This window comes from Vibrio rotiferianus, assembly GCF_002214395.1.
In the GTDB taxonomy this organism is placed as follows: domain Bacteria; phylum Pseudomonadota; class Gammaproteobacteria; order Enterobacterales; family Vibrionaceae; genus Vibrio; species Vibrio rotiferianus.
Genome location: NZ_CP018312.1, coordinates 1,901,654 through 2,363,026 on the forward strand (window position 1 = coordinate 1,901,654; position 461,373 = coordinate 2,363,026).

Sequence of the window (461,373 nt, forward strand, 5' to 3'; positions counted from 1 at the left end):
CAGCGAACTGCCTTTTACTTTTAAGTCTTTCGCTAACGTGACCTTATCACCTTCCTGCAGCAAAGTGCCGTTGGCATCTTTCACGTTTACGGCGTCTTCTTCTGCTGCCTGAGTCGGGTTCCATTCGTGAGCGCACTCTGGGCAAACAAGGTAGTCTTGGTCTGGATAAACGTATTCTGAGTTACAGTTTGGGCAAGGGGGTAAAGACATAAATAATCACGAGCTAATGAATTTAGCACTATGGTAATGGGTATTGCTTGTCTAATCGAGTAAATTTGTACGCTCAATCTTTTCTTCAAGAACTTCTTTAAAAGCGAACATGCCATTTAATACTGCAGGAAATCCGGCATAAACAAACATTTGTACGCTACCTCTTTTAATTCATCCTCATTGCAGGCCACATTAAGAGCTGCATGAAGATGAACCTTTAATCTCAGTGGTAGGTGCGAAGCTGGATGTGGTCTATCTAAATAGACAATATCAGCCAAAACGAATTCGACTGTTTAAAAACACTCTTGAATCGACAAATAGCTTTCTCTGATGTGCTCAATCAATGCTTGGATTCGTTTCGCCGGATTGCGAGTGTATGGATAAACCGCGTAAATCCCGACCACTTTACTCGTGTGCTCTGAAAGCACCTCTACCAGTTTTCCTTGTTGAAGATCTTGATAGACCAAACATGTCGGTAAGTAAGCGAGACCATTGCCAGCTATCGCACTTTTACGCAGTGCAGCGGCATTGTCAGAAGAGAAATTTCCCGACACTTTCAAAGTATAATTGTCACTGTTGCATTTGAACTGCCAGTTAAAGGTACCACCTGTTTCATGGGTGTAACCCAAGCAATTATGCCTTTGAAGGGCTTTTGGCGTTTTCGGTTCACCGTGTTTTTCAAGGTACTGCGGAGAGGCGCAAATCATCCAGCGAGAGTTAAATATGAAACGCGCGATGAGACTTGAATCCTCTAAATAGCCAGTGCGGATCACTAAATCATAGTTATCTTCAATCAAGTCAACGAAGTGGTTATCCATCGACATATCAACGGTTAGGCCAGGATTATTATTGCAAAAATCGGAAATGGACTCAGCCAGTAGCAACTCGCCAGAAATAGTTGGCACCGACATTCGAATATGACCCGCCAACGATTCGTTGTAACCCGTTATCGACTTAAACGCGGCATTGGCTGTGGAGTAGATATCTTTAGAGCGATGATAAAGCACCTCTCCTGCCTCTGTTAACGTCAGTTTACGAGTGGTGCGATAAAGCAGTTGCGTACCAAGGTCACTTTCAAGCTTGCTCACTCTTTTGCTGATCATCGATTTAGTGGAGTGGTTATGCTCCGCAGCTTTACTGAAAGAGCCGTGTTCAACGACTTGCGTAAACAGAATAAGATCATCAACTTGCGGCATAGGAGATCCTCTAAAGAGCAAGAGTATGAAAGGATTATAACGGTTCACCTGATAAGAGACGAGCCATTAATAGAAGAAAGGCACACCCACATGAGATGTGCCTTGATGCCCTGTTCCCATAGAGCAAATTGAATTCTAATTACATATCGTCAACGATGATGTAAGTCGCCGACACAGGGCCATGCACCCCCACCACTTTGATCAGCTCAATATCAGCAGTAGAGCTTGGCCCTGAGATAAAGTTAACGCATGAAGGAATGCGTTCACCCTTTTGAGCTTTGTTGTGCAGTGCCATCGTCGCCTGAGTTAAGCGAGGTAACAACGTACTTTTGGCAATTACAAAGACAGAACTTTCAGGCAATAGGCTGATTGAGCGCCCTTGTTTTGGATCGCTATAAAGCACCACAGTTCCTGACTCAGCGAGTGCTTGTTCCGCCATTACGACACCAATCTTAGCGCGCTCCGCAATAGTGATATTCGCTTCATAACCTAAGGCGTTATCCCAAATGTGTACGTGGTGCTGTTCGTTCGCGAGCTCCGATAGCGCGACAAGTTCCAATAAAGCAGGAGACGCTGAAAAAATCGTATCGACTCTCTTTGTATCTTGTTCGGCGGCGCAAGCACGCTGACAGACTTCACCCAACACTGCTTGAAGCTGGCTCTTTGTCGTCTCAATCACTTCAGCCCCTAACGAGGTGTGCGCATACTCTTGCAATACTTGCTTTAATTGATCGGTACTCAACCCTTTCATCACCTCTTGGTGGCAAGAGTGACGAAGCAAAGGCCTTGTAACCTGTGTTAACGGCGCGCTTCTACCAAGTTTATTGGCGATATTAAGCAGAAACTGATCGCGATTATGAACCGCTGCCTGGCTGTTATCTTTTAACGTAGACATCATGAGATCCTTATTTCTGTTTTCGATTGGCAAACCAGCTACGGAATGACTGGCCATCTGGAGTTGGAAGATCTCTTGATTCATTCCACTGCTTAATTGCGCCGACACTGAGTGGCATTTTTCCATCTCGGATCAAACCGCTAGCGACTGTTGCACCCACTTTGATGCTCATATCCCATAGAAGCGGTTTAGCGTTAATTAGGTTGAAACCAGAAACGATAGCCCGTTCACTAAAAGGCGTGATCTTGTCACTGGCCATTTTTTCACGATGCTTCATAAGTAGATCAGAAAGCGGGATCTTAACTGGGCAAACGTCATGACAAGATTTACATAGGCTGCATGCGTATGGCAGATCTTTGAAATCGTCGTACCCGCCAAGAAGTGGGGAAAGGACCGCACCAATTGGGCCCGAATAGATAGAGCCGTACGATTGGCCACCAATGTGACGGTAAGCCGGGCACGTATTCACACAAGCCGCGCAGCGAACACAGCGCAAGATGTCTTTAAACTCAGAGCCCAAAATATCTGATCGGCCATTGTCGACAACCACTAGATGGAACTCTTCAGGGCCGTCACAATGCTCTGCTTCACGTGGGCCAGTTAAGGCAGTGACGTACCCGGTTAATGGTAAACCGACCGCACTGCGACAAAGCAAACTGATCACAATATCCAGTTCTTCAAAAGTTGGAACAATACGCTCCATCCCCATCACGGCAATATGCGTTTTTGGCAAACTCGTCGCCAAACGGGCATTACCTTCATTGGTGACTAGAGTAACCGTGCCCGACTCCGCGACAGCAAAGTTACAACCGGTAATGCCAATATCCGCCTCTAAAAAATCATGGCGAATATAATCACGTACAAAGCGCGTCATCTCTTCTGGATCTTCCGAGCCTTGGTAGTTGAGCTTGTCTTTAAAAATCGCTTTAATTTGCGTACGATTTTTGTGTAGAGCCGGCACAACGATATGCGAAGGCGCATCGCAGTCATCCACTTGCAAAATGTATTCACCCAAATCGGTTTCAACCACTTCGCAGCCATTACGCTCAATCACTTTGTTTAGACCAATCTCTTCCGTCACCATAGATTTGGATTTGACGACTTTTTTGGCCTCTTTCTGCTGAATGATGGTTTCGATGTAATCTGTTGCCTCTTCTGCAGTCGAAGCAAAAAACACACTGCCTCCGTTTTTAACCACGTTTTCACTCAGTTGGTGCAGGTAGTAATCTAGGTTCTCTAATACATGGTTACGAATGTCCATGCCCATATCACGCCACTCTTCCCAGTGGCCGAGCTTATTCGCCGCAAGTTGGCGATTGTTGAACATGCGCTCCTGAGCGTTCGCCACCGAGTGACGCATAAACTCATCTTGCATTTTGACTTTGATGCGCTGCTTGAAGTTCACATCGCTGGTTTTCATCGACATACTCTTCTCCTTAACGACTCAACAGCACATCAACGATATGCATCACTTTCACAGGCTTGCCTTCACGGCTAATACGACCACCAATGTTGATCAGACAGCTAATATCAGCGCCAATTAAATAGTCCGGGCTGACATCACTGATATGGCGGACTTTTTCCTTCACCATTTCGCCGGAAATTTCTGACATTTTGACTGAGAAAGTCCCACCAAAACCGCAGCACGTTTCTTGGTTTTTGATTGGCAGCATCTCCAACCCTTCAACATTTTCTAGAAGCTTGAGCGGCTCTTCACGCACACCCAATTTACGAATCAAGCTGCAGGATGGGTGGTAAACCGCACGGCCGTTAAGACGAGCGCCAACATCCACTTTATCTAACTTGTTAACGATGAACTGAGTCAGCTCGAATAAGCGATCCGCAACCTTTTGCGCTCTTTCAGCCCACTCAGATTCAGAGGCTAAGTATTCTGGGTATTTTTTGATAGAAGCTGCGCAAGAACCTGCAGGCGTCACGATCGGGAAGTCATTGCCTTCAAAGCTCTCAATCAACTTTTTCATGGCTGGTTTGCTTTGCTCAATATAGCCGCTGTTTAATGACGGCTGACCGCAACAACCTTGCTGAGTTGGGAATAATACCTCGCAGCCCAACTGCTCTAGAAGTAGCACCGTCTTTTTGGCGACTTCCGATTTCACAGAGTCACATAAACAAGTGACAAAAAAGTTAACCTTCATTTTTATGCTCCAGTGTTCACTGACTTTGATTACTCGGCATACGCCCTAAATCCAGTGATTTTTTATAGTTTGCCCACCTGCATGACTCTGTTCCCAAAGCCCTTACTACAGCGCAGGTAGGCATAATTGGTTTAAATAACGCAGCTCACTAAGGCGACAATCACGCCATACAGAACCATAGGGATCACCGTTCGCTTGATGATGTAACCCTCTTTATTGGCGATTCCCAAAATGGTTGAAACGGCGATGATGTTATTAATACAGACCATGTTACCCATCGAACCGCCGACAGATTGCAGCGCTAAAATAAGGTTTTGTGGCAAGCCGACTGTCTGCGCAATGGTTTGTTGAATGCCACCAAAGGTGAGATTAGAAACGGTCGCCGAGCCAGAGAAGAACGCGCCCAACGCGCCAAGGTATGAAGCAAAGAACTGCCAACTGGTGCCCAACAGATCAGACAGCGCTCGGCCAGTTGTCATGATTGGAGAGTTTGCATCTCCCATCATCATAAACTTCACCATGATCAGAGCACCCACAAGTGCAATGAAAGGTGTTTTGATTCGCTGCCCCGTTTCAGTAAACACTTTGCCTAGCTGCTGTCTACTCATTTTGAAGACGAGCGCACTGACGAGCACCACCAATAAGAAAGGGATTAATGCAGGCACATACAAGGTTTTGTATGCCCATGACGTATCAGTTCCCAGTATCTGGCTCAGCTTTAAGATTAAGGCATTCGAGACACTAAACTCCGCAAAGTGACCAAGTTGAACGGTGAATAGCTGAGTCGAATCGGTTAAGAGCTGCTTTATCCCTAGCTGCTGGATACGAGTAATAATGAGAATCGCGATAAGCAGTAATGTTGGACTCATTGCCTTGATAATTTCGGCCCTTGGAATCTGCGCTTGTTGCTCATTTTCCTCTGGCTGTTTTGGCTCCATCCCGATATTTAACCGCGCCAATACAATAGAAATGGTGAGACCAATCGCCCCGCCAATCAGTGCTGGAAACTCATAGTTCCACTGCGCGAAAGCAAGGTATGGCAAAGTGCAGGAAAAAATGCTGAGCTGAATAAAGATGATATTACGTAGGATGGACTTCCAGCTTACGACAAAGCTCAGCGCAATTACCGGAATAAAAACAGCAGCGACCGTATGCAGCAATGCAGAAGTGCGACCAATTTCGAGTAGATCGTGTTCACTTAGCCCAAGACCACTAAAGCCGAACCAAGTTGGCGTACCCACCGCACCAAAAGAGACAGGCACAGAGTTCATAATAAGCGCCAACATAGCCACACGAAGCGCCGGAAAACCAAGTCCAACCAAGATTGGCGCTGCAATTGCCGCCGGTGTACCAAACCCTGATGCACCTTCAATCATAAAGGCAAACGCCCAACCAATGATCATAAGCTGCGCAATTTGATTGCGGCTGACGCCTTCTAGCCAACGCTTGATGACCGCTTCCGCACCGGATAAAGAGATGGTTCTATTTAAAAGTATGGCTCCGGCGATAATCGAAATTGGTGTGATGGCAGATAGTGCACCTGCAATAGCACTGGCCAAAAGTGGCGTGATGTGCGCGTTAAAGTAAAACAGTTGAATGACACCGACTAAAAGTGCAGTTAGCGGCAACGCAATATTTGAAGGGATGGCCTTTTTCTTGGTCATCATCCATATGAGTAAAATAATAGGGGCAATAGATATCAATAAGTTGGCCATTGAGCCTCCATGTTTTCGTTATTGGAATCGTTATTTTTATTTTGATTTTTGTCGCTTAGGGTAAAGCTTATAATTGTTGTGGTTATTTTAGAGAGAGGATTCGAGTTGGCTATTGATATTTAAATAAGCCAATTTTTGTGTAGAGGGAAATCTGTGACATGCTACTAGTTAACTTAAATTAAATTTATCCATATTCATTTAATATCAATAACTTAAAAATAAACCGATAATAATTGATAGTTTAATTAGACCTGTTTTGGAAACAATTAAGTGCAAACTAGCAACTAATAAACAAGACTAGAAAAACAGGCATAAGAATTATTCTCATCAATACTATTAATATAGTAACCCACTATATTAAATTATAAATTGACTATAAAAGTAGATATTAAAAAGAGAGAGAAAAAGAAAAGATATTAATAGAATGGATATTTCCTTTTTATTGAAGTTTTGCTCACTTCAGTATGGCCTCATTAGGATCAGATTAAATCAACGAATCACACTAGTAACTTACAGTCACGATAAATCAGAATGGTGCCCTTTTTCGGAGAGAGGCGATGTGCTGAATAATTGCCAAGTAATAACATTTGACTACTGTTGATGGTTATCGGTTAGTTTGCTCTTCTTTGCTAGCGAATAGATCTATCGACATCTGCGACAACAATCCCCTAAAGCATAGATACTGTTTTGATTCACGACTCAACAGGGTTCAAAACTGACCTAAAACGAAAAAGCCCCAGCATTTCTGCTGGGGCTTTAGAATGTGGCGGGAGTGAGGAAATCGAACTCTAAGAATACCTATTTGAAATTGAATAACTTATAGCAAGTCGATTTTCGGGAATATACACCCTGTCATACATGTTCTTTTTGCTACAAAAATCACAAAAAATATTAAAAAATTTCATTATAAGGAACCCTACAGTTTTTTATCGCTTACTGTTCAACCTTAATGAATGTAACTTCAAATGCCTTGCATGCTCTGTGCTTCTGTAATCGATTCGTCAGGCTAAAAGCATCATTTACATCATACTGTTGGTAAATATCTAGGCCTCGATCTAGTGAAATTTTCCACCCAGTATCAGTGGTGATGTGCCGTGCATGTTGACTACCTGTTGTATCAAATGAATAAGCAAACTTAACGCCAACGGCAAATAGTGAAGCCTGAATTTTCTCAAAATATTCGCGTTGTTGCTCGCCTTTGAACTCATCTTCAACAGTTATTAAGCTAACAACAATTTCGTCTTCTTCTTGTTTTTGTTTAACAACAGTTTCTAACAACTCCATCAAGTTCTTTGCCTGGTAGAACAAACGAATATATGGGTCAGTGATGGTAATATGCTTAGCACCTTTCAAGTAAGGGCCAATCAAACTGTCATAACTCACACCTCGTTGGTTCTCTGCAAACGTTAGGTGCTGTTCTTTAAGCTCTTTATCTCCAGCATCCTCTGAGCTTGGATTAGAACTTTCAGTATTCGGCTGCACCGAAGAAACTTCTGGTTCGGGCATGCCAATATCATCAACATCACCAACAGTTTTGTTGAAATAGTTAGGGTATTGCAACTCTTCTAAAGTTTGAACGGGAACTTCTTTACCAGCTTTGCCACTATAGGCAAAGTTAACATCAGCATATGTATTGTCGATCCTAAACAGTTGGTCTTTAACTCGTTTACGACCTTCCATTGCAAATGTAAGGACTTCTTCTATTTCTGCTTCACTAGCCCCACCATGAGGAAACAAGATCTTCATTAACCCGCTAAACGTCTTGTGGATTGCATCCCTATCGCGAGTCGATATTTGTGACGACAACCGGAAGTGTTCTTGGTATTGATCTGAATAATCTTGATTTCTTAAATGACGAAGTACTTCTGCAAGGTAATCTACTACAAAGCCATAACCATCCGAGAACATTTCCCCACGAATGATGTCTACCTCCCAGCCTGGGATGTAGAAGTGCAAGCGATCTAAGAACGCTGAGTCATAAAACTTCTCTGGCAGCGCATCAAACAGATCAGAGTGCTTTAGCATATAAGGCAAACTGTGTTCTGTGTTTCCAACAAAAGCCATTGATGCATCTGCACCCAACGTTTCAACACCTCGCGAAAACGATTTGTTCGCCATGTAGTTTTTCATGATATCTACAAGAGCTTTATCAACTCGCTTCTGTTTACCTGCAAATTCATCAAACGCAACTGTATCCCAATAGCCGACTAAGCCCAACTTGCCGCTGGAATTGTTTACGAATAGCTTCGGTACAGTGACTTCACCGCCAGAGATCAAAATACCGTGAGGTGAAAACTCTGAGTAGATATGAGATTTACCAGTCCCCTTTGGGCCCAGCTCAATCAGGTTATAGTTTCGCTCACAGAACGGGATCAAACGAACTAACTGCATCAACTTGCTTCTTCGACCAAAGAAATCAGGATTGAAACCGATGCTTTGCACTAGTACATCAATCCACTCATCAAGATTAAACTTATTACGAGCAGCAATGTACCCGTCATAATCGAAGTGCGACATCTGGATCGGCTTTAAAGTACTCAACAGCCACGGACTAGCGTCTTTGTCATCAGTATGATCGTACTCAATATCAGCAATTACCCATACGCCGCCAACTAGTAATTTTGGGTGTTTTTTTACCGTTCCTGAATCAATCAAAACCTTCTTAATACCAAGGTTTGAAAACTCTGTTTCGTATACATCTTTCTTATCGTTTAAGGATACGCTGACCTTATCAATAATTTTATGCCGGCCTTTTTCTCGAATAGTAGAGCGCACTAACCCGGCTTCATTTCGGTGAACATAGTGCTTAGCGAGGATTTCTTTAACTGTTTGAATGCCTGACTCGATGCTCGCTTCATCATTCGTTGCGCAGTACTGCCCTAGCAAATACTCCAAAACATATGATGGGACAATCGCATTGCCTTTGACCGTTTTTACTAGGTCCTTCCTAACAACGAGGCCTGCAAATTCATCACAAATTTTCTGGTTAAGCTCACTCATATACTTGCCTTAGTGCTTTAGTAACCAACATCCCTGTCAGCTAGAAACAATGTATTAATCTTTCTAGAAATCAAAATCAGACGTAAAGGAACGACGAATGGTATATCGCAGTTCTTTGTAAGTCTTGAATTGATTGGTACCAACAACCACCTCTTCTAGTCGAAGAATAACTTCTTGATTGTTAGCAGAATCAGCCTCTTGATTAAGCAAGAAACGCAATTTCATTTCGCGCTCTCGCGGATTTTCTGAAGTCAAATCCAAGTCGACGGTGTGATAATCAGAAATAAGCGTGCCCGATTCCGTATAGATACCCAATCGCAGTGTTCTAGGTTGTGTTTTTTCAGTAACTGCTTCTTCTTGATACAAGGTCACAGAGATCTGACCACTAGTGATAACACTTGAGCCACTTCTAAGCACATCAACCTCAACCATCTTTGTATCACTAGAACGCTTTTTATTGATGCTAATGATTGGAATGATCGCCTCTTGGAGAGATGCTCCACCATGTACGAAACGACTACCAGAGCCACTTAATCGTAAGCGCTGAATGCCTTTCGGCACGACAGCATGCACATCACCAACAACACCAAGATCATCGTTACTAAAGGCTTTTAATGATTTACTGCAAGTTAAACTTTTGCCCAAAACAAAGCGTCTATCGTTGTATAGAATCTCACCTTCAACATCTTTTGTGAGGTAATCACTATCATCTAGTGCGCTGTTTTGATAGAGAAATCCATGATCAGCGGTAATGATAATATTACTCGCATTGGCATTAGTGAGCTTCTTAACCAGCTTGAGGAGATCGTCGAAAGTTTTCTCGGTCGCTTCAAACGCTTCCCCCTCAGACTGCATTTTGTCACCCGCATGATCAATACGGTTATGATAAACATACAGGACATCATTGGCTTTAAGCAGCTCTCGATTGCACGCTTGAGTATTTTCAATGAGATCTTTAGCTTTAACTGCACTCGCTCTCTCACCAACGATAGCTTTTAGTATTTTGTCTCGATTATCAGTACCTTGTGTAGACAAAGCCCCCATCAGCACCGTGCCCGTTTTGTTGTCAGCCAACTGTAACGGATACTCTTTAGATTGCGGCAATAGAGAAGCCATTCCCAGTTGGGTATAGCTTGGCATCGAAGATAACGCATGATCCAACGTTGCTTCAAAACGATCTTCTTGTCTTATACGACTTACTATTTCATCGCCAGCTTCGAAACGGAAAGCATCAGAGATAATGACACAGACCTTCTTCTTCTTAGCTAAATACTTACCCTCTACATGCTTCTTAAAAAAGCAATTTTGAGGTTCAACATCGGTAACCTTCCATGCAGTCATAGCGTCAACATGAGCTTGCCACGCATTGGTAAGAGGTTGCACGTAACTGTTGATGTATAGGTTTTCAATCTGCTTTGTTAACGTGTCTAACAACGAATGCTGTGAAGATACTTTAAGCGCATAAATATACTGTCGATAAAGCTGATCAAGCTTGAACCATTGGCTCGTATATCGCTTCACTGCTTGTGAAGCGTCAGGCATATCAAACTGAGCTGTATCTAGCAGTGCAAAGAACTGACTGGCGACATCAACAGCTTCATAGAGAAGCTCATACTTTTTATACCAATGTCCTTGCCTTCTTTGTCGGCACCAAAGTGTCACCTCACCTTGAGAATATATACGCTGAGCAACGCCATATACGAGATCATGAATAACTTTGACGTCTATCAGCTCGAAATAATCTAGCTCTAACACCTCTTTCAACGAACGTTGATTTAAATCACTTTCGATATCTAAATCTGAGGCGCATTTCTTCGATAGACTTTCAAACGTGCTTTGATGCGTACGACTGTCTTTCCAGCGTTTGAAAAACACCAGAGAGTTGTTGGTCATATTTTGCTTTTGTGAAGCTTCAGCATCTAAGCTGACACCTTGTAAGCCTGTTGATAGTTCTGCAAGGTAGCTAAACTTAAACAGTTCAAAAATAAAATCCATGACTGACGGTGTGTCACTTTGGTAGCCGTATTGAATGGCTACCTGCTGCCATAAGAACTCTTGGAGATTGCAGTTCACTACAAAAGAATACACTTCACCGACAGCTTGCTCAGCCATCAGCAACTCCAAAATCACATCTAAACGAGTATCACCTTTTTGCTTCGCGCCTACCGCTACTGCCAACATTTTTAACCTTACCTGGCTAATAGTGTCATCAGTATCAAGCAAACTTTTCAATATACTCTTGCGTGATTCAGCTAGTGAGCGAGCAGTCTCATCATCTCCTTGCGGCTCAAAAAACTTGGCGTGCTTTTCTACCAACTCGGAAAACTCACCAGGCAAATCCAGCTCACTGAGCCAGATAGCCGATTGATCAGTTTTGAACACCGTACTCGTGAGCTCTATATCGTATAACCAGTTCTTGAGCGGCTCTGGCTGCTTATCTTCTTTATACAGCAAAAAGTTCGTTTTAGGCTGTTCACGCAACAGCCTATGTTTGATAGAAAACTCGTTATTGTTGATTTCAATTTTTTCAACATTTTCAATCTTTAAGCTCTCAAAATCCGCACGTAGCTCACGTTTATCATCGTACCAAAATACGACACGATTTTTTTCGAACAAACGTTTAAGTGCGACTGTAATTCTTGTTGTCATGAGATGCCTTACGATAAACCCGGTACTTTTTTAAGTGCTTTGCCAAATAGCGGGTAATTGTGCTTCACACCATCATCTAAGTCTATCTCTACTTTTTCACCCGCAAGTGGGTAGAGCACATCATGCTCATAATCGTTGATTTCGTCCAATACCTTGTTGATCTTCGCTATTGTCTTAATCGCTTGTGTTTTGTCTCTCTGGCTCGCAGACGCACTGATCTCAATTTGCTCTAAGCTTTCTTTACGCGCTAGCAATTTGGTTCGGAACTCACGCAAGTAGTTGTTCAGTACAACGTCCACAGTATCTTTGTTATAACGATGCATATAGATAAGCGCATTAAACGAACCTTTAGGGCTAGAGAACATCCAGTAGATTGGGCGTTTTTTGTAGCGCTTAAGATGTTCGGTATAGAAGTCTTTAACAAAATATTTCTTAATATCCTTACCGATAGCAGCTTCAATAAACGCTAAGTTTTCACTGAAGTGATCTTCTCCAAACGTAACTTTTAAGAACTGCTTAAAACATTCAGTAATATCGTCTTCAAACCAATCACCTTCAAAATCGATGAGTGGAACGACATTATCTTTATCAAGCATAAAAAATGGTTGTGGTACTTTATCTATATAAGTTTCTAAAGAATCGCCTTTATTAGCTAAAACCAGACCTTCTTTGTCAATTGAATACCTTCCAAAAATACAGCCAACCCCATATGACACAAAGTCTTTTACCGTATCTGTTTTTAAGGTGTTCTCAGCACAAGATTTATCCTGAATGGTTCCACTATAACGGTAAAATGGATTGCAGCTTAAAGTGATAGCTTCTGTTGGAATGCTGTTAGTGATCTCTTCAGTAAGATTATAGTTTTCAATAAAGATTCTATTGATTTCCTCTTCAATATTCTTCAAATCACATATTGATGTGTTCCACCGCTTGGAAAGCTGAATGTACGCATCACTAATTAATCCGCTTTCTTTTTCAATTAGACCATGTTTTGTAAAGTCGCGTGATAACTCATTTTGGTCCCAATCATTTTGTGCAATAGTGATTGCTTTATTGGCAAGGTCCAAAACTCTCTCACGAGATTCAATGTTACACATAACCCTAACTTCACTGATTTGATTTGGGCCGAAATTAACAGATGGTGCTAATATTTTTAGAAATTCACTTCCTACTTTTGAGTTGAGTAAAGCCATAGACACTAATTGCTCAGACTCACTACCAAATGCACACATCCCAGCATTGGTAAACAAAGTCCCCTTACCAAACTTTCGAACACTGATTGAGCCAGTCGAGATAGCACTCCACGTTATCCCCGGCTTAAAATAATGTCCCATACCTGTTACGGTACGAGTAATCGAGTTGTACTTCTTTTTGGCAAATGATTTGATATCATATCCGTCATCTTGCCAATTAAGCACACAATCATTAAATCCAAACCACTTCCGGTATCCCCCTCCATGATTGATTGGATACCACTTGTTATCTGACGAATCCTTACTTATAGAGTCTTTAGATACCTCATACCAAAACCGAATGAATCTATCATTGTCGAGTGTTTTCATACCCTGTGCAGTATCTAAATTATCCCCTAAACGAACGCCCGATTTAAATGCATTAAGTAAGCTTTTTGAAGCCCAATACGCCAACGGAGTTCCTGGTATAGCCAAGTAGTCTCCGGATTTTTTTTCAATACGCAATTTGCTATCTGGGTTAGCTATAACTTCAAGTAATGTACTGTCTTTTGCAGCCTCTGACTTACCACTAACCAAATTAATATAGGTGGCCAGTTTATCTCTATTGGATATATTTTCGATAACGTACGCAGTAGTCGAAACCACTTCCCCTCCAATACTATCGAAAGCACGTGTTCCTAGGTGGATCATAGATGAGATTGTTGTTTGGCGAAGCAAATAGTTCCTAAGTTTTTCATACGAAGCTAAAAACATCCAACTTTGCATATTTATCATAGCTGAGTAACCACGAGAAACTGTTAGTTTCAGGTTGCGTTCGATAAACATTGAAAAAAGGTCTGACTTGGTCTTTGGGTAATTGTCTGTTGCCCATTTTGACAAACGAGGATTCATTCCTCGATTCCCCATGTATGGAGGATTAGCAATAACTATCTGATATTTTTGACTCAAGTACTCAGCCTGCTTAAGCGCTTGCAACACGGATTTATGCGTATCCGCTAAAAAGAGTTGCCCTGAGACATCTTTAGAGTCCAGCATCGCTAAAATATCCGCTGGATTATTCAACGTTGGCTGAATTAAGGAGCCAAAATTATTTGCTTCTTCAAACTCTTTAAGCGTCGCTCTCAAATCACTAGTAAATAGATCGGCTCCGACAAATTCAAAATACTCATCAAGTTCAATGCCAGAAAAAGCAACATTTTGAACATGACAAATGTTAGGCTCAATTGGGTTTCGAAAAAAACGACGACGGTTGCTACTTTCATCTAGAGGGTTGCCTTTAAGCGCTTTCATGCTTAACGCGAAAGCCGCAAGCTCAGCGGCTCGCTCATCAATCTCAATACCATATAAGTTATTGGTCAAGATCTTCTCAGGGATCTCCGAAGAGTCATAGCCCGCATCTAAATAGATCGCATAGAGCAAATCATAAGCATAAGTCAGCATATGACCGGAACCACATGCTGGGTCGCAGATCTTTAGCTCTTCCGGGCCAGAGATTTTTAAATAGTCTTTCTCTTCTTCAGTAGGTTTGATGTAGTAATCCATCTGCTCAATCACTTTAGAGCTAGGGTTATTTAACATCCATAAACGACCGAGAGAGTTTTCAACCAAATACCTTACTATCCAGTGTGGTGTAAACAACTGTGTTGCTGCTGGTATGTTCTTAGGTGTGATCTTTTTACTCTTCTTTAAATCTTCAAAAACTTGATCTTTCTTCTCAGAAATATAGAACTGGTATAACCAACCAATCGATTCAACCGATTCACAGTTTTCAGGTGTCATTGCCTCACGGGTATACGCCAAAATCGAGTTACCCGATAACAAATCATCAGGCATCAACAATTCTGTATAGTCTTCAATGCGTTCAAATAGGTAAGGCATCAAACGGTGATAATCATTACATACTGCAACGATCATTAATCGGTAGGCTTCTGACTGACCATCACGGCTCGGAGTCGAACCACCTAATAGGCCATTGATTTCATCGCGTGCTTTTTCATTGAAAATACTGTCATCTAAGTGACCGGCTTTTGCTTCCGCTAAGATTTCAGGCTGGAACTGTCCAGCTACAGGTGAAACCACCATAATACGATTGTACTGATTTGCATCCATAAACCGAAGCGCACAGAAACGGTTGAACCACGTGTAGGCTACCTGCTCAAGAAGCTGTTCTTCACCTAGCTCTTGCTTTTTGCTCTCTAGTTCTTTGACTGCTTTCGGTGACTCACGACGAGCTAAGCTATCCTCTGCAAGAACAAGTTTTAGTTTAGTTTGCACTTGCTCAATCAAGCTTCTACGCGCAAATTGAGCGAATTTTTTTAATCTAGATGTATCCACTATGAGTTTAACTCCGTCACTTAGTCGTTGCTGATAATCGAACTAATGGCCACTCAAGAGCTTTGTTCCACTGTTCAACGGTAAGAACAACACAATCTTGAATATATTTTCGTTTCCAACCTTGTCCTTCGTTTTGAATATCAGACATAAGGCGATCTTTGAAGCCTGTCAAAATCAATTTCTGTTGAGACTCATCAAATGCATCCAATCCTAGTAAAACAACATACTTAAAAGGTTTAATATCTCTTTCCATCAAATGCATATATGAGTATGAGTCTCTCGCTTTCGGTGTAAGCTCCTGTTTTAAAACAGAGTTATCCACAAGACGTTTATAATATTTCTTCTGCTCTTTTTCTTTAGAGCGAACATTAGACGGATCTTTGATCTCAACAAGTAGAATGTCATTTTCGCGTTCAATTACGATATCGACAAACTTCATATTATTTGGCAATGTAGCCCCTTGAATATCAAGTTCCTCCCATACAAGCGACTTGGGAAACTCAAACTCTAAGTCTGCATTAGCTTCTGCTTTAAATTTTACAGTCATATAGCGAGTGCTCTTTCAACGTCAGCATCATAAATTTCAGCGTACGTATCACTAATGCTAGATTTACTAATCACGCTATAGTCGTCAGAGTGCTCATAAAGTATCTTCTGGGATTCAGGGTCTTTTTTAAGTAAATGATACCGAATACTATCTCCGTGCTTTACATCTTTATTCGCTAACAAATCAAACCACTTCAACAATGCATAGTCGTGGGTAGCAACAAAAACCTGCTTACCATTCCTAGAAATTTCCAATAATGACTTTACGATCATCTTCATTAATTTGGGGTTCAAATTTGATTCTGGCTCATCCCAATATAAAGGACTTTTAGAGGAGCTGTTAATCGCACCATTTAAGATAAGCTGTTGAATCATACCTATTTTTCGATAACCTTCAGCAGTCATCGTGGTCGACAATTCACTATCTGGAATCGGTTTAAACCAAAATTCATTTGAATTATCACGATATTGTTGGTAATCACCAGCAATAAAATAATGATCATTACCTCGATATCGGTACTGACCTTTTATATTTTTACAAAGCAGTTTCAATACACCTCCCAATCTCTGATCTTGATTAAGGAGCTCTTTCTCATCCAATAGTTCTTTGTTCAATAATGCTAAACAAAGATCAACCACTGTCTCATCAAACAAAGCTCTAAGTTGCTTTTCATCCACAATTTCAGACTCCAGTGCTGGCAGCAATGTAAGAACTTCTTTTGTTGGGATAAAAACTCCGGCTTCTGCATCAAAACTATCATTTAGAATATTTAATGTTTCCGTAGATTTGTTGTGTTCAATTTTAATCTCATTAGTCAAACCATAGGCGTCATCAATTGCTATACGAGAGTTTTGCGGAGCGTTACGATTTACAATACCACCTAACCTTCGACTTCGAGGTTTGAATAAGCCAAGTAATGATGACTTAATTTGTGCTGAAATTTGCGAATCTGACTTACCCTGACTTTTCAATTCACTCGCTTTACCTAGTAAATAGGCAGCCTTTAATACTTGTGTTTTACCACTACTATTCTCACCAACTATAACGTTAATCTGTGAAGAACAATCTAGCGATATGTTTTCAAATGCAGAAAAGTTTTCTAATGTAATTTTACTAATCATAACTGTATGTTCTTTCCATCATTAATGGCTTGTAGTAGTGCTTTTTTGTACTCTTCAACGTACCCTTCGACATCACTCACGGTTGAAAGCCAAGGTTTAGCGTACTCAACTTTAATCTGTTTAGCAGAAACACTTTTTATTTGTGATTTACTCGTTGCTTGATCACCTGAAGATGTTTTTGTTTTTCCATCTACCGATTGATTTTTAGAATCAGGTTTTTCTTCATGTTTAGGTTCTGGAGCCGGTTGCGACCAATCCATAAGCTTTTGAACCAGCTGACTATATGTCTGCTCTTCAAAGCGCCTAGCTTCATCACGCAACATCGCGATCAATGACTGTTGTTCAAGCTTCGCAACAACGCGCGTAAATTCTGCCTTGAGTTGCTCTTGTCTTTGCAGCTCCAACGCTTTGAACTCTTCAAAACTAGTTAGCTTTGTTTCTAAAGAACAAATACTCTCAATAGAACTCTTTTGTTCCGCCTTTACCTGCTTCTGAATTTTATTTAGCAGTGCTTCAGTATCTACCTTGAGACGCTGAATCGAACTGCCCTTGTAAATATCTGCATTTACTAGTGCATTTTGAATACTTTGATATTCATCACCCTCAATATACTCGAGATTGGCTTTTTGGTCCGTAAGCGCTTGTTTGGCAGCATCATAGATAGACTTTTGAGAGCCTTTCATGAACTTAACTACTGGATCTATGGTTCTTTCTTTGTAATCAAACCAAGTGTCTTCTTGTTTAACCAATTCCGTCATAAACCATGTATAAGGTTTGGTTTTGAAGTCATTTAGCTTTTCTACAATATCTGACAATACTCGCAAGAACGGGTATTGCGATGCTTGAGATAGTAGCTTATCAAGACCACTTGCCTGCTCTAGAAAAGCTTCTTGAAGCTCTTTCGCTATCGCTTTCGGTTCAGATGCATGGGCAACTTTTTCAAAATAGTCGTTGTAGAAATCTTTTACTGCTCTAAGTTGAGACGGCGTAAACTCCACTTGAGGATCAAGAATAAGGTTTCCATGAACGCTAATGTTACGGAGTGCACGTGATAGCTCCGCGTCATCGAGCAAGTTCGTTGCTTCGCGAACCTCTACCTTACTGTTGGCACAAAGGTAAGCTAAATTGCACAGTACTGCTGCATAAGACCAGCCATAAGGCTTGCTTTCAAACTTCTCCAATAGAGACTTAACTGTCGTTCTTACACCACCACGGCTATTACTTTGAATATGGGAGAACATTTCCTGCTGAGGCTCTGGCAATTGGGTGTCATCTCCCAAAATCCCTTGGCCTGCTTTCTTAATAATGTCGGGAATATCAGATTCACGATACGTAATGTCACGCAACATTTTGAGGTTAGGATAGGTATACTTAATTAGCTCACCAAACGCTCGAATAATCTTGCCTTGGCCATCTTCACCAGATAGCTCTACCTCTTTACCCGCAACAAAATAAGTCGCTGAGCCCACAAGTTTTGAAGTTAGTGCTTTAAGTTGATTGTAGCGCTCGACATTCTGCAGCCCTTTCTCTGTGAGAATACGCTTGATGTTGTCTTGCTGAGTTGCTTTAGTTTCATGCGCGACATATTTCTCAGTCTGCTTGTAGAGCACTAAGTCGCTAACCAGTCTCGCGCTTTCAGGCAGCACGACTCTCAATTCATGATTAAATAGCGTATCAGATTTATGCTTCTCAAATGCTTCACGGTAATCATGGAACGATGTGATCACGTTGATGGCTAATTCGCTTTCTCGACCTGACAATTTATCGTCTAGCTTTCTGCTAAAAGGATAGTCTTGGTTGTTCTCTTCCCAGCGAATTTTGCGATTTTTCAAAACACCATCGTAGATGAGCTTATCTAGTTGTGAAGCAATCACATCAGAATCAATTTCTGTGTCTTTAATCGCCTTCTCTATATCTTGCTCTTCATCCGTTAGGTACTCAAAAAGATCCCCATTACGCTGAATGTAGGTTTCCTTTTCTAGAAGATTTAAGGCACCTTCCACTTCTAGCTTGAGTGCAGGGATGTTTCGCGAGAAGCTATCATGCATTAACACACATAGATTTCTTAGTGTCGGCTTAAACTCTTTGACATACTTAACTAGGAACAGGGCTTTCAATAGACGGATAGCAAATTGATTGTCTAAGTTCAGCTCAGCTCTCAATATAGCTTGCTGGTTTGCTGTCTTCAGTGCAGTTCGAATACCTTCAAACATAAGATCAAAGGTTGCTAGTTCACCTAGCTTGTGATCTTTTATCGCAACGGCAACCTGCTGGAACACGCCCAGCATCGAACGCTCACCTACCGAGCTATGCTTTCCTTCAAAAGCACCATACGTCGATAGATTTTGAATTGCAGACTGGAACAAGCCAAATTGGTACGGAATAAACGGGTAGCTTTGAATAAAATGATCTTTGTCTTTGAAATTCTTATAAGATTGGGACCCATCTGCAAAATCAAATAGGGTCTTAAAGCTATTTTCTTGTTCATGGTATAGATCTGACAGAGCAGGGATAAACTCGTCTTTCTTTTCCAATAAACGTCGTTGAATGACTTCTGCTACGTCTTGACTGGTCAGCTTCATTCTGTTTTTGAAGCGAGCCTGGATCTTTGTAAAGTCATTTTCACTTTGTTGGTCAACTTCACCGATAACGGATGACATATCCTCTTGAGCTGTCACTATGACCCAAGCTTGACCATTACATTTTGTCGCCAAGCTCTCAGCAACAGTTTGCAAGTTTGTCATCAATTTAACGTTGCCAGCCACATACTGACCTACTTCATCAACAAAGAAGTTGAGTCTGAATCCATCTTCTTGCTCTGATATATAACTCTTAACTTGGTCAGCAAAATCTTCAATCGAAAGACGATAATCTGAACGGTATTTATCTAAAATACCTGATACTTCTTGGCCTGAGATTGCGTTGTAGGTTTCATCAACAGCACCTGCCATTCTTTTTGCTCGTGCACGGCCATGCTCCCAGCTTTTACCGCTGATAGATTCAAATTTGATCTTGAATTGTTCTAAAAGACCATCTTCTTTTAGCTCTCGCTCAAACTGTGCAATGTAAGCTTGCTTACCATAAAAACCGCAGTGCTCATCGAACACTTTTACGAATACAGCGATTAGTGCATCCAGCTCTGTTTTGCTGATAACATCGGCTTTTTGGTCAATATTAAAGAGGATACTCTCAGACGGAATATTGACCGCACGCTTGAGATCATTTGCAAAGATACCACCCTCATTCAAAGGTCGCTTCTCTAAAAATAGCTCTAATGGGGTTACATCCTCAATTGGGTTGTTCTGAAGCAATAGCGCAAGCATTTTCAAAAGGTGGGATTTACCTGAACCAAAAAATCCCGATACCCATACACCATTCGCACCTTGATAGTTAAGGTAAGCATCTAAAAAAATATCTAGTCGCTTCGCTACTTCATCAGTGATAACGTATTCATCGAGTTCTACATACAAAGCAACGTCATCATCTGCCTTGATGACACCTTCAATAGGGCGATCTACTTTCTTATTAAAGAGTTCTTTTAACTTCATATTCATTTCTTACAACTTCCTTTAACTTGCCCTATCTAAGATATTGAATGCACGATAATATTTATCATCTTCCAGGGTACCAAACAGGATTAGAGATGAGCCTTTTTCAAGAGAATGCTTATATTTACCAGGGAAAAACAACAACGTTGGTTTGTCTTTTGCCTTAATTTGCAGGTTTTCCAATAGGCTACTAGAACGGATGTATGGAAACACCTCACCAACACCAGTAATCATTAGAATATCAAAGTCACTTTCAGCCATCTTCTCTACAATTGCGGGAATCAACACCGTCTTAGTGTCAATAATGCCTTGAAGCTCTTCTTTCAGCTCATCTTTTGACATTGTTGTTTCATTCTCTAGCAACCACTCCCAGTCACCCTCTTGTCTCGAGATATCAATAACAAGATCGTAGAGATTTACTTCAAGAACTTTTACTTGCGCATCCCTTAGGTAGTTCTTAACTTGCTTGACCAGTACATTGATTTCACTCTGAAGTGAGGGCTCAAAAGGACAAATATGAAAAGGAATATCCCCGTTTAGTCCTTCCATTTTGATAAATGGGTCGCTTGATAAAACATCTGTTAAGTGCGTATATGCATCTGAGAGATTTACCTTCGTCAACACACTGTTAAACTTACCTGACATTTAACTATATTCTCCAGGGTAGATTCGCAGATAATCAGCATTACTTTGCTTTATCAACTCCTCGAGTTCCTTGGAGATTTGTTGGTGTATCATCACTTTGTTTTCATCCACTAAGCCACACTCAACTAGCATTTTGAACATGATCTGCTGAGCTTTATACCGAGACTGTTGGGTAATCTTATCTAAGTTGCTATGCCACTCTGCTTTTGCGTTCAAAAATGCGGCATAGTCTTCAGGATAAAGTTGGAACTGACTTTTACTATACTGTTCTGCGAGTACTTCAATAGCAAACTGATACGTAAACGGATATTGACGACAAATCGCCAACCAGACGAGGTGTTTTACATCGGCGTCTGACTCTGTCATCAACACTAGCTCATCATTAGTTAGCCTTTTCAATCGCTTAGAAACTTCACCATATACTGTTTTAGAGGTACTTTCTGTACGCGCTTGCAATAGGTTTTTTGCCAAAACTTCTTCACGAACTAAATCCCAATCATGAAATAGAACGTACTGCTCAGCTATGATTCTACTTTCATGGATCAACGCAGGCCTTAAGGTAAGTGACAACTTTTCATTAGTATTATTCATTATTGCTCCCCCTCTGAAGACTCCGCAGCACTGCCACTTCTTACCCATGCATCAACTTCGTCAGTTTTAAACTTCCAAAATCGACCAACTCTATGCGCAGGCAGTCCTTTCTTCTCCCGCCATGCATAGACAGTATCTTTGCTTACACCTAGGTAAGCGGCAATTTCTTCCACAGAAAGCCAGCGATCAGTCATGATAAATCCATTCTTGAAAATTAACGTGTTATTGTAACATATGGTGAACTTTCAGATACAGATTCTTAGTTGGATTAAGTCTGATTTGGTAGGGTTTGATTGGAATTTGAGCACAAAAATGAAGGTGTCAAATTAGCTTTGGAAGAGTTGACCTAAAGCCAAATCACCTCTTGCTCTAAAGCTAATCCTTGTTTCTTCATTTCCGTAACCAGCTCTCCTAGCAATGGTGATTGCTCCAGAATTCTTTGGCTATTTCGCTCGAAAGAATCAAATTCACGAGCAGTATCAACCCAAAGCTGATTTTGTCCATAACGGTTCAAAAGTTCCTTCCAGTTAGGCATCATCCAAAATTCTGCTCTTTCTTTAAGCCTCTCATTCAGGCGTCGGAAGTTATTCAGCCCGACTCCATCATAGTCAGCAAAAAAGTAGACCATCGGCGCCCTTTCAGGAACCGATAGCCAATCAATCAGTTTGTTGTGTAGCTGCCCTCGGTACCAAATAACGGTAGTGGGTTCGTTATTGGGTAGCCAATCTAGACGGTCAAACAATGCTTGGTTTTCCACCAGCCAAATAGAATGATGAGTGTTAAGATCCCTATTTCTTTCTCCACCCACTTCAAGAGAAAAAACGCCAAACTCTTCTGTCGCTACATTTAAGTGATCAGTTGGCCCTCCGGAAGACTCCCATAGCGGATTCGCAACCGCTTTAGCCAGCACGTAAGTCACATCGTGACCTACTCTTCCTTGTTTGCTGCTGCGTGTGGAGGCTATGTTTACGGCTCTTTGCGGGGCTGATGGAGACACATTTTGATTTGGTGCCAACTGCTCCAGTGTGACTTTAACCACATCCATATCTAGAATACCGTAGACAACGCCACGGCCTTTAGGAGTAACTTGTACACTCTGAGTTTTGCGGCTGAACTCTTCAAGCTGCTTCTTCTGAGATGATGTCAATGTGCTACCAGCGATGGAGTCAGGGTACACCTCGATTAGTCGCGTTAGTGCTTTAACCAATGCCTGACTCATAATGACGGCTCCACTTGTGACTGCGGCACTTCTTGGCTTTCTATTGGTTCGAAAATCTGCCAGCTATTACGGCTAATTTGGTTCTTTCCATTCGCTTGATGGATAGGCACACAATAACGAGCGGTAGTTAATGGTGCTGGTGAAGCAAAAATCAGTGCAAAACCGAACTGATTAGCAATCTCTATCAAGTTAGCTTGGTTCTTGGTATCCAAGGCCAAAGCCTCATCCAAATAACATACCGCTTTCATTTGGTGTCGCTTGTCTTGCATTAGATGGAGCATCGCAAGGCCAGTTACAAGCTTAGCCATCAATACTGTTCCGTTAGACGCCGCACTATCGATATCTTCAAATGACTCTGGTTGCTGCCCTTGCTTGGCAACGACGAACTCAAGTCTAAACAAGTCTACCACTCTTAAGCCTTGGCGTGCATTGCCTTCTTCAATCAACAGGCTCTTCGCTCGATCTAACTCCACATCATCGAGAATACTACCTTGATCAAACAGCTCGAAACTCTGACCACTTTCAGTTTGCTCTGCTTGCTGGATTAGTACATTCATCGCATCAACAAGTTGGCTCTCCTCAACTGGTTCAATTTTGAAAGTTTTGAGATCCGATAACTGCCTGTGACTGATTAGTCGGTTGAATTCCTTCATCTTACTTTGTAGTGCATAGAGTCCACTGCGCAGCTCTCTTAGACTCGCAGTGACGTTGACCACTGCCGAGCGAGCACGTCTTTCCAGTGCTTTCTTCTCATCATCCAAACAATGACTGAATTTAATAATGCCTTTTAACTCTTCATCTTGAGTTTGCGCCACCTGGAACTTAGTGAGGCCTTTTTGACTCAACTCGTTTTTCATTTGACGCAATTCTTTGGACAACTTATCGAGGTCTTTGCAATCCTCGATGTATTGTTCAAGGCGAACGGGTAGATATTCCAGAGACCATTCATCCACAATAATCCAAGGCGCATGTGGTTGCTCCGAAAGAGTGTTAAACAGCACTTGATCATCAATTCTTTGATTTTTAAGCTTTTCAACAAGTCCATCATCTGAAGTAAGCTTATTTAGCTTATCGGTAACCTCACCGATTTGATTTGTATACGCTTTGTGTTTTTCGTCCGCACTCTCAAGAGCTAAAGTAATCGCTCCTAGCTGCTTCTCCAGTGCCAGTTTTTGTTCTATTCGCTGTGCCTGGTCTTTTTTGAATTGCTGCAGCTGCTCGTAGTCCCTCAAGTCCTGTTCACACTGTTTGACTGCGGTATTTAATTCGCGCTTTGTCCTCTCAGCAGCTTCGCTTTCTCTACTTACTTCAAGCAGTTGTTTTAGTTCTGTTATTTGCTTATTAACATCGTCTATTTCCTCCACCAGCTCCTGCTCTGTTTTTTGAACATGCTGAGGAATAAGCTCCTCAAGGGAAAGTTTTAAACCTGAAAACGAGAGTTGCTCAGAAGATTCGCCATTGAGCATGTGTCGAAGCTGATTGATGTCAAACGAATACTGCGAAGGTGGCAGTTGCATTACTTGTTGGCTAAGTACTTTGTTCAGCTTTTCTAATTCATCTACATTAAGCACTTTAGAAAGATGAAGGTATAAATTGTCACCCAAAGTTTGATGTTGAGAGTGCAACCTTTGCAGCTGATCTTCTTTCTCTTTCAACTGTTTACCAATCGCAGCAGAAGAGGACCGCTGTGATTGAACACACAAGGCAGCTTGAGCATCATATTTTTGCTCCGCAGCTTTCAATTGACTCTCTAAAAACGATTGATCCGGAATCAAGGTAAACCGCTCTTCCAACTCTTGTCGCTGCTTCTCTATACGGTTTAACTCTTCCAGTTTATTGGTTAAGTCTGTACGCTCTCCTGCACGGGCAATATCTTGGCTTCGGAGATCACGTTGTGTTTGCTCAAGCTTAGTTTTTTGCGTTGATAGATTCTCAGTGAGCGTTTGAACATGACCATGCCAATCCTGCAGCAGTTCATTAACCTTTGGCTGGCATGCGGCGATCTTTCCTCGTAACGACAAGGTACGCTCAAACTTTTGTTCGAGCTCTTGAATCGTTTCCAGATTGTTAACGGCTGCTAGGTACTGCTCGCGTTCTAAATTGATATCCTGAAATGCTTTCTCCCACTCCTGCTTAAAATCGATACTGGCATTGGGCAGCTCTCGGCTAAATATCTTCAACAAATAGTTTTTCACATCACCGGAGTTTAGCTTATCGAGCCTGAGCGTTTTGGTGAGGACTTGCTGGAAAGAACGAGCGTCACTTACATGTTCAAGTTTAAACACCGTAAAATCAATGTCGCTGTTTTTCTTACTTTTTGCACCACCATAAATCGAGTGTCTGAACTCTTTATCATTGAATTTATAGACTCGATGTTTTTTTGTCGCTAAGTGGTTGACTAACTTCGGTTGGGCAACGATATTGCCATCATCCATTCGGAAATCATCTAGGTTTAATTGACCTTTGTAAGCGAAGTATTCGTAGTCATAACCTACCCCTTTACCAACACAGCCAAACACCACGGTGCCGGTTTGTGGCAGGATGACTTCTAGCAAAATGTAAGCACTGTTATTTGGGAAGTAAAAACGGCGAGCCTTCTCTAATGTATGAGAGCCAAAATCCATCCTTCTTTGGTCGATGATGAGCAGAAACTGGAGTGCGTTGATTAAGCTTGTTTTGCCATGGTTATTTGGCGCAATTAGTGACACAGAGTCATCAAGAGGAAGTTCAGCTCGCTGGTAGCCAGCACTGCCAATTAACGCTAAACGTTGAAAACCGTAACTTAGCATGATTCATCTTCCTCATAAGCGGCCACATCATTGCCGGATTTTTGTTCAGTAATAGCTTCAAAATGGTCTAGGTAGCGATATACCGAAGGCAGCAAACGCCAATGATTATTCTCTTGAGCGGCAAAGCCTTTTCGCACTGCGTTGTCGAATATCTTTGCTAGTCCATCTTGGTCGAGCTCTTCTGCATCTAAAAGCTCTTGATGCTTTTCGTAGACCTCATCTAGCAAGGCATGATCAATCGTCCATTGGTAAAACTCACCAAGGGAGCGGCCGCTATCAGCTTGATGGTCAAATATCACCATCAGCAATAGTGCTAACTGGCGTGATTGTTTATTGATGTTCTGGTTACCATCTTCATCATAGAACCAAGCAAAACCCCGTCCATCAATGCGCAAGTCAAAACCTAAGTTAGCAAATAGTTGCTGGTATTGCTCTGCTTGCTGTTCTAGCTCATGCCATAGAGCAGCATCAACCGAGCGATTTAGGTGCCGGCCAGAATTAAATAGGTTAAATAGCTCAGTCAGATGAGCCAGCTCATTTAAATCGATTTTGCTAGTTTGCATTATCAACATCCTTTGCATTTGTTGAGCCAGTCAACATCTTTATTTCGTGAGGGTGGTAGGTTACGGCTACTGTGTTCAGCGCTGTAGTACTTGAGCTCGCCCCTAATGTGCTTTGCCACTGAGGGTCGCGAACAAGCTCGTGATAGAGCCGCAACAGCTCGGCATCTGGTAGGTGCTGATAGTTTCCTCTGAGCCACGTCATTAGATTCGCGAGCGGTAGCGAGTCAGCAAGTTGTTCCCTCAAAAGCTCTTCATCAACCCAGTTGATCATTGGACTTTCAGTCGCTTCCTCTTCATCCGGGAACGGTATAGAGCTAGGTTCAAAGTCCAAGAATTCTGCCATCAACTCGCGAACCTCATTACCCAATTGAATTTTAGTCACGCGGCTACTTTTCCACATAGGCAAACCTTCGGCATTCAGTCCTCGCGCTAAACCCTTTTTACGAACTTGGCTTAGCTGCTTGCTGATCACCGCTGAAAGTTGATTGTGTTGTCTGGCTTCCTCTCTTAATGGCAACAAAGTATCGGCACATTGCTGAGCAATGACTCGTCCTTGGTATCGAAGATCTTTGACTTGATAAGCTATCTGGCGCATTGCCAACCTTTGTTGATACAAAGATCCACGCATGGAAAGTATGTCAACGGCAGTATCGAGTGCTTCTTCCGCCTTTTCTAATAAGGGGTAGAAACTACCTCCAAGACCGCTATCCATCATTTCGTTCATGGGTTCTACGTATTGGTCATACACTTCCAACACTTCACGGTAACGCCGCTCAATTGGGACACTGGTGTCCACCGACTTCGCCAATTCTGCTATTTCAAAGATTGCTTGCTTGTCTTGTGTTAGCTGTTGGGTGATTTTTCTAACCAGCTCTGACAGCCTACTCGCACCAGTACGAAGTATTTCATTGTCTGCCCCATCAAGCCCTTCTAAAACTTGGCTGGTGGCGTCTTTAATCGCATCAACTCGCGCTTTAAGTACCGCTGATAGACCTAACTCATGCTCTTGAGTTAAACCTCTGACAAAGTCCACAACTAGCGTGTTTAGCTGATAGTCGCTACTGCGATTGATAGGCTGAAGTATGTCAGCATTAACAAGACTGGTGAGTACAGTATTATTATCCGTGTTCTTGTTTTTATACTGATTAATCACCTGCTCAAGTGCTTTCAGCTCAAACGCTGGAAACTCTCTCGAAAGCCGAGTTAACTGCTCAACCACCTCCCAATGTTGGTGTAGCTGAAAGGTGAGACTTTTAGGTGCCGCCATTTGTCATTACCTAGTTTGTAAAATTAAACCCCAACAAGACGTACTCTACGTTGACTCTTGGATACCCTTAAAATAATATGACGCCAATAACTACAGGTAAATACTGATTACATATACACGTCGCATAAATAGACAGGAGTTAGATGATGAGCAAATGGCCAATACGCTGGGATCTACTGTTCCGCTACAGAATGATAGAAGTCATCGCGCTGTGGGAAGGACGTTTAACAACCAACCACCTGATTAAGAGCTTTGGTATTGGCAGACAGCAAGCTTCGAAAGACATCAACACCTATCTAACCGATATCGCTCCAGGAAATCTTGTTTATGATAAACAGCTGAAAGGCTACAAGCCCAGTGATACCTTTAGCCCACAAGTAACAAAGGGGCATGCTGATGAATATTTGCACATTCTTTCAAGAAGTGAAGATATGACCATCACATTTAAAGAACTGGATATGGGTTTTGAAAATGTTGCCATGATTCGCCCTATTACTCGCAATATATCACCACAAGTCTTGCGTCCTTTAGTTCAAGCTATTAGAGAAAAGAAACGTGTCGACATAAGCTACACATCACTCAAAGACGGCGTTGAAGTTGAGCGGATCATTTCACCACATACATTAGTTTGCACCCCTCTCAGATGGCATGTTCGGGCCTATTGTGAACATGCTAAAGATTATCGCGATTTTGTGCTCAGCCGTATAAGAGGCATTCCATGCCTTGAGGCTAAAAATGTAATGGGGAAGTCCAACGATGACCGTTGGAATACTCCCCTCGCTATTGAGTTGATGCCGGACCCGAGATTGACAGAAGCTCAGGCAGCTGTCGTTGCCCACGACTACGGTATGGAAAATGGCACACTCACAATTCCAACCAATGCTGCGTTGGTTCGCTACATTCTCGATACCTACAACATCGATATTAATGTGCTAGATTCGAACCCTAAAGGTCAGCAGATTATTGTGAGGAACTTTGAAGAGCTGAAGCCGTATTTGTTTTTTTAGGTGCGTATGCATACTTTAAAAAGCACACAGCGCACATTTGTAGTTCAGCATAAAACTATATGGACTTAGCAGCACTCTTGAATTGCTGCTGAGAAATTTGCCGATAATCACTGTACCATTCTACAAAAGCGGCAACGCCTTCGTGGAATGGCACTTGTGGCCTAAACCCAATTGCATCAACAAGTTCTTTTACGTTAGAGTATGTTGTGTTCACGTCCCCCACCTGCATTGACTTCAATTGCCTTATCGCCGTGACCCCCAGTTTACATTCCAACAAATCAATCATGTCTGTGAGTTTAACTGGAGCCCCGCTACCAACATTAAAAATCTGATATGGCGCTGAACTTTGGGCAATAGTTTCGTTAGCTTTTAACCACTCTTGGTCTTTCTTGGGAATTTTCTTTGTTACTCGAACTACCACTTCTACAACGTCATCGATGTAAGTAAAGTCCCTGTATAGCTCCCCGTCATTGAAAACATCGATCGGCCTTTTTCCAATCATTGCCTCTGCAAACTTATAGAACGCCATATCGGGACGACTCCAGGGGCCGTAAACGCTGAAAAAACGTAGCCCTGTCGTTGGTAACCCATACATATGAGAGTAGCTATGAGCCATTAACTCATTTGCCTTTTTAGTTGCAGCATAAAGAGAAACTGGGTGATCCACATTGTCATTTACTGAAAACGGTATTTTTTCGTTTAATCCATACACAGAGCTCGATGACGCGTAGACCAGATGTTTAATTTTGAAACCACGACACGCCTCTAGGACTGAAAGAAAACCCATTAAGTTGCTCTCGCCATAGACCTTAGGTTCTTCAGAAGAGTAACGTACGCCAGCCTGCCCTGCTAAGTGAATAACGCAATCAAATTGCTCCTCATCAAATAGATGTGTCAATTCGTCTGAGTTTTCGACACTCATACAGTGAAATCTGAACCTTACACCTCCAACCCATTCCAGCCTCGCTTTTTTAAGGCCAACGTCGTAATAGTCATTGAGATTGTCAACGCCGACCACATCGTATCCATCAGCACAAAGCCTGCGACAAATATGGCTACCGATAAAACCGGCAGCACCCGTTACAAGTGTTTTCATAGCCTTCCCGTGCTTGATAAAAAACAAATCAGAGTACAAATGTTGATCAAATACTCATAAATGTCAGTTAGTTACATCATACATTCAACAAATTGATTATTATAATCAATTTAATAACCAATCAAAGTCCTATTAATGAACAGTGTCATTGTGCTTATCGCTACAACGCCCAGGCTTTCACTACTTTCAGAACATGCGCTTCCTTCTGTCATCAATCAAACATGCCAACCTAAAGCCGTTGTGCTCGTATCAGATACGCGCTCACTAGATGAGAAGGAAGTAGAAAACCTTCGCTCTGAACTCAAAAGTATTACGCTGCATGTGTTAGTCAATTCACGTGCGTCCGGCGCCGCTGGCAGCTGGAATACCGGTATCAACTATATCTCTGATAACTTTCCAAATAGCTATATCGCTATCATCGATGATGATGATGTTTGGCAGCCTGAGCATCTATCTTCTTGCCTGCTTAGGAGCGAAGAAGGAAAAGTTGATATCGTTCTGTCTGGTATCAATGTGAATATTGATAACAAAACGGTTGCTACCAATATTCCCAAAGACCTCAAGGTCAGTGACTTTCTAGTTGGTAACCCAGGATGGCAAGGTTCAAATACCTTTATTAAAACCGGACTTGCTACCAAAGTTGGTGGTTTCACTGATGGTTTAACCAGTGGAAATGATAAAGATTTTGCGATTCGAATTTTAGAGTCCAATTTGGCTACTATTCGTTATACCAATACAGCGACCGTTGATTGGATGTGTAATCAATCACCCGATGCACTTTCTGCCCCAGGTTCAAAGCAGAAACTGCGTGGGTGTGCGCAGTTTCTAAAACTTCATGGCGAAAAAATGTCACGAAGTGAGATGGAGATCTACTTCGAACGCACCGCTGCACTGTTTGCACTTTCTAAGAACGATATATTAGACGAAATGGAACTGTTGGAGAGTGTCAATGGCTAACTTTTACTCGCGCGCTCCCATTAAATACACTAAGATCTTGTGCGATCGTAATTTGCAAGTTTTACACACTTCTTCACCAGAATTTGACTCTGCTGAAGTAGTAATCGCCATTGCCCACAAAAACCAACCACAATATCTCATTCGAGCACTTAACAGCGCTATAAATCAGTGTCTCACTCAAAAGCAGGTTGCGCGCATCGTTGTACTGGATGATAGCTCAAATATAAGTTGGCCATCAGAAGCAAGTGCTTTACTCCACCATCCAGCTGTTACCCTCTTGCAGGCAGAATGCGGGTCACCAGCTAGGGCACGTAACCTTCTCTTAGACTGGGCAGATACACAGCCATGTATACAATGGGTTGCAAGATTAGACGCTGACGATGAACTGTTTGCTAAAGATAGTCTACATGGGCTTTGGAATGCTGTTCGCGATACAGATAAAGTAGCGGCTCTGGGAAGCAATAAGCTGAGAAAAGGAGGGGTAATTCTCCAAAATGATAATATCACAAATCCAAACGAGCTCTGTAATCACCTAAATTTAGCGAGATTTATCGATAATTTTGCTTCTGCCAAGCAACAACGAGAGCTCCCTTCATGCAACCTATTACTGAAGACCAATCTGGGTATCAGGTACCCAAATATCAGAAGCGCAGAAGACCACTGGTTGGTCACTAAACTATTAATGCTAAATGCTTCCAAGGTAGCCGTTTGCTCTTATCCTATTTATGCCATCTACTCTCTTGATGGAGAAGATACGAAGACAAATAAGTCTAACGAAATTTGGCGAGAGCAGAGAAATAGGCTTGCCTATGTTGCGAGAACATGGAGCACTCTATTGTCTACCAATCGCCATCTGTTAGGTGTTGGTATGGAGGGGGCGGTTTGGCTGCAGCATAATCAAGTGGTTAAGGAGTTCTACCCTTGGGCTATTTCAGATACCGAAGTCCGAAGCCTGAGAACCTTACTCGCCGAAAAAGACCTTCCTATTCCAACGGTGACTTGGAGAAAGTGTAATGGTCTTTGGCAGTATCGAACCCCCTTCCAAAGTAATGCAATAACTAATGAGAAGCTTTCCGAAAAATCCATTGTAGATTACCTCAAAAAACTCTATCACGCTGGAGTTTGCACTCTTAATATCAAGCGAGATAACTTAATTGTCACTCCACAAGGAGATCTGGAATACATTGATGTCGGAAAGGACATACAGCCTCTCACGTCCTCACGCTTTCGGGATATGTGTGTCCGTATCTACTCTATTGGAATACTGGCCAATGCTGACGAAGAACTAGTGCGTCGGCTGAGTTGGCGAAGACAAGATGATGCTTTAATGAGCCTTCCCGGATTCGAGCAGTTTTACCGCAAGTTGGTCACAGAGCTTCATCCACAATGCGTCGAACCTTGCCGTAACCTAACACCGACGGCCTCTTGTAAGAGTGACTCTGTAACTCTAATGATCAAAGCCTGCGCACAAGATGCTGAAGTACTTACTGACCAAGTACTTCATATCGTGACGCAGCTGCGCTACCCAGTTAATTTCGCAAAAACAATTCTTCTGATTGATCCTCACGAGGGGAGGTTTTTACGCCAGTATTCGAACCCAAATCTAGCCTCCGTTATTGAACAAGCCGAGACGCTTAGAGACGATGGGCTAATTGACTCTGTACTAATTTCCCCTACAAGCGCAACAACCATAAATACAACGTATGAAAAATGGTTTGCACATTCTGATTGTGGAACAACACATACCATTCAAAATGCTCCCTTATTCCCTCAGATCTGGGGGTTTGACCAAGTTAAGACTCGATATGTGCTGCAGTGTGATTTAGACGTGCTTATTGGTCGCCGCAATTGGAATCATGATTATATCGCCGACATGATCTACGCCTGTGAGCCTGAGGATGTGCTTGCCGTTGGCTTCAATATTCCAAAAATCAGCTCTAGTTTTAATCCTTATAAAGGAGAGCCAGGTGAATTTGCTCCCGAAGTCCGTTTCGGACTCTTAGATCTTGCTAAGATTCGCAATCAACTACCAGTTGATAATCCTATAGACGAGGGCAAGTTCACTCTCACCTGGCATCGTGCACTACAGCAAGCAATGAAACGTAGAGGACTTCGCTCTGTACGTGGTGGAGATCCACAAAGTTACTACGTTCATCCTAGAAACGAACACAAACACTTTTCTGAACTTTCATTGGCGAGGGATCTAATTTCCCAGGGAAAAGAGCCTACAAGGCAACATGAGGAGTTTGATTGGGTACCCGGCAATCATTGGCAATATGAGCAAAGGCACGAAGAAATCGTTTTTTTATTGAAAGGTAGGTACACGGACCATGCCCTGCTAAGACGCTGCCTGGAGTCATTGCGGAATCAGACCAATCAAAGCTTCGGTATTATACTCATTGACGATGCCAGTGGCGCCGCTCATAACTGGTGTTATCCAATGTTGTTGGATGAGCTGCAAGCTAAAACCACATTGGTAAGGCGTAGTTCTAATACTGGGAGAATGCCAAACTTCATATTGGCAATAAAAGAAATCTGCCAAGATCCTAGCACCCTGGTTGCAGTGTTAGACCAAGATGACTGCTTAATGCAACCCAATGTTGTTGATGCTTTGTATGCGGCCAAGAAACAGGGGGCGGACTTAGTTCAGATGCCTATGTTCCGCCCTAATAAACCACTGCACTTATACCAGCCAGATTATACTCGTCCTAGACTTTCTGCCGGTGCAAATGTATGGAGCCACTTAAGAGTCTTCACCAAAGCGTTGTTTGAACAAGTTCCTGAGGAATATTACAAACATAAAGATAGCTCTGAGTGGTTCGATTCGGCTACAGATTATTTAACCATGTTACCTATGGCGGAAATCGCAAAAGCTCCTATTTACTTAGACACAGGCTACACCTATTGGCACATGCGCAAAAAGCTGGGCCAAGGTGAAAAAGAGCGCAATAACAAAATGGTTCAAGAAATTATTTCTATGCCTACACTTTCTCAGAAAAAAGTAGAGCTTGTTGAGCCAAAGCCAGATTTTTTTGAAGACGGTTTACCTCACTAGACAGCTCATTGTCGTAAAGCCACCAGTTTGGGGAGGTGTACCTCCCCCTTAAAACAAAAAATAGTGGCTCGATAGTTTTTAAGCTCGAATAATCAATATGCTCCAACCACGTTACTGGCTTAACCTCGGATAGCTGTTTCAATAATTGCGTCGCTTCTTCTTTTGGTAAGCTTGGCAACGACTGAAGCTTTGACAAAATACGATTGCTTGTTGCATCATTGGCTGGCTCATGATGTGCTAACTTCATTACGTAGCCTGGCCAATTTAATTTGTCCATCCAACAAGAAGCGAGACGTCGTTCTCCCAGCCAGTTATGGTATGCCGCAGGCAGGGCTTTCCGTCGATCATAATCTACAGGCCTCTCTAGTGAAGGCAGCAAAGTCATCCGACTAACATTTATCGTGACACCAAATTCAAGCATTGTCTTGAGAGTGAGCAGACCGATTGACGGTTTACACCCCAATAGGCTTTCAAATTCCTTGCCATGTGCCTCTAGCTTGTCACAAAACAGTTTGCTTGGCACCTCGCCTTGAACAAGAACGCCGGACTTGATACCTGCCAACTTACTATTAGTAATCACTAAATCAGCGCTTAAATCGATGGTCAAGGGTTGATTAAATCGGATAACTTTCTCATGTTTTTTGATGACTAAGTCCCCCGGACCATTGCCAACAATATGCCATTCATCCACTTTCTATACCTTTTGAAATCAAGCAAGCTCTAACGCTTTTGGTTGCTTTCCCACTCTTGATAAATCTTATTCCATGTTGCTGAAGTATGCTGCTCAAATATCCTAGGGCGTAGTTTTGGTGGAACATAATGGCCATCTCGAAATCGTCCACATAAGCCACAATTACGCCTCATTAGATCATGCATTTCATCATCACTGGATGGTAAACGCTGCCGTCCACCTTTTAGGTTTAATACTCGGTCAATACCACCAGCAACCGCACAAGGGTAATAACCCTGAGGCGTTAGACCTAAACCGCAAGTCTTTGCGATATCACAGCCGTTCGAGAAATCACTAAACTTGTGGTACCAGCTATCAACAGGAGCTAAGTTGAATGGGCCAAAATCTGGTTGGACGGAATCCGTTTTCGCTGAGTTTTCAATACACAACCACTCTGGCAGCATCGATATTACTTTGTTGACGCGACGTCCATGGCCGTTAGTGACAAGCTGAATAGTCAGAGCAGGATGAGCAAGCTTCAGGCGATATAACTCCGAAAGGATCTCGCTGAGCTCGGGATGGAGCGTTGGTTCTCCACCTAATACACGTATTTTTCGCCAGTGTTTATTCTGGCTTAGACTATCGTCAACAAAATGGGTTATTTCATCAAGTCCAATATGTGTTTTCGATGGGGCTTGGGCTGAAGAGCGATTACAGTTATTGCACTTCAAGTTACACTGGTAGGTGATATCTATTTCAATCAAGTCATCAGCAACCTGATATTGGTAACCCATCAACTTAGTCATTGGCTTCTGAACGCGAATCCATCGCCAAAAAGCTTTTAGCTTGAACATAAACTTAACAACATAAAACCACTTCTGAGGGTAGCCACGCGAGTACTTAAATGGTTCTTCACCACGACGCAAAGCCACAATGACCTCTCTTTTAATTTTGTTGTAAATGCCTTCGCCAAACGATATATCAACCTAACACAATGATATGTCGCTTGTTATCATCGTAAGATAAGGCACTTGTTACATACAAGCAATTGTTACACGGCCTAGTAAAAATACTCAGATATTTACCCGCATCGTGCGGCTTAAACTATTTAAATCACGAACCTCAAGCACACCCTCCATCCACTCATCGACTTCACTTTCAACCCAAGCTACGGCCCTATCCCCTAAGCTAATGGACTGAGGGAGTTGACCTTCATTCATTTTTCCGTAAAGTGCGCACAATCAAAAATTCTTCAGGTATATGTCATCTCTGTGAATCCATTCCATGACTGATACAGGAACCTGCATATGTCTCAATTTCTCCATTACGGTAGTTTGTTACCTCAAAAAGAATATGAGTACCGTATGCCTGAAGAAACCGCTGAAATACTCAAAGATCGTTATATTCGCGGTGATGCTTTTTCAAATCACTATAGATTGACTTAATGTCTTCTAAGGTTGGGAGGGTAATTTTTTTGTATACGGATTGCTAGTTCAGATGTGAGTCTAACCGCTTGAAGGTAGTCTCATGTTTTGAGGCTTAATGTGGGCTGGTGGTACTTACCATCAACTCTTAGATTCCAGCGGAACGAACAAACGCCTGTCCTACTGGTAATAAGATAAAGTGATTTTTTAGAAGATAGCCTTTGATTCGATAACATGTGTTAGCTCCAGTGTGGGCTAGCGTTATCTCAATAAGCCTTAAAAACGAAAAAAGGCCTGATAAATCAGACCTCTTAGAATGTGGCGGTGAGTGAGAGATTCGAACTCTCGATACGTTGCCGTATACACACTTTCCAGGCGTGCTCCTTCAGCCACTCGGACAACTCACCGAATCAAATTGTGGTTAGCATCATTGGCTAACGAGGCGCTAATTTAATGATTATGTGCCTGATGGTCAAGGCTAAACATGAAAAAAAGCGCCCTTTTGCGTTTGTTTGCTCACTATCTAGCTAAATTGTGCAAAACAGGGACAATTAGGCCTCTTGATAGTAACCAGGAACGCGGAACCAACGGCGGCATTGGTCAAGGAAGTAACCGTAAAGTACGCCCATACCACAAGACACAACCGCATTACTCGCTACTGCTGTAATGATTTGATCAGTAGAAGCGCCTACCGCGAATAAGATGCCAGCATAGACTGGTGATTGGAATAATACGTAGGCTACCAAGTCAGAGACATTCTTCATAAATGATGAAGGTGAAAGCTTGTTGCCTTGGCGCAATACCCAATCACGGAACATGCCATAAGGCCAAGCAATCGCGATATTGACTGGAATAGACAATGTACGTGATGCCAGAGACTGCTCGAACGTCATACCCGAGATCAAAATCTCGATGATCATCCCGGTGATAAAACAAAAAACCACCATAGCGAAAGTATCTGCTGCTGCATTACGAATACAGAATGGTCCACGAGCCTTCATTACAACCTCTAAAATCAAACACCAATTTAAGTGACATCTATAAAATCTTTCACTACACCAAAAGCGACATAGCAGTTCATATCGCCATTAGAGCACAACAATTGCAGTTTATGATCTCGTTTTTAAAATACAGAGGTAAATTAATGACTACTTTCAAAACCCAAAGTGGTCAAAATCACTAAAAACAGGAACTCTGGCCAAAAAACCGCACCAAAATGGAGTTAAATAACGTAATTTAATTACTTAATAAGAACTTAGATGAGGAAAAACACAAGAAAAGTAGTTGTAAATATGGCAGGTGAGCGGAAAAAAGATCGCCTCATGCTGCTTAGCATGAGGAAATCAGGATAATCACTATAAAGCGGGCATCCTTGTGTCTTACAGGTCTGCTAACAATACGGTTAAGCTGTCTATATCTTCTTGCTTGGGTGGCTGCGCTTGCGACAAGTAGGACTCGATACTTTCCGCTAATTCTGCGAGCTGTTGCTGCAAGCTGTGAGGAACAGAGGCATGAATCCTTGCCAGTGTTTGGCTAGCTCCTTCTAAATCACTGTCTTCTAGCGCGACGTAGAACTCAAGCAACAAAGACTCCGTGTTTAGTGGTTTTTCTGAAGATTGAATGCCTTCAGGGTGATATTGATAAAGCCGTTGAGAGTGACGATATAGCGCGTCATCCAGTTCTGATTCAACAATAGGTTTCGCGATAATATGATCAGCGCCTACCCCCATCATTCTTTCTTGAGTCTCTTTGAACACGTCTGCGGTACATCCAAAAATCAGCACCGACTTAGAAGCAGATTGAGAGTTCCTAATGACCGATATTGCGCCAATACCATCAAGAACTGGCATATGGTTGTCCATTAAAATCAAGTCGAACTGTTGCTTCAGCGTAATGTCGACTGCCTGCTGACCATTTTCTACAGCGGTACATTCGAAGCCTTTATCTTTTAAGAAGCTTTCCATGATAATGGTGTTCGTTCGATTATCTTCAACAATAAGGGCTCTGAGCCCCTCACAGTTGATCTTGTGCCGATTTGTCGTTTCAAGTTTACCGGGCTCACAGGAATCAAGCTTCAACTCAACCGTGAATTTGGTACCGACGCCCTCCCTACTCTGTACATAAACCCCACCTCCCATATGTTCAGCAATCTGTTTCACTATCGCTAAACCGAGACCAGTACCACCATAGCGACGAGTTGTGGAAGATTCTGCTTGCTCGAATGGACGGAAGATCCTCGCTTGTGCATCGGATGAAATACCAATACCTGTATCTTTTACGCTAATGATCAACTTGTTGGCGCCATCATCCTGCTTTTCGTCAAGTTCAACTTCCACATATCCGGAGTCAGTGAATTTCACTGCATTATTCAACAAGTTAAATAAAACTTGCCTTAATCGCGCTTTGTCATTGTTGTACCAACGACCATGAGGCAGGTTTGAGGTAATTTTGAACTGTAAGCCTTTTTCGGCACAAAGTGTATGGTAAACACTATTGATACTGCCCAGAATGGATTCTATCGGGAATGGAGTGTGGTCAAGCTCAATATGACCTTGCTCTATTTTCGAGTAATCCAAAATCTCGTTGAGCAGTGTCATCATATGATCACCAGAATCGTAAAGCGTATTGAGGTGCTTACGCTGCTCATCATTTAACGGCGTTTTAAGCAGGATTTGAGCGGTACCCAAAACACCGTTCATTGGTGTACGAATCTCGTGGGATAAGGTGGCCAAAAAAGCGGTTTTAGCGTTGGTTGACGCTTGTGCTTTCACACGCTCTCGCTCTAGGTAAACCGTTTTTTCATTAAACTTACTGATCAGGTGACCAATCTCGTCATCACTTTCATAATTGATATCGATAATGCCGCCTGTTTTAGAATCATCGACCTTTTGGGCAATTCGCACAATTGGTTCCACGATATACCGATTAAGCAAGTAATAGCCAACTAATACGCAAAGAAGTAGAAATGGAATAATCCCGCGTTCCACACTCATTACTTGTTCAAACACCTGATCCGCCACTTTAACTTTGGCGTTAACAACATCAAGCTGCCAGTTGAACTCACCAAAATCGAGCTCACTGATATAGATATTTTTGGATAGATTGAAGTTGTGCTCAACGATCACCTGCTCATCCGCATCACGGATCACGACTCCCAAAGAGTACTGATTGGTGTGTTCACGGATAAATTGGAATAACGCTTCCAAAGAGAGGTCGACAGTCGCTACGCCTGCAAACTCACCATTGCGATAATAAGGCGAAGAAGCCGTAATCATCTGTACTTGTGTAAACGTATCGATATATACGCTTGACCAGCTCACAGCCCCTGCTGGTGCTCCTGCCACAGATTGATACCACGGCTCATTGTCATACCCTCCTGTTTGAGGGTTATTATAAGATTGGATCTGGTCGAGACCACCAGCATCATTTTTATTGAAAAATAGACTGGTGTAACGCCACTCTTCATTGTCTAAGAATGGTTTAGGCCACAGCCCTCCGCTGACAATAATGTCATCGCTAACGGCAAGTAATTGAGGAATGGTATCTACCAGACTGACTTGGTGTGAGCCTGTCTGACCGAGGCCGACTAAGCTTTGCACCAACCCAATAGAGCTAGTGAGGGGCTGCTCAATTTGTGAAGCGAGTAATTGAGTTCTTAAATCTAGATTTTGTTCGAGTTTGGAACGGACAGGAGGCTCCACCACTAAATAGGCCACACTACCAATAGTTGCGATGAAGAACCCCAAATACACTGTTAATGCGAGGATACTTTTCTTTCTTAACGAGGAGCGTATTTCCATAGCAGCTAACGAATCCATCCCTAATATCGATTTATCTAAAATTGATTGGTAAGATGTTCGCAATCAACCAGTCCATTAACAAATGGTATTCTATTTTGAAACTACAAGACATCCTTTCTCTTCCAGAACTTGATGGGAAACTACTAAACCTAGCGAAAACTCAAGGCTTCGTAACAGCAATGGCATCTGCGCCGAATGTTCTGAACCCTCAAGAATGGCTACCATTCCTGTGGGGTGGTGAAGAGACCGCACCTTTCTCTGATGGAGAGCAGCTAGAACAGTACATCGATGAGATTGTTCAAATGTGGAACCAAACTCGTCCTGCTTTATTGGAAGGCAGTTGGCAATGGCCTGAAGGCTGCGCTCTGGACGAAGGTGAAATCGTGACGGAAGCAACTCGTGATTTCTGTGAAGGTGTTCTTCAGGGATGGCAATTGGCTCGTGATGATTGGGAAACCTTAATGCCAGAAGATAGTGAAGACAGCGCATTACTTGGCGGTGTGCTGCTATCTCTAACCATGCTTTACGATCCTGAAACAACTATCACAACTCTTGCAGAACAAGGCATGGAAGGCTTAGAGCAATTTGAAGAGATCTTCAATGCGATGCCAGTAATGCTTTCTGGCCTAACTCAACGTGGCGTCACATTGGCAGAACAAGAGTAATCATAATTTATTTAAGCCACTGACTCTCAGTGGCTTATTCTATCAATTCATCTCTCCTCATTTCCTTTCTCAAACCCGCAGCAAAAACATTCGAACAATCCATTGGTGTCACCATTTTATAAAAACAACATTACAATTCCTTAATTTCTTTGTTAGTATCCGCGCCGAATTTGGTTAATTGAATGTTGCAATGCACACAGTAAGAAATCAGCATATAAAAGAAAAAGTAATGGCAGTTTATGTCATTGCTGCTTTGCTGTTTCAGATTTACCTGTTGGCAACCGTAGCACTTAACCCATCACAAGTTCATAACAACAACTGGTTATCTGAAGCTCAGGATGAAAAAGTCCTACTCTGTACTGCAGAAGGCTTCAAGTGGGTCGACATTAAAGAACTTATCGCCGACAACGCCATGCCTATTTCACCGGATAGTGAGATTCACGATCCATTAAAGTTCAGTTGCCCTTTACTGGATGTGTGCCAGTTCGTTATCGCTATCATGGCGATGATTCTAGCGGCTATCATTCTTTGGCTTAGTCGCGTTACTCCGCGCTTTAATACCGATTTACCTATTCAGTGCCAGCAAAAGCTTTACCTTGCTCTCGCGCCAAAACAATCCCCACCTCAGACTTTCCTTGCTTAATTCGACGCTCCTACGTCGATATCAATAATTCAAATAACAATACACCTAAGTAGCCTCGAGATGCTTGGGTATCAATGACCGCGTTTAACCAAAACAGCGGCACAATTTCGCACGTACTTTTTTTGGAATTCAAATCTGACTTGCGAAAATAATTAGAAAGGAAAGTCTATGTTCAACCGTATTTCAACTGCAAAATCTCTATTTACCACAATCAGTTGCGGGGTACTCGCCGCATGTGGTGGCGGTTCTGACTCTAACTCAACGACAACCCCAGAAACCTCACTACAAAATGTCACGCTTGAGTTTAAAGCTCGTGTTGGTCAACAAGATATTCAGTGTCAACTGATGGAAAATGCAATTGCAGGCACTGCCAATACAAACCCAGAGTTTAAAGATGTCCGTATGTACCTTTCTGAAGTCGAGTTGCTTGACAACAATGGCGTAGCAACGCCTCTTGAGCTGATTCAGGATGGCAAATGGCAATACAAAAACGTTGCACTGTTAGACTTTGAAACTGGCTCGGACAGCTGTGCAAATGGTAACGCAGCACTTAACCATCAGATCAAAGGTCAAATACCCCAAGGTAACTATACTGGGGTTCGCTTTACCTTAGGCGTTCCTGCTGTGCTCAACCACTACGGGATTGACGGTGACGACGCTATCTCACCATTGGATGTAATGGGCATGAACTGGAGCTGGCAAAACGGGCATAAGCATCTGCGTATGGATGTGAATGGTTGGAATATTCATTTGGGAACCACAGGCTGTGAAGTCGTGGATGCGACACAGGAAACCATCGATTGTGCCTCGTCTCGTCCAAATCGACCAATCTACCAATTTGATGACTTCGACGCCGCAACCAATGTGATTGTGTTCGATTATCAGCGCCTAGTCGCTAACAACGACATTACCTTTAATACCCCAAATACGCCTCCTGGTTGTATGTCGTCTAGCACAGACCCTGATTGCCAAGGCATCTATGACAACTTAGGTCTAGATTTGGAGACCGGCGAATGCACTGCTGGTAACTGTAGTAGCTCTCAAGCTTGGGTTTCAGTGGAGTAATTGTTATGTCAGTAAACCAGAAGTGCGGTTTGCTGGCATCGCTCACGATTTTTGCCATCGTAGGCTGTGACAGCGAATCGGATTACACCGTGATACCACCCAACGCCGAAAATGAATTTGGCTTTGACTTTCAAACGGGCTCACTTCCACCACCTAAAGAGCCAGCAGATAACCCTGCGACAGAGGAAAAGTTTCAACTTGGACGTCATCTTTTTTATGACAAGAACCTTTCTGGCAACCAAACCATGTCGTGCGAATCTTGCCACCAGCAAGCGTTAGCATTCTCAGACGGTGTAAAAGTGCCAACGGGCTCGACAGGAGAAGTGTTACACCGCAACTCACAAACGCTAACTAACATCGCTTATAACGCTTCTTACACTTGGGCAAACCCGATCTTGAAAGAGATCGAACAGCAATTGGTGATCCCTTTATTTGGTGAGTTCCCTGTCGAGATGGGCATCAATGATGCGAACCGAGAAGAGATATTGAACCGATTCCGTCGTGAAACGGCGTATCAAAATATGTTCAATGCGGCTTTTCCCAACGAGCAAGACGCTGTCACGTTTCCTAATGTGATCAAAGCGCTTGCCGTCTTCAACCGAGCCTTGATCTCTAAAGACTCAGATTTTGATCGCGGCACCATGAGCAGCTCAGCGATGCGTGGTCAGGATCTGTTTAACAGCGAGAAAATGGAATGTTTCCATTGCCATAATGGCTTCAATTTTAGCGATTCAACCTTGCATGATGACTCTGTATTTGTCTCCCGCCCTTTCTTTAACACGGGGCTTTACAACATTGATGGCAAAGGCAGCTATCCCATTGCAGACAATGGCTTGTTCACCGTCACTCAAGATCCAAAAGACAAAGGGAAATTTCGCCCACCCACGCTGAGAAATATCGCCTACACCGCGCCTTATATGCATGACGGTAGTATCGCGACACTCGGCGAAGTGTTGGATTTCTACGCCAATGGTGGTCGTAACATCACTTCTGGTGAGCATCAAGGAGATGGCAGAAAGAACCCAAATAAGAGTGAATTTGTCAAAGGGTTCACCCTCAGTGCACAAGAGAAACAAGACATGCTGATGTTTTTACATGCTCTGAGTGATGAGACATTTATCTCTAACCCTCGCTATGCGAACCCGTTTACTCAAGAGGATAAGTCATGAAGCAAGTGCTAATTACTATGGGCAGCTTACTAGTGGCGCTCCCTTTACAGGCTAAGCAAGCTCAAACTGATTGGCTCGATGAGGTCGATATACAGTCAAACCTTTTTGCTCAAGTTGGCTACTATCAGACCGACAGAGAGACGGCATACTCAATTCCAGGTGTGGTGACGGATGCAAAAGCCTTTCACTACGAAGAAGGATTGCAGCTGATGCATGGCGAGCTTGGGTTCTTGGCAAGCCTAGATAACGTTCTAGCGGCAAAACTTATCATTGGTAGTCACCATGGCGAGTCTATAGAACTTGAAGAACTATGGCTGCAACCCCACCTGCATCAAGATTGGACACTACGCATAGGTCGTCAACTCAGCCCAATAGGGTTATATAACGGTGTTCACGAACACGACTGGCGTTTTATTGATGCTTCACTAACCCAGCAAGCGTTTCTTGGTAGTCAATACAGCGATGATAGTGTTCAGTTGACCTTTGCTCAAAACCGTTACGACACCACTATTTGGCTTGGTCGTGGCAGCGAGTACCCTGCCCAATACGATAGTAGCTCCGCTTCGCCTGCCGCCTTTGGTTTGACTGCCAATTGGTATCAACTGAGAGCGGATTACCAACTGCAAGTGATGGCAAGTGCGGCTTATTTTAACGCGACTTCGCGAAAGCAAGCGGAAAATGATGGTCACAGTCATGTTCACACCGCCTCTAGCAACTTAACCTATGACGGTGATACTACCCTGTTGACCTTCGGCGCCGATCTAAAGTGGAACAACTTTAACTGGCAAGTGGAATGGATGGGCCAAAGGCTAAATGCCACTCTAACGGATTCACAGCAAATTCGAACTGAGCTAGATGCATTTCAACACGGTGTGTCTACACAGTTAAGTTGGCAGTACCAAAATCTTGAGATGGGCGCACGTTATGACTGGTTACTAACAGACAATGAGGTAACCAAAACCAACGCTGAATTCGAACAGGTTTTAGATGCTAAAGGTCATGCTCCACAGCGTATCAGCGCTATTGCTAACTGGCACTTTGCTATGCATCAACTTTTGAGATTTCAAACCAACTACGAATCCATTCTTCAAACCAAGCAAACTGCATTTTGGCTCGTCTACCAAGGCAACCTCACTTGGTAAACCAACAACAATTAACGGAAATAATTATGAAAAAAGCGCTAAAAATCATCTCCCTATTTTTATCTGTTTGTCTCATCACACCCGTGAGTGCTCATGAATATGCAAAGGATAGTATTCAAATAGATCATCCTTGGAGTCGAGAAGCCCCACCGAATGCAACCGTGATTGCTGGTTTCTTCCAACTAAAAAATGGTTCAAGCAAAGATGACTTCTTGATCAGTGCTTCTACCCCGATTGCCGAACGTGTGGAAATACACACTCACGAAATGAGCGACGGAATGATGATGATGAAAAAAATCGACAGCGTTCGAATTGGGTCAATGAAGACCGTGATGTTCCAACCAGGCGGCTATCACCTGATGATTTTCAATCCTAAACAGTCCTACCAAAAGGGGGAACGATTTCCGATGACGCTGCAATTTAAACATGCTGGAACGATCGAGGTTGAGTTAGCAGTAGAAGCAAATAGCCACATACATAGTCACTGATGAATCGTAGTTAATCACTGTCCTAAGCCTCTCAAACACGAGAGGCTTAGTTTTTGCGAAACAAATATTTTGAGCAAACCAAGCCAACGCTACCACTCAAAGAATAATATGAGGAATATAGCGCGCCATATCTTGAGTCACTAAACTGCTGTCTTCTCGAATCGAGATCCCTGCCGCTTTGTCATTCACGAGCCAACTGCCAATCAAAGTATGGCTTGAGCCAAATTTCGGTAGCGGATGATATTGTTGAACGATGTTTTGGTTCGATTCGTACGGACCCGGTGTTTTCACCAATCGCTGACCATTTTTGACAATCTCAATGTTGGCACCTTCGCGAGAAAACAAAGGCTTAATAACGTAGTCTTTTAAGCTAGCCGCTTTTGGATCATTGGCAAAATACGCGGGTAAAAGATTCGGATGATTTGGAAACCTCTCCCAAAGTAAGGGCAACAACGCTTTGTTAGACAGAATCGATTTCCACATTGGCTCTAACCAGTTCACACTCGATGTTGCGAGATACTGGCTGTATTCCTCTTCGAACATAAACTCCCACGGGTAGAGTTTGAACATCCAGCGAATCGCTCTGCCATCAGCATCCACAAATTGCCCATCTTGTGTCACACCAATATCTTCAACAAAAACAAAAGCGGTTGCTAACCCAGCCTCCCTTGCGCAGTCTTCTAGGTATTGCACCGTACCTTTGTCTTCTTCGGTGTATTTGCAACAACTAAAATGCAGCGTTTGACCCGGCTGCAATTTGGCAATGTCAGCAAAGCGTTCAATCAGAAAGTCCTGCAGAATATTAAACTGATCCGCACTTTGGTGAATACGCCCTTTATTGACAACGTCTTCTAACCACACCCACTGCCAAAAGCCAGTTTCAAACAATGACGTTGGTGTATCTGCGTTGTTCTCTAGCAACTTTGCTGGCGATGAGCCGTTGTAAGCAAAGTCCATTCTTGAATAGAGGGATGGCTCTCTTCGCTGCCAAGAAGAAGCGACTTGCGACCACATGGCTTCGGGAATCGCACACTGAGTCAGTAACTGCTCACTTCGAACAACCTGATCGACGATTTCAAGACACATTTGATGAAGCTCTTCCGTTGGGTCTTCAATGTCTTTCTCAATCTGCTCAAGGGTAAATTGATAGTAAGCAGTCTCATCCCAATACGGTTGGTCGTACATAGAATGGAAGCCAAAACCAAACTGGCGTGCTAATTCACGCCAGTTTTCTCTTTCTTGTATTTCTCGTCGAAACATTTCAGTTAACCGCCGCGGCTTACTGACACCGCTTTACCAAAGCCACCGCGAGACATCGCACGACCAATCGTACCGCCACCGCGCTTATTTAGGTTACTGGTAGCGACCTTAGTGGATTGATTGCGGTAAGAACCGTAAAACTGCCCTGCACCGTTGTAATACTTCGACTTATAACGATACATCGGCTCCGAGTAGTAGCTTTTGTTGTAACCGCTTAAACCACTTACTGCACGGCTGAAGAAGTATCCTCCCACAAACGGCACATAAGAACGATGGCGCGAGCTGTAATAACAATCGTCTTCATAGAAGTCGTCTTCACACTCGTACTCATTGTTATAGCGCGGTGCATTTTCTTCTGCACGCGCCATTGCCTCTTGGTAGGCGATTTCACACTGCTCACTGAACTCAGGCGCATCCGATTTACACTCATCAGCATCGACGTAGATGTAGCCTTCCGTTTTTGATTCTTGAGTTGCGAGGAAAAAAATCCCACCGAAAGCAACGAATGGAATGATTCGCCCGACCTTAAAACTCTTGTCCATTGAGGAGCGTTTCACATTGGAACTGCGTTTCATCGAACCTCCTAGTAGGTCATGCAGGCTGCGTTAAGCACACCGACAGACACAGAGACGGCAGCTAAAACAATGCCTGTTGGTACTTCATCATTCTCAATACGCTCCGATACTTTCGGCAGCAGAATAAAACGCACAATACCGAACGCAATTATCTGTGCCAGCATCGCTACGATGCCCCACACCATAAAATCTACAATGTTGACTGAGTTGGTTGCAGCACCCGCAATAGCGAGGCAGTAGCCAAAGAACGCCCCACTTAATGCGACTGCCGCCGCGGTATTTTTCTCTTCTTTGATCAGATGCCATTCATCGTACGGTGTCAGTTTTACATAGACGAATTTGAACGCCAGTACGAAAACGATCGAAACGGAGAAGTAGAGAAGAAAGTTAGGGAAACCCGCCAACAGGTCGGCAATCATATGCATTATTTGTCCTTGTTCATGTCAGTCCAAGCGAAGTCATCAATTCGCTCGTCGGCAATATAAAACAGCTTAGTGCTTGGCGGCACTTGGGCATTTAAGTCTGGGTTGAGTTCAATCCCGTCGCCGAGATCGAATGCGATCAACGTTGCTTGGTGATGCTTCTTGATAAATCCGAAGATCTTTTCCACGCTGGTCGTCGGTTGATCTTGTGGGTAAATCACTGAGTACTGCGTCATACCTCGTGTAGAGGCAAGTAATTCTTGGTGCAGCGCGCTTGAACCTGGATCCACTGCAGCTTTGGCAAGCATCTCTGCGCCTACCGCTGGAATGCACTCTGCCTTAGGGCAATGCTGACTGAGCAATCGTCCCAACGCTTCATCTTTAAAGTAGGCGAGCAAGTGTGCATCAGGGTTGACCGAAGCACAATACAAGGCGGCCGAGAGAGTAATATCATCGCTAAGATTATCAACAATAATACAGTTAGCTCCGGTAATGTTGGCATTCTTCATCTCTTGCGCATCGGTGTAACTGGTCACCTTAATAAAACCAATTTCACCCGGTAATGGGTTTTCAATATCTGAACGACTGCATAACACGATTGGGCGTTTGCCCTCTTCTTCATGCTGTAACATGCGGATAAGGTGCATAGTGCGTGCGCCATTCCAACCCAGTAATACGATATGGTTTTCCACTCTTACTCTCCGTTTACCCAGTATGCCTGCTCGCCAATAGTCAATCGCCCCGCCTGCAACTCGTCCCAAAATGGCAGCAAATAAGCTCAAACCGCCAGGGATAATAAATAACACCACTACCCACTTACCCATATCACTTGAGGGTGATAAGTCGCCATAGCCAACCGTTGAAGCGGTCACCATGAGGTAGTAAATGAAGTTTGAGAAGTTATCGGTCAGTGCATGCTCTCCTGCAAGAGCCAGCAACAACCACGAGATGGCAATGTAGGCGCCACTAATGACGAGAAGATTTCGGTTGCTCAACTTAAAAAGATGGGTACTTAGCCACTTTTTCAGTACTAGCCATACAGCCATAAGTTTCCGATTCCTTTCTGATTGCTATAACTAAATACTAACCTATTGATTGTAAGAAATAAAAAAACCAGCCACATTCGGCTGGTTTTTGCGATTTGTCTTAGCAAGCTTTTGCCTAAACAGGACTGAACAACTAAGCGTTGCCTTTTACTTGCATGTTTAGTTGCTCTGCGAAGTCCAACATGCGGTTCAACGGGATGAGTGATTTCACACGCAGTGCTTCATCAACGAAGATTTCGTGCTCTGCACCACCTTCACTCAGTGCCTTTTCAATCGCTTTAAGACCGTTCATCGCCATCCATGGGCAATGTGCACAGCTGCGACACGTCGCGCCCGCGCCTGCTGTTGGCGCTTCTATCAGTTCTTTTTCCGGCACTAGCTGCTGCATCTTAAAGAAGATACCTTTGTCAGTAGCGACGATCATTTGCTGATGAGGTAGCTCTTTCGCCGCTTTAATTAGCTGGCTAGTCGAACCAACTGCATCTGCAAGCTCAACCACACTTGCTGGTGACTCTGGGTGAACTAGGATTGCCGCATCTGGGTATACGCTCTTCATCTTGCGTAGTGCATCTGCAGAGAACTCGTCGTGAACCACACACTCACCTTGCCATAGCAACATGTCGGCGCCAGTTTTGTTCGCAATGTAAGAACCTAAGTGACGGTCAGGGCCCCAGATGATTGGTTTATCTTCCGCGTCTAGGTGCTCAACGATTTCAAGAGCAATACTAGAAGTCACAACCCAATCTGCGCGTGCTTTTACTGCAGCTGAGGTGTTTGCGTATACCACTACCGTGTGGTCAGGGTGAGCGTCACAGAACTCGCTGAACTTGTCCGCGGGACAACCAAGGTCAAGCGAACATTCCGCTTCTAGCGTTGGCATTAGAATGCGTTTTTCAGGCGTTAGGATCTTTGCTGATTCACCCATAAAGCGAACACCACCGATGATCAGTGTGCTTGCAGAGTGGCGGTTACCAAATTTTGCCATTTCTAGCGAGTCACCAACAAAACCGCCGGTTTCTTCAGCTAAAGCTTGAATTTCAGGGTCGGTGTAGTAGTGCGCGATTAATACCGCGTCCTTCTCTTTAAGCAGCTTTTTGATTCGCGCGATGTAATCGGCTTTTTCTTCTTGGCTTAATGGGATTGGTTTTGGTGGGAATGGGTAAACTGTATCGATTTTATCTAATATGTGGCTCATTGCTCTTGCTCTACGCAACTTCCTTTAATCCGAGTATTGTAACCTTGTTGATTTTCAAAAACCAACCCGTAACCGGAATTTGTAGCAGTCTAGCCGTATATCTTTGTTATACCTTGAAAAGAGCAAGCAAAGAAAAAGGGAGCTAGGCTCCCTTTTGACGTTGTTTACTTCAGCTTAGAGCTAGCGACTTTCGCCGAAGCACTGCCTGGATATTCATCCACAACTTGCTGATAGTACTTCTTCGCTTGCTCAGCATTGTTGTTACGCTCAGCGATATCACCTAGCTTAACCAATGCGTCTGCACGCTTGTTAGATTCTTTGTAAGAAACAACCGCCGCAAAACTCTTCACCGCTTCTTTGTCCTGCTTCTTAGCAAAGTACAGCTGACCTAGCCAGTAGTGTGAGTTCGCTGAATAGGTAGAATCAGGGTAATCTTTCTGGAACTGCTGGAAAGCTGCAATCGCGCCGGTGTAGTCACGTTTTTTAAGGATAAGGTCAACCGCATTTTGATACGCGGTTTGCTCATCTACATTAGAACTGTACTTACCACCTGTTTCAGCTGGCTTCTTCTCTGCCGCAGCTGGAGCCGCTTTCATTTCACCACGAATACGATCAAGCTCTACAAACAACTCTCGCTGTCTCTTAAGCATTTGCTGCATTTCATAGCTGTTGCGCTCTAACTCACCACGAAGATCACTGATTTCCTGAGACATCTGATCAATCTGTCCCTGCATTTGTACTTGAACGCGATTGCGATTTTGTAGCAAACGCTCTAGACGTTCGATATCAGTTTCTGGACCCGAGCGAGTCTGTGATGCGGTCGATGAGGTGCTGTTGAGGTCTGATACTGGAGCTGGTGCAGCGAACGCGAAGTTCGCTGCACTTGCCAGTAACGTAAGCGTAACAGCGCGCTTAGTGTTACTGAACATGAGGTTTACCTCAGATTAGTACACTAGAACCGCACGACGGTTCTTAGCGTAAACTTCTTCAGATTGACCTAGAAGAAGTGGTTTTTCTTCACCGTAAGAAACGATAGAGATTTGATCTGCTTGTACACCTAGTGCTTGTAGGTAGTTAGCAACTGCTTGAGCACGACGCTCGCCTAGAGCGATGTTGTACTCAGGAGTGCCGCGCTCGTCTGCGTGGCCTTCAACCGTTACTTTAAGCGCAGGGTTCTTGCTTAGGTAAGCAGCGTGAGCAGCTAGCATCTCTTCGTAATCACCAGCGATTGTTGAGTTATCAAACGCGAAGTAGATTGTTTGAGTTTCACGTAGTGCTTGCTCTTTTAGCTCTTGCTCTGTTAGCTGACCATTTGGGTCAATTGGAGTTACTACTGTAGTCTCCGCAGAGTTGTTAGTTTCTGCGCCAGTGTTAGAAGCAGCGTCGTCACTAGAACTACACGCTGTAACAGCCATTACAGGAAGTGCGATTAGTAGTCCTTTTAGAACCTTGTTAAGTTGCATCTTATTTTCCTTCATTAATCAAACTTATTGCTACAAAAACGGAGACCATGCGGGAGCTCTGACACGCCCATTTGTTGCCGGTAATCTAGCTTTAAATCGACCATCAATAGACACCATCGACAGTACATTTTTCTTGTTGTAAATCGAGCTGTAAATCACCATGCCACCATTTGGGGCAATGCTCGGTGACTCATCAAGTAGGGTTTTAGTAAGTACTTGCAATGAACCAGTTTCCAAATCTTGCTTAGCCAGATTAAAGCCTGAATTGCTTCGATTCACCATAATAAGGAATCGGCCATCAGGAGTAATTTGACCACCCAAGTTTTGACTACCTTGCCACGTCAGACGATTAATTGAACTATCGCCCAAATTTACTTGATAAATCTGTGGTTTACCACCCCTATCCGATGTAAAAATCAACGATTTTCCATCCGGATGCCAGAATGGTTCTGTATTATTTGATCTGCCACGCGTAATTTGTGTCAGCTTGCGAGTTTTTAGGTCTAAAGTGTAGACCTGTAACGATCCCGTCTTAGACAACACTAACGCCAGCTTACTACCATCCGGTGAGAATCTTGGCGCACCATTATGACGAGGGTATGACGTAACCTTCTCACGCTCACCCGTATAAATATTCATAATGAAGATTTCGGCTTGGCCGTTCTGGAAGCTTACGTATGCTAGTTTTTGACCATCAGGCGACCAAGCTGGTGACATCAACGGCTGCTTTGAACGAAGGACTAATCGCTCGTTAAAACCATCATAATCAGCGACTCGAAGCTGGTAAGGGAAGCGATCTTTATCATTCACCACCACGTACGCAATGCGCGTCATAAACGCACCGCGTTCACCCGTCAATTGCTCGTATACCAAATCGGAGATACGGTGAGCGTATTCACGCATTCGTGGGGCTTCAACCGTTGCAACCTTGTTGAACAGTACATGATCCTTAGACAGAACAAGTTCACCATCTTCACCAAGCGCTCGACTTTGCCCACCGGTCAACTGACCACGAACGACGTCAACTAGCTGGTAGTTGATAACAAAATTGCCTTGCGCATTTTGAGTAATGCTACCTGTTAACAGAGCATCAACGCCAAGACTGGTCCAAGCATCAAAGTTAACCTCAGATTCGTTAAAAGGCGTTTGAGGCATCTTGTTGGTAGGGATCGGGCTAAATTTACCACTACGCTGAAGGTCTGATGCGATCACAGCAGAAACATCTGTCGGCAGTGGTTGGCTTCCTTCCCATTTAAAGGGAACAACAGCAATTGGTCGTGCTGAATCAATACCATCAGTAATGACCAGCTCTAATGCAGCGTGAGCCACGTTCGTTATACTGCCAAGCAGTACAAACATTCCTAGTAAAAGGCGTTTAATCACGTCTTATTCCTTCTAGTCTAAAGCAACGGTTAAGTTGATATCTTTAAGTCTTTCGTTCACAGAAGCTTCGGTAGATTTTGGGAAAGTACCCACTTGAGCGATCGCACTTTTTGCAGCGGCGCACACCCTTGAATCTCCACCAAGGACCGTAACTCCTGAAACCATCATATCTGTCCCTGTCGGAATGAGTTTGATGTTTACCCTACACTCCTTTCCCAACAGGTAATCATCCTTAATCAGCCTTTGCTGAATGTTTTGAGTATAGATTGAAGACATACGCGCCAATTCATCATCAACGAACTGGTTTCGAGCTGCGGTATTCTGACTCGCTTCACTTTCTAACCCCGAGAAGATATCGTCAAGCGCAGCTTCTTGCTCTTTACGTTCACGCTCTAATCGCTCAAGACGCTCTTTTTCTTTACGCGCTTTTTCAGCTGCCTCTTTGGCTGCCTTTTCTTTAGCAATGCGCTCTTGTTCCGCTTTCGCTGCCGCTTCACGTTCGCGTCGAGCCTTTTCCTCAGCTTCTTTCGCTGCCTTCTCACGCGCTACACGCTCTTGCTCTGCCTTAGCAATTGCTGCTTCTTTGGCGATACGCTCCTGCTCAGCTTTTCGAACGGCCTCTTCTTTGGCTTTACGCTCTTTCTCCGCTTTTGCAGCTCGCTCTTTCTCTTTGCGAGTGCGTTCTTCTTCTGCCTTGCGTTCTTGTTCTTTCTTCTTACGAGCCGCTTCGGCTTCACGAGCTGCTTTGGCGTCTTTTGCCTGCTGTTCTTTCAGCTTGCGAATCTGTTCTTCTTCAGCTTTGCGGTTTTTTTCAAGCTGCTCAGCTTCTCGTCGCAACTTATCAAGACGATCTTGCTCTTTCTTCGCGGCTTTTTCGCGCTGCTGACGAATCTCTTTCGCCTGCTGCTGAACAAGTTTTGGGTCAATCACCACCGCCTGAACCATTTGCCCTGTTGGCTCGGGTTTAGACATGGTGAAATCCGTCCCCCAAAGCAACGCCACGACTAACAGCGCATGCAAACCCACCGATATCGCTATCGGTTTGGTATATTCTTTGGCTTTTTTCTTGTTATCTTTCATAGATCTTCGATGTCTATTCCCTGATATCAGTCATCAGACCAACTTTTGGAATACCAGCACGACTTAACTCATCAAGCAGAATTACTACGTCTGCGTAAGGCGTTGCCGCGTCACCACCAACTGCAACTGGCGAATCCGGTTTGATTTCACGCTCCGCTTTTACTCGAACAATGACATCTTGCAGAGATAGACCGCGCTGGACTTCTTCATCATTTACGCTTAGTCCTAAATTACCGTCACGATCGATTTCGATGATGATGAAACTGCTATCAGTATCACCCGCCAGCTCTTGCATCGATTCTGCAGTCGACGTTTTTGGAAGATCAACGTCAACCCCTTGAGTAACAAATGGAGCCGTTGCCATGAAAATAATCAACAACACGAGCATTACGTCTATATAAGGAACGACGTTGATCTCTGCTGTCATTTTACGCTTTTTAGGTTGATAGCCCGCCATCAACTATTCCTTATCCGAGCCATCTCTGCCTGCCATTGCTTGACGATGCAGGATACTGTGGAATTCTTCAGAGAAAGTCGCGTATGTGTGCTCAAGCTTACTCACTTTATTGCTTAGACGGTTGTACGCCATTACCGCAGGAATAGCAGCAAACAGACCCATTGCGGTTGCAATCAAAGCTTCAGCAATACCTGGTGCTACCATAGAAAGCGTCGCTTGTTTTACTTCACCCAAAGCAATAAAGGCATGCATGATGCCCCAAACCGTACCAAATAGGCCGATGTATGGGCTAATAGAACCGACTGTCGCAAGGAAAGGCAGGCTTGTTTCTAGCTCATCGACTTCACGAGCTACAGAAACACGCATCGCTCGGCCAGTGCCTTCCATGATGTAAGCAGGAGAGTTAGCGTTGCTCTTACGTAGTCGAGCAAACTCAGTGAAACCTGCGTAGAAGATTTCTTCTGTACCGCCAATCTCGTCTTTACGAGCTTTTACTTTCTGGTATAGCTGTGAAAGATCGGTACCAGACCAAAATTTGTCTTCAAACGACTCAGCGTCTTTTGATGCTTGAGATAATACTTTGCTGCGCTTAATGATCATCGCCCATGACGCAATTGACATGCCTAACAGGGTCAACATCACAAGCTTTACCAACAGACTGGCCTGAAGAAAGAGATCTAAAATGGAAATATCAGCAGTCACTATTTGTTAGCTCCGAATTGATAAAAGATGGGATAGCTATTGGTTTCATTTTCTTATTATCGATACATGCTACCTTAACAATTGTCTTGCACAATGTTTTGCCTTCATCATTGACTAATTCTTGACAGAATTGCAGAGATGCACGTTTTATTTCTGACACTCGGGTAAGAACGGTCAAATGCTCGTCCAGTCTCGCCCCTTGGTTGAAATCGATATCCATGTGTCGGACAACAAAGCCAATGTTTTGTTCCAATAACACATGCTGAGAAATGCCTTTTGCACGCAACATCTCAGTGCGTGCACGTTCAAAGAATTTTAAATAATTAGAGTGATATACAACGCCACCCGCATCGGTATCTTCGTAATACACGGTGATCGGCCAGCGGAAGGGATTTGATGTGCCTTGCAAGGGAGTACCAGTAATTTCAATTCTTTAAAGCAATTACTATAACTGAAGCGGCAGTAATTGGTACTGAGCGAAGGGAATATTTTTGAATTTTGTAGAAAAAATAAAAGCCAGACAATAAGTCTGGCTTTTATTTCGATGATTTAATAACCGACTTTATTTCAGAACGTAACGCTTACATGAAATACAGTGCAGTTAGATAACTTAAGATAGCAAGTGAGAAATAAGGACTGAACAACACTTGCCAGTACCAGTTTCTTGGTTTGAAGCCTACCCCATATACCATGCTGGAGCATAATGCCCAAATCAGCGCTGGTGCAATAAATGCGTTAAAGCCACCAATCTCTCGATGATACGCATTTGGGTCCCACATCACCAATCCAACATGCATAAAGCCGAGGATTAAGGCCAAGACTCTCAACAGAGTCTTGTCCATTGGTTCGTGAAGTTTTGCTACCTTGTCAGCGAGATTACTCACTGTCTTTATCCATCATTTCAGTATGCTCTAACCAAAGAGCATTGATGATACCGAATGCACAAGCAAGTAGTACACCTAGAATCCATGCGAAATACCACATAGTGATCGCTCCTTAGTAAAGTGAGTTTTTGTTTTCTTCAATAAACTTATCATCCAAGCGACCGAACATCTTGTAGTAAGTCCAAGACGTGTAAGCCAGGATGATTGGAACCATAACAAACGCAACGCCTGTCATTAGGTTCAACGTCAGCTCAGATGAAGTTGCATCCCACATTGTCAGACTTTGGTTTGGCATTAGGTCTGAAGGCATTACGAATGGGAACATTGCAAAACCAGCAGTGAAGATAACACCAGCATTACCAAGGCTTGACGTTAGGAATGCAATACCACACTTCTCTAGGCGAGATGCCAATACCGCTAGAAGTGGCATTGCAACACCCAGTACAGGTGCAGCCCATAGCAGTGGGTAAGCTTCGAAGTTGTTCATCCAAGCACCAGCTTCACGGATAACCTCTTTGTTTAAAGGGTTAGAAGCGGCTGCTGTGTCGATACCACCTACGATTACGTAACCTTCGATGCTTTGGATCCAGAAACCTGCTACTACAAATGCAACCACTGTTAGTAGACCAGTTAGCTGAGCTACGTTACGAGCACGAGTATGTACTTCGCCAGTTGTCTTCATTTGAAGCCAAGTTGCACCTTGCATCAGGATCATAAACAAGCTCACTAGACCACAAAGCAGAGCAAATGGGTTTAGTAGACCAAAGAATGAACCATGGTACGTTGGCATTAGGAAATCATTCAATTGGAATGGTACGCCTTGTAGAAGGTTACCAAACGCAACACCGAAGATGATTGGTGGAACGAAGCCACTGATTGAGATACAGATATCCCAAGTGTTGCGCCACTTTTTATCTTCAATCTTTGAACGGTAATCAAGACCGATTGGACGTAGCCAAAGTGCCGCTAGGGTAACGATCATCGCTAGGTAAAAACCAGAGAACGATGTTGCGTAAACCAAAGGCCAAGCTGCGAACAATGCACCACCAGCGGTGATAAGCCAAACTTGGTTACCATCCCAGTGCGGAGCGATTGAGTTAATCATTACACGACGTTGAGTGTCGTTTTTACCGATAATAGGTACAAGCGCGCCTACACCCATATCGAAACCATCAGTAATTGCAAAACCAACTAGTAGAACACCGATCAGTACCCACCAGATGAATCGCAAGATTTCGTAATCAAACATCTTGTTGTCTCCTTGCCTTACGCTTCTACTTGGCGGCTAACTTTGTCTTCAACAGAGTCAGCATTCTGCTCGAAGTGGTAGCGACCAGTTTTCAGGCTGCTTGGACCTTTACGAGCGAATTTCACCATTAGGTATACTTCTGCAATTAAGAACGCAGTGTATAGCGCTAGGATTGCAAATAGTGAAGTCCAGATTTCACCAGCGGTTAATGCTGACGCTGCTACGTGTACTGGTAGGATTTCACCAACAGCCCACGGTTGACGACCGTATTCTGCAACAAACCAACCAGCTTCAATCGCAATCCAAGGTAGAGGGATGCTGAATAGCGCAGCTTTAAGAATCCATTGTTTCTGCTCAATTTTCTGACGACATGTCTGAACGAATGCAGCACCAAAGACGAATAGCATAATGAAGCCACACGCAACCATGATACGGAACGACCAGAATAGCGGCCACACTGTTGGGATAGAGTCATCCGCAGCAGCTTGGATTTGGTCTTCTGTCGCATCAACGACGTTGTCTGTGTAGCGCTTCAGAAGTAGACCGTAACCTAGGTCACCTTTCACTTCGTCAAACGCAGTCATGTTTGCTTCAGATTTGTCACCTGCACGCAGTTTTTCAAGCAATTCGTACGCATACATACCCGTGCGGATGCGGTCAACGTGCTCCTCACGCAGATCATGTAGGCCGGTTACTTGCTCGTCAAATGAACGAGTCGCGATAATACCCATTACGTAAGGGATCTTGATTGCGTAATCAGTGTTCATCGTTTCTTGGTTTGGAAGACCAAACAGTGTAAATGCCGCAGGCGCTGGCTCTGTGTGCCATTCTGCTTCAACTGCTGCCAGTTTCACTTTTTGTACTTCACCAAGCTCGTAACCAGATTCATCACCTAGCACGATAGTAGACAGGATTGCTGCCATACCGAATGAAGCTGCAATCGCGAATGAACGACGAGCAAATGCGATGTCACGACCTTTGATTAGGTAGTATGAGCTGATACCCAACACGAACATTGCACCACACGTGTAGCCAGATGCTACTGTGTGTACAAACTTAACTTGCGCTACAGGATTTAGTACAACTTCTGCAAAGCTCACCATTTCCATACGCATGGTTTCGAAGTTGAATTCTGCACCAACTGGGTTTTGCATCCAGCCGTTTGCGATAAGAATCCAAAGTGCAGAGAAGTTAGAACCAAGCGCAACCAGCCAGGTTACCGCTAAGTGTTGACGTTTTGATAGACGATCCCACCCGAAGAAGAATAGACCAACAAAAGTTGACTCCAGGAAGAACGCAACCAGTGCTTCGATCGCCAGTGGCGCACCGAAAATGTCACCCACGTAGTGCGAGTAGTAAGACCAGTTCGTACCAAACTGGAACTCCATGGTTAGGCCGGTAGCCACACCAAGTGCAAAGTTAATACCGAATAGCTTACCCCAGAACTTGGTCATGTCCTTATAGATTTGCTTGTTCGTCATTACGTACATTGATTCCATAATGGCCAAAAGGAAGGCCATACCAAGAGTCAATGGTACGAATAGGAAGTGATACATCGCTGTCAGTGCAAACTGCAACCGCGACAGATCAACTACGTCAATCATGGTAACTCCTATGTGTCGGCTGAATGACACTCTCTACATATTGCATTCCATACACAAGTGTTATTTACACTTGAAAGATGTTGAATTATCACAGCATCTTGTTGCAAAAATGTGCTTCATTGGTTAGTTAATTGTTAAGCATCAGCTAATATAGCTAGGGCTAATATTACTTCTAAAAACAGATTGTTTCAAAAGGTTTATGGCGGGATTCCGCTTTGATGTATATCAATGTTTCATCTGTGAATTTGCACAAAAATCCATCACATTGATCCAGATCAACCGATATTCGATGAGTATGTTAACGGGAGGTAATCAGGAGAGTTTTGTCAGAGTTAGGTAAGAACATAGTATTAACAATCTATAAAATGCTCTTACCTAAAAAGTATTAGTTGGGATTTGATAAATGAGACTCTCATCACTCTTGGTGAAATATCAAGCACGCATTTGTCAAATATGGAATCTTACTTTTCAATTCCAAAATGCAGATAAGCACGATCGGTGGCAATTCTTCCACGCGGAGTGCGTTGTAAATAGCCTTGTTGGATTAGATATGGTTCAAGAACGTCTTCGATGGTATCTTTCTCTTCACCAATCGCCGCTGCCATGTTGTCCAAACCGACAGGACCACCGCCAAATTTCTCCATGATCGCTAATAGCAGCTTACGGTCCATATAATCGAAACCTTCAGCATCCACATCGAGCATGTTCAAGGCTTTATCTGCCGTTTCTGCACAAATATGCCCATTGCCTTTAACTTCGGCATAGTCACGAACGCGGCGTAGCAGGCGGTTAGCGATACGAGGTGTACCACGAGCACGGCGAGCAACTTCCAACGCCCCTTCCGATTCCATCGACAGCCCTAAGCAATCCGCACTACGCTGAACGATATCTTGCAAGTCTTTCACTTTATAATACTCAAGGCGTTGCGTAATACCGAAGCGATCACGAAGTGGCGAAGTCAAAGAACCAGCACGCGTCGTTGCACCGATCAAAGTGAAAGGTGGCAAATCTATTTTGATAGAACGCGCTGCAGGACCTTCACCAATCATGATGTCTAACTGGTAGTCTTCCATTGCTGGATACAGCACCTCTTCAACCATTGGGCTTAAGCGGTGGATCTCGTCAATGAACAGCACGTCGTTTTCCTCTAAGTTGGTCAACAGCGCTGCTAAGTCCCCTGCTTTCTCAAGCACAGGGCCAGAAGTGGTGCGAATGTTCACTTCCATCTCATTGGCAACGATGTTCGCAAGCGTGGTTTTACCCAAACCTGGAGGACCAAAAATCAAAAGGTGGTCGAGCGCTTCATTTCGCAGTTGAGCGGCTTTGATGAAAATCTCCATCTGATCACGCACGTGATCCTGACCTTGGTAATCCGCCAGCTTCTTAGGACGAATCGCTCGGTCGATGACGTCTTCTTCACGAAACGAAGGATTTTCTGGCGCGATTAAACGATCGGCTTCAATCATATTGTTCCCTTGGACTTTCCGTTACACCATCGATTTTAGTGCTTCACGGATCAGTTGCTCACTGGTCATATCCGGTTTAGCGATCTGAGAAACCACTTTCGACGCTTGAGTCGGCTTGTAGCCTAGAGCAAGAAGCGCACTGATTGCTTCTTCTTCTGCGTTGTTAGAAGCCGCAGAACCAGCATCTGCAGGTGCAGCATCGGTAAACGGAGTGAACAAATCACCAGCGCCCCAACCTTTCAGGCGGTCTTTCATTTCAACTACGAGGCGTTCAGCCGTCTTCTTACCAACACCCGGAAGTTTTACAAGTGTTGAAATGTCTTCACGCTCTACGCAAGAAACGAATTGGCTTGCCGTCATGCCGGAAAGGATACCTAGACCCAGCTTAGGACCAACACCGTTCGCTTTAATCACTTCACGGAAAAGTGCACGTTCTTTTACTGTGTTGAAACCGTAAAGCAATTGCGCGTCTTCACGCACAACAAAGTGAGTATAAATAATGGCTTCTTCGCCGACATTTGGCAGTTCGTAGAAGCAGCTCATTGGCATCTGAACTTCATAACCAATGCCATTAACTTCAATTAAAACTTCAGGTGGTTGCTTTTCAAGCAGAGTGCCGCGAAGACGTCCAATCACTATAAATACTCTTTGGAAATGAATTTGCGACAGGATAATAAAGAACTGGATAGACATCCAGTCCTTTATGCAGTGGGTTTAGATTTTTGAGACAACTTGATCAAGCTGTTGAGTAAGGTTACGCACTGTGACTACTTGGCCGTTCAGTTCAGCACCGTATTGCGCTACCGTCTCAGCGATGGTTTTGGTGTTAACTACGCCATTGGCGACCTCACTGCTCGCTTCATCCAACTCTTTGAGTGCCGTCATTTGTGTTGCCATGAGACTGGACAGGCTCTGTACATCATGAGAAATAGTGGTCACTTGCTGAATAATGGTGTTCATACGCTCGGTACTTGACGTCACAACACTTTGACCATGCTTTACTTCTTGCTCACTGCGATCAAGTAAGTTGCGAATCTCAACCGCGGACTCACTGCTCTTAGCAGAAAGATCGCGTACTTGGTCGGCAACTACAGCAAAGCCCCTACCTTGCTCACCGGCTCTCGCCGCTTCAATCGCCGCATTGAGTGCCAATAGATTGGTTTGTTCCGCGACCGACGTAATTAAGTCTGCCACTTTCATGATGTCTTCATGGCTGCTGATTATTTGGCTGATAGCTTGGGTAGAGTCCTCCAATAATTCCGAGCTTTTCTCAGCCTGTTGATGGACGTCTTCACTTTTCTCACGCAACTCTTCAACGAACTTGCCCGACTCTTCAATCCCCGTCGCCATATGATGCACCTGCTGGCTCATCTGCTCTGCCGCGCTAGCTTGGGATTCACTGTTTACATTAAGGGCATTCACTTGAACATCTAACTGAGAAGATTGTTTATCGAGCACTTGGGAAACTTGCTTGAGCTCAGTCGAATTCTGATTTGCTTGCTCTAGTACCTCAGCCAAACGCAACTCCCCTTCTGTTGCCTTTTGCGCCACCAACTCACTCTCTGCTTTGGCTTTCTCTGCACTTTCAATCGCAATATCTCGCTGCTCGGCAGTAAAAGCTTGTGCAATACAAATCACCACCAGTGGTAGCACAGTACCCGACCATATCTCTACACGCTGCGCAGATTCAGACAACACGAGTTGAGGGAAACTAACACCAGACACATGCTGGAATGTCATAAACGCAGAAACCGCTATCACTAACGCGCTCCAAGAGATCGCTATGATGCGAGTGCCAGATAAGAAGAAAGCGACAACTAACAAAGGCACCCAGTAAGTTTGGGTTGAATCAACCACACCACCACTTTGGTAAATGATATTGAGCGCGTGTACCGACATGCCGACAAAGCCAAGATTGAGCGACAATGCCGGTTGCTTGAACCACTTCAGGCTGAAAGCGGATACCAGTTCGAGTGCAATTAAGAGTACTGAGGTGAAGATTAAGCTTTCATGTCCATGTTTGGACCATTTGATCAGGCTGTAGATCCCGACGAGAAAAGCGATGAAAGTGAATAGAGAAAGGATGTCAGCTTGACGTTGTTGTGTTCTTGTCCATTGAGTTTGGCGCGGCATAAATGCACTGCGCCACAGCGTGGCTGGATTCATGTTCAATCTTCCTTGATTGATTTCTTATTAGACCTCTGACCACTATAGTTTTGTAACATTTTATCAACAAATTTAATCCTTAAATCTGTCTGAGATGTCTCATTTTTAATAATACAATTAACGGTAACGACCTTTTCTTGCACTGGTCGCTTTACCAGCGAGTGCCACCAGCGTCTTATTGGTATTGGCATGACAAATGGCGACGCCTAGCGCATCGGCAGCATCGGCTTGAGGTTTTGCTGGCAACTTAAGCATGTGTTGAACCATATGTTGTACCTGCACTTTGTCCGCACCACCCGTTCCTACTACCGCCTGCTTGATCAGACGCGCAGCATATTCGTACACCGGAAGATCGGCATTTACCGCCGCTACAATTGCACTGCCACGAGCCTGACCTAGCTTTAATGCAGAATCGGCGTTCTTTGACATAAAGACTTGCTCAATCGCAAACACATCTGGTTGAAACTGGGTGATGATTTCCGTTACACCTGCGTAGATTTGCTTGAGTCGACCTGGCAGCTCTTTTTCAGAAGTACGAATACAGCCGCTGCCTAGATATTGCAGATGACGACCTTGTTGGCGAATCACGCCATAACCAGTAATGCGAGAGCCTGGGTCAATGCCCAAAATAATTGACATGAAGAGTCCTAATCAATAACTCACTGTAAGTATTAGAATATATGTCATTAAAACAAAAACTCCCGCAGGTGCGGGAGTTTTTTCTTTAATTGTTGTGCGCTTATTCTGCGTCTTTTTCTTTCGCAACTGTCACTGCAATCGCTAGCTCTTCTAGAGCCGCTGGGTTTGCAAGGCTTGGTGCGTCTGTTAGTAGACACGCCGCCGCAGTTGTTTTAGGGAACGCGATAACATCACGGATGTTCTCTGTACCACATAGCAGCATTACTAGACGGTCTAGACCGAATGCAAGACCAGCATGCGGAGGCGTACCGAATTTCAGAGCGTCCAGTAGGAAGCCGAATTTCAGTTGTTGCTCTTCAGCATTGATACCTAGGATATCAAATACTGCAGCTTGCATTTCTGCGTTGTGAATACGTACAGAACCACCGCCTACTTCGTAGCCGTTTAGAACCATGTCGTATGCGTTTGAGTTCGCCGCTGCTGGGTTCGCTTTTAGCTCTTCCGCAGTCACACCTAGAGGTGATGTGAATGGGTGGTGCATTGCGTGTAGGTTGCCTTCGTCGTCTTCTTCGAACATTGGGAAGTCAACAACCCATAGAGGAGCCCAAGTGCCTTCTTTCGTTAGCTCTAGGTCTTTACCAAGTTTAAGACGAAGTGCGCCTAGTGCTTCAGCAACGATGTTTGCTTTATCTGCGCCGAATAGGATGATGTCGCCCGATTCTGCTTGAGTGCGATCTAGAATACCGTTGATCACGTCTTCGCTTAGGAATTTAGCTACTGGAGATTGGATACCTTCCATGCCTGCTGCACGGTCGTTAACCTTCATCCATGCTAGACCTTTCGCACCGTAGATACCTACGAATTCTGCGTAGCCATCGATTTGCTTACGAGTAAGCTCAGCACCACCTGGAACACGGATAACTGCAACGCGACCTTTCTCGTCGTTTGCTGGGCCAGAGAATACTTTGAACTCAACGTCTTTCACTAGGTCAGCAACGTCTACTAGCTCTAGTGGGTTACGTAGGTCTGGCTTATCAGAACCGAAACGACGAATCGCTTCACTGAACGGCATTACTGGGAATTCACCTAGGTCAACGTTCAGTAGCTCTTGCCACATTTCACGAACCATTTTCTCAGTTGTTGCACGAACTTGATCAGCCGTCATGAATGACGTTTCGATATCGATCTGAGTGAATTCTGGTTGACGGTCAGCACGCAAGTCTTCATCACGGAAACACTTAACGATTTGGTAGTAACGGTCAAAACCAGACATCATTAGAAGCTGTTTGAATAGCTGTGGAGACTGAGGAAGCGCGTAGAAGCTGCCTTTGTGAACACGGCTAGGTACTAGGTAGTCACGAGCACCTTCTGGTGTCGCTTTTGTTAGTACTGGCGTTTCGATGTCTAGGAAGCCGTTGTCATCTAGGAAACGACGAACAAAGCTAGACGCTTTAGCACGTAGCTTGATACGGTCGCTCATTTCTGGACGACGTAGGTCTAGGTAGCGGTATTTTAGACGTTGCTCTTCAGAGTTCTTTTGGTTGAAGTCTAGAGGCAGAACGTCAGAACGGTTGATGATTTCAAGACCTTTCGCAAGGATCTCAACTTCGCCTGTTGCCATGTCTTTGTTTACTTGGCTTTCTGGACGAACGCGAACTTCACCAGTTAGCTTGATACAGAATTCATTACGAAGTGTGTTCGCCACTTCATACGCATCTGCCATATCTGGATCAACAACTACCTGAACGATACCTTCACGATCTCGCATATCGATAAAAATAAGACCGCCTAAATCACGACGACGGTTAACCCAGCCGCAAAGTTCTACAGTTTGTCCTGCAAGGGACTTGTTCAGGTGACCACAGTAATGGGTACGCATAATGAAATTCCCAATCTCTCAAATATTGTTAACTACGCTCTGTCAGCCTCATTGCCGAGCAGAGTAAAGATCCATTTATACGCTGAAAGCCTATGAAAATCGACTACTCAACATACAATTAAGTGTGTTTTATCATTCATTGGTGGTTTTTAGTACAACAAATGTTCAAAAGCGCACCAAAGCGAAAAAATTGATGGGGATTATAGCGTGAAATTACCTATTTCAGCAAAACTCTCGTAAAGTGGGCTCAGGAAAAAACGTAAAGCAAAGATATGGATAATTTACCCCTTCGACTTGGATTAACCATGTGGTCTCACAACCAATGGCAACAGAGCTTTTATGGCAGTGGAACCAAGCCTGCAGAGCGACTCGAAAAATACGCGCAGGTGTTCCATACCGTAGAAGGCAACACCACCTTTTATGCCACACCAACGCTCAACACGGTGCAAAACTGGAAAGCCGCAACTCACGACGAATTCAAATTCACCTTTAAGTTGCCAAAAGCCATTACTCACGAGCAGATGCTCCGAGGTTGTGACGAACAGTTGCGTGACTTTATGAAAGTCATGGAACCGCTTCACGAACGTGTTGGGCAATGGACGATTCAGCTCCCCGCCGCTTTTGGTCCCGAGCACCTTGATCGCCTAAAGAAGTTCTGTGCCTGCTTTCCACCGAATTTCCCACTTGGGGTGGAAGTTCGCCATATGGCGTTTTTCTCCAAAGGTGAAGAAGAGCGTGCGCTAAACCAGTGGCTATTAGAAAGTGGCATTGACCGCATTATTATGGATAGTCGCCCAGTGTTTGCCGCGCAGCCGACAACCGAAGCGGTGATTGACGCCCATCAGAAAAAGCCGCGCGTCCCGGTGCATGCTATAGCAACGGCCAAGCACCCAATGATTCGTTTTATCGGTCATCCAGACATGGACGACAACTTGCGCTTTTTCGAACCTTGGTTGAAGAAACTGCCGATGTGGGTTGAACAAGGGATTCAGCCTTACTTGATGATCCACACGCCAGATAACGTCTTAGCGCCAGAACTGGCTGAAAAGCTCTATAAACAGCTACAACTTAAGCTCTCCCTGCCAGATTTGTCTTCGTTTCCTGCCAACGATGGCAACTCGCAAATACAGATGTTTTAGGTATCCGTATAATTAAGAAAATGACAGAGGCGCGAATTTCCCATAAAATACGCGCCTTTTTTGATGCCTGACGTTTCAGGCAGCTTGTATGCAGAGATTTGGTTATGAACCCTAAGAGCAATCCAGATACTATTTTTTCGGCTCCAATCGATAAAATTGGGGATTTCACGTTCGATGAACGCGTAGCGGAAGTTTTCCCTGACATGATTCAACGATCGGTGCCGGGTTACAGCAACATCATTTCTGCAATTGGTATGTTGGCAGAGCGTTTTGTTAAGCCTCACTCAAACATCTATGACCTCGGTTGTTCTTTGGGTGCTGCTACGCTTTCGATGCGCCGTCATATCAAACAAGAAGGTTGCCAAATCATTGCAGTGGACAACTCTCCTGCGATGGTTGAACGCTGTAAGCTTCACGTCAACGCGTACCGCAGTGATACGCCAGTTGACGTGGTAGAGGCAGACATTCGTAATATCGAAATCGAAAATGCGTCCGTTGTGGTGTTGAACTTCACGCTGCAGTTCCTTTCTCCAGAAGATCGCTATGCGCTACTAGAAAAAATCTACGCGGGCCTGCGCCCAGGCGGTATTTTGATTCTGTCGGAAAAGTTCGTATTTGAAGATGAAGTATCCAACGAGCTGTTGATTGACCTTCACCACGACTTTAAACGTGCGAATGGCTACAGCGAACTAGAAATCAGCCAAAAACGCAGCGCGATTGAAAACGTGATGCGTCCTGATTCAAAGAAAGACCACAAAGAGCGTTTCGCAGAAATTGGTTTCTCAAGCTACGATGTTTGGTTCCAATGCTTTAACTTCGGTTCGATGTTTGCGATTAAATAAGCTTCGCGACACAGTTCGCTCTCATTAGGACGTCATCCTCAAGAGCGAGGAACGAGTGAGTTGGGATCCCTTATCAAAAACGATAAAAACCGAGATTCCCTATCACTTTCGTCCCTCACTGTAGGGAATGACACATTTAACTTTTACCCAGGGTCTGCTGACTCCATAAACTCAGTGAAAAACTATGTTTAATTTTGCTAATTTTTATCAGTTAATCGCGCAAGACACTCGTCTTCAGCCGTGGCTAAACGTATTACCTCAACAGTTAACAGATTGGCAAAATGCTGAGCATGGTGACTTTGGTCGCTGGCTGAAAGCACTGAACAAGATCCCACAAGGTGCACCAAACCAAGTGGACATCAAAAATTCAGTGACCATCAGCAACGATACGCCTTTCCATGAAGGTGAGCTTAAAAAGCTTGAGAGCCTACTGCGTACGTTCCACCCTTGGCGCAAAGGTCCGTACACTGTGCACGGTATTCATATTGATACCGAGTGGCGCAGTGACTGGAAATGGGATCGCGTTCTTCCCCATATCTCACCACTGAAAAACCGCAGCGTACTCGATGTGGGTTGTGGTAACGGTTACCACATGTGGCGCATGCTAGGTGAAGGTGCACGCTTAACGGTTGGTATCGACCCTTCTCATCTGTTCCTTATTCAATTCGAAGCCATTCGCAAGCTAATGGGCGATGATCAACGTGCGCACCTATTGCCACTAGGTATTGAGCAGCTACCTAAGCTAGAAGCGTTCGACACCGTATTTAGCATGGGCGTGCTTTACCACCGTCGTTCGCCACTGGATCACTTGGTACAGCTAAAAGACCAGTTGGTATCAGGTGGTGAACTTGTCCTAGAGACGCTAGTAATCGAAGGCGATGAGAACGCGGTATTGGTTCCGACGTCTCGCTACGCGCAAATGCGTAATGTGTACTTCTTCCCTTCTGCGAAAGCGCTGAAAGTATGGCTAGAGCTGGTTGGCTTTAAAGATGTACGTATTGTGGATGAGAACGTGACCTCGGTTAGCGAGCAGCGCACAACAGACTGGATGACGCATAACTCTCTACCGGATTACCTTGATCCAAACGACCCTAGCAAAACAGTTGAAGGTTACCCTGCCCCTCGCCGTGCGGTACTTGTGGCAACTAAGCCATAATTAACTGAGATTTCTGACATTGTCTTAACTCACTCCCTCCGTTAAGACATTAACCTCTTTTCAATTCCAGTTAAGGATGCATATCGCATCCTTAATTTTTTGCTATTTGTCGCTATTCCTCACTATATAAGACAATCGAAAAGATTCTTACTTGTGAGCCTTTAGCGATATACGCTAAACTCTTAAAAAACAAACAACTTAATCCAGCCCCAAGGTTTTCAATGTTTATACGATTGACTCCGATTGTTGTAGTCGCGCTACTATCCGGATGTACGCTTACCAAAGGTGAACAGTACCACCAAGAAACATTAGCGGCCATCCAAGCCTCAGAGACCAACTTTAACAACAAAATTAGTAATTTAGAGCTTCAACTTAGTAACCAGTCTGACTATATAGAAAGCCTAGAGGGTCAAGTTGACAAGTTAGAAGGTGAACTTTCCAGCTTTCGCAAAGAAGCGATGGATGAAGTAAGAAAGCCAAAAGATCCGATCATCGTCCAAGCACCAGCTCCAATTCAAGCTACACCAACTCATGACATCGTCCTTGGTTCTATTGAACGCGTTACGATTGATTCCATTAAACAAACCTTCGATGCGCGTGTTGACACTGGTGCAGCCACGTCTTCACTAAATGCCGTTGATATCGAAGAGTTCGAAAGAAACGGAAAAAACTGGGTTCGTTTCCACCTAGAAGACAGCACTAAGTCAAAAGACGAGCAGCAAGCTTGGATTGAAGCACCTATCATTCGTTACGTAAAAATCCGTCAAGCGACCAATGAAGAATTAGAACGACGCGCAGTTGTAGAACTTTGGGTACGCGTTGGAAAAATTCATGAAAAAGCGCAATTTACGTTGGCAGATCGCTCTCAAATGAACCATCCTGTGTTACTAGGTAGAGAGTTTATGCGTGACATCGCACTTGTTGATGTGAGCCGTAAATACATCCAAACACAAGAAGATAAAAAATAATAAGGTAGATTATGACGTCAAAAATACCGTTTTATCTGTCTGTCATCTTATTGGTGGCAGCGGGTATCGCTTTGAGTGTTTTCAGACACCAAAATTACGGCGTTCCTTGGACTCCAGGAGAAACACGCCAAATTTGGGATGTCGAGGCTCGAATCGAGTTCAATGCCAATGGTAATGAAGTTAAAGCTTCGTTAGCTGCACCTCATACTCAAAACGGCTACACACTTATTGGTGAATCCGCCTCATCTCCAGGCTACGGCGTATCATACGTTAATACAGATTCTGGTCGTCGAGCTGAATGGTCTATTCGTCAAGCGACGGGGCCACAAACTATCTACTATAAAGCACAGTTTCTTGTTGACCCACAAGCGAAAGTGACTCCTATTCCGCCAACAGGTGATATTGTCCCTCCTACGTTGTCGGCACCACAACAGGCTGCGGCCAACGCACTGATCGAAAGGGCAATGAGCCGTTCTGCAGATAATGTTACGTTCGCTCGTGAACTGATCAAAACATTAAACGATCCTGACAGTCAAAACGCTGCGTTAATCCTCAATGATTTTGACCGAACTGATGCTCTACACAAAATGTTACTCAGCGCTGGAGTGCAGAGTAAAATTGTTGGCGTTATTGAGCTAGAAGATGGACGCCGTCGCCAAGCTATTCAACAAATGGTTCAAGTGTGGTCTGGAGAGGAGTGGGTTCTGTTCTCACCAAACTCAGAGCAAGCGGCAGCACAACCTAACCTTCTAGTTTGGGATGAATCTAACGTCTCGCTGCTTGATCTCATTGGTGGTCAAAATAGCCAAGTCCACTTCTCGATGATCAAACAAGAAGTGACTGCACAACAAGCAACTAACAACAAAGTCGAAGCGGACGGTCTACTCAACCTATCGATTCATAGCTTACCTCTTGAAGAACAAGCGATGTTTAAGACCATCATGCTGATTCCAATCGGTGCTCTGATTGTCGTGTTCCTGCGCGTTATCATCGGTCTTAAGACATCCGGTACCTTCATGCCAGTTCTGATTGCGGTTGCCTTTGTACAAACGCAACTTGTGACTGGTATCGTTGGCTTCCTATTGATTGTTGGTACGGGTCTGATCATTCGAAGTTACTTATCGAGGCTGAACTTACTTCTGGTAGCAAGGATATCCGCGGTTATCATCACGGTAATCATGATCATCTCTGTGTTCACGGTTGTGGCCTTTAAGATTGGTCTGACAGAAGGTTTAACCATTACCTTCTTCCCAATGATCATTTTGTCATGGACTATCGAACGTATGTCGATTCTATGGGAAGAGGAAGGCGCGAAAGAAGTTGCCCTTCAAGGTGGCGGTTCACTCCTAACTGCGGTACTGGTTTACTTAGCAATGACTAACACGTACATCCAGCACCTAACGTTTAACTTTATCGGCCTACAGCTTATTGTACTGGCTGGCATTCTACTACTAGGTACATACACAGGTTACCGTCTAACTGAGTTACGTCGCTTTAAACCACTAGCGGAGGACTAAACGATGTTTGAACGTTTTACTTCGCCAGCCAAGCTTCGCCATAAAGGTATTATGGGGATGAACAAACGCAACCATAGTTACATTGGTCGCTACAATGATCGTTCCAAATACCCATTGGTTGATGACAAGCTGAAAACCAAAATTATTGCAGAAGCCGCAGGGGCAACTGTCCCTGCCCTGATTGGCGTGATCCACAACCAAGCAGAAGTAAAGACCATTCATAAGATGGTCGAAAATTGGCCTGGCTTTGTTATCAAGCCCGCACAAGGCAGTGGTGGTAAAGGTATTTTGGTCATTACGTCGCATAAAGACGGTGTTTATACCAAACCATCCGGTGCTACCTGCAATAAAGAAGAGGTGGAGCGTCACATTAGTAACGCCCTAGCAGGCCTTTTCTCTCTTGGTGGTAAGAACGATGTAGCCGTAGTTGAGAACTTGATTAAGTTTGATGACTGTTTCGATGGTTTCAGTTATGAAGGTGTGCCAGACGTACGAATCATCGTGTTCAAAGGCTACCCTGTGATGGCAATGATGCGTTGCTCTACAGCAGCTTCTGATGGCAAAGCTAACCTTCACCAAGGTGCGGTTGGCGTTGGTATCGACATCGCGACAGGCAAAGCCATTCGTGCGGTACAGTTTGACCAACCCGTCACTCACCACCCAGATACAGGGAAAGACTTGTCTACACTGCAAGTGCCTCACTGGGAGCGTTTACTAGAACTTGCTTCCAGTGCGTGGGAGATGACTGGACTGGGATATATGGGTACCGATATGGTTTTGGACAAAGAAGAAGGTCCAATGGTGTTGGAGCTAAATGCTCGCCCAGGCTTGGCCATCCAAATAGCAAACGGGGCAGGTCTGCTTCCTCGTCTAAGACACATCGAAAATCTAGGCACTCCTGCCGAGTACCCAAAACCTAAAGAGCGAGTGGCCTATGCCGCAGAGCAGTTTGGGGTTAAATCTCAATTCTAACTAAGAGCCAGCCTGAGAGCTGGCTCTTTTTTTTACTAACTCTCTCAGTAACCCTTACAAAGCAAATGAGCTTATTTGCACACTTTTACTTTGTTAAATGATCAAGCTAACATTTTAGTCATTAATCATTTCTTTTTATCCTCGAAATTTGTCTATGATTATAGCTCCCCTAACTCAACTCAGAGAGGTTGGGCAATGCATACGACAAATGCAGATAATAATAATACCATCCCTGAGAATGACGATATTGATGAGCAGCTTCAACGTTTGTCAGAAATCTCATTCCAAGCACTTAATGAACTCGCTGAAATGATCGAAAAAGGAAAAGATTATTCAGACGAGTAGCACTTTGCTGCCATGCAATAAAATAAGCCGAGCCTGTTGCCCTACAGACTCGGCTTAATTCATTCAGGGAGATAACTACACTAACCCATTTGCGCCGCTTGCATTTCTACTTCCTGACTGTCTGCATATTCCGCTTTTATCTTATCTGAGACTTTCTCGGCTATCATGATGGTTGGTGCATTGGTATTCCCGCCCACCAGCGTCGGCATAATAGAGGCATCGACAACTCTCAGTGCCTCCAAGCCATACACCTTAAGCTCGTTATCAACCACAGCCAAAGGATCCGTCTCCATTCCCATTTTACAGGTGCCAATTGGATGGTATTGGGTATCGGCTCGATTACGGATATCCTGCTCAATGGCGCTATCATCGCAGGCATCCACCGGATAGAAGTTTTCGCCGCGAATCTCTGCGAACGCATCACTCTCTAACATTTGATGCTGCTTCTTCCAACCTTTGATCATGATTTCCATGTCTTCGGGGTGGCTGAAAAACGCCGGGTCGATACGCGGCTCATCATAGGGATTAATGCTATTAAGCTTCACTGTGCCAGTGCTCTTGGGGCGTAATAAAGTCACATGAGAGCTAAAGCCATGACTCAGGTGCATTTTACGGGCGTGGTCATCAACAACGGCAACCACAAAAACAAACTCTAAATCTGGAACCATGACATCTTCATCCGAACAGAGAAAACCAATGCCCTCAGCAAAGTTACTACTCATTTTCCCGTTACGGTTTTTAATCCACTGCGGTAGTGCTTTAGTCATTTCCGTTGCCATTTGCAGCGAAACACCAAACGTGTCGCGCTTAGCCGAGCATCGATAAGTGTGCACGAGATCGATATGATCTTGTAGATTCTCACCTACTCCAGGCAATTCGTGTACTTGATCGATGCCGTGAGCGACGAGATCTTTCTTAGCACCAACACCTGAGAGCATTAGGATTTGCGGCGAGCCAAATGCACCTGCAGAGAGAATCACCTCTTTGTTGCACCTGATCTGAAAGCTATGCCCTTTCAAGCCGTATTCCACACCAATCGCTCGTTTACCTTCAAACAATACTTTGTGCGTTGTCGCCTTAGTGATAACGGTCAGATTAGGTCTATTCAAGTTGGGCGTCAGATAAGCTTTAGCAGCACTGCATCGCTCACCATTGATTTGTGTTACTTGGGTTTGCATAGCACCCAATTGCTCGGCACCATTTATATCTAGGTTGCGTGGAATACCGATAGACTCACACGCCTCTAAGTAGCGATCTAAGAGCCCACTCGGCGAGCGTAAGTTAGCGACATTAAGCGGACCACCTTGCCCATGGAATTCATCATGATGAACTTCGTTGTTTTCCGCTTTCTTGAAGTACGGCAAGCAATCTTGATAGCTCCACCCTTCATTACCAAGGCTTGCCCACAAGTCATAATCATATCGGTGACCTCGGGCATACATCATCGCATTGATGGAACTCGAACCACCGAGTGTCTTGCCCCTCGGCTGATAGCCTTTACGACCATTCAAGCCCGCTTGAGGAACCGTTTCAAAACCCCAGTTGTTTATCTTGGTCGGCATCATGGCAACCACACCAACCGGCGTATGGATGAAAGGGCTCGAATCTGTACCACCCGCTTCCAACAAACAAACGGTGACATTAGGATCTTCGGTGAGTCGAGACGCTAAAACACAACCAGCTGAACCGCCACCAACGACGATAAAATCATACTTGTCCATTTTCGACCTCCACAACATCTAAAGGATGAAGCTCTCGTTTTAAAATCTTGCCGGTTGCTGTCATCGGCAGTGCTTTACGGATAAAGACACGACGCGGGTATTTGTAATCGGCCAGTTGCTCACGACACCACGCGATTAAAGTATCGGGGCAACAATGCGCATCTTGATGAAGCACGACATGGGCATGTACTTCTTCACCTAGGCGGTCATCATGCTCACCAACGACAGCCACCATTTCTACATCGGGGTGACACATCAAGACTTCTTCAATCTCACGCGGATACACGTTGTAGCCACCGCGGATAATCATGTCTTTGACGCGGTCGACGATAAACAAATTGCCGTGCTCATCCACACGTCCAATATCACCAGTTAAGAACCAACCATCACGCATCGCATCGCGGGTTGCTTCTGGTCGTCCGTAATAGCCTTTCATCACACTCGGGCTTTTTATGCAGACTTCGCCTAATTCCCCAACGGCTTGGCCATGCCCTTTTACATCCGCAATCTTAATCACGTAGCCACACAATGGTTGCCCGACACTGCCAGGCAGTCGGTCACCATCAATATGATTAAATGTCGCTACTGGCGCGGTTTCTGACAGCCCATAGCCTTCCAACACCGGAAGCTCGAAGCGCTGTTCAAACTGACGAATCACTTCTACTGGCATAGAGGCACCACCCGATACACCTAACCGAAGACTGTGCTTCACTAACTCTGAATGCTCAGGAGATTGTTCACCCGCTCTTAGTAGTGCGATATACATGGTTGGCACACCGGCGAACACGCTGACTTTGTGCTGGATAATTTGCTCAATCACGAACTTCGGCTCAAAGCGTGGAATCAAGACCATGGTAGAGCCCGTCAGCACGCTGGCATTCATCATCACGGTTTGCCCAAAGCTGTGAAATAGCGGCAAGGTCGCCATGGTTGTATCGCTGTATTCCAAACGCATCAGGTACTGGGAGGACATGGCGTTGGTTAGCATATTGGTGTGGGACAACTCAGCGCCTTTTGGCTGTCCTGTGGTACCGGAGGTATAAAGGATCACTGCGGTGTCATCGCCCAGTCTTGTCACCGATTCGAAACTCTCATGCTCTTCAGCAAGCCAAGAGTCTATTGCATGCTCTCCTTCCTCGCATTGAGCAGAGAGCGAGATAAAATATTCGCACTGCTCGGCCTGAGAAAATCCTTGCCTGCCATAGCTCCCCATTGGTAATTCTTCGCTTCCTTCAAAGCAAAAGTACGCTTTAGCATCAGAGTCATTGAGGTGATACGCAATCTCACGGCCTTTAAACAGCACATTCAAAGGCACGACCACACAGCCTGCTTTTAAAATGCCGTAATACACCATGGGGAAGTAACGGATGTTTGGACAAGACAGCGCGACTTTATCTCCAACTTGAAGTCCCAGTCGTTTCAAGTTGGCAGCTATGTTGCCTGCGAATTTGTCGAGTGAAGCGTAGCTGATTTCATCATCGCCCATCCTGAGCGCCACTTTTGAAGGAAAGAGCGCAGCACTGCGCTCCAGATTGACAGCAAGGTTATGCATCCATGATCTCCTTTGGTCGCAAGGCAGCCAGCGAGCACTGGCTGCTGAAGATTCTTTGTGTAGAGAGGTAAAAATTGAGGGTTACGAGTGCTTGTTTAAGTCTGAGTCGGGTTTACCTACAAACACGCGCAGCAACAGCTTTTGCACCATGTTGCCGTATGGCGGTGCAAACAATTGGATTGGGAACCAATCGCGCATTTTGAGCACTGTGCGCGCGTGGCTGAGTTCGCGGAAACCTTCTTCACCATGGTAGTTGCCAATACCTGAGTTGCCCACACCACCAAATGGCACAGAGTGATTAAGGACATGCCATCCCCAATCATTGATAGTGACACCACCACTGTGGGTCTGAGTAAGCAAGGCTTCACGTTGTTCTGAGTTGTTGCTAAACAGATAGCAAGCCAGTGGTCGAGGTCTTTGGACGATGTGTTGAATTACTTCGTCGATTGAGCGATAGGTATGAACAGGCAATAGTGGACCAAAGATCTCTTCTTGGCAGATACGCATTTCGGGTGTCAGGTTGGTCGCGATGTACAAGGGTGTTTTTCGCCCTTCACCATAATCTAAGCACTGGGTAACCGTTGCCCCCTTCTCGCGTGCATCATTGAGTAAGTCATGGAAGCGTTTGTGCTGTGCATCATCCACCAATGCGGTGTAGTCCTGATTGGCTTTAATTTCGCCGTACATGTTCTGATGAGCAAGCTTTAACGCCTCGACAAAAGCGTCTTGCTTACCTTCCGGCACAAAGGCGTAATCTGGCGCAATACAGATTTGGCCAGAGTTAAAGCCTTTGCCATGGGCGATACGCTCTGCTGCTTTCGCAACGTCATAATCATCAAATACCACCACGGGTGATTTGCCCCCTAGCTCCAAGGTCACTGGAGTAAGATTGGCAGCAGCGTTAGCCATGATGATCTTGCCGCTTGCTGGCGATCCGGTGAACACTAGATGATCAAAAGGCAGATGAGAGATTTCCATCGCCTCTGGATGATTCCCCTCAACAATGCGGACCAAGTTGTCTGGATAAATCTCAGCGAGCATGCGACGCAGCTGTCGAGTCGTCTCAGGGCAGTTTGGTGGCATCTTGATCATGCAACGGTTACCTGCCGCTAACGCCGTGATCATTGGGCCAATGGAAAGATACAGAGGAAAGTTCCAAGGACAGATAATCCCGACCACACCTTTCGGCTGATATCGAACTTCCAATTTATTGCCTTTGAACAACCACTCAGTAGGTCTACGACTTGGCTTCATCCAGCTTTTTAAGTGACGGACAACGTGGTTGATATCGAGGATAGGGGCAAGTATGTCAGCCATAACAGACTCGGTGTGACAACGACCTCCAAAATCTTGGCTCATTGCTTGTGCCAAGACATCTTGGTATCGAGAAAGTTGCTTCTTCAGTGCCAACAAACGATGCTTTCTCACCGCATAGCTCGCTGCTGATTCTGCTTGATAAGCGGCTTGCAACTCAGCAAACCACATTTCAAGTTCGTTCACTGTCGAATCATTAGTAGCAATCATTCCTTGATCACGCTGTACATCCGTATCTTGCTTAGCCAGTACATTCATGTTTCTCTCCTACTGTGCAATTTATTCAATTACAACATTTTGATAACATGAGGCACAGGTTACAAAAAGACAAAAAACGGTGATATTCGGACAGCTTTGAGACAAGCATGACTGAATACCATCCCAATACACGTTAGGATTGATCCGAATGTATACCCAAGTGACTTCAAGATGCAGGATTCAGAGCGTTGTCATTGAGTCCCTGTTTAACGAAAGTAAGCAAGGAAAAAAACGCAGCGTAATAGCCAGCTCTTTCCAAGTTGTTTGACGCAGCAATCGGGTCAATGACACGCTCCCAAAGGGCGAGTTGTCTTGGCTTGTACACTTTGTTGTCGATTCTTGATTTAGACCCACTAGACCTTTTAATCGCCGCCGCGTCTACAAACCAAGTCATTCTCGCTGAACCTCGCATCTCGAGGTTACTTGGGTATAGAGGAGAAACGCATGGAATACACCGCAGTTTATGAGCCAGATACCGAATCCTGTGGTGTTTTGGACTTGCAGCTACTCACACGCTACCTTGAGCCCTCTGTGAAAGTGGAAACATTACTTGAAGGCAGTGGCATTAGTGCCCCCGAACTTTATGCCCCGGACACACACATCACCCTCGCACAAAAGCTGGTGATTTTTAGCAATGCCCTCGCCCATTCTGATGAGCCAGGACTGGGGCTTGAAGTAGGACAACAAGCTCGTTTTAGTGACTTTGGTGTACTTGGGTATGCTGTGTTTAGCAGTAATACCTTGCTCGATGCATTAATGATGGGCTTTAAGTATCTTCGGCTTGCAGGGCCGGTGTTAAAGAAAAAAATGTGGGTGGAAGATAACTCAGGATACTTTCGAGCTGAGCAACTTATCGACCTACAATCCATTTTGCCTTTTTGCTGTGAATATTGGTTCGCGGCCATTCAAAGTTTGTGTGAAGAGGTGATGCAAAAACCTTTTCCCTCAAAATTGATTCGCTTCCCTTATCCGGAACCTGAACACAGCGAGCTGTATGAACAAGTCTTCCATTGCAAAATAGAGTTCAACAGCGACCGTTTGGAATGGCAGTTCGATGCCACCAGCTTGTACGATCCACTACCAGCGGCGAATCCTATGACGCTGCAAATGTGTTTGAAATCTTGTGATGAAATGCTGGCCAAAGTAAGCGGTCATGTCAGTTTAAAAGAGAAGATCACACAAATGTTTCTCGAGCGACCAGGTTGTTACCCCTCAATTGAGCAGTTGTCTGCCGAGTTGGGCATGTCTTCAAGAACGTTGCGACGCCACCTTAAATCGGAAGAAAGTAGCTATCAGCAGATCCTTGACCATGTCCGCTTTCACTTAGCGCGCCATTACTTGGCTTCGACACAGATGAGTGTCGAGGAAATCTCTGAGCGTATTGGGTTCTCCGACAGCGCAAACTTCCGCTGTGCCTTTCGTAAATGGAGCGGCAACTCACCAAGGCAATATCGACAACAAGTCCCTCAGTGATAAGTTTGTCTTTCATCAGAGCATAAACAAAAACGCCCGCAATCATTGCGGGCGTTTGGTTTTATTAGATTCGGAGTTTACGATTCAAACTCTTCAATCATCTCTTGCGCTTCAGTCTTAGGCTTATCCGTTTGACCAAAACCACGCAGACCAACTACGTGTACATGCTCGTGGTCTTTAAACACCTTACGCACGAGTTTGTAGGTCGTACCTTTCTCTGGGCTGATGTTTTCTGGTGCCGCGATAAGCAGCTGCATATCCAAACGGTCACACAATTCAAACAGTGTCGCGATCGATTTCGCATCCAGACGCGCTGCTTCATCCAAGAAGAGCAGACGACAAGGCACAATGTCTTTGCTGCGTAGACGACGAGACTCTTCTTCCCAGCTTTGCACTACCATCAGTAGGATTGACTGACCGGTACCGATCGCTTCACCTGTTGATAGCGCGCCAGATTCAGCTTGTAGCCAACCATCTGTACCACGGTTCACTTCTACACTTAGCTCTAGGTAGTTACGGTAATCCAGTAGCTCTTCACCCAGAACCTGAGGAGAACGTTGACCCATATCGATGTGTGGGTTCACGCGTTGGAACAGTTTCGCCATTGCTTCAGAGAAGGTAAAGCGAGTCGATTCAAACAGATCTTTATGCTGCTCTTGCTGTGTCGCTAGACCGTTCAGTAGCACTTCGTGACTTTCGCGGATCTTCACGTTTAGACGTACGCCCTTCACCTGACCGAACGAGATGTTCGACAAACCTTGGTTCAGCATACGAATACGGTTTTGCTCACGCTGAATCGTCTTCTTGATGATGCTCGCTACTGACTCAGAGCTGATCGCTAGACGGTTTTCACGTTGCGTTAGCTCTTCCGTTAGACGCGCTAGCTCTACTTCCATCTCCTCGATTGCTTCAACTGGATCATCAGTACGGATGATATCCTGACGAATACGCTCACGAAGGTGTTGGTACACAGCAATGTAGAACAGAACTTTACGCTCTGGACGTGCGTTGTCTTCTGATAGACGCAGCGCATCACGTAGGTCGTCATTGTTCGCAACCGCGAGACGCAGCGCACCCAATGATTTATCCGACATTGAACGCAGTTCATCCGCTGACATGTAAGCCAGTTCACGTTTGTGTAGACGACGCTCAACATCGTTCTCGCGCGCCAGACGAAGTACCGAGCACCAGCCGGCTTTCGCTGCAACAACGAAGGTACGCAGCTCAACGTATTCTTTCTGAACTTTCTTCAGACGTTTCGCCAAGCCTTTCATCTCTAGTTCAGTAGAGGTGATTGTGCGCTCGTATTCGCTCTTACGGCTACGAGAAGTGTGTAGACGCTCATGCAGTTCATCACGACGACGCATTGCACGTTCTTCTGCACCTTCGTCCGCGTTAACGCCAAACTCTTGAAGTTCTTGTTTGAACTCTTGAACCGTTTCCAGTTTCGCTTGGTGCGAACTCTTCAATGATGCCAATACTTGGTTGTATTGGTTCATTTGGCCTTGCGACTGTTTCAGCTCTTCACGAGAGCGGGTACGCATTTGTTCAGCTTGAACCAATTTCGCTTTTAGCTGCTCGCTCAGCTCACTGCTCTTGTTCAGTAGGTCTACTGAATCTGCGTAAGCGAAGTAGTGGCGACGCTCAACGAGATCTGAAAGTGCAAAGATTTGCTTCTTAAGATCTTGTAGCTGTTCGTCTGCCGCTTTGTATTCTGCTTCTAGCGCATCGAATTGCTCTGGATCAGCATCTAGAGCAACCGCCACTCTTTCTAGTTCCGCCACTGCTTTCGCGTGGTTGGTTAGGAACGCTTTTGCTTCTGAAAGTTGAGCGATTTTCTCTTCCAACTCATCAAAGCGCGCTTGCAGCGACTCATCTTCAATCAACGCCATGTTTGGTGCTAGCTTGTCTAGAGAAGACAACGCTTGCTTGCTGGTTTGCAGTTGAGAGCGTTGCTGCTGCTCTTTTGCATCCAGATCAGCCAGTACGCGAGCAATTTGGTTACGCTTGTCGCGAATGGTTGCCAATGCTTGCTCTGGGTCAGCTTCGAATGCGACTTGAATGTGGCTTGCCACAAACTGGTTGAACGCTTGGTACAGACGCTGCATTTTTTGCGAATCGAATGCTGCTTTCGCGTGCTTCTCAACCACTTCTTCACGTTCGTTACGTAGTAACTCTAAACGCTGCTCACGTGCCGCACGACCAAACAGTGGGATTTCAGGCAAGCGAGAGTAACGCATTTGGCGATCGTTCATGCGAACGCAAACCGCGCCTTCTAGCTCTTCTGCGTCGAATGAGCTGTCATCAAAGGCATCGATGTCACCTTCAATGATGTACAAGTCTTCTGGACAGTCGTCTAGTTCTACCAATTTCTCTTCGATACCAGACAGATCAGAAACGACGATAGCGTGACGAGCCGGACCGTACATCGCACTGAAGTAAGGCGCGTCATCAATTGTGATGTCATCGTAGATTTCAGACAGCAATACGCCGCCTAGTGTATCTGCCAAACCTTTCAGGCGAGGGTCGTTTGAACCACCAGGAGAAGCAAGACGCTCAATCTCAGTGTCAAGTTGGCTGCGACGCTCTGCCAGTTTGTCTTTCGCCAGAGAAAGGGTCTTCTCTTGCTCAAGCACCACTTGCATTTGGCTCATGACTGACTGGCTATCTTCTAGCTCAGCGCCACTTTGTTCACGCAGTTTTTCTAGCGCATCGTTCGCCGCAATCCAAGTTGGAGCAATGGCTTCTAGCTTGTTGATTTCCGCTGCTGCATCTTGCTCTAGACGACGCTGTTCGCTGCGTTGCTCACGCACGTCTTCCTGCGTCATTTCTAGCGAGTCGATTTGCATCGCGTGACGCTCACGTTCTTGTTCAAACGTGATTTCGTCAGTCAGTTCAACATGGAACTGCTTTTGGTATTCGTTAACGAGCTCACGCGCTTGACGTTGCTGGTTAAGGCTACGTTCAAGGTCACGGTGCTGTGCACGCCATTGTTGTTCGTTTTGCGCGACTTGCTGAGATTCACGCGCTTTCGCAATTGCGGTTTTCGCGTGTTCAGACGCGTCTTTACGCTCAACTTGACCAACGATGCTCTGTACCAGTTTAAGCGCGGTTTCGAACTGCTCTGCTGCTGCAGAAGACATGTCCAGTTTGTGCTTAACCGATAGCAACGCGTTAGTGCTTTCTGATTCTTTGCTCTTAAGCTCAGAGACAAGCGCTTGCGCCGATTCTGCCGTTAGGCTGTCATCGCCAAGTAGCTGTTTCGCTTTCTCCAGCGCTTGAACCGCTTGTTGGTATTGAAGTGCACGAGTTTGCTGAACGTCGAGTGCTTGTTGGTAGTCCGCCAGTTGCGTCTTAAGGCTGTCCACCTCTTCTTCTGCAACGGTCGCTTGCTCTTCTACCATCATCACGCGTTCTTGCGCTTCTTCCACTACCATCATCTGTTCTTCAAGACGCTCACTTAGCTCTTCAAGATCTTCTTGGTAGCGTTCGATCTTCTCTTGCTGGCGCAGTGCGTTTTGCACCAGTTGCAAGTGATCCGAAGCCGCTTGGTAATCTTGCTCTAGCGCAGATTCCGACTCAATCAACAGTTCTAACTCTTCTTGAACGCGGTTAAGCAGGTTGTTTTGCTCAACGAGAGTTTCACGAGAACCGAACAGCTCTGAACGCAATGACAGCGTTTTATCCAGCTTGTTACGACGATCGTTCGCGTGACGCATGTAGTCCGCAGCCACGTAGTTGGTCGACTCAGTGATCAAGTGTTTGAACAAGTCACGGTCTGCTTGCGTGGTTTTGATCGCTTCTAGCGTCATGCGGTTTTCACGCAGTGCTGATTCCATGTCTTGGAACGCTTTCTTCACGCCGCCGTTTTGTGGCAGAAGGTAGTCACGTAGCGAGCGTGTAATCGCACTTGAGATACCACCGTAAAGCGATGCTTCGATCAGGCGGTAGAATTTAGAACGGTCACCAGAGTTACGCAGTTTCTTCGGAATCACACCGAATTCAAACATTTGTGCGTGGTAATCCACGATAGAAGAGAACGCTTTGAATTGAACACCTTCAAATTCTGCGATCGATTCTTTTACTTCGTTGATTTGACGTACACGAGCTTGAGTCGCTGATACGCTTTCAATCAAGATATCCGTTGGTTTCACATGGCTTGGAAGACCTTGGATAACAAACGGTTTGATGTCTACTTTCTTATCACGACCCGCAACTTGCTGCAGTTTTACTGCGAACAATAGGCGTTGGTTACGTGAGTTCACCACGTCTAGCGCCGCATAACATGCGCCCGGCTGTAGCTTACCGTACAGACCTTTGTCGCGAGACGATTGGCTGCTGCCCGCTTCTGTCGTGTTACGGAAGTGCAGTAGCGTTTGGTCAGGAATCAATGCGGTGATGAACGCCGCCATTGTGGTTGATTTACCTGCACCGTTACCACCTGATAGCGTGGTGACCAGACCATCGATGTCAAACGTACGGGCAAAGAAGCCGTTCCAGTTGACCATGGTCAGCGATTGGTATTTACCGCGTTCAATCATGCTCATGCTTCACCCTCTTCTGTTGTTTCTTCTTGGGCTTGGTCGTCTTGATCTTCATCAGACAATAGGCTGCCTTGGCTTGGCTCTTTAGTGTGCACTACCGCCTCACCATCACGGATCAGACGTAGCTGCGCTTCACGCATATCATCGCCAACACGTACATCGGCACCAAAGCGGAATACCGCTTCACTGATGCTGAATTTGCCTGTTTCACCGATGTTGATGATCATACCTAGTCGGCGTAGACGACGAAGTGACGTACGTACTTTTTCAAACAGCTTTTCTTTATCAAGGTCAGAACCGGTAGCACGGTTCGTCACTAGCTTCATCAGCTTGTTTTCATCTGCTAGAGCAAGCAGTTCGTCGTAAAGCTCTTGGTTAGTGAAGATGCCTTCGTGCGCAAGACGTTCTGGGCTTAGGTAAAGGAAACACAGTACCTTACCCACCAGCATGTCCAGCTCAGAAAGTACACTACGGCCAATCAGAGACGTTGAACGAGGACGAAGGTAGAAGAAACCTTCTGGCGCTTTCACCAATTCGGTGTTGTAGCGCTGGTAAAAAGAAGAAAGCTCAAGTTCGAAGTCTGACAACAACGCATGGTTGTCTAGATCTTCACTTGAGATATGACGCCCTGCTCGAAGCATGCTATCTAGCGCTGGGAACAGAGGGTTAGAAATTGCTTTTGCCAGATTCTCTGACATGTATTCATTAGTATCGGTCGATGACATTCGCTTGTACCTTTGCCCCAAATTCGTTGATTGCTTTCCAGTCTGGCTGAACAGCTTGGTAGTCGGATTCGGAATATCCCATACGTACCGCCTGATCAACGACAATGCGAGCTAAATCAAAGTGATGAGTGTGAGGGTGTTGTGCAAGGTAATCTCGCAGTACCACGCTCAAGTCAATTGGCACGCCTTGGTCTTTATGCGCTTTCAGCATGTCACCAATACGCTCTGCCAACTCATCGTTGACTTGTTGAAACTCTTCGTATTCCACTTCCATCGGAACTTGACCTGTTACCTCGTCATCACGCAGTACTAGGGCTTCGTCACGAAGGTCAGAAAGCCTTTCTGCATCTGCATAAGTCAGATACCAAGGCGAATCAAAGTAGTCTTTAACGGACTGGCGCAGACGCGAGCTAAACGCACGGTTCTTATCCATATCGATCGCGGTACGGATAAACTTGTGCACGTGTCGGTCGTAACCAATCCAAAGGTCGATCGCTTGCTGGCCCCAGCTTGTGATTCGGTCCAGCTTCATCTGCAGACCAAACAAGGCTTCTTCAATAAACTCAAGCTCAGGGTCACCATAGACAATCTCTTGGATATCTAGGATCTGAGTTTGCAGTTCATCACTGGCAGCTTGCAGCGTATCTTGAAGTTCACGCAACGTGCTGGATGTTTCTGACAGAAGCGCTTCACAGTTGTTGATTGCTTCACGCCAGTCTTTGTTAAGCAAGTCAGCAATCTGTTGTTTCACAGATTGTTGCTGCTCATCCATCACACGTTGGTTGAGGTCAATTTGATCGAAGATTTCGCCTACAGAATATTTCAAGATCCCGTATACGTTTTTCTTCCAGTGGCCTGGAGTGCCACCCTTTTGTGCTGCTTCAATCGCTTTCGCCATTTCGTCCGCTACCATGGATAGCTGGATAGAAAGACGCAGTTTCGAGAACTCACGATGACGCACGTAGTAGTCAGTAATTCCTATCGCTAATGGCGATAAGCGATAAATGCTCGCTCCGTCAGTAATTTCACTAACAAAACGGCTCATAAGACGCTGCTTAACCATCTCATTGATGGCATTGTTTGCGCGGAAAGCCGAAGCTTCGCCCGTCTCATCAAATAGTCGAGTGACGATGGCAAATGCGTCGTGCAATTCACCTTCACCCAATTCTTCATCGAACCTTTCATTACTTAATACAGCGATAGCAATCAAAAATGCCAGTCGCTCAGTGGTCAGGTTCAACGAGAAATCGTGCTGCTTTACCCAGCCAACCAACTCATCGATTGGTTGCTCTGCAGCATTGAGAGTCATCTCACTCATCGTTATTCCTGTTTATCGTTCTTCTTAGCCCACACATGGATATAGCGGCCTAATGAGAGGTATGGCTCTTGTCGACAAAGTTGCTTTTCTAGCGCCAACACATCTTCAAACTCGTAATCGCCCATGTATTCCATATTGCCTATGTAATCACTGAATGAACGAATACCAGATTTTCCACAAATACTAAAACCAGAATCTTCTATCCATTGATAGACCTCTTCAGGTTTTAGACCTTTCTGTGGCTGTAGTTTAAATCTTTTCCGATGAGGCATGCCGTCTAAAACATGAGGAATGTTGCCACAAACCACATTTTTATAGACTAAGCCGTGGTGGTTATAGAACATAACCGAAGCGATGCCCCCCGGCTTGACCTGTTCCAAAACGGTTTCGAGTGCGGTTTTCGGGTCTACCAACCACTCCATCACTGCGTGGAACATGACAAGGTCCACCTGCGCTTCCATATGTTCACCAATGGATTGGACAGGCGAATGAATCAGGCGATACTGCTCAAGCAAACCGTTTTTTTCAATATCCTGCTTTGCTAGTTGCAGCATTTCCGAAGATAGATCACATAAAGCGACATGATGTCCGAGCTTAGCAAGCTTTTGCGACATTTGTGCTAAACCACCACCAGCATCAAGGACTTGTAGAGCTTGATGGTCGGCGCCTAATTCACTTAGAATCTGTAGAAAATCTTCCCATACAATGATTTGGCGGATCTCACCTTTATCGGATCCGTAAATATTTTTTGCAAATTTGTGGGCGATATCGTCGAAATTACGGTCTTCTGTCACGTCTACTGGGTTATCATATCGGATTGTGCCGCTATTCTGGCACAAGAAAAGCAGGAATAAAGAGGGTCTCCCTCATTTTTATAATCAATTGATGTTTTTTCGGACTATTTAAGTATGTTTGAGCTGAAAAAAGTAATATCAGCCTTGCTCATGCCCTTACCGGCCTTACTGCTGATTGGTCTATTTGGCCTATTTTTAATTAGTTTTACCAGCAAACGTAAAACTGGTTGTTTCATTGTTCTATTCACTTTTGCTGGCATTTTCCTTGCCTCATTTCAACCTATTTCGACCAAGTTGCTCATGCCATTGGAACGCGAATACAAAGCATTCTTGCCCGTATCAGAATCTGTCGATTATGTAATGGTTTTAGGAAATGGCCATGTGATCGATGACGAAATACCACCCACCTCACAACTGAGTCGTGCTGCTTTAATGAGACTCACTGAAGGTATACGTATTCTTCGTATGTATCCAGGCGCAAAGCTCATTTTGTCAGGCTACGCTGGAGGGTCAGAGCTCAGCCATGCTCGTATGATGGCTAACGTAGCCCTTTCTCTTGGAGTGGCCAAATCCGATATCATCTTACTTGAAGATGCGAAAGATACCTGGGAAGAAGCCAGACAAGCTGCAGCATTCGTAAAACAGAAAGATATTGTACTGGTCACTTCAGCAAGCCATATGAAGCGCGCAATGTACGAGTTTCGTGCAGCAGGGATCAAGCCCATTCCAGCGCCAACCAACTTCTTGGCTGTGGCTGATGTCAACCAACCTTGGCATCGCTATGCTCCAAAAGCACAGTACCTAGAACAAACGGAACGATACTGGCACGAAACACTGGGTATTATCTGGCAGCACCTACGCGACAATATTGGCCAGGCGCCAGTCGAAGAAGCGCATTAAGCCGGCTTCAAAACTAAACCAACAGGCACAAAAAAGGAGAGCATTGCTCTCCTTTTTCTTTAACGCGTTGATTTAAGTCAGCAGACTCTAGTCACCTGCGAACATGTAGCCTTCACCATGAACGGTCACAAAGATTTGTGGGTTCTTTGGATCAAACTCCATCTTAGCGCGCATACGTCGAATAAGAACGTCGATAGTACGATCGTTTGGCGCATCCACTCGGTGGCTGATCATATTCAAAATACGCTCTCGGCTTAATACCTGATTTGGGTATGAAGACAATGCAACTAACAGCTCATACTCTGCTTTCGTTAGTTTCACTGGCTCACCATTGCGGCTTAGAGCACGACGCTGAATATCAAACGTCCACTCACCGAAGCGCACTATGTGTTCTTCATTCGTATCATTTGCTGCTTTTTGTGAACCGTTACGAGCCGCTGAGATACGCCACAGCAAGTTTTTAACGCGAACCAATAATTCCCTTAGTTCAAAAGGCTTTGTTACATAATCGTCTGCGCCCATTTCTAGGCCAACGATTTTGTCAATGCTATCCGTGCGTCCTGTCACTAATATGATGCCGATATCTGATTGGCTGCGTAATTCACGCGTAAGCATAAGGCCATCTTCACCCGGCAGGTTAATATCCAGCATGATCAAATCTACATCGCCTTCTTGAAGCACTTCGCGCATTTCAGCACCGCTTTCTGCTTCACTAACTTTGTAACCTTCATTTTGGAAATAGCCCGCAAGCTTACTGCGAGTTACAACATCATCTTCTACGACTAATACGTGATAGCTCATTTACACCACTTTCTGTCTTTTTTATCTTCCAAGACGTATTCTATTCATAACTAGTAACATATCTAGTAATAGTTACAATAAAAAGCAAGATTTTGTGGATTTATTGATGCAAAACAAGCTTATTTGCCGCCATTCATAAACATGCATATTTCCCAATAAACCATAACAATTATAGTTACTGCTATTCATTTTAATTGTTTACACTTAGGGGATAACTATTTGGGAGCAAAAAAATGCAAGAAGTGAAAGCTTTTAACGAAAAACGAGCTGAGATTTATTGGTGGTTTTCTAGCCTGTTCGCAAAAGAGCTAACAGACAAGGAGCTGGAATCTTATCATAGTGTTGAAATTCGAAGCTTTTTAGCTGGTTTGGGTGAAAATGAAACACTCAAACCATCGGTTGATGCCCTTGTTGATGCGCTTAATCGCCTACAAGATCGTGAAGATGCTCAATTAGAGCTAGCTGCGGACTTCTGTGAACTTTTTCTTAAAACAGAAAAGCACGGTGCGCTACCTTATGCCTCAATGTACATCGGTGAATCTGGTTTATTAAATGATAAACCAGCAGAAGAGATGGAAAAGCTGATGGCAGACTTTGGTGTGCAAGTTGACGAAAATCTAAAAGAGCCTGCGGATCATTTAGCAGTCGAGTTAGATTTTTTAGGCAATATGATTATCCGCTCAAATGAACTCGAGCAGGAAAAACACATGGAAGATGCGTTCGAAAAGCAAAATGAGTTCATCCAGCAACACCTTTTGACATGGCTACCTCAGTTTGCCGCTAAATGTAAGCAATTCGATGAATTTGGCTTCTATGTTAGTGTCGCGCAACTATTAATTGCATTTTGTAAACTGGACAGCACCTACCTTCTTGGTGAATAATTGCCGCCTATTTTGGGGAGTCTGTCATTCAGACTCCCTATTTTATTCGTTTGTTTTTAATCTGGCGCAGAGAAATACAATCCATTTAGCCGTTAAACTGTGACCTCCGAGGCACAAAACAACCACCTAAAACATTGCCAGCTTGCCCGCATCAGTCTAAAATGTGAGCGCAAACGATTAAATATGATTTATATGTAAACCGCTGAAATAAAGCGGTTTTTGTGTTTTCTTAACAGGATTGCTGACCAATTCCTCACTTAGTATAAGAAAGGAATATGAGACTCAGCGATAAATGTTGCTACAAACCTTTTTATACCGATTTCGGAACAACCGCTGCCAAATATCTCAGCAATGCCCCTATTCGCAGTTGCTCGGTTTGCGCAAGACCCTAAGCGTATGGTTGTCTTCACTACGGTATTTACAGTAGCTCGATACAGGACATCATTTATGGCCACTATTAAAGACGTTGCTCGCTTAGCCGGCGTTTCTACCACTACGGTTTCGCACGTAATTAATAAAACTCGCTTTGTTGCAGAAGCAACTCAAGAAAAAGTAATGAAAGCGGTGGATGAACTTAATTACGCACCAAGTGCCGTTGCGCGCAGTTTAAAGTGCAACTCAACTCGTACCATCGGTATGCTAGTAACTCAATCTACCAACCTGTTCTTCTCTGAAGTGATCGATGGTGTTGAGAGCTACTGTTACCGTCAAGGTTACACTCTTATCCTATGTAACACGGGCGGTATTTACGAGAAGCAACGTGACTACATCCGCATGCTCGCTGAAAAGCGTGTAGATGGCATTCTAGTAATGTGTTCTGACCTGACGGAAGAACTAAAAGAGATGCTTGATCGTCACTCAGACATACCTAAAGTTGTGATGGACTGGGGTCCAGAAAGCTCACAAGCAGACAAGATCATTGATAACTCAGAAGAAGGCGGTTACATCGCGACAAAATATCTGATCGACAATGGTCACACAGACATCGCGTGTTTAAGCGGTCACTTCGAAAAAGCTGCGTGCCAAGAGCGTATTGCGGGTTATCGCCGTGCAATGGCAGAAGCAAACCTTGCGGTTAACGAAGATTGGATTCTTGAAGGCAACTTTGAATGTGATACCGCTGTGCTAGCGGCAGATAACATTACTGCAATGGAAAAACGCCCTACCGCAGTTTTCTGTTTCAATGACACTATGGCACTTGGCTTGATGAGCCGCCTTCAGCAGAACGGTATCAAGGTACCAGATGATGTTTCTGTTATCGGCTATGACAACATTGAGCTGGCAGAGTACTTCTCACCACCACTAACGACTATCCACCAACCAAAACGTCGTGTGGGTAAAAACGCGTTTGAGATCCTACTAGAGCGTATCAAAGATAAAGAACACGAAAAACGAGTGTTTGAAATGCAGCCAGAGATCGTGATTAGAAATACGGTTAGAAAGCTCAACTAGTCTTTAGGTAGTACTCGTTTACTCATCATAAAAGCACCCACATGGGTGCTTTTTTATTTCACAATTCATCCGCGGCAACAGGTTTGTATGTAAAACTTTGCGGGCTTGTTATTTCTTCGTGCACTCTACTCTCTAGTACTGACCTTTTTCTGGTAGACCACTTTGTTAATCTATGAAACTTAACTCACGAAAAAATAACTATTAATTGAACTAAGATCACATTTATAAACGCAGAGTGTGATATTAGTCCAATATAGCAAGTATGCTCTCAGTGTCACGCACAGGGCAAACCACTCTAAAGAGTGGGACGCAAAGCTTCCGGCCTAAACTATCGCATGAGATAGCATGGTAGCGGGGTTACCGATGGCAAGTATGCATATGACGAGTTTACCCTTTAATGACATTGTGTCTGCATGCGTTTGCTAATCTCTCGGACCTGATTTTTGGTGGCGTAATTTAAATTACACCGAGATAACACATCATGGATAAACCGATACTCAAAGACTCTATGAAGCTTTTTGAGGTGCTTGGTACGATCAAGTCACGCTCAATGTTTGGCGGCTTTGGCCTTTTTGCTGATGAAACAATGTTTGCATTAGTCGTTAACAACCAGCTTCATATCAGAGCAGATAAAAAGACATCTTCAGACTTTGAAACTCAGGGACTTAAACCTTACGTATACAAGAAGCGTGGATTTCCTGTTGTTACTAAGTACTACGCCGTTTCACCAGACCTTTGGGATACACCACAACACTTAGTGGAAGTAGCCAAAAGTTCACTCGAAACTGCAAAGCTTGAAAAAGAACAGCAAGCCAGTTCTAAACCAACGCGTTTAAAAGACCTACCGAATCTTAGACTAGCGACAGAGAGAATGCTTAAAAAAGCTGGTATTGACTCTGTCACTCAGCTCGAAGAACAAGGTGCGCTAAACGCCTATAAAGCGATCCAGGAAACGCATACCGCTTCTGTAAGCATCGAGTTACTGTGGGCCCTTGAAGGCGCTATTAACGGTACTCATTGGAGCGTTGTTCCTCAGTCTCGCCGAGAAGAGCTAATTAACCACCTCTCATAATACAAGTTTGAGCTCCAGGTATTCATAAACCGCAGTTTTACACTGCGGTTTTTTTTTGAAATTTTTTCTCACTCCATTCTGTCTTATTATCTAAGAAGCAGAGATGGAATGATAGATATGAATAAGAAACTGATTTTAGGACTGATCCTACTCGCGACGATTATCTTTTTAGGTGTGAATTTTGGTCAATATCTAACCCTAGAAAATGCCAAGGCGCAGCAAGAGGCGTTGAATGCTTTTATTAGCCAAAACTTCGTATTTGCTGCAGCAACGTATTTCTTTGCGTATATAGCTATCACCGCTTTCTCCATTCCCGGAGCTGCCGTAGTAACGCTTCTGGGTGCTGCTCTATTTGGTTTCTGGACCAGTCTCTTATTGGTTTCTTTTGCCAGCACTATTGGTGCGACCATTGCTTTCCTTAGCAGCCGTTACTTACTGCGAGAGTGGGTACAAGGCAAGTTTGGTAATAAGCTAGGTGCGATCAACGAAGGCGTTGAGAAAGACGGCTCGTTTTATCTCTTCTCACTACGTCTTATTCCCGTCTTCCCATTTTTCCTTATCAACTTACTGATGGGTTTGACACCAATAACCATTGCACGATTCTACCTCACTAGCCAAGTTGGTATGTTGCCAGGTACAGCAGTTTATCTGAACGCTGGTACTCAATTAGCCACCATAGATAGTCTTTCTGGCATTGTGTCACCCACCGTACTTGCGTCATTTGCCTTACTTGGTTTGTTTCCAATCATTGCCAAATGGGTTATGAGTAAGATTCGCCCAACTCAAGTTCAGCAAAATGGAAACGCTCAATGAAAATCTTCATCGCGAGAAACCCAGCTGAAGCTCACATAGTCTGTGAGCTTCTCAAGACCGAGCAAATTGGCTGTGAAGTTCGAGGTGAAGGAATGTTTGGGCTAAAGGGCGAATTGCCGTTTGGTGACGATACAGACCCCTATATTTGGCTTTTACATCCAGAGCAACAGTTGAAAGCTGCTGCTATTGTTGAAGATTACCAAAAACAAGCAAATCAGACTTATCGAGATTGGCGGTGTCCAAAATGTTCAGAGATAAATGAGGGGCAGTTTGGTGCGTGTTGGCAATGCGGATATCAAATCGGGGACCAGTGATATATCCCCTACTTTTTCCATTGCTTTGACCTAGCGTTGTGTTAAGCAGCTAAACTTTGCTGCTTGATAAACTCGATGGAATGTTGGTTAAAATCATCTGGTCTTTCTACATTGCATACGTGGCCACAATCGGGGATTTCGCGTAATACACTCTGCTTATGCACTGCGACCATCTCCTTAACTGGCTTGATGAACATATAATCCCGATCACCCATTAAATACAGCGTCGGAATCGGGAGTTCACGATCCTTAAAGTATTTCATCAACGGGTTAACGTCTGCGGCCAAGATAAACCATCGCTTGAACTCTTTTTGGCACAACTTTTTCGCTTCACGGATAAATAGATGACGCGACTCACGCTGATTTTTCTGTGGCATCACAATATAGGCAAACAACTTATACAGCCACATGTAAGGCAAAATGTGTTTGCCTAAATTACCCAATTTCACCAGAATTTGTGAACGCGTGTTCAAACGTGTCACCGCACCACCAAGCACCATAGAACGAACACGCTCAGAAGCAAGCTCCGCGAGGTTACGGACGATGATCGTTCCAAGTGACATACCAACAAAATGTGCAGATTGGATCTTCAAGTGATCCAACACTTTTAGAATGTCTTGCGTTACCTCCGTAAAGGTGTAGCGACTTGTCATCAATTCTTTGATTAACTGGTTTGACTTTCCATGTCCTCGGAGGTCAATTAAGACCAAATTAAAATGTTCTTTATAAGCCTTAAGTTGCTTGAACCATATTGAAGAACTGCCACCGGCACCATGCACGAAAACGACCCACTCATTACTGGTAGGGTGTAAATAGGTTTTATGGAATAGAAGTGGCTGAGTCATTTATCAGTCTGGAAAACGTTCTGTATAAAAAGAGTGAGTAAATCCTACCACACTCTATAAGGGCAAGGTAATAAAGGCACCTCATTCGGTGCCTTTAGTTACATTTTTTAAAAATTTTGCGTTAATTTAACGCAGACCTATACAACAGCAAATATTCTTCTGCGGCTTTATGCCAGCAGAAATCCCTTTGCATCGCATGAAGCTGAACACGCTTTACTTCGTTCGGACTCTGTGCGTAGAGCAATAGAGCTCTTAGCATAGTCAGCAGCAATGCTTGCGGTGTCGGCTCATAGAACACAAAACCTGTGGCTTCTTCAATGTCCACATCGTAGTCATTAACGCTATCTTTCAAGCCACCAACCCCACGAACGATAGGCAAGGTGCCATAAGCCATACTGTAGATCTGATTCAAACCACAAGGTTCAAACTCTGAAGGCATCAGGAAGAAATCAGAACCAGCCTCAACAAGGTGTGCGAGTTCATTATCGTATGCTTCAACAAAAACAAACTTATTTGCAAACTGTGCTGCGACTTCTTTCAATTGAGCGGCAAGAATAGGGTCTCCCGTTCCCACCACCACGACTTGAACGTCGTGTTTCAGAAAATCTGCCAATACTGGTAGCAAATAATGTACACCCTTTTGCTGCGTGAGGCGGCACACCATACCAAACATTGCGCAATCTGACGCACCAAGCCCCAACTTTTCTTGTAGGGCTTTCTTACAGGCATTCTTACCACGCACCATACTTTGCCGATTCGCTTTGTAGTTCAGTGGTAAACTAGGATCTGTTTCCGGATTCCAAGCACTGTAATCGCAGCCATTTAGAATGCCCACTAAATCATCAGCACGTTGTTGAAACTCCCATGCCATGCCATGGCTACCGAGTTCAGTCTTAAGCTCTTCTGCATAAGTCGGACTTACTGCATTGATTTTATCTGCGTTCATCACGCCCGCTTTGAGCATGGTGATGTGTGTCGCGCTTACCGCTGCGTCTGGTACGTTTCGACTATGAAATTCAGGGAGGCACTGAACATCGTCGTAACTAAATACCCCTTTAAATACCGCATTATGAATCGAGATTACACTGCGAGTATTTGCAAAAAAGGCGTCGTCGCCATAACGATGTTTGAGTAGGAATGGAACTAAGCCCGTATGCCAATCATTAGCGTGTACGATGTCTGGTTGGAAACCAAGCTTTGGTAACATATCAAGGCAAGCAGCACTAAAAAATGCAAAACGTTCGCCATTGTCCGAATAAGCTTGGTTATTCTCCGCATACATAGAAGGACGATTGAAATACGGCGGACAATCAATTAAGTAAACCAGATTGTCCCCAAGCATCAGTTTTAGAACTCGATAAGCAGTATGAGGCCAACTCGTTAGCTCTGTCTCTAGAACCGTCTCAGCTTCTGACAGTTGCTCTATACCGGTATAAGCTGGAATAGAAATTCGTACATCTTGCTGAAGATTTTGAAGGGCTTCCGGCAGTGCCTTGGCTACATCAGCCAAGCCACCACTTTTAATCAGTCCTTCGACTTCAGACGCTACAAACAGAACAGACAAATTGTTAGTAGCCAACACGTGCTCCTTTTGGAATTACAACAATGCCATCATCTGACACATGGTAGTGTTTCTTATCTTCTTGTAGATTTACCCCAATTTGTGTACCTGGAGCAATATCTGCGTCTTTGTCGACAATCACGCGACGAAGCACACAACCTTCCCCGACTTTCACATCGCCCAACAAAATACACTGGCTAATGTCACACGCTGAAGCAATGTTGCTGCGGAACCCAAGTACTGACTTTTCAATACGTGAACCGCGCACGTAGCTGCCGTTACATACCAAGCTGTCGATGATCTGCACTCGACCATTAACAGAGTCAGTAAAGGTCGCCGGTGGCAATGGTGGGTAATAAGTATGCAGTGGCCACTTGCGGTTGTATAAAGAGAACGGTGCGTCTTTCTCGAGAAGATCCATATGAGCTTGCCAGTACGCATCAATCGTACCTACATCGCGCCAGTATACTTCTTCTTTCTCGCCAGTGATGCGGTTAGTACTGAAGTCATAAACAAACACATCGCCACGTGGGAACATCTTAGGAATGATGTCTTTGCCAAAATCATGCGTTGAAGCTTCATTGTCAGCATCTTCAATCAGTTCAGCGAACAGGGTCTGAGCTTCGAATACATAGTTCCCCATAGATACAAGTGCATGCTCTGGATCACCTGGGATGGATTTCGGACTTTCTGGTTTTTCTTCAAAACCGATCATACGCCCTTCCGCATCCACTTCTATCACACCAAACTGGGATGCTTCCGAAAGTGGCATACGCAATGCAGAAACCGTTAACGAAGCTTCTTTCTCTTCGTGGAAAGCCAACATCTGTTTGATGTCCATTTTATAGATATGATCTGAACCAAAAATACATACCTGATCAGGCTCAGCCAACTCCATAAAACGCAGGTTTTGGTAGATAGCATCTGCTGTACCTTCATACCAACGCTTACCCGTACGCATCTGGGCAGGGATCGGGTCAATAAAACGATCTGTAATGCCATTGATGTTCCATCCCTTTTTCATGTGATGGAACAAAGATTGAGATTTAAATTGAGTAAGGACGTAAATGCGCATCAAATCCGCATTCACGAAGTTGTTCAAAGCGAAATCAATAAGTCGGTAACTTCCGCCAAAAGGGACCGAAGGTTTACTGCGGGATTCCGTTAAAGGCCTCAGACGAGAGCCTTCACCGCCAGCAAGAATCATTCCCAAAACACCAGCCATTCGTTGTTCTCCATATAGTTATAGCTTGGATTTCCATATCCACTCGATCATGATAAGCCTCAGGGGTAATCGAGCGGATACCTTATAGTATCTACTCCACCAACTCTAACCGTGAGTTAGCGAGCAAAATTAAGCTATTGTGCTTTCCTTTCTACTGCCGTATTTATTCGGTTTGTTTTTATACTAATTGGCAGCAATCGGTTGCACTTATTAGGTATTAAATTATCGAATTGGAATTAAATTACAATTTTAAATATGCCATTCTGTGTCGCGTACAGAGGTTACTTGCTCAAGACGATAATTCGGTCACACTAAGCAACGCAATCGTTTACATCATGAAAACAATTTACACACAGCAAGCGTACAAATAGGTGTGTTTAATAAAAATACGGCGTCTTGATGAAAGCTCTATGACAATCAAAAATTGAAGGGTTTTGAAAATAAAAAAGGCAGCTTGTTAGCTGCCTTTATCGTTATAGAATCGAATTACTTCGCTTTCTTACGCTTATCAGTGATATCCCACTTGCCTTCGTTATAAAGAGCGGTCCACCCACTTGGTTTTCCGTTTTCTTCAGAACGCACATAGTTCTCCTTAGTTTTACGACTAAATCGAACTACAGCTGGGCGACCATCCGGATCTTCCTGCGGTGCTGTTGCTAAATATTTGAACTTTTCAGGCAAACGTTCTTCAAAACGCGCCAGTTCAGATACCAATGGAGCACGAGTTTCACGTGATTTAGGGAAGTTACTTGCTGCCATAAACAGGCCAGAAGCACCATCACGTAGAACAAAGTACGCATCTGAGTTTTCGCATGGCAGTTCAGGGAAATGAACTGGATCTTCTTTCGGAGGCGCAACTTCTCCATTCTTCAGAATCTTACGAGTGTTCTTACACGTCTCACTCGTACAGTCCATGTATTTACCGAAGCGACCGTTCTTAAGCACCATGTCAGAGCCACACTTGTCACACTCAACAACTGGGCCATCGTAGCCTTTCACTTTGAACTCGCCGTGTTCAACGATGTAGCCTTCACAGTTCGGGTTGTTACCACAAACGTGCATCTTACGCTTATCGTCGATCAGGTACGCATCCATCGCCGTTTCACAGATAGGACAACGCTTCTTCGCGCGCAGCGCTGCAGTTTCCACATCTTCTTCTAGAACATTGATGATGCCATCTTCGTCACCCAAGTTAATCGTTGTCTTACAACGCTCTTTAGGTGGTAATGCATAACCAGAACAGCCAAGGAATACACCCGTAGATGCAGTACGGATACCCATTGGACGGCTACAAGTCGGACACTCGATGTCTGTCATCACGATGTGATTCAGCTTCATGCCGCCTTCGTTTTCGTCCTGTTCTGCTTTCTCAAGATCGCCAGTGAAGTCGGTGAAGAAGTTGTCTAGGACATCTTTCCACATCACATCGCCTTCTGCGATTTGGTCAAGCTTCTGTTCCATACGAGCTGTGAAGTCGTAGTTCATTAGGTCGTTAAAGCTGTCGTCTAGGCGGTCTGTAACGATCTCGCCCATCTTCTCTGCGTAGAAACGACGTTGCTCAACTTTCACATAGCCGCGATCTTGGATCGTAGAGATGATAGAAGCGTAAGTTGAAGGACGACCAATGCCGCGCTTCTCAAGCTCTTTAACCAATGCCGCTTCTGTAAAACGTGCAGGTGGCTTAGTAAAGTGCTGTTTAGGCTCTAGTGACTCTAGGTCTAGCTTTTCGCCTAACTGAACGGCTGGAAGAATCGTATCTTCGTTTTTACCCATTGGGCGTTGTACGCGAGTCCAACCGTCAAACTTGAGGATACGGCCTTTCGCTTTTAGCGTGTATTCTGCCGCCTTCACACTGATTGTCGTTGAATCGTATTCTGCTGGCGTCATTTGACAGGCAACGAACTGATTCCAGATCAATGAATAAAGTTTGTGTGCGTCCGCATCAACACCTTGTAGGTCTTCTGATTTCACAGAAACATCTGAAGGACGAATCGCTTCGTGCGCTTCTTGTGCGCCCTCTTTGCTACCGTACGTTAGCGGTTTAGCAGGAAGGTACTTGTCTCCATACTCAGAGCCGATGAATCCACGAACCGCATCTACTGCTTCCGCACTCAAGTTGGTTGAGTCAGTACGCATATAGGTGATGTAACCCGCTTCATACAAACGCTGCGCGAGCATCATTGTCTTCTTAACGCCGTAGCCAAGACGAGTACTTGCCGCTTGTTGCAGTGTTGAAGTGATGTACGGTGCAGACGGCTTACTCTTTGTTGGGCGGTCTTCACGCTTACAAACTTCGTAGCTCGCTTTTTCCAGTACTGAAAGCGCTGCTTTGGTCTCTGTCTCGTTGACAGGCTTAAACGCAACGCCATCTTTTTGCGCAACAAGAAGTTTGAATGCTGTCTTGTCTTTAGTGTGCGTATTTGCGTTGATATCCCAGAATTCTTCTGGAATAAAAGCATTAATCTCACGCTCGCGCTCAACCAACAGCTTCACCGCTACCGACTGTACGCGACCTGCTGAAAGACCACGCGCAACTTTCTTCCATAGCAATGGAGAAACCATGAAACCTACTACTCGGTCCATGAATCGACGTGCTTGCTGTGCGTTAACACCATCCATATTCAGCTCACCAGGTGTTTGGAAAGCTTGTTGGATTGCATTCTTAGTAATCTCGTTAAAAACTACGCGTTTGTATCGCTCTTCATCGCCACCGATGATCTCACGAAGGTGCCATGCGATTGCTTCCCCCTCGCGGTCCAAATCGGTTGCGAGATAGACGTGGTCAGCATCTTTGGCTAATTTTTGCAGTTCGCTTACAACTTTTTCTTTACCTGGAAGGATTTGGTAGTTCGCTTCCCAGTCATGATATGGGTTAATCCCCATTTTTTTGATCAAAGCTTTACGGTCTTTTTCTTTTTTGACTCGCGCTTTTTCTTCTGGGCTCATTCCTTTTGTAGAAATTGCCGCGGCTTTTTTCTCACCAGTGCTTTGACCGGCCGTAGGGAGATCACGCACGTGACCAACACTAGACTTAACAATAAAGTCTTTACCAAGGTACTTGTTTATCGTCTTTGCCTTGGCTGGTGACTCCACTATAACGAGTGATTTACCCATAACTGACTCTAACGTCCTTCATAATAATGCGGGTTAAAGCTCCCAAAGGAAGCTACCCGCATAATGTTCTATTTCATTGCTTCTTTTTTTACTATTGTGCGAGATGAAAAGAAGATCAACTGCTTTTTTGAAATTCAGATCCGATTGGTTGACAATTCATCGCCTTTATACTTTGACAAGTCAGGGTTCTGCAAAAGGTCTTGAGCGGCATATACTAAGCAGGCAAAGTTTCCTCTCGCTAGTCGAATTCAATAAATTTTGTCTCTCATCACAAAATAATTTGTCATAAGCGATTAGAACGTAACCTTAAGTTATGGCAATGAAATATTAGCTATTTGCAGATGAGAATCGCTTCGCTACTCCCTCTATATTAACGTGCGATGTTCGTAAAACACGCAATCACAGTTTTTAGCCTGCAAACCTAAGACAATTGAGGGTATACTGCGCCCCATCAAGTTTCATTGAATGACGAGAGTGCTATGTCTGACAGAAAACACATTGAAGAATTTGACCTTCTTTTGATTGCAAACCAAATTATCCAAGAGCACGATGACTTTATCGAAGGGATGCGTGCAACAAGTGTTGAAGAAAAAGACGATGTTTTGGTATTTAAAGGTGAATATTTCTTGGATGAGAAAGGCCTACCGACACCGAAGACAACCGCGGTATTCAACATGTTTAAATACCTAGCGCATCATCTTTCTAAAGAATTCACATTGAATAAATAATTAAAATTCAATAAAAAAGCCAGAGCACTCACTCTGGCTTTTATCTTTCAATACGATTAATTAGCAGCTCAATGCTTTCAATTTATCGAAGTAGTCTGGGAATGTCTTTGACGTACACTTAGGATCGTTAATCGTCACCGGCGTATCACTTAACGCCACCAGTGAAAAGCACATCGCCATACGGTGATCATCGTAGGTATCAATCGCAGCATGCGTAAGCTGTGATACTGGCTTAACGATGATGTAATCTTCACCCTCTTCCACCTCCGCGCCAACTTTACGAAGCTCTGTCGCCATTGCAGATAGACGGTCAGTCTCTTTTACACGCCAGTTGTATACATTACGAATAGCGGTAGTGCCTTCAGCAAACAGCGCAGTCGTCGCAATGGTCATTGCCGCATCTGGGATATGGTTGTAATCCATATCGATGCCTTTCAATTGGCCAACACGAGAAATGACGTAATCATCGCCCCATTCGATTTCTGCACCCATTTTTTCAAGCGCATCAGCGAATTGAATATCACCCTGAATACTATTTTTACCAATACCAGTGACTTTAACTTCACCACCTTTGATCGCTGCGGCAGCCAAGAAGTAAGAAGCCGATGACGCATCACCTTCCACCAAGAAATCACCCGGAGCGACATATTGCTGGCCAGCAGGAATCACGAATTCTTGGTAATCATTGTTGATCACTTCCACACCAAACTGCTTCATGATGTGCAACGTGATATCGATGTAAGGTTTAGAAACCAACTCACCTTCGATATTGATACGAATTTCACCTTCAGCCAACGGTGCTGACATAAGAAATGCGGTAAGGAATTGGCTAGAGATTGAACCATCAATAGATACAGAGCCAGACTTAAGTCCCGTTCCTATGATTTTTAGTGGTGGATAATTTTCACTCTCTAGGTAAGTTACATCTGCACCCGCTGCTTTCAACGCAGTAACTAGATGACCAATTGGGCGTTCTTTCATGCGAGGCTCGCCGGTAAGAACATACTCACCTTCACCTAAACATAGAGCAGCTGCAAGTGGACGCATCGCTGTACCTGCATTGCCTAGAAAAAGCTCAACTGGTTCAGAAACAGAAAAAGGTCGGCCAAGACCTTCTACGACACATTCCATTTTGTCTTCAGACAATTTGTATTGAACGCCAAGCTTAGTCAGCGCGTTCAACATATGACGAATATCATCGCTGTCGAGAAGGTTGGTCAAACGAGTGGTGCCTTTTGCTAGTGCAGCAAGAAGCAAAGCTCGGTTGGAAACGCTTTTTGACCCAGGAAGGTTCACTTCCCCTTGAATTTTATTGATAGGTTGTAACGTTAGGCTTTCCATTAAAAGTTGATAATCCTTTGTGCTCTCAACTTAACCGTTTTTGAGAGCTAAACAATTCTTCGTAAATTCAGACTAACGAAAAAACCGCCACAAAACCAGAGCAAACCTAAGCTATTTTTTGAATAATTAATCAGCCTTGCTTTTGTAGCGCAAACGTTGGCTTAATAGGCAATGTCGACTCTAACGCCATCATCAAAGTACAAGATTCGAACATCATCACCTCGGGAAAACAACATAGTATTATCAACTTCTTGTATTACGTTGATAAGTTTGTTGCCATCAACCTTGATCAGCAGTTCTACCAACTTGTATTCCACGGTATATTCGTAATTGCCGCGATTTCTGACTACCGCAGCGCCAGCAAGCGCACCAACTGCAGTCGCTACTTCTTTGCCCGTACCACCACCAAATTGGTTACCAACTAAACCACCGATGGTAGCTCCGAGCAATGTTTCCCAGCCGTTACTTTGTGACTGTTTTATCTCTTGCTGCGTTATGTATCGCACAGAATCAACTTTACCATACACGACTTGATTCACGGGTTTTGCTACATTTCTTTCATAAGCTGCATTGGCGAAAAATGGCAAAAACAGTATGATCCATGCCCATCGTTTTATATTAAATATTACTCCGCTCATAATAAGCTCCTATAGGCTCTGATGTTGGTAATTTTATCTTTATGGCTATCTATCTAACTGAACTTGGTGATTCGCTCTCTTTTCCATCACCTTACGAAGCATTGAGCGATCCAAACGGTTTGCTCGCTTTTGGTGGTGACCTGAATCCTGAACGCATTCTTAATGGCTACCATCAAGGTATTTTCCCTTGGTATGGTCCCGGAGAGCCGATTCTTTGGTGGAGCCCATCACCGCGCGCTGTATTTGACCCTTTGACATTTAAGCCTTCCAAAAGCTTAAAAAAGTTTCAGCGTAAACAACAGTATAAAGTAACATTAAACAACGCAACTGAACGCGTCATTCAGCTATGCTCTTCAACTCGCCCAGCAGAAGAAACTTGGCTCAATGAAGAGATGCAAACTTCATATATTGAGCTAGCAAAACGCGGCCATTGCCACTCTGTAGAAGTATGGCACGATGAGAAGTTAATTGGCGGTTTATACGGTATTAGCGTAGGGCAACTTTTTTGTGGTGAATCAATGTTCAGCCTTAAAGACAACGCCTCCAAAATTGCATTGTGGTATTTATGCGAACATTTAGCGTCAAACCAGGGTCAATTGATCGATTGCCAGGTAATGAACCCGCATCTTAAGTCACTTGGAGCAATTGAAATTGAACGTGACGAGTTCGTCCAAAAACTACTATCTTTAAGAGACAAGAAAACCAATCTGGGAACATTCGAACCACAAACTCTTCAAGGCGTCGTATCATGAGCACGGATCTGCAACAAATTCGTATCGGTTTAACGAACAATCATCCATGCAGCTACTTACCAGAGCGTGAAGAGCGCGTGGCCGTTGCGCTTGATGCTAGTCTACACAACGAACAGAACTATCAGATTTTGATGGCCAATGGGTTCCGTCGCAGCGGTGACACGATATATAAACCTCATTGTGAAAACTGTAATGCTTGCCAGCCCATTCGTATCGCAGTGCAGGATTTTGTCGCCTCAAAGAGTCAAAAGCGGTTACTCAAGAAAGGCCAAACCTTTTATTGGGAAATGAAAAGTAAACTCGACGATGGTTGGTTTGAACTCTACAGCCATTACATTTGCCAAAGGCACAAAAATGGAACCATGTACCCCCCAAAAGAAGATGAGTTTGAACGATTTGCTCAAACGACATGGTTAACCACTGGGTTCCTTCATATTTATGACGAAAGTCATCGCTTATTAGCCGTTGCTGTTACCGATATAATGGAGCATTGTGCAAGCGCATTTTATACCTTCTTTGATCCTGACTTTCCTTTATCTCTTGGTACGTTAGCCGTACTGTTTCAATTGGAGTACTGCCAAAAACAGAGTAAAGATTGGTTATATTTGGGCTATCAGATCGATGAATGTCCAGCGATGAACTACAAAACTCGCTTTCAACGACACCAAAGGCTAGTAAATCAGCGTTGGCAAGGGTAGAATACGCCCCAACTTTACATAATTACTGTTTAGCGGCAAAATAAGCGCGCTAATACCGCCTAATTTCTAAAGAGGATTAAATGGCTAAAGAAGACGTAATTGAGATGCAAGGCACTGTGCTTGACACTCTACCAAACACTATGTTCCGCGTTGAACTTGAAAACGGTCACGTTGTGACTGCACACATCTCTGGCAAGATGCGTAAGAACTACATCCGTATTCTTACTGGTGATAAAGTAACTGTAGAGATGACTCCATACGACCTATCTAAAGGCCGCATCGTCTTCCGCGCTCGTTAATCATAGATTTTCGGATGCAAATAAAAAACGGAGCTTATTGCTCCGTTTTTTAGTTAATGCTAAAGCAATTCAGCCAGTTCCTTTGTGAGTTGCAATACCGGCCTGTTACCGACATCATAGTTACCTGCTGTCGCGACAATTACCGCATTTTTACTTGGTAGCATCATAATGTATTGCTCACCAATGCCTACCGCGGCAACAGCGTTATTGACATTTGATACTTGCCAAAAATGCAGACCGTACCCCATTTCATAGCCAGTAAATTGGCTCAATCTCAATTCATCAAACCATTTGTTGCCAACAACTCGTTTACCCGCATATTCACCTTTATGCAGCCACATAAGACCAAATTTACCCATATCAGTAGAGGTTAAGCGTAAGCCCCAATCTGCCCCAGGCTCTCCACTTCCTAATTGAGTTAACCATTGATACTGAACAATACCGAGAGGAGAAAAAAGCTTCTCCTTCATTACCTTTGTAAAAGGCTTTTCATAGACTTTCTCAATCACCTTAGAAAGCCCAATGGTTGAGAGCCCGCTATAGGCAAAGCGAGTTCCAGGTTCAAAAGAGAGAGGTGTAGACAAAAACTGCTCAAGCAAGTTTTTGGCATTATAGTGCCGAGCAAAAATATTGCCCTGCTTGTACGGAGAGCTCAATTCATCCAACGCAAAGCCAGTCGACATATTCATCACGTCTCGAAGGGTGATGTTCAGCTTCTTATCTCGATCACTAGCTTGATATTCAGGAAAAAAGCTAAAAATTGGTACATCTAAGCTTTCTATTTTACCTTCATCAATCGCAATGAAGATAAGGGTGGCTACAAACGACTTGGTTACTGAGTGAACATTATGAAGAACATCGCGACCTACGGCTAAGTTAGCGGTGTGGTAATTACCATTTCTTCCGCTTCCCTCTCGATAAAGTTCGAGCACTAAACGATCATTCTGCCAGACTAACAAACTATGGATGTTTGCCGCTTTACCTCGTTCTATGTGAGCGACTATAGGCTCAAAAACTGCGGCATTTTTCTCTATATGCAAATGACTATTGTCACAAGCAACCAACAGCAAGCACAGCACGATTAATAGTCGTTTCATTGAATTGACGCTCCAGTCCATATCCTACCCATGACTAAAACAGAATTAGTTTGCGACGTCAGCGTGCTATAAAAATAAAAAAAAAGCGTGCGACTCGTCGCACGCTTTTATCAGGACTAACTGATAATGTTAGTGAAGCGCAGCTTCTTTCTCGCTCAAGTACTCAAACTTAAGCTCGTCTTTCACTAGTGTCACCTTCACTGTACCACCGTCAACCAATGAGCCGAACAGAAGTTCATTCGCCAAAGGTTTCTTAAGCTGCTCTTGGATAACACGTCCCATTGGGCGAGCCCCCATCGCTTTGTCGTAACCTTTGTGCGCTAACCAATGACGAGCATCTTGTGATACTTCCATCGATACGCCACGAGCATCCAATTGAACTTGAAGCTCCACGATGAACTTATCAACCACTTGGTGGATCACCGCTTCATCCAAGCTATTGAACCAAATGATATTATCTAGACGGTTACGGAATTCTGGAGTGAACACCTTCTTGATTTCCGCCATCGCGTCATGGCTGTTGTCTTGTTGGATAAGACCAATCGATTTTTTCTCAGTTTCAGCCACACCTGCGTTGGTTGTCATCACAAGAATAACATTACGGAAGTCTGCTTTACGACCGTTGTTATCTGTCAGCGTGCCGTTATCCATCACTTGAAGTAGCAAGTTAAAGATATCTGGGTGCGCTTTTTCGATTTCATCAAGCAGAACGACTGAATGAGGGTGCTTAAGCACAGCATCGGTCAACAGACCACCTTGGTCATAGCCTACGTAACCAGGAGGCGCACCAATTAAGCGGCTTACTGAGTGACGCTCACCGTACTCAGACATATCAAAGCGCAGTAGTTCAATACCAAGCAGCTTTGAAAGCTGAACGGTGACTTCTGTTTTACCAACACCAGTAGGACCAGCAAACAGGAATGAACCTACAGGCTTGTTATCTACACCAAGCCCTGCACGCGACAGTTTAATCGCTTCAGAGAGTGCATCAATCGCGTTGTCTTGACCGAATACCAACATCTTCATCTTGTCATCAAGATTCTTCAGAATGTCTTTATCAGAAGACGACACTGATTTTTCCGGAATACGCGCCATCTTAGCAACCATCGATTCGATGTCTGCAACGCCAACGGTCTTCTTACGACGACTTGCTGGTGCTAGGCGGCTGCGTGCCCCCGCTTCATCAATCACGTCGATAGCTTTGTCTGGTAGATGGCGTTCATTAATGTATTTCGCCGATAGCTCTACTGCTGCGCGCAACGCTTTGTTGGTGTAACGCACTTCATGGTGAGCTTCGTACTTAGGTTTCAAACCAATCAAGATCTTCGTCGTATCATCCAAAGAAGGCTCTACTACATCGATCTTTTGGAAACGACGCGACAATGCACGCTCTTTCTCAAAGATGTTGCTGTACTCTTGGTACGTCGTTGAACCGATACAACGCAACTTACCGCTGCTTAACAGAGGCTTAATCAGATTAGCAGCATCGACTTGACCACCAGAAGCTGCACCCGCACCGATGATGGTATGAATTTCATCGATGAACAGAATCGCGTCTTCTTCTTTTTCAAGCTGCTTCAAAACAGATTTAAAGCGTTTCTCAAAATCACCACGGTATTTAGTACCAGCCAGTAGGGAGCCGATATCTAAGGAATAAATCACGCTATTTTGAATCACTTCAGGCACTTGGCCTTCCACAATTCTCCACGCAAGACCTTCCGCGATAGCCGTTTTACCTACGCCAGCTTCACCCACAAGTAATGGATTATTCTTACGACGACGGCACAGTACTTGGATCGTGCGCTCTAGCTCTTTGTCACGACCAATCAATGGGTCGATATTACCCGCTTTCGCAACTTGGTTTAGGTTAGTTGCAAAGCTTTCCAGACGCTCTTCTGGGTTGGTTTCTTCAGGTGCTTCTGAGCCAAACGAATCAGACGAAGAAGAATCTTCACTTGAGCCCGATGCTTTAGTGATGCCGTGAGAGATAAAGTTAACAATGTCCAAACGAGAAATGTCGTTCTTTTTAAGCAGGTAAGCTGCGTGAGATTCTTGCTCACTGAAAATGGCAACGAGGACGTTTGCCCCTGTTACTTCGCTGCGACCAGACGACTGAACATGGAAGACGGCGCGTTGAAGTACACGCTGGAAACTCAATGTCGGCTGGGTTTCGCGCGTCTCATCACTTTCTGGGATGAGCGGCGTTGTTTGGTCGATAAAAATATCGAGTTCATTTCGCAAAGCATCAAGGTCCGCTTTGCAGGCTAGAAGGGCTTCCTTAGCTGCATCATTTTCCAATAATGCAAGTAGGAGGTGTTCGACAGTCATGAACTCGTGGCGTTTATCACGTGCACGAGCGAATGCACCGTTAAGGCTTGACTCTAGTTCTTTATTTAGCATAAGTACCTCCCGAAAGAACAACTTGGGTTGCTCGAGCAAGTCTTCTTATTACGCTTGCTCCATAGTACATAGTAGCGGATGCTCATTTTCCCTTGAGTACATCGTCACTTGCGCTACTTTTGTTTCGGCAATTTCTGCGCTAAAGGTTCCGCAGACTGCCTTTCCTTCATAGTGAACCTTGAGCATAATTTGCGTTGCTTTGTCGATATCATGTGAAAAGAAACGCTCAAGTATCTCTATGACGAAATCCATAGGGGTATAATCATCATTATTTAGTACAACGTTATACAGCTTAGGAGGCTGAATTTTTGTACTTTCTTTCTCCAGAAGATCGGAGTCTGGAGTTACCCATTCAAAATTTTTACTCATGGCTATCTAAAAGTTATCGTATCAAAGGGTTGATGGTTTTACCTGCTTCGCAACAGACTACCATAAGCATACCGTGCGGTGTAGTGAGATAAGGCACCTAAATGCACTTTGATTGATAAAATTTTTCTCTTACATAGAGCCTAATCCACCAGTTCACTCGCTGCAAATAAAAGATTTTCTGATACGGACAAAAGCCGATTATTAAACCAGCAACTGAGTACTTTTCGTTGGTGGAATTTATCCCCCTCTCTAGTAAAAGGCAGAGATCACATTTACTCCACGAGCAACCTCTTAATTTCACTATTTATGCAGTTTCAACTCTTACCACACATTTTTCTAATATAAGCCTTGTGGATAGTATCTTTTACCACTCTTAATCACACTTACAGACCGATACTCTAATTCTCAGATTATATTGACAAAAGACATTGCAAAATTGTTAATCTCAAAAGTGATTTGTTTTCAAATATGTTGTTTTTTGTACATATTTGCTATTGACTGTCTCACCTCTTTGACTACAGTGGAATGTGTTGATGCATATTTTTTCAGTGGTGTTGTAGCTGGAGGCTTACTGCTTCGCTGAGAGTTTGCGCAACAATGACGTGTATTAGCATTATTGCTAAGAGAAGTACTTTGGCTAAAGGTATGGCCGAAGTGAAGAACAACATCAGTAAAAAATGCATGAGGGATGTAAACGCATGGCTACAGGTACAGTAAAGTGGTTTAACAATGCCAAAGGATTTGGGTTTATCTGTTCGGATCAAGAAGAGGGAGACATATTCGCCCACTACTCTACTATCCAAATGGACGGTTATCGTACACTGAAAGCAGGCCAACAAGTCTCATACGAGGTTGAAAAAGGTCCAAAAGGTTCACACGCAAGCAGCGTAGTACCAATAGAAGACCTAGCCAAATAGATAGAGCGCTGTCGGAAAGACAAACCATTTGCTCTCGTCAAAGCACAACATAACTTGCTTTTATGAAGAGAAAAATAAACCCGCTTAAAGCGGGTTTGTTGTTTTTATCAGTCTTTGACACGCGCTACCTAAGTAGCGCGTACAGAGTTACTTGTTGATAATAGCGTTCAACGTCGCGCTTGGACGCATCAATGTCGATGCTAGAGCGTCATCCAGAGAGTAGTAACCACCTAACTCACCTTTTACACCCTGGGCATTGTTTAGCTCAGAAACAATCGCGTCTTCTTGCTCTGCCAACGCTTTTGCTACTGGTGCAAACTCTGCCGCAAGATCGGCGTCTACCGCTTGCTCAGCCAAAGCTTTCGCCCAGTACGATGCCAAGTAGTAATGGCTACCGCGGTTATCTAACTCACCAACTTTGCGAGAAGGTGATTTGTTTTCATCGAGGAACTCACCTGTCGCTTTATCAAGTGCATCGGCCAGAACTTGAGCTTTTGCATTGCCAGCAACTGTACTTAGATGCTCAAGAGACGCAGCAAGTGCAAGGAACTCACCTAGAGAATCCCAACGCAAGTGGTTCTCTTTCTCTACCTGTTGAACGTGTTTAGGAGCTGAACCGCCCGCACCTGTTTCGAATAGGCCGCCACCATTCATAAGTGGAACGATAGACAGCATCTTCGCAGATGTACCTAGCTCTAAGATTGGGAACAAATCAGTTAGGTAGTCGCGAAGTACGTTACCTGTTACCGAGATTGTATCTAGACCTTCTTTGATACGCTCTAGAGAGAATTTACATGCATCGATTGGTGCAAGGATCTTAATTTCTAGACCTGAAGTGTCGTGTGCAGGAAGGTATGCATTTACTTTCTTGATAAGCTCTGCATCGTGAGCACGCGCTTCATCAAGCCAGAACACAGCCGGTGCACCCGAAGCACGAGCGCGAGTTACAGCAAGTTTCACCCAATCTTGGATCGGCGCATCTTTGACCTGACACATACGGAAGATATCACCTTCTTCTACAGCTTGCTCAAGAAGAACTGCACCAGAAGCATCTACAACGCGTACAGTACCTGCTGCATCTAGAATGAATGTTTTATCGTGTGAACCGTATTCTTCGGCCTTCTGAGCCATTAGGCCTACGTTTGGAACGCTACCCATTGTTGTTGGGTCAAACGCGCCGTTCTCTTTACAGAAGTCGATAACCGCTTGGTAAATACCTGCGTAGCTACGATCTGGAATCATTGCTTTAGTATCTTTCTGCTTACCGTCTGGTCCCCACATTTGGCCAGAAGCACGTAGCATTGCAGGCATAGAAGCATCAACAATGATATCGCTTGGTACGTGTAGGTTAGTAATACCACGATCTGAATCCACCATCGCTAGTGCTGGTTGCGTTTCGTATACCGCAAGAATAGCCGCTTCGATTTCTGCTTTTTGTTCAGCAGGTAGCGCATCGATCTTCGCATATACGTCACCGATACCGTTGTTTACATCAACGCCTAGCTCTTCAAACAGCTTGCCGTATTTCGCAAATACGTCTTTGTAGTAAACCTTAACTGCGTGGCCGAAGATAACTGGATCCGACACTTTCATCATGGTCGCTTTCATATGCAGAGAAAGCAGGACGTCTTGTTGTTTTGCTTCTGCAATTTCTTTCTCGAAGAACTCAACAAGCGCTTTCTTGTTCATTACTGAACAATCGATCACTTCTTTGTCTTGCAGAGGGAATGCTGATTTAAGTTCTTTTACCGAACCATCAGCAGCAACAAATTCGATTTTTACGTCAGTCGCACCAGAAACAGTTGTCGACTTTTCACTACCGAAGAAATCGTTGTCAGCCATGCTTGAAACATGAGATTGGGAATCAGCTGACCATGCACCCATTGAGTGTGGATTCTTCTTCGCGTAATTCTTTACTGAAAGTGGCGCACGACGGTCTGAGTTACCTTCGCGTAGAACTGGGTTAACCGCACTACCTTTGATTTTGTCGTAAGTCGCTTTAATCGCTTCTTCTTCGTAAGTGCTCGGTTCTTCTGGGTAGTTTGGTAGTTCGTAGCCTTTTGCTTGTAGCTCTTTAATAGCCGCTTTTAACTGTGGAATAGACGCAGAAATGTTTGGAAGCTTGATGATGTTTGCTTCTGGTGTTTTTGCCAACTCACCAAGTTCTGTTAGCGCGTCACCGATGCGCTGATCTTCTTTTAAATGCTCTGGGAAGTTAGCGATAATACGACCCGCTAACGAAATATCACGTGTATCTACATTAATGCCAGACGATGCGGTAAACGATTGAATGATTGGTAGTAATGAATAGGTTGCTAACGCCGGGGCTTCATCAGTGATTGTGTAGATAATTGTAGGTTTTTCTGTAGGCATGAAATTTCCCTATTTTTTACTCAACTAAGCTGAACAACTCAGCAACTGAGTTTGTTGAATTGACGCATTGCTAAACGTTAGTAGTGCATTTCTCCTCACCAACGCGACATGCGGTTTGCACTCTTTTTTATAGTTTGAAGCTCTATGGCTCTCTATCCATGAGTACACTTTGTGCCAAGTTTACTTTTATGCTGTGCTTATGTAGGAACACCGCCCTAAAAGCAACTTGGCTATATCATTAAACAAATAACACTAAATAGTCTATTATTCTGTGCGCTTTTGTTAGTTTTAGGCGCGCAAATGATAGCCGATCAGAAGAAAACTTAAAACTTTCAAACACAGTTCATTTACATTTTTGCAAGGTAGTTAACATGTCATCTCGCACGGGTCATGAGAAAGGTCGCCGCAGCAACCAATCTAAATCAAGCCATTTTAAACGCTCAAGTAAGCCAAACCATTCAAATGGACCAGCTAAAAATAGGCCAGGCCGCACAACCCGATCCTCAAACCCCGCGAGGCCACGCATTGCACCTGAAGATCGTAAAGTGATTATCTTCAACAAGCCATATGACACGTTAAGCCAGTTTACTGATGGGGATGGTCGCAAAACCTTAGCGGATTACATCCCGGTGAAAGATGTATACGCTGCAGGGCGATTGGATAGAGACAGTGAAGGTCTGATGGTGCTAACAAACGATGGCATCTTGCAGGCTAAGTTAACGCAGCCTCAATCGAAATCACCAAAAACCTATTGGGTACAGGTAGACGGAGCACCTCAAGAAGAAGACTTAGAGAAGCTACGAAAGGGAGTTGAACTGAAAGACGGCATGACGTTACCAGCAAAAGTTGAAGTGATGCCTGAGCCAGCGATCTGGGACAGAATCCCACCCGTCCGGTTTAGAGCAAATATCCCTACGACTTGGTTATCCATTACCATCATTGAGGGTCGAAACCGTCAAGTTAGGCGGATGACGGCGCATATCGGCTTCCCAACACTGCGTTTAGTTCGTTACTCAATGGGCGATATACAGCTTAATGATTTAACACCCGGAGAGTGGAAAGAAATCAAACTCTAACTTCAAACCTCAAAAAACATAAAAGCAGGCATTGGCCTGCTTTTTTAGCTTTTACTACTACAAATAACGATTATTGTTGAGCGACCCACTTCTTAAATGTTTCTTTTTCTTGTGGCGTTGCTTTGTTATACATCGTCTTTAAAAGATCAACCATTTGGCTGTCTTGAGTTGTGGATTTCTGGCTACTCTTAATTTCCTGAGCTTTAGGCTCTATTTCGCTTACCGCTTGTTGGTGTTGGTTAACCGTCACGTAAGTAACCGCGACACTAGCAAGACCACCAGCGATATTGTAGTTGCGTGCCTCTTGAGAATAGTTACGACCGATTTGAACGCCATCAGATTCTAATACGTCTTCAACCAAATCAATTGGCTGCCCTTTAGAATCAAGCAACTGCCACGCCAAAGGAGAAATGTTTGTTTGTGCTTGGCGATAAGTTTTGAATTTAGGTAACTCGAACGTTAGTTCTTCATCTGTTGCATCGAATTTGGCTATGATGACGTCACCATAAACGCCTTTAATGTCATCACCGATTTCAAACTCTGGCTGATATTTGAAAACAATCTGGTTTGTTCCGTCCGGGATCTCCATCGTTTTCTCATCTGAAAATAAGCCGCCCTCTAACTTTGGCTTCTCCATATTTACAGACAATAATTTCACATCCTCAGGCACTACCAGAGTTGTCGCAGCGTACAGGTTTGCACTTGCAAACAAAGACAATACCATTGCTGCTTTTAGTGATAACTGCATAGACTTATATTCCTTATCTTCAATAAAAAAGACCCAGCACTAGGCTGGGTCTTACAATATCAAACTGGGTTTTGATTACCAGTAGAAACGTGCACCAACACCGAAGTCAGTTGTGCTATCAACTTTAGAGTTGTCTAGCTTAGTTTCTTCAAATTTGTAAGCACCTTCAGCGAATACGCGAGCCCACTTAGAGAACTTGTATTCAACACCAGCGTAGAAACGAGAGTTGTCAGCGTCTACTGAACCAGCTTTGTCAGAAGAAGATGCTACTAGCTCGTAACCAGAGTAAAGAGTTGTTTTAGGAGCAACTGCGAACATACCCGCTAGAGAAAGAGCGTGAGAGTCGATTGTTTCGCTTGCAGCTTTGTCATCGTTCTCGTTGTAGTAGTATGTTGCACCTAGAGTGTGTTCACCTAGAGCGTACTCAGCAGTTACTTCGAAAGATAGGTTTTCGCTGTTGTTGCCTTTAGAAGCGATCTTGTTCTCAGAAGATAGAACACCCGCGTGCATAGATAGGTCACCGAAAGACTTACCTACGAATACTTCGCGAACTTCTTCGTTCTTGTCATTCTCGCCAAGTGCGTAACCCGCTTTTAGCCAGAATGCATCGTTTTCGAATGCGTATTTGATTTGAGAAGAGTTGTTCCAAGCGTGTCCGTAAAGAAGTGCAGAACCGCCGAAGAAGTATGAGTAATCAGCACCGTAAACGTCATCCGCGAAAGTACCTTCTTTACCGAAGCGGATAGTACCCATTTCACCCATGTCGAAACCGATGATGTGACGACGAACGTATACTGTATCGTCTGTACGCTCGCTTGAGTTTTCTTCAGCGCCGTAGTTGTCACCTAGACCTACACCTAGTTCAACTTCACCTAGAACTTTTAGGCCGTCGTTTACAACGTAAACACCGTTAACACCCATACGTGAAGAGCTAGTGTTTAGCTCAGCTGTGTGGTCGTTGCTCTCTAGGAATAGAAGAGTTGGACGTAGTTGACCGTAAAAATCAACAGAACCGCCTTCAGCTTTGTATACTTCAGCTGCGTTTACTGAAGTTGCAGACGCAACTACAGCTAGAGCTAATAGAGTCTTTTTCATAATTAATCCACTGCCTTTTCTTAGTTTGGGATATCCTTGTCCGATTCCCTTTTTTTATTTTCGAAACCACTTGTTATCGAAGCGTAACAATGTTGGTTTGCAAAATCTGGGCACTAGAGTGCAAAAGATTATTCTGCCTGTCAAATTTTCTAAATATTTACATCAAAAAACAAAAATATACTTTAAAAACAATAACTTGATTTTTTATATTTAAATTATTCGATGAACTTCTAAACAATCGACTTGATTTTTATTAATTTATCATTTCATTAATAAGCAGTTTAAAACATCAAAAAACAATCTATACAACCACCAATAAAGAACAAAACACTACCAAACTGGCATTTTTGAAGTTTTATATATTTCATTCCATGAAATTATTTTCATTTGAATTAGGTTCAATATTTTTTTGTGAACAAGATCTACATTCCATACAAAAGCATTCCATTTTGTGAACTACTGTACAGCTAGTGAAGTGTGCTACTATGCGCCACCAACGCATTTGAGGCCCGTATGCTAACCAGTAACATTCAAAAGTCGATTCGAAACAGCTATCAGAACTTACAAGCTCAACTGGACAACTTTGTGCCACGTCGAGCACAAAACTATCTAGTCGCTGAGATTGCAAAAACGCTATGCGGGCAATACCACAAATCAAATCGTATGCTAATTGCTGAAGCTGGTACCGGGATCGGGAAGTCTTTATCTTACTTAATGGCGGCGATTCCCGTTGCGGTACATAACAACCGTAAAGTTGTGATATCGACTGCAACAGTGGCTTTACAAGAGCAGTTGGTAAACAAAGATTTGCCTCTTTTCCGTCGTATTACAGATCGAGAGTTCTCCTTTATTTTGGCCAAAGGCCGCCAACGCTACTGCTGTGCAGAGAAACTTGCTACTGCAAGCGGAGTTGATGGTGGTCAGCTCGCTATGTTTGAGACAAAACCAAAGAAGAAAGACATCGAGCTTCTAGAGACCATGTATCGTTCTCTTGCTCAAGGTAAGTGGGATGGCGACCGTGATTCTTGGCCAAAGCCAATAGATGATCGTCTATGGCAGCTTATTGTGAGTGATAAGCACAGCTGTAATAATAGCTTACCTGCCCATCGCAACTGCCCTTTTCAGAAAGCTAGAGCAGAGTTAGACAAGAATGATGTCATCATTGCCAACCATTCATTAGTGATGGCTGATGCAGACTTAGGCGGTGGCGTGATTCTCCCTGAGCCTGAAAACACGATTTATGTGTTTGACGAGGCCCACCACCTACCCCATGTAGCTCGCGACCATGCATCCGCATCTGCGAGCTTGAAAGGTGCGGCAGCTTGGCTAGAGAAGCTCAACCAATCGACCAGTAAGTTTTCATCCTTAGCTGATGAGAAGCGTGTCGCCCGTTTTCGCAATGATTTACAGGAATCGGTGCAAGAGCTCATCCCGGCACTGAGCCAACTAACCAAACAGTTCGATCCTGCACAGTTCGAAGAAAACATTTATCGTTTTGAACATGGCGAGCTGCCCACTTGGTTAGAAAATCAATCTAAAGATCTTAAGCAACTCAGTAAGAAAGCGAATCAAAGTGTGGCTAAGATCGCCGATCTTATAGCTGAGCGAGTGAAAGATGGTGAACTTTCATCAAGGTTGGCAGAACCTGCCCTCGCTGAATTAGGTTTTTACATTCAGCGCTTGGAAAACCTAGCACAGGTGTGGAACCTAATGGCAGAGCCTACCCGTGACAAAGGCGCTCCTCTGGCTCGATGGCTGGAAAAACACCCAGACCAAGAAGGCGATTATATAGTTAGTGTTTCGCCACTGGAGATTGGCTGGCAACTCGATCAACAAATCTGGAGCCGCTGCATTGGTGCAGTCCTAGTATCAGCAACGATGCGCGCACTAAACTCCTTCCATTACTTCTGTCATCAAGTAGGTGTCGATGCGAAACCTGAGTCAGGAACTCAATTTTTAGCATTAGCTTCTCCTTTCGACTATCAAAATCAAGCCGAGCTTTTGATTCCAGCGATGAAGTATGAGCCTCAAGCGCCGCAATTTACCGAATATCTTATTGAAATTTTGCCTAAGTATTTAGAAGACAACAAAGCAAACTTAGTATTATTCTCCTCTTATTGGCAAATGAACCAAGTGGCGGATGCGTTAAGTTCAGATTTCATAAAACGGGGCTGGGCACTACAAGTTCAAGGCGAAAGTTCACGCGCAGAAATTCTAAAAAAACATAAAAAGCTCGTAGATCAGCAGAAAACTAGCATTCTTTTTGGTACAGGAAGCTTCTCGGAAGGTCTTGATTTACCGGGAGAGCTACTAGAAAACCTCATCATTACTAAGATTCCATTTGGTGTCCCTACTTCTCCGGTAGAACAAGCACACTCGGAATACATAGAGAAGAAAGGAGGGAATCCGTTTATGCAGATCACCGTGCCTGACGCGAGCAAAAAGCTGATTCAAAGTGTCGGTCGTTTACTGCGCAAAGAACGCGATTCTGGTAGAGTGACCATCCTTGATAGACGCTTAGTAACAAAACGCTACGGGCAAGCTTTAATTGACTCGCTTCCGCCGTTTAAACGCAAGATCGAATATTAGAAGAATAACTATTTATGGAAATGATTGAGCCAACCATGTTGTTGGTGCTGGCGCTCGTCGCTTTTGTTGCTGGATTTATTGATGCTGTAGCCGGTGGTGGTGGCATGTTAACCGTACCTGCTTTGCTATCGTTAGGCCTCCCGCCACATATTGCATTAGGTACCAACAAGTTAGCCGCATCTTTTGCTTCTTCCACTGCCGCTTTTACCTATTATAGAAAGCGCTTGTTCAAACCACAGTGCTGGGGACGAGCGTTTGTAGCAACACTCATTGGTGCTACATTAGGAACGCTGTTTGTTGATGCTATTAGTACAGAGTGGTTAGAGAAGGTTTTACCTCTAATTATTCTTGCGGCCGCCATGTACACCGTATTCCACAAAACACCGCAATCAACACATCAAAGCCCAACCCCTGAACCTTGCCCTATGCTCAATAAAAAGCAGTATATGCAAGGTTTTACGATCGGCTTCTATGATGGATTAGCAGGGCCTGGTACAGGCGCGTTTTGGACGGTAAGTTCGATGGCTCTTTATCGACTGAACATCTTGCTTGCGTCAGGCTTAGCCAAAGCAATGAACTTTACTAGCAACTTTACTTCTCTTATCACTTTTGCAATTTTAGGTCATATCAACTGGGTACTGGGTTTAACCATGGGGGTCTGTTTAATGGCGGGCGCTTTTGTTGGTGCGCATTCCGCGATTCGATTTGGCTCTAAATTCATTCGCCCCGTATTTGTTACCGTAGTAAGTGTATTAGCAATTAAACTTGCTTATGACGCGTGGTTTGTGGGATTAACATGAACATTAAGCAACTTTCTGAAAGCTTAGAACAGATGTCTAGCCAAGCAGCGGCACTTGATCGCCAACGCGGTGAACATCATGTCCCTCTCTTTGATGAACGTTTGTTCCACTGCCGTTCTCGGTTATTGGTTCCTTGTGTTAAAGAAGCAACTGCAACACTTGATTCTATTGTCCGTGAACAGAAAGAAGAAAAGCTCACAGCACTTCGTGCAGAGTACCTGACCGAAAGACTTGTCGCTCAAATAACAGCTATTCAACGCGAAATTTCTACGACCAAAATCCGTAAAGGTGAAATCAAACACAGCAGCCATTTCAGAAAACCAATTAACGTTCTCTACCAAGAACTGGCTCAGCACCAAGAATGGGCTCGTCGTTTACGCGAAATGGTATTAGAAAAAGAACGGGCCGTCGAAATGGCACCAAGCTTTGCAAGGGCTGAAGCTCAGAAAGTCTTATTAGCAACAGAACAACGACTACAACGTTGCGAAGCTGCACTTCTTAAATTGGAAAACCAAATTACTCATAGGGAAAAAAACCAGTAATGCCTGAACAACCAAAATCCCCTCTTGATGACGCGCCAGCAGAGATCAAACTCGCTGTCGATTTGATTTACCTGCTAGAAACCAACGAGATCGATCCTGAGACTGCACTTAAAGCGCTAAAGATCGTGCAAAGTGATCTGGAGAACAAACTTAAGGCACAGTAGCAACTCGCGATTTAACCATATCTTTCTACTCTATTCCCTTACATGAGAACCATTTGCACCTTCCTTTTGCAATGGTAACATCATACGCAAACACGCCCCTTGAGAAGGATAAAAAATGAAAGTAATTAGCTTTAACATCAATGGACTTCGTGCGCGTCTGCATCAACTCCAAGCGCTTATCGACAAACACCAACCAGACGTGATTGGTCTTCAAGAAATCAAAGTACACGATGAAGCATTCCCTATCGAAGATGTCGAGGCGATGGGCTACAAAGTTTACTTTCACGGTCAAAAAGCCCACTACGGTGTGGCGATGCTATGTAAACAAGAGCCACTCAGCGTTCAAAAAGGTTTCCCAACCGATAATGAAGAGCACCAAAAGCGCATGATCATGGCGACATTTGAAGATGAGAATGGTGAGAAGGTAACGGTTCTAAATGGTTACTTCCCTCAAGGTGATAACATTGCTCACGAAACCAAGTACCCATATAAGCGTCAGTTCTACATCGATTTGATGACTTACCTGAACGATCACCACACTAACGATGAACAACTGATTGTCATGGGTGACATTAACATCAGCCCTATTGACTCAGATATCGGCATTGGCGAACCAAACCGTAAACGTTGGTTGAAGACAGGTAAATGTTCTTTCCAACCAGAAGAACGTGAATGGTTGCAAACGTTATTAGATTGGGGCTTCGAGGATACTTTCCGCAACTTACACCCAGAAGTCGATGACCGTTTTTCATGGTTTGATTACCGCTCTCGTGGTTTTGATGACAACCGTGGCCTTCGCATTGACGTTATCCTAGCAACACCATCACTTGCGAAGAAATGCGTTGAATCGGACATTGATTACGAACTACGTGGTATTGAGAAACCGTCTGATCACGCACCGATCTGGTCGACATTCAAATAGTTCTAGGTTTTCTCCAAATCGAAAAGTCTTTAAATTGAAAAAGAGCGCCAATAGGCGCTCTTTTTGCTTGTTAGCTGTCTAAGGATTTAGCTCAACGGTCTTAGGTATGCCAAGAAGCGCTTCTCTGCCATTTTAAAGCACCACAAAATGATGAAGGTCAGTGCCATATAGAACAATCCCGCAGTCAAGAATGACTCAAATGGTGCGTAATAACGAGAGTTCACCAAACGAGCAGCCCCTGTCAGGTCCATAATGGTAATAATACCTGCAACCGCACTACCGTGGAGCATGAAGATGACTTCATTAGAGTAAGCTGGCAGTGCGCGACGCAATGCACTTGGCAGAATAATGCGGCGATAAGTCATAAACTTGCTCATACCGTATGCTTTAGCGGCTTCCACTTCACCTTTAGGCAAACCATTAATTGCCCCACGAATAATTTCCGCCGTATAGGCTGATGTATTCAGTACGAAAGCCACCAGCGCACAGAACCACGCGTTTTCCCAAAGTGTATCTTTCACCGGGAAGAACTGGTCCATACCGTAATAGATAAGGTAGAGCTGCACAAGCAATGGAGTCCCACGGAAAAAGTAGATAAATGCCCATGATGGTAAACTCAAGGCGTAGTTTGTGCTATTGCGCGCAACTGCGAGAGGGATCGATACACACAGACCAATCACCAGCGCTAAAGCAACAAGCCATACTGTTGTCCACAGCCCATCAAGGTAGACCGGGAAACTTTCAACGATCAATGAAAAATCCATGGTTTACCTCGCGTGAATACTGAATTTTCGTTCAACCAGCTTAAGTAAGCCTGTTGAAACACTGGTAAAGAACAAGAAGATGATCGCAACCGCCATATAAAAAGTGAATGGCATTTTGGTTGTACCCGCCGCCAACGAGCTCATGCGTACCATATCTTCCAAACCAATGATGGATACTAATGCCGTCGTTTTCAGTAGAACCAACCAGTTGTTACCAAAGCCAGGTAAGGCATGTCGAATCATTTGAGGTAATAAGATTCTGCGAAACGACATCACCGGGCTCATGCCATAAGCTTTTGCCGCCTCTAGCTCGCCTTTGTCTACGGCCATGATCGCGCCACGGAACGTCTCAGCCATGTAAGCGCCAAAGATAAATCCAATGGTCAGCACGCCAGCAATAAAAGGACTGACGTCAATATAATCCGGCAAGTAAGAAGTCCACTCATGGTTAGGATCACTGGCAGTAAACCATTCGTTGAGTGTCTCATTGATCGAATAAAGACTGTTGTTTAATAGAATTTGACCACCGAAGAAGATCAGCATCATCAGAACTAAATCTGGAATGCCACGAATGATGGTGGTGTAAAGTGTCGCAATAGCCCTCGCCCACTTGTATGGTGCTAGTTTTGCCAACGCCCCTAGCATACCGAGAATGACAGCTAACAGCAGAGAAAGTACCGCGACTTCGATAGTTACTAAAGCCCCTTTTAAGATCGAGGCTTCATATCCTTGTAGATCCAGCATAGGTGAGTTCCTAATCCCTAAACTCAAAAGATCGACCGTTGGCTACTTCTAGGAACAAGCCAACGGTCGCTTAGTTACAGCTTACTCGCCGTAAACATCGTAGTTGAAGTATTTACCTGCGATTTCTTGGTAAACACCTTTTTCACGTAGTGACAAGATAGCCGCATCTAGCTTCTTAGTTAGGTCTTTGTCTTGCTTGCGAACCGCAATACCAAAGCCATCACCAAACCACTTAGGATCCGTCAGAGAAGGTCCAACGAATTCGTACGCTTCACCACCCGCTTTGTTTAATACACCTTCTTCTAGTGCCGAAGCGTCACCAAGTACTGCTGCAACACGACCGTTTGCAAGGTCTAGGTAGGCTTCGTCGAACGATCCGTAACGAACGATATCTACTTTATCGCCATAGTTATCTGTCAGGTATTTATCGTGAGTAGTTGCGCGTTGAACGGCAATCTTTTGACCATCGAGGTTGTCAAAATCTAGATTTGCACCCTTCTTCGCAATAAATTTGTTTGGAATCAGAGCATATTTACCTGTGAAGTCCACTTTCTTCTTGCGCTCTTCAGTGATCGACATTGCAGCGATGATCGCATCATATTTGCGAGCGAGTAGAGAAGGAATGATGCCATCCCAGTCTTGAGCAACAATCTTACACTTCACTTTCATCTCTTCACAAAGTGCATTCGCCATATCCACGTCGAAGCCTTTTAAAGAGCCATCCGTTTCTGTCCAGCTAAACGGAGGGTAAGCGCCTTCAATACCGAAGCGGACCGTTTTCCATTCCTTTGCTTGGGCGACACCAGACGCTGCTGTTGCAGCAAGCGTTGCTGCTAATAACCACTTTTTCATTTCCATACTCCTGTGATTGCTTTTATTTGGTTTTGATTGTTGTGCTTAATCGGTGGCAAAAGACTGCCAACCAAGAAATATTAGTAGATAGATGAGATAAATTGCTGTAATCGTTCTGAATCTGGATTTGTAAATAGCTTAGCTGGATCTCCCTGTTCTTCCACTAAGCCTTGATGCAAAAACATCACATGGTTAGATACATCACGTGCAAATGCCATTTCGTGGGTTACAACGAGCATAGTTCGGCCTTCATCTGCCAAATCTCTCATTACCCCCAAAACTTCACCGACCAACTCTGGGTCAAGAGCAGAAGTCGGTTCATCAAACAACATTACTTCTGGATCAACGGCAAGTGCACGAGCAATCGCCGCGCGTTGTTGCTGACCTCCGGAAAGATGCCCAGGGTAATAGTCTTTACGCTCGTACAACCCTACTTTCTTCAGCAGTAGCTCCGCGTTTTCAATCGCTTGCGCTTTAGGTACACCAAGTACGTGAACTGGTGCTTCAATCACATTTTCTAGAACGGTTAAATGGGACCAAAGGTTGAAGCCTTGGAAAACCATCGCTAAGCGAGAGCGAATACGTTGTACTTGTTTTTCGTTGGCAGGAACGGACTCCCCTGCTCGATTGTTTTTCATCTGGATAAGCTCACCGTTTACCCAAATTTCACCGGCAGTTGGAGTTTCAAGAAGGTTGATACATCTGAGGAAGGTACTCTTACCGGAACCAGAAGAGCCAATGATAGAGATAACATCCCCTTTATGTGCGGCAAGTGAAATACCCTTTAGTACTTCATTCTGGCCAAATGTTTTGTGCAGGTCTTTTATATCTAGCGCTGGTACATCATTCATTGCGCTTTACTCCCTGTGTAATGTCACTGCTTAGAGGGACTCCGCCCTCCTTATTTTGGAACAAATTATCACCACACAAAAAAACATGCAACAAATTATTAACCTAAATATTTAGAATAGATAGATACAACAATCAAATGAATATGCAATAATTAGCAATTTATTCTTTTCAATCTGAATAAATGACATAAAAAAGCCCCTCATTTGAGGGGCTTTATTTTATCAAAATGTTAACTTTCTACTTCACCAACACCATAAAATCAGATTTCTGAGCATTAGTGTTGACCTTCTCTGAATCAACTTCACTAATCACAATACCATCATGATCAGCTTTTAGGTCAGTCACATCACCATGAGAGAAAAGAGAAACAAAGTCGTAACTAGTTAGACTTGCCTCTGCGGATTCAAGTAAAACAGTCTGTGAGTAATCACTTGTTGTAGAGACTTTCAAATCCTGTTTTACGCTGTCATCAAATGTGTAGTAATACAGTTCTGGGACAACGACATCACTATCTAGAGCCGTAAAGATCTTGTGTGTTACCCGGTGTAGCGAGCCAGAATTTGACTCAGAGCGATATGCAACTCGGCTAAACCCTTTGTCTTGTTCACTGAAAGTAAAACCAGTTTGAATCGTTGAATCTTTTACAGCATGCGTCGTAGGCAAAGAGGCTAAGTTGTAGTAAACACTTGGATCAATTGAAATATCCCAGTTTGCGTCCTGATACATCTTTTGGTTTAGTGCCGCTGCCCAACCGTTGATTGGTTTTTCCGCGGAAACACTGTAAGTCCAAGTCTCGGTTTTAGGCTCAAGCGGGTGGTAAAACTTTGTTGTAGCCATTGGTAGTTCCGCAACTTCGTAGCTGTAATCACCAACAAGAACACTGATGTCTAACGAGTCATATACAAAAGAAGTTGGGTTCAAGATAGGAGATGAGCCATTCATTCCAACCAATGGCTGTGGCGATGCATTAGACCAGTCACGAATACCATATTGATGCAGTTCTGTTTTCGCTGCATCTGCATATTGCAGTACGACTGTCGATTCCATCTTCGAACCAACCGCTCTTACCTCTAAGGAGTCAATTGAGTAAGTAGGTTTTGACTCTTCTGCGACTTGAGAAATGAAGTTGTACTCTAAGCCACCAGCTTCCGTTGCTTCATACTTAAGATCAGTTCGGCTAGGCGTGCTGAAGTTACCATTTTTATTACAAGAAGATACCGCTTCTCGATTCATAGAAAATGTTGATTTTCTAAGGTTATTATCCTTTAAAAAATCTCGACTAAAGCTGTTTGCTGTAAACACAGTTCCAGAAGCATCAAGCAACTGGTAGGTAAAGTAACCATCCTTAGGAATGTCTTCTAGAACAAATTTCAAGGTTGTTCCAGACGGATAAATATAATCACCTTTGCGAACGCCATTCTCGTCGGAATAGAAGCCAACAACCTTATCCCCTGTCAGCTGTGCACTTACCGCTGGCTGATAAGTCAATACCTGCTCGATGCCATTGCCATCTACTCTACGGTCGTAAACGGTACAGCTATCTTTTTGGGCTGTAGCCTCATCAATGACATTTGGAGCCGCAAAAGTAAAAGTAAAAGTAGTCCTCGGTGTGGAGCTTCCGCCACCGCCACCACCGCCGCCACATCCGACCATTAAACCTGAGATAATTGCCACAAGTGGCAGCACTTTAAGTTGTTTCATGTAATGTTCCTAAACTGAGCGGCAATGATTAGCCAAAAAAACGTCTCTCCTCGGAATTAAGCAAGAATAAAGCCAAAATTACGAATAAAGTTGTGACTTAACTCACCTGTTGTTTACTTACTTATCACTAGCAACTAAACCTTCTAATTTTATGCAACTTGTGTAATCAAATTACGGCAAAAAAACCAAGTCATTCGCATATCGGACACTTTCTGTAGTTTTCTTTCACATCTATTCTTAAAGTGATCTAAATCAATCACCCCAAAGGGCTATCTTGTTAGACTCCGCCTCAATGATGAGGAATTTTTTGTGCCTCAACACAACAGGTTATTAGCTATGCTTAGGCACGAGGTATGCGTGCAACAAAATCCTAATAATAGCTAGCATAGGAAGTACCGCAGGATGCGGATTTTAAAATTCAATTCAGAATTAATAACTTTTTAAACATATGAGGAATCTATGTCAGACGCAGTAAATAAAGCGCACTCTGATTCAGATATTGAGACAAAGAGCTACAAAGAGCTTCATCGTCCATCTTCTGAGTTCGCAAGCCGTTCAGACTACCTAGACCACGAACTGCAAATCATGAAGCCACGTCGCTTTGGCTTGAACTTGCCAGGTCGTGATTTCCGCTTTGAGCTTGAAGACCTTGTTCCAGCACTGGCTGGTACTATCGGTATTATCGCAATGTACTCTGCGGTAATGATGTCTTGGGCTGAAGGTCTTACTGCAGCATGGGACCACGTCAACTTAGGCAAAGATTTTGCTATCGAAGTTGCACGTGTAGAAATGCTTATCCCTGCACTTCTTTTCTGTGTACTTGCTTCTGGTTTTATTAACCCTAAAGCCAACCTTGCGGGTAACCACGGTCCAATGATCCCTCTTATTGGTACCATCGCTCTAGCTGGTGCTCACCCTCTTGCATTGGCAATTCTAATCGGTGTATTCGGTCTTTTATTGAGTGCCTTGAAAGGCGGCTCTAAACTGGTGAACCTCACCTCAGAAGGTACGGCCGGTGGCTTGCTTATCTTCTTGGGCTTAACGGGCACCATGAGCCAGATCACTTCGATTCAAGATTGGGCAGTTGGCCTACAATCTTCTACAGTTGAAGCTGGCAGCATGGGTTACGTTGGTCTTATTGTACTAGCAGTCACTATCGCGCTATACGCATTCCTTGCAAAAGTAAACAAACGTTGGTTAGCAATCCCAGTGTGTGCTTTCACCGGTCTTGCGATCGCTCTAGTGCTAGGTGCTGGTTTCGATATTAAATTCGTAACTGAAACAGGTCTTCCTAACCTAAACCCAGTTTACTGGTGGGGCAGCACTGAAGAAGGTTGGATGCTAGGTCTTCCTAACATGGAACACTTCATCGCATCGCTACCATTTGCAATCCTTGCCGTGGCAATGTGGTCTCCTGACTTCCTAGGTCACCGTATCTTCCAAGAACTGAACTACCCTAAAAAGACTGAAAAAGTACTGATGGACGTTGATGACACGATGACTATGTGTTCTATCCGTCAAATGGTAGGTACAGCAGTAGGTGGTGGTAACATCACTTCATCTTGGGGTACTTACATGATCCCAGCAGCGATCGCAAAACGCCCTATCCCTGGCGGTGCTATCCTTCTAGGTCTTCTAGTTATGATCATCGCGATCCTTGGCTTCCCAATGGATATCGCGGTATGGCCACCAGTGATGCGTGTTGCTCTTCTAGTAGGTGTATCTCTACCGCTACTTGAAGCTGGTATGCAAATGGTGAAAGACTCGAAAGATTCTCAAGCTGCCGGTATCTGTATCTTCGGTTCAGCGGTTGTTAACCCTGTACTTGCTTGGGCACTAACTATGCTGCTAGACAACAACGGTCTAATTGGTGACAAAGAGCGTGCGGCTCGCCTTTCATTTGTCGATAAGATTGTGATCCCTGTAGGTGTACTGATTATCTGTTTGGTCGCTATGCTTGCAGTAGGTATGCTAGAAGGACAATATGGCATTAAAGCTTGGCTTTAATACCATCCTTTCAAAAAATGTGTGGGTAGCGCTTGTCGCTACCCCATTTTTATCGAGATTTTTTAGGATTTATTGATTTAGTTTAAGGTTTGCAAAATTTTTTTAGTGTAGCCTTGAATTGTGGTTGGGAAGAACCCACATTAGTACTAGTGACAATATTTATAGTTTTATTACCCAAATATTCTTATTTAAGACTATAAATATTGTTATTCATTAAGAGTGTACTGTTCTCCATGTAACAATGGAGATAGCTGGCTCAACGGCGAAGCAGTACGTATTTTTTTCTACTAAAAAGGTAGGTATGTCATGGCAGAGCAATTTGCTAAAGCTTGGGAAGGTTTTGCTGCAGGCGACTGGCAAAACGAAGTAAACGTTCGTGATTTCATTCAGAAGAACTACACTCCGTACGAAGGCGACGAATCTTTCCTAGTTTCTGAAGGTACTGAAGCGACTAACAAGCTTTGGGCTAAGGTAATGGAAGGTATCAAACAAGAGAACGCGACTCACGCTCCTGTTGATTTCGATACTTCAGTTATCTCTACCATCACTGCTCACGATGCAGGCTACATCGAAAAAGACCTAGAAACTATCGTAGGTCTACAAACTGAAGCTCCTCTTAAGCGTGCAATCATCCCTAACGGTGGTATCCGTATGGTTGAAGGTTCTTGCAAAGCTTACGATCGCGAGCTTGATCCACAAGTTAAGAAAATCTTCACAGAATACCGCAAAACACACAACGCTGGCGTATTCGATATCTACACTCCAGATATCCTAGCATGTCGTAAATCAGGCGTTCTAACTGGTCTTCCAGATGCTTACGGCCGTGGTCGTATCATCGGTGACTACCGTCGTGTTGCTCTTTACGGTATCGACCGTCTAATGAAAGACAAACTGGCTCAATTCAAGTCTCTACAAGAGCGTTTTGAGAACGGTGAAGATCTACAGATGACTATGCAGCTTCGCGAAGAAATCGCTGAGCAGCACCGTGCACTTGGCCAAATGAAAGTTATGGCTGAGAAATACGGCTGTGACATCTCTCGTCCAGCTGAAACAGCACAAGAAGCAATCCAATGGACTTACTTCGGTTACCTAGCAGCTGTTAAATCACAAAACGGCGCAGCTATGTCTCTAGGTCGTACTTCTACGTTCCTAGACGTGTACATCGAGCGTGATATTGCAGCAGGCAAGATCACTGAAGTTGATGCACAGGAAATGATCGACCACTTCGTAATGAAACTACGTATGGTTCGTTTCCTACGTACTCCTGAGTACGATGATCTATTCTCTGGCGACCCAATCTGGGCAACAGAGTCTATGGGTGGTATGGGTCTTGACGGTCGTACGCTAGTTACGCGTTCAAACTTCCGTTTCCTAAACTCTCTATACACAATGGGTCCTTCTCCAGAGCCAAACATCACTGTTCTTTGGTCTGAGCAGCTACCTGAAGGCTTCAAGAAGTTCTGTGCGAAAGTATCTATCGATACTTCATCAATCCAGTACGAGAACGACGATCTAATGCGTCCAGACTTCGAGTCTGATGACTACGCAATCGCATGTTGTGTATCTCCAATGATCATTGGTAAGCACATGCAGTTCTTCGGCGCTCGCGCTAACCTAGCTAAGACTCTTCTATACGTTATCAATGGCGGTGTGGATGAGAAACTGAAGATCCAAGTTGGTCCTCAAATGCCTAAGATCACTGACGAAGTTCTAGACTTCGACGATGTTTGGGGCAAACTAGACCACTTCATGGATTGGCTAGCTAAGCAGTACGTGACTGCACTAAACAGCATTCACTTCATGCACGACAAGTACAGCTACGAAGCTGCACTAATGGCTCTACATGACCGTGACGTTCGTCGTACTATGGCTTGTGGTATCGCTGGTCTATCTGTTGCAGCTGACTCACTATCTGCAATCAAATTCGCGAAAGTTAAACCAGTTCGTGACGAAGATGGCGTAGCAATCGACTTCGAAATCGAAGGCGACTACCCTAAATTCGGTAACAACGATGCTCGCGTAGATGATATCGCTTGTGAACTTGTTGAAGTATTCATGAACAAGATTCGTCAGCTTAAGACTTACCGTGATGCAATCCCAACTCAGTCTATCCTAACTATCACTTCAAACGTGGTATACGGTAAGAAGACTGGTAACACGCCTGACGGTCGTCGCGCAGGTGCTCCTTTCGCACCAGGTGCTAACCCAATGCACGGTCGTGACGAAAAAGGTGCTGTAGCGTCTCTAACGTCTGTAGGTAAACTACCGTTTGCTCACGCTAAAGATGGTATCTCTTACACGTTCTCTATCGTACCTAACGCTCTAGGTAAAGATGAAGGTTCACAACGTGCTAACCTTGCTGGTCTAATGGATGGTTACTTCCACCATGAGTCTGGCATCGAAGGTGGTCAACACCTAAACGTGAACGTTCTTAACCGCGAAACTCTAGAAGACGCAGTTAAGCACCCAGAGAAATACCCTCAGCTAACAATCCGTGTATCTGGTTACGCTGTACGCTTCAACTCTCTAACTGCAGAGCAACAAGCTGACGTAATCGCACGTACATTCACTGAGTCTCTATAAGACTCATTGAAGTAGCACTTTGAGTGATAACTAAAAGGCTGACGCAGCAATGCGTCAGCCTTTTTTATTATCTTGGTTCGAAGTTGTGACCCACCCTGAGATTTTATAGCATAACTTGAGTATGATGCGGAAAATCCTCACAAAAATGCCTATGAAACTTAATAAATATATCATTTTGGCTTTGATAGCTTCTCCTGCCTTCGCTTCTTCGAAATCCACAGTTTCCTTCACGCTAGATAACGACGGAATATTTGGTGTGGACCAAGACTATACCAACGGTATATTCCTCTCGTACGCTACCGAAAAGCTGCGTGAAGACTCAGAGTGGAAGTGGCTCACACTAAGTGACAACAGCCAAAATAACGTAGACAAGATTGAAATCGTGCTCGGCCACAAAATGTATACCCCAAGTGACATTGAAGCTGACTACCCTCTCATTAATGATCGCCCTTACGCCGGTTACTTACATACTGAAATCAACTATATCTCCCTCACCCCTGACCAAGCGGTTCGCTATAACTTTACTATTGGCGCAACGGGTGAAAGCTCACTGTCTGAGAAAGCACAACAAATCGTTCACGGCATTACAGGCTCAACAGATCCTCAAGGCTGGGAGTATCAAATCGATGACGAAATTGCTTTTAGCGTTGGCTACCGTGCATTCAACAAACTGATGCGCAGTGAAGGTAAAAGTACCCAATGGGAAATTACCAACGTAAATGACATTAACGCGGGTAATTTCCGCAGTGACGTATCTCAAGGTGTGATGTTCCGTTGGGGCACAAACCTAGGCAACAGCATTGGCGCTGCAAACATCAGCGTTGAAAGCCCATTCCACGCAAGTATGCTGGCCAAAAGCACCTCTAGCTGGTTCTTGTTTACCGGATTCGAAGGTCGCTACCGTTTCAATGACATCACTATTGAAGGCGATCGCTCCGGACTACCAGAACCTTCTGAACAATACGATGTAACTTTACAAAACTGGCAGGCGAGTGCGGTAGCAGGCGCGACTTGGTACAACCAGAATTATGGCGCTAGTTTAACCTTTACAATCAAGTCTCCTGATTACAAAGAAGCTCAAACCGACGTATATGGCACTGGTTCTCTCTCCTTATTCGCCTTCTTCTAAATAAAACTCTAGATGCGGCGTGAGTGCATTCTTTCGCCGCTTTCTTTCCCCACTATATAGCTATCGAAAGCCCTCTTAGACTGTTTTAACCCTTCAATTTGTAATAAAATAACGGTCAGAATTTATTAAAAATGAGAGCAAAAGATGTCAACAACTGGTCGTATTCACTCATTTGAGTCATGTGGTACCGTAGACGGACCTGGTATTCGTTTTATCGTCTTCTTGCAAGGTTGCTTAATGCGCTGTAAGTATTGCCATAACCGTGATACATGGGATACTCATGATGGTAAAGAAGTGACGGTTGATGAAATTATTTCTGAAGCAAAAACCTACCGTCATTTCATGAACGCATCAGGTGGTGGCATTACTTGTTCTGGTGGCGAAGCAATGCTTCAACCAGAGTTCGTGCGTGATTTCTTCCGAGCTGCTCAAGCCGAAGGGATCCACACTTGCTTGGATACAAACGGCTACATTCGCAAGCATACTGACGTTATTGATGAAGTACTGGATGCGACAGACCTAGTCATGCTTGACCTAAAACACATGAAAGATGAAATCCACCAAGATTTTATCGGTGTGTCTAACCGTCGTGTTTTAGACTTTGCTCGTTACCTACATAAGATTGGTCAAAAGACTTGGATTCGTTATGTAGTGGTTCCTGGCTACACAGACGAACCAGAAGCAGCGCACATGCTGGGCGAGTTCATTAAAGATATGGACAATATTGAGAAGGTAGAGCTTCTTCCTTACCACAAACTTGGTGCACATAAATGGGAAGCGTTGGGCATTGAATACCCACTTGAGGGTGTAAATCCCCCATCAAAAGAGACAATGGATGAAATCCAGTCAATCCTTTCCCAATATCACTCAAATGTGAAATACTAAGTCATATCAGGTTATTGAATAGATTATAAATACCAGCAACTTGCTGGTATTTTTTTACCTATATGTCGGCATATGTGTCGTACAAACTAGTCGAACTAACTAACAGATTTTGTGCGCTATCCAACTCATGTTAGACGTATTAGGAATATTAAACAGTAAGTAAAGTTCACTGGAAAAGCGTTGGGATAACACATGGATTGGTTTAATTTCGTTTCGGTCATCATTGTTTGCTGGGTCGCTGTCGTTTATTGTCTACCCGATTGGCGAAAAGTCGTTTGGCCTAAAATGGAACAAGAAAAGCCATTTCAACACTTAGTCTTTGCAACTCTCTTCTTTCTAAGTGTTTTATGGTCTGCACAAGCAGGCATAAAGGAAGGCCTACAGATACATTTTCTCGCTCTCACCACACTCACCATGATGTATGGCTGGCGCATGGCATTTTTGCTCTGTATTCCTGCCATGTTTATTAATCACCTGATTCATGGCATACCACTATTGATGTTACCGAGTACGCTGGTACTTTCAGCATTGGCGCCAATACTAATTAGCTACTTCATTTTTCTACTTAGCTATCAATACCTTCCTCGAAACATATTTGTCTTCATCTTTGTCGCTGGTTTTTTCAATGGCGCTCTTACTGGCAGTCTCCACCTACTGATAAACTCTTTTTATCATCTTTCTATGGGTCATTACGAGTGGCAAACTATCCAGCACAATTATTTCATTTTTGTCCCACTGCTTGCCTTCCCTGAAGGGCTTCTCAACGGAATGTCACTGGCTGTGTTGACGGTTTTCAAACCTGAATGGCTTAGGGTATTCTCAGACCGAGATTACATATACAACCATTACCATAAATAAGCTGTAATCACTCGTTAATACGGTGTTTGTAAACTGGCTAGATTCGATAATTCTTGCCATTTTTCATATTAAATATGTGTTGAGATCATGTTTCACCTTCGTCCGAAACGTTAACCTAAGCACATTAAAAATGTATTAGATTATTTAGTGAGGTCACCATGGAAATGTCAAACGCTCAACGTTTGATCCTATCAAACCAGTACAACCTAATGTCTCAGCTTGACCCTAACAACGCGGCTAAATACAAGCGTCTACAAACGATTGTGGAGCGTGGTTACGAGCTACAGATGCGCGAGTTGAACAAAGATTTTGGCTGCATAACTGAAACTGAATGTCGTGAAATCATCGACATCATGGAGATGTACCATGCAATGCAAGAGTCGCACAAAATGCTGGATGATGAAGAGCGCAGTAATGTAGATCAACGTCGTCTTCAGTTTCTTGGCTTTGATATCGCAACGGAAGCACAACAAGTGCATTACGTACGCTTCCTAGTGGATTCAGAAGGACTTTACCCTCAATTTGATAAAGCAGATCATCACTTCAATAGCCAAATGCCAATGCTAGACAAATACCGCCGTATGTTAAAAACATGGCGTAACTGCCCTCGTCAATACCACTTGTGTGCAAACGAACTGGCGCAAATCTTTAGTGCATAATCCAGCAAGTATCTGAAAAGGAGAGCAAAGGCTCTCCTTTTTCTTTTCCCCTATCACAATTCAGCCTCATGCGTTAAGCACGCTTAAGTCTTTCATTCTCTGTAACTTGCACACAAATCACTAATCTCAGTGATTCAAAGCCACATATCTGATTTCTATCGCTCCTATTCACAGCTCAAATTGTTAATTCTCTAAACAGTGATTCAAATGTCACTTTTGCAATAAATTCATAATTGTTAAGCAAAATTGGAAATCCCCGACTAGGCTTAGAAGGAGAAAGGGAGTGATTGAAAGGTACTTATCCATCGTTCTCAGTTGTTGTGAAATTTGTCCATAAAGCAAAGTCTTTGGTGTTGTTTAGCTGACCTAGAGTACAAACCAAACGTGATAATAGGACGTATAAGCTCATACAACGAAGAGCATATTGAAGGTGGGTAAGCCTGCGTCAACGTTCGTCGGTAGACTGACTAGTTAAAGGGGAAAGCGACATGAGTATTTTCGACCACTATCAATCAAGATATGAAGCTGCAAAAGATGAAGAGATGTCGTTACAGGATTTCTTAGCCCTGTGTAAAGACGACAAAAGCGCTTACGCTAATGCTGCAGAACGCCTACTTTTGGCTATCGGAGAGCCAGAAGTCATTGATACTGCCCAAGATCCAAGATTGAGCCGTATCTTCTCTAACCGTGTCATCTCGCGTTATGAAACCTTCAAAGACTTCTATGGCATGGAAGATGCGATTGAGCAGATTGTTTCTTATCTCAAACATGCTGCACAAGGTCTGGAAGAGCGCAAACAAATCCTATACCTACTCGGCCCTGTCGGTGGTGGTAAGTCATCTCTTGCCGAAAAACTGAAAGCATTGATGGAAAAAATGCCTATTTATGTTTTGAGCGCAAATGGCGAACGAAGCCCAGTAAACGACCATCCCTTCTGTCTATTTAATCCAGTTGAAGATGGGGAGATTCTGAAAAAAGAATATGGCATTGAACATCGGTACTTGCGGTCAATCATGTCTCCTTGGGCTGCAAAGCGTTTACACGACTTTGGCGGGGACATCACCAAGTTTAAAGTACTCAAGGTGCGTCCATCCATCTTGGATCAAGTTGGTATCGCGAAAACCGAACCGGGTGATGAAAACAACCAAGACATTTCGTCCCTAGTTGGTAAGGTCGATATTCGTCAGTTAGAGCATTACTCACAAGACGATCCAGATGCCTACAGCTACTCTGGCGCGCTGTGTAAAGCGAACCAAGGCTTGATGGAATTCGTTGAGATGTTCAAAGCGCCAATCAAGGTGCTACACCCACTCTTGACTGCGACTCAGGAAGGCAACTTCAACGGAACTGAAGGTCTATCGGCGATTCCATTCGACGGTATGATTCTGGCGCACTCAAATGAATCTGAGTGGCAAACCTTCCGCAATAACAAGAACAACGAAGCGTTCTTGGACCGTGTTTACATTGTGAAAGTGCCTTACTGTCTACGAGTGTCGGAAGAAGTGAAGATCTACCAGAAACTGCTTGAAAACAGTGAACTGTCTAAAGCACCTTGTTCACCAAGCACACTCGAAACTCTTGCTCAATTCAGTATTCTTTCACGACTGAAAGACCCTGAAAACTCATCCATCTTCTCGAAAATGCGTGTATACGATGGCGAAACGCTTAAAGACACCGATCCAAAAGCGAAGAGTTATCAAGAATACCGTGACTATGCAGGTGTTGATGAAGGAATGAACGGTCTATCAACCCGTTTTGCATTTAAGATCTTGTCTCGCGTATTCAACTTTGACCAAACAGAAGTAGCAGCGAACCCTGTTCACCTATTCTATGTAATTGAACAGCAAGTAGAACGTGAGCAATTCCCTTCTGAAATTGCTGAGAAATACCTTGAATTCTTGAAGGGCTATCTAGTACCTCGCTATGTAGAGTTCATTGGTAAAGAAGTTCAGACAGCATACCTAGAATCCTACTCTGAGTATGGTCAAAACATCTTCGACCGCTACGTCACCTATGCCGACTTTTGGATTCAAGACCAAGAGTACCGTGACCCAGAAACTGGTCAGCTATTCGACCGAGCATCTTTAAACGCAGAACTAGAGAAGATCGAGAAAACGGCTGGCATCTCTAACCCGAAAGATTTCCGAAATGAAATCGTCAACTTTGTGCTTCGTGCGAAAGCCAATAACAATGGTCAAAACCCAGTTTGGACCAGCTACGAAAAACTGCGCACGGTAATCGAGAAAAAAATGTTCTCCAATACTGAAGAGCTACTTCCGGTTATCTCGTTCAATGCGAAAACCTCTTCTGAAGATCAGAAGAAGCACGACGACTTTGTCGCTCGCATGATGGAAAAAGGCTATACCGAGAAACAGGTTCGCCTACTTTCTGAGTGGTACCTACGAGTACGTAAGTCATCCTAACTAGTTTGAGTTAGGTCGCTTGTGAAACATGAAGAGGGCTATTTCATGGCGCAATTTATAGACCGAAGGCTCAATGGCAAAAACAAGAGCGCTGTTAATCGACAGCGCTTCTTGAAGCGTCATAGAGAGCAGATTAAAGAGTCGGTAGCTGACGCAGTGAATCGACGCTCGATCACGAACACGGAAACGGGCGAAGACGTCTCTATACCGCACAAAGACATCAATGAACCTATGTTTCATCAGGGTAAAGGAGGCGTGCGCGACCGCGTACACCCTGGTAACGACCAATTTATCACTGGTGACAAGATCGAACGCCCGAAAGGCGGTGGCCAAGGCGGCGGTGCTGGTGAAGGCAATGCCAGCCCTGACGGCGAAGGCCAAGATGAGTTCGTTTTTCAAATTTCAAAAGATGAATACCTCGATATCTTGTTTGAAGATTTAGAGCTACCGAATCTTGAGAAAAACCAAATTGCCAAAATCACAGAATGGAAAACACACCGAGCTGGTTATCAAACGGCAGGTATTCCATCCAACATTGCCGTTGTTCGTTCACTGCAACAGTCGTTGGCACGTCGCACCGCCATGACAGCAGGTAAGAAACGCCTTCTTCATGAATTAGAAGAAGAGCTTGTCCGAATCAAAAACATCGAGCCAGCTCAACAGCTTGAAGAAAATCGTCTTAAGAAAGAAATTGAGGATCTACGTAAGAAAATAGAAAGCGTACCCTTCATTGACACTTTCGACTTACGTTTTAAGAACTATGAGAAACGCCCTGTTCCGTCGAGCCAAGCAGTGATGTTCTGTCTGATGGATGTGTCCGGTTCTATGGACCAAGCCACCAAAGATATTGCAAAGCGCTTCTACGTGCTTCTGTACCTGTTCTTAACACGTACCTACGAGAACGTTGAAGTCGTCTTCATTCGTCACCACACCCAAGCGAAAGAAGTCGATGAACATGAGTTTTTCTATTCGCAAGAAACTGGCGGGACAATTGTATCAAGTGCGCTCAAGTTGATGAACGAGATCGTCCAAGACCGCTATCCTGTGGGCCAATGGAACATCTATGCTGCCCAGGCATCTGACGGTGATAACTGGGCTGATGACTCGCCTCGTTGCCGTGATTTACTTGTGAATAAATTGCTTCCGAATTGTCAGTATTACTCATACATTGAAATCACACGACGCTCGCACCAAACGCTGTGGCATGAATATGAAAAACTTTCAGAAGAATTTCCAAACTTCGCCATGAAAAATATCCGCTCTGTGGAGGATATCTTCCCAGTCTTTCGTGAACTATTCAAAAAAGAAACGGCGTAAGGAGGTGGGCAATGAACACTGCAACAACAAACCTTTCGGGGAAAGCCTCGAAGAAGCGCAGAGAGAATATGCTGCCAGATGGTCCAGACTGGACCTTTGAGCTGCTTGAGCGTTACCACAAAGAGATCAAGCGTGTCGCGGAGCATTACCGTCTCGATACCTACCCTAACCAAATTGAGGTGATTACCTCAGAGCAAATGATGGACGCGTACTCAAGTATCGGTATGCCCATCAACTACAATCACTGGTCGTTTGGTAAAAAGTTCATACAAACAGAGCAGAACTATAAGCACGGTCAGATGGGGTTGGCTTACGAGATCGTCATTAACTCCAACCCATGTATTGCCTACTTGATGGAAGAGAACACCATCACCATGCAGGCGCTTGTTATCGCTCACGCATGTTATGGGCACAACTCGTTCTTTAAAGGCAATTACCTGTTCCAAACTTGGACCGATGCAAGTTCGATCATTGATTATCTTCTGTTCGCAAAGAATTATATTGCGGAATGTGAAGAGCGATATGGCGTGCACGAAGTCGAACAATTGCTCGATTCTTGCCATGCACTCATGAACTTTGGTGTAGACCGCTACAAACGTCCGGAAAAGATTTCGATCAATGAGGAGAAAGCTCGCCAGGAAGAGCGTGAAGCTTACCTGCAATCTCAGGTTAACGAACTTTGGCGTACAGTGCCACAATCCAAAACCAAAGAAGAAGACATGAAGGTCCGCTTCCCTAGTGAACCCCAAGAGAACCTGCTCTACTTCTTTGAAAAACACGCTCCATTGCTTGAGCCTTGGCAACGTGAGATTGTTCGTATCGTGCGTAAGGTAAGCCAATACTTTTATCCACAGAAACAAACTCAAGTAATGAACGAAGGCTGGGCAACGTTCTGGCACTATACCATTCTCAATCATCTCTATGATGAAGGTTTGGTTTCTGAGAGGTTCATTCTCGAGTTTCTACACAGCCATACAAGCGTGGTCGCACAACCGCCATACAATAGCCCTTACTTCAACGGTATCAACCCTTATGCACTTGGTTTTGCGATGTTTCGAGATATCAAACGCATCTGTGAAGAGCCGACAGACGAAGACAAAGAGTGGTTCCCAGAATTGGCAGGAACAGACTGGTTAGATGCGGTTCACTTTGCCATGCATAACTTTAAGGACGAGAGCTTTATTAGCCAATACTTGTCACCGAAGCTCATGCGCGACTTTAAGCTCTTTGCGATTAATGATGATGACCGGAAAAACTTCATCGAAGTTGCCGCTATTCATGATGAAATGGGTTACAAACGCATTAGGGAAACCCTCGCTGCGCAATATAACTTGGCAAATCTGGAGCCCAATATTCAAGTCTTCAACGTTGACGTTCGTGGTGATCGCTCTTTAACACTGCAATATATTCCTCACAACCGAATTCCTCTTGATAGCAGTTATGACGAGGTATTAAAGCATGTTTATCGCTTATGGGGCTTTGACGTAATTCTCGAGGAAGTGAAAGACACCGGACACAGAGAGATCCTCTCAACTTGTCCAAAACGGAATCAGTACGATACCAATATCTAACCTATACGACATCTAAGCTAACATACCGACAAAAAAGGCTCCTCGATGAGGAGCCTTTCTAATTTGGAAAACAATACCAAGCTTATTGTGCTTGCTTAGCAACAATGGCGCGTACCGCTTCTAAATCTTCTGGAGTATCCACACCGGCTGCTGGTGCTTCTTTTGCGACTTCAACGTGAATCTTTTCGCCATACCAAAGCACGCGAAGCTGCTCCAGACACTCAATTTGCTCAAGTGCACTTGGCTGCCAACTCACGTAAGTATTAATGAAACCCGCTCGGTAAGCGTAGATACCGATGTGGCGCATCAATGGGTTCGCGATCGTTTTTTCTTGCTTGGCAAAGTTGTCACGATCCCACGGAATCGTTGCTCGGCTAAAGTACATAGCATAGCCACGCTCATCCGCCACTACTTTTACCGCATTCGGGTTGAAGACTTCTTCTTCCGATTCGATCTCAACCGCAAGCGTTGCCATTGGCGCATCACAACCCGCTAAGTTGTCAGCCACTTGACGAATAATAGACGGTGGAATCAATGGCTCATCACCCTGAACATTGACCACGATATGATCTGCCGGGATAGCCATCTTTTCTACCACTTCAGCTAAACGCTCGGTTCCAGATTCATGATTTGGAGAAGTCATGCAAACTTTACCACCAAACTGCTCTACCGCTACAGATACGCGCTCATCATCCGTCGCGATAATCACATCTTCAGCACCCGCCTGTAGCGCTTGCTCATAGACCCACTGGATCATTGGCTTACCACCAATGTCTGCCAATGGCTTACCGGGTAACCGGCTCGACGCGTAGCGCGCAGGAATGACAACCGTAAAAGACATTAGCGTCCCTCATCCATGCTCATGGTTCGTGCTTCTGGCTCAAGCAGAACAGGAATACCTTCTTTGATTGGGTAAGCAAGGCGATCCAGTTTGCAGATCAACTCTTGATTATCTTTATCGTACGTCAGCTTACCTTTGCACACAGGGCAAGCTACAATCTCAAGCAGACGGTGATCCATAAGTCGCTTTAACCTCTTTTATTCGATTTAAAATTCGTCCTGCATCGTTTGATTCAAACTGTGCAGAAACGGGCAGATACCACCAATTGTCTTGCGCATAACTGTCGCATTTGACGGCATCTTTTTCTGTCATAATCACATTAGCTCCTTGTTGAGCCAATGCTTGTAATTCTTGCTGGTCAAAGTCTTGATGATCGGCAAAGCCTTTCGTCACTTTGACGTCTGCATTCATTGCATTAAGTGTATTAAAAAATCGTGGTGGATGCCCTATCCCCGCAAACGCAACGAGATCACGTAATTCACTGACCTCGACTTGTTGTTTTGTCTTCAGGTTTATCGCCTTTGATGGCGCTAAAGACATTGGCATTTCGCCTTGCTGAGCTTGACCGCCATTCGTGATGATAAAGTCGACTTCAGCAAGACGCTCTACCCCTTCACGAAGTGGACCAAGTGGAATAAGGCTTTCATTGCCAAAGCGGCGATTACCATCAACGATAACGAACTCGATATCTCGCTCTAGAGCGTAATGCTGGAGGCCATCGTCAGTAATAATGATATCAACGCCAGTTTCAAGCAATGCTTTCACCGCATTGGCACGAACCGGGTCTACGGCGACAGGTGCACCAGTGCGGCGATAAATCAGCTTCGGCTCATCACCACAGTGTTTCGCTGGTGTATTGTCATCCAGAATGAGCGGATAATGCGGTGCTTTTGCACCATAGCCTCGAGATACCACTCCCGGTTTAAAACCAAGCTGTTGCAATTGCTCCACCAGCCACACTACAACAGGCGTTTTGCCATTACCACCAGCTGTAATATTTCCAACAACGACGACAGGTACAGGCGCTTTATACGCTCGCTTTTTACCGGATTGGTATTGCTGACGTTTAGACTTGCTAATCGCTCCAAACAACAGACTCAGTGGCCACAACAGTGGCCACAGCAGGTATTTTAGGGGATGGTTTTCGAACCAGATTTTTTCAACCACAGCGCTTAAGCACCAAATTGGATTCGATGAAGCTGAGCGTATGCTCCGTCTTTAGCAATCAAATCAGCATGGTTACCACGTTCAACGATCGCACCTTCATCCACCACTAGGATTTCATCAGCATTCTCAATCGTCGACAGTCGGTGTGCAATCACCAATACAGTTTTGTCTTTCTGTAGTTCGTCCAGAGCAGATTGGATTGCACGTTCAGACTCGGTATCTAGAGCAGACGTTGCCTCATCAAGAATCAGAACTGGCGCGTCACGTAATAAAGCTCGAGCAATGGCTACACGTTGACGCTGACCACCAGATAAACTCGCGCCATTCTCACCGATCATCGCATCGAGTCCGCCATCCATCTTACTGATAAATTCCATCGCATGAGCTAATTTCGCTGCTCGTTCAATATCTTCATTCGTGAACTTACCTTCTGTCGCGTAAGCAATATTGTTTGCGATGGTATCGTTAAATAGATGGACGTTTTGAGAAACTAAAGCGAACTGCTCTCGTAGGTTCTTCAACTCATAGTCACGAATGTCATGGCCATCAAGTGTAATAGAGCCACCGCTGACGTCGTAAAAACGGTTGAACAAGTTCGCGATGGTACTCTTACCTGAGCCTGAACGGCCAACCAACGCCACCGTCTTACCACGAGGAATATCAAAGCTGACGTTTTCGAGCGCTGGTTTCTCTGCCCCTTGGTAAGTAAAACTCACATCTTGTACCGAAACATCACCATTCGCGCGCTCGACTGTAAATTTACCTTCGTTCTTTTCTGGCTCTAGGTCTACCAACGCGAATAAAGTTTGGCTCGCTGCCATACCACGTTGGAACTGTGAGGTTACATTTGTTAGCGCTTTAAGCGGACGCATCAAACCAAACATTGCTGAGAATACAACGGTAAACGTACCCGGAGTCAGTTGCTCTTTGATTGAATCAATACTTGCTAGATATAGCACCACGACAATTGCAATAGACGCGATCATTTGAATGATTGGGTTTGCCGCTGCTTGAGCTGTCACTAACTTCATGCTTTGTTGGCGCATTTGGTTGCTGACTTTTTCAAAGCGTTTGCCTTCGATGTCTTGACCACCGTAGCTTAGTACAACTTTATGACCTTTCAGCATTTGCTCTGCCGAAGCCGTCACATTGCCCATCATGGTCTGCATGTTTCTCGAGATCTTTCTAAATCGCTTAGAAACAACACTAATACCAAAAGCTACAACAGGAGCGACAGCAAACAAAACCAAAGACAATTGCCAGCTGTTATAGAACATCAAAACCAGCAAACCGATGATGCTCGCGCCTTCACGCACAATACTTACTAACGCAGAGCTGGTAGCCGCAGACACTTGCTCCGAGTCGTAAGTAATACGAGAAAGTAGATTACCCGTCTTTTCTTTATCAAAGTAAGACACGGGCATATGCATAAAGTGATTAAACACCATACGGCGAATTTGCATCACCACATTGCCTGACACCCAGCTCAAACAATATGTGGAAACAAACCCACTCACACCACGAATAAACATCATGGCAAAAACAATCAGCGGAAGTGTTCGAAGAAAGTCCGACTCCGCATTACCAAAACCTTCATCAAGAAGCGGTTTTAGCAAGGAAATCATATAGGTATCAGAAATAGCATTAATAACTAATGCAATAACGGCAACGATAAGACCTGATTTATAAAGGCGAATAAATTGCCAAAGACGTTTAAACGTCTGCCAGGTCGTTTCATCAGTATTTATCGACATAGAAGTGCTTTATTTTCTTAGATTAAGACTCTTATTCTACTCCCTTACGCAGCATCTGCCTATACCAAGGCTCAAACATCTTGTTACGTTGCGTTTTTAATCGCCAAAAATCCCGCCATACATAAATACTCACCTGCCCAGATTCTCCAGTATCAAACCATGATGTGCCCAAAGACGTGTAGGCCTGCTGTACAGATGGGGATGGCATCCCCCACCGATTATTTTTAGCCAAAGAAGCGATGGCTATTTGAGGGTTTATTGCTTCAATAAACTTGGGATTAGAAGAGCTTTTACTGCCATGGTGGGGGACAATCACGATATCACTATCTAACAGTTCTGGTCGTCTGATTAAAATCCATTCACTAATGGCCTCAATATCTCCGGTTAGTAAAATTCGAAAGTTAGAAACAGGATCAACGACCCTAATGACGCACGAGTGAGGGTTAAAAGCACGCCTTACTAATTTAGGTGGCCAGATTGCTTCAAACTTCACCCCTTGCCAATACCAGGCTTCGCCCTCGATACAAGGAAGATAATCCGGCAGAAGCTGACTACTGAACTTGTCATTAGGTTCAAAATTCTCTTCTAAGAACCGTCTTCCTCCTGCGTGGTCATCATCCAAATGACTGAGGATCAAAGCGTCAATTTGAGAGTGCCCTTTTGAATGTAGGATAGGCGAGATAACTCTTTCAGCAATGCTCCCCCCTCTCCATGATTTCCCCGTATCATAGAGCAATGCCTTATCGTCTTTCTCAAACAACACTGATAGCCCGTGGCCCACATCTAAAACATCAACACGCCAGTAATACTGTTTAAAGGGAAAGACGAGATAGAGCGTGGCAATACTGATGATGAGTAGGATGCTATTCACAGTAAGAAAACGAAGCCCAAACAAACAAAACAATATCAACGTTATAAGAATAAGTGAGTCATCACTAACAGCAAACCAAGTTTCCTCAGCCAATCCTAACGCCCAATTTAGAGGCCAAAGTACCCCATCGACGAATATCCATACCCAACTAAAAACATCTGCGGTCAAGCAGGTGAAAAGTAGCGCTATAAATATCATAGGAACCACAACCAGGCTAAACCAAGGGATAAAAATCAGATTAAAAAGGGGAGATACTGCGCTAAAACCTGAAAAAAAGTAGCCGCTAACTGGCAAAATGAACAGCGACAGAGCAAGTTGAACTGCGATGATATGCTTTAAAATGTTAAGCCAACTATATTGGTTCATCCAAACAATATTAAGTACAACAAGCACCGCAACTACCGATAAGTAAGACAACCAAAAACTGCTACCTAGGAAAGAAAACGGCTCGACTAAAAGTTGCCCACTAATGGCGAGCAGTAAAATCCTCCAACTTGGCCAATGCAGTTTATGGTACTTAAGAAACAAATAGATCGCGCATACACTTAGGGCGCGCACAGTTGGCAACGAAAAATCAGCAAGCCAAGAATAAGCAACAGCAAAAACTAGCCCAAAGATGTAGGGCAAATGATTAGCCCACGGAATTGCAAGACGAAACAAAAAACCAAGAAAACAGCCAAATGAGAGCGCCATGCCAATGTGTAAACCAGAAATGGATACTAGATGAATAAGTCCACTGTCTCGCAAGCTTTTCCATAAGTCGGGAGTAAGTAATGAGCGATCGCTGTAACTCAGAGCTCTTATTAAAGGTTCATTATATAAACCTGCAATACTGGCGTTAATACGCGCGATGAGTGTTTGTCTGAGAGCGCTTTTTGAGCGAACAATCCAGCGACTGTCTTTCATCGAAGTCGCTCTTGCCACAATACCCTGACTTAAAGAAAAGTTTTCTGAATCAAAACCAACCTCGTTTTTTAAGCCCGTAATCGGCTTTAACTCTACTTCCGCCTTAATTTCACTGTTAACACCAAGTGGAATTGAGGTTATCAACCGAACTTTTGGTTTAAAAAATGGTAAGAGAGATTGAGAATTTACGTGGCTAACAACGACAATTCCTTCATATCCGTGACTTATTTGCGTAAAAGGGCTGTCAACTTTGCCATTTATGGTAATATTCACCCCTGCTTTAAACAGGGCTTGTTTTTGTTGTTCCATGACATTGCCATGGGCAATAACCACCATACAGCCCCAAATTACGCCAATGCACATTAAGCCTCGACGTAGTTTGATTATTGAGCCAACGGCAAAAATACCCAGCAGCAACCAATGCCAACTCGGCATCATCGGCCACCACGCAGATGAAAAAACGCTTGCTACAAATAACGCCAAGGCCAAACTTTTTTCTGAGAGAGTCATGTCGTCCTATGCCTAGAAAGCTGATAAAACGCTTCATGCCAGATCATGAAATGATCAAGCGCCAAAAAGCACTGAAAGTCTTCGGCAACGTTTTATACAACCCAAACTTATGGTGTCTAAATCGTCGCTCTGCATCAGGTGCTTTTGCTGTTGGTCTGTTTATGGCGTTTGTTCCGCTTCCGAGTCAGATGATCATGGCTGCAGGTCTTGCCATCATGCTTGGTGTCAACTTGCCTCTATCCGTAGCACTTGTCTGGATCAGTAACCCAATTACTATGCCAGTACTGTTCTACTTTGCTTATAAGCTTGGTGCATTGGTCATGCACGTACCACCACAGCCTTTCCACTTTGAACTGTCGTGGGAATTCATCATGGAGCAAATGAACACCATTGGGCCTCCATTTTTACTTGGTTGTGCCATTTGTGGTGTTGGTTCTGCCATTATTGGCTACTTTGGTATTCGCGGACTTTGGCGTTACTCAGTAGTAAGAAGCTGGCAAAAACGTAAGATACGATAAGTACTTATTCTTCAATTGGCAGGTTGCAAAGCATCGAATGGAAAACGCTTAACGTTCGGTGTGAAAGGTGTTGTAACTCAAGTATGAAAACTACCGAGCCACTGCAGAGGCGATAGTTAGATTGCAGATAAAAGAAAGGACCGAGATTCGGTCCTTTTTTGTGTCAGTTAGTTACCAGCGCTTCGCTAAGTTCTATCAACTACTTTGAACTCAATACCGCAGCTGGATTAAGTTTCGCCGCGCGGGATGCAGGGTACCATGTCGCTAGCAAGCTGAGCACAATCGCCGTAATTGAAACCAAAGCAACATCAGGCCAATGCAATTGTGATGGTAAGAAGTCGACAAAGTAGATATCCCCCGAAAGAAATTGGTGACCAATCAAAGCTTCTAGCCCTTTGATGATTGGAGTGAGATTTAACGCAACAAGAACACCAACCACACTGCCAGAAAGACTGCCAAATACACCCGAGAACACGCCTTGCCACACAAAGATACGCTTAATCAAACCATCCTTTGCGCCCATAGTACGAAGAATCGCAATCTCGGCAGCGCGATCTTTCACCGCCATCATTAGTGTCGATACGATGTTGAAACACGCCACACCTATGACCAATACCATCACCAAGTACATGATGGTACGAACGAGCTGAATATCGCGATACAAGAAGCCGAACTGTTGTTGCCAACTTTTCAGGTAAACATACACATCAATCAGGCTACCCACTTCACGCACAATGGAAGGCGCGTTAAGTACATCATCGGTTTTAAGCGAAATACCCGTGACACCATCACCCAAGCGCGCATAAGCTTGTGCATCCTCCAGAGGCACTAAAGCCAATGAGTGATCGATTTGACCATTAAGAGTCAAAAATCCAGCCACCTTAACGCGAACTCGTTTTGGTGCTTGAACCTTATTAGTGCTGCCAGTCTGGGGAATCATCAAAGTAATGTAATCACCTACATCTACTTTAAGCTCATTCGCCACACCACGGCCTAAAATCACTTGCTGTTGGCCCGCATAAAAGTTTTGCCATGCTTCTGGGTCAATGAACTCCGACATGCTCGACACCGCTTGTTCAAAAGCAGGATCCACACCGCGCACTTCAATCGCCTTGAGCTTACTGCCTTTCTCTGCCAAGCCAGTAAATCGAACATAAGGCGCCGCTGCGACAACGTGTTCATGCTTCAAGGCTTGGTTCATGGTTTTGGTGTAGTTATGTAGCGGACCGTTTACCCCTTCTAACTCCCCATGTGGGATTACCGATAAAACACGTGACTGTAGCTCACGCTCAAAACCGTTCATGGCGGATAGACCTATAATGATCACCGCAACACCAACCGCAATACCAATGGTGGAAGAGAGAGAAATGAAGGACACCATCTTGTTGCGCTTTTTCGCGCGACTAAAACGGCCACCGATCATCAATGCTAAAGATGAAAACAAAATTAGCCCTCCGCAGTCGCTGTTTGAATAGTAAAGCGATCCACCAGCAACCCATCTTGCATGTGCATTTGACGGTCCATTTTCGCGGCTAACTCGTTATCGTGGGTAACCACCAAGAAAGCGATGTTCGATTCCTGGTTTAGCTCACGCATCAAATCGTAAATCGCCAATGCGGTATTGTGGTCTAGGTTGCCCGTGGGCTCATCCGCCAATACTAAATCCGGCTTGTTGACCAAAGCACGGGCAATCGCAACACGTTGGCGTTCGCCACCAGACAGCTCCGAAGGACGGTGGTCCATGCGGTGTCCTAGGCCAACTTTCTCTAGCAGAGCTTTTGCTTCCGCTTTTGCATCCGCGACTTTTGCGCCACCAATCAACAATGGCATAGCAACGTTTTCTACTGCAGTGAAATCAGCCAATAGGTGATGGAACTGATACACAAAACCGAGGTGTTTGTTTCGCAGTGCCGCTTGCTTGTTTGAACTTAGCGCAGACAAGTTCTGTCCCAGAAAATCCACCTCACCTTGAGATGCATCATCTAAAGCGCCAAGGATATGCAGCAACGTACTCTTACCTGAGCCAGATGAGCCAACAATAGAGACCAATTCCCCTTTGTCGATATCAAAACTCACGCCTTTCAACACTTCCGTATCTAACGAGCCTTCTCGGTAGACTTTACGAATATCACGACATTCTAATAGCTTATTCATAGCGAAGTGCCTCAGCAGGTTTAACAGAAGATGCTCGGTAAGACGGGTAAACAGTGGCAGCTAGACTCAGAGCAATCGCCAGCACTACCACCAATAAAATTTGGAATGAATCAATCACGATTGGCAAGTGACCACCGAAGCTAAACAAGGCAACACCTGCCGCTTCCAGAATGGCATTGAGATTGAGCGATAAAGCAACGCCGACCGCGCCACCAACAATCGCGCCAATCACACCACTACTCGCGCCCTGCACCATGAAAATCGCCATCACTTGAGATTGCTTCATACCCTGGGTTTTGAGAATCGCGACTTCCGATTGCTTCTCCATCACCACCATGATCAACGCAGAGATAATATTAAATGCCGCAACGCCAACAATCAGGCCTAGCATTAAGCCCATCATGTTCTTTTCCATTTTAACCGCTTGGAAAAGCTCGCCGCGCTGCGCTCGCCAATCGCTCCACTGCCAACCGTCAGGCATTGGTTTATCTGCAAACTCAGTCACCATAAACGGGTCAGAGAAGAATACGCGCCAACCCGATACCGTATCTTTTGGCAAACGCATCAACTTAGAAGCATCGGTCATATTGACGATCATGAGCTGGCCATCAACATCAGAGCCAGTATTGAAGATGCCCGCCACCGTAAAGTTACGTTGACTTGGGATTCGACCTAATGGGGTAAATTGCGTCGCATTGGTCACCATTAAGCGGACTTTGTCACCCATCGACACTTTAAGAGAGCGCGCCAAGCTGTGACCAAGGAACACCTTATACTCACCCGCTTGTAGCGAGGATAAACGGCCAGCGATCAAGTGATTAGAAATAGGATCGCCAAGTTTAGGCTCGATACCAATCAAGTAACCAGCGGTTAGCTGCGCTGAACTTTGGATCACCGCCTCACCGCGAACAATCGGTTCAGGCGCAGCGATTGTCGACATGTTTTGGATAAATTGGGGCGCAGTCTCGCTAACGGGCGTTTTACCATCGTGCTGGGAAATCACCGCATGAGGAAGGACACCTAGGATGCGTTCCTTTAGCTGAGCCTCAAAGCCATTCATGACCGAAAGTACTGTCACCAACGCCATCACACCAATCGTGATACCTGCGGTCGACATGTAAGAAACGAATCGACTGAATCTATCCCCGGAGCGTCCCCGAAGATACCTTATGCCAATAAACAAAGAGATAGGATGATACATATAGGACAAACCAACTGGTTTTCTAATAATGGAGCCAATACTTAGCTAATTAATACCGGTTATCTTACCTTACTCTTACTATGAAGAAGACAAGATAATCGCTAAATTTGTCAACGACATGCAATAAGTCCATTTTTCTCTAAGAAAGTTCAGCCTGACAGAGCAAGGAAACTTGATAAGTTAAGTCAGTTAGCGATAATCAATGCCTTACCTTCCTCTTTCACTATAGGAAAGAGAAGTGCTCGTTTGGCAAAAGGACACTAAATATGACTGAGCAAGAATACTTCACCGTACACCACAACCTAACTATTAATGTTGAGGTGATGAGTGAAGATTACCTTTTGCCCAATGAAGAATCATTTCTCGCAGAAATCCCTGCACCATTCATTGTGGCTAGCGAGTTTAGTCAACTGGATATGCTCGCTGATAGTGCTCGGTTAGAGCTACAGAACAAAGATCTTAAACACGTAATCAGCTTGTTGGATACGCAAAATTCAAAGCTTAATCTTTTGCTAAGCTTTATGCTTTCTCAGCAAGACGACCCCGCCCAGCGCTCTCAAACCACGCAATTTGGTGCCAGTCAATTAAGCTACCGCTCCAACCTTTTGGTAGAGGTAGGGCAATTGGTTCGGGTGAAGCTCTTCTTAGACCACCCAGCCGCTGCGATTTACTGCTACGCTCAGGTAATAGAATGCGAACCATCAGAACAAGGGCATCTGGTCACTCTCAAGTACAAATTGCTTAGAGAAGCAGACCAAGATCTATTGATTAAGGCCGCGCTATACCAGCAGCAAAAACTACTCCGTCAGCGCTCACTAGAGCGAGATAACAAATAAGTACCATGACAAAAGCAACGATTCTCTCCGTCACGAATCCGTCTGAGCGTGGCGATAAAAAACAGCTGGGCAACCTACCCGGCGCAGCATTACCTATGGCAATCGCAGAGCTGGCGAAACAGCATGCTAGCCACTCTCTGCTTGTTGTACCAGATCCACAAATTGCGTTGAAGCTTCAAGCAGAAATTGAACAGTTTACCGATCAGCCAGTCAGTCTATTCCCTGATTGGGAAACGCTGCCTTACGATAACTTTTCTCCGCACCAAGAAATCATTTCTGATCGAATTGCACGCTTATACCAACTGCCAAACCAACGCAGTGGTGTAACTATCGTACCTGTCAGTACCATCTTACAACGCCAGTCTCCTCGCGACTTCTTGCTGCAACATACTTTGATGGTGAAAACAGGCGATCAATTCTCACTAGAAAAACTGCGTACTCAGTTAGATAATTCTGGCTACCGTCATGTGGATCAAGTATTTGGGCCTGGGGAATACGCTAGCCGTGGTTCAATCCTTGATTTATTCCCGATGGGCAGTTCCGATCCATATCGTATTGACTTCTTCGATGATGAGATCGATACCATCCGTACCTTTGATCCAGAAAATCAACGTTCGATCGACGACATTCAGCAAATCCAATTGCTGCCAGCGCACGAGTTTCCAACCACAAAAGAAGCAATCGAAGATTTTCGAACTCGTTGGCGTACGCAATTCGAAGCTCGTCGCGAGCCCGAGTCCATCTACATGCAGGTAACCAAAGGGACATGGCCTGCAGGTATCGAATACTGGCAGCCACTGTTCTTTGAGCACACAGAAACCCTGTTTGATTACTTACCAGATGATTCACAACTGATCGTTTATGGCGACATCGAAGCCGCTGTGGATACGTTCTTGAATGACGTCGACTATCGTTACGACCAAAAGAAAATCGATCCACTTCGCCCGTTATTAGTCCCTCATGAACTGTGGCTAAAAAAGGACGAGCTATTCAAGCAAATAAAGCAACTGCCTCAAGCCCTGTTAAGTCTAGATAAAGTTGTAAAACGTGCTGGTCGCCAAAACCTCGCAGTACAGTCTCTGGCTGAACTGGGTGTACAACAGCAGAACAAAGAACCACTTTCTCGTCTACGCCAGTTTAGTGAGCAATTCACAGGAAAAATCGTCTTTTCGGTAGAATCCGAAGGCCGCCGAGAAGCACTGACTGAATTGCTACAAGGCATCAAAATTCGCCCTGTGGTACATGAATCAATTTACCAAGCCTTGGATTCCAAAGATCGATTCAGCTTGATCTTAGGCGCAGCAGAACATGGCTTTATTCACGAAGAGCTGAACTTCGCACTTATCTGTGAAAGTGATCTACTGGGCGATCGCGTAATTCAGCGTCGTCGTAAAGACAAAAAGACCGTCAACAGTGACACCGTCATTCGCCACCTCGCCGAGCTAAAACCAGGTCAGCCAGTGGTACACATCGACCACGGTATCGGCCGCTACATTGGCCTGCAAACACTTGAAGCCGGTGGAATGAAAACAGAGTACGTGACCCTTGAGTATCAAAACGATGCCAAGCTTTACGTTCCTGTGTCTTCATTAAACCTAATCAGCCGTTACTCAGGTGGTGCTGAAGAGAGCGCGCCGCTGCATAAACTCGGTGGTGAAGCATGGGCGAAGGCTCGTCGTAAGGCCGCTGAAAAAGTCCGTGACGTGGCTGCCGAGCTTCTCGACGTTTACGCTAAGCGCGAGTTGAAACCGGGTTACAAGTTTGCTCTCGACCGTGGTCAATACGCGACCTTCAAAGCGACTTTCCCGTTTGAAGAAACTGATGATCAGTCGATGGCAATCAATGCTGTTCTGTCTGACATGTGCCAAGCGAAAGCCATGGACCGCCTAGTGTGTGGTGACGTAGGCTTTGGTAAAACAGAAGTCGCAATGCGCGCTGCATTTGTTGCTACTGACAACAGCAAACAAGTCGCCGTATTGGTGCCAACCACCCTACTGGCACAGCAACACTTTGAAAACTTCCGTGACCGCTTTGCCAACTTGCCAATTCGCGTTGAAGTACTATCGCGCTTTAAATCGGCAAAAGAGCAGAAAGTCATCCTCCAAGATGTTGCTGACGGCAAAGTTGATATCGTGGTAGGTACTCACAAGCTACTTTCTAGCGACATCAAGTTTAAAGACCTTGGGCTATTGATTGTTGACGAAGAACACCGCTTTGGCGTGCGCCAGAAAGAAAAAGTAAAAGCGATGCGTGCCGATGTGGATATCCTTACGCTTACCGCAACTCCGATTCCGCGAACATTAAACATGGCAATGAGTGGTATGCGCGACTTGTCTATCATCGCGACACCACCAGCCCGTCGTTTGGCAATCAAGACCTTTGTACGTCAACGCGAGGATTCCGTCGTTCGTGAAGCGGCATTACGTGAAATCATGCGTGGTGGCCAGGTTTACTTCCTCCACAACCAAGTCGAAACCATCGAAAAGACAGCAGAAGATCTGCAAAAGCTGATTCCAGAAGCGCGAGTGACCGTCGCCCATGGTCAGATGCGTGAGCGCGAGTTAGAACGCATCATGAATGACTTCTATCATCAGCGATTCAACTTGCTTGTCTGTACCACCATCATCGAAACGGGTATCGACGTTCCGACAGCCAACACGATCATCATGGATCGTGCTGACAACCTAGGCTTGGCGCAATTGCACCAACTTCGAGGTCGCGTTGGTCGTTCACACCACCAAGCATATGCTTATCTACTGACACCGCATCCGAAAGCGATCACCAAAGATGCCATCAAACGTCTTGATGCAATTGCTTCACTGGAGGATCTTGGTGCAGGCTTCACTTTAGCAACACACGATCTTGAGATCCGTGGTGCTGGTGAGCTTTTAGGTGACGAACAAAGTGGTCAAATTCAATCAGTTGGCTTTACACTGTATATGGAGATGCTTGAACAAGCGGTTGAAGCATTGAAAGAAGGTAAAGAACCATCACTGGATGACCTGCTTCGCGAGCAGACAGAGATAGAAATGCGCATCCCCGCTCTACTGCCGGATGATTACATTCCTGACGTGAACACTCGTCTATCCATGTACAAGCGCATTGCAAGTGTTACTGATAACGAGGCTCTGTCTGAGCTAAAAGTAGAATTGATTGACCGGTTCGGTTTGTTACCAGATGCTGCGAAGAACCTTCTATCTGTCTCAGAACTGAAAATTGGGGCAGGAAGTCTCAAGGCGAAGAAGATTGAGGCGCATGATAAGGGGGGATTCATTGAGTTTTACCCTGATGCTGACATAAACCCAGCGTATTTAGTTAAACTCCTGCAATCACAGCCGCAAAAATTTGCAATGGAAGGTCCAACTAAGTTCAAGTTTAGCGTACCATTGACGGACCGACGTAAACGCATTCAGTTTGTTCAAGACTTACTGAATGATTTTAAACAGAATTTATTACCAACGAGCTAATAGTCGAATGAGAATACTGATCCCATTGTTACTTCTATGCGTTTCAATGCCATCTTGGGCTGCGCGTCAATTTGATATTGAAGTAATTATTTTCAAGCGAGCAGTAGACGCAGAAAGCACCACTGAGTCTTGGCCAAATCAACTTCCAAAAATTGAGATGGATAATGTTGGCAGTTTAGAGAGTGATTCATATCGCCAAGCTAAAGGCGTTACTCTCCTGCCTCGTTCAGCTTATCAATTAAACTCTCAGGAAGCCGCTCTACGTAACCACGCTGGCTTTAAAGTGCTTAAGCACGTAGCTTGGAGACAAGGCGACCGTGGTAAGGCAAGCGCTCCCGTATTTCGTATCGTAGGCGGCAAAGACTTTTCAGGAGTATACAACTCTGATGGCAGCCAAAGAAACGGTAACGCTCTGTCTTTACAATCTGATGGTTACACTGAAGAAAGTATTACAGGACCACTATACGAGTTGGATGGAAAGCTACAAATTTACGTTCAGCACTATCTATTTGCAGAAACTACGATGGACATTAGAGAGCCAAGTGTTCGTGAAGTTCGTTTTGAGGCACAGCCTCTAGAAGAGCAATCACAAGAGTTTGGTGAAGTTGAAGGGAATGTTCAAGTAGGAAACCTAGCTGAAATTTCACCTACAGTGACTGAAGAAACGTTCTTGAAGAGCTACCGTATGGATCAGAAGCGTCGTATGCGCAGTAGTGAGACTCACTACCTAGACAACCCATTAATGGGCATGATCATCCAAGTGCGTCGCGTTCAATAATCATTAAAAAATTAAAGCGTAGCATTTGCTGCGCTTTATTTTATCTAGAATCTAGCATGGAAGTTGTATTGGTTCATGAGCCCTGATTTTGAAATCATCACCCCTCGTTTAGCACTCAGGCTTATTCCTTCAGAAGAAGCACACATCCTACAACGTATACTGGCTGAGTCCCCTTCTCTGCACCATTGGCTCGATTGGTGTAATCAAGATATCACACTCAAAGAAGCCCAAGACTTTTTGCTGGCAACACGATTGAACTGGGTTAAGACAGAGGCTTTCGGTTTTGGTGTTTATGAACGTGAAAGTGGCAACCTCGTTGGCATGGCCGCTGTGAATGAGCTTTACCATACCTTCAATATGGCGAGTATTGGTTATTGGGTAGCGGACCGCTATCAACGCAAAGGCTATGCGCAAGAATCCATTCGCTCACTCGCGGAATTCTGTTTCGCCAAGCTCAATTTGACTCGCGTAGAAATCGTCTGCGATTTAGATAACACCGCTAGTCAGGCGTTAATTGAATCCATTGGAGCACAGAAAGAAGCGGTTGCCAGAAACCGTTTTATCTTCCATGGCAAGCCGAAAGATGGCGTAGTGTATTCACTGCTTCCTAGCGATTTAGAATAAAAAAGCCACCGATATACGGTGGCTTTTGTTTTGACCTTTATTTCGCTCTTTACCAAATCAGAGTAAAGAGCCAAATCATAAAGTATTAGTGTAGCTTCAAGTTTGGACGAAGTACGCGGTTGATACGGCCAACCAACATCATCAGGCCCGTCTTAATCACGCCATGCAGCGCCATTTGGTGCATGCGATATAGCGAAATGTAAACCACGCGAGCAATACGACCTTCAACCATCATCGAACCTTTGGTTAGGTTACCCATCAAGCTACCAACCGTAGAAAAGCGGCTTAGAGAAACCAAAGAGCCGTGGTCTTTGTATTCGTAAGCTTTCAGTTCACGGCCATTTAGCTTAGCAACGATGTTAGTGAACGCTTGGCTGGCCATTTGGTGCGCCGCTTGAGCACGTGGCGGTACAAAAGAGCCATCAGGCTGAGTACATTGTGCCAAGTCACCAATAACGAAGATGTCATCGTCACGCGTAGTTTGTAGCGTGTTTTTCACCACAAGCTGGTTGATACGGTTAGTTTCTAGACCAGCGATGTCTTTGATGAAATCAGGGGCCTTGATGCCCGCAGCCCATACCATGATCTGTGCTGGGATTTTCTCACCGTCTTTCGTCGTCAGACCGTCTTTATCCGCTTGCGTCACCATCGTAGCTGTGCGCACGTTTACGCCAAGCTTAACCAACTCTTGATGCGCCGCAGAAGAAATACGTGGTGGAAGTGCTGGAAGAATGCGCTCACCTGCTTCAACTAAGTTCACGTTTAGCTTGCTAGAATCTAAGTCGCCAAAGCCGTAAGTACGCAACTCTTTCACTGCGTTGTGAAGCTCAGCAGATAGCTCAACACCCGTTGCACCCGCACCAACAATAGCGATATCGACTGTGCCGTTACCGTTTTTCGCGTGCAGCTTTAGGAACTCATTGTTCATCTCGCTACGGAAACGGTGTGCCTGTTCTGGGCTATCTAGGAAGATACAGTTATCACGGACACCAGGTGTGTTGAAGTCATTTGATGTCGAGCCGATAGCCATCACTAGAATGTCGTATTCTAGCTCACGGCTTGGCATTAGAAGTTCGCCGTGCTCGTCTTTAAGCTCACTTAGAATGATCACTTTACGTTCACGGTCAATGTCTTGAAGACTGCCCATTTGGAAGTCAAAGCTGTGGTTCTTCGCATGAGCACGATAGCTCAATGCATCCACGCCTTCGTCCAAAGAACCTGTTGCTACTTCGTGCAACAATGGTTTCCACAAGTGGCTCGCTTTACGGTCTACCAGTGTAATTTGCGCTCGGTTCTTACGACCCAGAGTGCGGCCCAGTTTGGTTGCCAACTCAAGGCCACCAGCACCGCCGCCTACAACGATAATGCGTGTCACAATGTTATCCTCTACAAAAATGAATATATGGGTTCAGCTCGATGCTGACTCACAATCACATTGCGGTCATACATCCAACCGATGAATTCTTTGGTCTCTAGAGGTGAGCTCACTTTTGGATAAATGCCGATACCATATTATTTATGCTTAATTACGGATTAACGGTTATCGGTTTACTTGCCTGATACACACGATCTCAGACAACAAATGGGCAAGTTTTTTACTCGCTCTCAATTTTTTTTGATATTTATCAAATTATTTTTACCAAGTTCATTATATAGAGCAATACTTTGATGGCAACAAAAATCCTTACTAGAGATACGGATTGGCTAATTTTCGTCTGCTTTACGGTATCGTTTTCGTGCCACAAAAGGTTAAATCAATAAATCAAGATGATAAATCGATACAAAATGTAAAATCTTGCAGAATCAGTGTCGTTCGTTTGAGCACGAGTAGAAACAAAAACAGCACTTCGAAAAGTGCTGTTTAAACAAGATAAGTTTGTTCTCTCTAGGGCAAGTTAGGCGTTTTTGAATGCCTTCATCGCTTGCAGGTGGTGTGAGATCTTCTTGAACTTATGGGTTTGGGTTTCATCCCAAATGATTTCGTAGTGTTTATCCAGTTCTGCCGCGGTTTTTGAGTTGTCGTGGATTTCATCCTCTTTCGACAAAATCACCAAACAGCGATCCTTGTTTTTCGTACGAAACTGCTCGACACATTTGGTCGCAATGTCTTCGTACTCTTCAGGACGGTCAATACGCCCTGCCATTGTATTCTCTGGATGCAAGTTAGGGTTGAACATCACTTGCTTAATGCCGCAAAGAAAACCGATTCGCTCTGACCAATATGCACCTAGACCCACACCACAAATTAGAGGCTTTGGATCATCAGACTGGTCGATTACTTTAGATACTTCTTTGAGTAAATGCTGCATATCATGCTTAGGATGAAGTGTACTGTAGTTGATGAAACGAACATCATCATCGATAAACTGAAGTTGAAGAACTTTTTCGTGGTTACCTGGGCTTGTACTATCAAAGCCATGCAAGTAAATAATCATTTGTACCTCTCCCTGTGTATATCTGGTACTTCACTTTAAACTACCACTATTTCCATGTGGTGAAAGCGACAAATGTCATTATGTCTCAAAACAGTGATCTTCAATACATAATGAGTCTTTAAATTCATTCGCACTGTTTAAGTATTGTTCATCACCCCATAACTTATAAGCCAATAAATACCACAACATAGCCATCATGAGTGTTCTCGGTTGCCATGCTTTTACGCCATCAATCCAAAGCTGAACATCTTCTATCTCTCGAATAGCACAGTAGCTCTCAACACCTTGAACAATTGGAGCCTCTGCCAATTGGAGAACCAATGTCAGATCTAAACGCGGATCGGCTAATCCAGCATACTCCCAGTCAATCACTTTCACCCCTTCCTGACCTCGAACAAGATTGTAGCAACCAAGGTCAAAGTGACATAAAGAGACAGGCACTGGCGCAACAGACGGTTCAGAGCGCCACTTTTGGTATAGCTGCTCAAACTCAGTGTTCTCGTAAACACCTTCCAACTGCATCCAATAATGGTCAACTCGTGAGATATATGAAAATGGCACCAAAGGAATTGCGCCAGCTGGGTATTGGTGAATGCATGCTGCGATAGGTAACAGCTCTTTGAGTTCTATCCCCTCCCGAGTGAGCGTCTCTCCTTCTACCCACTCAACCAACAAGCCAAGCTCATGGACAAAAACAGGCTTTGGACCCAGTTGCAAAGGCTCTATAGTATTGAGAACTTGATACTCATTATGGCGAGAAATAGAAAAGGCCTTGCACACTACACTGGCTGGTCGCCAGACATATGCAAGACCCTCTGAAGTTTCCAATCGCCAACAGCGATTAGTTAGCCCCCCAGTAACCGTTTGAACCTTTACTGGAGGGACAGCGAAGAAGCCGTCTAATACACTTAAACTCGGATCAAGTTGCTTTGCTTGTTGCCAAGAAAACCATGCCATTCATAACTTCTCCACTCAAGTTCCTACTACCTTACTCAGTAAATAGTCAGGTATTGGGAAAGATTAAAGGCCAAATAAGCTCTTAGATTGCTCTTTACGAATCTCTGTTTCGTCCGCCCATTCAATAAGACCGGTTTCTAGATCCATCAAGCGCATCGTCATTTTGTAGTACACGTCTTTGTCACTACCCGCGTTTTTCACGATGCTAGAAAGGTTACCGTAAAGCATGTATTGCGCACCCACCATTTTACCGAACTGAATCGCGGTACTCTGGTTCACAAGCTCATCATTATTTTGGAAGTTAAGTTGCTCACGGACAGACTCAACACGGTCCATATCTACGAAACGAAACTTACCAGAGTTTAGCATCTTAGTAGAGATAGTATCGGTGATAGACTCAGTATCAATGTGCTCACTCGTTTTATTTTTAATACGCTCTACAAATACGATTGGACGTTGGTCACGAGTAATCGCAGCAACAGATCCTGACATCATCATGCTATCAACCATTTCACCGGCTATTTTTTGTAAATCCGTAGAACCAAAGTCAATCGTCGTTGTTTCTGTCGCCTGAGCATCGCCATATGAAACTTTATTTGAACAACCACCCAAAATGACGGCAAGACCTAAAAGAGCGATAATACTTTTTTTCATGAGAGTTCCTTAATTTGTATTTCTTACCAAGGTATCTCTACCTTAGTAAAGCAGCATAGCTGCCGAAAATGTGTTACTCGAACCGAGTTAGTTATCTTGTGCTTCGCGAATTTGTACGCGGAACTGAGTCCCGTTCGGATTTACTGTCACTTCGGACAAAGAGACTTGCTCAAAACCACGAACGATCATTTTTCGCCAAGGGCCAGCTTTCGTGTTTACTTCCAAACCAGTATTGTCATACCAGTAGAATCGGTAAAGAATGTGCTGGTCACCTTTGTAGTTACTGCTCAACTGCACAATACCGCGCGGACGGTCATCGACATAAGTCGTGGTAATGTTGTCTACCAATAAACGACTACCCAAAACATTGTCGTTAAAGAAAACCTTCTGTGTTTGACCATCAATTCGGATACCGGCGGTGTTATCCGCACATCCCACCAAACCAATGATCACAACCAAACCTATAAGCCATGCTCTCATTACAACCTCCCTAGTTGTTTATGCCAAACCGTGGAATGCAATCCCTGGCGGGAAACCCATACCAATGTTGTCTGCTGTGCTGGCACTTCAAATTGATACACCTGATCTCCGACATTTAAGCTCTGCTTACCCGGACTCACAACCTTTGACGCCGTTTTCACCGTTCCTGGTAGGGTCTGCCAACTTCTGGTATCAGGTTGTTCAGTTAATGTGTTCCATACGTTGAAAAGAAGATTGCCTACATCATCACCTTTGGCGGCTTCTTTTCGAATTCTGTCTTTTGCCCAAACACGAATCGCTTGGCGAATCACAATCGTGGTTAGACGCTCTTGCAAATCGTTCTGTGCCATCGCATTCACGTCGGCTAATGTACTTGAAGGTAGCTTGTTACCATTCAGCGCAACATCACCAAAACGTTGCGTTCCGCGTTTCGGGTAGTATGGCAGTGCGAGAGAATAAATTGCACCATCGCCTCGGCTGTCATAAATAGGTAAATCAATACGCCAACCTTGCAGTGCTTCCACCACACCTTGCTCATCAATCACAATCACGCGGCCTTGTGACTTGCTTAGCCCCGAAGGCGCTTTACCATAGCGCTTTTCCAACATACGCAGGTCTTGACGCATGCCAAGTTTCTTCGCCGCATACATCGTACTGTCAATGACTTGCTTGTTATCAGGCATCACGGCGAGTGCGCGACGATAGTCTACGTACGCACTATTCAAATCTCTTGATGCTTCATAAAGCAGCCCTGAAAGGTAGAACAAGTAGCCATTTTGTACTGAACTGAGCTTTTTGCCTGCGTCTGGGTAGTTTGCTAATACGCTACCTAAGTTTGCTGACATACCTTGCTTCTTAAGATCCTTCTCAGCTCGCTTTAGTTCCATTTCACGTGCTTTCTTCGCCGCCTCTTGGACTTGGTTTGCACGGCGCATTTCAACCAACGCCCCCTCTAGATCGTTCTTTTGTAGATAATTCAAACCTAGATACAAATGCAAGAAACCGAGCTCGTAGTCGGCGGGTTGGTATTCGTTTAAATTGTCGTTAACAGCCAGAGAACCCACACTGGTCGCTGTTTCCGTAACAGAGATGGTTGCGCGATCTTGTTGTTTGCGTACCGCACGATCGCTGTCTTCGAGTGCACTCAAGCTTGTTGGATAATCTTGTGCAAGAAATGAGATTCGGCCTTGCTCAAAATTACCAAGTATATCGCCACCAACATCACTAGATTGCAGTTGCTCAGCTTTGGCATATTCACCAGCAACCACCGCTTGATAAACTTGTTTATTTTGGTCGCTATAGTGGCTGAACAGATTGCCAGCGGATAGGTTTGCACATCCTGTAGCAACCAGGACCCAGCTCATCAATCCGAATAGCTTCACACCATGTTTCACATTCATCTCCGCAAATGTGTATAGACGAGAAATCATGGGTGGAATTACCCACCCACTTTTACCCAATTAGCTCAGAACCATTGGGCCTAAAGGGCGCCCGCCCACTAGGTGCATATGGATATGGTAAACTTCTTGGCCACCATGTGAGTTACAGTTAACAATCAAACGGTAACCGTCTTCTGCAATGCCTTCTTCTTTAGCCAGTTTTTTCGCGACAGTGAACATACGCCCCATCATCGCTTCATCTTCTGCTTCTACGTCATTCGTTGTTGGAATAAGCTTGTTCGGAATGATTAGGATGTGGCTCGGCGCACGCGGGTTAATATCTCGAAATGCCGTTACTAAATCGTCTTGATAAAGAACATCTGCAGGGATTTCTTTACGGATAATTTTGCTAAAGATGGTTTCTTCCGCCATGGGTACTCCATTTATAAGGTGTGTAACCGCTTTAGTATGCGCCAACCCTAGGCTTAGCTCAATAAAAAACAGTGTTCACTTAACATTATCAATATAAGTTGTTACATAGAAGTTTTTTTTGTCGTGTGCGTCATAAAACGTGCGTCTCAAACTCAATACAATTCAAGGAATTTTGTTAATTTTTTAAGACATAACTATTTTTTTGTCTTGTTTCTGGGAGAGGACGCTAATTATGCGTGGGTCAGTAATTAAACGGATGTATGCAGGCTTTGCACTGATCATAATTCTGTTTGCCATCACGATTACCATTATGATGAGTGGGATGAGTGATATTCATAACAAGTTTGAAACCGTTTCAAAGAATTCATTACCACTGGTTTCGTTATCAAACCAAACCAGTGTTGAACTTCTGTCAGCCGATAAGTCTTTTAAAGACTTTCTCACAACAGAGAATAAGCAACGAATGGATGAGATGCGTCAGGAGTTTGCTAAATCTCAAGAACAGTTTACCTCTACGTTAGGGAAACTAGAGACAGCCAGCCGTATCTACCCTTCTTTGGCACAACCTTTCGCCCAGCTTAAAGAAATTGAGCAGAGCTATTTCTCTGAAGCTAAAGAAGCCATGGACAACTATGAGGCGATGTTTGCTGCACAAGAAGAAGTGCAGAAGTCCTCTCGTCGCTTCCAAAAGCTAAACACTGAACTGTCGGTTGGTATGAAGGAGTATGTTGCCGATCAATCGAGTATTTCAGTTAAAGTCATGGCCAAGAGCTATTTCATTAAGCTAAAAGACGCCGAAGTGATCACTTCAGATGCCTTAGCCAGCAATAACCCCGAGTTCGTAACTAAAGCTGTCGCGAAAAACCGTAAAGCGGTAACACACTTAAACTACGCATTCCGTGGCCTCGCTACGCAATTACCAGCTTTAAAAGATGCGTTTGGTGAATCCGTTGAACAATTTACTCGCGATGTGGGCCAACGAGGCGGGGTACTTGATCAGCATAATAGTTACTTAACCGCTCGTTCAGCTCTGTACGACAACATCGCCAACCTAGCCACTAAAGTAGATACAACAATGGGTATCCTCGAGCAATTTACCACAACAGCAACGGATAAATTGGAAGAGTCACTGTCAGAGGCTGGTACTATTTACTCGGATGGTGTAACCAAAGCCATTGTTATCGCTGTTGTTGTCGTTCTGTTTGCAACCGCCATTGGTTACCACATTGCACATAGCGTACGTGAACCATTGACTCGTATTCTTAAGGTGCTAGAAGGCCTCACTGAAGGTGATATGACTCAACGCATTGATAATCGTTACAACAACGAATTCAGTCGTGTCAGTGGGCATATCAATACGCTAGCGGACAGCTTACACAACATTCTTGTGAAGCTAAACGACGCTTCTGACAACCTTTCCAATACTGCCTCTGAAAATGAACAAACTTCATCAGAGGCACAAATGCAGTTGAATAATCAACGTGAGCAAACAGCGAACGTAGCAACCGCAATGACTGAGATGTCTCATTCTGTTCAGGAAGTCGCTCAAAGTGCGCAAGGTTCACTAGAAATGGTGCAGCGAGTAGAAACGGCCTCTGATCAAGGTAGAAATATCATGAACAGCAATATTTCTACTATCAATCAACTTGAGACGAGACTAAACGAGTCTGTATCGGCTGTTGCAGAGTTGCAAAAAATGAGCGGTCAAATTGGCTCGATCTTGGATGTGATTCGTAACATTGCTGAACAAACAAACCTACTTGCACTAAACGCAGCTATAGAAGCAGCGCGAGCAGGTGAACAAGGGCGTGGATTTGCAGTCGTTGCTGATGAAGTACGTGTTTTGGCCTCTAAAACCACTCAGTCGACGACTGAGATAGAATCCATGATCAGCAATCTTCAAACGAGCTCACAATCAGCAAGCCAAGTCATTGAGAGTTGTATGAGTGACATGGAGATGTCGGTTGAACAGGCATCCAAAGCCAACAGCTCGATGGAAGAAATTCAAGCGTTAATCATCGAAATCAGTCAGATGAGCACACATATATCGCAAGCAGCTGTAGAGCAAAGTGAAACCTCTGCTGACATTGCTCGAAATATCGAAGACATCAATAACATTGCAGATAAGAGCTACCATGCGATGGCAAGCATTGCCGCGACGAGTGAATCACTAACGCATTTAGCTCATCAGCAAAATGAATTGGTACACCGCTTCAAGCTATAGATTAAGATATAATTTGTAACGATTTTAGATACCAACTGACTCTACAAGGGCGACTTTTTATAAGGTCGCCCTTGTTTTTTATTGACCTTGTCTACATATGGTTATTATGGCTTGCTCATCCCTTTTACTTTCTCTTTTCGAGCAAGCCAAATAAGAAGGAAAACCTATGGCTGTTCATGTTGGTATTATTGACCAAGACCCTGTTAGATTGGTCACTCCTCTATTGGATAATCGCACTGTCAGTACCCATATCGTCTTTATCGGTGATAAGAGTCAAGCTGACATCTATGAGCGACTGAGTGCCGTGTTGGAGCAGCGAGAAATTACGTCCGAGTTTTTTGAAATTCCTTCTGTTGTAAACACTTCTCTGATTAAACAATCGATTCATAAATTGGCAAAAGACCTCCATGACCGAGGCGAAGAAGTAAAACTGAACGCAAGCTGTGGCCTTCGTCACCGATTGCTTTCTGTGTATGAAGTGTTCCGTACATACCGTTGGCCAATCTTTGTGGTAGAGCCAAATAGTGACAAGCTTTGCTGGCTATATCCTGATGGCAAAGAAGACAGCCAAGTAGAAGATCACATCACTATCTCTGATTACCTGACTATCTTTGGTGCTCGAGGCGAATTCCACCACGTTGACCTTCCTCCTCAGCTAGATCAAAAACTGTATGAATTAGGCGAACGTTGGGCTTCCAATGCCCTTGAGCTTGGCCCTGGTCTTGCGACTCTAAACTATCTTGCAACCACCTGCCGTAAAGAGCAAAAACTGGATGTAGAGCTCTCTGAGAAGCAACAAGGCTACCGTGAACTGAACATGCTACTAACCGACTTGGTTGAAGCTCAGATAGCTACGTATGAAAATGGCATTTTAACATTCGCTGATGAAGACGCCCGCCGCTTTTCAAATGGTGAATGGCTAGAGACCTTAGTTCATAGCACGGTTAAGCAGATCCAAGATACGATGCCAACCATCCAAGATCGTTCATTAAACGTTCAAGTCTATCGCAAACTCGGTGAAAGTGAGGTTCGTAATGAACTGGATGTTGCGACCGTAGTAAACAACAAGCTGCACATTATCGAATGTAAGACTAAAGGTATGCGTGATGATGGTGACGATACCTTGTACAAGCTTGAATCACTGCGTGACCTTCTAGGTGGCCTACAAGCACGTGCTATGTTGGTTAGCTTCCGTCCGCTACGCCATAATGACATCACACGCGCTGAAGACTTAGGGTTGGCACTTATCGGTCCAGATGAGCTGAAAGATCTGAAGACACATCTAAGTGCATGGTTTGAAGCCGCCGGCGGTTCTGACGAAATCTAATCGTCGATACCAATGCCTCGAGCTGCTTTTTTATTGCGTCAGATTCACTGCCTTTAACACTCAACACAAAACCGACAGATAGAAAAAGCCAGAGGCGAACCTCTGGCTTTTCCCGTTTGTTTAAATGCCAACTAACCGTTGTTATTAAAGCATCTTACGAGCCGCTTCAACTACAACCTTAATTGAGCGAGCTTCCGTTTCTTTCAGCGTTGAATGATCTGGAATCTCTTTTTGTGTACGGTTGATAATTACACCCGCCACACAACCTGCTTTTAGGCCTGAGCTTGCACACATAGTTAGCAGTGTTGCTGACTCCATTTCGAAGTTCAGAACGCCCATGTCCTGCCACTCTTGCATAGAACCTTGGAAACGCTTAACAACACGCCCAGAGAAAGTGTCGTAACGTTCTTGGCCTGGGTAGAAAGTATCACTTGAAGCTGTCACACCCATGTGTACTGCAGCACCAGATTCTTCTACTGCCGCTTTCATTGCTGTAGCAATTTCAAAATCAGCTACCGCTGGGAACTCCATTGGAGCAAAGTGTAGGCTCGCACCGTCTAGGCGAACAGAACCTGTAGTAACGATCATATCACCTACGTTTACGTGCGGTTGGATCGCACCTGTAGTACCTACACGTAGGAAAGTACGAACACCAAGTTGCGCTAGCTCTTCTACTGCAATAGAAGTAGATGGGCCACCGATACCTGTAGAACAAACCACAACAGGTTTACCGTCTAGCTCTGCACGGTATAGCGTGTATTCACGGTGACTTGCTAGAAATACAGGGTTTTCCATTTCTTCAGCGATTTTTTGTACGCGTGCTGGATCACCAGGAATAATTGCTAGAGTTGCACCATTAAGATCAGCTTCAGTAATACCTAAATGGAATACAGCTTGAGACATAAGTCGCTCCTTGTTGTGGCTTATTTTGTAAACAATAAGCTCATTAATAAGTTGTTGGGTACAGATGCACTGTAGCGAACCTTTCACCAACATAGAGTGATCGCAATCACAATGAAACAATGTAATAAAACCACACTTTCAAATAAAAACGGTTTAGATCACACTTCAAGGAGCTAAAGATCATTTCGTTGCATAGGAATAAGTGATTTGCCAAACGAAACAAACACCAAAGCTGTATCGATTTAATAGGCATAAAAAAACCTGAGACACTTCTGCCTCAGGTCAGTTTTCATTTCACTTTAATGGTTATTTTACTTGCTTAGATTCAAAACGAAGTAATCTCAGAGCGTTCAAAGTAACAAGAGCTGTTGCTCCACTGTCGGCCAACACAGCTACCCACAAGCCTGTTATACCTAGCAAACTCGTTACCAAGAACACGCCTTTCAGTCCTAGAGCCAACGCAACGTTCTGACGGATATTATTGAGCGTCGCACGTGATAGCTCGATCATGCCTGCTAGCTCAATCAAACGGTTATGAGTCAGCGCGGCATCAGCGGTTTCGAGTGCAACGTCAGTACCACCACCCATGGCAATGCCAATGCTTGAAGCTTTCATTGCTGGTGCGTCGTTAATGCCATCGCCTACCATCGCAACGGTGTGCTGCGCTGAAATCTCTTCCACGTAGTGCACTTTGTCTGCTGGTAACAAACTCGCTTTGTAATCAAGACCAATTTGGTTCGCAATTGCTTCGGCGCTGCGAGGGTTGTCACCTGTTAGCATCACAGATGAAATACCCAGTTTCTTCAATGCAGCAACGGCTTGTTGAGCATCTTGACGAAGCGTGTCTTGCCAAGCAATCAAACCTATCACTTGGTGATCGTGGCGTGCGATAACCACGGTTTTACCTTGCCCTTCCAGCGCCAAGACTTGCTGCTCTACTTGTTGTGAGATTGGGAAGTCGGCTTTCGATGGTGCAATAACCTGTACCAATTTGCCTTCAACTACGCCAGTCACACCAGAGCCCACTTGCGCGGTTTTGTCTGCAGCTTCAGGAATGTTGATGCCTTGCTCTTGCGCTTTGTTCACCAACGAAATGGCCAGTGGGTGGCTTGAGCCAATCTCAATCGATGCCGTTAAGCGAAGCAATTGCTCTTCAGTCACATCTATCGGCACTACGTCAGTTACTTGTGGTTTACCTTGTGTCAGTGTGCCCGTTTTGTCGAAAGCAACAGATTCAACGCGGCCTAATAGTTCAAGCGCAGCACCACCTTTGATCAGCGCGCCTCGTTTTGCCGCCGCCGCTAAGCCAGAAGTGATCGCCGCTGGCGTAGAGATAACCAAAGCACATGGACACGCGATCAATAACAATGCCAAACCACGGTATACCCAAGTTTCCCAAGGCTGAGCAAATAGCAATGGTGGCGTGATAATGACTAGTAACGATACCAACATCATTAACGGTGTGTACCAACGGCTGAACTTGTCTAGGAAACGTTCAAGAGGCGCTTTGCGTGATTCCGCTTCTTCAATCAAATGCAGGATACGGTCAATTGCATTCTCACCTTGGCGAGAGGTAACCTTCACTTGCACGACTTTATCAACAACCACAGCGCCCGCCATGATTTTACCGCCTTCGTTGTGCTCTACCGGAACGGACTCGCCCGTCAATGCACTCTCATCGAAGCTGGCTGCTTGAGTCATAAGCAGGCCGTCCGCAGGCATACGGCCACCAGGCGCAACTTCAATCACGTCACCTGGTTGAAGCTGTGACGCTGGCACTTCTTGACGTTCACCATCAACAATCAGCGTTGTATTCTCTGGTACGAGATCCATCAATGCTTGAACACCGCTGCGAGCGCGAGATGATGCATATGCTTCTAACTTTTCACCAATAAGGAAAAGCAATAGCACCATCGCCGCTTCCGCGGTTTCACCAAGATAAAGCGCACCTAACGCCGCCACGCTCATTAATGTTTCAATCGCAAATGGCGTACCTGTTCGGGCCAACTTAATGGCTTTCATCGCAACCGGATACAAGCCAAGCAAACACGTCAAAGTAAACAACCAAGTACTTAGCGTTGGATTGAAATCGGAAATGATGCCAGCAAACGCCATCGCACCTGCAATAGAGAGGATCTGAACATTGTCTTTGATAACGCCCAGCCAACCCTTTTTCTCGGCTTTTGGTTTTGGCGCATCTGTCGAAGTCAGTGGGAATCCGGTTTGCTGAGAAACTTGCTCGATAACTGGCGCAAGTGCTCGGTTATCAAAATCGACCACTAGCTTTTCTGTCGCGAACAAGACTTTGGCATTTGTAACCCCCTCAACAGAAGAGATGGCCTTCTCTAGCTTTTGCGCACAGGCAGGACAATCCATGCCCGACACTAGCCAACTATGACGAATGGTGGACTCGAGGGATTCGGCAGGGCCTTCGTCGTCAACAGAATCCGAGCTACAGCTTCCGCCGCTACAACAAGATTCTTCTGAGACAGCAACGGTTGCTTGGGTAATGTTTAGCATTGGCTTTGCCGGTGCGCAGCATGAGTCACTTGCACCTACTGCCACCGTAGATTTGACTTTGCCTGATTGGCAACCTTGATGTTTCGTACACATAATTCACTTTCCTTATTGGTGATAAACCTTTATCTACTGCTAAGAATAAACCTTGGAGCTAACTCCAAGGTCAAGTGTCTTTATGTTCAATTGACGAAATTTATGCTTTTTCTTCTTCCAAAGCGGTTGCCACTTCATCAATCAATACCGCATCGTGAGAGCAAAAAGGTTGAGTATTGACGCAAGTGATCGCTGGATCGTCTTCTATATCTTCTTCTCCGAAGTTTTGCATCAGGTCTTTAATGTGTTTGTTCAGGACAACTAACGCCAGCAACCCAAACACTATCGTACCCACCGCTTGTCCATATAACACGCCAAGTGCTCCGTACCATTGCGATCCAAAGTAAACGAAAGGCAGAGTGCCAATTGTTGCTTTACCTAAGTTCAATGCCGTGGAATAAAGCGGTTTACCGAGATTATTGAAAGAAGTGTTGGCGACAAACAAAGTCCCATTGAAGACAAACGTAATGGCAATATAGGTACAAAATGCGATAACAATAATCGCGGCATCACCCGTCAGGCTAAACATTGCTACGATGTAATCTTGCAGCACATAAAGCAAAGCACAGACACCTAGGGTGTAAATCGTGGTCACCAGTAAAGAATCGGTCAGAGTACGCTTAACACGATCCATACGCTCCGCACCAAAGTTCTGCCCAATGATAGGACCAACCGCACCAGAAAGCGCAAAAATCACCGCGAAACAAACTGGCGTTAAGCGCCCAATCACCGCAAACCCTGCGACGAAGTCTTCGCCAAATTGAGCGATATGAGTAGTCACAATTGCATTACCAATAGGCGTTGCAGTATTGGTAATAATCGCAGGCACAGCAATCGCTAAAATTGGCTTGAGGTTGTTTTTAAAGATATCGAAGTTTGGAAGAGAAACCAGTTTGTGCACTTTGACTAACGGATAAAGAGAGAACGCTAATACTGTGAAACGAGCAATAACCGAAGCCGCAGCAGCCCCCTCCACATTCCATTTAAAAACGAAGATGAACAATGGGTCAAGAATCGCATTAACAATACCACCTGATAAGGTCGCCCACATAGAGCGTTTAGCATCTCCAGCAGCACGTAAACCTGCACCTGCTGACATACCCAACGCCAGTATCGGCGCACTTGGCAATAGAATGTTAAGATACGCCTCGGCACGCTCCGCGGCCACTCCCTCTGCACCGATTGCAGCTAAGAGTTCAGGGATATGGATGTACATACCAATAGTGATCACTAAACTGATCATAAAGGCGGTCAGCATAATACTACCGCTCATCAACCTCGCACGATCGAAGTCCTTTGCACCAATAGACTTGGAGACCAAAGCCCCCATCGCAATCGACGTGCCGATAGACGCGGAAGTCGAGAAGAAAATCAGTGTTCCTGCGAAACCAACGGCAGCCGCCAACTCAACCTGCCCCAACATACTGATGAACAGCATATCGAGTAAGTCGACAACAAACAGGGCCATCAATCCTACTGATCCCGCACCTGACATCACTAAGATGTGACGCATAGTGGAACCTTGGACAAACTTCGCGTCTTGGGTAGACATATTCTTCCTCAACGACAAAAAGACGCCGAGGCGCCTTTCGTCTTAGTTTTACCCTTCAAGTAACACCAAGAGCTGAAGTGAGCATCTTGAGGTAACTGGGGATCTAATTTGGGTTTTAAACAGGATGCTGGAAGCACTCGTTTAGAGACTTACCTATCGCTCGAAGTACATCACGTCTTGTAATCACGCCGACCAATTTTTCTTTGTCATCCACTACCGGATACATTTTGGGCTTGCCTATTTTCATCATATCGGCCAACTCAATGATCGACATTTCCGGTGACACAGAAAGTACATCGTCATGCATACACTCTTCAACAGTATGTGTATCCTGACAGTGGTAACTGGCTTTAACGAGTTTGTCTAAAAGGTCTTGCTCAGAAAGGAATCCTACGACTTTCTCGTTTTCGTCAATAACTGGTCCACCTAGAGTAACACTTTGCATCACCTTATCCAAAGCCGCTGTTAGCGACATGTTTTTGGTGAACGTCACCGCTTGCAATGTCATGTAATCTTTAACTTTTAGTGAGTGCATTCTTATCTCCTTAGCGGCACGTTTTTGCTGCCTTTAAGATAAGTGTCGTCTAATTTCTTGATTTTACTAAATGGAAATTAGCAATTTTATCTATAGATTTAGTCTATTGATCTCTATCCGAACTGATACATAAGACAAAACAATAAATACACAGTTGCATATTTATTTACCTCGGGTGCAAAACTCAGTCTGGTGATGAACAGTGAAAATATTTAGCGTGCGCAGAGGTCGAGATAAAGTCGAGTTAATAAAAACTCAAGTTAGAAATAATTAGCTATGCAGTGCAAACAAAAAAGCCAACCTCAAATGAGGCTGGCTTTCGAAGTATTATTACTCGAATAAATTAAGCATTTTCCATCGCTTCAACGATATCACGCGCCACCGCTTCAGCCACTTTAATGCCATCGATACCCGCAGAAAGGATACCACCAGCATAGCCAGCACCTTCACCTGCAGGGAAGAAGCCTTTCAGGTTGATGCTCTGGAAGTCTTTACCACGCTTAATACAAACTGGAGAAGACGTACGCGTCTCAACACCAGTCAGTAGACCGTCTTCAGAAGCAAAGCCTTTGATCTTACGATCGAACGCTGGGATTGCTTCACGAATCGCTTCAATAGCAAACGCAGGTAGCGCTTTTGATAGGTCAGTCAGTTTGATGCCTGGAGTGAATGATGGCTCAACATCGCCCAGCGCACTTGGATCTCGACCTTTCAGGAAGTCACCAATTTTCTGTGCTGGTGCGTCGTAGTTCTCGCCGCCTAGTGCGTAAGCACCCGATTCTAGTTCACGCTGGAAACGGATACCCGCTAGCGGATCACCCGGGTAATCGACTTCTGGAGAGATGCCCACAACGATTGCGCTGTTCGCGTTACGCTCTGCACGAGAGTATTGGCTCATACCGTTGGTTACTACGCGACCTTCTTCAGACGTTGCCGCAACAACCGTACCACCAGGACACATACAGAAACTGTAAACCGTACGGCCATTCTTACAGTGGTGAACCAGTTTGTAGTCTGCCGCGCCAAGAATTGGGTGACCTGCGTTTGGACCAAAGCGTGCTTCGTCGATCATCGACTGTTTGTGCTCGATACGGAAACCAACAGAGAACGGTTTTGCTTCCATGTAAACGCCACGGTCGTGCAGCATTTCAAACGTATCACGAGCACTATGACCCACCGCTAGTACCACGTGACGAGATTTAATCTCTTCACCATTTGATAGCGTTACGCCTGTGATTTGACCATCTTCCATATGCAGATCGTCAACACGAGTGCTAAAGCGGATCTCACCACCTAGCTCGATGATTTTCGCACGCATCTTTTCGATCATGGTAACCAGTTTAAAGGTACCGATGTGCGGTTTACTTACGTATAGAATTTCTTCTGGTGCGCCAGCTGCTACAAACTCAGTGATCACTTTACGACCGTAGAAGTTTGGATCTTTCACTTGGCTGTAAAGCTTACCATCAGAGAAAGTACCCGCGCCGCCCTCACCAAACTGTACGTTTGATTCTGGGTTTAGTGTGCGCTTACGCCAAAAGCCGAACGTGTCTTTAGTACGTTCACGAACTTCTTTACCACGCTCAACGATGATTGGGTTAAAGCCCATTTGAGCCAAAACCAAACCCGCAAAAAGACCACAAGGACCAAAACCGATCACCACAGGGCGCTCTGTTAGGTTCTCAGGTGCTTTCGCAACAAACTTGTATTCCATATCTGGCGTTTGGCGAACGTGCGGATCTTTTTCAAATTTCGCTAGCAACGCTTCTTCATCACCTTCAACGATGATGTCTAGCGTGTAGATAAGATGGATATTGGTTTTCTTACGAGCATCGTAGCCGCGTCTAAAGACATTAAAAGAGATAACTTTCTCAGCAGCAATGCCAAGCTTTTTAGTAATCGCGTCCAATAGCGCGCCTTCCTCATGATCAAGAGGAAGTTTAATTTCATTAATACGAATCATGTGATGTCTCGTTATGGTAGGTGTCTTAGCCAAAGCCATGCATTTCTCTTCATATTTTTGAGGAGTTCTACAATGGTCAGCTCACAATGGCGCGCATTTTACGAGAAATTGAATTGTCTGTCATACTAAATCCAAGTTGCGCGGCGGAATTAACGTAGCGAATGTTGAATTTTGCCTTGGGATGAGTATTATCCCCATTCTTCAATTTTGACTAACTTAAGAGCTGATTATCATGGCGTTTGTCGTAACCGATAACTGTATCCAATGTAAATACACTGACTGTGTCGCGGTATGCCCTGCTGATGCCTTCCACGAAGGCCCGAACTTTATGGTAATCAACCCGATTGAATGCATCGACTGTGGCTTGTGCGTGGACGAATGTGCCGCAGCCGCCATCTTCCAAGAAGACGAGCTACCAGAAGATCAAGTGATCTATAAAGAGCTCAACGCAGAACTTGCGGAAATCTGGCCAGTACAAACTGAAGTAAAGCCAGCAATGGATGAAGCAGAAAAGTGGAATGGTGTGCCAAACAAGTTGGACATGCTAGAAAAATAAGCCACAAGCAAGAGATCCCCGACTCGGTCGTCCCTCCCTCTCGAGGATGACATTCAGAGGCGGGGTGATCTTTTCGATGGGTAAACACAAACACCATCAAAATCCTTCGATGATTTACCTAGGATACGTTTAGCAACGGCACCTAGCTTCCCATTTGACCCCGATTAAAAACAGGCTCGTCATTCCCGATAGCGACGAAGGAGCTCAGTCGGGAATCTCGTTTCTCTGATCGAATGTTTCTTCTAGCTGTGTTTAGCTGTGTTGACGACGCATGTTGTCCAGAATAATACCTGTCGCCATTGCCACGTTCAGAGACTCTGCACCGCCAAATGCTGGAATAGTAATCTTGTCGGTCACAAATTTAGACGCCGCTTCACGCACACCGTGAGATTCGCTGCCCATCAACAAAATCCCGTCTGCTGAGAATTCCGTCTTGTGCACGCTTTCACCTTCAAGGAAAGCACCATAAACAGGCAAGTTTGCTTCTTCCAAGTAGCTTGGTAAATCAACAAGACTCACTTGCACGCGCCCGAAACTGCCCATGGTTGCACTGATGGTTTTTGGGTTGTATGGGTCGGCACAATCAGTACTCGCGATAATGTGCTTGATACCATACCAGTCTGCTACGCGAATGATCGTGCCTAAGTTGCCCGGATCCGAAACGCCATCCAATGCGATCATTAAGCCTTTAGCCTGTGGCACTTTTACATTTGGAATTTCAACTACAGCAATGGCCGCGTTGTTGCTCACCAGCGTGCTTGCTTTGGTTAGGTCATCCAGTGACGCTTCAATGCACTCGAAGCCATTGAGTTCTTGGCTGTGCTGCTCTAGGAACTCAGTGGTTGCAAAGATTTGCTTTACCGTAAGCGAACTGTTTGCCAATTCCAGTACGTTCTTTTCACCTTGAACCAGAAATAAGCCGTGCGCTTTACGCTGCTTCTTTTGACCCAAAGCACGAAGCAGTTTTAGTTGGTTTTTTGAAATCATGAAAATATCCCAGGTGAAAATGGCATGAAGTAGAGCGCCAGATTATAGAATAAAGTGAAATGAACAAAAAGAGACGCCGGAAACGAAAAAGCCTCGCTGTTTAAGCGAGGCTTTTAAAGGGTGGGACCCCAGCCACATCCCGGCACACAAGTCACACGCTGCGGCTGCTTCCTTCCGGACCTGACCGAGTTCACGAGCTATTGTTGCGAGAGGACCAGAGCCCCATAATTCTGTTTTGAGAGTGTGTCTCAAATGATGGGAGGATTATTAAGTATCGCCTTTCAGATTGCAAGGGCTAAAGTAACGATTTTTCCCTTTCCCCTACTGTTTGAACAAAAGTCGGTCAATTCAACAATTAAACACGAATCTCATCGACAAGCTTCGGTCTCGTCTCTTGTCGTGATGCTTGCTTTCTTTGATACATATCTTCATCGGCAAGATGGAGAGCGCTCTCTAGACTCAATGTCTTTTGACGATTCACCGAGCAACCAACAGAAACAGAGATAGGGTGAGCTTCATCTAACGTTCCATCTTGTAAAGTAATAGTTGCCAGCTTTTCTATCGCCAGCTCTAGCTGTGCTTGAGTCGGGTTACCAATAAGAATGAACTCATCTCCTCCAAGACGATAGCTTCTGCCATCCCACAAGGCTTTGATGTCATTTGAGAGCTGTTGCAAAACCATATCTCCCGCTCTGTGACCATATGTATCGTTGATTTGCTTGAAACGATTAATATCTAGGTAGAGGATTGCTAACTCTGGTGAGACTCCCTGGCGAAAACGCAATTGCAATGACCTGCGATTGCGTAACCCTGTTAAATTATCGGTATTGGATTGACGATAAAGGTAAATCGATACACAGATTGCAAATATCAGTACAAATAGGAATACAGCTTGAGTTTGGGTTGCCAGCCTTACCTCATATTCTAATGCCGTACGCCAATCTGGCCGTAAATCGTATCGAGCGACAATATTGTCCAAATTCAACATAGATATCGCTCTAGAAAAATATGGCGCCAACAATTCACCTTTAGTGGACTTTGCTAAGCCAACTGAAAGCTGTGATTGATAAAATTCACCAATCGCGTTGTCCTGCTCGATGGGCAATAACTCACTTAGACGAAGAAAATGGTTGAGCATCGCAGTATCCATCGCGATATAGTCCACCTCTCGCTCAAGTAGTGCATCGATGAGAGCTTGTTGGTTTTCATATCTTTTCAAACTTTTTAGCGGCAACATTTGGCTCAAAAGATGATCAAAAAAGTCTTCTTTCACCACACCAATACGTTCAGAGATTAGCTGGGAGACATGAGAATAGACATTAGGTTTGTATCCTAGGCGCCTTACCATGACCGAACTTGGCGAATAATGCGGCTGGGTAAAGTAACTAAATGCACGGCGGTCACGGCTTATCGTTAGCGGTGCTATCATGTCTATGTCACCTTGAATGAACTGGCTATACATACTTTCCCAGCTTTCATCCTTTTGACTCACAATCTCACACTTTAAGTTCAAGATATCGCAGCTTTTGTGGACTACCTCAGCCGTCATTCCCTCAATGGTTCCATCATCGTTGTAAACCACGTAAGGGAAGATAGGCTCAAGTTTAATGATTATCGGCTGCTTCAAATCAATTGGTAAGGTACTTAACCCTTCCCGTAAAGCGCTCTGACGAAGATCAAACTGATATTTTGCGACCCTTTCCCGAAGTAATTTTTGTACTTCTTCACTATGGATATACTCAGAAAAAGCCTCTAGCTCATGTAAATGCAGACCTTTAGGACTAACAATGGAAACAGGCTTAATAGAGATTTGATCATTAAGTAATTGCGCATCAAACCCATCTAACAACATGGGTTTGAGTTGGTTGATGGCATCGACAACACCATCAACCCTACCATTATTCAGTAGTTCAACGGCTTCATCGTGGCCTTGATAAAACACCTGCTCGATATCCGGATAATAGTGCCTGATAAGCTCTGAGTATATTGTATCCTTAGGCACTCCAACGCTATGAATGTCATCCAAGGTTTTATCTGTGTGACTGAATAGGTAGGTGTATTCGATATTCGTTGGGCGGGAATAACTAAAGCGTTTAGCTCGCTTTTCGGTGAAGGTTATATTGGCGGCAAAGTCACTCTTACCTTCTGCTACAGAATCTAGAATGGCATCAAAGCTAGAGAAATTGACGTATTGTATTGATACATCAAACTCTGCTGAAATCGCATCAAACAAAGCGCGTGTAACAATATCATCCGCTTCTGTAGCAACTTTATATTCTTTCTGATGCACTGACTGAGCAAACAAGAATGGACTGCACTGCAACAAATAAGCAAATACCAGCCCTTTAAAAATCTTAACCATGGCCAACTAATTATGTATACGGTTAGTTGGGCCATTCACCCAACAACATGTACTTGACATACCCTGTAAATATGAAAAGCTGAACATATACTATTCGGCTTCATTTTTCATCGATTGATGGAGAGACTGTAGAGAGTATCACTCTTTCTCGTTAAATTTCTGTACGTTACAATTCTGCCTGCTCGTCACTGCTTCTCAAGATATAGTCTGTCATCCAGGCCGTTCCCAACAAACAAATCCAGACTACAAATACCGGATTAGGGACATCAATATTCGGGTTAACAACCAACGCAGCAAAGCCTACGGTTGGTAATGTCCAACAGAGTAACTTTCCCCAACGCATTGAGTTTTTAATCTTAGTCAGCGCTTCCATAGAAGCTAGGATCCCGGTGACACTTAACGCAACTAATACAGCATAAGGCAAATCCGCCAACCATAATGGCAACAATAACAACAGTGACCACCAGCTATGTTTCTCTGAGGGTTTCCAATGGTTGGCAGCCCACCACATCACGACAACGGCCATCGTTTGAACAACGGTAATCCAAGGAGTCCCATCTAATTTACCAGCTTGCTGCGTTACCATGATGCCAACTTGTAACGTGAGCACAATGAGACCTGCGGTAAGCAAAACGCCCAGTGAACTGCGCCGCGAGAACACGACCATGAGTAATGGGAATAGAATCAACACTCCAATCGACAAAGCAATTGGCTGCATTGATAGCGTCAAGCCATAAACGGTCATTGCTCCTAGAAGTATTAATCCGGCGATACCACCTTGCGGTAGTATCCACAACGCAGGAATCATCAAAGCAAGAACGGGAATGTCTCCTTCGCTCAAACTGATGGCACGAGCACACACCACGGCAAGAAGAGTCGTAACGAGAAATTGAAGTGTCGAAAAAATCATAGCGCCTCCTGGCTTCCCCAACCAACCTGGTAACTCAACGGCATATCAAACTGGGCCTTCAACGTCGTTGAGCGGGTCTATATAAACTAAGACTGAGCTTGTTTTTGTATTTCCAACTTACTCTTAGAGATCAGCTGCGGCTCACAAAAGAAACAACAAAACACGGTGAAGGAACATGAGCGGCAAATGATGTTAAGGAGCAAGAACTGATAGCGAAGTACAAGTCTTGTGTATTACCATTCCTTGGTAAACAACAGTGGACACTTTCAGTATGGACCAATTTCTAATGCAAATCTTTGCTGTAATTCACCAAATTCCTATTGGACGAGTTTCAACTTACGGCGAGATCGCAAAAATGGCAGGCTATCCTGGTTATGCAAGACACGTAGGTAAAGCATTAGGGAATCTACCAGAAGGCAGCAAACTTCCATGGTTTCGAGTAATTAATAGCCAAGGAAAGATTTCGTTAAAAGGTCGTGATCTGGAGAGGCAAAAGCAGAAGCTTGAAGCGGAAGGCATTGAAGTGTCTGAGATCGGAAAAGTCTCACTCAAAAAATACAAATGGCAGCCTTAGGCTGCCATTTTACAATCAATTGGACTAACGATTAACGTGTACCCACTAGACGAATATTTGCTTCGTGCGTTTGCTCTGCATCAGTAATAACTGGAATGCTTGTGTCATTGATAAAACGTAGCTTACCGTCCACTTCAATACGTGCACGTAGGCTGTAACGGTGGTTTGGTTTGATATCGTTGCTGTTGTAGCTTAGTTCAAACGATAAAGGTACTTGTTTACCCTCAGTCTCGAATGTCTGTTTCGCAAGAACTTTCGCTGGTGCATCGGCCAAAGACACATCCTCTAGGGCTACGGTTACTACTGCATGAGGAGGAAGCGCGATACGCTCACGATAAGCCACTGTACCCGTAATTGTCTTCATTGATGCCTCAGCCGTTACAGATTCTGTCGTTTGAGAACTTTGGCAACCCACTAGAGCTGCACCAAATAGTAAAGAAGTAACAAGTAGTAGTGATTTTTTCATATATTCCTCAATAGGTGTATAAATTCGAAGCAAGTATAATCTTAGACTATTAAACTGTCTGCTATACCGAGCATTATTTGACAATAGTTTGACTAAGTTAGAAATTACCAAACAATTGATTTTGTTTCATAATTGAAGCAATCAAAAATCTTAAGTTGAGGAGAGAGCATGAGTAAACCACTAAAAGAGTTGCTGAGTCTATTACAGCTCGAAAAGTTAGAAGAGGGTTTATTCCGCGGTCAAAGTGAAAACTTAGGACTACCGCAAGTCTATGGTGGACAAGTTATCGGACAAGCCTTATCGGCAGCCCGCTATACCGTTGAAGAAGCTCGCACGGTACACTCATTCCATAGCTACTTCCTTTATCCTGGAGATCCAGAAAAGCCGATCATCTATGACGTCGAGAACCTTCGTGATGGTCGTAGCTTTAGTACTCGTCGAGTTAAAGCCATTCAAAATGGGCGCCCGATTTTCTACCTGACTGCCTCTTACCATGGTGACGCACCTGGGTTTGATCACCAAAACACCATGCCTGACATTCCTGGGCCGGAAAATTTCCCTTCCGAAACGGAACTAGCAAGCCACATTGCCGAGTTCTTACCAGAGCGGCTACGTAAAACGTTCTGTGGCGAGAAACCCATTGAAACCCGCCCAGTTAACATAGTTAATCCACTAAAACCAAAGAAAACAGAGCCGAAACAGTATCTGTGGATTCGAGCCAATGGTGAGATGCCTGACAATCAATTGATCCACCAATATCTGTTGGCGTACGCATCGGATTGGGGCTTCTTGACCACTGCACTTCACCCACACGAAGTGTCGCTGATGACCCCCAACTTCCAAGTAGCTACTATTGACCATTCAATCTGGTTCCACCGTCCATTTAAAATGGACGATTGGTTGTTGTATGTAATTGAAAGTCCAACAGCGAGCAACACTCGCGGTTTAGTTCGTGGCGAGATATACAACCAACAAGGTCACCTAGTTGCAACAGCAGTACAAGAAGGCGTAATGCGCTTTACTAAGTAATTTGGCTTCTAGCCCCAAAAACAAAGGAGTGCTTATGCACTCCTTATTCGTTTAACTCTTTTGGTAATTGAAGTTCACTACAGCCCATTCATATAACGATTTAGGAAAGCCGTATTTCCCCTCACCCGTAATTTCATTTTCCGCTGGATAGAAGCCACCATGATCATCCGCTAAGAACTTGCGCGCACCACGACGATAATGGATAAGCGGACTAACCAACTCATAATCCGTATTGTCTTCTAACCCTTTATCATCAATGACTAAAAATCGGGTCATACGGATCGTGCTACCGCTCTCACAATAGCCTGAATCTGCGTAATCAATCGCTTGAAATGGCTTAGTATCATCCTCATTCAATTGCGAATAGCAGCCATCAAAACGAGCAATGTGCATCCACACCCCACGATACTGAGTCGGGTCCTCGCTACTCGTCGGCTTCATTTGCAGGTAAGCTACTTCACCTTTGCCATAGTTGATAAGTTCTGCATCGGTTGATCCACGAACAGTTCTTGCTCCCATTAGACCAAACGAGCTTTCTTGAAGATTCGAAAATTCCGGAGCGCTAAGTGTGCTAATTACGACGGTCTGCTCACTATCAAGATCCGTATATTGGTCAGCATCTCCAGATTCCGACAGTTCTAGTGGTATCGTTACGAGCGTTTTTGCCAATGCTTTATAATCTCGAGTTTCACTTTCTGAAACTTTTAATTGAACCGCATGACCAAATTGGTAACCAACTAAAGTAAGAGCGCCTTTTGCAGGGTCGAGTGTCGCTAAATCTTCACTAACCGTATTCGCAAACTCATAGCTTCTTGTACCAATTGCTGTACCTAAATCTAATTCAACCCTTTTGTAAGGTTCGAATGACACCGTCTGACGAGTCCTGTCCAGTCCAGGATGCTCCGCCTTTTCAATGGAGCCATTAACCGTCATGGTTTTCGTTAAGTAGTTACGGCTTGTAAGCGTCACTTCCACTGCATAATCGCCAGCATGAAGAATATCCAACTCCCCAGAGTCCGTCGATTTCATCTGCACGACAGGTGAGGTTTGGTTGATCAAACGGTATGAAGCTTGAGCATCGTTGTCCGTCACCACGGGAGTGAGGGTTTTGTCCGTCTCAAAAATAGCATTTGGATAGCTTACCGATGCCTGACTCTCGATAGGCTTAATTGAAACAGTAAAGCTGGACTCTCCTGGGGTAAATCTATCGTCACCTGAATCCGCAACGACAACTTGTGTACTACCCACATTAAGAATATGCATCTCTCCAGTGTGTACATCCAAAGAAACAACATCAGTGGGGGCTCCTTCAGCAAACTTATATGTCACACTCCCTACCGTTCCGGTGATAACTGGCTTATCCAGTAACGGTTTATATGGGTTCCAGGAGTCTTCAACGTTTGACGCTATCTTAATACGACTTGGCGCACTCAGAATCTTAAATTTTACTTGCTGTTCTGGGCCTGACGTATGGTTGATGTTTTCTTTACGACGCAAGGTCAAGGTGGTGTCACCAGCCTTGTATACATGCACGATTCCATTTGCAATCATATTCGCGACCTCAGGGGCCGTATTGCCTGTCATTTCAATTTCATCACCGGAGGCAAGTTCATCAAAATCTTTCAACAAATTGAATTGATAGTCTTTGCTGTACACCTCTTCATAATCTCGCGTCGAAAGAGGCTGGCCTTGTGCTTTAGCAACTTGGATGTTCGCTTTGAATTGTGTTGGCTGATAGTAATCACCACCATCATCCTCAAACGTGATCGTATAGTCTCCGGCCTGCTTAAGGAATAAGGTATCACCTGACATACCGAGGCCTTGAGGTAACTCTCCTACCAAGTTTAACGTTCCCTTCTGGCCTTTAAATGCCAATGGAATCGACAAACCGTCTTGGTAGGTAAGTGCAATATTTACATCTTCGATAACTGGATGAGGAGCCTGATCAACATCCACGACCATTCTTGCTTTTGTGGAAGGAAAGTTACGAAGGCTTTTCTCAACTACATCAACTTCAGCTCGACCAACCCCTTGAATCAATAGTGCATTACCATCATCAGAGATTCGTACAACACCTTGGCCGGACACGACATCAAAATAGTAATCTCCAAGAGCTTTGCTCACCTGCGGATACAGTGGTGCATTAGCTTGGTAATGAGTAGACACATTTGCCACAGTAACGGCTTCACGTACCCCTTTATCAATAACAACATTAAATTGAGCCGTCTGATGTTGTTCAATATAGCCTTCACTATAAGTTGCAGTCGCTTCTATTGTCACTTGCCCAGTATTCTTGATCAGGAGCAAACCAGAGCTAGTATCCAGTATTTCAGCAACCTCACCATCAGGTGTACTATTAATGATTGTGTAACGAGTACTTTGTGTCTCAACCTTATCGAGACGAATAGGCTCTAATGTTAAGCCTTCGCGATAATCAGCGCTAAGGGGTGCATATTGAAGCTGCTCGGCACCAATCTGATAGAGATGAACATCGACCAGCAGGTCTCTCGCCTGATAATAATCATTACCAGAGTCATGAACACGGATCTGAGCTTGACCAGAGCCACTGATCGCAAAAACTCTCCCATAGCTATCCACTCGGACTAAATGCTCACTACCGTCTGCGACTTCAAAACTCAGATCACCTTTTTGACCACGCACGGTAATCTGCTGTCCGTCAGAGGAGAGAACATTAAGATTTAGCTCACTGGCAGTAAGATCGGCATTTATGCCTTTATCCACAGTAATCGTAAAAGTCGCATCAGAGGATTCATAAATTGTGCTGGAGTCTGTGGCTTTAACCGTTGCAGTCCCGGGACGAAGGAGTTGCAGCTGACCAACATCATCGACTTGAACCACATTAGAAGGTGTTGAAGATAAAACTTGGTATGTGATCGTTCCAAGAACATTGCTCATTTGGGCATGAATAACACTCCCTGCCCCGTTGAATACAAACGTCGTATCTTCAACGGTAAGCTGAGGTCGAACTTGTTTTGTCGACTGACTAGAAGAAGTTGAATCATTAGGCTTGGAGTCACCGCCCCCACCACCACAGCCTGTAATTACAGCAGCAAGCAAAAGGATAGAATAATATTTTTTCATTTATTGTAACATTTTATTACATCTAGGAGGCCGCGATAATAATACGATGTTTTATTCACCAACAGCCTTTTATTCGATGCACAAATAATTGAAAAACCGATGAAATATCCCACAAAGATCGAAAACGTCGCCCAATATACAGAATTTTGCACAAAGCAAACGCTTGCCTAGCTACATTAGAAAAACCAAACATACAAAATACTAGTTAAGAACTCAGAGACTTTTCTTAGAATTTCTCAAAAATAAGACAAGAACAGTCGTGATATGTCGATTTTTTGTGGATTTTTCATCTGTTTAAATGGACTTTCATTACCAATGATATGGGGAGTAAATATCAGTTGTCTCAACTTGTGGTAGGTAAAGCCATTTCTCAAAACTTGCAGAAGGTTACAAGCTAATACTTATCGGCAGTTCCGTAGTGTACTTAATCGGCTCCATTGCAAAGGTTGAGGTGACATTGGATAAACCTTTCACGCTGTTGACCAATCGCTTGTAGAACTCATCAAAGCGCTTCATGTCTTTTACGACAACTTTCATCATATAGTCGTATTCCCCAGCCATCCGATAGAACTCCATGACTTCAGGGAAATCACTTACGGTGGTTACAAAGTGGTGATACCACCCTTCTGAATGGTCGCTAGTCTTAAGTTGCACAAATGCAATAAAAGATAAATCCAGCTTCTCAGCACTTAACAACGCCACTCGCTTCTCGATATAGCCTTCATCTTCGAGCTTTTTTAAACGCTTCCAGCAAGGTGTGGTGGTGAGATTGATTCGCTCGGCCAAGTCATTTAATGACAAGGTTCCGTCGTTTTGGAGTAAAGAAAGTAACTGTTTGTCGATTTTGTCTAAGCTCATTCCTAGCTATTTCCTGATTTAGAGAAAACTTTTCTACCAAAGGTGAATAACAAAACAATAATAGCAAAGTTTTTCTCTAGGGTTATAGGTAGATTATCCCTATAGACAAAAACAACTACCCTACAGAATTTCGAGGAGTCACGTTATGTGTACTGACCACAACTGGATCAACAATGCTGTACGCAAAATCGAAGCAGACTTTCAACGCTCAGCAGATACTCACCTATTCAAATTAGATCTACCTTCTTTGGAAGGTATCGACATCTATCTAAAAGATGAAAGCACGCACCCAACCGGTTCATTGAAGCACCGTTTGGCTCGTTCACTATTCCTTTATGCAATTTGTAATGGTTGGGTCGGTCCAGAAACCACGGTGATTGAAGCGTCATCAGGCAGTACAGCCGTTTCTGAAGCGTACTTCGCGCGTCTTCTAGGCTTACCATTTATTGCGGTGATGCCAAAAACTACTGCACGTAAGAAAATTGAACAAATTGAATTCTACGGTGGTAAAGCACACTTGGTTGACCGTTCAGACCAAATTTATGATGAGTCTCGTCGTCTAGCGAAAGAGCTAAACGGTCACTACATGGACCAATTTACTTACGCTGAGCGTGCAACAGACTGGCGTGGTAACAACAACATCGCTAACTCTATCTTTAGCCAAATGCAATTAGAAGATCATCCAATCCCAAGCTGGGTTGTGATGAGCCCAGGTACAGGTGGTACGTCTGCAACGATTGGTCGATTCATTCGTTACCAAAAATACGACACAAAACTGTGTGTAGTTGATCCTGATAACTCCGTGTTCTACGACTACTTCCAGTCTGGCAACGCGGACATCAAGGGCGAAAACGGCAGCAAGATCGAAGGTATCGGTCGTCCACGTGTTGAGCCGAGCTTTATCGCTGGCGTTGTAGACGAAATGCGCAAAATCCCTGATGCAGCAAGTGTTGCAACGGCGCATTGGCTGTCTGGCTTGATCGGTCGTAAAGTGGGAGCATCGACAGGTACTAACCTATATGGCGTGCTTCAGCTTGCATGTGAAATGAAGCAACGTGGTGAGACAGGTTCTATCGTGACACTACTTTGTGATTCAGGTGAACGTTACCTAGACACTTACTACAACACAGAGTGGGTAAAAGAGAACATCGGTGACATTCAACCTTACCTTGCACAGCTTGAAATTATTCAGTCGAAAGGCTGCGTTGAGCCAGCATGCTGCGGTCCAATCACTGAATAAAATCAGACTTCACATACAAAAACAGCCCGCTCATTCAGCGGGCTGTTTTTTTATTATCTTTGCACTAAGAAGCGTTACTTTTTCTGACGTGCCTCAAATGCAGCCAACTGCTCTGGTGTTGCTTTAGGTTGGTGGTTTTGTTTCCACTCATCGTAAGTCATACCGTAAACACGCTCACGCGCGTCATCAATATCGATATCCACACCAAGGTCTTCCGCTTCTGCTTTGTACCATTTACTGAAACAGTTGCGGCAGAAACCCGCAAGGATCATTAGATCGATGTTTTGCACATCTTTGTTTGCATCCAAATGCGCTAACAGACGACGAAATGTTGCTGCGTCAAGTTTGTCTTGCTCTTCTTGGGTCAGATTTTTGTATTTGAATTCAGCCACTTTACTTTCCTTTATTTTTAGAATTGAGATCACTGCTAGTTGACTAACCGTCTATTCAGGCTGTTAATATACCCAACCTCTATCTCATTGATTAAACTCAACTGCTAGTACCACCAAAGGTTATAGTCATATTATGAAAAATGCCATCTTCTTGCTGTCTACAATCGCATTAAGCGCTTCTGCTTATGCTGCTCAACCAAAAGATCAAGACATGTACTTCTACTTAGGTAGCGGTAATATTGGTTACGAAACGCCTAAATTTGGCAGCAATACCGAAAGCGAACTTGCAAACCCGCATATCACTATCGGTTGGGGTAAGAATATCAATGAGTACTTTTCAGTAGAAGGTGTCGTACGTTACACACAAAGCGAACTGAAATTCCAACCAACCAGTGAAAAAATCAATCTACACTACTACCAATTTGGTGTGTCAGGTTTAGCTACTTCACCTTACCTTGGCGATACTCCATTTAAACTATTCGGTCGTGCTAGCGCGCTACTAACTCAAGCTGAGATGTATATCGAATCACTCGATAACGTTGATGATAATTCCGGCGTGATGTTCAACGTAGGCGGTGGTTTACAATGGGATATTGACCAAAACTTTTGGCTAAAAGCAGAATACGTATACGGCTTTGCTGATGTGGAACTGGATGATTTTTACGACAAGTATGACGGTTTTCAAATCAGTATTGGCAAGAACTTCTGATTTAAAATGCTGCAAAGAAAACCAAAGCCGAGGCATATGACCTCGGCTTTCTTTATTCTAAAGAACTATCTCATCGTGCTTTTGATCGACATGGACACGATGCTCAACAGATTGCAACGTTTTCTCACTTTTTGCTTTTAGAACGTTGGCAAACTGAGGTAAAACGGTTGTCGCAAACAATACAACCATCCCCATTACCGCAACCATTTCAATCAAATAACTACCACGACACTTTTTCAAGAAACACCTCATACCATCATTAGTACAGCATCATTCCTTGCGAATGCAGCACCCAAAAAAGACCAAACGCTCAGCCAAACACGATGAGCGAATCCAGTGCCCCTCGAAGAAGTGACGAAAGAATAACCAACAATTATCATCAGATCTATAAATAGTCAGACGAAAAACACAAAAAAGCCGAACGAAAAACGTTCGGCTTTTAATTTCAAAATCTTAGCGAGAATAACCTACGGATGCGCAATACGCCCTTTTGTATCGTGACTCAGTGCTTTGTTCAATTCAGCCTCGACATGACCAGGTGATCGAGTCTTCGCAGAAATCAATCGGTACATCGCAGGAATAACGAACAGAGTAACTAACGTCGCGAAGCCCATGCCGAAGAAGATAACCGTACCCACGGCCACACGACTTTCGTAGCCAGCCCCTGTAGACATAATCAAAGGGATTGCACCAGCAAGCGTCGTGAACGCCGTCATCATGATCGGACGAAGGCGGCGCGCAGCCGCATCAATAATCGCTTTTTCAAACTCAATGCCACGGTCACGCAGCTGGTTAGCAAACTCAACGATCAAAATACCATTCTTGGTTACCATACCGATCAACATGATCATGCCGATCTGGCTGTAGATATTCATCCCTTGGCTCATCACAACTAAACCAAGGAAGCCGCCAAATACCCCCATAGGTACAGTGAACATTACCACCAGTGGGTTAACGAAGCTTTCGAACTGCGCTGCCAGTACTAGGTATGCCACCAGCAATGCCAAGGCAAACACAACAGCAACACTGGCTTGGTTCTCTTTAAAGTCTTTTGACTCTCCCGAGTAACTTACTGAGATATCACCTGGTAGGTTATCAATCGCCTGTTGATCTAAGAAGTCGAGTGCTTCGCCTAAGGTGTAGCCTTCCGATAAGTTTGCAGTAATAGTGATCGACTTCTGTTTGTTGTAATGAGACAAACGAATTGATGCCGCGACTTCTTCTACCTTAGTAACGGTGTCTAGTGTCACAAGTTCACCACTGTTAGTTCGCAAGTAGATCTGGCTTAAATCAGCCGCGTTGTTGAAGCTGTTTTCGTCACCACGTAGGTAGACATCATACTCCTCACCACGGTCAACATAGGTAGTTTCACTTTTACCACCCAGCATAATCTCCAAAGTATCTGAAATGTCTTTTACGCTAACGCCTAATTCTGCGGCACGGCGCGTATCAACCGACACAAGGAGCTCAGGCGTTTTCTCCGAATAGTCGATCTCTGCACCTTCCATCAGCGGGGATTCTTCGGCCTTGTTCTTCAGCATTTCTGCCCAGACTAAAAGCTCATCGTAGTCCGAACCACCTAATACAAACTGCACAGGTTCACTCGATCCACCGCGAAAACCCGGCATGAATGGGAACACACGCACATCTGGAATGCCCGCCAGTGACTTACGAACTTGATTCAAGGCATCTTGAGCGGTGACATCGCGCTCATTCCAGTCTTCCAGAATCATGATCACGAAACCAGTTTGGTCACCAGCTTGCCCACCAAATGCCGGCGTTTGGATGCTGAATGATTTCAGGAAACCTTGGCCTAAAAGTGGCATCAAACGATCTTCTACAATGTCCATGTTAGCTGACATACGGTTGTAAGAAGTCGCATCCGCACCACGAACAAAGGCAAAGATAACACCACGGTCTTCTTGTGGAGTTAACTGTGCTGGTACTTGATTCATTAAGAAGTAACTGCCACCCATACAAGCAAGGATAACCAAAGGAGCTGCCCAACGAACCTTTAACGCTCCTTTAAGAGCTGCACGATAGCCGGCCTCTAGCTTAGCAAACAACTTGTCAACCACTTGATTGAATCGGTTTGGTTTTACGTTCGCTTTTAGAATTTGACTGCCCAGCACTGGTGTCAGTGTTAGTGCAATCAACGAAGAGAAGATCACCGACATTGCCAGCAATACTGAAAACTCGGTAAATAGCAAACCAACCATGCCATCCATAAAGGAAATCGGTAGGAACACCATCACCAGAACTAGCGTAGTTGCGATAACCGCAAAACCTACTTCTCGGGTACCTTTGTACGCTGCCAATAGAGGAGACTCACCACGCTCAATATGGTGGAAGATGTTCTCTACGACAACGATCGCATCATCCACTACCAGACCGATAGACAGGATAAGCGCCATTAAGGTAATCAGGTTGATAGAGAAACCAAAGTAATAAGCGGCTATAAAGGAAGAAATAAGCGAGACGGGTACCGTTACAGCAGGGATCAATGTCGCACGAGCCTGACCGATAAAGATGTAAAGAACCAGAATGACCAGACCACCGGTAATAAAGAGCGTACTGTATACCTCTGCAATAGAACGCTCGATAAATACCGTTGCGTCATAGTCAATCGCAAGACGAGTACCATCCGGCAAGAACTTCTGAATCTTATCGACTTCTGAGCGAACAGCTTTCGCCACTTCTAATGGGTTCGCATCTGATTGAGGGACCACGCCCAAACTGATGTTTACGACACCATCACTTTTAAAGGTCGAGTTCTCGTTCTCTGCACCGATGAAGACATCTGCTACGTCTTTTAAGTAAATTGGCGTGTTGTCGCTTGCACGTTTTACGACCAGATATTGAAAATCTTCTGGCGTGTTGTAAGTACGAGCGGTTCGCACTGACATAACAGTGGAGTCGTTACGTACCTCACCACCCGGGCTTTCCAAGTTCTCACTACGAAGTGCTGACGTAATATCTGAAGCGATCACCGAGCGCCCCGCCATCAAATCTGGTTTTAGTTTCACGTACATGACTTTGTACAAACCACCAGAAAGATCGATAGAACTTACGCCCGAGATAAGACTAAACCGATCCATGAGTACGCGCTCGGCATAATCCGTTAGCTGTGTACGGTCCATCTCAGAAGAACTAAGGTTAATATAGAGGGAAGCTTCACCAGAGCCATTGTTTTTGTACACCACAGGGTCGTCAGCTTCATCTGGCAACGAGCGCTGAGCACGAGCAACCGCATCACGAACGTCACTTACCCCCGTATTGAGGTCATAACCTAACTCAAAAGTAATCGTGATACGCGACATACTGTTACGCGTCGTCGAACTGATTTCGTCTATACCACTGATACCCGAAAGTTGGTCTTCCAACACTGAGGTAATTTGACTCTCGATAATGGTTGCTGAAGCACCTTCGTAACGTGTACTGATCGAGACCACTGGGCTTTCGATGTCTGGCATTTCACGTACTGCAAGCTTGGTAAACGACACAAAGCCGAATACACATAGCAGCATGCTCAATACCAGCGCGGCAACGGGGCGTTTTACGGAAACGTCAGAAAGTAACATTAATTTGCTTCCTTAGCCGCTTTGCCTTGCGAGCCTTTCACACCTTGCTCACCGCTTGCATCAGCGGTTTTCACTTTGCCAGGTGCAACGATCTCTTTTACTTCTACGCCATCGCGCATGTTCACAATACCTTGCACGACGATCTTGTCACCGATCTCAACACCAGATTCAATCACAACTTCGTTGTCGACACGTGCACCCAAGAGTACTTCTTGACGCTTCGCTTTGTTGTCTTCATCAATAACGTACACGAAACGCTTAGTACCTGAGTATTCCAGTGCTTGAACAGGGATAATTGGCGCTTCAATAGCAGGGAATGCCAAAGACGCATTCATCAACATACCTGGTTTAAGGTGGTTTTCAGGATTGTCGAATTCAATACGAATACGAAGGTTCAAAGTTTCAGCACTGATACGAGTATCAATGCCTGTTACTTTACCGACAAAGCCCATACCGCTCCACGCGCTGGTGGTCGCACCGACCTCCATACCAACCGACAGCATAGAAAGGTAGCGCTCTGGAACTTGCAGATCCAACTCCATTACCGATAGGTCATCCAAAGTCAGTAACTCAGAACCTGCACTGACCATTTTTCCTCGACTGAAATCAATAAAGCCAACCGTACCGGCAAAAGGAGCTGCAATATGAAGATCCGATAAGTTGGCTTTTGCAGCATTAAGGCGCGCTTCTGCAATCTCTACACTGGCTTTTTGTGCATCAATTTCTGTTTGAGTGATCGCATTACGTTTCACCAAACGCTGAAATTCTTTTAACTTACGTTGCTCATCCTTTAAGTAAGCTTTTGCTTCTACTAAAGCCGCTTGTGCTTTATCGTCATTTAATAGAATAAGCAATTGGTCTTGCTGAACGTTTTGATTGGCTTTAACGGCGATCTGTTTCACCTTGCCAGCAACCTCTGAAGCAACAATAACTGATTCCGCAGCTTCAAGCTTGCCGATTAACGATAAAGACTGATTGATTTCATGCGTTTCTACTTGTTCAGTAACAACTGTTACTGCTGACGGTCCACGCTTTGCTGCGAAAGCTGCGGGTGAGGCCATCAATATAGAAAGCGTCAAAATGGATAAAGTGGCTTTCATGCTCATAATCGTAACTACTAAAGAATAAATGGATATTACTTAACTGCATACAGTTTATCAGTAGATACGTTGTATAACGTCAAGTAGTGTAAATTCCGGTAAATAGTAAGTTTCCTTTTTGTTTAAAGGACATACAAAACGCTGACTTTCTGCCATCTTTGCCCAAAAAGGCAGCATTCAACGTAAAAACGTAAGAAAAACGCTTTACAGCCGGAGCGAGTTTGCTATGATGCGCTCCGCACTTGAGAGATGTGTTGGGAAAACAAATCTTAAGTATAAAAATACCCTGGAGGGGTTCCCGAGTGGCCAAAGGGAGCAGACTGTAAATCTGCCGGCACTGCCTTCGATGGTTCGAATCCGTCCCCCTCCACCATATTCTTTCTTGTGTTTATCCTTTGAACATGAGAACAACTTGGAAGCTAGGTTGGGAAACTAACATCTAAGTATAAAAATACCCTGGAGGGGTTCCCGAGTGGCCAAAGGGAGCAGACTGTAAATCTGCCGGCACTGCCTTCGATGGTTCGAATCCGTCCCCCTCCACCATATTCTTTCTTATGTTTATCCTTTGAACATAAGAACAACTTGGAAGCTAGGTTGGGAAACTAACATCTAAGTATAAAAACACCCTGGAGGGGTTCCCGAGTGGCCAAAGGGAGCAGACTGTAAATCTGCCGGCACTGCCTTCGATGGTTCGAATCCGTCCCCCTCCACCATATTCTTTCTTATGTTTATCCTTTGAACATAAGAACAACTTGGAAGCTAGGTTGGGAAACTAACATCTAAGTATAAAAACACCCTGGAGGGGTTCCCGAGTGGCCAAAGGGAGCAGACTGTAAATCTGCCGGCACTGCCTTCGATGGTTCGAATCCGTCCCCCTCCACCATATTCTTTCTTATGTTTATCCTTTGAACATGAGAACAACTTGAAAGCTAGGTTGGGAAACTAACTTTTAAGTATAAAAACACCCTGGAGGGGTTCCCGAGTGGCCAAAGGGAGCAGACTGTAAATCTGCCGGCACTGCCTTCGATGGTTCGAATCCGTCCCCCTCCACCATATTCTTTCTTATGTTTATCCTTTGAACATGAGAACAACTTGGAAGCTAGGTTGGGAAACTAACATCTAAGTATAAAAATACCCTGGAGGGGTTCCCGAGTGGCCAAAGGGAGCAGACTGTAAATCTGCCGGCACTGCCTTCGATGGTTCGAATCCGTCCCCCTCCACCATATTGAAGAGCCAGCTCATTGAGCTGGCTTTTTCGTTCTATCGCTATCATTTTCAACTTTACCCCGACTATCTCAGCTAAACTCTAGTCTCAGTAAAAACGCTATGGTTCGTGATTTCCCGTTAAGTAATACGTTACCTAAGCACTCTTATCTACCTCAATTTGAGAGAGCATCCAAGTCTGAGTCGATTTACTTCTGCCAATGGAATCAAGCCATTGCTCACCTTCATTAGTTCTATCTTCACTATTCCCTACTGTGTGGCTCATCGTTTCCCTTATTACCAACCCTATTTAGTTCAACTTCAACCACTCACCATTCGTTTGATACGTTTAGATTCTCTGATCTACGGGCATAAAAAATCCCGCTCGAAAGCGGGATTTTATTAAGACTAAACTGAACGCTGTTGGTGATTAACCTTGAATACCAACAATCAACCAAGGTGCGTTTGGCACGGTTAGGTCACGCTCTAGGTGCCAGATATCTTCGATGTCTTCTTCGATACCTTCCTCAGCATCACGGTAACGACCACTGAACTGTAGGCTAAGCTGTGCTTTATTCGCGTCATAATCAGCACGAACGATTTCAGCGTCTACATACATCACATCAGTGTGTTGCTCGCCTTCCAGCTTCGCACGCTCTGCCTTCAAGTCTTCAAATAAGCTTGGTGAAACGTACTCTTCAATGGTGTGCAGTTGATTGTGGTTCCATGCACCCTGCAGAATTCGGTAATGCTCACGAGAGCCGTTAATGAATGCCGCTTGGTCAAAACCCGGTGGGAAGTTGTGTGGTACATCAGTTTGAGCACCGAAACCGCCAAAACCACCAGCGTTTGTGTTTGGTTGCTGCTCAAAGTTCTGCATGTTTGGTTGCTCGAACTTAGAAGCGTTGCCGCCAAATGCTGGCTGTTGACGATGCTGATTCATACTGCCCTGCTTTGCGCCAAGCATGCCTCGCATCAGTTTGAAGATCACAAATGCAATCAAACCGATGATTAGGATATCCATGAACTGGATACCTTCGAACGCACCACCAAAGAATGCGGCCAATAAACCACCAGCTAGAAGACCGCCCAGTAAACCACCCATCAAGCCTTTTTTGCTCGATGTCTTAGCACCTTGTTCTTTACCGATGGTATTTGTATTTTGTTGCTGCTGTTTAGGAGCAGGCGCGGTTTTGTAACTCTTACCAAAAGATTTACCACCACCGAATTTCTTCGCTTCCGCGATAGGCGTTACGGCTACGGTAAACATCAGTAAAGCAACAATCGAAAATAAACGTTTCATCGTTATCCTTAAAATTGACGATAAGTATCTAAGTATATGCATCCGACCGTCTGAGCACTTTGTAATCTCAAGCAGTAGCACGCCAAAGATGAATATGGAATCATCATACTCGCTATAATAAAACAATGAAACTATCTACATGATCCGACATGTATCAGAATATTGCCAAACTCATAGGTTTCTGACGTGATTGCCTTATTGACGCCTATTACCTAGCTGTCTATCATATTGAACAATGTTCAATATGTAGTATTAAATTATGGCGCGCAGAAACGATCACACCCGAGAAGAATTGGTAAATTTAACTCTTTCCACTGTCCAAGAATTTTTGGCGGAAAACTCATACCACGATCTCAGCCTTCGTAAGATCGCGAACATGATTGGCTATGTACCGAGTACCTTAGTTAATGTTTTTGGTAACTACAACCTGCTACTTTTACATGTAGTGGCGCAAACACTTGATGAGCTGCAGCAACAAGCAACAAAGGCAACTAAAAACAGCAAAGATTCACATCAGGCGCTTTTTCAGCTCGCTTATTGTTATCACGATTTTGCTCAACAGAACCCATACCGCTGGCAGTTAGTGTTCGAACACAATATGAATGGCGCCGAACTCCCTGAGTGGCATGCTAAACGCATCGACGGTATGACAGGCATGCTAGAAGCCTTGCTAGCTGCGATTGCTCCTCAAAGGACAGAGCAAGAAGTGCTACAAGCAAGCCGTGTATTATGGTCTGGTGTACATGGTATCACCCTACTTAGCGTGGATGATAAGTTCTTCTCTTCTGAGCCTATCGACGGAAAAGAGCTGATCGACAACTTGCTTTCTAATTATTTAATGAACTGGTAATAAGGGATTATTCATGTCACCTGACAGCCAGTCGTCTCTACTTAGACAGCAAAAGTTTCTTCCCTATTTTGTTACCCAGTTTTTTGGCGCTTTCAACGACAACATATTCAAAAATGTACTGCTGCTGTTTGTTGCTTTTGCTGGTTCTAGCGCGCTCCCGATCTCTAGCAACTTGTTCATCAACCTTGCTGCGGGGCTATTTATTCTGCCTTTCTTCTTATTCTCCGCATCCGCGGGGGTACTAGCAGATAAGTATGAGAAGTCGTGGTTTATCCGCAAAGTAAAGCTGTTCGAAATAGGCATCATGTTGTTGGGAGCGATTGGCTTTATTACCGAGAGCTACGGCGTGCTCCTTTTACTTCTGTTCTTGATGGGGACGCAATCTGCGTTCTTCGGTCCAGTCAAATACGCACTGCTTCCTCAGCAACTCAACGAAAAAGAACTGGTTCCTGGTAACGCCTTAGTCGAAGCTGGTACGTTTATCGCGATTTTGGTCGGTACGCTTGGCGCAGGTCTTATCGCATCTGCAGACAATGCCAAATATCTTGCCGCATTCTGCGTCGTTATCTTCGCTGTACTAGGCTATCTCTCTAGCCGCTTTATTCCCTTCGCTTCAGCTGGCGCACCAGATATTCAATTTAAGTGGCAGCCCTACAAGCAGACCAAACTCACACTTTCTATTGCGAAGTCTGATCGAATTGTCTTCCAATGTATCATGGCTATTAGCTGGTTCTGGTTCTTAGGCGCGGCTTATCTGACTCAGTTCCCTAACTTCACTAAGGTGTATTTGAATGGCACCGAAAGCGCGGTTTCTTTCCTTTTAGCACTCTTCTCGGTGGGTATTGCGGTTGGCTCTATGGCTTGTAACTGGCTTTCCAATCATCGTATTGAAGTAGGCATAGTACCAATTGGTGCTTTGGGTATCACAATCTTCGGTTTCTTGATGGCAACATCGATTCCGACCGATCTGCCTCGCTTCCATACTTTCGCTGAGTTTGTCAGCTACGATGCATTCTGGCCCTTGTTCTTCTACTTATTAATGATAGGTGTATCCGGCGGTCTCTTTATCGTCCCCCTTTATGCCTTGATGCAACACCGAGCTAAAGAAACGGAACGAGCGCAGGTCATTGCAGGCTTAAACATCTTTAACTCTCTATTCATGGTAGGCAGCGCTGTATTAGGCATTGTTTGTTTAAGCGTGCTTGAGATGAGCATACCTCAACTGTTCGCGCTTCTGGCAATTCTTAACTTCCTCGTTGCAACATACATCTTTCTGCAGATCCCTATTTTTGTGGTGCGCTTCGCTATGTGGGTGTTGACCCATACTATTTACCGAGTAAAACACAAGAACTTACACCACCTTCCAGAACACGGTGGGGCATTGATTGTCTGTAACCATGTCAGCTACATGGACTCTCTGCTTCTAAGTGCAGTTTGCCCACGCCTAATTCGCTTTGTAATGGAAGAAGACTATGCAAACCTCCCTCCACTAAGACGCTTTCTTCGTCGAGCTGGAGTGATTCCTATCTCAGCCAGCAATCGAACTTCTATTCGCAGAGCTTTCAGTGATGTTGAAAAAGCATTGAGCGAAGGTCATATTGTCTGCATCTTCCCTGAAGGACGTTTGACAGCAGATGGTGAGATGAATGAATTTATGCGTGGTATTGATATCATTCTTCGCCGTAGCCCTGTTCCTGTCATTCCGATGGCATTGAAAGGCTTGTGGGGCAGTTACTTTAGCCGAGCGAAAGGTCGTGCCTGTAAGGGGCTTCCAACACGTTTTTGGTCCAAGCTGGAAATAGAAGCGGGAACGCCAGTCGATCCAAAACAAGCCAGTGCACAAGCCATGTTTGAGAAAGTAAAAGCACTCCGCGGAGACTGGCGTTAAATTCAAACAAGTATTTTCATATTCTTGAACATGCGTTTAGTTTTAGTGAACGCATGTTCAATTCATTAAAACTTTCTGACCCAAAGCGTTACTGTATACTCCACGCTTTAACTCACAACCACGAACGACACCCTTGAATACAAAGAATATCCCCTTTGGATTGGCACTGCTGTTTTGTTTGACCCCTTTTGTGTCCTCTCCTATCGCGCTTGTGATCGGTTTTCTATTGGCGAGCTTCAGCCTAGTACCGACCGAACTTCCTATTGCCTCTTTTACTAAGAAGCTGCTTTCCTATTCGATCATTGGCTTAGGCTTCGGCATTCACTTTGAGCAGGCTCTCGCCGTCACCTCTGATGGCATTGGTCTGATCATTGCAACCATTCTCGGAACACTGGTGATCGGCATGATGATCGCGAAGGCCATTAAGCTAGAGCGCACCACAGCCTACCTAATCGCTTCTGGTACTGCGATTTGTGGTGGTAGCGCGATTGCCGCTGTCGCGCCTGCGATCAAAGCAAAAGATGAACAAATTGGCTTAGCTCTAGCGACGGTTTTTGTGCTCAACTCGCTGGCGCTGTTTATCTTCCCTGTGATTGGTCACGCTGTTGGCTTGGATCAGCATACGTTCGGAACGTGGGCTGCGATTGCGATTCACGATACGTCTTCCGTTGTGGGCGCAGCATCTGCATACGGTGAAGAAGCGCTAACCACGGCAACAACATTAAAGCTTGCTCGTGCGCTGTGGATCATTCCTGTCGCACTCATCAGTGCCGTGATCTTTTCTCGTGAAAACGGAGAGGAAGGCAAAAGTAAGTTAGTCATTCCTTACTTCATTTTCTGGTACTGCGCTGCAATTACATTCAGCGACTTCTTCCCACAATTTGAAGTGGTGTACCAAGGCATTTTTGCTATTGCTAAGCAAGCCCTTGTGGTGTGTCTGTTCTTGATTGGTAGCAGTATTTCAGTATCGAAACTGAAGTCAGCAGGCGCAAAACCGCTGATGTTTGGTGTAACGCTATGGGTTCTGATTTCAACAACCTCGCTTGGCTGGCTACTTTTCAGCTAAACCTTGATTGATTTTATCTGGCTGAGTTGGCTCTTCTTTTTGGGCGCTTTGACTTTTGTGTACCAACACTAAAGCAATCGCAACCAGAAAAGCGGTTAACTCAGCCAACGAGCGCGTTAAGCCCTCAGTGCTGACAGCAACGCCGATTTGCAATAACACCGCTACCGCTAACGCTAATTTGATCATCCTGAACCTTATGCTTTATTCCTTAATCTTTGAGCATGATTATGATTCAGAGTTATAAGGATACGAAATTCCCTTTTCGACTAATTCATTGCGAAATCAACTATACCCAAGTGACTTCAAGGTGCTGGATTCAGAGCGCTGTCACTGATTCAAGTTCAAGGAAAACAACGAAGCGTAATAGCAAGCTCTTTCCAAGTTGTTTGACGATGAAATTGTTTCAGTGACACGCTCCCAAAGGGCGAGTTGCCTTGGTTCGTATGCTTCGTTAACAACTTTTGATTTAGAACCACTAGATCTTCAAATTGTTGCCTCGCCTTCAAACCAAGTCATTCTCGCTGAACCAAGCATCTTGAGGTTACTTGGGTATATGACTTTCTATCCAAGAGATAAAAGTTTTCACTTTAGGTCGGTGTTCGTAGCCTGACGGACAAATCAAATCGTACCCCAACTGGGTATCCATCACTGGGTAAGGACTAACTAGCTCACCTTTGTCTAAGAGATCTTTGACGAATCGATATCGACCCATCGCAACACCAACGTTATTCCTTGCCGCTAGCACTGCCATATCACGATGGCTCACACAGTAAAAATGCTGAAAAACATCTACGTCCAGTCCCATATAAGCAACCCAGCGCTGCCAAACATCAGAACCAAGTGCGTGAATAAAGTTGATGCGATTGAGAGACTCAGTGCCGTCTTCTAAGATATTCAGCTCTTTCATGTACTGAGGTGTACAGACCGGAATGTATTTTTCGCCAAATAACCGCTGACGATACACATCAACCATATGATCAGTATCGTAGAAGATCGCCACATCAATCTGATTGGTAACCAAATCGAGTTGGTTTTCTTGGGCGAAAAGGTTGAGGTTAAAACCCGGAAAATGGCGCTGAAAATCCGCGATACGAGGCATCAACCACCCATTTAAGAACCCAGGTGACGCAGCAATGTTGAGCTCACCCACCAAGTCCGTCGACTTAATCTCTTCAATCTCATTAAAAATGGTACTGAGTGACGTAGATAACGTTTTTTGAAATCGATGCCCTTCTGATGTCAGTTCGAGTTTGCGGGTGCCTCGAACAAACAGAGAGAAACCAAGCTCCTGTTCTAACACTTTGATGCGATGGCTTACGGCTCCTTGAGTTAAGTGCAGCTCTTTTGCTGCCTGCGTAAAGCTGAGATGCTTCGCTGCGATGCTAAAGGTATGAAGGTTTCGAAGCAGTAACTGTTGGTTTGCCATGATCGACTATGCATTAAAAATATTAATTCATGATAGTAGTGAATTCGTTTGTTTGCGTCGATAATTAAGTTTCAAATAGCCCTTAGAAACTTAATAAAAACGTCACTTTCAAACATAGATCATGTTTTAGGTGGCATTAAAATTATAGGGGCAAATATGAATATACTTGGCTACATGCAAAAAGTCGGTAAGGCATTAATGGTTCCGGTAGCGACCTTACCCGCTGCGGCAATCTTAATGGGGATTGGCTACTGGATAGATCCAGTCGGCTGGGGTTCTGAGAGTGTTTTGGCGGCATTCCTCATTAAATCAGGCGGAGCCATCATCGATAACATGGCGGTACTGTTCGCCGTCGGCGTTGCATTTGGATTAAGTAAAGACAAAAACGGCTCAGCAGCACTGTCTGGCTTCATCTGCTTTATGGTACTGACTACGCTACTGGCGCCGGGTGCCGTCACACAGCTAATGGATGTCGCTGCAGATGAAGTGCCGGATGCCTTCAACAAAATCAACAACCAGTTCATCGGTATCTTGGTGGGTATTATCTCCGCTGAAATCTACAACCGTTATTCAGGCGTAGAGCTACCAAAAGCGCTGGCGTTCTTTAGTGGCAAACGCCTAGTACCTATTCTCACCTCTATCGCAGGTATGGCGTTGGCTTTTGTTCTGCTTTACGTATGGCCTGTGATTTACGATGCATTAATTATTTTCGGAACCAAACTTGAATCCATGGGGGCAGTTGGCGCGGGTTTATTTGGCTTCTTTAACCGTCTAATGCTAACAATCGGCATGCACCACGCGCTTTATCCCGTCTTCTGGTTTGATGTGGTTGGTATCAACGACATTCCAAACTTCTTAGGCGGCGCACAGTCTATTGCTAACGGGACAGCTGTAGTTGGCCAAACGGGTATGTACCAAGCAGGCTTCTTCCCAATCATGATGTTTGGTCTGCCAGGCGCAGCTCTTGCGATTTATCACTGTGCTGATAAGCAAAACAAAACCAAAGTGTTCTCTATCATGCTAGCTGCAGCAATGGCGTCCTTCTTTACTGGTATTACAGAGCCTCTAGAGTTCAGCTTTATGTTCCTAGCGCCAGTGCTGTACCTAATTCATGCGGTTCTGACTGGTATCTCAATGTACATTGCAGCAAGCATGCAGTGGATGGCGGGCTTTGGTTTCTCAGCAGGTTTTGTTGACTTCGTACTATCAAGCCAAAACCCACTGGCAACCAAATGGTACATGCTGATCCCACAAGGTTTAGTCTTCTTTGCGATTTACTACAGCGTGTTCCGCTTCGCGATCGTCAAGTTCAACCTGCGTACACCGGGTCGTGGTGAAGACATGGAAAAAGAAGTGACCGAGAACATTGGCGAACTTGCAAAAGATTACATTGCAGCAATTGGCGGTGCGGACAACATCCTAGAAGTGGACAACTGCATTACTCGACTTCGTTTGACTGTAAAAGATTCATCCCTAGCTGACGAAGCTAAGCTCAAACAATTGGGTGCTGCTGGTGTAGTCATGATTGGTAAAGGCGGTTTACAAGTGATCATCGGTCTAGGAAAAGTAGATAAGGTAGCTGAGCAGATGAAACTCGCGCTCGCTAACTAAAGAATTGTGGTGACTCACCATCACCACATCCCCCTGAAGTGCAATAACGCTTAGTCACCGTTTTGCACTTCATTTTTCAACCAGTCTTTCACCGCTTTGCGCGAGATTTTGATTCCCCCACCCAACAGGGGTTGAGGCATTGCGTAATACGCCACTGGCCATTTGAATTTTTCTAGCTTAGTTTGCAGATGTTGTTCGTATTGAGCTTTGTCCAGTAACGACTCTGTTTGAATCACAGCCACTGGTCGGTGTCCAAACTCAACATCCTCTACCGGCACAACAATGCTTTGCGAAATACCCTCGATTTGGTTCAGTGCTGCTTCAATTTCTTCACAGTGAACATTCTCACCGCCAGAGATAAATTGGTTATCTGCTCGACCAATGATCTTGAGTTCGTCGCCTTGCCACTCTCCGAGATCCTTACTGTCGAACCAACCATCTTCATTCAAGAGTGAAGTCACAGCCCCTTGCTTGAAATAGCCTGAAGCTAGGGTTTGTCCGCCGATATAAATACGTTCTTCCACCAGCTTAATATCGCGATTTCGTAATAGGTGGCCCGCGTTACTAATGCTATCGATTTGCTTTGCAGTTACGGTAGAAGCCGCTTCTGTCATGCCATAGCCTAGCCAAGTTTCAATGCCTTGCTGCGTTGCTCGCAGTGCCAACTCATGAGCAACATGACTACCGCCCAGTAAGACATGCGTGAGAGACAATTTGACTTCATCATCCAGTAAACGCTTAAGCTGGGTCGCGACTAAAGAAGCGTGAGAGACACCAACAATGTCTTCAGCAAGATTTCCGCCCCCCACTTTGAGTGTTGCACCAGCAAATAACCAGCGATAGACAATCGCCAAGCCAGACACGTGGTAAAGCGGCAAGGAAAGCAGCCAAGTATCTTGATGGTTGAATTGGAATTCGCTTAACAGACCTTGAGCAGAAGCCAAGTGTTGACGATGAGTATGCACCACGGCTTTAGGCGTACCTGTTGAGCCAGAGGTAAACACAATAGACGCTAAAGCATCATGTGCGTAGCCTTCGTTTGAAGTGCCAACGTCACTTTGCGATTCGCTATCCAGAGTCGAAAGTTGGATGATACATAGTTGCGATAACTGCTGTTCAGAGTAGGCACTGGCAACACCATCAGCAAACCACACAAAACGTTGTTGGGTTGGCTTGTATAGCGTCGTTAACTTACCTGAAAGTGCATCAAATGGCTGCGGCATGGTCAACGCAGTGATTGCACCTATCTGCTGAGCAGCAAGATAAAACCACAGGGTTTCAACTTGGTTCTTACCGACTAGCGTCACCACATCTCCACTCGCGACACCCTGTTGTTGAAGATAGCGAGCGTACAACTCGACACGAGCAGTCAATTGCTGCCAGTTAACTTGTTCTTTTGTTGTCTCAAGCGCAATAGAAAAAGGGCTCACTTGAGCCCAATATTTCCATGGTGCAATCGCAATAGTATCTATGCTGAATGCCACACTAACTCCTGCTCAGATAGCGGAAGAACTGGAAGCTCACACTTCGGCCAACCTTGCTCTAGCTGCGCTTTGAACAAACCAATAGTATCCAGACCTGGGATCTCATTAGGTAATTGCCATTGCGCTAAGCGAGCAAGCTGGTTCAGACCCAAGCTTGATTCAATGCTCGAACTGATCACCGCCTTGATACCCAACGCCTTCGCCTTTTCAATCAGCTTAATACAGAAATCAACCGAGCCAATCAAAGTCGGCTTAATGATGATGGTCTTCACACCGGTAAGGTCTTCTAAGCTGAAGTCTTCACGGCGAACCGCATCTTGCAGTGTTTCATCCCACGCGATTGCAATACCCGTATTGATAGCGAAAGACAGGCTATCACCCGGAGAGCGGCATGGCTCTTCCAAGAAGGTAATACGCTGGCGCAATGACGGTGCAATGTACTTAGCAAACTGCTGCGCTTTTTCTGGTGTCCAAGCACGGTTAGCATCAAGACGAAGTGTCAGCTGGGGAATCGACTCAAGGAACAAGTTTACCAGCATACCGTCGCGAATCGGTTCGTAGAGACCTACTTTGACCTTCGCCACTTTCTCGCCTTCCATTTCGTTCAGCTTAGGGATTAAGTCATCTGGGTCGCCGTTACACAGCGGCGCGACTTGGTACTTACCTTGCGTAGGTAAACCGCCTTCAAGCTCCAACTGAGCCATAGACAAACCAAACGCAACCGATGGGTACATATGGTTGTAATCTAAAGGCAAGTTTGCCACCCAGCGCTCTGCTTGCGCTTGCAGCTGAATACCCGCTTCCTCAGTGCCTTCTAGGCTAAAGCCAACCAAAGGGGCAACTTCACCACGACCAACCTTGTCACCGTCCGTTAATTCAAGGATATAACCTTTACGTTCCGTCAGCTTGTTATCACGCAGTATTACGCCACTGTCCATTGGCAGGCAGTAACGGTAAATCTTCGCTTTACGCATAATTCGAATCCTATGTAATGCCGTATATTCTGAGCTTTTTAACGAGAGAACCCGCCAGTCTCCCAGAGGGCGAGACGCTCAGGACGAAAAACGAAACAGAGGAGCACAATGGCTCCTCTTCTTATACGGATTATGGGTTACGAGGGAACTTGTCGAAGTCTGGGCGACGTTTCTCGTTGAATGCGTTACGGCCTTCTTGGCCTTCATCCGTCATGTAGAACATCATGGTTGCGTTACCCGCAAGTTCTTGCAGACCCGCTTGACCATCACAGTCCGCGTTCAATGCAGCTTTCAAGCAACGCAGTGCCATTGGGCTGTGTTGCAGTACTTCACGACACCAACGAACGGTTTCTTTCTCTAGATCCGCTAGTGGTACAACCGTGTTAACCAAGCCCATGTCTACCGCTTCTTGAGCATTGTAGAAACGACATAGGAACCAGATTTCGCGAGCTTTCTTTTGGCCTACGATGCGAGCCATGTAAGATGCGCCCCAACCGCCATCAAATGAACCCACTTTAGGGCCTGTTTGACCAAATTGAGCGTTGTCAGCAGCAATCGTTAGATCACACATCATGTGCAGTACGTGACCACCGCCCACAGCCCAACCTGCTACCGATGCGATCACTGGTTTTGGACAAGTACGAATATCGCGTTGGAAATCCAATACGTTTAGGTGATGCGTACCTTGGTCGTCTTTGTAGCCGCCGTAGTCGCCACGGATCTTCTGGTCACCGCCAGAACAGAATGCGTCTTCACCTAGACCGGTCAGAATGATCACGCCAACACCAGAGTCGTAGCGAGCATCTGCCAACGCATCAATCATCTCTTTTACCGTTTGAGGACGGAACGCGTTACGCACTTGAGGACGTGCAATGGTGATTTTCGCGATACCATCTTCAGACTTGTGGTAGTAAATGTCCTCGTATTTGTCGCCGCAATCTTTCCATTGAACCGGAGCGTAAAGTTCTTCTTCAGAAATGCCTACTGTTTTAGCCATGGTGATTCCCATTGTTCTCGTTGCTCTCACTCAAAGTGAGAATGAATTATTTGATTAACTTGCCTCGCAAATCGCTGTGGTTGCTCTTGGTGAACGTTATGTCCAGCACCTTCGATTTGTCGATACGCCAACCCGCTTGTCTCAGCCAGTTGGCAAAATTTATTGTCTTTTTCGCCGCAGATATAATGCAGTGGAACCGCTTGCTGTTGCAGTGCCGGGAGCAAGTAAGATTGCTTCGCTAACGATGTGGCAAGCAGCATGTCTGCAACGGCCGAACCAAGATTAGCACTTCGTTTCGCAATCAATGTTTGTCTTTGCTCATGGTTTAGTGAAGAAAAGACCAACTGTTGGTACCAATCGTTCAAAACACAGGCAAGAGGCTCCGTTTTGAAACGCTTTGCCCAGCGCGAATCGTTATCGAACCGTGCCTGTTTATCTGACTCACTTTGAAGCCCGAAGTTTCCTCCTTCAACAATGCCTCCACAAATATTGAGATCTGGAAAACATTGGTGAGCAAGGCCATGCATAGCAATGCGTCCACCCATTGAGTAACCAATCAGGATAAGCGGTTGTTGCGAAGGAAATAGTAAAGATAGTGCGGAATTGAGTAATTTGCAGCAATCATTCAGATCGCTGCAAAAAATAGATTGGCTGCGCCCGTGCCCGGGTAAGTCAATCGTTACTCGGTCATACTGAGGTAAAGCACTTAAGCACTGTTGCCAATCCTCGCCACTGCCGAGCAAACCATGCAAAAACACCAGAGTCGGCAAAGTGCTCCCTTGGTGTATTTCAGTTGCGGGAAAATGTTCAGAATAGAGCATGCAAATTCTTATTGAAGGCTCTTAAATGATCAGTCGCTTGATTTGGTGGCGTTTGTACTTCCAACACTAACGTACCTTGCCCTGAAGCAAAATGTTCAGAAACCAAAGATTGGTATTCAGCCAGTGTTTCAGGCTTACAGTATTGCAAACCGAATTGCTTCGCAGCATGTTCAAACTGATAACCGTGCGGCATTTGATAGAACTTTTCTCGATGTGAGACAGGTACTGGCAGCATATCGAAGATAGCACCACCATCATTATTGGTAATCACAATTACCGTTGGCTGCTGCGTATGCGTGAACAAAGCGAGCGAATTCGTATCATAAAGCGCAGATGTGTCGCCAATGTACATCAGCATTGGATTATTGCGATTACGCTGAACACCGCTCGCCGTTGCAAACAGACCATCGATGCCAGATGCACCGCGGTTAGTGAAGACCTCTGTGTTATCCACCTTGCCAAACATATCAACCAAGCGAACAAACAAACTGTTCCCCATAAACAGGTCGACACCTCGAGCACGTTCAGCCACATCGATGGCTAAAGCGATCTCATTAAGTTCACTCTGAGGATCAGAAGCAAATAACGCTTTCGAATTTTGGCTTACTTGCTGAATATCTTCTGACAACTTCGCTGCCCAGCCCGCATGATGAGACTCACCACAAGGCGATTGGGCAACCCAATCGGAAGGCTCTAGGACCCAATGAGATTGTGGCAGATGGCTTTGGTTGTCACGCTCCAAGCGTGGCGAAATCAACCAATAAGCAACTTTAGAAGCCGAAGCCTGTTTTTCTACCCACTGATTTAAGCGCTTAGAGATAATGCGGCTACCAAACTGAACAATGAGATCACAACATTCTATTTGTTTCGCAAACTTCGAGTGCTGTAGCCATAAGTCGTAATATGCCCAATCAGAACTAATGCCGCTTTGTGGGTCAGATAAAACCGGCCACCCCATCTTTTCAGCAAACTGCTTGGCGGCTTGTGCTTGCTCTAAAGGTAAGCTGCCGATAATCACCAAACCTTTCTTGTCAAAGCATGCCGGATGTTCGTCGTTAGCCAGTGAGATAAAACGGCGACAATAAGTATCCGAGCTCTCCTGCCAAGATGCTACGGCATCAAGATAGCTTTGATACGTGCCCTTTTCTCCATTGGAGTACAAAGGCTCTGGAAACGCACAGTTAATGTGTACCGCACTGCCTTTTAAGCGCTGAGTAAACATCACTTCATCAACCGACGTTAGTAACCAATTGAGTGGTGTTGTTAGCGAAGGACTCGGCAAGTTCAAACTGTCACAAACGTGCTGCGAAAAAATGCCAAGCTGGTTGATGGCTTGGTTAGCGCCACAGCCCACCAGCTCCACCGGGCGATCGGCGGTAAGCACCACCAGTTTTTCACCCGTTAGCTTCGCTTCTGCAATAGCTGGTAGTAAGTTCGCCACCGCTGTACCAGACGTCACGATAACGGCCACAGGATCTTTACTTGCCTTTGCAAGCCCCAACGCCATAAATCCCAATCCACGCTCATCAAAATGGGTGTGAATGGTAAAGTTTGGGTTATCTGCAGCTTCTAGCGTTAATGGTGTTGAACGAGAGCCCGGCGCGATACAAACGTGGTTCACACCAAAGCGGTTCAATTCTGTCAGGATGGTTTCAGACCAGATGCGATTTAAAACAGCTTGATCTGCACTCATGATGCAACCCCAAGCGGTGGGTGGTCTGAAATAAGAGAAAGTAGCGTCGACATTTTTTTATCTAACTCAGCCCATTCGTGTTCTGCAATAGACCCCGGAACAATACCAGCGCCAGCAAACAATTGAACTTGGTCCCCAAGAACTAACGCACTTCGGATTGCGACACAAAACTCCGCGCGTTCGTGACTGATGTAGCCCATCGAGCCAGCATACCAACCGCGCGCAAATGGTTCATTGTCTAGAATAAATTGCATTGATTCTTTACGAGGCAAACCAGCAACAGCCGCTGTCGGTTGCAGTGCAGAAAGCAATTGCACGCCGTTGATACCGGCCTTGAGCTCTGCATAAATATTACGTTTCAAGTGCTGTACTTTTCTCAGGCGAACCAAACGAGGCTCTTGCTCCACTTCAACCACTTCCGAATGGGGAGTTAAACGGTCAATGATGTCATCAACCACATATTGGTTTTCATTGAGGTTCTTAGTATCTTGCGACAACCAGTTTGCGAGCTCCATATCCTGAGTCGCATTGCCACCACGACCAATGGTGCCAGCCAACGCTTCGGTATGAAGTTCATGACCTACACGCGAATACAAACGTTCGGGAGTCGACCCCATAAAACTGTGTTTGCTGTCCAAGCTCAGTAGAAAGTGAAAACTGTGGTGATTATTTAAATAGCTCGCTTTCAGAAGCTGTGCCGCAGAAAGCATGGAGTCTAGATGCACTTTCGAACGACGCGCCAAAACCACCTTCTTAAAGTCATCGTTATCGATGCCAGTCAGCACTTTTTCTACCAATGCATTCCATTGAGGCTCAGTTGGCGCATGATCAATAGAACGGATATGAGCAGAAATCGGCGCAAGCGTAGGCACATCACAAACCAACTTTTGTAAGCCTGCTAATGTACGGGTTTTATCTTCTGAGATGTTTACCGCAAGCGACCATTGATCGTCAAAACGAATCAACTCGATTTGCGGAAGGAAAAAGAAGGACGGCATGCAGCGACGATTCTTCTCGTGCTGACCATCAAATGAGCGACCACCCCATACTCGTTGGCCTTCGCTAAGGATCGTATAGGCAGGGCCGGGCTCAACAAAAGAATGGAGTTGACCTAGGGCAACAACTTCTTCACGAGTATCACGGGACTGCCAGTAAAACTTGGGAAAAAGTGGTTGTGCTTCAAGCCAGTCAATAAACGCGAAACTCGGTTTCTCGCTGAGTGGCTCGACTAAACGTGTTTGATTGCCTTCCGTTTGCTGAACTCGCTCGATAATTCTCTTTACGGCTTGATGGAACTGTGACAAATCAACCTCGAAACATGTGAGGATAGTGGTAACTGACGGCTACTCTAAGTTTAGACCTTACGCAAATCAAGGTCGTATGCGATCTTTTGCAAAATCCTGTGATACCAACCGGACAAAAGATAGCCAGCAAACGGATAATTTACAGATTTTTATTCTATTAAAAATCAAATTATTGTATTTTAATAAAGAAATTAACGATTTTTTAGGAATTAAGCAATGCAAAATATCGGGATGTCGTCAAAACTCGACAATGTCTGCTACGACATTAGGGGTCCTGTACTCAAACATGCTAAGCGCATGGAGGAAGAAGGGCATAAAATCCTAAAGCTAAACATTGGTAACCCCGCCCCTTTTGGTTTTGACGCCCCGGATGAGATTCTGGTAGACGTGATTCGCAATCTACCGACCTCTCAAGGCTACTGTGATTCCAAAGGTATCTACTCTGCGCGTAAAGCCGTGGTGCAGCACTATCAACGTAAAGGCATCCGCTCCCTTGATGTTGAAGATGTTTACGTTGGTAACGGTGTGTCAGAACTGATCGTAATGGCGATGCAAGCGCTTTTGAACAATGGCGATGAAATGCTCATCCCAGCGCCGGATTACCCGTTATGGACAGCGTCGGTTGCATTGTCTGGCGGTAAACCGGTTCACTACCTATGTGACGAGGGTGCAGACTGGTACCCAGATCTAGAAGACATCAAAAAGAAAATCACACCAAAAACACGTGGCATTGTTCTGATCAACCCGAACAACCCAACAGGTGCGGTTTACAGTCGTGACTTCTTGTTGGAAGTGATTGAGATTGCACGTCAGCACAAGTTGATCATTTTTGCAGATGAAATTTACGACAAAGTGCTTTATGACGGCGCCACACACACTTCCGTTGCCACGCTAACCGAAGATGTATTGGTAATGACCTTTAATGGTCTATCAAAAGCGTACCGTGTTTGTGGTTTCCGTGGTGGCTGGATGTTCTTAACTGGCCCTAAGCACTTAGCACAAGGCTACATCAATGGTCTTGAACTGCTGTCTTCGATGCGTTTATGTGCCAACGTTCCAATGCAGCATGCGATTCAGACTGCGTTGGGTGGCTACCAAAGCATTAACGAGTTAATCCTACCGGGTGGTCGCCTACTTGAACAACGAAACCGCGCTTACGAGCTGATCAACCAGATCCCTGGTGTTTCCTGTGTGAAGCCAAAAGGTGCAATGTATCTGTTCCCGAAAATCGATACCAAGATGTACAACATTAAGAATGACCAGCAGATGGTGTTAGATTTCTTGAAGCAAGAGAAAGTACTGTTGGTGCAAGGTTCCGGCTTTAATTGGCCGAAACCAGACCACTTCCGCATCGTGACCTTACCACACGTGGAAGAGCTCGAAACCGCGATCGGACGCTTTGAGCGATTCTTAACGACATACAGCCAGTAGTAATTACTGCTGAACTCTCATATGCTTAGAGGAGCTCCCAGTGAGCTCCTTTTTCGTATTAAGTGCCAAAACCGCTGACCGAATAGTTAGCGAGTTGGCGTTCAGGAGAGAGCAATGATAGAAAGCCATTTTTTCGCCCACCTCGCACGAATGAAACTGATCCAACGTTGGCCCTTGATGCGCTCCGTATCACCAGAGAACGTCTCGGAGCACAGCTTGCAGGTTGCTTTTGTCGCCCACGCACTCGCCCTAATCAAAAACAAAAAATTCGGCGGTACTCTTAACCCTGAGCGTATTGCTATTCTCGCCATGTATCATGACTCTAGTGAGGTTTTGACTGGCGATTTGCCGACACCCGTCAAATACTACAATCCGGAAATTGCCAAAGAATATAAAAAGATAGAAGCGGCTGCCGAGCAGAAACTACTGTCGATGTTACCTGAAGAATTCCAAGATGATTTCGCACCCTATCTACTTTCTCACTCAGCCCACGCAGAAGATGCAAAAATTGTAAAACAAGCCGATTCCATTTGTGCCTACTTAAAATGTCTTGAAGAGTTGAGTGCAGGCAATCACGAATTTGCCTTAGCGAAGAAGCGCCTCGACATTACTCTACAAGAGCGCAAGACACCTGAAATGGAATACTTCTTACATACCTTTGCCCCAAGCTTTGAATTATCGCTGGATGAAATCAGCTAATTGATGGAGAGAAAAGTGTCGTTTGAATTAGATGCCCTATGGCAAGAACGCCATGATGATGAGCACAAAATCCGCCGTGACGATCATCGTAGCCCCTACCAGCGTGACCGAGCGCGGATCTTACACTCCGCCGCATTCCGCCGCTTGCAGGCGAAAACTCAAGTGCATGGCAACAGCTTAGAAGACTTTCACCGTACTCGCCTGACTCACTCTCTTGAAGCAGCACAATTGGGTACGGGCATTGTCGCTCAACTTAAGAAGAAACAACCTGAGTTTCGAGACCTTCTGCCGTCTGACAGCTTGATCGACTCTCTCTGTTTAGCGCACGATATTGGTCACCCACCCTATGGTCATGGTGGTGAAGTGGCGCTGAACTATATGATGCGTGAGCACGGTGGATTTGAAGGCAACGCCCAAACCTTCCGTATCGTTACCAAGCTAGAACCCTATACTGAGCACTTCGGCATGAACCTGTCGCGAAGAGCATTGCTTGGGCTAATTAAATACCCCGCTCTACTCAGCCACACGCGTGCAGTTTGCTTACCTGAACCTGTTGAGCATCAGCGTAAACTCAAAGCCAAAGATTGGAGTCCGGCAAAAGGCATTTACGATTGTGATAAAGACTTGTTTGATTGGGTCATTGCACCATTAACCGACAGCGACAAAGCGCTGTTAAGCCAAATGCGTTGTCGCCCAGAATCGGATTTTGAGCACTGTAAAACACGATTCAAATCGCTCGACTGTTCGATTATGGAGCTCGCAGACGACATCGCTTATGGCGTGCATGACTTGGAAGATGCGATCGTGCTTGGCATGGTAACTCGTCAGCAATGGCAAGAAGGTGCAGCCAGTCAATTGGCAGATTGTGGCGACCCATGGTTTGAAGCACACATAGGTTCTATCGGACAAATGCTGTTTAGTGGTAAACACCATGAACGTAAAGACGCGATTGGCGGTATGGTAAATGCGCTATTAACCAGCATTTCAATCAAGGTCGTTGATGTACCATTTAATAACTCGCTACTCGCATGGAATGCTTGTTTAGAGCCACATATGGCTAAAGCACTCGATGTACTTAAAAGCTTTGTTAGCCAGTACGTGATCCAAGTACATCAGGTACAAATTGTTGAGTATAAAGGCCAGCAAATCATCATGGATTTATTTGAAGCTCTGAGCGCTGATCCGGAGCGCTTATTGCCAAAACACACTCAAGATCTTTGGCGAACAGCAAGTAATGAGAGTGCCAAGATGCGCGTGATTGCCGACTACATCTCGGCCATGACGGATGGCCATGCGCAAAAGCTGCATCGTCAATTGTTCTCTTCTATCGTTTTGTAACGCAAGGAAGAGCTACTCGCCTTTCAAATAGTTCTTTTCAAATACGCCCGGAGGCATCTGGGCGATTTGAAATTCAATCATCTTCTCAAACGCCGTCAGCAATGGCTCAAAATCTTTGTCTGGTTCTACCAAGCTCAGCGCATGGTATCCCGCTTCAACCGTCGATAAGCTGTTTTCAGATGGCGCTTTGCGAATCGTATAATGACCTTGCAGATTCTCTGGCAACTTCACCGTTGGTATAGCATGCAAGTTAGTCGATAGCTGCCACATCTTGTAGGCTTTCTTCCAGGTACCATCAAGCAAAATCAAACGTATTTTCTTAACGGAAGCACTTTCATCTGCAGATAGCGTAGAAAGACACAACGACTGCTCAGACGGGTAAAGAATAAAGTGTTGGTAAGCATCATCTTCTAGTAAAGCATTTAAGGCATCATTATCAGAAAAGTCTTCTCCGATCAGACAAGTACAATGATTTAAGCTCAAATTGAGAATTCTTGCCGTACCAAGGGGACGATGTTCTTCACTCATATGCTGAAGGATGATAAGTTCAACCTCGTTTGCTAGCGGTACAATCCATTGGCAAATACAAGCTTTGCGCGATTTTCCACACTGAGAACAATAACGAGACATAGAGTGAACCTTTATACATTGCTGAGCATCATCAGCGTTATCTGTTTAATACTACAATTCGAACCAATGGCAAGCCTAACCGAGTGGCACGCTTACAATATACGCCACGGCGAATGGTGGCGAATCGTAACAGGAAATCTCACGCATACCAACTTTGCTCACTTAGGTATGAATCTGGCTGGTTTATGGGTGATCGGATTTATCTTCCGCCCTACCGTGCGTAATTTCACCATCGTATTTCTGGTTTTGTGTACCTTCGTTGGTGCAATGAACTTGTTCACCAATATGTCGGTTTACGTCGGGCTGTCTGGTGTGCTGCACGGCTTATTCGGTTTCTGGGCTCTGGCTGAGGTTTTCGACGGCAGGAGAAGCAGTTTAGTGCTCGTAGGTGGTTTGATTGCTAAAGTCGCTTGGGAGCAGTTTTACGGTCCTTCAGCGAGTACAGCAGCCATGATTGGTGCTCGCGTAGCGGTTGATGCCCACTTGTTCGGCGCCATCGGCGGTTTGAGTATGGCATTGATTGAAAAAGGCCTGCACCGACGAGTGTTTGGTTAGGCAATCTTCTGTCAGCCAAAAACAAAAAATCCCGAGTCAATAAAAGTAGGCGACTCGGGATAGCAGGAACATTATTTTCTACGTTTATAACAAGATACGCTGAAGATTCTTTTCAACCGTAGCTGACCCTATACCTTTAACATTCGACAAATCAGCCGCAGTTTTAAATGGGCCGTTCTCTTGGCGATACTCAACGATATCATTCGCTTTCTTTAACCCGATACCTTTCAGCAGCGTCGCTAACTCCTCTGCCGAAGCTGTATTTACATTAACCGTAATTTCAATACCTTCATGTTTACTGTTGCTCTCAGCTGCGACTCCATGGCTAACTGGTGCAAGCACGCATAACAGTACTGATAGAATCCACTTCATTTTCATTGCCTTCTCCTCTTTCATCTTTGGCTTAAAAGCAATCTATGGGATATAGAAAGATCAAAAAAGTGAAGAGCGACAAAAATAAAACGGGCCGCTATTGCGACCCGTTTTTTTTAACATGCGAATTACACTCGTTTTGTTTAGTTGCTCACAACGAAGTATTCGATATCCGTGTTAGCACGAAGAACAGAAACGACAGAAGCAAGATCTTGTTGCGCTGAACTACGCAGCATTTGCATTGCAACTTGCTGTTCTAATTCACCGTCAAGCTCTGCAGTTACCGCATCTAGCTCAATGATAACGATGTTACCAGCAAAGTCCTTCGATTGACCAAACACAGGTTTACCTTCAGTAGGTTTTGCCATCGCAAATACTGTGCTTGCTAACGGAGAACGGCGATCAATTGATTCCTGCTCACCAAACGCTAGTTTGTTTTCTGCTAGGATTGCGTCATCGCCAGCTTGTAGAGATTCAACAACTTTATCACCTAGAGTCAGTGCTTGTTGCTCACCTTTAACACGTGAAAGTTCAGTAACAACTTGCTCTTTTACTTGCTCTAGAGGAAGAACCGTTTCATCACGAGCATCTTCAACTCGAACAACAATGATGTGCTCAGGCGCTACTTCGATTGCTTCAGAGTTCAGGCCATCTTCTTTCACTTCAGGGCTAAGAATCGCTTGCATTACTGCTGGGTTCTTAAGAACTTCTGGCGCATCAACTTGAGAGATGAAGTCTGTTGTCTTCACTGTTTGACCAACAGCTTGTGAAGCATCGTCTAGCGAGTCTGGGTATTCAAATGCCACTTTTTCAAGTTCGCTTTGCAACTCGTAGAACTGATCCACTGCTTTTTGATCAACCATTTCTTTCTTGATCTCAGCTGCGACTTCAGTAAATGGTTTAGCAACCGAATCTTTTAGCTCTTCAAGCTTGATGATGTGGTAGCCAAAATCAGATTTCACTAAACCCGTTGTGTCGCCAACATTCTTAAGTGCAAATGCAGCTTCTTCAAATGCAGGATCCATAACATCACGTTCAATCCAACCTAGGTCGCCGCCGTTTTCAGCACTACCAAAGTCGTCAGACTTTTCTTCTGCCAGCTTAGCGAAGTCTGCACCACCGTTTAGCTCATCAAGAATTGCTTGCGCTTTCGCTTCATCATCACCTTCAACAAGGATGTGTGCTACGCGACGTTGCTCTTCTGAAGAGTACTTGTCTAGGTGCTCGTCGTAGTATTGCTTAACGTCTGCGTCAGAAACTTGGATTTGCTTTTTCAGCTCTTCTGCAGATAGCTCGATGTAAGCAACTTTCACTTGCTCTGGGCGAGTAAAGTTATCTGGGTTTGCTTTGTAGTAATCTTGGATTTCTTCATCTGTTAGTTCTACATGCTTAGCGAAGTCATCAAGATTAATTGTGATTGTGCGAATATCACGTGTTTGTGTGAATAGCTTGCCTTCAGCTTGTACTTCACCCGGTAGCGTAAACTCACTCAGTTGAAGTGCGTTTAGAAGCTGTTCACGTACAAGTTGGCTACGCATGTACTCAGCAAATGAATCTGGAGAGTAACCTGCGCGGCGTAATGATGCTTGGTAAACATCTTGGTCAAACTTACCATTTGATTGGAACTGAGGTAGTTCAAGAATCATGGTACGGATTTGGGCATCGCTAATACGAAGACCTAGTGATTCTGCTTGCTGATCCAGTAAAACGTCATTGATCATACGATCTAAAACAGATTTGCGGAAAGACTCAACATAAGCAGGGTCAGCTAGCATTTGAGCGAAAGAATCACCAAATTGAGCTTGCATACGGTTACGCTCGTTTTGGTAAGCCATTTCAAACTCGCCACGGCTGATTTCAGTGTTGCCTACTTTAGCTGCCGCGTTGTTGCCACCACTTGTTAGATAGCTCCCTACCCCTGCGAATACGAAAGACAGGATGATCAATCCAAGGATAATTTTGATCGCGATGCTGTTCACGCCTTCGCGTAATCGATCCATCATAATTTAACTGCTCTCCACAATTGAAGCTAAACGCTTCCAATAGAAAAATGTAATGACGCGATAATATCAGAAAAAGAAATGCGCATCAGTAGGATGCGCATAATTTCAAAAAGTTCGGCAGAGACTTTGTAAATTTTTGTTCAAAATAAGCATTTTGAACAAAAATCACGCAAAACGCGAAGGCTCAGAAACCGAGATAAGATCGCTAGTATTAGTTACAAGCATCTTTTAGAGCTTTACCAGCTTTGAATGAAGGAACTTTCGCTTCTGCGATTTGGATCTCTTCACCAGTCTTAGGGTTACGGCCAGTGCGAGCTGCACGAGTGCGAACGCTAAAAGTACCGAAGCCAACTAAAGCAACTTGGTCACCTGATTGCAGTGTGCCACCAACAGCTTCGATGAATGCATCTAGAGCACGGCCAGCTGACGCTTTAGAGATGTCTGCATTTTCTGCGATTTTTTCTACTAATTGAGTTTTATTCACTGTGATTTCCCCTTTGTGTCATCTGTGATTATTTTTGTGATGACTTTTCGTTCCATATAAAAATAAAGTAGCTTCAGGCCTTATTCCTAAAGGGCTGACAGCTGTCGAACTTAACTTAGTGCCAAAAAAAAACGCTGACAAGCCTTTTTGGGCCTATCAGCGTAAAGTTTTACTTATTTTTGCTGCACATCACTATTTTTTAGCTTCAAACTCAACCCCTGTAGGGTCTCGCTCTAGTGCAACTTTCAGAACTTCGTCGATCCACTGTACTGGGATAACCTGCAGATCTGCGATAACATTTTCTGGAATCTCTTCCAAATCACGCTCATTGTCTTTCGGAATCAGTACCGTTTTGATGCCACCACGGTGTGCCGCAAGTAACTTCTCTTTTAGGCCGCCGATAGGTAGAACTTCACCACGTAGTGTGATTTCACCTGTCATACCCACTTCTGCTTTTACTGGGTTACCCGTCAAGCTAGAAACTAGTGCAGTACACATTGCGATACCCGCACTTGGGCCATCTTTTGGTGTCGCACCTTCTGGTACGTGCACGTGGATGTCACGTTTTTCGTAGAAGTCTGAGTTAATACCCAGCTTTTCAGCACGTGAACGTACAACCGTCATTGCCGCTTGGATCGACTCTTTCATTACGTCGCCAAGAGAACCAGTTTGCGTCAGCTTACCTTTACCAGGCATCGCTTCCGTTTCGATAGTCAGTAGATCGCCGCCAACTTGTGTCCAAGCTAGGCCAGTTACTTGACCAATACGGTTGCTGTCATCCGCCTTACCAAAGTCATGACGTTGAACACCTAGGTATTCTTTTAGGTTGTCCATTGTAACCGTCACAGACTTCAAGCTTGTATCAAGCAGGATGTTCTTCACTGCTTTACGGCAGATCTTAGAAATCTCGCGCTCTAAGCTACGTACACCCGCTTCACGCGTGTAGTAACGAATAATGCCGATGATCGCTGAATCTTCGATAGTAATTTCGTTTGGCTTCAGACCGTTACGCTTCACTTGTTTATCAACAAGGTGACGTTTGGCAATGTTTAGCTTCTCGTCTTCTGTGTAACCAGACAGGCGAATCACTTCCATACGGTCTAGTAGTGGGCCCGGAATATCCATCGAGTTCGATGTTGCCACGAACATTACGTCAGACAGATCGTAATCCACTTCTAGGTAGTGATCGTTAAACGCATTGTTTTGTTCTGGGTCTAAAACTTCTAGCAGTGCCGACGACGGGTCACCACGCATATCTGAAGACATCTTGTCGATTTCATCCAGAAGGAATAGTGGGTTTTTCACACCGACTTTCGACATCTTCTGAATGAGCTTACCTGGCAATGAGCCAATGTAAGTACGACGGTGACCGCGGATTTCCGCTTCATCACGCACGCCACCTAGTGCCATACGTGTGTACTTACGGCCTGTAGCTGCAGCGATTGAGCGACCCAACGATGTTTTACCAACACCAGGAGGACCAACAAGACAAAGGATTGGACCTTTCAGCTTGTTGATTCGGTTTTGTACCGCTAAGTACTCCAGAATACGTTCTTTCACACGCTCTAGACCGTAGTGGTCTTCGTTTAGAATCTCTTCTGCTTTCGCTAGGTTCTTCTTCACTTTAGAACGTTTGTTCCAAGGCACGCTTACCATCCAGTCGATGTAGCTACGTACCACTGTCGCTTCTGCAGACATTGGAGACATCATCTTAAGCTTTTGCAGCTCTTGTTCTGTCTTCTCACGTGCGTCCTGAGGCATTTTCGATTCTTCAATCTTTTGCTTCAGTGTTTCAAACTCATCAGGCGCATCTTCCATCTCGCCAAGTTCTTTCTGAATCGCTTTCATTTGCTCATTCAGGTAGTACTCACGCTGAGATTTCTCCATCTGTTTCTTAACACGGCCACGGATTCGCTTTTCGACCTGAAGCAGATCGATTTCAGATTCCATTTGCCCCATCAAGAACTCTAGACGTTCTGTGATATCAACAATTTCAAGAACTTGCTGTTTATCTACCAGCTTAAGTGGCATATGCGCAGCGATAGTGTCGGCTAAACGCGCCGCTTCATCAATGCCACTCAGTGAAGTAAGAACTTCTGGCGGAATCTTCTTGTTCAGTTTGATGAAACCCTCAAACTGGTTGATCGCACTACGAACAATGACTTCTTGTTCACGCTCATCCAATTCAGGAGTCACGATAAACTCAGCTTCAGCCAAGAAGAAGTCGCTTTCTTTAAAATGGTTGATTTTGGCACGCTGTTGGCCTTCAACTAGCACTTTTACTGTGCCATCAGGCAATTTTAGAAGTTGAAGAATCGTCGCAACTGTACCGACCTCAAAAAGGTCATCAACGGATGGCTCATCAGTGTCTGCTTGCTTTTGCGCCACAAGCAGCACTTGTTTGTTCGTTTCCATCGCTGTTTCTAGACAGCTAATTGATTTCTCACGACCAACAAACAAAGGGATAACCATGTGTGGGTAGACCACTACGTCACGTAGAGGTAATACCGGGATCTCGATACGCTCGGAACGTTCCAAGTTCATATAATTCTCTCTTCCGCTTTCACGTTTAACGTATTACTTAAGGCAGTATATGGGGGCTAATTGTTTGGATTCAATAAGAGAAATAAAAAAAGGAGGTAATTACTTACCTCCTTTTTATTCATGGCTGAATTTATTCTGCTCCAGCAGCCTGGTTGTCGGCATTGCTGTAAATAAGCAGTGGTTCTGATTCACCGTTAATCACTGATTCATCAATCACGACTTTACTTACGTCCGTCGCTGATGGCAGTTCGTACATGGTTTCTAGCAGAACGCCTTCTAGAATTGAACGCAGACCGCGAGCACCAGTCTTACGCTCCATTGCTTTCTTAGCGATAGCACGTAGCGCATCTTCACGGAACTCAAGTTCAGCGTCTTCTAGCTCAAACAATGCTGCGTATTGCTTAGTCAAAGCGTTCTTCGGTTCACAAAGGATCTGAATTAACGCTTCTTCATCAAGCTCTGTCAGTGTTGTTGTTACCGGCAGACGACCAATGAACTCAGGAATCAGGCCGTATTTCACTAGATCTTCAGGCTCTACCTGCATAAATAGTTCACCGACCGTTTTGGTTTCGTTTTTAGAACGCACTTCTGCGCCAAAACCAATACCTGTGCCTGTCGCTACACGCTGTTCAATCACTTTATCTAAGCCAGCAAATGCACCACCACAGATGAACAGGATCTTAGACGTGTCCACTTGTAGGAATTCTTGCTGCGGATGCTTACGGCCACCTTGTGGTGGAACCGATGCAACCGTACCTTCGATAAGTTTTAGTAGCGCCTGCTGAACACCTTCACCAGATACGTCACGCGTAATTGATGGGTTTTCAGCTTTACGAGAAATCTTGTCAATTTCGTCAATGTATACAATGCCGCGTTCAGCCTTAGCTACATCGTAATCACATTTTTGCAGAAGCTTCTGGATGATGTTTTCAACGTCTTCACCTACATAACCCGCTTCGGTTAATGTGGTTGCGTCAGCCATTGTAAATGGCACATCCAAGAATCGAGCTAGCGTCTCAGCAAGCAGTGTTTTACCACTACCCGTTGGGCCAATTAGAAGGATGTTACTCTTACCAAGTTCCACACCTTCGCTCGTTGTATCACCATTGCGTAAACGCTTGTAGTGGTTATATACCGCAACTGCGAGCACTTTTTTCGCGTAATCTTGTCCGATCACATAGTCATCAAGATGTTCACGGATCTGTTTTGGCGTTGGTAACGCTTCAGATTCTTTCTTAGGGAGAACATCTTTAATTTCTTCGCGAATGATATCGTTACATAAGTCGACACACTCGTCGCAAATGTAAACTGACGGACCTGCGATTAGCTTGCGAACTTCGTGCTGACTTTTGCCACAGAAAGAACAGTACAGCAATTTGCCGCTGCCGCTTTCTTTGCTTTTATCTGTCATTCGCTAACCTCTTAGCCTTTACTCTTTATGAATGAGTGTATATCAAATTTAGCCAAAATGCGCTGGCTAAATTACTCGCCGCGGTGGCTCAACACTGCATCCACAATACCGTATTCTACTGCCTGATCTGCCGACATGAAGTTGTCACGATCGGTATCGCGTTCAATCACTTCAAGAGGCTGGCCAGTATGTTCTGCTAATAGGTTGTTTAGCTTCTGCTTGATGGTCAGGATTTCCTGAGCATGAATTTGAATATCAGAAGCCTGACCTTGGAAGCCACCTAATGGTTGGTGGATCATCACTCGTGAATTAGGCAGAACGTAACGCTTACCTGGCGCACCACCTGCAAGCAGGAACGCACCCATAGAGCAAGCTTGACCCATACATACAGTACTTACATTTGGTTTGATGAACTGCATAGTGTCGTAGATAGACATACCTGCAGTTACGCTGCCGCCTGGAGAGTTGATGTATAGGAAAATGTCTTTATCTGGATTTTCAGATTCTAGGAAAAGTAGTTGAGCCACGACAAGGTTTGCCATGTGGTCTTCCACTTGACCTGTTAGAAAAATCACACGCTCTTTCAATAGGCGTGAGTAGATGTCGTAAGAACGTTCGCCGCGGGAAGTTTGTTCAACCACCATTGGCACTAGCGCGTCAATAATTGGCGACATTGCATTTTTTTCTTGGTAGCTCATATTCTTATGTCCCTAAAATAAATGGCCCGGATGATGAGTATCACACGGACCATTGTTAGCAGAATAGTCGACGTTAAGTCAACCTTCTACGCAAGATATTGCTTATTAAGCAGCAGGTTGTTGGTTAAGTAGCTCGTTGAAGCTTACTTCTTTCTCAGTAACCTGTGCTTTAGCGATGATCGCGTCGATAGCTTGCTCTTCTAGAGCAACGTTACGCATGTTGTTCATCATTTGCTCGTTTTGCTCGTAGTAAGCAACAACTTCTGATGGATCTTCGTATGCTGTAGCCATTTCTTCGATTAGCGCTTTAACTTTCTCGTCGTCAGCTTTTAGTTCTTCAGACTTGATTACTTCACCTAGTAGAAGACCTACAACTACGCGACGTTTAGCTTGCTCTTCGAACAGTTCACGTGGAAGCTGTGCAGCTGCTTCTGGGTTACCACCGAAGCGTTGTGCAGCTTGTTGACGTAGAACTTGGATTTCTTGTTCGATAAGTGCCGCTGGTACGTCGATGTCGTTTTGTGCAACTAGACCGTCGATAGCTTGCTCTTTGATGCGAGTCTTAATAGCTTGCTTAAGCTCACGCTCCATGTTCTTACGAACTTCAGCTTTAAGTGCTTCAACGCCACCTTCAGCAACACCAAACTTAGAAACGAACTCGTCGTTTAGTTCTGGTAGTTCACGAGCTTCAACTTTGTTCACTTTGATGGCGAACTTAGCTGCTTTACCTTTTAGGTTTTCAGCGTGGTAATCTTCTGGGAAGTTTACGTCGATTTCGAATTCCATACCTTTAGTTTTACCTTCGATACCGTCTTCGAAACCTGGGATCATGCGACCTGCGCCCATTTCTAGTGGGAAGTTTTCAGCTTTACCGCCTTCAAACTCTTCACCGTCGATAGAGCCAACGAAGTCGATGCTTACGCGCTTACCAGCTTCTGCTGCTTCTTCAACTTCAGCCCAAGTAGCTTGTTGCTTACGTAGAGTTTCGATCATCTCTTCTACGTCTGCATCGTTAACTTCAGTTGTTGGTTTTTCAACTGTGATGCTTTCTAGGCCTTTTAGCTCAACTTCTGGGTAAACTTCGAAAGTTGCAGTAAATACTAGGTCTGCGCCTTCGTTGTTTTCAACTGGAGCGAAAGTTGGTGCGCCAGCTGGGTTGATTTTCTCTTTTACGATCGCTTCGATGAAGTGACGTTGCATAACTTCACCAAGAACGTCTTGACGTACTGCTTTGCCGTACATCTTAGCAACCATTTTTAGAGGCACTTTACCCTTACGGAAACCATCGAAACGACGGTTTTTAGCGATGTTGCGTAGTTCAGCTGTAACAGCATCTTCGATGTTTGCAGCTGGAACAGTAATGTTAAGACGGCGCTCTAGGCCTTCTAGCGTTTCAACAGTAACTTGCATTATATATAAACCTCTAAAGTGGCTCGGTGTTTCCGAGCGTATGAGCGAACTCTCTGGAGTTAACGCTTCATCCTTGTGTAGTGCTCTATCCGAACACTTAATTTAAAATCGAGTATCGACACCGAATTTCAGTGCCGGACTAATCAGTGATATCTTCAACAAACCTGCTAAAGGTATCTCCTATTAGCCTCAGGACAGAATTTTAGACGCGACATTCTAGCGATCTGTTGTAACCCTGTCGAGCCAATCGCCACTATCTGCGCATTGTCTGTGCTAAATTCTCAAACGCCGACCTCATTTTCACTCAATCGGGCTCTAATCTAACGCCTATATGCGCTAGCCATATCTAGAATGGGGACAATAGCGACTTTTTCAAGAGAATCGACTGGTTTTTTTATCGAAAAGCCTAAAAAGAGATCTTGCTCTTGTTTTACTCCACAGAGTTGGAAACTATTTCGCCATTCGTTCAAACAAACCATTAACATTTCTTTACATGGACTTATGAAGAATTAGGAGCATGAAAGGATGTCACAGCGTCGCCGTATTTTGCTGTTTTTTTTCACCTCATATGTCTTCTGCGCACTACTTGGCGGCAGGTGGGTTTGGCAGCACAGTTATCAAGACCTACTCGACGAACACCAATCACAACTCGAACGCTTTTCTAGTCATATTCAGAACAAGCTCGATAAATACGCGCATATCCCTCATTTGTTAGCAAAAGACGCCCCCCTAATTGACGCACTGCTCACCCCAAACAATAGCGCTCAGCTTGAAATCACTAATCGATACCTTGAATCCGTAAATGAGGTTATCGAAGCCGCTGATACCTATTTAATTGACCAGTATGGCACCACCATTGCCGCGAGTAACTGGCGCAAACCGCGATCATTCGTCGGCCGAAATTTTGCCTTTCGTCCTTATTTCAAACAAGCCATCGTCGGCAGTAATAGTCAGTATTATGCGCTTGGTTCAACCTCGGGTAAGCGGGGTTATTACTACTCCTACCCCATTGTCTATGCAGGCGGTGCTATTGGTGTAGTGGTGGTAAAAATGGATCTAAGTAAAATAGAAGACATCTGGCAACAAGCGGCAAGCGTATTTGTTGCAAGTGATCCAGCCGGGATTATTTTTATGAGTAGCCGCGCTGATTGGTTATTTAAAAGCCTAAAACCGCTCAGTGAATCGCAGAAAGCACAGGTTTGGGCAAGCAAACAGTATTTAGATACCGAAATAGTCAGCCTTGATTTAGTCGGTAACTTAGAAGAGCAACATACTGAAGCAAAACAGGGTTATCCGTACAATAAAGGAACTTTGGTTATTTCCTCTATGCCATTGCCTCAGTTGGGGCTAACAATCCGAGTGATTTCTCCGCGTCATTCTGTGTTATGGACAACAATGAGCTATCTGCTCGTGCTCACGCTGTCCTTTACGATCTTGTTCCTCATCGGACAGCTTATCTACCACCGCCAACAACGCCACATCCAACTAGAACGAGTGCAGCAAGAGGCCAATCAAAAGCTGGAGTTTCAAGTCATGGCACGAACAGCGGAACTTCAAGCCGAAATTGCCCAACGAGCAGAAACAGAGCAAGTATTACGCCTCACACAAGATGAGCTAATACAGGCCGCTAAACTGGCAGTATTAGGGCAAATGTCAGCAAGCATTAGCCATGAACTAAACAACCCTCTCGCGGCAATTCGTAGCTTTGCTGAGAACGGTAAACTCTTTCTACAAAAAGAAAAATTTGATCGCGTTGAAGACAACCTGACACGCATTTCTGCACTCACCGACAGAATGGCCAACATTAGTCAACAATTACGCTCCTTCGCGAAGAAAACCAGTGGTAATGAACTGATTCGTGTTCACCTTTTACCTGTTGTGGCCTCAGTCAAAGAGTTAATGAAACCTGCATTCAAATCGGCTCGCGTAACGTTAGAAACAAATTTGATAGAACAAGATGTTGAAGTGCAGATTAATCCCATTCAGCTCGAACAAGTGCTGGTGAACTTACTGACTAACGCGTTAGAGGCCCTTAAAGAAAAAGAAGACAAACAGGTTGTGCTATCCGTTGAGCAAGACGAAGAGTCCCGGCTCGTATGGATTCATGTTGACGATAATGGCGCTGGACTCGGTGAGTTCACACTTTCAGAACTGTGTGAACCATTCTTAACCACCAAACAAAATGGCTTAGGTTTAGGGCTTTCTATCTCACAGCAAATTTTAGCCAGCATGAACGGTAAGTTAAGTGCACAGAATCGAGAACAAGGTGGTGCTCGATTCTCTCTTTGCCTACCAATGACATCAACCAGTGCCAAACTTTCAGAAGGATGAGACCATGTGCCAGGTGTTTTTTATTGATGACGAAGCAGATCTTAGACTTGCAATCGAGCAAACTTTTGAACTAGCCGAAATCGATGCTTGCTTCTTTCCTGACGCTGAATCGGCCCTAATTGCGATGCAACAAGGTGAAAAGGCAGGTGTTGTAATCACAGATATCTGTTTGCCAGGCATTTCTGGTATGGATTTGCTGACCACACTTAGTCAACGCGATGAGGATTTGCCTGTCATCATGATCACTGGCCATGGTGATATTTCTATGGCCGTTCAAGCCCTTCATCAAGGAGCTTATGACTTTATTGAAAAACCTTTCGCACCTGAGCATTTGCTTGAAACCGTTAAACGCGCCATTGAAAAACGTCAACTAACCAATGAAAACCGTAAGTTACGCCAATCACTCAAAGCCAGTAAAACACTTGGACCAAGAATCATCGGGGAAACTCCAAGTATTCAAATGCTACGCGAAACCATTAGCCACATCGCTGATACGAATGCAGACATCTTGTTGGTTGGTGAAACAGGAACAGGTAAAGAATTGATCGCCCGCTCTCTGCATGAACAGAGCTCCCGCCGCAATCATAACTTCGTCGCGGTAAACTGCGGTGCGGTGCCTGAAAACCTGATTGAGAGCGAGTTGTACGGTCATGAAAAAGGTGCCTTCACTGGAGCAGAAAGTCGCCGTATCGGTAAGTTTGAGTTTGCTCAGGGCGGAACTCTATTTTTAGATGAAATTGAATCGATGCCAATTCAGGCACAAATACGTTTACTCCGAGTGCTTCAAGAAAGAGTGATTGAACGTGTTGGTTCTAACGAGCTTCTGCCACTGGACATTCGGGTTATTGCTGCGACGAAGGTCGACTTAAAGCAGGCTGCCGAAGAAGGTACATTTAGACAAGACCTCTATTATCGCCTTAATGTTGTCACCCTCGATTTGCCGCCAATGCGGGAACGTAAAGAAGACATCCCTGCTCTGTTCCACCACTTCTTATTGGTCGCCGCATCACGTTACGGAAAAACCTCACCCAGTCTATCTCCCCAAGATTTGGCCCAGTTGATCGCACACGACTGGCCGGGCAATGTACGTGAATTACGTAATGCGGCAGAACGATTTGTTTTGCTAGGAAAACTCTCTCAATTAAGCGAAGCACCATCCGCCCCCCCAACCATTTCAAGCCTATCTGAGCAAGTTGCTGAGTTCGAGAAGGCCGCAATAGAGAACGCATTGCTGGAAAATAGCGGTAGCATTAAGCAAACCATGGAACAATTGAATGTGCCTCGAAAAACTCTGTACGACAAGATGCAACGTTATCAGATAGATAAAGACATATATAAAGAAAATGGCAGTTGAGCTTTCTTCACTCACCTAAATTGAACCATACTTTTTAGACGAACAAGCAATCATGGTTTCTTTGAGTATGAGTGAAAAAATCAGAGTACCGTTCATCAGTGACACCGTCATAATTGATGGCCACTATCAAGAGGAGAGGCGTTCAGGAGAAGAACGCCGTAAAAGCAATAAGAAGTGGAATGGATATGAACGAAGAGTCAACCCAGATCCTCGCTCATCGATCCACAAATCAATAGATGAAGAGGTTTAGTTCACCTCCTCATCTGTAGTTTTCCATTTACTTAGTAATAATCTCTGGCCCCATTAGTGTTGTTGGTAACCACGTCGATACCCATGGCACATAAGTAACGATTATGAGGAACAAGAACATCACGGCCACCCACGGTAAAGCAGCTTTCACTACATTCATCATAGACATTTTCGCGACCCCAGCAGTCACAAACAAGTTGAGCCCAACTGGTGGGGTTATCATACCTATCTCCATGTTGACCACCATCATGATGCCCAAGTGAATAGGATCGATACCGAGTGCGATTGCAATCGGAAATACCAAAGGCGCAACGATGATGAGCAAGCCTGATGGCTCCATGAACTGACCACCAATCAGCAGCAGAACGTTTACTACGATCAAGAAAGTGATTGGTCCGAGACCCGCTGACAGCATGGATTCGGTAATCATCTGCGGAATACGTTCTTCAGTAAGTACGTGCTTTAGAATTAAGGCATTGGCGATGATAAACAATAGCATGATTGTCAGCTTACCCGCTTCATAGAGGGTATGCTTAGTGTCTTTATGTACAAAGGTTTGAATCACTTTTACTATCGCTGGTTTGGTATTTTGTTTATCAGCAAATGGTCCCATGTCTTTGTAGATAAAGTTCGCGATAAAGAATGAGTACACTGCCGCAACCGCCGCAGCCTCTGTTGGTGTGAAAATACCGCCATAGATACCACCAAGAATGATCACCACCAGCAACAAGCCCCAGCTCGCATCTTTGGCTGCATCAAAGGTTTCTTTCCATCCCACAAATGGTTGCTTAGGTAGATTCTTAATCCTCGCGGCAATGTAGATGGCGATCATTAACATGACACCAGCAAGCAAGCCCGGAATCACACCACCAAGGAACATTCGTCCTACCGACACATCCGTTGCTGCGGCATACACTACCATTACGATCGAAGGTGGAATCAAAATACCCAACGTTCCGGCATTACAAATTACGCCCGCAGCAAACTCTTTTGAGTAACCATTTTTGATCATACCCGCGATAACGATACTACCAATCGCGACCACGGTCGCTGGAGACGAACCTGATAGCGCGGCAAACATCATACACGCCACTACCGACGCCATGGCTAAGCCACCACGGAACCAACCCACAATGGCAATCGCAAAGCGAATGATGCGTTTAGCAACACCACCAGTAGACATAAAGCTTGAGGCCAAGATAAAGAAAGGAATCGCTAACAAAGTGTAGTGGCCAGCAAACGCATTAAATAAAGTTTGTGCAACGGATGCTAAAGACGCGTCTGAATGCATTAATAGAAATAGAATACTGGAAAGACCCAGCGAGACAGCAATTGGCACACCGATCAACATGAAGCCAATAACCATCAAGAATAAAAACAGAATATCCATGATTTATTGCTCCTTACGATCTGATGATGACGTTGAACCACTTGGAATCGCATCGGCGGCTTCGCTCAACTCTTCTTTCAGAGCTTCTAGCTCTTCTTCTGCTTCATGACCAGCAATTAAACGATCCAGCTTCCCAGTCGCAATTTGCCAAGTAATTTGTACAAAACGGAAAGTGAGTAACGCCATCCCAAGTGGCAAAGCAAAGTAAGGAATAAATCGTGGTAGCTTCTCGTAGCGTTCGCCTTCATTGAGCCATTCAGCTAAAAACTGAAACACTTCAGGCATAGGAATATCATCAGTTTCATACCAAGCGCGCTCAGTGACAAATGGATACCAGTAGTTCCAAGAGCCGATCAAAAGCAAAATAGAAAACGCCAAACAGCAAGCAGAGGCAAGAAGTGCAAAGATTTTACGTTTTGGCTCTGAGACCATATTGATAATCACATCGACACCAATATGGAAGTGCTTCTTCACACCATAAGACGCCCCGACCAAAACCATCCATGCAAACATGAATACCGTTAATTCTAGAGCCCAAAGAATATTGTCATTAAAGACGTAGCGAAAGATCACGTTGGCAAACGTCAGCAGGGTCATAGCACCAAGAAAGAACGCTATCAACGTCTCTTCTATGGCATCGGTGATTCGCCCGGCCTTGGCAAAAAATGTCTGTTCCATAATTACATCACGTTATTATTCGGAAAAAGAGGCCCTCTCCATATGTTGGAACGTACGAGGGCCGGTCTAATGTTGTTATTGCTGGTTAGAAGCTAGCGCAGCATCGATTAAGTCAGAACCAATGTCTTTCTCAAACTTCTTCCACACAGGCTGAAGCGCCGTTACCCACTCTTGGCGCTGTTCTGCACTCAGAGAGCGAACCACACCACCTGCTTCAATAATGTTGCTCTTGTTAGCAAGGTTCACTTTGGTTGACTCTGCGTTACGCTGAGCGGAGACCTCTTGAATGATGGTATTTAGCTGTTCACGCTGGTCATCAGGCAGATTTTTCCAGAAGTCATTCGACGTCACTACGAGGTAATCCAGAATGCCGTGATTGGTCTCAGTAATACCGTCTTGTACTTCGAAGAACTTCTTACCGTAGATGTTTGACCACGTGTTTTCCTGACCATCGATGACTTTGGTTTGTAAACCGCCATACACTTCTTTAAACGACATTTTTTGTGGGTTTGCGCCAAGCTGTTCGAACTGGGCGACCAAAACGTCCGATGCTTGCACGCGGAACTTCAGCCCTTCGGCATCGCTTGGCAACATTAATGGCTTGTTGGCGGACATCTGCTTCATACCGTTGTGCCAGAACGCCAGGCCTTGCAAGCCACGTCGCTTCATTGCGTTCTTCAACTTCTCGCCAGATTCTGAGTTTTGAAAACGGTCAACAGCTGCAACGTCTTCAAATAGGAATGGAAGGTCGAAAATGCGGTACTTCTTGGTGAATTTCTCAAACTTTGAAAGAGAAGGAGCAGCGAGTTGAACATCACCGTTAAGCAGCGCTTCCAGTACTTTATTGTCATCGTAAAGCGTCGAGTTAGGGAACACCTGCATGCAGACTTTACCGTTCATTTCTTCATTGACGCGCTTTTCCAGTAGCGAAGCAGCAATGCCTTTCGGGTGTTTGTCCGTGTTGGTTACGTGGCTAAACTTAATCACAGTTTCACCAGGGTCACAGTTTGCAGCAGCATTAAAGCTAGTGATTGCCAGAGCAGAGACAGACAGTAGGGTTAGAGGCTTAAACATTATTATTCTCCTTGTTGAGTCACATCCCATCCTTTCCATGAGTACCTAAATGGGTAGAGGGTGATGGGTACGGATGTTCTACAAGGAGCAAGTTGCAGACCAAGTTAATTATTGATTATTAGTCAACAACTTAAGATTAAAAGAAGGATAGTTTAAAAAGACAAAGGGTCAAATCCACCCATACGAATGAACGAGATGGGTGGAAAATGACACATTTAAGAGGAACAGCTGATTTCCATCTTCTTGCCCCACTCTGGAGGCAGCTTGGCATAATCATCGAACTCAGGCTGCTCATCATAAGGACGCTTGAGCAGTTCAGCCAGTCGATTGACTTCACTGAAATCCCCCTCCTCAGCCTTATCAATGGCAAGTTGAGCAAGGTAATTACGTAAGATGTACTTCGGATTCACTTGGCGCATGCGCTCACAGCGTTGCTGCACAGTGACATGCTCACCGTTCTCGTCGACTTCTAACTCACAACGCGCAAGATATAAGTCTACCCATTCACTTGCCGCCTCTCGGTCAATAAACAGGTCTATCACAGCTTGGGAAGGTTTAGCATCAAGATTAGAGAGTTCGCGGAAGAAGCGGGAATAGTCTGTTTTGTTTTGATTCAACAGCTCAAACATGGCTTCAAACAAGCGGCCATCTTCGTCAACTTTGGTATGAAGGCCGAGCTTAGCACGCATCAACTCACTGAACTTTCGACTAAGGCGCACTTCAAATTTACCAAGCGCCGTTTCGAGATCTTCTCGATCTACAAGAGGCGACAAGGAGTGCGCCAAGGCAGAAAGGTTCCAAAGCGCGATGCGAGGTTGCTGCTCAAAGGCATAACGACCTTGGTAGTCCGAATGATTACAGATGTAATTTGGATCGTAGTCGTCGAGGAAGCCAAACGGCCCGTAATCAAAGGTTTGCCCAAGTATCGACATATTATCTGTGTTCATCACGCCATGTGCAAAACCGTAAGCCTGCCAGTAAGCAATCATCACGGCAGTTTTGTCTACAATAAGTTCGAACATTGCTGCGTATGGCTTCACCGCTTTTAAGCATTCAGGGAAATGCCACTCAATGACTTTGTCTGCAAGCAGCTTTTGCTCAGCTAGTTGATTGGTATAGAAAAAGTGCTCGAAGTGGCCAAAGCGGATGTGCGTTTCTGCAACACGGATCAGCAGTGCACCATATTCCATCTTCTCGCGATAAACTGGTGTGTCACTGTCCATCATGCCTAGCGCTCTGGTGGTAGGAATCCCTAGCCCTGCCATCGCTTCGCTACACAGATATTCACGCACCGTCGAGCGCAACACCGCACGGCCATCACCCATTCGTGAATATGGCGTCAACCCTGCCCCTTTGAGGTGAATATCAAACCAAGTGCCATCTTGGTGCTGCATTTCTGCCAGCAGCAAACCGCGACCATCACCCAGATCTGGGTTATACACCCCAAACTGATGACCCGCGTATTTCATTGCCAAAGGAGCAAATGGAGCAAAGTCCGCTTGCCCAGCAAACACATTTAACACCTCATCATTTGCAGCAACTGGTAAACCAAACTGCTGCGCGAACTCGCCATTCCAAACAACCCAACGAGTGTTGTCTAGCGGTTGTGGGGCAACATGGGTGAAAAATGCTGACGGTAGCGCACTGAATCGATGAGTGAAATTCACCCCTTCCCAAATGGACATTGCAGTTCCTTAACGATGACTTCCTGTTAAAGAGTATACGCCGTGAACGTGGTCACCTTCAGCCATGAATTGTGCATGGGTATTTATCAACACTAAAGCAAGGAGTCTAGAAGTGACAGCGCACAAAGAAATGCCGGCACTGCAAAAATGGTATTCGGAAGAAAGCGCTCCACTGCAACTCACCTGCAGTGGAACTCTTTGCTTACAGGTTAGGCTGGAAACTCGTCACTGTCCTGCTGAGGGGCAGGTACTTCTTTGAAGCGGGATCGCTCGATGTCTACGATAGTTCGATAGCTCAATGACAGTAGTGCAATTTGATAAGCGCCAAACAAACCAAAAATTACGCCCGACACAATCATTGCCAGCAGATGAGAGAACTCAGCAAACACCAACTGACTCAGTGTTCCAGCCAGCAATGGAATTAAGCCCATCAACACAAAAATCTGCTTGTTGAATGGACGGCTTTGTCGCCAAGCATCACCTAAACTGCGCGGCTCTCGATCCAGTGCAGTGGCAGGCAACACCAATGACCAACGAGACAGAACCCAATACCCCGGAACACTCAAGACCAAAGTGATCACCTCCAATGCCAAAGAGCTGATTTCTCCACCGTCTGCAATGATAAAAAACGTCACTAAGAATATTGGCAGCGCGATGATCAACCCCATTGCTAAAGCAAATAAAATCCACCAGCCGATAAAGCGCAGCTCACGCATGGATAAGCGCATCACATCAAGAGCGGAACGCATATATTCACGAGCAAGGTAAATGCGGTGAATGCGGACCGCTGCCATCGCTGTAACCAATGGATACAAAAGAAAGGTCGTAATAAAAAAACCGACACCAAAGCTGGAAAAGTCAGGCTCTTGAGAGCCTTGGACTAAAGCTTCTTGATATTGGGTAATAAAATGGTGTGAACCACTATCAAAGGAATACAAGCGATAATAATGGTGAGCAAGTTTGCTCTAACCATGACGATTGCTTCTTGGCAAATAGCCGATATCGAAAACTGATTATCAGACATAAAAATATCCTTACTTTTATAAGTTCTAGGGTCTATTGACCTTTTGAGCTGATTTTTGCAGCAGTTTGTGGATTCTTTATACAAGGCAGAGGCTTTGAAATGTAGTTGCCCTACCTGATAAGCCGATAACGCAGTAGAAAGGAGCCACAAACGCTGCCCAAAGGGTTCGACTAAAAGCGTTTTACTCTTTGTTGAGAGGATTTTGCTTAGAATAACTAAGCTACAAACCTCTCGCCGCGATTAAAACGCTTTTATCTCGAACAAAATTTAACCGCAAAAGGTCAACAGACCCTAACCATAGACTACGCCTCAAAAATACAAGGCGTACAAAAATTCAGGAGTCCCCTCTAGCGATGCAGAGAGAGTTGGTAGTAGCTTGGGTTGAACAAAAAAGCCACTCATTTAAGTGGCTTTAAAAATAGATAATCAAGCATTAAGAGCGGCGACGCCAACCTAGCAGTCCTAGGAGTGCCAGCGCCCAGAATGAAGTGCTACCACCAGAATCACCAAACGAAACCCCTGACGATTGAGAAAGCACATTAATATTCACAACCGCTGTCGCTGTAGAGCCTTTTTCATCCATAATGCTGTAAGTTAACGTTACAGATTGCCCTGTACCTGATGGCGCTGAGTAACGGATTTTCCCATTTTCAATTACTGCGCTGCCTCCACCACTCGTGATGGTCACTGATTGAATTGTCAAATCATGACCATCAGCGTCAGTGTCATTTGCAAGAACATCAATGACAACATCCTCACCAGCAGCCACTGTTACGCTATCTGTGTTCGCTTCTGGTGACGCATTTTGCACCTCGACACTCACTTGAGATGTCGATGTTAAGCCGCTCGGATCGGTAACGGTCAGTTGGAATGTCAATACATCACCTTGTTTACTGCCCTGTGGGATCGCAAAGCTGGCTTCTGCGGTATTAGCATTTTCAATGGTTGTCGCTAGGCCATCAATTTGCTCCCACAAATATTCCAGATCGTCACCATCTGGATCAGAGCTACCCGCAGCAGAGAGCGTTACCTTTCCGCTGTTTTCTAGATCCCCTGTATCTGCGCTCGCATCCGCTAATGGTTCATCATTGTCTCCCGTTACTGTCACCACTACCTCTACGGTGTTTGAGGTGATGCTGCCATCTGAAGAGACAAGACGATATTTGAAGCGGTCTTCACCTACAAAGTTCTTCTTCGGCGAGTAAACATCACCTTGAACACTGCCATGAGTTGGATGCTCAGCAATAACGACATTAAATAAGTACCCTTGAGCAATGTCGTCGTTGACCATCAAAGACAGCGAATAGTCAGTGTTTTTTGCCGTTTCAAATGCATCAGGTTTTGCCGTCACTACACTAGCAACATCTAAATCCATCAGAGCCACAAATGGAATTGTCGAAAAGGCGGTATTGATTAAACCTTCAGTCGACTTATCTGCACTTTTACCAACCCACAACGGTCGCTCGCTTTGCAGAATATCTGAGTGAAGCGCACCGAAATTCATACTGCCTTCATAAGTGCCACCTTCTATCTCTACCAATAGAACATGTTCACCCGCAGCTAACTTCGTAGGCTGAGAGAACAGCACTCGATTAGGAGGCTGCACGCTGCCTTGTTGGAGTAACTCCGCGTTTGCGTCATCAAACATCATGGTAGAAAACACTTCGTTAACTGAACTGTAGCGCCAAACTTTGTAACTGACGGTGCCACCTTTACTCGTAGGTACTGCAAACAGTTGAAGGCCATCTAACTCAGTTGGATTAGTCAAGTTCATTTTAAGTGCGATTGCATTGTCTTGAGTCGCGAAGATGTAGCCACGGTTAAGGTTGTTCAACCAAGCGAATTTGTTTGGCTCGTCAGGACGACTCATCACGAAGCTAGCAGAAGACGATGTACTTGTGATTCCAGTAACAGAAACATTGGTATCAAAGCCAGCAATTGCGCTCAAGCTAGGATTAGTGTTATCACCAATTGAAGTGTTACCTTGTGGGTATAAATCGTTCTCGTCAGCGAAGGAGCCTTGCTCAAGCTCTTTTAAACCATCCGCCTGCATGATCTGAACTTGCATTTCGCCAACATCATTAAAGGCATTGCGAATGTTCACAGAGGTAATGAGAACACCTTCTCCTTCAAGCGCTCTGTCATAATCTGTCAGCGTGCGGTTCTCTACGTATAAACGAGGCCCCATTTCTTTTAGGTATGAATCCAGATAAACCACACTTGATTCACCATTTGGCACCACAATATTCGTATTCGCGTCTAAAGAAACCGATGGATTAGTAAAACCAGCAGCATGCTTACTCCAAGCACTCATGTTTACCGGCGTCTCGCCAGCGTAGCTATCGCCTGGCTTTCTTCCCCAAGAGCCACCAGCCATCACTCCCCACATGCCAATAGAACCATCATGGTGATATGAGTAAAGATCTGGCAGACCAAGCATTAAGTGGCCGAGTTCATGAACAATCACCCCCATGGTCGATTGATGTGTGGTTTGGTAATCACCAAAGACACAATATTCCATGATATTTTTGCCATCCACCTTCACCGTGCTGTGGCTGCCTTTGTGTGGCCAAATCGATGGACGCCCAAAATAACCCGTCGAACGGTCACCACCAGCGAACACAAACATAACTGAGAGTTCATCAGGGTCAAGCTGACCATCTCCATTACGGTCATACGCGGCAAAATCAACAGAGTCCTCAATATGCCCGTACGCTTCAGCAATAACAGAGTCTAGTTTAGTGGAACAATTAAAGTCGGTACTTGTATGACAATCTGGCTGTTTTTGATTAACCGAAACATTGATAATGCCGTCATTAGCTGTACCTCCGTTTTCCCTAGCAGGTATTACATGATACTTGCCGTCAGAGTTTTTTTGGTAGAAGTCCACTACACTCTGACCTGACTGCCCAAACACAAGGGAATGAAAGTCATGATCCATTTTTTGGTCAGTAAAAGAAACTTGCACGACCAAAAGCGGCTGCTCAAAATTAGATGAAGCACTCATGGCTTGGATACCAGAAGTTTGCTTCAGAAGGTTATGCCGAGCTTTCGGGGATATCGCTTGCATCGACTCAAGCGGTGCTTTATAGAGCAGATCTGGTCGTTCTAGTGAGACACTTGGTGCAGCTTGGTTGGAAAGCTTCTTAACGCCCGTCGATTCTAGTTTAGGGATGTTTCCATCTTGGGTAATCTTAGCAAAAAACCAATCTTTGTCTTGCTTAACAAGTGCATTACCCTGCTTGTCCTCATACCAGTGAAAATCGGCTGAACCTCTTAAGATGACCTCACTCTCGCTGCCATCATCTAACTGCACGGTATGCCAAATTGGCGCAGGAGGCGTTGTCGCTAGTACCGTCGAGGCGGTTAACATGCTGAATACGGATAGGGCTATCGTTTTAATTTTCAAAGTACTACTCCATCTGACGTTTCGCGCTTGGGCACGCGATCCTCATGCATAAATATAAAAAACCACTCATGCATCGACTAATCAAATGAATAGTAACCAATTATTTATAAAGTTAAATACCTTTCAAATACATTGACTATTTTTTGAGCGTCACTCCACGTTCGCTATAAGAAAGCGAGAGACATCATGGTGACATTCTCTCGCTTGTTCACAGTACGCTACTGGCTCTCTCAACCTAACCCGTCAGTACATTGTCTTCTGGGTACTTAACTAGCGTAGGCTCTGGGCGAGCTAACATATAGGCCAGCGTCAACGGGCCAATACGACCAATGATCATCACCACTATCATGATGTACTTACCTGGCTCGGACAGCTCTGCTGTTAAGCCAGCCGTCAAGCCCACTGTAGCGAAGGCAGAAATCGTCTCGAACATCACCTTATCGAACGCAGCCTTTTCGGTAATCATCAATAAGAACATTGCAGTGGTTAGGATTGCGCCGCTGACAACAATAATCGCCAGCGATTTGGTCACCGTCTGCCAATTCACAGTACGCTTAAAGATCACCACATGCTTTTTCTGACGCAGAAACGCCCATGTCGCCATAAACGCCACAGTAAAAGTGGATACCTTGATACCACCACCGGTTGAGGTGGAACCGGCACCGATCAGCATCAGTACAATCATCACAAGCAATGCGGGCTGGGTGAACTGTGTCAAGTCGACGCTGTTAAAACCTGCCGTACGTGCACTGGCCGATTGGAAGAATGCTGCCAACCACTGACCTGCCATAGGTAAAGATTCCATCGTATTTGGATTATGTCTTTCCAACAGCCAAAACAGGATGGTACCTACTGCGAGCAATACAGGAGTTGCTATCAGCATGATTTTGGTGTGTAAATGCAAAAAGTGAAAACCTCGACGCCAATGCAGCCAGAGGTCACCGATCACGGTGAAACCTAATCCCCCGAAGATGAACAAGCCCGCCAGCGTGAAGATCACCACAGGATCATTCACAAAGCTCATCATGCTATCAGAGAAAAGCGCGAAACCGGCATTATTAAAGGCTGAGATGGAATGGAACAACGCATAGAACATGCCCGTTTGCCAGCCCATTTCAGGTACCCAACGGAACGAAAGGAAAATAAAACCAATCGTCTCTGCAATCAGCGCGAAGATAACGATTTTCTTCACCAATTTACGCAAATTCACTTGGCGGTCTTGGCCCAATGCATCTTTCGCTAACGCTTGTTGGCGCAAGCTCAAACGTACGCCAAACATATAGAGCAAGACGGCAGAAAGTGTCATCTGACCTAAACCACCAATTTGCATTAAGAACATCAACAGAATTTTGCCTGCCAATGTGAAGTGTTGCCCTGTATCAACCACACCAAGGCCAGTCACACTGATAGCAGAAGTCGCGGTGAACAATGCATCGGTAATCGAAAGTCCCGTCACCGAAAAGATCGGCAACGTAAGCAAAATAGCAGAAGGCAATAGCACACCGAGAAAGCTCAGCAATATGATGCGCGGTTCACCACCTTTCGCTTTATCTCGTTTGCCATCTGGGACGTAGAAAACGCCTCTCTGATGAAACTGCGTCATAGTGATTTCAACTTGCTCGCAAGTTTGTCTTGAGGCCCCACCACAATAATAAGGTCGCCGATTTCTAGTGTGGTATTCAGTTCTGGCGCTTTGGTAATCTCAGGCCCGCGTTTGAAGCCCAGCACTTGCACGCCTTCCACTTTACACAAAGCAAGTTCACCTAGCGTTTTACCCATCCAGCGCGAGCCAATCACAAACTCTGTCATCGCCAGACCGCTGCCTAACGGGTGGAATTCTAGAACGCGTTTATCGAGCATCTTACGTGCAACTCGAATACCCATGTCACGCTCTGGCATGATGATATGGTCTGCTCCGATTTTTTGTAGCACTCGAGCTTGAAAGCGATCATTCGCTTTTACCCAAACCGATTTTACGCCCGCTTCTTTAGCGATCAGCGTAGCAAGAATACTGGCATTAACGTCGGCGCCAATGGCAATCATGACCATGTCATAATCATCGAGTTTAAGCTCTGCGACGGTCTCTTCATGAGTACAGTTCGCCACAATGGCTTGGCTAACAAATCCCGCCGCTTCTTTCACTCGGTCTTCATTAATGTCTACCGCCAAAACTTGTGAGCCGGAGTCTTGCAGTTCTTTACAAACGGCTAAGCCAAAACGACCTAGACCAATTACAGCAAATTGCTTATCACCCGTTTTCATTCGTGCCTCATTTATGCGTTGAATAGCAGGCGCGAAAGTCTGCGCCTATTCCTCATCATCTGCAAACAAGACGACAAAAAATTGACAAAACCTTAACTCAAACCTTCGCATGTAACCTTGATATAGCCTAAGACAGGTTAGCGGTATTTTCCTGACTATTAGTAATTAAATCAAAAGAATAGCTACAGAGCTCACATTTCATTTATCACTCATTTTAGCCATGCATACTTTTGACAAGTTAATTTAACGCGTTGGCTATTGGCACAATAAATTATTTCGTGCTCATTGCATTTATCATGCATAAAAACTGCTATTACTGATTCATTAATCAGCAAATTAGCCATTTAATCTGAGTTTTGTTATAGTGCGCGCCGACAAATTAGTTTGTACTCTAAGTAGTTTGAGAGGGATGATGTCTACAACTAAGGATAAGTACAGTATTGAAAATACTGATTATACGGTCGGCCAAGACAACGTACAGAAGTGGGGATTTGATGTTCACAACCCTGTTTTTGGTACCAGTGCTGGTTTGATCATTCTTTTTTTAATCGCACTTCTATTAGTCGATCCTACCACTGCGAAAGCCGGCCTTGATGGAATCAAATGGCAAATCATTGGTTCTTTTGATGGCCTATTCATGTGGGCAGGTAATATTTTTCTGATCTTCTGTATCGGTCTAGTTTTTTCTCCTTTTGGTAAGATTCGTATTGGTGGCAACAACGCCACACCTGAGCATTCAAATATCTCATGGATTGCAATGCTATTTGCAGCGGGCATGGGTATCGGCTTGATGTTCTGGGGGGTCGCAGAACCTGTTGCCTACTTCACTGGTTGGTATGAAACCCCGCTTGGCGTTGAACCTTTCACAGAAGAAGCCAAACAAGTTGCGCTAGGTGCAACCATGTTCCACTGGGGCCTACACCCTTGGGCGATCTATGCTGTGGTTGCGCTTTCTATGGCATTCTTTGCGTTTAACAAAGGTCTTCCGCTGTCTATCCGTTCTGTGTTCTACCCTCTATTGGGCGATCGCACTTGGGGTTGGTTTGGTCACGTAATCGATGTAATGGCTGTGCTCGCAACGCTATTTGGTTTAGCAACCTCTCTTGGCCTAGGCGCTCAGCAAGCAGCAAGTGGTTTGGGCCATGTATTTGGTATTGAGAGCGGCTTAGGTATGCAGCTGGCCGTTATCGCATTTGTTACCACTTTAGCGGTCTTCTCCGTTGTGCGCGGTATTGATGGCGGCGTAAAGGTACTGAGTAACATTAACCTAACCGTAGCATTTGCCCTGTTAGTATTCGTAATTCTTGCAGGCTTAGCAGCAGCTCTGAGCACAATTCCAACAACCTTAATCGGCTACATCGAGAACATTATTCCACTAAGTAATCCTCATGGTCGTGAAGATGAGGCGTGGATGCACGGCTGGACTGTGTTCTACTGGGCTTGGTGGATTTCTTGGTCACCATGCGTAGGCATGTTCATCGCACGCGTATCGAAAGGCCGTACTGTTCGCGAGTTCCTGACGGCAGTTATCTTGATTCCAACTACTATAACATTAGTTTGGATGTCAGCATTCGGTGGTATCGCGATTGAACAAGTGTTGAATAACGTCGGTGAGCTGGGCACAAACGGCCTTACTGACATCACGCTATCGCTATTCTATGCATATAAAGCAATGCCAATGAGCACTGTGTTGTCGGTTATTTCTATCGTTCTTATTATGGTGTTCTTTATCACCTCATCAGACTCTGCGTCACTGGTTGTCGATAGTATTACTGCAGGTGGTAAAGTTGACGCGCCTGTACCGCAACGCATTTTCTGGGCATCGATAGAAGGTGCAATTGCAGCAGTGCTACTTTGGATTGGTGGTACAGAAGCAATTCAAGCACTACAAGCCGGCACAATATCTACTGGCTTACCGTTCACCATCATCCTATTGGTAATGTGTGTGAGCTTAGTAATGGGTATGCGTACTGAACCTCAGTTTGTTCAGCAACGTTTAGCAAAAGCTAAGTCGAGCTAAACTGAACTGAACTGAACTGAATACTAAAGCGAAAAACAAAGAAGCCGCATTCAAATGCGGCTTCTTTTTTATTCAAGTTTATACACTAGAGTTCCAGCGTATTTACTTCGCGTTGCGCTTATCACCATTGTCACGACGAGGACGCTGCTCTTGCGGTTTACGCTTGTTCTTCGGCACGTAGTTCAAGATAGAAATCGGCACTGGTTTTCTTGGTGCAAAACCTTCAATTTCTACACGCTCTAATAGGTGACCAAGGCGGCTTTCAATCATACATAAGTTTTTGAAGTCGTCTTTCGATACCAATGAAATCGCTTCACCCTGCGCGCCAGCACGACCAGTACGACCAATGCGGTGTACGTATTCGTCTGCTGGGAAAGGTAGATCGTAGTTGATCACCACTGGCAAGTTGTCGATATCAATACCACGTGCCGCAACACCCGTGGCAACCAGATATTGGATTTCACCCGCTTTAAATTTCTCAATCAGTTCTTGGCGAACACGTTGGTTACGGCCACTGTGGAATGCTTCTGCCACGATGCCGCGCTTCTCTAACTGAGTAACTAGCTTAGCTGCGCCGTGTTTGGTTTCAATGAATACCAATACTTGCGACCAGTCGTTCTCGTTAAGCATGTGGCTCAACAGTGAAGACTTCATGTCTTTATCAACCGTGGTGATCCACTGCTTGATGTTTGATTTTGATGCGCTGTGCTTCGCAATCGAGATTTCTTCAGGGTCTACAATCGCATTCTTTGCCAAATCACGCACTGGTTTAGATAGTGTCGCAGAGAACAACAGGCTTTGAATGTCTTCTGGCATGCAATCGACGATCTTATCGATAGAATCGATAAAGCCCATATCCAACATTTTGTCGGCTTCATCCAGAACCAACATTTCCACTTCATCAAAATGGATCGCACGTTGACCGTACAGGTCAATCAGACGACCCGGAGTGCTCACTACGATGTCTACCCCTTCAATCAGCGCTTGTTTTTGCGGTGCGTAATCCACACCACCAAACATCGCCATCGAACGAAGTGACAGGTTCTTGCTGTAGGCCTCAATGCTTTGATGAACTTGAAGAGCAAGCTCACGGGTTGGCGTTAGGATGATCGCACGAGCACGCTTTTTGCGTTGTGTTTCACCTTGGCTCAATTTTTCTAAGATTGGTAATACAAAGCTCGCGGTTTTACCCGTACCTGTTTGTGCTGCGGCAATCAGATTGCTACCACGCAGAACAATAGGAATGGCTTTTTGTTGGATAGAAGTCGGTTTTTCATAACCCAGCGCCTTCACAGCATCTGTGATAGGAGTGCTTAAACCAAGCTTAGAAAATGGCATAGAAACGTCTCAACGAAGAAATGGGCGCGTAGTGTATCAGAAACCGTACCAAGTAACAGAATCAATCACACGACTACGCAGGCAGGCTCGACAAACAAATTCTATCCTATTAATAAGGTATTCAATTGTTACAGCGTGATGATTTATTCACCACTTCACGTTTCTACTATGCAAACCCCGCTATGCTGAAAATGTGTGTATCACTGGAAAGCTTCATGGACATTTTACTACTGGTTGGATTAATTGCGCTCAATGGTGTGTTTGCCATGTCTGAGATTGCGCTAGTTACCGCCAAAAGCGGCCGACTGAAAAAGTTTGCCGAACACAGCGCTTCTGCCCGCCTCGCTCTACAACTGAAAAACAATCCCACGCAGTTCCTCTCTACAATACAAATCGGCATCACCGTAATCGGTATCCTTAGTGGTATTTTTGGTGAAGCCACACTCTCTGTTCCTTTTGAACACTGGCTTGTCACACAAGGTTTAGAGCGCGAAATCGCCACTGTGCTAGCGACTGCGATTGTCGTTGTGGTCATTACTTACTTTGCTATTGTGATAGGAGAGCTGGTACCAAAGCGTTTTGCGCAAAACAATGCCGAGCGTATTGCCGTCATCGTCGCCTACCCTATCCACTGGTTAGCCAAGCTGACCACACCATTCGTGATGTTGTTAACTGTCTCAACTGATGCTCTGCTCAAACTTCTGCGCCAAAACAACAATGGTGAAGTGGTCACTGAAGAAGATATTTTTGCCGTCGTGAGTGAAGGGTCAGAGAGCGGAGCTATTGAGCCGCAAGAACAATTGATGATTCGTAATTTATTGCACCTAAATGACCGCTTAGCGCTTTCGCTGATGACACCTCGCTGCGATATTCACTATCTCGATCTCGATTTGCCACTTGACGCTATTCTCAAACACTTACGTCAAACCCAACACTCAGTATGGCCTGTATGTAAAGGCGGTTTGGATAACATCATTGGTACTATTTCTTCCAAAGCACTACTGGACGAATACGACGAACTTTCTATCTCCCGCCTTGCAAAACTGCTTAAACGCCCACGCTTTGTACCGGAATCGATGAAAGGTCTACCATTGCTCAATTACATGCAACAAACCAGCACCGAAATGGTGTTTATTGTCGATGAGTACGGCGATGTTCAAGGGCTGGTCACGCACTATGATTTACTCAAATCTATCGCTGGTGAACTCGGTATGGCACCACAGCAAATCTGGGCTAAAAAGCAAAAAGATGGCAGTTGGTTAATGGATGCACTTATTCCATTAAATGAGCTGAAATACAAACTTGAACTCAACAATATTGAGGGCGAAGAAACCGAGGGATTCCAAACCTTAAATGGCTTCCTGACCTGGTTAATTGGTCGTGTACCCACTCAAGGAGAAATCATGACATATCAATACTGGCGGTTTGAAATTCTGCACGTAAAAAGCAATCGTATTGTGCAAGTTAAAGTGACAAAAGTGAAAGAATAGGCTTAAAAACTCATTGTGATTTACAGTAAATATTATGAGGTCGTAGAGATTAGATAAAGAATGCGATCTCGTAATTATAATGCAGTTATTATCCAACTGGGCATCAAAAATATTTTCTTCCCTTACTTTGCTTTTTATATGTTAGTAGTTATCTACTCCTCCTACTTATCTACTAATAATCACCACTTCCATTTCAAACACTGAAAAAATTATTTGTAGCAATACGAAATTTTACAAATATAATAACGGTCTATAATTATGGCCACTTCTGGCTAAATAAGAATTAACTAAAATAAAGACGGACCTTATTTAATTTAAAAAAATAACCATAAGAATAGATATCGATCCAAAAGGAATTGAATTAATGGTCGCAGAGCCTTAACGATAGCTATCACTATACAAAGGCGTTTTATGGAACAAACGACCATAACTTTAACTGCGCTTGCATTTCCCGGGGGGCCGGCCACTTCAATTACTGGGCCAATTGAAGTGTTGACTACAGCAGCCTACCTTGCAGGGGTCACTCCCCCTGAAATTAATATCGTAACCCAGGACAATAATCCTGTTGTTGCACATGGAGGAATAACTCTCACTCCTACAGTAAAAATAGAGAGCATTAAAAGTACGGATATATTACTGATAGGATCTTTGGGAGAGCCTGATAGCGCGCTGACTGCCTGTTCAGAGAAAGCGCTTAAGTGGTTAGAGGATTTTGCAGATACAGATATCCCCATTATTTCTATTAGTACAGGATCATTTGCGTTAGCTAAAGCTAATTTACTTTCTAAGCGAAATGCAACAACACACTGGCGTTACGCTAACCTATTTCGAGATATGTATCCCGATACAAAGTTGCGTGTTGAGAGAAAAGTGACCTGTGACGGAAATTATTACTGTACCTCATGCACCAACGGCTACAATGACGTCATGATGCTCGTCGTGGAGCAATTATTTGGTTTATCTGTACGTGATAGATGCCAGCAGCATATTTTTGGCAATACCGATAAAGTGCAGCAACAATCATTGGCAAAATTTCTCCCATATCGTCAGCACAGTGATGCTCTTATTCATCAGTTGCAGGACTGGATGCATAATCATCATAGCTTACAGTTTTCTGTATTTGAGTTAAGTGAACGTATTCATTTGAGCGAAAGACAAATGAAACGTAGATTTAAACTGGCAACGGGACAGACACCGATACAGTATATTCAACAGATTCGTCTTTCAGCAGCGAAAGATAAATTAGAAACGACCAAACAAACTGTCGAGGAAATTTCTAGAGTCGTTGGATATGAAGATGTTCGTTACTTTAGAGAGTTGTTTAAGAAGTTTGTGGATATGACTCCGCTAGAATATCGAAAAAGGTATCAACATTAAGTTTGACTTATAGCAATATCAAGAATGGCGGGACATCCCGCCATTCTTAGTTGTTTAGCTTAGTTATTAAGGTTTGACGGCTAGTAGTCCCATTGTTGGATTCATAACATTCATTCCTGCTAAAGCCAGTCCGCCAGAGAGTGATTTAGTTCCTCTCTTCGAAGCCGCTTTCTTCGCTTGCTTAAGAAGCATGTTTTGCGATTGATTAAAGCGCGCTTGATTATCAATATCGACAGCGGCTTGAGTAATGTCCTCAGGGCTCATATTGATAGCATCATTGACGCCAAGCGTTTCTAGGTACTTATCCATAACATTTCTATCAGGACTAGCGATACGATCATGCATCGTGGTGACTTCATCCTTAGTAGACATGTTTGTGAAGGTTGGAATACGCCAGATCTCTTCCGCTAAGGCTCGGTAGTCCACTTCAATCATATTCAACGACGACATGATGCTTTCTTCACAACGGCTCAATGCAACCTGGTTAACCTTTCTGTTGTATTTAATTCCCTTTATTTGCTTGGTCTGCTTCGAACGTAGGTGCTTACCAAATGAATCCCACAGGAGCACTTTGAGTAGCATCGGGTTAACCATAGTTCCAAACTCTACGTTGGTACCTACCCCCATCGTTGCGCCAGCGCCCGCTTTAAATGTGAAGTCTCCAGAGCCTTTAACAATGGCTTCCAAAGCAGCAGATGCGCCCAAGCCAACTGATGCAGAACCAGTCACACTACCAGACAACATATTCATGCCGCGAGCTTTCAGGGTAAAAGTGCTTGTTCCACTAGCCTTAGCACCAACAAAGGCACTTGCACCAATTTTAGTTTTAATGACTTCATCACCAGCAAAGATATTGGCACTGTTTAGTGTGCTGGTAAATTGCACTTTAGCGGTCGCACCAACAAATAGCTCACCTTCACTCTTTAGAGCCATAAACTCGGCTACAGAAAGTTCGTGAGAGACCGTTAGCTTCATACCCATTTGAGCAGCAAGTACCGCATCAATTTCTAAATCAATACCCGGTATCAGTTGCATTGCAGCAAACGATCCGTCGTCCGCTTCCTCTTTTTTATTCGTCTCCCAAGCTTTACCTGGTGACTTATCGAGAGTGAACTTCGTACTGGTCTTCTTACCTGCTTCCTCTCCAAGCTTCTTCTCTCGGAAACCAGCAGCACCACCTTGTCCAAATTTAGCATGAGCACTAAATTTGCTGCTCTCACGGGCACCGATTTCAGCGGATGCTTTGATTTGGTTTTTCATTTTTCCGAAGTCCCAAGTTTTTTCAAACTCGACTTTTGCTTCGGCAAATAGTGCTTGTGAGGCTTCAAATGTCAGTGAACCGTCTTCAAGGTTTACTTTGCCCTCAACAGAGCGGGTATTTCCTTTTTGGAACAGATCATTGATAGCAGGCCAAAGTTCAGCATTGCATTTTGCATGATTAAAGTAGGCATCTCGCAAAGCATTAACTTGCGCATCAAGAATTTCCACCTTGGCTTGGCCAAGCTCACCGGATGCTAAGATACTGCTATGAGAACGCTTCAAAACTTCATGCTTGTTATGCAGCATTTGGAAGAAAGTACGGTTAATCAGTTTCGAACGGACAGATTCCGTTGGTGAACGGTGTGGTTGAATCACCTTAACGACACTACCAAACTTTTTCGTCACTCGTTCTACAAAAAACTGCCATACTGGATGCTTAGTCACTGCGCTAGCTTCGTAGGCGCTACTGTTGTTTCCCGACTGGCGATACAATTCCGCCTCAACCTCAGAATAGATAACATCTATCGCTTTTTCTAAATAAGGTAAGGCTCTGTTAGAATGCCTTCTCCCGCATGCGAGAGACAGTTTTTTCAACCATTGCTCAATTTCTATCGCGCATCCTAAGTTAGGGATTAATTTTCCATCCGTCCCTTTGATTGATGACACATCGAAGTCGAGATTGGCCGCAGCAAGCTGTTTTTTATTCATTAGCTTTCCTTCTATCTAAATCTCAAGGCTCAGGGCTTTTCGCCACTGGATAAGCGTTGAGTTTATTGAGTAGTCATGCGCACATGGCATGACCTGATCGATGATTTTAATCAGTGAAAACCAGTCGTCCCCCGTTTCGACCAGACCTTCCCCACCCTTTTGATTTGGCGAAGCAAACATAGGCGTTGCTTGCCACTCGGAGAGTGCTTCCCGAGAAGTTCCAGTCCGACAACTGGCACCGAAATCGATCAATCGAATATGTTGTAATTGAGGCACATAAAGCAGGTTAGATGGCTTGATATCGCCATGTACCCACCCCTTGCTATGACAGTGTTTGATCGCCTGAACCACACTAGGCAAAAGCGAAGCAAATAACGCTAGATCCTTAGGCTCAAACTCAATCAGCGGTATCGCACTTTGATCAAAGTCCAGCGTTAGCTGCAATTTGCTCCAGTCGACATCCACTACTTTTTGTATTTGAGCACCCTGACACTCTTGCAAAGCAACCCATTCTCTTTGCAGGCTCTCTGCCGAATCAAAATGCTTAGTGTAGTGGGTCAAGTCGTTACTGATTTCGTGCACACGGGAGTGAGTCGCCAAAACTTGGCAACACACTCGTTCCTGCGGTTCAATCACTGCTTTCAACATCGACAACCTTAAAGCTGCTTAGGCAACGAGAATTGAACAAATAAAGATTTATCCAATGGTTGATTGGAATCACGCAACGTGTAATCCAATACGATGTTGTTTTGGTTAATTTTGTAGTTGAGCTTACGAATCAAGCGGCTCGATGTAGCACTGCTCTTGTTCGCAAAAATAGCGCGCAACAACGCCCACTGACCGGTAAATGATTGTTGTGCTACTCGATTCTGACCGCTGTAGAATTCTGCACTCAAATAGCCATCCACTCCTGCGGTTGGCCAAGTTATCTCGCGCCACACTCTTGGACCATGTTTGTAGTCGTAAATCGTTTCAGCCTCTCGTAGGCGGAATTCCGTCACGTCGGTACTCATTGAGCTCGCTTTTACTTCAAGCCTTAACCCAAGATCATCCCCTGAAGAACCAAAGAAAATGCCACTCAGCTTTTGAACTAATTCAAGTTGCTTACGAGTGTTTGAGTTTATTGGTAGCGTTAGGCCGTCAACTTCGTTTAGCTTGAGCCTGCCGTTATCCCAGTAAACAAACGGCTTCAAGGTTTCTTCTATGTAGCGAGCCACACGGCCACTTGGTTTAAAGAATTGAGAAAAGTCATCTAAGCTCACTTCTCCACGACCATGTTGATCAAATGGGAATCGCCCTTCAATGGCAGACACATAAAACTGGTAAACTTGCTCATCCCACTGTGTATTTAGATACACCACGCTGCCATTCACCACTTGTTTCCACACTTGTTCACTGAGACTCTTCGTCCAAGACGCGACGATGTTCGGAGCCTTGCTGCCTGCTTGACGGAAGTTCACGATAGGGTCGCTACTACCTTGCGCATGGGCGATGGCATAAGCATGGAATGATTTACCGGGGTTTGAACTAGACAATGCGGCATCGAAAAACGAGTTAACCTCATCAACTTGAACGATCAACTGCTCCAGTGGTGTATCCTTGTCTTTACCATTCCCATTCACAAACCTAGAAAAAGGCAAAAATGCTTCATTTACGACGAATGAAGGTTGCAGCCTCAACAGGTTATCGCCAACTGCTCGATTCACTTTGTCGGCTTTGTTCAACACCTTTTTCGCTTTCTTCAGTCCTAGTTGACCGGCTGCACGCTTCTGTCCTTTCGTATCCGGTTGATCGGCGACAGCCAATGTTGTGTTCACAACAACCGCATCCAATACATCAAGTAGTGGACTCGTAGCAGGAGAACGTGTGTTTCTTAGCGCATAGCTAAGTACCGAAGCATCGCCAAACTGTTTGATTTGAATGTTGTTGACTAGGTCTTTCCAGTAGTAGATGTAATCAGCAAAATACAGACGTTGAACCTGTTTGCTCAGTTCTCTAAGCTCAATGACTGATGCGCCAGACATATCACCTTGAATCGCTTTAAACTCGCTCATCAAGCTTCTAAGCAGGGGCGACTTTGCCGTCAAATCAATTTGGCTGTAGCCCTGCTTAGTAAAGATTTCAGGGATCAGATAGCCATGGAAATCATTAGTAAACTCAAACAAGCTATCGAACTTCTCACCGAGCTGGCTTCGGAGATCCACTTGAGTACGGTACTCTGGCATCTCTTTAAGACGCGCATAAATCAGTCGCTCTGGTGACAAGCCTTCAAGGTTGTTCGTTGCAACAGCTATAAGGTCTAGGTTCGGTTGTAGCTGCTTGTCGTAATGACTTTTAAACAAGTCTTCGATTAAAAGAGAAAAAGAGTAAAGCTCGTCTGGAGAAAGCTCACCTTGGTCTTTCAAGTTATCAAGCAAGTAAGTTTGTAGTTCCGCAAAGTTCAGTTGCTCTCGGTCAAACAACATCTGGTAGTAACGCAAAATCTCAAAGATTCGGCTTGGATTACCAAGGTTCACATAAACATACAGCTCGCTGCTAATCAGCTCTTCGAGCTTTGGCAGCATTATCTGGTGCAACTGTTTTTCATAAGCAGAGTAAACACTCTCGGCCGTATCTGTTTGCTTAATACTGACTTTCTCATGCCACGGTTTAGGTTGAACGCCCTCAGCAACCACATCGCCGAGTTCTCTTAATACCGCCACAACCTCCGACATAGAATTGTCATTGCTCAGCTTTTGAACATCGTTTTGATAAAAACGAATTTGAGATAGAGCCGTTGTGCGCCAATCTTCATCAACATTCCAGTTTTCCTGTAACTTCAGACCTGCAACAGAAATCAGCCCAACTACGGATACTAAAACAGCGGTTCGAAATACAAGATAACCCGCATGACGCCATTCATTGACACCGACGATATTCTTCTCCGGCAAGATGACCTTATTGAACAAACGTTGAGTAAAGAAACCACGACGATTTGGCTGCTGTTCAACTTGGTTATTGGTGTTGAACTCAGCACGTTCGGCCACAACCTGCGTTAGTAGATCATGCTCAATGCCTTTTTGTCCGGATGACATTAAATAAGCGCCGCGGATCCATACGGCTTCTCGGACACGGTTCTCGCGACCAATGTCGCTCAAAAACTCGTTGACGCGCTCTAGGAAAATTCTTAGCTGATAAGGCCAAGCGATTATAGAGGCCGACTTGTCACTGCTGACGTTTCTCAGTAACTCAAACTGCTGCCCCGCAATGGATTGAATCAACGCGTGGCTTTCTGCCTCAAACTGCTGTTTGTCATAACGGCGCGAAACATCGCACTCAAAGGTAATACCAAAAGGATTTTCTGAGTCACATGCAGTGAAGCTCTCAAAGAAACCAGTGAAGTCTGCAATCGAGTCAGCTTTAGAGAAAGCGGCGTAAACAGGCAAGTTTAAGCTAAGCTCTGCGCCCATCGACAACACAGCCTCCTGATAGATGCCTGAGAGCCTAGTGCGTTCTTTCTTGTCCCCTGTCATTAAGCGATCACACCCAATAACCGTCACAATGCCGTTCAGCCCTTGCCTCGGACGGTATTTAAGTAGTTGCTTCGCCAGTACTTGCCAAAGCGACTCGTCAATACCGTCGTTATCAAATATACGATGACCGACTTCGACAACGACTGCGTTATCGTTGCTCCAAAAGCGTAGGTACTGTTCCGTATCACTTTCATCCAAGTAGCGCTCGTTAACTGGCTCAAAACCATTCTGTAGCAATATGGCACTTTTCGCGTCTTTTTCACCACCTAGAACTAGGTACCAAGGCAGACTGTAAAGACTTTCTAGCTTGTTACGAGCTTGTCCTTGTATCTTTTTCGTTGCGATACGAAACAGCTGCTGGATCACGCGTGTGTCTTGTTTAAGCAGTACGTGTTGATCATGCTCTTCTTTCTCTGTTTGATTAAGCTTGCGTTGTTTCCACCACCAAACACATGTAAAGATGACAATAACGACGGTGACAACGAGCATTCCCCACTTTATCCAGACTGGTTGCTCTTCTGATGCTGTAAGCCAAAATGCGAGCGTCCCTAAAATGGCAGTAATCACCAAGAAAATAGAAAATATCTTTTTAAACATCTTATTTCAGCGCTCTTTTAATCGTGGCGTTCAAACCAAAGCGAACATTGAGTTCATTTTTCAACTTACGAATGGTGTTTAAGTCGTCACCTGCGTGAAGATAAAGCTCAACACCATGTTCCGTCTCACGAGTAAAAGACTCATAGCCTGCTTGTTTGAGTTCTGTCGATAAACGAAGTGCGTCGCTCGCCCGAGAAAATACCGCGAGAATGATCTCCCATTGCTGAGTGACCACTTTTCCTTTCATTCCCGTTTCTTCCTCTAGGCTTTCACTCTGTCGCCCCAAATCCGCATCGGAACTTAAGTACACTAAGTCACTGCTGTTTTTCTTCAGGTTGACGTCTGACATATCGATCGCGCTAAACTGTGCCAACAACGGCTGAACGCGACTGTTGTACCAATATTCAGTAAAGCCATACCCAGATGCCAGAACCAAACAAGCCAAGCCTAACGTTTTGCCCATACTGATCATTAGCCACGGGCGTTTACCTTCGATTAGCGTTGGTGTTTGCGGTACCGGAAAAGGGCTTTCACTCCGATAGTGGCGAATGAGACCGTACGCACGAGCGGTAATATCATGCAATTGGCTCTCGTCTTCATGGCGAAAGCGCCCTTTGAAACCCAAAGCCAAAAGCACGTACTGAAGCTCAATAAAATCAACAAGTTTATTCGGCTGCTGGCTGGCCTTATCTAGCAACACAAAAAAGGCCTCTCCGCCATCGCGCTGTGAAAACACCTTGCTCAACAACGAATGATTTTCCCAACGGGCACGCTCTCCCCAAGCGGTGTACAGCACAGCTTCATCAAATGCCGCGCACAACACAAAGCAGCTTTTTTCAATCACGCTTGGGTGGTAATCCAAGTGCAGACCACGCAAACGAAACGCATCAATGGCGTACAAAAGTTTTTGACGAAAACGGTTGATGTCTCTCGGTGCACCTTGACGCTTAATCGTCACTAAAATACCCAACAGTTCCGTTGCCGCATTCATCAAAGGGCTACCATAAATGGCAAGATTCTCAATCAATCGCTCAGTACCCGAAGTGTCCGCTTTGGGTGGCAACTGATGCTGCTTTTGAGGTGATTCGGTCGATGTCACTCGTCGAATTTGAACCGTCGGTTCTTCGTTAAATAATCCGCCCATCCGTTACCTACCTGATCACATGAAAATCGACGTGGATATCATCAATTCTTTCATCAATATGAAGAGCGATCGCCTCATCACGTTTGATCAACGCTTGCCACAATTCAGACTTAGTATCGATTTCGAAGTAAGCGGCGTCATTCAAAGACTTCAGCTCAGAAGGTGCATAAGGAAGATGGCGCAAAGGAACACCTGAAAGTGCATTACGTACTAAACCGGCAATATCACTGTTCCCTGCTAGCTTCGCAGCACGAGGAAACTCTTCACTAAGTCGAGTAGCACCGATAGACGAGGAAACGGCCAACACAAAGCGCCCTTGATTGTATAGGCTGCGATCATCGACCAGTGTGCGTAGCAAGCGACGGCTCACGAACAGCTGTTTGTCCCAGTTCAATGTTGATACGTTATCTATCTGAACCTCACGCAGTAACACCAATAACTCAGAAAACACGGTCGAGAAAATGCTGTATAACGCATCTTGGTTCCATGCAGGGAAAGACTTTGGCATCTTCCCTTCTAAACCCTGCATCTGCCCCGCCATCGAAACGCACTCTAAATAGAGGTGACGTGTCAGCAACGATCCATCTAGATTCCATTGTTCAAGCTTTGGCATCCAAGCACCCAGTACTTGCAGCCACAAGTAGTCACGCATCAACGACTGATAGCTTTTACTGCTGGACTCTGCTTGTAAACGAGTATGTATCGCTCGGGAACGGTATTGTACTTGTGCAAATAGATCAGCAACGTTATCGGTTAGGTAGCTAGATACGGCAAACTGCAAGCATTGGGGAACGAATGCTTGGTTCAACACAACAACACCTTCAGACTTGTGTTCACTGATTTCAGCAACGGATATCAACACAAAATCTTTTAGCTCATCACCTTCTAAACGCAGCTGAATGTTCAATGTTGCTAGCTCTAACTGAACCGGGTCACTGTGCTCTCGGCTGGTATCGTAAACGGGGTGTTCTTGTGAAGAGTGTCTAAGACGCGCATCTTCTCCAACATCAATAGTGCCCGGTCTTGAAACCGGAAGGGCCAGATACACTTTCTTATGACTGGTATTTTTCGGCACATCAAGCACGAGTGCTTGCTCAATTTCAAATGGTGTTCCATCAGGGAAAATGCCTTTAGCACGACGCACCGAAACCTTACCAATGTTCAACATCGAGCGATCAAGCTCTAGCGAGGTCAATCCATAAGCATTAGGGCTAATTTGTCCGGCGAACTCGCGAGTAAAATGTTCAACATAGCGCTCTTGCTGTTGAAAGTGCTGAGGGGAAAGGAACATCCCCTCACTCCACACGACTTTATTATTATCCATTATTATTCTTCTTCCCCTGACACAGACAGATTAATGCCATCAATTTCAATACTGATAACCGCTGAATTCACAATTAGCGGCTTATAAATCACCTTGTTCTTCGCCTCTCTGTAATCAGCAAAACCCGCAATCACACCGATGTACTTAACGCCACTACCAAGTGGGATAATTTCCTGACGAGTTTCACCCGGCAAAATGCTTGGTAACTGGCGAGAAACGGCCAACTCGGCCTTCAATACGCCTTGGTCATCATTATAAATTTGAATAAAATCAGAGAGTTCAAACGCATTATTATTCGTCAATTGATAGATTCGGAGCTCTACCGGAGAAGGCTTACCTTCAACGTTAGGGTTAATATTGGTCGCAGCTTTAATATCAACGACCAGTTTTGGCTCAACCAGCTCATCGCTCCATAAACTGCACCCTGACATCATAAGGGCGATACACATTAGGCATAAACGACGTACCATTACTGATCCCCTTCGAAGTTTTTTTGCATACGCATTGCATCTCTGAAGTACGCTTGAAACTTAATTTGCCAATCGCGATTCTCCACTTGTCGGTTGAAATAGCGTTTGTACATATCCCAGTACTTCGGTTTACGAGACCAAAAGCCGTTGCCCGACAAATCATCAAACATCGACTCCATCGCATTAGGAGAAATGTCAGACAGCAACCTTGCCAATGCCATTTCTAATGCTTTGTCCGTGCATTCCTGTAAGCGCTGCTCATGCTTCTTAAACTCAGTAACCGCAAACTGAGATTGGTTAACTGGTGACTCTTCTTGAGCGAAAGAGGGGGTTGCCATCACTTCATGGTTTGGAAATGACGCACGAAAATCGCTGTCTTTCAGTGGGTCATCCTCATCCGTCTGAAAATCAAGATTAAAGCGAGGTGCTTGCTCTTGCTTAACTGAGGCATCATTCGCAAATGGGTCATCCCCCACCACATCTGTTGCCGAGATGGTGAACTCTGGCGCTTCATCGACTTCAGGAATACTTTGAATAAAAGGGGTTGATTCAGTACTAAACGGATCATCACCTAGTCGAGAGCTATCAGAGTGATGCTGCTGGGTTTTCGCTTTCGCTGATTCAGGGAAGAAACAAGAAACCAGCAATCGGTAACGGCCAATATCAAGAACATCACCATCACTTAATGTCGATTGGTTACCATTACCCAAAGGCGCATCAGAGCCATTGATGTAAAGGCCATTGGTGCTGTTGTCCATGATTTGGTATCCACGCGAGGTCTTACGAATCGTCGCATGGGTACTTGAAATCTCACGACTTGCGTCATTAAGTTGTAGCGTCGCGCCAAACGCACGCCCGATATCTCCACCATCTTCTGGAAATGCTTGATTCCATTGGGCGATGCTTTCACCATCTGGAGAGCTAATAATTCTAATCGATAGAGGCATTTGACTGACCTTCAATAAATTCAATATTTGGAGTTAACGACACTGAGAAACCGCCTCGTTAAATTCATTAAGAAAGTTGGGGTATTTCTTAGTAAATGCTTTGGAGAAATACACCCCCAATGGATTCGATTTGACCCGTGTTCGAGAAATCGCTCGATAGCTGATACCCATTTTTTTTATCGTCTCGTCAATGACAGCGTCATTGCCCAATACCGCTCCGACTTCCCCGTTCAGCATTAACTCAATTAGGGCTTTTGGCGTCCTTGGTTTTTTACTCACGCGGTAACCGTTTTTCTGTAGCCAAAACCATTTATTTGAGCCAAATAGTGCCGCGACTTCGACCTGAGATTTGAACATTGCGTTGTCTAACTCTGTTGAATCAGAGAGCGAAAACCAACTCCAATTCTGTTGATCAAGTGGCGCAGAATAATCGGCATACTCATCACGCTTACTGTTACGAGACGCTAGGAAGAAACCATGTTGTGAGCCAACCTCTGTCATGAGCTGAGCTCTATCCCACTTAGTCATCGTGAGCTGATACGGCTGGTCCATCACTCTCATGACACACTTCACTCGTTCTATCCCCGGCCCTTTCATTTCCCCGTTTTCTTGGTACTGATAAGGAAACCATTCTTGGGTTGCGAGTAGTAACCGCTCAGGGCGCTGATAGGCCAAAGCAGGTTGGCTAAGCACGGTCAACATAACGGCAATGAAAACGACTCGAATCATGGTTAATGGCTCTCCATGCTCATGCCAGCAGAACGCACTAGCTTGCCATCTTGCGAATAGATATCGCTGGCCATTTCAATCAATACAAACGGAAGCTGCGTATCAACGCGGCCTGCTTGTTTAAAGCTAATCGAGATGTCTGGTGGCGACAGCACGCCCACAGGCAGAGAGGCAGGTGCAGCGCCCTTTTTAAGTACTTCAATGCCGTAAAGTGCCGCTTGGTGAGCGTTGTTCTCAAACCCTACGCCAACAGACATCAGCGCACTTTGTTGCGTGCCATTAACCGCATCAGGCACTGCGGTTAACAGAGGAAGCTGCTCCGAATACCGGTTGATCTCATCAAGTCGGTTAAGAAGACTTGAGCTACCCGTTAGCCAAAGCAAGGATTGACGTAAATTGCCATCGTCGACCTTCATCGATTCAACGGTGGTTTGCATCACGTGCTGGAGGGCAAGCTCAGGATTATTCTCGTCAACTTCGATAGGAAAGACTGTCACTCCTTGCTTCTCAGCCTCTTTTTGAAGTGGCAAAAACTGAGTGAGATAAGCACTGGTGTTCGACTTAGCGTACAACACACCAATTTGAGTCAGACTTGGTTTAAAGCGACGTAAAAAGCTCAGCGTAATATCAGCAGGCAAATTCAAGGAGGTGTAAGCAAAGTTGTTGCCGCTTGAGTGATAGTTATCCGTCAGGCCCAGTAACACCGGATCTTTTGCGTTCACCGATACAACCGGCAGCTTACCTCCAGCGTAAACCTTATGCAGTGAGACGGTCGCACGAGATCCAACCGTGTAGATCATGTTCGCCTTTATATCGGCAGCTTTCGTCCAAGCGACCAGTTCCTCTTGGCTTTTAGGTAAAAGGAAAGCGCGAAATGAAACGTTAGGCATTTCTCTGCGAAACACTTTTAAGATGGTCGACAACGCGACATCATACGAGTCCGCTTTTCGAGAAACTAAAACCCAAACCATCGGATGTTCACCACGTGGGGCGAACAATACATCGCTGTCATTAGCATTAATTTCCCACTGTACCGCCTTCTCAGCTTGTAAGTGTTCACCCAACCACTCAGGCCAATCCGCCAAACTCACCGATGAGGATGCAGCCAGCACCAAAAGTAAAATCAATCGAATCATGCTTTCGCCTCCTTTTGTGCACCACGGTCAAACAACCACATCAACAAGCCAGCTAAGGTAAAGAATGCTGAAAGCGCAAAGAATGCGTAGTCCGTTCCGAGGTGAGCAAGCAAAGCACCGACAACGACCGAACCCAACACATGACCTAGCCTTTCCAAAAAGCGATAAGTAGAAGCAACTGAGTTGGCATTCACACCTTGAGTGGTGGTCACCACATGAGTCACAACTGGGGCATTAATAAAGCCGTGTGAAACGCCCATGACTAGCATTGCGAACGTTGCGACGAGGACAAGATAGGTTATGTCTTCAAATAAGAAGGCAGCAGAAAGAATGGCCAAAGCAACAGCGCCAACGATGCTTCCTAAGCAAAGCGCCCATTTTGCAGAGCCAATACGGTCAATCATTGGCGAGACCTTGCCACTAATGAAAAGCACAGAGAATGCATAAGCCATCAGCACCTGACCGATACTCTCGCGCTCGACACCGACATCAGAAAGAAGGATTGGCACAGCAAAGAATACGACACCCGTTAGCATCATTTTGGTTGGGATACCAACAAGCAACATGGTGCGCATGAATGACGGTACACGCATCAAAGCAGCGGAATCTTTTAGCATCATCGTCAGGTTCTCTTTGAGTGAACCTTGAGCATTCTCCTGAGGAATCATCGACGGCAGCGACAACGCGAACAGATACATCAGGCCACCAACTAAAGCCGACAACATGAAGATACCTTGCACGCCTACGGTATCAGCCAACAAGGCACCGATTGCCGCACCAGAGATGAATCCAGCATTGAAACAAAATACGATGATGCCTGCGGCTTGTGTCTTGTTAGATTGATCACTGCAACGCAGAATATAACCTTGAACGGCAATAAAGATCGTCGCTTGCCCAACGCCAGAAGTGAATCGCGCAATCAGCACCATCGCTAACTGGGACTCGTACGCTAGCAACAGGCAGCCAGCCGCAGATAACAGAATACCCACGCCAAGTACTTTTCGAATATCAAACACTTCAACTAGACGCGAAACAGGCAATAGCGTTGCAGCAAAGCCGACAAAGTAGAGTGTAAAGAAGTAAGACGACCAACTTTCACCCGCACCATTCTCTACCGCGATTTGCGTTAAGTACTGAGGTAAAACCGGCGCCATTAACGATTCCATCAGCACCGTAACCAAAAGCAACGGCTTAACCTGTGCCAGTACGATATCGTTTTTTGGCTGTTGCTCTGAGTGGCTCAGCAAGCGAATAAAAGCAAAGCAAATGAACGCACAACCAGCAAATAGAATGGCAAAGTTCTTTAGTGTACGTACCAACTGCGCAAACAGTACTTTAGGGAAAAAAGCGACCGTCACCTCGTTCCCTTTCGCATCGCTGACCAGAAATTCGGCCATCTCATCGACTGACATACTGTTCTGCGCTTTACTTTTGGCGATCAACTCAGGTCCCTGAGCAACAGAAATGGAAGAGACTTCTGGGTTTGACTGACGAAAACTGTCTAGCATCTCATCAATGCCACTCACTTGACGATAGCTGATCCCTGCATTCAGTACTGGGGCCAAACGTTGAGTAACAATGTTCGCCATGGAATCCGCCTTGTGCTCCAAGCCGGATTTGTACAATGCACCGACCATCAACAGCACGCTCGCCGACATGGCTAAGAACACCCCACCAAATGCAGTGAAGTAAATCTTGGGGTTTTGGCTACGCAACACAAAGAAGATAAACGCAGCGGTCAGTAAAACCACCAGCAGCACCATCGGCTGGAAGTGCCTATCGATGCTCCTTTCGATTTCTTCATCACTCAGCCAAACCTCCAAAGCACCAACTTGAGCAAATTTATTGTTCAAAGGGATGGTGACTAAGCTGCCAACAAAGTTGTCATCGGTGTAGCGATATAGCTCTTGCTGCCCAGAAATCACTCGGATATCAACCACAGAAGAATCCGCTTTCGCGATTGGCGATAGCACTTTCTCAAGACCAGCAAAGTCCTGAAGCGGCACGCCGGAACTGAGAACTTGTTCTATACCGATTCGGGCGGCTTCTGTTTGGGCTAAAATCGCATCACGGCTCTGCTGTTGATAGCTTTTCAATGCTTGTGCATACCCAACAACAAAGATCAGCATTAGTGATAACAGAACCAGTAATGCTCCGAGCAACAAGCGGCTATATTGCTTAAAAGAGTTCAAAGTTCACTCCTAACACACGCTTAGAGCGTCGAATTGCTCATTGAGGCAATGCGCAACCGACATTGGTCGTTTTTGCTTGAGGAAAGATAATCGATTAAACACCAACGACTGAACTAGGTCTGTGTAATCCATACCTTCACGAGCCAGATCATGGCAAACCAAACTTACCTTCTCTCCCTCCGGACGCTTTAAATCCGGTTTTGGATTGGTTTCCAGCACATACAGATTGCCTTCTTTGTCCATTCGTAAGTCCACTCTCACTAAGGTTTGAAGACCAAGCTGGCGATAAATCTTCTGACCGATCAGAGCTAACTGATTGCGTAGCCCCTCTTCATTAACAGCAACCAAACGGTCTTGAGTGATCGGCTTTACATCCATAGAAGTAAAAATCGGCTCGTCAGCATCCAGTACACGTTCAGTTATTGAGAAAGCCATCGGCATTTCAGACTGCATCAGTTTGCCTTCTTTAAAGACATACTCTCCCGCAACAGCAACAACAAACTCTCGGCCACCAAGGAAAGGTTCAATCATTACAGTGTTCCCCGTCGCTTGACGCACATGTTCTACAACACCCGCGAGATCACTACGATTAAAAACAGGATAAACATGGATTGAAGCTCTGCCAGACACTGGTTTAACAATGAAACCATCATTGAACTGCGCTTCAATTTGATCGATCGCATCTTGCTTTGCTACATCTTCAAAATGCTCATCAATACCAATGGTGATAAATGGTGCAGTCGGCAGTCCAGCGGCTTTAATTTCATGCTTAAACAGGTGCTTGTTATCCAAGATCCCTGCCGTCATTGGCGAGTGCCCTACATAAGGCACGCCCAGCATTTCCAATGTAGAAGGCAAATGACACATGGAGTCAAAACCTTGCAAACCACCACTGTTCGTGATCACCAAGTCAATACCTTTATCTTTCAGGCACTGCGCTAAGTTGATGTCTTCAGCTAACACCTCAACGAACTGGAAATTAGATTCACGCAGTGCATTAGCAATATCGTGTGCAACAGGTGCATACGTTTTGGTTGAGCGAGGGCTCAAGTTTTCAAAGATAAAACTGCCGTCCTGCTCTTTATCCCCACCGTGAATCACTGCGATTTTTAAGTTCTTGCGAATCCATTCCAATTGTTGCGTAGAAAAGACTGAATGCATCATCTGTTAGTACTCATAATGTTGTGCTGCGAAAAGGTCGCGTTAAACACGGCCTGCAACAAAAAGCGTTAATAAAATTACGTTATTGTTTTAGTTGGGTTGATATACAACCCATTGTTTTTTTTTGAGGTCTATTGCCTCTTAATGCTATTGAATATGAATCTTAAATTTGCCTTCTTCAACGTGAACAGTGACCGCTTCTACCGGCTTGTTCTCACTCATGCGAACAATGCACTGGTTCGCTAAATCCGGCATAAGTTGACGATTAATCAGTTGCTCAACGGCGCGAGCGCCTGTTTCAGGTGAATCGTTCATATTGACCAGCAGATCAATCACATCAGGGTGAAATTCAAAACTTGCTTTGTAGTGGGATTGAACGCGCTTGCGAATGCGGTTCAGAGACAAGGTTGCAATTTGCGCCATTTCTTCATCGTTCAAAGGGAAGTAAGGCACGATGGTCGCACGGCCAAGAAATGCTGGTTTAAAGTGTTTTTGCAGCTCAGGGAAAATAGACTGAGTCAGAGTCGGAACATCCGGTCGACCATTTTCACATGCATTAACAACAGCACTGTCTGCCGCGTTTGATGTCATGATGATGATCGTATTACGAAAATCGATGTGTCGACCTTCACTGTCCGAGATAGAGCCTTTATCAAAGATTTGATAGAAGATGTCATGCACACCAGGGTGGGCTTTTTCCATTTCATCCAGCAGCAGGACAGAATATGGGTTCTTACGTACCGCTTCTGTTAAGACACCGCCTTTACCGTAGCCAACATAACCTGCAGGAGAGCCTAAAAGCATCGACACCTTGTGCTCTTCTTTAAACTCCGTCATGTTGATGGTGGTGATATTACGCTCGCCACCGTATAGCAAGTCGGTAAGCGCCAATGCAGTTTCGGTTTTACCCACACCACTTGGACCACACATCAGGAATACCCCAACAGGTTTGCGTGGGTCGGTTAAACCTGCACGCGACAAACGAATTGCTTGTGAAAGCTCTGCTATCGGCGTTGTCTGACCAATCACTCGCTCACCGATACGAGTCTCTAGGTGCATCAACTTCTCAACTTCTTGGCTAAGCATGTTGCCCACTGGAATACCCGTCCATAGCGCCACCACTTCAGCGATGGTTTGCTCTGTTACCTGTGGCAGGACTAATGGTTGCTCACCCTGGATCTCTCGCAGGGCTGCCATTTTGTCTGCTAACAGGATTTTCGCTTCATGCGATATCACCGAGCCATTTTCTTTTAGCTCAGCGTCTAAGCCAGACTGCAACTCAATGATCTCTTCCACCAAGAGGCGCTCTGCGTTCCAAGAGCACTCAAGTGACTGATGCTCCTGTTCTAAAGCCGCCAATCGCTGTTTTGCTTCTTCCAAGCGTACGCTTTCAATCGACCACAATGCCGACTCATGATGTAACGTTTCGATCTCGTTGTTGGTGTAGCGGATTTTTTCTGCAATGGCTTCCAACTGTCTAGGTGCCGCACTTTGGCTCAATCCAATGCGTGAACACGCTGTATCTAACAGACTAATTGCTTTATCAGGTAACTTACGCTCAGGAAGGTAACGAATAGAGAGAGCGACTGCGGCATCAATGGCTTCTTGCATGACTTTAACGCCATGGTGCTTTTCAAGGCTGCGCTTCACGCCGCGAAGCATGTGGATAGCATCTTCTTCATTAGGCTCATTAACCGCAACGACTTGAAAACGACGAGTCAGCGCGGCATCCGATTCAAAGTACTGTTTGTATTCTGCCCATGTGGTCGCTGCAAGTGAACGAAACTCGCCACGCGCAAGCGCTGGTTTCAAAATATTAGCCGCATCATTCTGGCCCGCTGTGCCACCCGCCCCAATCAGCGTATGTGCTTCATCGATAAACATGATGATCGGCGTCGTTGACTGCTTGATCTCATTGATCACATCTTTAAGGCGGCTTTCAAACTCACCTTTGATGCTCGCACCTGCTTGCAAAAGGGACAAATCAAGGCTGCGCAGCTCAACGTTCGCAAGCGCAGGTGGGACATTGCCATTCACGATTTCTTGGGCAAGGCCTTCAACAATGGCCGTTTTACCTACACCTGGGTCACCAACGAGGATCGGGCTGTTTTGACGGCGGCGGCACAAAATATCAATGGATTTGCGAATTTCATCTCCGCGCCCTGTAATAGGATCCAACTCGCCATTACGCGCGGCCTCTGTCAGGTTTTGCGAGAACTTGTCCAAAGCTGGCGTCGCTGAGTCACCACCGGTTGGGACCATGCTCTCGGTAGACGATGAGACTTCACTGGGTCCACTGTTCACCATCGACTGACTGCGTAACCATTCAGAAGACAATACTGACACCCACGAGCTCAACACGCCGTTGTAAGCGCTTTGGTCCAGACGCTGCTTCAGCACCATCAGCAGATGAAATTCATTCACCACCGATTGCTGATTGTTTAATGAAGCAAGCATCCATGCATCTTTAAGTAACTCAACCAACTCAGGGGATAAAGAAGGCGAAGAGTCATTACCACGAGCCAAGTGCATCAGACGGTCATTACAACGCTCCAACATCGACTCTTTGGCCATTGATGCTTGCTGTAGTGCGACCTCCCAGCCTTTAGACTGCTGTAACAACTGAACAAACCAATGCTCAGCTTCTATCGCAAAGTGTCCTTTACTTACACAATCTCCAGCAGCCTTTTCCAGGGCACTTTTTAGTAACGGAGTAAGCCTTTTGACCAAGCTTTGTAGTTCAATATTTATCATTCTGTTTCCTAACTTTTCGTCAGTGGCATTTCAACAAACTGTTGATGATCTGATTGATGACTCATCCACGCGGATTGGCCAATTCTTAACGCTTTTTGGTGACTGCCTGATAGCTTCACTCTCGGCAGATACTGGCTATTTACCTTCATATAGAGTGCATACTTGGTATTCACTCCCATATAGCTTCTAACCATATGGTCCAGCGCAAGAACCATCTCTTTGTCACTGCGTATTTTTAAGTAATGCTGATAGTCTTGAGGGCAAATTTTTATGTTGAGTTTCTGCCCCGTCATTGGCGTCGACATCCCGACCAACGCGCCCATTCCCAATTGATGATTGTTTCCGGCTTGGCCAATTTGAGTTAACGAACACTCTGTTAGAGGCAAATACTCTAGGCCACTGCGTTCAACCTCAAACTCCGACTCGAAGTAATCTTCTAGCATCGACTTAAGCGCCAATGGGCAGGTTAATTTCAACCCTAATAAGCCGGTGTATTGCACCAAATGAGATTCCGGCATTGGTGCCTTATCTCCAGTCTGTCCAGCCAAACTGGAAAGCATTTCAGTAATAGATTGACGGTCACGATTCCAATGAAACGCCTCTTCCTCAATCTGATACGTCAGCTCGTGCTTTTGCTTTGTTTCGCAGTACAAGCGGTAGTAACGATTATTAAACATGTCGAAGAAGTCGAGTGGCGCTTCATCGCCAAGTTCAAAACGCGCTTTTAGTGCATCGCCGTACATCGCTCTTGGCATCGAACCAGAGTTACCAGACAAAGCCGCCAATGATGTCTTTACCGTAAATTCACCCTCTCGCTCCGAAGTAACCGTAGAGACTTCTGCTTGATAGTAAGCTGGGAGAATTTCCGCACTGAACCTCACTTCAGGTCGCTGACCCTTTAAATGAGCCTGATGCTTGAAGATCTGCCACGCTTTTTCTAGCTGCCCCTCAAACGCACCATAAGCGAAACGGCTTACAACAAACTCTTGCACCCAGTTCTCCTCGGGAAGGACAGGTAAACACCGTCTTGGCCTTCCAAATAAATATCCACTTGAGTAAAGCTATTGAAGCCGGCGAAATAAGCAAAGAAGTGGTCAAGCAAATGACCAAAGAGCGATACGCCTCCGTTGACATTGCTTGCGTCTAACATCACCGAAATTTTTGTGCCGTAAGCAAAACATGTTTTTCCTGACACACGGATCGGAGCCACCACTTGCTCCTGCTCAATATTTTGCAGGGACTCGATATAGATGTGGTTTTGCACCGCTTGGTTGTGGTTATACAAATCAAACACATTTTTCAGCGTAGCGGTTGGGTCATCCGTCCCTAGAATCGCGTGATAGTTAAAGTGCAAATGGCAAAGCAGTGCCCATACATTCTTATTTGCGTCACGACTACGCACTGGCAAGGTTGGGCGACGCAGCAAGTTCATAGCCGCTGGAATCGTAAGAGATTCCCGACATGTCACTTGGCTGTTTACAGGCAATGAGCCTGCTCGAATGCCGTCAGTCGCGGTTGTCGTCACCGACCAAACTCTCGACGACATCGCGGCACTAACATGCCCAATATCAGCCACTTTTAAGCCACTGCGAAGCACGCCTCTTTCGTGGGTATCCTGTACGAGCTGCCAACGAAGTGCAGTCTCTGTACTGTTGTACTTGTCTCCGTAGATCTGACAGATCTTAAACGGTTCGCCCTCCGTCACATCTAGCACTTCATCAACAGAAAACACTTCCAAATCATTACCCTGACTTGCATCAAGATAAATTGGGTACTGCTTTTGAGTGAAGTCGATTTGCAGAGGTTCTGACACTTTGGTTTGTAGGTTCACCAATGGCGTACAAAACAGAGAAAAATGTTGTGCTTGAATGCTACGCGCTTGCACCACACTCATCTCATTCAAGAAAATCTGAATACGAAACTCTGAGCCGATTGCTTGTTGCATGACATTGCCAAGGTCTAATTTGAATCCTTGAAATCTTTCAGGGAACATGAAGAACTCGGTCAGCAACTTAAAGCCGCCAAAGCTTGCTGCTTGATACGGTAAAATAGTGTCATTCACATCGAAGCCAATTGGCTGTAGTGCAGACTTACCTAATGAGTAGCTCTTGCCATTATTCTGGATACACACCTGACAGCGCCCGTGGGCGAGTACATCATACAAACGCAACGCAAAGTGGCTTTCACCTTTGAGATGCAGTTTCAACTGGTCAATATCCAGATCACGCAACTCGATGCCGCTGTCGGTTGCCTTAATCGTCAGCTCCAACATCGCTTTTGCGTTTTCTGCACCCGCAGGCTTAGCCAGTTCAAATGGCGCAAACAGCACTTCAGCCGAAGCAACTTGAATTGGAAGCAGCGCTATATCTTCGGAAGTGCGAAACACCACTGGCTCACCAGATTCGCTCGCGACATCGAATTCTGTGCCTTTAGGAATACTGTGCTTTGCATTCGCTTCTTCAAAAATAGCGAAGTCCAACATGCTGTATGACGGCACTGGCCTTAGATAATGCGGGAACAACAAGTTCACCAAGCTTTCTGTCAGCTCTGGGTAAGACTCATCCAAGCGCTGTTGCAGTTTGCCATTCATCAAGGCAACACTTTCAATTAAACGCGCGATCTGAGGATCATCAATACTGTCTTTACGCATTCCCAACGCACGAGCCGTCCCCGGATGACGTTCCGCGAACTGAGAGGCTTCATTGCGAATAAAGCGCAGTTCCTGTTCAAAATAGGAAAGCAATGAATCAGACAAAATTCGACTTCCTTACATCTAGTTTGTTGCTGCTCAAATCCAAAAAAGAATCCAGTACGATCGCCTCATCACCGAGCTCTGAATGCACCACGGCGGAAAGGCGAAAACTCAATTGGTTGCTACCCAATTCCCCTTCTTGAACATCAATCTCTACCTGGCTCAGGCGAGGTTCGAAGTTTCGGATCAGCACTTCAATTTCTGCGACAATGTCACTGGTGTTGTTTTTACTTTGAGCGCGAGCCATGTTGCGCATACCGAACTCGGCAATCGTTCCTTTTTCCGATAAAAACATCTCTGAGCACAGAGGTGCTCGGCTGGAAATAAGATCACAGACGTTATCGACAATCGCATCTCGAACACTGTCGATATCGTCATTCCAGCTTTGGGTTAACTTAGCCATTAAGCTCATGATGTCTCTCCAACCTCACTGCCAGATACCGAGGTAGTTAACACCACTTTCGCATCCATCATTTCGTATTGATATTGAGGCTGAAGCATGATCTCGCATAAGTAGCGGGTTTTATCATGAGGAGCCTCTTCAATGCGTACATAGCAAGACCGCAGCGGGTATCGGGCAAGTACGGCATCCTCGCCATAATTGACGTTGCTAATGAACTGCTCTAGCCATCGCTCTAGACTGCGTCGACAACTTTCTGCGCTGTCATATCGACCAACTTGGTCACGAATTTGAACCTTAATGTAATGGGCAAATCGGCAAGCCATTAGGTTGGTTTGGAGCATACCGAGCTGACGTTGAGCTTCATCAGGTGCTTGCCAAACAGATTGATTACTAAAGAAACCTTTATGGCCACTTAAGTAAATACTGGTTAAAGGCATGAACCCTTGAGACGACCAAAAGCCATCTTCTTCACTGTAGATGTCTACCTTGGTCTTAAGCTCTTTTGAGTCCTGAACGATCGCCCCATACGAACCTGTCTCATCGTAAGAACGCAGGAATCCAAACCAACTGATTCGGTCAAACTCTCGCATTACATTACCGAGCAAGAGGTAAGCGCTGCTGCCCCATAAGGCATATTTCTCTTGCTGGCGTTCGTTAAAAACAAATCCAGCTTGATATTGACGATATGGTTGACGAATCAAATGCTCTGGCATCACCAAATGCAAAAATCGTGATGAGCTTTTTTCTCGTAGCAGCTGCCATGAAACAAAATCTCGACTAGTAAGAATGCGATCAATTCTCGCACTGTCGTGAAGCAGCCTTCTCGGTTCATCACCAAAGAAGAACTCGTCGGTTCCGAGCACCATTGGGCAAAAAGAGAGCTCCCCCAACTCAGAGAGCAGTTGAAGGGTGTAGAGATCGTCATACTCCTGATCATCGGCGTAATCAGCCGAGACCTTGTGGTCGACCATCACCATGCCAAATGGGCTACCACCGGCGGTATCCAGCTCATTTGAATACAGCTTTCGGTATAGGGATGACTGCTTTAGATCGAAAGAGTAATTGAGATCTGCCGAAACCATACTCCAACTCAAGTCGAGCATTTTGATTTTGACTCGACGTTGGGATACTTGCAGCTGCGCTAACGATTTAAGCCCCGTCCAAGAGGCTTCTAACTGCTTATAGTTAGGGTGTTGGATAACGTCCGACAGCTGTTCACTTATTGACGTATCAATCTCAGAGATCAAACGAACCAACAACGCTTTGAATTGAGCCACCGACTGACTTTTCGCGCACAGTAACAGCTCCTGCCAGGCAGGATTCTCAGCTAAAATGCGGTCAAATTCGGAATCTGTATACATCAGCGACTCAGTTCAAAACATTCGGGGACAGCGCCCCCGAATAGAATTAGCCCGGAATGTTCGCAACCATTCGTAGTGAAGTGGTTAGCTCTTCCATTTGCAGCCAAGGGCGTAAGTAAGCCACTGCAGAGTAAGCACCTGGGCGTCCAGCTTGCTCTTCTACTGTCACTTTCGCTTCAACCAATGGATGTGTTGCTTTCGCATCGTTACCAATCGCATTTGGGTTAACGTATTGGTTGATCCAAGAGTTCAACTCTTTCTCAACGTCGTTTGGATCTAGGTTTGAACCAATACGATCACGGCCCATTACTTTTAGGTACTGTGCGATTCGACTGCTTGCCATTGTGTATGGAAGACGTGCTGAAATTGCCGCGTTTGCCGTTGCATCTGGGTCTGTGTACGTTTTTGGTTTATGCGCAGTCTGAGCACCCATAAACACCGCGTAGTTGGTGTTTTTGTAGTGAACCAGTGGCAAGAAGCCAAGATCACTCAGCTCCTTCTCACGCTCATCCGTTAGGTTAACTTCTGTCGGACATTGCTGTAGCAAGTCACCGGCATCAGAGTAGTGAGTGAAGTTTGGCAGGTTCTCAACTTTACCGCCGTTCTCAGTACCACGGATCGCCGTACACCAACCGTACTTGGTGTAAGCTTGAGTCATTAGAAGACCAAACTCATACGCCGCATTGCTCCATACAAAATCGCCGTCTGAAGACACAACTTGCTGACCGTTGTCGCGAGTTTGAAGCTCTTCAAATGCAAATGATTTAACAGGAACCGTTTCTGCACCGTAAGGAAGGCGAGCCATCGTTTTCGGTAGAGTCAGAGCAACGTAGCGTGAATCATCGCTTTCACGGAATGCATTCCAGCTTGCGTATGCTGGCGAATCAAAGCCTGCTGCAACTGGCTTGCCTTCAGAAAAGCTACTGAATGCGTTGAAGTCGAACATACTTGCATTCGCGGCAGCAACGAAAGGGGCGTGAGATGCAGAAGCAACTTCCCCCATGTAACGTAGCAGAGCAACGTCTTCATCGCCGTAACCAAACTCGTAGTCACCTAGCAGTGCGCCGTATGGCTGACCACCCGCTGTACCAAATTCTTCTTGATAAACCATATTGAAGAAACGGCTGCGATCGATCGCTGGTGCATCTTCAAACTGCTCTAGCAATTCGTCTTTGGTGTAATCCGCCAGTTTGATTTTCAGATCTGGGCCTAGCTCGCTGTGTTTCACAAGCTTTTGCAAACCTAACCATGAGCCTTCCATTTTTTGGAACTCACCGTTTTGCATCACCGTTGACAGCTGCTCAGAGATTTTGCTGTCTAGCGCGCTGATTGCTTTTTCAATCGTCAACGTTAGGTTCTTATCCCAAGTCACTGTACCTTCCAGCGCTTGAGAAGCCATGATGCTCAATAGCTCTTTTGTCGTATCTACTGGTGTTTGTGCTGTTGCGTTGATCGCTCGGTCAAGAAAGCTCTGCGTTGCTTCTGCTTCAGTAGCACCTTGTACTGCTTGTTGTTCTACAGACATTATTCCGCTCCCTCTTTGCTCAAACCTAGTTCTTGAGCTAAACCATTGATGGCATCTGCGCTTTGCAGAACTTCTTTCAGTAGACGCTCAAGATCTCTCGAACGATCGGCTTTGCTTAGCAGTACTTTTAGCTGGTTACGTGTTTCAACCAACTGCTTAAGCGGCTCAATTTGATCAACTAAGTTCTCTGGGTGGAAATCTTTCATCGAACGGAAGCTTAAGTTCACTTCAAACTGGCTATCATCATTAGCTAGCTTGTTATCAACCTTGTACGAAAGACGCGGGTGAATTTGACCCATCACTGTATCGAAGTTGTCTTTATCGATACCCGTGAACTCTCGCTCTTCTAAATCAACTTTTTCTGATTCTGGTTTGTGGCCTGAAAAGTCGCCAATTACGCCAACAACAAACGGCAGCTCTTTCGTCTCTACAGCGCCGTTCGTTTCAACGTCATAAGTGATGCTGACACGGTTCTTACTAACGCGCTTATGTTGTGAGTTCAATGCCATAACGGTGTCCTAAAATGAGATATTCATGAAATAGACATGCCACTGAACGTGGCATGTCTAATGAAAGAATTACTTACCAGAAGTCATTTTTCCGGTCGGTAGGTCGTAAGTCACAACACCACCGCTTTGTAGTTCACCACCTTCTTTCTCGTAGTGATGTTTCTGAGAAATAGAAGTGTAAGAAAGAGATAGGCTTTCGTACGGTTGAGAACCGTCAGTGCCGCTCACGTTGTAAGAAACTAGACGTGCTTTTTCTAGCTTAACTTGGAAGTAAACGTCTGCACCTTGGCCATCGTTAGAAGGCTTAGTAAATGCAATCTCAACTGTTTTACCTTCTTTACCTGGGTTGAATAGGTAAGACAGTAGATCTTCAGAAGCACCATCAACTTCTTTAGTTACGCTAACTTCACTTACGCCAACCATGCCTGAATCCGCATTGGTGCCGTTACCGATGTCCATAGCAACGTTACGAACGCCACCCCAAGAGTAAGAGTTGATTGCAAACCAACCGTCATTTTTACCTTCAGCCGTTTCTAGCTGACCGATAGTCGCTGCGCCCTCAACTTGAAGACCGCTTACACGCATGTAAATACTTGCCATGATTTTTCCTTATTTTTTAAACACAATTACCAACTCAGAGCCGACGTAGCGGATGATTGTGGTTTTTCATCTTGCTTAGATTGGGTATCTACAGGGGAAGTCTGAGATACATGCTCTTCGACACTTGGCGGCTCCGAAACGGGAGGCGTCGCTTGAGGTGTCTGGGGGCTTTCAATGTCCACCGTTGGAGTACTCACCTCCGGCAGCAAAACCTGATCGAGATGATTCAATCCGGCGGCATTAAAAATCGTACTAAGAGCGTCACCGTTTTGTTCCGACATCATTTCTTGCAGCAACTCAGGTAAGGATAAATATCCCCATCGAATCGCTTTTTCTAACAAGAATGAAATTGGGCTATGCGGTTCACTCTGGCGAAAATAATCAGAGACTTCTCTCAGCAAATGGAAAGCTAAGTCTCGGTTCATGTTGTTTAAGTTACCCAGTTCAGAGAGATTTCCTGCGTGTAAGTGTTGGCTTACGGTCTGAGCCTGCTCTGATGCCATAGGTATTGGCTCTATCTGTTTTGCATCCATATCGCTTGGCTGATGACCTTCAGAAACTGAACTTTCGGCAACCTCTTGCTCTACTGCCTTGGCCTCCGCTTTCGGGGCCAACTTAATTCCGCTTAAATGAACCAAAGCGTTTTCAACACGGGTAAGCAGTGACTTCGCAAATCCAAAGTTGGTAGTTTGACTGCCTACAGACTGACAATGAGTGATCACTAACGCAGACAAACGCTCCAACTGGGAGATACAACGTTTGGTATTTTCCATCTTGAATTGAATCGCGGAACGCTCTTGAGCCACCGTGGTGGTAAGCGAAGATTTCAGTTGGCTGATTTCGCCTTTTCTCTCTGCACTTTGAAAATCAAAAAACGTCACTTCCCCAACTAAGGGCAGTTGCAGCATCGGTGCATAGAGAATCGAGCTTTCCTCGCTATCACCAACTAATTGGAAAAATGCTTTAACTTTCGCATCAGCTTGCTCTCTCTCTTTACCCTTATCATCATCAGATTTGAGCTTTTCAACTGGCAGTACAGGGTTGAGGTGATCCCAGTACTTCTCACTTAAATCGGCTAACCACTCAAGGCTATTCGCAGCACTTTCTAACGTGGTATCGAGAAGGAATTGAGCGGCAACAAACCATGAGATGAGCTCGATATCTCTGGTTGTATTTGAAAACTGTTCGAACAAGCTGTCTGAAAGAGTCTTCCAGCTATTTAGACATGCCTCTTGTAACGCGTCTTTCTCGTCAGCACTGGGGTTTTGACTTAGCTTACGCAGCGCTGTTTGCGCGACATTAAATTCATTACGTAATGGGCGAAAAGCACCTTTATCCAGTTTAAGGTAAACGCCACAGATAGAATCATCACTCAGAGGTGTAGAAAGTTGCTCAATTTGATGCTTTGAAAAAGGCATAGGTTCCTGCTCTATTGGGTTAATCAGCCGACTATTCGCTTAAGTGCTAATTAAGTTCAATCGCTATTTTCTGTATTTTTAGATAAGGAAAAACGGTAGAGGTATTGAGTTAGTTCAACCTGCCAAATTCTTATTTGCGCAGCAAAAATAACATTTTACTAATATTGTTTCATACGAAGTGACACATTTATTAATTGCCAAGAGTATATCTTTGAGATGAATTATAGAAAGACCTATTCACGCCATATTTAGGTGATTTTTAGGTCATCCAACCTCTTAAAAATAACACTACAAAAAGAAATGAAATTATATAAGTTACTGATTTAACTTAAATTAATATAAATAAAGCACAATGAGGCTTTATATATTAACAATGTCTTAAATATCCCCTCATAGATATAGCCATCATAAAAACATGAACGCCCAAGCGCGGCGTCTTAAAAATGAAACAAATTTGAGATTAAAAATAACCTCAAAGTAATCGATTACATCTTATTCAGATAGTAATTAAATAAACAAATTACCTTGAATTAAGGTCTAACTCGAAATAGATTAAATGTACAGAGCATGAAAGTTGATACCAACACATCAAGTAATAATAATATCAATTATTATGTAATAATTTCGAATGTTCATCCAATAAACAGACTTTTAGAACTGTTTATTTAATAGTGAATTAAGTGAATATGAGCAGTAACGAATTAAAGCACCAAACCCGCTCCCTCACCATTAAGCTTTCAGATAACAAAAGTTATATCGTTACCCAATTAATTGGGGAAGAAAGCGTATCCGGCGGTTGTCAGTTTTCCGTTTCCATCGCTGCCAACATGGAGATCGATACCAAAAACCTAGGCAAAGCCGTTTGTGTGTCTTATGAGTTTAATTCTGGAAAGCGCTTTTTTTCAGGCATATGTAGCACTCTGCAATTCACAGGATATAGCAAAGACAAGCACCAGTTTTATTATCAAGTAGAGATATTGGATCCGCTTAGCTTGCTGCAGTACAAACGCAGTCGTCAGATTTTTCAAAACATGACGACGAAACAGATCATTGAAAAGCTTCTAGAACAAGCTGATCTCAAAAGCTATTTTCACTTTTCCCTTTCCGGAAACGGGAAAAAGCATGAGTATTGTGTTCAACTTGATGAAACCGACCAAGCTTTTATACAGCGCTTGTTAGCAAGCGAAGGGTGGCACTACCACATGCGCCATCAATCTAATAAGTCGACAATCTGCATTGGCGATTCGAATCAACGATTTGAGAAAATATCTGCTCCAAAGTTAAGCTATCAAATAGGTGGCAACAATCAGCAGCACGTGCTGACAACGTGGAGTCAATCCCATCATGTTGGCAGCGGAAAGGTATCTGTCGCCGATCATACTCAAGATCTGGCTGAATTTTTTGATAGTGGCTCCCGAAAAAGCACCGAAAGTTACGCGTCAGCTTCATTGACGCAAGAACTCTTTGCATTTGGTCACGAGAATAAAAATGAAGTCCGTGACGCTGCAAAAATGCATATGGAAGCGTTAGATCTTAAGAAGTCAGCCTCTCACTCATCATCGAATTTAGCGACGCTTGCTTGTGGCTATAAATTTGAACTCACGAACCATCCTCTCGGTTCAATGAACCAAGAGTACATCGTCACTCATCTATCACACCGCATATCCAGAGAAGAATCGAACAACGACGTCGCTTATCAAAATCAGTTTTCTTGCATCCCTTCGTCACTGGTTTTTCGTCCAGAAATACTAGATAAACCGCGTGTCCATAGCTTGCATACCGCAACCGTGACCGGGCCTAAGGGAGAAGAGATTTACCGAGATAAATTGGGTCGAGTAAAAGTACAATTTCACTGGGATAGAGGCGGCAAAAATGACGAAAACAGTTCATGTTGGTTGCCAGTATCGCAAGGGTTCGCCAGTAAGGGATTCGGTTCTCAGTTCACACCACGCATTGGTGATGAAGTGATCGTTCAGTACATTGATGGTGACCCCAATCGCCCTATCGTGACCGGCTCTTTATACAACAAAAACAGCGCAGCGCCTTATAGCTCGGATACTCAAAACGGCATCAAAACTCGTTCAACGCCTAAGGGCAGCAGCAAGCAAGGAAACGAACTGCGTTTTGAAGATCAAAAAGACAAAGAACAAGTGTACTTACATGCTGAAAAAGATTGGCTGCTGGACGTAAATAACGACAGCCAGTCAACGATTAAAGGCATGAAAAAGACTCAAGTTGAGAAGAGTGCCACCCTAAACGTTAAAGAAGACATAAAAGTCGAAAGTGAAAAAACGCTTACCGCCAAAAGTAAAGACAACTGGACGGGTGACAGTGATAAAGATCTAAACCTCAGTGCCGCTTCCAACATCAATATTGAGGCTAAATCGACAGTCAGCGTTGATGGCAACCAAGTATCGATCTGCGGTAAATCGAAGATCGAACTCAAAGTGGGCGCGAGTAAAATCGAGATCAGCGCTAGTGGTATTAAGATCGACGCTCCTCAAGTCTCTGTTTCAGGTAAAGCAAAAGCAGAGATGAAAGCCGCAATGATCAATATTGAAGGCCAAGGTAAGGCCGATGTAAAAGCAGCATTAGTGTCGGTTAACGGCAGTGCCATGACACAAATAAAAGCCGGGGCCATGGTGCAAATTCAAGGCGCAATTACAAAGGTAAATTGATGATGTTGATAAAGGTTCCTCACCAATCCGCGCAAGACATCTTGAGTGTCTACGAGCCAAATGTCACATTCGCAGAGTTAGCAGACGCGAACACTACGCCTGTTGATTTGATTTCTGTGGCGATGGAAGAAGAGCTGTTTGCCGATGCAGTGACTTTTCTTGCGCATGCTCTCCCAGTTCGTGAATCTATTTGGTGGAGCGTAACCTGCGCCGCATCTCTGCATCACTGGAAAGAAGACGAAGCCAATGCCATTCGCGCAGCAAAGGCTTGGGTTTATACACCTGATGAAACAAGCCGCCGATTTGCAGAACAAATGGCCGAAAAAGCAGGATTAGAAACCGGTGCTGGCTGGGCAGCTCAAGCGGCTTTTTGGAGTGGTGGCAGTATGATTAAGCCAGAGGATCCTGCTGTTCCCCCTCCCCCATACTTGTACGCGCAAGCGGTCGCAGGAAGCATTAACCTTTCAGCCGTTTTACCTGACGGTGAAGAAGCAAAAGAACGCTATCAACAGTTTGTAGAAATGGGTCTAAACATCGCCTCTGGCGGGAACGGTCAACAATAGGGAAAAAACATGCTACCAGCAGCCAGAGCAACAGACATGCACATGTGTCCGATGCAAACACCAGCAGTGGTGCCAATCCCTCACGTGGGTGGGCCATTGCTCCCTCTACCAACAACAGTATTGATCGGCAACCTACCAGCCGCTACTCTAGGGCAGATATGTGTTTGTGTGGGCCCACCAGATAGCGTAGTTAAAGGAAGTGCAACCGTACTGATTAACAATAAGCCCGCAGCGCGCATGGGCGATCTCACTGCCCATGGCGGAACCATAGTGATGGGGATGCCAACGGTGTTGATTGGTGGATAGTATTATTACTAAAACAGCCTCCAGTTTTGGAGGCTGTTTCAATTCATATCAGACCTTACAAGTCGGGCTTAGAGCCCATAATGCGCTTCACTTTGTTCTTTGATAGACACAAACTTTTCTTGCATCTTCCCACCGATAATCTCTAATCGACGGTCCATTTCATCAAGCCAAGCTTTATCTTCCATCATGGCTTTAGGGAACACTTCGCTACGTTTGTTTTCACTAACATACAAAAAAGCATCGAACAGTTCGCCCGTTTTAGCGTTCATCTCCCCCATGTCTGCTAACTTGAAGCGAGATTTAGGCAATAGATCAATGAAGCGAGTCGATGCCAATGGTGTTGTTGATACTGGTAAGATGGATGGCGAAGAAGCACTTGAAAAACGATCTAGCACAACGGGCTCTGTCATTGGCCAAACCAAATACACTTGCTCTGGAAAATGCTTCTCTAAACGAGTTGCCAAAGGCCACATTACCTCGCTATTTTCTGTAACGTATTGAACGGGAGCTTGGACTAAGTGGAATGCACCAAAAATAAGTAACGCTTTATCTCCCTGATTGAGAATCTCCTCTGTCACCTTGTAGAAGTAATCCGTTTTAGATTTAGCCGCTTTCTTCCAAGTCTTTTCACTCTTAACTGTCGTCCAATCAAATGGCGCTTCAGCTAAGTGGACAATAATCTGTTGTTCTAAAGGTAGGGTTTTATTTTGCTCTCTTACTGCTTTAAAAAAGCTTAGATACACTTCAGGAGTCCAGGCCATAAAATAAATAGAGTCACGCACCACTTGTTGCAACTCATAATCCGGCACGTCCTCACCACGAAGGTATTGGTTGAGAAGTTCCTGATGTTTGGCGTTACCAAACTCCACCACAACATGCTGCACTTCTTTAGCGAACTCAGGATCACGGATCAGCTCAATCGCTTGAAAAATAAAAGCATCATTCCAATGATAATCTCCCAATCCAACAACCTGATACGTGGCAAAGGCTTGCATGATGGCAGAGTTCGCAGGTTGCGCCTTGTCGATCACCTTTTCTATTTGCTCTGGAGTTAAATCAACCTTGGCTGAGTGAGGTAAATATTCGCATCCTTGTAAGACAGCCCCAGCAAGAAAGGTAGTCAAAATTCTGTGAGAGAGTAGTCCATTGAGCTTCATTACTTCATCCTTGAAAAAATAAAAACGATAAATCAAATCATTTCCATTTACAAAAATAATTTCTTCGGTAATTCAAACAATTAAAAGTAATCGGACAGTTGAATATACAATCACCTATTTGGTAAATGCTGGCGGACTTTCTCTTAGCTCTATTGCTAACTTCGCTAACAACCTGCATGTATCCGATGCGAGTGTTACCGCCGTCCATTTATTGTTTTGAATGACGTCTTCGATCTGCCGACGCATCAATAGCAATCGCCTGATAAGTTGCTCTCTTTTCATCGATCGTTTGTTGCTTGGCAACAACTGAAGATCACGAGCTAAATGACTGATAGCGAGCAACTCCAACTGCCACTCCAGTATCAAAACCTGTTCATGTAAGTGCTCAGCGTTGTACTTTCCTTGCTCAAACATCGTATTTATATTCTCCAAATGGTGTTTTACTTCTTCTGGAATACCCAATATGTGGTTAATGTTCATCGCTTATCTCCACAATAAGCCCCGACTAGCGGGGCTATCGACAATTAGAACAATGGCGCTTTTCTGTTTAAGCCCTTAGTGGCCAAATAGAAGTCCAAATACTGCCAATATGAAAAGGTATCTATAGGTAACTGCGTACCTTCTTCGATATCGAACAGGGACTCATCACCTGTTTCATCAAACTCTTCTTGTGTTTCTTCATCTGCACAGTCATAAGCCTCACAAACCAGCTCATCACAAATCTTTTCCTCGCTGTAGCCATAGAACTTAGCAACTTCATTCACAGATATACCCAACTTTTGGCACAAGTCTCGTGAGCAAGGAGCAATGCCGCGCTGGAAGTTCTCAGTCACGCTGTACGGTAGCCATTGTCCAACTTCATGCCAGTTATGGACATTTGGCACTGTAAACACCAACCAATATTCAGGGTTAATGGCAACTTCCCACCCCAATAGGTTGAACTCCCTGACTAAATCTGCGCGGTTTTCCAACGATAGAGATTGCCCAATCAACTGTTGGATAGCAGTTTCACGAATTCTGAAACTAGGGCAACACTCCTCTTTGTATTCCGGAGAGATACCTTTAAACAGTAAAATCACCTTTGCTAATTGCTTGAAAGTCAGCTTTTCAGGCGTGATCGTGTGTCGTCTAATAACGGCCATAATTATTTCCTTTATTGAATTTTTGGATCGAAAAAGACCTCACCCGAAATCGAGTGAGGTCTCTGTCTTTTATGAAGGGATGGTGTAGCGAATGCTACGAATATGCCTTATACACGGATCAAATCTAAAAATCTTACGATTTTGGCGGAAACTCAAGTCACTTAGAATCGAAGAAAAGAACCTTGCCAAGATTTTGATTTAATTACAATTACCGAATATCTTGGGCAATTGCATTTCAGGGTTTGGGTGAATAGGATTCAAGCCAATGTTACAACCCTTTAAATAACAACCCTCGATGGTGACCAAGATAATATTTATGCTCTCGATGAACATGAAAGTACATATCTTCGTTCAATCCTAGAACTTCCGGTTTCTCTAGGTAACGCGATATTAGCACCTTCCCTTTATCGTCAAATGAAATGAAACCGAGATCAAATGCCTTATCCAAGTTTGGTAACAATAACAGTCCATTGAACTTATCTAATCGCTCTTCGTTATTAGAATCTCGCCAAGGTTTAATATGAGATGCTAATAGCAGTTGTGTATTCTTGAATCCAGTAACAGCACAGCCTCCCCACATATCAATAAGCTTACTTCGAAAGTGCCCCTGTCCCATTCTAGTGTTAACTAAAACTGTCTTTTCAGTAGTACTCAGCTGTTGGTCATTCATTACCTTTCGAATATCAGCGTTGACATCAATTTGTGATAAGTCAGCTAGGAAGGTGTCATAGTGGGACAGCGCAGCACTATACATACCTTTACCTTTGATATCGCGAACTTGAAATTCGGGTAGATGCTCAGCTTTAAGCCTATAGCTCTTAAAGTCGGAGTATGATTTAAGGTCTGTTAGCGGCTTTTCGATTTTTTCGGCATCCATTAACCAGTTTGATATTGAGCCACGAACTGCACCTACATAGTTCTTTGCCGTCTTCTCTGATTTACCCAAATCAAGTAGCCACCGATGAAATAATGAAGATAGGTCTGATAAGTTAGATACAAGCGCTTCCTTCAATTCATTTGAGACAATACTGCTACTCATGTATTCAAATAACTCATCGTCGACGTAAGCGTATGAGATGGCTTTAGGTGAGTACCTCTTTGTATTTTCTGGATAATACCCATCATTGTAAGAGTGATGCCAAAAACCCTCACTTCTCAAAAAGAAGTAAGGGTTTTCTGGCGTATTTCGATCATTCCCTACTGCTAGGTTTTCAAAATGGTATGTGAACCGCTCTTTAAGGATAGAGTTAAATTCAATCTTGTTGGTAGCGATATGGCCAGCCCGAATTAAGTCCATAACAGCGAGTAACATACACACTTTGTGGGGACTCTTTTTTCCATTTGAACTATTTACGTTCAAGTTACAGAATTTATTCACATAATATTGAAGAGACACAACCTATCCTTCTCTTACTTTGAAGTAACAACTGTCTGCCAATGAACATCATCACGCTTAAGCTGATCGTCGCTTTCAGAAACATGCCTAACCATAAGCGCACTGTTCTTTGCCAGCTGTTCTAACTCTTGAACAGAGACAGGATAAGCTTTGCGACCATCAGTGAACTCTCCATAACGGAGGCTTATGACCAATCGACCATTAGGCGCAAGCAGATTAGACAGCTTACGGAAAGCACACTCACGATGAGACGTCGCAAGATGCATCCAAACCGCACTCACCAATATCAGATCAAAGCGAAGCCCCAGGTTGGTGGTTTTCTCAAGTGCAGGCAAAGCATCATCAAGCCAAGTAACCAAATCACCCGTCTTAACTTTACCAAGCTCTAGTAGAGATGCAGCAGGCTCAAGAGCAATCACCTCACAGCCTTGTTCTGACATCCATTTTGCATCTCGCCCAGACCCCGCTCCCACATCCAATACCCGATCGCCAGCATGAGGCCAAAAAGCCTGCCAGCTCGCGTGAACGTTCTCAAACGTCGTCGAGTTATATTGCTCTGCTAATGAGCTCGCATTTTGGTTATAGAAATTAGAAGTTGAGGACATAAAGATAAGGCTGCAATTGAAGTGAACACATAGTAAGTGCTATTGATTGCAAAGACTAGCAGGTAGTGCAGAAGTTGTAGGAGACGTTGCGTTAGAAATTCTGCAGTCTAAAACGACAAAACCCCGATAACTCGAGGGAGTTATCGGGGTTTCTAAATAAATGGCACGCCCTATAGGATTCGAACCTATGACCACATCCTTAGAAGTGATATGGTTACATAATTACACTCAATTACCTAAAGTTACATTACCATGTAAAATCAACAACTTGATGATGAGCAATGAGATAACTGTATCACTTATAGTTACATTTAGCTACACTGGACTAAACAGTAACCCGACTACGTAGCCGACTACAAAATATAGCTAGTAGCGGTTCATCCAAGGTGATCCATATGTTAACTGTAAATCAAATCAAAGCGCTTCCTGCCAAAAAAACCGCTTACTACAAGCCAGACAATACAGGTGAGCGAGGCACAGGCCGCTTAACTGTCCAAGTCACTCCTGCTGGCTCTAAGATCTTCAAGTTCAAGTACCATAAGGAGAAAAAAGAAGTCTTTGTCACTTTGGGGAAGTTCCCTGCCCTCACCTTGTCTCAGGCTCGTGAACTATCTAAAGAGTACAGTGCAATGATCTCGAAAGGACTGGATCCCAAAGATGAACTTGTGAAACGTTCAAAAGAGCTAGAGCAAAAAGAAAAAGCAAAAAATGCGTTAGGTACTTTCGAGCAACTTATCAACTTTCACACGGAATATAAGAAAGATAGAGGCAACCGCTCATTTCAAGATGAGTACAAAAGAATTGTTGATAATGTTTATCCGTACATCGACATTAACCGCAAAGCAAAAGACTTTGAAACAGAAGATTTTCTCGACATCTTAGCGATACCTATTGAGCAGGGATTCAATGAGAAAAGTAACAAAATCCGCTCAACCTTACATGCTGCGTTTGAATTTGCCTTAGGCTATGAGAACAATCCAAAGTTTAGAAAAAGAGGAACCAAGTTCGCTATTAAGCATAACCCGATCTCGAATATCCCGAAACAGCCTGAGAAAACTGGTTCACATTACTTATCATGGGAAGAAGTAGCACAGCTTTTATATGATATGGAGCATCGTTACCAAGACCTGAATTTAGCGTATCTGACTCGACAAGCATTAAAGCTCTGTTTTCACCTGTTCGGTCAGCGACCTTACGAGATTTTAACAATCGCCTGGGACAAAATTGATTTTAACAATCGCACTGTGCTTATAAGTGAAGAGTTTCATAAAACCAAGAAAAATCACCTCGTTCCACTGACCGACTCTGCAATTGAAATCTTAATGGATATCAAAGAGAACACTGAGGGTGCTAATAGCCCATTTGTCTTCTTTAAGAAGACAAATTCATTGGAACACATGCCAACAAACACAATAGCTCAGGCAATTTTAACTTATAAAAAAGCGACCGAAATTAGACAATTTATCGCAAGAGATATTCGTAGGACCGTAAAAACACTTGGTGGAGAAGTAAAGATCTCAAAAGAATACCGAGATCGAATCCAAGGCCATGCGATCAATGATGTCTCTGGTAGACACTACGATATGTATGAGTATCTTGATGAGAAGCGTGAAGGGCTTGAGGTTTGGGAAAAAGCATTGCTAAAGCACTTAGAAGATTACAAGGTTATGTGCTCAGGCTCTTAGGTTAGATAATCAAAAAACCAGATAAGTTGCACATGTAGAGTCGCTTCAATCCACCATTCATAGTTTGTCAGAACTAGATCACTGATACTGTGCAACTACTTTGATATTTATCTATATTTTAAGGTAGTCTACTAAGACTCACTATCGAATCAAATTCAATATGGATACAAGCTACTTTCCTGAACTGCCAATCGAGATCGCCAATCCTATTGTCAGCCTTTATCTACTTTTAGATGCGAAGAAAGATCATTGCACTTCAGTTGGTGAACAAAACTCTATCCTTGAGCTTCAATTATACCTTCAAAACATCTGTCACCTTGCGAGGACAACGTACTCTACACCACCTATCAAAATAGAAAACCTACCGATGTTAGAGAGACTGATAAGAAAATCCTTTTCACTTGATAGACAGTTAGAAGCAATCGCTAAGCACTATAATTGGCCCAAAAGCACTGATACCAAGATGGTGGAGCAGATGAACCTCATTGTAAAAGCCTTGTCGTGCGAAAATGCACGTCTGAGTCATTAAGGTCGTTAGTGATATACCTGAACATTATTTTCATTGAGAGCCTGGAGATCTAAATATGAAACGATTAATTAATGAGCTACATTTCATTAAGTCCCCAAACCCCATAGAAACAGTTGAAGTAAACATAGATAGCATTCCCAAGAAGTACGGCGACTACACCGAAGCTTTAACTGAAATTTTGGATCCATTAGCTAAATCAGATCCAGATCTACGTGCAACGGTTTATGTTTACCAATCACCATTCGCTAACTTTATGCATTCCAGCAGTTCCGTTTTTATAGGTGTAGTCGGAAGCAAAAATGCCCTCGAATTGATTTTGAATGGTTTCCAAGCTTTATCAGGAGTAGAAGCTCGCTACGGAGATTCCATTCTTATAAAGCAATCAACCCGTAGGCTTCATATAGAAGATGGCCTTGTGTGGCACGTAGGGGACGATGTAACTTGGTTCGCAAGCTCTTCAATAGATGATATTGAAGATGATATTGAAGAGTATGATGATGACTGCGACCATTCTTATGAGCAAGATTTTAGTCAATACCCTAGCAAAACCAAAATTTATGAAGCTGGTGACTTACTAAAAGATTCAGTAAAAATTGAAGATTCCGAAATCGGTAAGTTCGGAAATACTAAGGAGCTTATTACTTCATCCTCTAAAGCTTTTTATTCCCGACATCGAGCAGTCCGCTCAGATGCAAGAGTTGGGTCTATTCGTGCCACTATAGAAGATGTTTTTGGACTACCAGAAGGATCAGTGAAGCTATGCGATCCAGAGGGGAATCCATTACGTGCAGATGCAAGAATCGGCACACTTCGTAGACGCTGGGATAGAGGCTAACTTGTATGATTCACCAAATCTTCAGAAACCTCTCAATATAAATCAAAATCGGTCATTAACCACGCTAATAATGTAAAAGGAATTTGGCAAGTGCTGTATGAAAGCCAGAATAGTGCAATCTTAGTTCTAGAATCACCATGGGAGCTAGATGAAGGAGACTCCAATCGTTCTTCTGTCCTACCTTTTGTTGAAGGTATAGCGAAAATGCTCGGCGATACGGAAGTTTATCACGCTAATTTTTATGATAAGAGTAGCTTTAACAAAGCACTGGATTGTCTCTGCAAGAAAAAATTCTCCAATACTTTAGTGTATATCGCTGCACACGGGTCCAAACGCAGAGTCGGAAATACTAACATTATGCATGTTCTCCGCTCAATTGGAGAGAAATCGAATCAATTCAATATTACTGGCATAATGCTCGGTGCATGCTTTGTCGGTGGGAATACCATCGATATGGAGATATTTTCATTAGGTAATAATCTAAGATGGTGCGCTGGATACGCCTCTTCAGCTTTTTGGTTGCCTGCAACATTGATTGACTGCGCTATCATGAGTGCAATGCTCAAGGTTGATTCAGGCAGCAACTACGACAGAGATGATATTATCGATATTATGGCGGACGCTTTATCTACTTTTGATGGGAAAGTGCATATAGGTGAGAACCTAGATGACCAACCTACTTCCTTAGAAGACTCTCTTGAGTTTGTATTGCAACCAAAAGGAAGAGGGTTCCAGCCAAAGTCTATTGCTGAGCAGATCTTTGCTGCCCGAAAAGGCTTTTTACTCAACGAAGAAGAATACTAACCCAATTAAACATTGTTTGATAAGAATAACTCCATCAATAGAAAAGTGAGGCCTAAAGGCCTCACTCCTACTAAAGTTTATTACTCAGGTCAGTATCAATAGATTGATGGTGCAATGCTAAAGTGTTGAAAAAACTTACAAACAGCTTATGCTGTAATTTTGAGTTGGCGTTCACCCACTATGTTTACTCGTTATTTTCTCTATACACAGAACAAAACTACATATTTTAAGTTAAGTTAAAATGACTATGATAAAATGGAGCATTGTGATCATAAAAAATTTTTAGCAGTGTCTTTTTATCAGCAACAAAAACAGACTGAACGTTATTTCCATGTCGTGTAGTTAACGCCGTGCGAAGAGAGTAAGCAATATCTAGATTTAATGGAGTTAGAGATTCACAGTTAACAAACCATAACAGTGATTTTCTATTTCCGCTCTCAATAGATTCAAGAAAATCTGAATTTTCTTTTGCACACAAAGCAGCTTCAGCTGTTTCATATCGTGAAAAATCTAAGTAGTGAACACTTATACCATTTCTCTTCGCAAGCTGAGTAACTCTCTTGATAAAGTCGGAGTGAAGTACTGCTGAATCAGCAATAGATATTCTAAAGTTCATCTCCCAAGCGTAACGTACAAAGCGCTCTGGTGTAATGTGAGAATCAGGCATTGTAACTCCTTCTCTTATCTTCGCTCCAAAAGCAATAATAACTCCATGTATAAAAGTAACTTTTTCTTTTTCACGAAAACTCACTTTGCTCCAAAAGGCATTGCACGAGTCGTTTAGAGCAAAACAATTGTTTTCTGTGACATTAAAAGTAGAGAGCATTTTGAAAATCTAACATGGAAATCCAGAAAAATATCACACACTCCTTATATTAAGATTATAGAAATCATAAAATCCATAGCAGTTATGGATATTTATAACACATATTTTTGAGGTAATAAACATATTAGCAACTACTGCGAAATAAATATCAATCGCAAGATTAATTCTAGAAGTAAATTATTAATAATGCAAAGACAATATCACTGCCGTTAAAACACCAAATATAAGTGTTATATTTTCACAGTTTAATTCTTTTTTTCATCTTATATACGGCGGTTCTTGATACTCCCATTTTACTAGCGATAATATCAATTGTAATTGATGGATCTTTTTGCCTTTCTTCAAGTAATTTTTTTAATCGAGCATGCTTTTCAGTATCAATATTAGTTCCTCTTAGAACTCCACTGCTTGACGGAAAACCCTCCACTTTCATAAAAGCTTCATATCGGCTTAGGCAATGTAATAAAGTAAGAGATTTTTGTTTATTGTCTAAGTTGTGCAACCAAAGCTCTGGGTCTTTAAATTTCCAGATGTTAGCTTCCGAATCACCTCCCAACAGTCTAATCACTTCAACGATCCACTCTTCAAAAGTAGAACAGTCTTGTTCGTTAAGTCGTTCTATCAATTTATATGCGCTCGGAAAATGTTTGCTTGCAAACGCTACAATCAAATCTGCATAAAACTGCCATGCAGCAAGCTCCCCCTCAAGCTTGTTGAGAGATGGAATTGCTTCTCGTGGCTGAATCGAAAACAGAGCAAGCCATCGATACAAGGTTTTTGCGTCTAAGCGATATCGGCCGCTTTTATATCTTTCAAGTTGATATTGCACACTTTCATCGTCTAAGTGACGATACACGGCTGAAATTAAACTTCGTTTTGCGTTCTTGTAAGCGATAGCATTTCGATTTGAATTATGATCTTTGCAGTAAAACAAAGACTGATAGACTCGCTTGTAACACAATGCGCAGTAGGGCAATGCCATAACTACTGAAGAACTTTCTGAGTTTTTTTCAGATGACACTTTTTGGGGCGTTAACCCCTTCGCTTTAACTAATACCTGTTCCAAGACGTCGATATAATCGATAACTGATTGACTCTCAGATTGCAGTTTTGGTGCATCACTACTATCGAATGTTCTAAAAATCATCAGTTTATTGATGGTTTCACTTAGCCCGCCAGAAAAACGGATCAATTCTTTTACAGTGGTAGGGAAACGACCCTGAAAAGATGTCGATGCTGGAATACCACGGGCTAGAATAACTGAAGCCTCCTCTTCCAACGGGACGTCAAAGGCTTCTATTACGGAAACTCCACTAGAGCTTTTCTTCTGTGTTAGCTTTTTTCCATCACGTTTAGCTTCCTTCTCAAGTTGCTCAAGGTTTCGCAATAACTGCTTCTTCAGTATTACAGCAGCTTTGTCATCCATCGTGTAAACCCCTTTGTGTCTTTTCTAACCTCTACAAACTCATCAGCATATTACATACGATTACATCAAGACAAACGAACAATCAAAAAATAAGAAGAACAAAATGATTGAAAAAAAATTCATAAGAATAAATGACTTAGCAAAGCAGCTTGATGTGACAAAAGTAACGATCTGGAGATGGAGAAAAGAAGGCCGATTGCCACCTGCTACAACAATTAGTCCACGAATCGTCGGTTGGAAGTGTGAAACTATCGAGGCTTGGTTGGATGAACAGACAACAGAGCTACCGTACTAAAGGAGGGGGTGAGTTAATGAGTACACAAACAAACGAACAGACTTACAGTACCGACTTACTTACTAAAGCAAAGAGCAAGTTCGAGCATGATCTAATAAAGCTAGGGCAGAAGCCTGAAAAAGGGAAGACGTTTGAGTTGTTCTATGAGAAATTCAACCAAGCTATTGCGGAAGGCAAACCCTTTCAAAATCCAGCCCAATTGCAGAGCGCGGTAGGTGGAAGATACTTGAAAGCACAAATTGCGTTTTACGCTTTAGAATCGCAAAAATCAACTCTGTCCCATAGGAGTAGAGACGTACCTGATTGGTTTATCACACCACTAGAACAAGCTCTTAAAGTCGATATCCAGTCATTGTGGCACTTAGTTGAGCAAGACATCGCTACGGTAGTTGACAATCGTGTGAAAAGTGCTGAACACTGTTCCGAGATTAGGCTACAACAAGCTATTCAATCTGGTGAGTTAGTCGAAGAACTACAGGAACAACTTAAAGGTTTGGAGGGTTTACCTAGACAGTTAGCTAATGCAAAAAAAGAAAATGATCGCTTAACGGATGAAGTAAAAAACCTCAAGGATAAGCTTGAAACACTACAAACCCAGTCTGATGCATCATTTAGCTATCAGCGTGAGAATGCAGTGTTAATCGCGGAGAATGAACGCCTTCAGACCGACAGCAACTTGCTTCGTATTGAACTGACTCAGTGTAACGAGATAATGCAGCAAGCCCTTATCGACAAAGCCAAACTAGAAGGTCGTTTAGCCGAGCGACAGAACATCAACTTCACAGAGCCAACCTCAGGTCGCAAATAAAGCTGAAATACGAGCACTCAACTTCAGCGATGGTGAAGTTGAGTACTACCTTCCACCGAAGCAGTACTGCAAGTAAATACTCTATCATTCATGACCTCTCACAATTATCAATTGCCGTTGTTAGTGGATAGTAACGACAATCTGAAAGCTTGGAACAACCAGAGAGAGCAAGTCTGCTTGCCATTTAGGGGGGGATTTCTAGTTCGCTACAACAGCGAATAGAGCAAAGAACAGTGTTCCGAGTTGTTTTTAATTTCACAATCTCCCCGCTCACTCTTTCAACCAAAGCTTTCGACTTTAGTCATCAGGAACAGTGTTCCTGTCAGCATTATACGTAACCATCTAGAAAAGTTAACTAGCCCAAGGCTTTCAATTTAAAAAATAATCCATAAGAATCAAAAACTTAAACAGAATGCATTATAAATGTGCATTTGGACTACTTTTTACTTTTTACTTTTTACTTTTTACTTTTTACTTTTTACTTTTTACTTTTTACTTTTTACTTTTTACTTTTTGAAAATTAGATATGAGCGGTTAAGAAAGTCAACACTACACTGGAACAGTGTTCCTCTACCCTCTTGGGCCTCCTTCTCCGCTTGAGATAAGTATTTCCATCACCGATAAATTCGCTGTACCTACTTCAGTACGGAAACATAACAAACGCCTAAACTACTCGACCAAGTTATCCAAATGATTGATATGCTGTTTTCCTAGTATTAATCATCCACAACTTCAATCGTTATATGCTGTGCACCAAGATACGTGCCTTCGTCAATCTCATAGCGTAAAGTTTCATTGCAGTGAGTACACTCAAATTCTTCATTGGGTTCAATGCATTCATCTTCGAGCCAATCCCAGCCAATATATTTTTCACAAGTAGGACAACGCATCGTCAAACTCCTTTGATATATCAATTAGAACGATGATAACGTCATTCATTCAAATACAACTCAGCCATACCATCGAGCTTGCTTTTCACTTCTTTCCAGTTCGGCATCACGCTGGTTAATAAGCGCCAGAAGCGTTCACTGTGGTTATATTCTGCGATGTGACAAAGCTCATGTAAGATCACGTAGTCAATACACTCTTTGGGTGCTTTAATTAGGTGAGGGTTAAGCATCAACGTGCCTTTGGCAGAGCAGCTTCCCCACTGTTTTTGCATCGGCATAATGCGGAATGAAGGGATGCCCTCTACCCATGTTGCCTGCGGTAAAAGCTCAGCCAAGCGTTCATGGAATATGCGCTCGGCACGAACGCCATACCAACCAGACACCAGTGCTTTAACGAGCTTTGGCTTATCTTCGTTAAAGCGGTTGAGTGTGACTAACAGCTTGCCTCGTTCCATCTTCACGTTGGAAATGGCATCTCTGTCTTCAACCACCTTTAACACATAGCGACGGCCTAGATAGAATTGCATCTCACCACTCACGTAGTGTTTGGTTTGCACATATTCTAAGTGAGATCGGAACTCGACTAATGCATTCCAAATCCATTGAGCGCGTCGCATAACCGCTTCGTGTATTGCCGATTTCTCAGCGTCTTGAGGCGCTGTGACAGCCACTCGGCAATCTGGATGTACTCGGATGGTGATTTTCTTTTTCTTGGCTTCGCCGTTTTTATCTAAAGCAAATACCTTGCGGATCACTTCATAGGTAACAGCTTCATCACCATAGATGAAGCTGTATTCCTCGATATTGCCTTCTTTAGGATTAAAAGAAGCCATACCTAATGACCTGCTAATCCACGTCGAGTGATTTGAATAACCTCTGTAATAATGGCTTGCGCTTTATCGATACCCACATCAGCGAACAGCAGTGGCAATAGCCCTAAACGGATCTGGTTTTCAATCTCTGATGGGTTAATTGAAAACTCGGCGACCGCTTTACGTACAATGCCATCAATGTCTAAGGCATACTTAAAGCATTGATCTTCCGTTAGCGGTGATGGTTCACCTAGCACTTTTAGGAACAGACCATAGTAGGCTTGAACATGGCGTTTGATTTTAGGGTCAAGCTCAGCAAATCGGTCGGTTGGTAAACCTGCCACATCACGGTCTTTGACCTGCTGCTCAAAATCCGCAAACAGAAGATACTGTTTAACAGGGCTATCAAACATCTCCTTAGTTTTCTCGATGGCTTGCTTTAACAAGTTTGAGAAATACTCTTGGGCATACGGATCATCCGCCAAATCTTGCTCAATCATCTTGGTTACACGACCTGTGATGACATCCTTTTTGTTTTTGGCTTCATCATCGGTCATTTGCTCTGGTTTGGCATCTTTACCCATGTTGCCAACCAGATAAGCACCTTCGGGTTCTTCAATCGAGACCCCCGCAATGTGCTTGTCTAACATGGCGCGAATATTTTCCGAATACTCGTCGTAGTCCACGGTTTCCTCTGCATCAGCGCGTACTTGTTGGCGCAGTTGGCTCATGGATTTCAGCGTGCTCTTGTATAGTTCACGCTTATTGTCGAAGCTTTTGTCCTCAAAGTACGTTGCTGATTGAAGAGCTACTTTTAAGCAGTTAGCAAACGCGGTCAGCGCATCATAAAAATCATTACGTAGCTTTAAGTTGGTATCCGTCAGTTGACCATCAATCGTATCAATTTTAGGTGCCAAAGCCTGACGAAGTGCTTGTCCATCTTGCTTGTTCTTCACACTAGAAAAAATTGCCCAAAGGTCATCATACAAACCTGGCAACTTTTTGTACTCGGTATCCATGCGGTTATATAAACCTTTGAGATCGTCGATATCAAAGCCGCCTTGGGTACGTTCAGCTAAGTCTTGGTACTTCTCAATGGTGATATCCAGCTCTTTGAGGATGCCACGGTAATCAATCAAATAACCGAACTGCTTTTTGCTGTGCAGGCGGTTAACACGCGCAATGGCTTGAATAAGGTTGTGCTGCTTTAACGGCTTGTCGATATACAATACCGTGTTTTTAGGCTCATCAAAGCCCGTTAGCAGTTTATCGACCACGATCATAATGTCGGGACCTTCATCCTTTTCAAATTCTTGGATGATGTGCTTAGTGTAGGCTTTTTCATCGCTCCAGCCTTTCTGTGTGACGTTCTCTTTCCACCAATTTTGCACCAGATCGGTACTTTCATTATCGACGTTATCGTGTCCCTCACGGGTATCGGGTGGCGACATCGCAACCACTGAAGTGACTTTACCGATTTGGTCGAGAAGCTTCTTATAGCGGATTGCAGAGGCTTTAGAGTCGCAAGCCAGTTGTCCTTTCAAACCTTGCTGCTTGAAGTTTTGGAAGTGATCCGAAATATCGTGCGCAATTAACTCTAAACGCCCTTCGGTTTGGTAAATCTGACCTTTTTGAGCGAATTTGCGTTTTAAGTCTGCACGTTGCTTTTCCGATAGGGTATCGGTGATACGGTCAAACCATGCATCAATGGCTTTGTCATTGGTGCTCAGATCAGGCTTACGTTCTTCGTATAACAGCGGCGTAACAGTGCCATCTTCGACGGCTTGCTGCATGGTGTAAGAGTGAATGATCTTACCGAACTTATTCTCGGTTTTATCGTCTTGCAGCAGAGGTGTACCAGTGAAACCGATGTAAGCGGCTTTCGGCAAGGCTTGCTGCATTCGGATGTTGTTCTCACCGTTTTGGCTACGGTGCCCCTCATCCACTAATACGATAATGTCTGGGCTATCGTTGTAGCATTCAGGTAGGTTAATCGCTGTACCAAACTTGTTTATGATCGAGAAGATGATACGTTCATTGCCTTTACCAATTTGCTCGGCAAGGCGTTTACCAGTGGTTGCCATCGCATCTTTTTTGTCTTTATCTGACAGTGCGCCGCCAGAGGCAAAGGTGCGAGCAAGCTGATCTTCTAAATCCACACGGTCAGTCACAACCACAACGCGGCATTTGGCTAGCTCTTTTAACCAAATCAGTGCTTTTGACAAAAACACCATAGTGAATGATTTGCCTGAACCTGTGGTATGCCAGATCACACCGCCGTTACGTGCGCCTTTGTCATCAAAAGAGGTGATACGTTCCACTAAGGCTTTAATGCCAAACACTTGCTGATAACGCGCGACAATCTTGCCCGCTTTTTTATCAAACAGGGTAAATAAACGGGTAAGCTCTAGTAAGCGGTCATGGCGCAGCAAGGATACCAATAAGCGATCTTGGTCTGTCACCACCAAGTCACCGCCTGCAATCAGTGATAGGTATTCGTCTTTTACCACTGCCGTGCGATGGCTGAAAATCGCATTCAGCTCAGCGTCATTCAGTGGGGTGTTCTTAAGGCGTTCAAAGGTGCTTTCTGTGATTTCTTCTTCTTTCCATTTCGCCCAGAACTTCTCAGGTGTGCCGCACGTACCGTATAAGCCATCATGACCATTGATGGATAACAACAGTTGGCTATAAGCAAAAAGATGAGGGATTTCATCTACTTTTTGGTTGCGGATGTTTTGCGAAATACCTTCGGTGATTGTGGGTTTGCCATTGATGCTGCTATCAGGACGTTTGGCCTCGATCACTACCCAAGGCAAGCCATTGATGAAACAGACCACATCAGGAATGCGTTTACCTGTACCACGGGCGTTATCAACCTCCATCTCTTCGGTGAAATGAAATTGGTTGTTTTCAGGTGTGTCCCAATCGATGATTTGAATGGTCGGGTTGGCTTTTTTACCCTCGACAAACTCAGTCACGCTAATGCCATAGGTTAAGGCGTTATAGAGCTTTTCATTGGCGGCTTTAAGCCCTTCATTCATTGCAGGGTTGGCAAGCTCTTGCACGATTTTATCAATCGCAGCTTGCGATAAATGGCGCTCTTTACCCATGAATGAATAGGTTTTGAAGCTTAGTACCTTGCGTAAGATTTTCGGCAAGATTACCGTAGTTTTGTTGCCTCGCATTGCCATGCATTCACTTGGCGGAATAAATTGGTAGCCAAGGTTAGTGAGCAAAGTTAACGCGGGGATTTTTGCGCTTTGTTCTTCTTTGAAATTCGGCGTGTGGTGCTTAGGTTCACTAGGAGATAATGTTTCCATACTTAGCCTACGACATTGTTCTTATTGTTCATCAGGGCTTGCGAAACAAGCCCTGTATTCGTTGTCAAAAGATGCGCTTTAAGCAGCTTCGGTTTCCGCTACCTTCACACGACGTTTACCTGTCAACAACTGCTGCATCAACGCCTTTTTCTCTTGCTTGAAGTGCACAAGCTTGGCTTCTAACAACTCGATTTCTTTATCGGCGGCGGTGAGGACAGATGCGATTTTTTGTTGTTCATCTAAAGAAGGCAAAAGAATCTCGATCATAGAAAATTGCTCATACCATAAATAAACCCTTACGCTCCCCTCACCGTAACGAGAGTAGTCAAATATAGTTTTTTCAGTTGAAAGCCATTGCAAGAAAAAATCTGATTGCACACTCGCTGAAAGTTGGAAGCAAACGTAAAGTGAGCTAATAATTCCAATATCTTGATCAAACCTTGCAATAGAACCGACATTTATTCTCGCAGGGTTATAAGCAAAATCCCCACACTGAACAATTTTATATGTAGAGCGGTCTTCACTTGCCACTTCCTTTGAAAAATGTTCGTTTTGCTTAACAAATCCCGCATTATTTGTTACTGAAAATACAGTGATATTTGCCGATTCTTTGTTTTTATTTGCAAACTTTTTCGTTACATCTCCAACGCGCTTTCTTTCCCAATCCCCCTCAAACGCCTTACCCGTTTCAGGATTAACCAAACGTTTTTTACCTGTCAACGACTGCTGCATTAAGGCTTTTTTCTGCTGCTTGCTGGCATCAATCAGCTTTTCAGTGGTTGCAATAGCGCGATCCCATGTAGAAAGGATTTGGGCGATTTTGCGTTGTTCTGGGAGTGGTGGTAATTTAAACCTATATGGCAAGATGTGCTTATTGTTTATCTGAGGAATAGTTGATGTATCAGCTATTTTATGGAGTTTTTCCTTTATTAGCGTGTAGTACAAGTATTCAGAGAAAACCGATTTTTTAGGTGTTAGTGCCATCATATTGGTATCGAGGTACATTGGGACATCAGTTATGCGTACCTTATTATTCATGATCGCAGCCCCTCTCTTTGGAAAGATAACAGCACCTTTACCTATAGGACTTCCATTTGTTTCGGTATATGTTCTACTAATACTCTGATACTTTGCGCAATTATTCATATCCTCTACTTTAACAAAAGGAAAAGAACCAGATTCCGCTAATACATACTTAGACGGTGAGTATCCTGAGCTAATGTCAACATGTTCTCCCAGTGTAGTTACTTCCCAACCATTAGGCACCATAACCCAGCTCCTCTAGGTAGCCCACCATTTCCGCTTCTAGATCGGCTAACTCAGCTTGTAGTGCCAAACGCTCACTGCGCACCGCCATCAAATCGATTTCCGCTTCTTCTTCAAAGGTATCAACGTAGCGAGGAATGTTGAGGTTGTAATCGTTCTCACGGATCTCATCGAGGGTTGCCACATACGCGTACTTATCCACGTTGTCGCCACTGCGATAAGTCTTGACGATCTTATCGATGTTCTCTTGTGTCAGTACGTTCTGGTTTTTACCTGACTTAAACTCACGTGAGGCATCAATAAACATTACATCGTTGGTGTCTTTCTTTTTCTTGAAGATCAAGATTGCCGCAGGAATGCCTGTACCAAAGAATAGTTTTTCAGGTAAACCGATCACCGCATCCAATAGGTTTTCTTCAATCAGTTGTTGGCGGATTTTGCCCTCACTCGATGCACGGAATAGCACACCATGAGGTACAACCACGCCCATACGACCAGTCTCTGGCTTTAGGGTTTCAATCATGTGCGAGATGAACGCGTAATCACCTTTGGTTTTTGGTGGTACACCACGGCGGAAACGACCAAAGTGATCGCTTTCTGCATCTTCATGCCCCCATTTATCTAGCGAGAACGGCGGGTTTGCGGTTACTACGTCAAAGTGCAGTAAGCCACCATTACTATCTTGCAGTTTAGGGTTACGAATGGTGTCGCCCCATTCAATGCGGTGGTTGTCTTCGCCATGCAGGAACATGTTCATTTTTGCTAATGACCATGTTGAGCCAATCGCTTCTTGACCAAACAGGGCATATTGCTTAGAGCCGCCAAAGTTCTTTTGAACTTGCTTACCACACTTCATCAAAAGTGAGCCTGAACCACACGCAGGATCACAAATGCTGTCGCCTTGTTGTGGCTCTAGAATGATAGAAAGCAGATCCGATACCTCTGGCGGAGTATAGAATTCACCTGCCGATTTACCGCTGCCAGCCGCAAAGTGTTTGATCAGGTATTCGTAGGCGTTACCAATCACATCCAGCGAGCCAACACGGCTTGGGCGTAGGTTTAGGGTTGGCTTACCAAAGTCTTCCAATAGGTGGCGTAGAATGTCGTTCTTTTGCTTCTCATCACCCAGTTTATCGGTGTTAAAGCTGATGTCTTGGAACACGCCTTTTAGCTTGGTGCCGTTTTCTTCTTCAATCGCATGCAATGCTTGGTCAATACGAGTACCGTTACCTGCGGTATTACGTGCATCATACAAATCCCAGAAGGTTGAACCTGCTGGAATTTTGAATGATTGGCTGGCAAGCATGGCTTCAACCATATCGGTGTTGCCAGCGAACTGGGTAGTAAGTTCTTCCACTTTGTCTTGGCGCACATCAGAGATGTACTTTAAGAACAGCATGGTCAAGATGAAGTCTTTGTAGATAGATGGGTCTACGGTGCCACGGAACGTATCGCACGCCGACCAGACGGCTTTGTTGATTTCATCTTGGTTGATTGGAGAATTTGGCATGTTTGTCTCTTAATTATTTAATTAATTAATTTTTAATACTTTTATTATTTAAGCAGATCAGTAGCAATAGCATTGAGTTGCTGCTGACGGTTGTTTATAAGCTTATGAAGTAAGGCATTTTCTTTGATGCTGGCTTCATAGAGCTTGGCAATGGTGTTCTGTTTGCACAGCTTTGGAAGCGCGATTGTTACTGTTCGCTCTTGTCCAAAAGATGCTGTCTGGTCATCGCTTACAACCATTGGGCTGTGCCTCATTTGCCATTTCTTCCTCGCATTGTCGCACCATGCTTTTTCTACGCAATAAATTTTTACAGTAATTGCATGATGCAAGATGGGTTTAACGAAAGTAATCAAGCATGATATGAATTTTTTGGGGTTACTACTTTGAGTCTCTGCGTTCCAGTGCTCAGGACTTACGAGACCTTCCTAGAACAGATTATTCGTCATTTAAGTACTAACGGAATCATTGATAAAAATCTGCTTTTAAAGCACCCTTTACCAATATTCATGGCCAGAGAGTTTTTGGTGTATTCGATGATACTCAAGTCACTAACGTTATTAAACTAATTGATAGTGTTAATGACAATACTTTAGAAAGTGGAATGCGACTATTTTTATACTACATTGCTTACTATTAGGTAATCTATTTAATATTTAAAACAGTAAGAATTAATAAAAATGAATATATTTGGTATCAATTAGCAGCAGATTAAAGGAAAAACAAATAAAGCAAATATTATCCATGCACGAAGTTCAGCTTTGCCGAATTCGACACTGCACGAGTCGTTTGAGACAATACAAATGCGTTGTGCGACAACGGTTAAAATCGTTAAACATAAAAACAACCTGATATTTTATATTTATTTTACCGTTACTCCTTATATTAAGATTATAACCGTTATAAAAGTTATAGCAGTTAAAATAGTTATAACATATTTTTTTGAGGTAATAAATAATTTTTAATTTATTACACATGATATTTTTCATCGATATCGCTTAAGTCTGTAAATATATTTTGTGGCTAACTAGAGTAAATAAATATCCATCCACTAAAAAAAACTGACTCCCCTCCACGTGCTCTCAATCCCATCTATGGGATTGAGTTGATCTAACCAATGTCCCAAATGTAGAACTCACTCTACTTTGAGTACTAATACTCACGAAAGGATAAACCTTGATTTATCCTCAATAGGGTATAAAATTTGCCATATACCCACCAAGGGATAACGAATCCTATATCCTTTAGTTGGGATATGGCAAGGAGTGAATGTCCATGATTTATAGCCCGCAGCAATTAGCTAATGTTTTACTATTAATTCGCCAAAAAAATGGGTGGACTCAGTCCGAGGTAGCGAAACGAGTTGGCATAAAACAAGCAACCATTTCAAACTTCGAAAATAAGCCTGAAAAAGCAACCATTTCAACCATGTTCAAGATCGTTCAAGCTTTAGACCTAACGGTAAAAATTGAAACACGAACTGAGAACGAAATTGTCGATGAGGAAGATTGGTAATGCAGCAACTTAATGCTTACATGAATGGAGAACTCGTTGGAACTCTAACCAAGCAAAAGAACGGCTCTCATGAGTTTCAATACGATAGCTCTTGGCTAAACAACGATAAAGCTCGCCCATTATCTTTATCACTTAAGTTGCAGTTACCTGTGATCTCCTCTGATGCGGTTATCAACTACTTCGACAACTTGCTGCCTGACAACATTGCAATACGCAATCGAATCGTTGCTCGCTATCAAACCGCTTCCAACCAACCATTCGATCTACTAAAAGAGATCGGTAAAGACAGCGTTGGCGCAATCGCCCTGCTTCCCTCAGAACAACCATACGTGAATCACGAACTCTCGTATGAATGCCTAAGCGAGGAAAGACTAGAGAAAATCTTAGCAGCCCATAATTCTGATATTCCACTGGGTATGATTAAAGAGGAGGAAGATTTTCGAATCTCTGTCGCAGGTGCTCAAGAGAAAACCGCACTTTTAAAAGTTGCCGATGATTGGTGTCTGCCAAAAGGCAACACGCCAACAAGTCACATAATCAAACTGCCAATTGGGGAAATTAAACAGCCCAACTCAACATTAGATCTGACCGACAGCGTTGAAAATGAGTTCATCTGTATCGAATTAGCTAGAGAGCTAGGCTTTAATGTCCCACAAGTCGAAATCATCAATACTGCAAATTTTAAAGCCATTGCTGTTGAGCGCTTTGATCGACGCTGGATTAGAGAACACACACAACTCCTGCGGCTTCCTCAAGAAGACATCTGTCAGGCTAAAGGAATACCATCTTCCATAAAATACGAAAATGATGGGGGACCTGGAATCAAAGAGATCATGGAGTTATTAAAAGGGTCTTCTAATGCTCTGCAAGACCAATATAACTTCATGAAGTTTCAAGTATTTCAGTGGGCAATTGGTGCAATTGATGGGCATGCTAAAAACTATTCTATCTTTATTGAAAAGCAAGGCAGTTACCGATTAACACCATTTTATGACATCTTATCCGCCTTCCCGATTACAGGGAAAAAAGGGCTAGATATACGAAAGCTCAAACTCGCGATGGGATTAAAGGCCACTCGTGGTAAGAAGTACCAGATAAGTAAAATCTACCCCCACCACTTCTTAGATACCGCAGCTTCAGTGGATTTTAGTACGGAACAAATGCAAAAAATTTTAAATGACATGCAAATCGAACTTCCTGAAGCGGTTAAACGTTTGCAGGCTAGGCTTCCAGAAGGTTTCCCCGTAGAAGTATCTTCTGCGATATTCGAACACTCGCTCAAGATGGTCAAAAAGCTCAGTATCACAAGTTCATAATCAGCAATCAGAGATAGCGAGAACAGTGTTCTCCGTCACTCTGATGCTTCATCTGCACTATGTGTTATGAGTTTGCTCAAAACAAGATCTTGATACTCTAACATCGAGATTTGATTGCTAAGCTTATCTATCTCTGCCTTCAAATAACCCGAGTGTGATGGGAACTTCTGTAGAAGCTCTTTATGAGCAGCCGCCAAACGAACAAGTTCAGCTTTGCTTGAACGAAGCTGCGTTTGATATGAAACCTCGTCACTCACAGGACTCTCTGCCTCTGAATCATCTAGGGGCATTGAAAGCTGTTTAGGATCGGTGTCCGTAACAATCATATATCTTGCATTATTAGCAAACGCTCCACAACACCTTTCTCAACCAATAACTTCATCATTCGATATGAGTGGTTTCGAAAACGGTCAAGGTGTTCATCAGGGTTATAGAAAGGCTCGAGAATAGGCTTCAATAATGACTGAAAGCGATACAAATCTAAATTCGTCTCACCTTCGAGTTTCTCTATCAAACCAGTGCCGATGTTAAACAACTCTCTGGTGCTTAATCTCATTTTGATGAACTCCTTTTCGCCTACCCTTGATGTATAATATATTATGCAACATAGCATTAGTCAACCAAATAACATAGAGTAAGGGAAACAATAAAATTGAATAACAATCGATGAATCAACTAGCTAAAGAAATCGCTCAAAACATCCAAGTTCACAGGGAAAAACTTGGCTTATCAAGCACTCAACTTAGCCTCAAAGCAGGCTTCAGCCGCAGCTATGTAAACAAGGTGGAAAAAGATGGTGTGAGGATCACGGTTGAGAAGCTATATATGCTTGCTCGTGTGTTGGAATGTAATGTGTCAGATTTGCTGCCTGAGGATCGGCATGACTTACTTGAGGAGATCTAAACTAAAACACTTAGAGTGGTGTTCAAAGTCCATATCTGTATCATCGAAGTCAGTTCAGTTAGGGAACAGGTTTTATATCACATCATGACTAAAAGCATGATGATTAATATCTTTTCCTATCACTGTAGATAGTATGATGGTCTAAAACGAATTTGGAATTCAACTTGTTGATATGGATACACTCGCTTAATGAATACATTTACAACACTAAAACAACGCCATCGTTTAGAACGTGATAAATACCCTACATCACTAGCTCTTCGCACCCACCGAGCATTAAGTTGGCTTAAAAAGTCGGAAGAGTGTTCTGATGATGACTCAAAGTTCACTTTCCTCTGGATAGCATTCAACTCAGCTTATGCTCAAGATTTTGAGCAAAAGGTAAATTATGGTGAGCGTGGCCTGTATCAAGAGTTTCTAAATCGTCTTGTCGAACTTGACTCTGAAAACTTGCTAGCAGAGATCGTATGGCAAAACTACTCAGGAGCAATTAGAGCTGTACTGGATAATGAATTTATTCTTGAAAGTTATTGGAACTATCATGCAGGACGCATCAGTGAAGAAGAGTGGAAAGAGACTCGTAGTAAAGCTAAGAGCGCTGCTAATACCGCGTTGGGGCATAACAACACTGCGTCAGTGCTTTCTATTGTGTTCTCACGTCTTTACACACTACGTAATCAAATAATTCACGGTGGGGCGACTTACAGCAGCTCAGCTAACAGACAGCAACTTAGAGACTGTACCGTGCTCTTAGAGCAAATTTTGCCCGTTATCATTAAAATTATGATGGATAGTAGTAAAGAGCTATGGGGTGATCCTGTTTATCCTCTTATTAAAAATTAAGTGTACTAATTCAGACCTGATCTGACAGTTACCCACTTTTAGACTCGGTGCCTGTCAGATTATATTTGGGCTAAATTCTTTTCAGCCCAAATTGACTTCCCATCCTCTAATGTTTCTATTGGCGTTCTGCCGCAACACATTTTTCCTTGATGGGTACGATGATTGTTGTAGTAGTCCATCCATTCGTCCAGATCTTTCTGCAACTCCTCCATCGAACCATACAGTTTCTTTCTGAATGTTACTTGGTAGAACTCATTCAATATGGTCTTGTGGAAGCGTTCGCAGATACCATTTGTCTGCGGTGACATTGCTTTCGTTTTTGTGTGGTCGATATCATTGATGGCCAGATAGAGTTGATAGTCATGTTGATCAACACGGCCACAGTATTCAGTCCCTCGGTCTGTCAAAATTCTCAACATTGGTAGTTCATGATTCTCGAAGAACGGCAGAACCTTGTCATTCAGCATATCTGCTGCGGTGATTGGTGTTTTTGTCGTGTAGAGCTTTGCGAAAGCTATTTTGCTGTAGGTATCAACGAACGTCTGCTGATAGATACGCCCAACACCTTTAAGGTTGCCAACATAGAATGTGTCCTGGGAACCGAGATAGCCTGGGTGGGCGGTCTCTATCTCACCACAAGCTTCATCATCATGCTTCTTGCGCTCGAGAGCAGCGACTTGCTCATCCGTTAGAATGATACCGTTCTCAACAACTTGCTTTTCTAAGGCAATGAGGCGTTTTTTGAAGTTTTCTAGGTCGTTGCGAAGCCAAATTGAGCGAACACCACTCGGAGAAATAAATACTCCCAGTTTACGTAGTTCGTTGCTTGTTCTCACTTGCCCGTGGGCAGGGAAGTCTATGGCATATTTTAGGACGGCTTGCTCGGTTTCACTATCGACTCTGTTCTTTAAGTTTGGTGCTCTTCTGCTCTGATTAATCAGAGCATCAATACCGCCAGTTTCAACCAGCTCTTGATAGCGATAAAACGTGTCTCGAGAGACACCCATAACCTTGCAGGCTCTAGATACATTACCAAGCTCTTCTGCAAGATTGAGAAGCCCAGCTTTGTGTTTGATAATTGGATTGCTAGTATGAAGCATGAGAGTTACCTCTTATTGTCTTTGATTGATGACTAAGCACCTTTAATCAAAGTGGGTAACTCTCTTCTTTTCAAATTGAAGTGTCAGATCTAGTCTGAACTAATACAAATTAAGAATAGAATTAAGCGACATTCATTGAATGTCGCCTTTCTACTTAAGTACTTAAAACTGTAAGATTATAGTGTAACGATTGATGGCTTAATCACTTTCCCTGTTTTGCTATTAACATAACCATAAAGCATGATCTGGTTGATAGCTCCACTAGTGTTGACACTAGAGCTATGTTTGATGTGAAACTGGGTATCGAACGAATCCCCAGGGTTTACATCTTGAAGTGAAAACATAGGGTAAGCTAGTGTAAAACGCTTGAACAACAAATTGAACAGTGCGATCACATTCTCGATATCACCATTATTTCCGTTAACAGTTTCGCTCTTAGCATAGTCCCAGAGGTTTGAGATGTTCTTTTCTTGGATACCACAAGCGATCAAACCTTGAACCGAAGTATCTTTAAAAATTCCAGATAGAGAGTGACGAGTCTGCTCTGATAATCGACCATATAACTCAAAAGCTTGCAGGTCATCACTAAAGTTATCTCTATAAAACTCAAGCTTTTGGCTTAACGTAATGACATCACTCTCCAACCGTTTTTTATCTTCAACTTGCGCAGACAGTTGCTCAACTGCAACATTAGCTTCCTTTTCAAGACCAAGTAACGATTTCAGCTTTTCAAAAAATTTATTCAATTCTTCGTTCTCACTCTCAGCTTTTTGAAGACTTTCTTTTACAAGCACTAATTCAGAATTATCTACGTTAGATTCTTGGTCATTTTCTAACAGTACCTCTGAACAATCTTTCTTCTCATCGACTATTTCACGAATCTTAGCTTGTATTTTTTCATCTTCCAAAGCTTCTAATAGCGTTTGAATATCCATTGCAATTACCTACGTCTGTAATCTCTGGTTTTTTTCCGATAGAAAGCTTGAAGACTTGTCCCGTCCGATAAGTCCTCTGTTTCCACTGTAGAGGCTAAATCAACTTCAGATTCTATTTCTACAGACGAAACACAAGGCTCAATTAGATCGGAAATCGTACTAATTTGAGGGTAACTTGTTATGACTGCGCCGCCAAAGACCAACTCTTCGGTTAACCAACCAATCTCTTTTTCAGAGTGTTCAAAACTTTCTGCAATACTTATTTCAACATCAATCTGAAAATCAATGTTATCTGAAACAATGACTAGAGCGAGTATTTCTCCATCAACGTATTCAATCTTCTTTTTGAAAAGATCCCAAAAGTTTTCCTGAGGTATAGCTAATTCACCAGCAAATAGAATAGATTCAAGCTCACCGCCAATCACTCGGTTAGCTTGAACTCGGTTCTTCTTTGCCTGAATAATAAAATCAGACATTTAGGACTTTAACTCCATCACCTTATCTTCGATTTGCTCAGTAGTCAGTTCTGGCTCAAGCTTTTGATAAGCTTCAACTAAAGCGCTCCCATGCTTGTGGCTTTCATCAATGCTTAACTCATCTTTTAAATACAAGCTGTAATCATCCGTATTTAGATTTTTTTCCTTGTAAGCTTTAATCGTGCCAATGATTTCTTTCGCTTCTAAGTCTTGTGCGGCAACTGTTGCCATAAATGCTGGACTCACAACTGTATCAAGCTTCTCATTGATACCTTTCAAGGTAATAGAAGCACCGATCGATGATCTTGCCAATTTCTCAGCATCGCTCAGGCTATCAAACTTCTCTTTATCAATAACCACATCGTTTCTTAAGTGATCAATGTACTCACTGATTGAGTCAAAATCCTCTGGAGTCTTCTCACTCAACATAGCCTTCTCACCAAGCTCTTCCATATTCTCTTCAGGACGAATAATCCCTAGAGATATACCAACATTTTTTATCGCTTCTCCAACTTTCACCGCTAGGCTAACACCAAGACTAGCGATAGAGGTTGCTACATTGGCAATTCCTGAACCAATTTTTGACGCAACACTACCAATAGCACTACAGGCGCTACTTACAAAGCTACTAACACTGCTCCAAAATCCCATAATACTTAGCCTCTTACCTTAATATCTTTTTTAAATTCTTCACTCTGGTGCAACGAAATACGAGCTTCACGATCTTCACTTAAGCAAGAAAGGAAATCATACAGAGTCGCTTCTCGGCTCTCTTTATCTTTTTTACTGCTCGGGTTATAGCAACATAAAGAGATGTATTGATGCATAAACTTCCAACCGAATTTATCTAAATATTGAGTAAATCGAGTTCTGTCTTTTTCTTTTCCAATGGAGTCATACCATGCCTGCGCAACTTCTCCATGCAGAAACTGCTCAACATCCTCAATGGATGGCTGTTCATCCAATAGCTCTAAGCCCTGAATCAGCCCAGACTTGAAATTTTTAGCATAATAACTGAGCGCAAGTTCACTAATTTCTTTAGGAGAAACATCCCTTTCATTAGTGGTGCTAACAAGTTCTTTAATTTGAACTTGAAGCGGCTTACTCATCCCTGAACTAGATAAAATAACTCGACCTGGCTCAAGGTTCGATAGGAATTCTTTCTGTTCATCAGAAAGCGCCATCGTATTACCTACCGCTTCTTTGTCATCTCTTGCGAATAACTTATGGATGATCTTCGTGTTGGTGTTCTTCAACACTTCTGGAGTAAGTTTATTTGGGATTTGGTCAACAATAATCAGTGACTCACCATATTTGCGAACCTCAGCTAACATATCTGCAAACGCTTCGACACCTTGTTTTTTATTCTGGCTATCACCAGGTTCAAACTTCGACAGCAATCGGTGTGCTTCTTCGATGAGTGTTATATGACGGAACTTCTTGCCTTTACTTTGATACTCATAATGATTCGCTCGAATTGCTTCATTTAGATTTGCGAGAACAAAGCCCATAACTAGTGATTTTTCACTTGGGTTACGGATCTCTTCAAGCTCTAAAATCACACTTTTAGTCGCTAGATCTTTGAAGTTGATAGATCGAGGCGTATTCAGCATTAGTCCTTTAGAACCGATGAGCAAACCTTGTAACCTAGCCTTTATCGAACCAATATAGTCTTGCTTGAGCCTATCATCGAAACCCTGATCCATAACCACTTGTTCAGTCATTGCGATTAGATCACTAAGAGTCGGAAATGCATAAACGCCAGGAGCAAACGGGTCATCGAATCGCTTGTTCTTAGAAGTGGCAATATTCCACCCTTTATCCTCATAACATCTATAGATTGCTGCTTCTATTAACTGAGGAATAGCGGCTTCCATATCAAAAGCAGACTCGATACTAGCCTTTATCATATCCACACGAGACGTGATATTTTCATGTGGAAAAAACTCAAACGGGTTCAACCTGAAAGGGGCGACATTATCATTCCCAAGAGTAAAGATAAGAATGTCTTTGTTCTTCTTGGTTAGTACTCGATACTCTGTTTTAGCTGGCTCGATAACAAGGAATGGCATCTTTGCTGATTCGAGCAAACGATGGCAAGTCGTTGTTTTACCGCTACCAGTCACTCCAGCGATGAAGGTATGCTTATCTAGATCTCGTTTATCAATGTTCACATCGATATTTTGATGTAAGCCACTTTTGACCAAGTTACCTAAGTAAAGTTGATTTTCGTCTTCTATTTCTGAGCTTACATTCAAACCAAATTCAACTTCTTCTTTAAGCGTTAAGCCAACGACTTCTTTTTGCGGTAAGCCAGCTACGACACTTAACTCATTAGTTGAAAGCCAGTTGCACGAGTATTTACTAAATGGGTTCTTAGATAAAAGTAAAGCAAGTTGCTTATTACTGCTTTCTGTTACCTTGAGGGGATTATTGCCTTCTGTAAGTCCTGGGAACTGAAAGTTCTTAACCGATTCAATTTCATTCTTATTGGTTATATTTTTTATGGTAAGGGGAGACTTGTTTGTCTCTTCACCAGAAAATATAGAACGAGCGGTGTTACCAAGCTTTAATACGTTAGCTACCGTGTTTGATAGCAGGTAGATATTTGATAGATAAAGCCCTTTATTTTTACCCACCTGAACACGCTTTAGCAAAACCTCATCAATATAGTTAAGCCACTCCTGTATCGCTTTATCAGAAAACTCTCTCGATTCACTAGAAGAGTTCCCTTTCTGCTCTGAAGAACTACTACCTACATTCTTAGCAATTGATTTTGACGTTGTCGTACCTTTGGTTTTTGACTCAGATCCACTTTTATGTTTGTTGTGATCATTTTCAGCAGAACTTTTCGATGTACTCTTACCGTCACCACTATCACCAGTACCGTTGGTTATTGTGACTGACCTACCAGTGTTTTGAGTGATACTCAAACCATCATTTTGTCCTGTAGAAGTAGTCTCGGTAGCCCCTTCAGTTTCGCTAGTTGTTTTTGAGAAACTATCTCCAGTCTGAATACTTCGCTTAGATAATGGCAATAACTTGTCATAGATGTTATGTAACTGATTTTCAATTTCAGAGATTTCTAATAATGAAAGAGGATCAGCCATAACAGCTAAACAGAACTCATCACCACTCATGATATCTACCAATCGGTCAACACCTTGAAACTGCTCATTTTCTTCATGAACACTCGGGACACCCTCTAACTTTGCAACATGTGTAAAATCAGAAATGATATTTTTAACAGCAAGCCTTTGTCTCTTATTTAGCTTTTCAACCACACTCCCTCTAAAGTTTCCCTCTAGAGATGGCTTAAGAATTGACTCACCAATATCATCAACATCTAATGACAACTTTCTATTGAACCTTTTATCCTTCGCTATTCCGAAGCAAAAGTAAACTCTATCTTTGTCTCCCATCAAAAGATAAATAAACGTGACCCCCTCAACTGTCAGTGCATTTAATACATTTTCAAATGCCTCTTTTCGTGGAGAGTCTTCATCAAATGTCACTTCCTTAATATGATACAGTGAGAATTCATGCTCAAAGATCTCTATCGGTTGCTCTATAGCTTCAACGGAATCTGTACCATGCCCCTGAACTTTTAAAAGTTCAATTAATGATTTTTTAGACATCTACTGCTCCTAGCGTAATTCCATTACTGCATCTTCAACTTCTTCTGCACTCATTGAAGGGTTGGCCGTCTGATAAGCATCTACGAATGCATTACTATGCAGGTGAGTCTCTTCGATACTCAACGAGTAATCCAGATACTTCTGAACATCATCTGCATTTAGACCGCTAGCTTCATAAGACTTAACAAGAGCAATCGCTACTTTTGGATCTATATCAAGGTTGCTAATTGCATTTAAAAATGGAATCGATACATCGGCTTCCAGCGCTTTCTCAATACCTTTTGTGGCAATAGCCATACCAACGGCTTGGCGTGTAATAACGTCAACAGAATCAGTACTAAGATTTTCAACATCAATCTCTACATCATTTCGTAAGTAATCAATGTAATCATTAATCTGCTCGAAATCCTCTGGCTTTTTCTCTGCTGCTATCGCCTTTGCACCAAGCTCATCAGCACGCTCATTAGGCTTTAAGACATCAACCGCTAGGCTGATGGCTTCTACTGTGTTAATGACCTTCGGCAAGTTTTTACCAACAGTTTCAATCACTATAGGGGCATATTTCGCAATCATGGGACCTACAGTAGATGCAATCTTAGTAATTGCAGTAATGATGCTTGGAATCAGGGTTGGAGGAACAATCATCTTTTTACCTTATAACTCAATACGTTTGATATCATTTAGGTATTGCGCATTGGCAATATCTTCTTCATTTGCAACAACATACTCAATGGCAGTTGGCGACACGACTCGGATATAAACCAGTGCATCTTCATCCGTTACATCAAGCTTCACGACTTTCTTCTTAATACTGCTATCACCAATCGAAACCTGACCTGTGCTTGAACTTGGCTGATCGGTAAAGAAGATTTCAAACGTGTCATAGTAGGCATCAATAAATTCATTCCACTGGTTAAACTTCGCTTCTCTATCAACTAGTGGTCTAAACTTCTTCTTTCGGCTCTCACCCAAATAGTATTTGAAGCGTACATCTTCATCAGCGATGTTATGGTCGACAACTTTCACTCTGCCACCTTCACGAGATTCGATAAGACCAAATGCGACACCCGTTTTGCCTGTTGGTTTTTCAACATCATCCCTATCAGCACCTAAAGGTGCAAATAGCTCAAAGCGGCTCTCACCTTCTGGTACACCCATCTCTTGATGTTGGATAGCTATATGGCTTTCAAATAGCATACTTACGAAGCTTGACTGGCTAGAGTTACCCGCAAGGAATATTTTTACATTATCGATATCTGCTAAAGCTAATCGACTGTGGCTAAACGCCAAACGTAACGCTTCAAAGAAGTTCTTAACTCCTCGTTCAATACGATTCGTTAGAATAAGGTTCAATTCTTCTTCATCAATATCAAGGGCAAAAGCCGAGTGTTGGATACCGTTGATATCTGTCAATGTAACGGAAAGCTCACCAGACGCATCGAATGAAAAATCTTCATGTTCTTCCCAGAATGGGCGTAGTGCAATACAGAGCTGCTTGGTGTTCATTTTTGCTTCTTGGGAATTGCTCAGAAGCTGCTCACTACCCGCAAAAGCATCTTTCTCTGGATGTTTTTCAAACTGGATCCCTTTCTCAAGCAAAACTTTCTTGTTCTTCTTAAAGACTTCAAACGCAAGCAACTCCAGCAAGTTTTCACCACCTAAGAATTTGTCACCACCCGCACCAAAATGCTCAATAACATAGTCGAATCGTCTTTTATCTTTGCGGTCAGTTGGCTCACTGTAAATACCAAAGTCGAAGTCTGTTGTGCCACCACCGAAATCGAACACACTATAGAACACACGTTCATCATCTTCTGGTTCAAAACCATACTGTTGCAGTGCAGTAAGCGCATAAGCCGCAGGTTCGCTTGCACCTTTGGTGACAGTTAATCTACTTATCGTTTCTTCACCAAGTTCTATTGGTAGTGACTTCTTCAGACCTTTTTCAAAGCTTTCAATGATTTTGTCACGAATAGGCACTTCGTATGTCACAGGGAAAGACAAGATGTAATCCATAAAGATGCCATTGTTCAGGTTGTTGATGTACAACCCTAAAAAATAGGCGTAGATTTCAATTGGATTGAAATCGTCATCAGTCAACTCAAGAAATGGTGGTAAGTCGATAATCTTACCGTGCTGACCTACGATCTTCAGTTTTCTATTTTTGTCACCCGCCCACTGTTTAATTTCGTCAAGAAAAGTGTTGAACTTGCTTGATTCACTACCTTGCATTGAATTTTGTGCAGTGTGGGAAATTGTTAGGTCTTTCCAGCGAGTGTATGGCTTGTTTGCTTTTGCATTATAAGCACTGGTGAAAGACTCAAGGTTGATAAACTCCATGATGGTTGGATTTTCGTAATGGTGAGATGCTATCTCTTTACTAAGGTCACCTGTACCAATGCGCATTGGGTGAATATTGACGTTATCTTTTTGGTATACAACGACTGTACTTTTTGTACCAAAGTCGATTGCTACTACGCCATCGTTGATACTTGATTTTGGGTCTCGTGCAACTAATGGGGGATTAAGTGTAAGCACCTCTTTACCATTTTTGATTAACTCATCTTGCCAAAGAGACCAATGACCTAGTTCCGTATCTGTTAAAATTTTCTGATGCAATGGTAGTGTATCCACTCTCACGCAGTCTTCATTCAGCAATATACTTGATACTTCTTGCCTCATAACTCCATTTAATAGTTCTTCTAATTCATCAATATTGACATCTAAACCTTTGCACAATTTGTGACAGCTCATAAGTGTATGGTAAGCATATTCAGCTTTTATAGTTCGTGGAATAAAGCCATTACTTATCAATTCAATGAACAGAGCTTTATCATTCTGTTTCTTACTTAGTGTCGAACTTGGAAAAAAGGGGATTGGAAAACCACTCCCGCCATTCCTGCCCCATCGACCTGAGTCTAAATCATGTCGAAAAGTCGAATTCCCACCATCAGAACAAAGGTAAAAATCACTATATTTTGGGCGCTTAGCTTTGATAGTAAAAGGAGCCTCACTTAGGGAGTAAAGACAGCGGAGTTGAGATTCACTAGGTAACATCCAGTTATTTATAGGATCTTCTAAGCAACTGTTAATGTATAGATTCACCTCATTTAGAGAACCACCACTGTGAACATGATCGATGTAAGACATATCATCTTCTATCAGCCAGTATCCGCCCGCATTTTTGTCAAGATATATACCATCAACGCAAGCCAACCATCGTCTATTAGAAATTAGAGGTTCAACTATTTTATACACGGAGTTAAGCAGATCTAGTATCAAACCTTTTTCAGATGAACCATTAATAAAGAGTTCTACTTCACGTGCATAGAAACTATTCAATAAATCGATTCTATTAAGAATTAAAGGTTTAGCTTCAGCTATTTCGTTATCTAGACACCAACTATTGACTAATTTTGTTTTCATTTTATTAACCTAACTCTATATTCCAAATATTATCTCTGAACCCATCAAGCCACTGCTTAAGCATTTTTGAGTTAACGACTGTCGCTTTTATGTGTAGCCAATTATCATATTCGTCAATTTTTTGATCGGATGATAATGGAGTTTCAATCAAGTAATACCCCATTTGTTTGTTGATTGAAAAAGAGAGATTTACCAACTCCCCTTCACCAAACCCAAACCGTCCATCAGCATCATACTGACTTAATTTAAATTCTTTCGGGCGCTCAAAACCAAAAGAAGACACTATCGCCTTACGCACACGATGTACTGCAATAGTTCGTTCATTGTCATAGCCATCAAACCTGCATACTAAGTACATTCGCTGACCTTGCTGTGCCAACCCCAAAGGCATCACCAAAGCAGATTTCTGCTCTTGTTTAGCGTTGTAATATTCAAGGTTTAATAAACGATCATGAAAAAGGGCATCACTTATCGCCTTGAATACTTCGGTTGATATTGTGGGTGGTAGAAGGGGTTGCGTTTCACTGACTACTCTCACTTTCTTTAGCCACTCCCGTTCTTTTGAGCAATCACGAGTGGGGTTGAGCTTATGTTTAGCCTCTTTAAAGAAACCATCAAGTGAAGCAGTGATATTCACAGGCAAAAGCTTCACCAAATACTCTTCGGCTAGACTGAGCAACAGCGCTTCTTGTGCAGACAATTTAGGTAACGCTATGCCCTCGCTGCTTTTGTTCCAACGATAACCATAAGGCTTACTGCGTTCATCTCGGAGGATATCAAAATGATCACATAGCATTTCAAGGTTACGTTGAATTGTTCTTAGGTCTCGCTCAATACCAATATGCTGTAGCTGCTGATGCAACTCCTTCGCGGTGACTTGGTGGGACTTCGGTATGCGCTTCAGGATTTCAAACGCCAAAGCTAACGATTCTTGTGTGCTGGATTTTTTCGCCATGATTACTTAACTATTTTGAAGTTACTCACTACTTGAGTAGAACGGCACTTAGGGCAAAAGAAAACCAACTTATGTTTTTTCACAAACTCATGCTTACAGCTCAAGCAAATGAAAAAATATGGTGGGGCATCTATCACGACTTATGCTCCTTACTGAATATCAACGATACCGATAACTTCAAGGTTTTCGCAAGTTAGTTATCAAACCAAGCTAATATAACGTGATATGTGACATGTTGTGTCGTAGGTAAATGGGTTCTAGACCTTTTTTAAATAGTATGGCGCAGTGAAAAGTATTCCGATTTTACAGGACGCTTCAGATATGGGCATTGCTAGAGAAATCAAAGCTATCTGCTTTGATATGTCTACTATTGGGCTTGTAGGTATATAAAGAGAGGGCGGGAAAAGTACGTTCTACCAGAATATTGAAGTATATCTATAGGCGGAAAATCACTTTTGCTTGAGCGTATTAATTACAAGTGATTACATTAAGCTACACGCTTACCCGACTATTTAGCCGACTACAAACGCCAGAAACGACAAAGGCCTGACAACTTGATAAGCTGTCAGGCCTTATAGAATATGGCACGCCCTATAGGATTCGAACCTATGACCACATCCTTAGAAGGGACGTGCTCTATCCAGCTGAGCTAAGGGCGCGCTACAGGGACAGGATTATACGAGTTCAAACGCTTAAATCAACGGGTTTTCATAACATTCTGATCTGAGTGCCTAAAAAAAGGGCATTGAAATGAGAAATGTTCAAAAACACCACAAAGCAAACGTTTGCGTATGGATGTCTCACAGTTTTTCTGCGACAATGCGCAGCGATTAATTTGCCTTCTCAATTTATTAAGGAAAGTCATGACTGCTCAAAATATTGATGGAACCCTTATCTCCCAAACTGTTCGTTCGGAAGTTGCGGCTCGAGTGAAAGCTCGCAAAGAAGCAGGACTACGTGCGCCAGGATTGGCAGTAGTTTTAGTTGGCGAAGATCCAGCATCTCAGGTATACGTTGGCAGTAAGCGCCGTGCGTGTGAAGAAGTTGGTTTTGTATCTAAGTCTTTTGACCTTCCTGCAACTTCATCAGAAGAAGAGTTGTTGGCTCTGATTGATGAGTTGAACAACGATGCAGAAATCGACGGCATTCTTGTTCAGTTGCCACTTCCTGCTGGTATCGATGCAACACACGTTCTTGAGCGTATTCACCCAGAAAAAGACGTAGATGGCTTCCACCCTTACAATGTGGGCCGTCTAGCGCAGCGCATTCCTAAGCTTCGCTCTTGTACACCAAAAGGCATCATCACTCTTCTTGACCGTTACAACATTGAGCTACGTGGTAAGCACGCGGTTGTGGTTGGCGCATCGAACATCGTTGGCCGCCCAATGACGCTTGAGCTGCTTCTTGCTGGTTGTACAACAACGACTTGTCACCGCTTCACAAAAGACCTAGAAGGTCACGTTCGCCAAGCTGACCTAGTTGTGGTTGCCGTTGGTAAACCAAACTTCATTCCTGGTGAGTGGGTTAAGAAAGGCGCGGTTGTGGTCGATGTGGGCATCAACCGTCTTGAATCTGGCAAGCTAGTGGGTGACGTGGAATACGATAAAGCACGTGAGAATGCGAGCTTTATTACCCCAGTACCGGGCGGCGTTGGCCCAATGACGGTAGCAAGCCTAATTGAGAACACGATGCTGGCTTGCGAGCAGTTCCATACGAAGAAATAAAGAATTACCGATACTGAAAGGGCTCCGCAAGGAGCCCTTTTTGTTTGGAGCAACAACCCCCTCTAGCTCCCCCTTGAAAATGGGGAGGACCGGACTGAGATCGCTTTTAGTTCGCTGACTTATTCAAATACCCAAACTGGATTTAGTTCGGAGTAGCAATCCCCTCTAGCTCCCTCTTGAAAATGGGGAGGACTGGAATGAGTTCGCTTTTTGTTTCCTGACTTATTCAAATACCGAAGCTAGATTTAGTTCGGAGTAGCAATCCCCTCGAACTCCCTCTTAAAAATGGGGAGGATCGGGCTGAGATCGCTTTTACTCATGAAATTACAGCGAACATCATATTAATTGTCGGTTGGTGTTTCACACTAAACGCGCTCAGGTCTAGTCCCCTCCCCTTTCTAAGGGGAGGGTTAGGGAGGGGTTGAGAACGCAAAGGAAGCACAAGTGCCACAACGAACTTTTAATTTAAAATACCAAAAGCCAATCAGAAGTCGATTACGTGCAAATATGCCAAAACCTGAAGAAGTACTCTGGCAAAGAATCAGGCGTAAACAGCTTGGCGTAAAATTTCGTAGGCAGCATGGCATCGGTCGCTACATCGTTGACTTCTATTGTCCAGAATTAAACTTGGTTATTGAGATTGATGGCGATAGCCATTTCTCTGATGAGGGGAAAGAAAAAGACGCAATGAGGGATGCATTCATGGAAGCATTGGGAATTAAGGTTCTGCGATTCACCAACGAAGAAGTGATGAATCAGACCGAGTCCGTTTTGGAAAGGTTATTCAATTTAGTTCGGAGCAGTAACCCCCTCTAGCTCCCCCTTGGAAAGGGGGAGGGCCGGAAAGAGAACGATTCAACTAATGCAATCGCCACAGAAATTATATTAGCTGTCGATTGACGCTTCACAATCAGCGCACTCGGGCCTAGTTCCCTCCCCTTTCGAAGGGGAGGGTTAGGGAGGGGTTCTGTTACAAACTCAAAATCACGCCAGCGATTGATGCACTCATCAGGTTAGCCATCACACCAGCAATAATTGCTCGGAAACCGTGTTTAGATACAAAAGCGCGCTTCTCAGGAACAAGTGAACCTAGGCCACCAATTAGCATTGCCATGCTTGAGATGTTAGCAAAGCCACACAGAGCAAAAGTCACAATCGCTTGTGAATGGGCACTCAGTTGAGACTTCACGTCAGCCAATTGAATGAAAGCGACAAACTCGTTCACTACGATTTTGTTACCGATTAATGAGCCTGCAGTGATGGCCTCATTCCAAGGAATACCAAGCAACCAAGCGACAGGAGCAAACACGTAACCAAGGACTAATTCAAAACTCAGTTGAACACCAAACCAATCACCAACCCAGCCTAGCACACCATTAAGTAGTGCAATCACACTGATGAATGCCAGCAAAGTACCACCAACAGAGATAGCAATACTGACACCTGCCATGGCACCATCCGCCAAAGCTTCTACCACGTTGGTTGCACGCGGGATCTCTACTTGGCTGATATCGATATCTGGTGCTTTTACCTCATCCTCTGGCATCAGCATTTTCGCCATCAAAAGACCAGCAGGTGCAGACATAAATGCCGCAGCTATCAAGTAGTTTAAATCCACCCCTAAAGAAGCGTAACCAACCAAGGTACCACCAGCAACAGAAGCCAAACCACCCGTCATTACCGCGAAGAACTGAGAATCCGTCATGTGCTTTAGGTATGGCTTCACCATTAAAGGAGCTTCAATTGTGCCCACAAAAATGTTCGCGGTTGCAGAAAGCGATTCCGCACGGCCAATACCCAATAACTTTTGGATACCGCCACCAATGAAGTTGATGACTCTCGGCATTACCCCTAAATGATACAAACCAGAGATTAATGAAGAGAAGAAGACGATAATACCAAGGACATTAATCGCAAACGTGAATCCGCCAGTCGCAAGATTACCAAAAAGAAATGCGATACCTTCTTGGCCATAGTTGATCAGTTTAGAGACGACGCCACTTACCGAACTTAACGCTTCTCTGCCTGCTGGTACATACAGCACTAGTAGTGCAAACAGCACTTGAAGAGCAAACGCTAAAGATACCGTTCTGAGCTTGATATTTTTTCTGTTTGTAGAAAGCAGCCATGCTACGAATAGAATGGCTACGATACCAATAATTGAGTTCATAAAGTGGTTCCGACAAAAGGGGGATAGGAAAGGCGTCGGATTCTATAGAGAGAAGAAAAAGCTGCAAGTTGGGTATGTTAACAGTGTGAAAAGTCAGCCTGATTACTATTTAATCATAAATGTAACCAATTGAAATGATTAAACTTAAACGTTTGCCTCTTTATATTATTTCCATTTGGAAAAGATGTTTCTGAAACCAGAAAAATTTTGTGACTTAAATCACCTTCTGTAGTCACTACTTTGGTAAAGAGATGTATGGTGCTAATTTCTGATCCCAGTGACAAGGCGTGCCAATCCTTTGCTTAATAAAATCGATCACTGCGGAGATCTTTTTCGGCATGTGTTGACGGCTTGGGTAGACCGCATAAAACGGCATCGATTGACTTGCTTTCCAGTCTGGTAACAGCTGAATCAACTTACCAGTTCGGAACTCATCACCAAGCAGATAAGTGGCTAAGTAGGCAATTCCCCACCCCGATATCGCAGCATCACGAACCGCTTCTGCTAAGTCAACCGAGTAGTTGCCTGATACTTTGACGTTAAGCTCTTGCTCGCCTTTAGTGAAAGCCCAACTGGTGTAGTCACGCTCCCAACTTCTATATATCAAACAATTGTGTTGAGAGAGCTCATTGGGTTCCGTGGGTGTGGTGTGCTTTAACAAATATTCTGGTGAGGCCGCTACAATAAACTGGCAATCTGTTAATCGCTGTGCAATGTAGCCTTCTGGTAGGCGCTCATTGTTGGTGATCCAAAGGTCTAACCCCTCATCTAACATATCCACTTTGTAATCAAATAGGTGAACTTCTACTTGTAACTGTGGGTACTGTTCTCGCAATTCTTGAATCGCAGGAATAATATGTAAGGTGCCAAATGACTGCGATAGTCCCAATCGGACGAGGCCCGCCACTTCATCTCTTTGGCTTTCCATTTCGAGCGTGGCGCTTTTCACCGCTTGTAAAACTTGCTCACAATGGTGATAAAAAGTTCGTCCAGCCTCCGTCGGGGTGAAGCTACGTGTGGTGCGTTGCACAAGCTTAATGCCTAGAGATGCCTCTAGTTGACTGAGCTGCTTACTGACGTGAGACACGGACACACCTAGGCTCTTAGCCGCGGCGGTAAAGTTCTTATGTTTGATCAACGCAGAGAAGATCACCATTTGTGCAGCACGTTCAGATAACACGCAAACCTCGATAAAATTTGAGAAAACAAAGGGCTCCGAAGAGCCCCTTTCATATTCACTGATTAATTAGAATTAAGCACTTAGAAAGTGATGCGGTCAGCTAAATGACTTACCGCTAGTGCGAAGTAGTAAGAGCGGTTCCACTTCATCAATACGTTGTAGTTGTTGTACACCAAGTAAGTACGGCCGTTTTCATCGTCTGGCATGATTAGCCAAGCTTTGATGTCTTCATCCAGTTTAGGTAGCGGACTACCATCGTACTTAGTAATGCCCAACTTGCTCCACTCTTGCAGGTACTTGCCTTTTTCAGCACCACGACCTTCAAGGTTATGATCAATACCATGCGGCACTTTTACTTGACGACCCCACGTGTATTTATCGTCCCAACCAGACTCACCTAAGTAGTTAGCGGTTGAGGCAAACACATCTGCTTCTGATTGCCAGATGTCTTTCTTACCGTCGCCATTGCCATCTGCGGCAAAACGCAAAAATGAGCTAGGCATAAACTGACACTGTCCCATTGCACCAGCCCACGAGCCTTTAAAGTTTTCTAGCTCGATATGGCCTTGATCAAGAATTTGTAGCGCAGCCATGGTTTCTTTGCGGAAAAACTCTTCACGTCGACCTTCAAATGCCATGGTCGACAACGCATCGATAACGCGGAAGTTGCCAGTGAACTTGCCGAAATTACTTTCCACGCCCCAAAGCGCGACAATAAAACGCGGTTGAACACCAAACTCATCGCCAATGCGTTTTAGCTCTGCGTAATGCTCTTTGTATAACTGCTTCGCTTGTTTAACCTTCCACTCAGGTACTGCACGAGGGATATACTCGTCCAACGTCAGTTTTTTTTCTGGCTGGTTTCGGTCCGCTTTCACCGCGCGTGGTTTGTATTCAACATCGGCAAACGCGGCACTGATGACTTGCTCAGAGATACCTTTATCACGAGCTTCTGCTCGCAGTTTATTAAGGTATTCGTCAAATCCTTCGCTACTAGCAAAAGCCGAAGTACAAACCCCTAAGCTAAGCATCGTTGCCAGTATTTTTTTCATATTGCCCTCCTTGAGCAAGGCAGATCACTCAATAGCAAACCGACTTATTGTTCGTCTTTCTGTTGAGCTTTTTGTTCTTTGTATTTTTCTAATAAATTTTCTGGTGGTGGCGGCAACTGAAGGAAAAAGCCTTCGTTTTGTAATGAAGCTTTCACTTTCTCGACATCCACTTGCGCTAAGCTACGACCTTCTAGTTTGATCGTCATAACCGGCATAGGCTTACCGAACATCTGCATAAGTGTGTCAGGCACCTGTGAAAAATCGTCTTTTTTCGGGATGTAGAGGTAAGCGCCTTCTTTCTTGGAACTTTTATAAATAGAACAAAGCATGACAAGCCTTTTGTGCTGATTTCCGCCATTTTGGGGCGGATTTAAATAAAAACGTAAAATTCTCGCAAACTTGATAGCAAAAATGAGATTAAATCACTTATTTGCCCTTAAGATAACTTGCTGCGTCAAGGGATGAAATATAACATGACATACCTAGTTTAAGGCAACGCTCTTTCAACAGAGGCAAGAAGTCCACGATGACCCATTCACCTGACCTTAAAGGTAGCAGTTTTACATTGTCTGTTTTACACCTTTCTGACAATGAGATCGTCAAAACTGTCGAATTTTTGCAAGAAAAGGTTTCTCAAGCTCCTTCTTTTTTTGCGTCCGCCCCATTGGTGATCAATATAGCAAAAGTCGAAGGCGATATTGATTTTAGCGCATTGAAGCAAGGTATTGCTGATGCCGGCTTTATTCCGGTTGGCGTAACGGGTTGCAAAGACAAACGCGTACAAAACCTTGCCTCTGAAGCGGGCTTCGCCATTATGTCTGCTAGTAAATCTCCTGCAAAAGCACCAGCGAAAATGGCACCAACTAAAGTGGTGCGCACACCTGTTCGCTCTGGCCAACAGGTATACGCCAAAGATGGCGATTTAGTCGTACTCGCGCATGTTAGCGAAGGGGCTGAAGTCATTGCCGATGGCTCTATTCATATTCACGGAACATTACGTGGCCGTGCAATCGCAGGAGCAAGCGGACAAAGCGAAGCTCGAATTATCTGCCACAATTTACAAGCTGAGCTAATCTCCATAGCGGGTGACTATTGGCTTAGTGATCAAATTGCGAGTGAGTTCTGGAAACAAAAAGTAATGATCAGTAAAGCAGAAGAATCATTACATCTTGAGACTCTCACGATTTAAGTTTTAAAAAGGAAATAAAATGGCACGCATTATTGTTGTAACGTCTGGTAAGGGTGGCGTGGGTAAAACCACTTCTAGCGCAGCCATCGCTTCTGGTCTTGCCCTCAAGGGTAAAAAGACAGCGGTGATCGATTTCGATATCGGCCTGCGTAATCTCGATTTAATCATGGGCTGCGAACGTCGCGTTGTTTATGATTTCGTTAACGTTATTAATGGTGAGGCAACGCTGAACCAAGCGTTGATCAAAGACAAACGTACCGATAACCTGTTTATTCTTCCTGCTTCTCAAACTCGAGATAAAGATGCACTGACTAGAGACGGTGTACAACGTGTGTTCAACGAGATGGGTGAGATGGGTTTCGATTTCATTATCTGTGACTCTCCAGCAGGTATCGAGCAAGGTGCCCTAATGGCGCTTTACTACGCCGATGAAGCGATCGTAACAACCAACCCTGAAGTCTCTTCAGTACGCGATTCAGACCGTATTCTTGGTATTCTTGATTCTAAATCACTTCGCGCTGAGCAAGGTTTAGAGCCAGTGAAGCAGCACCTTCTACTGACTCGCTACAACCCTGGCCGTGTAAACCAAGGTGAAATGCTGAGCGTTCAAGACGTAGAAGAGATCCTGCATATTTCCCTACTTGGTGTTATCCCTGAAAGCCAAGCTGTATTGAATGCATCAAACAAAGGTGTTCCTGTTATTTTTGATGAGAATACAGATGCTGGTATGGCGTACTCAGATACCGTTGACCGCCTACTGGGTGAGCAAGTTGAATTTCGTTTCCTTACTGAGGAGAAGAAAGGACTCTTTAAACGACTATTTGGAGGCTAATAATGTCACTATTGGAATTTTTCCGACCTCAGAAGAAAGCATCAGCAAGCCTAGCGAAAGAGCGTTTACAAATCATCGTGGCGGAACGCCGTAGCCAAGATGATCCTGCGCCTTCATACTTACCGCAACTTAAGGAAGACATCCTTAAAGTGATCAGTAAGTACGTGGCTATTGACCCGAACATGGTTGACCTGACGTTTGAGCACAAAGACGATGATATTTCCGTTCTTGAGCTCAACGTGAAGTTGCCAGAAGACGAGAAGTAATTACTTTTCACCTTTGCCTGAGTACCCTCCTCTTCGTCATTCTGAACAGCGAGGAACGAGCGTGATTCAGAATCTGTTACCAGGGCGCTCGAATTGTTGAGGTATGGCTTTGGCTTCAAAGCGAGCTGTGAGTAGACTCCTAGTCTCACTTAGATTCTTACAGTTCGCTAGATTATCTGGAACGACTCGGTAGCTTAGCGTCGTAAGATGAGAACTTCAGGCAAAATACAAATGCGTGTTACAAAAAAGGTTGGCCTATTTGCCAACCTTTTTCGTTTATCTTGTTTTGAGTAGTGCTTACTTGAGAATCTTATCCATCTTCTCACCGAGCAACTCTAGACGCCAACCTTGCATCACGTCCGGTAGTCTCGCTGGATCACGATCTTTCTTCCAAACCCAACTGATGATTTGGTTAATCTGCTTTTTCGACGCCAAAAACTCGGTCGCTAAGCCAGATTTTTGAGACGCTACTTTCACTACGTCCTTCATGTTCTTGAAGATTTGCTTGTAGCCAGGGTAATCCATCAAACGTTCAATAGTAGCAGGGTACTCATCGGCTGGAGTGAGCTTCGCTTGCTTGACGATAGCCGCTATACGCGCACCATGACGATTGATTGCGCGAATATCAATACCTTCGGCTTCCATCTTCTTGAAACTCGTCAGGCCAAGGCGTGCCACTGTGAGCAAGTCCCCTTCTTTGAAGATAAAGTTCAGCGCAAGATCGCGCTTTAGTGCTTCGCGGTAACGCCAAGTTGCAAGAGGCTTAAGAATGGCTAACTCACGAGGTTTTAGCTGCCAAGCGCCTTTAATATCAAGGTAGGCGTTGTCTGGGTTCGTATTACGAATACGTTTAGAAACCAGTAGGTCGCTTTCTTGCTGAACAGCTTCCCACCAGCCTGCTTCCGTCACCTTATCGAACAACTTCTCATAGAGAGGCAGCAAGTAGTGAACATCCGCGGCGGCATAATCAAGCTGCTTTTGTGTTAATGGACGTGCCATCCAATCGGTGCGAGATTCACTCTTATCCAGTTCCACACCAAGGTATTCTTCGACTAGCGTTGCAAAACCGGTTGAAAGTCCATGGCCAAGAAACGCCGCCATAAGCTGAGTGTCCACCATTGGGAATGGCGTGCAATCAAAGGCATTTTGGAAGACTTCTAGATCTTCACCGCATGCGTGTAGAACTTTAAGTACTGAGGTGTCTTTAAGTAACTCAACAAATGAACTCATGTCGGTAAGTTCAGTTGGGTCAATTAGGGAAAGTTGCTTGCCATCGAAAAGCTGAATCAAGCCTAGCTGCGGATAGTAAGTCCTTACACGGACAAACTCAGTATCCAACATAACGACATCTGCTTCTCGAGCTAGAGCGCAAACTTGTTCTAGGTCTTTGTTTTTAGTAATAATTTGATAATTCACATGCTTCTCGCTATAAAAAAATGCCAGCAAAACGCTGGCATTCTAACATTAATTATCAATAAATGATTGTTGCACAAAGAAATCCGCTTATGCGCTCTTCTTCGCGAGCTCTGCGTCGTTTTCTTCACGCAATACGCGTCGAAGGATCTTACCTACGTTGGTCTTAGGTAGATCTTCACGGAACTCAACCAACTTAGGTACTTTGTAGCCAGTTAGGTGTTGGCGACAATGTGCAATGACTTCGTCTTTAGTTAAGCTTGGATCACGTTTAACCACGTAAATCTTCACTAACTCACCAGAAACTTCGTGAGGCTGACCAATAGCAGCGACCTCAAGCACTTTACCGTGCAGAGCAACCACGTCTTCGATTTCGTTCGGGTAAACGTTGAAGCCAGACACAAGAATCATGTCTTTCTTACGGTCGACGATGTGTAGGAAGCCTTCCTCATCAAACTTAACGATATCACCGGTCGATAACCAACCATCTTCGTTGATCACTTCTTTGGTCGCTTCCGGACGCTGCCAGTAGCCCTGCATAACTTGAGGACCACGGACTTGAAGCTCACCGGTTTCAGTGTTTGGTAAGCCGTTACCTTCTTCATCAACGATACGTACTTCCGTTGATGGCACAGGCAGACCGATAGAGCCGTTGTATTCCACTAGGTCATGCGGGTAAGCCGCCACGAGCGGAGAACATTCTGTTAGGCCGTAACCTTCTAGTAGGTAACATCCGGTTGTTTTCTGCCAACTCTCTGCAACCGCGCGTTGTACTGCCATACCACCACCTACTGCTAGGCGAAGGTTACTGAAATCTAGCTCATGGAAATCTTCGTTGTTTACCAATGCATTAAACAGCGTATTTACGCCGGTAATCGCGGTGAACTGGTGCTTCTGCAGCTCTTTCACAAAACCTGGAATGTCACGTGGGTTGGTAATCAGTAGGTTATTGCCACCCATTTCGATGAATAGTAGACAGTTCACCGTCAGCGCAAATACGTGATAAAGCGGCAACGCCGTCACAACCAGTTCACGCCCCGGAGACAGAACGGGGCCATACGCGCCTTTCGCCTGCATTACGTTCGCAATCATATTGCGGTGCGTCAGGATTGCGCCTTTGGCTACGCCCGTTGTACCACCGGTGTACTGAAGGAACGCAATATCATCGCCAGACATAAATGGCTTCACGTACTGAAGACGACGACCTTTGTGCAGCGCTTTACGCATTGAGATTGCACCAGGCAGATCGTACTTAGGTACCATGCCTTTCACGTACTTAACTACGAAGTCGACAAGCGTACCTTTCGCACGTGGCAGCATTTGACCAAGGCTGGTCAGAACTACGTGCTTAACAGGCGTGTTTTCAACGATCTGCTCAAGTGTGTTCGCGAAGTTAGAAACGATAACGATCGCCGTTGCGCCAGCATCGTTTAGCTGATGCTCTAGCTCACGGGGAGTGTAAAGTGGGTTCACGTTCACCGCGATACAACCAGCACGCAAAATACCAAATAGCGCGACAGGGTATTGCAGCAGGTTTGGCATCATAAGAGCAACGCGGTCACCCTTTTTCAGCTTTAGTTCGTTTTGTAGGTATGCGGCAAATGCGCGGCTACGCTCTTCCAATTTGCGGAAGGTCATGACCGAGCCCATGTTCATGAATGCCGGTTGGTCTGCGTATTTTTGTACAGACTGCTCGAACATTTCTACCAAAGACTCATATTGCTCTGGATTGATGGTTTCAGGTACGTCACTTGGATAACGTGAAAGCCATGGTTTATCCACGATGTTACTCCTCGTTTATAACTGGCTAAAAAATAGCGTCCTTTTTATTTTGAGCACTATTACAGCACAGCAAACGTGCTTGAGCACGTAACTCTCAAACACTTGTTTAAATTTTGTTAACTACACCAAGAATTCGCTTTGCGACCTCGAGCTTTTGCTCTAAATGACAATGATGCCCACCCGCGACAGAAACCACATTCGGCGGATTTTCTCCCCAATCGACTTGGTTAGACTGTAAATGCTGAAATCCTTTGTCACCTAAAATGATCAGGTGCGGACAGCAGATTTGGCTGGTGATCGCATTCGCGTGATCCTGCGCCATACGATAAAGAGACTCGCATTTTAATTTGGCATCATGTCGCCAAAACCATTGGTTATCACGACATTCAGTTCCGCGCTCTACGATAGGCATCAACTGCTCGGCAGTCAGCTGATTCGCTTGCATGCGTAGCTTTAACGCCAGATCGAAAGAAGCGATGGCTCGCTCCGGTTTGTTACGTTGACGTTGTCGAGTGAGGACACCGCTACGCAGACGTTTAACGCTATTTGAAGGGTTTTCAGCGAGTGGGCCCGCCCCTTCAATTTGCACTAATGCTTCGACTTGCTCTGGAAAAGCAGCACTATAGCAACTTGCGATTAATGCGCCTAGTGAATGCCCTACTAACACCAGTCTGTTTGGCGATAATTCATCCAATAGTTGGTGTAAATCAGCAATGTAGTCATGAAAAGGATAGTAATTATCGGAGGATTTATGACTGGAGAGACCATGACCAAATAGGTCAATTGCTAACAAGTGAAGCTCCGGCGCTCTCTGGTGAATAGCATTCATCAGAGCCTTAAAACTGCCCGCATTATCCATCCACCCATGAAGAAAAACGACTGAACAAGCAGTCGTTTTTTCGTTTCCGATCTCTAGGGCAGCCATACTCCCAGATGGGAGTTCAAAACGGCGCTCATTAATCACAGATTACTTAACCTTCTTGATCACCTTGCCGTCTTGTGGGAAGTCATTTCTCATCATGCGGCAGTTAATGGAGTAACAAGGGTAGAAGTAAGTTGGCGTATCGTACATGCGTACACGCTCTTCAATCTTCCATAAGCGGTAGCCATCGCCTTTCACTACAGGGAAAATGTAAGGGTGCTCACCGATTTTGCCTTGCTCTTCCCCTGCACTTTTACCAACAACAGTAATCAGCCTGCCTTTGCTAAACGATACTGGTTCTAAATATCCATCCATATATACAACAAAGCGGCCAATAGGTTCTTTATCAATATTTGGTTTACCAGTTTTACTAATTGGGAGGTTCACAACTTCCAAACGGGTTTTATCTTTCAAGTTGTCGACTTGAGCAATAACGCCGCCGAGTCTTACGTCTTCCTTAACTTGACCTTGGGATTCTGCGAAGGTTTTGTAATCTGTCATGACTTGTTCTGTTGACGCAGTAAGCTCTTCTGGTAGGGAGCTACACGCGGACAAGCCAATCGTAACAAGAAGGGTAAATAAAATTCGTTTGGATAGGTTCATGTTTCCCCTTTAAAGGTTGTGTTGCAGTTTAGATGTAAATATCGACACCAAGCAATTGAGCGAGTTCCTCTTTTTTCGCTTGGTTCATTACACCCATATATTCTTCCATGGCTTTGCGAGCACGTCCTTCAGGCAAATCATATTGAATTTGAGCCCGATGTATTTGTGATTCATCAACCTGTTTGATGGAGTGCGCGACCGCATTCGCCACCTTTGATGGTTGGCCAACGGGTTGCTTTTGCTGACTTTTCTTTACCTGACTTTTTTTGTTGGTTTTCGTCGTTCGATTTGCACCGGGAACCAACGCAGGAGGTAAACCATTTATCGATGCCATAACGCTCCATCTTTATTTAGGGCGAAGTAAACTTCGCCCTAACTCAATAAGGATTATTCGCGACCTGGTAGCTTCTTCCAAGTCACATTGTCACGCAGATAAACTGGGCTCGACTCTTCTACTGGAACGGTATTGCCTTTCTCCAGCTCCTGTTTCGCCAAAATGACAATGTCTTGCGAATCAGGGTAAAGTACCTCACCAGCAGTTAGATTCAATCGAAGTTGACCTAACTCATCTTGGTATGCATCCCAACCTGTACCTGCGGTTGTCCATGTATTATCGTCAGCTTGTACTTCTTCGGCTAAACGCGCAGGTGGAATCACGCATTCTGCATCCACTCCTGCCCATTCACCATTCTCTTGACGAGTATAACGAGCCCAATAAACTTCACTCATGCGTGCATCAATTGCAACCGCAACATCAGTCGCACCGTGTCTGCGGTAGCTGCCTTGCGCCATGGCTGCAAGTGTTGAAACGCCAATCATTGGTAGATCTGCACCAAATGCTAAGCCTTGTGCAATACCAATACCGATACGAACACCAGTAAAGCTACCCGGACCACGACCAAACGCAAGCGCATCCAACTCTTGAAGGGTCAAACCGGCTTCTTTCAGAAGTTCATCTACCATTGGTAGCACTTTCTTGGTGTGATCGCGAGGTGCAACTTCACTACGTGAAATCACTTTATCACCCACTAATAATGCAACAGAACAATTTTCTGTTGCAGTATCGATAGCAAGAATTTTTGCGCTCATTTGACTCTCTATAACTCTGTTCTAAATGTAATTAAGGCCACTCTATGACTGGCTATCTTGTTCGGCTTTTAGGAATGTTTTGATTCGTTCTAGATCTCGTGTTCTTGGGATCGGAGGTAAACTTGCTAAAAAGATCCCACCATAATCTCGTGTGACCAAACGGTTGTCACAAATGATTAATGCACCGTGATCTTTCTGATCTCGAATCAAACGCCCTACCCCTTGTTTTAACGTAATAACGGCGTCCGGAATTTGCACTTCTGCAAATGGCTCACCACCACGTAACCGACAATCTTCAATACGTGCCTTAAGCAATGGATCATCAGGGGCTGTAAACGGTAATTTATCGATGATAACACAGCTCAGTGCATCACCTCTAACATCTATCCCTTCCCAAAATGCACCAGTGGCCACCAGCAGTGCATTACCCAGCTCCATAAACTCGGCTAGGGTCTTCTGTTTACTCATCTCACCTTGCATGAGTACTGGCAAATCCAGCACTTCACGGAAGCGCTCTCCTAGCTCACGCATCATACTGTGCGAAGTACATAAGAAGAAACAACGTCCGTCATTCTCTTCAATGACAGGCGCGAGCATTCGCACCAGTTTGTCGGCTAAGCCTGGGCTGTTTGGCTCAGGTAAATAACGAGGTACACATAAACGCGCTTGCTGCTCGTAATCAAACGGAGAAGGCAGGGAAAACTGTTGTTTTGGCTTCAGCCCTAAGCGTTCAGTAAAGTGCTTGAAGTCACCAGAGACAGCAAGGGTTGCTGAGGTAAAAATCCACGCACCTTGTTTGATTTCGATTTGCTCATGGAATTTATCCGCCACCGAAAGCGGTGTAATGTGCAGGGCGAAATGGCGCGGAGAAGTATCGTACCAGTAGGAATAACCGGTGATGTCTACGTCACACACTCTGTCGATCCGACCTTTGATAAGGTTGGCACGCTCAAACGCGGTATCCAGCAATTGGCTTCTACCCAACGCCAGTTTTAGTACATCGATGGCAAGATCTAGGCTATCAATTAAACGTACCAGTTCACGCTTAATCGATTCCGATTGCAGAGCCTCACGCCAGTTGCCACGAAAACCAGGTTCACCTAATACAATGCGCATGTCCATGACACTTTGCATCAGTTTATCCCCCACTTTTTGCAGTTGACGCATGTCTTTCGCTTCTGTGCGGTAGGCAATTTCAATATCTTTGGCAAGCTCTTGGATCTGACGGCTGGAGATCGACTGTCCGAAGTATTCGCTGGCGATATCTGGAAGCTGGTGGGCTTCGTCGAAGATGAAGACATCTGCCTCAGGGATCAGTTCGCCAAAACCCGTTTCTTTTATCGCAAGATCGGCGAGGAACAGATGGTGGTTTACGACAACGATGTCCGAATCCATCGCACGTTTACGTGCTTTTAAGACGAAACAATCAGTATAGCTCGGACACTCTTTGCCTAAGCAGTTGTCGTTGGTTGAGGTAATGGTTGGGATGATCATGCTGTCTTCAGGCAGATCTTCACAATCTCCTAAATCGCCCGTTTTCGTTTCCGAAGACCAAGAGCGTACCTTGACCAATTGAGTCAGCAGTGTTGGATCTGCTTCGTTGGTGTGGCTTTCGACCATCTGTCGACTTAAGCGATCTAAACAAAGGTAGTTAGAGCGACCTTTTAACAATGCTACTTGACCATAGAATCCCAGCGCATTCACCATCAACGGCAGGTCACGATGATATAGCTGCTCTTGTAAGTTCTTAGACCCGGTACTGATGATGACTTTTTTGCCACTCAATAACGCAGGCACAAGGTAAGCGAAGGTTTTACCTGTTCCCGTCCCTGCTTCAACCACCAGCTGAGTTTGGTCTTTGATCGCACTGCTGACGGCTTCTGCCATATCGATTTGGGGCTGACGAGCTTGAAAACCAGGTATAGCTTTACCTAGCGCACCATCAGAGGAAAAGGTTTTTGCGATCATCCACTTTTTGCCTGAGCGAGAAAAATTGCCGAGAGTATACCAAAGAACGGGAAAGGATCACGAGGTGACAAAAGTGCAGAAAGTGAGCCGGGGCGAGCCAATAATAAGACCCGCCCCGGAAGGTGTTTGTGAAGTTATTTACGATTTAAGTAGCGATTTAGCCAAGCTGGTCCTTGGAATGCATCGTCCGATACCATGGCTTTCGCCGCTTCGGTAGGAGTGGCTTTATTTTCCCACATTTGACTGAGCACCTGCTCATCAATGCCTTGTTCTCCCACCAGTGCACTTACTCGCTCTTGGTACAGTTTGCGTGCTAGTAGTTCTTTATCCATACGCACCACCTTAGCCTTTTAATTTTGTCTTACGTCAACAAACTTGTGACTGTTTAAATTCACCTAGATAATTTGTTGAAACCATTTTGATAATAGATTATTTATGGTGGTCAAATTGCGGCATAGTTCACCCTATTAGGGCTAAACAATTTTTCGTACGCTAAAAAAAATAAAACATGGAAGTATTCTATTTATGGAAAAGAAAACACTACTTACTCATTGTTCAGACGCCCCAGGCCTGATCTCAAAAATCACCAATATATGTTATAAGCACCAACTGAATATCGTCCACAATAATGAGTTTGTAGATAATGCCAGTGGTCACTTTTTTATGCGTACCGAGCTAGAAGGCTACTTCAATGATCAGACTTTTCTAGCAGATTTAGACCAAGCACTGCCTCAAGGTGCGAAGCGAAAGCTCATCAGTTCCCGCCGTAAGCGTATCGTTATTTTAGTAACCAAAGAAGCGCATTGTTTAGGCGATATTTTAATGAAGAACTACGACGGAAGTTTGGATGTAGAGATCGCAGCCGTTGTCGGTAACTACGACAAGCTACAAGGCCTTACTGAACGCTTCGATATCCCTTATCACCATGTTACTCACGAAGATCTGAGCCGCGAAGAGCATGAGCAAAAGATACTCGAAGTTATCGCTCAATACGATGCGGACTTTTTAGTTCTGGCGAAGTACATGCGTGTGCTAACCCCAGCTTTTGTAGAGCAGTACCATCACAAGATTATTAATATTCACCACAGTTTCTTGCCCGCTTTCATCGGTGCGAAACCGTACCAACAAGCGTTTGATCGTGGCGTGAAAATCATTGGTGCAACCGCACACTTTGTTACCAATGATCTAGATGAAGGGCCAATCATTAAACAGGACGTAATTCCTGTCGATCACACCTTCAGCGCACAAGATATGGCGCAAGCGGGTCGTGATGTAGAAAAGAACGTGTTGAGCAAAGCACTGAACAAAGTGCTCAATGACCACGTTTTTGTTTACGGTAATAAGACGGTTATTCTTTAAGTTAGCGACTGACTGTTAACTATTAAAAACGCGTAATTAGAGAAGGTATTGCCTTTTCGTTACGCGTTTTTTGTATCAGTCGTCGGATGTTTTATGGCAGTGCATGTAAGAGATTCCCGACTGCGCTCCTTCGTCGCTTTCGGGAATGACGTAAATGAGGCGTGAGCATGAAAGCTAATTAGTGCACATCACTTAACCAAACACAAACGACTTGAACTTCGTCAGTCCGACAAGCTTAAGCAAGATCAGGAATCCTGCGATTTAACGCTAACCTTCACGACAGCACTCTTTCTTCGATGTCAGGAATGACATAAGTGGGACATAGGCATAAAAACGCATTAATACGCACCACTTAACCAAGCGCAAACAACTCAAACGCGTCATTCCGACGAGCTTAAGCGAGATCAGGAATCTCATATCCGCGCACTGTCAGCTCCAGTTTGCCCACAAAGCTAATAGCGCACGTAAAACAAATTAAGCCTGCTCAGACTCCACAATACGCTTGAGTGAATGCGGGTGCAGCTTGATACAAATGCCTTGATACTTAAACGCCACCGTTGGGTTATTCAAGCGTTCGCCTTCCCCTTTCGGGCTCGATAGTTTGATCTTCACACCCAGCTCTTCTAACTCACTAAAGCGTGCGCCAAACGCTGGATAAGTGTGTTTCAAATCAGCAAGAAACTCATCTGCGGTTTCGGCATGAGACGGAATCACAAACTCCACATGTTCCCAGCTTTCAGTTGGGTAGATTTTGCCTTCCGCAGGGTATGGCAGCTCCAAACACTCAATCTTCCAGCCACGGCTTTCCAACGCTTTGTCGAATTCAATAACAATAATCGGGCGACCGTTGATTTTCGCTCGTGAAATCACCTTACCGTATTGATTCCATGCTTCATGCGCGGCTTTCGCTGTTTCAGTATCATTAATACGCAGCGCAATATGGTCAGCTTGAGCAAAGCTCAGATCCAGTTTTAACAGAGATGCAAGCTCTTCAATCTTCGCCATAAATGCATCCAGATCTTGGATCATCAATTCAGGCGCTAGGCGTTTTTCAACTAGTTGAGTCGTCATTGTGGCTCTCTTTTGGGGCGATTTATCTCATTACTCTGAGCGCAATAGTAAACGCAAACCAAGCCACATTTCCATTCAATCGAAAAAGTATAAATTTCCCCAATTCCTCTCTGTATGAAAAGCAATAAAGTTGTTATCATTAGCCCCATTTTTGTGAACTCCAACAGAACTCGGCACTTATATCGCCGAGTTCTTCGTCCTTGAATTGAAGGAAACGCGTGTGAATATCCAAGCACTTATTAATGACAAAGTATCTCAGGCTCTAGAAGCCGCTGGCGCACCTGCAGGCAGTCCTGCTGCAGTTCGCCAATCAGCAAAGCCACAATTTGGTGACTACCAAGCAAACGGCGTAATGGGCGTTGCTAAAAAACTGGGTACTAACCCACGAGAATTTGCACAGAAAGTACTGGATGTTCTAGACCTAGACGGTATTGCGAGCAAGACAGAAATCGCAGGTCCTGGTTTCATCAACATTTTCCTAAGCGAAGAGTTTCTAGCGAAGCAAGCAGAAGCAGCACTGGCTGACTCACGCCTTGGCGTTGCTGCAGACGAAGCTCAAACTATCGTTGCTGACTACTCTGCACCAAACGTTGCGAAAGAAATGCACGTTGGTCACCTACGTTCAACCATCATCGGTGATGCGGTAGTACGTACTCTTGAGTTCCTAGGTCACAAAGTGATCCGTGCGAACCACATCGGTGACTGGGGTACTCAGTTCGGTATGCTTATCGCAAACCTTGAGCGTGTACAACAAGAGTCTGGCGAAGTTTCTATGGAACTGGCTGACCTTGAAGGCTTCTACCGTGAGTCTAAGAAACTGTACGACGAAGACGAAGAATTCGCAGTGAAAGCACGTAACTACGTTGTGAAACTGCAAAGCGGCGACGAGTTCTGCGCAGAAATGTGGAAGAAGCTGGTTGACGTAACCATGATCCAAAACCAACGCAACTACGATCGTCTAAACGTATCTCTATCTCGTGATGACGTAATGGGCGAGAGCATGTACAACGACATGCTACCTAAGATCGTAGCAGACCTTAAAGCACAAGGCCTTGCGGTTGAAGATGATGGCGCACAAGTTGTGTTCCTTGAAGAATTCAAGAACAAAGACGGCGAAGCGATGGGCGTTATCGTTCAGAAGCGTGACGGCGGCTTCCTATACACAACAACAGATATCGCATGTGCGAAATACCGTTACGAAGAGCTAGGCGCAGATCGTGTGCTTTACTTCATCGACTCTCGTCAGCACCAGCACCTAATGCAAGCTTGGACTATTGTTCGTAAAGCGGGTTACATCCCAGAATCTGTTTCTCTTGAACACCACGCATTCGGCATGATGCTAGGTAAAGATGGTAAACCATTCAAGACTCGTGCAGGTGGTACGGTTCGTCTTGCAGATCTTCTTGATGAAGCAGAAGTTCGTGCAGCACAGCTGATCGAATCTAAGAACCCAGAACTAGCAGAAGACGAGAAGAAAGCGATCGCTAACACAGTTGCAATGGCAGCGGTTAAGTACGCAGACCTTTCTAAGCACCGTACCACAGACTACGTGTTCGATTGGGACAACATGCTAGCGTTCGAAGGTAACACTGCACCTTACATGCAATACGCTTACACTCGTGTAGCATCTGTATTCGCTAAAGCTGGCGTTTCTATGGATGATCTACAAGGTGAAATTAAGATCACTGACGAGAAAGAAAAAGCGCTTATCGCAAAACTTATGCAATTCGAAGAAGCGGTTCAATCTGTTGCTCGCGAAGGTCAACCGCACATCATGTGTAGCTACCTATTCGAACTAGCAGGTCAGTTCTCTAGCTTCTACGAAGCGTGCCCTATCCTAGTTGCTGAAGACGAAGCTGTGAAACAAAGCCGTCTGAAACTAGCAGCGCTAACGGCGAAGACCATCAAGCAAGGTCTATCTCTACTAGGTATCGATACTCTAGAGCGTATGTAAGAGAATCGAGAATCGAGAATCGAGAATCGAGAATCGAGAATCGAGAATCGAGAATCGAGAATCGAGAATCGAGAATCGAGACGATTTAGAACGGTTGGCGTGAAAGCGTCAACCTTTTTTATTGCTCCTCATATCTCATTTGCGTGAAACCAAGCACTTCCCCACTAGCGTCGGTAGAAACTCGTCATTCCCTACAGTGAGGGACGAACGTGATAGGGAATCTCTCGTTTAGTATTTAAGACCTAGCCACATCCTCTCTCCAACCTTATACTCAACTAAAACAATTAATTGGAAAGATCATGAGTTTTGAACTGCACCCTCAACTGGCAAAAGACACCACCGTTATCGGTCACTTCCCACTGTGCGTGGCACTTCTGCATAAAGACAATGCCGTGCCATGGGTTATCTTGGTACCTAAGCGTGCAAACCTAAAAGAGCTTCACCACTTGCCAATGCAAGAACAGCAACAGTTTTTGCTAGAGTCTCAAGCGGTAAGCCAAGCACTGGAAGCAACATTCCGTCCAGACAAGTTAAACCTTGGCGCGCTAGGTAACATGGTGCCACAACTGCACATTCACCATATTGCTCGCTTCGAAGACGATGTTGCATGGCCGGGACCAGTTTGGGGTAACACCAAAGGTGAATTCCGCACAGAAGAAGAGCAAAACGAGTTGCTTGGTCGTATTAAGAACGTGCTATCACTGAGCTCTATTTTCCAAAAGGCATAAGCACTGCTAGCGAAAATAATTCGTCTTTGAATACGGCTGAAACAGACAGAGAAAGATTAATACCTATTTGTAACAATCTTTCTCATTTTTCTGGGATTATCACTCAAATCAAACTTGTTTAGACTGCTCGCTCAATTAGAGAGGGTCATCATGAAACAAGTCTTCAACACATTCCGATACGTCAGCTGGATTGCCATCATCTGTTCTATGGCTGCTTCGTTCTTGCTTTTTGTTATGGGTGCAGCAAAAACCTACTCGGCATTTGCGGTCTTCATTCTTAATCAAACACCTCCAGAAACACTCGCACATTTAGATAAAGCAGACATCGCGATCGCTTATTTGATCAAGTCTCTAGATACGTTTCTTGTCGCACTGGTTTTGTTTATCTTTGCTCACGGTATCTTTACTCTGTTTATCTCCAATAAAGTTAAAGCTAAAACACAAGACCAATCCGTTTTGCATTGGATCAGAACACCAAACATTGGTCACCTAAAAAACATCTTAGCTGAAGTCATTATTGTGATTTTATTTGTGAAGTTCTTGGAGCTCGTACTGATTAATTTCGATAGCTTAGACTGGACAATCTTAACCCTACCAATTTCAATTTTAGTTCTAAGCCTCGGATTAAAGTTTTTAGAACTGGGCTCAACAAAGCACTCTGAAGATCGCTGATTGAATAGACAGAAAAGAAAAGCCGCATCATTACTGATGCGGCTTTGTCGGTTTTACGTGAGACTTCTTACTGCTACATGGTTACTGTTAAAGATAACCCATCTTGCTTAGTTACAGAGTAGCGCACTCGAGTCACGTCATGAGCTTTATTGGTGTCGACTAAGCGGTTAACTTTACCCTTCTTGATCCACACGCTTAACATCGCGTCGGCTCCGTCTTCACTCATCCCAAACTGCTTAGCCAGATCTGACTGGGAGACGGTTCCTTTGTCTGCAATGTATTGATAAAGCTCTTTTAAAATCATGCTACTTGCACCTCTAGTGCACCTTGGTGCTTCTTACCTACTCGCTTGAACACGCGGTATGTGCCAAAGAAGATTGCCACAATCACTGCCATCCAAATACCACTAGTAATAGGGCTATCTGCAAAGTGTGTCAACTGGTTGTAGAACGTCGCACATAGATATGCCAAGCCCATTGTCCACACCGCAATAAAACGCGCAAAGTTATGGCCGAACTCACGTACATATGCACCCATCGCTGCTACACATGGTGTGTAAAGAAGAATAAAGATTAGGTAAGCAAACGCTGCGTTACCAGAAGCAAATTGAGCTTTGATGTTACCAAAGATAGATGCATCTACTTCTTGCTCTTCTGCTACTGCACTTGAATCAGTAAGGTCACCGACTTCAATGCCCAGTGGATCTGAGTAGCTCAAACCAGCAAGGTTATCAGGGATACTCATTACCGCTTCTTCTAGGCTGCCCATTAGGTCAAATTCCGCTTCTTCGCCATCACTTGGTGTGGTGTATAGGCTGTTAAGCGTACCTACCACAGCTTCTTTAGCGAAGATCCCCGTAATAATACCAACAGTTGCCGGCCAGTTGTCTTCTTGAACGCCGATTGGTGCAAACACTGGCGTCACGACTTGTGCTGCTTTAGAAAGTACAGAATTTTCACTGTCTTCGTTACCAAAGCTGCCATCTGTACCTAGTGAGTTAAAGAAACTTAGGATTGCCACAACGATTACGATGGTTTTGCCCGCACCCAATACAAAGCGCTTCAGTTTTTGCCACGTTTTGATCACAACGTTTTGTAATGTTGGAAGCTCGTAATCTGGCATTTCCATAACCAACGTGTCACTGCTACCTGGGTAAAGCGTGTGCTTAAGGAAAAGACCAGTGAAAATCGCAGCCACAATACCAAGTAGGTAAAGTGCAAAGACAATGTTCTGACCGGAGCCAGGGAAGAATGCAGCGGCAAATAGCGCGTATACAGGCAGACGAGCACCACATGACATAAATGGAGCCATTGATGCAGCCAGTTTACGTTCACGCTCTTGGTCTAAAGTACGAGTTGCCATGATTGATGGTACGTTACAGCCAAAACCAAGAACAAGCGGTACAAATGCTTTACCCGGTAGGCCGATCTTCTGCATCACTTTATCTAGTACGAATGCTGCACGAGCCATGTAGCCTGAGCTTTCAAGCACAGCTAGGAAAAGGTACAAACACGCGATAACTGGAATGAAAGTCGCGACTGTTTGGATACCACCACCGATACCATCAGCAAGAACAGTTACCAGCCAAACTGGCAAATGACCATCCAATAAGTGGTGACCGCCATCAACTAGCAACGCACCAACACCGATATCGAAGAAGTCGATGAACGCACTACCAATGTTGATAGAGAACATGAACATTAGGTACATCACAACGAAGAAGAATGGAATGCCCACCCACTTGTTGAGGATGAACTGGTCGAGCTTTTCAGTCACACTACGACTTAGCTTACCTTCGCTACGGCGTACTTTCTTACACTCTTCGTGAAGGTGCGTGTATTTAGTGTCGGCAACGTGCAGGTCAACATCCAGTTCAAGCTCAGTAATAGTGTTTTCAACGCTATTGCGGTCAGCATCCGACATACTGTTAAGAACAAGTGCATCTTTTTCTAGTGCACGAATCGCTAGAGCACGGTTAGAAACGGTTTGATCATTAAAAAGAGCCGAAACGTTATTGATCGCCGCTTCCATTTGCTCGCCGTAGTTCAAAGACATTTCTTTTAGTGCAACACCTTGAACCACAGATTTGTGTAGCTTCTCTTTAAACTCGGCAACTTGTGCTTTGTTTGTCGCAGATAGACTTACTACTGGGCAACCCAGTGTCTTTTCCAGTTCAGCTACATTGATGATTTGGCGTTCACGCTTAAGCGCATCCATCTTGTTCAACACAACAATCATTGGACGGCCAAGTTCACGTAGTTGAAGTGTCATATATAGGCTACGTTCAAGACTGGTTGCATCTACTACGTTGATGATCAAATCTGCTGGGTGAGTCAAAACCGCACGGGATGCGATCGACTCATCAATGCTGTTGCTGTCGTTACCACTATCAAGTGAGTAAATACCAGGCAGGTCAGTCAGTGCAAAATCATCACCTGCATGTTTAAACTGACCTGTTTTCTTCTCAACAGTTACACCAGCCCAGTTACCAACCTGCTGTTTAGCACCTGTCAGGCCATTAAAAAGTGTTGTTTTACCGCTGTTTGGGTTACCTACAGTAAGAATTTGATATTGCATTATGCTCGCTCCACTTCAATGTTTTGCGCAATCGCTTCTCGCAATGCAACAGAAACACCACGAACTTCAACTTGCAGAGGGTCGCCCATAGGTGCGCGTCGAATTACTTTTACTAGAGTGTTAGGAAGTAGCCCCATTACCATGAGCTTTTTTCGAACATCTGAGGATAGACCTTCAAGTAATCGAATAGTTACCGTTTCTCCGGGTTTGATCTCTGATAGCTTCATAATGGCCCTTAAGAGTATTGCTAATGATAAATATTATTATTAAGAGTATTCAATGGGGCAATTCTACTCCCCAATACCCTCCTATTCATTGTGTGAAATCAAAGATTTCACGAATCTACCCTGTTTATTCGTCGTCAAGTTCGTTAATTAAAACTCCGTCATTTTCGTCAAAATCAATAAATGAGCCCAGAGAAAACAATAACAAATCGATAACAAAAGAAACCCCAAAATTAATTAAACTTTATTTATCAGTTACTTACAAAGCAAAAGTCAACTTGTCGCATTTCTCACATAAAGGTGTCGTTATTTTTATAAGAAAAATAAGTAAGGTCTCGTATAGTTAACCCATCGAGAGGCAACAGCCACTCAAAAGAATTCCAGAGGTGGCATGGCAACATGTCACTCCGGCAGCAAGCGAAGGTGTCATTGACACCCGTGGTATAGTCCCCCCGGCTATACCACGATATTTTTTTTCTTCTCTTTCTTTATTGTTTCTTAAGTAACCTCCACTAACCTCTTAAATCTCTACTACTAGTCAATAGTCGTTGTTACCCTTATTACCTATCGCTCTTACATACCACCCCATTGATTTTGAACTAGTTAACTAAAGCCCTGGGTCTAGTTTTTAGGCGACATCTCGTATCTCTTATCTCTTATCTCTTATCTCTTATCTCTTATCTCTTATCTCTTATCTCTTATCTCTTATCTCGTAGAAATTAAAGCGGATATCCAACAAACCAACATTTAGTTTGCTTTGTTCTATCAGCAGCTCGCACGACAAGCGTAAAAAAGCCCAGCACTAAGGCTGGGCTAAGTCATATCGAATTAAGAGCTATAGGCTTGTTTGGCTCTCTTGAGTCGTTGCGAACTTGGACGGTGGCAGTCCAAAATGCAGTCTAAACTTCTGACTAAAATAAGAAGGGTCATTAAAGCCACAATTAAACGCGACCTCGCTAATTTTCTCGCCAGCTAAGAGCTGCTCGCATGCTGTTTCTAAGCGAACTTCGGTAAGATAATCTTTAAAAGTACGAGATGACGCTGATTTAAAACGTCGTTGTAAGCTTCTTTCTGACATAAACAACAATTTTGCAGCAGAGGCAGTACCAAACTCAGCGTCGGAGAAATTGTCACTCACTAACTGATAAACTTTGTTGAGCCACTCTTGTTCTGGTGACATCTTAACGGGCTCTTGCCTAGTCGGCTCTAACACGTCATCGAAGCTATTCATCATTACATGCTCGAGTTGTTCATCCGTGAAATGAACTTTCGGCCACGTAATGTCGAACTTATTCTGCGTATCAGAGCTTATAATCGATAACTTCCCTCCGCTAGCTTCAACCAACGTTGATAACTGCTCAATACTCAGATCCACTTGGTTCATTGATATTGGCTTACCAAACGTCAGTTTAGAAGGGAGTTGATTACCAAAATCCAACATGGTTAAAGTGATATGCTGCTCGTCTTCCCCGATTGAAACCCTAACGGACTGACCTCGATAGGAACGTTTAATAATATTGGCGAAAACTGTATTAAAGATCACATCAAGATTAAAGCTTTCCAATACAACTCTGCTGTGGCTTTCAACATCCTGAAATTCTAGCTCTAAGCCTGCTTTTTTAAAGTCTTCCCGCCACACGTCAATCACTGAACTGGTAATTTGATTCAAATCGTAACTCTGAGCATTCCCAGTGTTCTCTACCGGTACTACTTTTAATTCATTAAGCTGCCAATATGCTTTCTTCAAATGATCTTGCGTCGATTCATCGCAATCATCAGGAACAAACTTAGCAAAGACGTCGATACTTGTTTTTATAGAACTTGCAACATGATCAACAAGCAGGTTTCTCACTTGAATTTGCTTACGTAGTTGCTGATTACTAGAGAGTAATACCCGACTTTGATGACGAAGCTGGTTAGTTTTTAATGTTACCTGCGCCGCCAACTCTTTATTATGTTGAAGGACATAACGTGACCGCCAGTAACCTACAGCGCCAAACACGAACAGCAGCGTCATTACAAAACTAAAAATAGCAAATGACGTACGATACCAAGGTTCTAATACCGTAAATTGAAACTCAGCCCCCACCTGACCGCGTATAACTTGCTCACCGCTGCTAACTTGAAGTGTGTAGTGACCAGAACTCAGATGCTCTAAGTTCAATTGTCCGCCTTCTAGCACTTGCCACTCATCATAGGTATTGAGTCTAAAGTGAAGTACTTGGGTATTCGGTTTTGGCATCACACCGAATAAAAAGCTCACCGAAGACCCATACGGAATATAAGTGTCATTAAGCTCTCCACCGCCAACTTGAATCACACCACTTTCCGAGGACACCCGGCTAATAATCACTTTGGATTCAGGAGATTTAGACACAAGCAGGGTTGTGGAGTCAGCCTTAACCAAACCATATTTTGAGCCAAACACTAATGTTTTATGGTTACTCTCAGGATGAGAAATCTGATTACAAACCCCTGAGGTAAATTCATTGTTGATCAACCCAGAAGCTGAAGAGTAGTGTTTGACTAATTCACCAGATAATCGGTAATAACTTAAACCTACGGATGATGAAAGCCAGACACCTTCAGAGTCAGCTAACATACAGGCCGGACGAGCATTATCAATCCGCAACGCCATGGATACTTGTTCATTACTACGTAGCTGAGTTTTGAATACGCCATACGCCGAAGCAAACCAATATGCCCCATCGGTTGATTCGACAATATCTAGTACCTCTCCATAACTTGCCGAAAAGTGATTAAATCGTATTTTTTCGCCATCATACTGATAATAACCATGGTCGGTACCAATAATCAGTTCAGAGCTAGAAGCAAATAATCGGGTTATTTTCGCAGGAAGATATTTTGCAACGAGCCAATCATCGCCTAAGTTACGTAGCAACTGCTTACTAGGGTCGATGTAGAAAAGGCTTTTTCCACGGGCAAGCCAGATTTTTCCTTCATCTGTATTAATAATGTGCTCTATTGGCGCTCCCGCTAATGCCCTAAGATATGGAAGCTCAACCCATTGTTGTGTAGATAAGTCATAAACTTGAAGGCCATCATTGGTAGCAATCCAAATCTGCTTCTCTCTTATAGCAAACTGTGTAATCTCATTCTGAGCTTGAATGATGAGTTTGGTACTATCATTACTGCGCAGATACACATTCCGACCACTTGATAACCACAGCTGATCCTTTGGCCCTGTGTAGGTTTGCGTAATTTTGTTGAGATCTGCAATTCGATGCCCACCATCGAAAGTCATTCGCTCAAATTTTTTGCTAAACATCGAGTAATATCGAATACCACGATTTGTCGCAACCCACATACCGCCCATGTTGTCATTAAGCAATGAGTAGATTTTACTTTGACTCAAATCGAGCTCTTGGAAACTGGCAGCGGTTACCTTAGAGGTCTCACCGGATAAGAACGAATGAACGAAGAGCCCATGCTCTGTACCTATCCAATACTCTTGATTCGTTTCTGCTATTGCCAATACATGCGAATCGCCAATTCTTACAATAGGTTGTTCTGCATTTTCTAGGCTGAACACTAGCGCCCCTTTTAGGGAACCAATGACGATCTCACGCCTTGAGGCTGAATAATAAACTTTTTCAATGAAGTGCTTTTTAGAAGAAACAACATGATTAAATCGCTTACCCTCAGATAAGTATGCTCCTGAGTTCGTTGCTAATACCCAACGCGTTTTTACGAAAATAGCGTCATTGATGTAAACATGGCTGTTGTTGCTATGTTGATACAACTGAAGCAATGAGTATGCCTCAAGCTTATTTTGAGCGACATGGTAAGTGTAAAACTGCGAACCATCACTAACCCAGATATAGTCACCTGATGCACCAATTTTTCTAATTTGTGCGCCTGGATTCAAACTAAAGATTAGCTTTCGTTCTTGATTTGGCTTAGTTCTATAGACTTCGTTATTGAAAAAAGTCCAAAACGCCCCATCAATATAAGCAACTTGATCTACAGAAAAATCTAGCAAACTACCTGACTTGGGCTGAAGGTTACTGCCATCATAAAAAAGCACTCGGCCATGCACGTCATGAATCCACAAGCCGCCCTGCTCTCCAGAAAAAAGGTGTTGGGCAGCAATGAACGAACCCTTTATCTGAGTCGGTAATGGGTAGAAGATTGCACTGGCACTATCAAGCGCAAGTACTGGAAAGGAAAGCAAAATACCCAACCATAGCTGGGTGATAGTACGGAGCAAGTCGAAACCCTTAATAACATAATATTGCGCTTCATATGCCTTTCAACAATCCATGGTCAGGCTTAAAGTATCGTTATTTCGAAGCGCTAATTATGCTAATAATATATCAATTCCCGTGCGATAAAAGTTTCGACTCACGATTGCTGTCAAATCTTACTGCTGGATCACGTTAAAAACAGATTCAATGCAGACAAGCACAACACAATTGTTACTTTTCGCTCAAACATTGAGCAAAACTGTTTGAAATTCCTTTCAAGAATACAAAGTAACTCCCTGAGCTAACTTCAATATCAGTGCCTAACGGGTCAAGCACTCCCGCTTTCACATCATTGCCTCGCATGACACTTTCTATCACAGCTGGTGTAAATTGAGGTTCAGAGAAAACACACGCCACATCACCCGTGCTCAACGTCTTACGAATTTGAATCAGTGTTTTTGCGCCAGGTTTGCGATCAGGAGATACGGTAAAGTGTCCCATTTGATTCAGTGCATAACGCTCTTCGAAGTATCCGTAAGCATCATGAAATACAAAATAACCTTTGTCTTTTACTGGTGTGAGTTGCTGTTTAATTTCTGCATCAGTTGCTTTCAACTGAATTTCAAACTTGTTTAAATTTTCCGCATAAGTTGCAGCATGTTCAGGGTCAACTTCAGCCAACTTGCTAGCAATAGCTTTCGCAACCTGTTGAACAGTTTCAATACCTAACCAGAAGTGCGGGTCATGAGTGCCATGGTTATGGCCGTCATGGTCGTGATCATGTTCACTACCAAACTCTCGCAATGACAAACCCGGAATTTGACTAATCGTTAGCGTATTTCCTTTGTCTGTGACTACCTTCTCGAGAAATGGCTCAAGGTCATGGCCAAACCAAATAACGAGATCGGCGGAAGCTACTTTCTTCACATCTGATGGACGAAGCGCATAGTCATGAGGTGACGCATTTGATTGCAGTAGAACGTCTGGCGATGTAACGCCTTCCGTCAGTTCTGTGGTGATCATTTGAATTGGCTTAATACTGGTTAACACCGTTACTGCATGAACAGGTACTGTCAATAATGTAGAAACGGCAAGAATGATGGCTCTTTTCATAGTTTTTCTTGGGGTATGGCGTGGAAAGTGAGATAATGTTACATTATAACATTATTGAATTGCAAATGAGTTTCATTCATGTCTTCACTAGTCCGTCTTGAGCAGTTATGCGTCGAATTTGACGAACGCAGAGTTCTCGATAATATCACTATGGAATTAGAAAAGGGCAAGATCACTACCCTAATTGGCCCCAATGGAGCGGGAAAATCGACGTTAGTTAAAGTCATTTTAGGTCTCCAAAAGCCAACTAGTGGCAAGCTAATTAGACAACGTAAACTGAAAATTGGCTACGTACCTCAAAAGCTGAAACTCAATGACTCGTTACCACTGACTGTTATCCGCTTCTTAAACTTAGCAGGAAAATACAGTAAACAAGAATGTCTCGATGCATTAAAGCTTGTCGGTGCTGAACACCTCATCGCAAGCAACATGCACCGTCTTTCCGGTGGTGAGAATCAACGTGTACTGCTTGCCCGTGCGCTCCTACAGCGACCAGAGTTATTAGTGCTGGATGAGCCGGCTCAAGGTGTCGACGTACAAGGTCAAATCGACTTATATGATCTGATAGAGAGCATTCGCCATCGCTTTGATTGTGGTGTATTTATGGTTTCGCACGACCTGCATTTAGTCATGGCAAAAACTGATGATGTAATTTGCTTACATCACCATGTGTGCTGTTCAGGTTCACCAGCAACCATTACTCAACACCCTTCTTATATTGCGTTATTTGGTAACGCCGCTCGTGAGTCTTTAGCATTTTACCATCACGACCATGAACACCATCATCACGACTTGGCTGGATCACCAGTGATTGGTGACGCGACATCTTGTTCAAACCATTCTCACGGACACCATCATCATGATTGAGTTTTTATTGCCTTCAATTCTGGCCGGTATTGGTATCGCAATCATCGCAGGCCCACTTGGCTCATTCGTGGTATGGCGCAAAATGGCTTACTTCGGTGATACGCTTGCACATGCGTCTTTGATGGGGTTAGCACTTGGCTTCCTACTAGATATAAATCTATACCTTGCACTGCTTGTTTGCTGTCTCGCTTTAGCGGTACTGCTAGTGACACTTCAAAAGCAACAGCTTGTCGCAACAGATACTTTGCTGGGCATCTTAGCGCACAGTGCTCTATCTATCGGTTTAGTATCGGTAAGTTTCTTAGACAACGTTCGTGTCGATCTAATGAGCTACTTGTTTGGTGACCTATTGGCGGTATCACCTCAAGATCTGATGTTCATCTATGCTGGTGTTGTCGCAGTCAGCGCTTGTTTGTATCTGTTCTGGCGCCCATTGCTATCCAGCACAGTGAGCGAAGAGCTTGCTGCTGTTGAAGGAGTGAACACCGATTTAGTGCGTCTAGTACTGATGCTTATGGTAGGTGTGGTGATTGCAGTCGGAATGAAATTTGTTGGTGCATTGATCATGACGTCGCTATTGATCATCCCAGCCGCAACTGCGCGTAAAGTTTCTTCTTCGCCAGAACAAATGGCACTGTTTGCTTCGATTATCGGTTCGATCGCTGTGCTGATGGGTCTGAGCTTGTCTTGGCATTTCGATACTCCAGCTGGCCCTTCCGTTGTGATTAGCGCGACGACCCTGTTTATGCTTAGCCAACTGATTAGGCGCAAAGCATAATCGCACTGAGTGTTAGAAAAAACCATGCTTGAGACGCAAATCAAGATGGACCAGAAAAAGAAAAGCCTGCGAAATCGCAGGCTTTTTAATACTTATAACGTGGTTTGGTTGATTACCAACCTGTCACTTCGCGTAGACCTTTGCCGATCTCAGCTAGAGATTTCACAGTCTTAACGCCAGCCGCTTCTAGTGCTGCGAATTTGTCTTCTGCAGTACCTTTACCACCAGAGATGATAGCACCTGCGTGACCCATACGCTTACCAGGAGGAGCAGTAACACCCGCAATGTAAGAAACCACTGGCTTCGTTACGTTTTCTTTGATGTAAGCCGCAGCTTCCTCTTCCGCAGTACCACCGATTTCGCCAATCATTACGATTGCTTCTGTTTCAGGGTCTTCTTGGAAAAGCTTCAGGATGTCGATGAAGTTTGAACCAGGGATTGGGTCGCCACCGATACCAACACACGTTGACTGGCCAAAGCCTTCGTCAGTCGTTTGCTTAACCGCTTCGTACGTTAGTGTACCTGAGCGAGAAACGATGCCCACTTTACCTTTCTTGTGGATGTGACCAGGCATGATGCCGATCTTACACTCATCAGGCGTGATAACACCCGGACAGTTAGGACCGATCATGCGAACGCCAGTTTCTTCTAGCTTCACTTTTACGTCGATCATATCTGTTGTTGGGATGCCTTCAGTGATCGTTACGATAAGCTCGATACCCGCGTCGATCGCTTCTAGGATTGCATCTTTACAGAATGGTGCCGGAACGTAGATAACTGTTGCTGTTGCGCCAGTCACTTCTACTGCTTCACGTACCGTGTTGAATACAGGAAGGCCAAGGTGAGTTTGACCACCTTTACCTGGAGATACACCACCAACCATTTGTGTACCGTAAGCAATTGCCTGCTCTGAGTGGAAAGTACCTTGACCACCAGTGAAGCCCTGACAGATTACTTTAGTGTCTTTGTTAATTAGTACAGACATTATTTAGCCTCCGCAGCAGCAACAACTTTCTGAGCAGCATCTGTTAGCGACTCAGCAGCAATGATATCAACATCAGAATTAGCAAGAACTTCGCGACCTAGGTCTGCGTTAGTACCTTCTAGACGAACAACAACAGGTACAGTTACACCAACTTCTTTCACTGCACCGATGATGCCTTCTGCGATCATGTCACAACGTACGATACCGCCGAAGATGTTTACTAGAACGGCTTTCACGTTGTCATCAGATAGGATGATCTTGAATGCTTCTGCTACACGCTCTTTTGTCGCGCCGCCACCTACATCTAGGAAGTTAGCAGGCTTACCACCGTGTAGGTTTACGATGTCCATTGTACCCATCGCTAGACCCGCACCGTTAACCATACAGCCAACGTTGCCATCTAGTGCTACGTAGTTCAGTTCCCACTGAGCTGCGTGTGCTTCACGCTCGTCTTCTTGTGAAGGATCGTGCATTTCACGAAGCTTAGGCTGACGGTATAGCGCGTTTGAGTCGATGTTGATCTTACCGTCAAGACACAGCAAGTTGCCTTCGCCAGTAATAACCAGTGGGTTGATCTCTAGTAGCGCTAGGTCGTACTGAGAGAACATAGTGCCAAGACCCATGAAGATCTTAACGAATTGTTTGATTTGGTCACCTTCAAGACCAAGTTTGAATGCTAGCTCGCGACCTTGGTAAGCCTGAGGGCCCACTAGTGGATCGATTGCCGCTTTGTGGATTAGCTCCGGCGTTTCTTCCGCAACTTTTTCGATTTCCACACCACCTTCAGTCGAAGCCATGAAAACGATCTTACGAGTCGCACGGTCTACAACCGCACCAAGGTAAAGTTCGTTAGCGATGTTAGACGCTTCTTCTACAAGGATTTTAGTAACAGGCTGACCATTTGCGTCTGTTTGGTAAGTCACCAAGTTCTTACCTAGCCATTTTTGTGCGAATTCTTTTACGCCATCTTTTGTATCGTGTAGCTCAACACCGCCCGCTTTACCGCGGCCACCAGCGTGAACCTGACATTTTACAACTTTCTTTTCAGTAGTGATGCGACCTGCTGCTTCGAAAGCTTCTTGTGGCGTATCACATGCGTAGCCTTCCGGTACAGGCAAACCGAATTCTGCAAACAGCTGTTTGGCTTGGTATTCATGCAAATTCATTTTGATATTCCGTTTGTTTATCCCTCAAGGGATTTATTATTTCCATAACACCACTTCATGCGGTGCGTCTGTAGGGTCTTCTCAAATCAACTGCTTATGTATTTATCGGGCGCAGTTCAAGTGAAGGCCAGACGCTGAGCCAGTCTAGCCTTGGATATCGTGGACGTCGAGCTATCAAGGACAACTCGACGTTTTAGCGATATTAAACGTCTAATAACAGACGTGCTGGATCTTCTAGTAGCTCTTTAATGGTTACTAGGAAACCCACAGATTCACGACCATCAATCAAACGGTGATCGTAAGATAGTGCTAGATACATCATTGGCAAGATTTCTACTTTGCCGTCAACCGCCATTGGACGCTCTTGGATTTTGTGCATGCCCAAGATTGCCGATTGTGGTGGGTTGATGATTGGCGTAGACATCAATGAACCAAATACACCGCCATTGGTGATAGTGAAGTTACCGCCCATCAACTCATCAACCGTTAGCTTGCCGTCACGGCCTTTGATTGCTAGCTCTTTGATGCCTTTCTCGATATCAGCAAAACCTAGTGTGTCACAGTCTTTTAGAACTGGAGTCACTAGACCACGTGGCGTAGAAACCGCCATGCTGATGTCGAAGTAGTTGTGGTAAACGATATCATCACCATCGATAGATGCATTCACTTCTGGGTAACGTTTTAGTGCTTCAGTTACTGCTTTCACGTAGAAAGACATGAAGCCAAGACGAGTGCCGTGACGCTCTTCGAACTGGTCTTTGTATTGCTTACGAAGGTCCATGATTGGCTTCATGTTCACTTCGTTAAACGTGGTTAGCATTGCCGTGTTGTTCTTCGCTTCTAGAAGACGGTTTGCTACTGTCTTGCGCAGACGCGTCATTGGTACACGTTTTTGGCTACGAGCTGCTGCAGGCGCTTCAACGGCTGCTGGAGCTTCTGCTTTCGGTGCCGCTTTTGCGTTTGCAAGGTGTGCTTCAATGTCTTCGCGAGTAATACGGCCGCCAACACCAGAGCCTTTCACTTGACTAGCTTCTAGGCCGTGTTCAGCAAGAAGACGACGAACTGCTGGGCTTAGCGCATCGTTGCTCTCTTCTGTTAGCGTTGCTTTATGACGCTTATCAGGAGACGCTTCTTTGTCTTCTGTTGAATCTGTTGTTGGTTCGCCTGCTACTGCACCTGGCTTAAGCTTGGCGATCAACTGCTTAGAAAGTACTGTCGCACCTTCTTCTTCAATAATGGCTTCTAATACGCCCGCTTCCGGAGCAGGTACTTCAAGCACAACTTTATCGGTTTCGATGTCAACCAGAACTTCATCACGCTCTACTGCGTCGCCTGGTTGTTTGTGCCATGTCGCTACGGTTGCGTCAGCAACTGATTCAGGTAAATCTGGAACCAGAATTTCAATTGTCATATCTGTTTCTTCCTTTAACTTCTAGTTCTTAATTCGAAGTTTTTGAGTTCACGTTCAGAGCGTCTTCAACCAACGCTTTTTGTTGTTTCAAGTGCACCGACATGTAGCCTACTGCTGGCGAAGCAGAAGCTGGGCGACCTGCGTATTTAAGATCTGCGCCTGCTGGGATAGCAGCACGGAAGTTGTGTTGGCTACAGTACCAAGCACCCTGGTTTTGAGGCTCTTCCTGACACCATACGAAATCTTCAACATTCGTGTATTGCGCAATAGCGGCTTGAACCTCATCCATCGGGAATGGATAAAGCTGCTCGATACGCACAATAGCCACATCATCTTGTTCGTTGTTGCGACGCTGTTCTAGCAGGTCGAAGTAAACCTTACCCGAACAGAACACAACACGTTTCACTTTGCTTGGCTCCAGATTATCAGTTTCTGGAATTGCTGGTTGGAATGTGCCATCAGACAACTCTTCCAACGTTGAAGTACAAAGTGGATGACGCAGTAGCGACTTAGGTGACATAACAATCAGTGGGCGACGCATAGGACGCACCACCTGACGACGGATCATGTGGTAAACCTGTGCTGGTGTAGATGGCACTACAACCTGCATGTTTTGTTCAGCACATAATTGTAGGTAACGCTCTAGACGCGCTGATGAGTGCTCTGGACCTTGACCTTCATAACCGTGTGGCAACAGCATAGTTAGGCCACACAGACGAGCCCACTTTTGCTCACCTGACGAGATGAACTGGTCAATCACTACTTGTGCACCGTTTGCGAAGTCACCGAACTGTGCTTCCCAAATGGTCAAGCCGCTTGGCTCTGCTGTAGCGTAACCATATTCAAACGCCAATACCGCTTCTTCTGACAACACTGAGTCAAAGACTTGGAATGGACCTTGTTTGTCATGAATATTCGCCAGCGGGATATAGGTGCTTGCATCGTTCTGGTTATGTAGAACTGAGTGACGGTGGAAGAAAGTACCACGTCCAGAGTCCTGGCCTGAGATACGAATACGCTTGCCATCATCAACCAGCGTTGCGTATGCCAGTGTTTCAGCCATACCCCAGTCAATCGCCTTTTCACCGCTGATCATTGCAGAACGATCATTGTAAAGCTTGTTTACACGGCTTTGCAGCTTATGGCTATCAGGGTATTGAATCAGACGTTGACCTAGCTCTTTCAAGCGAGTCGCATCAAACTTGTTGTCCCACTCTACATCCCAGTCGTGACCAAGGTATGGTGACCAGTCTACTGAATGAAGTGCCATTGGACGCCACTCTTTTACCACAACCTCACCTTTATCAAGTGCGTCACGGTACTCATTAACTAGCTGGGTCGCCACCTCAATATCTGATTCGTTTTTGTCGATCAGAACATCAGCGTACAGCTTACGAGGCGTTGGATGTTTTTTGATTTTTTGGTACATCAACGGCTGAGTCGCATTCGGCTCGTCCGCTTCATTGTGACCGTGACGACGGTAACAAACCAAATCAATCACAACATCACGTTTGAACTCGTTACGGTAATCCAGTGCAATGCGTGTTACGAAAGCAACCGCTTCTGGATCGTCTGCATTAACGTGGAAAATTGGTGCCTGAACCATCTTCGCGATATCAGTACAGTACATAGTCGAACGTGTATCACGAGGGTTCGACGTGGTGAAGCCAACTTGGTTGTTAACAACAATACGGACCGTACCGCCAACGCAGAAACCACGTGCAAGAGACATGTTGAACGTCTCTGCTACCACACCCTGACCTGCGATTGCAGAGTCACCGTGGATAGTAATAGGCAGTACGCGGCTTCCATCAAAGTCACCTAAGCGATCTTGACGAGCACGAACCGAACCAATAACTACTGGGTTTACAATCTCAAGGTGAGACGGGTTGAAGGCTAGCGCAAGGTGAACATCACCACCCGGCGTTGCAAAGTCTGCAGAGAAACCTTGGTGGTACTTAACATCACCCGTACCCCATGTTTCATCATGCTTACCCGCAAACTCATCAAACAAATCTTGTGGCTTCTTACCAAGAACGTTAACAAGCATGTTCAAACGTCCACGGTGAGCCATACCGATAACCACTTCACGCATGCCACTTGTACCAGCATGACGGATCAGCTCTTTTGTCATCGGAATCAGTGCATCACCACCTTCTAGAGAGAAACGCTTCGCACCTGGGAACTTCGCACCCAAGTAACGCTCAAGCCCTTCAGCAGCCGTTAGCTCCTCAAGGAATGTACGTTTTTCGTCTTTATCGAAAGATGGCTGACCAACGACAGATTCAAGACGCTGTTGGATCCAACGCTTTTGCTCTGTGTCTGTCATGTGCATGTATTCTGCACCGATAGAACCACAGTAGGTTTTCTTCAGTGCTGAGTAGATGTCTTTCAACTGCATCGTTTCTTGGCCAATGGCAAAAGAACCTACGTTGAAAGTTTCTGCGAAGTCATCTTCGGTGAGATTGTGGAATGCAGGGTCTAGCTCCGCCACAGGTGGGCGTTGCCATAAACCTAGAGGATCAAGTTCAGCAGCTTCATGACCGCGGAAGCGGTATGCGTTGATAAGCTGGAGAACTTTTACTTGCTTAGCGTCGACATCTGGATCACTAACCTGGACACTGTAATGCTTTGTTTCTTGAGCGAGTCGTCGGAAGTAGTCGCGGACACGCGAGTGCGGCTGATCAGCCACTTCTTCTGAGTTCTTAGGCAACTCATCGAATACACGTTTCCACTCCTCACTTACCAGATCGGGGTCACTTAGATACAGTTCGTAGAGGTCTTCTACATACGTTGCATTGGCGCCAGCCAAGTGTGAAGACTCGAGCCATGCCTTCATCACGCCGTTGTGCATATTTTCCCTTAACCAGTAGTTTTCACGTTTGCTTCGGTCTGCGCCGAGCTATTAAGAGCCGCTCCAAGTGGAGCGGCAATTTTTGTTGTTAATTAAATCGAACGATTCACTAGCATCGACTTGATGTGACCGATGGCTTTCGTAGGATTTAGCCCCTTAGGACAAACACTTACACAATTCATGATGCCATGGCAACGAAAAACGCTAAATGCATCATCAAGATCGGACAAACGTTCATCAGTTGCTGTATCTCGGCTATCAATTAGCCAGCGATAAGCCGCCAAAAGACCAGCAGGGCCGATAAATTTATCTGGGTTCCACCAGAATGATGGACAAGACGTTGTACAACATGCACACATGATACATTCGTACAATCCATCTAAATGGGCACGCTCATCTGGCGACTGTAAGTTTTCACGAGATGGTGGTAGAGCACCATCATCAATCAAGAAAGGCTTAACTTTCGCATAGTTATCGTAGAACTGTGTCATGTCAACGATAAGATCGCGTACTACTGGTAGACCAGGTAATGGACGGATGACAATCTGGTCGCCTTGAAGCGCTGAAAGTGGCGTAATACACGCAAGGCCATTCTTACCGTTCATGTTTAGGCCATCAGAGCCACATACACCTTCACGGCATGAACGACGAAACGCAATGCTAGGATCTTGCTCTTTTAATAGAATCAAGGCATCCAGAAGCATCATGTCTGATCCTTCTTCCACTTCAAGCGTGTAGTCTTTCATGTACGGCTTTTGGTCGACATCAGGATTGTAGCGGTACAAAGAGAAATTCAGTTTCATAATATTACCCTCCTTTCCTTAGTACGTACGTGCTTTTGGTGGAAATGCTTCACGATGGATAGGCTCCATGTTTACACCACGTTTCGTCATTGCTTCCGTTTCTGGGTTGTAGATAGAGTGGCATAGCCACTGCTCATCATCACGGTCTGGGAAGTCAAAACGAGCATGCGCACCACGGCTTTCTGTGCGGTAGTTAGCCGCAACCGCCGTCGCATAAGCAGTTTCCATCAAGTTTTCTAGTTCAAGACACTCAATACGTTGTGTGTTGAACTCAGTCGACTTATCAGCAAGGTGAGCGTTTTTCAGACGTTCACGGATAGCTTTCAGCTCTACTAGACCTTTTGCCATTGCATCACCTTCACGGAATACCGAGAAGTTGTTTTGCATACACTGTTGTAGGTCTTTACGAATTTGCGCTGGGTCTTCACCGTCAGTACTATTTTCCCAACGGTTGTAACGCTCTAGTGAACGTTCAATATCAGCTTCTGTAACAGGTTTCGCGTCAGCTTGTTTAAGCAGTGTTTCACCCAGATGAAGGCCCGTCGCACGACCAAATACCACCAAGTCAAGCAGTGAGTTACCACCTAGGCGGTTTGCACCGTGTACCGATACAGAAGCAATCTCACCACAAGCAAATAGACCTTGAACTTCAACGTCACCGCCATTCTCGTCCTGGCGAATCGCTTGACCTGATACCTGAGTAGGAATACCACCCATCATATAGTGACAAGTAGGAATTACAGGGATTGGCTCTTTGACCGGATCAACGTGAGCAAACGTACGAGACAGCTCACAAACACCTGGTAAACGAGACTCCAGAGTCTCTTTACCTAGGTGATCAAGTTTCAGTTTAATGTGTGGACCCCAAGGGCCATCACAGCCACGGCCTTCACGGATTTCAATCATCATTGAACGTGCAACCACGTCACGACCAGCAAGGTCTTTCGCGTTTGGTGCGTAACGTTCCATGAAGCGCTCGCCGTCTTTATTAAGAAGGTAACCACCCTCGCCACGACAACCTTCGGTTACAAGCACACCTGCGCCAGCGATACCCGTTGGGTGGAACTGCCACATTTCCATATCTTGCATCGGAACACCCGCACGAAGTGCCATACCAACACCATCACCAGTATTGATGTGCGCGTTAGTTGTTGATGCGTAAATACGGCCTGCACCACCAGTTGCTAAGATAGTTGCTTTCGATTTGAAGTAGCACACTTCACCCGTTTCCATGCATAGCGCAGTACAGCCTAGAACAACACCATCTTCATTTTTAACGATATCAAGAGCATACCACTCAGAGAATACCGTTGTTTTGTGCTTGATGTTCTGTTGGTAAAGCGTGTGCAGAAGTGCGTGACCAGTACGGTCAGCCGCTGCCGCTGTACGTGCCGCTTGCTCACCGCCAAAGTTCTTTGACTGACCACCAAACGGGCGTTGGTAAATAGTGCCGTTATCAAAACGAGAGAAAGGAAGACCCATTTTCTCTAGCTCGATAACAGATTCAGGACCGTTCTTACACATGTACTCGATTGCGTCTTGGTCACCGATATAGTCAGAACCTTTAACCGTATCGTACATGTGCTGTTCCCAATGGTCTTCGTGCGCGTTACCTAGCGCAACCGTAATACCACCTTGAGCAGAAACAGTGTGTGAACGAGTTGGGAATACTTTAGATAGCAAAGCACAAGAAAGACCTTGCTCCGAAATTTGTAGTGCAGCGCGCATACCTGCACCACCAGCGCCGATTACTACGGCATCAAACTCACGAACTGGAATAGACACTTACGCACCCCACAGAATAAATAGACCAGAGAAGACATAGCCGAATAGCACGGCAATAACACCAAGTTGAAGTGCACCACGAAGTTTCGCGCACTTAATGTAATCGGTTAATACTTGCCACAAACCGATCCACGCGTGAATCAGTACTGAAACAAGTGCCAACATGGTGAAGACTTTAGTGAATGTTCCACCAAAGAATTGGGTCCAAGATGCATAAGAGATATCTGTGAAGGCACAAAAGCTAACCAGATAAATCGTGTATAAAGTCATAATGATCGCTGATGCACGAATCAATAAGAAATCGTGGACACCATTACGACCAAATGAAGAAACGTGTTTTACCATACCAAGATCCCCGCCAATAGTGATAACACTGCAGTAGCACCAAACGCGACCTTCGCGCTCATCGCGCCTGATTCGAGTTCTTCAAAGTGGCCTAGGTCCATCAGTAGGTGACGAACACCGCCAGCAATGTGGTAGGCAAGTGCAGTTAGAATGCCCCACAGAATGAATTTCACGAAGAAGCTATCGACAATGTCAGCGGCTTCCATAAAACCCATAGGGGATGACAGAGAAATGGACAGTAACCAAAGCAATATGCCCACCGCAACAAACGTAATCACTCCCGACACACGGTGTAGGATTGACGCGATTGCTGTGATGGGAAAGCGGATGGTCTGTAAATCTAAATTAACAGGTCTTGACTTTCTTTCTTTCACGGGCTTGCTCACTCAGCTCCATTGAGCATTTATTGTTATAACTAATTTCAGCTTCCAAATGTGCAAAAGTTAACATTTGATTAACAAATACTCGCAATATACCTAGAGATAATTGTAAACACTTTGTTAACAACCGGAGTCCAAAAACAAACCTCACTTTTGTTTCCAGCCCCGAATTTATAAGGATTTAACTAAAATTTTCTGTGCCAATATACGACCAGCAACATTCTAATACAATTGATGTAACAAATTATGCTACATAGAACAGATTTTTAACGATTTTCATGAGAAAAATCATAACAAGTGCACACAAAAATGGAGAAAAATTGACTTTAAGCTTTAACAACAGTACAAAAATGGCACATAAACATCCTGGACGGATTAAATAATAAACAAAGGAGATTGTTATGGCGGATAAGAAAGCTACCCTTCATGTTGAAGGTCATGCGCCGATCGAACTGCCAATTATGGACGGTACGCTAGGTACACCTGTAATTGATGTTCGTAAACTGGGAGCCAATGGTTACTTTACTTTTGACCCAGGTTTTCTTGCCACTGCATCTTGTGAATCATCAATCACATACATCGATGGCGGCAAAGGTATTCTTTTGCACCGCGGTTACCCGATTGATCAATTAGCCAATAACGCAGATTACTTGGAAGTATGTTACATCCTGCTTTATGGCGAAGCCCCTACCCGTGAGCAATACGAGCAATTCAAAACAACTGTTACTCGCCATACTATGGTGCACGAGCAAATCGCAAGCTTCTTCCATGGCTTCCGTCGCGACGCTCACCCAATGGCAGTAATGTGTGGCGTAGTTGGTGCACTAGCGGCCTTCTACCACGATTCACTAGATATCAACAACGACGAGCACCGCGAAATTGCGGCTTACCGTCTGCTATCGAAAATGCCAACATTGGCGGCGATGTGTTACAAGTACTCAATCGGCCAGCCGTTTATTTACCCTCGTAACGACCTAAACTACGCAGAAAACTTCTTACACATGATGTACGCAAACCCATGTGAAGAATACGAAGTAAACCCTGTTGTTGCGCGTGCGATGGATAAAATCTTCACACTTCACGCAGATCACGAGCAAAACGCTTCAACCTCGACGGTTCGTCTATCTGGTTCTTCTGGCGCGAACCCGTTTGCGTGTATTGCCGCAGGTATTGCTTCTCTATGGGGTCCTGCACACGGTGGTGCAAACGAAGCGTGTCTGAAGATGCTTGAAGAGATTGGCAGCGTAGATAACATTCCTGAGTATGTAGAGCGTGCGAAAGACAAAGATGACCCATTCCGTCTGATGGGCTTCGGTCACCGCGTTTACAAGAACTACGACCCACGTGCAACAGTAATGCGTGAAACATGTCACGAAGTGCTAAAAGAGCTGAACATCAAAGATCCACTACTAGATGTAGCAATGGAACTTGAGCGTATTGCACTTTCTGACGAATACTTCGTATCTAAGAAGCTTTACCCGAACGTAGACTTCTACTCAGGCATCATCTTAAAAGCGATCGGTATTCCTGTATCGATGTTTACGGTAATCTTCGCGATTTCTCGTACTATCGGTTGGATCGCTCACTGGAACGAAATGCACAGCGACCCACTAAACCGAATCGGTCGTCCTCGTCAGCTATACACTGGTGAAACTCAACGTGAGTTCTCTCCATTGCACGAGCGTGAGTAACGGTTAGAATCGAATAAAAATAAGGGTTGGCGTGAAAGCGTCAACCCTTTCTTTATTTAAGGAGCTCAGGAACGAGCTGAAGCCCTATGGATGCGGGATAGCGCTCGTGCGGGGTCCGAGTACTTCATCACCCTCAAGAGCGAGGGACGAGCGAGTTGGGGATCTGTTCTTCCCTTCAGCTCCCGAAGTGCAACTGTCTCTCGTAGCAAAGGACAAAGCCCTTCCCTTTTATACTGGGTTATCAATATCGATAAACGTGACGTCTAAGCCATGCTCCTGCGCTAACCACTCACCCAACGCTTTAATGCCGTAACGTTCAGTGGCATGGTGGCCAGCTGAGAAATAATGAATGTCTAACTCACGAGCCGTGTAAGTGGTGCGCTCCGAGATCTCACCCGAAATAAATGCATCTAATCCATGCTGAGCAGCAAGCTCAATGAAATCCTGACCACCGCCAGTACACCAGCCGACTGTCTCAATCATTTTGTCTGCATTGTCAGGGTCAATATGCAAAGGTTCACGGTTTAGTACTTGATTGATTTTGTTAGCGAAGTTGGCACCTGTCATTGCCTGTTTCAAACGACCAAACATCGCTACCGATTGAGGATGTCCTTCTAAGCCGCCTTCCACTTCAATGTCTAGCAAGCGTGCAAGTTCTGCGTTGTTACCAAGTTCAGGATGAATGTCTAACGGTAAGTGGTAGCCATATAGGTTGATATCATTTTTGATCAAGCTACGGATACGCTTTCCTTTCATACCACGAATTGGCTCTGGCTCGCCTTTCCAAAAGTAGCCGTGGTGAACAAGCAGTGCATCAGCATCTAACTCGATGGCTTTATCGATCAGAGCTTGTGAAGCAGTGACACCTGTCACGATGCGTTTGATTTCTAATTTGCCTTCTACTTGCATACCATTAGGTGCATAGTCTTTGATCAGTTGCGGCGACAGTTTCTCGTTAAGGAGCTTTTCCAGCTGTAAATTATTCATTTTTACTTCCAATACTTGTGGCTTGAGCAAAGTGTATCTCGAACCGCAATCGAGATGCCAGTTGTGGCATCCCCAAGTCAAATAAATTTAGATACAATAAAGACGCTTTGCCCGTGACAACAAGGATAATGGATGAATTCTCTACAACGTTTCTATCAATGGATTGCTAACACCCCACCACTTTTTAAACTTCAAACGCCCTTTGTCACTGTTGAAGATATTCCGGCATTGCCGCTACCAGACAATGAAGATTACGATGGCAACCCACGACTCGGCTTTCTATACCAACATCTTTGTACCAAGTTGCTGACTTGCTCCTCTCGATATGAGTTGGTTGCCGAAGAGATTCAACTCAATGACACTACTGGGCGCACAATTGGCGCCGTCGATTTGATCCTCGAAAATCAGGAAACAAACCAACACGAACATTGGGAAGTCGCCATTAAATTCTACTTACTGCATGAAGGCATTTGGTATGGGCCGAATGCACACGACCAACTGCATAAGAAACTCGAACGTATGCTCACCCACCAGCTAAAGATGAGCCAGAGAGCAGAGTTCCATCAACAACTGCCTTTAGACCATATCCCGAGTGAGCACCTCCTGATGCAGGGACGTCTTTACGTTAACCCTTTTTCTGCAGAACCTATCCCAACAAGCTGTTTAGGATACGAATTGGACCCAAATCAAATATCCGGTTACTGGTGCTACCAAAGTCAATGGGAGCAAGTCGAAGAGCCACTTTACGCCCTCTCTAAACCGCTTTGGGCAATAGGCAATGAGGAGTTCTTAAAGCCAATCAATAAGCCATCCGATAGGTTTGTTCACGCTCAAACTAAGAGCGGGGAATTTTGGTTTGTTGTACCAGATACTTGGCCAAACTAGAGACGAGGTAAGATTTTATTTTGGTTTTCTGTGGATAGGTTATATCAACGTCCTAATCTCCATGTTCACAGCTGTAAGAGATTCTCGACTACGTTCCTTCGTCGCTTTCGGGAAAGACGTTATCAAAGTCAGTATATCTAATTCATCATCCTCAAGAGTAAAGAACGAGCGAGTTGGGGATTTCTTTCTTTTTCTCGCCTCTCGAAGCACAGCGTTCCCTCTCAACAAACAAAAAAAGGGCCGACACATTGTCGACCCTTTCAAAACCTTAATCGTTTGTATTACAGACCAGCGGCTGCAAACACTTGATTAACGATTTCCTGTGCTTCTGCTTCGATTTGTTTTAGGTGCTCTTCACCTTTAAAACTCTCACAGTAAATCTTGTAGATATCTTCTGTGCCTGATGGACGAGCAGCAAACCAGCCATTCGCTGTTGTTACTTTTAGACCACCAATCGCAGCACCATTACCTGGAGCGTGCGTCAGACGAGCAGTGATTGCATCACCAGCTAGAGTTTCAGCCGCAACCATTTCTGGTGACAACTTCTTCAATACGTCTTTTTGTGGGCCATTTGCGACAGCTTGAATACGGTTGTACTTAGACTCACCGTGCTTCGCAGCTAGCTCTTCATAGTAATCTTGAGGGTTCTTACCCGTTACCGCAGTGATCTCTGCCGCTAGAAGACATAGCAAGATGCCGTCTTTGTCTGTTGACCAAGGCGTACCATCTTTACGAAGGAAAGATGCACCAGCGCTTTCTTCCCCGCCGAAACCGAACTTACCAGTGTACAGGCCATCCACGAACCATTTGAAGCCAACAGGTACTTCACATAGCTCACGACCTAGATCCGCAACAACACGGTCAATCAGAGCACTTGAAACTAGCGTTTTACCAACAGCTACGTCTTTACCCCATGCGTCACGGTGACGGTATAGGTAGTCGATACAAACCGCTAAGAAGTGGTTCGGGTTCATCAGACCTTTCGGCGTAACGATACCGTGGCGATCGTAGTCAGGGTCGTTACCAAAGGCTAAGTCGTATTCATCTTTCAACGCCAATAGACCCGCCATTGCGTAAGGAGAAGAACAATCCATACGTACAACGCCGTCTTTATCTAGAGACATGAATTGGAAAGAAGGATCAATCGCTTCACTTACTAGCGTTAGGTCTAGGTCGTATGCCTGACCAATTTGACGCCAGTAATCAATGCCACTGCCACCCAATGGATCTACACCAATCTTCAGGTTTGCTTTTTGGATTGCTTCCATATCGATAACATTCACTAGATCATCGATGTATGGCTTCACCAAATCCATCTCTACAAACAGATCCGATGCTTTCGCTTCTGCCAGTGGTAGGCGTTTAACACCTTGCAAACCTTCAGCAATCAGCGCGTTTGCACGATCTTCGATCGCTTGAGTCAGCTCCGCTTCTGCAGGGCCACCGTGCGTCGGGTTGTATTTGATACCGCCGTCTTGTGGTGGGTTATGCGATGGGGTAATTACGATACCGTCTGCTTTGTCATCATGCTTGATGTTGTGAGTCAGAATTGCATGTGAAATACCCGGTGTTGGTGTGTAGCCGTTGTCTTGTTGAACAATCACTTTCACACCATTTGCAATCAATACTTCAATCACACTTGAAAATGCTGGCTCTGATAGTGCATGCGTGTCTTTACCTACAAACAGTGGACCTGTTGTACCTTGCTCAGCACGAACTTCCGCTACCGCTTGAGCGATGGCTAAAATGTGGTTTTCGTTAAAAGTGTGCTTATCTGCAGTACCGCGGTGACCAGAAGTACCAAATTTAACTTTGTGTTCTGCGTTTGCTGCGTCTGGTTGAAGTAAGAAGTAGTTAGCAACGAGTGCTGGGATATTGTGAAGATCTTCCTGCTGCGCTTTTTGCCCAGCACGAGGGTGCATAGCCATGTTTGACATCCTTTCTTTAAATACAAATAAAATTAAAAAAGCCTCATAATATCCGCTAAACGCTACACATTATGAGGCTTCTATCAGGTTTCTTTAGATTGAACCTGTTACTTTTTCGATTAAGTCAGGTTGGAACTCCATGTGTGTCATTACCTGCTCAACCATCTGTCTTTTACGACTGGTATTGTTATTGGTAATCACCCAAAACGGTGTATCCGGAATAGCTTTAGGCTTGGTTGTATTACCGTTTGCTAACAGTGTCTCTTCGTTGTCTGCAAAATATACACGTTTGCGACCTTTAACCTTTGTTGCTTGCGCAAACCCTTCTGGGTTCAGGTTATGTAATGTTGACAATACCAACATAAAACGATCAATTGCTTTTTTAAGTGACGCGAACTCATCCGAAATTAATAGCGAACGCATTTCTTTCACAGTATCAATTTGCGCGTCTTTACCAGCATCTTTACTTACTACAATTCCCTGTGGCTGCTCTAATACAGGAGCACTTGTTTGCTGCTGTTTTTGACCATCTAGGTCCAAAAGGCGTCGTAAAATATCCGAGGCACTTTCACCGATATGCTGAGTTTTGCTCGCAATAAAACGGTATAGATCCTCATCAACCTCAATTGTTTTCATTCGCTTTTCACATTCTCAATGTTTAAACTCTGGGGGATTATAACGAGATCCTCTCGGATACTCCACGTTAAACCCATCACGAATAAGATAAAATGTCAGCATTACTCAACTATAAGCAAGAAGGGCAAGGCCAACCGGTTGTTTTGATTCATGGATTGTTTGGAAGTTTCAGTAATCTAGGGTTACTGGCTCGCGATCTCGTTCAGGATCACTCGGTGATCAGTATCGATCTCCGAAATCATGGCCTTTCTTTCCATTCAGACACGCACAATTATGAAGTTCTAGCACAAGATGTGGCCGATTTACTTCGCTATCTAAAGGTTGAGCCTGCACTTGTCATCGGCCACTCTATGGGTGGAAAAGTCGCTATGAAGTTGGTGGATGCAGCACCTGAGTTTGTTAAACGACTTGTCGTGCTGGATATGGCGCCCGTGGCTTACCAAACCAACCGTCACGACAACGTATTTAATGGCTTGCAAGCAGTCATCAAAGAGCAACCAGCTAATCGCCAGCAAACAATGGATATTCTCGCTCAACATATTGAGATCGATGGCGTCAGACAGTTCCTGTCGAAATCGTTGTATAAAAATGGCGACAAAATGGATTGGCGCTTTAACGTTGCGAGTTTGTTCAACAACTATAACGACATCATTGGCTGGCAAGAAATCGCACCTACAAACATTCCCACTTTGTTTGTTAAAGGTGGTGATTCAGATTACTTAATGCCTGAGCACCAGCCTGCGGTTCAGCGCCAGTTTAATAACGCCAAAGCACACATTATTGCCAATACCGGGCACTGGTTACATGCCGAGAAGCCGGCCGAAGTGATGCGCGTGATCAGGAAATATATTTCGAGTTAACAAATTCGAAAAACTACGCCTAATTATTGAAATAACCCTTCTTATAGTGCATTAACTTTACGGATTAACAGTGGTATAGTGCGCCCAAGATTTTTTGGCATGAAGGACGACAATGCTATACGACTATATGGACATGCTCGAGTCAATTGGACTCGATCTGCTTTTTGCTGCTATCTTCTTTTTCATCGGGATGGCAATAAAAGATGTACTCAAGCAAGGCAATGTACCTGTTTTTGGTCGTCGTATCGTATGGTTAGTCCTTTTCCTAGGCTGTGCTGGTTTTATCGCTAAAGGCATTATTCAGCTAAGCTGGGAAGGTACTGGATTAGGTTAAGTCCGGCTCCCCCATCGCCAGTAACATACAATGTAAAGGTATAGACTCTATGGCAAGTGTAGGTATCTTCTTCGGTAGCGACACAGGTAATACTGAAGCCGTTGCAAAGATGATTCAAAAGCAGCTAGGTAAACAGCTAGTTCACGTTCAAGACATCGCAAAAAGCAGCAAAGAAGACATTGATAACTTTGATCTTCTACTTCTAGGTATCCCAACTTGGTACTACGGTGAAGCACAATGTGATTGGGATGACTTCTTCCCAGAGCTTGAGCAAGTAGACTTCTCAACTAAGCTTGTGGCTATCTTCGGTTGTGGTGACCAAGAAGATTACGCAGAGTATTTCTGTGACGCGATGGGCACAGTGCGTGATATCGTTGAAGCAAAAGGCGGTACTATCCTAGGCCACACTTCAACTGATGGTTATGAGTTTGAAGCGTCTAAAGCACTTGTTGAAGGCGATGACAGTCAATTCGTAGGTCTATGTATTGATGAAGATCGTCAACCTGAATTGACTGACGAACGCGTTGAAAACTGGGTTAAGCAAATCTACGAAGAGATGTGCCTAGCTGAGCTTGAAGGCTAATACAGCATTCATGAAGAAAGACCTCCTATTGGGAGGTCTTTTTGTCTCTGATGATTATGGTGCTTCTGTCGCAATTTCGTCTTCTCGATACTGAGGCTTTTTACGTACATATAGCTTACGTTTAACTTCAGACACTACGTTACCATCTTTGTCTTTCACATAAGTGATAAATTCAGGAAAACACTTTTCTCCATTTCGCGTCATCTGATAGATCTCATCTAACATCCCATCGCTCACTTCGAAATCTGCATACAAATCACTTTGACCAGGTTTAATAAAGTTAATGCTCGCCTCTTTGTCCCATACATAGTATTCCTCTCGCAGAATGCCCATTAGCATCAGAGAATAAACAGGATCGGTCAGAGAGAAGATACTGCCACCATATTGGGTTCGATTTGCATTTTTGTTCCACCACCGAAGCTTCAGTCGGACTTTAACTGTTCGAAAGTCCTCGGAAATATGTAAGATTTTAATTCCAGCCCCCCAAAAAGGAGGCCAAATATTGAGCGCAAACTTCACTATTCCCGGCTTATATATTTTGGCGAGTCGCTTATTCATTGCCTTCCATGCCTCTAACATTTCCATGTTACGCAATTGTAACTGGTCTGATCTGTAATATAATCGACCCGTTCCCAATTTACAAAAATAATCTATTAACCCTTTGAAGTTCGTGGTTTATTGTTGACGCGGCTTAACCTATAATGGTAGGAATATTGAATTCTGTTAAATCGCTGCAGATGATCCAACGGGAAAGTATATGTCAGACAACAATCAGGCGCTAAAGGATGCGGGTCTTAAAGTAACGCTTCCTAGGCTAAAAATTTTAGAAGTACTACAACAGCCAGACTGCCAACACATCAGCGCTGAAGATTTGTACAAGAAGCTTATCGATTTAGGTGAAGAAATTGGTCTTGCGACTGTTTATCGAGTTCTAAACCAGTTTGATGATGCGGGTATCGTAACTCGCCACCATTTTGAAGGCGGCAAGTCGGTATTCGAACTTTCAACTCAGCACCATCACGACCACCTAGTGTGTCTTGATTGTGGTGAGGTTATTGAATTCTCAGATGACATTATCGAGCAACGCCAGAAAGAGATTGCAGCTCAATACAACGTACAGCTGACTAACCACAGCTTATACCTTTACGGTAAGTGCAGTGATGGCTCTTGCAAAGACAACCCTGACGCACATAAACCATCAAAATAAATAGTAATTGATATTTATGTAATTTATGGTTAAAACGCTAGCGTAAAGCTGGCGTTTTTTGTTTTGGAGGTAGTCATGAATTCTCAGCAGAATGGTTTTACACTGCTTGAGCTTGTAATCGCGATCGTTGTGCTTGGTATTCTTGCTGTCGTAGCAGCGCCAAGATTTCTCAACATTCAAGACGATGCATATCTAGCTAAAATCGAAGATATCGCCACAAACCTCCAAACCGGGGTAAAGTTCACCCAGAGTCAGTGGCTCGCCAATGGTGCTACACCTGAAGCTCAGGTCAATTTACAAGGATATGGTGGTGGAAGCCTAGATGTAAATGAATTTGGCTATCCGCTAGGAACCAACAAAGGTAACAGTAACGGTAAGATTGGTAGTCCTTTTAACATTGGCAAGAACAACCCAGGCTGTATCGCCGTATGGGAAGCGTTATTGGGGACTGAATATCGTTTATCTAACTCCAATAACCAGCATGATGCTGTCGACTTCATTACAAAAAGAGTAAAAGACAGCTCTGGTCACTGGTCTGTATGTTATTACATATATACAGTAAAGGGATATGATGATGATCCTGACAGCGCTCAGTTTGTGATTTGGTATGACTCTAAACAAGGTACCGCTTCCACAACAAAACCAGGACGTCTCTAACACTAACTTACAAACAAAAAATGCCAGCAATTGCTGGCATTTTTGTTGGCGATAAATTGAGATTATTGGTTCTCGATTTTCGCCCAAGTATCACGTAAACCAACCGTACGGTTGAATACTAGGTTATCTGCTGAAGAGTCTTTCGAATCTGCACAGAAGTAACCCATACGCTCAAATTGGTAACCTTTTTCAGCTTCTGATGATGCTAAACTTGGCTCAACAAAACCGTTTAGAATCACTAGTGATTCTGGGTTGATTGTCGCAGCAAAGTCATCCGCAGCAGCTGGGTTTGGTACTGTGAACAAACGATCGTACAGACGAATTTCTGCAGGCAGAGCTTTGTCCGCTGAAACCCAGTGAATTACACCTTTCACTTTACGGCCATCTGCTGGGTTCTTACCTAGTGTATCAGCATCGTAAGTACAGAAGATTGTTGTGATGTTGCCTTCCGCGTCTTTCTCGATGCGTTCAGCCTTGATCACGTATGCGCCACGTAGACGTACTTCTTTACCTAGAACAAGACGCTTGTACTTCTTGTTTGCTTCTTCACGGAAGTCTTCGCGCTCGATCCAAACTTCACGAGTGAATGGCACTTCACGCTCACCCATTTCAGGTTTGTTTGGATGGTTAGCTACCGTTAGAGTTTCAACCGCGCCTTCTTCAAAGTTCTCGATAACGATCTTAACTGGATCTAGAACGGCCATCGCACGTGGTGCATTTTCGTTTAGATCATCACGAATACAAGATTCTAGTGAACCGAACTCAATCATGTTCTCCTGCTTCGTTACGCCGATACGCTTACAGAACTCACGAATAGATGCAGATGTGAAGCCACGACGACGCAGACCTGATACGGTTGGCATACGTGGGTCATCCCAACCGTCAACCAATTTCTCAGTTACTAGTTGGTTTAGCTTACGCTTAGACATCACTGTGTATTCAAGGTTGAGGCGGCTGAACTCGTACTGGTGAGGACGACATTCAATTGTGATGTTATCTAGTACCCAGTCGTACAGACGACGGTTATCCATGAACTCTAGAGTACAGATAGAGTGCGTAATGCCTTCTAGCGCATCAGAGATACAGTGTGTGAAGTCGTACATTGGGTAAATGCACCACTTATCACCAGTCTGGTGGTGAGTCGCGAAACGTACACGGTAGATCACTGGGTCACGCATAACCATGAATGAAGAACCCATGTCGATCTTCGCACGAAGACACGCTTTACCTTCTTCGAACTCACCCGCACGCATTTTTTCAAATAGCGCTAGGTTTTCTTCTACCGGACGATCACGGTATGGGCTTGGTTTACCCGGAGCCGTTAGCGTACCGCGGTATTCACGAATCTGCTCAGGACTTAGCTCATCAACGTACGCTAAGCCTTTATTAATCAATTCAATTGCATATTCGTAAAGCTTGTCGAAGTAGTTTGATGAGTAACATACTTCACCATCCCACTCAAAGCCCAACCAGTTTACATCTTTCTTGATAGACTCAACGTATTCGATGTCTTCTTTTTCAGGGTTTGTATCGTCGAAACGTAGGTTACATTGACCCTGGTAGTCCTGAGCAATACCGAAGTTCAAACAGATAGACTTAGCATGACCGATGTGCAGGTAACCATTTGGTTCCGGCGGAAATCGAGTATGCACGCTAGTGTGTTTACCATCCGCTAGATCTTTATCAATGATCTGGCGAATAAAGTTTGATGGACGAGCATCAGCTTCACTCATCTATAGCACCTCAAAATAATAGTATTGTCAGAGAAAACGAGACTCTGTTAACCGCTATGGTTTTACAGAGTGCATTGCTCCTAATGATCCACAATTATTAGTAATTAGACAACAAGATCTCGCTTTAAATAGCCATTATTTATCGTGTTAGCTTGATTGCTCAGCAGTTCATCGTCTTAAAAACGAAAAAAGGCCTCCCGAAGGAGGCCCAATCATAGAGAGTCAGTTTGATGTAACTAAGGAAGTTTTACATCTGATAGGTCTTCACCTGCACCGATTGCTTTCATTTCACCAGCAACGATTTCAGCAAGAGGACCAAGGATAACTTGAAGGTTGTTTTCGCCTAGCTTAACGACACCTTTCGCACCTAGTTTCTTAAGTACAGCTTCGTCTGCTACTGAGCGGTCTTTAAGAGTAAGACGTAGACGAGTGATACATGCGTCGATTGAAGTTAGGTTGTCATGACCACCTAGCGCTTTCAGGTATTGACGAGCTAGGTCACCTTTCTTCGCATCACCAGCTGGAGCAGCAGATGTATCTTCGTCATCGTCTTCACGACCTGGAGATTTCAGGTTGAATGCGCGGATTGCGAAGCTAAATGTGAAGAAGTATAGAGCACCGAAGCCTAGACCGATTGCGAACAATAGTAGAGGTTTAGTTGCTAGGCCGTAGTTCAATACGAAGTCGATAAGACCTGCAGAGAAGCCGAAGCCGTGCAGTGTACCAAACATGTTAGCAACTACTAGAGATAGACCAGTAAATACTGCGTGCATTGCGTATAGAGCTGGAGCTAGGAATACGAACATGAACTCTAGTGGCTCGGTGATACCTGTTAGGAATGAACAGAATGCTACTGAGAATAGTGCACCACCAACTTGGCTACGTTTTTCAGCAGGTGCTGCTAGGTACATAGCTAGAGCTGCACCAGGTAGACCGAACATCATTACTGGGAAGAAACCGTTCATGAATACACCAGCGCTCTTATCGCCGCCGAAGAAACGGTGTAGGTCACCAGATTTAACAGTTTCCGTTACTTCTTTAACTGTTGCAGTGATTTCTGGAGTTACAGAGTTAGCAAATTCGAATGTGTGAGTTTGACCAGCAACAAGAGTCTTAGCTAGAGCTGGGTCAACACAAAGCTGTTGTAGAGCAGGAAGTGCTTGACCAGCAGCCGTTGCGCCAGAAACTAGAACTTCTTGACACGTACCCATACCGAACCAGAAGTACGAGTTTAGTACGTGGTGTAGACCTACAGGGATAAGTGCACGGTTAAGAGTACCGTATACGAACTGACCGATAGCACCAGAAGTAGAAACTGCGTGAGCTAGCGCGTCAAGACCGCCTTGGATTGTTGGCCATACAACACCAGCAACAGCACCAGCTACTAGCGAGAATAGACCCGCCATGATTGGTACTAGACGTTTGCCAGAGAAGAATGCCAACCACTCAGGAAGACGTGTAGCATGGAAAGCGTTGTAAGAGTGACCAGCGATAATACCAGCGATGATACCGCCGAAGAATGACATGTTAACGTCAGCGTTGATTGTGGTCGCTGTTGCTGTAATTACGAAGTAAGCAACTGCACCAGCTAGACCTGCAGCACCTTGACCGTCTTTAGAAAGACCAATCGCAATACCTAGACCAAATAGAAGTGGAAGCTGACCGAAGATCGCGCCACCAGCTTGAGCCATAAATGGAATGTCTAATAGGTCACCTTGACCTAAGCGTAGTAAAAGCGCCGCAACTGGAAGCGTTGCGATAGGAAGCATAAGAGCTTTACCTAACTTTTGCGCATATCCAAGAATATTCACCTTAAGTTCCCCCTATAGGATTTTATGTTTTGCCGAAAGACTTATTTCAGTCGTTCAATTTAGTCGTTCTCAGTTTATGACATTAATTTTGCTCCGCAAATTAAAAGCTCATTGTTTGTGATCATAATCACCAGATTTTGCCTTTCCAAAAGGTTTTTGCTAGCGAGATCATAAAACTTATTTTATTATACGAAAAAATGGCGTTTTAAAGATAAGATTCTCGCACTTTATGCAAGACAGAATCAGTGTTATTTTGGTATCTCAATAGATGATTCATAGTAACTTCGCTCTGAAAAACAATCATAAAAACCAATTACTTTTATGTTTTTCAGTTGGTTACTCTGATAATGACATCGATAAAACGCGACTTGCTGTATTTAACTCGTTATCTAATTCAGTAACACAAAGTAAGTTACCGATTAGGTTCGCATTCATCGCTATTAGATAACGAGGAAGAATTTAAATTCTCACGTATAAGGATTAGCTGACTATGTATGCGCTAAGTAACTGTAAAATCTATACCGGTAGTGATGTTCTTACCGATCATGCGGTCATCATCGACAACGACAAGATTCAATCAGTAGTGCCAGTTACTGAACTGCCAGAAGGTATGGAAATTAGAAACCTAGAAGGTGCCAACCTAAGCCCGGGTTTTATTGACCTTCAGCTAAACGGCTGCGGCGGCGTGATGTTGAATGATGAAATCACTCCAGAAACAATGCAGATTATGCATGAAGCTAACCTTAAGTCTGGTTGTACAAGCTTCTTACCTACTCTTATCACTTCTTCAGACGAAGACATGCGTGCTTCGATTGCTGCGGCTCGCGAGTACCACAATAAATACCAAAACCAATCGCTAGGTTTGCATCTTGAAGGTCCGTACCTAAACGTAGCGAAAAAAGGTATTCACAGCGTTGACTTCATCCGCCCTTCTGACGACGGTATGATTGACCTGATTTGTGCGAATGCTGACATCATCGCAAAAGTAACGCTAGCACCAGAGCAAAATAACCCAGAGCACATCTCTCGTTTGAAAGCGGCTGGTATCGTGGTTTCTATTGGTCACACCAACGCGACTTATGCAGAAGCTCGTCAAGGCTTCGACGCAGGTATCACTTTCGCTACCCACCTATTTAACGCAATGACACCAATGGTTGGTCGTGAACCAGGTGTAGTTGGTGCGATTTACGACACTCCTGAAGTTTACGCAGGTATCATTGCTGACGGCTTCCACGTTGATTACGCAAACATTCGAATTGCTCATAAAATCAAAGGTGAAAAGCTTGTTTTGGTGACGGATGCCACAGCTCCAGCAGGTGCTAACATTGATCACTTTATTTTTGTCGGTAAGAAAGTATATTACCGAGATGGTAAGTGTGTTGATGAAAATGGCACACTAGGCGGCTCAGCTCTGACTATGATTGAAGCAGTTCAGAATACAGTTGAGCACGCAGGCATCGCTTTAGACGAAGCTCTACGAATGGCTACGCTGTATCCAGCAACCGCAATCGGTGTTGAAGACAGTCTTGGTCGTATTCGAAAAGGAATGGTAGCTAACCTGACCGTTTTCGATCGTGACTTCAATGTAAAAGCGACGGTTGTTAACGGACAATACGAGCAAAATTAAGCATGAATGGCGGACAGATTGGTAATGTAGATTTAGTAAAACAGCTTAACAGCGCTGCGGTATATAGGCTGATTGACCAACAAGGTCCAATCTCCCGTATTCAGGTCGCGGATGTTAGTCAGCTCGCTCCAGCGAGTGTTACCAAAATAACCCGCCAACTTTTAGAGCGCGGCTTAATCAAAGAAGTCGCGCAACAAGCTTCTACTGGCGGTCGACGAGCTATCTCGCTGACCACTGAAGTAAAACCTTTTCACTCCATCGCTGTTCGATTAGGGCGAGACTATGTTCAGTTTTGTCTGTATGACCTCGGTGGCACCGCACTAGCAGAAGACCAACACGAACTTCACTACACCAATCAAGCAGACCTCATTGCAGGTTTGGTCGATTTGTTAAAAGAATTTGTGGATCGCTGCCACGATAAGATCGATCAATTAATAGCTATTGGCATTACGCTTCCTGGCTTGGTAAACCCTACCACCGGCGTAGTTGAGTACATGCCAAACACAGATATTGATAACCTAGCCTTGGGTGAGATCATTCGTGAAAAGTTCAATACCGCATGTTTTGTTGGTAACGACGTGCGTGGTATGGCACTGGCTGAACACTACTTTGGTGCGAGCCAAGATTGCCAAGACTCAATCCTTGTCAGTGTTCACCGTGGTACCGGTGCTGGTATCATTGTGAATGGCCAAGTATTCCTCGGCTTTAACCGCAACGTAGGTGAAATTGGTCACATTCAAATCGACCCGCTTGGCGAACAATGCCAATGTGGCAACTTCGGTTGTTTAGAAACCGTAGCCGCAAACCCCGCTATCGTTCAACGAGTGAAAAAGCTGATTGCACAAGGTTACGAATCTAGCCTTACCCAGCTTGAGCACATCACCATTGAAGATGTATGCACGCATGCAATAAACGGTGACGAATTAGCGAAGCAAAGCTTAGTTCGTGTGGGCAACCAGTTAGGAAAAGCCATTGCGATTACTGTTAACTTGTTTAACCCACAGAAAATAGTCATTGCCGGCGATATTACTGAAGCAGAAGAAATTGTTTTCCCTGCGATCCAGCGCAATGTTGAAAACCAGTCACTTAAAACATTCCACAATGAGCTGCCTATTGTCGCATCTCTTATTGATAAACAACCGACAATGGGTGCCTTTGCGATGATCAAGCGCGCTATGTTGAACGGTGTTTTGTTACAAAAGTTGCTAGAAGACTAAGTTTATACAACCAATTGAGTTACAATCTCGGGCTGTGGTTTCACAGCCCGTTTTTGTATATCAGGAATATAGCTCAACAGTATGGAAATTATTCTAATTACAACGGCGTTTCTCGCCGGCTTCATCGCTCTAAAATGTAACCTCCCCCCTTTGGTCGGCTTCCTACTTGCAGGTTTTGGCCTTCATGCGTTTGGCTACCAAAGTAATGACGTCATTGTCACTCTCGCAGATCTTGGTGTGACATTGCTGCTTTTCACCATTGGTTTAAAGCTGGATGTAAAAACGCTGCTTTCTAAAGAAATTTGGGGCGGTGCTACAGCGCACAATATTCTCTCGACTCTTTTCTTCGCGCTGGTTCTCATTGGCCTTAAACTGCTAGGTTTATCTTCCCTAGCTAGCATGGATCATAGTCAGATCCTATTACTTGCCTTTGCGCTCTCTTTCTCTAGTACCGTATTTGCAGTTAAAACGCTGCAAGAGAAAGGTGAGATGAACGCCACCTACGGCACACTAGCCATTGGTATCTTGGTTATGCAGGATATTTTTGCTGTGGTCTTCCTTACGGCTTCTACAGGCAAGATTCCAGAGTGGTACGCCATAGGTTTATTTGCATTACCGCTCCTTCGTCCATTGTTCTACAAACTGCTCGATAAAGTAGGTCACGGTGAAATGCTGGTTCTGTTCGGCATCTTTTTCGCGCTAGTGGTTGGTGCAGGCTTATTTGAACTGGTCGGTATGAAACCAGATTTAGGGGCTTTGATCTTAGGTATGCTGCTGGCTGGACACCGTAAAGCGTCTGAGCTATCAAAATCGCTCTTTAATATGAAAGAGCTCTTTTTAGTCTGTTTCTTCCTTAACATCGGTTTATCTGCGTCATTGAGCTTTACAGGTGTTGGCTTAGCACTGCTATTTATTCTGCTGCTGCCAATCAAGGGCTTGCTCTACTTCCTGACCATCAACCACTTTAAGTTCCGTGTGCGTACTTCATTGCTGACATCGTTATCACTTTTCAACTACAGTGAATTTGGTTTGATTGTTGGTGGCTTGGCCTACAAGATGGGGTGGATGCCTAGCGACATGCTGGCAGCAATTGCTGTTGCGGTGTCTATTTCATTCATCATTTCAGCCCCGCTGAACAGACTTGGCCACCAGATTTACCAACATTCTGGCAAATGGTTGCAAGAAACTGCAGCAGAAAAACTGAACCAACGCGACCAACTCATCAATCCCGGCCATGCCCAAGTCTTAATCCTTGGTATGGGTCGAATTGGCACTGGTGCTTACGACGAATTACGCGCTCGCTACGGTAAGATTTCGCTCGGCGTCGAAGTTCGTGAAGACGCCGCTCACAAGCATCGCTCTGAAGGCCGCAATGTCATCTCTGGCGATGCGACTGACCCAGATTTCTGGGAGCGTATTTTAGATACAGCAAACGTCAAACTGGTTCTATTGGCGATGCCGCATCACCAAGGTAACCAAACTGCGCTAGAGCAGCTACAAAGTCGAAACTATAAAGGGCAAATTGCAGCGATTGCCGAATACCCAGATCAACTTGAAGGCTTGCTAGAGACCGGCGTCGATGCCGCATTCAACATCTATAGCGAAGCTGGTAGTGGTTTTGCACGTCATGTTTGCGATCAACTTCAACCTCAATTTACGCCGATGAAATAAGCATCGAGGTGGATATTTTTACCGAGCCCTCTTTCAATTAGAGGGCTTTTTTGTATATTTCTTAAACCAAACCTTGATCTCATTCATTAAAAATAGATAATTTTTAAATACAATCTAACCAACAAGCCTTTTTATCATTTTTTTAATCACAAAACGTTGCTTTTTTTACTCAGAATGGCAAATTGAATCCATACCGATTAAAAATTGTTTAGTTTAAAAAGGATGTTGTATGTGTTCAGTATTTGGCATTTTAGACATTAAGAGCGATGCAGCGGCATTGCGCCCTATCGCACTTGAGATGTCGAAAAAGCTTCGTCACCGTGGTCCAGACTGGTCTGGTATTTACTCATCAGAGCGCGCAATCCTAGCGCATGAACGTCTGGCGATCGTTGGTCTAAATAGTGGTGCCCAACCGCTATACAGCCCTGATAAAAAACTCATCCTTGCTGTAAACGGTGAAATCTACAACCACAAAGAGATTCGTGCTCGCTACGAAGGCAAGTACGAATTCCAAACCGATTCAGACTGTGAAGTGATCCTAGCGCTATACCAAGACATGGGCGCTGACCTTCTTGAAGAACTAAACGGCATTTTTGCATTCGTACTTTACGATGAAGAAAAAGACGAGTATTTAGTAGGTCGTGACCACATCGGTATCATTCCGCTTTACCAGGGTTACGATGAGCACGGCAACTACTACGTTGCATCAGAAATGAAAGCACTAGTACCCGTATGTAAAACCGTGAGTGAGTTCCCTCCCGGTTGTCACTACAGCAGTGCAGATGCGGAGCCTCAACGTTACTACACCCGCGACTGGAACGAATATGCAGCCGTACAAGGCAACAGCACAAGCAAAGAAGAGCTAACTGAAGCGCTAGAAGCAGCAGTAAAGCGCCAGCTCATGACAGACGTGCCATACGGTGTACTTCTTTCTGGTGGTCTGGATTCTTCTATCACATCAGCAGTTGCAAAACGATTTGCAGCGATGCGTATTGAAGACGATGAGAAATCTGAAGCATGGTGGCCACAACTGCACTCATTCGCAGTGGGCCTGGAAGGTGCACCAGACTTGAAAGCCGCTCGTGAAGTTGCAGACCAGATTGGTACGGTTCACCACGAGATGACATACACCATTCAAGAAGGTTTAGATGCGATTCGTGATGTGATTTACCACATTGAAACCTACGACGTAACAACGATTCGCGCTTCAACACCAATGTTCCTAATGGGTCGCAAGATCAAAGCAATGGGCATCAAGATGGTACTGTCAGGTGAAGGCGCAGATGAAATCTTCGGTGGTTACCTATATTTCCACAAAGCGCCAAACGCGAAGGAATTCCACGAAGAGACAGTACGTAAGTTGCTTGCTCTGAACATGTTTGACTGTGCACGTGCTAACAAATCACTAGCAGCATGGGGCGTAGAAGGCCGTGTACCTTTCCTAGACAAAGAGTTTATTGACGTAGCAATGCGCTTGAACCCAGCAGACAAGATGTGTGGCAACGGCAAGATGGAAAAACACATTCTTCGCGAATGTTTTGAGCACTACCTTCCAGAGTCGATCGCATGGCGTCAAAAAGAACAGTTCTCTGATGGTGTAGGCTACAGCTGGATCGATACGCTCAAAGAAGTTGCAGAACAGAAAGTAACGGATCAACAAATGGAAACGGCGCAATTCCGCTTCCCTTACAACACACCAACGACGAAAGAAGGTTATGTGTACCGCGAGATCTTCGAAGAGTTGTTCCCACTGCCATCTGCTGCAGAGTGTGTTCCTGGTGGTCCGTCAGTAGCGTGTTCTTCGGCTAAAGCGATCGAGTGGGATGAGTCATTCCAAAACTGTGTCGACCCATCGGGTCGTGCAGTACAGACCGTTCACAACGACGCATACTAATCTTATTGAGCTTTTATTAGGGCTGGCTCCCCCAGCCTTGAATACAGGTAAGACAAACACGATCAAAAAGAGGTGCTTTCGCACCTCTTTTTCTATTTACTAGGGCCTGCTGATCTTTTGAGCTGATTTTTGCAGCACTTTGTGGGAAATTTCTACAAGGCAGAGGCTTTGAAGTGTAACTAGCCTACATGAGAAGCCGATAACGCTGTAGAAATGAACCACAAAGGCTGCCCGAAGGGTTCGGTTAGAATCGTTTTATACTTCTTGCCGCGCCTAAAACGATTCTGACTAGGCGTCCCCATCCGAACAAAATTTAACCGCAAAAGATCAACAGACCCTAGCATCACAAGTCGAGATCTTTATTCTCAATACTGACAGGTACGCTTTGCGTAATCATTTTCACCAGCATCATTGAACGCTTCTCGCCATCTTTTTCTTGGAAGATCGCTTCTATACCAGCAAACTGACCACTCTTAATACGAATCATGTCTCCTTGCTTTGGCAAGCAACTGGCTGTTACTTGTTCGATTTGATGTTCCGATTCCCTTAGTTCAGAAATCAATGCTCCATCCACTTCTGTGGGTTGTGAGCCAAAGCGAACAAAGTCAATGACACCTCGAGTTGAACGAACTGCCGTAAATGTTGGTCCTTGCTCATAGTCAAACTTAGCAAAAACATAAGAAGGGAAAAGAGGCTCATTAACGACCTGCCTTTTCCCTCGTAAAATCTTTTCGACTTCTACCGTCGGATAGAAACACTCTACCGATTGGTTCTCTAAGTGCAGCTTCGCTCTAGCCTGCTCACCACGCTTACAATAAATCAAATACCAACGTTTCATTTTTTATATTCGCCTACTGCTTTTTTAATTATCGTAGCATTATCAAGAAAACGAGTCATTCCCGATCAAAATCATATACGTAACACCAAAACACATCCACGAAATCAATAACTTAAAACAACCCAACACCGCAAAAGTCTATAACCAAAACTGAAAAGTAAGTTTGTAATACAAACATTGCACCGACAAAAACACTGGATTTACACTCAAAAACAGCAACTTAACAAAGGATTACTATCGAAACATGAAATTTTATTATTTGTCATCGCACAAATTGCAATGTATACGTAGATTTCGTTAAAAAATGTAATAACTACTATTAGAAGAGCTTATGTCAAACCAACATCAATACTTTGGTCACCCACGTGGCTTGTTCTTATTGTTCGGAACTGAACTATGGGAACGCTTTTCTTACTACGCAATGCGCGCCATTCTAGTACTTTACCTGACTGACACAACCATGAACGGTGGTCTTGGCTGGTCGACTAAAGATGCTCTAGATCTTTACGGCATCTATACTGGACTTGTCTACATCACTCCTCTTATCGGTGGCTACCTTGCGGATAACTACTTAGGTCAACGCCGCTCAATCCTGATTGGTGGTGCGTTAATGGCTGTTGGTCAATTCACGCTAGCGATGCCTGCAGATGCTCTAGGTCTTGGTTCTCTTCACACTTTCTACCTAGGTCTTGGACTTCTTATTGCTGGTAACGGCCTGTTTAAGCCAAACATCTCAACGATGGTAGGTGACCTATATCAAGAAGGTGATAACCGTCGTGATGGTGCTTTCACTATTTTCTACATGGGTATCAACATCGGTGCATTGCTTGCTGGCGTTGTATCAGGCTCAGTAACTAACGAATTTGGTTGGAAAGCAGGTTTTGTTGCCGCTGGTATTGGTATGCTTGTTAGCCTTGTTATGCAAATGACATTCGCTCAGTCTTGGCTTGGTGATATCGGCCGTGAACCAGCAGCAAAACGCGATCTAGCAAACAAGAATTCAGAGAAAAAAGAGCCACTAACGAAAGAAGAAGTGGATCGAATCAAAGTTATCCTAGTGATGAGTTTGTTTACTATCGTTTTCTGGGCTGGCTTTGAGCAAGCTGGTGGTCTAATGAACATCTACACGCAGCAATACACGGATCGCATGATCGGTGGCTTTGAAGTTCCAGCAGCGTGGTTCCAATCACTAAACCCATTCTTCATTATCACCCTTGCTCCTGTATTAGCAGTACTTTGGGTAAAACTAGGCAAACGTGAACCAAACTCACCAATGAAATTTGCCTTAGCTATGTTCTTCCTAGCTCTTGGCTTCCTATGCATGGTTGGTGCAGTTATGGAACAAGGCGGTGACACTGCTGTTAAAACATCAATGCTATGGCTAGTGGGCGCATTCTTCTTCCATACCCTTGGTGAACTGTGTCTATCTCCTATCGGTCTATCTCTAGTAACGAAACTAGCTCCGCTACGCCTTGCTTCGCTTATGATGGGTGCATGGTTTGGTTGTAACGCGATTGCAAACTACGTTGCAGGTTACGTGGGCTCTCACGTGGGCGAACTGGGTGCGCTAGCTATCTTCAGCGGCATCGCAGTTACTGCAACAATTTCAGGCGTGATTCTACTGTTGTTCTCTAACACGCTAGTTCGTTGGATGCACGGTGCTGAAAACACGCACAGCACAGCAGAACAAATTGAAGAGCAACAAACTCAAGTTGCTTAATATAAAGTGCAAATAAAAACAAAGGGTCGCAATCGCGACCCTTTTTGTTTTCTGACACTCAAACGACGTTGGTGATAGATTTGGATTAAGCTTTACAGCTTAGAACGAACAAGCTCAGTCATCATTTCGATGTGATCATCGTTGTCGTTCAAACAAGGGATATAGCTAAAGCTCTCGCCACCAGCCTCTAGATAGATTTCACGACACTCTTCAGAGATCTCTTCAAGCGTTTCTAAACAGTCCGCCGAGAAAGCTGGGGTTATAATGTTCAGCTTCTTCTTACCTTGGCCAGGTAGCACTTCTAAGGTCTTATCCGTGTATGGCTGTAGCCACTCTTCGCGACCGAAGCGAGACTGATACGTCATGCCGATCTGCTCTTTATTCAAGCCTAGCGCTTCACCAAGCAAACGTGTCGTCTCTTCGCAATGCTTAGGGTAAATATCACCATTATCTGCGTATCGTTTAGGAATACCATGGTAAGAACACAGCAAGTAATCACCTTGGCCATGCTCTGCCCAATGGTCACGCACCGATTGCGCCAATGCAGCGATGTATTGGGGATGGTTGTGGTAATCACGAATAAAGCTAAACTCTGGCATTACAGGCATTTTTTGGAACGCCTTCGTCATACCGTCAGAGACGGCGGCCGTCGTTGTACCTGAGTATTGCGGGTAAAGAGGCAATACAATCACTTCCTCTACCCCCTGAGCCTGCAGCGCTTCAAAGCCTGATTGTAAGCTTGGGTTGCCGTAAGTCATACCTAACTCAACTGGCATATCGAGGGCAACAGCTAACTTCTGAGCTTGTCGTTTTGAGTACACCATTAAAGGCGAGCCCTCTTCCATCCAGACTGACTGGTACAGCTTGGCAACTTTCGGTGAGCGAATTGGCAAGATGACACCGTGAAGAATTGGACACCAAAGCCAACGCGTCATATCAACGACACGATGATCATGAAGAAACTGACTTAAAAAGCGTTTTACAGCTGGTGCAGTTGGCTCATCAGGCGTACCCAAGTTAACCAATAACACGCCCTGTTTATTATTGTTGTTTTTCATAACATCCTATTCATGGTGATCGGCTTGCTTTGTACGGTGGAACGAACCAGATGGTTCATCGTACTCACAGGCAAAAATAAAAAAGCGACCCAAAGGTCGCTTTTAAATATATCAAAATATTAAATTTTGCCGTTAGCAAATTATGCTAGTGCTTTCTCAATATCTGCGCTTACTTCTGCAACTTGCTTAGTACCATCGAATTTAAGGTACTTAGTGTTACCAGCTTCAGCTTCTTTACCGTAGTAGTTGATAAGTGGCGCTGTTTGCTCGTGGTAAACACCTAGACGTGCACGTACTGTTTCTTCTTTGTCGTCATCACGAACAACTAGGTCTTCACCCGTTACGTCGTCTTTACCTTCCACTTTTGGTGGGTTGTAAACAACATGGTAAGTACGACCTGAAGGAAGGTGAGCACGACGGCCCGCCATACGCTCAACGATCACGTCATCCGCTACGTCAAATTCAATAACGTAGTCTACGTCAACGCCCATTTCTTTTAGGCCGTCAGCTTGAGGGATAGTGCGAGGGAAACCATCTAGTAGGAAACCTTTTTCGCAATCGTCTTGAGCAATACGCTCTTTGATTAGACCAAGGATGATTTCATCAGAAACTAGCTGACCAGCGTCGATAACAGCTTTAGCTTGTTTACCAAGCTCTGTACCTGCTTTGATAGCAGCACGAAGCATATCACCAGTAGAGATTTGTGGAATACCGTATTTATCCATGATGAAGTTTGCTTGTGTGCCTTTACCTGCACCTGGAGCACCTAGAAGAATGATGCGCATGATTTATCCTCTTTAATATTTAAGATTTATACCGAAGCTCACAATAGCTGGGCTTCCAGGAATCAATCCTGCGAAGCACTGGCAACGATAAGTTTCGGTATAACGTTTAGGCGAGCCAAAATACACGCCTTATTACTCACATTCAAGTGTTGCGATTCTAACACAGGTTAACGATGCAATGAGCAGGTTAAGACTAAAGAATGTTAGCAATGCCTGCTTTCTTGTCTTATTGATTACTAACTCAACACTTAAAGTGTGAATCTATGCGGTAGCAAACAAAAAGCCCGCATTTTGCGAGCTTTTTGCTGATATTTGACTATTAAACCTTAGTCAAAAGCTTGTTGATGGCACCGACAAATTGCGTTGGATCTTCCATCGAACCTCGCTCTGCCAGCATTGCTTGGCCTAGTAACACTTCTACCCAACGTCCGAATGCTTCTTCATCTGCTTCGTCCGCCATACGCTTCACTAGCTCATGCTCTGGGTTAATTTCGAAGATGTACTTAACTTCAGGTACCGCTTGACCGGCGGCTTCGAGAAGCTTCGCCATCTGCGTGCCCATTTCGAAATCATCCGTCACGACAACCGCTGGCGTAGTTGCAAGTTTGAAAGTCGTACGAACTTCTTTCACTCGGTCGCCTAGGTAAGACTGGGTGCGCTCAACAACAGATTTGAACTCTTCTTCAGTTTCTTTCTGCTTTTCTTTTTCCGCTTCGTCTTCAAACTTACTTAGGTCTAAGCCTGCTTTAGTAATCGACTGGAACTGCTTACCATCAAACTCAGTCAGGTAGTTCATCAGCCACTCATCAATACGGTCAAACATCAAAATAACTTCGATGCCTTTCGCTTTGAACTGCTCTAGGTGCGGGCTGTTCTTCGCGGCTGCGTAGCTGTCTGCCGTTAGATAGTAAATCTTATCTTGGCCTTCTTTCATGCGTTCAATGTAAGAAGCAAGTCCGACAGTTTGCTCAGCAGAATCCACTTCAGTAGAAGCAAAGCGCAATAGACCGGCAACTTTCTCTTTGTTTGCCATGTCTTCTGCAACGCCTTCCTTCATCACAAGGCCGAACTCTTTCCAGAATGATTGGTATTTAGCTTCATCATTCTTCGCCATGCGCTCTAGCATAGTAAGCACACGCTTAGTACAAGCATTACGTAGCGATTGAGTAACTTTATTGTCTTGTAGGATTTCACGCGATACGTTCAAAGGCAGATCGTTGGAATCAATCAAACCACGAATAAAGCGCAAGTAAGAAGGCATAAATTGCTCTGCATCATCCATGATGAACACACGCTGCACGTACAGCTTCAGACCCGATTTATGGTCACGATTCATCATATCCCATGGTGCTTTTGCCGGGATGTAAAGCAGGCTGGTGTAGTCGTTCTTACCTTCTACACGGTTGTGGCTCCAAGCAAGAGGATCAGCAAAGTCATGAGAAACGTGCTTGTAGAACTCTTGGTACTCTTCTTCAGAGATATCTGATTTATTGCGAGTCCAAAGCGCTTGGGCTTTGTTGATTTGCTCCCACTTCTTCTCACCCGTTTCTTTACCTTCGTCATCACGAACTGAAGTTTGGATAGAAACAGGGATACCGATATGATCAGAGTATTTGCTGATCACATCACGCAGACGCCATTCGTTTAGGAATTCTTTACCTTCTTCACGCATGTGTAGCACGATATCCGTACCACGAGTGTCTTTAGTGATAGTCTCGATGGTGTAATCACCTTCACCTGCAGAATGCCATTGAACCGCTTCGTCAACCGCTAGACCCGCTGCACGAGTGCGAACAGTTACCGCATCAGCAACGATGAACGCCGAGTAGAAACCAACACCAAATTGACCAATTAGCTGAGAGTCTTTACTCTGCTCATCAGATAATTTTGAGAAAAATTCTGCCGTCCCTGATTTTGCGATCGTACCTAAGTGTTCAATCACATCATCACGGCTCATACCGATGCCGTTATCAGAGATGGTTAATGTGTTCGCGCTTTCATCAAACGTAAGCTTGACACCAAGGTCTGCATTGCCCTCAAACAAGTCTGGGTTAGATAGCGCTTGAAAACGTAGTTTATCCGATGCATCAGACGCATTTGAGATCAATTCGCGCAGGAAAATCTCTTTATTCGAATAAAGAGAATGAATCATAAGGTGAAGTAGCTGTTTTACTTCAGATTGAAAGCCACGAGTTTCTTTGTTTTGAGATACGGTCTCGCTCATGTTTGCTCCATATATCTAAATTAACGGCCATAATTGGCGTAGCCTGAGAGGCATTTAATCATTCAATGCCAACGTGAGATGCTATTTAACATGTGGCTGACAAATGTAAATTCAAGGTCAATATTGGTAAAAACGGTGTTTTTTTAGAAAAATTTGTTTATCCTTGATGCATAAAACCTTCTAAAATTCACTATTTTGATCTTGTTATTGCAGAATAAATGCGATGCAAATCACCACTATTACAAAATCATCCATCTAAGAAGAACTAAATGACTAACATCGGCACCAAATTCCTACTTGCTCAAAGGTTTATCTTTGACCCAAATAGCAATTCTCTCGCTGACCAACAAAGTGGCAATGAAGTTGTTCGCTTAGGAAGCAATGAAAGTCGAATTCTGCTTATGCTTTCAGAGAGACCAAATGAAGTATTAACCCGCCATGAGCTCCATGAGTTTGTTTGGCGAGATCAAGGCTTTGAGGTGGATGACTCAAGCCTAACTCAAGCGATTTCTACATTGCGCAAAATGTTGAAGGACTCAACAAAATCCCCCGAGTTTGTAAAAACGGTACCTAAACGCGGCTATCAGTTGATTTGTAGTGTCGAAAGAATGAGCACTCCAACGTCTGAGCCAAATGCCGAGCTTGAAGATATCGACGCTGAAGAAAGCACTTTTGAAAGTGTTACCGAAGAGATTCAAGCGCAACCGCAGGTTGAAGACTCTGTATCAACAGATCCAAGCTCAGTAAGCGACAACGCAACACCACTTTCAGCGGCAAAAGTAAGTTCAAAAAACAACTGGTTCACGCGTGCCATTTTATTCGTTGCTGTACTGCTGCCAATCATCGTCTTTACCCTCACTAAACCAGCTGAATCTCAATTTCGCCAAATTGCAGAGTTTAGCGGTGTACCCGTTATGACTCCGGCAAACCACCCTCAATTGATGCAGTGGATGCCTTCCATCGAGCAATGTGTTGCTCGATACGTAGAAAATCATACAAACGATGTAATGCCAGTGAAAGTTATCGCTACTGGAGGTCAAGGTAATAAGCTTGTATTGAACTACATTCACGATACGGACCATTCATATGAAAATGTGACATTGCGTATTTTTGCTGGTCAAAACGACCCAACTGACATCTGCAAATAATAGGAGGCATGATGAAAATTAAACTCGCTATTGCGGTGTTAGCCGTGTCTGCATTATTTAGTAGCTGGCTTTATTGGGGCAGTGACCTAAAAGTAGAACAAGTTCTGACTTCTAATGAGTGGCAATCCACTATGGTTACCGTCATTACAGATAATTTACCGGATGACACAGTCGGTCCATTACGCCGTGTCAACGTTGAATCGAACGTCAAATACTTACCTAACGGCGATTACATTCGCGTAGCAAATATTAAGTTGTTTGCTCAGGGTTCATCTGCTGAGTCCACGATCAACATTTCAGAACGAGGACGCTGGGAAGTAAGTGACAATTACCTCTTAGTCACCCCATCAGAGTTCAAGGATATCTCGTCATCTCAGTCAAAGGATTTTACTGACGAACAGCTGCGCTTAATTACGCAGATTTTCCGACTGGATGCCGAGCAAAGCCGTCGCATCGACGTGGTTAACGAAAAAACGTTACTACTGACTAGCTTGAACCACGGTTCTACGGTACTGTTTAGAAACTGATTTTGATTCAATGATAAGGGGCCAAGATGGCCCCTTTATTTCACGCATGGATTGGCTAGATACTCTCACTCTCTTCTTCGGTTCCCTTGTTGCAAATACACTCGCTTCCCTCTCTGGTGGTGGTGCTGGTTTATTGCAATTTCCGCTATTGATCTTTCTCGGCTTGCCCTTTTCTGTCGCACTTGGTACACACAAAGTGGCTTCAGTGGCACTTGGACTAGGTGCGGCAAGCACACACCTCAAAGCGGGCACAATAAAACCGAAAGTCGCACTTTATCTGATTCTAGTCGGCAGCATTGGTGTCGTGATTGGTGCGAATCTGATTGTCCAAATACCTGACAATATCGCTGAGAAAATGCTTGGTGCGATGATCCTTGCTCTTGGCATCTATTCCCGCTTTAAAAAAGAACTTGGCCAAGTCGAGCTTGCTACCCACCGAGATACATTTGGCTGGATCTTGGGCGGATTGGGGTTGATGTTAATAGGCATAGTCAATGGTTCTCTGACCGCAGGTTCAGGTCTCCTTGTGACGCTGTTCCTCGTGCGTTGGTTTGGGTTCGACTACAAGCAAGCAGTGGCTTACACCATGATTTGTGTCGGTCTGTTTTGGAATGGTATTGGTGGTGTTGCCGTCGTACACGCAGGCGCTCCGATTCATTGGGCATGGCTACCCGTGCTGTTATTGAGTTCATTTTTAGGTGGCAGTTTAGGTGCGTGGGCAGCAACTCGATACAGCAATCGCGTTATCAAGATTGCGTTTGAGATCCTCACCTTTGCAGTCGGTATCAAACTGCTGCTTTAGTGTTTAGAGAAAGGAAATAAGAAATGGATAAAGCCATCATAGACATTTACTACTGTCGCCAGTGCAATTGGATGTTGCGCTCTACTTGGCTATCGCAAGAGCTGCTTCATACTTTCAGTGAAGAGATTGAAACCATCAGCTTGCATCCGGACACAGGTGGCCGTTTTGAGATTTTTTGCAACGGCACGCAAATTTGGGAGCGTAAAAAAGACGGCGGTTTTCCTGAGGCTAAAGTCCTTAAACAACGAGTAAGAGACATCATCGACCCAGAGCGTGATTTAGGCCATTCAGATACAAAATAGGGAGCCAATGGCTCCCTATTATTTAATATCTGATGTGCTCTATGACTCGTTGATTAAATCGTTGTTTGAGCTAGCACTGCACCTTCCGGCGTTTGCACGGTTAGTGTGTTACCTTCCATCAAACCATAGCTGCGCGGCAAACCGTTTCGAGGAAATGTCATCGAGCCAGGGTTAAAAATAACAGCCCCGTCTTGTTCCTCTGCCACTGGTATATGAGTATGGCCGTGAGCAATAATGTCTCCCTCACGCAATGGTGGACGCTTACCACTATGATACAAGTGACCATGAGTTAAGAAAATACGCTTGCCGGATTCTAAAAGGATCCACGCATAGTCTGTCATCATTGGAAAGTTCAATAGCATCTGGTCAACTTCACTGTCACAGTTACCACGTACCGAAATAATCTGTTCACTGTATTGATTCAGAAGTTCTGCCACTTGTGGCGGATTGTAGCCTTCTGGCACTGGGTTTCTCGGCCCGTGATTGAGCGTATCTCCAAGTAAGATCAAGTGCTCTGCACCTGAGGCTAAATACAGTTTGATGGTTTCTTCTGTTGCTGGCAAAGAACCGTGCAAATCTGAGGCAAAAAATAGTTTCACGACATCGTCTCCTCAAAAAGAATGACGCCATTCTACGGCTTTCTTATATAACCTCAACAGCGATTCAGCTTCAGTACGGATTCAACTACTGCTGACGAGCAAACTCAATCATCATAGGCAAAAGGTAAAACCAGAAGGCATAACCAAAACCAATCAATGCAGCTAGCCATAGTGTCATCGACAGAAACTTAGATTTAGCCAAATGATTTAGAGGATCTGGCTCTCCACACCCCGGGCAACTGTGTGCTCGTTTTGAAATCTGTCTTTCGCAGACAGGACAGGCAACTAAAGGCATTCACTATTTCCTTAAAATTCTACTCTTTGCAAAAGGATAAAATGCATACTTCGGTTATGCAAAGGGATTTATAGCTGAAATAATGCTGTTCACTCCCAGTCGCTTGAATGAGATTAATGATCAGCTATTCCCCTTTCGCCATCCCATTCATGACAATGTTATTGTAACTAACCATGCCAATGACTTGACCATTTTCAATCACTGGTGCCCGACTAATACCAAAACGCTCAAATAACCGCGCACAATATTTTACGTTCATGTTAGGGTCGACTGTCAGCGCTGGTTTAGTCATGATTTCGTAGATATTGGTTCTTTGAGGAGATCGATCAACGGCAAGCACTTTTTTTGCAATGTCGTTCATCAGCACAATACCAAACTCATCATCTTGATTGCGTTTCTGGACGACTAATGCTTTGACCTGATGTTTTCGAGCCAGACCGATACCTTCATGAACCGTCATAAGTCCATCAACGATAACGTAGGTAGATGCCATCACATCTCTAATACGAATGATTTCTTGATTACTCATAGCTCATCCTCAACAACCTTTGCTAATGTCTCGACTTGGTGCGCAACACCCACTGCGTCTTCCACATCGATTTGTACCGCGATTCCCTGACCGGATTCTTGGTCAAACTCTCCGACCTCACTGATCGTTTCTAATATATGCCGCGAAAGATGCTCTTCAACGACAAATAGCAACACATCTTTCTGTACTTCAAGAGTGAGACCAAAGAAGGTACGTTTTTGATTTAAACCTTGCCCTCGGGCGTTATTGATGACCGTCGCCCCGGTTGCACCTGCTTCGCGAGCGGCATCCAACACTGTGTCGGTTTTGCTATCCTCCACAAAGGCCAGAATTAATTTAAAGCGCATTTTCTTTCTCCTCCGCGGTATCTTTATTCAACCACTGGGTTATTTGGGCATAGCCCATCACAGAAATCATAGGAAATAGACTGGCAAAAGCGATTAAGCCAAAACCATCAATCATCGGGTTTCGTCCAGGTACAGTAGACGCAAGCCCTAATCCCAAAGCCGTAACCAATGGGACAGTGACCGTCGATGTCGTCACCCCTCCCGAGTCATATGCCAAGGGAATGATTAACTTTGGTGCATATAGTGTTTGAATAACCACCACTATATAACCCGCTATGATGTAATAATGAATAGGATCACCCACTACAATTCGATAGCTACCTAAAGAAATACCAATGGCCACCCCTAACGCAACCGCAATTCTGAGTCCGTTAACACTAATACTTCCCCCAGACACTTGATTTGCCTTGATGGCAACAGCGATAAGCGAAGGTTCCGCTATCGTAGTACTAAAGCCAATACAAAACGCGAATAGGTACACCCAATAATAGTCAACCCAACTCAGAGCTTTACCCAGTGAGACTTTAAATTCGATCAAAAAGTCAGGAGCTGTTAGCTGCATCGCCATTGTTTCACCTAATGGAAACAACGCCATTTCGAGCCCGATTAAAAAAAGAGATAATCCTAAAATAACGTAGAAGAAGCCAAGTATGACTTTAGAGAGGTTGGTAACAGGACGTCTCAATACCGCAAGTTGGAAACCAAAAATAATGGTCGCGATAGGCACTACATCACGGACGGTGGAAAGAAAAGTATCCGAAAACTGAGCAAATGAGATCATGCCACCACCATCCCATAAACCATCACAAACATCATCGGTAGAAGAGAGGCAAAAGCAATCAGCCCAAAACCATCAATCATCGGATTACGACCTTTGATCGCAGAAGCAAGCCCTACTCCCAAAGCGGTTACCAAAGGTACGGTAATAGTAGAGGTTGTAACGCCGCCAGAATCATAAGCAATACCAATAATATTCTCTGGAGCAAACCCGGTTAGAATAACAACACCGATATACCCACCAATAATCATATACTGAATTGGCCAACCTTTAAGAATGCGTAGAACACCGAGCACGATTGCAATCCCTACCGACAATGCAACTGTGAGACGTAAGCCATCCGCGTATTCTTCCATCGCTTCTTCGGTATTGAGTATCATCCCCCCCTCAGCTGCCACTTCTGAAGCTTCATCAGCAACAGCAGTCAGAGCTGGCTCTGCGATGGTTGTTCCAAAGCCAAGACAAAAAGCAAAAATAAGCAACCAGAATACGCTGCCTTTTCTGGCAAAAGCCTGCGCCATGCTTTCTCCAATCGGAAACAACCCCATTTCCAACCCAAAAATAAAAAACGTCAGGCCAAGAACAACCAGCAATAAACCGAAAAGAATTGGAGCGATGTTGGGTAGCGGCTCTTGTAAAACAACCAGTTGGAAAAAAGTAATCACAACAACAATAGGAAGTAAGTCCCTTGCGCTGCTTAGACAGGCGCGAAATAGTGCCAACAATGCTGCCATTCAATTCCCTTTTTTGTATGTGCTTTTTTTAGAATGACATAGTTTTGAGCAAGCGAGTGTGAGCAACATTCCGACATAAATAACATTTGGTTACATATGTTAAAAATGTGAACTAAGTGGGAGGGCAATGACTTAAATTGGGAATGTTCCAATGTATCAACATCAATTGAACACATCACTGATCATCTCAGTCAAAAAAGACTATAATGAGTAAATATGTCTTTAACTCAAAGGGATACCATGAAGATACTGCTTACTGGCGGCACTGGTTTTATTGGTTCAGAATTGATGAAGTTACTCACAACTCATCAAGTACTTTTGTTAACTCGCAGTCCCGCACAGGCAAAACAGCGTCTTCAGCATGCTGATGTTGGAAATATTCAATACTTAGACTCTCTTAACTCCCTTGAAGATCTCAACGACATTGATGCCGTAATTAACCTCGCAGGAGAGCCAATTGCAGATAAACGCTGGACCAAGCAGCAAAAAGAGCTTATCTGCAGTAGTAGGTGGAAAATAACGGAGCGAATTGTCGAGCTGATTCATGCCAGCACCAAGCCACCTTCGGTGTTTATAAGTGGTTCCGCTGTTGGTTACTACGGCGACCAACAGGATCACCCCTTTGATGAAGCGTTGCATGTGAATAGCAACTGCTTTGCCCATCAAGTTTGTGAAAAATGGGAACAAATCGCAAAACATGCCGAATCTGAGCAAACTAGAGTTTGTATAATACGCACTGGTATCGTACTTGGCCAAAATGGTGGCGCGTTGGCAAAAATGATCCCTCCCTACAAGTTTGGTTTGGGTGGGCCACTGGGTAGCGGCAACCAGTATATGCCTTGGATACACTTACTCGATATGGTGCGAGCAATAATGTACCTATTAGAAACGCCTCATGCTCATGGACTCTTTAACCTATGCGCTCCCCATCCAGTTACCAACAGTATTTTTAGCAAGACATTAGCAAAAACCTTAAAGCGTCCCCACTTCATGCGTTCTCCTAAATGGGTGATGGAGTTAGCCATGGGCGAGGCAGCTTGCCTACTCTTCGATAGTGCGCGAGCTAAGCCGAAAAAGTTAACCGAACTCGGCTTCAAGTTCAGTTACTCTAGAGTCGCCCCAGCCCTCAAACACTTGCTTCAAGACCGAAGTTGTTGAATCATAAGGCTCACGCCCTCTCAGTGAGCCCTATACCATGAAAAAGTCAGTTCTTATCACCGGATGCTCCACTGGCATCGGTTACGTATGTGCCCATGCTTTGCAAAAGGAAGGCTTCCACGTCATTGCTTCCTGCCGACAAGACCAAGACATCGAACGCCTCACCAACGAGGGCTTAACTTGTATTAAGCTTGACCTTAATGATCCTGAGAGTATTTCATCCGGCGTCGCGCAAGCGTTCGAGCTAGCTGAGGGTAAACTTTATGCCGTCTTCAACAATGGCGCTTACGGTCAACCGGGTGCTTTGGAAGACTTGCCGACAGAGGCCCTTCAAGCACAATTTCAAACCAACTTCTTCGGCTGGCACCAACTCGTAAGAGAAGTGCTACCGCACATGCGTAAACAGGGTGAAGGGCGCATCATCCAAAACAGTTCCGTACTCGGCTTTGCCGCCATGAAGTATCGTGGCGCCTATAACGCATCTAAGTTCGCGCTAGAAGGCTGGACAGACACCCTACGTTTGGAATTGATGGACACCAACATCAAGGTTGCATTGATCGAACCAGGGCCGATAGAGACCCAGTTTAGACAGAATGCCTTAAAGGCATTTGAGCAGTGGATTGATGTGGAAAGCAGCGCCCACAGAGCAGCTTACGAAGGGCAGAAGCAGCGTTTAGATAACGACAAGTCGAACAACAAGTTTGTGCTTCCTGCTGAATCTTGTATTGAGCCCGTGCTTCACGCACTCAACAGTGATAAACCAAAGATTCGCTACAGAATCACCACACCAACCAAAGTCTTTGCCGTTTTAAAGCGCCTATTACCAACTCGTCTTCTTGATAAAATTTTGCGACAAGCAGCATAAAAACTTTTTATCACAATGTAATTTTACCGTAACAATGTGATGTCATTATGAGCATGTAGGTTAAGAAAACCTCAATGTTCGAATCAATTTCTAGGTTAGTATCTTCATCCATCGAGCCTGAACGCGATGTGGATACTCACTTTAGATTTGGTATCGCCACCCTTTCTGTTTTGTATTTTCGCGAGACAATAATGACATTAAATCAGCTTAACTGGCTTAGTGTGGGTGTAGTGTTGACCATGTTCATCCTATTTTGATACCACACCCAGCACACAACTATAACGTCTAACTAGACTCTCTAACCCGTGCTGGACTTGCCAAATTTAATAGCACTTTCGCTTGCTATCAGGAATACGCTGCTTCGGCAGCGTTTTTCCTTTCTATCGCTTGAATTTCCCAAATATCAACTCCATATCTACAATCAACGACAAGAAACAAAAAGCAAGGATACTCTGATGCAATCCCCATTTATCGTTGAGTTAACAGAACAAAACTTCCGTGAAACGCTTGAAGGATCAATGAACACGCCGGTGTTGATTCATTTTTGGGCGAGTGCTCAACCAGAAAGTGCACAAGTGATTCCTGAATTACAAATGCTGGCTCAGCAATACAACGGCGCTTTCACCCTTGCTCTATTGAACTGTGAACAGCAGCCAACTCTTGCTTCTCAATTCGGCGTGCAAGTGCTACCGACCATCGCATTGTTTATGAATGGTCAAGCAGTCGATGGGATGGGTGGCCCTCAGCCAATTGACGCGATTACGGCAATGCTGCAAAAGCATCTGCCAAGCCAAGATGAGATGCAGTTGAAGCAAGCCAGCGAACTGCTCCAACAAGGTGAACATGCTCAAGCTTTGGCGATTCTACAAACGTTATCGGAAGAGCTTCAAAACCGTGGTGATGTAAAACTAGCGATGGCAGATTGCTTACTGGAAACCAAGCAGTTTGAATTGGCACAAACGCTGTTGGGCGCGATTCCACTGGAATACCAAGACAACTACTACAAAGGTTTGATCGCGAAGTTAGATCTACATCTTCAAGCCGCAGATAGCCCAGAGCTTCAACGCCTTGAACAAGAGCTAGCCGCAAACCCTGATAATTTAGAACTCGCGTGTGAGCTTGCAGTTCAATACAACCAAGTCGGCCGTGATGAAGAAGCACTTGAGCTGCTTTGGAACATTCTCAAAGCTAACCTTGGTGCACAAGACGGTGAAGTGAAGAAAGTCTTTATGGATATCTTGAGCGCACTTGGCCAAGGTAACGCATTGGCAAGCAAATACCGCCGTCAACTTTACTCGATTTTGTACTAATCAAATCTTCGCAAAGTTAAAGAGTTTGAATAGAAAAGGCCGGAAAATCTCCGGCCTTTTGTGTTTCTGCGATTTCTCAAAACACTTGTTCAACCAAGCGCTAGAGATCACCGTACAGCGTTGGAACCGCTGGTGGGTATTCAATTGGCTGCCAGCGATCATTAAAGGTGTACTTGGCGTAGAGCATGAAATGGTTTGGCGTATAAAACTCTGAACGCTGCAAATCCACCAGCGCACCAAGGTACCAGCGTTTACCCACTCGTTTCTCAACGGCTGCTTGCAGCGAGGCACCAAAACCGCCACCGCGCTCAGAAGTGTCACCTTTAGACATATAAGGTGCATCTTCTTGCGTCCATGAATTAGAAATAGAAGCGCTAAGCTGATAGGACCATGTACTGTTGTAACGACCGTAATAGTTCACTGGCAATGATACAGAGAAATAACTTTGCGGGCTGTAGTAGCCGCCATGCCAAAGCGTGTATTCACCTAAGTTTTTATCGTAATCGAGGTACATCAAGTTGGTACCGATACTCAAACGCTGGTCATCCGTGGCAATCAGTTTGTAGTAAGCCCCACCTAGCACACCGAGACGAGTATTATCTTCAACGTTTTCTCCCGTCAGAGCATGGTATTGCAGGCTACTCCAAAAACCGTAAGGGCCGCCAATATCCCAGCTTGAATTAAGCTTAATACCAGTGCGAACCACACCACCCCATTTTTTGCCTTGAGGATCGCTGGTTCCACTCGGTCCCGTCATTCCAGCATAAGAAAGTGTGCTGCTGGTTTCTGGTCGGCGAGACGCTTCTGCAGTCCAACCAAAGTCACCAAGATCGCCATCAACACTGATGCCACCAACCCAAGTAGTATGATCAAAGCCAATTGGTGTAGTACCAATGTCCACTTGCCAACCTTTGGCTTGCCAGCCTACACCAAGTGCCATTCCCGATGCCTCACTTTGAACCGTTGTTGGGGTCGGGTATTTTTCAGGATCCTTCTCGTAGTAATCTAGCTCACCAGAATCGACAGAGACGTAATCCGCTCTCAGTAACAAGTGACCGTCGAGTGATTCGATAGGAATACGCGCTTCGATTGGCACTTGATTAGATGCATTCAGCCCATCACGGGCGCTGTAATCCCAACCAATAAACACATGACCATCACTACGATCATGGAGCGTATCGATGTCTGACTTAACATTGCGAGTCAGCCAGTAGTCATCCGCTGTGTCATACAACTCGCGCAAAGTGAGAGTATCTTGCTGGGCTTTGTTCGGATTTGCGCTTTTTTCAATTCGGTCGCTATTTAGCGCTTGGTAACCTCGTTTTTCAGCTAACTTCCATTGCTGATTGTCCATCGCAATCGACATGCTGTTTCGATACGCCAGAGCGTCAGCGTCCTGTGTATCATCGAGCAAGCGGTTCAGGGTGTTCGCATCATTGCGGTAACCAAGTTGATTGAATACCGAAGCAACCGTCATCAGCTGAGCAGCATTCAGCGTGTCACGCTTCTTATTCAAGATAAGATGCAAGTCGTGATAGGTTGCCTCATCTCCACTCTGGGCGCTGGCTTGCAACAACCCCACCTGAGCTTGCGTCTTGAATGGTTCAGGTTTTGATGAGATACGTTCATACAAAGCCATTGCTTGCTCTGGTTGTTGATTCGCAAGTAACAAATCCGCTTGCGCTAAGGTTCGACGTGTTTTCAGCTCATCAAATTGCAAGGTTTCAGACGCACTTACCTTTTGCTCATCCGAACTCAGCGCCAATTGCTCGTACCATTGGTCAAAATCTTCAAACTGATTCAAACTCACCATCATACTGCCGTAAGCGAGTTGCTCATCGCGAGACCAGTGTGGTGATTGTTCGAGGCTTCGATAAATTCTTTCAGCTTCAACGGCTTGATCGATCTCTACCCACGCTCCAGCAAGACGTGCTAATGCCTGTACTTGGCCTTGATAGTCCTGCTCCAACGCATGCAACTTAGCTTGCACAGACGCTGGCTCCTCAAGGTAACGCTGTTGAATATCTTGTAATTCAGCATCGAGCTTCAATCGAGTCAAATTGCGCTGCATGGAAGGCGTGACCGCTTTCTCTGGCACGCTTTCTAGCTCAGAAATTGCCTCTTCGACTTTGAAGTCTTGCGCGAGATACAGGGCATGAGCAAACTTCATCTCAGGGTCTGAACTGGATGCGGTCCACTCAGCCATCAGGGCATCTGCACGTTGCTTGTCCCCCATAGAACGAACAACACCAGCAATATCCAGTCTCAACCACGGCGATATTGGTTTTAGCTCAATCAATTCTTCCACCGCAGATTGCATACCCGCTTGATCATTCTGGGCGATAGCGACTCTCAAACGAGCAAGAATGATTTCAGATTGAATGCCATTGATTTTCTCAGCCACTACCTGTTTTTGCGCAGGAGAAAAACGCAGCGCAACCGACTCCGCACCCACCCAATCTTGTTGCTCAATACGAACGTCTAGCCGCCCACGTAAAGCAGAGCCGTTGAGTTGCTCAAGTTTGAGTGCTTGGATATAGGCTTTATCTGCCGCGGCATAGTTCTTTTGTGCTAAGTAAAGCGCCCCCAAAGAGGTAAAAGCATAAGGCTGAGTTTTATCGGATTGAATGGCTTTACGGTAAAGGATTTCAGCTTGTTTAAACTGCCCTTTCTCGGCTAGCGCATCACCTTGATCCAAATACGCCCAATATTGCGAGGTTTCAATCAAAGTGGCCCATTTTGAGGCACTATCTGGATCTTTATCTAGCTGCTGTGCACGTTCAAAATACTCAAGCGCCTTTTGTTGCTGACCTTTACGCAGATATACCTTGCCCATCCCACCCAATATTTCTGGGTCGTTTGGACGCGTCGTCATCGCATAACGCAACTGCTTCTCAGCTTGCAAGGTTTTGTCTTCATCCAGCAGTTTGAGACCTTTCAATTTGGCAAGATAGGTTGGATCCTTACGCAGGCCTTGCTCAGTTTCCCAACGTTGCTTCGAACCTTGGTTGGCACGTTGAATCTCTAGGTCCGAAGGATAGTAGCTCGCTAGAATCGCGTATTGTTGAACAACTTGCTCTGAAATAGGTAATTGGTCGAGAGCACGCAACCAAGATGTCGCCGCACTGCTGCCAATGACCGGGGCTAAAGCGAGCTTTTTGTAGGTATCTAAAATCCATGGGTCAGCTGGATTCTCTTTGCGGATATGATTCGCCAATGCGAGTTGAAACTGAGGCACACCCGGGTAATCTGCATTCAAACGCTCTAGGCCTTGTTTGACAGTCTGCCAACTGACATCAAGATTACTTTGCAACTGAAGAAACTCTAACTGCAAAGCAGCCGAGGGCATGCCGTTTGGGAAAATCGCTTTATACGCTTTGATGGCCTCTTCGTAACGGCCAGATTTAGCAAGCAGCTTCGCTCGCTGGTAATCGCCTTTCTTATCTCCCTGAAGAGCCATTATGGCGGCAAGATCTTTCGCTTGCGGGGAGTTTGGCGATTGTTTGGTTAAACGCTGAAAGGTCTGCTTGGCAAGCTCCGGCTGTTTACGCTTTAAATACATATTGGCTTGGTAATACAAGCCAATCGGGTTCCCTTCCTCAATTGCAAACAAACGCTCAAGGGTACTTTCAACGATATCGTCACGCCCTATCGCATCCGCCAGCTTAAGCTGTTCAACCAACCACTCTACCGAGTTCACTCGAGCAAGAGACGTCGAGAACTGAATCGTTTCGATCGGTTGATAAACCGCGGCTAACTGCGCTTGGCTCAGCGGTTTTGAACTGAAACTTTGCGCGTGAACGGAGTAAACCCCACTCGCCATCATGGCCAATGGAATTAACCACGAAGCGCGTCTTATTCTTGGCATTGCTCGCTCCATGCAGGCAACAGTTCACCTTGTTTGCCAAAGCGGTAACGCGCCTGATGCCAGCCTAGGCCAAACAAGCTCAAGACATTGTCGTAGTAGTGGTCGTTTCTGTCCGAGATAAGCTCTTGCTTCGCTCGGCTTGCTTGTGCTTTGAGCAACTCAGACTCACCAGACGCCGCCAACAAAGGCAATGCAGCGGCAGAAAATCCAGCACTACCAACTTGAGTGTATTCACCCGTTTCTGTATTTACTTCTCGAGGTGGCGCACCGAGTGCTTTAGTCGCTGCGACAAAGGGCTGCATTTGCTGAATCAGTGACGCTTTTTCTGCAACTTGATCACCAAGCATACCTGCCCATAAATAGGTACGGATAGCGTTGTAGCTGCCAATTGGCCCAGTCACCGAATCGGCACTGTACTGGCCTTGGCTGAGCGTAGCCCAATCAGGGCTGAAACCTTTTGGCATGGTTTGCGTTAGCATCTGTGCGCTCGCTTTATACATACCATCCCATGAATACTGCGGATACAGAGCTTCCATTCGTGAAATCAGCTGTAACGGCACATAACTCGGATTCACACGGTAGCGCTCACCAAATTCAAACCCTGTTGGTGCAGGCAGCAACACGCTACCAACGCCATCAATCGACACGGTTTCTTCACGCAAAATTCGACTAGCAAGCAGATGACCAAGCGATTGGTAGTAATAGTTATCCCACAATCGACCTGCTTCCACTAAAGCGTACGCAATCCAAAGATCGGAATCCGATGCTGCATTGGTATCTAAAACACCAAAACTGCCGTTCGCTTTTCTGCCCCACAACCAAGCCGGCAATCTTGACGTTAGATCGCCACCAGCCAGATGAATTTGAGTCCATTTAAGCACTTCAGCGAAGGCTTTTCGGTCATTGGCAACCAATGCAAAGAACAGCGCATAGGACTGGCCTTCAGACGTAGTGATCATACGCTCATCGCTGCCATCTACTACTCTTCCCTGTTCAATATAAACCGACTTGAACGTATCCCACTGCGGCCAGTCACACGTGTTTGCCCAGAGTTGAGGAGAAGCCATCAGGAGCATGAGTGCTATTAGCTTTTTCATTCTTCTTCTTCCTCCGTTTTTTCGAGACGCTTAGCCGACACTTGACGTAACACACGCCACAGCACGATAGTGACAATCACCATCAATATTGCGGCAAAACAAGCCACGACGATTGGGTGATTTGAGAAGTGATACCAAACCAACTGCCATACAGGGAGCTCACCGACATAGTAATGAGAGCCTACGTTATAACTTGCGACTTCGTCGTTTCTTAACGTCACCACAGAGCCAAACATGTGCTCAATTTTCCCCGAATCTGAGAGCGCTTTGTCCACCGAGGCAAAATCTGCTGGGTGTGCAGCCATGATTGACACCAAGCTACGATTGCTTGTGTATGGCGACTCCATGCCATATATCGCAGCAAAGGAACCATCAGCTTCAACTGAGACATAATCGGCCGGGACTTGGTTAGCGTCACTTGGGCTCATCCAGTTCATACCAAGTTGTTGCTCATTCTTACTTGGCAGACGAATTTGACGTTCGCCTGCTTCGACCACAAGGTTAACTTGCTCTGGGTCGTTGGCCGCTTCTTCCAATGAACGCACAACGCCAATACTTAAGATATCCTTGTCTTTTAGTGTCTCTGCATCCCATTGGTCAGTTAGTTGAATCTGAATACCCGGATAACCAGAGTCAGCACCTAGCGAGCCCATCATGTTTAAAAACGTCTGCAACGCCTCTCTTGGGGCATTTTTAGGAACGACGACCGCAGTTTCAGACAGATCGGCCATACGTGTGTACGGGAAGCCAGATGTGGCAAACGCACGCATATTTGGCATTTCGATATAGTGTGGGAAGCCACTGAAGTCGAGCGTAGAGTCTCCATCTACAACAGCATATTGTTTGCTCGGTTGAGTAACCTGACACTGTCCATCGGTAACCGAGGCAAAACCAAATTCAAAGTCGATTTGGTTTTTGCTGCCAACTTTAAACGCAGGAATACGAACCTGATCGTCAGAACTGAGAAAACTGTCATCCAATAAAGGCACGCGAACACGGTTGGAATCACCACCCTGACCTTCTGTTGTGAGGTTAAACGCTTCAATAAATTGATCGTTGATGCTCAGTGTTAGACGAGAGCCTGAATGGTCTTCTGTCGGTGGTGAGTAACGGTAGTTCAGAACCATTGGAATACCGCGGCTTTGCCAAGTGAACAGATCTGGTGGCAAACGTAGGCTAACGCTGATAGGAGGCGGTGTACGGCCTTCCACTTGCAGCATACTCTTTTGCTCGACAAGCTCAGAAAGTGCAACCGGACGATCGGTGCTCACCCAGTTTGGCGCATCGTAAGGCACGCGAGGTTTGATTTGCTTCACCTCGTTGATCTTAGCAATTGGTCCGGTAAGAATCTGGTTACCCAATGCCAAGCCACGTACGGCTGTATTGAGGTCTGCACTATCACGACCAATCACCAAAAGTAACTTCACGTACGGATCAGTTGGATGAGTGATCACCTGTAAACGAGGGCCATCAGTGTCCGGAAAATCTTTTAAGAACTCTGGCTTGTTATCGTTGGTGACAAACACTACGGCGTTGCGCTCTGGCAAGGTGTCGAAACTCAAAGGGAACTGCGCCCCACGCCAAGCTGCTAAAGAGCCAAAGTAGGAACTCAAAACACCCGCGGCTTTCACTTCGTCTAAGTCATATTTATCGCCCATCACAACCGGTAAGTTGAGTTGGCTAAAGTCGCGTACATCAAAAAATGGGGCAGGCAGCAGACTCAAGTCGCTTTCCAACTGTGTCTTTTGCACGAACATTTCGATGCGACTGCTTTGGCTGATCTCTGCCCAAATGCTCGAGTCGTTCGGGTTCGCACAATCTTTGTGAGTATTACCAATCAGCTCAAAACGAATTTGGTTGTAGTTGCTGAAATAACGCGTATCTAAAGGCATAGAAAGGCTAAGCTTTTTGCCTTGTTGGCCATCAACAATGGACGCGACACCCATGAGTTCATTATTCAAATACACTTTGACGTGCGAAACTAAGGCAAGCAACGCAGGTGAAGGCGTGATGTCAAAATACAAAGTGGCTTTAGACACGACCTCATCAAGGCGAGAGCCAAAGCCGACATAAGCGTTCGCTTCGCTACCTTGAATCGCAATTGAGCCACTGTAGCCCAGTTGAGTAAATGGAACCACGCGCTTAAAGACAGTGGCATTTTCCGCGTCTTGTTGCTGAGCGTGAGGTTCCGACAATTGCTGTTTTACTTCTTGTGCCGCGAGACTGCCCGACATACACATCAGAGTGATTGCCGTCGTCAACGCTGTTAGTTTTTTATTATTTAGCATGACTTTGGGTCCTGGTTGGGACATAGCGAGGTCTAAGTGACCAAATAAATTCGATACAAAATAAAAGAGCATCCACACTGACCATGACAAATTTAGGACAGTGTTGTAGCAAGCGCTTGTATCCATTGAAGCCGACTTGTAGCACAGCTTGCATACTCGATAGTGGCTTATCTGCTTGATAGCCTTGTTGCCATTTCGCCCATGTATCTGCTCGCGCGAACGTGCACTGGACGTACTGGATTTGTTGTTGGTGCGACAATTCATTGAGTTGCATACCAAAGATGCCTTTATGAGCATAGGCAACGGTCATCGGGAACACGAATTCTTGACCACCACGATTCAGAATCACTTCCAGTGATTGACCGAGTAGGTACTGACAAGTTTGTTCATCCATTCCATCGATTTCGATACGAACACCCCCTAATGAAAAGTCTTTCATCTGAGCTTGAATCAAATGCCCAGAGTGAAGTCTCACCGCAACAGGAATCGCCACCTCTACACGATGATCTTTTCGCACCTGTTTCGCTTCTACCGCAACCGCAACCGCTGCACCTAAGATCAGCAAGTTGTACATCGTCCACACTAAGTTAACGATGACAGTACCGACCTCGTCTTGGGGCCCCCACCCCATGCGGTACAGCCCCACAGCAAAGCCTATGACATTCAGTGCCACCAGCACCAAATAAGGTCGAGAGATCACCCAGTCGTAATGCGATTTTTCGACTAAGCCACCTTTCGCTGTCACGTTGAATGTCCCTTTATGGGGCGCAAACAAAGCGACAGTGGTTGGTCTTGCGATATACCAAGCAAGCACGGTTTCGTACACTTCTCCCCAGAAGGAGTAGCGATAGTCACCTTGCATGCGTGAGTTGGTCATACTGGCATGGATCATGTGCGGCAAGACGTACAAGATGATCGCCAGTGCTGGCGCGTAAATGACGTAAGAGTGCAGTAACAAAAACGCCAAAGGTGCTATCAAAAACACAATACGCGGAATACCGGATAAAAAATGCAGCATTGCATTAACGTAACAAAGCCGCTGGGACAGCTTGAGCCCTTTACCAGTGAGCGGATTGTCGACCCTAAAAATCTGAGCCATCCCCCTTGCCCAACGAATACGCTGCCCGACGTGCGCTGATAAGGTTTCGGTCGCTAAACCCGCTGAAATCGGCTGCTTGAGGTAAGCAGAGCGATAACCCAAACGGTGCATACGTAATGAGGTATGTGCGTCTTCCGTTACGGTTTCGACCGCAATACCACCTACCTCTTCAAGTGGTTCACGACGCAAAATGGCACACGAGCCACAGAAGAACGTCGCATCCCATAAATCGTTACCGTCTTGAATCAATCCATAGAACAAGTTGCCTTCATTAGGCACATTGCGGAAGTTCGACAAGTTACGTTCAAACGGATCCGGAGAGAAAAAGTGGTGCGGAGTTTGAATCAGCGCCAGCTTCGGATCTTTGAGGAACATGCCCATAGTGAGCTGGAAGAATGCTCGAGTTGGAATGTGGTCACAGTCGAAGATCGCCACAAACTCTCCATCCGTCTGCTTTAGTGCATAGTTAATGTTACCGGCTTTGGCGTGCTCGTTCGTCGGCCTTCGAATGTAGTTGACTCCAACACTCTTGGCGAAATCACGGAAGCTATCTCGCTTACCATCATCAAGGATGTGAATTTTCAATTTGTCTTTTGGCCAGTCCACCCCCATCGACGCATACACGGTTGCTTTCACTACATCGAGATCTTCGTTGTAAGTAGGAATCATCAGGTCGATAGTTGGCCAAGTAGATTGATCCGTCGGCATAGAAACGGGCTTGCGGTTGAGTGGCCAAATATTCTGGAAGTAACCCAGCATCAATACGATCCAAGAATAGGTTTCTGCCAAAAGCAAAATGCCACCCAGTACCAAAGCAACAGGGTCATCCCAGTTTAAGGTTGAAGAATAACGCCACCAAAGATAACGGCAAGAAGCGGTCACAGATAAGATGATCAACAGCATTGTCGGGAAGCGACCCGGCATGCGTCTTACCATCATGGCTAATGCCCACAGTAGCAATACAAACACCGTCTGCGCCTCATAACCAAATGGGACGGTAAAACACAGCAGAGCAATGAGAACGACAACGAACAAAAGAATGTAATTGAGTGCCATTGCGGGTTTGCTCGCTTTGATGCGCTCACGGACCTCAGGATCTTTGACTTGGTTAGCGGTCTTTTCCAACCAGCGAACGCTTTTCGCTACCAACTCAAATGGCAGATAAAACGCGTTGCGAACTTGCTCCGCGATATGAAGAGAAAAATCACCGAACTTTTTCGACCAAGATGCATTGAGGTTTTGCTTGAAGCATAGCAACCAAACACTTTGGATAACGAAACGAACTGGGTCGAATAGTCTTGGCGCTGCATAATTAACATGTGGGAAATAAACGAGAGGCAACTTCCAAGACGGCACACCGCCGATCATTGGTTTCAAGAAAATAAAACTCAGCGAAAACCAAAACGAAAGCAAACAGCGCCCGAGCCAGTTAGATTTGCAATTCCAAGCCTGCTCATAAACGGTTTTCTGCACATTAAACTGCTCAACGACCCAGCTTTGGAAGATAAGATTAAGGCTACGCATTACTACACCACCCTAGGCACTGGTTGCCGAGAGTGTAGACACACACCAAAACGCCAAGGACTGGTAATCTTTCGCTGCTTGGCTAATTGGAGAGTAATGCTGCACCGTGGTCAAGTTTGCAACGCACTCCGGCAGTGCCGTGTCTCTGTGCATCATCACAGGCACCAAAGCATCCCCTAACTCTTTTTTCAAAACCAGCATGAAGTCACGTCCAATTTCTGTTTCCGGTTGATACTTATTGAGGACAAATCTGAGTTTGCCCTGTTCAATCAACGCTTGAATACCGTGCTGATGTTGAAATTGGTTTTTCAATACAGAGTAATTGATGGCATCTGCATTAAGTACAACCAAAACCATATCCAAAGAAGCCATAAAGCCCGCTAGATTTGGCGCGCTTAGATAAGACAAATCACCATGAAATAACTGCCATTGCTCGCTCTCATCAATTTCGAGAGTGGCCTCAGCAAGCTGTTGGAGGGGATGGAGATGAGCGTGAGAAAACTGAGAATGCTGCTCATCATTTATTTGGCCAAACGGAAGGAAAGTCACGCCTTGAGGACTTTGATAGCCACCCTCCATCCACGAGCCGCCATTGAGCTCTTGCTTAGCCCAACCATCTTGCTCTTCAGAGGGAAGGCCAAGGTGAAGACGCAGCAAGTTTTCAGGTAACGCATCTATCGCGAGAACCTGCTTGTTAATTTTGACTAAAGCTTGAGCTAAGTTTGCGGTGAGTGTTGTCGAACCACAACCGCCTCTTAGGCTCACAAGAAGAAGGCGCTTCATATCGCTTCCGTTTTAAGACCTGCTTGATTCTTTCTGCTGCCCATTTTTGTCTCGCCAGTACACTGTGATTGAAAGATTAACCACTTACTTTTCACCTTGTGGTATGACTCATTTTCTGTTGTTTCAACATACTGGTGCTGAGCTAAGTTATATGAAGAGTAGATCGAATTAATATCTTTTGCTGGTTCTGTCACAACATATTTCCATATTTCTCGCACACTTACTCAGAAAATGGCGGGATTCCTGTCCTACACTTAAACTCTGATTAAGCCATACTGATGAAAATTTGACGCACTTATCCGTGCATCACATATTTACAGAATAATAAAAAATGTGAACAACCTAAGTCATTGAGCACATGATTATTAAATTCCTAAGTGATGTTTGGCTTCAGAAACCGAAGTTATGAAGATATGTTGTAATTATCCATTTACGATATATAAACCATAGCTATAGGCATGCTTAGAACATATAGATTTCAGAATGCAGAACTTTTAGGTTTATAAACATCAAGGCAGATAATGCTATATCTATTTTTATTTTTGATCAATTTCGTTTAATATCTCAGCGTCATTTTCTTGTCACTAAGAATGCATTTTTTGTAAGGATTGGCATACAGCGGATTGTTAGCCATTAAAGCAAATGATATTAAACAACTGATATATAAGGTAAAGTTAATGTCATCAATACACGGTTTATCCGCGATTACAAGTGAGCGTGAGATTAAGTCTGTCTACGTCAATTTATTTTCCCACAAGCGTATGGCAATCGATTACCTAATAAATACAACATGCAATACTGGCAACAGTTCACTTACATCCTTCTCTGATAAAGCTTCTTTTCTTTCCGGTCTAAATGACAGCACATTACTTAAATTCAATAACTTATCTGCCGAACATTTGGATAAGATTTTCTTTATCAGTAATAAGGCCTCAACAAAGAAGCCAAATCCGGTATTTCTAGCCAAAGACATTCACAGAATAAATATAGCCAAAAACTCACATTTTAATTTAATTATTCCGGACTCAATTTTAGTTCAATGCGAAGACAGTGATGTGAGATTATTCCTACAGCAACTAAGCGCTTTATCTTATAAGAAAGAGTCTGTGGTCAATGTATATATTTATGGGCACCTTGCGACCTCAATACTAAAACCAAAGTTATTGACCAATAATCACTTTATCTCCGGTTTAGCCACCATGACGGCTTTAGATGACTCTCGTTACGGTTACCTCGTTGATTTTTGGTCAAATAAACATGGCGTGAAGTCAGAAGAAGAGTACATCCTTACTCATGATAAAGCCGATAAGTTAATAGCGATACCGTATGAAAAAGTACAAGCACCGGAAGTCACCGAAGACAAAGCAGACAGTGAACGGATTTATATTTCCAGAGAGGCTATTGGCGAGAGCACTAACGTACCAAAAGAAATGCACATTGCAGAAGACAATCAGAGCCTGATAAGCATGCTAGATAGCCCTAGGGCATCAACGCTCATATTTAGCTGCGCGAGCCAAGACGAAGTACAACAGTTGGCATTGGATTGTTACCGTCTGAGAATGAAGGCGGGTCGTCAATTAAAAATCATCATCCGTGAAACACAGCAATGTCTGAGGTACGCCGACGAGAAGTTTCTTCTTCGTGCTGGGGTGAACTTAATCTCGCCAGTTCAAGTCCCACAAATGCGTTTCATGACTCAAGTGGAAGCCATACAGGGCCAGATGTTAACGCGCTCACTGCCACAAAATTTGGACGCTCTACTCAAATACGACGTTAAGTTTGGCAGTAAAGGCTACCTAAATAATCGAGACTTTGTTCAATATTGTACAGACGTTATCGCTAGCTCTACTCGATCTAATGTGAACTTCGCCCTCATAAAACTCAACTTATTACCAGGCATGAGCGCTGAAGAGTGCCTCAGATTGTGTCATATCCGCAGAGATGGTGACGTAGTGACAGCCTGCAATAAAGCGCTTTACGTTTTATTTAGTGCCATTCGTCACAACGATATTGAAGTCGCGCTCAACAATATATTTGAGTTCCCAACTCGAGACTTGTTTCACTCAACTCGTAGTTTTGAAACCCAGTATGATATTGAAAGTGAACTAAAATACATCATGGAAGATGAGGTCGTTATCTCTGAGGAGATCTCTAACCTAACCACAGAGAAGCAGATTTTTTCAGCGTCAAAACAATCTTTAAATAACGTACCCGCTTTATTTGCCGTGAGGAAACCCATTAACCTGAAAGGGCAAGCATGAACATAAACGATTTTTTTCTCACTGTTGGCATTAGCCTTAGTGTAGGCCTGATTCTGGGCTACTTCTTACGGGATATTGTCGGTGCGGTATATGACTTCTACCAGCGAAACCTAAAACGCTCGCGCTATTTTGAACAAGATCTGTCCATCAACAAAAATAAGAAGCTTAAGTGATGACTTCACATCCTAGACAAACTGCCCAGTTCACGATTGGATTGGGATGGTGGAACATTTATTTTATTGCCAAGGTTGCCCTTTATCTACAAGGGGTCATAGACTTCCACCCGCTAGAAAACTTCGCACTACTGCTGTTCATTTTGCTCCCAGTGCCAGTAAAAGCGTTAAATACCCTCCGTCATGTGGTTGCGGTTGTTATAGCAGCATGGTTGCTTCATTACGATTCCTTTCTTCCACCACTCGATCGACTTTGGGCACAAGCTGGCCAGCTAATGCAATTTGAGTTTAGCTATCTTGTTGAACTCCTGGGCCGCTTCATTTCTGCTCAAGCGCTGCTAGGGCTGTTTGCGTTGTGTGCTGCTTATTACATCCTGAGTAAGTTTTTGCGCATTTCGGTGTTTGTTGTTATCGCGATGCTTTACGTCAGCGTTCCCAAAGATGCCGAGAGTCCTGTAACGGTTGAAGCAGCTCAACCTGCACCACCAACCACGACTGACGTAGCAGAAACAACAAAACCGCAAATGACAGAAATCAACGACGACACGCTCAACAACATGAAAGCAGATTTCTTTGCTAAAGAAGCGTCGCGACGCGTGTCATTTAACCCAGATAACACTCAAGACGCACCATTTGACTTGCTGTTCTTGAGTATCTGTTCCGTCGCTTGGGATGATATTGAAATTGCTGGCTTGGCCGATCATCCGCTGTTCAAAGAATTCGACATCATGTTCGACAACTTCAGTGCCGCAACCTCCTACAGCGGCCCTGCTGTTATTCGGCTGTTAAGAGCAAGCTGTGGCCAGCAGGAGCACAGCCAGCTATTTGAGCCCGCGCCTAAGCAATGTTATCTATTCGACGACTTAAAGGCCCTTGGCTTTCAAGAAAACTTACTGATGAACCACAACGGCGTATTCGATAGTTTCTTGGAGTTAATTAAAAAAGATGGCGATCTAAAAACCGACCTCATGTCACAAGCAGGATTCACGCCTTACCAAAAATCATTTGATGGCTCCTCTATCTTCCGCGATAAGCAAGTGCTTGATAACTGGTGGCAACAAAGGATAAAAAGCGATGATGAAAAAGTGGTTGCCTTATACAACTCTATTTCATTGCATGACGGAAACCGAATCATCAATGCCAACTCAACAACCTCAATGGTGAGTTACAAGAAACGACTTAAGAATCTACTTGATGATCTTTACGCCTTCTTTAAAGAGCTGGAAGCCTCTAAACGCAACATCGTGGTCGCGTTAGTGCCAGAGCATGGTGCGGGTATGCGTGGCGATAGAATGCAAATCTCTGGCATGCGAGAGATCCCGGCTCCGACCATAGTGCATACGCCAGTAGGCATCAAAGTCTTTGGAGAAGGGATTCAGCGTCAAGGGGAAACTGAACACGTGAAAGCACCTTCAAGTTATTTAGCGCTATCACAACTGGTGTCAAATATTCTCGAGCAAAACATTTACGAGAAAAAGTCCTTCAATCCGAGCGACATAGCCGAGAACTTACCGGAAACGCAAGTGGTTGCGCAGAACTCAGGTTCAACCGTTATCGAAGTCAATGGTAAGTACTACGTCTCGCTGGACGGCTCAAGTTGGATTGAATATCCAAACTAGCAGCTAAATTCTAGTGATGATATGAAATTAATGTGACTAAAGGCTGGGAATGATCAGCCTTTATTTTATTCGGAATTTATCAAACCTCTCATTTCTACGATTGTTTAATAAAGCCAAATGCGTAAGAATGGATTAATTATTATGCATTTAAGGGAATAGCACATGCCAATTGACTCATTGATAACCATCGGTATTTTCGTTGCTTTAGCCGTCGTCATCCTCGCCTCTGCAATTAAAACCGTTCCACAAGGCAATAACTGGACAGTTGAACGCTTTGGCCGTTACACCCACACTTTAAAGCCAGGTCTCAACCTAATCATTCCTTTCGTCGACCGTGTCGGACAAAAGGTCAATATGATGGAACGCGTTCTCGACATTCCTGCTCAAGAAGTTATTTCCAAAGATAACGCCAATGTAGTCATCGACGCGGTAGGTTTTGTTCAAGTCATCGATGCTGCAAAAGCCGCTTATGAGGTTAACGATCTAGAACATGCCATTCGCAACCTAACCCTCACTAATATTCGTACTGTGCTTGGCTCAATGGAACTGGACGAGATGCTCAGCCAACGCGACATGATCAATACCAAACTGCTCTCTATTGTCGACCAAGCAACCAACCCTTGGGGCGTAAAAGTTACTCGTATTGAAATCAAAGACGTTCAACCACCGGCAGACCTCACTGCGGCGATGAATGCCCAAATGAAGGCTGAACGTAACAAACGTGCTGAAATCTTAGAAGCAGAAGGTGTTCGACAAGCAGAAATTTTACGAGCAGAAGGCCAGAAGCAATCAGAAATCCTCAAAGCAGAAGGTGAAAAACAGTCCGCAATTTTACATGCTGAAGCTCGCGAACGGGCAGCTCAAGCAGAAGCGAAAGCCACCTACATGGTATCGGAAGCCATCGCAAAAGGTGATGTGCAAGCTGTAAATTACTTCATTGCCCAAGGTTACACCGAAGCGTTAAAGAGCATCGGCCAAGCAGAAAATGGTAAGATCGTCATGCTGCCACTCGAAGCAACAGGTCTCATGGGCTCAGTAGCTGGTATCGCAGAAATGTTCAAACAAAGTAAAGACTAAGGCCTGCGTATGGATCTATTTAGCCTATTAGAAGGTGTTACATTCTGGCATTGGATTGCATTTGGCCTCGCGTTGCTTGCCGTTGAATTACTGGGAACCGCTGGCTACTTTCTTTGGCTAGGCATCTCAGCGCTGATCGTGGGCGCCATTATGTCCTTCTTACCCATCAGTTGGCAGATGCAATGGCTTGCATTTGCTACTTTTAGCTTAGTAACAACATGGCTATGGTGGAGAAAACAATGGTCAAAAGATCGTAAAGGTGATCAATCCCGAGATCTCAACCAAAAACACAAACAATTAATCGGCAACATTGTCACTTTGGAAGAAGACTTCAAGGTAGGGATGAATCGCTTAAGAATAGCGGATTCTACTTGGTCAGCAGAATCTGAGCACGATTTACCAGCAGGAACCCGAGTCGAGATTGTGGCTATAGAAGGTATTATTCTTAAGATTAAGCCTGTTTCTCGCTGATTTGTGTCAAAATAATAGGGTGTAAAGCACCCTATTTCATATTTGCTCCAACTACCTCTTTTATTTCATCAACTTATTTAAATTATCCATAGAAATTAAGTAATAGAAATATTATTAGCATTCTATCAGTTCTATTTACCATTCAATTATTCGAGTCGAATAATTCAGGCACATAGGAAAATATATTTCCTTTTTCGTAATCTAAATTTATTTTAAAAAATAAAACACTGTTGAATTAATTTTTGATCTTTCTTGGTCTCTATACATACTTAACGCATGAGCATTTCACTTTGATGCTTATATTTTTGGTAAGTAAGAGGATGTACTATGAGAATTTTGACAGTTTTATTTATTGCAATGTTATCGATCGCTCCGATCACTGCGAGTGCAAGTGGAGCAAACGGTAATGCGGGGAAAGCGTTTGGCAATGCAGTTAAGTGCACATATAAGAGCGGCAATGTTGAATATATTCCACGCCAAATGTGTTCAATGTTTGGTGGTAAATATACATCATAATAAAATATTAAAGGTTAGGTGGTCATACACCTAACCTCCTTATTTATCTGTGTCGGTAAAAATCCATACCAATAAAAGCATCCCAGCCTCTTTGCCATTCAGCTCTAACTCTCACCGGATCTGGGTAGTCATCACATTGGCCTTCATATCGCTTGCCTTGAATCCCTTTTTCAAAGGCATGGTTTGGGTCACAATAGCTTAATTTTCCTTTTTTGTAGCCATCAATATAGGCTTGTTGTTCAAAAGGCACTTTCTCTTTAATTCTATCTAAATGACTATTTTCAAGTTGGTAACCATTTGAGCCAAATCGCTCACCTTGACCAAACCAAAACTCTTCAGCCGTCTTTGGCTGGGTTGCACATGCAGATAAAAGCACGGCGGACATCAACGCTAAAACAGTGTTTCTCATCATACCTCCCAAAATAAAAAAGCTGGGCAAGGCCCAGCTTTTAGACAGCGATTACTTAAGACAATTCAATTATTTCACGTTGAATGGAATAGCAACAATCAACTTGAAGTCTGTCTCGTCTTGGAACAAGTTAGCGTAACCATTCCAGCTAGGTGCATTAGTGTCGTTGTAGTAGTTAGTGTAGTGGAAGCTAACTGCCGCATCTTTTAGAGCACCGTTTTGGATTGCGTAGTTCGCGAATAGGCTGTATGCGTATTCTGATAGGTCATCGTAACCTTCTACAGAAGAACCAAAGCCGTACGCACCACTAATACCAGCGCTGAAGCCTGTACCACCGATATCAGCGAAGTCGCGAGATACCGAACCGAAGAACGCTAGCTCTTCATGGTGGTTAAAGTCTGAACGGTTGTTCCACCAGATTTCGTATGCACCGTTTGAGCCGCCGTAGCCAGCTGTTGGACGGTAAGCAAACCAGTTACCATCTTCTTCAGCCATAGTGTACGTTGCTTCTGCACGGAACGAGTATGGACCTGAAGCGTAGCTAGACAAGAACGCGAATTGGAAACCAGTATCACCGTCTACATATTGGTTGTCATCATTGATGTAGTAAAGTTGAGGAGACCAGTAGATACCGCCATCTGTTGTGCCTTTAACTTTTAGGTGAGCCATTGCACGCTCGTCCAGTTTACCGTAAGCACCATCTAGGCTAATGCCGTTGTCTAGCGTGTAACGCGCACCGAATGAGTAAAGAACTTCATCGCCGCCATCAACACCTAGGAAAGCATCAGTTTCTTTGTACCATGGAGCTTTGTATTCGTCAGCGATTACAAGACCAAGATCGATACCAGCAATCTTGCCACCGATTTCACCACCACGGTATGTACCAGGAGCAAATGACCAGTTAACACCTAGTGCACTAGGTACAGAAGGTTGGAAGTAACCTAGTTTAGCAGTACCGCTTTCACCAAACTTAAACTTAGCTGCAGCCGTTGCGAAAGACACGCCACCTTTCTCAAGGTTAGACCAACAACCAGTGTCACGTGGACCATCACAGTCTAGGAAGTTCATTTCATGACCAGCACCTACTGAATCATTCCACATATCCCATGTGCTGTAGATTACAAAGTCAGCACCCACAACATCTGCAACATAACCAGAGTTAAAACCAAGGTTGATGAACATACTACCGTGGTTTAGGTTAGTCTCTTTATCTGTGTCGTTACCGTTTGCATCAGTGCCTGCACGGTCACGAGCACGCATCCACATGTTAAAGTTACCGCTAATTGTAGATTCAGCAAAGAACTCTGAAACTGCACCAGTGTAACCTGGGCCTACATTATCCTGGTTAGCCATTGCTGGCGTTGCTGCCATCGCACCAACCATTGCAGCTGTGATCGCAGATACCTTAAAAAATTTGTCCATGGAAAAACTCCTAAAAATGGATATAGCTGTATTTGTTTTCTCACCTTTAGTTGGCCGCCGAAGGCAAGAAGTCAATTTCCTGAGTAAACCTAATCATTTCTAATTTGGTTTTTTTTAGTTCCTGCATACACACCGTGTATCCATGGCTATAAGACTAACTTCGCACCTAAAAACATCCAAACAGAACTTATTTTTTTTCTAAAAAAATATGAGCCACGCCAAAGTTCCATCTAAGTTGTTGATCTAGATCTTATTTTTAGCACCACAACTAGCAAGACGACATTAGCCCATAAATAACAACAACTTAAGCACGATGCTCATTATTTAATTTGAAGTGCGTCGCATGATGGTGTGGGACATTTCTTCAATATTTAAAGGAGAGACATTGATCACTGAATAAAAAATGTTGGGTAAGCTAACAACAATGCACGACTTATTACGCGCAAACAAAAAGCCCAAAACTTAAACAGTTTCGGGCTTTTAGATGTGGATTTATGTTTTTTTAGGTGGGTTATTTCATCAAATTGAGCAAGTCTTGTTCAGTTTGAATCTCAATACCTAGCTCCTGCGCTTTTGCAAGCTTAGAACCAGCATTCTCACCTGCAAACAGAATGTCTGTTTTCTTAGATACACTGCCCGTCACTTTCGCACCTAGATTCTGTAGCGCTTCTTTCGCTTCTGAGCGACCTAGTTGAGAAAGCGTGCCAGTTAATACGACCGTCTTGCCTTCCAAAGGCAACTCTACCCCTTCTTGTGGTGCTGCAATCTCTGGCCAGTTGATGCCTTGTTCTAGCAAGTCACGAACAACAGCTTGGTTTTTCTCTTCGCCAAAGAAGGTGGTAATGTGTTTCGCTACTATCACACCAATGTCTTGAACTTCAATCAACTGCTCTTCTGTCGCTTGCTGAATGGCATCGAGGTTTTTGAAGTACTGTGCTAGGTTGGCCGCAGTCGCCTCCCCTACTTCACGAATACCGAGCGAGTACAAGAAACGTGGCAACGTTGTTAGTTTTGACTTCTCAAGCGCATTGACAACGTTGGTCGCCGATTTCGGTCCCATTCGCTCTAGAACCGTCAATACGCCCGCAGAGAGCTTGAATAAGTCAGCTGGGGTTTCCACCATTTCACGATCCACCAGCTGCTCAATCACCTTATCGCCTAAGCCGTCGACATCAAGAGCCTTACGAGACACAAAATGCTTCAGCGCTTCTTTACGTTGAGCCTGACAAACTAAACCGCCAGTACAACGTGTTACCGCCTCCCCTTCGATGCGCTCAACGTGAGAGCCACATACTGGACAAGCATTCGGGAAGATGATCTCACGAGCCGTCTCTGGACGGCGCTCTTTAATCACCGATACAACTTGTGGAATCACATCACCAGCGCGACGAATAACAACTTGGTCACCTACCATCACTTGTAAGCGTTCAATCTCGTCTGCATTATGAAGCGTAGCGTTAGAGACCGTCACACCACCAACGAATACTGGCTCAAGCTTAGCGACAGGGGTAATTGCCCCGGTACGACCCACTTGGAACTCGACTTCATTTAGCGTTGTGATTTCTTCCTGAGCAGGAAATTTGTAGGCAATTGCCCAACGCGGAGCACGAGCAACAAAGCCCAATTGCTCTTGAATAGCAATGTCATCAACCTTGATTACAACGCCGTCGATTTCGTAAGCTAAAGCCTCACGGCGCGTGAGAATATCCTGGTAGTAAGCTTTGACCTCTTCTAAGTTGTCGACACGCTTGGTTTCAGGGCACATTGGTAAGCCCCAAGATTTGATTTGCAAGAATCGCTCGTAGTGACTGTTGGCAAGTGTAGCACCCTCAACAACACCAACACTGTAGGCGTAAAAGCTCAGTGGACGCGAAGCGGTAATACGTGAATCTAATTGACGTAGGCTCCCTGCCGCTGCGTTACGCGGGTTAACAAATACTTTCTCGCCTTTTTGACGTGCGATCTCGTTAAGCTTGTCAAAACCCGCTTTGGGCATGAATACTTCACCGCGCACTTCTAGACGCGTCGGCCAGTCTTTGCCTTGTAATTTTAATGGAATGGCACTGATAGTACGTACGTTTTCAGTGATGTTTTCACCCGTTGTACCGTCGCCACGAGTTGCTGCCTGAACCAGTACGCCGTTCTCGTATAACAGGCTTACCGCCAAGCCATCAAGCTTTGGCTCACAGCAGTATTGTTTGATGGTATGACCAACAACACGGTCTTGAGCGCGTTTATGAAAGCCGTCTAACTCTGCATCATCAAAAGCGTTATCTAGCGACAGCATTGGCACTTCGTGGGCAACTTGGCTGAATTCAGACAATGGTTGACCACCAACACGTTGGCTTGGAGAATCAACAGTAACCAGCCCAGGATGTTCGGCTTCAATATCCAATAGTTCACGCATCATACGGTCGTATTCAGCATCTGGAATCTCTGGGTTATCTTCCACGTAGTAACGAACAGCGTGGTAGTGCAACGACTCTTTTAGTTCTTCTAGTCGCTGATGTACTGATTCAGACATATTAAAGCCCCGTGTATATTCATTAATGAGGTTGGGAATCCAAGAAAAAGGGCTCCTAACGGAGCCCTATCATTATTTGGTGTTAAGGTTATGCGTTAGTAGCATTAAACTCAACTATTTGACGTCGATATGATGCCAATCGATCTGGTGTCATCAAGTTACGTTGATCGTCCAGTACGTTACCACCCATATCATCCGCTACTTGTTGTGCAATACGCAGCATAAGGTTGAAGTTTTGATCCGCTTCACCATAGCAAGGTAGCGTCATAAAGAATGAAATGCCTTTGGTCGTGAACTCAGCTGGATCACCGTGTTCCAAAGTACCTGGGTGCATCATGTTTGCAACGCTGAATAGCACTTTGCCATTACCAGATAAGTCTACATGACGGTGGAAAATGTTCATTTCACCGTAGATCAAACCATTTTGTTGAAGACTATCGAACAGCTTAGTTCCCACAAACGGCTCTTCTCCAGCACAGTGCACATTTAATATGATCACCTGCATTTCTGGCTCTGGCTTTGGTTCTTCTACTACGTTTGGCTCAATCACTTCTGGCAACGCTTGTTCTTCGGTATCTTCTACAAGGGTACTTTCAAGCGGTTCCTTTAGCGACTCTTTAGGTTGAACAACTGGCGCCTCAATTTCGACTTCTTCATCGGCAACGGCGCTAAACGCTGGCAACTCACTCTCTTGCTCTACAATAGCTGAAGGCTTTTTTACTGGCTCCGTATCTGGAACACCATCAATAAGAGGATCGTGGTTAATCAAAGGATCCGATTCGATATTCTTCTCAAAAGGATCATTGCTACCAAAATCCGGCTCTTTTCGGTCTTTACGGATTATCTCAAAATCATCTTCCGGCGCAGGAGCAAAGTCACCACCAGCTAAGCTCTGCTCGTCAACCAGATCATTATCGAGCTTACCTAATGGTTTATCCCCAAATTTGGCTTTACCTTCTTTTTTACTTGTCCACAAACCATGGAACAACAACGCTGCAATGGCTAAACCACCAACAACGATGAGTACGAATCGCAATTCCTGCATTATTTACTCTCAATATCCTTAGTAAAACTGCCTTTGGGTATCCTGAAGCAGTCACGCTAAGCGCCAAAAATTCTATAGATAGATGTACTTTACCAAAACTGTATGCTGGTTTAGAACAACTTAATGCAAGAAGTTCCGTTTTTTGTTGTGATTTTTGCCACGAAAATTAATCCTCAGTCATGATTATCACTTTTAGTACAAAGAGTCGCTGGGGCGAGCTACGACATTGCAGTTGTTCACTAGGTGGTTACAATGGAGCCTTTACCGTTTATGACAAGAGATTAGGAATCTGTGGATATAAAACAGCGTAGTGGATTTGGGTACTTTTTCTACGGGCTTAAACTAGCCCTTTCTCCCCAACTGAGAAGATTTGTAGTATTGCCATTAATGGCCAATATTTTGTTGGTTGGTAGCGCTATCTTTTATTTATTTTCTAATTTGAATCTCTGGATAGAGAGTTGGATTGGGCAACTACCCGAGTTCTTATCTTGGCTTACGTACATTTTATGGCCACTATTAGCTCTGACCATCCTCGCTACTTTCTCGTACTTCTTTAGCACCCTAGCAAATTTTATCGCCGCGCCTTTCAATGGCCTGCTTGCTGAAAAAGTAGAAGAGTCTTTAACTGGAAAAAAGCTTAACGATGATGGACTAAAAGCCTTACTCAAAGACACGCCTAGAATTCTTGCGCGTGAATGGCGAAAGTTACTCTATGTATTACCAAAAGCCATCGGCTTATTCTTACTTCTACTAATTCCGGCGTTAGGTCAAACTGTGGGACCAATCCTATGGTTCATCTTCACGGCTTGGATGTTGGCGATTCAGTACTGTGACTATCCATTTGATAATCATAAAGTGCCTTTCAATGACATGCGTTACAAATTGAAACAAAAGCAAGGTAAGGCATATGGCTTTGGTGTGTTGGTTTCTGTATTCACGACCATTCCAATTCTTAACCTCATTGTGATGCCAGTTGCCGTCTGTGGTGCGACTGCAATGTGGGTCACCGAGTTTAAGCATCAACAATAACGCGCTTTTTAATCCAATTAAGGGAGGCTCCACATGCCTCCCCCTTTCATTTTGTTTAATTCTCGACCAACCTCATAAGATATAACTTTTTAATCCTTTTCCCTTTTTTTTATACCGCATATTCTTTTACCCATATTCACAAAACGTGTAATGAAGGAACATCACTATGAGCAAGATCTACGAAGACAACTCTCTTACTATTGGTAATACTCCTCTAGTTCGCCTTAATAAAGTGAGCAAAGGCAAAGTTCTAGCGAAAATCGAAGCACGAAACCCAAGCTTCAGCGTTAAGTGCCGTATTGGTGCCAACATGATTTGGGAAGCGGAAAAAGCTGGCACGCTTAAGCCGGGTGTTGAGCTAGTAGAGCCGACCAGTGGTAACACAGGCATTGCGCTTGCATTCGTAGCAGCCGCTCGCGGTTACAAGCTAACGCTAACCATGCCAGAGTCAATGAGTCTTGAACGCCGCAAACTTCTAAAAGCACTAGGTGCAAATCTAGAACTAACAGAAGCAGCAAAAGGCATGAAAGGTGCGATTGCTAAAGCGGAAGAAATCGTAGCAAGCAACCCAGAAAAATACCTTCTCCTACAACAGTTCAACAACCCAGCTAACCCAGAAATCCACGAGAAGACGACTGGCCCTGAGATTTGGGAAGCAACAGACGGTGAAATCGATGTATTCGTAGCGGGTGTAGGTACGGGTGGTACTATCACAGGTACAAGCCGTTACATCAAAGGCGAAAAAGGCAAAGCCATCACTTCTGTGGCAGTAGAGCCAGCTGAATCACCAGTGATTGCCCAAGCGCTAGCAGGTGAAGAAATCCAACCGGCACCACACAAAATCCAAGGTATCGGCGCAGGTTTCATCCCTGGTAACTTAGATTTAGAACTTCTAGACCGCGTTGAGCAAGTCACTTCTGAAGAAGCAATCGAGATGGCTCGTCGCCTAATGGAAGAAGAAGGTATCCTAGCTGGCATTTCTTCGGGCGCAGCGGTAGTAGCAGCAAATCGACTTGCAGAACTCCCTGAATTTGAAGGAAAAACTATTGTTACGGTTCTACCAAGCTCTGGTGAACGTTACCTAAGTACCGCGCTATTTGCGGGTATCTTTACCGAGAAAGAGAACCAACAGTAATATGTGGTCAAATCAATTTTTCGTTTAAAAAAGCCCCGTTCAGGGGCTTTTTTGTTGATCCCTGCCTCACCTTTGGTAATATCAGGGTGTTTTATTTTTAGGTTCAAAATAAAGAATCTAAACCAAAAAGTTTTCTAAGTAATTGTGCACGCAAACAGTTGCGTAATTACCAAACTTTTGACTAGTATCAGTTCTGACACGCTTTGAACTCTCCCGTGCTAGCGCACAAGAAGTAAAGCAGTTAAGCTAAAACTCAGTCACAAACTAACAAAAAAATACATTTATTGGGGTATATCACATGTACGAGAAGCAAGTAGAAATCACAGCAGAAAACGGTCTTCACACTCGTCCAGCTGCACAGTTCGTTAAAGAAGCTAAAGCATTCGACGCGGACATCACTGTGACTTCTAACGGTAAAAGCGCTAGCGCTAAGAGCCTATTCAAGCTGCAAACACTAGGCCTAGTAAAAGGTACTCTAGTAACTATCTCTGCTGAAGGCCCACAAGCTCAGCAAGCAGTTGACCACCTAGTTGCTCTAATGGACCAACTACACTAATTCGGTCTCCTATTTCAGAAGCCATTTTGTGAAAGCAAAATGGCTTCGTTGGAAATAGGCTCAAAACTAAGCTAATACTATTCGTTAGCGCACCCATTATTCTCCCGTTTTATAAAGTTGACCAACTTAAGGTAAGGCTATGATTTCAGGCATCCTAGCATCTCCTGGTATTGCAATCGGTAAAGCACTACTACTTCAAGAAGATGAAATTGTCCTAAACACAAACACTATTTCTGACGATCAAGTAGAAGCAGAAGTTGCACGTTTTTTTGACGCACGTAACAAATCTGCAGCTCAGCTAGAAACTATCAAGCAAAAAGCGCTTGAAACTTTCGGCGAAGAAAAAGAAGCGATCTTTGAAGGTCACATCATGCTTCTTGAAGACGAAGAGCTAGAAGAGGAAATCCTAGCACTTATCAAAAACGACAAGATGACTGCTGATCACGCGATTCACTCTGTGATCGAAGAGCAAGCATGTGCTCTTGAGTCTCTAGATGATGAATACCTAAAAGAACGTGCTACTGACATTCGCGATATCGGTTCTCGTTTTGTTAAGAACGCTCTAGGCATCAACATCGTTTCGCTAAGCGACATCGATGAAGAAGTTATCCTAGTAGCTTACGACCTAACACCATCTGAAACTGCACAGATTAACCTAGACTACGTTCTTGGTTTTGCTTGTGACATCGGCGGTCGTACTTCTCACACTTCAATCATGGCTCGCTCTCTTGAGCTTCCAGCTATCGTTGGTACTAACGACATCACTAAACAAGTTAAGAATGGCGATATGCTGATTCTTGATGCGATGAACAACAAGATCGTTATCAACCCATCTGATGCTGAACTAGAAGAAGCGAAAGCAGTTAAAGCTGCATTCATCGCTGAAAAAGAAGAGCTAGCGAAGCTAAAAGACCTACACGCAGAGACAACTGACGGTCACCGCGTTGAAGTTTGCGGTAACATCGGTACGGTTAAAGACTGTGACGGTATCATCCGTAACGGTGGTGAAGGTGTTGGTCTGTACCGTACTGAATTCCTGTTTATGGACCGCGATGCACTTCCAACTGAAGAAGAGCAATACCAAGCTTACAAAGAAGTTGCTGAAGCAATGAACGGTGAGTCTGTGATCATCCGTACTATGGATATCGGCGGTGACAAAGATCTTCCATACATGGATCTTCCAAAAGAGATGAACCCGTTCCTAGGCTGGCGTGCAGTACGTATCAGTTTGGATCGTCGTGAAATCCTACGTGACCAGCTACGTGGTATCCTACGTGCATCTGCACACGGTAAACTACGCATCATGTTCCCAATGATTATCTCTGTTGAAGAAATCCGTGAGCTTAAGAAAGCAATCGAAGAGTACAAAGCAGAACTACGCGCTGAAGGTCATGCATTCGACGAAAATATCGAAATCGGTGTAATGGTTGAGACTCCAGCTGCAGCAGCTATCGCACACCACCTAGCGAAGGAAGTATCTTTCTTCTCTATCGGTACAAACGACCTAACTCAGTACACACTAGCGGTTGACCGTGGTAACGAGATGATTTCTCACCTATACAACCCACTATCACCAGCTGTACTTACTGTGATCAAGCAAGTTATCGACGCTTCTCACGCTGAAGGTAAGTGGACTGGTATGTGTGGTGAGCTAGCAGGTGATGAGCGTGCAACACTTCTTCTTCTAGGTATGGGGCTAGACGAGTTCTCAATGAGCGGTATCTCTATCCCTAAAGTGAAGAAAGTTATCCGTAACTCTAACTTCGCAGAAGTGAAAGCAATGGCTGAAGAAGCACTTTCTCTACCAACAGCAGCAGAAATCGAAGCAGTTGTAGAAAAGTTCATTGCAGAGAAAACTCAATAATCAACTAATTCCAATGAGATAGGCGGTTAAAAAAAGTCGTCTATCTCGAAAGATTGGTATACTATAATTCGACAGAATTAAATAAAACGTTAGGAGCATGACACAATGGGTCTGTTTGACAAACTTAAGAAGCTAGTATCTGACGACAGCGCTGACGCAGGTGCAATCGAAATCATCGCACCACTATCTGGTGAGATCGTGAACATCGAAGATGTGCCAGATGTTGTTTTCGCTGAGAAAATCGTTGGTGATGGTATTGCTATCAAACCTGCTGGTAACAAAATGGTAGCTCCTGTAAACGGTACTATCGGTAAGATCTTCGAAACGAACCACGCGTTCTCTATCGAATCTGACGACGGTGTTGAGCTATTCGTTCACTTCGGTATCGACACTGTTGAACTGAAAGGCGAAGGCTTCAAGCGTATCGCAGAAGAAGGTCAAACTGTTAAAGCTGGCGACACTGTAATTGAATTCGACCTAGCTCTTCTAGAAGAGAAAGCGAAATCAACGCTAACTCCAGTTGTTATCTCTAACATGGACGAAATCAAAGAGCTGAACAAGCTTTCTGGTTCTGTAACTGTTGGTGAAACTCCAGTTCTACGTGTAACTAAGTAATTATTACTTAACCTAACACGAAAAAAACGCTGCCAACGGCAGCGTTTTTTATTACCTGAAACTTTTACTTCCGAACGATTTCTATCGCTGAACCTCGTTCAACTGAGCAAGCCAAGTGCCGAGTTAGGTCTCTGTTTCGCTTGAGCCAACAATGCTGTCGTTGCGTCTTGCAGCACTTGTGAACGTACCATCTTTGTCGATTCTCGAGCAAAGTCAGTATCTCGTATCCGCCCTTTTGATTCAGTCACACTGCGATTGACGGTATTGAGGTTGTCCATAGTGCCACTAACCCGGTTTTGAAAGCCGCCTATTTCACTTCGATGCGAGTCAACGTACTTAATTGCCGCATCAATCACGCCAACCGAAAGCTGTGCTCCGCCGACAGTCGACATATCGATGTCGTCCATTGTGACTAACCCACCAGCAGTAACATCAAGCTCATCCACTAAACTGCCCTTTAGTTCCACACCTTCTGGCGCATTCAGCGTCGAGGAAAAGAATTGCAGTTCATTGTTTTCAGTCACTGAGGCACTCACTATCGATTGCTGCGCATTGATGTAAGTGGCCACTTGCTCGATGCGGTCTCCTAGTTTGAGCCTAATAGATTCTGTTTGGGTTTGCCCTTCGCTATCTTGGTATTCAAACTTGAGAGTTTGATTACCTTTGGAGACTTGCCAATCTTTCTCGACTGCATCACCGATATAATGCTGCCCTCCCATCTCCGGGATATGGCTGCGCATATTTCGCAGTGTCAAAGAGATTGAGTTGGCATTTGCTCCGATATGGAAGCTTTGTGAGCCGTAAGATCCATCAAACAGGTTTTTATCCGCAAATGTCGTCGTGATCGCAACACGATCAAGCTCATCTTGTAGCGCTACGACCTCGTATTGAATACTTTGCCGGTCACTTGAATCATTACTGCCGTTTGCTGCTTGCAGCCCCAGAGAGCGTAAGCGTTGCAATATATCGCTACTCTCATGCAAAGCTCCCTCAGCGGTTTGTGCCACCGAATATGCGTCGTGCGCATTTCTCAAGGCGACATCAAGCCCTCTTGTTTGAACATTAAGAGTATTGGAGATCTGTAGACCAGCAGCGTCATCACTGGCGGAGTTAATCCGATAACCCGAGGTAAGATTACGCTGTGATTCTATGTTTTGCTCAGCGGCATGACCGAGGTGTCGCTGCGTCATCATCGCAGTGACATTGGTATTTAAAGAGACCATCTAATCGATACGAACTCCTTGTTCCCGTCCTGTACAGTGCACTTATGCGTGATTTGAATAAGCAAAAAGCCAGGGGTTAGCCTGGCTTTTGTATCGCGTCGTATTAGGTTGATTAACCTAGTAGGCTTAGCGCTGAGTTTGGCGCTTGTTTTGCTTGCGCAAGGATAGAGCTTGACGCTTGCGATAGAATTTGTGACTTGGTCATTTGAGTCGTTTCTTTCGCGAAGTCTGTATCTTTGATACGGCTCTTCGATGCATTCACGTTCTCGTTAATGTTATCCAAGTTGCTGATTGCGTGGTTGAAACGGTTTTGGAAAGCACCTAGCTCTGCACGGTGGCTATCCACGTATTTCAGCGCGGCATCAACAATAGCTACAGACTCTTGTGCACCTGCTACAGATGTTACGTCGATCGTATCTACTGTTACCGCTTTAGCTTCACTTAAGCTCAGCTCACCAGCTAGACCACCTGAGAATGACACTTCGCCGTCAACTTTGTTGTTACCCGCAAATACTTGTAGCTTACCGTCTTCACCTACAGATGCTTTCACTAGGTCAGTTTGACCGTTGATGTAAGTTGCTACTTCTTCAATATCATCGCCAGCTTTTGCGTTGATAGTGAACTCTTGCTCTTCACCAAAGCTGTCTTTTAGCGAGATAGTCAGGTCTGCTTTGTCGCCAGCAACCGACCAGTCTTTACCTTTACCGTTTTCAGCGACGTAGCTGCTGCCACCCATCATTTGGTTGTCTGAGCGCATATCTTTAAGGTTAAGCATTACTGCTTCGCCGTTGTCTGCACCGATTTGGAAAGACTGGGTACCGTAAGTGCCGTTCAGCAGCTTGTTACCACCAAATGATGTCGTTTCAGCGATACGGTTAAGCTCATCGTTTAGTGCCGTTACTTCTTCCTGGATCGCAACACGCTCTGCTTTTGAGTTAGAGCCGTTTGCAGATTGTAGAGATAGGTCACGCATACGTTGTAGGATGTTGGTTGTCTCATTCATTGCACCTTCAGCGGTCTGTGCAATTGAAATACCATCATTCGCATTACGTACCGCAACGTCTAAACCACGGCTTTGAACGTTCAAGCGGTTCGAGATTTGTAGACCCGCAGCGTCATCTTTTGCGCTGTTGATTTTGAAGCCTGAAGACAAACGCTCCATTGAAGTTTGTTGAGCTGAGTTTGCGTTGTTTAGGTAACGCTGAGCGGTCATCGCCGATACGTTTGTATTTACATTCACTGCCATGGTGATTTCTCCAATTGATTTTCCGATAAAGCGGTTTCCGACGTCTCGGAAAACCAAGTAGTTCTCTCAAAGTTACCCTTATAACGACGTCAATTTGAGAAGCTTTAGAAAAAAAATAAGAAAAATGGCAATGCGAGATTCGAACAGCAGTTTTGAGAAAATAATAAAGAAAACACTAAAGTTTTAATACGATACGTCAACGAGGATTCGTTGAATCAATCATTAGCGATTGATAAATGGGACAGCCAGTACAGGCGAGGGAATAGATAAAAAGAAAAAGCCCCTTTTCCTTTGAGAGAACCGGGGCTAGGTTGGTAGCCAGAGCCTATGTGGAGATCAAGAGAAATGAACACATATCCGACATACCGGGTGCAACCTTACATTGAAAATGATTGGCAGGTGAGAGATGAGAGAGCCGCACATTCTATTGTAAAGTTGCTTGCCAAAAGCCTGTATTCCCATCCACGTCTGAATGTATTGAGTACAGGCTAGGTAAACTACTGCAATAGTGACATTGCAGAGTTTGGCAACTGTTTTGCTTGAGCAAGAATAGAAGTACCTGCCTGTTGCAAAATTTGAGCTTTAGTCATTTGCGTCGTTTCTTTCGCAAAATCTGTATCTTTAATTCGGCTATTCGAAGAGTCTACGTTCTCTTGAATGTTTGCCAAGTTATTAATGCTATGACTTAGACGGTTTTGTTTCGCACCTAAGTCTGCACGTTGTGAGTCCACGTATTTCAATGCTGCATCCAAAACACCAATTGCATTTTGAGAGCCTTGAACCGATGTCATATCGATATCTTGTACCGTGGTCGCAATAGGTTCACCAGTAAATCCTAGATCTGATGCCAAACCACCTGAAATAGAGATATCTCCTTTCACGTTCGGTTCTGCTACAAAGATCTGCAACTTACCATCTTCACCGACTGATGCATTGATCAAGTCAGACTGACCATTGATGTATGTCGCCAACTCTTCGATATCATCACCTGCTTTTGCTGTGATTTCGATATCCAGATCGGTCGTATTACCTTCTTCATCTTGACCCATGCCTGGTAAAGTAATTTTTAGGTCAGCGTTATCTGCAGATACGCCCCAGTCTTTACCTTTACCATTCTCAGTCAAGAACGTTGTACCACCCATACGATGGTCATCTGCACGAATGCTGGTTAAACCCATGATCATTGCTTCACCGGAGCTTGAACCAATTTGGAACGCCGCTTCACCAAATGTACCATTTAGCAAACGACGGCCACCAAATGATGTGGTTTCAGCGATACGGTTCAACTCATCTTGAAGCGCATTTGACTCTTCGTTGATAGCTTCTCGTTCTGCTGGCGAGTTCGTACCGTTTGCCGACTGAATGGCAAGGTCACGCATACGCTGCATGATAGATGTTGCTTCATTCATTGCACCTTCTGCTGTCTGTGCAATGGAAATACCATCGTTCGCGTTGCGCATTGCCACATCCAGACCACGAGACTGAGCTGTCAGACGGTTCGAAATTTGTAGACCAGCAGCGTCATCTTTTGCGCTGTTAATCTTATGACCTGATGACAAACGCTCCATTGAAGTATTGAGTTCGTTTGACGCTTTATTTAAGTAACGTTGTGCGGTCATCGCAGAAACGTTAGTACTAACCGTTACAGCCATTTTGCTCTCCTTTTGAGTTCGCAAGCTTTGCGAAGCGGCCAGCTTTACTCTCATTTGGAAAAGCACTGACCGTAAAAATTACTTGCTAAAGCTGCCTACTAGGCAAGGTTTAGAATCCGTAAATCTATTCTGACCACATAGATACAATATACATGCCAACTTTAATAAAAAATAATCAAAATCAGCAAAAGCCTTTATCAGCATAGGGTTACAATAAAGCCAACCCCATTAATTCCGCCGAAAAATACGTTGAGTGGCATTGCTCATCCCAACAAATACATCATTCCTGATGAACTTCCCCCAAACTTTGCCGCTTTGGGAAATAACATGCCGCTTATTTATCTCTCGCACTTAAGGCATTGCACATAAGGCATAGAGAGAAGCGCCGCAGCACACATCGATATTTAGATGTAGTTAAATAACGTTAAGTCTTTCGTCTTACCAAAAGCTTGCTGCGATGCTTGCAGTGCTCTTGTGTTTTCCGAAAATTCAATAACAGCCTTGGAATAATCTAAGTCTTCAAAATTACTCTTTGATTTGGCCAGAGAGAGATTGAAGTCTTCATGATTCTGCTCTTGAATATCTAGCGTACTCAGTCGAGCACCAACATCGGTTCTTGCTTTGTTTAAATGAATAAACGCCGCCTGAAACTCTTCTGTCATTTGATGAAGCTGTGCTGTTGCCGAGGCATCAGAAACTGATTCATCAGACCATTTAGCGGTATCTCTGAATGTATCGAAGATACTAAAAGTCTTACGCGGCTCAATCGTAATGCTGTCTCCGGCAGTGACTTGCCCTTTCAGTTGGATGCTCACCCCTTCATATTTAATGCCATCAATTGGTGAGTAGTCATCAACTTGCACAACGCTGCCATTCTTTTCCAATTGATAACCAAATTTACCATTGCTCATATCAACAAAAGTGAGTTTGTAATTGGATTCATCTCTTGAACGGGTTGTTGCGCTACTTAGTAAAAGCTCAGATCCTTCCTGCAGCTCATATTTAGGCTCAAAGTCACCAAACGGGTTAGGAATGTCCATGAACAGCTTACTACCTGGATCACTCGTTGCCATTTCTATGTTCGATGAAATGCGCATTTTCCTTTGATAATCATCACCGGTATAAGTGACCGTGCCATCAAAATCTCGGAAAAAAGGTTGATTTTTCGGCTTGGTGCCAGCAAAAACGTAGTTACCTGCTTCATCTTGGGAGTTAACTAAAGCGAGGAAGTTATTGGAGACTTCTTCCAACTCTCGCTTTTTTGCCTCACGATCTTCTGGCGACATCGCACCGTTGATCATTTCCATACTTAAGCGCTTAGCATCGTCGGCAAACTGCTCTGAGTTAGCGATAGTGACCTCATGATGTTCGAGCCTATTACGCACTAGAACAATGGCATCCAAATACTGTTTTAGTTGCTCTTCTTGCTGACCAATACTTTGAATGTAGTGAGTCGCCAGTGGGTCATCACTCGGTTTAGTTAACTTCTTACCGGATGCTAATTGTTCTTGATTATGATGAACTTTGTTTTCTTGACGACGAAGATCATTCTGCACTGATTGATAGTTATGGAAGCTAGAAATTCGAGTTAACATTTATTCTCTCCTCCTATCGCAACTGAAGAATGGTATTAAACGTATCGTTTGCCGCCTGCATGATGCGTGAAGAGGCCATATACGCTTGTTGAAACTTCATCATATTCGCCGCTTCTTCATCCAGATTTACACCGGAAATAGACGCTAATCGCTCTTGAGCAGACTCGTTTTCTAGACGAGCAACATCAGACAAGCGACTTGCTGTAGAGGCTTTAAGTCCAACGTTGGTATTCAAATTTTGATAGATATTCAAAATGGTCGCTTCTTTGCCATCCATCTTTTTATCTGTTTGAATATGAAGCATTTTCCTCAAGTTACCGTTATCACCCTCTGAAGGAACGAGGTTTGCCGTAAATTTATCATTCGCTATGGCGCCAGACGACAGCTCAAATACTGTTGCCGAACCATTTTTATAGAGTGGATGTTCTGGCGGTAATGTTACCGACACCGGGCCTGATGGTGGATACGCCTGAGGTGGCATCACAACATTGCCGCTGGTATCTGTTACAGCAAATTGGTCTCCCATCGGAGAAACAACGACCTCAAATTCACGTAGGTCACCAGCATCGACAATTTCGAATGTGGCTTTGCCTTGTGCAAAGGTCGTGGACGCTTCATAACTTTGAGCCGCAATTGCCTTTGGATCGTTAGTTTCCATCTGAATCTGCGCAGCACTGCTTCTGGTTGGGCGAATTAACACTTGCTCACCCACTTTAGGCTCATTACGAACTTCGACGCGCATTCCATCAAGATAAAACGCTTTACCTGACGAATCTGTATCAACTTTCACTGTTTCGCCGTTAGGCTTGGTGATGCTATAGCTATTTCCGTCGTAACGTAATGCGTACTCACCGCCTTTTAATTGGCTCAAATCATTGATATAAACCGCCATATCAGCTGTCGATTGAGCGGATGTCACCACTCTCGACTTTGCGAGCAATTCTGAGTTTACATCGGTAAAAATCAGCTCACCAACGTTGCCATAGAGATCTAACCCTTGGCTCTGTAACTGGTTTACTTCATGAGAAAATGCGCTAGCTAGACGACCAAGCTCGTCCATTATGTATGGGATTTGCTCATCTCTCATACTGAGCATGGCGCCTATTTTTCCATCTATGTCATCTGATTTGATTGGTTTTATTCCGCCACCTTCAACCATAGCCAGTCGACGCTGGTGAACATCAGGGTAACCATCAATCATTTTGAGTTGACTCGCTTCCGTACCAGATACCAATGTATGGCCATTACCGATATGGACATTAAAGCCTTCAGCATTCTTGCGCGGAGTCACTGTCACCTTGGTATAGTCAGATAACTCTTTGATTAACTTTTCATGTTGGTCCATCAAATCGTTATGAGGACCAGGCGAGCGCATCATCAATCGATGTACGTCGCGAATCTCAACAGCAAGCTGGTTGACACGCTCAATACCCATGTCGAGTTTACGGTTGGTCACGTCAGACTGTTGTCGAACTGTCTCATGAAAACCATTTAAGGTTTCACTCAACAGTTTTGCTTTCTCAAGCACCACTTTACGTGCACCAATATCATTTGGTGTATCCGCTAAAGTTTTTACCGCGTCAAACCATTCGTTAAGGTTCTCTGGAATTTTCTTTGAGGCAACAGATGAGAGCATGCTAGAAAGCAAATCGAGGTCTGCTTCTTTATCTAGCTTATTCGCGTAGTTCGTTGTGGACAGGTTCAACTCTTTAACGGCAAATTCATCCCATGAGCGGCGAACATTTTCCACATGCACGCCCATGCCATAAGTCGAACCACCAAATTGTCTAGGATCATTGGTACCTTGGATGACAGACTGACGGCTATATCCCTCGGTATTAACATTCGAGATGTTATGACCTGTGGTATTTAGCTGTCTCTGAGCGGTAAGTACACTTTGAGTACCTACATTCAGTAGATCTGACGCCATAAATGCCCCCAACAAACAAAATAAAATCGGTATTGACCGATCACCTAATTAGAAGGTTAGCAAAAGGCGTGCCAGCATAGACAAAACGGCAAACAGAAAGAAAAAGAAAGGCTTGCACCATGGCAAGCCTTATAAAGAGGAGGAATACATCCAAAATCGTTATAAATTACATACTTTCGATTTTTTGCTTCACCTGCAGCACTTTGTCTGCGTAATTTGGGTCTGTCGCGTAACCAGCACTGTGGATACCACGAATAAATGATTCTGAATTGCCTTGATGCTGAAGTGCTGTCTCATAGCGAGGGTTGTCGTTTAAAAAACGGACGTAGTCATTAAAACTGTCTTGGTAGCTTGAGTAAGAGCGAAAAGCGGCGGTCTCTTTTACTGGGGTGTTATCATGAAACTCCAGAGTTTGAGTAGTAACTTTATCCCCTTGCCAACTTCTGTCTGCTTTTATATTGAATAAGTTATTACTACTACCTCGAGCATTTTTAACCATCTTTTGCCCCCAGCCAGTTTCTAGCGCTGCCTGTGCAATTAATAGAGATGGCTCAACACCCAAAGCTTTTGCTGCGCGATCAGCGTATGGCTTCATTGAGTTAACAAAAGACTCCGGTGTATCAAAGCGTGCTGATTCGGAGCTCGGACGCGATAACTGACCGGATTCTATTAGGCGCTGCTCTATTTCACGAGCTTTCTTCGGATCAACGCGACGATATTCAACAGCATTGTTGGCCGCATCGCGCATTGCCGTTTCAGTTTTGTCGTCACCTTGACCAACCGTTAATTGCTTAACGATCATATCCGCGAGTCCCATCGAGCCTGACGCACTTAAATTACTCGCCATCTGCTCATCCAGCATTTGACGGTAGAACTTTTCGTTTTGGCTATTCATGAAGTTAGACTCAAAGCCTTCATTGGCTTCACGCATCGACTTCAACATCATTGAGGTGAAAATAGATTCAAACTGACGAGCTGCCGCGCGCAACGCTTCTTGCTCACCATCTTTGCCCTCTTTCACGGCCTTTTGGCGCAAAGTATCAAGTGAGCTAATGTCATGAATAAAGCCAATATCGTTAGGATTGTTCACCATGGTTTTCCCCCTAATCGATTAGATGATGATCAGCTGGCCTTCAATGGCACCAGCTTGTTTCAATGCTTGTAGAATCGCCATCAAGTCAGAAGGCGCAGCGCCGACCTCATTCACAGCTCTAACAAGATCATCCAATGTAAGTCCAGGCTCGAACTTAAACATTTTTCCCTGTTCTTCAGTGACTTCGATATCTGAATCAGGCACAACCACGGTTTGTCCTCCAGAAAAACCATTTGGCTGACTTACATTTAAGTTCTCTTTAATTGCAACGGTCATTCCACCATGAGTCACTGCCGCTGGTTTAAGTCGAACATGCTTACCAACAACAATGGTACCTGTTCGAGAATTGACAATGATTTTTGCTGCTCCATCTGCAGGATCAAACTCAAGGTTTTCAATCGCAGAGAGGAATGCCACTCGCTGGCTAATATCACGTGGCGCGCGAACTTTTACTGACGTAGCATCAACCGCGTTTGCCATTTGAGGGCCTAAAAAGTTGTTCACTGCATCAGCCATGCGCTGCGCTGTAGTAAAATCAGAATCCAATAAGTTGAAGGTAATAAAGTCACCTCGACCAAAAGGTGTCGGGACTTCACGCTCAACCATTGCTCCGCTAGAGATAAGTCCTACTGTTGGGTTATTACCCACTAACTTGGAACCATCCGCGCCTTGAGCGCTAAAACCGCTCACGACTAGGTTACCTTGCGCTACGGCATAAACTTGCCCGTCAAGGCCTTTAAGAAAGGTCTGTAGCAACGTGCCACCACGAAGGCTTTTCGCACTACCGATAGAAGAGACCGTCACATCAACTTGTTGGCCAGGTTTCGAAAATGGAGGCAGTTCAGCTGTCACCATTACGGCAGCAACGTTCTTGATTTTTGGCTTAGTACCCGGTGGTAATTGAATACCAAAGTTCTGCAACATTGCATTAAAGCTTTGTTCTGTAAAAGGGTTAGACTCACCAGTACCAGGTAACCCCGAAACCAAACCATAACCGACCAACTGGTTACTACGTACCCCAGCAACTTGTGCAACATCTTTAATTCGTGCAGCTTGTGTCGATGCCGAAAATAGAGCGACACTCATCAACAGTAGTACGATTCTTTTCATGATTACCTTTCTTATGCAGTCAAATTGCCGTCAATTTTGCATTTGTTATAACGATACATTAAAGAATCGTGCCAAAAATCCAGGCTCTTGCATATCTTGCTGGATTCCTGTGCCAGAGTATTGAATTCGCGCATTCGAAACACGATTAGATGCGATTGTATTGTCGAAGCTGATGTCATCCGGACGGATAGTGCCGCTTAAACGAACATACTCATCGCCAGTATTCAAAGTCATCCACTTTTCGCCTCGGATAACCAAATTACCGTTAGCTAAAACTTGAATCACCTCAACAGTAATGTAGCCACTGATGCTATTACTTTGCTTAGAAGAAGCATCACCAGCAAATGTATTACTATTGCTCAAGTCATAAGAAAAGTTGTACTTACCACCAACTTGTAGCTCTTGACCGCCTACAGATAGAGGATCCATCGTAGAATCGTTAGATTTAGACATATCAGCATTTGCGCTTTTCGTCGCACTGGTTGTCTCATCTAAGGTAACCGTAATGATATCGCCGACACCACGAGGCTTAGAATCATCGTATAAGTCGGAAATGTGATCTGCACTAAACAGCGATCCCGTTGCTGCTGCATAATGCTCTGGCTTTTGTTTAGGGTGAATAGGTGCCCACGCAGGATCACCCGCTATAGGATCAGTCCTACCTCTTAGCGTATCAACCAGACCATTACTTTCATCTTGAGATTTATCACCTTCAACCGCATCAACTACCGTTGTCGCTTGCGATACTTCATCCGTTTCAATTGGCTCTAACATTGAACAACCAGACATGGTTAAGATCAGTGCAAGTAGTGAGATACGTTTCATCTGAAGGCCCTCAATTCGAATTAGTCGTTATAGTTGCTGGTTGACAAAGCTCATCATCTTATCGACAGATGAGATAACTTTAGAGTTCATTTCATAAACTCGCTGCGCTTCGATCATGTTGACCAATTCTTCGGTCACGTTCACGTTAGAAGCCTCTAGCATGGATTGACGAATTTCACCTAAGCCATCTAGGCCCGGAACACCCTCTTGAGGATCACCACTTGCTCCCGTTGGTAGGTAAAGGTTTTGGCCAATTGGTTCTAGACCACCTGGGTTAACAAAGTCTGTAATAGTTAACTGGCCAACGACCTGGTTATCTTGCTGACCACGAACACGTACAGATACCTCACCATCAGTACCAACAGTAATAGAGATCGCATCTTCTGGGATAACAATTTCTGGCTCAACAGGGTAGCCAGAACCCGACGTCACTAATGTACCTTCACCGTTCAAGGTGAACTGACCATTTCGCGTGTAACCAATATTGCCGTCAGGCAGAGTCACTTGGAAAAAGCCATCACCCTCAACCATCATATCTAGCGCGTTGGTGGTTGTTTGCGCATTGCCATGGGTGTGAACTTTTTGAGTAGCAACCACTTTAGAACCAGCACCCAACATCAAGCCACTTGGTAATTCTGTATTTTGTGAAGACTGGCCGCCTGGTTGATTAATATTCTGGTAAAACAAATCTTCAAATACGGCACGACTTTTTTTGTAGCCAACCGTTGAGGCGTTTGCCAAGTTGTTGGAAATGGTTGCAATATTGGTCTGCTGGGCGTCTAGACCTGTTTTACTTACCCATAGTGCTGGATGCATAGTAAACCTCTAACTCAATTAACTCATACGAAGCAGTGAATCGGACGACTTGTCCATCTCTTCAGCTGTGCTCATCATCTTGACCTGCATTTCAAATTGACGCTGTAAATCAATCAAAGCGGTCATTTCACCTACGGCATTGACGTTACTACCTTCAATCGCACCTGTTTGGATGCTTACTGATGCGTCTGCTTCGTAAGGTTGGTTTGGAGTTTTATGGCGAAATAAGCCATTGATATCTTTAAAAAGTCCTTGATCGTCAGTACGAACTAACTTAATACGATCAACCACTTCTAATTCTTCAGCCGGAGCACCTTGTGGAAGTACAGAGATGGTGCCATCACGACCAATTTCTATTTTGGATAATGGTATAGGGAGTGTAATTGGCGCATCATTTTCACCAAGTACAGCATGACCAGAGCTATTGGTTAGCAAACCGTTTTGATCAACTTTCAGGTTACCATTGCGCGTGAGACCTTCTTTGCCCATCGGATCGAGAACTGATATCCACCCTTGGCCTTCAACCGTAATATCTAGGTCGCGCCCGGTAGTAATCACACTGCCCTGAGCAAAGTTATGCCCCGGCCGTTCTGTCATACTAAAAACACGTGAAGCGTGGCCTTCACCATAGGCTTGCATTGAACGAGCTTGTGCTAAATCAGCACGAAAGCCTGTTGTGCTCACGTTAGCCAAGTTATTAGCACGCAATTGCAGGGCTTGCATATTTTGCTTAGCGCCGCTCATTGCGAGAAACAGTGCGCGATCCATAAATTACTCCAAAAGTCTCTGTACCAAGGAGTAAAAGCAAGAGTTATGCCAATATTAAAATAATGTTATTAATCAAAAGCTTGACTATAAAATGAGAATTTCAGATGGCAATTCGGGATGAATCAACCAAGAGAGAGGCAATGCTTTGATCCGCCTAGCGGCAACAGCGGCAAACGAGAGATCAAAGCATGCTCAACCAGAATCGAGGTTTATTCTGGTTGAGCATCAGATGAATGTCATGATGTCATCAAACGAAGCGGCAAACGCACGTAACGTTTGATTAAGCAAACTATCTAGCGCTCTAGCGAATCTGCAGGATATTTTGTTGTAGCTGGTTATGCACTTCTAGCGCACGCGAGTTCGCTTGGAAGTTACGCTGAGCAGAAATCAGATCCACCAGCTCCTGAGTCATATCAATGTTTGATTGCTCTAGCATACCGTTATTGATAGTACCGAAAGAGCCCTTGTTTGATTCACCCCAGATCTTATCTCCTGAGAACTGCGTTGAATCCCACTGAGTGCCGCCTTTCTTATCCAAACCTTGTTCATTAGGAACACGCACAAGTGCAACACGACCTAAAGTTACGTTTTCACCGTTAGAATAGGTACCTAAAACGCTACCGTTTTCATCAAAATCGATCTTTGTTAGGAAACCCGTTGTTGCGCCATCTTCGTCAAACTTGGTTAGTTCAAATGGTGCGGCAAATTGGGTTGCTGAGTCCAAACCAAAGTTCAGTGTCTGTAATGGATCTGCACCATTGAGGTTAACTCCGGCATTTTCTGCAGCAACCTCACCTCCCTCACCGACAGATCCTCCCAACGCAACCGAATTGATAGGGTTTCCACCATTCAGGCTTGCCAGTGTGCCATCGTTATTGAATTTCATGGTGTGACCAACATGCCCGCTAGCAGTAGTTGAATCACCGTTTGCAATATTTAAAGGTTTCTCTCCGTCTTTGTCAGTTACCGTATAGTATGTATTCCAAGTATTCGCCTGATTCTTATCTTTGAGATAATAGGTGGTCAACTTATAGGACTGCCCCATCGAGTCATAAATTGTCGATGACGTTGAACGGTTATATGTATCCGGGTCGGAGAAATCAAATAGAGTTGGATCTTTAAGGTCACCGTTTGCCGGTAAGTTTACCCCGACTTCAATATTTGCAGTCTGCTTCGGTTTACCGAACTCAGCAGGAATATTGATTGGTTGTGGCTCATAAGATGAAACTTCACCTGACTCAGGGTTTACTTGGTAACCAAGCAAAAACTCATCATTCGCCGTAACCATGTAGTTGTCTTTGTTTAAATGAAATGCGCCATTACGTGTCATCTCATTTTGTTGCGGGATCAAACGATCTTTTGCTACTGCAAAAAAGCCTGTACCCGACACACGCAAATCCATTGGGTTATTAGTATAAATACTTGAACCCTCGTGGAATTGCTGAGCTACTTGGTTAGCTTGAACACCACCACCAGGTGTGGTTTTAGCATTGGTAAATAGTGAATTAGAATATACATCACTAAACTCTGCACGAGACTCTTTAAAGCCGTAGGTGTTCGCGTTAGCAATGTTATTACTGGTTGTGTTTAAGTCCAGCTGAGCTGAAGACAAACCACTTAAAGATACATATGACATTTCAAAATCTCCTAATCTGGCTAACGCTCAATTACGCCTTGCCTACCTCTAGTACTTCAGCAAGTCGAACTGGCGATTCAAAGCCAGCCAGGTTGAGCAGTACGTTACCATCACCCTTACCAAGCAATACACTGTTTACATTTGCGTATGTTGATACAGGAAATTCTTGCGACTCTCCCTCAATCAAGCCAGACGCTTTTACATTGTATTTGCCAGCAGGCAACGGGTTACCGTTTTCATCATTTCCGTCCCAAACCACACGTGTATCTCCAGCAGGCTTCGCACCAACCTCAAAGGTACGAACCAATTGGCCAGCTTGATTCTCAACACGGACAAATAGATTATCCAGAGCTTGAGGAAGCTTAACCATTGCTGCCATTGCAGCATCATCTGTTTTTACACCAGCGGCACCAGGAACCAATACATCACGCCCAACTAATGAAGAAGCTTGTAACGCTTGGTTAGAAGTCATTGACGAGTTCAAGCTCTCAAACTGAGAGTTCATCTTGCCGATACCATCTACGGTCGCAAATGAAGCCATTTGCGCAATCATCTGGTCGTTGCTAACCGGCTTAAAAGGGTCCTGCTGAGAAAGCTGCTTAGTCAACAGGGATAAGAAATCTTCTTGTTTAAGATCCTGCTTACCTGTTGTTTCGTCGGGCTTTTTGTTCTCTTGTAAACTCTTAAGCTGATCAACATAGGACAAGCCGCTTTGACCAACGTTATTAAATCCGGCCATACGCTACCCCCTTATCCCTATTGACCCATCTGCAGCGTACGCAGCAGCATTTGTTTGCCTGAATCAGCTACTTGCACGTTCGTTTGGTACGCACGAGAAGCAGAGATCATATTTGCCATTTCTTCCATCACATTAACGTTTGGCTTGTAAATGTAGCCTTCGTCATTTGCAAGTGGATGATCGGGGTTATACTCCGCATTGAGAGGTTTATCGCTTTCAACAATACCCAAAACTTGAACAGGTACAGTATCACCGCCTCGCATCGCGTGACTTAACTCGGCACCAAAGACAGCGTGACGGGCTTTGTAAGTATCTTTTGCTGAACTACTTACACTGTCCGCATTGGCTAAGTTACTTGAAGTCGTATTTAGACGAACAGACTCAGCGCTCATTGCAGAACCTGTCACATTGAAAACGTTAAATAAGCTCATCTAAATTATTCCCCTTTGATTGCCTTGGTTAAGTTCTTAAATTTACTACCTAAAAATTCGAGTGATGCTTGATGTCGAATTTGGTTTTGCATAAACAAGTTACGCTCTAGATCCAAATCAACCGTGTTGCCATCGCCCGTATCTGGCTGAGTAGGTAAACGATATAGCTTGTCCCCGACCAACGTAGTAGTGGCAGGAATGTGCCGACCATCTGTACGGCTAAGACCAATGCTTGCCCCAGAAGTTGCCGCCTGCAATTCCTTAGCAAAGTCTAGACCTCTTGATTTATACCCAGGCGTGTTAGCTTGCGCGATATTGGTGGAAATCACCTCAGCGTTGCGCTCACGTACGCCCACCGTGTATTGGTGGATGCCTAGTGCATTGTCAAAAGATATAGCCATGTTTGCCTCTACATTAAGAACTGACCGTTATTGATAACTTAAAAGCAATTAGCGTGCCAAAAATATAACATGCTGTTTTGCCACTTTGGTTATCGACGTAATGGATTGCAATAAACAAGCCAAAATGAATGATGAAATGTCATATCAAGTCAGTTAATCAATCTAACTCACTAAAAATATACACCCTATATTCATGCACAGGCAAAAGTACCCTATGCGAAAGATCAAAACGCGGGAAGGAATGGAAAGAAGAAGATGAAACACTAGAAAAAGAAAAGCCTGACAAAAAGTCAGGCTTAATAAGTATTAAAGCAGTCCGCTATTTTAGTTTGTAAATGATGCCTGGATTACAACGCACCATTTCAAATCGATCCGTTAAACCGGTTAGCGACTCTGACGCGCCAAGCAGCAAGTAACCACCAGGGTTCAAGCTATTGGCCATTTGGTTCAGAACCTTAGACTTCATCTCTGGAGAGAAGTAGATTAGTACGTTGCGACAAAAAATAATGTCAAACTTACCAAGTAAGGCATAGCTATCCATTAAGTTCTGCGGTCGAAAGTTGACTAGTCGCTTAACGTTATCTTTGACCTTCATACGACCATCGCCCGCATCTTCAAAGAAGTTGCGACGACGCTCCGGTGAGAGTCCTCGTCCCAAAGCCAAGTTGTCGTATACGCCTGTGCGGCACATATCAAGCATGCTCGCTGAGATATCGGTTGCTGTAATAGAAACACTAGGCAACAAACCGGGTTTGCGCTGTTGAGTTTCTAATACCGTCATTGCCATTGAATATGGCTCTTGACCTGATGAACTTGCTGCCGACCAGATTTTTATTGGGCGTTTGTTCGCCGCCACTTCAGGCAATAATTTGTCAGCTAAAACCGTGAACGGGTAAGTATCTCTGAACCACAATGTCTCATTGGTTGTCATGGCATCTACAGCAGCCACACGTAACTCACGATTACGTCCAGTCACTACATCACGAAGCAGATCAGAAAGTGACGCTAGCTTGAACTTTGTCACCAAAGGGCTCAAACGACTACGCACTAGATACTGCTTACTATCACCTAACACAATACCGCATTGTGATTCTAGAAAACGGCTAAAGTCACGATACTCTTGATCACTGATTGTAATAGCAGTCATTAATGTCTCTTTTACTTAGTTAAAGCAGATTTAACCGCGTTACCTAATTCGTCCGGGTTAAATTTCGCAATGAAAGAGTTTGCGCCAACACGCTCAACCATCGCTTGGTTGAATACCCCACTTAATGAAGAGTGGAGAATTACATAAAGATCTTTAAGATCAGCATTGCGACGAATTTCCGCAGTCAGCGTATAGCCATCCATCTCAGGCATTTCAATATCTGAAATAACTAAAGATATTTGATCGTAAATACTGCCCTGCTGAGCCATCTCAAGCAACTTATTATACGCTTCTTTACCGTCTTTGACTGATACGACTTCAAATCCAATTGAAGTAATTGCGCGTTCAACCTGCTTACGTGCCACTGTTGAATCATCCGCAATCAAGATTCGACGTACAATTGCTTTCTCTTGCTCTGCTTGAGCAATCTCTTCACCGATAGTGCTATCCATTGTTTCATCAACAGGCGCAATCTCAGCAAGAATCTTCTCAACATCAAGAATCTCAACCAGCTCATTATCGATATTGGTCACAGCTGTTAGATAGTTTGCTTTGCCCGCACCATCTGGTGGCGGCAAAATCGCTTCCCAGTGCATGTTGATGATTCGTTCAACTGAAGTCACCAAAAACGCCTGAATCGTGCGGTTAAACTCTGCAATAACAACAAAGCATTTTTCAATGTCAGTGGTTGGGCGACCGCCGATAGCCAAGCTCAAATCAATAACCGACACTGTATGGCCACGGATATGAGCGACACCTTTAACTAGCGGGTGTAGGTTTGGCATAGAAGTCAACTTAGGGCATTGTAGTACTTCTTTTACTTTAAATACGTTGATGCCGTAACGCTGTCGTCCCATTAGCCGAAAGGTCAATAGCTCCAATCGGTTTTGGCCGACGAGTTGCGTACGTTGATTCACCGAATCAAGAATCCCCGTCATATGCTCATCTCCATCTCAAACTTTTTGGTTTTAAATGATACTCTACATCTGGCAGCACGATACCAAAAAAACAGTATGGCGTATTTTAATACTAGTTGGATACCAATTTCTATGAATATATGTAGAGTGTTCTATACAAATCTCGCTAAGTCTATCGGCATTTTACTCATTATGTTTAGTTTTTTTGCGCATTCAGCGACAGAAAATCAGATCGAGCAGATAAAAGTAGCGGCAGAGAACCATATTCTAACCACGGTTCCCCATCCAGAGGGAGGGAATTTAAGTGTTAATGCGGCAAATATTGATCAACGTATCAAAGCAACAGACTGCCCTGAGCCGCTCTCGACGTCTGCATCTTCGACAAGTAGCACAAGAAGTAATATCAATGTTCTTGTTGAGTGCCCTACCGATGATTGGAAAGTGTACGTTCCAGTTCGACTGTCAGTTTCAATTCCAATGGTTGTCTCTGCTCGGCCTTTAGCCCGAGGGGAAATGATCTCCTCATCGGACGTTAGGATCACAATGATCGAACTTCAAAGATTTAGGAAAGAAGGCTTTTCTGAACCTAGTCAAGTTGTTGGAGCCAAGCTAAAACGTAACGTTCGCTTGGGAGACGTGATAGAACGTAACGATATCTGTGTGGTATGCCGTAACGAAAAAGTAACCATTAGAGCAGTTAAATCAGGAATGGCGATCACCACTCAAGGCACTTCACTGCAAGATGGTGGAACCGGAGATCAAGTGAGAGTGAAAAACGATAAGTCTCAGCGTATAATTGAGGGGATAGTAACAGGTGCGGCAGAAATAACGGTTACATTTTAGACCGAAATCTGACACTATTCCTTAGCAATAAACCGTGCAAATAAAGCACAAAAAAAAGCTAAAGTTTTACACGTGCTGGTCGATAGTGTGGATACCAATACTACGACATGACTAAAAGGTTGATATATGGCAGGTATAGACAACATACGTTCTGGACAAATAATGACGACAACAAGTCGTTCACCAGCACGTAGCGATTCTAGCACCACCACAAGTACAGAATCGAAAAAATCCACTGTGGCTCAAGACGCAGTATCACTTAGTAAGCAAGGCAAAGCCGTAAGCCAAATGCATCAAGACCTCGCAGCTTCACCAGCGTACGATAGTGCGAAGGTTGCCGCGATCAAAGATGCGATTGCGAATGGTTCATACAAAGTTGATCCGGAGAAATTAGCCGACAACATGATCAAGTTTGAAAATGAGCTAAAAGCCGAAGGTTAACTGGCTTAGTTTGTAAGGTAACTCCAATATGGCAGCACTCGTCGATTTGGTTAATTTCCAACTTGAGAACGCTAAAGCTCTATCTCAAGTACTACAGCAAGAAACACGTGCAATTGCTTCTCGTGTATCTGCTGATATCGAAAAAGTTGCCAGAGAAAAGATGACACTCATTGATCAACTTCGTACAACCGATCAGCGTATTGCCTCTCACCCGCATGTCAATCAACTTACCGAAGATGAACAGCTAAGCCAAACGGTCAAACAAATACAGTCGATAGTCTTAGACTGCCAACAAGTGAACCACGTAAATGGAGAGTCTCTTAACCGAGCACAATCTAGCTACAACAAACTCAACAACATGCTCCAACGTACTCACGGTAAAGTAGGTATGACTTACAATGCTGGGGGTAAGACTCACACCATCTCCACTCTAGGCACCAATATCAAAGCCTAAACCACCCAAATATCTACCGAGCCAATGGCTACAACAACTCAGAATGTCGCCCATAAAAAAGCGACCGATTGTTGCCAATCAGCCGCCCGCAAAGATTATCTGGTAAACAAAACTTATATCAATTAGAACAAGGTCTGCTGGCGCTTCTCAGGAACTTGTTGTACTTCTCCATAGTCACGTAGCTTATCCATCTTACGGATATCAAGGCGAAGCTCTGTTACGTAACTATCTTCAACAAGGTAGCTACGCACTACTTCAGCACCACGAATAACGCCATCAACCGCACCTGAGGTACTCTCTATCCCCAACCTTTGATCTTCTAGCTCAGCACGACCACTAACGCGCATGCCGTAAACCTGCTCTGCAAGCTCGCGATACGCATCGATTTTGGAGGCACGCATCGCACGAACACGTTTCTCTTCAATAGTACGCCCTGTTTGCTCACTAATACTTGCATAACCGACCGCTACTAAGATGTCATCTTGACGCATTTGCTGTAAAGGCTGGCAACCCACTAGCACGAGTGTCGCAATAATAAATAATAATTTCTTCATTTTCGTATCCTACGGGCGGAGAATCACAGTGTACGGCTGGCGAATAGTTGGGTCAGAACGAATAAGAACGCCATCTTGAGTACGAATGCTGTTTAACGTATCTAAATCACGACCAATACGGTCGGCAGGTAAAAAGCCTTGAGCAGTTGCCACTACAACACGACTTTGCATCCCTACGACACGTGCATTAACTAAAACGCCACCCTCTTGGCGTAGCATGGTACCGGTAAGTACATACTGAATCTGTTGCTCTTGTGCGAGATCTTGCCAATCTCGACTCAGCGCAAAATCCCCTTGTTGCGTCACTTGAATCGACCCCGTAGTTTTGAAGTCGACAACTTTAAAACCGCGACGCTGAAACTGGTGAATAAAGCCTTCTGATACCGAATTGCCTAGCCAGTTGGTTGCATCCATATTTTGTAGATCGACAAAGGATGTAATGGCGATTGGCGTCCGTGATGAAACCGCCACATTTGATACCATTAAATCTTCTGTCATGCTTTCGATAAAAAAGTCCATCGTATGGCGAGGGCTATCCATTAACATGAATTGGCTACCAGAATATGGTTCTTTACCATTATATATGGGTGCATATGCGCACGATGTTAACAACGTCATCATCGATATAGCAATAAGCCATCTCTTCATGGTTTTGTTCTCCAGATAATCTTGGGTGTCACTGTTCTTTGTCACTTCATTTAAAAATAAATGTATTATTGGAACAGTCTTTGCTTTTCTTCTGTTTGCTGAACTAAAGAAAAACCACCAAACGTTACTGAAATTGTTAAAGCAATATTTATACCTGAACGGTCAAACACAATGAAAAAAATAGTTTTAAGCCTAATATCAACCGCTTTTATCTTGATCATGCCATTTCGAGCTATTGCGTCTTGGTATGAAGTAACAGGCGTTGCCACGATCGTTTCTTCTGAAGACGCGGCTAGGTTACATGCACTGGAAGACGCCCTATTTAAAGCCGTCAACTTCTCAGGTGCAGATATCGGTAGTATTAGTAACTTAATGCCTTTGTTAGAAGAGAGCCGCAAAGAATATCAGTTCACAAACCATGAAGTACGCTACATATTGGTGGAATCAGAGCGTAAACGTGGTGGCAAGATGGAGCTAAAGATCCGCGTAGATATCTACCCATCGGCAACGGGTTGCCACGTTGATCAATACAAAAAAACGGTACTGGTAGGTAATATTGATGTAGCCTCCCCACAACAAGCGGTCATGGGACAAATCTACCGTGTTGGTGATGATTTCAGCCATGTAGTTGATCGACAGCTTGATCAAACATCGCGTAGCTTCGTCTCTGTGGGTACAACTGACTATGCCATCGATAAAAATTACCCAGAGCGCGTTAAAATGATCGCTCAGGACACTGGTTCGCAGTACATCATTGGTGGTGTTATTACCGATTTGACCGCCACTGTTGAATCAAAATTGCTAAAAGACGATATCATTAATCGTCAGTTTGCTCTGGAAATGCAAGTGTACGATGGTAAAACGGGGCACGAAGTTTATAACAAGAATTATCGTGAAGTAGCAAAATGGCCATTCGCAAAAACAAGCCAAGTTGATACTCGAAGTGCACGTTTCTGGGCATCGACTTATGGCGAAATGATGCTACGCGTTAGCCGCAACATTATGTTGGATTTGGAATCAGAGCTGTCTTGTAAAATCACGCTTCCAGAGGTGGTTGCAGTATTTGGTAATACGGTGACAATGGATCTTGGTCGCATACATGGCGTACAAGAGGGTGACAAGCTGCAATTGTGGCACACGGCATCTTTCATTGACCAAAATGGATTACCGCGCAATAAAGTCTCTCAGAGCGAAATTACCCTTACCGTCTCTCGTGTATACGAACATGAAGCAGAGCTGACAATTGATCAAGCAAACCTTGCTTCAAGCGTACAAATTGGTGACGTAATGAACAAGATGTTGTAGCAGCACGTATAAGTCATTGCCATATGCTTTCTTTTGAATATCATAGGCAACGCATCATATCTAATTACGCCCCCATGGCACAGCTGGATAGCGCAGTCCCCTCCTAAGGGACAGGTCGTAGGTTCGAATCCTACTGGGGGCGCCATCCATGCCTTGGCTGTATGACAGAAAGCCAAGGCAATATACTCAAGTGATTTTAAGATGCAGGGTGCAGAGCATTGTCACTGATTCCCTGTTTACCGAAAATAAGCAAACAACGTGCTTCGGTGACACGCTCCAGAAGGACGAGGTTACTTGAGCACAAAACACCCATTCATACCTATTGTTCGCCCTTTTTGCTCTTAGGACCTAAACTTGTCGGAGAGAAATGTCATCTCTTTGCAGTTTTGTGTTTTATTACTTTAATTATCCATAAGTTTTGCTTACCCTTTAGGTATTAATAAAAATATTATTTAGCAATATGTCTAAGAGCAATTTAATTACAAATACTGGACACCGCTTTATTTCAAAAGGCAAAACCGCCTTCAAAATTCATATCCACACCCCAGATGATACGGTGTTACATCGCTCTGTTGGGTTTGTTCGCATTGGTGAAAAGAAAGGGCTCAAGAAGGCAATTAAACTGCGTAATGAGCTTGGGCGTGAGATGTGGGGGAAATTTTGGCGCCGCCTGCTGAAGGATCCCTACCTAATGACAAGGCTGCCACATAGTGTCGAACCGAAGATTGTTCACAAACCTAATCCTACTCTAGAAGATCCTGACAACCGAGACACATGTTATATTGCTAAATGGCGAGAGTTTAATGATTCCGGCGAATACAAGTATAAAACGGTGGTTCGTTCGATTAATAAATACGGGAAACTCGCCGCTTATATGCAAACCAAAAAAGCACTGCTCGATGCACACAAGGACAACCTCGAGATCCTGACGTTTATGGGCCGACTTAACAGCATTGACCTAAAGTAACCGTTACTTTCTCTACGACTTGAGTATCTCATTCATATTAAAAAGCCCCAAAGAGCAAACTCTTTGGGGCTTTTTATATTTGGCTTTCTAACAGCTAACGTTAGATTCGCGCTTATTGTTGAACTTGGTATTCAAACTCAGGAACAACGATTTCTACGCGACGGTTTTGTTCGCGACCTTCACGAGTCTCGTTTGAAGCGATTGGGTTGTTTTCACCTTCGCCACGAGCGTGGATGCGTGATGCATCAATGCCTTTTTCAACTAGAGCGTTTGCCACAGACTCAGCACGCTTCTCAGAAACTTTTTGGTTGTATGCAGCAGGGCCAGAAGTGTCTGTGTAACCAATTACATCAACGTTTGCTTGTGGGTACTCGTTTAGGAATGCTACTAGGTTATCTAGTTTAGCAGCGCTCTCTGGTTTAAGCGTTGTGCTGTTTAGCGCAAAGCTACCAGTACCGATTGTTTGAGTTTCAAACGTTTTAGTTACAACAACTGGTGTAACAACTTCTTCTACCACTACTTCTTCAACGATTGGCTCTTCTTCAACAACAACTTCGTCGTTACCGCCAAACTTAAACGCAACGCCTAGAGTCGCAGAGTTACCCATTGCTTTCACTGAATCGTTGTTGATGTCAGTGATTGTTTGGTATTCCGCACGTGCCGTTACGTTTTCGCTAACGTTAAATTCAACACCCGCTGCACCTAGGTAAGAGTAATCATCTTTACCATCTTTCATCATTAGGTAAGCGCCACCCACTTTACCGTAAAGAGCAATGTCTTCAGTGATTGGTAGACTGAATTTAGGAGCAAGAGTGATTGCTTCTACGTGACCACCGAAAGAAGTTTGGTCGAAGTTACCTAGGTTGTCGAAGCCAGCTTCTACTGAGAAGTAGTCATTCATTTCGTAACCAACAAAAGCACCTAGAGTAGAGCCATCTTTATCGCAAGCTTGACCAGCTACACAAGCGTCGTCCATCCAAGACTTACCCATCTTACCGCCCACGTATACTTCTGCGTGCGCTGCTGAAGCCATAAGTAAAGAAGCTGAAATTACCGCTGCTAGTTTTTTCATTATTGATTCCTCTAAAAGAAGTTCTTTTGTTCGTTAACGAAATGCACTGTCTTTGAGACGTTGTATTTCTATTCTTTTTTCAGTTCCTTTGAGCTTGATACCGAAATAACTTCCATCTCAGTGAATAAAAGTCACTTGGGTATACCTCCTGTCCAATGATGCATATCAATGCTTCACTGACGGCGAGCACTATAACTCCAAGAAATCCGAAGACAAAACCCCAAACTGTCAATTTAATGTCATCGAAACACTCCAATTTATGTGATCCAGAGCACGACAAAACCCGCCACCACAAGAGAGCAAACGATTGCGCGAATATTTGAGATAGAATATCTAAAGCAAATTAATTTCTCATTTATGAGATGAAATATGAGGAACTTTAGGAATTAACGCTATATTTCAGAGAGATATTTTGAATAAAACAGGCCAAGTAACATTTACATCAGCTATGTTTTGATAAGTAAAACTAATTAAATATTGAGCGATTTAACGAATCATACAGCAGCACTTTGGCCAATCATCAAACGGAATATTGATTTAAAACGCCCAACAAACAAAAAAGCCGCGGAAATCTCCGCGGCTCATTAACAGTTTTTTCGTGTAATTATGCGTTTGCTTCACGCTCAGCGATGAACTCAAGAGCCATCTTGATACGAGCAACACAACGCTCTTTACCAATCAGTTCCATTACAGCGTCTACAGAAGGAGACTGACCACCACCTGTAACTGCTACACGTAATGGCATACCGATTTTACCCATGCCAATTTCTAGCTCTTCACATACTGCTGCGATAACGCCATCTTTGATGTTCGCTGTCGTCCACTCAGTCAGTGCTTCTGCTTTTGCTAGCGCAAGCTCTAGAGGCTCTTTTGCAACGCCGCGTAGGTGTTTCTTCGCCGCGCCTGCTTCAAACTCAGAGAAATCTTCGTAGAAGTAACGGATTTGCTCCGCTAGCTCAACAAGTGTGTTACAACGCTCACCCACTAGCTTGATCACTTCAGTGATTGCTGGGCCGTTCGCTACGTCAAGTTTTTGCTGAGCTAGGTGCCATTGTAGGTGCTCTGCAACGTACGCTGGATCAGAGTTCTTGATGTAGTGGTTGTTCAACCATTGCAGTTTGTCAGTGTTGAATGCAGACGCTGACTTAGATACCGCATTTAGGCTAAATAGGTTGATCATCTCTTCTTGAGTGAAGATTTCTTGATCGCCATGAGACCAACCAAGACGCACTAGGTAGTTGTTTAGTGCTGCAGGTAGGTAACCCATATCGCGGTATTGCATTACCGATACAGCGCCGTGACGCTTAGACAGTTTCGCACCGTCATCACCCAAAATCATTGCACAGTGTGCGAATGTTGGTACTGGCGCACCTAGTGCTTCGTAGATGTTGATCTGACGAGGCGTGTTGTTGATGTGGTCTTCACCGCGCACTACGTGAGTGATACCCATATCCCAATCATCAACCACTACACAGAAGTTGTATGTTGGAGAACCGTCAGTACGACGAATGATCAGATCATCCATTTGGTCGTTACGGATTTCGATACGGCCACGGATTTGGTCATCAAATACTACGCTGCCTTCTTTCGGGTTACGGAAACGGATAACGCATGGTTCGCCATCTTTTGCTGCTTCGTTTGCCGCTTTAATTTTTGGATGGTTTGCATCGTAACGAGGCATTTCTTTGTTTGCTTCTTGCTCTGCACGAACTTCGTCTAGCAGCTCTTTAGATGCGTAACATTTGTATGCTTTGTCTTCTGCAAGAAGCTTATCAACCATCTCGTTGTAACGGTCAAAACGTTGAGTTTGGAAGTAAGGACCTTCATTCCACTCAAGACCTAGCCACTCCATGCCTTCAAGAATTGCATCTACGGCTTCTTGAGAGTTACGCTCAAGGTCAGTGTCTTCGATACGTAGAACAAACTCACCACCTTGGTTTTTTGCGTATAACCAAGAGTAAAGTGCAGTGCGTGCACCACCTACGTGAAGGTAGCCTGTTGGGCTTGGAGCAAAACGTGTTTTAACCGTCATTGTTTATTACCTTAATATTAAGACATTCGCTGACTAACTCAGCGCAACCTAAATTTTTGCGCGTTATTCTATCACTCCAAACTCGACAACTACAATTTATTCCCCGAAAACAATTAAAGCCCCTACATTGAGGGGCTTGTTCTTTTATGTAAGCTCAAAAATTATTTGATGCTCATTGGAATCACTAGAGTGACTTTCAAGTCGTTTTCGTCTTGGAAACCGTTTGAGTATCCTGTCCAGTTTGGTGCGTCTGAATCATTAACATAGCGTGTGTAGTACATTCCTAGGTGAGCACCTTTCAAAGGACCACCTTGAATAGCGTAGTTAGCAAATACACTACCTGAGTACTCGATTAGCTCATCGTATCCTTCAGCTTCTGCACCAAACGCGTATACACCGTTGATACCAGCACTGAAGCCTGGAGCGCCTAGGTCTGAGAAATCACGACTCATTTGGCCAAAGAAGCCAATTTCACCATCATGGTTAAAGTCAGAACGGTTATTCCACCAGATGTCATATGCACCATTCGAACCGCCGTATTTCTCAGTGAGACGGTAAGCAAAGTTACCTACGTTGCCACGAGTATCCGTTGAATCTGCTGACGTGTATGTACCTTCTAAACGGAAGCTGTATGCACCTACCGATTTAGAGGATAGGAATGCAGCTTGGAATGCCGTGCTATCGTACTGATCTTCATCATCCATAATGTAGACTTGAGGAGATAAGTACCAACCGTTTTCCGTGGTGTGCTTGTACTTAATGTGGGCATTCTTACGAGGACCATCAGTCAAACCCGCATAAGCGATATCTAGAGACGAGTTTGGTGTTAGGTTGTAGCGCGCACCGAATGAGTATGCATCGCCTGCATCTTTATTTTGTCCATCACGGAACTCGTAGCTCTTCTTAAACCAAGGAGCACGGTATTCAACGGCATAGACAAAACCAAGTGCTAGATCATCAAAGTTTGCGCCGATCTCACCACCAGTATACGTACCAGCCGCAAAAGACCAGTTAACTCCCATTGCTGTAGGAACACTTGGTTGGAAGTAACCCGCTTTCGCTGTCACAGAGTCGCCAAACTTGAACTTTAATGCCGCCGTTTGGAATGCTGCGCCGTTGTCAGTACAGTCAGAATCCCACGCGCCACTACAACCAGAAGAAGCCGTTGGGTTCATATCGTAAGGGTTATCCACCCCCCAAAAGTTCATTTCATGGTCTGGTGAAGCGTTATTCCACATATCAAATGTCGAATACACATTAAGGTCCAAACCAACGGTATCACTAATATAACCAGAGCTAAAACCGAGTGAAAGGTACATAGAACCATGATCTAGGTTTGGCTTCTTAGACGTTTGGTTTCCGTTAGAATCTACATCTGCACGAGTACGGTCACGCATCCAAAAATTCAACGCACCAGTAACGGTTGACTCTTCAAAAAAGGCTGATGCTGCTGATGCATACTCAGGACCAACAGGATCGGCGGCCACCGCAACCCCACCAAACATGAAACTGGCTACTGCACTCGCAACCAAGCTTTTCTTTAGGTAAGACATTTTTAACCCCTATATTTTATTTGTTTTTCCATTTTCAAATTCACTAACTAGGACAGGTATGGAATCTGAAACAACTTGTGGACGGAGCAAATATGGCAAACTTTTTTTTCTTCAAAAAATGAAAGGCGAGGCAATCTGAGCCACTTCAAACTAACAAAAACAAAAACAATATAAATGACATAAAAACAACAACTTAAAGCCAGACATAAAGAAACAAAAACGTCAAAGAAGCATTTATGCACACTATTTTTATAAAACAAACGGCAAATTTGTGACTTATCACTCCTGAATTTCACAACGATTAATGGAACTTTATAAACAGAGAGAAAAAACCTTGATGTGACTCGCAAGCATTCATGACCAAAAGTTCAGTTTTTAACCTAATTTTGACGTTATGAATTCAGCAATTGAATGCTTGACCTTCCCCTTGCAGGAAGGTTTATGCTCTCCACATTAGTATTATTGAGGACAAATTATGTATCAGTTCGTTGTACCTATGTCGGGACTTAACTGCATGGGCTGTGCGAGAAAAGTTGAGAAAGCTTTACATGCCAATCACAGTGTTGAGATTATTAATTTGTCCCCAACAATGGTTGAAGTCATTACTGAATCTCCGCTTTCTTCTATTGTTGATTCAATCGAGTCACTGGGCTACCACGCAGGCTACCAGTTTCAATTCAACCTTGCCGGATTGAACTGTGGCGGTTGTGTGAAGAAACTCTCTTCTTTATTAGAATCAAATCAAGACGTCATTACGTTTCAAGCGTCTACAACACAACTCGACATCACAACACTACTCTCAGAGCAGCAAGTGATTGATCTTGTGGCCACTCTCGGCTATACCGCCAGCCTTGATTCTATTGAAGTAGAAAAAGAAAGCTCACCGGAAACTGAACCCGTAGAAGAGCAGACCAATATTGAACACACTCAACGGCCACCAGCAGGTATTCAGTTGCAAATGCTGATTCAAGGCATGACCTGCGCAAGTTGTGTCTCTTCGGTAGAGAAAGCACTTACTAGCGTAGAGGGCGTTGAGAAAGCACAGGTTAACCTTGCTGAACAAAGTGCGTTAGTGTTTGCGACTGAAGATACAGAGTCGCTCCACCAAGCGATTGTCGACTCGGTAAAACAAGCGGGTTACCAAGCTGAAATTCTACAAGACGCAGCTACACAGCAAGAAAAGCAAGCCACTCAACAACTTGCCCAACAAAAACGTTTCAAACTTGATGCAATAGCAGGATTAGTTGTTGGTGCACCACTGATGTTGTGGGGTGTATTTGGCGGCAACATGATGATTCGTAATACCAATGATCAGCTGGCTTGGGGGGCGATTGGTATTCTGTGTTTATTACTGCTTGCGACAGCGGGTAAGCACTTCTTTACTAACGCATGGTTAGCGGCCACTCACAAACGTGCGACCATGGACACCTTAGTCGCGTTAGGTACTGGTGCGGCATGGTTCTATTCGATGCTTGTGGTGATTTTTCCTGAATGGTTCCCAATCGCGTCACGCCATGTGTACTTTGAAGCGAGCGCAATGATCATCGGCTTGATTTCTCTTGGTCACTATATAGAAGCAAAAGCCAAAGCAAACACAACGCGCTCTTTGCAGGCATTGATTAATCTACAACCTCAGCAAGCGACGGTAATTACTGACCAAGGCGATCAACAAATTGCGGTTGAGCAAATCACGCTAGGCATGAAACTGCGCGTCAAGCCGGGCGAGAAGGTGCCGGTTGATGGCATAGTGGTTCAGGGGGAATCGTACATTGATGAGTCAATGCTAACCGGTGAACCCGTACCAGTATTAAAAGCACAAGATGCGCAAGTATCTGCCGGTACATTAAATACCGATGGTGGCTTAGTCATTGAAGCAACGGGCATCGGTGCGAACACCATGTTGGCACGTATTATTCGCATGGTACGCACGGCGCAAAGCAGTAAGCCCGCGATAGCCAAATTAGCAGACCAAATTTCATCGGTGTTTGTCCCTGTTGTTGTGGGCATTGCCATCCTTGCCGCTTTGGTTTGGTTTGCCGTAGGTCCAGAACCTAAAGCCAGCTACATGCTTGTCGTAACAACTACCGTGCTGATTATCGCCTGCCCTTGTGCCCTAGGCTTGGCAACACCACTATCGGTCACCGTTGGTGTCGGTAAAGCCGCGGAGCTTGGCATTCTGATCAAGGATGCTGACGCGCTGCAATTGGCAAGCAAAATTGACACAGTCGTATTCGATAAAACGGGTACGCTCACTCAAGGCAAACCAAGTGTGCAGCAAGTGTTTACTCACGCCACTAGCCAAGCGCACTTATTAGCACTGGCCTACGCTGCTGAGCGACAATCTGAGCACCCACTCGCTAAAGCCGTGTGTGATTATGCTAAGCAACACAATACAGAAACTGTTGAGTTGAACTCATTCGAAAACATTCGTGGCCGTGGCATTACTGCGACTTACCAAGCACAACCGCTATTCATTGGCTCATTGCAGTTTATGCAAACCGAGCAGGTTGATATCAGCCCAATGGAGCAAGCGATTCAAGATTGTGCAAGCAACGCATGGACACCAGTAGCTGTGGCGCTTAACAACGAACTGATCGGTTTAATTGCCATCGCTGATCCGATTAAATCTGATGCCAAACAGGCGGTGTCTGCATTAAAATCACAAGGTATAAAAACCGTCATGCTCACTGGTGACAACCAACACGTTGCCAATGCCATCGGCAAAGCTCTCGGCATTGATGAAGTCATTGCTCAAGTGATGCCCGATGAGAAAGCGCAGCACATTGAACTACTGCAATCTCAAGGCAGCACGGTTGCGATGATCGGTGATGGTATCAATGACGCGCCAGCGCTTGCACTGGCGGATCTTGGCGTCGCCATGGGTAGCGGTAGTGATGTGGCGATCGAAAGCTCACAAATGACCATTCTCAATACATCACCAATGGCTGTTGTGCACGCGATAGAGCTTTCTCGCGCTACACTTAAAAACATGAAACAAAACTTGTTCGGTGCCTTTATTTATAACTCGTTGGGTATTCCTATCGCCGCAGGCGTACTTTACCCAGCATTCGGCTTTTTGCTCAGTCCTGTTGTTGCTGGAGCGGCAATGGCACTGTCTTCAATCACAGTCGTCAGTAATGCAAACCGACTACGACTGTTTACCATTAAGTAAGCGACACTTCTTCTCGAGGATATTATGAAGTTGAAACTATTAACCTTTACAATGCTTGCTGCCACATCGGCGAACGTCTTAGCCGCTGATGTCATCAACCACAAATCGCCATACTGTGGCTGTTGTGGCGAATGGACAAAACACATGGAAGAGAACGGCTTTACTGTAGAGGAAAAGCTGCATGATGACATGAATGCCATCAAGCGCGATTTGGGCATTAAGAACGAACAGCTCTACTCTTGCCATACAGCAGAGATCAATGGCTATATATTTGAAGGACATATCCCTGCTGACGATATTAAAGCCTTTCTAGAAAACCCTCCTCGTAATGCTAAAGGACTGGCCGTCCCTGGCATGCCAATGGGTTCGCCTGGCATGGAATATGGTGACAAGAAAGACAGCTACGCTGTTTATGCCTACAACGAAAAAGGCCAAGTGTACGAATACCGTTATCACAAAGGTAACGACCAATAAACGAAATCTAACATCAGGGCATTCATTGAGCTATTGTTAAAAACTCTTAAACTGATGCGTCGTTGTGTGACTGGCTATCCTGAAATGGTGACCTTAACTTCATAAAATACCTATGCACCCCTGTGCAATAAAAAGGAAAATTTATGAAAGCACTTATTTATGACACGCTTGTTAGTCTAGCCAACCAAGAACCAGAGCAACATGCGAGAATTCGACAACAGTTATACGACCAACTCGATTTGCCCTTCGATAAACAGTTAGCCCTATATGCTTGCGCACTTGGGCCTGCTAGCTCAGGAAAGCTTGAGAGTAGTCAGGTGATCAACAATGTGGTTGACAGTGCAGTTAGACTGCTAGAAACACCTGAGCGTTAAGGTGCTTCCCGAAAAAGGTCCGCTATTCCCCTAGCGGACCTTTTTTGTATCTGACATCCAATTAACGGAATTGGTATTCTCAAGATCCAGAAACAAAAAAACGGCCTCAACAATGTTAAGGCCGTAAGCTTACTGCATTTGGGCAATGCTAAGCTTTGATGTGCTCACATTTTATATGAACAACTAGGACTCATTAGAAACCGTAAGATGCACCAAATACAAATGCGTTGTTTGCGTTGTCAGCTTGGTTACGGTACTCAAAGTAAGGTTGAACACCATTACGTGTCCAAGTAGCACGAAGCTCGTGATCCATCGTGTTATCAGCGTCGCTGATCACGTATACGTTGTTGTAGCTAACAGCTAGCTCTTCATTCACTGCGTAACCAATACGGTTGTCAAAGCGAGTTTGATCATCTGCTTTGCTGTCTTCCATCGCGTGGTAACGAGTACGGTTGCTGATAGAAATACCGTTATCGAAGTTGTAGCCAATTTTTACTAGAGGACGGTACTGAACAGTTTCACCGTTGTTTAGCAAGTGGTGGTAACCCACAGCAACCCAAAGGTTGTCGTTAATGTTGTAGCTTTGTTCGATACCAAGCGTAATGTATGGCGAGTTACCTAAGCCTGTGTCTTGGATCAGCTCGTTATCGTATTTACCAAGTGAGATGCCATCAAACTCAGTTAGTAGTGTTGTGCCAGTATCAAACGTATGGCCAGCTTCAAGTGTTGAAGTCGCGTTAGGTTGGAAGTCCGAGTGGAACTGAACGTTACCTGTTACGTAAGAAGAACCCGCGAAAGCGCTAGAAGCGAAAACAAGAGAAAGTGCACTTAGAGCGAAAACATTTTTCATAATTACTGCCTTTGTGTTTTGGGGCGGCTGCGTGGGTCCTCACTGACCTTAAACCGCACTTTTTTAGGGAGTCTCCCTGACGACGGCAATACTGCTTGATTTAATTCGCCTTGAAAAATAATTCAAAACGAAAGGTGATCCAGTTCAAATCAAAAAGAAACAAACCACAAAAATTGCATTAAAAACAGAATGTTATATAAAACATAAAAATAGATAAACAAAACAAAATGTGATTTCACGCAGAAAAATACGGCCAGAACAGCGCCAAGTAGCAATCAAGATCACACTTCAATATCGATTCTAAAAACACAACTTATTTATCTTTGAAAAATAATCAGACATTGATCACACTTATTTTCCACCGTGAAATAAATAAAGCCCTCAACATAAGTTGAGGGCTTTGAGTAAGGAACAATGATTTTAGTGAACGATTATCGGAATTATTTCACGCTAGTGACGCGGCTTGTTTTCTCACCAGTCGCTGATACCGAGCGGATAAACACCTCACCTTTCACATTTGGACGAGCATTGTCTGCATAAGTCAGCCAGTTTTCGCCATCTAGAGAGTATTGCAGCTTCACACCAGGGAACTGAACGTTCATTGCTAGCTTGCCATCTTCGACTTTCGCGCCAGGGACTGGTAAGCGGTAGTCGATACCTGATTTCTCTAGCTTAGCCAGTTCACGTTGGCCTAGTACGTTCGCAAAGCGGTTGTAGTCTTGGTTTAGCGCAGCTTTGTCTACTAGGTTAGAGTTTTGCGAGTACTCAACACCTACTTTGTAGTCGTTTTCCCAGTCTGCACGGTGCCATGCACGCTCAGCCGCCGCGAGTACGCGAGGGAATACCATGTACTCGTATTGCTCATCGTTACGTACTGTCTCAGACCAAAGCTGCGCTGATAGACCGTAGAAAGGTTTCGCTTCGATTTCACCTTTACCAGTAAAACCGTTGCCATCGCGGTCTACAGAAGTTTCTGCGTTCTGCGGCATGTTCTCTGGAGCAAAGCCAAACATCTTACGAGTATCTGTTGCACGCGTTGCCCAGTAGTAACCACGCTCTTTCGGGTCCACTTCGTATGGCATGTCCATGTAAACGTAGTCTGGGTTAGAAACGATCACGTCGTAACCTTTCTTAGACCACTCGTACACTGATGATGTGCCACCCCAGTAAAGAACGTCCCAGAAGTTAACACGTGTATTTTCTGTTGCGAACGCTTTCTCACCTTCACTGTACTTAAGGCCATCTTGCCAAGCTTGGAAGTTTGGAATGCCCTTCTCGGCAACAATCTTCGACACTTCTTCTGCGAAGTGGCTTGGTAGATGAGCAAAGTCGCTTACCGTACCGTCTGCAATTAGCGTCTGACATTGTGGAGACTGTGCGAATGGCTTATCTTGTTTAGACAGGTCAATCGTACCTTTCCAGCTTACTTTTTCTTCTGCGTTAACATCTTGGAAGCCTGCGCCTAGCTTAATGTTCTTCGCTTCGTCACCACCAAAGTGCCATGTTGTTAGCGGTGCGCCCGCTTCTTGGTGCATTGCTGCGACTTCTGAAATCACTTTATCAACAAAGCGAGTTGAAGATTCCATACATGGGTTGATGAAGCTTTGCTTGTTGTAGAACTGAACCGTCGTTACGTTTGAGGTATCTTGAGGATCCATCAGGCGGTATTCGTTCGCTTCTGCTTCTTTACCTTCTTCCATTAAACGGTCGTAACGCGCTTCCATGGATACTACCGCTGCACGAGCGTGCGCTGGCATATCGATTTCTGGAATCACTTCAATGTTACGTGCTTTCGCGTATTTCAAGATTTCCACGTAGTCTGCTTTGCTGAAGTAGCCAGAGCCAAAGTTGTCTGTCGTTGCACCTGAGCCAAGCTGAGGCAGTAAACAGCTTTTCTCTTGTGTATCGAAACAACGGTTAGCACCCACTTCTGTCAGCTCAGGCAGACCCGGGATTTCTAAACGCCAGCCTTCATCATCGGTTAGGTGAAGGTGTAGTTTATTCATCTTGTACGCTGCCATTTGGTCTAGCGTTGCGAGAATTGCGTCTTTAGAGTGGAAGTTACGAGCTACATCGACCATCACACCACGGTAATCAAAACGAGGTGCATCTTTAATAGACAGTAGTGGTAGAGAATCAGCATTTTGGCTATCTACTAGGCCAAAGATAGATTGTACGGCGTAAAACGCACCTGCTTGGTCAAACGCTTTAATCGCAATACCGTCGCCTTTGATGCTCATTTCGTAAGCACCAGACTTTGCTAATTCACCGGTGAAGTCTGCAGGAACTAGCGTGATGCTAACAGGAACATCACCACGGACATCCACACCTACCACTTCTGCACGTTCTTGAATTGCTGCAAATTGAGTCGCATCGAATGCGTCTTTAGGCAGCGCAATACCATCCGCGATATCTACTGTGCCTTTACCTGCTTCAACAGACAGTGGCGTTGGTAGTAACGTGGTTGATACATCTTGTTTTGCTAGGTCTTCGTTCTTCTCAAAACGAGACACAGCGTTTGCAAATACGTTGTTGTCGTCTGGCGTACGTTTTAGGTTATTACCTTCAAGACCCGTCACGAAAGACGCAACGTCTTCTGTGTTAAGAGAAGCGATCATCTTAGGCTCTGCATTCGGTGCAGCAACGAAAGCGCCTGGCATAAAGTCAGTTTCAAATAGCTGCCAGTATTCAGCAACAAGAGGAAGCACAACCTCTTCACCCGCAGCGAAGCCATCAAACTTATCGGTCGGTTCTAGCTTGTGTAGGTCACCCGTTACACGTGAGATTTTGAACTGCTCGTTGTCAACATCCAGAATCAAACGAATGCTGTGGAAGTAAATAGCCCAATCTTTTGAGTCAACCGCTTCACCTTGGTTAACAAGCGTCATGTTTACTTTGTTACAAGATGCCCACTCTGCGCCCATATCTTGACACGCAAGACCTTCGTTAGCGCCGTGGTTAGTTAACACTTCATATTGAATATCAAGGTTATCAGCCAGTGAGTTTACAACTTGTTGCTCAGAGCTCTGTAGTGAAGAGCAGCCTGCCAATGTAGCGATAACAGAAGCAGCAATCAGACTATGTTTCAACATCTTACTTTCCCCAAAAAGTCAGTGGTTCAAAACGACAATTATCAAAAATAGTGAGCACCTAAATGCGAGGCGCTTAACAGTTGCATTCAACATACAAGCAGTTATTTCTAGGCGTAAAATTAATGGAACTGATAAGTGATCTAGCTCAAATTCAGGTTGAAGATGAAAAATATAAACACTTTAAATTCAAAAACTTAGGCAAAACGTCAAAAACGAGCAACTTTTTTTGACGTGTTTGTTGCGATCTCAATCACGAATATTGATGGGTTTCGACTGGTTTTATAGGATTTTGATCACAAGTGGTTATTTAGTGTTCCATTAACAACAAACTCAATTGAAACACTTTCGTGAATTAGCTCTCACTTCTTCACCGTTAAAACTCGTCAATATTTTTAAAAATGACGATTTTGCCGAACCGTGTTATAGATAAGATGCATATTGAATTCGAGGAAAAAAATATGTTTCGACTCTTGTCCGTGATGTCATCTCTGATCGTCTTTTTTACTTCTTATTCGGTTCAAGCCGAGCCACAGCATTGGCTAGCCAAGAAAGGTAATACCGAATACATGATTATTGGCTCCGTCCATGTTGGTGACAACACCATGTACCCACTGCCAAAAGCGGTGACTGACTTCCTCAAAAACAGCGACGGCTTAATCATTGAAGCCGATGTTAGAAATACCGAAGGGGTCACTTATCCAAAAACCGCGTTTCTGGCCAAAGATGTCTTGGACAGGACACAGCGCAAACATCTTGCGGAGATTGCTAATGACCTAGGTTTACAAGAATCACAGCTACTCAATGTACCACCTTGGTCTGCGGCATTAACGATTCAACTGTTACTGATGAACAAATTGGGATACGCATCTGATCAAGGTGTCGATATGCACTTGATTAATATCGCGGACATAAAACGTGTGCCCATCCTTCCACTGGAAACGGTTCAATTTCAAATAGACTTAATTGCTGGACAAAAAGACGGTGGCAAAGAATTGCTACTTTCTTCTATTGAAGAATATGACGGAGGCGAGAAGTTAGTGCAGTGCTTAATCGATAGTTGGAAGACAGGAGATGGCAGCTCGTTGGAAGAAGCGTCCATGAGTGAACAATCAAGCGATGAGTTTAACGAAGCTTTCTTGTATGCCCGTAACCGAGATTGGGCTGAACAGCTCGATTCTGGCAGAGTTTTACCGAAGAAGTCAGGCCAATACACGATTGTTGTGGGTAGCTTGCATTTGGTCGGAAAAGACAGCTTAATTGAACTGCTCGAGACACGCGGCTTTGCGATTGAACCATTAGGCAATACAGGCAAAGCAGACTGCGATATCGAGCACTAACTCCTACTTATATCATTGTATTTATGCATCTAGATATTATTGGGTCTATCTGTAAACAATTAAAAATTTGATAAGGGCGTTATGAAGTTCAAAGCCTCACTATTATGTCTTGCAAGCGCACTACTTTTGCCATCGCTTGCTCACGCAAAACCTTCTTGTACGGTTGAAGACTTCCAACCTATTGATGTCACACCAGATACCAAAGGCGGTGTTTTAGATAAAGATAGTGGGCAGTTTCTCATTACTCAAAAGCCGATGATGCGTTGTGCAAACATCACTTTTTCGACCGCTCATACTCGCAATCGCGTCGCTCATATGATGAACCACAACTTTGAAGCCTACTACTTTGATGGCAAAACTGGTCAGTCTCATTCCGCTACTTTTGACGAAGATGAGCTAAAAGCTGGGTACATTAAAATCGGTCCAAACCATCCGAAAACCGCTTACGTGTGTTTCACGACATCCGAAACACCGATTAAAGATATAAGTTGTGATGTGAAGTAACGGGATTCGGGATTCGGGATTCGGGATTCGGGATTCGGGATTCGGGATTCGGGATTCGGGATTCGGGATTCGGGATTCGGGATTCGGGATTCGGGATTCGGGATTCGGGATTCGGGATTCGGGATTCGGGATTCGGGATTCGGGATTCGGGATTCGACTTTATTTTGCTTTTCTAGGAGCAAGTTCCGTCAACACCTTCTTAATAAAAATACCTTTTCTCTATACTCTCAACGAGTACCTCTCGATTCCAAAAGCGAAACGCACCCGACTCTCGGAGCGTAGCGTTACTAACTGAGAGGTTCCCGACTGCGCTCCTTCGTCGCTTTCGGGAATGACGCCTTTGAATTCAGTGCTTTTTATTCGTCATCCTCAAGAGCGAGGGACGAGCGAGTTGGGGATCTCTTACGTTTTCATTTACCAGTTGATGAAAGCTGATTTGCCTCAAAGTGTACCTTCTCTCGTATCTCGAAGAGCAGAGTCCGTTCCCGAAGCGAAGCGTTCTCGATTCGACAGCCGTAAACGCAAAAAAGCCGTAGCATTTCTGCTACGGCTTTCTTTAATGTGGTCGGTGAAGAGCCATATTCTAACTTCAGGCGAACCACATTTGGTTCAATACTATCCAAGTCTAAATTTGCTACCGCTGAAACGACGAAAGCCTGCTCATTGAGCAGGCTTTCTAAATATGGTCGGTGAAGTAGGGATTCGACGCGGCTGGGCTTCCAGAGGACTGGCATTCCAGACCCCGACCCTCTGGTTCCAAATAAATATCACCAAATACGAAAAAGGCTCTACATTTCTGTAGAGCCTTTTTCTCAATATGGTCGGTGAAGAGGGATTCGAACCCCCGACCCTCTGGTCCCAAACCAGATGCGCTACCAAGCTGCGCTATTCACCGAGATGTTTAACTGAGGACTTATCCCCGTCAACGGATGCGTATATTACGGATTCTCCGCAGAGACGCAAGTGCTTTTTCAAAAAAAACGTAATGTCTTAATTCGTTTGATTATTTACTAAACACTAGCACGTAAAATGTGACTAAGAACCCACAATAAAACACAGTTTATTAACCTTGGCAACATAATTGATCCAGATCAGTGTGCAAAAAAACACCACCCATTAACGTTATCCATGTCGGAAATATCTTGGAGGAAACATATGGACTTTTGGCTTGATCTCCTATTTGGTAATGCGGTGGGGCTATCGTCAATGATAGTAATCTTTGGGGCAATTGGTCTGATGCTATTTTACGGCGGTTTCTTCATTTACAAGATTATGAACGACAAATCTCCTCACTAGATCTCGCTTAGCTCTAGAAACGCTTTGCACCGGAGTTGGTTATTTGCCTGCTCCGGTTTTTTATTTGATCTCAATGCACCACTCCTTGATATAATCTTACTATTCCGACCTTGTTCTTTATGAGATTGCCGTTATGTCTCAAGACGACGATTTTGATCTGTTCCAACAGATGATGGGCGATGTAAAGCCTATCGACCACGACACTGCAGAGCATAAAAAAGTGCATCAAGTAACGGATGCTCAATTAGCGAAACGCGAAGCTGCAATTTGGCTCACTGAAGATGATCCCGAGTACTTGTCGATTGACCATGCAGAAATGCTCAAACCTGATGACTTTATCGAGTTCAAGCGCGATGGTGTACAAGATGGTGTGTACCGCAAACTGCGCCTTGGTAAATACCCGATCCAGGCCCGCCTTGATCTGCACCGTAAGACGCTAAAAGAAGCGCGCGACGAAGTCGTTAAATTCCTCAAACAATGTATTGAGATGGACATCCGAACGGTCGTCATCGTGCATGGCCGTGGTGAACGTTCAAATCCACCAGCATTAATGAAGAGTTTTGTCGCGAGTTGGCTGCAACAAATTCGTGAAGTGCAATGTGTACATAGTGCGCAACGATTCCACGGTGGCAGTGGTGCTGTGTACGTTCTATTAAGAAAGAGTGCTGAAAAGAAAATGGAGACGCGTGAACGTCATCAAAAACGTTTAGGCTAACTGGATTCTCGGTGCTAGAATGCCCGACCTTATCTCGCCTTGCTGCTTTTAATTAGCAGCAGGCACTTCTATTAACCGCCGTTGTGAAACGTTAGGAGACTCACATGTCACAAGACAACGCAAAACGCTTAAACAAATACATCAGCGAAACGGGCTTCTGCTCGCGTCGTGAAGCAGACCGTCTTATCGAGCAAGGCCGTGTCACTATTAATGGTCAACAACCAGAGATGGGCACCAAAGTACTGCCAGGCGATGATGTTTGTGTCGATGGCAACCCTGTTGCAGCGAAAGAAAAACCGATTTACATCGCGTTGAACAAACCAACCGGTATCACTTGTACTACTGAGCGTGATATTCCGGGTAACATCGTTGATTTCATTGGTCACAAAAAGCGTATCTTCCCTATCGGTCGTCTGGATAAACCTTCCGATGGTTTGATCTTCCTAACCAACGATGGCGACATCGTAAACAAGATCCTACGTGCTGGTAACAACCACGAGAAAGAATACGTAGTACGTGTCGACAAGCCAATCACGGGTGAATTCCTCAAGCAGATGTCGAGCGGTGTGAAGATCCTCGATACCGTGACTCTACCGTGTAAAGTGGAGAAAGAGACCAAATTCTCTTTCCGTATCGTACTGACTCAAGGTTTGAACCGTCAGATCCGTCGTATGTGTGAAGCGTTAGGCTACGAAGTTTTCAAACTGCGTCGCGTACGTATTATGAACATCTCACTTGATGGCATTCCTAACGGTAAATGGCGTTACCTAAGTGACGACGAAGTGGCAGAGATCCTTGCAATGTGTGAAGGTTCTGTAGGTACTGAAGAAGCGTCGAAAACAGACTCCAGAGGTCGCAATATTCGTAAAGCGACCGATGCGAAACTGTACGATAGCCGTGAAGAAAACCAAAACTCAACGGCACGCCGCAACCAAAAAACTCGTACGTTCCGTGGCAACAATGCTGATGAATTCCGTCATGCACCGAACTCGAAAAAAGGCCAACAACGTCGTCAACGTGATGATGAAGGTGGACGCACAGCAAAAGAGCATTACAAAGCGAAACCACAAGGTGAACGCAGCAGACCGAAAGGCGAGCATGGTAAATCACACCGTAAACCAGATGCACCGAGCAATACGCACTCAGCAAACAAACCTCAGTCACCGAGTAAGCCTAAGCAGCATTACATGAATCCAAATGCCGCGAAGCCAAGCAAACCAGCAAAACGTTCTGGTGGCACATTGAGTCTGAAGAAGTAACGCCTCACTGAATGGCAAGATCAAAAAAGGACGCTCATGAGCGTCCTTTTTTTGTCTTCAACTTACAAGCACAGCGGTGCAAATTGACCACGAGTCAAGCTCAGCAAATCTTTCGGTGCTAACTCGATTTCTAAACCACGTTTACCTGCGCTCACACAGATTGTGTCTTGCTCTGTTGCGCTTTCATGTAGAAAGGTTGGCAGCGCTTTTCTCTGTCCCAATGGGCTGATCCCGCCAACAACATATCCTGTGGTCTTTTGTGCGATTTCCGGATCGGCCATATCGGCCTTTTTACCCTTCGCCGCTTTCGCTGCCAATTTAAGATTCAGCTTTTGGTCGACGGGGATAATTGCAACCGCTAGGTTTTTCGGCTCGCCGTTCAAACAAAACAGCAGCGTTTTAAATACTTTCTTTGGATCTTGTCCCAATACTTCCGCCGCCTCTAATCCGTAGCTGTCGGCTCTTGGATCGTGCTCGTATTGGTGAATGGTGTGTGTGACTTTTTTCTTTTTCGCAAGATTAATGGCCGGAGTCATCAAGATTCTCCTTATAAAACAAAAAACGCTGCCCCTAGTGAGGAGCAGCGCTTTAAGTTAATGGTATCAGCGACTTTGAGTCAATCGCTTTTTACTTGTAAACCATCTCGCCTGAAGGTGCATATTCATTTACGTCAATTGGGCTATGTGACTCTAAGTACTCTTTGAGTACTTCTGCATCGGTAAAGCCTGTATTTACGTAACCTGGGTGTGTGTTGACTTTAGGATAGCCGTCACCGCCCGATGCGTTGTAGCTTGGTACGGTAAAGCGATACTCGCTATCCAAACGCAGCTGTTTTTCACCAATAAAGACATTCGATACTTTGCCGTCTTCTACCGTCATTGAAATACCAGCAAACTGAGCGTAAGCACCTGAATCAACGGGTTTGGTCGCTACGACGTTGAGGTAATCCAGAACTTCTTTACCCGACATATCGACGTAAGACACCATGTTGCCAAATGGCTGAACCGTCAGCACATCTTTGTACGTGATGTCACCGGCTTCAATCGAATCACGCACACCGCCTGAGTTCATCACAGCGAAGTCCGCCTTAGCACGCTCCATATGGGCAGTTGCAATCAAACGACCAAGATTGGTTTGTTGGAAACGAACAACATTGCGGTCACCTTCCAGCTTGCCGTTAGATTCGGCAATTTTTACATTCAACTGGCCCTGACCTTTTTCTTGGTAAGGACGAAGGAAATCCAGCATTGCTGAATCTTGTGCGATTTCATCTTGCACCAACACACGTTGAGATTCGCCGTTCACTTTGATTTTCTTCTTCAAGTTGACCGGAATCAGATCGTAGCTCACCATCGACAGTTCACCGTTGCGGAACTCGTAATCTGCACGCCCCACATACTTACCCCACTCGTACGCTTGCACGATGTAAGTACCGTTTTGCTCATCCGGCTTACATTCCTCACCCGGCTTAAAGCTCTTCTTAATGACGTTAGGACCTTCCATACAAACTGGTTCTTGTGAGTGACCACCCACAATCATGTCCAAATCACCTTCATTTAGGTAGCGAGCCAATGCCACATCACCGGGAGCATTCACACCACGATTGCCATTTTCATAGTGCCCCATGTGCGTCACCGCAAAGATAAGATCTGGCTTTTCAGTTTGCTTCAGTTCAGCTATCAGTTTTTTCGCTTCTTGTTTCGGATCGCGGAAATCAACTTCACCGATGAACTCAGGGTTACCTAGTTTTGCCGTATCTTCTGTCGTAAGACCAATCACCGCAATCTTAATGCCCTGCTTGTTGAACATGGCATAAGGCTGGAACAAGCGCTCGCCAGTCTCTTTGTCGTAGATGTTGGCAGACAGCATTGGGAAGTTTGCCCACTCCTGCTGCTTAAACAACACCTCCAGTGGATTGTCAAATTCGTGGTTACCCAGTGCCATCGCATCGTAACCAATCTTACTCATGCCTTTAAAATCTGGCTCAGCATCTTGTAGGTCAGACTCAGGTACACCTGTATTGATATCACCACCTGATAGTAGAAGCACGCTACCGCCTTCGGCTTGAATCTCTGCACGCAGTTCATCGATCAGTGTTTTACGTGCCGCCATGCCGTACTCACCGTATTTGTTCTGCCAAAAACGACCATGGTGGTCATTGGTGTGCAATACCGTCAGTTTGTAAGTTGTGTCTTCATTCCATTCGTGTGCTGGTTGGGTTGCACATCCGGCCAGAGTAGCCAAGATAGCCGCGCTCAAAGCGGTCTTTACAATCAGGCGTTGCTTCATTGTTTTACCTTATTATTGTCCGGGTTCCACTGCATTGCGCGTCCAGCAATGAAGAAACCGTCTTCTCATTGTGCGAAAACGCGCAAACTTAGAACTAGTGTAAAACACTAATATATTGATTTCATGTTTCTGCGACGCAGTTTGCTTATGGCAAGCTAGATAGCCGCAAATCTAAGCAAATTATAGACATAATCAAAGTGGTGTAAGAAAGCGAGAAGCGAGAAGCGAGAAGCGAGAAGCGAGAAGCGAGAAGCGAGAAAAGAATAGTTAGACAAAATGAATATGTCGATACAAAAATGGCCAGCGCACGGGCTGACCATTTCATTCAAACATTCACAACAATCGATTATTTGATATCGATGTCTGCAAAGCTCTTGATTAGATCGTCTAGCGATTTCATTTGAGCTAGGAACGGTTCTAGTTTGTCTAGAGGCAGTGCAGATGGGCCATCACAACGCGCTTGATCTGGGTTCGGGTGCGCTTCAATAAACAGACCAGCAATACCTGTTGCTAGGCCTGCTTTCGCAAGTTCAACAGTTTGCTCACGACGACCGCCAGATGCCGCGCCCGATGGATCACGCATTTGAAGTGAGTGCGTTACGTCAAAGATGATTGGGCTGCCTTTTGATGCATTTTTCATTACACCAAAACCAAGCATATCAACCACTAGGTTGTCGTAACCCATACAAGAGCCGCGCTCACATAGGATAATGTTTTCATTACCACACTCTGCGAACTTCTCAACAATGTTACCCACTTGGCCAGGGCTCATGAACTGAGGTTTCTTCACGTTGATCACTGCGCCGGTTTTCGCCATTGCTTCAACTAGGTCAGTTTGACGAGCTAGGAATGCTGGAAGCTGGATAACGTCAACCACGTCAGCCACTGGCTGAGCTTGCGCTTCTGTATGAACGTCAGTGATGATTTTCACACCGAATGTGTCTTTTAGTTCTTGGAAGATTTTCATGCCTTCTTCCAGACCAGGACCACGGTATGAGTGAACAGAACTGCGGTTTGCTTTGTCGAACGACGCCTTGAATACGTAAGGGATACCAAGCTTATCGGTTACTTTTACGTAGTGCTCACAGATCTGCATAGCAAGATCGCGTGACTCAAGAACGTTCATACCTGCGAATAGGGTGAATGGCTTGTCGTTAGCAACCTGAATGTCACCAATATTAACGATTTTCTGTTCCATTTTGATTCTCTTTTTTCTGTCTTCGGCACGCATTTTTTCAGCATGTCGATAAAATTAGTGGAGCGTAACGTGCTTCTCGCTCATGGCGTTAACTTGTGATTTTAGTAGCTCTGATGCTGGATCGTCTGGGCATTGGTCAATAAAGTACTGAAAATCTGAAACCGCTACCTGATGACAGTCTAGTTGCTGAAAGATAAAACCACGATCACGAATCTCATACGGGTCATCCGGTACGAAGGTCAACGCTAGGTTGGTGCACCGCAGTGCTAATGTATAACGCTCTTCACGTAGCATCGCGCTCTTGATTAGAGCCAACCAGCGACCAATAACGGTCGGGTTGTCTGCCTCTTCAAAATGTTCTGGCTTCAACGTTGCTAATGGGCCTTCTTGACCAATCAACCATGCTTGGAGGATTTTCTCACCGACATACTCACCGTTGAACGGGTTAATGTAGTCTGGTGTTTTGTGCATCCAATCCACTTTGATCAGAAATTGAGTAGGAAATGTCACGCCTTTCATCGGAAAACCAAGGCGGTTACCCAAGTAAAGTAAGATAGCACCAAGACTTACTGGAATGCCTTTTTTACGCTCCAACACTTTGTCGATAAAGCTATTGTCAGAGATAAAGTACTCTTGATCATCGCCTTTAAAACCCCATTCATAAAAGAACAGGCGAAGAAAAGAATCAAAACGTTGTTCTTCGTCCGTCTCATGAACCAGAATCGCTTCCGCTTCTTTATAAAGGCGCTCTAGCTCTTGCTTTGCCCAATGCACATTGGTGTCTGGGTTTACCGATTGGTTCAGTACCAACGCCCCTTCGACCAATGCCATATTGTCAAAATCTTCGTCAAAAAACTCTAGCATGACGATTACCCAAATAAGTTCGGATTTTTAGATACGGCAATGTTGGCCGCCATCACTAGCCAACCAAGTGCGCCAAAGAAAGCAAATATTCTCAGTAGCTTGTTTTTCGCCATCTTCATTGCGAAGAAACCAAGAGCAATGTACGCAAGCACACAAGTAATTTTGTTGGTTAGCCATGGTGCTGATTCGGTAAAAGGAATAAAGCCTGTCACCATGATCAAACCAATACCAGACAGCAACAACGCGGTATCAACAATGTGTGGGAAAACTTTCAGGAAGCGATTGTTGCGTTTTGGAGAGTCCATCATCAACAACACGAATCGGATCGATAGTAACATCGCGCTCAATGCGATCGTCACTAAGTGAATATGTTTTAGAGCTACGTACATTTCTCTTCTCTTTTATAAGTTACTGCTGACTTGCTCGTTATTATTGAGGCTTGTAACAACCAAGCGTCACTCGATCATTACCACCGTAGTCTTTTTCCGTGACTACTTGTTCAAAACCAAAGTGAGTCATGATCTCACGGACCGCTTCTCCTTGGTCATAACCATGTTCAAATACGAGCCACCCACCATCTTCCAAATATTGACGAGCATGGTCAGATATATGACGAATATCCGCTAAGCCATTTTCATCGGCGACAAGCGCTGATTTTGGTTCAAAGCGCACATCCCCTTGAGAAAGATGCGGATCTTTTTCGTCGATATACGGCGGGTTGGAGACAATTAAAGCAAACTTTGTTCCGCTAGCAATAGGTTCAAACCAGCTACCTTGGTCAAACGTCACATTTTTGATGTTTAACTGCGACGCATTGTACTCAGCAAGCTCTTTAGCCTCTTGCTTTAGGTCAACACCCATCACTTGGCGGTTCGGCATCTCAGATGCCAATGCAAGCGCAATCGCACCTGTACCGGTACCCAAATCTAGGATTTTTCCAGTCTGCCCATACGTTTTATCCAGTGCGACTTCAACTAAACGTTCCGTATCTGGTCTTGGTATCAGCGTCGATGGGGAGACTTTAAGTGGCAAAGACCAGAACTCACGCTCACCGATGATATACGCCACCGGCTCGCCCGCAATACGTCGCTCTAAAAGCGCATCAAACTGAGCTTGCTGCTCGGCTTCTAATGCTTTTTCTGGCCAAGTGAGTAGATAGGTTCTTGGTTTGCCAAGGACATGGCAAAGAAGTACGGCAGCATCAAGAGAAGGCGACTCTTTGCCGCCTTCTGACAGAATTGCCGTTGCACTTTTCAGTGCTTGCTCAATCGATTGAACTTGGCTCATCGATTAGTTGTTCTCAGCGAGCGCCGCAAGTTGGTCTGCTTGGTGCTCTTGAAGCACTGGATCAATCAAGCTTTGCAGGTCACCTTCCATCACTTCGTTCAAACGGTAGATGGTTAGGTTGATACGGTGGTCAGAAACACGGCCTTGTGGGTAGTTGTAAGTACGGATACGGTCACTACGGTCACCAGAACCCAGTAGGTTACGACGTGTGTCAGACACTTCTGCTGCACGACGTTCTTCTTCCGCTTGAACGATACGAGCTGCAAGTACTGCCATCGCTTTTGCTTTGTTCTTATGCTGTGAACGCTCGTCTTGACACTCTACCACTGTACCTGTTGGTAAGTGGGTAATACGGATTGCAGAATCCGTGGTGTTAACGTGCTGACCACCCGCGCCAGAAGCACGGAATGTATCGATTTTTAGGTCTGCCGCTTTAATTTCTGGTAGATCCGCTTCTGGGATTTCCGCCATAACCGCTACGGTACACGCAGAAGTATGAACACGACCTTGAGATTCTGTTGCAGGTACACGTTGTACACGGTGACCGCCTGACTCAAACTTCAGCACGCCGTATGCGCCGTCACCGCTCACTTTCGCGATCATCTCTTTGTAACCACCGTGTTCTGCTTCGTTAGAAGACATCACTTCAATGCGCCAGCCACGCTTCTCTGCGTACTTGCTGTACATACGGAACAGGTCACCAGCGAAGATCCCCGCTTCATCACCGCCAGCACCAGCTCGAATCTCTAGGAAACAGTTGCGGTCATCGTTTGGATCTTTTGGAAGAAGAAGGATCTGAAGCTCATCAGCTAGACGCTCGATCGCTTCTTTTGCTTCTTTGATTTCTTCCTGCGCCATTTCACGCATTTCTTCGTCATCTTCGTTAGCCATCTCTTCAGCGGCTACAAGATCGTCTTGCGCTTGTTGGTATGCTTGGAAGCACTTAGTAACTTCTTCTAGCTGAGAATACTCTTTTGATAGAGCGCGGAATTTGTCCTGATTTCCAATTACGTCAGGATCACCAAGAAGATGTTGAACTTCTTCGTAACGTTCTACTAGCGTTTCTAGCTTAGTCAGAATTGAGGCTTTCATAGTGTCGTTTTCTTAATAAAAAGCGTGAGTTACAGATCATCCAAACCAAGTGTCTGGCGGATAACCGTTAATTTTGCTGGTTCGCCCTGCTCTGCCGCACTTTGCAGCGCACGAGTCGGAGCGTGAATCAGTTTATTGGTGAGTTTATTGCTAAGCTCGCGCAGTACTTTTTCCGGGTCTGCACCGGTTGCCAGTGATTGCAGGCTTTTACTTAGTAGGTCTTCACGAATCTCGTTGGCAGATTTACGGTAATCACGAATGCTGTCCACTGCTTGGAGTGAACGTAGCCACGTCATAAATGCTGCACTTTCTTCGCTAACGATCGCTTCTGCCTGAATGGCTTCTACTTTACGTTGTTCAATGTTGTTATCGATGATCGACTGTAAGTCATCCACCGAATACAAGTAAGCGTCACTTAATTCACCGACCTGCGCTTCCACATCACGTGGAACGGCAATATCTACCAATAGCATTGGCTGATGACGGCGTTGCTTCAACGCAGTCTCGACCATGCCCTTACCAATGATAGGCAAAGGACTCGCTGTCGAGCTAATCACAATGTCTGCTCTAGATAGATGATCTGGAATTTCATTCAAGCTGATCACTTCTGCACCAAACTCTTCAGCCAAACCAAGAGCACGCTCTCGAGTTCGGTTAGCAACAATCATCTTAGTACAGCCATTCGACGCTAAGTGCTTTGCCACCAGTTCGATGGTTTCACCTGCCCCGACTAACAATACCGTGGAGTCAGAAAGTGATTCAAAGATGTGTTTCGCCAGTGTACATGCAGCATACGCCACTGACACTGCGTTACCACCAATGTCGGTTTCTGTTCGAACGCGTTTTGCGACTGAAAAAGTCTTTTGAAACAACTTATCAATCGACGCATCCACCGCCTGATGATCACGGGAATCGGAAAACGCTTGTTTTACCTGACCCAAAATCTGAGGCTCACCTAGTACCAGTGAATCAAGGCCGCAAGAAACACGCATCAAGTGCTTAATCGCCGCTTGTTCTTCATGGACATAAAGACTCGGCATCAAGTCTTCTTGACTAACTTGATGGAACTGGGCTAACCAGTCGATAAGCTTATTTCGCGCTCCTTGCTTTACGTCGCAGTACACTTCGGTACGGTTACAGGTTGAAACAATCACACTACCATTAACGGCTTCATGGTCTCTGAGTTGCTCAAGTGCTGGGCCCAGTTTATCGGGTCCGAAAGCCACTTTCTCTCGCAAGTCAACAGACGCTGTATTGTGATTGATTCCAATAGCAAGCAAGGACATCTAACGTGGTATCTCTGAGATCGGTTATAAAATAGGTTCAGAATTTTACTGTAAGCACGCATTTATTGAAAGGGTAAGCCGGATTTGTTTTCCTTCACTCGGCTTTTCAATGCTATAGTTGTGAGCGATTACCGATGAAACTGATTAATAAGCCATCAAACATGACCTTACGCTCCTTTCTCATCTTATTTTTTTCGAGCATTGTGCTCGCGGGTTGTAGTTCTGTCCCTGACAGCATCACTAGCGTAGAGTGGCAAGCACACGAGCAGCGACTCAAAACCATTAATGACTTTCAAGCCACAGGTAAACTTGGCTATATTGCTCCCGACCAAAGACAAAGCCTCAACTTTTATTGGAAGCAATCAACAACATTAAGCCAACTCCGCTTAACTACCGTGCTAGGCCAAACCGCATTAAAGCTCACCATTACTCCGCAAGGCGCGACTGTCGAAACTTATGACGATCAAGTACTCACCGCGCGTAACGCTAATCAACTGATTTACCGTTTAACTGGCTTAATGATGCCTGTTGATCACCTGCCCGACTGGCTACTCGGCTTGCCCACCAACGCTGACTCATTCCAACTTTCATCCACTAACACGTTACAAGTTCTGGATAAACAGATTGGCTTAAACGATTGGAATATCGATTACCAGCGTTACGGTGACATTGAGTGGCATAACCAGACGTTGCCTCTACCAAGTAAACTCAAACTAAGTACGTCTGATGTAAAAATTAATTTAGTGATCACAAAATGGAACATCACCCAATGATCGACCTTTCAACCCGCTGGCCATCACCAGCGAAATTGAATCTCTTTCTTTATATCAATGGTCGCACTGAAAATGGCTACCATGAACTACAAACGCTATTCCAATTCGTCGACCACGGCGATGAACTCACTATTCAAGCGAACAACTCGGGTGAGATCAGCATTTTCCCTGAGATTGAAGGTGTGCCACTGCACGATAACTTGATCTGGAAAGCCGCAACTGCACTTCAGCGTTACGCAAATTGCTCATACGGTGCACATATCGATCTAAATAAGATTTTACCTATGGGCGGCGGAATCGGCGGGGGCTCCTCTAATGCAGCAACAGCATTAGTCGCCCTTAACTACCTTTGGCAAACCAATCTCAGTGACGATGAACTAGCAGAAATAGGCTTAGCTCTTGGCGCAGATGTGCCTGTATTTGTACGCGGTTTCGCTGCTTTTGCCGAGGGTGTCGGTGAGAAGCTATCTCCTGCTCATCCAGAAGAGAAATGGTATTTAGTCGTTCGCCCGAACGTTTCTATTGCAACAGCTGACATATTCCGACATCCAGACTTAACTCGAAACACGCCAAAACGAGATTTGGAAACGCTTTTGAACGCACCGAGCGTAAACGATTGCGAAAAAATTGTACGAATGCTCTACCCAGAGGTTGATAACCAACTTTCTTGGCTGCTACAATACGCGCCGTCAAGATTGACGGGGACAGGATCTTGCGTATTTGCTGAATTTTCCAGCAAATATGAAGCAGAAGCTATCCTTGCACAACTCTCTGATAAAGTCTCGGCATTTGTCGCTCAAGGGCGCAATGTTTCGCCACTAAAAGAGACTTTGGCTGAATACCAATCAGCCTCACACCGACCTAACTAAAACTGGACGCAAACCCGAGGTTTCCACCGTGCCTGATATGAAGCTATTTGCTGGTAACGCAACACCTGAACTAGCCCAACGTATTGCTGATCGTCTTTACATCTCTCTAGGTGATGCATCTGTTTCTCGCTTTTCTGATGGCGAAGTTGCAGTTCAAATCAATGAGAATGTTCGTGGTAGCGATGTTTTTATCATTCAATCCACTTGTGCACCGACTAACGACAACCTAATGGAACTGGTTGTTATGATTGATGCAATGCGCCGTGCTTCAGCAGGCCGTATCACTGCAGTTATTCCTTACTTCGGCTACGCTCGCCAAGATCGTCGTGTACGCTCTTCTCGTGTGCCAATCACTGCAAAAGTTGTTGCTGATTTCCTATCTAACGTTGGTGTTGACCGCGTTCTGACTATCGACCTACACGCAGAGCAAATTCAAGGCTTCTTCGATGTACCAGTTGATAACATCTTCGGTACACCTGTACTTCTAGAAGACATGCAATCTCGTGGTCTAGAAAACCCTGTTGTGGTTTCTCCTGACCTAGGTGGCGTTGTTCGTGCTCGTGCAACGGCAAAAGCACTAGGTGACATCGACATCGCTATCGTTGATAAGCGTCGTCCACGTGCAAACGTTTCTGAAGTAATGAACCTAATCGGTGACGTTGAAGGTCGTGACTGTGTGATCGTTGATGACATGATCGATACTGGTGGCACACTATGTAAAGCAGCTGAAGCGCTAAAAGAGCGCGGTGCTAAGCGTGTATTCGCTTACGCAACTCACGCTGTATTCTCTGGTAACGCTGCGGACAACATTAAGAACTCTGTTCTTGACCAAGTTATCGTAACTGACTCTATCTCTCTATCTAAAGAGATGGCTGCAACTGGCAAAGTAACCACACTAAGCCTATCTCGCATGCTAGCTGAAGCGATTCGTCGCATTAGCAACGAAGAGTCAATCTCTGCAATGTTCAACTAATCCGAACATTTCAGTTAAACTGATTTCAAAAGCACCCCTCTTTGGGGTGTTTTTTTATTTGTATCGATTGGCAGAATATACCTTGGTCGCCCACCGCGAGAATTCTGTGCTATCATACTGCGCTTTTTGAGATTCCAGAGAGATCCTAACCTTGACTCAACCAATCAAACTTCTTGTTGGTCTTGCTAATCCGGGACCAGAATACGCCAAAACTCGTCACAATGCGGGCGCTTGGGTTGTAGAAGAATTAGCTCGCGTTCACAACGTTACCCTAAAGAATGAACCAAAGTTCTTTGGCCTTACAGGACGCATTATGGTCAATGGCCAGGATCTCCGTTTGCTAATCCCAACTACCTTCATGAACCTATCTGGCAAAGCGATCGCAGCACTTGCGAAGTTTTACCAAATTAAGCCAGAAGAGATCATGGTTGCTCACGACGAGCTAGACTTACCGCCAGGTGTCGCTAAGTTTAAGAAAGGTGGCGGTCACGGAGGCCACAATGGTCTGCGTGATACCATTAGCAAACTGGGCAATAACAAAGATTTTTATCGTCTTCGTATCGGCATTGGCCATCCGGGACACAAAGATAAAGTGGCAGGTTTTGTACTAGGCAAAGCTCCAGCGAAAGAGCAAGAGCTACTAGACGCCGCAGCTGACGAATCAGTGCGCTGTCTGGATATCCTAATTAAGGATGGTCTATCAAAAGCACAAAATCGCCTCCACACGTTCAAAGCTGAATAAGGTTACTATCATGGGTTTTAAATGTGGCATCGTTGGTCTACCTAACGTTGGTAAATCAACTCTGTTTAACGCACTAACTAAAGCGGGTATTGAAGCAGCAAACTTCCCGTTCTGTACCATTGAACCAAACACTGGTGTGGTTCCTGTGCCAGATCTACGTCTAGATGCTCTAGCAAAGATCGTTAACCCACAGAAAGTTCTGCCTACCACAATGGAATTCGTAGACATCGCTGGTCTAGTTGCAGGTGCGTCTCGTGGTGAAGGTCTAGGTAACAAATTCCTAGCGAACATCCGTGAAACTGACGCAATCGGCCACGTTGTACGTTGTTTTGAAAACGACAACATCGTTCACGTTGCAGGTAAAGTATCTCCAATCGAAGATATTGAAGTTATCAACCTTGAGCTAGCGATGGCTGACCTTGATTCTTGTGAGCGCGCTATCCAGCGTAACGCAAAGAAAGCAAAAGGCGGCGACAAAGACGCGAAATTCGAACTGACGGTTCTAGAAAAACTACTTCCTGTACTAACAGAAGGTGGCATGGCGCGTACTATTGAGCTTACAAAAGAAGAACTAGCAGCAATTGGCTACCTGAACTTCCTAACGCTAAAACCAACGATGTACATCGCTAACGTGAACGAAGATGGTTTTGAAGACAATGCATACCTAGACGCAGTACGTGAGTTTGCAGCGAAAGAAAACAACGTTGTTGTTCCTGTATGTGCAGCTATCGAATCAGAAATGGCTGAACTAGAAGATGACGAGCGTGAAGAATTCCTAGCTGACCTTGGTATCGAAGAACCTGGCCTAAACCGCGTTATCCGCGCAGGTTACGAACTACTAAACCTACAAACTTACTTCACGGCTGGCGTGAAAGAAGTTCGTGCATGGACTATCCCTGTTGGAGCAACAGCACCAAAAGCAGCTGCGAAGATCCACACTGACTTCGAAAAAGGCTTCATCCGCGCTGAAGTTGTTGGTTACGACGATTTCATCCAATTCAACGGTGAAAGCGGTGCGAAAGACGCAGGTAAATGGCGTCTAGAAGGTAAAGAATACATCGTGAAAGATGGCGATGTTATACACTTCCGCTTCAACGTATAATTAAGTGAATGAATTCTAAACACTTCATTTACATAAAAAGCCAGCCATAGTGCTGGCTTTTTTTATGCCATTCATAAATGACAAGAAATTAAGTCTCTTACTGTAAGCCATTTTATTTCCAGTTTTAGATCATAAACGCGCCTCTTTGTTTAAAAAGAAAGCGAACGATGGATTTTGCAGGATTTATTGAAAAAAACTGTTGACGGATCTCACTCAACTTCGCATAATGCGCGCCGTTCCCGACGACAAGGCAACTTAGCGACGAGAACAAGAAAACATGGTTTTGGCTACGTAGCTCAGCTGGTTAGAGCACATCACTCATAATGATGGGGTCACAGGTTCGAATCCCGTCGTAGCCACCATTCCTAACTGTTCTTTTTAAAGTGCTGTTAGGAATAGATGCGGAAGTGGCGGAATTGGTAGACGCACCAGATTTAGGTTCTGGCGCCGCAAGGTGTGAGAGTTCAAGTCTCTCCTTCCGCACCATGTTTTAAGTAGTTTTATAACTACTGCCTGCAGGTCTATCGCCAAGCGGTAAGGCAGCGGCTTTTGATGCCGCCATTCCCTGGTTCGAATCCAGGTAGACCTGCCATTATTTAAAGTGAGATTCCTTTGATAAAAAGGGTTGTCACTTAGAGCGTGAAGGTTTATATTGTCTCGCTCAAAAAGATGGCTACGTAGCTCAGCTGGTTAGAGCACATCACTCATAATGATGGGGTCACAGGTTCGAATCCCGTCGTAGCCACCATTCTTTCTTTTGAA

General features: G+C 44.5%; 397 protein-coding genes, 14 tRNA genes, 1 other RNA gene, 2 pseudogenes and 1 riboswitch (1 of these 415 running past the window's edge). Of the genes and pseudogenes, 154 read left to right on the forward strand and 260 right to left on the reverse strand.

What is annotated here, in order from left to right; all coding sequences use genetic code 11:
- From BSZ04_RS17905 to BSZ04_RS18000, 20 genes and pseudogenes are all read right to left on the reverse strand, one after another.
- A protein-coding gene (locus BSZ04_RS17905) for a zinc ribbon domain-containing protein YjdM (RefSeq protein ID WP_088881037.1) crosses the window boundary here: on the reverse strand, positions 1 to 210 show its 5' portion. It extends 126 nt beyond the left edge of the window; only the first 210 of its 336 coding nucleotides appear in the window; it begins with the start codon at positions 208 to 210; the stop codon falls past the left edge of the window.
- Between the two features lie 51 nt (positions 211 to 261).
- Positions 262 to 434: pseudogene (locus BSZ04_RS17910) on the reverse strand (carboxymuconolactone decarboxylase family protein); the annotation flags it as partial.
- A gap of 69 nt (positions 435 to 503) precedes the next feature.
- Entirely contained in the window at positions 504 to 1,406 is a 903-nt protein-coding gene (locus BSZ04_RS17915) for a LysR family transcriptional regulator (RefSeq protein WP_088881038.1), read from the reverse strand.
- Positions 1,407 to 1,545: 139 nt separating this feature from the next.
- Positions 1,546 to 2,301, reverse strand: coding sequence for a LutC/YkgG family protein (locus tag BSZ04_RS17920; RefSeq protein WP_088881039.1), 756 nt, complete (start codon positions 2,299 to 2,301; stop codon positions 1,546 to 1,548).
- Between the two features lie 10 nt (positions 2,302 to 2,311).
- Complete coding sequence (locus BSZ04_RS17925; protein WP_088881040.1) at positions 2,312 to 3,727, reverse strand: LutB/LldF family L-lactate oxidation iron-sulfur protein; 1,416 nt, start codon at positions 3,725 to 3,727, stop codon at positions 2,312 to 2,314.
- A gap of 10 nt (positions 3,728 to 3,737) precedes the next feature.
- Positions 3,738 to 4,457: a (Fe-S)-binding protein gene (locus tag BSZ04_RS17930; RefSeq protein ID WP_088881041.1), complete on the reverse strand. Its 720-nt coding sequence runs from the start codon at positions 4,455 to 4,457 to the stop codon at positions 3,738 to 3,740.
- A 131-nt stretch (positions 4,458 to 4,588) separates the two neighbouring features.
- The gene (locus tag BSZ04_RS17935; protein ID WP_088881042.1) at positions 4,589 to 6,172 is read right to left on the reverse strand and encodes an L-lactate permease; all 1,584 of its coding nucleotides are present in this window, start codon (positions 6,170 to 6,172) and stop codon (positions 4,589 to 4,591) included.
- A gap of 933 nt (positions 6,173 to 7,105) precedes the next feature.
- The gene (gene brxL / locus BSZ04_RS17940) at positions 7,106 to 9,172 is read right to left on the reverse strand and encodes a BREX system Lon protease-like protein BrxL (protein WP_088881043.1); all 2,067 of its coding nucleotides are present in this window, start codon (positions 9,170 to 9,172) and stop codon (positions 7,106 to 7,108) included.
- Positions 9,173 to 9,235: 63 nt separating this feature from the next.
- Positions 9,236 to 11,821: a BREX-1 system phosphatase PglZ type A gene (gene pglZ, locus BSZ04_RS17945; protein WP_088881044.1), complete on the reverse strand. Its 2,586-nt coding sequence runs from the start codon at positions 11,819 to 11,821 to the stop codon at positions 9,236 to 9,238.
- An 8-nt stretch (positions 11,822 to 11,829) separates the two neighbouring features.
- Positions 11,830 to 15,348 carry a BREX-1 system adenine-specific DNA-methyltransferase PglX gene (gene pglX, locus BSZ04_RS17950; RefSeq protein WP_088881045.1) on the reverse strand — a complete coding sequence of 1,173 codons (3,519 nt, stop codon included), beginning with the start codon at positions 15,346 to 15,348 and terminating at the stop codon, positions 11,830 to 11,832.
- A 16-nt stretch (positions 15,349 to 15,364) separates the two neighbouring features.
- Complete coding sequence (locus BSZ04_RS17955; RefSeq protein WP_088881046.1) at positions 15,365 to 15,895, reverse strand: hypothetical protein; 531 nt, start codon at positions 15,893 to 15,895, stop codon at positions 15,365 to 15,367.
- On the reverse strand, positions 15,892 to 17,016 hold the full coding sequence (locus tag BSZ04_RS17960; RefSeq protein WP_088881047.1) for an AAA family ATPase: 1,125 nt from the start codon (positions 17,014 to 17,016) through the stop codon (positions 15,892 to 15,894). The genes BSZ04_RS17955 and BSZ04_RS17960 overlap by 4 nt, the downstream gene beginning before the upstream one ends.
- On the reverse strand, positions 17,013 to 20,570 hold the full coding sequence (gene brxC / locus BSZ04_RS17965; protein WP_197697128.1) for a BREX system P-loop protein BrxC: 3,558 nt from the start codon (positions 20,568 to 20,570) through the stop codon (positions 17,013 to 17,015). The genes BSZ04_RS17960 and brxC overlap by 4 nt, the downstream gene beginning before the upstream one ends.
- A 15-nt stretch (positions 20,571 to 20,585) precedes the next feature.
- Positions 20,586 to 21,209, reverse strand: a complete 624-nt coding sequence (locus BSZ04_RS17970) for a DUF1788 domain-containing protein (RefSeq protein WP_088881048.1) — start codon at positions 21,207 to 21,209, stop codon at positions 20,586 to 20,588.
- Positions 21,210 to 21,800 (reverse strand): DUF1819 family protein, encoded by a 591-nt coding sequence (locus tag BSZ04_RS17975; RefSeq protein ID WP_088881049.1) that lies wholly within the window; start codon positions 21,798 to 21,800, stop codon positions 21,210 to 21,212.
- Complete coding sequence (gene mads1, locus BSZ04_RS17980; RefSeq protein ID WP_088881050.1) at positions 21,800 to 21,994, reverse strand: methylation-associated defense system helix-turn-helix domain-containing protein MAD1; 195 nt, start codon at positions 21,992 to 21,994, stop codon at positions 21,800 to 21,802. Before mads1 ends, BSZ04_RS17975 begins: the two co-directional genes overlap by 1 nt.
- Positions 21,995 to 22,146: 152 nt before the next feature.
- Positions 22,147 to 23,019: a DUF7281 domain-containing protein gene (locus BSZ04_RS17985; RefSeq protein WP_088881051.1), complete on the reverse strand. Its 873-nt coding sequence runs from the start codon at positions 23,017 to 23,019 to the stop codon at positions 22,147 to 22,149.
- Positions 23,016 to 25,808 carry a coiled-coil domain-containing protein gene (locus BSZ04_RS17990; RefSeq protein ID WP_088881052.1) on the reverse strand — a complete coding sequence of 931 codons (2,793 nt, stop codon included), beginning with the start codon at positions 25,806 to 25,808 and terminating at the stop codon, positions 23,016 to 23,018. The genes BSZ04_RS17985 and BSZ04_RS17990 overlap by 4 nt, the downstream gene beginning before the upstream one ends.
- Positions 25,802 to 26,371, reverse strand: coding sequence for a condensin complex protein MksE (locus tag BSZ04_RS17995; protein ID WP_088881053.1), 570 nt, complete (start codon positions 26,369 to 26,371; stop codon positions 25,802 to 25,804). The genes BSZ04_RS17990 and BSZ04_RS17995 overlap by 7 nt, the downstream gene beginning before the upstream one ends.
- Entirely contained in the window at positions 26,361 to 27,638 is a 1,278-nt protein-coding gene (locus BSZ04_RS18000; RefSeq protein ID WP_088881054.1) for a hypothetical protein, read from the reverse strand. Before BSZ04_RS18000 ends, BSZ04_RS17995 begins: the two co-directional genes overlap by 11 nt.
- A gap of 146 nt (positions 27,639 to 27,784) precedes the next feature.
- Between BSZ04_RS18000 and BSZ04_RS18005 the strand changes: the two genes are divergently transcribed.
- On the forward strand, positions 27,785 to 28,645 hold the full coding sequence (locus BSZ04_RS18005; RefSeq protein WP_088881055.1) for a helix-turn-helix transcriptional regulator: 861 nt from the start codon (positions 27,785 to 27,787) through the stop codon (positions 28,643 to 28,645).
- 55 nt (positions 28,646 to 28,700) lie between these two features.
- On the opposite strand, the gene BSZ04_RS18010 is transcribed toward BSZ04_RS18005, so the two are convergent.
- Positions 28,701 to 29,741 (reverse strand): NAD-dependent epimerase/dehydratase family protein, encoded by a 1,041-nt coding sequence (locus BSZ04_RS18010; protein ID WP_088881056.1) that lies wholly within the window; start codon positions 29,739 to 29,741, stop codon positions 28,701 to 28,703.
- A 135-nt stretch (positions 29,742 to 29,876) separates the two neighbouring features.
- Between BSZ04_RS18010 and BSZ04_RS18015 the strand changes: the two genes are divergently transcribed.
- Positions 29,877 to 30,698 carry a glycosyltransferase family 2 protein gene (locus tag BSZ04_RS18015; protein WP_088881057.1) on the forward strand — a complete coding sequence of 274 codons (822 nt, stop codon included), beginning with the start codon at positions 29,877 to 29,879 and terminating at the stop codon, positions 30,696 to 30,698.
- A complete protein-coding gene (locus BSZ04_RS18020; RefSeq protein WP_088881058.1) occupies positions 30,691 to 33,753 on the forward strand; it encodes a glycosyltransferase in 3,063 nt (1,020 codons plus the stop codon). The genes BSZ04_RS18015 and BSZ04_RS18020 overlap by 8 nt, the downstream gene beginning before the upstream one ends.
- On the opposite strand, the gene BSZ04_RS18025 is transcribed toward BSZ04_RS18020, so the two are convergent.
- From BSZ04_RS18025 to BSZ04_RS18035, 3 genes are all read right to left on the reverse strand, one after another.
- Positions 33,680 to 34,444, reverse strand: a complete 765-nt coding sequence (locus BSZ04_RS18025; protein ID WP_088881059.1) for a hypothetical protein — start codon at positions 34,442 to 34,444, stop codon at positions 33,680 to 33,682. The genes BSZ04_RS18020 and BSZ04_RS18025 overlap by 74 nt on opposite strands.
- A 29-nt stretch (positions 34,445 to 34,473) precedes the next feature.
- Positions 34,474 to 35,355 carry a radical SAM protein gene (locus tag BSZ04_RS18030; RefSeq protein WP_088881060.1) on the reverse strand — a complete coding sequence of 294 codons (882 nt, stop codon included), beginning with the start codon at positions 35,353 to 35,355 and terminating at the stop codon, positions 34,474 to 34,476.
- A gap of 141 nt (positions 35,356 to 35,496) precedes the next feature.
- Entirely contained in the window at positions 35,497 to 35,664 is a 168-nt protein-coding gene (locus BSZ04_RS18035; RefSeq protein WP_231896301.1) for an AlpA family phage regulatory protein, read from the reverse strand.
- A 66-nt stretch (positions 35,665 to 35,730) separates the two neighbouring features.
- Here BSZ04_RS18035 and BSZ04_RS24960 point away from each other — a divergent pair, with 66 nt between their 5' ends.
- A complete protein-coding gene (locus BSZ04_RS24960; protein ID WP_161493762.1) occupies positions 35,731 to 35,868 on the forward strand; it encodes a hypothetical protein in 138 nt (45 codons plus the stop codon).
- Between the two features lie 298 nt (positions 35,869 to 36,166).
- On the opposite strand, the gene BSZ04_RS18050 is transcribed toward BSZ04_RS24960, so the two are convergent.
- From BSZ04_RS18050 to BSZ04_RS18060, 3 genes are all read right to left on the reverse strand, one after another.
- A tRNA-Ser gene (locus tag BSZ04_RS18050) sits at positions 36,167 to 36,254 on the reverse strand.
- A 144-nt stretch (positions 36,255 to 36,398) separates the two neighbouring features.
- A complete protein-coding gene (locus tag BSZ04_RS18055; RefSeq protein WP_038887190.1) occupies positions 36,399 to 36,848 on the reverse strand; it encodes an L-alanine exporter AlaE in 450 nt (149 codons plus the stop codon).
- A gap of 378 nt (positions 36,849 to 37,226) precedes the next feature.
- Entirely contained in the window at positions 37,227 to 39,647 is a 2,421-nt protein-coding gene (locus tag BSZ04_RS18060) for a hybrid sensor histidine kinase/response regulator (protein ID WP_088881062.1), read from the reverse strand.
- Between the two features lie 53 nt (positions 39,648 to 39,700).
- Between BSZ04_RS18060 and BSZ04_RS18065 the strand changes: the two genes are divergently transcribed.
- The 6 genes from BSZ04_RS18065 (at position 39,701) to BSZ04_RS18090 (ending at position 44,819) form a co-directional block, all read left to right on the forward strand.
- Entirely contained in the window at positions 39,701 to 40,312 is a 612-nt protein-coding gene (locus BSZ04_RS18065; RefSeq protein WP_088881063.1) for a YecA/YgfB family protein, read from the forward strand.
- 229 nt (positions 40,313 to 40,541) lie between these two features.
- Positions 40,542 to 40,955, forward strand: a complete 414-nt coding sequence (locus tag BSZ04_RS18070) for a hypothetical protein (RefSeq protein WP_088881064.1) — start codon at positions 40,542 to 40,544, stop codon at positions 40,953 to 40,955.
- 168 nt (positions 40,956 to 41,123) lie between these two features.
- A complete protein-coding gene (locus tag BSZ04_RS18075) occupies positions 41,124 to 42,020 on the forward strand; it encodes an MbnP family copper-binding protein (RefSeq protein ID WP_088881065.1) in 897 nt (298 codons plus the stop codon).
- A 5-nt stretch (positions 42,021 to 42,025) separates the two neighbouring features.
- A complete protein-coding gene (locus tag BSZ04_RS18080) occupies positions 42,026 to 43,189 on the forward strand; it encodes a methanobactin export MATE transporter MbnM (RefSeq protein ID WP_038887186.1) in 1,164 nt (387 codons plus the stop codon).
- Positions 43,186 to 44,331, forward strand: coding sequence for a TonB-dependent receptor (locus BSZ04_RS18085; protein ID WP_088881066.1), 1,146 nt, complete (start codon positions 43,186 to 43,188; stop codon positions 44,329 to 44,331). The genes BSZ04_RS18080 and BSZ04_RS18085 overlap by 4 nt, the downstream gene beginning before the upstream one ends.
- A gap of 26 nt (positions 44,332 to 44,357) precedes the next feature.
- Positions 44,358 to 44,819, forward strand: a complete 462-nt coding sequence (locus BSZ04_RS18090; RefSeq protein ID WP_088881067.1) for a copper chaperone PCu(A)C — start codon at positions 44,358 to 44,360, stop codon at positions 44,817 to 44,819.
- A gap of 96 nt (positions 44,820 to 44,915) precedes the next feature.
- Here BSZ04_RS18090 and BSZ04_RS18095 read toward each other — a convergent pair whose 3' ends face one another.
- The 21 genes from BSZ04_RS18095 to aspS form a co-directional block, all read right to left on the reverse strand.
- A complete protein-coding gene (locus BSZ04_RS18095) occupies positions 44,916 to 46,079 on the reverse strand; it encodes a glutathionylspermidine synthase family protein (protein WP_088881068.1) in 1,164 nt (387 codons plus the stop codon).
- 5 nt (positions 46,080 to 46,084) lie between these two features.
- The gene (locus BSZ04_RS18100; RefSeq protein ID WP_010447311.1) at positions 46,085 to 46,654 is read right to left on the reverse strand and encodes a DUF1190 domain-containing protein; all 570 of its coding nucleotides are present in this window, start codon (positions 46,652 to 46,654) and stop codon (positions 46,085 to 46,087) included.
- Between the two features lie 8 nt (positions 46,655 to 46,662).
- On the reverse strand, positions 46,663 to 47,079 hold the full coding sequence (locus BSZ04_RS18105; RefSeq protein ID WP_088881069.1) for a DUF350 domain-containing protein: 417 nt from the start codon (positions 47,077 to 47,079) through the stop codon (positions 46,663 to 46,665).
- A complete protein-coding gene (locus BSZ04_RS18110) occupies positions 47,079 to 48,122 on the reverse strand; it encodes a potassium channel family protein (RefSeq protein ID WP_088881070.1) in 1,044 nt (347 codons plus the stop codon). Before BSZ04_RS18110 ends, BSZ04_RS18105 begins: the two co-directional genes overlap by 1 nt.
- A gap of 133 nt (positions 48,123 to 48,255) precedes the next feature.
- A complete protein-coding gene (gene nadA, locus BSZ04_RS18115; RefSeq protein WP_088881071.1) occupies positions 48,256 to 49,317 on the reverse strand; it encodes a quinolinate synthase NadA in 1,062 nt (353 codons plus the stop codon).
- 164 nt (positions 49,318 to 49,481) lie between these two features.
- Positions 49,482 to 50,246 carry a tol-pal system protein YbgF gene (gene ybgF, locus BSZ04_RS18120; RefSeq protein ID WP_038885849.1) on the reverse strand — a complete coding sequence of 255 codons (765 nt, stop codon included), beginning with the start codon at positions 50,244 to 50,246 and terminating at the stop codon, positions 49,482 to 49,484.
- Between the two features lie 15 nt (positions 50,247 to 50,261).
- Complete coding sequence (pal, locus tag BSZ04_RS18125) at positions 50,262 to 50,780, reverse strand: peptidoglycan-associated lipoprotein Pal (protein WP_010447301.1); 519 nt, start codon at positions 50,778 to 50,780, stop codon at positions 50,262 to 50,264.
- Positions 50,781 to 50,810: 30 nt separating this feature from the next.
- Positions 50,811 to 52,163: a Tol-Pal system beta propeller repeat protein TolB gene (gene tolB / locus BSZ04_RS18130; protein WP_081641217.1), complete on the reverse strand. Its 1,353-nt coding sequence runs from the start codon at positions 52,161 to 52,163 to the stop codon at positions 50,811 to 50,813.
- A gap of 12 nt (positions 52,164 to 52,175) precedes the next feature.
- Positions 52,176 to 53,243 carry a cell envelope integrity protein TolA gene (tolA, locus tag BSZ04_RS18135; protein ID WP_010447297.1) on the reverse strand — a complete coding sequence of 356 codons (1,068 nt, stop codon included), beginning with the start codon at positions 53,241 to 53,243 and terminating at the stop codon, positions 52,176 to 52,178.
- Positions 53,244 to 53,256: 13 nt separating this feature from the next.
- The gene (gene tolR, locus BSZ04_RS18140) at positions 53,257 to 53,700 is read right to left on the reverse strand and encodes a protein TolR (RefSeq protein WP_038885846.1); all 444 of its coding nucleotides are present in this window, start codon (positions 53,698 to 53,700) and stop codon (positions 53,257 to 53,259) included.
- Between the two features lie 3 nt (positions 53,701 to 53,703).
- Positions 53,704 to 54,402 carry a protein TolQ gene (tolQ, locus tag BSZ04_RS18145; RefSeq protein WP_010447293.1) on the reverse strand — a complete coding sequence of 233 codons (699 nt, stop codon included), beginning with the start codon at positions 54,400 to 54,402 and terminating at the stop codon, positions 53,704 to 53,706.
- Positions 54,392 to 54,811 (reverse strand): tol-pal system-associated acyl-CoA thioesterase, encoded by a 420-nt coding sequence (gene ybgC, locus BSZ04_RS18150; protein WP_010447291.1) that lies wholly within the window; start codon positions 54,809 to 54,811, stop codon positions 54,392 to 54,394. Before ybgC ends, tolQ begins: the two co-directional genes overlap by 11 nt.
- A 172-nt stretch (positions 54,812 to 54,983) precedes the next feature.
- A complete protein-coding gene (ybgE, locus tag BSZ04_RS18155) occupies positions 54,984 to 55,286 on the reverse strand; it encodes a cyd operon protein YbgE (protein WP_010447290.1) in 303 nt (100 codons plus the stop codon).
- The gene (gene cydX / locus BSZ04_RS18160; RefSeq protein ID WP_000270285.1) at positions 55,279 to 55,386 is read right to left on the reverse strand and encodes a cytochrome bd-I oxidase subunit CydX; all 108 of its coding nucleotides are present in this window, start codon (positions 55,384 to 55,386) and stop codon (positions 55,279 to 55,281) included. The genes ybgE and cydX overlap by 8 nt, the downstream gene beginning before the upstream one ends.
- A gap of 12 nt (positions 55,387 to 55,398) precedes the next feature.
- Positions 55,399 to 56,535: a cytochrome d ubiquinol oxidase subunit II gene (gene cydB, locus BSZ04_RS18165; RefSeq protein WP_010447280.1), complete on the reverse strand. Its 1,137-nt coding sequence runs from the start codon at positions 56,533 to 56,535 to the stop codon at positions 55,399 to 55,401.
- Between the two features lie 17 nt (positions 56,536 to 56,552).
- Positions 56,553 to 58,139, reverse strand: a complete 1,587-nt coding sequence (gene cydA / locus BSZ04_RS18170) for a cytochrome ubiquinol oxidase subunit I (protein WP_010447279.1) — start codon at positions 58,137 to 58,139, stop codon at positions 56,553 to 56,555.
- Between the two features lie 461 nt (positions 58,140 to 58,600).
- Complete coding sequence (ruvB, locus tag BSZ04_RS18175) at positions 58,601 to 59,605, reverse strand: Holliday junction branch migration DNA helicase RuvB (protein ID WP_010447277.1); 1,005 nt, start codon at positions 59,603 to 59,605, stop codon at positions 58,601 to 58,603.
- Between the two features lie 21 nt (positions 59,606 to 59,626).
- Positions 59,627 to 60,241 (reverse strand): Holliday junction branch migration protein RuvA, encoded by a 615-nt coding sequence (gene ruvA / locus BSZ04_RS18180; RefSeq protein WP_010447275.1) that lies wholly within the window; start codon positions 60,239 to 60,241, stop codon positions 59,627 to 59,629.
- Between the two features lie 78 nt (positions 60,242 to 60,319).
- On the reverse strand, positions 60,320 to 61,771 hold the full coding sequence (locus BSZ04_RS18185; protein ID WP_088881072.1) for a methyl-accepting chemotaxis protein: 1,452 nt from the start codon (positions 61,769 to 61,771) through the stop codon (positions 60,320 to 60,322).
- A gap of 117 nt (positions 61,772 to 61,888) precedes the next feature.
- Positions 61,889 to 62,410, reverse strand: a complete 522-nt coding sequence (gene ruvC / locus BSZ04_RS18190) for a crossover junction endodeoxyribonuclease RuvC (RefSeq protein WP_010447272.1) — start codon at positions 62,408 to 62,410, stop codon at positions 61,889 to 61,891.
- 100 nt (positions 62,411 to 62,510) lie between these two features.
- Positions 62,511 to 64,289 carry an aspartate--tRNA ligase gene (gene aspS, locus BSZ04_RS18195; RefSeq protein WP_038885842.1) on the reverse strand — a complete coding sequence of 593 codons (1,779 nt, stop codon included), beginning with the start codon at positions 64,287 to 64,289 and terminating at the stop codon, positions 62,511 to 62,513.
- 272 nt (positions 64,290 to 64,561) lie between these two features.
- Here aspS and BSZ04_RS18200 point away from each other — a divergent pair, with 272 nt between their 5' ends.
- From BSZ04_RS18200 to BSZ04_RS25100, 7 genes are all read left to right on the forward strand, one after another.
- Entirely contained in the window at positions 64,562 to 65,428 is an 867-nt protein-coding gene (locus BSZ04_RS18200) for a DUF72 domain-containing protein (RefSeq protein WP_088881073.1), read from the forward strand.
- A 104-nt stretch (positions 65,429 to 65,532) separates the two neighbouring features.
- A complete protein-coding gene (gene cmoA, locus BSZ04_RS18205; protein ID WP_005426299.1) occupies positions 65,533 to 66,270 on the forward strand; it encodes a carboxy-S-adenosyl-L-methionine synthase CmoA in 738 nt (245 codons plus the stop codon).
- A gap of 184 nt (positions 66,271 to 66,454) precedes the next feature.
- Positions 66,455 to 67,426 carry a tRNA 5-methoxyuridine(34)/uridine 5-oxyacetic acid(34) synthase CmoB gene (gene cmoB, locus BSZ04_RS18210; protein WP_088881074.1) on the forward strand — a complete coding sequence of 324 codons (972 nt, stop codon included), beginning with the start codon at positions 66,455 to 66,457 and terminating at the stop codon, positions 67,424 to 67,426.
- A gap of 221 nt (positions 67,427 to 67,647) precedes the next feature.
- Positions 67,648 to 68,394: an ATP-dependent zinc protease family protein gene (locus BSZ04_RS18220; RefSeq protein WP_045388154.1), complete on the forward strand. Its 747-nt coding sequence runs from the start codon at positions 67,648 to 67,650 to the stop codon at positions 68,392 to 68,394.
- An 11-nt stretch (positions 68,395 to 68,405) separates the two neighbouring features.
- Positions 68,406 to 69,911 carry an inactive transglutaminase family protein gene (locus tag BSZ04_RS18225; protein ID WP_010447259.1) on the forward strand — a complete coding sequence of 502 codons (1,506 nt, stop codon included), beginning with the start codon at positions 68,406 to 68,408 and terminating at the stop codon, positions 69,909 to 69,911.
- Between the two features lie 3 nt (positions 69,912 to 69,914).
- Complete coding sequence (locus tag BSZ04_RS18230; RefSeq protein ID WP_088881075.1) at positions 69,915 to 70,883, forward strand: alpha-L-glutamate ligase-like protein; 969 nt, start codon at positions 69,915 to 69,917, stop codon at positions 70,881 to 70,883.
- A 195-nt stretch (positions 70,884 to 71,078) separates the two neighbouring features.
- A complete protein-coding gene (locus BSZ04_RS25100) occupies positions 71,079 to 71,228 on the forward strand; it encodes a hypothetical protein (RefSeq protein ID WP_088881076.1) in 150 nt (49 codons plus the stop codon).
- Between the two features lie 80 nt (positions 71,229 to 71,308).
- Here the strand turns inward: BSZ04_RS25100 and BSZ04_RS18240 are convergent, their stop codons facing one another.
- From BSZ04_RS18240 to BSZ04_RS18250, 3 genes are all read right to left on the reverse strand, one after another.
- The gene (locus BSZ04_RS18240) at positions 71,309 to 72,949 is read right to left on the reverse strand and encodes a GMC family oxidoreductase (RefSeq protein WP_088881077.1); all 1,641 of its coding nucleotides are present in this window, start codon (positions 72,947 to 72,949) and stop codon (positions 71,309 to 71,311) included.
- Entirely contained in the window at positions 72,936 to 74,501 is a 1,566-nt protein-coding gene (locus tag BSZ04_RS18245) for a long-chain-fatty-acid--CoA ligase (RefSeq protein ID WP_088881078.1), read from the reverse strand. The genes BSZ04_RS18240 and BSZ04_RS18245 overlap by 14 nt, the downstream gene beginning before the upstream one ends.
- 81 nt (positions 74,502 to 74,582) lie before the next feature.
- Entirely contained in the window at positions 74,583 to 76,073 is a 1,491-nt protein-coding gene (locus tag BSZ04_RS18250; protein ID WP_088881079.1) for a coniferyl aldehyde dehydrogenase, read from the reverse strand.
- Positions 76,074 to 76,517: 444 nt separating this feature from the next.
- Between BSZ04_RS18250 and BSZ04_RS18255 the strand changes: the two genes are divergently transcribed.
- Positions 76,518 to 77,546: an AraC family transcriptional regulator gene (locus BSZ04_RS18255; RefSeq protein WP_038889178.1), complete on the forward strand. Its 1,029-nt coding sequence runs from the start codon at positions 76,518 to 76,520 to the stop codon at positions 77,544 to 77,546.
- A gap of 77 nt (positions 77,547 to 77,623) precedes the next feature.
- Here BSZ04_RS18255 and mukB read toward each other — a convergent pair whose 3' ends face one another.
- From mukB to cmoM, 4 genes are read right to left on the reverse strand one after another with little or no spacing between them, the layout of a single operon-like run.
- Positions 77,624 to 82,087, reverse strand: a complete 4,464-nt coding sequence (mukB, locus tag BSZ04_RS18260; protein WP_088881632.1) for a chromosome partition protein MukB — start codon at positions 82,085 to 82,087, stop codon at positions 77,624 to 77,626.
- A gap of 2 nt (positions 82,088 to 82,089) precedes the next feature.
- Positions 82,090 to 82,815, reverse strand: coding sequence for a chromosome partition protein MukE (gene mukE / locus BSZ04_RS18265; protein ID WP_077200946.1), 726 nt, complete (start codon positions 82,813 to 82,815; stop codon positions 82,090 to 82,092).
- Positions 82,796 to 84,133: a chromosome partition protein MukF gene (gene mukF / locus BSZ04_RS18270; RefSeq protein ID WP_088881080.1), complete on the reverse strand. Its 1,338-nt coding sequence runs from the start codon at positions 84,131 to 84,133 to the stop codon at positions 82,796 to 82,798. The genes mukE and mukF overlap by 20 nt, the downstream gene beginning before the upstream one ends.
- A 2-nt stretch (positions 84,134 to 84,135) precedes the next feature.
- Positions 84,136 to 84,927: a tRNA uridine 5-oxyacetic acid(34) methyltransferase CmoM gene (gene cmoM / locus BSZ04_RS18275; protein WP_088881633.1), complete on the reverse strand. Its 792-nt coding sequence runs from the start codon at positions 84,925 to 84,927 to the stop codon at positions 84,136 to 84,138.
- 114 nt (positions 84,928 to 85,041) lie between these two features.
- On the opposite strand from cmoM, the gene elyC reads away from it, so the two are divergent.
- Positions 85,042 to 85,827, forward strand: coding sequence for an envelope biogenesis factor ElyC (elyC, locus tag BSZ04_RS18280; protein WP_088881081.1), 786 nt, complete (start codon positions 85,042 to 85,044; stop codon positions 85,825 to 85,827).
- A gap of 87 nt (positions 85,828 to 85,914) precedes the next feature.
- On the opposite strand, the gene torR is transcribed toward elyC, so the two are convergent.
- A complete protein-coding gene (gene torR, locus BSZ04_RS18285) occupies positions 85,915 to 86,628 on the reverse strand; it encodes a two-component system response regulator TorR (RefSeq protein WP_010447235.1) in 714 nt (237 codons plus the stop codon).
- Positions 86,629 to 86,861: 233 nt separating this feature from the next.
- Between torR and torD the strand changes: the two genes are divergently transcribed.
- From torD to BSZ04_RS18310, 5 genes are all read left to right on the forward strand, one after another.
- Positions 86,862 to 87,509, forward strand: a complete 648-nt coding sequence (gene torD / locus BSZ04_RS18290; RefSeq protein WP_010447233.1) for a molecular chaperone TorD — start codon at positions 86,862 to 86,864, stop codon at positions 87,507 to 87,509.
- A 447-nt stretch (positions 87,510 to 87,956) separates the two neighbouring features.
- Entirely contained in the window at positions 87,957 to 88,961 is a 1,005-nt protein-coding gene (gene purR / locus BSZ04_RS18295; protein WP_038885828.1) for an HTH-type transcriptional repressor PurR, read from the forward strand.
- A gap of 274 nt (positions 88,962 to 89,235) precedes the next feature.
- Positions 89,236 to 89,326: riboswitch (cyclic di-GMP riboswitch) on the forward strand.
- A gap of 116 nt (positions 89,327 to 89,442) precedes the next feature.
- A complete protein-coding gene (locus BSZ04_RS18300) occupies positions 89,443 to 90,033 on the forward strand; it encodes a TfoX/Sxy family DNA transformation protein (protein WP_010447229.1) in 591 nt (196 codons plus the stop codon).
- A 117-nt stretch (positions 90,034 to 90,150) separates the two neighbouring features.
- Entirely contained in the window at positions 90,151 to 90,846 is a 696-nt protein-coding gene (locus BSZ04_RS18305; protein WP_088881082.1) for a TVP38/TMEM64 family protein, read from the forward strand.
- Positions 90,843 to 91,160: a putative signal transducing protein gene (locus BSZ04_RS18310; protein ID WP_010447224.1), complete on the forward strand. Its 318-nt coding sequence runs from the start codon at positions 90,843 to 90,845 to the stop codon at positions 91,158 to 91,160. The genes BSZ04_RS18305 and BSZ04_RS18310 overlap by 4 nt, the downstream gene beginning before the upstream one ends.
- A 41-nt stretch (positions 91,161 to 91,201) precedes the next feature.
- On the opposite strand, the gene BSZ04_RS18315 is transcribed toward BSZ04_RS18310, so the two are convergent.
- The 4 genes from BSZ04_RS18315 to topA all read right to left on the reverse strand — a co-directional run bounded on the left by BSZ04_RS18315 (position 91,202) and on the right by topA (position 97,905).
- Positions 91,202 to 92,005 (reverse strand): alpha/beta fold hydrolase, encoded by an 804-nt coding sequence (locus BSZ04_RS18315; RefSeq protein WP_010447222.1) that lies wholly within the window; start codon positions 92,003 to 92,005, stop codon positions 91,202 to 91,204.
- Positions 92,006 to 92,126: 121 nt separating this feature from the next.
- Entirely contained in the window at positions 92,127 to 93,584 is a 1,458-nt protein-coding gene (gene glgA, locus BSZ04_RS18320; protein WP_088881083.1) for a glycogen synthase GlgA, read from the reverse strand.
- Positions 93,574 to 94,791, reverse strand: coding sequence for a glucose-1-phosphate adenylyltransferase (gene glgC / locus BSZ04_RS18325; protein ID WP_010447217.1), 1,218 nt, complete (start codon positions 94,789 to 94,791; stop codon positions 93,574 to 93,576). The genes glgA and glgC overlap by 11 nt, the downstream gene beginning before the upstream one ends.
- Positions 94,792 to 95,277: 486 nt before the next feature.
- Positions 95,278 to 97,905 (reverse strand): type I DNA topoisomerase, encoded by a 2,628-nt coding sequence (gene topA / locus BSZ04_RS18330; protein ID WP_010447216.1) that lies wholly within the window; start codon positions 97,903 to 97,905, stop codon positions 95,278 to 95,280.
- Positions 97,906 to 98,384: 479 nt separating this feature from the next.
- Between topA and BSZ04_RS18335 the strand changes: the two genes are divergently transcribed.
- Positions 98,385 to 98,633: a YciN family protein gene (locus tag BSZ04_RS18335; RefSeq protein ID WP_010447215.1), complete on the forward strand. Its 249-nt coding sequence runs from the start codon at positions 98,385 to 98,387 to the stop codon at positions 98,631 to 98,633.
- Positions 98,634 to 98,693: 60 nt separating this feature from the next.
- Here the strand turns inward: BSZ04_RS18335 and aroA are convergent, their stop codons facing one another.
- Both aroA and BSZ04_RS18345 read right to left on the reverse strand, forming a co-directional pair.
- Positions 98,694 to 99,974 (reverse strand): 3-phosphoshikimate 1-carboxyvinyltransferase, encoded by a 1,281-nt coding sequence (gene aroA, locus BSZ04_RS18340; protein ID WP_088881084.1) that lies wholly within the window; start codon positions 99,972 to 99,974, stop codon positions 98,694 to 98,696.
- Between the two features lie 161 nt (positions 99,975 to 100,135).
- The gene (locus tag BSZ04_RS18345) at positions 100,136 to 100,612 is read right to left on the reverse strand and encodes an outer membrane lipoprotein (RefSeq protein WP_088881085.1); all 477 of its coding nucleotides are present in this window, start codon (positions 100,610 to 100,612) and stop codon (positions 100,136 to 100,138) included.
- Positions 100,613 to 100,653: 41 nt separating this feature from the next.
- Here BSZ04_RS18345 and aat point away from each other — a divergent pair, with 41 nt between their 5' ends.
- The 3 genes from aat to infA all read left to right on the forward strand — a co-directional run bounded on the left by aat (position 100,654) and on the right by infA (position 102,361).
- Positions 100,654 to 101,364, forward strand: coding sequence for a leucyl/phenylalanyl-tRNA--protein transferase (aat, locus tag BSZ04_RS18350; RefSeq protein ID WP_010447212.1), 711 nt, complete (start codon positions 100,654 to 100,656; stop codon positions 101,362 to 101,364).
- Positions 101,361 to 102,062: an arginyltransferase gene (locus BSZ04_RS18355; protein WP_010447211.1), complete on the forward strand. Its 702-nt coding sequence runs from the start codon at positions 101,361 to 101,363 to the stop codon at positions 102,060 to 102,062. The genes aat and BSZ04_RS18355 overlap by 4 nt, the downstream gene beginning before the upstream one ends.
- Before the next feature lie 80 nt (positions 102,063 to 102,142).
- Positions 102,143 to 102,361, forward strand: coding sequence for a translation initiation factor IF-1 (infA, locus tag BSZ04_RS18360; protein WP_001040192.1), 219 nt, complete (start codon positions 102,143 to 102,145; stop codon positions 102,359 to 102,361).
- Positions 102,362 to 102,420: 59 nt separating this feature from the next.
- On the opposite strand, the gene BSZ04_RS18365 is transcribed toward infA, so the two are convergent.
- The 3 genes from BSZ04_RS18365 to clpS form a co-directional block, all read right to left on the reverse strand.
- Positions 102,421 to 103,458 carry a serine hydrolase domain-containing protein gene (locus tag BSZ04_RS18365; RefSeq protein ID WP_088881086.1) on the reverse strand — a complete coding sequence of 346 codons (1,038 nt, stop codon included), beginning with the start codon at positions 103,456 to 103,458 and terminating at the stop codon, positions 102,421 to 102,423.
- 129 nt (positions 103,459 to 103,587) lie between these two features.
- The gene (gene clpA / locus BSZ04_RS18370; RefSeq protein ID WP_038885816.1) at positions 103,588 to 105,858 is read right to left on the reverse strand and encodes an ATP-dependent Clp protease ATP-binding subunit ClpA; all 2,271 of its coding nucleotides are present in this window, start codon (positions 105,856 to 105,858) and stop codon (positions 103,588 to 103,590) included.
- 48 nt (positions 105,859 to 105,906) lie between these two features.
- Complete coding sequence (gene clpS / locus BSZ04_RS18375) at positions 105,907 to 106,227, reverse strand: ATP-dependent Clp protease adapter ClpS (RefSeq protein WP_010447208.1); 321 nt, start codon at positions 106,225 to 106,227, stop codon at positions 105,907 to 105,909.
- A gap of 698 nt (positions 106,228 to 106,925) precedes the next feature.
- Here clpS and cspD point away from each other — a divergent pair.
- Positions 106,926 to 107,144 (forward strand): cold shock domain-containing protein CspD, encoded by a 219-nt coding sequence (gene cspD, locus BSZ04_RS18380; RefSeq protein ID WP_010447207.1) that lies wholly within the window; start codon positions 106,926 to 106,928, stop codon positions 107,142 to 107,144.
- A gap of 147 nt (positions 107,145 to 107,291) precedes the next feature.
- Here the strand turns inward: cspD and BSZ04_RS18385 are convergent, their stop codons facing one another.
- Positions 107,292 to 109,517, reverse strand: coding sequence for an NADP-dependent isocitrate dehydrogenase (locus BSZ04_RS18385; protein ID WP_088881087.1), 2,226 nt, complete (start codon positions 109,515 to 109,517; stop codon positions 107,292 to 107,294).
- 371 nt (positions 109,518 to 109,888) lie between these two features.
- Here BSZ04_RS18385 and BSZ04_RS18390 point away from each other — a divergent pair, with 371 nt between their 5' ends.
- Positions 109,889 to 110,593, forward strand: coding sequence for a pseudouridine synthase (locus BSZ04_RS18390; protein ID WP_071235710.1), 705 nt, complete (start codon positions 109,889 to 109,891; stop codon positions 110,591 to 110,593).
- 70 nt (positions 110,594 to 110,663) lie between these two features.
- On the opposite strand, the gene BSZ04_RS18395 is transcribed toward BSZ04_RS18390, so the two are convergent.
- Positions 110,664 to 111,317, reverse strand: coding sequence for a DUF2057 family protein (locus BSZ04_RS18395; protein ID WP_373854512.1), 654 nt, complete (start codon positions 111,315 to 111,317; stop codon positions 110,664 to 110,666).
- Between the two features lie 99 nt (positions 111,318 to 111,416).
- Entirely contained in the window at positions 111,417 to 112,436 is a 1,020-nt protein-coding gene (locus BSZ04_RS18400) for a porin (RefSeq protein WP_088881088.1), read from the reverse strand.
- A 513-nt stretch (positions 112,437 to 112,949) separates the two neighbouring features.
- Here BSZ04_RS18400 and dinG point away from each other — a divergent pair.
- The 5 genes from dinG (at position 112,950) to xthA (ending at position 117,453) form a co-directional block, all read left to right on the forward strand.
- A complete protein-coding gene (dinG, locus tag BSZ04_RS18405) occupies positions 112,950 to 115,025 on the forward strand; it encodes an ATP-dependent DNA helicase DinG (RefSeq protein WP_088881089.1) in 2,076 nt (691 codons plus the stop codon).
- 14 nt (positions 115,026 to 115,039) lie between these two features.
- Positions 115,040 to 115,825 carry a sulfite exporter TauE/SafE family protein gene (locus tag BSZ04_RS18410; protein WP_038887822.1) on the forward strand — a complete coding sequence of 262 codons (786 nt, stop codon included), beginning with the start codon at positions 115,040 to 115,042 and terminating at the stop codon, positions 115,823 to 115,825.
- Entirely contained in the window at positions 115,822 to 116,367 is a 546-nt protein-coding gene (locus BSZ04_RS18415; protein ID WP_088881090.1) for a primosomal replication protein, read from the forward strand. The genes BSZ04_RS18410 and BSZ04_RS18415 overlap by 4 nt, the downstream gene beginning before the upstream one ends.
- The gene (rsmS, locus tag BSZ04_RS18420; protein ID WP_038887825.1) at positions 116,367 to 116,531 is read left to right on the forward strand and encodes a pleiotropic regulatory protein RsmS; all 165 of its coding nucleotides are present in this window, start codon (positions 116,367 to 116,369) and stop codon (positions 116,529 to 116,531) included. Before BSZ04_RS18415 ends, rsmS begins: the two co-directional genes overlap by 1 nt.
- 115 nt (positions 116,532 to 116,646) lie before the next feature.
- Positions 116,647 to 117,453 (forward strand): exodeoxyribonuclease III, encoded by an 807-nt coding sequence (gene xthA, locus BSZ04_RS18425; protein ID WP_038887828.1) that lies wholly within the window; start codon positions 116,647 to 116,649, stop codon positions 117,451 to 117,453.
- 86 nt (positions 117,454 to 117,539) lie between these two features.
- Here xthA and BSZ04_RS18430 read toward each other — a convergent pair whose 3' ends face one another.
- The 5 genes from BSZ04_RS18430 to BSZ04_RS18450 form a co-directional block, all read right to left on the reverse strand.
- Positions 117,540 to 118,217: an ABC transporter permease gene (locus BSZ04_RS18430; protein WP_010447189.1), complete on the reverse strand. Its 678-nt coding sequence runs from the start codon at positions 118,215 to 118,217 to the stop codon at positions 117,540 to 117,542.
- Between the two features lie 3 nt (positions 118,218 to 118,220).
- Entirely contained in the window at positions 118,221 to 118,961 is a 741-nt protein-coding gene (locus tag BSZ04_RS18435; protein ID WP_010447186.1) for an ABC transporter permease, read from the reverse strand.
- An 81-nt stretch (positions 118,962 to 119,042) separates the two neighbouring features.
- Entirely contained in the window at positions 119,043 to 119,813 is a 771-nt protein-coding gene (locus tag BSZ04_RS18440) for an ABC transporter substrate-binding protein (protein ID WP_029560950.1), read from the reverse strand.
- A gap of 80 nt (positions 119,814 to 119,893) precedes the next feature.
- Entirely contained in the window at positions 119,894 to 120,664 is a 771-nt protein-coding gene (locus BSZ04_RS18445) for an ABC transporter ATP-binding protein (protein ID WP_005446708.1), read from the reverse strand.
- A 238-nt stretch (positions 120,665 to 120,902) separates the two neighbouring features.
- Complete coding sequence (locus BSZ04_RS18450) at positions 120,903 to 122,366, reverse strand: 54K polar flagellar sheath protein A (protein ID WP_088881091.1); 1,464 nt, start codon at positions 122,364 to 122,366, stop codon at positions 120,903 to 120,905.
- A 459-nt stretch (positions 122,367 to 122,825) separates the two neighbouring features.
- On the opposite strand from BSZ04_RS18450, the gene BSZ04_RS18455 reads away from it, so the two are divergent.
- The 9 genes from BSZ04_RS18455 to BSZ04_RS18495 all read left to right on the forward strand — a co-directional run bounded on the left by BSZ04_RS18455 (position 122,826) and on the right by BSZ04_RS18495 (position 135,798).
- Positions 122,826 to 124,373, forward strand: a complete 1,548-nt coding sequence (locus tag BSZ04_RS18455; protein ID WP_038887831.1) for a DUF3360 family protein — start codon at positions 122,826 to 122,828, stop codon at positions 124,371 to 124,373.
- Between the two features lie 306 nt (positions 124,374 to 124,679).
- Positions 124,680 to 126,956 (forward strand): formate C-acetyltransferase, encoded by a 2,277-nt coding sequence (pflB, locus tag BSZ04_RS18460; protein ID WP_071235717.1) that lies wholly within the window; start codon positions 124,680 to 124,682, stop codon positions 126,954 to 126,956.
- Between the two features lie 151 nt (positions 126,957 to 127,107).
- Positions 127,108 to 128,085 (forward strand): lipid A deacylase LpxR family protein, encoded by a 978-nt coding sequence (locus BSZ04_RS18465; RefSeq protein ID WP_088881634.1) that lies wholly within the window; start codon positions 127,108 to 127,110, stop codon positions 128,083 to 128,085.
- Between the two features lie 144 nt (positions 128,086 to 128,229).
- A complete protein-coding gene (gene pflA, locus BSZ04_RS18470; protein ID WP_088881092.1) occupies positions 128,230 to 128,970 on the forward strand; it encodes a pyruvate formate lyase 1-activating protein in 741 nt (246 codons plus the stop codon).
- Positions 128,971 to 129,162: 192 nt separating this feature from the next.
- The gene (locus tag BSZ04_RS18475) at positions 129,163 to 129,828 is read left to right on the forward strand and encodes an energy-coupling factor ABC transporter permease (RefSeq protein WP_088881093.1); all 666 of its coding nucleotides are present in this window, start codon (positions 129,163 to 129,165) and stop codon (positions 129,826 to 129,828) included.
- A 158-nt stretch (positions 129,829 to 129,986) separates the two neighbouring features.
- Entirely contained in the window at positions 129,987 to 130,487 is a 501-nt protein-coding gene (locus tag BSZ04_RS18480) for a YfbU family protein (RefSeq protein WP_088881094.1), read from the forward strand.
- Between the two features lie 488 nt (positions 130,488 to 130,975).
- Entirely contained in the window at positions 130,976 to 132,910 is a 1,935-nt protein-coding gene (locus tag BSZ04_RS18485) for a PrkA family serine protein kinase (RefSeq protein ID WP_010447168.1), read from the forward strand.
- Between the two features lie 45 nt (positions 132,911 to 132,955).
- The gene (locus BSZ04_RS18490) at positions 132,956 to 134,227 is read left to right on the forward strand and encodes a YeaH/YhbH family protein (protein WP_038883831.1); all 1,272 of its coding nucleotides are present in this window, start codon (positions 132,956 to 132,958) and stop codon (positions 134,225 to 134,227) included.
- A gap of 11 nt (positions 134,228 to 134,238) precedes the next feature.
- On the forward strand, positions 134,239 to 135,798 hold the full coding sequence (locus BSZ04_RS18495; protein ID WP_010447164.1) for a SpoVR family protein: 1,560 nt from the start codon (positions 134,239 to 134,241) through the stop codon (positions 135,796 to 135,798).
- Between the two features lie 82 nt (positions 135,799 to 135,880).
- Here BSZ04_RS18495 and kdsB read toward each other — a convergent pair whose 3' ends face one another.
- Genes kdsB through BSZ04_RS18520 form a run of 5 tightly spaced genes read right to left on the reverse strand, consistent with a single transcriptional unit; the run spans position 135,881 to position 141,847 of the window.
- Positions 135,881 to 136,639 (reverse strand): 3-deoxy-manno-octulosonate cytidylyltransferase, encoded by a 759-nt coding sequence (gene kdsB / locus BSZ04_RS18500; RefSeq protein ID WP_088881095.1) that lies wholly within the window; start codon positions 136,637 to 136,639, stop codon positions 135,881 to 135,883.
- Positions 136,639 to 136,818: a Trm112 family protein gene (locus BSZ04_RS18505; protein WP_005378451.1), complete on the reverse strand. Its 180-nt coding sequence runs from the start codon at positions 136,816 to 136,818 to the stop codon at positions 136,639 to 136,641. Before BSZ04_RS18505 ends, kdsB begins: the two co-directional genes overlap by 1 nt.
- On the reverse strand, positions 136,799 to 137,806 hold the full coding sequence (lpxK, locus tag BSZ04_RS18510; protein WP_088881096.1) for a tetraacyldisaccharide 4'-kinase: 1,008 nt from the start codon (positions 137,804 to 137,806) through the stop codon (positions 136,799 to 136,801). Before lpxK ends, BSZ04_RS18505 begins: the two co-directional genes overlap by 20 nt.
- A 5-nt stretch (positions 137,807 to 137,811) precedes the next feature.
- Positions 137,812 to 139,560, reverse strand: coding sequence for a lipid A ABC transporter ATP-binding protein/permease MsbA (gene msbA, locus BSZ04_RS18515; protein WP_088881097.1), 1,749 nt, complete (start codon positions 139,558 to 139,560; stop codon positions 137,812 to 137,814).
- A 31-nt stretch (positions 139,561 to 139,591) separates the two neighbouring features.
- Positions 139,592 to 141,847: a DNA internalization-related competence protein ComEC/Rec2 gene (locus tag BSZ04_RS18520; RefSeq protein WP_088881098.1), complete on the reverse strand. Its 2,256-nt coding sequence runs from the start codon at positions 141,845 to 141,847 to the stop codon at positions 139,592 to 139,594.
- Positions 141,848 to 141,855: 8 nt separating this feature from the next.
- Between BSZ04_RS18520 and BSZ04_RS18525 the strand changes: the two genes are divergently transcribed.
- On the forward strand, positions 141,856 to 142,365 hold the full coding sequence (locus tag BSZ04_RS18525) for a DUF2062 domain-containing protein (RefSeq protein WP_010447143.1): 510 nt from the start codon (positions 141,856 to 141,858) through the stop codon (positions 142,363 to 142,365).
- A 199-nt stretch (positions 142,366 to 142,564) separates the two neighbouring features.
- On the opposite strand, the gene lolE is transcribed toward BSZ04_RS18525, so the two are convergent.
- The 3 genes from lolE to lolC are packed head-to-tail and all read right to left on the reverse strand — an operon-like array spanning position 142,565 to position 145,720.
- Positions 142,565 to 143,809 (reverse strand): lipoprotein-releasing ABC transporter permease subunit LolE, encoded by a 1,245-nt coding sequence (gene lolE, locus BSZ04_RS18530; protein WP_088881099.1) that lies wholly within the window; start codon positions 143,807 to 143,809, stop codon positions 142,565 to 142,567.
- Positions 143,810 to 143,811: 2 nt separating this feature from the next.
- Positions 143,812 to 144,519 (reverse strand): lipoprotein-releasing ABC transporter ATP-binding protein LolD, encoded by a 708-nt coding sequence (gene lolD, locus BSZ04_RS18535; RefSeq protein ID WP_010447138.1) that lies wholly within the window; start codon positions 144,517 to 144,519, stop codon positions 143,812 to 143,814.
- Positions 144,512 to 145,720, reverse strand: coding sequence for a lipoprotein-releasing ABC transporter permease subunit LolC (gene lolC, locus BSZ04_RS18540; RefSeq protein WP_071235725.1), 1,209 nt, complete (start codon positions 145,718 to 145,720; stop codon positions 144,512 to 144,514). The genes lolD and lolC overlap by 8 nt, the downstream gene beginning before the upstream one ends.
- 266 nt (positions 145,721 to 145,986) lie before the next feature.
- On the opposite strand from lolC, the gene BSZ04_RS18545 reads away from it, so the two are divergent.
- The 4 genes from BSZ04_RS18545 (at position 145,987) to BSZ04_RS18560 (ending at position 151,425) form a co-directional block, all read left to right on the forward strand.
- Positions 145,987 to 146,556: a PilZ domain-containing protein gene (locus BSZ04_RS18545; protein ID WP_088881101.1), complete on the forward strand. Its 570-nt coding sequence runs from the start codon at positions 145,987 to 145,989 to the stop codon at positions 146,554 to 146,556.
- Between the two features lie 5 nt (positions 146,557 to 146,561).
- On the forward strand, positions 146,562 to 150,023 hold the full coding sequence (mfd, locus tag BSZ04_RS18550; protein ID WP_088881102.1) for a transcription-repair coupling factor: 3,462 nt from the start codon (positions 146,562 to 146,564) through the stop codon (positions 150,021 to 150,023).
- Between the two features lie 7 nt (positions 150,024 to 150,030).
- A complete protein-coding gene (locus BSZ04_RS18555) occupies positions 150,031 to 150,801 on the forward strand; it encodes a peptidoglycan binding protein CsiV (protein WP_081641160.1) in 771 nt (256 codons plus the stop codon).
- A 75-nt stretch (positions 150,802 to 150,876) separates the two neighbouring features.
- Positions 150,877 to 151,425: a GNAT family N-acetyltransferase gene (locus BSZ04_RS18560; RefSeq protein ID WP_010447129.1), complete on the forward strand. Its 549-nt coding sequence runs from the start codon at positions 150,877 to 150,879 to the stop codon at positions 151,423 to 151,425.
- Between the two features lie 85 nt (positions 151,426 to 151,510).
- On the opposite strand, the gene BSZ04_RS18565 is transcribed toward BSZ04_RS18560, so the two are convergent.
- The 7 genes from BSZ04_RS18565 to hinT form a co-directional block, all read right to left on the reverse strand.
- Positions 151,511 to 152,800 carry an NAD(P)/FAD-dependent oxidoreductase gene (locus BSZ04_RS18565; protein ID WP_005431677.1) on the reverse strand — a complete coding sequence of 430 codons (1,290 nt, stop codon included), beginning with the start codon at positions 152,798 to 152,800 and terminating at the stop codon, positions 151,511 to 151,513.
- Between the two features lie 520 nt (positions 152,801 to 153,320).
- The gene (ycfP, locus tag BSZ04_RS18570; protein WP_038882762.1) at positions 153,321 to 153,860 is read right to left on the reverse strand and encodes an alpha/beta hydrolase YcfP; all 540 of its coding nucleotides are present in this window, start codon (positions 153,858 to 153,860) and stop codon (positions 153,321 to 153,323) included.
- A 78-nt stretch (positions 153,861 to 153,938) separates the two neighbouring features.
- The gene (gene thiK, locus BSZ04_RS18575; RefSeq protein WP_088881104.1) at positions 153,939 to 154,817 is read right to left on the reverse strand and encodes a thiamine kinase; all 879 of its coding nucleotides are present in this window, start codon (positions 154,815 to 154,817) and stop codon (positions 153,939 to 153,941) included.
- 63 nt (positions 154,818 to 154,880) lie between these two features.
- Complete coding sequence (gene lpoB / locus BSZ04_RS18580; protein WP_038882760.1) at positions 154,881 to 155,471, reverse strand: penicillin-binding protein activator LpoB; 591 nt, start codon at positions 155,469 to 155,471, stop codon at positions 154,881 to 154,883.
- Between the two features lie 87 nt (positions 155,472 to 155,558).
- Positions 155,559 to 155,951 carry a YcfL family putative periplasmic lipoprotein gene (locus BSZ04_RS18585; RefSeq protein ID WP_088881105.1) on the reverse strand — a complete coding sequence of 131 codons (393 nt, stop codon included), beginning with the start codon at positions 155,949 to 155,951 and terminating at the stop codon, positions 155,559 to 155,561.
- Positions 155,951 to 157,345 (reverse strand): COG3014 family protein, encoded by a 1,395-nt coding sequence (locus tag BSZ04_RS18590; protein ID WP_088881635.1) that lies wholly within the window; start codon positions 157,343 to 157,345, stop codon positions 155,951 to 155,953. Before BSZ04_RS18590 ends, BSZ04_RS18585 begins: the two co-directional genes overlap by 1 nt.
- 66 nt (positions 157,346 to 157,411) lie before the next feature.
- Positions 157,412 to 157,762, reverse strand: coding sequence for a purine nucleoside phosphoramidase (gene hinT, locus BSZ04_RS18595; RefSeq protein WP_005446662.1), 351 nt, complete (start codon positions 157,760 to 157,762; stop codon positions 157,412 to 157,414).
- A gap of 232 nt (positions 157,763 to 157,994) precedes the next feature.
- Between hinT and BSZ04_RS18600 the strand changes: the two genes are divergently transcribed.
- Together BSZ04_RS18600 and BSZ04_RS18605 are read left to right on the forward strand one after the other, a co-directional pair.
- Positions 157,995 to 159,986: a methyl-accepting chemotaxis protein gene (locus tag BSZ04_RS18600; RefSeq protein ID WP_088881106.1), complete on the forward strand. Its 1,992-nt coding sequence runs from the start codon at positions 157,995 to 157,997 to the stop codon at positions 159,984 to 159,986.
- A gap of 166 nt (positions 159,987 to 160,152) precedes the next feature.
- Positions 160,153 to 161,313, forward strand: a complete 1,161-nt coding sequence (locus BSZ04_RS18605; protein ID WP_010447109.1) for a DUF1887 family protein — start codon at positions 160,153 to 160,155, stop codon at positions 161,311 to 161,313.
- Positions 161,314 to 161,457: 144 nt separating this feature from the next.
- Here BSZ04_RS18605 and udp read toward each other — a convergent pair whose 3' ends face one another.
- From udp to BSZ04_RS18630, 5 genes are all read right to left on the reverse strand, one after another.
- Positions 161,458 to 162,216 carry a uridine phosphorylase gene (gene udp, locus BSZ04_RS18610; protein WP_010447108.1) on the reverse strand — a complete coding sequence of 253 codons (759 nt, stop codon included), beginning with the start codon at positions 162,214 to 162,216 and terminating at the stop codon, positions 161,458 to 161,460.
- A 306-nt stretch (positions 162,217 to 162,522) separates the two neighbouring features.
- On the reverse strand, positions 162,523 to 164,829 hold the full coding sequence (locus tag BSZ04_RS18615) for a zinc/cadmium/mercury/lead-transporting ATPase (protein ID WP_088881107.1): 2,307 nt from the start codon (positions 164,827 to 164,829) through the stop codon (positions 162,523 to 162,525).
- 100 nt (positions 164,830 to 164,929) lie between these two features.
- On the reverse strand, positions 164,930 to 166,381 hold the full coding sequence (locus tag BSZ04_RS18620) for an MATE family efflux transporter (protein WP_010447103.1): 1,452 nt from the start codon (positions 166,379 to 166,381) through the stop codon (positions 164,930 to 164,932).
- A gap of 115 nt (positions 166,382 to 166,496) precedes the next feature.
- Entirely contained in the window at positions 166,497 to 166,916 is a 420-nt protein-coding gene (locus BSZ04_RS18625; protein ID WP_010447101.1) for a CBS domain-containing protein, read from the reverse strand.
- 343 nt (positions 166,917 to 167,259) lie between these two features.
- Entirely contained in the window at positions 167,260 to 168,879 is a 1,620-nt protein-coding gene (locus BSZ04_RS18630) for an NAD(P)/FAD-dependent oxidoreductase (RefSeq protein WP_010447098.1), read from the reverse strand.
- 232 nt (positions 168,880 to 169,111) lie between these two features.
- Between BSZ04_RS18630 and fdxA the strand changes: the two genes are divergently transcribed.
- A complete protein-coding gene (gene fdxA / locus BSZ04_RS18635) occupies positions 169,112 to 169,435 on the forward strand; it encodes a ferredoxin FdxA (RefSeq protein WP_005431654.1) in 324 nt (107 codons plus the stop codon).
- 252 nt (positions 169,436 to 169,687) lie between these two features.
- Here fdxA and BSZ04_RS18640 read toward each other — a convergent pair whose 3' ends face one another.
- The 4 genes from BSZ04_RS18640 to BSZ04_RS18655 form a co-directional block, all read right to left on the reverse strand.
- Complete coding sequence (locus BSZ04_RS18640) at positions 169,688 to 170,422, reverse strand: RNA methyltransferase (RefSeq protein ID WP_088881108.1); 735 nt, start codon at positions 170,420 to 170,422, stop codon at positions 169,688 to 169,690.
- A gap of 123 nt (positions 170,423 to 170,545) precedes the next feature.
- Positions 170,546 to 170,642: signal recognition particle sRNA small type (ffs, locus tag BSZ04_RS18645), an RNA gene on the reverse strand.
- A gap of 135 nt (positions 170,643 to 170,777) precedes the next feature.
- Positions 170,778 to 172,784 carry a GGDEF domain-containing protein gene (locus BSZ04_RS18650; RefSeq protein WP_088881109.1) on the reverse strand — a complete coding sequence of 669 codons (2,007 nt, stop codon included), beginning with the start codon at positions 172,782 to 172,784 and terminating at the stop codon, positions 170,778 to 170,780.
- 166 nt (positions 172,785 to 172,950) lie between these two features.
- Positions 172,951 to 173,694 (reverse strand): VP0952 family biofilm-associated protein, encoded by a 744-nt coding sequence (locus BSZ04_RS18655; RefSeq protein ID WP_088881110.1) that lies wholly within the window; start codon positions 173,692 to 173,694, stop codon positions 172,951 to 172,953.
- A gap of 271 nt (positions 173,695 to 173,965) precedes the next feature.
- Between BSZ04_RS18655 and BSZ04_RS18660 the strand changes: the two genes are divergently transcribed.
- Entirely contained in the window at positions 173,966 to 174,268 is a 303-nt protein-coding gene (locus tag BSZ04_RS18660) for a DNA base-flipping protein (RefSeq protein ID WP_010447086.1), read from the forward strand.
- 31 nt (positions 174,269 to 174,299) lie between these two features.
- On the opposite strand, the gene BSZ04_RS18665 is transcribed toward BSZ04_RS18660, so the two are convergent.
- On the reverse strand, positions 174,300 to 174,734 hold the full coding sequence (locus tag BSZ04_RS18665; protein ID WP_010447084.1) for a YbaY family lipoprotein: 435 nt from the start codon (positions 174,732 to 174,734) through the stop codon (positions 174,300 to 174,302).
- Positions 174,735 to 174,902: 168 nt separating this feature from the next.
- On the opposite strand from BSZ04_RS18665, the gene tesB reads away from it, so the two are divergent.
- Positions 174,903 to 175,763 carry an acyl-CoA thioesterase II gene (gene tesB, locus BSZ04_RS18670; RefSeq protein ID WP_088881111.1) on the forward strand — a complete coding sequence of 287 codons (861 nt, stop codon included), beginning with the start codon at positions 174,903 to 174,905 and terminating at the stop codon, positions 175,761 to 175,763.
- Positions 175,764 to 175,814: 51 nt separating this feature from the next.
- On the opposite strand, the gene BSZ04_RS18675 is transcribed toward tesB, so the two are convergent.
- Both BSZ04_RS18675 and BSZ04_RS18680 read right to left on the reverse strand, forming a co-directional pair.
- Positions 175,815 to 178,865, reverse strand: a complete 3,051-nt coding sequence (locus BSZ04_RS18675; RefSeq protein ID WP_088881112.1) for a D-Tyr-tRNAtyr deacylase — start codon at positions 178,863 to 178,865, stop codon at positions 175,815 to 175,817.
- 387 nt (positions 178,866 to 179,252) lie between these two features.
- Positions 179,253 to 179,723 (reverse strand): Lrp/AsnC family transcriptional regulator, encoded by a 471-nt coding sequence (locus BSZ04_RS18680; protein WP_088881113.1) that lies wholly within the window; start codon positions 179,721 to 179,723, stop codon positions 179,253 to 179,255.
- A 145-nt stretch (positions 179,724 to 179,868) separates the two neighbouring features.
- On the opposite strand from BSZ04_RS18680, the gene BSZ04_RS18685 reads away from it, so the two are divergent.
- Positions 179,869 to 180,963, forward strand: coding sequence for a PLP-dependent cysteine synthase family protein (locus BSZ04_RS18685; RefSeq protein ID WP_038882747.1), 1,095 nt, complete (start codon positions 179,869 to 179,871; stop codon positions 180,961 to 180,963).
- 74 nt (positions 180,964 to 181,037) lie between these two features.
- Here BSZ04_RS18685 and BSZ04_RS18690 read toward each other — a convergent pair whose 3' ends face one another.
- Positions 181,038 to 181,355, reverse strand: a complete 318-nt coding sequence (locus BSZ04_RS18690; protein WP_005431642.1) for a DUF1244 domain-containing protein — start codon at positions 181,353 to 181,355, stop codon at positions 181,038 to 181,040.
- 133 nt (positions 181,356 to 181,488) lie between these two features.
- Between BSZ04_RS18690 and BSZ04_RS18695 the strand changes: the two genes are divergently transcribed.
- Complete coding sequence (locus tag BSZ04_RS18695) at positions 181,489 to 182,064, forward strand: porin family protein (protein ID WP_010447071.1); 576 nt, start codon at positions 181,489 to 181,491, stop codon at positions 182,062 to 182,064.
- Between the two features lie 57 nt (positions 182,065 to 182,121).
- Here the strand turns inward: BSZ04_RS18695 and BSZ04_RS18700 are convergent, their stop codons facing one another.
- From BSZ04_RS18700 to BSZ04_RS18710, 3 genes are all read right to left on the reverse strand, one after another.
- Positions 182,122 to 182,304: a type II secretion system protein gene (locus BSZ04_RS18700; protein ID WP_128826809.1), complete on the reverse strand. Its 183-nt coding sequence runs from the start codon at positions 182,302 to 182,304 to the stop codon at positions 182,122 to 182,124.
- Positions 182,305 to 182,531: 227 nt separating this feature from the next.
- Positions 182,532 to 185,645, reverse strand: a complete 3,114-nt coding sequence (gene vmeF / locus BSZ04_RS18705) for a multidrug efflux RND transporter permease subunit VmeF (RefSeq protein WP_088881114.1) — start codon at positions 185,643 to 185,645, stop codon at positions 182,532 to 182,534.
- Positions 185,645 to 186,751, reverse strand: a complete 1,107-nt coding sequence (locus tag BSZ04_RS18710) for an efflux RND transporter periplasmic adaptor subunit (RefSeq protein ID WP_088881115.1) — start codon at positions 186,749 to 186,751, stop codon at positions 185,645 to 185,647. The genes vmeF and BSZ04_RS18710 overlap by 1 nt, the downstream gene beginning before the upstream one ends.
- 282 nt (positions 186,752 to 187,033) lie before the next feature.
- Here BSZ04_RS18710 and BSZ04_RS18720 point away from each other — a divergent pair.
- From BSZ04_RS18720 to BSZ04_RS18745, 6 genes are all read left to right on the forward strand, one after another.
- Positions 187,034 to 187,118 (forward strand) — tRNA-Tyr (locus BSZ04_RS18720).
- A gap of 85 nt (positions 187,119 to 187,203) precedes the next feature.
- A tRNA-Tyr gene (locus tag BSZ04_RS18725) sits at positions 187,204 to 187,288 on the forward strand.
- An 85-nt stretch (positions 187,289 to 187,373) separates the two neighbouring features.
- Positions 187,374 to 187,458, forward strand: a tRNA-Tyr gene (locus BSZ04_RS18730).
- 85 nt (positions 187,459 to 187,543) lie between these two features.
- Positions 187,544 to 187,628: transfer RNA gene (locus BSZ04_RS18735), tRNA-Tyr, on the forward strand.
- An 85-nt stretch (positions 187,629 to 187,713) separates the two neighbouring features.
- Positions 187,714 to 187,798, forward strand: a tRNA-Tyr gene (locus tag BSZ04_RS18740).
- A gap of 85 nt (positions 187,799 to 187,883) precedes the next feature.
- Positions 187,884 to 187,968: transfer RNA gene (locus BSZ04_RS18745), tRNA-Tyr, on the forward strand.
- Positions 187,969 to 188,105: 137 nt separating this feature from the next.
- Here the strand turns inward: BSZ04_RS18745 and BSZ04_RS25385 are convergent.
- Positions 188,106 to 188,234 carry a hypothetical protein gene (locus tag BSZ04_RS25385; protein WP_269456892.1) on the reverse strand — a complete coding sequence of 43 codons (129 nt, stop codon included), beginning with the start codon at positions 188,232 to 188,234 and terminating at the stop codon, positions 188,106 to 188,108.
- Positions 188,235 to 188,378: 144 nt separating this feature from the next.
- Positions 188,379 to 189,251 carry a Tim44 domain-containing protein gene (locus BSZ04_RS18750; RefSeq protein WP_010447046.1) on the reverse strand — a complete coding sequence of 291 codons (873 nt, stop codon included), beginning with the start codon at positions 189,249 to 189,251 and terminating at the stop codon, positions 188,379 to 188,381.
- Positions 189,252 to 189,510: 259 nt separating this feature from the next.
- Between BSZ04_RS18750 and BSZ04_RS18755 the strand changes: the two genes are divergently transcribed.
- From BSZ04_RS18755 to BSZ04_RS18765, 3 genes are all read left to right on the forward strand, one after another.
- Entirely contained in the window at positions 189,511 to 190,101 is a 591-nt protein-coding gene (locus BSZ04_RS18755; protein ID WP_010447044.1) for a TetR/AcrR family transcriptional regulator, read from the forward strand.
- A gap of 13 nt (positions 190,102 to 190,114) precedes the next feature.
- A complete protein-coding gene (locus BSZ04_RS18760) occupies positions 190,115 to 191,989 on the forward strand; it encodes an MFS transporter (RefSeq protein WP_088881117.1) in 1,875 nt (624 codons plus the stop codon).
- Between the two features lie 160 nt (positions 191,990 to 192,149).
- The gene (locus BSZ04_RS18765) at positions 192,150 to 193,055 is read left to right on the forward strand and encodes a YeiH family protein (protein WP_162531094.1); all 906 of its coding nucleotides are present in this window, start codon (positions 192,150 to 192,152) and stop codon (positions 193,053 to 193,055) included.
- Here BSZ04_RS18765 and BSZ04_RS18770 read toward each other — a convergent pair.
- Both BSZ04_RS18770 and BSZ04_RS18785 read right to left on the reverse strand, forming a co-directional pair.
- A complete protein-coding gene (locus BSZ04_RS18770) occupies positions 193,041 to 193,241 on the reverse strand; it encodes a hypothetical protein (RefSeq protein WP_088881119.1) in 201 nt (66 codons plus the stop codon). The two genes, BSZ04_RS18765 and BSZ04_RS18770, sit on opposite strands and share 15 nt — an antisense overlap.
- A gap of 355 nt (positions 193,242 to 193,596) precedes the next feature.
- Positions 193,597 to 194,481, reverse strand: a complete 885-nt coding sequence (locus BSZ04_RS18785) for a LysR substrate-binding domain-containing protein (RefSeq protein WP_088881120.1) — start codon at positions 194,479 to 194,481, stop codon at positions 193,597 to 193,599.
- Between the two features lie 156 nt (positions 194,482 to 194,637).
- Here BSZ04_RS18785 and nagE (BSZ04_RS18790) point away from each other — a divergent pair, with 156 nt between their 5' ends.
- Entirely contained in the window at positions 194,638 to 196,092 is a 1,455-nt protein-coding gene (nagE, locus tag BSZ04_RS18790) for an N-acetylglucosamine-specific PTS transporter subunit IIBC (protein ID WP_088881121.1), read from the forward strand.
- Positions 196,093 to 196,142: 50 nt separating this feature from the next.
- Here nagE (BSZ04_RS18790) and menE read toward each other — a convergent pair whose 3' ends face one another.
- The 6 genes from menE to BSZ04_RS18820 all read right to left on the reverse strand — a co-directional run bounded on the left by menE (position 196,143) and on the right by BSZ04_RS18820 (position 203,365).
- Positions 196,143 to 197,576, reverse strand: coding sequence for an o-succinylbenzoate--CoA ligase (gene menE, locus BSZ04_RS18795; protein WP_088881122.1), 1,434 nt, complete (start codon positions 197,574 to 197,576; stop codon positions 196,143 to 196,145).
- Positions 197,561 to 198,550 carry an o-succinylbenzoate synthase gene (gene menC / locus BSZ04_RS18800; protein ID WP_038887942.1) on the reverse strand — a complete coding sequence of 330 codons (990 nt, stop codon included), beginning with the start codon at positions 198,548 to 198,550 and terminating at the stop codon, positions 197,561 to 197,563. Before menC ends, menE begins: the two co-directional genes overlap by 16 nt.
- Before the next feature lie 130 nt (positions 198,551 to 198,680).
- Entirely contained in the window at positions 198,681 to 199,547 is an 867-nt protein-coding gene (gene menB, locus BSZ04_RS18805) for a 1,4-dihydroxy-2-naphthoyl-CoA synthase (RefSeq protein WP_010447029.1), read from the reverse strand.
- Between the two features lie 26 nt (positions 199,548 to 199,573).
- A complete protein-coding gene (menH, locus tag BSZ04_RS18810; protein WP_010447026.1) occupies positions 199,574 to 200,368 on the reverse strand; it encodes a 2-succinyl-6-hydroxy-2,4-cyclohexadiene-1-carboxylate synthase in 795 nt (264 codons plus the stop codon).
- Positions 200,355 to 202,061 carry a 2-succinyl-5-enolpyruvyl-6-hydroxy-3-cyclohexene-1-carboxylic-acid synthase gene (menD, locus tag BSZ04_RS18815; protein ID WP_088881123.1) on the reverse strand — a complete coding sequence of 569 codons (1,707 nt, stop codon included), beginning with the start codon at positions 202,059 to 202,061 and terminating at the stop codon, positions 200,355 to 200,357. Before menD ends, menH begins: the two co-directional genes overlap by 14 nt.
- Positions 202,058 to 203,365, reverse strand: coding sequence for an isochorismate synthase (locus tag BSZ04_RS18820; protein WP_088881124.1), 1,308 nt, complete (start codon positions 203,363 to 203,365; stop codon positions 202,058 to 202,060). The genes menD and BSZ04_RS18820 overlap by 4 nt, the downstream gene beginning before the upstream one ends.
- Before the next feature lie 216 nt (positions 203,366 to 203,581).
- Here BSZ04_RS18820 and BSZ04_RS18825 point away from each other — a divergent pair, with 216 nt between their 5' ends.
- From BSZ04_RS18825 to BSZ04_RS18835, 3 genes are all read left to right on the forward strand, one after another.
- Positions 203,582 to 204,796 carry a pyridoxal phosphate-dependent aminotransferase gene (locus tag BSZ04_RS18825; protein WP_010447021.1) on the forward strand — a complete coding sequence of 405 codons (1,215 nt, stop codon included), beginning with the start codon at positions 203,582 to 203,584 and terminating at the stop codon, positions 204,794 to 204,796.
- A gap of 114 nt (positions 204,797 to 204,910) precedes the next feature.
- On the forward strand, positions 204,911 to 205,495 hold the full coding sequence (gene yfbR, locus BSZ04_RS18830; RefSeq protein WP_010447019.1) for a 5'-deoxynucleotidase: 585 nt from the start codon (positions 204,911 to 204,913) through the stop codon (positions 205,493 to 205,495).
- Positions 205,496 to 205,498: 3 nt separating this feature from the next.
- Positions 205,499 to 206,833 (forward strand): anti-phage deoxyguanosine triphosphatase, encoded by a 1,335-nt coding sequence (locus BSZ04_RS18835; RefSeq protein ID WP_050569018.1) that lies wholly within the window; start codon positions 205,499 to 205,501, stop codon positions 206,831 to 206,833.
- Between the two features lie 12 nt (positions 206,834 to 206,845).
- Here BSZ04_RS18835 and BSZ04_RS18840 read toward each other — a convergent pair whose 3' ends face one another.
- Positions 206,846 to 207,463, reverse strand: coding sequence for a tRNA-uridine aminocarboxypropyltransferase (locus BSZ04_RS18840; RefSeq protein ID WP_010447014.1), 618 nt, complete (start codon positions 207,461 to 207,463; stop codon positions 206,846 to 206,848).
- A 3-nt stretch (positions 207,464 to 207,466) separates the two neighbouring features.
- Between BSZ04_RS18840 and rrtA the strand changes: the two genes are divergently transcribed.
- Entirely contained in the window at positions 207,467 to 208,018 is a 552-nt protein-coding gene (gene rrtA, locus BSZ04_RS18845; protein WP_162531074.1) for a rhombosortase, read from the forward strand.
- A gap of 84 nt (positions 208,019 to 208,102) precedes the next feature.
- Here the strand turns inward: rrtA and BSZ04_RS18850 are convergent, their stop codons facing one another.
- The 7 genes from BSZ04_RS18850 to tig form a co-directional block, all read right to left on the reverse strand.
- Complete coding sequence (locus BSZ04_RS18850) at positions 208,103 to 208,390, reverse strand: ComEA family DNA-binding protein (RefSeq protein WP_029560945.1); 288 nt, start codon at positions 208,388 to 208,390, stop codon at positions 208,103 to 208,105.
- Between the two features lie 143 nt (positions 208,391 to 208,533).
- Positions 208,534 to 210,393 (reverse strand): peptidylprolyl isomerase, encoded by a 1,860-nt coding sequence (ppiD, locus tag BSZ04_RS18855; RefSeq protein WP_045392827.1) that lies wholly within the window; start codon positions 210,391 to 210,393, stop codon positions 208,534 to 208,536.
- Between the two features lie 211 nt (positions 210,394 to 210,604).
- Complete coding sequence (locus BSZ04_RS18860; protein ID WP_010447007.1) at positions 210,605 to 210,877, reverse strand: HU family DNA-binding protein; 273 nt, start codon at positions 210,875 to 210,877, stop codon at positions 210,605 to 210,607.
- A 192-nt stretch (positions 210,878 to 211,069) separates the two neighbouring features.
- Positions 211,070 to 213,421, reverse strand: a complete 2,352-nt coding sequence (gene lon / locus BSZ04_RS18865; RefSeq protein ID WP_010447004.1) for an endopeptidase La — start codon at positions 213,419 to 213,421, stop codon at positions 211,070 to 211,072.
- 130 nt (positions 213,422 to 213,551) lie between these two features.
- Positions 213,552 to 214,832 carry an ATP-dependent protease ATP-binding subunit ClpX gene (gene clpX, locus BSZ04_RS18870; protein WP_010447003.1) on the reverse strand — a complete coding sequence of 427 codons (1,281 nt, stop codon included), beginning with the start codon at positions 214,830 to 214,832 and terminating at the stop codon, positions 213,552 to 213,554.
- Between the two features lie 71 nt (positions 214,833 to 214,903).
- Positions 214,904 to 215,530, reverse strand: coding sequence for an ATP-dependent Clp endopeptidase proteolytic subunit ClpP (gene clpP / locus BSZ04_RS18875; RefSeq protein WP_005430931.1), 627 nt, complete (start codon positions 215,528 to 215,530; stop codon positions 214,904 to 214,906).
- A 105-nt stretch (positions 215,531 to 215,635) separates the two neighbouring features.
- Complete coding sequence (gene tig, locus BSZ04_RS18880) at positions 215,636 to 216,940, reverse strand: trigger factor (protein WP_010446997.1); 1,305 nt, start codon at positions 216,938 to 216,940, stop codon at positions 215,636 to 215,638.
- 525 nt (positions 216,941 to 217,465) lie between these two features.
- Between tig and BSZ04_RS18885 the strand changes: the two genes are divergently transcribed.
- The 3 genes from BSZ04_RS18885 (at position 217,466) to BSZ04_RS25310 (ending at position 220,875) form a co-directional block, all read left to right on the forward strand.
- Positions 217,466 to 219,271: a sensor histidine kinase gene (locus BSZ04_RS18885; protein WP_088881126.1), complete on the forward strand. Its 1,806-nt coding sequence runs from the start codon at positions 217,466 to 217,468 to the stop codon at positions 219,269 to 219,271.
- A gap of 4 nt (positions 219,272 to 219,275) precedes the next feature.
- Positions 219,276 to 220,625 carry a sigma-54-dependent transcriptional regulator gene (locus BSZ04_RS18890; RefSeq protein WP_088881127.1) on the forward strand — a complete coding sequence of 450 codons (1,350 nt, stop codon included), beginning with the start codon at positions 219,276 to 219,278 and terminating at the stop codon, positions 220,623 to 220,625.
- 67 nt (positions 220,626 to 220,692) lie between these two features.
- Positions 220,693 to 220,875, forward strand: a complete 183-nt coding sequence (locus BSZ04_RS25310) for a hypothetical protein (RefSeq protein ID WP_081641268.1) — start codon at positions 220,693 to 220,695, stop codon at positions 220,873 to 220,875.
- Positions 220,876 to 220,902: 27 nt separating this feature from the next.
- Here the strand turns inward: BSZ04_RS25310 and BSZ04_RS18900 are convergent, their stop codons facing one another.
- The 9 genes from BSZ04_RS18900 to BSZ04_RS18940 all read right to left on the reverse strand — a co-directional run bounded on the left by BSZ04_RS18900 (position 220,903) and on the right by BSZ04_RS18940 (position 232,396).
- A complete protein-coding gene (locus tag BSZ04_RS18900; RefSeq protein ID WP_045392838.1) occupies positions 220,903 to 222,264 on the reverse strand; it encodes a TRAP transporter large permease in 1,362 nt (453 codons plus the stop codon).
- 3 nt (positions 222,265 to 222,267) lie between these two features.
- Positions 222,268 to 222,942 carry a TRAP transporter small permease gene (locus BSZ04_RS18905; RefSeq protein ID WP_010446973.1) on the reverse strand — a complete coding sequence of 225 codons (675 nt, stop codon included), beginning with the start codon at positions 222,940 to 222,942 and terminating at the stop codon, positions 222,268 to 222,270.
- A gap of 75 nt (positions 222,943 to 223,017) precedes the next feature.
- Positions 223,018 to 224,016, reverse strand: coding sequence for a DctP family TRAP transporter solute-binding subunit (locus tag BSZ04_RS18910; RefSeq protein WP_010446971.1), 999 nt, complete (start codon positions 224,014 to 224,016; stop codon positions 223,018 to 223,020).
- A gap of 215 nt (positions 224,017 to 224,231) precedes the next feature.
- Positions 224,232 to 225,701 carry a protein adenylyltransferase SelO gene (locus BSZ04_RS18915; protein ID WP_088881128.1) on the reverse strand — a complete coding sequence of 490 codons (1,470 nt, stop codon included), beginning with the start codon at positions 225,699 to 225,701 and terminating at the stop codon, positions 224,232 to 224,234.
- Positions 225,702 to 225,910: 209 nt separating this feature from the next.
- On the reverse strand, positions 225,911 to 226,495 hold the full coding sequence (locus BSZ04_RS18920; protein WP_231896302.1) for a sugar transporter: 585 nt from the start codon (positions 226,493 to 226,495) through the stop codon (positions 225,911 to 225,913).
- An 86-nt stretch (positions 226,496 to 226,581) separates the two neighbouring features.
- Positions 226,582 to 226,725: a hypothetical protein gene (locus BSZ04_RS25315; RefSeq protein ID WP_231896303.1), complete on the reverse strand. Its 144-nt coding sequence runs from the start codon at positions 226,723 to 226,725 to the stop codon at positions 226,582 to 226,584.
- Positions 226,726 to 227,158: 433 nt separating this feature from the next.
- Positions 227,159 to 230,134, reverse strand: a complete 2,976-nt coding sequence (locus BSZ04_RS18930) for a M6 family metalloprotease domain-containing protein (RefSeq protein WP_088881129.1) — start codon at positions 230,132 to 230,134, stop codon at positions 227,159 to 227,161.
- Between the two features lie 235 nt (positions 230,135 to 230,369).
- The gene (locus BSZ04_RS18935) at positions 230,370 to 231,737 is read right to left on the reverse strand and encodes a TrkH family potassium uptake protein (protein ID WP_088881130.1); all 1,368 of its coding nucleotides are present in this window, start codon (positions 231,735 to 231,737) and stop codon (positions 230,370 to 230,372) included.
- Positions 231,734 to 232,396: a potassium channel family protein gene (locus tag BSZ04_RS18940; RefSeq protein ID WP_038887536.1), complete on the reverse strand. Its 663-nt coding sequence runs from the start codon at positions 232,394 to 232,396 to the stop codon at positions 231,734 to 231,736. The genes BSZ04_RS18935 and BSZ04_RS18940 overlap by 4 nt, the downstream gene beginning before the upstream one ends.
- Before the next feature lie 412 nt (positions 232,397 to 232,808).
- Between BSZ04_RS18940 and BSZ04_RS18945 the strand changes: the two genes are divergently transcribed.
- On the forward strand, positions 232,809 to 234,416 hold the full coding sequence (locus BSZ04_RS18945; protein ID WP_088881131.1) for a BCCT family transporter: 1,608 nt from the start codon (positions 232,809 to 232,811) through the stop codon (positions 234,414 to 234,416).
- Positions 234,417 to 234,518: 102 nt separating this feature from the next.
- Here BSZ04_RS18945 and BSZ04_RS18950 read toward each other — a convergent pair whose 3' ends face one another.
- On the reverse strand, positions 234,519 to 235,754 hold the full coding sequence (locus BSZ04_RS18950; RefSeq protein WP_088881132.1) for a DEAD/DEAH box helicase: 1,236 nt from the start codon (positions 235,752 to 235,754) through the stop codon (positions 234,519 to 234,521).
- 182 nt (positions 235,755 to 235,936) lie between these two features.
- Here BSZ04_RS18950 and BSZ04_RS18955 point away from each other — a divergent pair, with 182 nt between their 5' ends.
- Both BSZ04_RS18955 and BSZ04_RS18960 read left to right on the forward strand, forming a co-directional pair.
- Positions 235,937 to 237,244: a hemolysin family protein gene (locus BSZ04_RS18955; protein WP_038887538.1), complete on the forward strand. Its 1,308-nt coding sequence runs from the start codon at positions 235,937 to 235,939 to the stop codon at positions 237,242 to 237,244.
- Positions 237,245 to 237,655: 411 nt separating this feature from the next.
- On the forward strand, positions 237,656 to 238,621 hold the full coding sequence (locus BSZ04_RS18960; RefSeq protein WP_088881133.1) for a GlxA family transcriptional regulator: 966 nt from the start codon (positions 237,656 to 237,658) through the stop codon (positions 238,619 to 238,621).
- A 66-nt stretch (positions 238,622 to 238,687) separates the two neighbouring features.
- Here the strand turns inward: BSZ04_RS18960 and BSZ04_RS18965 are convergent, their stop codons facing one another.
- The 20 genes from BSZ04_RS18965 to BSZ04_RS19060 all read right to left on the reverse strand — a co-directional run bounded on the left by BSZ04_RS18965 (position 238,688) and on the right by BSZ04_RS19060 (position 265,123).
- Positions 238,688 to 240,589 carry a hypothetical protein gene (locus tag BSZ04_RS18965; protein ID WP_088881134.1) on the reverse strand — a complete coding sequence of 634 codons (1,902 nt, stop codon included), beginning with the start codon at positions 240,587 to 240,589 and terminating at the stop codon, positions 238,688 to 238,690.
- Between the two features lie 15 nt (positions 240,590 to 240,604).
- A complete protein-coding gene (locus BSZ04_RS18970; RefSeq protein ID WP_197697129.1) occupies positions 240,605 to 241,237 on the reverse strand; it encodes a protein kinase domain-containing protein in 633 nt (210 codons plus the stop codon).
- Positions 241,238 to 241,245: 8 nt separating this feature from the next.
- Positions 241,246 to 244,698 (reverse strand): type VI secretion system membrane subunit TssM, encoded by a 3,453-nt coding sequence (gene tssM, locus BSZ04_RS18975; RefSeq protein WP_088881136.1) that lies wholly within the window; start codon positions 244,696 to 244,698, stop codon positions 241,246 to 241,248.
- 1 nt (position 244,699) lies between these two features.
- Entirely contained in the window at positions 244,700 to 245,842 is a 1,143-nt protein-coding gene (icmH, locus tag BSZ04_RS18980; protein WP_010446946.1) for a type IVB secretion system protein IcmH/DotU, read from the reverse strand.
- 7 nt (positions 245,843 to 245,849) lie between these two features.
- On the reverse strand, positions 245,850 to 247,166 hold the full coding sequence (tssK, locus tag BSZ04_RS18985) for a type VI secretion system baseplate subunit TssK (protein WP_029843212.1): 1,317 nt from the start codon (positions 247,164 to 247,166) through the stop codon (positions 245,850 to 245,852).
- A 2-nt stretch (positions 247,167 to 247,168) separates the two neighbouring features.
- The gene (gene tssJ, locus BSZ04_RS18990; protein WP_010446941.1) at positions 247,169 to 247,636 is read right to left on the reverse strand and encodes a type VI secretion system lipoprotein TssJ; all 468 of its coding nucleotides are present in this window, start codon (positions 247,634 to 247,636) and stop codon (positions 247,169 to 247,171) included.
- Complete coding sequence (locus tag BSZ04_RS18995) at positions 247,636 to 248,583, reverse strand: type VI secretion system-associated FHA domain protein (RefSeq protein WP_088881137.1); 948 nt, start codon at positions 248,581 to 248,583, stop codon at positions 247,636 to 247,638. Before BSZ04_RS18995 ends, tssJ begins: the two co-directional genes overlap by 1 nt.
- Positions 248,584 to 248,616: 33 nt before the next feature.
- Positions 248,617 to 249,312: a substrate-binding periplasmic protein gene (locus BSZ04_RS19000; RefSeq protein WP_010446937.1), complete on the reverse strand. Its 696-nt coding sequence runs from the start codon at positions 249,310 to 249,312 to the stop codon at positions 248,617 to 248,619.
- Between the two features lie 2 nt (positions 249,313 to 249,314).
- A complete protein-coding gene (locus BSZ04_RS19005) occupies positions 249,315 to 250,448 on the reverse strand; it encodes an ABC transporter substrate binding protein (protein ID WP_088881138.1) in 1,134 nt (377 codons plus the stop codon).
- Positions 250,445 to 252,640 carry an MFS transporter gene (locus tag BSZ04_RS19010; protein ID WP_088881139.1) on the reverse strand — a complete coding sequence of 732 codons (2,196 nt, stop codon included), beginning with the start codon at positions 252,638 to 252,640 and terminating at the stop codon, positions 250,445 to 250,447. The genes BSZ04_RS19005 and BSZ04_RS19010 overlap by 4 nt, the downstream gene beginning before the upstream one ends.
- Positions 252,641 to 252,649: 9 nt before the next feature.
- Positions 252,650 to 253,804: a D-alanine--D-alanine ligase family protein gene (locus BSZ04_RS19015; RefSeq protein WP_088881140.1), complete on the reverse strand. Its 1,155-nt coding sequence runs from the start codon at positions 253,802 to 253,804 to the stop codon at positions 252,650 to 252,652.
- A gap of 144 nt (positions 253,805 to 253,948) precedes the next feature.
- Positions 253,949 to 256,555 carry a type VI secretion system ATPase TssH gene (tssH, locus tag BSZ04_RS19020; protein ID WP_088881141.1) on the reverse strand — a complete coding sequence of 869 codons (2,607 nt, stop codon included), beginning with the start codon at positions 256,553 to 256,555 and terminating at the stop codon, positions 253,949 to 253,951.
- Between the two features lie 8 nt (positions 256,556 to 256,563).
- A complete protein-coding gene (locus BSZ04_RS19025) occupies positions 256,564 to 257,547 on the reverse strand; it encodes a type VI secretion system baseplate subunit TssG (protein ID WP_071235608.1) in 984 nt (327 codons plus the stop codon).
- On the reverse strand, positions 257,529 to 259,310 hold the full coding sequence (gene tssF, locus BSZ04_RS19030) for a type VI secretion system baseplate subunit TssF (protein ID WP_088881142.1): 1,782 nt from the start codon (positions 259,308 to 259,310) through the stop codon (positions 257,529 to 257,531). Before tssF ends, BSZ04_RS19025 begins: the two co-directional genes overlap by 19 nt.
- Positions 259,303 to 259,719: a type VI secretion system baseplate subunit TssE gene (gene tssE / locus BSZ04_RS19035; protein ID WP_010446924.1), complete on the reverse strand. Its 417-nt coding sequence runs from the start codon at positions 259,717 to 259,719 to the stop codon at positions 259,303 to 259,305. Before tssE ends, tssF begins: the two co-directional genes overlap by 8 nt.
- On the reverse strand, positions 259,716 to 261,071 hold the full coding sequence (locus tag BSZ04_RS19040) for a type VI secretion system contractile sheath domain-containing protein (RefSeq protein ID WP_038886657.1): 1,356 nt from the start codon (positions 261,069 to 261,071) through the stop codon (positions 259,716 to 259,718). Before BSZ04_RS19040 ends, tssE begins: the two co-directional genes overlap by 4 nt.
- 46 nt (positions 261,072 to 261,117) lie before the next feature.
- Positions 261,118 to 262,596 (reverse strand): type VI secretion system contractile sheath large subunit, encoded by a 1,479-nt coding sequence (tssC, locus tag BSZ04_RS19045; protein WP_088881143.1) that lies wholly within the window; start codon positions 262,594 to 262,596, stop codon positions 261,118 to 261,120.
- Entirely contained in the window at positions 262,596 to 263,105 is a 510-nt protein-coding gene (gene tssB, locus BSZ04_RS19050; protein WP_008219012.1) for a type VI secretion system contractile sheath small subunit, read from the reverse strand. Before tssB ends, tssC begins: the two co-directional genes overlap by 1 nt.
- Before the next feature lie 69 nt (positions 263,106 to 263,174).
- Positions 263,175 to 263,705, reverse strand: a complete 531-nt coding sequence (locus tag BSZ04_RS19055) for an Hcp family type VI secretion system effector (protein WP_008219014.1) — start codon at positions 263,703 to 263,705, stop codon at positions 263,175 to 263,177.
- A gap of 26 nt (positions 263,706 to 263,731) precedes the next feature.
- Positions 263,732 to 265,123 (reverse strand): type VI secretion system protein TssA, encoded by a 1,392-nt coding sequence (locus BSZ04_RS19060; protein WP_088881144.1) that lies wholly within the window; start codon positions 265,121 to 265,123, stop codon positions 263,732 to 263,734.
- Between the two features lie 686 nt (positions 265,124 to 265,809).
- Between BSZ04_RS19060 and BSZ04_RS19065 the strand changes: the two genes are divergently transcribed.
- Genes BSZ04_RS19065 through BSZ04_RS19075 form a run of 3 tightly spaced genes read left to right on the forward strand, consistent with a single transcriptional unit; the run spans position 265,810 to position 268,670 of the window.
- Positions 265,810 to 267,801: a type VI secretion system Vgr family protein gene (locus BSZ04_RS19065; RefSeq protein WP_197697130.1), complete on the forward strand. Its 1,992-nt coding sequence runs from the start codon at positions 265,810 to 265,812 to the stop codon at positions 267,799 to 267,801.
- On the forward strand, positions 267,801 to 268,364 hold the full coding sequence (locus BSZ04_RS19070) for a DUF6931 family protein (RefSeq protein ID WP_088881146.1): 564 nt from the start codon (positions 267,801 to 267,803) through the stop codon (positions 268,362 to 268,364). The genes BSZ04_RS19065 and BSZ04_RS19070 overlap by 1 nt, the downstream gene beginning before the upstream one ends.
- A 9-nt stretch (positions 268,365 to 268,373) precedes the next feature.
- On the forward strand, positions 268,374 to 268,670 hold the full coding sequence (locus BSZ04_RS19075) for a PAAR domain-containing protein (RefSeq protein WP_010446907.1): 297 nt from the start codon (positions 268,374 to 268,376) through the stop codon (positions 268,668 to 268,670).
- 68 nt (positions 268,671 to 268,738) lie between these two features.
- Here the strand turns inward: BSZ04_RS19075 and BSZ04_RS19080 are convergent, their stop codons facing one another.
- From BSZ04_RS19080 to BSZ04_RS19100, 5 genes and pseudogenes are all read right to left on the reverse strand, one after another.
- Positions 268,739 to 269,827, reverse strand: a complete 1,089-nt coding sequence (locus BSZ04_RS19080) for a hypothetical protein (protein ID WP_088881147.1) — start codon at positions 269,825 to 269,827, stop codon at positions 268,739 to 268,741.
- Between the two features lie 114 nt (positions 269,828 to 269,941).
- Complete coding sequence (locus tag BSZ04_RS19085) at positions 269,942 to 270,307, reverse strand: hypothetical protein (RefSeq protein WP_088881148.1); 366 nt, start codon at positions 270,305 to 270,307, stop codon at positions 269,942 to 269,944.
- 44 nt (positions 270,308 to 270,351) lie between these two features.
- On the reverse strand, positions 270,352 to 270,969 hold the full coding sequence (locus BSZ04_RS19090; RefSeq protein ID WP_088881149.1) for a hypothetical protein: 618 nt from the start codon (positions 270,967 to 270,969) through the stop codon (positions 270,352 to 270,354).
- A 268-nt stretch (positions 270,970 to 271,237) separates the two neighbouring features.
- The gene (locus BSZ04_RS19095) at positions 271,238 to 272,365 is read right to left on the reverse strand and encodes an HNH endonuclease (protein WP_088881150.1); all 1,128 of its coding nucleotides are present in this window, start codon (positions 272,363 to 272,365) and stop codon (positions 271,238 to 271,240) included.
- Positions 272,366 to 272,391: 26 nt separating this feature from the next.
- Positions 272,392 to 272,970, reverse strand: a pseudogene (locus BSZ04_RS19100) (class I SAM-dependent methyltransferase); the annotation flags it as partial.
- A 395-nt stretch (positions 272,971 to 273,365) separates the two neighbouring features.
- Between BSZ04_RS19100 and BSZ04_RS19105 the strand changes: the two are divergent.
- From BSZ04_RS19105 to BSZ04_RS19120, 4 genes are all read left to right on the forward strand, one after another.
- Positions 273,366 to 274,655, forward strand: a complete 1,290-nt coding sequence (locus BSZ04_RS19105) for a tyrosine-type recombinase/integrase (protein ID WP_088881152.1) — start codon at positions 273,366 to 273,368, stop codon at positions 274,653 to 274,655.
- 160 nt (positions 274,656 to 274,815) lie between these two features.
- Positions 274,816 to 275,184 (forward strand): hypothetical protein, encoded by a 369-nt coding sequence (locus tag BSZ04_RS19110; protein WP_071235598.1) that lies wholly within the window; start codon positions 274,816 to 274,818, stop codon positions 275,182 to 275,184.
- Between the two features lie 55 nt (positions 275,185 to 275,239).
- Positions 275,240 to 276,019: a hypothetical protein gene (locus tag BSZ04_RS19115; protein WP_088881153.1), complete on the forward strand. Its 780-nt coding sequence runs from the start codon at positions 275,240 to 275,242 to the stop codon at positions 276,017 to 276,019.
- A 90-nt stretch (positions 276,020 to 276,109) separates the two neighbouring features.
- Complete coding sequence (locus BSZ04_RS19120; protein WP_088881154.1) at positions 276,110 to 276,823, forward strand: hypothetical protein; 714 nt, start codon at positions 276,110 to 276,112, stop codon at positions 276,821 to 276,823.
- Between the two features lie 226 nt (positions 276,824 to 277,049).
- Here BSZ04_RS19120 and BSZ04_RS19125 read toward each other — a convergent pair whose 3' ends face one another.
- Positions 277,050 to 277,574, reverse strand: coding sequence for a hypothetical protein (locus tag BSZ04_RS19125; RefSeq protein WP_231896304.1), 525 nt, complete (start codon positions 277,572 to 277,574; stop codon positions 277,050 to 277,052).
- A gap of 313 nt (positions 277,575 to 277,887) precedes the next feature.
- Entirely contained in the window at positions 277,888 to 279,075 is a 1,188-nt protein-coding gene (locus BSZ04_RS19130; RefSeq protein WP_088881155.1) for a hypothetical protein, read from the reverse strand.
- 103 nt (positions 279,076 to 279,178) lie between these two features.
- Here BSZ04_RS19130 and BSZ04_RS19135 point away from each other — a divergent pair, with 103 nt between their 5' ends.
- Positions 279,179 to 279,370: a helix-turn-helix transcriptional regulator gene (locus BSZ04_RS19135; RefSeq protein ID WP_088881156.1), complete on the forward strand. Its 192-nt coding sequence runs from the start codon at positions 279,179 to 279,181 to the stop codon at positions 279,368 to 279,370.
- Positions 279,371 to 279,386: 16 nt separating this feature from the next.
- On the forward strand, positions 279,387 to 280,178 hold the full coding sequence (locus BSZ04_RS19140) for a DNA repair protein (protein WP_088881157.1): 792 nt from the start codon (positions 279,387 to 279,389) through the stop codon (positions 280,176 to 280,178).
- Positions 280,179 to 280,894: 716 nt separating this feature from the next.
- Here BSZ04_RS19140 and BSZ04_RS25105 read toward each other — a convergent pair.
- The 6 genes from BSZ04_RS25105 to BSZ04_RS19170 all read right to left on the reverse strand — a co-directional run bounded on the left by BSZ04_RS25105 (position 280,895) and on the right by BSZ04_RS19170 (position 288,215).
- Positions 280,895 to 281,068, reverse strand: coding sequence for a hypothetical protein (locus BSZ04_RS25105; protein WP_088881158.1), 174 nt, complete (start codon positions 281,066 to 281,068; stop codon positions 280,895 to 280,897).
- Between the two features lie 41 nt (positions 281,069 to 281,109).
- Positions 281,110 to 281,901 (reverse strand): M48 family metallopeptidase, encoded by a 792-nt coding sequence (locus BSZ04_RS19150; RefSeq protein ID WP_088881159.1) that lies wholly within the window; start codon positions 281,899 to 281,901, stop codon positions 281,110 to 281,112.
- 2 nt (positions 281,902 to 281,903) lie between these two features.
- Positions 281,904 to 285,200, reverse strand: coding sequence for a type I restriction endonuclease subunit R (locus BSZ04_RS19155; protein WP_088881160.1), 3,297 nt, complete (start codon positions 285,198 to 285,200; stop codon positions 281,904 to 281,906).
- A 78-nt stretch (positions 285,201 to 285,278) separates the two neighbouring features.
- A complete protein-coding gene (locus tag BSZ04_RS19160) occupies positions 285,279 to 286,469 on the reverse strand; it encodes a restriction endonuclease subunit S (protein ID WP_088881161.1) in 1,191 nt (396 codons plus the stop codon).
- Positions 286,459 to 287,976, reverse strand: coding sequence for a type I restriction-modification system subunit M (locus BSZ04_RS19165; protein WP_088881162.1), 1,518 nt, complete (start codon positions 287,974 to 287,976; stop codon positions 286,459 to 286,461). Before BSZ04_RS19165 ends, BSZ04_RS19160 begins: the two co-directional genes overlap by 11 nt.
- Positions 287,977 to 288,020: 44 nt before the next feature.
- Positions 288,021 to 288,215 (reverse strand): hypothetical protein, encoded by a 195-nt coding sequence (locus tag BSZ04_RS19170; protein WP_088881163.1) that lies wholly within the window; start codon positions 288,213 to 288,215, stop codon positions 288,021 to 288,023.
- A 1,033-nt stretch (positions 288,216 to 289,248) separates the two neighbouring features.
- On the opposite strand from BSZ04_RS19170, the gene hipB reads away from it, so the two are divergent.
- The gene (hipB, locus tag BSZ04_RS19175) at positions 289,249 to 289,488 is read left to right on the forward strand and encodes a type II toxin-antitoxin system antitoxin HipB (RefSeq protein WP_088881164.1); all 240 of its coding nucleotides are present in this window, start codon (positions 289,249 to 289,251) and stop codon (positions 289,486 to 289,488) included.
- Positions 289,488 to 290,804 (forward strand): type II toxin-antitoxin system HipA family toxin, encoded by a 1,317-nt coding sequence (locus tag BSZ04_RS19180; RefSeq protein WP_088881165.1) that lies wholly within the window; start codon positions 289,488 to 289,490, stop codon positions 290,802 to 290,804. The genes hipB and BSZ04_RS19180 overlap by 1 nt, the downstream gene beginning before the upstream one ends.
- Before the next feature lie 35 nt (positions 290,805 to 290,839).
- Here BSZ04_RS19180 and BSZ04_RS25320 read toward each other — a convergent pair whose 3' ends face one another.
- Positions 290,840 to 291,130 carry a hypothetical protein gene (locus tag BSZ04_RS25320; RefSeq protein WP_231896306.1) on the reverse strand — a complete coding sequence of 97 codons (291 nt, stop codon included), beginning with the start codon at positions 291,128 to 291,130 and terminating at the stop codon, positions 290,840 to 290,842.
- Positions 291,127 to 291,360 (reverse strand): hypothetical protein, encoded by a 234-nt coding sequence (locus tag BSZ04_RS25325; protein ID WP_231896307.1) that lies wholly within the window; start codon positions 291,358 to 291,360, stop codon positions 291,127 to 291,129. The genes BSZ04_RS25320 and BSZ04_RS25325 overlap by 4 nt, the downstream gene beginning before the upstream one ends.
- Positions 291,361 to 291,470: 110 nt before the next feature.
- Here BSZ04_RS25325 and BSZ04_RS19190 point away from each other — a divergent pair, with 110 nt between their 5' ends.
- Both BSZ04_RS19190 and BSZ04_RS19195 read left to right on the forward strand, forming a co-directional pair.
- Positions 291,471 to 291,707, forward strand: coding sequence for a helix-turn-helix domain-containing protein (locus tag BSZ04_RS19190; RefSeq protein WP_071235593.1), 237 nt, complete (start codon positions 291,471 to 291,473; stop codon positions 291,705 to 291,707).
- A 189-nt stretch (positions 291,708 to 291,896) separates the two neighbouring features.
- A complete protein-coding gene (locus BSZ04_RS19195) occupies positions 291,897 to 292,550 on the forward strand; it encodes a HEPN domain-containing protein (protein ID WP_069539757.1) in 654 nt (217 codons plus the stop codon).
- 59 nt (positions 292,551 to 292,609) lie between these two features.
- Here BSZ04_RS19195 and BSZ04_RS19200 read toward each other — a convergent pair whose 3' ends face one another.
- The 9 genes from BSZ04_RS19200 to BSZ04_RS19240 form a co-directional block, all read right to left on the reverse strand.
- Positions 292,610 to 293,650 (reverse strand): IS481 family transposase, encoded by a 1,041-nt coding sequence (locus tag BSZ04_RS19200; RefSeq protein ID WP_088880544.1) that lies wholly within the window; start codon positions 293,648 to 293,650, stop codon positions 292,610 to 292,612.
- A gap of 176 nt (positions 293,651 to 293,826) precedes the next feature.
- Positions 293,827 to 294,585: a hypothetical protein gene (locus tag BSZ04_RS19205; protein WP_088881166.1), complete on the reverse strand. Its 759-nt coding sequence runs from the start codon at positions 294,583 to 294,585 to the stop codon at positions 293,827 to 293,829.
- 5 nt (positions 294,586 to 294,590) lie between these two features.
- Positions 294,591 to 295,061: a hypothetical protein gene (locus tag BSZ04_RS19210; protein ID WP_088881167.1), complete on the reverse strand. Its 471-nt coding sequence runs from the start codon at positions 295,059 to 295,061 to the stop codon at positions 294,591 to 294,593.
- Positions 295,062 to 295,712, reverse strand: a complete 651-nt coding sequence (locus tag BSZ04_RS19215) for a hypothetical protein (RefSeq protein WP_088881168.1) — start codon at positions 295,710 to 295,712, stop codon at positions 295,062 to 295,064.
- 5 nt (positions 295,713 to 295,717) lie between these two features.
- Positions 295,718 to 298,699 carry an ATP-binding protein gene (locus tag BSZ04_RS19220; protein WP_088881169.1) on the reverse strand — a complete coding sequence of 994 codons (2,982 nt, stop codon included), beginning with the start codon at positions 298,697 to 298,699 and terminating at the stop codon, positions 295,718 to 295,720.
- Positions 298,700 to 298,708: 9 nt separating this feature from the next.
- Entirely contained in the window at positions 298,709 to 299,344 is a 636-nt protein-coding gene (locus BSZ04_RS19225) for a hypothetical protein (protein ID WP_088881170.1), read from the reverse strand.
- A 9-nt stretch (positions 299,345 to 299,353) separates the two neighbouring features.
- Entirely contained in the window at positions 299,354 to 301,381 is a 2,028-nt protein-coding gene (locus BSZ04_RS19230) for an acetate and sugar kinases/Hsc70/actin family protein (protein WP_231896308.1), read from the reverse strand.
- Positions 301,382 to 302,129: 748 nt separating this feature from the next.
- The gene (locus BSZ04_RS19235) at positions 302,130 to 303,080 is read right to left on the reverse strand and encodes a helix-turn-helix transcriptional regulator (protein ID WP_088881172.1); all 951 of its coding nucleotides are present in this window, start codon (positions 303,078 to 303,080) and stop codon (positions 302,130 to 302,132) included.
- A gap of 582 nt (positions 303,081 to 303,662) precedes the next feature.
- Positions 303,663 to 303,739, reverse strand: a tRNA-Arg gene (locus BSZ04_RS19240).
- 204 nt (positions 303,740 to 303,943) lie between these two features.
- Between BSZ04_RS19240 and folD the strand changes: the two genes are divergently transcribed.
- Positions 303,944 to 304,804 (forward strand): bifunctional methylenetetrahydrofolate dehydrogenase/methenyltetrahydrofolate cyclohydrolase FolD, encoded by an 861-nt coding sequence (folD, locus tag BSZ04_RS19245; RefSeq protein ID WP_088881173.1) that lies wholly within the window; start codon positions 303,944 to 303,946, stop codon positions 304,802 to 304,804.
- 444 nt (positions 304,805 to 305,248) lie between these two features.
- Positions 305,249 to 305,620, forward strand: a complete 372-nt coding sequence (locus BSZ04_RS19250; protein WP_088881174.1) for an endonuclease domain-containing protein — start codon at positions 305,249 to 305,251, stop codon at positions 305,618 to 305,620.
- Positions 305,621 to 305,774: 154 nt separating this feature from the next.
- Here the strand turns inward: BSZ04_RS19250 and BSZ04_RS19255 are convergent, their stop codons facing one another.
- From BSZ04_RS19255 to BSZ04_RS19270, 4 genes are all read right to left on the reverse strand, one after another.
- Positions 305,775 to 306,974: a NupC/NupG family nucleoside CNT transporter gene (locus tag BSZ04_RS19255; RefSeq protein ID WP_071235582.1), complete on the reverse strand. Its 1,200-nt coding sequence runs from the start codon at positions 306,972 to 306,974 to the stop codon at positions 305,775 to 305,777.
- A gap of 235 nt (positions 306,975 to 307,209) precedes the next feature.
- Positions 307,210 to 308,154 (reverse strand): LysR family transcriptional regulator, encoded by a 945-nt coding sequence (locus tag BSZ04_RS19260; RefSeq protein WP_010446893.1) that lies wholly within the window; start codon positions 308,152 to 308,154, stop codon positions 307,210 to 307,212.
- Between the two features lie 80 nt (positions 308,155 to 308,234).
- On the reverse strand, positions 308,235 to 309,206 hold the full coding sequence (locus BSZ04_RS19265) for a lytic murein transglycosylase (RefSeq protein ID WP_010446891.1): 972 nt from the start codon (positions 309,204 to 309,206) through the stop codon (positions 308,235 to 308,237).
- Between the two features lie 44 nt (positions 309,207 to 309,250).
- Entirely contained in the window at positions 309,251 to 309,535 is a 285-nt protein-coding gene (locus BSZ04_RS19270; RefSeq protein WP_010446889.1) for a YcgL domain-containing protein, read from the reverse strand.
- A 197-nt stretch (positions 309,536 to 309,732) separates the two neighbouring features.
- Here BSZ04_RS19270 and minC point away from each other — a divergent pair, with 197 nt between their 5' ends.
- Genes minC through minE form a run of 3 tightly spaced genes read left to right on the forward strand, consistent with a single transcriptional unit; the run spans position 309,733 to position 311,493 of the window.
- Positions 309,733 to 310,395: a septum site-determining protein MinC gene (gene minC / locus BSZ04_RS19275; RefSeq protein WP_010446887.1), complete on the forward strand. Its 663-nt coding sequence runs from the start codon at positions 309,733 to 309,735 to the stop codon at positions 310,393 to 310,395.
- Positions 310,396 to 310,414: 19 nt separating this feature from the next.
- Positions 310,415 to 311,227, forward strand: coding sequence for a septum site-determining protein MinD (minD, locus tag BSZ04_RS19280; RefSeq protein WP_010446885.1), 813 nt, complete (start codon positions 310,415 to 310,417; stop codon positions 311,225 to 311,227).
- A 2-nt stretch (positions 311,228 to 311,229) separates the two neighbouring features.
- Positions 311,230 to 311,493 carry a cell division topological specificity factor MinE gene (minE, locus tag BSZ04_RS19285; RefSeq protein WP_010446883.1) on the forward strand — a complete coding sequence of 88 codons (264 nt, stop codon included), beginning with the start codon at positions 311,230 to 311,232 and terminating at the stop codon, positions 311,491 to 311,493.
- Between the two features lie 297 nt (positions 311,494 to 311,790).
- On the opposite strand, the gene rnd is transcribed toward minE, so the two are convergent.
- The 8 genes from rnd to BSZ04_RS19325 all read right to left on the reverse strand — a co-directional run bounded on the left by rnd (position 311,791) and on the right by BSZ04_RS19325 (position 319,602).
- Positions 311,791 to 312,909, reverse strand: coding sequence for a ribonuclease D (gene rnd / locus BSZ04_RS19290; protein WP_088881175.1), 1,119 nt, complete (start codon positions 312,907 to 312,909; stop codon positions 311,791 to 311,793).
- Positions 312,910 to 312,996: 87 nt separating this feature from the next.
- A complete protein-coding gene (gene fadD, locus BSZ04_RS19295) occupies positions 312,997 to 314,688 on the reverse strand; it encodes a long-chain-fatty-acid--CoA ligase FadD (protein ID WP_038884822.1) in 1,692 nt (563 codons plus the stop codon).
- 106 nt (positions 314,689 to 314,794) lie between these two features.
- Complete coding sequence (locus tag BSZ04_RS19300) at positions 314,795 to 315,649, reverse strand: alpha/beta fold hydrolase (protein ID WP_088881637.1); 855 nt, start codon at positions 315,647 to 315,649, stop codon at positions 314,795 to 314,797.
- Between the two features lie 6 nt (positions 315,650 to 315,655).
- Positions 315,656 to 316,213, reverse strand: coding sequence for a Slp family lipoprotein (locus tag BSZ04_RS19305; protein WP_010446875.1), 558 nt, complete (start codon positions 316,211 to 316,213; stop codon positions 315,656 to 315,658).
- A gap of 28 nt (positions 316,214 to 316,241) precedes the next feature.
- A complete protein-coding gene (locus BSZ04_RS19310; protein ID WP_010446873.1) occupies positions 316,242 to 316,547 on the reverse strand; it encodes a hypothetical protein in 306 nt (101 codons plus the stop codon).
- 53 nt (positions 316,548 to 316,600) lie between these two features.
- On the reverse strand, positions 316,601 to 317,302 hold the full coding sequence (gene tsaB / locus BSZ04_RS19315; protein ID WP_010446871.1) for a tRNA (adenosine(37)-N6)-threonylcarbamoyltransferase complex dimerization subunit type 1 TsaB: 702 nt from the start codon (positions 317,300 to 317,302) through the stop codon (positions 316,601 to 316,603).
- A gap of 42 nt (positions 317,303 to 317,344) precedes the next feature.
- Positions 317,345 to 319,270: a DNA repair helicase YoaA gene (locus BSZ04_RS19320; protein ID WP_088881176.1), complete on the reverse strand. Its 1,926-nt coding sequence runs from the start codon at positions 319,268 to 319,270 to the stop codon at positions 317,345 to 317,347.
- A gap of 134 nt (positions 319,271 to 319,404) precedes the next feature.
- On the reverse strand, positions 319,405 to 319,602 hold the full coding sequence (locus BSZ04_RS19325) for a hypothetical protein (RefSeq protein ID WP_010446866.1): 198 nt from the start codon (positions 319,600 to 319,602) through the stop codon (positions 319,405 to 319,407).
- A 193-nt stretch (positions 319,603 to 319,795) separates the two neighbouring features.
- Here BSZ04_RS19325 and purU point away from each other — a divergent pair, with 193 nt between their 5' ends.
- On the forward strand, positions 319,796 to 320,629 hold the full coding sequence (gene purU / locus BSZ04_RS19330; RefSeq protein ID WP_088881177.1) for a formyltetrahydrofolate deformylase: 834 nt from the start codon (positions 319,796 to 319,798) through the stop codon (positions 320,627 to 320,629).
- Positions 320,630 to 321,103: 474 nt separating this feature from the next.
- Here purU and BSZ04_RS19335 read toward each other — a convergent pair whose 3' ends face one another.
- Positions 321,104 to 321,700, reverse strand: a complete 597-nt coding sequence (locus BSZ04_RS19335; RefSeq protein ID WP_088881178.1) for a VOC family protein — start codon at positions 321,698 to 321,700, stop codon at positions 321,104 to 321,106.
- A gap of 220 nt (positions 321,701 to 321,920) precedes the next feature.
- Here BSZ04_RS19335 and argS point away from each other — a divergent pair, with 220 nt between their 5' ends.
- The 3 genes from argS (at position 321,921) to BSZ04_RS19350 (ending at position 325,054) form a co-directional block, all read left to right on the forward strand.
- Positions 321,921 to 323,654 carry an arginine--tRNA ligase gene (gene argS, locus BSZ04_RS19340; RefSeq protein ID WP_010446861.1) on the forward strand — a complete coding sequence of 578 codons (1,734 nt, stop codon included), beginning with the start codon at positions 321,921 to 321,923 and terminating at the stop codon, positions 323,652 to 323,654.
- Positions 323,655 to 323,953: 299 nt separating this feature from the next.
- Positions 323,954 to 324,382, forward strand: coding sequence for an HIT family protein (locus tag BSZ04_RS19345; RefSeq protein WP_010446859.1), 429 nt, complete (start codon positions 323,954 to 323,956; stop codon positions 324,380 to 324,382).
- 150 nt (positions 324,383 to 324,532) lie between these two features.
- Positions 324,533 to 325,054, forward strand: a complete 522-nt coding sequence (locus tag BSZ04_RS19350) for a YqhA family protein (protein ID WP_088881179.1) — start codon at positions 324,533 to 324,535, stop codon at positions 325,052 to 325,054.
- A 73-nt stretch (positions 325,055 to 325,127) separates the two neighbouring features.
- On the opposite strand, the gene BSZ04_RS19355 is transcribed toward BSZ04_RS19350, so the two are convergent.
- From BSZ04_RS19355 to znuA, 5 genes are all read right to left on the reverse strand, one after another.
- Positions 325,128 to 325,358: a FeoC-like transcriptional regulator gene (locus BSZ04_RS19355; protein ID WP_010446855.1), complete on the reverse strand. Its 231-nt coding sequence runs from the start codon at positions 325,356 to 325,358 to the stop codon at positions 325,128 to 325,130.
- The gene (gene feoB / locus BSZ04_RS19360) at positions 325,355 to 327,631 is read right to left on the reverse strand and encodes a Fe(2+) transporter permease subunit FeoB (protein WP_088881180.1); all 2,277 of its coding nucleotides are present in this window, start codon (positions 327,629 to 327,631) and stop codon (positions 325,355 to 325,357) included. Before feoB ends, BSZ04_RS19355 begins: the two co-directional genes overlap by 4 nt.
- Positions 327,631 to 327,858: a FeoA family protein gene (locus BSZ04_RS19365; RefSeq protein WP_010446851.1), complete on the reverse strand. Its 228-nt coding sequence runs from the start codon at positions 327,856 to 327,858 to the stop codon at positions 327,631 to 327,633. The genes feoB and BSZ04_RS19365 overlap by 1 nt, the downstream gene beginning before the upstream one ends.
- A gap of 832 nt (positions 327,859 to 328,690) precedes the next feature.
- Complete coding sequence (locus BSZ04_RS19370) at positions 328,691 to 332,086, reverse strand: AraC family transcriptional regulator (protein WP_088881181.1); 3,396 nt, start codon at positions 332,084 to 332,086, stop codon at positions 328,691 to 328,693.
- A 208-nt stretch (positions 332,087 to 332,294) separates the two neighbouring features.
- On the reverse strand, positions 332,295 to 333,176 hold the full coding sequence (znuA, locus tag BSZ04_RS19375) for a zinc ABC transporter substrate-binding protein ZnuA (protein WP_088881182.1): 882 nt from the start codon (positions 333,174 to 333,176) through the stop codon (positions 332,295 to 332,297).
- A 78-nt stretch (positions 333,177 to 333,254) separates the two neighbouring features.
- Here znuA and znuC point away from each other — a divergent pair, with 78 nt between their 5' ends.
- Positions 333,255 to 334,043: a zinc ABC transporter ATP-binding protein ZnuC gene (gene znuC, locus BSZ04_RS19380; protein ID WP_088881183.1), complete on the forward strand. Its 789-nt coding sequence runs from the start codon at positions 333,255 to 333,257 to the stop codon at positions 334,041 to 334,043.
- Complete coding sequence (gene znuB, locus BSZ04_RS19385) at positions 334,036 to 334,821, forward strand: zinc ABC transporter permease subunit ZnuB (RefSeq protein WP_010446842.1); 786 nt, start codon at positions 334,036 to 334,038, stop codon at positions 334,819 to 334,821. The genes znuC and znuB overlap by 8 nt, the downstream gene beginning before the upstream one ends.
- Positions 334,822 to 334,933: 112 nt before the next feature.
- On the opposite strand, the gene sucD is transcribed toward znuB, so the two are convergent.
- The 8 genes from sucD to sdhC form a co-directional block, all read right to left on the reverse strand.
- Positions 334,934 to 335,806: a succinate--CoA ligase subunit alpha gene (gene sucD, locus BSZ04_RS19390; RefSeq protein WP_005436989.1), complete on the reverse strand. Its 873-nt coding sequence runs from the start codon at positions 335,804 to 335,806 to the stop codon at positions 334,934 to 334,936.
- Complete coding sequence (gene sucC, locus BSZ04_RS19395; protein WP_005426700.1) at positions 335,806 to 336,972, reverse strand: ADP-forming succinate--CoA ligase subunit beta; 1,167 nt, start codon at positions 336,970 to 336,972, stop codon at positions 335,806 to 335,808. Before sucC ends, sucD begins: the two co-directional genes overlap by 1 nt.
- A 202-nt stretch (positions 336,973 to 337,174) precedes the next feature.
- Positions 337,175 to 338,383 (reverse strand): 2-oxoglutarate dehydrogenase complex dihydrolipoyllysine-residue succinyltransferase, encoded by a 1,209-nt coding sequence (gene odhB / locus BSZ04_RS19400; RefSeq protein WP_010446837.1) that lies wholly within the window; start codon positions 338,381 to 338,383, stop codon positions 337,175 to 337,177.
- Between the two features lie 28 nt (positions 338,384 to 338,411).
- A complete protein-coding gene (sucA, locus tag BSZ04_RS19405) occupies positions 338,412 to 341,237 on the reverse strand; it encodes a 2-oxoglutarate dehydrogenase E1 component (RefSeq protein WP_010446836.1) in 2,826 nt (941 codons plus the stop codon).
- 92 nt (positions 341,238 to 341,329) lie between these two features.
- On the reverse strand, positions 341,330 to 342,040 hold the full coding sequence (locus BSZ04_RS19410; protein ID WP_038885285.1) for a succinate dehydrogenase iron-sulfur subunit: 711 nt from the start codon (positions 342,038 to 342,040) through the stop codon (positions 341,330 to 341,332).
- A gap of 18 nt (positions 342,041 to 342,058) precedes the next feature.
- A complete protein-coding gene (gene sdhA, locus BSZ04_RS19415) occupies positions 342,059 to 343,825 on the reverse strand; it encodes a succinate dehydrogenase flavoprotein subunit (protein WP_088881184.1) in 1,767 nt (588 codons plus the stop codon).
- Positions 343,826 to 344,170, reverse strand: a complete 345-nt coding sequence (gene sdhD, locus BSZ04_RS19420; RefSeq protein WP_010446829.1) for a succinate dehydrogenase, hydrophobic membrane anchor protein — start codon at positions 344,168 to 344,170, stop codon at positions 343,826 to 343,828. It lies immediately after the preceding gene.
- Positions 344,164 to 344,556 carry a succinate dehydrogenase cytochrome b556 subunit gene (gene sdhC / locus BSZ04_RS19425; protein WP_005426687.1) on the reverse strand — a complete coding sequence of 131 codons (393 nt, stop codon included), beginning with the start codon at positions 344,554 to 344,556 and terminating at the stop codon, positions 344,164 to 344,166. Before sdhC ends, sdhD begins: the two co-directional genes overlap by 7 nt.
- A gap of 395 nt (positions 344,557 to 344,951) precedes the next feature.
- Between sdhC and BSZ04_RS19430 the strand changes: the two genes are divergently transcribed.
- Positions 344,952 to 346,241 carry a citrate synthase gene (locus BSZ04_RS19430; protein WP_010446823.1) on the forward strand — a complete coding sequence of 430 codons (1,290 nt, stop codon included), beginning with the start codon at positions 344,952 to 344,954 and terminating at the stop codon, positions 346,239 to 346,241.
- A 228-nt stretch (positions 346,242 to 346,469) separates the two neighbouring features.
- Here the strand turns inward: BSZ04_RS19430 and BSZ04_RS19435 are convergent, their stop codons facing one another.
- Positions 346,470 to 347,228, reverse strand: a complete 759-nt coding sequence (locus tag BSZ04_RS19435; protein WP_088881185.1) for a Nif3-like dinuclear metal center hexameric protein — start codon at positions 347,226 to 347,228, stop codon at positions 346,470 to 346,472.
- A 132-nt stretch (positions 347,229 to 347,360) separates the two neighbouring features.
- Here BSZ04_RS19435 and BSZ04_RS19440 point away from each other — a divergent pair, with 132 nt between their 5' ends.
- Positions 347,361 to 348,113, forward strand: a complete 753-nt coding sequence (locus BSZ04_RS19440) for a DUF1853 family protein (protein WP_088881186.1) — start codon at positions 347,361 to 347,363, stop codon at positions 348,111 to 348,113.
- A gap of 281 nt (positions 348,114 to 348,394) precedes the next feature.
- Here the strand turns inward: BSZ04_RS19440 and pgm are convergent, their stop codons facing one another.
- Positions 348,395 to 350,041, reverse strand: a complete 1,647-nt coding sequence (gene pgm / locus BSZ04_RS19445) for a phosphoglucomutase (alpha-D-glucose-1,6-bisphosphate-dependent) (protein WP_088881187.1) — start codon at positions 350,039 to 350,041, stop codon at positions 348,395 to 348,397.
- 93 nt (positions 350,042 to 350,134) lie between these two features.
- Complete coding sequence (gene seqA, locus BSZ04_RS19450) at positions 350,135 to 350,677, reverse strand: replication initiation negative regulator SeqA (RefSeq protein ID WP_010446807.1); 543 nt, start codon at positions 350,675 to 350,677, stop codon at positions 350,135 to 350,137.
- A gap of 92 nt (positions 350,678 to 350,769) precedes the next feature.
- Between seqA and BSZ04_RS19455 the strand changes: the two genes are divergently transcribed.
- The 3 genes from BSZ04_RS19455 to fldA all read left to right on the forward strand — a co-directional run bounded on the left by BSZ04_RS19455 (position 350,770) and on the right by fldA (position 352,454).
- Positions 350,770 to 351,537 carry an alpha/beta fold hydrolase gene (locus BSZ04_RS19455; protein WP_010446805.1) on the forward strand — a complete coding sequence of 256 codons (768 nt, stop codon included), beginning with the start codon at positions 350,770 to 350,772 and terminating at the stop codon, positions 351,535 to 351,537.
- Between the two features lie 112 nt (positions 351,538 to 351,649).
- A complete protein-coding gene (locus BSZ04_RS19460; protein WP_010446802.1) occupies positions 351,650 to 351,871 on the forward strand; it encodes a DUF2788 domain-containing protein in 222 nt (73 codons plus the stop codon).
- A 49-nt stretch (positions 351,872 to 351,920) separates the two neighbouring features.
- Complete coding sequence (fldA, locus tag BSZ04_RS19465; RefSeq protein ID WP_038885291.1) at positions 351,921 to 352,454, forward strand: flavodoxin FldA; 534 nt, start codon at positions 351,921 to 351,923, stop codon at positions 352,452 to 352,454.
- Between the two features lie 54 nt (positions 352,455 to 352,508).
- Here fldA and BSZ04_RS19470 read toward each other — a convergent pair whose 3' ends face one another.
- The gene (locus BSZ04_RS19470; protein ID WP_088881638.1) at positions 352,509 to 353,012 is read right to left on the reverse strand and encodes a DUF4442 domain-containing protein; all 504 of its coding nucleotides are present in this window, start codon (positions 353,010 to 353,012) and stop codon (positions 352,509 to 352,511) included.
- A 199-nt stretch (positions 353,013 to 353,211) separates the two neighbouring features.
- Between BSZ04_RS19470 and fcrX the strand changes: the two genes are divergently transcribed.
- Both fcrX and BSZ04_RS19480 read left to right on the forward strand, forming a co-directional pair.
- On the forward strand, positions 353,212 to 353,661 hold the full coding sequence (gene fcrX / locus BSZ04_RS19475; RefSeq protein ID WP_010446797.1) for a ferric iron uptake transcriptional regulator FcrX: 450 nt from the start codon (positions 353,212 to 353,214) through the stop codon (positions 353,659 to 353,661).
- A gap of 75 nt (positions 353,662 to 353,736) precedes the next feature.
- Positions 353,737 to 354,318, forward strand: a complete 582-nt coding sequence (locus BSZ04_RS19480; RefSeq protein WP_045390440.1) for a type II secretion system protein — start codon at positions 353,737 to 353,739, stop codon at positions 354,316 to 354,318.
- Positions 354,319 to 354,380: 62 nt separating this feature from the next.
- Here the strand turns inward: BSZ04_RS19480 and glnS are convergent, their stop codons facing one another.
- Together glnS and nagE (BSZ04_RS19490) are read right to left on the reverse strand one after the other, a co-directional pair.
- Complete coding sequence (glnS, locus tag BSZ04_RS19485; RefSeq protein WP_038885293.1) at positions 354,381 to 356,051, reverse strand: glutamine--tRNA ligase; 1,671 nt, start codon at positions 356,049 to 356,051, stop codon at positions 354,381 to 354,383.
- 236 nt (positions 356,052 to 356,287) lie between these two features.
- Positions 356,288 to 357,862: an N-acetylglucosamine-specific PTS transporter subunit IIBC gene (nagE, locus tag BSZ04_RS19490; protein WP_010446793.1), complete on the reverse strand. Its 1,575-nt coding sequence runs from the start codon at positions 357,860 to 357,862 to the stop codon at positions 356,288 to 356,290.
- Positions 357,863 to 358,352: 490 nt separating this feature from the next.
- On the opposite strand from nagE (BSZ04_RS19490), the gene nagA reads away from it, so the two are divergent.
- The 4 genes from nagA to asnB all read left to right on the forward strand — a co-directional run bounded on the left by nagA (position 358,353) and on the right by asnB (position 364,271).
- A complete protein-coding gene (gene nagA / locus BSZ04_RS19500) occupies positions 358,353 to 359,489 on the forward strand; it encodes an N-acetylglucosamine-6-phosphate deacetylase (protein WP_088881188.1) in 1,137 nt (378 codons plus the stop codon).
- Positions 359,490 to 359,491: 2 nt separating this feature from the next.
- Positions 359,492 to 360,706 carry a DNA-binding transcriptional regulator NagC gene (gene nagC, locus BSZ04_RS19505; protein WP_010446789.1) on the forward strand — a complete coding sequence of 405 codons (1,215 nt, stop codon included), beginning with the start codon at positions 359,492 to 359,494 and terminating at the stop codon, positions 360,704 to 360,706.
- An 81-nt stretch (positions 360,707 to 360,787) separates the two neighbouring features.
- On the forward strand, positions 360,788 to 362,377 hold the full coding sequence (locus tag BSZ04_RS19510; RefSeq protein WP_010446788.1) for a cation:proton antiporter family protein: 1,590 nt from the start codon (positions 360,788 to 360,790) through the stop codon (positions 362,375 to 362,377).
- Between the two features lie 229 nt (positions 362,378 to 362,606).
- Positions 362,607 to 364,271, forward strand: a complete 1,665-nt coding sequence (gene asnB / locus BSZ04_RS19515; protein ID WP_010446787.1) for an asparagine synthase B — start codon at positions 362,607 to 362,609, stop codon at positions 364,269 to 364,271.
- Between the two features lie 343 nt (positions 364,272 to 364,614).
- Here asnB and rfaH read toward each other — a convergent pair whose 3' ends face one another.
- Complete coding sequence (gene rfaH / locus BSZ04_RS19520) at positions 364,615 to 365,109, reverse strand: transcription/translation regulatory transformer protein RfaH (RefSeq protein WP_010446786.1); 495 nt, start codon at positions 365,107 to 365,109, stop codon at positions 364,615 to 364,617.
- A gap of 331 nt (positions 365,110 to 365,440) precedes the next feature.
- On the opposite strand from rfaH, the gene BSZ04_RS19525 reads away from it, so the two are divergent.
- Positions 365,441 to 366,829, forward strand: a complete 1,389-nt coding sequence (locus BSZ04_RS19525; protein WP_010446785.1) for a peptide MFS transporter — start codon at positions 365,441 to 365,443, stop codon at positions 366,827 to 366,829.
- Positions 366,830 to 366,921: 92 nt separating this feature from the next.
- On the opposite strand, the gene hemH is transcribed toward BSZ04_RS19525, so the two are convergent.
- The 3 genes from hemH to htpG form a co-directional block, all read right to left on the reverse strand.
- A complete protein-coding gene (hemH, locus tag BSZ04_RS19530) occupies positions 366,922 to 367,887 on the reverse strand; it encodes a ferrochelatase (RefSeq protein WP_088881189.1) in 966 nt (321 codons plus the stop codon).
- Between the two features lie 140 nt (positions 367,888 to 368,027).
- A complete protein-coding gene (gene adk / locus BSZ04_RS19535; protein WP_005425498.1) occupies positions 368,028 to 368,672 on the reverse strand; it encodes an adenylate kinase in 645 nt (214 codons plus the stop codon).
- Positions 368,673 to 368,991: 319 nt separating this feature from the next.
- On the reverse strand, positions 368,992 to 370,896 hold the full coding sequence (htpG, locus tag BSZ04_RS19540; RefSeq protein WP_088881190.1) for a molecular chaperone HtpG: 1,905 nt from the start codon (positions 370,894 to 370,896) through the stop codon (positions 368,992 to 368,994).
- A 269-nt stretch (positions 370,897 to 371,165) separates the two neighbouring features.
- Between htpG and BSZ04_RS19545 the strand changes: the two genes are divergently transcribed.
- Genes BSZ04_RS19545 through BSZ04_RS19560 form a run of 4 tightly spaced genes read left to right on the forward strand, consistent with a single transcriptional unit; the run spans position 371,166 to position 373,675 of the window.
- On the forward strand, positions 371,166 to 372,044 hold the full coding sequence (locus BSZ04_RS19545; protein WP_010446782.1) for a transcriptional regulator: 879 nt from the start codon (positions 371,166 to 371,168) through the stop codon (positions 372,042 to 372,044).
- A gap of 11 nt (positions 372,045 to 372,055) precedes the next feature.
- Positions 372,056 to 372,571, forward strand: coding sequence for a regulatory protein ToxS (locus BSZ04_RS19550; RefSeq protein ID WP_045385388.1), 516 nt, complete (start codon positions 372,056 to 372,058; stop codon positions 372,569 to 372,571).
- Between the two features lie 46 nt (positions 372,572 to 372,617).
- Positions 372,618 to 373,373: a sulfite exporter TauE/SafE family protein gene (locus BSZ04_RS19555; protein WP_088881191.1), complete on the forward strand. Its 756-nt coding sequence runs from the start codon at positions 372,618 to 372,620 to the stop codon at positions 373,371 to 373,373.
- Between the two features lie 23 nt (positions 373,374 to 373,396).
- Entirely contained in the window at positions 373,397 to 373,675 is a 279-nt protein-coding gene (locus BSZ04_RS19560; protein WP_045399025.1) for an Rdx family protein, read from the forward strand.
- A gap of 53 nt (positions 373,676 to 373,728) precedes the next feature.
- Here the strand turns inward: BSZ04_RS19560 and yfcE are convergent, their stop codons facing one another.
- The 6 genes from yfcE to BSZ04_RS19590 all read right to left on the reverse strand — a co-directional run bounded on the left by yfcE (position 373,729) and on the right by BSZ04_RS19590 (position 376,957).
- Positions 373,729 to 374,274, reverse strand: coding sequence for a phosphodiesterase (gene yfcE / locus BSZ04_RS19565; protein WP_038885303.1), 546 nt, complete (start codon positions 374,272 to 374,274; stop codon positions 373,729 to 373,731).
- A gap of 85 nt (positions 374,275 to 374,359) precedes the next feature.
- On the reverse strand, positions 374,360 to 374,569 hold the full coding sequence (locus BSZ04_RS19570) for a hypothetical protein (RefSeq protein ID WP_010446774.1): 210 nt from the start codon (positions 374,567 to 374,569) through the stop codon (positions 374,360 to 374,362).
- A gap of 124 nt (positions 374,570 to 374,693) precedes the next feature.
- The gene (locus tag BSZ04_RS19575) at positions 374,694 to 375,098 is read right to left on the reverse strand and encodes a CBS domain-containing protein (protein ID WP_010446771.1); all 405 of its coding nucleotides are present in this window, start codon (positions 375,096 to 375,098) and stop codon (positions 374,694 to 374,696) included.
- Positions 375,095 to 375,445 (reverse strand): P-II family nitrogen regulator, encoded by a 351-nt coding sequence (locus BSZ04_RS19580; RefSeq protein ID WP_010446770.1) that lies wholly within the window; start codon positions 375,443 to 375,445, stop codon positions 375,095 to 375,097. Before BSZ04_RS19580 ends, BSZ04_RS19575 begins: the two co-directional genes overlap by 4 nt.
- Positions 375,435 to 376,226 (reverse strand): DUF1538 domain-containing protein, encoded by a 792-nt coding sequence (locus BSZ04_RS19585; RefSeq protein ID WP_088881192.1) that lies wholly within the window; start codon positions 376,224 to 376,226, stop codon positions 375,435 to 375,437. The genes BSZ04_RS19580 and BSZ04_RS19585 overlap by 11 nt, the downstream gene beginning before the upstream one ends.
- Positions 376,223 to 376,957, reverse strand: a complete 735-nt coding sequence (locus BSZ04_RS19590; protein ID WP_010446766.1) for a DUF1538 domain-containing protein — start codon at positions 376,955 to 376,957, stop codon at positions 376,223 to 376,225. Before BSZ04_RS19590 ends, BSZ04_RS19585 begins: the two co-directional genes overlap by 4 nt.
- A 240-nt stretch (positions 376,958 to 377,197) precedes the next feature.
- On the opposite strand from BSZ04_RS19590, the gene BSZ04_RS19595 reads away from it, so the two are divergent.
- From BSZ04_RS19595 to BSZ04_RS19610, 4 genes are all read left to right on the forward strand, one after another.
- Positions 377,198 to 378,115 carry a TIGR01777 family oxidoreductase gene (locus BSZ04_RS19595; protein ID WP_088881639.1) on the forward strand — a complete coding sequence of 306 codons (918 nt, stop codon included), beginning with the start codon at positions 377,198 to 377,200 and terminating at the stop codon, positions 378,113 to 378,115.
- Between the two features lie 37 nt (positions 378,116 to 378,152).
- Positions 378,153 to 378,980, forward strand: a complete 828-nt coding sequence (locus BSZ04_RS19600; RefSeq protein WP_088881193.1) for an SDR family oxidoreductase — start codon at positions 378,153 to 378,155, stop codon at positions 378,978 to 378,980.
- A gap of 74 nt (positions 378,981 to 379,054) precedes the next feature.
- Positions 379,055 to 379,237, forward strand: coding sequence for a hypothetical protein (locus tag BSZ04_RS24975; protein WP_077201018.1), 183 nt, complete (start codon positions 379,055 to 379,057; stop codon positions 379,235 to 379,237).
- A 198-nt stretch (positions 379,238 to 379,435) separates the two neighbouring features.
- The gene (locus tag BSZ04_RS19610; protein ID WP_088881194.1) at positions 379,436 to 380,290 is read left to right on the forward strand and encodes a thioredoxin family protein; all 855 of its coding nucleotides are present in this window, start codon (positions 379,436 to 379,438) and stop codon (positions 380,288 to 380,290) included.
- 100 nt (positions 380,291 to 380,390) lie between these two features.
- Here the strand turns inward: BSZ04_RS19610 and BSZ04_RS19615 are convergent, their stop codons facing one another.
- From BSZ04_RS19615 to BSZ04_RS19640, 6 genes are read right to left on the reverse strand one after another with little or no spacing between them, the layout of a single operon-like run.
- Complete coding sequence (locus tag BSZ04_RS19615) at positions 380,391 to 384,158, reverse strand: cellulose synthase subunit BcsC-related outer membrane protein (RefSeq protein ID WP_088881195.1); 3,768 nt, start codon at positions 384,156 to 384,158, stop codon at positions 380,391 to 380,393.
- Complete coding sequence (gene bcsZ, locus BSZ04_RS19620; RefSeq protein WP_088881196.1) at positions 384,146 to 385,255, reverse strand: cellulose synthase complex periplasmic endoglucanase BcsZ; 1,110 nt, start codon at positions 385,253 to 385,255, stop codon at positions 384,146 to 384,148. The genes BSZ04_RS19615 and bcsZ overlap by 13 nt, the downstream gene beginning before the upstream one ends.
- Entirely contained in the window at positions 385,252 to 387,543 is a 2,292-nt protein-coding gene (gene bcsB / locus BSZ04_RS19625) for a cellulose biosynthesis cyclic di-GMP-binding regulatory protein BcsB (RefSeq protein ID WP_088881197.1), read from the reverse strand. The genes bcsZ and bcsB overlap by 4 nt, the downstream gene beginning before the upstream one ends.
- Positions 387,533 to 390,166, reverse strand: a complete 2,634-nt coding sequence (gene bcsA / locus BSZ04_RS19630; protein ID WP_045377623.1) for a UDP-forming cellulose synthase catalytic subunit — start codon at positions 390,164 to 390,166, stop codon at positions 387,533 to 387,535. Before bcsA ends, bcsB begins: the two co-directional genes overlap by 11 nt.
- Positions 390,167 to 390,178: 12 nt before the next feature.
- Positions 390,179 to 390,949, reverse strand: coding sequence for a cellulose biosynthesis protein BcsQ (gene bcsQ, locus BSZ04_RS19635; protein WP_088881198.1), 771 nt, complete (start codon positions 390,947 to 390,949; stop codon positions 390,179 to 390,181).
- On the reverse strand, positions 390,946 to 391,143 hold the full coding sequence (locus BSZ04_RS19640; protein WP_005425444.1) for a hypothetical protein: 198 nt from the start codon (positions 391,141 to 391,143) through the stop codon (positions 390,946 to 390,948). Before BSZ04_RS19640 ends, bcsQ begins: the two co-directional genes overlap by 4 nt.
- 483 nt (positions 391,144 to 391,626) lie before the next feature.
- Between BSZ04_RS19640 and bcsE the strand changes: the two genes are divergently transcribed.
- From bcsE to BSZ04_RS19665, 6 genes are all read left to right on the forward strand, one after another.
- A complete protein-coding gene (gene bcsE, locus BSZ04_RS19645; protein WP_088881199.1) occupies positions 391,627 to 393,210 on the forward strand; it encodes a cellulose biosynthesis protein BcsE in 1,584 nt (527 codons plus the stop codon).
- Positions 393,207 to 393,383 (forward strand): hypothetical protein, encoded by a 177-nt coding sequence (locus BSZ04_RS25110; protein WP_167381315.1) that lies wholly within the window; start codon positions 393,207 to 393,209, stop codon positions 393,381 to 393,383. The genes bcsE and BSZ04_RS25110 overlap by 4 nt, the downstream gene beginning before the upstream one ends.
- Entirely contained in the window at positions 393,383 to 395,002 is a 1,620-nt protein-coding gene (bcsG, locus tag BSZ04_RS19650; RefSeq protein WP_088881200.1) for a cellulose biosynthesis protein BcsG, read from the forward strand. The genes BSZ04_RS25110 and bcsG overlap by 1 nt, the downstream gene beginning before the upstream one ends.
- Positions 395,003 to 395,164: 162 nt before the next feature.
- Positions 395,165 to 396,079, forward strand: coding sequence for an SPFH domain-containing protein (locus BSZ04_RS19655; protein WP_010446739.1), 915 nt, complete (start codon positions 395,165 to 395,167; stop codon positions 396,077 to 396,079).
- A gap of 9 nt (positions 396,080 to 396,088) precedes the next feature.
- Positions 396,089 to 396,550, forward strand: a complete 462-nt coding sequence (locus tag BSZ04_RS19660; RefSeq protein WP_088881201.1) for an NfeD family protein — start codon at positions 396,089 to 396,091, stop codon at positions 396,548 to 396,550.
- 327 nt (positions 396,551 to 396,877) lie between these two features.
- Positions 396,878 to 397,066, forward strand: a complete 189-nt coding sequence (locus BSZ04_RS19665) for a hypothetical protein (RefSeq protein WP_088881202.1) — start codon at positions 396,878 to 396,880, stop codon at positions 397,064 to 397,066.
- Positions 397,067 to 397,109: 43 nt separating this feature from the next.
- On the opposite strand, the gene BSZ04_RS19670 is transcribed toward BSZ04_RS19665, so the two are convergent.
- From BSZ04_RS19670 to zipA, 4 genes are all read right to left on the reverse strand, one after another.
- Entirely contained in the window at positions 397,110 to 397,475 is a 366-nt protein-coding gene (locus tag BSZ04_RS19670) for a DUF2799 domain-containing protein (protein ID WP_088881203.1), read from the reverse strand.
- A 69-nt stretch (positions 397,476 to 397,544) separates the two neighbouring features.
- Positions 397,545 to 398,897, reverse strand: a complete 1,353-nt coding sequence (locus BSZ04_RS19675) for an OprD family porin (RefSeq protein WP_088881204.1) — start codon at positions 398,895 to 398,897, stop codon at positions 397,545 to 397,547.
- A 511-nt stretch (positions 398,898 to 399,408) separates the two neighbouring features.
- Complete coding sequence (gene ligA / locus BSZ04_RS19680; protein WP_088881205.1) at positions 399,409 to 401,421, reverse strand: NAD-dependent DNA ligase LigA; 2,013 nt, start codon at positions 401,419 to 401,421, stop codon at positions 399,409 to 399,411.
- Between the two features lie 88 nt (positions 401,422 to 401,509).
- Positions 401,510 to 402,466 carry a cell division protein ZipA gene (gene zipA / locus BSZ04_RS19685; protein ID WP_088881206.1) on the reverse strand — a complete coding sequence of 319 codons (957 nt, stop codon included), beginning with the start codon at positions 402,464 to 402,466 and terminating at the stop codon, positions 401,510 to 401,512.
- A 291-nt stretch (positions 402,467 to 402,757) separates the two neighbouring features.
- Between zipA and cysZ the strand changes: the two genes are divergently transcribed.
- The 5 genes from cysZ to crr all read left to right on the forward strand — a co-directional run bounded on the left by cysZ (position 402,758) and on the right by crr (position 407,665).
- On the forward strand, positions 402,758 to 403,495 hold the full coding sequence (gene cysZ / locus BSZ04_RS19690) for a sulfate transporter CysZ (RefSeq protein WP_045385367.1): 738 nt from the start codon (positions 402,758 to 402,760) through the stop codon (positions 403,493 to 403,495).
- 166 nt (positions 403,496 to 403,661) lie between these two features.
- Positions 403,662 to 404,630 carry a cysteine synthase A gene (gene cysK / locus BSZ04_RS19695; RefSeq protein ID WP_088881207.1) on the forward strand — a complete coding sequence of 323 codons (969 nt, stop codon included), beginning with the start codon at positions 403,662 to 403,664 and terminating at the stop codon, positions 404,628 to 404,630.
- A 298-nt stretch (positions 404,631 to 404,928) separates the two neighbouring features.
- Complete coding sequence (locus BSZ04_RS19705) at positions 404,929 to 405,186, forward strand: HPr family phosphocarrier protein (protein WP_005436894.1); 258 nt, start codon at positions 404,929 to 404,931, stop codon at positions 405,184 to 405,186.
- 139 nt (positions 405,187 to 405,325) lie between these two features.
- Positions 405,326 to 407,050, forward strand: a complete 1,725-nt coding sequence (gene ptsI, locus BSZ04_RS19710) for a phosphoenolpyruvate-protein phosphotransferase PtsI (RefSeq protein ID WP_010446728.1) — start codon at positions 405,326 to 405,328, stop codon at positions 407,048 to 407,050.
- A gap of 105 nt (positions 407,051 to 407,155) precedes the next feature.
- A complete protein-coding gene (gene crr / locus BSZ04_RS19715; RefSeq protein ID WP_005425608.1) occupies positions 407,156 to 407,665 on the forward strand; it encodes a PTS glucose transporter subunit IIA in 510 nt (169 codons plus the stop codon).
- A 98-nt stretch (positions 407,666 to 407,763) separates the two neighbouring features.
- Here the strand turns inward: crr and BSZ04_RS19720 are convergent, their stop codons facing one another.
- From BSZ04_RS19720 to BSZ04_RS19800, 16 genes are all read right to left on the reverse strand, one after another.
- On the reverse strand, positions 407,764 to 408,888 hold the full coding sequence (locus BSZ04_RS19720; RefSeq protein ID WP_088881208.1) for a flagellin: 1,125 nt from the start codon (positions 408,886 to 408,888) through the stop codon (positions 407,764 to 407,766).
- Between the two features lie 112 nt (positions 408,889 to 409,000).
- Entirely contained in the window at positions 409,001 to 410,134 is a 1,134-nt protein-coding gene (locus tag BSZ04_RS19725) for a flagellin (RefSeq protein ID WP_088881209.1), read from the reverse strand.
- A gap of 497 nt (positions 410,135 to 410,631) precedes the next feature.
- A complete protein-coding gene (locus BSZ04_RS19735) occupies positions 410,632 to 411,786 on the reverse strand; it encodes a flagellin (RefSeq protein ID WP_088881210.1) in 1,155 nt (384 codons plus the stop codon).
- Positions 411,787 to 412,190: 404 nt separating this feature from the next.
- Positions 412,191 to 413,381 (reverse strand): flagellar hook-associated protein FlgL, encoded by a 1,191-nt coding sequence (flgL, locus tag BSZ04_RS19740; RefSeq protein ID WP_088881211.1) that lies wholly within the window; start codon positions 413,379 to 413,381, stop codon positions 412,191 to 412,193.
- Positions 413,382 to 413,394: 13 nt separating this feature from the next.
- On the reverse strand, positions 413,395 to 415,311 hold the full coding sequence (flgK, locus tag BSZ04_RS19745; RefSeq protein WP_088881212.1) for a flagellar hook-associated protein FlgK: 1,917 nt from the start codon (positions 415,309 to 415,311) through the stop codon (positions 413,395 to 413,397).
- 166 nt (positions 415,312 to 415,477) lie between these two features.
- A complete protein-coding gene (flgJ, locus tag BSZ04_RS19750) occupies positions 415,478 to 416,404 on the reverse strand; it encodes a flagellar assembly peptidoglycan hydrolase FlgJ (RefSeq protein ID WP_010446718.1) in 927 nt (308 codons plus the stop codon).
- An 18-nt stretch (positions 416,405 to 416,422) separates the two neighbouring features.
- The gene (locus BSZ04_RS19755; RefSeq protein WP_010446716.1) at positions 416,423 to 417,514 is read right to left on the reverse strand and encodes a flagellar basal body P-ring protein FlgI; all 1,092 of its coding nucleotides are present in this window, start codon (positions 417,512 to 417,514) and stop codon (positions 416,423 to 416,425) included.
- A 45-nt stretch (positions 417,515 to 417,559) separates the two neighbouring features.
- Positions 417,560 to 418,339 (reverse strand): flagellar basal body L-ring protein FlgH, encoded by a 780-nt coding sequence (flgH, locus tag BSZ04_RS19760; protein WP_088881213.1) that lies wholly within the window; start codon positions 418,337 to 418,339, stop codon positions 417,560 to 417,562.
- Positions 418,340 to 418,366: 27 nt separating this feature from the next.
- Positions 418,367 to 419,155 (reverse strand): flagellar basal-body rod protein FlgG, encoded by a 789-nt coding sequence (gene flgG / locus BSZ04_RS19765; protein ID WP_005382032.1) that lies wholly within the window; start codon positions 419,153 to 419,155, stop codon positions 418,367 to 418,369.
- Between the two features lie 18 nt (positions 419,156 to 419,173).
- Positions 419,174 to 419,923, reverse strand: coding sequence for a flagellar basal body rod protein FlgF (locus tag BSZ04_RS19770; RefSeq protein ID WP_088881214.1), 750 nt, complete (start codon positions 419,921 to 419,923; stop codon positions 419,174 to 419,176).
- Between the two features lie 301 nt (positions 419,924 to 420,224).
- Positions 420,225 to 421,559, reverse strand: coding sequence for a flagellar hook protein FlgE (flgE, locus tag BSZ04_RS19775; protein WP_088881215.1), 1,335 nt, complete (start codon positions 421,557 to 421,559; stop codon positions 420,225 to 420,227).
- Between the two features lie 31 nt (positions 421,560 to 421,590).
- Entirely contained in the window at positions 421,591 to 422,298 is a 708-nt protein-coding gene (gene flgD / locus BSZ04_RS19780; protein ID WP_010446696.1) for a flagellar hook assembly protein FlgD, read from the reverse strand.
- 17 nt (positions 422,299 to 422,315) lie between these two features.
- On the reverse strand, positions 422,316 to 422,729 hold the full coding sequence (flgC, locus tag BSZ04_RS19785) for a flagellar basal body rod protein FlgC (protein WP_071235549.1): 414 nt from the start codon (positions 422,727 to 422,729) through the stop codon (positions 422,316 to 422,318).
- A 5-nt stretch (positions 422,730 to 422,734) separates the two neighbouring features.
- Positions 422,735 to 423,130, reverse strand: a complete 396-nt coding sequence (gene flgB, locus BSZ04_RS19790; RefSeq protein ID WP_010446694.1) for a flagellar basal body rod protein FlgB — start codon at positions 423,128 to 423,130, stop codon at positions 422,735 to 422,737.
- 319 nt (positions 423,131 to 423,449) lie between these two features.
- Positions 423,450 to 424,277, reverse strand: coding sequence for a protein-glutamate O-methyltransferase (locus BSZ04_RS19795; RefSeq protein WP_010446693.1), 828 nt, complete (start codon positions 424,275 to 424,277; stop codon positions 423,450 to 423,452).
- Between the two features lie 11 nt (positions 424,278 to 424,288).
- Positions 424,289 to 425,215: a chemotaxis protein CheV gene (locus tag BSZ04_RS19800; RefSeq protein WP_088881216.1), complete on the reverse strand. Its 927-nt coding sequence runs from the start codon at positions 425,213 to 425,215 to the stop codon at positions 424,289 to 424,291.
- Positions 425,216 to 425,290: 75 nt separating this feature from the next.
- Here BSZ04_RS19800 and flgA point away from each other — a divergent pair, with 75 nt between their 5' ends.
- From flgA to BSZ04_RS19815, 3 genes are all read left to right on the forward strand, one after another.
- The gene (flgA, locus tag BSZ04_RS19805) at positions 425,291 to 426,037 is read left to right on the forward strand and encodes a flagellar basal body P-ring formation chaperone FlgA (RefSeq protein WP_088881640.1); all 747 of its coding nucleotides are present in this window, start codon (positions 425,291 to 425,293) and stop codon (positions 426,035 to 426,037) included.
- A 126-nt stretch (positions 426,038 to 426,163) separates the two neighbouring features.
- Entirely contained in the window at positions 426,164 to 426,478 is a 315-nt protein-coding gene (gene flgM / locus BSZ04_RS19810) for a flagellar biosynthesis anti-sigma factor FlgM (protein ID WP_088881217.1), read from the forward strand.
- A 28-nt stretch (positions 426,479 to 426,506) separates the two neighbouring features.
- Positions 426,507 to 426,932, forward strand: coding sequence for a flagella synthesis protein FlgN (locus BSZ04_RS19815; protein WP_088881218.1), 426 nt, complete (start codon positions 426,507 to 426,509; stop codon positions 426,930 to 426,932).
- A 122-nt stretch (positions 426,933 to 427,054) separates the two neighbouring features.
- On the opposite strand, the gene flgP is transcribed toward BSZ04_RS19815, so the two are convergent.
- Positions 427,055 to 427,486, reverse strand: a complete 432-nt coding sequence (flgP, locus tag BSZ04_RS19820; RefSeq protein ID WP_088881219.1) for a flagellar assembly lipoprotein FlgP — start codon at positions 427,484 to 427,486, stop codon at positions 427,055 to 427,057.
- 9 nt (positions 427,487 to 427,495) lie between these two features.
- Positions 427,496 to 428,134, reverse strand: a complete 639-nt coding sequence (locus tag BSZ04_RS19825) for a FlgO family outer membrane protein (protein ID WP_088881220.1) — start codon at positions 428,132 to 428,134, stop codon at positions 427,496 to 427,498.
- A gap of 171 nt (positions 428,135 to 428,305) precedes the next feature.
- On the opposite strand from BSZ04_RS19825, the gene BSZ04_RS19830 reads away from it, so the two are divergent.
- From BSZ04_RS19830 to BSZ04_RS19840, 3 genes are all read left to right on the forward strand, one after another.
- Positions 428,306 to 429,439: a flagellar assembly protein FlgT gene (locus BSZ04_RS19830; protein ID WP_088881221.1), complete on the forward strand. Its 1,134-nt coding sequence runs from the start codon at positions 428,306 to 428,308 to the stop codon at positions 429,437 to 429,439.
- Between the two features lie 68 nt (positions 429,440 to 429,507).
- A tRNA-Arg gene (locus BSZ04_RS19835) sits at positions 429,508 to 429,584 on the forward strand.
- A gap of 315 nt (positions 429,585 to 429,899) precedes the next feature.
- Positions 429,900 to 430,406 carry a hypothetical protein gene (locus BSZ04_RS19840; protein WP_010446535.1) on the forward strand — a complete coding sequence of 169 codons (507 nt, stop codon included), beginning with the start codon at positions 429,900 to 429,902 and terminating at the stop codon, positions 430,404 to 430,406.
- Positions 430,407 to 430,518: 112 nt separating this feature from the next.
- Here BSZ04_RS19840 and BSZ04_RS19845 read toward each other — a convergent pair whose 3' ends face one another.
- The 3 genes from BSZ04_RS19845 to BSZ04_RS19860 all read right to left on the reverse strand — a co-directional run bounded on the left by BSZ04_RS19845 (position 430,519) and on the right by BSZ04_RS19860 (position 435,015).
- Positions 430,519 to 431,478 carry an OmpA family protein gene (locus BSZ04_RS19845; protein ID WP_088881222.1) on the reverse strand — a complete coding sequence of 320 codons (960 nt, stop codon included), beginning with the start codon at positions 431,476 to 431,478 and terminating at the stop codon, positions 430,519 to 430,521.
- Between the two features lie 604 nt (positions 431,479 to 432,082).
- Positions 432,083 to 433,510: a glutamate--tRNA ligase gene (gene gltX, locus BSZ04_RS19855; protein ID WP_088881223.1), complete on the reverse strand. Its 1,428-nt coding sequence runs from the start codon at positions 433,508 to 433,510 to the stop codon at positions 432,083 to 432,085.
- 161 nt (positions 433,511 to 433,671) lie between these two features.
- A complete protein-coding gene (locus BSZ04_RS19860) occupies positions 433,672 to 435,015 on the reverse strand; it encodes an OprD family porin (protein WP_231896337.1) in 1,344 nt (447 codons plus the stop codon).
- Positions 435,016 to 435,538: 523 nt separating this feature from the next.
- Here BSZ04_RS19860 and BSZ04_RS19865 point away from each other — a divergent pair.
- The 3 genes from BSZ04_RS19865 (at position 435,539) to BSZ04_RS19875 (ending at position 439,083) form a co-directional block, all read left to right on the forward strand.
- Entirely contained in the window at positions 435,539 to 438,235 is a 2,697-nt protein-coding gene (locus BSZ04_RS19865) for a heavy metal translocating P-type ATPase (RefSeq protein WP_088881224.1), read from the forward strand.
- A gap of 24 nt (positions 438,236 to 438,259) precedes the next feature.
- Positions 438,260 to 438,709 (forward strand): DUF411 domain-containing protein, encoded by a 450-nt coding sequence (locus BSZ04_RS19870; RefSeq protein WP_038885396.1) that lies wholly within the window; start codon positions 438,260 to 438,262, stop codon positions 438,707 to 438,709.
- Between the two features lie 143 nt (positions 438,710 to 438,852).
- Positions 438,853 to 439,083 carry a PAS factor family protein gene (locus BSZ04_RS19875; protein WP_010446514.1) on the forward strand — a complete coding sequence of 77 codons (231 nt, stop codon included), beginning with the start codon at positions 438,853 to 438,855 and terminating at the stop codon, positions 439,081 to 439,083.
- 193 nt (positions 439,084 to 439,276) lie between these two features.
- Here BSZ04_RS19875 and BSZ04_RS19880 read toward each other — a convergent pair whose 3' ends face one another.
- Together BSZ04_RS19880 and BSZ04_RS19885 are read right to left on the reverse strand one after the other, a co-directional pair.
- On the reverse strand, positions 439,277 to 439,933 hold the full coding sequence (locus BSZ04_RS19880) for an oligogalacturonate-specific porin KdgM family protein (RefSeq protein WP_010446512.1): 657 nt from the start codon (positions 439,931 to 439,933) through the stop codon (positions 439,277 to 439,279).
- 440 nt (positions 439,934 to 440,373) lie between these two features.
- Positions 440,374 to 443,025 carry a beta-N-acetylhexosaminidase gene (locus BSZ04_RS19885; RefSeq protein WP_088881225.1) on the reverse strand — a complete coding sequence of 884 codons (2,652 nt, stop codon included), beginning with the start codon at positions 443,023 to 443,025 and terminating at the stop codon, positions 440,374 to 440,376.
- A 458-nt stretch (positions 443,026 to 443,483) separates the two neighbouring features.
- Between BSZ04_RS19885 and BSZ04_RS19890 the strand changes: the two genes are divergently transcribed.
- Both BSZ04_RS19890 and BSZ04_RS19895 read left to right on the forward strand, forming a co-directional pair.
- Positions 443,484 to 444,362, forward strand: coding sequence for a TraB/GumN family protein (locus tag BSZ04_RS19890; protein ID WP_088881226.1), 879 nt, complete (start codon positions 443,484 to 443,486; stop codon positions 444,360 to 444,362).
- Positions 444,363 to 444,443: 81 nt separating this feature from the next.
- Complete coding sequence (locus BSZ04_RS19895) at positions 444,444 to 444,866, forward strand: hypothetical protein (RefSeq protein WP_038885393.1); 423 nt, start codon at positions 444,444 to 444,446, stop codon at positions 444,864 to 444,866.
- 818 nt (positions 444,867 to 445,684) lie between these two features.
- Here the strand turns inward: BSZ04_RS19895 and BSZ04_RS19910 are convergent.
- Positions 445,685 to 445,761: transfer RNA gene (locus BSZ04_RS19910), tRNA-Pro, on the reverse strand.
- 260 nt (positions 445,762 to 446,021) lie between these two features.
- Between BSZ04_RS19910 and BSZ04_RS19915 the strand changes: the two genes are divergently transcribed.
- From BSZ04_RS19915 to rluF, 3 genes are all read left to right on the forward strand, one after another.
- Positions 446,022 to 446,162 carry a DUF3149 domain-containing protein gene (locus tag BSZ04_RS19915; protein WP_005382236.1) on the forward strand — a complete coding sequence of 47 codons (141 nt, stop codon included), beginning with the start codon at positions 446,022 to 446,024 and terminating at the stop codon, positions 446,160 to 446,162.
- A gap of 133 nt (positions 446,163 to 446,295) precedes the next feature.
- Entirely contained in the window at positions 446,296 to 446,877 is a 582-nt protein-coding gene (smrA, locus tag BSZ04_RS19920; RefSeq protein WP_038885392.1) for a DNA endonuclease SmrA, read from the forward strand.
- A 104-nt stretch (positions 446,878 to 446,981) separates the two neighbouring features.
- Positions 446,982 to 448,136, forward strand: coding sequence for a 23S rRNA pseudouridine(2604) synthase RluF (gene rluF / locus BSZ04_RS19925; protein WP_088881228.1), 1,155 nt, complete (start codon positions 446,982 to 446,984; stop codon positions 448,134 to 448,136).
- A gap of 62 nt (positions 448,137 to 448,198) precedes the next feature.
- On the opposite strand, the gene ybaK is transcribed toward rluF, so the two are convergent.
- The 8 genes from ybaK to hemA form a co-directional block, all read right to left on the reverse strand.
- Positions 448,199 to 448,672 carry a Cys-tRNA(Pro) deacylase gene (gene ybaK, locus BSZ04_RS19930; protein ID WP_088881229.1) on the reverse strand — a complete coding sequence of 158 codons (474 nt, stop codon included), beginning with the start codon at positions 448,670 to 448,672 and terminating at the stop codon, positions 448,199 to 448,201.
- A gap of 91 nt (positions 448,673 to 448,763) precedes the next feature.
- Entirely contained in the window at positions 448,764 to 450,425 is a 1,662-nt protein-coding gene (gene ushA / locus BSZ04_RS19935; protein WP_088881230.1) for a bifunctional UDP-sugar hydrolase/5'-nucleotidase UshA, read from the reverse strand.
- A gap of 346 nt (positions 450,426 to 450,771) precedes the next feature.
- Complete coding sequence (kdsA, locus tag BSZ04_RS19940; protein ID WP_012127204.1) at positions 450,772 to 451,623, reverse strand: 3-deoxy-8-phosphooctulonate synthase; 852 nt, start codon at positions 451,621 to 451,623, stop codon at positions 450,772 to 450,774.
- A gap of 54 nt (positions 451,624 to 451,677) precedes the next feature.
- On the reverse strand, positions 451,678 to 452,487 hold the full coding sequence (locus tag BSZ04_RS19945; protein ID WP_088881231.1) for a SirB1 family protein: 810 nt from the start codon (positions 452,485 to 452,487) through the stop codon (positions 451,678 to 451,680).
- A 5-nt stretch (positions 452,488 to 452,492) separates the two neighbouring features.
- A complete protein-coding gene (locus BSZ04_RS19950; RefSeq protein WP_010446496.1) occupies positions 452,493 to 452,876 on the reverse strand; it encodes a SirB2 family protein in 384 nt (127 codons plus the stop codon).
- Positions 452,877 to 452,916: 40 nt separating this feature from the next.
- Positions 452,917 to 453,774, reverse strand: coding sequence for a peptide chain release factor N(5)-glutamine methyltransferase (prmC, locus tag BSZ04_RS19955; RefSeq protein ID WP_088881232.1), 858 nt, complete (start codon positions 453,772 to 453,774; stop codon positions 452,917 to 452,919).
- Positions 453,775 to 453,777: 3 nt separating this feature from the next.
- Positions 453,778 to 454,866, reverse strand: a complete 1,089-nt coding sequence (gene prfA / locus BSZ04_RS19960) for a peptide chain release factor 1 (protein ID WP_038885386.1) — start codon at positions 454,864 to 454,866, stop codon at positions 453,778 to 453,780.
- A 29-nt stretch (positions 454,867 to 454,895) separates the two neighbouring features.
- Complete coding sequence (gene hemA / locus BSZ04_RS19965) at positions 454,896 to 456,152, reverse strand: glutamyl-tRNA reductase (protein ID WP_038885385.1); 1,257 nt, start codon at positions 456,150 to 456,152, stop codon at positions 454,896 to 454,898.
- A gap of 134 nt (positions 456,153 to 456,286) precedes the next feature.
- On the opposite strand from hemA, the gene lolB reads away from it, so the two are divergent.
- The 9 genes from lolB to BSZ04_RS20015 all read left to right on the forward strand — a co-directional run bounded on the left by lolB (position 456,287) and on the right by BSZ04_RS20015 (position 461,359).
- Positions 456,287 to 456,925: a lipoprotein insertase outer membrane protein LolB gene (lolB, locus tag BSZ04_RS19970; RefSeq protein WP_088881233.1), complete on the forward strand. Its 639-nt coding sequence runs from the start codon at positions 456,287 to 456,289 to the stop codon at positions 456,923 to 456,925.
- Positions 456,922 to 457,794 (forward strand): 4-(cytidine 5'-diphospho)-2-C-methyl-D-erythritol kinase, encoded by an 873-nt coding sequence (gene ispE / locus BSZ04_RS19975; RefSeq protein ID WP_162531095.1) that lies wholly within the window; start codon positions 456,922 to 456,924, stop codon positions 457,792 to 457,794. The genes lolB and ispE overlap by 4 nt, the downstream gene beginning before the upstream one ends.
- Positions 457,795 to 457,822: 28 nt before the next feature.
- Complete coding sequence (locus BSZ04_RS19980; protein ID WP_010446481.1) at positions 457,823 to 458,767, forward strand: ribose-phosphate pyrophosphokinase; 945 nt, start codon at positions 457,823 to 457,825, stop codon at positions 458,765 to 458,767.
- 151 nt (positions 458,768 to 458,918) lie between these two features.
- Positions 458,919 to 459,509, forward strand: a complete 591-nt coding sequence (pth, locus tag BSZ04_RS19985; protein WP_005438598.1) for an aminoacyl-tRNA hydrolase — start codon at positions 458,919 to 458,921, stop codon at positions 459,507 to 459,509.
- A gap of 10 nt (positions 459,510 to 459,519) precedes the next feature.
- Positions 459,520 to 460,611 (forward strand): redox-regulated ATPase YchF, encoded by a 1,092-nt coding sequence (gene ychF / locus BSZ04_RS19990; protein WP_010446477.1) that lies wholly within the window; start codon positions 459,520 to 459,522, stop codon positions 460,609 to 460,611.
- 285 nt (positions 460,612 to 460,896) lie between these two features.
- A tRNA-Met gene (locus BSZ04_RS20000) sits at positions 460,897 to 460,973 on the forward strand.
- A gap of 39 nt (positions 460,974 to 461,012) precedes the next feature.
- A tRNA-Leu gene (locus tag BSZ04_RS20005) sits at positions 461,013 to 461,097 on the forward strand.
- A gap of 31 nt (positions 461,098 to 461,128) precedes the next feature.
- Positions 461,129 to 461,203, forward strand: a tRNA-Gln gene (locus BSZ04_RS20010).
- A 79-nt stretch (positions 461,204 to 461,282) separates the two neighbouring features.
- Positions 461,283 to 461,359 (forward strand) — tRNA-Met (locus tag BSZ04_RS20015).
- Positions 461,360 to 461,373 lie beyond the last annotated feature (14 nt).

Coding starts and splice junctions, on each gene's coding strand:
- BSZ04_RS19860 (WP_231896337.1), bottom strand. CDS start 435,015: ATGTTTGGTGGGGTTGCGGTGGCCGCCGATCCTGTTGGTCCTGAGTAT.
- BSZ04_RS19915 (WP_005382236.1), top strand. CDS start 446,022: ATGGACTTTTGGCTTGATCTCCTATTTGGTAATGCGGTGGGGCTATCG.
- BSZ04_RS25385 (WP_269456892.1), bottom strand. CDS start 188,234: ATGAGCCACACAGTAGGGAATAGTGAAGATAGAACTAATGAAGGTGAG.
- ushA (WP_088881230.1), bottom strand. CDS start 450,425: ATGAAGCAACGCCTGATTGTAAAGACCGCTTTGAGCGCGGCTATCTTG.
- BSZ04_RS18940 (WP_038887536.1), bottom strand. CDS start 232,396: ATGAAAACGGGTGATAAGCAATTTGCTGTAATTGGTCTAGGTCGTTTT.
- flgA (WP_088881640.1), top strand. CDS start 425,291: ATGGCGTATTTTAATACTAGTTGGATACCAATTTCTATGAATATATGT.
- bcsE (WP_088881199.1), top strand. CDS start 391,627: ATGTCATCAATACACGGTTTATCCGCGATTACAAGTGAGCGTGAGATT.
- BSZ04_RS19525 (WP_010446785.1), top strand. CDS start 365,441: ATGTCAAACCAACATCAATACTTTGGTCACCCACGTGGCTTGTTCTTA.
- BSZ04_RS18655 (WP_088881110.1), bottom strand. CDS start 173,694: ATGATTTTTTCGACACTTCAATTTCTCGTTACGACTCTTCTTGCCGTG.
- BSZ04_RS19015 (WP_088881140.1), bottom strand. CDS start 253,804: ATGATGCATTCAGTCTTTTCTACGCAACAATTGGAATGGATTCGCAAG.
- BSZ04_RS18390 (WP_071235710.1), top strand. CDS start 109,889: ATGTCATCTCGCACGGGTCATGAGAAAGGTCGCCGCAGCAACCAATCT.
- BSZ04_RS18245 (WP_088881078.1), bottom strand. CDS start 74,501: ATGCATAACCTTGCTGTCAATCTGGAGCGCAGTGCTGCGCTCTTTCCT.
- torD (WP_010447233.1), top strand. CDS start 86,862: ATGCAAGAAGTGAAAGCTTTTAACGAAAAACGAGCTGAGATTTATTGG.
- BSZ04_RS18300 (WP_010447229.1), top strand. CDS start 89,443: ATGGATAAACCGATACTCAAAGACTCTATGAAGCTTTTTGAGGTGCTT.
- BSZ04_RS19545 (WP_010446782.1), top strand. CDS start 371,166: ATGACTAACATCGGCACCAAATTCCTACTTGCTCAAAGGTTTATCTTT.
- clpX (WP_010447003.1), bottom strand. CDS start 214,832: ATGACAGATAAAAGCAAAGAAAGCGGCAGCGGCAAATTGCTGTACTGT.
- BSZ04_RS19220 (WP_088881169.1), bottom strand. CDS start 298,699: ATGTCTAAAAAATCATTAATTGAACTTTTAAAAGTTCAGGGGCATGGT.
- BSZ04_RS19115 (WP_088881153.1), top strand. CDS start 275,240: ATGAAACGATTAATTAATGAGCTACATTTCATTAAGTCCCCAAACCCC.
- BSZ04_RS17990 (WP_088881052.1), bottom strand. CDS start 25,808: ATGCTAAGTTACGGTTTTCAACGTTTAGCGTTAATTGGCAGTGCTGGC.
- BSZ04_RS19335 (WP_088881178.1), bottom strand. CDS start 321,700: ATGACGACTCAACTAGTTGAAAAACGCCTAGCGCCTGAATTGATGATC.
- BSZ04_RS18710 (WP_088881115.1), bottom strand. CDS start 186,751: ATGAGCATGAAAGCCACTTTATCCATTTTGACGCTTTCTATATTGATG.
- BSZ04_RS19595 (WP_088881639.1), top strand. CDS start 377,198: ATGAAGATACTGCTTACTGGCGGCACTGGTTTTATTGGTTCAGAATTG.
- sucA (WP_010446836.1), bottom strand. CDS start 341,237: ATGCACAACGGCGTGATGAAGGCATGGCTCGAGTCTTCACACTTGGCT.
- aat (WP_010447212.1), top strand. CDS start 100,654: ATGGCTATCTATCTAACTGAACTTGGTGATTCGCTCTCTTTTCCATCA.
- BSZ04_RS18440 (WP_029560950.1), bottom strand. CDS start 119,813: ATGAAAAAGTGGTTATTAGCAGCAACGCTTGCTGCAACAGCAGCGTCT.
- tesB (WP_088881111.1), top strand. CDS start 174,903: ATGAGTAAACCACTAAAAGAGTTGCTGAGTCTATTACAGCTCGAAAAG.
- BSZ04_RS18520 (WP_088881098.1), bottom strand. CDS start 141,847: ATGACTCTCTCAGAAAAAAGTTTGGCCTTGGCGTTATTTGTAGCAAGC.
- BSZ04_RS18110 (WP_088881070.1), bottom strand. CDS start 48,122: ATGGCTGTATGGCTAGTACTGAAAAAGTGGCTAAGTACCCATCTTTTT.
- BSZ04_RS19210 (WP_088881167.1), bottom strand. CDS start 295,061: ATGTCTGATTTTATTATTCAGGCAAAGAAGAACCGAGTTCAAGCTAAC.
- BSZ04_RS19190 (WP_071235593.1), top strand. CDS start 291,471: ATGAATCAACTAGCTAAAGAAATCGCTCAAAACATCCAAGTTCACAGG.
- minD (WP_010446885.1), top strand. CDS start 310,415: ATGGCACGCATTATTGTTGTAACGTCTGGTAAGGGTGGCGTGGGTAAA.
- BSZ04_RS19890 (WP_088881226.1), top strand. CDS start 443,484: ATGTTTCGACTCTTGTCCGTGATGTCATCTCTGATCGTCTTTTTTACT.
- znuB (WP_010446842.1), top strand. CDS start 334,036: ATGATTGAGTTTTTATTGCCTTCAATTCTGGCCGGTATTGGTATCGCA.
- menD (WP_088881123.1), bottom strand. CDS start 202,061: ATGAGTGCAGATCAAGCTGTTTTAAATCGCATCTGGTCTGAAACCATC.
- pgm (WP_088881187.1), bottom strand. CDS start 350,041: ATGGCTATGCACCCTCGTGCTGGGCAAAAAGCGCAGCAGGAAGATCTT.
- BSZ04_RS19895 (WP_038885393.1), top strand. CDS start 444,444: ATGAAGTTCAAAGCCTCACTATTATGTCTTGCAAGCGCACTACTTTTG.
- BSZ04_RS18230 (WP_088881075.1), top strand. CDS start 69,915: ATGTTTGAACGTTTTACTTCGCCAGCCAAGCTTCGCCATAAAGGTATT.
- znuC (WP_088881183.1), top strand. CDS start 333,255: ATGTCTTCACTAGTCCGTCTTGAGCAGTTATGCGTCGAATTTGACGAA.
- BSZ04_RS19165 (WP_088881162.1), bottom strand. CDS start 287,976: ATGCCAAATTCTCCAATCAACCAAGATGAAATCAACAAAGCCGTCTGG.
- BSZ04_RS18355 (WP_010447211.1), top strand. CDS start 101,361: ATGAGCACGGATCTGCAACAAATTCGTATCGGTTTAACGAACAATCAT.
- BSZ04_RS19705 (WP_005436894.1), top strand. CDS start 404,929: ATGTACGAGAAGCAAGTAGAAATCACAGCAGAAAACGGTCTTCACACT.
- aspS (WP_038885842.1), bottom strand. CDS start 64,289: ATGCGTACCCATTACTGTGGTCACCTGAACAAGTCCCTTGCAGGACAA.
- BSZ04_RS18080 (WP_038887186.1), top strand. CDS start 42,026: ATGTCAGTAAACCAGAAGTGCGGTTTGCTGGCATCGCTCACGATTTTT.
- dinG (WP_088881089.1), top strand. CDS start 112,950: ATGCTAACCAGTAACATTCAAAAGTCGATTCGAAACAGCTATCAGAAC.
- BSZ04_RS18400 (WP_088881088.1), bottom strand. CDS start 112,436: ATGAAAAAGACTCTATTAGCTCTAGCTGTAGTTGCGTCTGCAACTTCA.
- xthA (WP_038887828.1), top strand. CDS start 116,647: ATGAAAGTAATTAGCTTTAACATCAATGGACTTCGTGCGCGTCTGCAT.
- BSZ04_RS19830 (WP_088881221.1), top strand. CDS start 428,306: ATGAAAAAAATAGTTTTAAGCCTAATATCAACCGCTTTTATCTTGATC.
- BSZ04_RS19725 (WP_088881209.1), bottom strand. CDS start 410,134: ATGGCAGTGAATGTAAATACAAACGTATCGGCGATGACCGCTCAGCGT.
- BSZ04_RS19005 (WP_088881138.1), bottom strand. CDS start 250,448: ATGATTCGATTGATTTTACTTTTGGTGCTGGCTGCATCCTCATCGGTG.
- BSZ04_RS19600 (WP_088881193.1), top strand. CDS start 378,153: ATGAAAAAGTCAGTTCTTATCACCGGATGCTCCACTGGCATCGGTTAC.
- odhB (WP_010446837.1), bottom strand. CDS start 338,383: ATGACAATTGAAATTCTGGTTCCAGATTTACCTGAATCAGTTGCTGAC.
- asnB (WP_010446787.1), top strand. CDS start 362,607: ATGTGTTCAGTATTTGGCATTTTAGACATTAAGAGCGATGCAGCGGCA.
- BSZ04_RS17935 (WP_088881042.1), bottom strand. CDS start 6,172: ATGGCCAACTTATTGATATCTATTGCCCCTATTATTTTACTCATATGG.
- BSZ04_RS18825 (WP_010447021.1), top strand. CDS start 203,582: ATGCAAAATATCGGGATGTCGTCAAAACTCGACAATGTCTGCTACGAC.
- tig (WP_010446997.1), bottom strand. CDS start 216,940: ATGCAAGTTACTGTTGAAACGCTAGAAGGCCTAGAGCGCCGTCTTAAC.
- infA (WP_001040192.1), top strand. CDS start 102,143: ATGGCTAAAGAAGACGTAATTGAGATGCAAGGCACTGTGCTTGACACT.
- prmC (WP_088881232.1), bottom strand. CDS start 453,774: ATGAGCCAAGTTCAATCGATTGAGCAAGCACTGAAAAGTGCAACGGCA.
- BSZ04_RS19875 (WP_010446514.1), top strand. CDS start 438,853: ATGAAAGCACTTATTTATGACACGCTTGTTAGTCTAGCCAACCAAGAA.
- pflA (WP_088881092.1), top strand. CDS start 128,230: ATGTCAACAACTGGTCGTATTCACTCATTTGAGTCATGTGGTACCGTA.
- znuA (WP_088881182.1), bottom strand. CDS start 333,176: ATGAAAAGAGCCATCATTCTTGCCGTTTCTACATTATTGACAGTACCT.
- BSZ04_RS18935 (WP_088881130.1), bottom strand. CDS start 231,737: ATGACGCAGTTTCATCAGAGAGGCGTTTTCTACGTCCCAGATGGCAAA.
- nagE (WP_088881121.1), top strand. CDS start 194,638: ATGAATATACTTGGCTACATGCAAAAAGTCGGTAAGGCATTAATGGTT.
- BSZ04_RS19180 (WP_088881165.1), top strand. CDS start 289,488: ATGCAGCAACTTAATGCTTACATGAATGGAGAACTCGTTGGAACTCTA.
- BSZ04_RS19615 (WP_088881195.1), bottom strand. CDS start 384,158: ATGCCAAGAATAAGACGCGCTTCGTGGTTAATTCCATTGGCCATGATG.
- minE (WP_010446883.1), top strand. CDS start 311,230: ATGTCACTATTGGAATTTTTCCGACCTCAGAAGAAAGCATCAGCAAGC.
- ychF (WP_010446477.1), top strand. CDS start 459,520: ATGGGTTTTAAATGTGGCATCGTTGGTCTACCTAACGTTGGTAAATCA.
- flgC (WP_071235549.1), bottom strand. CDS start 422,729: ATGAGCTTATTTAACGTTTTCAATGTGACAGGTTCTGCAATGAGCGCT.
- BSZ04_RS25105 (WP_088881158.1), bottom strand. CDS start 281,068: ATGCGTTGTCCTACTTGTGAAAAATATATTGGCTGGGATTGGCTCGAA.
- BSZ04_RS19270 (WP_010446889.1), bottom strand. CDS start 309,535: ATGCTTTGTTCTATTTATAAAAGTTCCAAGAAAGAAGGCGCTTACCTC.
- tssJ (WP_010446941.1), bottom strand. CDS start 247,636: ATGGTACGTCGTTTATGCCTAATGTGTATCGCCCTTATGATGTCAGGG.
- BSZ04_RS18750 (WP_010447046.1), bottom strand. CDS start 189,251: ATGAAACGTTTATTTTCGATTGTTGCTTTACTGATGTTTACCGTAGCC.
- BSZ04_RS18100 (WP_010447311.1), bottom strand. CDS start 46,654: ATGAAACGCAGTTCCAATGTGAAACGCTCCTCAATGGACAAGAGTTTT.
- BSZ04_RS18950 (WP_088881132.1), bottom strand. CDS start 235,754: ATGCCATTTTCTAAGCTTGGTTTAAGCACTCCTATCACAGATGCTGTG.
- BSZ04_RS18685 (WP_038882747.1), top strand. CDS start 179,869: ATGTGTACTGACCACAACTGGATCAACAATGCTGTACGCAAAATCGAA.
- BSZ04_RS18665 (WP_010447084.1), bottom strand. CDS start 174,734: ATGAAAAAATCACTACTACTTGTTACTTCTTTACTATTTGGTGCAGCT.
- BSZ04_RS18305 (WP_088881082.1), top strand. CDS start 90,151: ATGAATAAGAAACTGATTTTAGGACTGATCCTACTCGCGACGATTATC.
- sucD (WP_005436989.1), bottom strand. CDS start 335,806: ATGTCTGTACTAATTAACAAAGACACTAAAGTAATCTGTCAGGGCTTC.
- BSZ04_RS25110 (WP_167381315.1), top strand. CDS start 393,207: ATGAACATAAACGATTTTTTTCTCACTGTTGGCATTAGCCTTAGTGTA.
- BSZ04_RS17920 (WP_088881039.1), bottom strand. CDS start 2,301: ATGTCTACGTTAAAAGATAACAGCCAGGCAGCGGTTCATAATCGCGAT.
- flgJ (WP_010446718.1), bottom strand. CDS start 416,404: ATGGTGAACAATCCTAACGATATTGGCTTTATTCATGACATTAGCTCA.
- BSZ04_RS19000 (WP_010446937.1), bottom strand. CDS start 249,312: ATGATTCGAGTCGTTTTCATTGCCGTTATGTTGACCGTGCTTAGCCAA.
- fdxA (WP_005431654.1), top strand. CDS start 169,112: ATGGCGTTTGTCGTAACCGATAACTGTATCCAATGTAAATACACTGAC.
- BSZ04_RS18625 (WP_010447101.1), bottom strand. CDS start 166,916: ATGCACTCACTAAAAGTTAAAGATTACATGACATTGCAAGCGGTGACG.
- flgL (WP_088881211.1), bottom strand. CDS start 413,381: ATGTTAACTCGAATTTCTAGCTTCCATAACTATCAATCAGTGCAGAAT.
- BSZ04_RS18770 (WP_088881119.1), bottom strand. CDS start 193,241: ATGATCAAATTAGCGTTAGCGGTAGCGGTGTTATTGCAAATCGGCGTT.
- BSZ04_RS18525 (WP_010447143.1), top strand. CDS start 141,856: ATGCCTAGAAAGCTGATAAAACGCTTCATGCCAGATCATGAAATGATC.
- menC (WP_038887942.1), bottom strand. CDS start 198,550: ATGCGTAAAGCGAAGATTTACCGTTACTGCCTGCCAATGGACAGTGGC.
- BSZ04_RS18450 (WP_088881091.1), bottom strand. CDS start 122,366: ATGAAACAACTTAAAGTGCTGCCACTTGTGGCAATTATCTCAGGTTTA.
- BSZ04_RS17925 (WP_088881040.1), bottom strand. CDS start 3,727: ATGTCGATGAAAACCAGCGATGTGAACTTCAAGCAGCGCATCAAAGTC.
- BSZ04_RS18310 (WP_010447224.1), top strand. CDS start 90,843: ATGAAAATCTTCATCGCGAGAAACCCAGCTGAAGCTCACATAGTCTGT.
- BSZ04_RS19350 (WP_088881179.1), top strand. CDS start 324,533: ATGAAACAAGTCTTCAACACATTCCGATACGTCAGCTGGATTGCCATC.
- htpG (WP_088881190.1), bottom strand. CDS start 370,896: ATGAGCGAGACCGTATCTCAAAACAAAGAAACTCGTGGCTTTCAATCT.
- yfbR (WP_010447019.1), top strand. CDS start 204,911: ATGATAGAAAGCCATTTTTTCGCCCACCTCGCACGAATGAAACTGATC.
- pflB (WP_071235717.1), top strand. CDS start 124,680: ATGGCAGAGCAATTTGCTAAAGCTTGGGAAGGTTTTGCTGCAGGCGAC.
- bcsZ (WP_088881196.1), bottom strand. CDS start 385,255: ATGAAAAAGCTAATAGCACTCATGCTCCTGATGGCTTCTCCTCAACTC.
- BSZ04_RS19065 (WP_197697130.1), top strand. CDS start 265,810: ATGAGCAGTAACGAATTAAAGCACCAAACCCGCTCCCTCACCATTAAG.
- BSZ04_RS19585 (WP_088881192.1), bottom strand. CDS start 376,226: ATGATCTCATTTGCTCAGTTTTCGGATACTTTTCTTTCCACCGTCCGT.
- hemA (WP_038885385.1), bottom strand. CDS start 456,152: ATGTCCTTGCTTGCTATTGGAATCAATCACAATACAGCGTCTGTTGAC.
- BSZ04_RS18435 (WP_010447186.1), bottom strand. CDS start 118,961: ATGCTGGATCTACAAGGATATGAAGCCTCGATCTTAAAAGGGGCTTTA.
- BSZ04_RS18010 (WP_088881056.1), bottom strand. CDS start 29,741: ATGAAAACACTTGTAACGGGTGCTGCCGGTTTTATCGGTAGCCATATT.
- ybgF (WP_038885849.1), bottom strand. CDS start 50,246: ATGTTCAGTAACACTAAGCGCGCTGTTACGCTTACGTTACTGGCAAGT.
- BSZ04_RS19440 (WP_088881186.1), top strand. CDS start 347,361: ATGAATTCTCTACAACGTTTCTATCAATGGATTGCTAACACCCCACCA.
- fcrX (WP_010446797.1), top strand. CDS start 353,212: ATGTCAGACAACAATCAGGCGCTAAAGGATGCGGGTCTTAAAGTAACG.
- BSZ04_RS18555 (WP_081641160.1), top strand. CDS start 150,031: ATGAGAATACTGATCCCATTGTTACTTCTATGCGTTTCAATGCCATCT.
- BSZ04_RS18005 (WP_088881055.1), top strand. CDS start 27,785: ATGAGCAAATGGCCAATACGCTGGGATCTACTGTTCCGCTACAGAATG.
- BSZ04_RS19655 (WP_010446739.1), top strand. CDS start 395,165: ATGCCAATTGACTCATTGATAACCATCGGTATTTTCGTTGCTTTAGCC.
- BSZ04_RS18890 (WP_088881127.1), top strand. CDS start 219,276: ATGTGCCAGGTGTTTTTTATTGATGACGAAGCAGATCTTAGACTTGCA.
- BSZ04_RS18445 (WP_005446708.1), bottom strand. CDS start 120,664: ATGAATGATGTACCAGCGCTAGATATAAAAGACCTGCACAAAACATTT.
- BSZ04_RS19170 (WP_088881163.1), bottom strand. CDS start 288,215: ATGGTTGTAAGCGATGACCAGACAGCATCTTTTGGACAAGAGCGAACA.
- tssE (WP_010446924.1), bottom strand. CDS start 259,719: ATGAGCTTAATGGCTAAGTTAACCCAAAGCTGGAATGACGATATCGAC.
- BSZ04_RS18090 (WP_088881067.1), top strand. CDS start 44,358: ATGAAAAAAGCGCTAAAAATCATCTCCCTATTTTTATCTGTTTGTCTC.
- BSZ04_RS18960 (WP_088881133.1), top strand. CDS start 237,656: ATGGAACAAACGACCATAACTTTAACTGCGCTTGCATTTCCCGGGGGG.
- BSZ04_RS18660 (WP_010447086.1), top strand. CDS start 173,966: ATGGACCAATTTCTAATGCAAATCTTTGCTGTAATTCACCAAATTCCT.
- BSZ04_RS19305 (WP_010446875.1), bottom strand. CDS start 316,213: ATGAACCTATCCAAACGAATTTTATTTACCCTTCTTGTTACGATTGGC.
- tolR (WP_038885846.1), bottom strand. CDS start 53,700: ATGGCGGGCTATCAACCTAAAAAGCGTAAAATGACAGCAGAGATCAAC.
- feoB (WP_088881180.1), bottom strand. CDS start 327,631: ATGCAATATCAAATTCTTACTGTAGGTAACCCAAACAGCGGTAAAACA.
- tssB (WP_008219012.1), bottom strand. CDS start 263,105: ATGGCATTGAACTCACAACATAAGCGCGTTAGTAAGAACCGTGTCAGC.
- BSZ04_RS19130 (WP_088881155.1), bottom strand. CDS start 279,075: ATGGATGACAAAGCTGCTGTAATACTGAAGAAGCAGTTATTGCGAAAC.
- clpA (WP_038885816.1), bottom strand. CDS start 105,858: ATGCTAAATAAAGAACTAGAGTCAAGCCTTAACGGTGCATTCGCTCGT.
- adk (WP_005425498.1), bottom strand. CDS start 368,672: ATGCGCATCATTCTTCTAGGTGCTCCAGGTGCAGGTAAAGGCACACAA.
- mukB (WP_088881632.1), bottom strand. CDS start 82,087: ATGATTGAACGCGGTAAATACCAATCGCTGACCATGGTCAACTGGAAC.
- hemH (WP_088881189.1), bottom strand. CDS start 367,887: ATGAAAAACAACAATAATAAACAGGGCGTGTTATTGGTTAACTTGGGT.
- udp (WP_010447108.1), bottom strand. CDS start 162,216: ATGTCTCAAGCTGTATTCCATTTAGGTATTACTGAAGCTGATCTTAAT.
- tssK (WP_029843212.1), bottom strand. CDS start 247,166: ATGGATAATAATAAAGTCGTGTGGAGTGAGGGGATGTTCCTTTCCCCT.
- BSZ04_RS19135 (WP_088881156.1), top strand. CDS start 279,179: ATGATTGAAAAAAAATTCATAAGAATAAATGACTTAGCAAAGCAGCTT.
- BSZ04_RS18945 (WP_088881131.1), top strand. CDS start 232,809: ATGTCTACAACTAAGGATAAGTACAGTATTGAAAATACTGATTATACG.
- BSZ04_RS18020 (WP_088881058.1), top strand. CDS start 30,691: ATGGCTAACTTTTACTCGCGCGCTCCCATTAAATACACTAAGATCTTG.
- BSZ04_RS18545 (WP_088881101.1), top strand. CDS start 145,987: ATGACTGAGCAAGAATACTTCACCGTACACCACAACCTAACTATTAAT.
- BSZ04_RS19255 (WP_071235582.1), bottom strand. CDS start 306,974: ATGAACTCAATTATTGGTATCGTAGCCATTCTATTCGTAGCATGGCTG.
- BSZ04_RS18225 (WP_010447259.1), top strand. CDS start 68,406: ATGACGTCAAAAATACCGTTTTATCTGTCTGTCATCTTATTGGTGGCA.
- BSZ04_RS19880 (WP_010446512.1), bottom strand. CDS start 439,933: ATGAAAAATGTTTTCGCTCTAAGTGCACTTTCTCTTGTTTTCGCTTCT.
- BSZ04_RS19575 (WP_010446771.1), bottom strand. CDS start 375,098: ATGAGTAATCAAGAAATCATTCGTATTAGAGATGTGATGGCATCTACC.
- BSZ04_RS19795 (WP_010446693.1), bottom strand. CDS start 424,277: ATGACTGCTATTACAATCAGTGATCAAGAGTATCGTGACTTTAGCCGT.
- BSZ04_RS19365 (WP_010446851.1), bottom strand. CDS start 327,858: ATGAAGCTATCAGAGATCAAACCCGGAGAAACGGTAACTATTCGATTA.
- BSZ04_RS19870 (WP_038885396.1), top strand. CDS start 438,260: ATGAAGTTGAAACTATTAACCTTTACAATGCTTGCTGCCACATCGGCG.
- BSZ04_RS19945 (WP_088881231.1), bottom strand. CDS start 452,487: ATGCTAGAGTTTTTTGACGAAGATTTTGACAATATGGCATTGGTCGAA.
- BSZ04_RS18850 (WP_029560945.1), bottom strand. CDS start 208,390: ATGAAGTGGATTCTATCAGTACTGTTATGCGTGCTTGCACCAGTTAGC.
- kdsA (WP_012127204.1), bottom strand. CDS start 451,623: ATGGAACAGAAAATCGTTAATATTGGTGACATTCAGGTTGCTAACGAC.
- BSZ04_RS24975 (WP_077201018.1), top strand. CDS start 379,055: ATGTTCGAATCAATTTCTAGGTTAGTATCTTCATCCATCGAGCCTGAA.
- BSZ04_RS18560 (WP_010447129.1), top strand. CDS start 150,877: ATGAGCCCTGATTTTGAAATCATCACCCCTCGTTTAGCACTCAGGCTT.
- nagC (WP_010446789.1), top strand. CDS start 359,492: ATGAATGGCGGACAGATTGGTAATGTAGATTTAGTAAAACAGCTTAAC.
- BSZ04_RS19345 (WP_010446859.1), top strand. CDS start 323,954: ATGAGTTTTGAACTGCACCCTCAACTGGCAAAAGACACCACCGTTATC.
- BSZ04_RS17985 (WP_088881051.1), bottom strand. CDS start 23,019: ATGAGTCAGGCATTGGTTAAAGCACTAACGCGACTAATCGAGGTGTAC.
- BSZ04_RS18000 (WP_088881054.1), bottom strand. CDS start 27,638: ATGGCGGCACCTAAAAGTCTCACCTTTCAGCTACACCAACATTGGGAG.
- BSZ04_RS18055 (WP_038887190.1), bottom strand. CDS start 36,848: ATGAAGGCTCGTGGACCATTCTGTATTCGTAATGCAGCAGCAGATACT.
- BSZ04_RS18070 (WP_088881064.1), top strand. CDS start 40,542: ATGGCAGTTTATGTCATTGCTGCTTTGCTGTTTCAGATTTACCTGTTG.
- kdsB (WP_088881095.1), bottom strand. CDS start 136,639: ATGTCTTTTACGGTTGTCATTCCTGCGCGCTACGCGTCGAGCCGGTTA.
- menH (WP_010447026.1), bottom strand. CDS start 200,368: ATGCTCTATTCTGAACATTTTCCCGCAACTGAAATACACCAAGGGAGC.
- BSZ04_RS18695 (WP_010447071.1), top strand. CDS start 181,489: ATGAAAAATGCCATCTTCTTGCTGTCTACAATCGCATTAAGCGCTTCT.
- crr (WP_005425608.1), top strand. CDS start 407,156: ATGGGTCTGTTTGACAAACTTAAGAAGCTAGTATCTGACGACAGCGCT.
- BSZ04_RS18200 (WP_088881073.1), top strand. CDS start 64,562: ATGGATAATTTACCCCTTCGACTTGGATTAACCATGTGGTCTCACAAC.
- BSZ04_RS18105 (WP_088881069.1), bottom strand. CDS start 47,079: ATGCATATGATTGCCGACCTGTTGGCGGGTTTCCCTAACTTTCTTCTC.
- BSZ04_RS17975 (WP_088881049.1), bottom strand. CDS start 21,800: ATGAATAATACTAATGAAAAGTTGTCACTTACCTTAAGGCCTGCGTTG.
- BSZ04_RS18640 (WP_088881108.1), bottom strand. CDS start 170,422: ATGATTTCAAAAAACCAACTAAAACTGCTTCGTGCTTTGGGTCAAAAG.
- BSZ04_RS18430 (WP_010447189.1), bottom strand. CDS start 118,217: ATGGATTTTTCATTGATCGTTGAAAGTTTCCCGGTCTACCTTGATGGG.
- BSZ04_RS25315 (WP_231896303.1), bottom strand. CDS start 226,725: ATGTCTGATAATCAGTTTTCGATATCGGCTATTTGCCAAGAAGCAATC.
- BSZ04_RS19200 (WP_088880544.1), bottom strand. CDS start 293,650: ATGCTTCATACTAGCAATCCAATTATCAAACACAAAGCTGGGCTTCTC.
- BSZ04_RS19205 (WP_088881166.1), bottom strand. CDS start 294,585: ATGGATATTCAAACGCTATTAGAAGCTTTGGAAGATGAAAAAATACAA.
- flgK (WP_088881212.1), bottom strand. CDS start 415,311: ATGGCGTCAGATCTACTGAATGTAGGTACTCAAAGTGTACTTACCGCT.
- rluF (WP_088881228.1), top strand. CDS start 446,982: ATGTCACAAGACAACGCAAAACGCTTAAACAAATACATCAGCGAAACG.
- BSZ04_RS18495 (WP_010447164.1), top strand. CDS start 134,239: ATGAACACTGCAACAACAAACCTTTCGGGGAAAGCCTCGAAGAAGCGC.
- flgB (WP_010446694.1), bottom strand. CDS start 423,130: ATGGCTATATCTTTTGACAATGCACTAGGCATCCACCAATACACGGTG.
- BSZ04_RS19320 (WP_088881176.1), bottom strand. CDS start 319,270: ATGATCGCAAAAACCTTTTCCTCTGATGGTGCGCTAGGTAAAGCTATA.
- BSZ04_RS19140 (WP_088881157.1), top strand. CDS start 279,387: ATGAGTACACAAACAAACGAACAGACTTACAGTACCGACTTACTTACT.
- BSZ04_RS18585 (WP_088881105.1), bottom strand. CDS start 155,951: ATGAGAGCATGGCTTATAGGTTTGGTTGTGATCATTGGTTTGGTGGGA.
- BSZ04_RS19570 (WP_010446774.1), bottom strand. CDS start 374,569: ATGCCTTTAGTTGCCTGTCCTGTCTGCGAAAGACAGATTTCAAAACGA.
- BSZ04_RS19665 (WP_088881202.1), top strand. CDS start 396,878: ATGAGAATTTTGACAGTTTTATTTATTGCAATGTTATCGATCGCTCCG.
- BSZ04_RS19470 (WP_088881638.1), bottom strand. CDS start 353,012: ATGAATAAGCGACTCGCCAAAATATATAAGCCGGGAATAGTGAAGTTT.
- BSZ04_RS18675 (WP_088881112.1), bottom strand. CDS start 178,865: ATGAAAAAATATTATTCTATCCTTTTGCTTGCTGCTGTAATTACAGGC.
- lpoB (WP_038882760.1), bottom strand. CDS start 155,471: ATGAAAAAAAGTATTATCGCTCTTTTAGGTCTTGCCGTCATTTTGGGT.
- BSZ04_RS18970 (WP_197697129.1), bottom strand. CDS start 241,237: ATGTTGAAAGCAGTGATTGAACCGCAGGAACGAGTGTGTTGCCAAGTT.
- lon (WP_010447004.1), bottom strand. CDS start 213,421: ATGAACTTGGAACGTTCCGAGCGTATCGAGATCCCGGTATTACCTCTA.
- pal (WP_010447301.1), bottom strand. CDS start 50,780: ATGCAACTTAACAAGGTTCTAAAAGGACTACTAATCGCACTTCCTGTA.
- tsaB (WP_010446871.1), bottom strand. CDS start 317,302: ATGAGCGCAAAAATTCTTGCTATCGATACTGCAACAGAAAATTGTTCT.
- purR (WP_038885828.1), top strand. CDS start 87,957: ATGGCCACTATTAAAGACGTTGCTCGCTTAGCCGGCGTTTCTACCACT.
- BSZ04_RS18785 (WP_088881120.1), bottom strand. CDS start 194,481: ATGGCAAACCAACAGTTACTGCTTCGAAACCTTCATACCTTTAGCATC.
- BSZ04_RS19580 (WP_010446770.1), bottom strand. CDS start 375,445: ATGCGCTTTAAATTAATTCTGGCCTTTGTGGAGGATAGCAAAACCGAC.
- BSZ04_RS18240 (WP_088881077.1), bottom strand. CDS start 72,949: ATGGACAAGTATGATTTTATCGTCGTTGGTGGCGGTTCAGCTGGTTGT.
- BSZ04_RS18015 (WP_088881057.1), top strand. CDS start 29,877: ATGAACAGTGTCATTGTGCTTATCGCTACAACGCCCAGGCTTTCACTA.
- mads1 (WP_088881050.1), bottom strand. CDS start 21,994: ATGACTGATCGCTGGCTTTCTGTGGAAGAAATTGCCGCTTACCTAGGT.
- BSZ04_RS19150 (WP_088881159.1), bottom strand. CDS start 281,901: ATGGCTTCTTTTAATCCTAAAGAAGGCAATATCGAGGAATACAGCTTC.
- BSZ04_RS18905 (WP_010446973.1), bottom strand. CDS start 222,942: ATGGAACAGACATTTTTTGCCAAGGCCGGGCGAATCACCGATGCCATA.
- BSZ04_RS18475 (WP_088881093.1), top strand. CDS start 129,163: ATGGATTGGTTTAATTTCGTTTCGGTCATCATTGTTTGCTGGGTCGCT.
- clpP (WP_005430931.1), bottom strand. CDS start 215,530: ATGAGCTACCAAGAAAAAAATGCAATGTCGCCAATTATTGACGCGCTA.
- BSZ04_RS19090 (WP_088881149.1), bottom strand. CDS start 270,969: ATGGCCGTTATTAGACGACACACGATCACGCCTGAAAAGCTGACTTTC.
- BSZ04_RS19195 (WP_069539757.1), top strand. CDS start 291,897: ATGAATACATTTACAACACTAAAACAACGCCATCGTTTAGAACGTGAT.
- BSZ04_RS18505 (WP_005378451.1), bottom strand. CDS start 136,818: ATGGATCACCGTCTGCTTGAGATTGTAGCTTGCCCTGTGTGCAAAGGT.
- BSZ04_RS18220 (WP_045388154.1), top strand. CDS start 67,648: ATGTTTATACGATTGACTCCGATTGTTGTAGTCGCGCTACTATCCGGA.
- BSZ04_RS19310 (WP_010446873.1), bottom strand. CDS start 316,547: ATGGCATCGATAAATGGTTTACCTCCTGCGTTGGTTCCCGGTGCAAAT.
- cydX (WP_000270285.1), bottom strand. CDS start 55,386: ATGTGGTATTTCGCATGGATTCTAGGTGTACTACTTGCTTGTGCATTC.
- cmoB (WP_088881074.1), top strand. CDS start 66,455: ATGTTTAATTTTGCTAATTTTTATCAGTTAATCGCGCAAGACACTCGT.
- BSZ04_RS19845 (WP_088881222.1), bottom strand. CDS start 431,478: ATGAAAAAACTAGCAGCGGTAATTTCAGCTTCTTTACTTATGGCTTCA.
- BSZ04_RS25320 (WP_231896306.1), bottom strand. CDS start 291,130: ATGATTGTTACGGACACCGATCCTAAACAGCTTTCAATGCCCCTAGAT.
- BSZ04_RS18365 (WP_088881086.1), bottom strand. CDS start 103,458: ATGAAACGACTATTAATCGTGCTGTGCTTGCTGTTGGTTGCTTGTGAC.
- BSZ04_RS24960 (WP_161493762.1), top strand. CDS start 35,731: ATGTCTCAATTTCTCCATTACGGTAGTTTGTTACCTCAAAAAGAATAT.
- folD (WP_088881173.1), top strand. CDS start 303,944: ATGACTGCTCAAAATATTGATGGAACCCTTATCTCCCAAACTGTTCGT.
- cysK (WP_088881207.1), top strand. CDS start 403,662: ATGAGCAAGATCTACGAAGACAACTCTCTTACTATTGGTAATACTCCT.
- BSZ04_RS19110 (WP_071235598.1), top strand. CDS start 274,816: ATGGATACAAGCTACTTTCCTGAACTGCCAATCGAGATCGCCAATCCT.
- BSZ04_RS19060 (WP_088881144.1), bottom strand. CDS start 265,123: ATGCCTTTTTCAAAGCATCAAATTGAGCAACTTTCTACACCTCTGAGT.
- nadA (WP_088881071.1), bottom strand. CDS start 49,317: ATGAGCCACATATTAGATAAAATCGATACAGTTTACCCATTCCCACCA.
- BSZ04_RS18335 (WP_010447215.1), top strand. CDS start 98,385: ATGTCTGACAGAAAACACATTGAAGAATTTGACCTTCTTTTGATTGCA.
- BSZ04_RS18630 (WP_010447098.1), bottom strand. CDS start 168,879: ATGATTCGTATTAATGAAATTAAACTTCCTCTTGATCATGAGGAAGGC.
- vmeF (WP_088881114.1), bottom strand. CDS start 185,645: ATGTTACTTTCTGACGTTTCCGTAAAACGCCCCGTTGCCGCGCTGGTA.
- brxL (WP_088881043.1), bottom strand. CDS start 9,172: ATGAGTGAGCTTAACCAGAAAATTTGTGATGAATTTGCAGGCCTCGTT.
- BSZ04_RS19720 (WP_088881208.1), bottom strand. CDS start 408,888: ATGGTCTCTTTAAATACCAATGTCACTGCGATGATGACGCAGCGACAC.
- BSZ04_RS18395 (WP_373854512.1), bottom strand. CDS start 111,317: ATGGTATTGTCTTTGTTTGCAAGTGCAAACCTGTACGCTGCGACAACT.
- BSZ04_RS19755 (WP_010446716.1), bottom strand. CDS start 417,514: ATGAAAAGAATCGTACTACTGTTGATGAGTGTCGCTCTATTTTCGGCA.
- BSZ04_RS19480 (WP_045390440.1), top strand. CDS start 353,737: ATGAATTCTCAGCAGAATGGTTTTACACTGCTTGAGCTTGTAATCGCG.
- BSZ04_RS19105 (WP_088881152.1), top strand. CDS start 273,366: ATGTTAACTGTAAATCAAATCAAAGCGCTTCCTGCCAAAAAAACCGCT.
- minC (WP_010446887.1), top strand. CDS start 309,733: ATGACCCATTCACCTGACCTTAAAGGTAGCAGTTTTACATTGTCTGTT.
- BSZ04_RS18760 (WP_088881117.1), top strand. CDS start 190,115: ATGTCACCTGACAGCCAGTCGTCTCTACTTAGACAGCAAAAGTTTCTT.
- BSZ04_RS17960 (WP_088881047.1), bottom strand. CDS start 17,016: ATGATTAGTAAAATTACATTAGAAAACTTTTCTGCATTTGAAAACATA.
- BSZ04_RS19670 (WP_088881203.1), bottom strand. CDS start 397,475: ATGAGAAACACTGTTTTAGCGTTGATGTCCGCCGTGCTTTTATCTGCA.
- BSZ04_RS18490 (WP_038883831.1), top strand. CDS start 132,956: ATGGCGCAATTTATAGACCGAAGGCTCAATGGCAAAAACAAGAGCGCT.
- aroA (WP_088881084.1), bottom strand. CDS start 99,974: ATGGAAAGCCTAACGTTACAACCTATCAATAAAATTCAAGGGGAAGTG.
- BSZ04_RS18480 (WP_088881094.1), top strand. CDS start 129,987: ATGGAAATGTCAAACGCTCAACGTTTGATCCTATCAAACCAGTACAAC.
- cspD (WP_010447207.1), top strand. CDS start 106,926: ATGGCTACAGGTACAGTAAAGTGGTTTAACAATGCCAAAGGATTTGGG.
- BSZ04_RS18680 (WP_088881113.1), bottom strand. CDS start 179,723: ATGAGCTTAGACAAAATCGACAAACAGTTACTTTCTTTACTCCAAAAC.
- BSZ04_RS18885 (WP_088881126.1), top strand. CDS start 217,466: ATGTCACAGCGTCGCCGTATTTTGCTGTTTTTTTTCACCTCATATGTC.
- BSZ04_RS18095 (WP_088881068.1), bottom strand. CDS start 46,079: ATGTTTCGACGAGAAATACAAGAAAGAGAAAACTGGCGTGAATTAGCA.
- BSZ04_RS19675 (WP_088881204.1), bottom strand. CDS start 398,897: ATGGACAAATTTTTTAAGGTATCTGCGATCACAGCTGCAATGGTTGGT.
- BSZ04_RS19070 (WP_088881146.1), top strand. CDS start 267,801: ATGATGTTGATAAAGGTTCCTCACCAATCCGCGCAAGACATCTTGAGT.
- BSZ04_RS19430 (WP_010446823.1), top strand. CDS start 344,952: ATGGCGGATAAGAAAGCTACCCTTCATGTTGAAGGTCATGCGCCGATC.
- BSZ04_RS19550 (WP_045385388.1), top strand. CDS start 372,056: ATGAAAATTAAACTCGCTATTGCGGTGTTAGCCGTGTCTGCATTATTT.
- BSZ04_RS25100 (WP_088881076.1), top strand. CDS start 71,079: ATGCATACGACAAATGCAGATAATAATAATACCATCCCTGAGAATGAC.
- BSZ04_RS19435 (WP_088881185.1), bottom strand. CDS start 347,228: ATGAATAATTTACAGCTGGAAAAGCTCCTTAACGAGAAACTGTCGCCG.
- purU (WP_088881177.1), top strand. CDS start 319,796: ATGGAAAAGAAAACACTACTTACTCATTGTTCAGACGCCCCAGGCCTG.
- BSZ04_RS17970 (WP_088881048.1), bottom strand. CDS start 21,209: ATGTCAGGTAAGTTTAACAGTGTGTTGACGAAGGTAAATCTCTCAGAT.
- lolC (WP_071235725.1), bottom strand. CDS start 145,720: ATGTATCATCCTATCTCTTTGTTTATTGGCATAAGGTATCTTCGGGGA.
- BSZ04_RS19735 (WP_088881210.1), bottom strand. CDS start 411,786: ATGGCTGTAACGGTTAGTACTAACGTTTCTGCGATGACCGCACAACGT.
- BSZ04_RS19840 (WP_010446535.1), top strand. CDS start 429,900: ATGTCTAAGAGCAATTTAATTACAAATACTGGACACCGCTTTATTTCA.
- BSZ04_RS18075 (WP_088881065.1), top strand. CDS start 41,124: ATGTTCAACCGTATTTCAACTGCAAAATCTCTATTTACCACAATCAGT.
- BSZ04_RS18620 (WP_010447103.1), bottom strand. CDS start 166,381: ATGTCTACCCAAGACGCGAAGTTTGTCCAAGGTTCCACTATGCGTCAC.
- hipB (WP_088881164.1), top strand. CDS start 289,249: ATGATTTATAGCCCGCAGCAATTAGCTAATGTTTTACTATTAATTCGC.
- gltX (WP_088881223.1), bottom strand. CDS start 433,510: ATGACGGTTAAAACACGTTTTGCTCCAAGCCCAACAGGCTACCTTCAC.
- BSZ04_RS18345 (WP_088881085.1), bottom strand. CDS start 100,612: ATGAGCGGAGTAATATTTAATATAAAACGATGGGCATGGATCATACTG.
- lolB (WP_088881233.1), top strand. CDS start 456,287: ATGAAACTGATTAATAAGCCATCAAACATGACCTTACGCTCCTTTCTC.
- BSZ04_RS19555 (WP_088881191.1), top strand. CDS start 372,618: ATGGATTGGCTAGATACTCTCACTCTCTTCTTCGGTTCCCTTGTTGCA.
- BSZ04_RS19075 (WP_010446907.1), top strand. CDS start 268,374: ATGCTACCAGCAGCCAGAGCAACAGACATGCACATGTGTCCGATGCAA.
- tssH (WP_088881141.1), bottom strand. CDS start 256,555: ATGATAAATATTGAACTACAAAGCTTGGTCAAAAGGCTTACTCCGTTA.
- rfaH (WP_010446786.1), bottom strand. CDS start 365,109: ATGAAACGTTGGTATTTGATTTATTGTAAGCGTGGTGAGCAGGCTAGA.
- BSZ04_RS19055 (WP_008219014.1), bottom strand. CDS start 263,705: ATGGCAAGTATTTACATGCGTGTAAGCGGTCTTCAAGTTGAGGGCGCA.
- BSZ04_RS18065 (WP_088881063.1), top strand. CDS start 39,701: ATGTTCGCAATCAACCAGTCCATTAACAAATGGTATTCTATTTTGAAA.
- zipA (WP_088881206.1), bottom strand. CDS start 402,466: ATGCAGGAATTGCGATTCGTACTCATCGTTGTTGGTGGTTTAGCCATT.
- ycfP (WP_038882762.1), bottom strand. CDS start 153,860: ATGATTATTTACTTGCATGGCTTTGATAGTACAAGCCCAGGTAACCAC.
- bcsQ (WP_088881198.1), bottom strand. CDS start 390,949: ATGAAGCGCCTTCTTCTTGTGAGCCTAAGAGGCGGTTGTGGTTCGACA.
- BSZ04_RS19815 (WP_088881218.1), top strand. CDS start 426,507: ATGGCAGCACTCGTCGATTTGGTTAATTTCCAACTTGAGAACGCTAAA.
- BSZ04_RS18385 (WP_088881087.1), bottom strand. CDS start 109,517: ATGCCTACAGAAAAACCTACAATTATCTACACAATCACTGATGAAGCC.
- BSZ04_RS19225 (WP_088881170.1), bottom strand. CDS start 299,344: ATGATTGTTCCTCCAACCCTGATTCCAAGCATCATTACTGCAATTACT.
- bcsA (WP_045377623.1), bottom strand. CDS start 390,166: ATGCGTAGCCTTAATCTTATCTTCCAAAGCTGGGTCGTTGAGCAGTTT.
- BSZ04_RS18995 (WP_088881137.1), bottom strand. CDS start 248,583: ATGCCTCTATCGATTAGAATTATTAGCTCTCCAGATGGTGAAAGCATC.
- BSZ04_RS19660 (WP_088881201.1), top strand. CDS start 396,089: ATGGATCTATTTAGCCTATTAGAAGGTGTTACATTCTGGCATTGGATT.
- BSZ04_RS18605 (WP_010447109.1), top strand. CDS start 160,153: ATGGCTGTTCATGTTGGTATTATTGACCAAGACCCTGTTAGATTGGTC.
- BSZ04_RS18085 (WP_088881066.1), top strand. CDS start 43,186: ATGAAGCAAGTGCTAATTACTATGGGCAGCTTACTAGTGGCGCTCCCT.
- BSZ04_RS19455 (WP_010446805.1), top strand. CDS start 350,770: ATGTCAGCATTACTCAACTATAAGCAAGAAGGGCAAGGCCAACCGGTT.
- cydA (WP_010447279.1), bottom strand. CDS start 58,139: ATGATTGACGTAGTTGATCTGTCGCGGTTGCAGTTTGCACTGACAGCG.
- BSZ04_RS19085 (WP_088881148.1), bottom strand. CDS start 270,307: ATGAACATTAACCACATATTGGGTATTCCAGAAGAAGTAAAACACCAT.
- BSZ04_RS17955 (WP_088881046.1), bottom strand. CDS start 15,895: ATGACTGTAAAATTTAAAGCAGAAGCTAATGCAGACTTAGAGTTTGAG.
- BSZ04_RS18250 (WP_088881079.1), bottom strand. CDS start 76,073: ATGAATGTACTGGCTAAGCAAGATACGGATGTACAGCGTGATCAAGGA.
- glnS (WP_038885293.1), bottom strand. CDS start 356,051: ATGAGTGAAGCTGATGCTCGTCCATCAAACTTTATTCGCCAGATCATT.
- sdhD (WP_010446829.1), bottom strand. CDS start 344,170: ATGGTAAAACACGTTTCTTCATTTGGTCGTAATGGTGTCCACGATTTC.
- BSZ04_RS18415 (WP_088881090.1), top strand. CDS start 115,822: ATGAACATTAAGCAACTTTCTGAAAGCTTAGAACAGATGTCTAGCCAA.
- glgC (WP_010447217.1), bottom strand. CDS start 94,791: ATGGCTGGTGTTTTGGGAATGATTCTTGCTGGCGGTGAAGGCTCTCGT.
- BSZ04_RS17930 (WP_088881041.1), bottom strand. CDS start 4,457: ATGAAGGTTAACTTTTTTGTCACTTGTTTATGTGACTCTGTGAAATCG.
- pglZ (WP_088881044.1), bottom strand. CDS start 11,821: ATGACAACAAGAATTACAGTCGCACTTAAACGTTTGTTCGAAAAAAAT.
- menB (WP_010447029.1), bottom strand. CDS start 199,547: ATGGCTAAAACAGTAGGCATTTCTGAAGAAGAACTTTACGCTCCGGTT.
- BSZ04_RS19160 (WP_088881161.1), bottom strand. CDS start 286,469: ATGGTGCCTAATGGTTGGGAAGTAACTACACTGGGAGAACATGTTGAC.
- BSZ04_RS18465 (WP_088881634.1), top strand. CDS start 127,108: ATGAAACTTAATAAATATATCATTTTGGCTTTGATAGCTTCTCCTGCC.
- BSZ04_RS19325 (WP_010446866.1), bottom strand. CDS start 319,602: ATGGATAAAGAACTACTAGCACGCAAACTGTACCAAGAGCGAGTAAGT.
- rsmS (WP_038887825.1), top strand. CDS start 116,367: ATGCCTGAACAACCAAAATCCCCTCTTGATGACGCGCCAGCAGAGATC.
- BSZ04_RS17915 (WP_088881038.1), bottom strand. CDS start 1,406: ATGCCGCAAGTTGATGATCTTATTCTGTTTACGCAAGTCGTTGAACAC.
- ppiD (WP_045392827.1), bottom strand. CDS start 210,393: ATGATGGATCGATTACGCGAAGGCGTGAACAGCATCGCGATCAAAATT.
- BSZ04_RS19410 (WP_038885285.1), bottom strand. CDS start 342,040: ATGAAACTGAATTTCTCTTTGTACCGCTACAATCCTGATGTCGACCAA.
- seqA (WP_010446807.1), bottom strand. CDS start 350,677: ATGAAAACAATTGAGGTTGATGAGGATCTATACCGTTTTATTGCGAGC.
- flgD (WP_010446696.1), bottom strand. CDS start 422,298: ATGGCCGGATTTAATAACGTTGGTCAAAGCGGCTTGTCCTATGTTGAT.
- BSZ04_RS18840 (WP_010447014.1), bottom strand. CDS start 207,463: ATGTCTCGTTATTGTTCTCAGTGTGGAAAATCGCGCAAAGCTTGTATT.
- sucC (WP_005426700.1), bottom strand. CDS start 336,972: ATGAATTTGCATGAATACCAAGCCAAACAGCTGTTTGCAGAATTCGGT.
- tolA (WP_010447297.1), bottom strand. CDS start 53,243: ATGAAAGATAACAAGAAAAAAGCCAAAGAATATACCAAACCGATAGCG.
- lolD (WP_010447138.1), bottom strand. CDS start 144,519: ATGAATAAGCTATTAGAATGTCGTGATATTCGTAAAGTCTACCGAGAA.
- prfA (WP_038885386.1), bottom strand. CDS start 454,866: ATGAAAGCCTCAATTCTGACTAAGCTAGAAACGCTAGTAGAACGTTAC.
- BSZ04_RS18455 (WP_038887831.1), top strand. CDS start 122,826: ATGTCAGACGCAGTAAATAAAGCGCACTCTGATTCAGATATTGAGACA.
- BSZ04_RS18410 (WP_038887822.1), top strand. CDS start 115,040: ATGGAAATGATTGAGCCAACCATGTTGTTGGTGCTGGCGCTCGTCGCT.
- flgM (WP_088881217.1), top strand. CDS start 426,164: ATGGCAGGTATAGACAACATACGTTCTGGACAAATAATGACGACAACA.
- BSZ04_RS18255 (WP_038889178.1), top strand. CDS start 76,518: ATGGAATACACCGCAGTTTATGAGCCAGATACCGAATCCTGTGGTGTT.
- BSZ04_RS18650 (WP_088881109.1), bottom strand. CDS start 172,784: ATGGTTAAGATTTTTAAAGGGCTGGTATTTGCTTATTTGTTGCAGTGC.
- brxC (WP_197697128.1), bottom strand. CDS start 20,570: ATGAATATGAAGTTAAAAGAACTCTTTAATAAGAAAGTAGATCGCCCT.
- BSZ04_RS19610 (WP_088881194.1), top strand. CDS start 379,436: ATGCAATCCCCATTTATCGTTGAGTTAACAGAACAAAACTTCCGTGAA.
- BSZ04_RS19215 (WP_088881168.1), bottom strand. CDS start 295,712: ATGGGATTTTGGAGCAGTGTTAGTAGCTTTGTAAGTAGCGCCTGTAGT.
- fldA (WP_038885291.1), top strand. CDS start 351,921: ATGGCAAGTGTAGGTATCTTCTTCGGTAGCGACACAGGTAATACTGAA.
- ptsI (WP_010446728.1), top strand. CDS start 405,326: ATGATTTCAGGCATCCTAGCATCTCCTGGTATTGCAATCGGTAAAGCA.
- bcsG (WP_088881200.1), top strand. CDS start 393,383: ATGACTTCACATCCTAGACAAACTGCCCAGTTCACGATTGGATTGGGA.
- BSZ04_RS18900 (WP_045392838.1), bottom strand. CDS start 222,264: ATGGATATTCTGTTTTTATTCTTGATGGTTATTGGCTTCATGTTGATC.
- flgH (WP_088881213.1), bottom strand. CDS start 418,339: ATGAAACGTATCTCACTACTTGCACTGATCTTAACCATGTCTGGTTGT.
- BSZ04_RS18185 (WP_088881072.1), bottom strand. CDS start 61,771: ATGAATCCAGCCACGCTGTGGCGCAGTGCATTTATGCCGCGCCAAACT.
- smrA (WP_038885392.1), top strand. CDS start 446,296: ATGTCTCAAGACGACGATTTTGATCTGTTCCAACAGATGATGGGCGAT.
- BSZ04_RS18965 (WP_088881134.1), bottom strand. CDS start 240,589: ATGAATAAAAAACAGCTTGCTGCGGCCAATCTCGACTTCGATGTGTCA.
- ruvB (WP_010447277.1), bottom strand. CDS start 59,605: ATGATTGAAGCCGATCGTTTAATCGCGCCAGAAAATCCTTCGTTTCGT.
- BSZ04_RS18060 (WP_088881062.1), bottom strand. CDS start 39,647: ATGGAAATACGCTCCTCGTTAAGAAAGAAAAGTATCCTCGCATTAACA.
- BSZ04_RS19235 (WP_088881172.1), bottom strand. CDS start 303,080: ATGGCGAAAAAATCCAGCACACAAGAATCGTTAGCTTTGGCGTTTGAA.
- elyC (WP_088881081.1), top strand. CDS start 85,042: ATGTTTGAGCTGAAAAAAGTAATATCAGCCTTGCTCATGCCCTTACCG.
- BSZ04_RS19825 (WP_088881220.1), bottom strand. CDS start 428,134: ATGAAGAGATGGCTTATTGCTATATCGATGATGACGTTGTTAACATCG.
- mfd (WP_088881102.1), top strand. CDS start 146,562: ATGACAAAAGCAACGATTCTCTCCGTCACGAATCCGTCTGAGCGTGGC.
- clpS (WP_010447208.1), bottom strand. CDS start 106,227: ATGAGTAAAAATTTTGAATGGGTAACTCCAGACTCCGATCTTCTGGAG.
- BSZ04_RS18915 (WP_088881128.1), bottom strand. CDS start 225,701: ATGTCCATTTGGGAAGGGGTGAATTTCACTCATCGATTCAGTGCGCTA.
- BSZ04_RS18615 (WP_088881107.1), bottom strand. CDS start 164,829: ATGTGTACGAAACATCAAGGTTGCCAATCAGGCAAAGTCAAATCTACG.
- mukE (WP_077200946.1), bottom strand. CDS start 82,815: ATGTCATCGACCGATACTAATGAATACATGTCAGAGAATCTGGCAAAA.
- bcsB (WP_088881197.1), bottom strand. CDS start 387,543: ATGCTAAATAATAAAAAACTAACAGCGTTGACGACGGCAATCACTCTG.
- flgP (WP_088881219.1), bottom strand. CDS start 427,486: ATGAAGAAATTATTATTTATTATTGCGACACTCGTGCTAGTGGGTTGC.
- BSZ04_RS19590 (WP_010446766.1), bottom strand. CDS start 376,957: ATGGCAGCATTGTTGGCACTATTTCGCGCCTGTCTAAGCAGCGCAAGG.
- mukF (WP_088881080.1), bottom strand. CDS start 84,133: ATGAGTGAGATGACTCTCAATGCTGCAGAGCAACCAATCGATGAGTTG.
- BSZ04_RS25325 (WP_231896307.1), bottom strand. CDS start 291,360: ATGAGATTAAGCACCAGAGAGTTGTTTAACATCGGCACTGGTTTGATA.
- BSZ04_RS18485 (WP_010447168.1), top strand. CDS start 130,976: ATGAGTATTTTCGACCACTATCAATCAAGATATGAAGCTGCAAAAGAT.
- BSZ04_RS19865 (WP_088881224.1), top strand. CDS start 435,539: ATGTATCAGTTCGTTGTACCTATGTCGGGACTTAACTGCATGGGCTGT.
- BSZ04_RS18315 (WP_010447222.1), bottom strand. CDS start 92,005: ATGACTCAGCCACTTCTATTCCATAAAACCTATTTACACCCTACCAGT.
- BSZ04_RS19800 (WP_088881216.1), bottom strand. CDS start 425,215: ATGACGGGGATTCTTGATTCGGTGAATCAACGTACGCAACTCGTCGGC.
- BSZ04_RS19265 (WP_010446891.1), bottom strand. CDS start 309,206: ATGAAAAAAATACTGGCAACGATGCTTAGCTTAGGGGTTTGTACTTCG.
- ybaK (WP_088881229.1), bottom strand. CDS start 448,672: ATGACTCCGGCCATTAATCTTGCGAAAAAGAAAAAAGTCACACACACC.
- flgE (WP_088881215.1), bottom strand. CDS start 421,559: ATGTCATATGTATCTTTAAGTGGTTTGTCTTCAGCTCAGCTGGACTTA.
- icmH (WP_010446946.1), bottom strand. CDS start 245,842: ATGGGCGGATTATTTAACGAAGAACCGACGGTTCAAATTCGACGAGTG.
- BSZ04_RS19950 (WP_010446496.1), bottom strand. CDS start 452,876: ATGTACGTAGCTCTAAAACATATTCACTTAGTGACGATCGCATTGAGC.
- flgG (WP_005382032.1), bottom strand. CDS start 419,155: ATGCATCCAGCACTATGGGTAAGTAAAACAGGTCTAGACGCCCAGCAG.
- BSZ04_RS19230 (WP_231896308.1), bottom strand. CDS start 301,381: ATGAGGCAAGAAGTATCAAGTATATTGCTGAATGAAGACTGCGTGAGA.
- BSZ04_RS19560 (WP_045399025.1), top strand. CDS start 373,397: ATGGATAAAGCCATCATAGACATTTACTACTGTCGCCAGTGCAATTGG.
- BSZ04_RS18955 (WP_038887538.1), top strand. CDS start 235,937: ATGCTGAAAATGTGTGTATCACTGGAAAGCTTCATGGACATTTTACTA.
- tssM (WP_088881136.1), bottom strand. CDS start 244,698: ATGTTTAAAAAGATATTTTCTATTTTCTTGGTGATTACTGCCATTTTA.
- cmoA (WP_005426299.1), top strand. CDS start 65,533: ATGAACCCTAAGAGCAATCCAGATACTATTTTTTCGGCTCCAATCGAT.
- topA (WP_010447216.1), bottom strand. CDS start 97,905: ATGGGTAAATCACTCGTTATAGTGGAGTCACCAGCCAAGGCAAAGACG.
- msbA (WP_088881097.1), bottom strand. CDS start 139,560: ATGTCGATAAATACTGATGAAACGACCTGGCAGACGTTTAAACGTCTT.
- BSZ04_RS18755 (WP_010447044.1), top strand. CDS start 189,511: ATGGCGCGCAGAAACGATCACACCCGAGAAGAATTGGTAAATTTAACT.
- BSZ04_RS19040 (WP_038886657.1), bottom strand. CDS start 261,071: ATGTATACAGATTCCGAATTTGACCGCATTTTAGCTGAGAATCCTGCC.
- BSZ04_RS17995 (WP_088881053.1), bottom strand. CDS start 26,371: ATGCAAACTAGCAAAATCGATTTAAATGAGCTGGCTCATCTGACTGAG.
- cydB (WP_010447280.1), bottom strand. CDS start 56,535: ATGTTTGATTACGAAATCTTGCGATTCATCTGGTGGGTACTGATCGGT.
- BSZ04_RS19510 (WP_010446788.1), top strand. CDS start 360,788: ATGGAAATTATTCTAATTACAACGGCGTTTCTCGCCGGCTTCATCGCT.
- BSZ04_RS18920 (WP_231896302.1), bottom strand. CDS start 226,495: ATGGCAGCGGTCCGCATTCACCGCATTTACCTTGCTCGTGAATATATG.
- BSZ04_RS25310 (WP_081641268.1), top strand. CDS start 220,693: ATGAGTGAAAAAATCAGAGTACCGTTCATCAGTGACACCGTCATAATT.
- hinT (WP_005446662.1), bottom strand. CDS start 157,762: ATGGCGGAAGAAACCATCTTTAGCAAAATTATCCGTAAAGAAATCCCT.
- BSZ04_RS19355 (WP_010446855.1), bottom strand. CDS start 325,358: ATGATTTTAAAAGAGCTTTATCAATACATTGCAGACAAAGGAACCGTC.
- ruvC (WP_010447272.1), bottom strand. CDS start 62,410: ATGTCAATTATTTTGGGCATTGACCCAGGCTCTCGCATTACTGGTTAT.
- BSZ04_RS18835 (WP_050569018.1), top strand. CDS start 205,499: ATGGAGAGAAAAGTGTCGTTTGAATTAGATGCCCTATGGCAAGAACGC.
- tssC (WP_088881143.1), bottom strand. CDS start 262,596: ATGTCTGTAGAACAACAAGCAGTACAAGGTGCTACTGAAGCAGAAGCA.
- thiK (WP_088881104.1), bottom strand. CDS start 154,817: ATGGCATGGTTTTCTTGGCAACAAGCAAAGCAACTTGATCCGAGTTTA.
- BSZ04_RS19155 (WP_088881160.1), bottom strand. CDS start 285,200: ATGGAAACATTATCTCCTAGTGAACCTAAGCACCACACGCCGAATTTC.
- BSZ04_RS19460 (WP_010446802.1), top strand. CDS start 351,650: ATGCTATACGACTATATGGACATGCTCGAGTCAATTGGACTCGATCTG.
- torR (WP_010447235.1), bottom strand. CDS start 86,628: ATGAGCTATCACGTATTAGTCGTAGAAGATGATGTTGTAACTCGCAGT.
- BSZ04_RS19080 (WP_088881147.1), bottom strand. CDS start 269,827: ATGAAGCTCAATGGACTACTCTCTCACAGAATTTTGACTACCTTTCTT.
- ligA (WP_088881205.1), bottom strand. CDS start 401,421: ATGTCTGAATCAGTACATCAGCGACTAGAAGAACTAAAAGAGTCGTTG.
- BSZ04_RS18600 (WP_088881106.1), top strand. CDS start 157,995: ATGCGTGGGTCAGTAATTAAACGGATGTATGCAGGCTTTGCACTGATC.
- BSZ04_RS18910 (WP_010446971.1), bottom strand. CDS start 224,016: ATGTTTAAGCCTCTAACCCTACTGTCTGTCTCTGCTCTGGCAATCACT.
- BSZ04_RS19885 (WP_088881225.1), bottom strand. CDS start 443,025: ATGTTGAAACATAGTCTGATTGCTGCTTCTGTTATCGCTACATTGGCA.
- nagA (WP_088881188.1), top strand. CDS start 358,353: ATGTATGCGCTAAGTAACTGTAAAATCTATACCGGTAGTGATGTTCTT.
- ispE (WP_162531095.1), top strand. CDS start 456,922: ATGATCGACCTTTCAACCCGCTGGCCATCACCAGCGAAATTGAATCTC.
- BSZ04_RS19770 (WP_088881214.1), bottom strand. CDS start 419,923: ATGGATCGCGCACTGTTTCTCGCAATGAGCGGCGCTAAGCAAAATATG.